Consider the following 454,309-nt stretch of genomic DNA (forward strand, 5'->3'; position numbering starts at 1 on the left):
CCCATGCCCCAAAACACGTTCAAGCAATGGAACATGGCGCAATGTTCCGTAGAAAAACAGATCAGACAAGATTGATACTCGCGGCTCTTACTCAGCGCCAGCGACGGCTGGCTTCCTCGGTTGCGAGCCCCGCGATAAGTGCCCCGATCGCCAAAGTCCACAGAATTTCCGGGACCAGCAATTGCTGACCGTATTCGACACCTATTTGAAAAATACCAAGCAGGGCCTCGAAGGGGCCATCATAGCGATGGCGCATGGCCAGCCGGAACATCTCGTAGCAACCTTGTACGAAGAGCCCCCAAAAAACCAACGAGGCAACGCCGGTCAAGCCATTGTTGACGGCCGCTGTCCATCCACGTCCTGCCCGCTTACCCATGATAATCCAGCCGCAGACAATGCCGAGCACCATGTTGACGTAGGTGAAAGCGCCATAGCTTTTACCCTCTTCCCCGTTGCTGATGATCATGCCTGAAACCAGAAAGGCCACCACCAACAAACAAATTGCTGCTACAAGTCGCGGAGCACTGGGCATTCGAAATTTCCGTTTCTTAACCGGGTTTTGCTATAGTGATCTGTGTCACATCGCAGTTACCGGTGTCAAAGGCCGCGCCGCATGCAGTTAAATAATAGTTCCACATGCGGCGGAAACGCTCATCAAAGCCCATCTCAGCAATTTCGTCCCATTTGTCGTTGAACGTTTCGTACCAACGCCGCAGTGTCAGGTCATAACTTTTGCCGAATTCCCGTGATTTCACCACATCCAGACCGGCGTCTTTCACCTGCTGTCTGAGGACAGACGGAGCCGGGAGCATTCCGCCCGGAAAGATATATTTCTGAATGAAATCAACGCCGTTCTTGTAAATCTCCCAGCGGTGATCCGCCACGGTGATGATTTGCAGTGTGGCGTGCGCTCCGGGTTTCAAGCGGTCGCGGACGGTTTCGAAATAGACGGGCCAGTACTTCTGACCAACCGCCTCGAACATCTCGATAGACGCGATGCCGTCATACTGGCCGCGCTCATCCCGATAGTCCTGCAACTTGAACTCAACAAGATCTGAAAGCCCTGCTTTTTCAATTCGTTGCTTGGCAAAGCTCAACTGCTCCTGACTGATCGTCAAACCTGTGACCCGTAGGCCACGCTCTTTCGCGGCATATTCGGCGAACCCGCCCCAGCCGCAACCGATCTCCAGGATATGATCACCGGGTTTTGCGCCCATCTCATCGACCAGACTTGCGTATTTTGCGGTCTGCGCCTTTTCCAGACTTTCTTGCCCCGTTTCAAACAGTGCGCTGGAATAGGTCATCGTATCATCCAGCCACAACCCGTAGAAATCATTACCCAAATCGTAATGATACGAGATGTTTTTCTTGGCCTGTTTACGGTTATTGCGATGCAGCCAGAACCGCAGGCGCTCATAAGCCTGTACCAGAAACTTCCCGGTGAAGTCGTCATAGACCGTTTCTGTACCCAGATGCACCAGATCCATGAACGCACGCAGGTCGGGGGTGCTCCAACCGCCTTCAAGGTAGGAATCCGAAAAGCCCAGTTCACCCTCACGGATCAGGCGGGCAAATACGTCCGGGTCATGAATGTCGACCCGTGCCAGCGGGCCGGGTTTTCCCCCTTCGGATCGAAAGATGCGCCCATCCGGTAACGCGATGTCCAACTGACCGGATTCCATCCGGTTCAGCATCTTGAAGACTTGAGCAAAGTATCTGGGCAGATTCTTCTGCCCTTCGGTCGTTGTTAGGATCATCCGCTCTCCCCTGTGCGGTCGTGGGCTCAGGCTAGGCCGAGTTTGTGTTTCTGGCAAGTTTTCAGTTCCTTACCCGGTTTTTCGGCCTTCATAGGCCGCTAAAGCTTGCGCCCGTCCAGCGGCCAGTTCGACCACAGGCGGCGGGTACGCCGCGCTGGGATCAAGACCCCATGATCGTGGCACGGCATCGAAATAAGACAGCGCAGTGGCCGAAGGCTCTGCCTGCCCTTCGGCGATCCATCGCCGTAGGTACGTGCCACTTGGGTCAAATTTCTCTTGCTGAGTCAGAGGGTTAAAGATGCGGAAAAACGGGGATGCGTCGGGGCCAGAGCCTGCCACCCACTGCCATCCCATCGCATTGGCCGCCGGGTCCCAGTCAATCAGGCAGTCGGCGAACCAATCCATACCGATTTTCCAATGCGTCATCAGATGCTTGGTCAGATAACTGGCGACAATCATGCGCGCGCGATTGTGCATCCGTCCGGTCACGTACATTTGACGCAATCCGGCATCCACCACGGGAATGCCAGTACGCGCCTGTTGCCACGCGGTGACGTTTGGATGACCGACATCCGTATTCCACGGAAAACCGTCCCATTCGGGCCTCCAATTCCCGCTTAACAATTGCGGCGTGTGGTACATCAGGTGATAGGCAAACTCGCGCCACACCAGTTGCCGCAGATATGCATCGGTTCCCTGCACACCCGTCATGGCCGCTCGCTGCACGGTGTGCCAAACACTGCGTGGGCCGATTTCCCCCAACGACAGATATTCGGACAGGTCCGAGGTCCCATCCTTGTCCAACCGGTCGCGATGATCCGAGTACCGGGACATTCGGTCCAGAAATCCGTGCAAAACTTCAAAGGCTGCGGGTTCACCCGGGCGTACGTAGGGCGCGACAACTGCCGCGCCTCGGTTCATCTGCGCCCCCAGTTTCCACAAGGTCAAATCGTCTGACGCTGGCCATTGTGTCGGCGCGTTCAACGTCGGTGCGGGATCGGGCAATGCGACCTCACGGTCCTGAACCGCGCGCCACATCGGGGTAAACACGCGAAACGGCTGTCCGGTTTTGGTGGCCACAGTCCAGGGTTCAAACAGCAAGTGGCCCGCAAACGAGATGGCCTCGATACCCTGTCTGGTCAGTTCGGCTTTGACTTGGGTATCACGCGCGATGGAGTCTGGGTCATAGGCGCGGGACCAGTAAACCGCTGTCGCGCCTGTCTCGGCGATCAACTGCTGTAACACGGTCAGGGCATCCCCCTGCCGCAGGATCAACCTGCTGCCGGTCTGCGCCAGCGATTGAGCAAAACTCTCAAGCCCCAGTGCAAGACGCCATTTAGGTGCAGCTCCAAGTCCATGCACGAGGTCATCAAGGATAAAGACAGGCAGGATAGGACGACCGGTTCGGGCCGCCGCGCTTAACGCTGGATGGTCCGACAGGCGCAAGTCCCGCCGGAACCACATGATAATCGGTGACTGAGTGCTTTCCATAACCGCCCGGGTGTTTTCTTGGTTCTACGAACCCGAGCGTAGATTGGATCACAAAACGTCGTCTAGTGCGTTCAAAAGCTGATCAATTTCCTGTTGCGAGGTGTAGTGCGTGAAGCTGACCCGCAGTACACCCTGCGCGGTGTCAACGCCCATCGCCTGCAAGGGGCGTACGGCGTAGAAGTCACCTCCGCCCGCCATGATCCCGTGTTTCACCAGATCAGCAGCCACGGCTTCTGCGTTGCGGCTCAGCGACAGCGCCACGGTCGGCGCACGACGAGCTGCATCCGAGGTGCCGATCAGGCGCACAGCGTTGCGATCTTTGACCGCGTCCAGCACGGGTTGCAGCAGATCAACCTCCTGCCCGCGCATCAGGTCATGCACAAAAGCGCCGCGCGCAGTCGCGCCGGTTTCAGGGCCGTTGTGATGATCGCACAGCAGATCGACATAGTCCGCCATACCGGCACTCGCCGCGATTTGGGCGTGATCCGGGCCTGCCGGAGTGAAACGCTTATACAGCACGTCGCCGTTGAAATAATGCGCCTGATTGGGCAGCAACTCACCCAATGTTCGCCGAATGACCATACAGCCCTGATGCGGGCCATAGGTTTTATAGGCCGAGAACAGGTAAATATCCGGCCCCAGATCGCCAACATTCGGGAAGCCATGGGGCGCATAGGACACGCCATCCACGCAGACAAACGCACCAGCCGCATGGGCAATGGCGGTGATTTCGGTGACGGGATTGATCTCTCCGATCACGTTGGAACAATGCGGGAAGCAGACCAGACGCACCTTTTCGTCCAGCATGTTCTCAAGATCCTGCGGGTTCAGCGATCCGGTCTCGGGGTCGATCTGCCATTCGCGGATTTCGATGCCCTCATCGGCCAGTCGACGCCAGGGGCCGGAATTGGCCTCGTGATCCTGATTGGTGACAACAATGGCTTCGCCCGGCTTCATCCACTGGCGAAACGCCTGCGCCAGAACATAAGTGTTCTGCGTGGTCGAGGGGCCAAAGCTCAGCTCATCAGTGTCGACGCCCAGAATTGCTGCCATGCGGGCGCGGGCCTCGTCCATTTCCTCACCACCCAAACGGCTGGCATCATAGGCACTGTAGGGTTGCACTTTGCGTTGTGTGTAGAAACGGGTTAGGCGATCCAGCACCGGCTTGCAGGTATATGATCCACCTGCGTTTTCAAAGAATGCTTGCCCCTGCAAGCTGGGTTCGGAAAAGGCCGGAAACTGCGACCGAACGAAATTGATGTCCAGAGTGCTCATGGCACGTGCCTCCTAAATCATGCTCGTAAATCCAAGAGGTGCCCGAGCATGATTTCGGAACCCTCAGAAACCATGGCAGGTCTTCCAGCCCAGTCGACACTAGCGGGTGCCGACAGTCCTTGTTTTACACAGGAACGGCGTCAGATAGCCCTGAGCTACAGCAATCGTCAAGCACGCAACGTGCCTAAACAACATGAAAAAGCCAGGCGCTCAGGCCCGGCTTCTCACTATTTCTTTAGGCCGTCTAGCCCTGAACTTTGGTATAGGTCCCTTCGCCCGCCAAAATCCCGCGGAAACCACCGGGTTCATCAAGGCCGAACACGATCAGCGGCAGGTTGTTGTCGCGTGCCAGCGCGATGGCCGAGGCGTCCATGACTTTCAAACGCTTCGCCAGCACGTCGTCATAGCTGACCGTGTCATAGCGCACAGCGTCTGCGTGGGCCTTGGGATCTTTGTCATACACCCCATCCACGCCGTTCTTGCCCATAAATATCGCCTCGCACGCCATTTCATTGGCGCGCAGCGTCGCGGCGGTATCCGTGGTGAAATAGGGGTTGCCGGTTCCGGCAGCAAAGATGCAGACCCGCTTCTTCTCAAGGTGACGCACGGCGCGGCGGCGTATATAGGGCTCGCACACCTCATCCATCCGAATGGCCGAGATGACACGGGTGAACACCCCGATCTCTTCCAGCGCCGACTGCATCCCCAGCGCGTTCATCACCGTGGCCAACATGCCCATGTAGTCGGCGGTTGTCCGCTCCATCCCCTGCGCCGAGCCGCTGAGACCCCGGAAGATATTGCCGCCGCCGATGACCATGCAGATTTCGACGCCCAGATCATGAACCGACTTGACCTCTTGCGCGATGCGCTGAACGGTCGGCGGATGCAGGCCGAACCCCTGATCCCCCATCAATGCCTCGCCCGAGATCTTCAGCATCACGCGGCTGTATTTCGTGGTGGGGCTGTCAGTTGTTTCGACTGTCTGGGAAAGGCTCATATTGCGCTCCGGGCTGGCACGGGTTTATTTTCCGGCGCAAAATGAAGCAAAAGCTCCGCAGGTTCAATGCGGTTGCTGAGGATTAAGGCGCCACGGATGACCAATAGGCAAACTTCGCAGATTTTGGACCGCCTGCCCCCTATTCCCGACGATAAGCCAGTGTTGATTGCCGGGCCAACGGCCTCGGGCAAATCGGCGCTGGCCTTGCAGATTGCGGAAACCCATGGCGGAGTGATCGTCAACGCGGACGCCAGTCAGGTCTATGATTGTTGGCGTGTGATTTCAGCCCGCCCGTCGGTCGAAGAAGAGGCCCGCGCGCCACATCAACTGTACGGGCACGTCACCTACGATCAGGAGTATTCCACAGGTCATTGGCTGCGCGATGTAAAACCCTTGCTGACGGGTCAGCAGCGCCCGATCATCGTCGGAGGTACGGGTCTGTATTTCACCGCGCTGACCGAAGGAATGGCGGACATACCCGCAACGCCGCCGCAAGTCCGGGCCGAGGCTGACACTCTGGACCTTCCGACGTTGCTCAAAGGGGTTGATGCCCAAACGCTGGAACGGATCGACACGCAAAACCGTGCGCGCGTTCAACGGGCCTGGGAGGTGCAGCAGGCCACCGGGCGCAGCTTGCGCGATTGGCAAGAGGATACCCCGCCTCCGGTTCTGGACCTGGCCGACACCGTGCCTCTTGTTTTTGATGTGGATAAACAATGGCTTCTGGATCGCATCACCCGGCGGTTTGACCAGATGCTTGAGACCGGCGCCCTGCAAGAGGTTGCAGCGATGAGCGATCTCTATGACCCGGCGCTGCCAGCATTCAAGGCAATCGGAGTTCCCGAACTTCTGGCCTATCTGGACGGTCGGCTGACATTGGACGCGGCACGAGATCGCGCAACGATTGCCACCCGCCAATTGGCCAAACGCCAGCGCACGTGGTTCCGCGCGCGGATGCAGAAATGGAATCCAGTAAGATTCTCAGACTGATACATGCAGATGTTAAGTTCTTTTGGTGAATCGCCGTAAGAACGATTCCCCCTTTAAACAATTATTTCCGGTTCACGATTGTATACATTGCGAAGAATCGCCCTGCATACGCTAAGTCAAAGCTTAAACAGCCCCGCGCCATGTCGTTTTTGTGCTATGAGCGACGTTTTCATACATTGACCTGACTCAATTTCTAGGGCGGAATGTCGGTATGGGGATGTTCAGTATCCAACGAGAATTCCAAGAACCTGCTGACCGGCACATTTCGGTTTGAGCGGTTCTGATCCTCTTCAAAAAAATAAATGTCACAGGGAGCGACGTTAATGACCAAACAAACTTTTACCGGAGCACCGGTTCACTGGGCGGCGGAAATGCACGCTCAGGAATATCGGGACGGCAAACTGAGCCGGCGCGAGTTTCTGACCCGCGCCACAAGTCTGGGTGTCACAGCCGCAGGCGCCTATGGAATGATCGGCCTGGCAACACCAGCACGCGCCGAGGGCGAAGATGCCAAGAAAGAGGGCGGCACCATTCGCGTTCAGCAGGAAGTGCGCGCCCTCAAGGATCCGCGCACCTATGACTGGTCGCAGATCGCCAACTTCAGCCGCGGCACACTAGAATATCTGGTCGAGTACAACTCGGACGGTTCGTTCCGTGGCATGCTGCTGGAAGGCTGGGAAATCAACGACGACGCCACCGTATACACACTTAAGGTTCGCCCGGGTGTGAAGTGGAACAATGGCGACGATTTCACCGCCGACGACGTGGCCTTTAATATCGCGCGCTGGTGTGACAAGAGCTCGGAAACCAACTCGATGGCGGGTCGCTTTGGCACGCTGGTAGACGACGATACCGGCCAGGCCATCGAAGGCAGCATTCAGGTTGTGGACAACCTTACGGTTCAGCTGAACCTGCCGAAACCTGACATCACCCTGATTCCGGGCATGTCCGACTACCCGGCGGCAATCGTGCACCAATCGTTCAGTGAAAACGACCTGCTGAACAATGTCGGCACCGGCCCCTACCTGATGCAGGAACTGGAAGTCGGCGTCAAAGCCATCATGGTGCGCAACGAAGACCACACGTGGTGGGGCGAAGAAGTGTTCGGTCGTCCGGCACTCGACCGTGTTGAGTATATCGACTACGGCACCGATCCTTCGGCCTGGCTGGCCGCGATGGAATCGGATGAAGTCGACATGCTGTATGAATCGGTCGGTGAATTCATCGACGTGATGGACGGCCTTGGCTATGTGAAATCCGAAGTTGTTACGATGGCGACCATCGTGATCCGTCCCAACCAGCAAGCCGAAGTTGACGGCAAGAAGCCTTACGCCGACAAACGCGTGCGTCAGGCGCTGGCCATGGCTGTCGACAATGCGATCTGTCTGGAACTGGGTTATGGCGGCCGTGGCTCGCCTGCGGAAAACCACCATGTTGGCCCGATCCACCCGGACTATTACGAACTGCCGCCACGCAAGGTGGATGCGGCTGCCGCGCTCAAGCTGATGGAAGAGGCCGGTATGGCCGATTATGAGCACGAGCTGATTTCGATCGACGATGACTGGCGCCGCAACACCACGGATGCCGTCGCTGCGCAGCTGCGCGACGCGGGCATCAAGGTCAAGCGTACGGTTCTGCCGGGCAACACCTTCTGGAACGACTGGGCGAAATATCCGTACAGCTCGACCAACTGGAACCCGCGTCCTCTGGGCGTTCAGATCTGGGCGCTGGCCTATAAGTCGGGCGAAGCCTGGAACGAGTTTGGTTGGGCGAACGAAGAGTTCGACGCCATCCTCGCCGAAGCTCTGGCCATTGCGGATGCCGACAAGCGCCGCGAAGTTGTCGCCCGAGGCGAAGCTATGATTCAGGAAGAAGGCGTAACGATCCAGCCATACTGGCGCTCGCTCTACCGTCACATGAAAGACGGTCTGGTCGGCACCGATATGCACGTCGCCTTCGAACACCACCACTATAAGTGGGGCTGGGCAGCTTAAACCCACCAGCCAACATTCTTTGGGGGCGCCTGATGAGGGCGCCCCTTTCCAGCCGCAGATATGCCGACTTAGGGTCGGCAATCCGAAGCCAGACAATGGTCCAATGATCTGCGGAACACCTGAACAACGGGGCCATCATGGGACTATTTATCCTCCGTCGGTCAGGCGTGATGCTGCTGACAGCTTTGTGTCTGACATTCGTGGTCTTCTTTTTGACCAACCTATACCCGAACCTTGAAAAACTCGCGAAAACGCAGGGCAACCAGCGGATGTCGGACGAGCAGGTGGAAGCCTGGCTTGACAATCGTGGCTATCAGCAGCCGATTTTGACCAAGTATGGTCAGTGGCTGGGCGTGATGCCCGGATTCACCAACACACTGGCAGACGGTCAGTTTGTCGGAACCTGTGTACGGCCCGGATCGACCCCGGAAACGACGCCTCGGTTCTGTGGCGTTTTGCAGGGCGAATGGGGCTATTCGACTGTCTTCAAGGACGAAGTCGGCAGCATTGTCGCCAAGCGATTGGGCAATACCGGCTACCTGATGTTCTGGGTTTTGGTTCTGATGGTGCCTTCGGCGCTGATTGTTGGCGTTCTGGCGGGGATGCGAGAAGGATCGGCCATGGACCGCTCGTTGTCGACGTTTTCGATCATCACTACGGCAACTCCCGAATATGTCTCGGGCGTTATTTTCATCGCGATCTTCACCTCGTCCACAGTGGGCCTGAAATGGTTCAAGGGGACGGCAACGCAGGCGATGGATAACCCGACCTTCGAGAACTTCTTTCTGCCGGTGCTGACCATTGCCCTTTACGGGATGGGCTATATCGCCCGGATGACACGCGCCTCGATGACCGAGGTGATGACCGCGCAATATATCCGGACTGCGCGTCTGAAAGGTGTGTCTTTTAGCAATATCGTCATGAAGCACGCGTTGCGCAACGCGCTGATCGCGCCATTCACCGTCATCATGTTGCAGTTCCCATGGCTGCTGAATGGTGTGGTAATCGTCGAGACCCTGTTCAACTACAAGGGCTTTGGCTGGGCGCTGGTTCAGGCTGCGGGCAACAACGACATCCAGCTGCTGCTGGCGATTTCGGTCGTGTCCGTCTTTGTGGTGCTGGTGACGCAGCTGATTTCGGATATCGGCTATGTCTACCTTAACCCGCGCATTCGCATTTCATAAGGAGGGATAGATCATGGAACCTCTTACCTGGACCGGCTCTATCGCCTTCCTCAACCCCTTGCTGATGATCGCGCTGGCCGCGTTGCTGATTTCGATCGTCGCATGGATCCTTGGCAGTATCGTGCTGCCCGAAGCGCCCATGGCCATCAACATGGATGGCACTGTCAGCTCAGGCGGCGGCCTGCGAGGGCTGATACAGACCGCATTGCGGTTCAGCTTCATGGCCTGTGTCGGTATTTCCCTGGCCTATATCATTCTGGGCATCCTGATGGGTACCGGAGCGGGGATCATCGGCGCTATCTCACAGCAATTCCTTCCGGTTTGGCTGTCGTTGATCATCCTTTACGCCATGTCCATCGCCTTTAAGCGTCGGCTGGGCCTGTACGGCAAACTGTTCGACAGCCCCATCGGCATGATCGGCTTTGGCCTTGTGATGTTCTGGGTGTTTACAGGCATCTTTGGTGCGCTGGACCTGATCGTCACCCACGACCCGCTGGTGCAGGTCTCGGGAATGAAGAACAAGGTACCCGGAACGCCTCTGCCCAGCCCAGAAGAGGGTGAGTATGCCTGGTACCTGCTGGGTGGTGACAACCTTGCCCGAGACGTCTTTAGCCGCATGGTCAAGGGTGCCTGGATTGTGGTGCAGATCGCGCCTCTGGCGACGCTGTTTGCCTTTATGGTCGGTATCACGCTGGGTCTTCCTGCGGGATACTACGGCGGGCGTCTGGACACGTTCTTGTCGTTCCTTGCCAACCTGATCCTGGCTTTCCCGGTTATCCTGCTGTTCTATCTGCTGGTCACACCAGAGATCGTAGCGACAGGCGTGCCGAACTATATGGCGGTTGTGCTGTTCATCTTCCCGATCCTGTTCATCGGCGTTCTGCTGAACTCGCGCTATTACACCCGCCCGAACTTCCGCACACCGCTGTTGGTCGGCGTTCTGGGCGTTGCGATCTGGCTGTACCTGTCACTGGTCTCGACCGGCGGTTACATCATCAACACAGACAATTATCGCATTTGGGGTCTGCCCACCTATCTGGATCTGTTCGACATTCCGGGCGGTATTCTGGTGGTGTTTGTCTCGGTGGTCTTCGTGAACTCACCCACCGTGTTCCGGATCGTTCGCGGTCTGGCACTAGACATTAAAACCCGCGACTATGTTGCTGCGGCGCAAACCCGCGGTGAGGGTCCGTGGTACATCATGCTGTGGGAAATCCTGCCCAACGCGCGAGGTCCACTGATCGTCGATTTCTGCCTGCGGATCGGCTACACCACCATCCTTCTGGGAACCCTTGGTTTCTTCGGGTTGGGTCTGCCGCCGGAAAGCCCGGATTGGGGTTCGACGATCAACGAAGGGCGCAAGCTGCTGTCGATCTACCTGCACCCTGCCCTTCCGCCTGCGTTTGCACTGTTGACACTGGTTCTTGGTCTGAACCTGCTGGCTGACGGTCTGCGTGAGGAAAGCCTGAAGGACTGATGTGATCGAGGCCGGGGGCTCTGCCCCCGGACCCCCGAGGTATTTTTAGCCGGATGAAGGGGTTCCCCCGCATCTGGCGAGGAGAGACACAGATGAATAAACTAGCGGATTATGACGGGCCTATTCTGGAGATCGACAAGCTTTCGATTTCCTTCTTCACGCGCCTTCGGGAAATCCCGGCCGTTATGGATTTTTCAGTCAGCGTTCAGCCGGGTGAGGCTGTTGGACTGGTTGGCGAATCTGGTTGCGGCAAGTCGACCGTTGCCCTTGGGGTCATGCAAGACCTTGGCAAAAACGGGCGCATCGTCGGCGGTACGATCAAGTTCAAGGGGCGCGATCTGGCCGAGATGACCTCGGATGAGCTGCGTGACATTCGCGGCAATGAAATCGCGATGATCTATCAGGAGCCGATGGCCTCATTGAACCCAGCGATGAAAATCGGCAAGCAGTTGATGGAAGTGCCGATGATCCACGAGGGGGTCGGTTCAGAAGAGGCCTATGCCCGCGCTCTGGAAGTGGTCACCGATGTGCGCCTGCCCGACCCCGAGCGGATGCTGAATTCCTTCCCGCACCAGCTGTCCGGTGGTCAGCAGCAGCGGATCGTGATCGCGATGGCGCTGATGTCGAAGCCGTCGCTTTTGATCCTGGATGAGCCGACCACCGCGTTGGACGTGACCGTTGAAGCCGCCGTTGTGGAACTGGTTAAGGATCTGGGCAAGAAATACGGCACCTCGATGCTGTTCATTTCGCACAACCTTGGACTGGTTCTGGAGACCTGCGACCGGCTGTGTGTGATGTATTCCGGCGAGGCGGTCGAGCGTGGCTCGATCAAGGACGTGTTCGACGACATGCAGCACCCGTATACTCAGGCGCTGTTCCGCTCGATCCCCCTGCCCGGAGCTGACAAGAACGCGCGGCCTCTGGTTGCTATTCCAGGGAATTTCCCGCTGCCGCATGAGCGCCCGCCGGGGTGTAACTTCGGCCCGCGCTGCGACTATTTCGAAGAAGGTCGCTGTGACGCACAGAACATCATTATGGAAGCGGTGCCCGGCAATGACCGTCACCACACGCGCTGCCTGAAGTATCAAGAGATCGACTGGAACGCGCCGATCACCGTAGGCGAACAGAAGGAAAAGGCCGAGATCGGTCGCACCGTTCTGAAGATGGACAACCTCAAGAAATACTATGAGGTGGCCGCGAATGCGCTGTTTGGCGGGGGCGAAACCAAGGTCGTCAAAGCCAATGAAACGCTTAGCTTCGAGGCGCATGAATCTGAGACTTTGGCCATCGTGGGTGAATCCGGCTGCGGTAAATCTACGTTCGCCAAGGTATTGATGGGCTTGGAGACTGCCACCGACGGGCAAATCCTGCTGGACAACCGCAACATCGAGGCCGTGCCAATTGAAGAGCGCGACGCCAAGACGGTCGGCGAGGTTCAGATGGTGTTCCAGAACCCGTTTGACACGCTAAACCCGTCGATGACCGTGGGCCGTCAGATCATTCGTGCTCTGGAAATCTTTGGCGTCGGCAACTCAGAGGCTGAGCGCAAGCAGCGCATGCTGGAGCTTCTGGATCTGGTGAAACTCCCCCGCGCCTTTGCGACCCGCATGCCGCGGCAGCTCTCGGGTGGTCAAAAGCAGCGTGTCGGCATCGCGCGTGCCTTTGCCGGTGACGCGCGGATCGTGGTTGCGGACGAACCGGTCTCGGCGCTGGACGTGTCCGTTCAGGCAGCTGTGACCGATCTGTTGATGGAAATTCAGCGCGAGCATAAAACCACGCTGCTGTTTATCAGCCACGACCTGTCTATCGTGCGCTATCTCAGCGACCGGGTGATGGTGATGTATCTGGGCCATGTGGTCGAGCTGGGTACAACCGATCAGGTCTTTGCCCCGCCCTATCACCCCTATACCGAGGCTCTGCTGAGCGCGGTGCCGATCGCGGACACGTCGATTGAAAAGCAGCATATCGTGCTTGAAGGCGACATCCCGTCCGCAATGAACCCGCCGCCGGGTTGTCCGTTCCAGACCCGGTGCCGCTGGAAATCCGAGGTTCCGGGCGGGCTGTGTGAAAGCGATGTGCCGCCGGTGAAGACTCTGGCAGACGGGCATCAGGTCAAATGCCATCTGGCCGAAGATATTCTGGCCCGGATGGAGCCGGTCATTAAGGTCGCCGCGGAATAAGCGACCACCTAATTCGCTAAGGGCGTCGGTGCAAAACCGGCGCCCTTTTCTTTTTGATCTAACTTTGTTTCATTGACCGCAGCGGTATATTCATCCGCCTTCGGTGATCCGTTATTTTTAAGTGCATTTTATGACACTGCTATTTTACGGACGCGCACGCGCCATATTGGGATTGCACCTGTCAGGCACGTTTTGCGCCAGTATGACGGCCCTGCTCATCTCCTTCTACATCCGTGCAAGAGCTTGACCATCCTCTTTGGCAGATCAGCGTTTACAGTGCGCTGGCGATTGTTCTGACGGTCACTCTGAACCGAAGTATTGCTGCACGTCTGGACCGCGGTTGGCGGTTCGCGCTGCTGGTCGGAATGTCCATCGCCGGGAATTGCGTCGCTTTGATGTCAGTCCTGTTCTGGCCGTCTTATTGGACACTGATCACTGTGGGGGTTCTGGGGTTCAGCCTCAGCAGCAGCTCTCTTTCGACGATGTACAGCTTTGGCCGCATCAGTGCCGAGCGGTACGGCTTCGATATCGCCGGTTTCAATGCATGGTTGCGGGCCATGACCTCATTGGGCTGGATGATGGGCCCGGCGCTGGCATTCTTTATCGCCGGGCAATGGGGGGCAGATCGGACTTTTGTGTTCGCCCTGCTTGCGGCTCTTGTTTGGGCCACCCTCTGGTGGCGCACGATTCCCCGTGACGCGCGGGCCGAGGTTGCGGACAAGCAGCCGCAGAACACCAGCGGCGCAGAGCGTGCATTGTGGCTGGCGGTTACGGCCTGTCTGTTCTTTTCAGCTGCACATGTGCTGTGCAGCAGCGCCCTGCCGCTGTTCTATGTTCGCGAAGCCGGTTTGCCCGATTTTGCGCCGGGCCTATCCTTTTCGATCAAAACCGCGACCGAGATCGTCATTATCCTGACCACTCCGGTATTGCTGCGCAGATTTGCGCCCCTGTCCGGGCTGATCCTGTCAGGCGGTATTGGATTGTGTGCTTTCATTGTGTTGTCGCAGGTCACAGGCCTGACCGGGATGGCCATCGGCTCGGCGTTAGAGGGCGCGTATTACGGCTTGTTCGCCGGTGTCAGCCTGACCTACGTGCAGAGTTTTGCGAATGGTCGCATGGCGCGCGCCAATGCGCTTTATGTCAACAGCCTGTTTGTTGGCGCTCTGATCGCTGGTCCTTCGATGGGTATAATCGCGCAATTCACCAGCTTTCAGACTGCTATTCTGGCTGCTTGTCTGCCGATGCTGTGTGCGCTGACGGTTCTGTTGGTCACGCAGCGATCCGAGCGGCGCTCAGACCTGTCCACCAGCTGAGGGATGTCGCGGCTACCCGCCCCAGATCACTTTGACGTAGTTCTGGGTTTCCTTATAGGGCGGCACGCCACCGTGCCGCTCTACCGCTTCTGGGCCTGCGTTATAGGCCGCCAGCGCCAGACGCCAGGATTTGAACTTGCGATACTGCCACGACAGATACCGCGCGCCACCTTCCAGATTTTGCTTCGGATCATGTGGGTTCACACCCAGCAGCTGGGCCGTACCCGGCATCAACTGCGCCAGTCCTAATGCCCCCTTGTGCGATTTCGCCCGCGGGTTCCAACCGCTTTCCTGCTGTACAAGACGCAGAAATAGTTCCTCGGGGACATTGTGTTTGCGCGCCGCCTGCCGGGCAAGCGTAATGTACTCCCCGCGATAACTACCGGTATAGCGTTGCCTGAATTGCACGCCGGGCGTCTTTGGTTTTAGCCGCTCTGAGTCCCGGTATTGAGTTGCAGCGCGGCTATCCAAAACTTTGGACTGTTTCAGGAAAATATCCTTGCGGCTTTTGGTCGAAAGCGTATCCGCCGCCAGCTGACCCGATATCAGCGACAGGCAAAGAACAGAAAAACAACCAACCAGAAAACGCATAGATGCCTGTCCCGCTCGCTCAACAACCTGAATGACTATAGGTATTTCAGTCAAAAATGAAAGCTTGGTAAACAAAGTCTGAGTAAATTCCCGCTTACTGTTGCACCCATCATCTTGGTTCCAACCACCGCGCATGAAGTATAGGGTCGCAGGGAAACATCGCGCCAGATTCGGCGCGCTTACGTCAATTCAGAACGGGGAAATACATGGCGGGTTCAGTCAACAAGGTGATCATTGTCGGAAATCTTGGTCGCGACCCCGAGGTCCGGTCATTCCAGAACGGCGGCAAGGTCTGCAATCTGCGCATCGCCACATCCGAGACTTGGAAAGACCGCAATACCGGGGAGCGCCGCGAGCGGACCGAATGGCACTCGGTTGCGATCTTTTCAGAACCGCTGGCGCGGATTGCCGAGCAATACCTGCGCAAAGGCAGCAAAGTTTACATCGAAGGTCAGCTGGAAACCCGAAAATGGCAGGACCAGTCCGGTCAGGACCGGTACTCGACCGAAGTGGTTCTGCGCCCCTATCGCGGTGAGCTGACCCTGCTTGACGGACGCGGCGAAGGTGGCGGCGGCGGTCAGTCGGGTGGATATGGCGGCGGTCAAGCCGGCGGCGGCTATGGCGACCCCTACGGTGCGCCCTCCAGCGCCCCTGCCCCTGCATCTGGCGGAATCGACGACGACGAGATTCCGTTCTAAGCAAAACGGAGACATATCATGACATGGTCCTTCTCTCTCGGCCGGATTCTGGGGTCGGAACTGAGGGTCCATGTCACCTTTTTCTTGCTGTTGGCCTGGGTCGGGTTTGCCGCCTTTTCCAACGGCGGCCTTCCCGCCGCGGTCGAGAACCTGATCTTTGTTCTGGCGCTGTTCGCCTGCGTTGTTGCGCATGAGTTCGGCCATGCGCTGATGGCGCGGCGCTATGGGATCAAAACCCCCGACATCACCCTGCTGCCGATCGGAGGTCTGGCCCGGCTGGAACGGATGCCGGAAAAGCCGATGCAAGAGGTCTGGGTAGCGCTTGCCGGACCTGCGGTTAACATCGTCATCTGGATTATTCTGATGGCCTTTGGGGCCGGAATGCCGTTCGAGACGATGGCCATGATCGACACAACAGTGCCCAGCCTGCTGAACCGTCTGGCCTATGTGAACCTGCTGCTGGCGGCCTTTAACATGATCCCGGCCTTTCCAATGGATGGCGGTCGCGTGTTCCGCGCTCTGCTGTGTCTCAAGATGGACCGGGTCAAGGCCACGCGGGTCGCCGCCACCGCAGGACAGGTCGTCGCCGTTGGTTTGGGATTTCTGGGGCTGAGCAGCGGCAACCCGATTTTGGTTCTGATCGCGGTTTTCGTCTTTATTGCCGCCAATTCCGAAAGCCAGGATGTCGCGATGCGATCCGTCGCGCGCCGCGTTCTCGCGCGCGATGCGATGATCACCGAGTTCCACGCGCTCTCTCCGTCCGACACCCTGGCCACTGCGGCGCAGGCCGTCATTCACACGACACAGCATGAGTTTCCCGTTCTGGACAGCAGCGGTGCTTTGCTTGGATTTGTCACCCGGAACAGGTTGTTCGCCGCTCTGGCTGGCGACAACCCGCGCTCGGACCCTGCAACCTCGATCATGGAGACCGATATCCCCCGGGTACACCTGACCAGCGGTCTTGAAACGGTACTTGAGGGCCTGCACAAGGGCGCTCCGGCGATTGCCGTTTGTACACAGAGCGGGAATATGGTCGGCTACATCACCCGCGAAAACATTGGCGAGTTGATGGTGATCCAGGGACGGTGATCAAGCCACCGCCAGGGCATCTTCCAACACGGAAATCACCGCCTCACGCGGGACGTCCGACGTCACAAAAGCATCACCGATTCCGCGCGCCAGAATGAACCGCAGCTGGCCGTCGATGACCTTTTTGTCCTGCGCCATCAGATCGACCAGTGCCTCGGCACCCGGCAGGTCTCCGGGAATATCGGCCAGATCGGTTTTCATCCCCATCGTCCGCAAATGCGCCCGCACCCGGCTGGGGTCTTCCTGCGAACACAACCCCAGACGCGAGGACAGCTCAAACGCCAGCGCACAGCCAATGGCCACGCCTTCGCCGTGCAACAGGCGGTCGGAATACCCGGTCGCGGCCTCAAGCGCATGGCAGAAGGTATGGCCGAGATTCAGCAGCGCGCGGTCGCCCTGCTCGGTTTCATCCCGAGCCACGATATCGGCCTTCATCTGAACCGAGCGGGTTACTGCTCGCACCCGCGCCGCCATCTCACCGCCCGATACATCGGTCCCGTTGACCTCGAGCCATTCAAAAAACGCCGCATCACCCAGCAGGCCGTATTTCACAACCTCGCCGTAGCCAGACAGAAAATCGCGTTGGGTCATGGTTCCCAGCACCGAGGTATCCGCCAGCACCAGAGACGGCTGATGAAATGCCCCGATCAGGTTCTTGCCCTGCGGTGCATTGATCCCGGTTTTGCCGCCGACGGAACTGTCCACCTGCGCCAGCAACGATGTCGGGATCTGCACGAACCGCACGCCCCGGCGCAGCACCGCGGCGGCAAACCCCACCAGATCACCGATCACGCCACCGCCAAAGGCAATCACCACGTCGCGGCGCTCGACTTTCTCGGCCAGCAGCCATTCGACCGTGCGCTCAAAATGAGGCCAGCTTTTGGTGCTCTCTCCGGCTGGCAAGGTCAGAGATGTCATCTCGATCCCAGCCGTGGCCAACCCGTCGCGCAGCGCCTCAAGATGCAGTTCGCCGACATTTTCGTCCGTTACAACGGCCACCTTCGGCCGCCGTAGTAACGGCGCAATCCGGACACCTGCCTGCGTAAGCAGGTCCGGGCCAATCTCTACGTCATATGAGCGTTCGCCCAGCTCAACATGTACGGTTTGGTGCATTATTTCCGTTCCAAAACATCAGGGCGGGTCGCCAACGCGTCCACCACCCGGTTCACCATATTGTCGATCGAAGTTTCGCCATCCGATTCCGCGATCAGGTCGGCCTGCGCGTATACCGGAACGCGCTGTTCATACAGGCCGCGCAACGTCGCATAGGGATCAGCCGTGCGCAGCAATGGGCGCGTGTCCTTGTGTTTGACCCGGTTCCACAGAACCTCAAGATCGGCCCGAAGCCAGACCGAGACGCCGCGCTCGGTAATCATGGTCCGGTTTTGTTGGGCCAGAAACGCACCGCCTCCGGTGGAAAGGATACCTTTTTCCTCATCCAGCAAGCGCCCGATCACCTGCGTCTCCTTGGCGCGGAAAAACGGCTCTCCGTCGCGCTCGAATATCTCGGGGATGCTCATATTGGCCGCCGATTCGATCTCGGCATCGCTGTCGAGGAAGGGAACACACAGTCGCGCAGCCAACGCGCGGCCCACAGCGGTCTTGCCTGCACCCATCATGCCTACAAGAACTACCGTTTTGTGCAGTGCAAAGCCCGCAACCGGGTTCGAGCTGGACGTGTTATGCTTAATTTCGCTCATTTCACCGTGAATGACGTGATCTTAAGAAAAATGCTAGCTATAACTATGGCAAAAGAGAAAATTGAGGCAGTGTTGAGCAATGGGCCGTCTGATCAAGTTTTTGATATACCTGATTTGCCTGTGTTTTATCGGGCTGGTGGCATATGCCTATCTGGGTCCGTTTTTTGGAGCCGATTTCTCGGCCCCGCAAGATGAGATTCGAGAGCCGGTAATCCTGAATGTCGAGTAAGGTCGCTGTGTTCGCGCTGTTCCTGGCCGGATCGGCGCAGGCGCAGCAGGAACCTCTCTCTGTCATCGACTGGCTGAGCACGCCGCCGGAAAACTTGCCGGGAACGGTGTTGCTGGAACCTGAGGTGACCGATACCGGAGTGCAACCGGATGTCGAGGTCACTCCGCTTGAAGCATTGTCTCAGCCGTTGGGTCTGGTGTCCTCTTCAGTCACGGGTCTGCCGGTCGACCTTTGGCAAAACAGCGACCCGGACCGCTTGGCGCAGCTGATCGCGCGCGTTCCCGTCAAATACAACCCCACCATGCAACGCCTGCTGTTCACCCTGTTGTTGTCAGAGGCCCGCGCGCCTGCGGGACCGGGTGCCGAGGAGACCCTGCTGCTGGCGCGGCTCGACCGTCTGATGCAGTTGGGCGCAGCTGATCCGGCGCAGTCGCTGGTGCAACTGGCTGGCCCCACCGACAGCCGCGAACGGTTCCAGCGCTGGTTCGATGCAACACTCCTGACCGGGGACGAAGACCGCAGCTGCACGGCCCTGATTGCACAACCGCATCTGTCGCAGGATTACGCCGCCCAGATATTCTGCAAGGCCCGTCGGGGCGATTGGGCCTCAGCCGCTTTGACGCTAGAGGCGGCCCATGCGCTGCAAGTTCTGCCACCCGAGGATCTGGACGTGTTGGACCGTTTCCTCAGCCCCGAATTGTTCGAAGATGCCGAATACCTGCCGCAACCCGATGACCCTGACCCGCTGAGTTTCCGCCTGTTCGAGGCGATTGGTGAACGCCTGCCCTCGGCCCCGCTGCCGCGTGCATTTGCCAATGCCGATCTGCGCGACGTGGCCGGATGGAAGGCCCAGATCGAAGCAGCCGAGCGTCTAACCCGCATTGGCGCGCTGACGCCCAACCAGCTTTTGGGTCTGTATACCGAACGCAACCCGGCGGCCTCTGGCGCGGTTTGGGATCGGGTCGCCGCCATCCAGAAATTTGAGGCCGCGCTGGAATCCGGGCAACCGGAAAAGGTTGCCAAAACATTGCCCCTCGTCTGGGAACAGATGCGCAGCGTCGGGCTAGAGGTTCCCTTCGCCGAACTGTTTGCTGGCCGCCTGACCCAGTTTTCGCTGCCTGACGCCGAGGCAGAAAATCTGCGGTGGCGCATTCTGTTACTGTCCGAGCTTTATGAAACCGCTGCATTGTCCGCACCGGACACGTCAGTTGAAACGTTGTTCCTGGCGGCTCTGGCGCAGGGTGATCCCGGTCGGTCGCGCACTCCGTCACCCATGGCTGACGCCGTGGCGCAGGGGTTTGGATGGTCTGCACCGATCCCGTCAGACATCGAAGCAATGCTGGACAATGGCCAATTGGGCGAGGCGATCTTGGAAACGATGGAGCTTTTTGCCCATGGCGCGCGTGGCAACCTTGTTGATCTGACCGCAGCCATTGCCACTCTGCGCCGTGTCGGGCTTGAGGACACAGCCCGCCGCGCTGCGCTGAACCTTCTGATCCTGCAAGGGGCCTGACCATGACGCCTCCGGCCACTGCTGAACTGTGGATTTCCACCTTTCTGCAAGCACAGGCAGCCGAGCTTGGCGCGGCCAACAATACCTTGTTGGCCTATGGGCGCGACCTCAAGGATTTTGCTGAGTGGCTGACCCGCCGCAAAACCGGATTCGCCGTGGCCGACCGGGACCAGATTGAAGCGTATCTGATCGACTGCGACGCACAGGGGCTGGCACAATCCACCCGCGCACGGCGGTTGTCCGCGATCAAGCAAATCTATCGCTTTGCTTTTGAAGAAGGCTGGCGCGACGTTAACCCTGCCATACAGATCAAAGGACCCGGACGGCAGAAGCGCCTGCCAAAAACACTGGACGTCCCCGAAGTTGACCGCCTGCTGCAAGCCGCCCGCCAGACCGGGCGTACCAAGGCGGACCGGGTTCGCAATACCTGCCTGATGGAGGTTCTTTATGCCACCGGCATGCGCGTGACAGAGCTTGTTTCGCTGCCGGTATCTTCGGCTCGAGGCGACCCACGAATGCTGCTGGTGCTTGGTAAAGGCGGCAAGGAACGCATGGTGCCGCTGTCCCCACCCGCCCGCGATGCGCTGGCGGTTTGGCTTACCGTGCGAGACGAGGCCGAGGATCAACTGGTTGCAGATGGCAGGCAAAGATCGAAATTTCTGTTCCCCTCGCGCGGGAAGTCCGGTCACCTGACACGGCACATGTTCTTTCTTTTGGTCAAGGAACTGGCCGTTCAGGGCGGCGTGTCGCCCGAGAAAGTGACGCCGCACACCCTGCGCCATGCCTTTGCCACGCATCTGCTGGCGAACGGCGCAGACCTGAGGTCGATCCAGACCCTGCTGGGTCATGCGGATGTGGCGACCACCGAGATTTACACTCACGTTCTGGACGAACGTCTGGCCGAACTGGTGTTAGAGCATCACCCGCTGGCCAAAGACCCCGATAGCAAGGGCTAACCCCTTGATCCGCAGGGGACGCGACCCCATAACGGATGCAGCAACACCAACTATCAAGGACCGATGGAACCCTCTTCTTCTCTGATCGACGGCGCATTCTGGTTTACCACAGGCGCCATTCTGCTTTTGCTCGTATTGTCGGGCTTTTTCTCGGGTTCTGAAACGGCATTGACCGCCTCGTCACGCGGCAAATTGCGGGCGCAGGCCGACAAAGGCTCGCGCGGGGCGCAAAAGGCGCTGGATATCACCGATGACAATGAACGGCTGATCGGCTCGGTCCTGCTGGGCAATAACCTCGTGAACATCCTTGCAGCCTCGCTGGCAACGGCCCTGTTCACGCGGCTGTTCGGCGAAAGTGGCGTGGCTCTGGCGACGCTAGTGATGACCCTGCTAGTCCTGATCTTTGCCGAGGTTCTGCCCAAGACCTACGCCATCACAAACTCGGAAAAAGCCGCCGCTGCGGTGGCTCCGATCATCAGCGTTGTGGTGACGGTATTTTCCCCCATTGTGGCCGCCGTACGCCTACTGGTGCGCGGCGTTCTTCGCCTGTTCGGCGTGCAGATCGACCCCGACAGCAACATTTTGGCCGTGCGGGAAGAGATTGCGGGCGCGCTGCAACTGGGCCATTCCGAAGGCGTGGTCGAGAAGGAAGACCGCGACCGCATTCTTGGCGCGCTGGATCTGGGTGATCGCACCGTAGAAGAGATCATGCTTCACCGCTCGAACATCGAGATGATCGACGCCGACGATGCGCCCGAGGCCATTCTGCAACAATGCCTCAAAAGCCCCCATACCCGCCTGCCCGTATTCCGCGAGGAACAGGAAAACATCGTCGGAGTCGTCCACGCCAAGGACCTTTTCCGCGCCATGTATGCCCATGCGGGCAGCAGCGAAAGCGAAGCAAACCGGCTGGAAGAGTTTGACATCTCGAAGGTGGCGAATGACCCTTATTTCGTGCCGGAAACCACGACGCTGGACGATCAGATGCGGGAATTCCTGCGGATGCACAGCCACTTTGCGCTGGTGGTGGACGAATATGGCTCGCTCCGCGGGCTGATCACGCTTGAGGACATTCTGGAAGAAATCGTGGGCGAGATCGCCGATGAGTTTGACATCGACGAAGACGTTCCCGTGACCCGTACCGAGGATGGTCAGTTTCTGGTCGAAGGCGCAATGACGATCCGTGACGCAAACCGCGCCATGGACTGGACGCTACCGGATGATGAGGCGAACACAGTGGCCGGGCTGGTCATACACGAGGCGCAGATGATCCCCGTGGTCGGTCAGGTCTTTTCCTTTCACGGGTTCCGGTTCGAAGTAACCGCCCGCGAAGGCAACAGGGTGACGGAACTGAAAGTCCGGCCTTTGTAAGGCAAAACCGGCGCCCTGCTCTGGGCGCCGGTTCGACTCAGGGGTTATGCGAACCAGGTGCGGCTGGCCACATAGCCATCCATCAGATCACCATTCGCATGCGCGGCCCAACCTGTGACCGTTTCCGAGTAGCCGTCGATGAACTGGTTGAACATCGGGTTGATCAGACCACCCTCTTCCCAGACGATCCGCGCCATCTGCGCATAGATGTCCTTGCGCTTTGCAGTGTCCAACTCGGCCCGCGCTTTCAGCAGCAGGGCGTCGAACTCTTCGTTTTTGAATCGGGTGTCGTTCCAATCGGCGGTGGACAGGTAGCCAACCGACCACATCTGATCCTGCACCGGACGACCGCCCCAGTAGGACGCGCAGAACGGCTTGTTGTTCCACACTTCCGACCAGTAGCCATCTGCCGGTTCGCGCTGGATTTCCAGCGGGATGCCGGCCTCTTGCGCCGACAGTTGGAACAGCTGCGCCGCATCAACAGCCCCAGCGAATGCGGCGTCCGAGACGTGCAGCACGATGGGTGATCCGTCATGGCCCGAGGCCTTGTAGTGCTCGGCCGCTTTGGCCAGATTGAACTGGCGCTGCTCCATTGAATCGTCAAACAGCGGATAGGCTTCGTTGATCGGAATATCGTTGCCGACCGAGCCAAAACCACGCAGCACCTTATCGACCAGTTCCTCGCGGTTGATGGCGTATTTCAGCGCCAAACGCAGGTCTTTGTTGTCGAACGGTGCTGTGTCAGTGTGCATGACAAAGATGTAATGCCCCCGCCCCGAAGTCGCATTCAGAGTAACACCCGGCGCGCGACCAAACAGTTTCGCGGTACGCGGCGGCACGATGTTGATGGCGTGTACCTGACCAGCCTGCAACGCTGCCGAACGTGCGGTGTCGTCGTTCAGAACCAGAATCTCGTGGCTGTCGTAATGGCCAACGCTCTCATCCCAATGGTTGGCGAACTTCTCGAACCCATAGCGAACACCCGGCTCATCCGCGATCACCTTGTAGGCACCGGTCGAGATACCCTCGCCAGGGTTATCCATACCGCCGCCCGGCTGGATGACAAGGTGGTAATCCGACACCAGATACGGCAGGTCGGCGTTGGGCGTGGTCAGTGTGATCACCACGTAATCACCATCGACCCGCACGTCCTCGATTCCGCGCATGATGCCCAGAGCACCCGACTGGGACTCTTCGTTTGAATGGCGCGCAAGGGTCAGCTGCACATCCTCTGCCGTCAGGGTCTTGCCGTTGTGGAATTCAACACCTTTACGGATCTGGAAGGTCCAGACCTTGCCGTCCTCAGATGCTTCCCAGCTTTCCGCCAGACTGGGGGCGATGCCGCCATCGGCCGTGACCACGGTCAGGGTGTTGCCATAGGCCCGCAGCGCCTTGGCCGTCACGTGCGACGCCGACAGAGCCGGGTCCAGCGTGTTGGTGCTTTCTCCACCCTTCAGCCCCAGTACAAAATGGCCGCCTTTCTTGGGCGTTTCGGCCAAACCAGCCTCAGCCCAGATCACGTTCGCAGCTGCGGCGCTCAGGCCAAGTGCGGCGGCTTTCGCCATGAATTCCCGGCGGCTTAATGCTTGGGGTTGGAGGTCAAACTTGCTCATCTTTTGTCCTTGCAGAGTAGTAATCGTGAGGTCCAATTCGCAGGCCTCATAGATTGATTCCGTAACAGAACCGTGACCGTTTACTATCGACTCGATCTCGCGCCTAAAATACTGAAACGACACATTGTGTCGCATTCGGCGTTGCATCAACGCTCCCATTAATCAGACTGCAAAAAACACAGACGGAGGCGTTTATGAAACTTCAAACCCGCGTGGCGGTGATTGGCGGCGGTGTCGTTGGTTGTTCCGTTCTGTACCACCTGACCAAACTGGGCTGGTCGGACGTCATGCTGCTTGAACGTTCGGAACTGACCAGTGGTTCGACCTGGCACGCGGCGGGTGGGTTTCACACGTTGAACGGCGACACCAACATGGCCGCGCTACAGGGCTATACCATCCGTCTGTACAAGGAACTGGAAGAGATCACCGGGATGTCCTGCGGTCTGCACCATGTGGGTGGTGTGACACTGGCCGACAATCGGGACCGGTTCGACATGTTACTGGCCGAACGCGCCAAGCACCGCTTCATGGGGCTGGAGACCGAGATCGTCGGCCCGGAAGAGATCAATAAGATCGCTCCTATCACCAATACAGACGGCATCATCGGCGCGCTCTACGATCCGCTCGATGGGCATCTGGACCCGTCGGGTACGACCCATGCCTATGCCAAGGCCGCGCGAATGGGCGGAGCTACGATCGAGACGCATTGCATGGTGCGCGAGACCAACCAACGCCCGGACGGTACTTGGGATGTGGTCACTGACAAGGGCACCATTCATGCAGAACATGTGGTCAACGCGGGTGGCCTGTGGGCGCGTGAGGTTGGCGCGATGGCGGGTGTCTATTTCCCGCTGCACCCGATGGAGCATCAGTACTTGGTGACCGACTCGATCCCACAGATCGAAGCAATTATCGACGCGGGCGGCGAACATCCGCATGTGATGGACCCGGCAGGCGAAAGCTATCTGAGACAGGAAGGTCGGGGCCTGTGCATCGGATTCTACGAACAGCCCTGCAAACCTTGGGCCGTGGACGGAACACCATGGGAGTTCGGCCACGAGCTGCTGCCCGACGACTATGACAAGATCACCGACAGTATCGAATTTGCCTATAAACGCTTCCCGGTTCTGGCCGAAGCCGGTGTGAAATCGGTGATCCATGGGCCGTTTACTTTTGCGCCCGACGGCAACCCTTTGGTCGGGCCGGTACCGGGCATGCGCAACTATTGGTCTGCCTGCGGCGTGATGGCCGGTTTCAGCCAGGGTGGCGGCGTTGGCCTGACGCTGGCGCAATGGATGATCGAGGGCGAGCCCGAGCGCGATGTGTTCGCTATGGACGTGGCCCGCTTCGGCGATTGGATCAGCCCCGGTTATACCCGCCCTAAGGTGATCGAGAACTATCAAAAACGATTCAGCGTCGCCTACCCGAACGAAGAACTGCCCGCCGCGCGGCCGAACCGCACGACCCCGATGTATGACATCTTCAGCGATCTGGGCGCGGTCTGGGGGCAGCAATACGGGTTAGAGGTGCCAAACTATTTCGCACAGGACGATGAGCCGGGGTATGAAACACCCTCATTCCGTCGTTCCGACGCGTTCGGTGCAACTGGGCGCGAGGTCCGCGCGGTCCGCAATGGCGTGGGCATCAACGAAGTGCACAACTTCGGCAAGTACCGCATCACCGGCCCCCTCGCCCGCGACTGGCTGGATCGGATCATGGCCGGACGCATCCCGAAACCGGGCCGAGTGTCTCTGACGCCGATGCTTTCGCCCAAAGGCAAGCTGATCGGCGATTTCACGGTATCCTGCCTGAGTGAGACCGAATTCCGGCTGACCGCCTCTTACGGCAGTCAGGCGTTCCATATGCGCTGGTTTGAACAGAACGCGCAGGATGGCGTGACAATCGAAAATATCAGCGACCGGCTCAACGGGTTCCAGATTGCAGGCCCAAAGGCCACGCAGGTTCTGGCGGCCTGTACCCGCGATGACCTGACCGATTTCCGTTTTCTTGACGTGCGCCGCATGACGGTTGGGATGACAGACTGTATCGTTCAAAGGGTCAGTTACACCGGCGATCTGGGATACGAGATCTACTGCGATCCGATGGCACAGCGACAACTGTGGTGGACTTTGTGGCAGGCCGGGCAAGCTCACGCCATGGTGCCGTTCGGAATGCGCGCGATGATGAGTCTGCGTCTGGATAAATTCTTTGGCTCATGGATGCGGGAGTTTTCGCCCGACTACACAGCGGCGGAAACCGGGTTGGATCGGTTCATCTCGTTCACCAAGAATGCCGATTTCATCGGTCGCGCGGCGGCAGAAGCAGAGCGCGCAAGCGGTTCTGCGCGGAAACTTGTCGCGTTTGAGGTTGATGCCGAAGACGCTGATGTGAATGCCTATGAACCCATCTGGCTGGATGGTGAGGTCGTAGGTTTCTGTACCTCCGGCGGTTATTCGCATTTCGCTGAAAAATCGGTCGCTATGGGGTTTGTACCGACGGATCGGGCCAAGGATGGGCTGGAGGTTCAGATCGAGATACTGGGGCACATGCGACCGGCTCGTGTGATCTCGAATCCATTATTTGATGCGGATGGCGCGCGAATGCGGGGATGACACCGGGCGCGCGTAACGTCATCCTGATGCCATGACCCAGATCCCCATCCTTCTATTGGCCGCCGGCCAATCCAGCCGCATGGGCGGTGCAGACAAGCTGTTGCAGGACGTCGACGGCCAGCCTTTGCTGCGCCGCTCAGCCATCGTTGCACAGGGCGCAGGGCCGGTCATTGTGGCGATGCCGGCCTCTCCGCATCCGCGATACGATGCGCTGCGCGGGCTGGACCTGCATCTCGTCGGTGTACCGGACGCCCAAGAAGGCATGAACGCCAGCTTGCGACGCGCGTTGGCGCATGTTCCCGGCGACACGCAGGCGGTCATGGTCTTGCTGGCGGACCTTCCCGACATCACCACCACGGACCTGAACGCGGTGATGGCTTCGGTGGACAACCACCCGGACTACCTGATCTGGCGCGGAACCACTGCTGAGGGTAAACCCGGGCACCCCGTCGTGTTTCACCACAGCCTTTTTGACCAGCTCAGCCAACTGACCGGCGATGAAGGGGCGCAATCCGTGGTTCGTTCCCATCCGGGTCAAACGCACCTGCACCCCCTACCAGGAAAAAACGCGCTGCTGGATCTGGACACGCCCGAGGATTGGGCGGCATGGCGGGCAGAACGCACTCGTTGAAATATGCGCGCCCAAAATGAACGCGGCCCGGTCTGTTAAGACCGGGCCGGTTGCCCAAAACAGGACTACCACTTTTCATCAATCCTAGAAGCGCGGCCAATTCTGCCTATGGCATCATGGCTATTCCGCTGCCGAACCTAAACAAGACCCCCTCGTTAACATGCCGCTCAGCGCTTCCAGTGACTGTGACAAGCCGTTGGCACCCCCTAGTGCCGCTGGCTCCCCCTCGCTTGGGCACATTCATCGTCACCCATCCACAGTCTTCAAACAACGTAAAACTGGAAAGAAGGGTTAATTTTAGAGGTATCGGAATGGTTTTTCCGCAACATCGCCGAAACACGATTCTACCTTTAGGCGATCAAGCTTTTCGATCTATTCAGCCATAACCAAAGTTATGTCTGCCCTGAACAAGCTATCCAACGATTATGCTATTAAATGATTCCCTGATTGCGCCCTAAATCCAGCACGCAACTCAACCTAAAGGCGATCTTCACTATGCAGCGGAAAACGACGACTGATTTGTTAACAAAACTGATTTAATTCAACTCTTTTCACTGCCGTGCCCCCAGATCGGCAACAATCCACCGATTCGCACACCTGATTCGCGCAAATCTTCCTATTCCCGCAGTTACGCCTGAGGCGAGGAACGGGTGATTTTGTGGCAAAATTAAGATTTCTTAACAAATCTCTCAGGAAACACTCAGACGTGAAGCGCATCTCCTGTCCCAACACGCGGCCGCAATCGCGTGACATAAACAGGAGACCAAAATGAGCATCCGCAAATCCTCTCTTCTTCTTCCGGGGACATACAGCTGGGTCGGCGCCGGCGCGCTGAGCGCCGCGCTGTTGGCGACAACCGCCCTGCCCTCAATGGCCGACGAGGCACTGGCCGACCTTGTCGAAAACGTCTCACCATCGGTTGTGACGATCATCGCCGAACAAGGCGTGACACCGGCACAGGCTGGCGGACAGGACTTTGATTTCGAAGACCACCCGTTTGGGGAATTTTTCAAACGCTTCGGCGCGCCCGAAGGCTTCAATGCCCCCCAGCGCGGTCCCGTGCAGGGGCTTGGCTCCGGGTTCATTCTTGATGAGGCCGGGTACATCGTCACCAACCACCATGTCGTCGACAATGCCGAAACCGTGACAGTTCGGATGTCGGACGACCGGACTTTTGACGCCGAGATCATCGGCACCGACCCGCTGACCGATATCGCGGTCCTGAAGATCGACGCGGGTGAAATCCTGCAAGCCGTTGAGCTGGGCGACAGCGACGTGATCCGCGTGGGCGAAGACGTTGTGGCCATCGGCAACCCATTTGGGCTGCATTCGACTGTGACCACAGGGATCGTGTCGGCCAAAGGCCGCAACATCTCACAAGGCCCCTACGCCGAGTTCATCCAGACGGATGCCGCGATCAACAAGGGCAACTCGGGTGGTCCGCTGTTCAACATGGACGGTGAAGTGGTCGGTGTGAACTCGGCCATCTACTCGCCCACCGGCGGTTCCGTGGGTCTGGGCTTTGCCGTAACCTCGAACATCGTAGAGCACATTACAGCCGATCTGCGTGATGATGGTCAGGTCAGCCGCGGCTGGTTGGGTGTTTCGATCCAGAACGTCAGCCCCGAATTGGCGGCAGCACTCGGCATTGACACCTCTACCGGCGCGCTGGTCGCAGATGTTGTCGAAGGCAGCCCCGCTGAGGGTGTGTTGGAACAGGGCGACGTCATTCTGACCTTCAATGACGAGGCTGTCGATTCCAGCAGCGATCTGCCCATCCTTGTCGGCACCACAAAAGTCGGCACCTACAGCGTTCTGACCGTTCTGCGCGATGGCACGGAACAACAGATCGAGCTGACAATCGGCCAGCATCAAAGCGCCTCGGCCGAGATCGACAAATCGGTGGATGAGACCGTCTCGGGCACAGCTCTGGGCGTGACCGTGGCCCCGCTGACTGACAGCAACCGCGCCGAAATGGGCGTGGCTAAGAATGTCGATGGTGTGATCGTTACTGACCTGTCCCCCGACAGCCCTGCGGCCAAGGCCGGTCTGCAACGTGGCGATGTGATCGTGAAACTGGGAGGTCAGGAAATTGCGACTCCGGACGCATTGAAAGCCGCGCTGGACAGCGAAAAGACCGATCCCGCGCTTGTGCTGATCAACCGCGGAGGCAATCAGATCTTCGTTGCGGTGGAAATCGCCTGATCTGACACCCGCGCGCGCCACATGATGGGGAAATCTGGCGGGCGCCTCCTCGGCGGTTTGAATTGTCCGCAAACCGCTGGGACTGCCGGGTGCGCAGCGACGCACCCGGCACGTAAATTCCCGAAAACCAAGTGCTTTACCCGAAATTTTGTGTTTAAATCCTGATAGAAAGGAACTCGGATTATGAGCCGTCGCCTGCTTATTGTTGAAGATGACGAAGATACCCGTGATTTTATTGCCAAGGGATTTAGCGAAGAAGGCTATGTTGTCGAAATGGCCGAAGATGGCCGCGAGGGCCTGTACCATGCCACTGACGGAGGCTTTGATGCGGTGGTACTTGACCGGATGCTGCCGGGTCTGGACGGGCTGTCGCTGATCAAGTCGATGCGCGCGGCGGGCCTGAAAACACCTGTATTGATGCTGACCGCGATGAGCGCCGTTGACGAGCGTGTCAAAGGGTTGCGCGCCGGGGCCGACGACTATCTGGTCAAACCCTTTTCATTCCAGGAGTTACACGCCCGGATTGAGGCCCTTCTGCGTCGCCCGCAGGAATCCGAGGAAAGTCCAACGCTGAACTGCAAAGACCTTGAGATGGACCTGCTGACCCGGAAGGTCACACGCAACGGGCGCGAGATCACGCTTACCCCGCGCGAGTTTCAGATCCTTGAATTCTTCCTGCGCCGGAAAAACCGTGTGGTGTCGCGCACCATGCTGCTTGAGGGTGTGTGGGACTATCATTTCGACCCGAACACCAATGTGGTCGACGTCCATATCTCCAAGCTGCGGCGGCAGCTGGACGAAGGCGGAGAGCCCCCGCTGATTGAAACCGTCCGGGGTGCCGGATACATGGTATCTGATGGATAACCTGCGAATTTCGTTCAACAACTCCCGCACGAGACTCGTTTTGGCCAGTATGGTGCTCAGCACCCTGCTAACGGCCACTGTACTGGCGCTGGTCTATGTGACCGCGAACCGCAGTATCGAGGGAGAGACGCGGTCCGTTGTATCGGCGGAACTGACCGGGTTGGCGGACGAATATGAACGCCGCGGATTGATCGGGCTGCTGACCGCCATTGAGCGGCGCATTCCCACAGCATCCGAGCGGGACGCGCTGTACCTGCTGACCGACCGCTTTGGGGCAAAACTGGCCGGCAATCTCAAGCAGTGGCCCGATGATATCGCGGCGGGCAGCGGCTGGGTCGATATGGAATTGCGCCGCGCGGATAACGATCAGTTGGTTCCCATTTCGGCCGCTTCGATCCGCCTGCCCGGCGGCGAGCGGCTTTTGGTGGGACGCGACGCGCTGGCCCGACAACAATTCGACCGGGTTCTGCTGCGATCCGTCGGCATCGCATTGACGATTGCGCTGGTGCTAAGCGTTCTGACCGGCTGGCTGTTCACACGCCTTGTCTTCTCTCGCCTGTCCGACATTGCCAGCACAGCCGAAAATATCGTGTCGGGCGACCTGTCACGCCGCATGCCTCTGCGCGGCACGGGGGACGAGTTCGATCAGGTGTCGGGAACGCTCAACACCATGCTGGACCGGATCGAAGAACTGGTGAGCAACCTGCGCACCACGTCGAACTCGATCGCCCATGACCTGCGCTCACCCCTGTCTCGCCTGAAACAGCGAGTTGAGGCGCTGTCGGACCCCACCAAAACCGATCAGGAGCGCGAGATAGACATTGCCCGCGCCAGCACCGAGATCGAACACGTGCTGCGCGTGCTGGGCCAACTGACCGAAATCTCGCGCGCCGAAGCCGGTGTTGGCCGGGAACAGTTCGAGCCGGTGGACCTGCAACATCTGGTAGAGGATGTCGTCGAACTTTACGACCCTGTCGCCGCCGATCAGGGCATCCAGTTGGAGGTCACAGGTACGGCGCAGCCCATACTTGGGCATCGACCCCTGTTGTCCCAGGCGCTGTCGAACCTGCTGGAAAACGCAATGCGCTATGCCCCTGATGACAGTACAATAACGATTACTCTGTCTGACAGCGGCCCCGATGCCCGTCTCAGCGTTCGGGATCAGGGTCCGGGTGTCCCACCAGAAGATCTGCCGCGGTTGCAAATGCCGTTTGTCACACTGGACCCCGCGCGGCGCGAGAGGAATGCGGGGCTTGGGCTAGCTCTCGTCGCCGCAATCTCGCATATGCACGGCGGCGCATTTGAAGCGCGTAATTGCGATCCCGGTCTGGAAGCCTCGGTCATACTGGCGCGCAAACCTTAGTCCGGCGCGCCATTGATCGCCATCATCTTGTTTTTGTAACGTTTATCCGCCGTCACATCGGCTCCGAACCAGCCCGGAGGGGCGTAGCCATGCGCCTCGGCCTCGGTCGGGAATTCGACCTCAACCAACCGCAAAGGAGCAAGGCTGCCCAAAAACACATCCAACTCGAAAACGCGCCCGTCTGGCAGTTTCCCTGTATAGCGTTCTTTCTCGACCCGCCGCCCTTCGGTTTCGGGCCAAAACGTCTCGAATTGCTCTGCTGTAATCTCAGCCTCACGTTCTACCCGCACCATCGCGCCACCGCCCTTAAGGGTCAGGAAATAGCTGTCATTCTTCTGACGCAGGCGTAACTCGGTCGAGTCGTCGGGGGCCGTCAGATAACCCTGACGCACAACCGCTTTTTCTGTGCCACTCAAATCCGGCATGTCCGCGACCAGAAACTTTCGTTCAATTTCGGTGCTCATTTGCTTGAAACCACTCCGTTTTCCAGTTCTTCGAACAGCGCCCGATATGCTGTGCTGGCGGCGCTTCGTCCGGCATAAACACTTACGGGCGCACGATGTTGACCCATCTTCTCGATATCGGCGGCAAAAGGTACCTCGGCTTGAAGAAACCGTTTCGGATATAGCTCACGCATCGTCTGCATTGTTTGCAGATGTAGCGTCTTGCGCCTTTGCACCATCGAAAAGAACGCCCTGATTTTTTTCTTGGGCAGCCCCTGAGTATCAAAGAAAGTAACCAGTTGATCGAAGGTCCGTTCCGACAAGGTTGTCGGGATCACCGGGACGACGATCTGGTCGGCGGCTTTGAAGATATTTTCGGACAAGGTCGAAAAATTCGGTGGGCAGTCCAAAACGATCACATCATAATCGCTGCCTGCCTTCACCAGAGCCTTTTTTAACCGCGACCGCCTGTTCCGCATCCGGGACAGAAACACATCGAAATCGCGAAAGGTCAGGTTGGCGGGCAACACGTCGAACGCATCGAAATCGCTGGCGCGAATGGATTTGGTAAAGCGTTCGACATCCTCGAAAAATCGCGCATCCGTCAGCTTCTTTGACGGTTTAACCCGCAGATAGAACCCTGATGCCCCCTGCGGATCAAGATCGCACAAGAGCACCTTGTGACCCGCCTGCGCGTAGGCGTACGCGAGATTCACCGAGGTCGCGGTCTTCCCCACGCCGCCCTTGTTGCTGTAGCAGGCAATGATTTTCACGCCTCACTCCTTTTTGTGGTGAAACAGGAATCGGAACAGGTGTTGCACGTCCGGGCTGTCAAAATGCTGGAAATTGGTAATCACCCGGTCGCGTTCGGCCTTTTGGCGTTGATCCAGTACGGCGATTAACCCTCCGACGGCCATGGCCAACTGTGCGTTTGCTCGACCCTGACGGTTGCTGTGCACGGACAAAAATTGCAACAACGCCTCTTGCTGAACCGAGCAATCGTTGAACAGGCCAAGGTTATCCTGAAGTTTTTTCAAAGGCTTGATCAGCGTTTTGAAAGCTTTGGGATCAAACAATGGCGCAAAGAACTCCATCAGATAGCGCAATTTTTTACAGTCGATCCGTAGGTCATGTACGATGTCATCCGGGGTTTCCGGGGTTATTCCCCGCGCCAGTTTGCACAGTTTCCGATATCGCTTCCAGATTAACGAACACGCATATTCATACGCGCCATGCGACGCTTTCAGCCCCGGTTCTAACCCGCTGGTGTCGGCAAACGGCGCTGCAAGCCCGCTCATCTGCGCTTTATATGAGGCGCTGCGCAACCTGCGCGTCAGCCCATCCAGCGCCTGCCTGCGTTCCTGTGCAAATAGGTCAAACATCACCTCCGCACCTGCGTGAAGGCTAGATGGTATCTGGCTGACAAAATTATCTTTTTCCAAAAGATAGACATCCAAATCACGCAACCGCCCTGTAGGCTCCATCAGGTCCGAGAACTGCCGTTTCAGGTCCGCGGTCTGCTCTGGTGACAAAACACCTTTGAACAGGCTCAACACAGACCGTACCCGACGCAGGGACACGCGGTAGTCATGCAGAAACTCGGTGTCGATATCCGCGATCACGCCCGCTTCATTCTGGCGGGCAACTTCAAGATAGGTGCGAATGATGTCCGCCGCCACCTCAATCGAGGGCTCGTACTTGCCTAGCCGCACTTCGGGTTTGGCATTATAGCATTGCAGCCCGGGGAACAGGATACGGTACACCGGCTCAATGCCATCCACGTCTTCTGCCATGGTTCGCAACGTGGCGCAGACCGTCTGGAATGCAGGTTTGTATCCGCGCATCGGATGAACGTGCAAAACGGATGCCTGCCCTTTATTCGTAGACAAAAACTCAACGCTGCCCCGCACCCGAGTTTTCTGAACGTCATCCAAAATCACGAATGTGGCTGCCTCAACCGTTCCTTCGGCGATACCGATAAGCGCGCGCAGCTTGGGGAACCCACGCAAAGCCGCGCGAACCGGCCCGGCGGCCAGATCTGCCACAAGCTTTCCGTTGCCAGTACCCTCTTGTTGGGCGACCTCTCCCTCTGGGCTCAGCAATCGCAGGGTATCGTCAGTCTGGAGCAACAACCGCCCTTCAGACCTGAGTGATTGATCGTAACAATCCAGAATCTCAAACGGCTGGGGCCTGCGGGATGCTTCAACCCGAATGGTCAGGCCTCGTAACCTGGCCGAGATGCCTTGCGGATCGAAGGCCCCCGGGACAATGAACACTTCGCTTTGGTCTGCCATCACCTTTGCCCCTTGCACCCGGGTGGCCATACACTTGCATGAAATCCCAAGCTGACATGTCGGGCAAGTCCCGTCAAAAATTGACCCTACGTCAGATCGACTTCTCCGGGACATGTGGCTATGACTTCGGCATGTCTGATCCTGTCTCCTCTATCCGCAATCTTGGCCCCGCGTTCGAGCAAGCCTGCACACGCGCTGGGATTCATTCGGCACAGGATTTACGTGAAATGGGTGCAGACGCCGCTTATGCTCGTCTGCTGGAGACCGGTTCGCGCCCACATTTCATCGGCTATTACGTGCTGGTCATGGGATTGCAGGGTCGCCCTTGGAATGATTGCAAGGGCGAAGAGAAAAAAGCCCTGCGTCAGAGGTTTGATGCAATCAAGGCCGGTGTAAGCGCCGCGCCGGAATCGCAGTTGGTGTCCGATCTTGACGCCATCGGGGTCCGTGTATCGGCCAACGATCTGAAACCGGAATAAAAAAGGCCGCCCCCGATACCGGGAGCGGCCCAAAATTCTGATCTGATGGCGACTTAGCCGACCAGTTCGATGCCCGAGAAGAAGTAGGCGATCTCAACAGCCGCGGTTTCCGGAGCGTCCGAACCGTGGACCGAGTTTTCGCCAACCGACTCAGCGAACTCGGCGCGGATGGTGCCAGCGGCTGCGTCTGCAGGGTTGGTTGCGCCCATGACTTCACGGTTCTTGGCAATGGCGCCTTCGCCTTCCAGAACCTGAACAACGACCGGAGCCGACGACATGAATTCGCACAGTTCGTCATAGAACGGACGCTCGGCGTGCACTTCGTAGAACTTGCCGGCTTGCTCTTTAGTCATGTGGATGCGCTTTTGCGCCACGATGCGCAGGCCTGCTTCTTCGAACTTGGCGTTGATCTTGCCAGTCAGGTTGCGGCGGGTTGCATCGGGTTTGATGATCGAGAATGTGCGTTCCAGTGCCATGTCGGCCTCTCCTTAACATAAGGCGCGGGGCTCGCGCCTGAATCCATCGCGCGCCGCGTATCACGGTATTTGCCTTATGAAAAGCGTTATGATGGTTTGTGGTTCAGATCGTCTCGGGCAGCGGGTCGATCCTGTCCAACCTGCGCACATAAAGCACCGCCAGCAGGCCCACAAAACTACTGCCGCTCATCATGGCGAGAACCAGATAAGGGCCGTTCTCTGGGCTGACGAAAGCGCCCGTCATTGAGGTCAGGATCGCGCCGAGCGCCACGACCATCGCCCCAGACAGCCCCGCCGCGCTACCGGGCAGTTTGGGCCGTACCGACATAGCTCCAGCCGAAGCGTTGGCGTTGGTCAACCCATTGCCAAAACCCACGCAGATGGCCGAGCCAAAGAACACCCAGACCGAGCCATGACCGGCAACAAACAGCACTAACCCGAAGAACGGCCCGACCGACGCCACGATCCGCCCGTACAGGATCATCGTGGTCAACCGGGTGTGCGCCGCAATGCGCCCGGTGACGAAATTTCCGACCATGAAGCCGCCGGTGATGATCCCAATCCCAAGACCCAACATAGCGGGGCTCAAGTCGAACCACGCGGCGGCGACCAGAGGCGCGCCGGTGATGAAGCTGTAGAACCCGCCGATCGAGAACGCTGCACAGAGCGCATAGCCCCAAAACCGGCGGGCGCGGAACAGATGTGGATACTCCCGCAGCTGCGCGGCGAAGGTTGAGGAGCGGTCAGTGTTGGTCTCGCCCATATCGAACCACAGCAGGGCCAACAGCCCTGCCCCCAGCACCGAATAAAGCACAAACCCGGCCCGCCAACCGAACAGCATGTCCAAAGCGCCGCCCAACATTGGCCCGAGCATAGGCGCGAGCGCCATGGCCATCGCCACATATCCCAGCTTGCTGGCGGCTTCGTTGGGCGGATACCTGTCCCGGATCGAGGCGCTGGACAGAACCGAGCCAGCGACAACCACGGCCTGCAACAGTCGGAAACCCAGAAAAACCCAGATCGACTCGGCCAGCGTGCATCCAATTGATGCGAGGACGAAGATAGTCATGCAGATCAGCAAAACCGGCCTACGCCCAAACCGATCCGATAGCGGCCCCATGATCAGTTGCAGCACGGCTGAGACCGCCAGATACCCGGCCACTGATAGGTTCACGAGGCCATAGTCGACCGCGAAGTCTTCGCTCATATGCGCCAGCGATGGCAGGAACATGTTCAGCGATAGCACCGATAGCGCCGTGGCGAAGATCAGAGTGATCAAATTGGGGGGCGTCTGTGCCGCGCGCATGTCGAAAACCATTTCAGAAAAGCAAACGACACAGCGCTAACACATTGCCCGTCAGATGAACATGCCAAGCCGCTGGCGGCGGCATCACGGCTCTGCTAAGAGCGGCCTCATGCTACGGATCGAAGACATCACCTATGCGGTCGAAGGCCGCCCGCTGTTTGACGGCGCCAGCGCCACCATTCCCGATGGTCACAAGGTTGGCCTTGTGGGACGGAACGGCACGGGTAAGACCACGCTGTTCCGCTTGATCCGGGGAGAGCTGGCTCTGGAATCCGGCAATATCGCGGTCCCGAAACGTGCGCGGATTGGTGGGGTGGCGCAAGAGGTGCCCTCGTCCGACGTCTCACTGATCAACACCGTTCTGGCCGCCGATACCGAGCGCGCGGCTTTGATGGCCGAGGCTGAGAGCGCCGAAGATCCCGCGCGTATTGCCGAGATTCAAACCCGTCTGGCCGATATCGACGCCTGGTCGGCTGAGGCGCGTGCTGCCTCGATTCTCAAAGGTCTGGGTTTTGACGATGAGGACCAGCTAAAACCCTGCTCGGATTTTTCCGGCGGCTGGCGGATGCGCGTGGCGCTGGCGGCAGTGCTGTTTTCACAGCCTGATTTGTTACTGCTGGACGAACCGACCAACTATCTGGACCTCGAAGGTGCGCTGTGGCTGGAAAGCTACCTGGCGAAGTACCCTCATACCGTAATCATCATCAGCCACGACCGCGGGCTGTTGAACCGTGCCGTCGGCTCGATTCTGCATCTGGAAGATCGCAAGCTGACTTACTATGCGGTGCCTTACGACAAATTCGCCGAACGCCGCGCCGAGCGTCTGGCGCAGGCCGAATCTGAGAACGCCAAAGCCAAGGCGCGCATCGCGCATTTGCAAAGTTTCGTGGACCGCTTCCGCTATAAGGCGTCCAAGGCCGTGCAGGCCCAATCGCGTTTGAAAATGATCGAACGCATCCAGCTGGTCTCCACCCCGCAAGAGGCTGCCCTGCGTGCGTTCTCGTTCCCGGAACCGGAAGAACTGTCCCCGCCGATCATCCAGATCGAAGGCGGCGTGACCGGTTATGGTGAGGTCGAGGTGCTGCGCCGTCTGAACCTGCGTATTGATCAGGACGACCGGATCGCGCTGCTGGGCAAGAACGGTCAGGGCAAATCGACCCTGTCCAAGCTGCTGTCCGACCGCCTGCCCCTGATGGCGGGCAAGATGAGCCGATCCAATAAGCTGCGCATCGGGTATTTCGCACAGCATCAGGTCGACGAGCTGTATATAGACGAAACCCCTCTGGACCACCTGCGCCGTTTGCGACCTGATGAGGCTCCGGGCAAATGGCGGTCTCGTCTGGCTGGCTTTGGCCTGAACGCGGATCAGGCAGAAACCGAGGTCGGCCGCCTGTCGGGTGGTCAGAAAGCCCGCCTGTCGCTGCTGATCGCGACCATCGACGCGCCGCATATGCTGATCCTCGACGAACCGACCAACCACCTGGACATCGAAAGTCGCGAGGCGCTGGTCGAGGCGCTGACCGCCTATTCCGGGGCGGTAGTGCTGGTCAGCCATGACATGCACCTGCTGTCGCTGGTGGCGGACCGGCTGTGGCTGGTCTCAGACGGGACGGTCAAACCCTTTGATCAGGACCTCGAAGCCTATCGCACCCTGCTACTCGCCCGCGACAAGCCGGTGAAGGAAAAACCGCAGGCAGCGAAACCCAAGCGTCCCTCACGCGATACCATGCTGGCCCTGCGCGCCGATCTGCGTAAATGCGAGGACCGGATCGAGAAGCTGACGGATATGCACGAGAAGCTCTCGGCCAAGCTGGCGGATCCGGCGCTGTACGAGGATGACAAGATCAACGATCTGGAAACCTGGAACCGCAAATTCGCCGAAGTCACCGAAGCCATGCAAAAGGCCGAAGCGCTGTGGGTCGCCGCCGCCGAACGTCTTGAAACCGCCGAGAACACCGCATGATGGATCTGGCCTTTTTCATCACCGCCTTCACCACGCTTTTCGTGGTGATCGACCCGTTCGGCACCACGCCGATCTTTGTGGCGATGACGCAGGATATGGATGCACGCACCCGCCGCATAACGGCCTTTCGCACTTGCGCCGTGGCCTCGGGCATTCTGATTGCCTTCGCTGCATTTGGTGAGGCGGTTCTGGGCTTTGTCGGCATCTCGATGGAGGCGTTCAAGATCGCCGGAGGCGCGCTGCTGTTTCTGACGGCGCTGGACATGCTGTTCGAACGCCGCACCAAACGGCGTGAAGACCGGGTCGAAGAAGAAGAACACAACGACCCCTCAGTCTTTCCGCTTGCGATCCCTCTGGTGGCCGGACCGGGTTCGATTGCGACAATCATCCTGCTGGCCGGTCAGCATCCGGGCATTCTGGGCATCGCCGAAGCTGTTCTGGTCATGTTTGCGGTGATGGCCGTGGTGCTGACCTTCTTCCTGTCCGGTGGCCTCATCGCGCGCATTCTGGGTAAGACCGGGCTGAACGTGCTGACCCGGCTGCTGGGTATGTTGCTGGCGGCTTTGTCGGTTCAATTCATTTTGGATGGCCTCAAAGCCTTTGGTTTCGCGTCGTAAACACCCATATACGTTGTAATGAACTGGCAAGGGTTAGCGGTATGGTCGGCGACGACATTGGACGTTTGGTGTATCTGGTCGTGCTGGGGGCAGCCGTGGTGTTTTGGTTCGTCTCACAAAACCGCCAGTCACTGAACAAAACCATGCAGCAGGCGATGGCCTGGGTGTTCATCTTTATCGGCGTCATCGCCGTTGTCGGGTTGTGGGAAGACATTCGTTCAACCGTCGGCCCCTCTCCGCAGATGACAGTCACCGGCGAAACGGTCGAGGTGCCGCGGTCCTTTGACGGCCATTACTATCTGCCCGTTCTGGTGAACGGAGAGCCGATCACCTTCCTTGTCGATACCGGCGCCAGCCAGATTGTGCTGAGCGAACAGGACGCTCGGCGCATTGGCCTCGACCCTGATCAGCTGAATTACCTCGGCCGCGCCTCCACCGCGAACGGAGAGGTGCGCACCGCGCCCGTCCGACTGGATAGTCTTGAACTGGGGCCGATCACCGATCACGGCGTGTCTGCCTGGGTCAATGAGGGGGACTTGCGTCAGTCGCTGCTGGGGATGGATTATCTGCATCGGTTCTCGAACGTTCAGTTCACCGATGGCCGCCTGATCCTGTCTCGCTAAGGCGCATTTGGCTGCATTTCCAGATTGAGAACAAAGTGAGAACATGCTAGGCTGACGGCATGTCTACAAACCTTCTTGGTCATAAACCCGCGCGCACCGCGCCGGGGCTGACTCTGCACCCGCAGATCACCCTGCAACTGGGCCGCGTGCATGAGGCCTGCGGCCCCGCCCGGCGCAGCTTTGCCATGTGGCTGGCGGGTCAGGCGCAAGGGCCAGTGCTGTGGATTGCTCCCGCGTGGGAGTCCGGCCAGCTGAACCCCGATGGCATGATGCCTTTTGCCGATCCCGCCCGGTTCATCTTTGTCCGCCCTACCCGCGCCGAAGATTTGCTGTGGTGTATCGAAGAGGCGCTGCGCAGCGGAGCGATCCCGTTGATCATCGGCGACCTGCCCGGCGCGCCGGGGCTGACGCCGATACGGCGTATGCATCTGGCTGCCGAACAGGGCGGCGCGATGGGGCAGGCTCCGCTGGGGTTGTTGCTGACCCCCGGAGACGGCGGCGCGCAAGGGGTTGAGACCCGCTGGCACATGGCCGCAACTCATCACAGAGAGGTCCGCCGCTGGACCCTGACTCGCCGCCGCGCCCGCGCTCTGCCCCCCGTCACATGGCACGCCACCCAGACCAAAGCGCGCGCCGGGCTGAACCTGCAACGGGCCGAGGTGGAAGATGTATTGGCGTGACACCTCACAACGATCACGAAACTTGTGACTGGCAAAAACCCGAACCCGGCCCTAGCGTTCCAGCATGAGCCATCCGATCCATGACAGCCGTTATTCCTGGCTACGCCTTCTGATCACGCTCGCCATCGCGATGGTGGCGAATGTTGGTATGTGGGCCGTGATCGTGGTGATGCCCGCCGTCGAGGCACAGTTCGACGCCAGCCGGGCCGAGGCTTCGCTGCCATACGTTCTGGCCATGATCGGCTTTGCGCTGGGGAATATGTGGCTGGGGCAAATGGTCGACCGGCTGGGTGTGACCAAGGCGCTGATCGGCGCAGCCGTCCTGAGCGCGGTTAGCTATCTGCTTGCGACATGGGCGCCGAATATCCTGCTGCTGTCGGTCGCGCACCTTCTGTTGGGGTTGGGGACGTCCATCGGCTTTGGCCCGCTGATCGCCGATATCTCACACTGGTTCATGCGTCGGCGCGGAATCGCTGTGGCACTGGTGGCCAGCGGGAACTACTTGTCCGGGGCGATCTGGCCCACGCTGCTGTCGGGCATTCTGGCCCGGGACGGCTGGCAACAGGTCTATCTGACACTGGCCGTGATAACGTTGGCCGTCGTCATCCCCCTGTCTTTGCTGCTGCGCCGTCAGGTCCCGGCCGAGGCGCACAACACCGCCGCCGCCAACGCGCAGATCAACGCGCGCAGCGTCGGGATTTCGCCACGCGCCCTGCAATATATTCTCGGCCTGGCCGGGATCGGTTGCTGCGTCGCGATGTCGATGCCGCAGGTCCATATCGTCTCATATTGCGTCGGGCTGGGTTATGGCCCCGCCGTCGGGGCAGAAATGCTGTCTCTAATGCTACTGGGCGGGGTCGTCAGCCGGGTGATCTCGGGGTTGGTGGCCGACAAGCTGGGTGGGATCATGACCCTTCTGATCGGCTCGGTTCTGCAATGTATCGCCCTGTTCCTGTTCCTGCCCTATAACGGGATGGTTTCGCTATATGTCATCAGCCTGCTGTTCGGACTGGCGCAGGGCGGTATCGTACCCAGCTATGCCCTCGTTGTGCGCGAATACATGCCCCCGCAAGAGGCCGGCGCACGCGTCGGCTTTGTCATGATGATGACCATCATGGGCATGGCATTAGGAGGCTGGATGTCGGGCTGGATTTACGATGTGACCGGCAATTACCAACTGGCCTTCATCAACGGCATTCTCTGGAACGGGCTGAACATCGCAATCCTGCTGGTTCTGCTGAACCGCTCTCGCCCGCGCGCACAGAAGGCCATGGCATGACGCGTCTGCATCGCCGCACCCTGCTGGCCGGGCTGGCCGCCCTGCCCCTGACCCGCCCGGCTCATGCGTCTTATACTGTTTATGAGCTTGTCCCCAACGGCACATCCGTTGACTTTACCTTCGACCTGTCCGGCCTTGCCCAATCCGGCACGATGCCGATCGAAGCCGCGGACATCCAAATCGACCTGAACGATCTGACAAACAGCCGTGTCAGCGTGACCCTGAACGCTTCCGAAGCCCGCACCAAATTGCCATTTGCCCGCAGGGCAATGCTTGGCGACACGGTCCTGAACGTCGCGCAGTTTCCGACCATTCAGTTCGTCTCGACGCAAGTCGAGCTGGGCGAAGGCGGTCGCATTTCACGCGGCGCCAAAATCACCGGAGACCTGACCTTGCGCGGTGTAACTCAGCCGATCACCCTTGAGGCCGATCTTTTTCGCCCCCCCGGCAGTGCCGCAGACAATCTGGACGACCTTTCGATCCACCTGATCGGAGCCCTGAATCGCCATGATTTCGGAGCCTCCGGTTACGCGGATCTGGTACAGGATATTGTCGGTCTGGATATCCGCGCAGAAATCAAACGGGTCAGATAGGCAAAAAACGACTCTGCAAAGTCGATTAGGTGCGTGCATGCCGATCAGAATGCGCCAAGGTGCACCTGTCATGCGTACTATCATATCCTTCGCCGCCCTTTTTCTTTCTGTCATTCTGCTGCAACTTTCAAACGGCGGCGTTGGTCCGCTGGATGCTATCTCGGGCATAACCCTGAACTTCACGACCGAGCAGATCGGTCTGTTGGGGTCAGCCCATTTCATCGGCTTCTTTGTTGGGTGTTGGTGGGCACCGCGTCTGATGGGCAATATCGGCCACTCGCGCGCCTTTGCCGTTTGCACCGCGCTGGGTGCAATGGGGCTGATCGGACACACCCTGACCGACGACCCATATATCTGGGCCGCCCTGCGGATCGCTTCCGGCACCTGTGTGGCTGGCAGCTATACGGTGATTGAGGCCTGGCTAAACGCCAAGGTCAACAATGAAACCCGCGGACGTGCGATGGGGACCTATCGCTTTGTTGATATGGGTGCCTCTCTAGGGGCTCAGCTGATTATCGCGATTCTGCCGCCCGCATCATATGTCTCGTACAACCTGCTGGCTATTTTGTGTTGCGCGGCGCTGCTGCCCCTGACCCTGACCAAAGCCAGCCAACCCAAGACACCCGACGCCCCACGATTGCGCCCGAAACTGGCGTGGCAAAGTTCACCCCTGGCCGTTGCCGGCGTGATCGTTGCTGCGCTCAGCTCAGCGTCGTTTCGGATGGTCGGCCCGGTTTACGGGCAAGAAGTCGGGCTGGGCGTTGACCAGATCGCGTTCTTCCTTGCGTCCTTCGTCTTGGGAGGGGCTTTGGCGCAGTACCCGCTAGGCTGGCTGGCTGACAAATACGACCGGCGCTGGGTGCTGATCTGGCTGTCGGCCGCAGCAGTTGTAAGTTGCGGCGTGACAATGGCCGCAAGCGGTGCTGGCACTATCGGGGTAATGCTGGCTGCTGTGTTCTTTGGGTTGACCACCTTCCCGATCTTCTCGGTCTCATCCGCCCACGCCAACGACTTTGCCACAACCGAACAACGGGTCGAGTTGGCTGCCGCCCTGATGTTCTGGTATGCGCTTGGGGCTATCGCCTCCCCCTACATCTCGTCCACGTTGATCCAGCAATTTGGACCGGGCGCTTTGTTCGGGTTTGTCGCCGTCGGGCACTTTGGCCTGATCATCTTCGGCCTTGCCCGTATGAAATCGCGGCCAACGCCAGAGGAACGCACGAACTACGTTTATGCCCCACGCACGTCCTTCACCATTGGTCGATTGCTGAAACGATCCCGTGACGATTAAGAAAAAAGGGCCGGGAAATCCCGGCCCTTCTGTTTATTGCTGCGTCGGAGGGGTCTCTTCCTCCAACACCTCAACGCTGTTTGCTGGGTCAGGCGTCTGTTCCAACGCGCCGTTCACCACGCCGCCAACACCGTTTTCCATCGACAGGCCCAGCTCTTCACCCAGTTTCTTCAGCGCGGGCATCTGCACAGCCATACCCATGATCGAATCCAGCGCCTGATTGACCACTGGTTTGTCGCTGTTGGCTGCACCGCCAGCACCGGCTGCGCCGATGCCACCAACCTGATGGATCTTGATCGAGTCGATCTTTTCGGCCGGTTTGACCATCTCCGAGATAATCGACGGCATGGTCTCAATCCGCGCCAGATCGACCTTCATGCGGATCTGCTCGGCGGACAGAGCGTTGTCGGCCTCGACAATCGCGCGCTTACCTTCCGCTTCGGCCAGCATGTCGTTCTTCTTGGCCTCGGCCCGGATGTTCAGCGCATCCGCTTCGGCCTGAGCTTCCTCACGGCGGGCTTCTGCTCGGTCAGCGGCAGCTTCTTTCTCGGCCTGTGCGGCCAGACGGATCGCCGTGGCCTGACGTTCCGCCTCACGCGTCGCTTCGATCAGCGCGATCTGCTTCAGACGCTCAGCCTCTACCACTTCACGCGCGGTTGCCACAGCTTCGGTCGCCTTGGTCGCCTCGGCGCGAGCCAGATCAGCAGAAGCACGCGCGCGGCTTTCCTCTTCGGATTTCTGCGCGATGATGATCTGGCGTTCCTGCTCGGCCACTTCGATCTCACGCTCTTTGGCAATCTCCGCATCACGGATCTTACGCTCACGCTCAATCTCTGCTGCACGAATGGCTTCTTCACGGGCGATCCGAGCACGCTCGGTTTCACGAACCGAGTCTTCGGTCCGTGCCGCAATCTCAGCCTCTTGCGCCACGCGCAGGGTTTCGACCTTCTGGGTTTGCTCGATACGGGCCTGCGCCTCGTCCTGCTCGATCAGCAACTTCTGACGCTCGGCTTCCATCGCCGCACGACGCACCTCAACCTCAGCCTCGGCATCAATCTGCGCGCGTTCTTTTTTGGATACGGCAATGACCTCGGCCAGCTTGCGCATACCCACGGCGTTAAAGGCGTTGTTCTCATCCAGTGCTTCGAACGGCGTTTGGTCCAGCGCGGTCAGAGAGACTGATTCCAGCGACAGACCGTTTTTCAGCAGGTCCTCGGACACCGCATTCTGCACCTCTTGCACAAAGTCGGCGCGGTTCTCATGCAGACCATCCATTGTCATCTGAGCGGCCACGGCACGCAGACCGTCGATCAGCTTGCCTTCGATCATCTCGCGCAGTTGCTCGACGTCGAAAGTGCGGTCGCCCAGCGTTTGCGCGGCCCGCGCGATGCCCTCTTCTGTCGCCATGACCGAGACATAAAACTCGACGCCCACGTCGACACGCATCCGGTCTTTGGTGATCAGAGCGGCCTCACCGCTGCGCTGCACCTCAAGGCGCAGGGTTTTCATGTTTACGGGGCTAACCTCGTGCAGCAGCGGCACGATAATGACACCGCCATCCATGATGACCTTCTTACCGCCAGCGCCGGTTTTCACCAGACTGATCTCTCGGGTTGCGCGGCGATACAGGCGGCCAAGCACGAGGCCTATGAACAAAATTACCGCTAGAATGGTCACAACTGTGACGGCCAGGAATGTAAGTTCCATGCAAAATCCTCCGTTTTGGGGTTTGAAATTTGGTTACTCGGACAAGCCGACCAGAACGAACCGGTCACGCCGTCGGTCGCGCAGGACAAGCACCTCAGTGCCTTGCTCAAGCGTATCTTTGTCTTGCAAAGGCTCCGCCCGCAGGTAATGGGCGTTCCCATAGCGATCCATGACCCGCACTTCGGCAGGACGACCGCGAGAGGCCGTTCCCTGCGAAATAAATCCGCGGCGACGCGCCAACATCTTTTCAGACATTGCTTCGGTCTCGGTCTTGGGCAGAAGGCGGGCGAACACCGCGCCAAAGCCGCGCGCGAACCAAAGGCCGAATGCTCCGGCGGGGATTGCGGCGATCCAACTGGGCAGGTCAAAGCCCAACAGGTCGCGCAATGTCAGTTGCAAACCGATACCGCTGAGGCCGAACCCTGCCAAAAAGACCACCAGCCAGATCATGAAGGGCATCCGCCCCATACCCAGCCACGCCAAAGGTCCGGCGGGCGCACCATCGGGGACTTCGGTCTCTACTTCGGCCAGTTCGAACTCGCCCAGATCGACATCGGCGTCGATATCCAGATCGAAATCGGCAACGTCCAGATCGGGGGCATCGACGATGTCCAGATCGGCCTCACCACCACCTGCCATCAGGGTCCCGCCCAGCATCAGGGCGACCAGTTCCAGCCCCAACAAGCCAAACAAAAGCGCAAGCGAAATGGTAAAGGGCACAAACGCACCCTCAAGCAGAAAGCTGAACATCAGCACAGTGTCCCCGTTATTTTTGTATACTTTGGTATGCAATATAGATGGGAAGTCATCTCAGAATTTCAAGAGGTTGTGATTCTATGTTTCAACCAGAGGTTATTTGCACCACAAAACCGGGCGCAATCTGCATTCCTGACTGCGGGTCATTTTATTCTCAGGCCGTGCGAAAAGGGACACCCGCACGCCAGCCCGGGTGGTCACGATACTCTGCTATGCAAAAATTTAGTCGGATGGCTTTGGCGGCGGTGCCGGGATCATCTCGTCCAGGATCGCCCCGGCCTCGTATCCCAGCAGGTCAACTCGCATCCTCTCCGGATCTCCGAACGCCCAGGCACCGACGTGCCGCTGCATACGCACATACCCCGCATAACCGGCCAAGGCGTCGTTCCCGTGCGCATTCTCGGCAAACAAAATCTGCCCGGCTGCAACCTTTTCCGGCATCACGCGCTGCAAGTATAGCAGGACGACATTAACGTCTTTGACGCTGGAGCCGCCGTGATGCACGACGTACATCTTTGCCCATTCGTCATCGCTCATTGCTGCACGCGCGTCAGACACGGCGGAATGCAAAGCGTTCAACTCGGCGCGGGCCGATTTCTCCATATTCTCTGCCCAAATGGGCCGCATGTCGTTGATTGCCTTTGACACAACCTCACGCGTGATCTGGCCCTGATCCAGCGCGTCCTGAGCGAAGCTTCGGGCAATTTCGAGCATTTTACGTTGGCTCGCGACATCGTCCTCGGCAATGGCTAACCCGTCAATCACTGCAAGAAACGTGTCTATTTCTTTGACAATACTTGAAAACTCTTCCTTCCAGCGCTCATCGTCCGCATCAGGCCAAGGTGTCACGGCGCCGATAATTCCCAGGATGACATGCGACGTGGATTTCAGATGTTGGTAGGCTGGCGCATCCCTTGGATAGGTCGCCTCGCCGTTCCGGGTCATCACAGTGACATCGCGGGCGATAATCATGACAGGCCGGGTTTGCGCCGTAAGCGCGTCCTGACCACGATGAAAGATCGAGAGCATCGCGTGATCAAAGGCATGGACCGGATCATCTGAGGGTTTCTGATCGGCAAAGGCACTGATGGAAAACATAGCTGCGGCGCTGAAAAAGGCTGTAACAGCAGCACTGCGCCCTATCCTTGAATCTGGCATACTAAAATCCCCCCTGAGCTATGTGCGTCAGTCTACCATACATCATCGCCCCGCTCGGGGATAAATAGTCAACGTCGGTGCCATGATGCTCTGAGCGCAGCCTAAGTCGCGGAGTTACCCCCTCATTATTCATCGCGAGGATGAAAGCGGGCTTTTGCTGGCGGGGAACATACTGTAGACGAGCGCGCAGACAGATACGCGGATACGGAACATGGCTCGGATTCTCATTACCTCGGCGATCCCTTACATCAACGGGATCAAGCACCTCGGCAACCTGATCGGCTCGCAATTGCCTGCCGATCTGTACGCACGTTACCAGCGTGGCCGGGGGAATGAGGTCATGTTCCTGTGCGCCACGGATGAACACGGCACGCCCGCCGAACTGGCCGCCGCCAAGGCAGGTAAGCCGGTGGCCGAGTATTGCGCCGAGATGTATGGCGTTCAGGCCGATATCGCAAAACGCTTTGGCCTGAGCTTCGATCACTTTGGTCGCTCGTCCAGCGATCAGAATAAGAAACTGACCCAGCATTTCGCGGGCAAACTGGACGATGCCGGATTGATCCGTGAAGTGACTGAAAAGCAGGTCTATTCCAACGCCGACGGCCGTTTTCTGCCCGACCGCTATATCGAGGGCACCTGCCCCAATTGCGGGTACGAGCGCGCGCGCGGCGACCAGTGCGAGAACTGTACTAAGCAGCTGGACCCGACAGACTTGATCGAGCCACGCAGCGCAATCAGCGGCTCGACCGACCTTGAGGTGCGTGAGACCAAGCATCTGTATCTGCGTCAGTCGGCGATGAAGGATCAGTTGGACGCATGGATCGACAGCAAGACCGATTGGCCGATCCTGACCACCTCGATTGCCAAGAAGTGGCTGCATGACGGTGACGGCCTGCAAGACCGGGGTATTACCCGCGATCTGGACTGGGGTGTACCGGTCAAGAAAGGTGATCAGGAATGGCCGGGCATGGAAGGCAAAGTTTTCTACGTCTGGTTCGATGCGCCCATCGAATACATCGCCTGCGCAGGTGAATGGGCCGAAGCAAACGGCAAGTCGGATGCCGAATGGGAGCGCTGGTGGCGCACCGATAAAGGTGCCGACGACGTTCGCTATGTTCAGTTCATGGGCAAAGACAACGTGCCCTTCCATACCCTGTCCTTCCCGGCGACCATTCTGGGCTCGGGCGAGCCTTGGAAGATGGTCGATCACCTCAAGTCGTTCAACTACCTGAATTATGACGGCGGCCAATTCTCGACCTCACAGGGCCGCGGCGTGTTCATGGATCAGGCGCTGGAAATCCTGCCTGCCGATTACTGGCGCTGGTGGCTGTTGAGCCATGCGCCCGAAAGCAGCGACAGCGAATTCACGTGGGAGAACTTCCAGCAGTCCGTGAACAAGGACCTCGCGGACGTTCTGGGGAACTTCGTCAGCCGGATCACCAAGTTCTGCCGGTCAAAATTCGGTGAAGCTGTGCCCGAGGGTGGCAGCTATGGCGAGCGCGAGAACGCGCTGATCGACGAGCTCACCAAACGCGTCCGGGCCTATGAAGGACATATGGAGGCGATGGAGGTTCGCAAATCTGCACAGGAATTGCGGGCGATCTGGGTTGCTGGAAACGAGTATCTGCAATCCGCCGCCCCGTGGTCGACGTTCAAGGAAGACCCCGAACAGGCTGCCGCGCAAGTACGCTTGGGCCTGAACCTGATCCGCCTCTACGCGGTACTCAGCGCGCCGTTCATCCCCGAAACCTCGGCCAAGATGCTGAGCGCGATGAACACGCTGGACACCGGGTGGCCCGATGATGTCGCTGCCGCGCTGGAAGCGCTGCCCGCCGGACATGAATTCTCGGTCCCGGATGTGTTGTTCGCAAAAATCACCGACGAACAGCGCGAGGATTGGGAAACCCGGTTTGCCGGCACGCGGGACTGATCCGGCGCAAATTCAGAACCATCAGACAGGGGGCCAAACGGCCCCCTTTTTCTTTGCCCTTGTCAAACTCAAAGCTCCGAGGCCCCCATTCATCGGCCTAAGTCAGCCCAAAGACGGGAAAAAATTTGCGAATTGCCACAGGCTAATCGTATTCAACAAGCTTGAGATATAGTCGCAAAACAGCCATCCTGACCGGAAACTCAATCGACTCGCCGGGGCAGCCAACCTGCCCTGCACCAAATTCACGATTTTTACGAGGCGTGTGCCATGTCCCTTGCATTAAAGAATTCCAAACTCCGCCTGTACGGACCAGCCGCCGCCGCTGTGTTCTGTTTGGGACTGGCGCAGATGGCCACGGCTCAGGATCAAAGCGAAGCCGCCCCGCCAAAGGTTTCGATTGCGGCAGCCTACACGCAGGAAATCACCGAGGAAGCCACATTTATCGGTCGTGCCGAGGCGCTGGACAAGGCTGATATCGTTGCGCGGGTCAGCGGGTTTCTGGACAGTCAGAACGTTGAAGACGGTGCATTGGTAAACGAGGGTGACCTGCTGTTTACCATCGAGCCGGACCTGTATCAGGCCACGCTGGACGCGAGAAACGCCGACCTGGACCGGGCGCAGGCCAATCTGGAGCTGGCCAAAGTCGACCTGGCGCGAAAAGAAGAGCTGTATAAGCGCGACGCGACACCAGAATCCGAACGCGATATCGCCCGTGCCAATGAATTGGTGGCAGAGGCCGAGGTCAAAGCGGCAAAGGCCGCCATCCAACAAGCCGAACTGGACCTCAGCTATACTCAGATCCACGCCCCCTTTACCGGCCGCATTGGCCGGGTTGCGATCAGTGTCGGCGATGTGGTCGGGCCGACCAACCCTCCGCTGGTCAATATCGTCAGCGAGGCTCCGATCTACGTCAATTTCTCTGTGAACGAAAAGCAATTCACCTCGGTTCTTGAAGCCATTGGAGAGAACGCCTCATCCCTTACCGAAAGCGAAAGCAGCCCGAATGTACATGTCACCCTGCCCAACGGATCGGAACTTGATGAAACCGGCAAGATTGTCTTTGTCGACAACCGGATCGACCCTCTGACCGGTGCGATCACGATACGGGCCGAATTCGACAATACCGACCGGCTGATCATCGACGGGGCCTTTTTGAACGTCAGCATCGAAGCGCTTGAGCCCACGCTTGAGGTCCTGATCCCGCAGGCCGCTTTGCAACGCGATCAGCGGGGTGAATTCGTACTGGTCGTCAACGACAAGCAGATGGTCGAACAGCGCTATATCACCACAGGAGAAACTGTTGAATCGGCAGTCATCGTCAAAGACGGTCTGCGCGAAGGTGAAAGCGTGATTGTCGAAGGCCTGCAACGGGTACGCCCCGGTGTGGCTGTGGACGCCGTTGTGGCGTCTGAGCAGCCGGGAGAATAACCGATGTTCTCAGCCCTGTTCATCAGCCGGCCCAAGCTGGCGCTAGTCATTTCGCTGGTGCTGACCATCATGGGCGGTATCGGCTACATGGTTCTGCCGGTTGCGCAGTTCCCAGACATTACGCCTCCGGTCGTCAGTGTCACAACCACCTATACCGGTGCCAACGCCGAGACCGTTGAAAACACCGTTGCTGCGCCCATTGAGGCGCAGGTGAACGGCGTGGATGACATGATCTACATGACGTCCACATCGTCAGATAACGGCTCGTATTCGTTGAACATTACCTTTGAGGTCGGGACCGATCCCGATATCGCATCGGTGAACGTGCAGAACCGCGTGGCACAGGCGATGTCATCGCTGCCAAGCGAAGTGACCTCATCCGGTGTTGTGACGCAAAAGGCGTCGACCAACATGCTGCTTCTGGTGACGTTGACCTCGCCCAACAGCACGTATGACAGTGTTTTCCTGTCGAACTATGCTTCGATCAACCTGAAAGACGCTTTGGCACGGATTCAGGGCGTTGGCAGAGCGGATGTTCTGACCAACCTCGAATACGCGATGCGGATCTGGATGGACCCGGATCAGATGGCAGCCCTGTCGATCACTCCGGGCGACGTGATCAACGCCATCCGCGAACAGAATATCGAGGTCTCTGCCGGTTCTATCGGTTCGCCCCCGGTGCCGGAAGGCCAGACATTTCAGTACACGATCAAGACCAAAGGTCGCCTGACCTCGGCTGCTGAATTCGGAGACATTGTGATCCGCACCGGTGATGCGGGGTCGATCGTTCGGGTCAAAGACATCGCGCGAGTCGAACTGGGTGCGCAGTTCTACTCAGCCTCGGGCTACTTCCAGGCGGTTCCGGCCACGGTAATCGGCATCTATCAGGCCCCCGGAGCAAACGCACTCGCCGTGTCTGAACGCGTGCAGGCCGAACTTGAGCGCCTGTCCCGATCCTTCCCTACCGATGTGGAATATCAGGTTCCGTTCAACACCACAGACTTTGTGGAACAATCCCTGAATGACGTGGTCTCGACCCTGATCCTGACTTTCATTCTGGTGATCTCGGTTGTGTTCGTCTTCCTGGGCAGTTGGCGGGCGACGATTATTCCTGCCGTCGCGATCCCGGTGTCACTCATCGGGACATTCGCGTTCCTGCTGGCTTTTGGCATGTCGTTGAACACGATCTCTTTGTTCGCGCTGGTGCTGGCTATCGGGATCGTGGTGGATGACGCCATCGTGGTGGTTGAAAACGTCGAACGGATCATCGCGGATGAGGGGCTGTCCCCCGCCGAAGCGACCCGCAAAGCGATGGGCCAGATCACTGGACCGGTGATCGCGACCACGCTGGTTCTGCTGGCGGTGTTCGTTCCCGTGACCTTCATGCCGGGCATTTCGGGGCGGCTTTATTCGCAGTTTGCGGTGACGATCTCGACCGCCGTGGTGATCTCTTCAATCAACGCGCTGACGCTATCTCCGGCCTTGTGCGGACTGGTGCTGCGGGCGCGGTCCGGCCCGCCCAAAGGGCTGTTGGCGGTGTTCGAAAAGTTCATCGGGACGGTGCGCGGTGGCTATGTCGCCATTGTGCGCAAGCTGCTGATCCTGCCGGTGGTTGCGCTGGGTGTGATCGTCGCGCTTGCGATGGGAACCGGGACGATTATGTCGAACACGTCCAGCGGCTTTATCCCGCTTGAGGATAACGGCTATCTGTTCGTGGACATCCAGTTGCCTGACGCCGCCACGTTGGAGCGGACCGAGACCGTCTCGGCCCGTGTCGACGAACAAATCCGGGAAATCCCCGGCGTCGCAAGTACTGTTCTGGTCAACGGTTTCTCACTGCTGAACGGAACGACCACCAACGGCGCGGCGATCTTTGTGAACCTGACCAATTGGGATGAGCGGCAAGAGGACGACCTGAGCGCAAACGCAATCCTCGCGAAGGTTCTGGCCATTGCTAACGGTGAATCCGCAGCTTCAATCGTGGCCTTCAACCCCCCGCCCATTCAGGGTTTGGGTATGTCGGCCGGTGTCGAGATGGAGGTGCAGCAGACCGGCGGTGGTTCTCCACAGGATCTGGCCTCGGCCGTCGGGTCGTTCGTCTACGCGGCGAACCAGCGACCCGAAATCGGACAGGCCTACACGACATTCCGCGCGAACGTACCCCAGCTGTTCGTCGATTTGGACCGAGAGAAAGCCAAGACACTCAACGTGTCCGTGGCCGAGATTTTCCAGACCATGCAGGCGCAATTGGGTTCGTATTACGTGAACGACTTTAACCTGTTTGGCCGGGTCTATCGCGTGATGATCCAAGCGGACGGCAGCTATCGCGATAATGTCGAGGATATCTCGAACCTCTATGTCCGTTCGCAACAGGGTGACATGGTACCGCTTGGGACACTGATCGACGTGGAAAACGTGCTGGGTCCGGTGCTGTTGAAACGGCACAACCTGTTCCGGTCGGCCACCGTTACGGCGGTGCCTGCTCCGGGTCTGTCCAGCGGCGACGCGATCAATGTCATGACCGAGGAGTCGGCCACCGCCCTGCCCCCTGGCTATGCCTTTGAGTGGACAGGGACGGCGCAGCAACAGCTGGCTTCGGGTAGTCTGGTGATCGTGATCCTTGGGTTGGCGATCCTGTTCGGATACCTGTTCCTTGTCGGTCAATACGAAAGCTGGACGATGCCCGTGTCGATCCTGTTGTCGGTGATCGTAGCCCTATTCGGGGCGGTGGCCGCCGTGGCCATCGTGGGCAGCGACATCAACCTCTATACGCAGATCGGGATGATCATGCTTGTGGGACTGGCCTCAAAGAACGGCATTCTGATCGTCGAATTCGCGATGGAGCAACGGGCCAAAGGCCTGTCGATCAAGGACGCCGCTGCCGAGGCCGCATTCCAGCGTTTCCGCGCGGTGATGATGACCGCCCTGTCCTTCCTGTTGGGGGTTGTGCCGCTGCTGGCGGCCAACGGTGCGGGTGCGGCCAGCCAAAAGGCCATCGGCGTTGCCGTCTTTGGCGGCATGCTGGCGGCCACGCTGGTCGGCGTCATTCTGGTGCCTGTCCTATACGCCCTCATGCAGGGCCTCAGAGAGTGGATCAAGGGCAGCAAGAACGATCCCGGTCCATCTGAGGAAACCGCATAACGCAAAAGCCCCGCCAATCCGGCGGGGCTTTTTCTTAGGCAGCTGCGTCTACGCTGCGTTGATCCATCCACGTTTGTATCCGGGCTATTTGTTCAGCGGACAGGCGCAATCCCAGCTTGTTTCGACGCCAGACAACATCCTCGGCCGTGCGCGCGTATTCTTTGTCCATCAGCCACTCAAGTTCCCGCGCGGTCAATGTGGCACCAAACCCTTCACCCAAATCTTCGGTTGTCGCAGCATCCCCTAATAGAATCCGTGCATCGGTGCCATAGGCTCGCACAAGGCGTTCGGCCCAGGCCCGGTCAAGAAAGCAGTAATCAGCCTCAAGACCGGCTACCAGATCCTGCACGCCATCAACCGGGAAATCGCCCCCGGGTAAGGCGACACCTGCCGTCCAAGCACCGGGCAGGTCCGGGAAATGCTCAGCCACTTTCTCAAGCGCATGTTCCGCCAAGCGCCGGTAAGTCGTGATTTTGCCACCAAAGACGTTCAGCACCGGAGCGCCGCTATGCGCATCGACCTTCAGCGTGTAGTCCCGCGTCGCTGCCGTCGCGCTGCTGGCCCCATCATCATACAGCGGGCGCACTCCGGAATAGGTCCAGACGATATCCTCACGAGTGACAGGTCGCTTAAAATACTTCGACGCGAAGGCGCACAGGTATTCTTGCTCTTCTTCGGTACAGACCGGAGGTTCCGAGGGATCTGAGTGGTCCTGATCCGTCGTGCCAATCAGGGTAAAGTCGCGCTCATACGGGATGGCAAAGATGATGCGGCCATCCTCGCCCTGAAAGAAATAGCATTTGTCGTGGTCAAACAGCCGAGGAGTCACGATATGACTGCCCCGCACCAGCCGGACCCCTTCGCGAGAGTTCACATAGATTTTCGTCTGGATGATGTCACCGACCCAAGGCCCGCCCGCGTTGATCAGCATTCTGGACCAGATAACCCGAGTCTGATCACTATCGCGACTTTGGACCGTCACCTTCCAAAGATCATCGACACGCTCAGCAGACAATACTTCGGTGCGGGTCATGATGTCCGCGCCGCGCGCCTCAGCATCGCGGGCATTGAGGACAACCAGACGGGAATCCTCGATCCAGCAGTCTGAATACTCATAGGCCGTTTCAAACTTGTCCTGCAAAACCCGCCCCTCAGGCGCGGCTCTAAGGTCCAGCGAGGCCGTACCCGGCAGGATTTTTCGCCCGCCCAGATGGTCATACATGAACAGCCCCAGCCGGATCAGCCACGCCGGACGTCGCCCCTTCATCCACGGCATCACCGTACTCAGCAATCGGGAAGTCGGCGTTTCGGAATCGAACCGCATATCTGCGTGATACGGCAGCACAAACCGCATCGGCCAACTGATATGCGGCATTGCTCGCAGCAGGGTTTCACGCTCGATCAGCGCCTCACGCACAAGCCGGAATTCAAAGTATTCCAGATACCGCAAACCGCCGTGAAACAGCTTGGTCGAGGCTGAAGACGTTGCCGAAGCCAAATCATTCATCTCGGCCAAAGACACCGATAGCCCCCGCCCGGCTGCATCGCGCGCGATGCCGCAACCGTTGATGCCGCCACCGATGATGAAAAGGTCCGAAATCTGCTGGTTTGCCTGTTCCATATCCAGATGATTCCCACTGTTGGAATTTGCGCGCTCATTAACCGCAGATAGTATCGCTTCGTCAATGTGGATTTTCGTTTATGTTCGCTTTGCCGCAGATTACGGTAAAAAAAGCAGTTAGTCACGACTAACCCTTGCAAAATCCTAAAATTAGAACAAAACCGAACATATCCCTGCTGGAGCCAATCGTGTCCCTTTCCTTTCGCCAAACTGACATTCTGAACATCGCCAGACAGGATGGCCGCGTTGTGGTCGAAGAACTAGCCGCGCGGTTCGACGTTACCGTGCAAACCATCCGCCGCGACCTGTCCGAACTGGCGGATATGGGAAAGCTGGATCGCGTGCACGGTGGCGCGGTTCTACGGTCCGGTGTTTCGAACATCGGGTATGAGGATCGCCGCGCCCTGAACGCCGGCGTCAAAACGCGGATAGCCCAGGCCTGTGCGCAAAATATCCCTGACGGGGCTTCTGTATTTCTGAATATCGGCACCTCGACCGAGGCGGTTGCCCGTCAATTGCTGAACCACAAAGACCTGATGGTGGTGACGAACAATATGAACGTTGCCAATATCCTCGTCGAAAACCCAAACTGCCAAATTGTCGTGGCCGGAGGTGTTTTACGGCGCTCGGATGGCGGTCTGATCGGCAACCTTACCATTTCGACCATTGAGCAGTTCAAATTCGACTATGCAATCATCGGGTGTTCAGCGATGGATTCCACTGGCGACCTGCTGGATTTTGACTTTCAAGAGGTTCGCGTCAGCCAGACAATAATCGCGCAAGCCCGCCGGACATGTCTTGTGGCGGATCACTCAAAATTCCAGCGCAGCGCCCCCGCAAGGATCGCCTCTCTGTCAGAGGTTGATGCGATTTATACCGACTATGCCCTGCCCGAGCAGTTGGCCGCCAAATGCGCCGAGTGGCAAACACAGATTAACATTTGCCCGACGTCAGACGATTCGCCTTAAGCGCGCGCAGACCGCTTCTCATCACGATAAGCGTGTGCATATTGAACGACCGACCTGTCGCGGCAGTCCGACGCGCCGTGTATACCCGCATTTTCAACGTGTCCTGACAAAGTGATTGACGAACCGGTTGCTAACGGCAGAGGATTGGGCAACCTTCCCAAAAGGAGGCACGAGCATGGGCTTATTGGGGCAGCCACTTGGCTACTATGATTATCTGACTTTTGTGGCATTGATTCTGCTGCTGGCCGCAGTCATGGGGCTTTTCATTTTCATCATGGGCCTGCCGGGGCGGATCGCAATCAAGCGTAACCATCCACATGCCGAGTCCGTCAAGATCATGGGGTGGATGGGTTTTCTGGCCGTCGTTCCCTGGGTTCACGCCTTCATCTGGGCCTTCCATGACAGCGCCACCGTCGATATCCGCCGTATGCCTGATGACGAACGTGACGCGGTGCGCAAGGAAATCAAGAAGTTAGGTGGCACCTTGAACGAAGAATACCGCGACCCGCTGGACCCAGACGAAACGCAGAAAAGCTAAGGCCAAAGGAAGTCACAGAATATGTTTGTCGCCCTCGGCATTACGCTGTTCTACATCATTTTCGTCTGGTTCATTTTCTTCAAAATGCAATGGCTGAAGTTCAACATCGCCTGGGGCATCGTGTCCTTCTGGGTCGGTGCGCATCTGCTGTTGATCTTTCTGGTCGCGCTGCGGTTCTTCCAGCCGTTTTCCATCGACAGCCACGTGGTCCGCTCAACCATCCAGATCGTGCCTCGGCTGACCCAACCGACCCTTTTGACCGAAGTTCTGGTTGAACCGAATACCGAGGTTAAGAAAGGCGATCCTCTCTATCGCTTTGATGACACCGTATTCGCGTTAGAGGTTGAAGAGGCCACCGCGCAGCTGGTGGCCGCCGAGCAGAACGCCAAAATCCTTGAACAGGATGTGATTGTCGCCGCCGAAAACGTCGAACGCGCGAATGCGCAGCTTGCCTATGCCCTGACCCAACAGTCGCGCTATGAAACCCTCGTTCCTGCGGGCGGTGCGCGTCAGGATGAGTTGGATCGCTGGAACGAACAAGTCACCGAGGATCAGGCCCAGATCAAAGAGGCGGAAGCGAATCTTGAAAAAGCACAACTGGCGCTGGACTCGCAGATCGACGGGGTGAATACAGGCATCCTTCAGGCGCAGGCGCAGTTGGAGAAAGCTCAGTACTTTCTTGATAACACGACGATTTACGCGCCCGAAGACGGTATGATCGTCTCACAGCAGGCCCGTCCGGGTCTGGTTGTCGGGGAAATCCGGCTGGGTGCAATTGCCAGCTTTGTGACCAAAGAAAACCCCTACATTCTGGCCACCTACCGGCAGCAGAACCTGAAATTCGTCGAACCCGGCCAAGAGGTCGAAGTGGCTTTGGACCTCTATCCCGGTGAGATTCTGAAGGGCAAGGTCGAGGCGATCTGGTGGGCGACGCGTCAGGGCCAGTATCTTCCGTCAGGCCGCCTGCCTGGTTTTGAGCTACCAAAACTACCGGGGCGGATTGCGGTGCAGATCTCGGTCGATGTCCCGGACGGGCACACCTTCCCCGCCGGTGGCCACGCGGCCGTGGCCATCTACACCGGTCAGGGCAAAAGTTTTGAGTTCCTGCGGCGCATCAATATCCGCCTTTATTCCTTCGCCAACTTCATCCGACCATTGGATATCTGAGGACGCATGTCATGATCCGGGCCAGACTACAACGCAGACTGATCGGCACCGCCCTGTGCGCGGCCCTGCTGGCTGGCTGCGCTCCGGTTGGCCCGGATTTCGTGCGCCCGAACTCTCCGGTCGTGAAGGAATGGATCGAGGTGAACAGCCCCAGCGCAGGCGCCAGCGGCCTGACCTCGCGTAGCGCGCCCGTTGTGAAATGGTGGGAGACATTCAACGACCCCACTCTGAATAAGCTGATCGCCGAGGCCTATGCTCAAAATCTCGACCTGCAAGTGGCCGGTGCCCGTGTCTTGCAGGCCCGCGCGCAGCTTGGGATCGCGTTCGGCGAACTCTATCCGCAGTCACAGGCCATCGGTGCCTCGATCGAGCGGCGCCAACTCAGCGACAATCTTGGGCCGATTGAAGATATTCGGCGGATCATCCCTTTGGATACCGAGTTTTCGACCTCGCAGGTCGGGTTTGATGCGCAATGGGAACTGGATGTCTGGGGTCAGCAACGGCGCGGTGTTCAGGCCGCCCGATCCAATCTGGCGCTGCAAGTTGCGAACTATGATGACGCGCTGGTGACACTGACCGGAGACGTGGCCGCGTTGTACGTGAACATCCGGGCCTTGCAGGAGTCGCTGGCTGTGGCACGTGAGAATATCACGCTGCAACAGGAAGCCGCTGATCTGACCCAGTTGCGCTTTAACAACGGCGTGACGACCGAGTTGGATGTGCAGGAATCTACTGCTCTGCTGAACAACACCAAGGCACTGGTGCCCGCAATTGAAAGCGATATCCAGCAGGCCAAGAACGCGCTGGCAGTTTTGCTGGGGGCGACACCGTCACGCATGACCAGCCTATTGGGCAATACCGGGCGCATTCCCTCGGCCCGGTCCAATGTGGCCGTAGGCGTTCCGGCCGAACTGCTGCGCCGCCGCCCGGATGTACGTGCGGCCGAGCTGGCTGCGGCTACACAATCAGCGCAGGTCGGTATCGCGCTGGCCGACCTTTACCCGCAGTTCATCCTGTCAGGGTCGATTGGCCTTCAGGCTTCGGGTGGTCGTGATCTGTTCAGCTCGAACAGTAATACCGGGCTGGCCAGCGCCGGGGTTGTCTGGAATGTGCTGAATTACGGCCGGATCAAGAACAACGTCCGTGCGCAGGATGCCGCCTATCAGGCGCTGATCGCAAATTACCAGAACACCGTGTTGACCGCCTATTCCGAGGTCGAAAGCGCGATGGTGGCCTATGCCCAGTCGCGTAAACAGGTGGGGTTCTATGAAAACAGCGTTTCCGCCTCGCGCAAAGCTGCCCAGATTGCGGTGGATCAATACCGTGACGGGATTGCGGACTACTCTCGTATCCTCAACACCCAAACGGCGCTGCTGAGATCGCAAGCCAACCTGATCGAGGCGCGGCAGCAGGTCTCCAGCAATCTGGTCGCCGTATACAAAGGTCTGGGCGGGGGCTGGCAGATCCGTCAGAATCAGGAGTTTCTGCCCGAAACCGTGCTGGCCGAGATGGTCTATCGCACCGACTGGGGTGATCTGCTGCAACAGGACCCGACACGGGCCAGCCTGAACTGACCGCTATTTGGTCAGGCCACGCAGCCCGCCCGAGATCAGGATATTCACCTCATACAGAATGCGCGGTGCGGCGAATCCACCAGGACTGGCCAGATAGTTCGGGCTCCATTCCGGGTCGAATTTCTGTTTGAACGACCGCAACCCTTCGAAGTGATAGAACTGCTCGCCATGTTCATAGACGAACCCACCGACGCGGTTCCAGAACGAGGCGAGCTGCCGGTTCTCAATCCCTGAAAACGGCGCGGCACCAAGTGAGAACCAATGGAACCCCTGCTCTGCCCCCCATGACATCATCTCGGCAAAGAGCGCGTCCATGACAAAGCTGGGGCTATCGGGCTCATAACGCATCAGGTCCAGAGACAATTCGGATTTGTGGCCACCCTGAAACAAGTTCGCAAAGGCAACAATCTGTCCGGTATCGCCGGCCCTGAGCACAGCATGGTCGAAGTAAGACAAGTAGGCGTCGTCGAAGCCGCCAAGCGCAAAGCCTTTCTCTTCGCCTGCTTTGTTTTGTAGCCAATCATCCGAGATATTGCGCAGCTCGGGCAGGACTGGGGCCAGTTCCTCTTTTGGAATGATCTCAAACACATAGCCTTCGCGTTCGGCCCGGTTCTTGGCCTGCCGGAACCGTTTACGAGACTTGCCGTCCAGCGAGAAATCCTTGAGCGGAACCCGTGCGACCTCGCCTATTTTCAGGATCGACAGGCCAAGGTCCAAGAAGGTGGGTAGGTACTTGGTAGACACGCTGTAAAACGCGCAGAGCTTGCCTTCGCGATCCGCCATTTCGCGCAATTGCCAGATCAATTGCTGCCCGGCCTTTTCATCGCCTACTGGCTCACCCTTCGTGATCAGCGCGTTGCCGGTGTCGGCATAGGCAAGAAATGCGCTGTCGTCCGGTGCGATCAGGAATTGCTTGTCACCGGTCAACGAAATCTGCGCCTCGGTATCTTCGCTTTCCAGAGCCAGACGTTCAACGACCGGTGGGATTTCTGTGCGCACTGCTTCAGGAATTTCCCGTCCAAACAACGAGTTCACGGCCACTACACCAAGGATCACCGCGACCACCAGACTGGACCGCAAAAACCGCGAGGCATCGCCGTTCCAAGCGAATTCCCACCACAACGCGTTCTGGTATTCGACGTGGGAATAGGCGAACAGCCCGATCCAGAAGATGACGGCCAGCAGAGCGATGACACTGACCAGCCACGGTATGTTCAGGCGAAAGATCGACGCGCCGCTGACACGGTAAAACGCGCCTCGGAACGTCGCCAGAACAGCGATAGAGGCCAACATGCCAATCGCTTCGTGCGTATCCAGCCCCTTGGTCAGCGAGGCCACGAACCCTGCCAGCATCAGCAACATCGCCGCGATCCACGCCCGGTAGAGTTTGCGGAACAGTCCGCGTGACACAAGGATCAGCAACACGCCAACTACGCTGCCTGCAAGATGTGAGGCCTCAACAAAGGAAAGAGGTAGAAAATCCCGCAAAACACCAAGGCTCTGACTGCTGGACGGCAAAGCGCCCGAAACCAGCAGGATGATCCCAGCAGCAGCCGTCACACCTGCGGCCACCATCGGAACAATCGGCCGGATCGCGCGATAAACCCACGTAGCGGCCCCGCTGATATGGTGGCGATGCGTCAGGGCAGAGGCGACAGCGATCGACAGACTGGCAATCACAAATGGCAGGAACGTGTAGACCAGCCGATACAGCAGCAAGGCCGCGATCACGTCAGAACGGCCTGATGCCCCCAGCCCTGCAATCAAGGTCGCCTCGAACGCGCCTATCCCGCCCGGAGCATGGCTGAGAATTCCAACCGCGATGGCACCGATAAAGATCGTGAAGAAATAGGGATACCCAACCCCAAGGTCGGAGGGAATCAACGTATACAGCACCATCGAAGCGCCGAACAGATCACCGATCGCGGCCAGGGTTAGTAATCCCGCCAGTTTGCCGCCGGGCAGGTTGAACCCAAACCCGCCATAGGCCAGTTTGCGCCCGCCCTTTGCCAGCCAGAGGAACAGAACCACCAGCCCCGCAAGCAGACTTAGCCCGATAACGGTTTCAGTGGTGTCGCTGATCGGCAGGATTTTGGATATCCCATCCGGGTGCAGGGTGAACAATATACCCAGCAACAGAACCAGACCGGACCAAAAGGCGATCCACGATGTCGCGATAACCCCGGCGACGCGGCTAAGGTCCAAACCTAGCGACGCATAGATGCGATAGCGGATTGCGGTCCCGGTGATGTAGGAAAACCCAAGACAGTTCGACACCGCATAACCGCTGGCCCCGGCCATGCCTGCTACGGTCAACGGCACTTCGCCCTTTGCCACGCTCTGAACGGCCAAAACATCGTACATGGACAGGGACAGAAAGCTGAAGCAAGTCCAGCACAGGGCAATGAACATCAGCGTCCAGGATGTGTTCGCGACATCCGTCTGCACGTCTGACCATTTCACGTGTTGTGACAGCTCATGTAGAACCACCAACGCGATCAGCATGACCAGAATCGGAACCGCAATCCGCAAAACCGGTTTTTCGAGAAACCCAGTGACCCGCTCAGCCAATCGAACGGCCCACAGTTCTTTGTCGGTTTCCTGCGCGGTCATGGCCTCTCCCTGCTCTGCGCGTCCGCAACGGGATATGCGGCGCAGGGCAACTCTGGCACAATTTCCTTGAACCTCAAAGCTCTAGACGCGGTCAGAGGCGTCCTTTGCGTGTAGACAGAAGCAGGTTGGTTTCGGATCGGGTGATCCCCTCCATCCGACGGATCTGAAACAGAACCTCATCCAGTTCGGCCAGCGTCTCAGTGCCGATCTCAGCGATCAGATCCCAACCGCCATTGGTGGAATGCACGGCCCGTACCTGACGCAGCGCCGCGATTCTGGCCATTGTGCGTTCGGTTCCACGACCCTCGATCTCAAGCATCATAAGCCCGCGCACGGGGCTTTCCGCAACATCCTGCCGGGTGAGCACCGTAAAACCCACGATCTCACCCGATTGCTTCAGGCGGTTCAGGCGGCTTCGTACCGTTGTTCGGGTGACACCCAACGTTTCAGAAAGCTCAGACAACGAGGCCCGCGCATCCCGGTGTAGCGCGCTGAGCAATCTACTATCCAAATCGTCCATAGTGCCTTCTCAATTCGAAATTTCTTGTTCCATTTTGAACATTTTGCCTTCTTCCCGCAACCCAGCTTGTCCGCCTAGATAAACATATGGAGAATAAACACGTAATTTTGGTCGGCGCCCCGATGGACGCAGGCAAACGCCGTCAGGGCTGCCGAATGGGGCCTGAGGCTTATCGCGTGGCAGGTCTGGATCAGGCTCTGTCAGATCTTGGATGTCAGGTTACCGACTTCGGCAATATTAGCCCCGACGCCACAGACACCCCCGAGCACGACCACCTCTTTGCCCTGCCCGAAGTCATTGGCTGGACCAGCGCACTTAGCCGTGCAGCGCAGGAGGCAGCCACACAGGGCTTGCCGATCTTTATGGGTGGCGACCACGCCCTTTCGATGGGCACCGTTGCCGGTATGGCCGCACATGCCGAGCAGGCAGGACGGCCCCTATTCGTCCTTTGGTTGGATGCACACAGCGATTTTCACACGCCTGAGAGCACCGGCAGCGGAAACCTGCACGGCACTCCGGTGGCGTATTTCACGGGTCAGCCCGGGTTTGACGCCTTCCCTCCCGTCCCTGCCCCGGTTCCGACCGACCGTGTCGGTATGATCGGCCTGCGATCAGTCGATCCGGCTGAACGCGCCCGGTTGGAACAAGACCGCGCCATGCTGGCAGACATGCGCAGCATTGACGAACACGGGATCAAGGCCCCTCTGATTGCGTTTCTGGACCGTGTTCGAGCCGAGGACGGCATTCTTCACGTCTCGCTTGATGTTGATTTCCTCGACCCGTCCATCGCGCCTGCGGTCGGCACCACTGTCCCCGGCGGAGCAACCGAACGCGAGGCGCATCTGGTGATGGAGTTACTGCACGAAAGTGGCCTTGTTTGCTCACTGGATCTGGTCGAGCTCAACCCGTTTCTGGACGAACGCGGCCGTACCGCAAAACTGATGGTCGATCTGGCCGCCTCATTGCTGGGCCGCCGCATTTTTGACCGCCCAACCCGGAGCTTCTGATGCAGTCCCTGCAAGCCCCCTCGGCCGTGGTGATGATCCGGCCTCACGCCTTTACCTCGAACCCCGAGACCCACGATGACAATGCATTTCAGACACTGGCCAACCACGCGGCAGCGGCGACATCGGCCGAAGCGCGCGACGAACACGACACAGCGGTCGCTCAACTGCGCGAAGCCGGGGTGCGAGTTCATGTGTTTGACGACCACGGCGACCGGGACACGCCCGACAGCGTCTTTCCGAACAACTGGTTTTCAACCCATCCCGGCGGCCATGTGGCAATCTATCCGATGTTCGTTCCCTCGCGTCGGCGCGAACGCCGCGCGGATGTCATCGAATTGTTGAAACAGGAATACCGCGTACAGGACGTGATCGACTATTCTGGGTTGGAACAGGACAAGCTTGCGCTGGAAGGCACCGGTGCGATGGTTCTGGATCACGTGGGTCGCGTTGCCTACACGGTCAAATCCAACCGCGCTGATCCCGTGTTGCTCGAGCGTTTCTGCACTCATTTTAACTATGAGCCCATTGTGTTCGAAGCGCAGGATGCTGAGGGGCGCGATGTGTATCATACCAATGTCCTTATGGGCATCGGCACCGAATACGCCCTGATCTGTCTGGATATGATCACCGACCCTGAACGGCGCGCGACGGTTAAGGCTCGGCTGGAAGAGTCTGGTCGCACCGTCATCGACCTGACCCATGATCAAATCGCCGAGTTTGCGGGTAATGCTATCGAACTCAGCGGGCGCGACGGTCTGGTTCTGGCCCTGTCCAGCCGGGCGCTTGCGGCGCTGACACCCGAACAAATCGCAACAATCGAGGCCAGCGCGACGCCGCTGCCGCTTTCGGTTCCCACAATTGAAACTGCCGGTGGATCCGTGCGCTGCATGATTGCCGGCGTCCACCTGTCCCGCCGATAGGAGACCCCGATGCAACCTTCTGACAAGGCGCTTGTGCCCTTCGTGTCCGTCGACAATATGATGCGACTGGTGCATCACATCGGGGTCGAACAGATGATTACTCAGATCGCTGCCCAGATCGAAGCCGATTTCAAACGCTGGGAGAGCTTTGACAAAACCCCGCGCATTCCAGCCCACTCACCCCATGGCGTGATCGAGCTGATGCCCACTTCGGATGGCGAGGCTTATGGCTTCAAATATGTAAACGGCCACCCCAAGAATACGTCCGAGGGTCTACAGACGGTAACGGCCTTTGGTCTTCTCGCAGATGTGTACACCGGATACCCGACCCTGCTGACTGAGATGACAATGCTGACCGCACTGCGGACCGCGGCAACATCGGCATTGGTGGGCAGTTACTTGGCTCCGAAGTCATCCTCAGTCATGGCCATGATCGGCAACGGCGCACAGTCAGAGTTCCAATGTCTGGCCTTCAAGGCGATGTGCGGGATCACCACCGTTCGCCTCTATGACACTGACGCCAACGCCACCAAAAAATGTGCTACCAACCTGCAAGGCAAAGGCCTGACCGTCATACCCTGTGCCACCCCTGAAGAGGCCATTGAAGGCGCACATATCATCACCACCTGCACAGCAGACAAGAAATACGCGACGATCCTGACCGATAATATGGTCGGCCCCGGCGTCCACATCAACGCCATCGGCGGTGACTGCCCCGGCAAGACCGAGTTGCACCGCGATATCCTGCTACGTTCGGAGATTTTCGTCGAATACCCCGAGCAAACCCGGATCGAAGGCGAAATTCAGGCACTAGACGACGATCATCCTGTCACAGAGATGTGGCAAGTCATTACCGGTCAGGCCGAGGGCCGCCGCGACGATCACCAGATCACTCTGTTCGACAGCGTAGGTTTTGCAATCGAGGATTTCTCAGCCCTGCGCTATGTTAAATCGGCCATTGAAGACACCGAGTTTTTTGAACCTCTGGATATGCTGGCTGACCCGGATGACCCGCGCGACCTGTTCGGCATGTTGATGCGAGCTGGTTAACCCCTCGCAAAAATCCTGCTCAACCAGCAAGTGACGGTAGGTAGAGCACGATGCCGGGGAATGCCACAAGCAGAGCAATAGTGACGGCGTCTGCGATGAAAAACGGCGTCACGCCCTTGAAGACGTCCTGAACACTCAGATCAGGTCGTACACCCGCCACGACAAAGCAGTTCAGGCCGATGGGGGGCGTGATCAGACAGAACTCGGCCATTTTGACGACCAGAATACCGAACCAGATCGCGCACATCGGGCCGGACATGCCAAAGGCGCTTTCGGCCGCGCTGACTGTTTCGCCTCCGTTCAGGGCCATGACAGCGGGATAGACCACGGGCAGAGTCAGCAAGAGCATACCGATCGCGTCCATGAACATTCCCAGCACGGCATAGGCCAGCAGGATACAGATCAGGATCAGCATCGGAGACATTTCCAGCGAAGTAATCCAGTCAGAAAACGCACCCGGCAAATCGGCGAAGCCCAGAAAGCGCACGTAGATCAGAACGCCCCAAATGATCGAAAAGATCATCGCTGTCAGTTTGGCGGTCTCCAGCAATGCAGACTTCAACTCGGTCCAGCGCATGCCGTGGAACAGGGCAAAGCAGAAGACGATGAAAGCGCCGATGGCCCCACCTTCGGTCGGAGTCCCCCAAGCCTTTTCTCCAAAAGGGTTGTAGACAAAGCAGATGATGATCAGGATCACCGCGACAATCGGGAAGGCCCCCGGTAAAGCCGCAAAGCGTTGCTTCCACGTAAAACCGGTCACCGGAGGGCCGACAGATTTGAATATCACGGCAATGCCCACAATGAGCAAACCGTAAACTACGGCTGAAAATGCCCCCGGAATGAACCCGGCCAACAACAGCTTGCCCACGTCCTGCTCAACGATGATGGCATAGATCACAAGGATGGCCGAAGGTGGGATCAGCGAGGCCAACGTGCCTCCGGCGGCGACAACACCGGCGGCGAATTGTTTGTTGTAGCCGACCTTGAGCATCTCGGGGATGGCGATGCGGGCAAATACGGCGGACGTCGCGACCGAAGCGCCAGACACAGCCGCGAATCCGGCGGTGGCGAATACTGTCGAAACGGCCAAGCCGCCTGGCACCCAGGCCACCCAGCGTTTGGCTGCCTCGAACAGCGCGCGGGTCAGGCCTGCGTAATACGCCAGATATCCGATCAGGATGAAGGTCGGGATCAGGCTGAGCGTATGTGCCGCGACTTTGGAATGCGGCACCTGCCCCGCGGTTTTGACGGCGACCGTCAGCGCCTTGCCAAAACGGTCAGGGTCGTAGCCGAACTTGGCCCAGAAAATCCAGACCAGCCCTACCAATCCGGCCAGCCCGGCGGCGAAGGCGACGCGCATACCGGTGAACACCAGAACCAGCAGGCCGCCGGTGACCCACAGGCCAATGTCAATCGTGTCCATGCGCTAGTCCTGCCCTTCGAATTGTTCGGCCTCAGCCGCTGCCTGCGCCGCCGCGTCCTGGATCAGAGGCACAGCCACGGGGTTATCCAGCCCCAACACAAAAGCGCGCCCATATCCCCAGATTTGCAGCAGCAACCGAACGCACAGCACCGAAAACGCCACCGGGGCCAGCAGCTTGGCGGGCCAGAGCGGGATGCCAATGTCGATCGAGCTGTCACGGCTCCAAAGGGGTGCGCCGAAATCGAAAGACCGGTCGAAATGGGACCAACTGCCCCAGACCAACGCCAGCATCAGGACAAGTATCAGAATGACCGAGATCAACTCGAACAGCCACAGCGCGCGCCCGTGAAGACGCGCGATCACAATGTCCATGCGGATATGTCCACCGCTGCGCTGCACGAAAGATATGCCAAGGAAGGCGATCAGTGGCATGGCTTGTTCAATCCAATCCACATAGCCAGGCAGAGGCGCGTTGATTGCATTACGCCCGCTGACCGAGACGACGGCCAGAACCATCAGGCCAAACACTGCCAGCCCGCTGATCAGCGCCAAAAACTGCTCTAGCTTCAATAGGTGACGATCCAGCCGACTGAGGCGGCTGCCATCCTCAAGCACCGTGGCCTGTCCTGCCATTCCGGTGATCCCCTGTATTCTTTGAATTGGTGTCCGGGCGCCCGGTCAGGCACCCGGATCAAGTGATCAGTTGCCGCCGCGCTGTTGTTGCAGCGTGGCCTGGACCAGATCATAAAGGTCTTGCGCAGGCAGACCCTGAGCGGCCATGTCTGCGATCCACTGCTCGCGGATCGGATCAGCCGCTTTGGTGCGGAACTCTTCAATCACGGCATCGTCGATTTCGACTTTTTGAACACCCTTTTCGGACAGGACGCTGTCCCACTGCTCCAGCAGGCCACCATAATTTGCCAGATAGTGTTCAATCGCCTCGTCAATCGAGCTGTCCAAAGCTTCTTTGTGTTCGGCGGGCAGCGCGTCATAGGCCTCGATATTCACCACAACCGGACAGTTCACCGTGCCGGGGTTCAGGTTTGCGGTCCACCAGTCGGCCTCATTAATAGTGCCAAAGGACAGGTGCGCGTGCTGAGCGAAGGCGACGGTGTCGACCACACCTGACTCCATTGCGTTGAATGCCTCGGTTGCAGGAACCGAGGTCGGCACGCCACCGACCGCTTCGAATGCTTGCCCCAGACCGCCAGTTGCGCGGACGCGCATTCCTTCAAATTCGGCCAGTTCGTCACGCGGCTCACCAGTACCTACGATGTTGTACTGTGGCATGGGCGAGGTCATGATAATACGCGCATTCCACTGCGCCATCTCATCCTTAACCGCCGGGTGGTCATAGACTGCGTGACTGACGGCCACCTCTTCTTCCAGCGTATTCACACCCAGAAACGGCAGTTCCAGAACGGTGATCGCTCGGTTCTTGTCACGGTGGTAGCCCGCGCAGAACTGGGCCATTTCAAACGCGCCGATCTCGATCCCATCCAGATTCTCGCGCGGCTTCGACAGGCCGCCATAGCTGACATTGATAGTGAAGTCGCCGTTCGTCTTCTCGCTGACCAGTTCTGCCAGCTTCTCAACATGTTCGGTGAAGGCCCGACGCTTGCCCCAGACAGAAGCGTTCCATTCCGTGGCTGCTGCCTCGGAAACAAAGGCAACACACAAGGCGGCAGCGGCGGCGCCGCTCAACATCTTTTTCATCATGATTTCTCCCTTTGGTGCGCTTCTTGCTCAAGCGCTTGGAACCAAAGCTAGCGCCAACATATGAATGTGCCAACCCCTGCCTCGCACAGCTATGCGGCAATCACCGGCACCAACAACCAAAAGATGAGTCAGTGATGCAGGAATTGGCAGTCCCGTCAGCCATCTGGATCTGTAATTTCTGTGACATCTATCCAATTATTTTAAATTAGTTTTTCTCCCTATCGTCCAATTTATTTACAATTTTGCGCCTAGTAGAAAAACATTTTTACAAACTAATCCAAAGATTCTGGTAATTTATTCCATTGTTTTCAGTTCTCCTTATTATTTCACGTGGGGAGGAAACGGGTCGACATCGCCCGTTCCGCGGGCAAAATTCGGCCCAGTGAAATAAAGTCCAGAGGGAGGAGCCTCAGTATGACAACCGCTGCCCAGGCAGATGCCAAAGTCTATCCGCCGTCCGCCGAGACCGTTGCACACGCCCATGTCGATGCCGAGAAATATAGCCAGATGTATCAGGCCTCGATCGACAATCCCGTTGCGTTCTGGGGCGAGCAAGGCAAGCGGGTCGACTGGATCAAGCCTTACACTCAAGTCAAAGATGTCAGCTATGACTTCGGGTCGGTCGGTATCAATTGGTACGCTGATGGCACATTAAACGTGTCCGCCAACTGTTTGGATCGCCACCTGAAAACGCGCGGCGACCAGACTGCGATTATCTGGGAACCTGATGATCCAACCGACGCGGCGCAGCACATCACATATGCCGAGTTGCACCGTCGAACCTGCCGGATGGCGAACATTCTGGAGTCGCTGGGCGTGCGCAAGGGCGACCGCGTTGTCATCTATCTGCCGATGATCCCCGAGGCCGCCTATGCCATGTTGGCCTGTGCCCGCATCGGTGCGATCCATTCGATTGTTTTCGCTGGTTTCTCTCCGGACGCGCTGGCGGCGCGGATCAATGGCTGCGATGCAAAGGTTGTCATCACAGCCGACGAAGCCCCGCGCGGAGGTCGCAAGACGCCACTGAAGTCCAATGCAGACGCGGCCCTTCTGCACTGCAAGGACACTGTGAAATGTCTGGTGGTCAAGCGCACCGGTGGTCAGACCACGTGGATCGACGGCCGCGACTATGACTACAACGAAATGGCGCTGGAGGCCGACGACTATTGCGCCCCGGCAGAGATGAGCGCAGAAGACCCGCTGTTCATCCTCTATACCTCTGGTTCGACAGGCCAGCCCAAGGGTGTTGTGCATACGACCGGCGGCTATCTGGTATATGCCGCGATGACGCATGAGATCACCTTTGATTACCACGAAGGCGACGTGTACTGGTGTACCGCTGACGTGGGTTGGGTCACGGGCCACAGCTATATCGTTTATGGCCCGCTGGCCAATGGCGCGACCACACTGATGTTCGAAGGCGTGCCGACCTATCCCGACGCCTCGCGTTTCTGGCAGGTCTGTGAGAAGCACAAGGTCAATCAGTTCTATACCGCTCCTACCGCGATCCGCGCGCTGATGGGGCAAGGCAATGAGTTCGTCGAGAAATGCGACCTCAGCGATTTGCGCACGCTGGGAACGGTGGGTGAGCCGATCAACCCTGAGGCGTGGAACTGGTACAATGAGGTCGTTGGCAAAGGCAATTGCCCGATCGTGGACACCTGGTGGCAGACCGAAACCGGCGGCCACCTGATGACCCCCCTGCCCGGCGCGCATGCGATGAAGCCCGGCTCGGCGATGAAACCCTTCTTCGGCATTCAGCCCGTGGTTCTGGACCCGCAGTCGGGTGTTGAGATCGAAGGCAACGGTGTTGAGGGCGTTTTGTGCATCAAGGACAGCTGGCCCGGCCAGATGCGCACCGTCTGGGGCGATCATGAGCGGTTCGAGAAGACCTATTTCTCGGACTATAAAGGCTACTACTTCACCGGTGACGGCTGCCGTCGTGACGAGGATGGCGATTATTGGATCACTGGCCGAGTGGATGACGTCATCAACGTCTCTGGTCACCGCATGGGAACTGCCGAGGTGGAAAGCGCTTTGGTGGCACATGCCGCCGTCGCCGAGGCTGCCGTTGTTGGCTATCCCCATGAAATCAAGGGGCAAGGCATCTATTGCTACGTCACTCTGATGAATGATCGTGAACCGTCGGATGACCTGCTGAAAGAGCTGCGTACATGGGTACGGACTGAGATCGGCCCGATTGCGTCGCCAGATGTCATTCAGTGGGCGCCCGGCCTGCCCAAGACCCGTTCGGGCAAGATCATGCGTCGTATCCTGCGCAAGATTGCCGAGAACGACTTTGGTAGCTTGGGTGACACGTCGACCCTGGCCGACCCGTCGGTCGTCGAAGACCTGATTGAAAACCGCGCGAACAAGTGAGGATGTGATGGACGCTGCCACGACCATATCTCCTGCCGTTTTGATCCTTCTCGGCCCTCCAGGTGCCGGGAAGGGAACACAGGCGCGGATGCTTGAAGACACGTTCGGGCTGGTGCAACTCAGCACGGGCGACCTGCTGCGCGAAGCCGTTGCTGCTGGAACCGAGGCTGGGAATGCCGCCAAAGCCGTAATGGAGGCCGGTGATCTTGTCAGCGACGAGATCGTCATTGCCATCTTGCGTGACCGCATGGCCCAACCTGATTGCGCCAAAGGCGTGATCCTCGACGGTTTCCCGCGCACAACGGTTCAGGCCGAGGCGCTGGACGGTCTGCTGGCGTCGGCCGGACAAAAGATCAACGCCGCGATCAGCCTTGAAGTGGAAGACGCGGAAATGGTGACCCGCATCTCGGGCCGCTACACCTGCGCCGGGTGCGGCGAAGGCTACCACGACACGTTCAAAAAGCCGGCGAAAGACGGCGAATGTGACAAGTGCGGCCACACCGAATTCAAACGCCGCGCCGATGACAATGCGGAAACTGTCTCTTCGCGGTTGGCCGCGTATCACGCGCAGACCGCGCCGCTGATTGACTACTATCAGGCCCAAGGCGTGCTGAAAGGCATCAATGCCATGGGTCAGATCGACGACATCGCCCGCGACCTGCAAGGGGTTGTTGGCGGCGTGATGAAATAAGGGGAGGAGATAAGCCCGCCTAAAGGGCTTTGATCCTAAAGCAGAATACTTTGACGGACCCGCCCTGGCGGACCGGAGAGGTTTTGCCTGACGCATCCCCAGCGTCCGGCACAGACTAAAGCGGCCCGACGCACTGGAGGAGTTGGGCAAAGGGCCGCCCAACGAGGAAGCGAAGGAGGACACCGCATGGCGGATCAATCTACAAACTCCGCGCAGACTGCCGAGGCCGATAAGGGCTATTGGCAGGCCAACCTGCGTCTCATCTACATCAGCCTCGCGATATGGGCGCTGGTGTCATTTGGATTCGGCATTCTGCTGCGTCCGTTGCTGTCGGGGATCGCCGTTGGCGGCACCGACCTGGGCTTTTGGTTCGCTCAGCAAGGCTCAATCCTGGTCTTTCTGGTGCTGATCTTCAACTACGCCTGGCGCATGAACAAGCTGGACGCCGAACACGGCGTGGATGAGGAGTAAACCCCATGGACCAGTTTACCATCAACCTGCTGTTTGTTGGCGCGTCCTTTGCGCTATACATCGGCATTGCGATCTGGGCCCGCGCGGGCTCCACATCGGAATTCTATGCCGCCGGTCGCGGCGTTCACCCGGTCACCAACGGTATGGCGACAGCGGCGGACTGGATGTCTGCGGCCTCGTTCATCTCGATGGCGGGCCTGATTGCCTTTACCGGCTATGACAACTCGACCTTCCTGATGGGTTGGACCGGTGGCTATGTGCTGCTGGCGCTGTTGCTTGCGCCCTATCTGCGTAAGTTCGGCAAGTACACCGTCTCGGAATTCATCGGCGACCGCTTCTACAGCCAGACCGCACGTGTTGTTGCCGTGATCTGTCTGATCGTTGCGTCGGTGACCTACGTGATCGGTCAGATGACCGGTGTGGGCGTGGCCTTTGGCCGCTTCCTTGAGGTGTCGAACACATCCGGTCTGCTGATCGGTGCCTGTGTGGTGTTTGCCTACGCGGTGTTCGGTGGGATGAAGGGCGTGACCTATACTCAGGTCGCTCAGTACTGCGTGCTGATCACCGCCTACACCATCCCAGCGATCTTTATCTCGCTGCAGCTGACCGGTACGCCCGTTCCGGCGCTGGGTTTGTTCGGCGACACCGCAAGTGGTGAGCCGCTGCTGACCAAGCTGGACGCGATCGTAACCGAGCTGGGCTTTGCCGAGTATACGGCGCACCACTCGAACACGTTGAACATGGTTCTGTTCACGCTGTCGCTGATGATCGGTACTGCCGGTCTGCCGCACGTGATCATGCGCTTCTTCACCGTGCCGAAAGTGTCTGACGCCCGCTGGTCCGCTGGCTGGACACTGGTCTTCATCGCTCTGCTGTATCTGACCGCCCCTGCGGTTGGCGCAATGGCGCGTCTGAACATCACCGACATGATGTGGCCCAACGGCGGCATCGAGGGCGGCGCTGTCTCAGTCGAAGCAATCGACACAGATCCGCGGTACGACTGGATGCAGACATGGCAGAAAACCGGTCTGCTGGACTGGGAAGACAAGAACGGCGACGGCAAAATCCAGTACTACAACGATGCGAACGCAGACATGCAGGCGATTGCGGAGGAAAAAGGCTGGGTCGGAAACGAGCTGACCAAGTTCAACCGCGACATCCTGGTTCTGGCCAACCCCGAAATCGCTAACCTGCCGGGTTGGGTGATCGGTCTGGTTGCTGCTGGTGGTCTTGCGGCTGCTCTGTCGACCGCTGCGGGTCTGTTGCTGGCAATCTCGTCGGCGGTGTCCCACGACCTCGTCAAAGGCGCGATCAATCCGAATATCTCGGAAAAGGGTGAGCTTTTGGCGGCGCGGATCGCAATGGCCGTGGCCATCGTTGTCGCAACCTATCTGGGTCTGAACCCGCCCGGCTTTGCGGCGCAAACCGTGGCCTTGGCCTTCGGTCTGGCGGCTGCCTCGATCTTCCCGGCGCTGATGATGGGGATCTTCTCGACCCGCATCAACAACACCGGCGCGGTCGCGGGTATGCTGGCCGGTCTGACCGTGACCCTGGTCTACATCTTCCTGCACAAGGGCTGGCTGTTCATTCCGGGCACCAACTCGTTCACCGATGCTGACCCGCTTCTGGGTCCGATCAAGTCGACCTCGTTCGGTGCCATCGGTGCGATGATCAACTTTGCAGTCGCATATGTTGTCGCCGGTATGACCAAAGAGACTCCGCCGGAGATCGTTGAATTGGTCGAAAGCGTGCGCATTCCCCGTGGCGCGGGCGCAGCTCAGAACAAATGAGCATGATACGGCATATGATTAACTTCCATGTGCCGCATTTTTCGATCTACTGTCCCCGCCCGGCATACCACCGGGCGGGATTTTTCAACCAGAAACCAAGGAGTGTCTGATGCCCCTGTCCCATGACCAGATCATCCGGTTTCTGAGGTCCGTACATCCCTACGACGCCCTGCCTGCGGACACGCTGGACAAACTTGCCACCCAGATCGAGGTTTGGGACGTTGACGAGGGGTCATGTGTTTACGAATTGGGACACACCCTGCCCGGGATATTTGTGATCTATGAGGGTCAGGTTGAAATCACAGATGGAAACGGCGCTGTCGTGTCCCATCTGGGCCTGCGCAATTCCTTTGGTGAACGCGGCCTGCTTAAGGATGGCAAAGCTGCCACCCATGCACATGCGCATACGCCTTCTGTCCTGATGGTCTTGCCGCCCGAAGTGGTCCGCGAACTGATCGACAACCATGACGTCGTCTCCAAATTCTTCAACAGAACGCGGGGTGAACGGACTGGCCCGCAAAGCCTTGCCACCAGTTCAATCGACACGCTGATGGCCCGCGACCCGGCCACCTGTCCACCGTCTATGCCGGTGCGCAAAGCGGCACAGTTGATGCGCGACCGCCATATCTCATCGCTATGCGTCAACGAAGGCGAGACGCTGTTGGGCATTGCCACCCTCAGGGATATTTCCGGGAAATACGTGGCCGACGGAATGCCCGAGAACACGCCCGTATCCGCGATCATGACGCCTGATCCGGTAACACTCTCGCCCTCTGACATCGGCTCGGACGTTTTGCATGTCATGATGGAGCGCGGGATCGGACATATCCCGATCTCGGAGGGCGGTAGGCTGGTTGGCATCGTCACCCAAACAGATCTGACCCACTATCAGGCCGTGAACTCAGCCGAGCTGGTCCGCAGGATCGCTCACGCGAATTCCGCTGCTGAGATGGCGTTGGTCACGGCCGAGATTCCGCAGCTTCTGGTGCAATTGGTGGCGGGTGGAAATCGGCACGAAATCGTCACCCGACTGATCACAGATATCGCGGATACGGCCACCCGCCGCCTGCTGGCGCTGGCCGAGCAGAAACTCGGGCCACCCCCGGTGCGCTACTTATGGCTGGCCTGCGGATCGCAAGGGCGGCAGGAGCAGACCGGCGTGTCCGATCAGGACAATTGCCTGATGCTGGATGACAGCGTGACCGACGACGATATGGCCTACTTTCGGGACCTGGCCAAATTCGTCTCTGACGGGCTGGACACCTGCGGGTACTTCTATTGCCCCGGCGACATGATGGCGACCAACCCGCGTTGGTGTCAGCCCGTGCGCATTTGGCGCGACTATTTCAAGGGCTGGATCGCGACACCGAACCCCGAGGCGCAGATGCTTGCTTCAGTCATGTTTGACCTGCGCCCTATCGGCGGCGCGTTTGAGCTGTTCGAAGACCTGCACGCAGAAACGCTGGCCGCGGCCAATGCGAATTCGATCTTCGTCGCGCATATGATCTCAAACTCTTTGAAACACACTCCGCCGCTTGGGCTGCTGCGGGGCTTTGCCACGATCCGGTCGGGCGAACATCGCAACACATTGGATCTGAAGCATAACGGCGTGGTACCGGTGGTCGATCTCGCCCGCGTCTACGGCCTGCAAGGCCAACTGACTGAGGCGAACACCCGCGCACGCCTGAAAGCCGCCGAAGCAGCGCAGGTGCTCAGCCCCTCGGGAGCGCGAGATTTGCTGGACGCTTATGACCTGATCGCCGAAACGCGGCTGGAACATCAGGTGAGGCTGGTCAAATCAGGAGAAAACCCCGACAACTATCTTCCACCATCAACCGTGTCGGATTTTGAACGCAGCCACCTGCGCGACGCATTCGTCATAGTGAAAACGATGCAATCGGCGGTTGGACATGGCAAGGGAATGTTGGGCTAGGCCCACTCACAGACGGGCGCAAACCGCCTGAAACTCGGAGAGACGTTATGTTTCTGGAACTGATCGGAACCATCTTCGCAGGCTTCGCCTTTGCCGGTGTGGTTATGGTGGTCAACAAACTGTCAGGCGGCCGCCTGCCCCGCTGGACGGCCCCGGTTGCGGCGGGGCTGGGCATGATCGGCATGACGATCGCCAGCGAGTACTCTTGGTATGATCGCACCGTTACTACATTGCCGGAAGGGATGGAAATCGTGCAAGAGGTCGAAAGTCGGGCGCTGTATCGTCCATGGACCTATGCCGTTCCCTTTGTTGACCGGTTTGCTGCCATTGACGCCACCTCAGTCCGCACAAATGAAAACGTGCCCGAACAGCGATTGGTCGACCTGTATTTCTTTGGTCGCTGGGCCCCGCGCTCGATGGTTCCGGTGGCTGTGAATTGTGCCGATAACCTCCGCGCCAATTTGGCGGATGGGGTCGAATTTGCGGATAACGGTCGCATTGTGGGTGCAGACTGGATTAACGCCTCGGCAGATGATCCCGTAATCAAGGCAACCTGCGGAGTGTGAGATGCTGAAACGGCTAAGCCTGCGCGTTCGGATTTTTCTGTTCTTCTGCCTGCTGGCAGTGGGTGCGCTGGCCGTCAGTTCAGTGGCGCTTTGGATCAGCTATCTGCGCGTTGCCGACCCGGGTCTGGTGAATGCGTTCATAATGGCCGAGATCCTAATGGGCTTTGGCTTCATTGCCCTGATCATCGCGGTTTGGCTGTTGTTCGACGATAACGTCGCCAAGCCGATTGAACGCCTGTCGGCCCAGATGCGCGCACGCGCGCATGCAGGCGTCGGCACGGATGTCGACACTCAGGCCGCGCGCTATCTCGGCGATCTCGGCCCGGCGGCCGCCGGGTTGGCGGATCAGCTGTCCAACAAAGCCATGGGTGTGGCCGAAGCCGTTGCTGCCGAGACCGCACACCTGGCGGCTGAAAAGCAACGTCTGACGGCGCTGCTGACCGAGATACCCGTCGCCATGGTTCTGGCCAGCCCGACCCACAAGATCGTGCTGTATGACGGGCAAGCTGCCGGAGTGCTGGCGCAGATTGCGCATCCGCGGCTCAATGCGTCCTTGTTTGACTATCTGCACCCCGACGCCGTGCAACAAGCCTTTGAAAAACTGTCGAAGTCGGGCTTGGAAGTGATGTGTACCCTGAACAGTATCGACGGTGTGCAATCTTATTCCGCCCGGATGAAACCACTGGGCGACGCGCCCGGATATCTGCTGATCTTTGACGACAGTGCCTCCAACATCTCACCCGAGGCCGCGCGACCTCTGGTCTATGATTTCGACCTTCTGAACGATGCAGCCAGAGGGCAGTTTGAAACGCTCACCTTGCACGAGCTGAGCTTTGTGGTCTTTGACACCGAAACAACCGGTTTGCTGCCGCACAAGGACGAGATCGTTCAGATCGGGGCCGTCAGGGTGGTCAACGGGCGCATCGTCGATGGTGAGCGTTTCGATACGTTGGTTGATCCCGGCATGCCAATTCCGCCCGCCTCGACCAAAGTGCATAAAGTCAGCGATCACATGGTTCAGGGCGCACCGGACATTACTCAGGCCGGGCGGGCCTTTCACCAATTTGCACGGGACGCTGTGATCGTGGCCCACAACGCGCCCTTCGACATGGCCTTTCTGCGACGGCACGCGAAACGCATGAATGTGGACTGGGATCACCCCATTCTGGACACGGTTCTTCTGTCGGCGGTCCTGTTCGGAGCCAGCGACAAGCACACGCTGGATGCCCTGTGTGACCGGCTTGAGATCACCATACCCGACGACCTGCGCCATACCGCCTTAGGTGATGCGGTGGCGACAGCCGAGGCTCTGGTCAAGATGCTGCCGATGTTGCAAGCGCGGGGCATGACGACCTTTGGTGCCGTTATCGAAGCGACCCGCCAGCATGGCCGCCTGCTGGAAGATTTGAACTAAGCGTCAAATTCTTCGTACAAGATTCAGCTTTTCATGGACAATCCGCGCGAGCCATGGCACCTGATGCGCGGCCACTGCACGAGCGCGTAATGACGGAAAAGACCTTCACCCCCACCCCGGATCAAAGCACCGCCTTTCGTGAGGCTTTGGGGTGTTTTGGCACCGGCGTCACCGTTGTAACGACGAACACGGATAACGGTCCGCGTGCGATCACCGTGAATTCATTTTCGTCCGTGTCGCTGGACCCGCCACTTGTCCTGTGGTGTCTTGCCAAAGACTCGCACCGGTTCAATTCGTTCAACACCTGCCAGCATTACTCGATACACGTGATGGCAGAGGAACAGCAAGAGCAGGCGCTGAAGTTCGCCCGCAACGGGTTGGATTTCTCACATGCAGATTGGGATGCAGATCATCGCGGTCGCCCGCTACTGACCGAGTGTCTCGCCCGTTTCGACTGTCAGCTGCACGCCAAGCATGAAGCCGGGGATCATCTGATCATTGTCGGAGAGGTCGAACAGGTGATGTATCGCACCGGCAAGGGCCTGATCTTCAAACGCGGTCAATTCGGCGGTTTCGCGGACCTGCTTTAATCGTCCAACGAGCCGTGAACTGCCAGCGCTTCCAGTTGCGTTTCCTGCGGGGTTATGATGCGGAACGCCTCATGTACGCCGGTCTCGGACAATTCACGAGCCACTGTCAGCAATGTATTCGGGGCGTGTTCTTCGCACAAATCCGCCATATGCTGAATTTCGGCCTGCGCAACGCCCAACGCAGCCTCAACTGACGGCGCGCCGTAAATCTGCACAAAGTGCGCGGCAAGGTTCTCGGCGATCTGGTCCAGCTCGGCCTGTTCGACCTGCGTCACTGCAACGAAAGTCACACGGCCAAAAGTCTCGACCCCAAGCCAGCCATTTGAGAACGCCTGCCTGGCCTTACCTTCCAGATCAGCTTGCCCCCAATTTGAGAACTCAAACCCGCCCGAGATGCACCATTCTCCGGTCCGGGCCGGTGAGTGGAACACGTTCATGTCGCTTTCGTCGAAATGGATCGCGCGGGCCAGTTTCATCATCCGTTCTCCAACAATTCCGTCAGGGGGCGCAGGTGCGTGTCCGAGCCGTCGCGGATCAGCATCCCGAACCTCTCATCCGCACCTAGAAACACGCCTGTGCCAAGGGGTTCTCCGACTCCGCGCAGCAGTCCCATCCACTCGGCATGCAAGGGGGCGTTGCCGTCCTCTTGCCAGCGGTTAAGCCAGGTCAGCATGTGACGCGACCAGCTTTCGACAAGTTGCACCGCCGAGACTTCGGCGCACCCCTCATCATAAAGCGCAGTGACATCGGGCGTTTTCCCCGGGTCGCCCTCGGTTTGCAGCAACGCTAGTTCCCAGCCGACGACCAGCCAGTCGGGTTCGGCCTCGGGGATTGCGGTCGCGGACGCGGTGTGAAACATCCCGCATTTCGCGCCGTTGACGCAGATCAGACCGTCCCAACCCAAATGCACCGCGACCTCTGGCGGGGCCAGAGCGCCCAGCGCATTCTGGAATCCGACAGCGCATAGGGGCAGCATCGCCATGGCGTCCTGTAACGGAACCTCGGGCGCAAAGACGATGGCCACGCGCAGGCGGTCGGCCTGAATGTTGTAAACCACCGTGCCCGCGTCACAGCCCAGGGCGGCCATAGCCTGCGCCCGCTCAAACGGGTCTTCCCCACCCTGCACCGGGTGGCCCGTCAACAAGGGGGGAAAGATCGGCTCGGTCATGCGTTGCCCTTAGCGATCAGGTCGCGGGCGATCTTGCGGAACGCCTCGGCCTGCGTGCTTTCAGGTTTGCTGACCACGATGGGTGCGCCGCCGTCAGCTGCCATGCGGATGTCCAGATGCAGCGGGATTTCCCCCAGCAACGGCACGCCCAGTGCTTCAGCCTCGGACGCGACCCCGCCATGGCCGAAGATATGTTCCTCGTGCCCGCAGTTCGAGCAGATGTGGGTCGACATATTTTCGATCATCCCGAAGATCGGCGTCTTGAGCTGGTTGAACATGTCGATCCCCTTGCGGGCGTCGATCAAGGCTACGTCCTGCGGGGTCGAGACGACAATGGCCCCATCCACCTGGAACTTCTGGCTCAGCGTCAGCTGCACGTCGCCGGTGCCAGGCGGCAGGTCGACGATCAGCACGTCCAGCGCGCCCCATTGCACCTGATTCATCATCTGTTGCAGCGCGCCCATCAGCATCGGACCACGCCAGACAACCGCCTGCCCTTCATTGGTCATCAGACCCATCGACATCATGGTAACGCCGTGGTTGCGCAACGGCAGGATGGTTTTGCCATCCGGGCTGGCCGGACGGCCTGAGACACCCAGCATCCGGGGCTGAGACGGGCCGTAGACATCAGCGTCCAGCAGACCCACGCGACGGCCCTCAGCGGCCAGCGCACAGGCGAGGTTGGCGGACACTGTGGACTTACCGACACCGCCTTTACCCGAGGCCACCGCAATGATCCGATCCACACCCGCCACCGGCTGCGGCCCGGTTTGCGAGGGCTTCGGTTTGGGCTTGAGATCCGGCGGTGCCTTGTCGGAATGCGCCGTCAACATGGCCGAGACCTTATCAACGCCCTCGACCATCTGCGCGGCCTGTTCGGCAGCGGCACGCACAGGCTCCATCTTTTCGGCCTGCTTGGGGTCAATCTCCATCACGAAACGCACGGTGTCGCCTTCAACATTCAGCGCACGAACAACGCCCGCGCTGACGATATCCTGACCGGATACAGGGTCGGTGATCTTTTTCAGGTTCGCTAGAACCGCGTCACGAACACTCATGCCATTACCCCAGTTATCTGCCCAACCATGTGGTTGATATTCATTGCATGTGTCTCCGTCTCATTCTGTTTATTTGACGCATTTGGGGCCGGGCCGTTAGGCTGCTGCCATGCGCGTTGTCCTTTTGTGCCTGAGCCTGACGCTCTCTGCCAGCCCCTCTTGGTCGCAAGAGGCCTTGGGACTTGCTGCCCCGGCCGAGGTGAAAGACTCTGGTCTGTTGCAACATATTCTTCCACGCTTCTCGCTCAAGACCGGTATCCGCGTTATTGCTGACGATGCGGGTGTTTTAGTGCTGCAAACTGCGCCACCCGGTGATCCGGTCTTTGCCCGCGACGGTGTGATCTATCACTTGCGGATCGAAGACGACGCCAAACACGAGCGGTTCCGCGATTGGCTTCTGTCCGATATCGGCAAGAACACGGTCGAGAGCTTTACCCCGGATGATGGCGCGCCCTTCTCGGCCGATTTCGAAATCGCCGCCACACAAGAGGAAACGGTGATCGACGGAGACGCCGCGCGGGGCGAAGAACTGTCGATGACCCATTGCGGACGCTGCCATGTCATCGGGCCAAAAAACCGGATGAACGGGCTGGGCTCGACCCCGTCTTTCGCGGTGCTGCGCGCCATGCCGGACTGGTCGGAACGGTTCCAGGCGTTCTTTGCGCTGAACCCTCACCCCGCCTTCACACAGATCGACGGGCTGACTTTGCCGTTCGACCCCGAACGCCCCTCGCCCATTCACCCGGTCGAGATGACTTTGGATGAACTGGATGCGATTCTGGCCTTTGTCTCGGTCATGAAAGCCGCCGATCTGGGCGCGCCATTACAGCTTCAGTGATCCTTTCTTTGTGAGAAGTAATCCTCGGTCGTGACGACCTTGGGTTTCGGTTTCGACTGGAACGGATTGTCCGTCTGCTGGAACTGCGCGTTCACGCGGCAGTTGTCGCACATCTGGATCATCCGCGCTTTGTTCGAGGTGGCGAACATCGGATGTGCACCGGCGAGTTTCTCCATGATCCGTTCGACGGTGGATTTCACCCCGAACAAGGCCCCGCATTCGACGCAGGCAAATGGCTCTTCCTCATTCAGCACCTGCTGAGACAAGGCCGCGTCGCTGAGGTCTAGTTGCGGGACCAGAGCAATCGCGTCCTCAGGGCAAATGCCCTTGCACAGTCCGCATTGCAGACAGGCATCCTGCTGGAAGTTCAGTTGTGGTTTGTCTGGGTTGTCGATCAACGCACCGGACGGGCACAGCGACACGCAGCTAAGGCACAAAGTGCAGGCGTCCGTATCCACTGCGATGGCCCCATAAGGCGCGTTCTCGGGCAGCGGCAGAGGTGCCTCGGCCTGCGGGTTCAGCGCTTGTGCTGAAAGCCGCGCGATCTGCCTTCGATTGCCCAACGGCAAAACCGGGTCGGCCAGAGGCGTCGGAACGTCCTGCGCATAAAGCAGATCGACCATCGCATCCGGGTCCGCCTCATCAATCAACCCCACTCCGTCCGGTCCGGCGATGGCCTGCGCCAGTTCCAGTTCTCGGTCCAGCGCGTCGCGTTCGGTCGTTGGGGCCAGCAGGACATCGACCTTTGCAAAGCCATGGGCCAGAGCAGCCAGCATCTCAGCATGCCCAAAGCCCGAGATCACGTTCAGCTTTAACGGGATGACGTCCGCTGGCAGGCCACGCCCAAATCTGGCGGCCAGCCGGATCATCTCGGCCCCATAGGCGTCGTGGACCAGCAGCCGAGGTGCCTGCCCCCCTGCGCGTCTGTACGTACGGGCGAGAATGTGCATGCGCGACAACAGGGCTGAGACCGGCGGATCTTCGTAGGTAATCGCGGTCGACGGACAGACCGCTGCGCATGCGCCGCACCCGGCGCAAACCATCGGATCGATGGCGACATACTCGCCTGCCGACGTGATCGCGCCTGTCGGGCAGATATCCAGACAGTTGGTACATGCCACCTGTTCTGCACGGGAGTGGGCGCAGAGCGTCTCCTCCATCCGCACATAAAGCGGCTTTTCAAAGGTTCCGACCAATTGCGCCGCTTCAAAAGCCAGACGCTCCACTGCGATTGAATCTTTGGGATCGGCGCGCAAATACCCCTCGCGCTTGGCAGGGGCTTGTACGAAAGGGGTACCTCCGGTCAGGTCCATGACAATATCACAGGTAGATTTTGCACCATCGCGGGGTTCGGTCCATGCAAATGCCCCGCGGCCACCCGGCTCAAGCTGCTGCAAACCGTTAAATTGCAGAGAAAAGCCGCCCAACGCGCCGTTCAGCGACCGAAGCTGTCCCCGTATCACGTCATAGGCTCGCGTCATCGGTTGGACATCATCGGTCACCAACACGGTGACGGCCAGCACGCCGGACAATTTTTCGGCCAGATCAAAGGCAACGTCTCCGGGGCCGACAACGAAGCACGTACCTTCACTATAGACATCTACGCTGGGCGTAATGGGTTGCGGCAGCAGCGCCTCGGCTGCCAGTGCCGCCATCTTGGGGGTCGCATCACCGCCCTGTTCAGACCACCCGGCCCGGTCGCGCAAATCTACAAAACCTGGGGCGTCGATCCCGAGCTCTTCCGCAAGGGCCCGGAAAACGTCTTGTTCCTGCCCACAGGCGATAACCATGTCTCCGCCCTGCATCAGCGACGCCGCGGTTTCCAGTTCGGTCGTGCAGAGTGCCGTGTGAACCTTGGAACACGCAGCCCCGCAGGCGGACGCAATATCATCAGCGTTCAGGCTCTGGGTGCCCGCGCAATCGCATAGCAAAAGTTTTGTGCTCATGTTCTCCCCTTCGTGACCATCACAGTAGGGTGTAAGCGCCACGTGGCAATGCCCCCCCCGAGGCCACGGCTCAATAAGTTCGGGGTGGCATTCACCTGTCAAGCGATATATAACCAATACCGCAACCAATCAACAATTGGTGATATTTCCAAAAGTGGGACGGAAGAGGCTTGGCACATCGCCGGTATGTGTACCATAGTAGACGAGGGGAAGGCAGGGGAGAGCCTTCCGGGGAGGATTCAGTGGCCAAGGCCGCAAGTCAAACTGAAATGCCAGTTGGCGTCGTCGTGCGCAAAACACCCGGTGTAACCCGCTGGGCCAAGTGGAACTGGCGCGCGGTTGCTGTGTTACCCGGTGCGGGGCCTGCTGACTGGCAGGAGTTGCGCCGCGAGGGTGAAGCCGTGGAATACCACGCAGCCACCCTGCCCCTGACCCTTTGGGCGGATGAGACCGAAGCCTACATGGTCAACCTTTCGGACGGTCAGCCTTCGATTTACCTGGTCCTGCGCGATGCTTTGGATGGTGAACGCCCGATGGACGCGGTGCTGGTCACAGCGTCTCCGTTCGAAGGTCAGGATTACGCGGACACCGGTGAAGAGATCGTTGAAAAGATTCCGATGACCGAAGGGCTGATCGCCTGGGTTCGGGATTTCACACTGGAACATCACCGTGATGAAGTCTTCGTCAAGCGCCGCCGCGACAAGAAGCGGACCGATCTTGTCGAGGACGGCAAGGGTGACGCGCGTATTCGTCAGGACTCGGACGTTTACCGTGCCCCCCGGAGGATCGTGCAATGAACCAGCCGCGCGATTTCTGGTCCCGCCGCAAGGCTGCCGTTCAGGCCGAGGCCGAGGCTGAAATCGTCGCCGCTGAAGAACAGATCATCGCGGCGCAGCAGGCTGAGCTGGAAGAGAAAAGCGACGCCGAGATACTGGCCGAGTTCAACCTGCCCGACCCGGATCAGTTGCAGGCCGGGGATGACGTCTCAGGCTTCATGGCCAAAGCAGTGCCCGACCGACTGCGCCGCCGCGCTCTGCGTCGGTTATGGCGGCTCAACCCGATTCTGGCCAATGTCGACGGGCTGGTCGACTACGGCGAGGACTATACCGACGCCGCTTGCGTGATCGAGAACCTCCAGACTGCTTATCAGGTCGGCAAAGGGATGTTGGCTCATGTCGAAGCTCTGGCCGCCGAAGTCGACGAAGAAGCGCCGGAGGACGAACTTGAAACCCCGGACACCGAGCTAGAGTCTGAACCAAAGGAAGCCCCGGCCCCCGAGCCGGTTTTGGTTACCGCAGTGGAAGAGGTGGAAGAGGGCGACCTACCCCCTGCCCCGCGCCGCATGAAATTTGAATTCGAAGGATAACCGCATGACCGCAGACAACGCGCAATCCATAGAGATCTCATCCGAGGATCGCCTGCGCGCGGATTTCTACAACTTTCTGGGTCTGCTGCTGGCTGGCCCGCCGGATCAGTTGCTGTTGGACCAGATGGCAGGCTTGACGGGCGATGAGACCGATCTGGGTCAGGCCATTCAGGCGATGGCGCGCGTGGCCAAAGTGACCAAACCCGCCGCCGCCGAACGCGAGTTCAACGCGTTGTTCATCGGTCTGGGCCGCGGAGAGCTTCTGCCCTATGCCAGCTTCTACCTGACCGGTTTCCTGAACGAAAAACCTCTGGCGCAATTGCGCAACGACATGGCCGTGCGTGGCATCACGCGGGCCCAGAACGTGTTCGAACCCGAAGACAACATCGCCTCATTGATGGAAATGATGGCGGGTATGATCGTTGGCCGCTTTGGCTCACCCGCCACTTTGGAAGACCAAAAGGCGTTCTGGAACAAACATATCGGCCCCTGGGCCGCGCACTTCTATTCGGATTTGGAAGCAGCCGAGAACTCGGTTCTTTATGCCTCGGTCGGCACTGCCGGTCGGGTGTTCATGGAGATCGAGCGCGAAGCGTTCCGAATGACGACAGCGTGACCCGCTGTCATTCGCCAACGCCCGCACGGGCGTTACACTGCAATTGGGAAAGGAGGATCCCATGAGCAAGACCAAGGAAGAAGGAGCCACGCGCCGTGACTTCCTCAAACTGGCCGGAACCGCAGCGCCCGCTGCTGTCGCCGCCGCCAGCCTGACCGGACAGGCCGAAGCAGCCGAGCTGCCCACGGACGAAACCCGGATGCAGGACACCGCGCACACCCGCGCATACTTCGAAAGCACCCGGTTCTAGGATCGGACGTTTTCACCACCCGACTGACGGTTGCGATTGGCCCTGACGTCGGACGTAGCAGTACCAAGCCAGCCGTGGCTGACACGGCGCGCAAGGGAGGAAAACAATGCTTAGGAAAAAGACCAACGGGGTTGCGAGACGCCCCCAGCGGACAAGTATCCTGTCCCAGGTCGGCGAGAAAACCGTCGATCGCCGCGCATTTCTGCGTGGCTCGGGCCTGACGATCGGCGGCCTTGCCGCGATCAGCGCCACGGGTGGAACCGTGACACAAGCCAGCGCCCAAACAGCGGCGAACACTGCCGTTGAGAATATCAAATCCGTATGCACGCATTGCTCGGTCGGCTGTACGGTCGTTGCCGAAGTTCAGAACGGCGTCTGGGTCGGGCAGGAACCCGGCTGGGACAGCCCGTTCAACTTAGGTGCACACTGCGCCAAGGGGGCCTCGGTCCGCGAGCACGCCCATGGCGAACGCCGCCTGAAATATCCGATGAAAAAGGAAGGCGGCGAGTGGAAGCGCATCAGCTGGGAACAGGCGATCGACGAGATCGGCGACGGCATGATGAACATCCGCCAAGAATCCGGGCCGGACAGCGTGTACTGGCTGGGCTCGGCCAAACACAACAATGAACAGGCCTATCTGTTCCGCAAGTTCGCCGCCTACTGGGGCACGAACAACGTGGACCATCAGGCCCGTATCTGCCACTCGACCACGGTTGCGGGCGTTGCGAATACATGGGGCTACGGCGCCATGACCAATTCGTACAACGACATCCACAATTCCCGGGCCATCTTCATCATCGGCGGCAACCCGGCCGAGGCGCACCCCGTCTCGCTGCTGCATGTTCTGCGCGCGAAAGAGCAGAACAACGCCCCGCTGATCGTCTGCGACCCGCGCTTTACGCGCACCGCAGCGCATGCGGATGAATATGTGCGGTTCCGTCCCGGCACAGACGTTGCGCTGATCTGGGGTATCCTGTGGCACATCTTCGATAACGGTTGGGAGGACAAAGAGTTCATCCGCACCCGTGTCTGGGGGATGGACCAGATTCAGGAAGAAGTCGCCAACTGGACCCCGGATGAGGTCGAGCGTGTAACCGGCGTTCCCGGCTCGCAACTCAAGCGCGTTGCCCGGACGATGGTGAACAACCGCCCCGGCACCGTGATCTGGTGCATGGGTGGAACCCAGCACACCAACGGTAACAACAACACCCGCGCCTACTGCGTGCTCCAGCTTGCTCTGGGCAACATGGGTACTTCGGGTGGTGGCACCAACATCTTCCGCGGCCACGACAACGTGCAGGGCGCGACGGACCTTGGTGTTCTGTCCCACACCCTGCCCGGCTATTACGGCCTGTCGAACGGTGCTTGGGGTCATTGGAGCCGTGTCTGGGGTGAAGATCTGGATTGGCTGAAAGGTCAGTTCGCCACGATCAAAGACAAGGAAGGCAAGGACAAGCCGCTGATGAATGAACGCGGCATCCCGGTCTCTCGCTGGATCGACGGCGTTCTGGAAGATCCGGCCAACATGGATCAGGACAACGCTGTCCGCGCCATGGTTCTGTGGGGCCACGCGCCCAACTCTCAGACCCGTGGGCCGGAAATGAAGACGGCGATGGAGAAGCTGGACATGCTGGTCGTGATCGACCCGTATCCCACCGTCTCGGCCGTTCTGCATGACCGTACTGATGGCGTTTACCTGTTGCCTGCTTGTACGCAGTTCGAAACGCGTGGCTCGGTCACGGCCTCGAACCGGTCGCTACAATGGCGCGACAAGGTGGTTGATCCGCTGTTCGAAAGCCTGCCGGATGAGGTCATCATGGCCAAGTTCGCCAACAAGTTCGGCTGGGCGGATCGTCTGTTCCGCAATATCGAGATGGAAGACCCGGAAACTCCCAATGTTGAAAGCATCACGCGTGAGTTCAACTCGGGCCTCTGGACCATCGGATATACCGGTCAATCGCCGGAACGTCTGAAAAGCCATATGGCCAACCAGCACACGTTCGACAGAACCACGCTGCAAGCCATTGGTGGACCAAACGACGGCGAGTATTACGGTCTGCCATGGCCCTGCTGGGGCACGGCTGAGATGGGTCATACGGGGACACCGAACCTTTATGACATGTCCAAACCGGTGGCCGAAGGTGGCCTGACCTTCCGCGCGCGCTTTGGCGTGGAACGGGACGGCGACAACCTGCTGGCCGAAGGGGTCTATAGCGTTGGATCGGAAATTCAGGATGGCTATCCCGAATTCACGATGCAAATGCTGATGGACCTTGGCTGGGACGGCGATCTGACGGCTGAGGAACGTGCAGCCATCGACGCGGTTGCGGGGCCAGAGACCAACTGGAAGACCGACCTGTCCGGCGGTATCCAGCGGGTCGCGATCAAACATGGCTGCGCGCCCTTCGGGAACGCCAAAGCCCGTGCGGTTGTCTGGACCTTCCCGGATCCGATCCCGCTGCATCGCGAGCCGCTCTATACGAACCGGCGCGATCTGGTGGAGGACTATCCAACCTACGAAGACCGTCAGGCCTATCGCCTGCCTACCCTTTATGCTTCGATCCAAAAGAACGACTTTTCCAAGGATTACCCGATAATCCTGACGTCTGGTCGTCTGGTTGAATATGAAGGCGGCGGCGAGGAAAGCCGGTCGAACCCGTGGCTGGCCGAGCTGCAACAGGACATGTTCGTCGAGATCAACCCCCGCGATGCCAACAACCTTGGTATCCGTGACGGGGCGCAGGTCTGGGTCGAAGGTCCGGAAGGCGGCAAGGTCAAGGTTATGGCGATGCTGACCAACAGGGTCGGTGCCGGTGTGGCCTTTATGCCATTCCACTTTGGTGGCCATTTCCAGGGTCAGGACCTGCGGGAAAAATACCCCGCCGGTGCCGATCCCTATGTGCTGGGTGAAAGTTCCAACACCGCCCAGACCTATGGCTACGATTCAGTGACCCAGATGCAAGAGACCAAAGCGACTCTCTGCAAAATCTGGGCAGCGTAAGGAGGAGAAGAGAAAATGGCAGCAAGAGCAAAATTTCTCTGCGACGCCGAACGCTGCATCGAGTGCAATGCCTGCGTCACCGCGTGTAAAAATGAGCACGAGGTGCCGTGGGGCGTGAACCGCCGCAGGGTGGTGACGATCAATGACGGTGACCCGGGCGAACGCTCGATCTCGGTGGCCTGTATGCATTGCTCAGACGCGCCCTGCATGGCGGTGTGCCCGGTCGACTGCTTCTATCAGAACGAAGAAGGGGTCGTCCTGCACTCCAAGGACCTGTGCATTGGCTGCGGCTATTGCTTCTACGCGTGTCCGTTCGGCGCGCCGCAATACCCGCAGGCAGGCAACTTCGGATCGCGTGGCAAGATGGACAAATGTACCTTCTGCGCCGGTGGTCCCGAGGAAACGCACTCGACCGCAGAGTTCGCCAAATATGGTCGCAACCGGATCGCCGAGGGCAAACTGCCCATCTGCGCCGAGATGTGTTCCACCAAAGCCCTGCTCGCCGGTGACGGCGACGTGGTCTCAGCCATCTACCGCGAGCGCGTCGTTGCCCGCGGGTTTGGCTCGGGCGCGTGGGGTTGGGGCACGGCCTACGACCAGAAAGACGGCTAACACCGCTTTCGATGAACCAAACAGGCGACCCGCATCCGTGGGTCGCCTGATCAGGGATTTTGACCGAGGTTCAGATGTTCCGCTTACTCATCGCATTGCTATTCACACTTGGCATGGCTCAGGCTGTCGTTGCGCAAACCGACGAAACTGAGGCGCCAGCACCCACAAACGAGCGCACCTCAACGGGTGGCGCAACAACGCTTGAGGACATTCTGGCCCGTCAGCGTGGCGAACAGGTGGACAGCAGCTATCGGTCTGAAAATACCGGCCAGGGTAATGTCGAAGGCCTTTTGGGCCAGTTCAGCGCAAGCGGCGTAGCCTCGGACAGCGACGTCTACCGCGCGTTGCGCTATGGCTCGGCGGATGTAACGGTATCCTCCAACGGCCCCGCCGACAGTGTTCTGATTCAGGACGGCGGCATGTGGTGGTGGGCCTTCCGCACTGGCCCGCTCAGGGAATACGGCAGCTACATTATCGCGGGAATGCTTGCGATCATTGCCCTGTTCTTCCTGATCCGCGGCAAAATCCGCATCGACGGAGAGAAGACCGGACGCACCGTCCTGCGCTTCACCAGCTTTGAACGGTTTGGCCACTGGCTGTTTGCCGGGTCGTTCCTTGTGCTCGGCATCACCGGCCTGCTGACCTTGTATGGACGAGACTTCCTGATCCCGATCTTCGGCAAAGAAGGTTTCGCGACCATCGCTCAGGGGTGCAAATGGCTGCACAACAACCTCGCCTGGGCCTTCATGTTGGGTCTGATCATCGTTACCGTGAACTGGATCGCACACAACATTCCTAACAAAACCGACCTAAAATGGTTAGCTGCCGGAGGCGGTCTGTTCAGCAAGAACAGCCACCCGCCCGCCAAGAAATTCAACGCGGGCCAAAAAATCATCTTCTGGGCCTGCATTCTGCTGGGCGTCTCGATCAGCCTGTCCGGCCTGTCGCTGCTGTTCCCGTTCGAACTGCCGATGTTCGCCAAAACCTTCTCGATCGCCAATTCTACCGGTATCCCTCAGGCTTTGGGGTTGAACCTGCCCGTGCAGATGTCGCCGCAGGAAGAGATGCAATACGCGCAAGTCTGGCACGTGATGGTCGCCTATGTGTTCATCGCCATCATCATTGCGCATATCTATCTCGGCTCGATTGGAATGGAGGGCGCATTCGATGCCATGGGCACCGGTGAAGTCGAAGAGCAATGGGCACGCGAGCACCACTCGCTGTGGCTGGAAGAGGTGCAGGAAAAAGAGGCCGGCAAAGCAGCGGCTTCGCCCGCCGAATAGATGCGCGGGCTGATCCTGGCCCTGGCGCTGGTCCCCCTGCCCGCTTGGTCCGAGTTCTTCACGCTCAAGGGTCACGGTGGTCCGATCATGGGGATCGCCACCGCGCCGGACGGACGGATCGCTACGGCCAGCTTCGACAACTCGGTCGGGCTGTGGTCGGAACGCTCGCCGGAATGGCTTGAGGGGCATGAGGCCGCTGTAAACTCAGTCGCATTCAATGGACGTGCGATCTATTCCGCCGGGGATGACTTTACCCTGCGTCGTTGGCCGGGCGGAGAGGTCGTCGGCCAGCACAAAGGCAAGATTGTGGGCCTGGCCGCGTCTAAAACCCATGTGGCGACGGCCAGTTGGGACGGCACCATCGGCATTTGGCCTGAGGATGGATCGACTCCGCAATTGCTAACGGTTGGCAGTGGTGTGAATGCCGTCACTTTTTCCCCCGACGGATCAGAGCTGTATTCGGCTGGAATGGACGGGTCCCTGCGGGTGTGGAACGTTAACAGCGGTCAGGAAACCCTGCGCCTTGTCGAGCATGGGTTTGGCATCAACGAACTGGTGCTGAACGTCCAAGACAATTGGATCGCCTATGGCGCAGTCGATGGTGTGACCCGCGTTCGCGACCTGATCACTGGTGAAGAACGCGACTTTACTCTCGACCGCCGCCCAATTCTGGCGCTGGCGCTTAGCCCTGACCGCAGCATGTTAGCCGTTGGTGACGGAGAGGGTTACATCATGATCATCGACACGGCGGAATGGCGCATCGCTCAGGATTTCCGTGCCACATTACGGGGGCCGGTCTGGGCCTTGGCTTTCTCCGCCGATGGCCAGAACATCCATGCAGGAGGCATCGACGAAGCCATGTATAGCTGGCCGGTCTCAGCTCTGGGCGATCACACCCAGATGGCTGGGGCGGAACCAAGTTTCCTGCAAGACCCCGACCAGATGAGCAATGGTGAGCGTCAATTCGCCCGCAAATGCTCGATCTGCCATAGCCTGACACCCGATGGTCAACGGCGTGCTGGGCCGACCCTGCATGGCGTGTTTGGCCGCAAGGCGGGAACGCTGCCGGGATATTTCTATTCGGACACGCTGCAAGACTCTGATATCATTTGGAATGACAATACAATAAATGCCCTTTTCGACGAGGGGCCGGATCACTACATTCCGGGATCGAAGATGCCGATGCAGCGGATCACGCAGGCCAAGGACCGAGACGACCTGATCGCCTTTCTGCGCGGTGCAACGGCGCCTGAGACCACAACCGGAGGAGACCAATGAAAGCCTTTCTTGCCGCCGTGGCCGCAATGGTCGTAATCACTGTTGCAGCCCCCTTCACCCTGCAACAGATGGGGTTCAGCTCTGCTGAGTCCGGCTCTGGTTCGGCTGTGCGCCTCGACTGAATGTCCGAATACCTGACGACCAAAGAACTGGCCGACTTGCTGCGCATTGGCGAGCGGAAAGCCTATGATCTGGCCTCTTCGGGCGAGGTACCGTGTGTCCGCGCTATGGGCAAACTTCTGTTTCCGCGGGCCGAGGTCATTGCATGGCTTAACGCCTCTCGGTCCGGCCCGCACGTAGCCGAACCGCCCCTGCCCCCGATTGTGGCTGGCAGCCACGACCCGCTTCTGGACTGGGCGCTGCGCGAAAGCGGCTCGGGGTTGGCCACATATTATGACGGCTCATTCGATGGGTTGGCCCGCCTCGCTGATCGCAGCGCACAGGCGGCTGCCCTGCATATTCACGAAGACGACGGGTTCAATACACAAACCCTTCGCGACCAGCTGGGCGAAGCCCCGGTCGTTCTGTACGAAATCGCGCAGCGGCAACGCGGGTTGCTGCTGGCCCCCGAAACAACCGGCATCACCAGCTTTGCCGATCTGAAAGGGCGCAGGATCATTCTACGGCAGGACAGCGCCGCGAGCCAGCGCCTGTTCGACGCTCAACTCAACGCGCATGGGCTGACGCGCGACGACCTGGACACGCTCCCAACCTGCGCCCGCACCGAGGAAGAACTGGCCATCGCCCTGCACGACAACAAGGCCGAAGCCGGGTTCGGACTGGGCGCGCTTGCTGGTCTTTATGATCTGGGCTTTGCCCCCACTCATTCCGAGCGTCTGGACCTCGCCATCTGGCGACGCGCCTATTTCGACATCCCGATGCTGAAACTGCTCAGCTTTGTGCAGTCAGAACGCTTCAGTACCCGCGCCGCAGAGTTCGGCGGCTATGACCTGTCTGGTCTGGGCACGATCCACCATAACGGGGCAAGCGGTTAGCGCGGGTCACTTCGCGTTGGGAAAGAACAACTGCTCTCCGTCCAGTTTGTAGGACGCAATGGCCGCCTGCCCGTCAGTACTGGTGAGCCAGTCGATGAACCTCTGGCCCGCGGCGGCACGGACGCCGGGATGCTTTTCCGGATTCACAAGAATGACTCCGTATTGGTTGAACAGGCGCGGATCACCTTCGACTAGAACCTCAAGATCGCCTCGGTTCCCAAACGACTGCCATGTCGCCCGATCGGTCAGCGCGTAAGCCCCCATGCCACTGGCCACGTTCAACGTGGCCCCCATGCCCGAGCCGGTCTCGCGATACCATTGCCCCGACGCGGTGGTCGGATCAGAACCTGCCACTTCCCACAAGCGCATCTCGGCCTTGTGGGTGCCGCTGTCATCCCCGCGCGAAGCAAAAGGCGCTTCGGCTTCGGCAACAGCTTTAAGCGCGGCAACGATATCCGTGCCTCCCCTGACCTGTGCCGGATCGGATTTTGGACCGACAAGAACAAAGTCGTTATACATCACATCGAACCGCTCGACGCCCCAGCCATCGGTCACGAACTGCTCTTCCGCTGGTTTGGAGTGAACCAGCAACACATCGCCGTCCCCATTGATCGCATTGCGGATCGCCTGACCGGTGCCAACGGCGACCACCCGCACGTCAATCCCGGTTTCAGCCTCGAACCCGGGAAGGATATAGTCCAGCAGGCCTGAATTTTGAGTTGAAGTCGTCGACTGCACCACGATGAACGGCGCTTCGGCGCTGACCGAACCTGCGGTCAGACCTGCTGCGACCAATACTGCCCGAGCGATATTGCGGATCATTCAGATCTCCAGTTTTTGATTAAGTGACTAGCCCACCTGCCAGATATCGGCGGGCGGCGTCGCTTTCGGGGGCATCCAGTACCTGTTTCGCGGCCCCATGTTCAACCACGTGGCCGCCCTGCATCATCACGACATCGGCGGCCAACCGCCGAGCCTGACCGATGTCATGCGTCACCATGACAATCCGAACACCACGGGACGAGGCACGCAGGATCATTCGTTCGATCATCTGCGTGGCATTTGGGTCCAGTGCACTGGTCGGTTCGTCCAGAAACAGCGTCTCGGGGTCCAGTGCGAGGGCGCGCAGAATGGCCAACCGCTGGGCTTCTCCACCGGACAGAGACCGGGCGGATTGCCGGGCCTTGCCGTCCAGCCCGCCTTCGGCCAGCAGGTCTTCGATCCGGGATTTCCGCGCACTGCGGGGCAGCCCCTGTCGTTTCAGCACGAAGTCCAGATTGGCCGCGACCGAGCGGCGCAGCAGCACCGGTTGCTGAAACACCATCCCCTGACGCGCCTTGTGGTCAGCGTTCAAAAGCTCATCATCCTGCCGGACCTGACCGCGATCGGGCACAATCAACCCGTGCAGACAACGCAGCAACAGGCTTTTACCCGACCCGTTTGGCCCAAGGATCAGGGTCGGTCCTGGCCCGTCCAGCGACAGATGAGGCACATCCAGCAACGCCTTGCCCTTTCGGGTAATGCGTATGCCCTCGACCGACAAACAGCTTGCCATTTCTTGGATCAGGTCACGCATGCCGCAACCCCTCCTGCTCGGCCCGCAGGCTCAGCGTGCTGACCATGGCGTTCACAGCAACCGCGATACCGATCAGGATTGCCCCCAACGCCAAAGCCAGCGCCAGATTGCCCTTTGAGGTCTCCAACGCGATGGTTGTCGTCATCACCCGCGTGACATGGTTGATGTTGCCGCCCACGATGATCACGGCGCCTACCTCAGCAATAGCGCGACCGAACCCGGCCAGCAGAGCTGTGACCAGCGCCAACCGCGCGTCCCAGAGCAGCACCGGAACCGAAGCCAGTCGCGAAACGCCGAGCGAGCGGAGTTGTTCAGAATACTCCTCGGCCAGCATCTCGATCACCTGCCGCGTCAACGCAGCGACGATGGGTGTCACAAGCACCACCTGCGCGATGATCATAGCGGTCGGCGTATAAAGTAACTCAAGCACCCCCAACGGCCCCGAGCGGGACAGCATCAGGTAGACGAGCAACCCGACAACGACCGGGGGAAAGCCCATCAAAGCGTTCATCAGAACGATCAGAACCCGTCGCCCCGGGAACCGTGCAACCGCTAGCGCGGCGCCAACCGGCATTCCGATCAGCGCTGAAATCAACACGGCAAAAACAGAAACTTTCAGGGACAACAGCACAATCGCCCAAAGCTCCGCATCCCCATTCAGGATCAGAGCGATAGCAGAACTGAATTCTGATGCAAATCCCTGCATTTTATTCCTGTGGTTCGTCATTTCGTATGAAATGCGGTATATTTCACAAGAATACTAAGCCATTCGAGCCACAAGTACAGACACATTTCCGACATCTGCAAAAGGAAACGCGGCCCCGTTGGAGCCGCGTTCATTCGTCTTGAAATTTGCTGTTAGTTCAGTGCCGCATCCGTGATCTGATGAGTCCAGGCACCGTCGGGCTGCTTGGTAATGACCGGATCAGAACCACCGGCCAACAAAGTGGCCACAGTCCGATCAAAATCCGCCGGATCCAGCGATCCGTTCGAACCTGCCGTCAGCTTGGCGATCTCGCCCATCATGCGCTTTTGATGCTCTTCGGTCTGAGCACCGGTCGCATCGTTTTCCAGCACAATCTCAGCGGCCTCGTCCGGGTTCTCTTCGGCGTATTTCCAACCCTTCATCGAGGCGCGCACAAAGCGTTCCATCTTGTCGGTGAAGGCCGCGTCGCTCAGGTTTTCTTCCAGAACATACAGGCCGTCTTCCAAAGTCGCGACGCCCTGATCTTCGTACTTGAATGTCACCAGCTCATCCGGGCTGACGCCCGCGTCAATGACCTGCCAGTACTCGTTGTAGGTCATGGTGCTGATGCAGTCGGCCTGACGCTGAAGCAGCGGGTCGACGTTAAAGCCCTGCTTCAACACCTCGACGCCGCTGTCGCTTTTGCCGCCGGTGTCGATACCCAGTTGGCTCATCCAGCTCATGAACGGGAATTCATTGCCAAAGAACCAGACGCCGAGCGTACGGTTTTTCAGATCCTCGGGTGACGCAATCCCGGCATCTTTCCAGCAGGTCAACATCATGCCCGAGCTTTTGAACGGTTGCGCAATGTTCACCAGCGGCAAGCCCTTCTCGCGCGCGGCCAGAGCGGCGGGCATCCATTCGACAGTTACATCGGCGCCGCCACCCGCGATCACCTGCGTCGGGGCGATATCGGGCCCGCCAGGCAGAATGGTGACGTCCAGCCCCTCTTCTTCGTAGAAGCCTTTATCCTTAGCCACGTAGTAACCTGCGAACTGCGCCTGAGTGACCCATTTCAGTTGCAATGTGACCTCATCCGCCGCCAGAGCCGAACTGGCGGCCAGGCTAAAGGCGGCTATCGCCCCGCTGAGTAGCTTATTCATCTTCATATCTCCTAGTTGCAGTTGGTGCCCCGTTTTCGGGGTCTGTTGAAATCTTGTTATCCGCGTTGCGACGGGTGCCAGAAGGTCACCGCCTTTTCGATCATAGCGACCAGCCCATAGAACGCCGTTCCGGCCAAAGCAGCCACCACGATCTCGGCCCAAACCATATCCAGCGAAAGCTGTCCCACGCTGGTAGAAATCCGGAACCCCATCCCCAGTGTGGGTGATCCAAAGAACTCGGCCACGATAGCGCCGATCAGCGCCAGAGTGGTAGAAATCTTTAGACCGTTGAAAATAAACGGCATCGCGGCCGGAAGGCGCAGTTTCAGGAAGCTCTGCCAATAGGTCGCCGCATAGGTCTCCATCAGGTCGCGCTGCATGGTTGTGGCTTCTCGCAACCCCGCTACGGTGTTCACCAGCATGGGAAAGAACACCATCACCACGACCACGGCCGCTTTGGAGTGCCAGTCGAACCCGAACCACATCACCAGAATAGGCGCAGTGCCGACGATGGGCAGCGCGGCCACAAAGTTCCCCACCGGCAGCAGCCCAAGGCGCAGGAAATCCCACCGATCCACCGCGATCGCCATCAGAAAGGCGGAGCCGCATCCGATGATGTAGCCGCTAAGCGCGCCCTTGATGATGGTCTGCACGAAATCAGCCCAAAGGATCGGCAGACTGTCGGCAAAACGCACCGCAATGACCGAAGGCGCGGGCAGGATGACCAGAGGAACCTCAAGACCGCGCACCACCAGCTCCCAAATCCCGATAATGGTCAGGCCAAAGATCATAGGGGCCAGAAACCCGACCACCTGTGTATCGGCATATGGACCGCTGGCCAGACGAGAATTCAGCCACCAACCAAACAGCCACAGAAGGATTGCACAGAAAACCAAAATCATTGCGCCATTCCCATCCGTTTGAGAACCGCTTTTTCGATCAGCCCCAGCAGCCCGACGAGGCACCCGGCGAGTATCGCAGCGGCAAATAACGCCGACCAGATTTGCACTGTCTGCCCATAGTAGCTGCCTGCCAGCAGACGCGCGCCCAGCCCGGCCACAGCCCCTGTCGGCAGTTCACCGACAATGGCCCCTACCAGCGACGCTGCGATGCCGATTTTCAACGAAGTGAACAAATAAGGCATCGACGCCGGAAGGCGCAGCTTCCAGAACCCCTGAGACGTGCTGGCGTTATATGTCCGCAGCAGGTCCAACTGCATCGCATCCGGGCTGCGCAAGCCTTTGACCATGCCGACCACGACCGGGAAGAAGCTGAGATAAGCCGAGATGATGGCTTTGGGAATGATCCCCTGAATGCCCACGGAATACAGCACCACGATGATCATCGGGGCCAAAGCAATGATCGGAATCGTCTGGCTGACGATGGCCCAAGGCATGACCGACAGGTCCATCACCCGGCTATGCACGATCCCCACGGCCAGCAATATGCCCAGCCCGGTGCCAATTGCGAACCCCAGCATTGTTGCGCTGAGTGTCACCCAGGAATGATAGATCAGCGACCGTTTCGAGGTGATCTTTTTCTCGACCGTCGTATCCCACAACTCCTCGGCCACCTGATGCGGAGCGGGCAGACGCGGCCGGTCCTGCTCCCATGTTTCGTCAATGGCATAGGGATTGTCGACGACCAGCTCAAATTCACTCATGTCGCGTCGGTCGACCGCCTTGGGCGGATCAACCTGCACCCCGGCGCGTTCAAACTCGGTCAGAACACCTTTGATGTTCATCGGCACGCTGGCGGCGTACCAGAACAGGATGATGACACCCACCACGGTGAGCACAGCCCAGACCGCTCTGATCCCCGCACTAGTCATCCGTATGCCCCGCCCTCAGGCCCTCGCGCACGCGATGGGCCACCTCGATGAACTCCGGCGTATCACGGATATCCAATGGCCGTTCCTTGGGCAGAGGACTGTCGATCACATCCGTAATCCGCCCGGGCCGAGGGCTCATGACCACGATCTTGGTGCTGAGATACACCGCCTCGGGGATCGAATGGGTCACAAAACCAATGGTCTTTTCCGTCCGCGCCCAAAGCGCCAGAAGCTGTTCATTCAAGTGATCGCGCACGATCTCGTCCAAGGCACCAAAGGGTTCGTCCATCAACAGGATGTCGGCATCAAATGCCAGCGCCCGTGCAATACTCGCGCGCTGCTGCATCCCACCGGACAACTGCCATGGGAATTTGCCACCAAACCCTTCCAGATCAACGAGCTCCAGAACCTTCCTCACCCGCTCTTCCTGATCGGCGGCTGAGTACCCCATGATCTCTAGCGGCAGTTTGATGTTCTTTGAAATGGTGCGCCACGGATACAGCCCCGCCGCCTGAAACACATACCCATACGCCCTATTCCGCCGCGCCTCGTCCGGGGTCATACCGTTGACGGTCAGAGCACCCCCGGTCGGCGTTTCCAGTGCCGCGATACAACGCAAGAATGTGGTCTTTCCGCAACCCGACGGACCGATGAAACTGACGAAATCGCCTTTGTTGATGGTCAGGTTCACATCCTTCAGCGCATGGATCGGTCCATCGTTGGTTTGAAATGTGAGGTCCAGCCCACTCGCCCCTATAACCTCATCACTGTTCTTCATTTTTTCCTGCCCCAAAACTTTCGACCCAATACCAGGTCAATCCCGCCATCCCACCTGCAAGCCCATAGACCAAAAGGTCGGGCCATACTCCCAACTGTGGAGCACCCGCCCATCCTTCAGCATTAACGCTCCAATACACAAAGACACTGGTTATAGCCCCGGCGACAATGGCGACAACAGGATTGAATAGATGGAAAATGATCGCTGTAATTCTAAGGACAAATGCCGGAATAAGCGTTAGAACTACCATCAATCCTATCAAAGCCGAAGCCAATGCGGGAATGACCAGCAAACTCAGAGCATTTGGGGCATCCCACAACAGTACAATCAACGCCCCGACATAGAGCGCCGCAAGATATCCAAGAACCGCTCGCAATACGGGCACTCAAACCCCCGTCGCCGGAATACCCGTCCGCTCAACCGGTCGCGGCGCGGTCAGCTCTTTCCACGTACTCAAAGCCTTGTTCACATGGCCATTGGGCTCACGCGCGACGAACTCTCCATGGCCCTCTTGGGTTCGGATGTCCCCATCATGAACAGCCACCTGCCCACGTGTCAGAGTAAAGCGCGGCAGGCCCTTGACCTCTTTGCCTTCAAACACGTTGTAGTCGATCGCAGATTGCTGTGTATCGGCGCTGATCGTTTTGGTTTTCTCAGGATCCCAGACAACGATATCCGCATCCGCACCAACAAGGATCGCACCCTTTTTCGGATAGCAATTCAATATCTTGGCGATATTTGTTGAAGTCACTGCGACGAATTCATTCGGTGTCAAGCGCCCGGTATTTACCCCGTGCGTCCACAGCATCGGCATTCGGTCCTCCAACCCACCGGTCCCGTTCGGAATCTTGGTGAAGTCGCCCACGCCATAGCGCTTTTGTTCAGTCGTAAAGGCGCAGTGATCGGTCGCCACGACGCTGAGCGTCCCAGAATGCAGCCCATTCCACAGGCTGTCCTGATGCTGCTTGTTGCGGAACGGAGGGCTCATGACACGCCGCGCGGCGTGGTCCCAATCGTGGTGAAAATACTCGCTCTCATCCAGCGTCAGATGCTGGATCAGAGGTTCCCCCCACACCCGCTTGCCATTCATCTTGGCCCGCCGGATGGCCTCATGTGCCTCTTCGCAGGACGTATGCACCACGTAAAGCGGCACGCCCGCCATATCGGCAATCATGATGGCGCGGTTGGTTGCCTCGCCCTCGACCTGCGGCGGACGGGAATAGGCATGCGCCTCGGGGCCGGTATTGCCTTCAGCCAGCAGCTTGGCACTCAGCTCGGCCACCACATCACCGTTCTCGGCATGCACCATCGCGATACCGCCCAGCTCGGCCAAACGCTTGAACGAGGCAAACAGCTCGTCGTCATTCACCATAAGCGCGCCTTTGTAGGCCATGAAGTGCTTGAACGTGTTGATGCCGCGGGTCTCGATCACCGTCTTGATGTCATCGAACACCTGCTCGCCCCACCAGGTCACCGCCATGTGGAACGAATAGTCACAGTTTGCACGGGTCGACTTGTTGTCCCAGCGCTTCAAAGCGTCCAGCAGGCTCTCGCCCGGGTTCGGCAGCGCAAAGTCCACCACCATCGTGGTGCCACCAGCCAAAGCCGCGCGCGTCCCACTTTCGAAATCATCGCTGGAGTAGGTCCCCATGAACGGCATCTCAAGATGCGTGTGCGGATCAATGCCACCGGGCATCACGTAACAGCCGGTCGCGTCCAACTCTTTATCGCCCTTCAGATCCAACCCGATCTCGGTGATCACCCCATCTTCGACAAGCACATCCGCCTTGTACGACAAATCCGCGGTGACAACGGTCCCGTTCTTGATAACAGTGCTCATTTTTATCTCCCTGACGCGGTCTGCGCCGCTTGTTTTATCTGGCCAAAAATCTCGATGGTCTCGCCCAATGGGCGATGGGGGCAGACCCCCCTATTCCACGATCTCAGCCGTCTCGACGACTGCATGGAACAGAACATCCGTCCCGGCCGCAGCCCAGTCCTTGCTGATCTCCTCAGCCTCATTATGGCTCAGCCCATCTACGCAGGGGCACATCACCATTGCAGTCGGTGCCACACGATTGATCCAACAGGCGTCATGGCCGGCGCCTGAGATGATGTCAGTATGGGAATACCCCAGCCGTTCAGCCGCATCGCGCACGGCTGCAACACAACCGTCATCGAATTTCACCGGATCAAACCCGCCGACCTTCTCGAATTCGATCTCAAGCCCCATCTCGTTAACGATGTCTTCGGCGGCGACGCGCAATCGGTTCTCCATATCCGTTATCACATCCAACTCGGGCGACCGGAAATCGACGGTAAACACCGCCTTGCCCGGTATGACATTGCGCGAGTTCGGGTAAACGTCGATATGACCAGCGGCCCCCACCGCATGAGGCGCATGAGACCATGCAATCTCATCCACTTTTTCAAGAATACGCGCCATCGCCAGCCCCGCATTCTTGCGCATCGGCATCGGGGTCGAGCCCGTGTGCGCATCCTTTCCGGTCACGGTGATCTGAGTCCAGCTCAGCCCCTGCCCATGAGTGACGACGCCGATATCCTTGCCCTCAGCCTCAAGAATCGGCCCCTGTTCGATGTGCAACTCAAAAAAGGCGTGCATCTTGCGGGCACCGACCTCTTCTTCGCCGCGCCAACCAATGCGTTGCAACTCGTCACCGAATTTCTTGCCGTCGGCATCTTCGCGATCATACGCCCAATCCTGCGTGTGCATTCCGGCGAATACGCCCGATGACAGCATCGCTGGCGCGTAACGCGTGCCTTCCTCATTGGTCCAATTGGTGGCGACGATAGGATGCTTGGTCTTGATCCCCAGATCGTTGAGGGTGCGGATGATCTCCAACCCGCCCAACACGCCCAGAACACCGTCATACTTGCCACCCGTCGGCTGCGTATCCAGATGCGAGCCGACATAGACCGGCAGTGCATCGGGATCAGTGCCTTCCCGGCGGGCGAACATATTCCCCATCTGATCCAGCCCCATCGAGCAACCCGCATCCTCGCACCATCTTTGGAACAACGCGCGCCCTTCGGCGTCTTCGTCTGTCAGCGTCTGACGGTTGTTGCCACCTGCAACACCGGGCCCGATCTTGGCCATCTCCATCAGGCTGTCCCACAACCTGTCGCCATTGATCCTGAGATTCTGCGCCGGAGCTGCCATAGCCATCTTCCCTGTTGCTTGCGATTTGGCTCGCTTTTGGTGTCTTGATTTGACCAACTGGTCAAACTCACGCTATCACGGGTTCGTCATCAGTCAAGAAATTGCAGAGCGTTGGTGGAATTTTTGACTTATTCAGCGCCTGCTTGCCGGAAAAAGAGACAGCCCGAAAACATGCCCAAAGATCGCGCCCCAACCAGAATTCAAAAAAAGAACCGCGCTGCGATACTTGAGGCCGCTCTGAACGTGTTTTCCGCCCACGGCTTTCGCGGCGCTACAGTCGATCAGATCGCGGCAGAGGCCGGGCTGAGCAAACCGAATCTGCTGTATTACTTCCCGTCGAAGGAGGCGATTCATACGGCTCTTTTGTCGGGCCTGCTGGAGGTCTGGCTGGCTCCGTTGCATGACCTCGACGCTGACGGTGATCCTATGCAGGAGATACTGTCTTACATCCGTCGCAAGCTGGAAATGAGCCGGGATTTACCGCGCGAAAGCCGCTTGTTTGCCAACGAGCTGGTTCAGGGTGCACCCCGCATCCATGCTTCGCTTTCTACCGACCTGAAAGCGTTAGTGGATGAAAAAACCGCCATCCTGACTGGCTGGATGGATCAGGGCAAGATCGCGCACCTTCATCCCTATCACCTGATCTTTTCGATCTGGGCGCTGACGCAGCATTACGCCGATTTCGACGTACAAGTCCGCGCCATTCTTGGCGACGAGGACCCGTTTGAGGGGGCCGAGCCGTTCATTGACACGCTCTATCGCAAATTGCTGACGCCCTAAGAAAAAGGGGCCGCGTTCCGGCCCCTTTCGCTTCGCTTATTCGGCCGCCCGAGCCATTGGGTTGTTCGGGTGTGTTGTCCAGTTGGCATAGTCTGGCTGCACCTCCTGACCCGTGCGCGGATCAACCTCTCCTGCCGCCATCGGCTCCATCGAGATACATCCGTCCACCGGACACACATCAACACACAGGTTACAGGCGACACATTCGTCATCCATAACCTCGAACACCCGGTCCGCAGACATCGAGATCGCCTGATGGCTGGTATCTTCACATGCGGCGTAACAGCGGCCGCACTTGATGCACTGGTCCTGATCAATCTTGGCCTTGGCGACGTAGTTCAGGTTCAGATACTGCCAATCGGTCACGTTTGGCACCGCAAGACCGACGACTTGCGAAACGTCAGTATAGCCCTTTTCGTCCATCCACTTGGACAGGCCCGCCGTCAGTTCGTCGATGATCTTGAACCCATAAGTCATGGCAGCGGTGCAAACCTGTACGGTGCCACACCCCAGCGCCATGAACTCGGCCGCATCGCGCCAAGTGGTGACACCACCAATGCCGGAAATCGGCAGGCCATGCGTCGCCTGTGCCCGTGCGATCTCGGACACCATCGACAGGGCAATCGGCTTGACTGCCGGACCGCAATAGCCGCCATGGCTGCCTTTACCGTCGATCGACGGTTCAGGGCTGAATGTGTCCAGATTGACGCTGGTGATCGAGTTGATGGTGTTGATCAGTGACACCGCATCTGCACCACCGTTCTTTGCCGCCTCAGCAGGCTTGCGGATATCGGTGATGTTCGGCGTCAGTTTCACGATGACCGGACGGTCGTAGTATTTCTTGCACCACCGAGTGACCATCTCGATATATTCCGGCACCTGCCCAACGGCCGAGCCCATTCCGCGCTCGCTCATCCCGTGGGGACAGCCGAAATTCAGCTCAATCCCGTCCGCGCCAGTTTCGGCCACGCGTGGAAGGATGGCTTTCCACGCCTCCTCCTCACATGGAACCATGATCGAGGCGATCAGCGCGCGGTCCGGGTAGTCGGCCTTAACGCGCGCCATCTCTTCAAGGTTCACTTCAAGTGGGCGGTCGGTGATCAATTCGATGTTGTTCAGGCCCAGCAACCGCCGGTCAGCCCCATAAATCGCGCCGTACCGTGGCCCGTTTACATTGACGACCGGTGGCCCTTCGGACCCTAGCGTTTTCCAAACAACACCGCCCCATCCGGCCTCAAAAGCGCGGCGAACGTTGTATTCTTTGTCGGTTGGCGGCGCAGAGGCCAGCCAATAGGGGTTCGGGCTTTCGATACCCAGGAAATTTGTCTTCAAATCAGCCATTTATCCGGCCTCCCTGATGCAGATGTGCATCTTTGTCTGTTGGTGTCACGCGCTCAGGCTGGCGTGAATATCCATCGCGGCATCACGACCTTCGGCCACGGCGGTCACGGTCAGGTCTTCTCCGCCCGCGGCACAGTCACCGCCAGCCCAGACACCGGTCATTGAGGTGCGCCCGGCCCCGGTCACAGCGATCTTGTTACCGTCCAGCGTCAATCCGTCGGGCGCGCCTTCCAGCGTCTGACCGATGGCCTTGAGCACCTGATCTGCGGCCAGACGAACAGTCTCGCCAGTTCCGGTCAACTGACCATCATGGCTTGCAGTATACTCCAGTTCGATCTCGACGGCCGCCCCGTTTCCGTGAACGGCGACAGGCTGCACATTGGTCATGATCTTGACCCCGTGCGAGGCCGCCAAGTCCTGTTCGAATTTGCTGGCGCCCATGGCATCGCGCCCACGTCGATAGGCGATTGTGACATGCTCGGCGCCCAGCAGCTTGGACTTCACGGCAGCGTCCACAGCAGTCATACCGCCGCCAATCACCACCACATTGCGTCCAACCGGCAAGTTGGCCAGATCAGAGGCCTGCCGCACATCCGAGATGAAATCGACAGCAAAGCGCACTCCGTCCTTCTCGGCCCCGGCGGCCCGCAGAGCATTCACTCCGGCCAGACCAATGGACAGGAAAACCGCATCGTAATTCTCAACCAAACCGTCCAGCGAGAGACCCTCGCCCAGCGCCGAGCCGGTCTCGATAGTGATGCCACCGATCTTGAGCAGCCAGTCGACCTCGGCCTGCGCAAAGTCGTTGGTCGATTTGTAGGCAGCGATGCCGTATTCGTTCAGGCCGCCCGGCTTGGGCTTGCTTTCGTGGATCACCACGTCATGCCCATGCATGGCCAAACGATGTGCACAGGCCAGACCGGCAGGCCCTGCCCCGACCACAGCAATCGTCTTGCCTGTCGGCGCAGCTCGTTCAAAGGGATGATCTCCATCCCTCATGACGCTGTCGGTTGCATAACGTTGCAAGCGGCCAATCTCGACCGGAGCGCCCTCGGCAGTTTCGCGCACGCAGGCTTCTTCGCACAATGTCTCGGTCGGACAGACTCGGGCGCACATTCCGCCCAGAATATTCTGCGCCAGAATGGTTTCACCCGCCGCTTCGGGCTGCCCGGCCTGAATCTGCCGCATGAATAGCGGAATATCGATGTCCGTCGGACAAGCCGTCACACACGGCGCGTCATAGCAGAAATAACACCGATCTGCGGCCACGGCGGCCTCATGCGCGGCCAATGGCGGATGCAAATCCGTGAAATTCGAGGTCAGCTCATCGCTGGACAGCCGCCCGGAGACTATGCCGGGGGCAATCTGGCCCTGTGCCATCACTCTACTCCCTGTAGATATGTTCATTATGGTCTCAGCTTGCCACAATCAAATTTTTTATCAATTGGTAAAATTTAAAAAAATGGAAAAACCGGATTTTTTGAGTGATTTCGCGATAAATCTGCCTGATTTTACATCATCTCACATGTTCCACCCTGCCGAATTAGAGTGGGTTGCACCAAACCCGTCTCGTGCTGTAGGTCGAAATTACCCCGAGCAATGCCGGTCAGCGGCGAATATCCGAAAGTCACCCGATGCAGGCCAGCGCTTCGAAATTCAACATCGTCATCATCGGGCAAAACAACCGGCTACAGTATGAGGCGCTGCTGTTTGCAGCCTCTCTGCGCCATAGCTCTCAGAATTTCGCGGGCCGCTTGTTTGTCGCCGTGCCGCAGCCCGGCCCGCGATGGCAACAGGACCCCAGCATTCGGAATGAGGATGTTCTGAAAGCGCTGAGCCAGCTGGATGCCGAAATCCTGCCCTTCGACAATCGCGTCTTTGGCGGCAGCTATCCCCACGGCAACAAGATTGAGGCCCTGCTGGCCCTGCCCGAGGGGGAGCCGTTCGTGTTCTTCGACAGCGATACGCTGATCACCGGAGATGTGAGTTCGGTGCCGTTTGAATTTGACCGCCCCGGAGCCTCACAGAAAGTCGAAGGCACCTGGCCCAAACCAACGCTTTACGGCCCCGGTTTCGATGGTATCTGGCGCGCGCTCTATCAGCGGTTCGAGTTGGACTTTGAAAGCTCATTGGATACCAGCCACCCCAAAGACTACTGGCGACGGTATCTGTATTTCAACGCAGGCTATTTCTATCACGCCTGCCCGCGCCAGTTCGGAGAGCGGTTTCTGCACTTCGCTCGTACCATCCGGGATGAAGAAATCCCTGAATTGGCCGGACAGAACCTTGACCCTTGGCTGGATCAGGTGGCGCTGCCGCTGGTCATTCATTCCCTTGGCGGGGGGCGGGATGCCCTCCCCCCGGGCCTGTTGGACGGAACGGTCAGCTGTCACTATCGCCTGTTCCCTCTGCTCTATGCGCGCGAAAGCGATCATGTGGTCGAGGTGCTGGAAACTGTCGCGACCCCCAACCGGGTCAAGAAAGTGCTCAAAGGCTATGACCCGATCAAAAAGCTGGTGATACAAGGCAAGGGTCACAAAATCCGGGATCTGTTCGACCGAGAATACCTGCCCCAGCGCGAGCAGGTCATTCGTAACACGATCCGCAGCAAGGGCCTGTGGATGCGCTGACAGCGTTGTTGTGCGAAGGCCGTCAATCGCCTAGAGATTCTGCAACACACATTCCAACAGGAGATTTCGACGATGTCTGACGGCCCCACTTACGGTTTCGATACGCTTCAGATTCACGCGGGCGCACGGCCCGATCCGGCGACGGGCGCGCGTCAGACTCCGATTTATCAAACGACGGCCTATGTGTTTCGCGATGCCGATCACGCGGCCGCACTGTTCAACCTGCAAGAGGTCGGGTTCATCTATTCCCGCCTGACCAACCCAACCGTTGCCGTTCTTCAGGAACGTATTGCAACGCTTGAGGGCGGAGTCGGCGCGGTCTGCTGTTCCTCGGGCCACGCAGCGCAGATTATGGCGTTGTTCCCGCTGATGGGACCGGGCTGCAACGTCGTGGCCTCGACCCGTCTGTATGGCGGCACGGTCACGCAATTCAGCCAGACCATCAAACGCTTTGGCTGGTCGGCCAAGTTCGTGGACACCGATGATCTGGACGCCGTGAAGGATGCCATCGACGAAAACACCCGCGCGGTATTCTGCGAATCCATCGCCAACCCCGGCGGCTATGTCACAGATATCCGGTCGCTGGCGGATGTGGCGGATGCGGCGGGCATTCCGCTGATCGTCGACAACACCTCGGCCACGCCATACCTGTGTCGCCCGATCGAACACGGCGCGACTCTGGTGGTGCATTCGACCACAAAATATCTGACTGGCAACGGCACCGTAACCGGCGGCTGCATCGTGGATTCGGGTAAGTTCGACTGGTCGGCGAATGACAAATTCCCTTCTCTCAGCGAACCTGAGGCCGCCTATCACGGCCTTAAATTCCACGAGACCTTCGGCCCGCTTGCCTTCACCTTCCACGGTATCGCCATCGGCCTGCGCGATCTGGGCATGACCATGAACCCGCAAGCCGCGCATTACACGCTGATGGGAATCGAGACATTGTCGCTGCGGATGGAACGCCATGTCGAGAACGCGCAAAAGATTGCCGCGTGGCTCGAAGCTGATGACCGGGTGGAATACGTGACTTATGCGGGTCTGCCCTCATCGCCGTATCACGACCGGGTCAAGGCGCAATACAAGAGGGGTGCCGGTGCGCTGTTCACCTTTGCGGTCAAGGGTGGTTATGACGCCTGCATCAAGCTGGTCAACGCGCTGGAGATTTTCAGCCACGTCGCCAACCTGGGTGATGCGCGGTCGCTGATCATCCATTCGGCCTCGACCACCCACCGCCAACTGACACCCGAACAGCAAGAGGCCGCAGGTGCCGGTCCCGGCGTGGTACGCGTGTCGATTGGTATCGAAGACGCAGATGACCTGATCGCCGATCTGGATCAGGCGCTGGCCAAAGCCTCGGCCTGAACCATGAGCGGTCACGACACCAACGATCTGGGCCAACCCATCGGCCTGCCGGTCTCGGGCGATTTCCCTCGCCCGACGCCTCCTTATACGCCGATGGAGGGCCGGTATTGCACTGTCGTGCCGCTGGATGTGAACCGGCACGCGCCCGGCCTGTTCCGGGCGTTTGCCAATGACACGGACGGTCGTAACTGGACCTACCTGCCCTACGGGCCGTTCAGCTCGGAACAGGAATTCGAAGACTGGACCCGCACCAGCTGCATGGACGCTGATCCGATGTTCCACACGGTTCTGGACAAGAACGAAACGCCAGTCGGCATGGCATCTTTCCTAAGGATCGAACCCGCAGCCGGCGTGATCGAGGTGGGCCATATTCACTTCTCCCCTCTGTTGCAGCGTAGCCCGCAATCGACCGAGACCATGTTCCTGATGATGCGCCGCGTCTTCGACGAGTTGGGATATCGCCGCTATGAATGGAAATGCGACGCGCTGAACGCGCCGTCATGCCGGGCTGCCCAGCGGTTGGGCTTTACGTTCGAGGGGATCTTCCGGCAGGCAACGCACTACAAAGGCCGCAACCGGGATACGGCGTGGTTCTCAATCCTCGACAGTGAATGGCCGCGAATCCGAACGGCGTTCGAGACATGGCTGTCACCGGACAATTTCGACCAGACGGGCCAGCAACGGCAATCGCTGATGGCCCGCGCCGAGGTTTAGTCGGAGATTTCAAACTCCATCGACACGGTGACCGAGACCGAAACCTCACCGCTTGCAATTGGCACTCCGCCCGCATCGGCCATGGCGCGCATCTGTGGCGCTGGGTGGAACCCGCCCACCTGCTCGCTGATTTGCCGCACCTCGCCCAGAGTCACGTTGGCGGCCTGTGCCAGTTGTTCTGCCTTCGCGGTCGCCTCAGCTACGGCTTTGGCCCGTGCCTGAGCCTCAAGCGGTGTCGGGTCCTGCACTCCAAAGCTGAGACCGCCGAAGTTGTTGGCCCCATCCTGAATGACCGCATCCATGATTGTGCCAAGCTGCGTCAGATCACGAACACGCACCTGCACATTGTTCGAGGCAACAAAGCCCGAAATCTCAGGCTTATCACCGCTGGCAGAGTTGCGCCCCGTCCAGACCGGCGACAATGACAGATCACGGGTTTGAATATCGCGGTCCTCGATCCCCATCCCCTCAAGGCGTTTCAGAATCTGCGCCACGGCCTCGGACGTTGCCTGCATCGCGTTTGAAGCTTGCGCATCCTCGTTGGTCACGCCCATGGTGATGGTCGCCATGTCAGGAGCGGCCTGAACGACACCGGCCGCGTCCACAGTGATGCGACGTTCTTCCGCATGGGCCATGCCTGCGGCAGTGACAGCCAGCATCGCGGCCATAAAAGCGATTTTCTTCAAGGTCTTCCCTCCAATTTCTCTACCATCAACATGGGGACACCCAAGCCACACGCACAAGGGGAACGTCAGGCTTTTTCTTTCCCTCGGCGGGATCCTGCTTTAATGTCGCTCTGCGGACGAGAAGTCGTTTGCGCTGATGCTGTTAATTATGGTTCTTCCGGATTATGAAACCTGCCTTTGCGCTGTCATTTTCTACGACCGGAATCTCGTTGCACCACCGCTCGGATGACGACTGGTTCTGCATTGGCGAAGTCGCATTGGACGCTTCTGACCTGAATGACCAGATTGAGGCATTGCGGGACAAGGGCTTTGCGCTGGAAAACAACCTGAGCTGCAAAGTCGTGCTGCCTTCTGATCAGGTTCGCTATCATTCCGTCGACGGTGATGATTCAGCAGCCGGCGAACAGGCCAAACATGCACTGACAAAGGCCACACCTTACACGCTGGAAGAGCTGGTATTTGACGTCGCAACCCGTGACGGAACCACATTTGTCGCTGCTGTTACACGCCAGACGTTGGACGAGGCGCGCGAATTCGCGACCCAACACGGCTTTATCCCGGTTGAGATTACCGCAGAGCCGGACGCGCAGGAATTCCCCTCCGAGCCGCAGTTTTTTGTACCCGCCGAAGCGCCTTTGCAGGTCGAGTTCGCGGGCGCGCTGCCAGCGGTTGTCGAAGACCCCGCGCCAAAGCCCGACGGGCCCGCTGTTCACGCCATCGCGGACACCACAGCCCCTGATGTGTTTCGTTCTGCGCCTACAACAGAATCCAGTGCGACGCCTGCCGACGCCGCCAGTGTGTTGGGCAAGCGATACACCCTCCCGGCCGCTGCTGCGGCACTCGTGGCCGTTGCTGTTGGTGTCTGGGCTGCGTTTGGAACCGGCGGCGACGAGACGTCCGAGTTTGATACGGCGCAGACGGAAAACACCCTCTCCGTCCCCGAACCCGATGCGGCAGAACCGGACCTTTCCGCAACCCCAGAGGAACCAGACGTAGCCGAGGTCGAGGAAACCCCACCCGAAGGGATCGAGCCATCTGCCACAGACGCCGCGATTCTTGAGGCGTTGAATATTGCACCAACGGTCGTCGAAGACATTGCCAGCGATCCCGAGCCGGAACAGATACCAGCGCAGCCCGAGGTTTCGATCATTGAGCCTGCGCCGTTGCAACCTCCGGCGCTGGAGCAACCGGAGGAGCAATATCTGGCATCCGTCGACAGTTCCAACCTGTCAAACGACGCAATTGCGCTGCCGCCGGTTCAAAGCTTTGACACCGATACCCCGCTTGCGCTGATCTCACTGCCCGGTGCTGCCGAAACGCAAACCGAACTGGACGCGAACGGCCTTGTTGCACCGACCCCGGATGGCACGGTGAACCCGGATGGAATTCCCGTGTACCTTGGACAGCCATCGAAAGTGCCGCCCGAGGCCCCTCTGCGGTTTGAAGAAGAGCCAACGCCGGAAAACACGCCTGATCGGCTGGCTGGGTTGCGCCCGAAACTGCGCCCTGGTGATTTGTTGCAACGGTTTGAGCGGCAACAATATGGCGGACGCTCACGCGCAGAATTGGCGATACTGCGCCCAAAGGTGCGGCCTGCAAGCTTACAAGTTGAACCGGAACCAGAAGAACCACCCGTCGTGTTGGCAAGCGCACCCGTGCCGCGCCCGAAAACGCGCCCCGCGGGTCTGAAACCTTCGTCTGGTACGCAAACCGCCAGCCTCGGCTCTGCTGCCGGTATTGGACAGGTTGAAGTGGACACTTTCAAACCGAAGGTCGTCGCGCCGAAAATCCCGTCATCCGCATCGGTGGCGCGGCAGGCAACCATCGACAACGCGCTGAACCTGCGCAAGCTGAACCTGATCGGAGTATATGGCACACCCGCCGATCGCCGCGCTCTGGTTCGCTTACCCAGTGGCCGTTACAAAAAGCTGAAAGTCGGGGACAGGCTGGATGGCGGCAGTGTCATCGCAATCGGCGACAACGAACTGCGCTACCAGAAGCGCGGCAAGAACGTAACGCTGAAGATGCCGCGCAGCTGAACTTTAAAGTCCGAGATCAAGCCGCTGAAATTTCACCACGTTCGATCTGTTCGCGCTCAATGGATTCAAACAGGGCCTGAAAGTTCCCCTCGCCAAATCCATCGTCGCCCTTGCGCTGGATGAATTCGAAAAAGATCGGGCCTATCACGGTTTTAGAGAAGATTTGCAGCAGGATTCTGGTTTCCCCTCCGTCCAGAACCCCTTCGCCGTCGATCAGGATTCCGTGCTTCATCATACGGTCCAGCGGCTCTTCATGGTCGGCGACCCGTTCGGTGGACATCTCGTAATACGCCTTGTTCGGGCCGGGCATGAATTTCAGCCCCTTTTCGGCAATCGCATCGGTCGAGGCATAGATGTCTTCGCTGCCGACCGCGATGTGCTGAATGCCCTCGCCCTTGTACTTATTCAGATACGAGACGATCTGCCCGGTCTCACCCCGGTCTTCGTTGATCGGAATGCGGATACGGCCACAGGGCGACGTCAGCGCGCGGCTGTAAAGGCCGGTGTATTTGCCCTGAATGTCAAAGAACCGGATTTCACGGAAGTTGAACAGACGCTCATAGAACGCGAACCACTTGTCCATATTGCCGCGGTACACGTTGTGCGTCAGGTGATCGAGGTAATAGAACCCGTCGCCACCCGGCTTGGATTGTTTGGTCCAGGTGAATTCCTGATTATAAGGCGAAGTGTCGTGGTACTGGTCGATGAAGTAGATCAGCGACCCACCAATCCCCTTGATCGCCGGAACATCCAACGTCTTGTCCGCCGCGTCATACGGCTCGGCCCCTTTGGCCACCGCATGATCAAAGGCTTTTTGCGCATCCACAACACGCCACCCCATGGCCGAAGCACAAGGACCATGTTCATCCGCGAACCGCGCCGCAAAGCTGTCGGGGTCGGAGTTGAGGATATAGGTCACGTCCCCTTGCTGCCACAGCTCAACACCGGGTTGGTCTGTGTGGTAGCCGACCTGCTCAAAGCCCATCTTGGCGAACAGATCGCGCAGCTCCTGCGGCTCGGGATGAGCGAACTCTACAAATTCGAACCCGTCGGTGCCGACTGGATTGTCCTTGCTGATAACGGATTTCGGGGAGTTATGAGGGAAAGGCCCCATGATGCGCCTCCTAAAAACAGGAATTTCTTTGCTGATTCCAAAATACGCCTTATTTGGCGCTGTTTCTGCGCATAGTTTTCGTTTAAACTAGGATCACACGCGCAAATCCCGCAACTTTTCGGCAATTACCGGAGAATTTCCGCATATGCTGGATGCCACTGACACGCGCCTTCTTTCAGCCTTGCAGAAGGATGCGCACCTGACCGCACATCAGCTGGGCGAGATGCTGAACCTGTCGCCCAGTCAGGCCGGGCGGCGACGGCAAAGGCTTGAGGCCGAAGGATACATTACCGGATATGCCGCACGTCTGGATCCGCTGAAGCTTGGGCTGCATGTTCAGGGTTTCGTTCAGGTTCATCTGGGAACCCACGGGCCCGAACAATCCGAAAGCTTTGCCCGCCTTGTCGACACGCGCGCCGAGATCACCAGCGCCTGGACGATGACCGGAGAGGCGGATTACCTGCTACATGTCTACTGCGACGACTTGAACGCCCTCAATCGCTTGCTTCATCAGGTTATCCTACCGCATCCTGCGGTGGCGCGGGTCCAGAGCCAGATTGTAATGGACCAGTTGAAACGCGACGCCCCCTTGCCCACCTGACCCGACCGAAAGGACCAACATGGACGACTTCCTCTACCAGGCTTCGATCTATCTGGCTGCCGCCGTGATCGCCGTGCCGTTATCGGCCCGTCTGGGTTTGGGGTCCGTTCTTGGGTATCTGGCTGCTGGGATAGTCATCGGCCCGATATTCGGCCTTGTCGGCGCAGAAACCGAAAGCCTTCAGCACGTCGCCGAGTTCGGCGTGGTCATGATGCTGTTCCTTATCGGGCTAGAGCTTGAGCCTCGCGCGCTGTGGGATATGCGGGACAGGCTGTTGGGGCTGGGCGGCCTTCAGGTTGGGCTGTCCACAGCCGCCATCGCCGGCGTTGCCATGTATGCCAACCATCCGTGGTCGGTGGCCTTGGCAGTCGGATTGACCTTATCGCTGTCCTCGACGGCGATTGTGCTTCAAACCCTTTCGGAAAAGGGATTGATGCAGACGAACGGGGGCCGTGCCACGTTCTCGGTGCTGTTGACGCAGGATATCGCGGTTATTCCTATCCTGGCCCTGCTGCCCCTGCTGGCATTGCCCGCGTTGCCCCATATCGAAGCGGACGGGTCCATTGATCGCGGTGTGAAAGACCTCCATGACACCGCCCATCACAGCCTGTCTCTGGTCGAAGGGCTACCGGGGTGGGCTGTTACGCTTGTCACCCTCGGTGCAATCGCCTTCGTAATCTTTGCCGGGGTCTACCTGACGCGCCCCCTTTTCCGCTTTATCCATGCAACTCGCCTGCGCGAGATGTACACTGCGCTGGCCCTGATGATCGTGGTCGGAATTTCCTTCCTGATGACGCTGGTGGGCCTGTCCCCTGCTCTGGGCGCGTTTCTGGCAGGAGTCGTTCTGGCCAGCTCGGAATTCCGGCACGAGATGGAAAGCGACCTTGAGCCCTTTAAGGGCCTTTTCCTTGGCCTGTTCTTCATCACCGTCGGCGCAGGGATCGACGTGGCCTATTTCTTCAACGACCCGTTCGAGCTGATCGGGCTGGCGCTGTTGGTAATCCTGACCAAAGGGATCATTCTGTACGTCGTCGGGCGTGCCTTTAAGCTGCGCGGGCGCGATCACTGGCTGTTCACTTTGGGTCTGGCACAGGCGGGTGAGTTCGGCTTTGTGCTGCTGGCCTTTTCTACTCAGCAAAACGTCATTCCACCGGATCTGTCGCAAAAGCTGCTGATGATCATCGCCCTGACTATGCTGATCACGCCGTTGCTGTTCATCATCTACGACCTGCTGTCCCGCCGCATCGGCGATAACAGCCCCCAACCCGAACCGGATGAGATCGACGAGAAAGGCCCGGTGATCATCGCCGGTATTGGTCGTTTTGGTCAGATCGTGAACCGTTTGGTCCGTGCCAGCGGTTTCAAGACTGTCGTTCTGGACCACGATATCGAGACGGTACAACTTATGCGCCGCTTCGGTGTCAAAGGCTTTTTGGGCGATCCGACCCGTCCCGAACTGTTGCGGGCCGCGGGGCTTGAGAAAGCTGCGGTTCTGGTCGCTGCCATGGATGACCGCAAGACGGTGACGCGATTGGTCAGCTATGCAAGGCGTCATCGCCCTGACCTGCATATCATCGCCCGTGCTCATGACCGCACCCATGTGTATGAGCTGTATCAGGCCGGTGCCAACGACATCGTGCGGGAAATGTTCGACAGTTCACTGCGGGCCGGGCGCTATGTGCTCGAAAACATCGGCCTCAGCGAATACGAGGCCGCGCAGGCGGAACAGACATTCTATCACCATGACCGGGCCTCGATCCGCGATCTGGCCGAGCTGTGGATACCCGGGACGCCGACGGCAGAGAACAAGAAATACATCGAGCGCGCCCAGCAATTCGAAAAACAGCTGGAAACTGAGCTGCTGGAACTGGCGGAAAAACACGCACAGAAATCGGCCTGAACCGGGGTTCGGATCAGGCCGTCAGAGTTACCCGTCCGAGACGCCGGCCTCGGCAAATGTTGCCATACCGGAATGGCAGGCCACAGCGCTTTTGAGGATGTTGATCGCAAGCGCGCCGCCCGAACCCTCACCCAATCGCAGGCCAAGGGTTAGCAAGGGCTGTTTACCCAGCTTCTCAAGCACTGCCCCGTGCGCACCTTCTGCGCTTTGGTGTCCTGCTACCGTGTGATCCAGAGCCCCGGCAGAGATATTCGCCAGACAGGCTGCCGCAGCCGAGCAGATAAAGCCGTCAAGGATGACCGGAATGCGCAGAACCCGGGCGGCAGCGATGGCTCCGGCCATGGCTGCGATCTCACGCCCGCCGAGGCAGCGCAGGATGTCCAACCCATCGCCGGAACCGCCATGCAGGGCCACCCCTTCAGCCACCACGCGGGTCTTGTTGGCTAGCCCGGCATCATCCACACCGGTACCACGTCCAGTCCAGTCGGCTGCGTCTCCGCCGAACAGGGCGCATGCAATCGCAGCCGCTGGGGTGGTGTTGCCGATGCCCATCTCGCCAACCACCAGCAGATCGGCTTTGGGGTCAACGGCGGTCCACCCGGTGCGCAGGGCCTGCAACAGCTCATCCTCCGACATCGCAGGACTTGTGGTGAAATCGGCTGTAGGCCGGTCCAACTCCAGCGCGTGAACGTCCATTGTGGCACCGGCGGCTTTGGCCAGTTGGTTGATCGCCGCCCCGCCATGTTCAAAGTTCATCACCATCTGCACGGTCACTTCAGGCGGAAAGGCCGAAACGCCCTGCGCTGTCACCCCGTGGTTCCCCGCAAACACGATGACCTGAGGCGCGCTGATCTGTGGGCGCGCATCACCTCGCCACCCGGCATACCAGATCGCCAGATCCTCAAGCCGCCCCAGCGCACCCGGCGGTTTGGTCAGTTGCCCGTTACGATCCGCCGCCCCTTGCAGCGCAGCATCATCCGGGCCGGACGCCTTGCTCAGGACATCGCGGAAGGTTTTCAGGTCATTAAGTTCGGGCAGCATCCAAAGCCTCGTTGCATCAGAGTGGTCCTGTGTGTTTAACCGAAGCGTCCAATCCAACAAGACCCCGAAAGGCGCAGGAGTGCATAAAAACGACACCAACCTGTTTTCTGCATGGGATATTCCGCTGGCGCTGGTGCTTCTGACCCGCCTGCCACTGCCCAAACTGCCTGAAACGGTCTTTGCCCGACAGGCTGACGCCGCGTGGGCTTTCCCGGTGGTGGGGCTGATTGTCGGGTTGATGGCCTGCGCCGCCGGTTGGGCCGCAATGGCAATGAACCTGCCCGCACCGGTCAGCGCTGTGATCCTGATTGCTGTATTGGTCATGACCACCGGCGCGATGCACGAGGATGGTCTGGCAGATACCGTGGACGGCCTATGGGGTGGCTTCACCCGGGAACGACGCCTTGAGATCATGAAGGACAGCCATATCGGTGCCTACGGTGTTCTGGCGCTGATTTTCGCGCAGATTGCACGGGTTGCGTTGGTTGCAACCCTGTTGATGGCCGGTGCCTATGGCGCAATCCTTGCGGCTTGCATCACCTCGCGCGCTTTCATGCCGGTTCTGATGACGGCCCTGCCCAACGCGCGCAACAGCGGGCTGAGCCATTCGGTCGGGGGACCGCGGCCCGCCACGACCGTAGCAGGGCTTGGGCTGGCGCTGCTCTGTGCGCTCGTGCTGATGGGAATTGGCTCCTTGTGGCCTATTCTCGTTGCCGCCCTGATCATCGCCGGGCTGGCGGCAACCGCCCGAACCAAAATCGGCGGCCAGACCGGAGACATTCTGGGCGCGACGCAACAACTTGCAGAGCTTGCATTCCTGACGGCTGCCTTGGTCGCGATCTAAGAGCTTCCGCCCGTTTCGATCCGGATGACCTCGCCGCAATGCTTGCAATGCACTGCGTCCGGGTCGTGTCGAAACAACCCACAGCTGGGGCATTTGTGGCGCACTTTCTGCGGCATGAAGATCGCTTGGGCCAGACGCACGAACAACGCCACCCCGACCACCATGATGAACACTGAAAACAGCTTCCCGCCCGGAGTTGTCAGCGTGATATCCCCGAACCCGGTCGTGGTCAGCGTCGCCATGGTGAAATACAGCGCGTCAATATAGGCCGTCTGACTGTTGTCGGGGATGAAGAACACCAATACCGCCGTAGAGGTGGCGAAGACGAAGACCATTAGATTGATCGCCGCGATCACCGCATCCTCGTGGGTACGGAAGAATTGACTGTCCCGGCGAAGGTCCCGCAGCAGGTGATAGGAATGGATCAGGCGCAACGCTCGCAAAATACGAACAAATGCCAGATTTCCGGGCAAAAACGGTTCAAGCAATAGCGAGGCGATAACCACGATATCGGCCAGAGTGTATATCTTGCGAAGCAGTTTCCACGGATCCTTCGCAATCCACAGCCGCGCCAGAAAATCCAACAGGATGATAAACCCCACGCACAGGCTGGCAACAGTGAGCCCCGGCCCATGCGGGACATTTGCGGTGGCCACGAAGAATATGATCGACACGGCATCAAACAGGATCAAACCATAGCGGAACCAGATCGAAATCGGCTCATGCGCGATGTACAGAAACTTAACGGTTTGCTTTATCCGGGCCATCTATCCGCCTCTGCTTGCTGGAAAATTAGCGGCAAACGCGGATTTCACCAAGGCCAGACATGAAAAAGGCCGCCCCCTTGTCAGGAGCGGCCCCGAAATCATGATTGGCAGAGATCAGGCCGCCGCGCGCGAGGTCAGAACCTCATCAACCTGCTTCGCAGCGGATACTTCGCCAGCGCCGGATACGGCGGCGACTTCGCGGGTCAGACGCTCAAGCGCAGCTTCGTACAGCTGACGCTCGGAATAGCTCTGCTCGCGCTGGTCGTCGGTGCGGTGCAGATCGCGGACCACTTCGGCAATCGAGATCAGATCGCCCGAGTTGATCTTTTGCTCATATTCCTGCGCCCGGCGGGACCACATGGCGCGCTTGACCTTGGCCTTGCCTTTCAGCGTCTTCATAGCCTGGCTGATGACATCGGGCGAGCTGAGCGACCGCAGACCGGATTCGGTGACTTTATTGGTCGGCACCCGCAGGGTCATCTTGTCTTTTTCAAACGAGATGACGAACAGCTCAAGCGAAAATCCCGCGACTTCCTGCTCTTCAATCGAGATGATCTGGCCGACGCCATGGGCAGGGTAGACAACGTAATCGTTGGGGCGGAACTCAAGCTTTTTCGACTTAGACATACAGGTTCATCCTTGGTTACAGAGCGAGATGCGGACGACAAAATACCCTAGCCGCGGCCATTCTAGGCCCCGTCAGGTGGCTGTTTTGTCATAAAATCAGAACTCCAAAGCACACATACTTACGGAGCACATCCCCATCTCATTCATCATTCAGCTTCTAAGTATATCACAAAATTGCGACACCTGAAAGGTCACGCCCACGTTGGGCCGTGAAACCCTTTGTTTTTCAAGACGCTACAACCAGATTCTACACCTGAACCGACAAGTTCAGAGGGCGAATCGCTTAGCCACCTTCACCGGGCGCTTCAGAGAAATACTTCTCCATCTTGCCCTCTTCGCCGTCGCGTTCCTCGGCTTCGGGCAGCGGGTCCTTCTTGGTCACGATCACCGGCCACATTTCCGAGTATTTCCGGTTGAACTCGACCCACTGATCCATGCCCGGCTCAGTATCGGGGCGGATTGCGTCGGCGGGGCACTCGGGTTCGCACACACCGCAGTCGATGCATTCATCGGGATGAATGACCAGGGTGTTCTCACCTTCATAGAAACAGTCCACCGGGCACACTTCGACGCAGTCGGTGTATTTGCAGCCAATGCAGTTTTCGGTGACAACATAGGTCATAGTCGGAATCCCATTTACGGTTTGGGCGTCTAGCTAATCCAGTATTACACCCTCTTCAAGGGTGGATCAGCCCTTGAAGGTGCGAGAAAGATCAAGCGCGCGCCGATCTTTCTTGGTCGGACGACCTTTTCCCTCAAATCCGGGGTTTGACGGGGCCTTATCCTGCTTTTCCGTCATATCGAAGTACAACGTCTGCGCCTCGGGGGCCGGACCGCGCCGTTCACCCAGCTTTTCGATCCGTACAACGCGCACGATACGCCCCTGCGGGAAGGTCAGAACATCCCCGGGTGCAACCGCCTGCGCCGGTTTCAGCACCCGGTTTCCATTCAGTCGCAGATGCCCGCCGCTGACCTGTTTGGCCGCCAGGCTGCGGGTCTTGAAGAACCGCGCCTGCCATAGCCATTTGTCGATCCGCAGCTTGGCCTCGGCCATGAGCGTTTCAGTTATCGCCCTTCAATCCCATCAGCGCAGCAGCAAACGGGTTATCGGGGTCGATCGCCTTTTCCTTCTTGGGCGGGCGGGATGAGAAAGTCTTGGCGCCTTGCGGCTTACCACCCTTCTTGCCCTGCGGTTTGCCGCGACCGTCCTGAGGCTTACCACGCGGCTTACCCTTGCCCTGCCCTTGCCGCTGTTCACGACGCGGACCTCGGCTTTGCTGACGCTGACGTCCCCAGGTGAAGGTATAGAACACCTCGGCCTCAGGTTCTTCCGCGGACGGAGCCGGAGCCTCGGCTGCCGCCTCGGTGCTTTCGATGGCCTCGGCTGGCGCCTCGGCGGGTGCGGCGACCTCTTCGCTTGTCGCGTCAGGTGCCGGTGTTTCTTCGGCGGCAGGTTGATCCGTCGCCTCTGTGACAGGTTGCTCAGCCGGAGTTGCCTTGACCTTTTCACGCTCACCGCGTTCGGCGTTGTAGCCCAGCCCCTTCATCAGGTCCGCGAACTGTTCCAACGTCATCCCGGTGATGGACAGCATGTCGGGCTTGGCCTCAAACCCGCCCCTGCTGTCTTCAGCGCGCAGCATATCGGCCAGACGTTCCAGCATGTCGATCCGGATCGAGCGTTCACCCGCATCGCGGTAGCCGCACATTGTGTCGTAGCCCTGTGGCGCGTCCTTGGCGACCGGCACAGTGACCAGACCCGGAGGCGGCGCATCAGGGAATTCCTGCAACCCGTTAGCCAACGCCCACAGAACCAGACGCAAGCGCGTCGGGGCGGGTTTCAGTAGCAGTGGCATGAAGATGGTGAATTGACCGAAACGGATGCCATGCTTGCGCAGTGCGCCACGAGCGTCCTGATCCAGATCCTTGACCTCTTGCGCGACCTGCGCGCGGGGCAGCACGCCCAGCGCTTCGACCATGCGGAAAGCAAAGCCCTTGGCCAGACCGGACAGTTCCTCATCTCGCGAAAGGTTCAGCAGCGGCTCGAACAGCGCAGCCACCTTGCGGTCAATGAAGTGCTGCAACCGACGCTGCACTTTCTGTTCGACATCCGGGCCTGCGGCCTCATCCACAAAAACCTCGACCATCGGCTTGAGAGGCTCAGCCCCGGCAACCAGTTTGCCGACAGCATATTCGCCCCACATCAGGCCGCCCTGATCGGTGAAATCAATTTCGGTATCGGGCGCATTATAGAAGCGGTCGGCGCGCAGATGGAATTGCGGCGCGAGCGCTTGCAAGGATGCCGATTTCAAAGCTTTCGCCTCGGTACCTTGCGCGCTTTTGTCCGGGCTAAACCGGAACCCTTCCAGACGACCGACGAATTCGCCTTCGACGGTCACTTCACCCTTGTCATTTACTTCGGCCAAAAGGGCCTCCTTCTGTTTGAGCCGGCGCAACAAAACCGATGTACGCCGGTCCACAAATCGTTTGGTCAGACGGTCATGCAAAGCATCCGACAGCCTGTCTTCTACAGTGCGCGTTTCCGCACGCCAATGTGATTCGTCGCGCACCCATTCATTTCGCTGCGCAACATATGTCCAGGTGCGAATATATGCCAACCTTTTGGAAAGCGCATCAATATCCCCGTCCGTGCGATCAATCCGGCGGATTTGCCGCGCCATGAAGTCGTCGGGGATCGAGCTACGCTCGTGTAGGTGGCCGTAGATGACCTCAAGCAGGCTGGCATGTTCAGCGTGGCTGATGCCTCGAAAATCGGGGATTCGGCACACATCCCACAGCAAACGGATGGATTGCGGGTCGCTGGCACGCGCCGCGACCTCGGTCACTTGCGACAGCGATTTCAGCACGTTCAGGTCGTCGGCAGGGCGTGCCTTGATCAGGTTTTCGTCATTCGGGCTGACCTCAAGCGAGTCGATCAGCGCGTCAACCGAGCCAAATTTAAGGGCAGCATTCCGCCAGTTCAGCTTTTTCATCGGCGTAAAGCGGCTGTCCATGATCGCTTGCGCCACACCTTCGTCCAGCGGCGGAGCCTCACCGGTCACACCAAAGGTGCCATCGGACATGCCACGCCCGGCCCGCCCGGCGATCTGAGCCAATTCGTTGGGGGCTAAGGGCCGCATCCGGCGACCGTCGAACTTAGACAGGGATGAGAACGCCACATGGTTCACATCAAGGTTCAGCCCCATTCCAATAGCGTCGGTGGCGACCAGATAATCGACCTCTCCGTTCTGATAGAGTTCGACCTGCGCGTTACGCGTGCGCGGGCTGAGTGCGCCCATGACAACAGCGGCCCCGCCCTTTTGGCGGCGGAGTAACTCGGCAATGGCATACACGTTATCGACGGAAAACCCGACAATCGCGCTGCGCGGAGGCATGCGGCTGATCTTTTTCGATCCGGCATAGACCAGTTGGGACATGCGTTCGCGACGTACGAACTGCGCCTCGGGGACCAAAGCAGCAATCGGGCCGCGCATGGTGTCGGAGCCCAGAAACAACGTCTCATTGGTGCCGCGCGCGCGAAGAAGGCGGTCGGTAAAGACATGGCCGCGTTCGGGATCGGCACACAGCTGAATCTCGTCGATGGCCACGAAATCGGCGCCCATACCTTCGGGCATCGCCTCGACCGTGCAGACCCAATACTGGGTGCGCGGCGGAACGATCCGTTCCTCGCCCGTAACCAATGCCACGACCGAGGGGCCACGAATGGCAACGATTTTGTCATAAACCTCGCGCGCCAGCAGACGCAGCGGCAGGCCGATCACGCCGGTACGATACCCCAGCATCCGCTCAATCGCGTAATGGGTTTTACCTGTGTTTGTCGGGCCAAGTACGGCCACGATTCGGGATGACCCGCTCACCTTTGCCCCCTGCCCCGGTTCTTCAGAGGGCCGAGCCCTCGACCTGAGGCTTCAGTCGATTCACCGCATTGGTTACTTCTTCGTGATGGGGATGTATAGCCAGCGCGCGCTCATAGGTCGCTAGCGCTTTATCAGGCTGTTGAATGATCTCGAAAATCAGGCCCAAACCAAAAATAGCCTCATAATGATTGGGGTTTAGCGTCAGCGCGTGCTCAAGATCTGCGGCAGCCATGCCAAACCGATCCATCCCGAAAAACGCCGACGCCCGCAGGTGCCAGCCTTCGGCAAAGTCCGGTGCATGGTCTGTCAGGGCTGTCAGATGTTCAATCGCGGTCAGCGTATCCCCGTCATCCAACGCCTCGCGCCCGCGCTCAAGCAGCAGATCGGCCGAGGCCGAACCCGATTGCGACCACAGCGCCTTGAGCTGGCGGTCGATTCCAATCGCCTGTTCCGGTGTGGATTGCGCCAATTGCTGCAACAGCGCGACCTCATCGCGCAGGTCCGCCTGCTGCGCCAGCGAACTGGTGGAAAACATGACCGTGACAAAAAGTGCCGCGACGGTACGTTTGAGATTGATGATTGCAATGCCCATAACAATGTTCAGTGTAGCGTTGCGACCGGGGATGTCCATTCACGGCGCACTAACAAAATGAGGAATACCATGAGCGACATTCTGGAAAAAGCGGCAGCCGCGCTGAACGAAAAACTGTCTGGCGGCGCATTTGACGCTTCGGCCAAGTTTGCCATTGCTGATCTGGGCGCAATCGTACTGGACGCTGACGGCGCGCGTGTCAGCGATGATGAGGCAGATGTCACCCTGACCGCAGACGCCGACACGTTCGAGCAGATCCTCAGCGGCGACCTGAACCCGACCGGTGCGTTCATGTCCGGCAAGCTGAGCGTGGACGGCGATATGGGTATCGCCATGAAGCTCGCCTCGGTACTGGCCTGATGGAGTTTTCGCCGGCCCCTTTCTACGAAGACGTGGCCGGCGGCCCCGCTGGTGGCGCAGCCCATTGGGTGACAACTGCGGATAACACCCGCGTCCGTGTCGGCCATTGGCTACCCCAAGGCGACGCAATCGGCACGGTGTTCATGTTCCCCGGCCGGACGGAATATATTGAAAAATACGGCAATGCCGCGGGTGAATTCGTCAGCCGGGGCTACGCATTTCTGGCCGTTGACTGGCGCGGTCAGGGTTTGGCTGACCGCCTGCTGGACGACCCGCGTATAGGACATGTCGATCAGTTCACAGATTACCAGCAGGATGTCCACGCCACGTTGGACCTTGCTGCCAAGCTTGCCCTGCCGAAACCTTGGTATGTGATCGGACACTCGATGGGCGGTGCTATCGGCCTGCGCGCGGTGCTCGAGCGCGATTGCTTTGCTGCCTGCGCCTTTACCGGCCCGATGTGGGGCATCTTTTTCACCCCGATCATGAAGCCGCTCAGCCGCTTGACCGCTTATTGGGGGCCACGGATCGGCCTGGGGGAAAAGACACCTCCGACCACATCATTGGAAAGCTACGTTGTTTCGCAGCCTTTCGAAGGTAACGTGCTGACCCGTGATCTGTCGATGTATCAGATGATGAAAGACCAATTGGCAGCACATCCCGAGTTAGCCCTGGCCGCGCCATCAACGATCTGGCTGCGCGAGGCTCTCGACGAATGCGCCTGGCTGATGGAGCAGACCGCGCCCGCAACCCCGTGCCTGACCTATCTGGGCAGCCATGAACAGATTGTTGACCGCAAGGCCATTCGCGCGCGTATGGCGAACTGGCCCAACGGCACTTTGGTCGAAATCCCCGACGGTGAACATGAAGTGATGATGGAGGCCCCGGACGTCCGTGGCCCGGTCTTTGACCAACTGGCAGCACATTTTCAGGACGCGCCAACCTGCATATCTTCCGGGCCGACGCTCTCCGCCTGAACAAAACCTCACGCAAAGGCGGCTTGTGGTTCAGGCCGCCCGCGCCTAGATGTTTGCCAAAGCAGATTTTCCGAGGTGATCCATGCGCGACCTTCCCTTTCCTGTCCGTGACGCAAACGCAGCCGGTGGAACCGGCGATCTTGGCAACCTGCCGGAATGGGATCTGACTGATCTGTACAGTTCGGAAGACGCGCCGGAACTGGAACGCGATCTGGAATGGCTTGAGGGCGAATGCGCCGCCTTTGCTGCTGATTACGAGGGCAAACTGGCTGAACTGGACGCCGAAGGCCTCCTGACCTGCGTACAGCGCAACGAGAAGATCAATTCGATAGCTGGTCGCATCATGTCCTTCGCCGGTCTGCGGTATTACCAGCTGACCACCGACGCCGATCGCGCCAAGTTCCTGTCAGATATGCAGGAAAAGATCACCGTTTTTACCACGCCGCTGGTGTTCTTCACCCTTGAGATCAATCGCATCGAAGATGACCTGCTCAAGGCGCATTTCGACGCGAATACCGATCTGGCTCGCTACGAACCGGTGTTCCGCCGTATCCGTGCGATGAAGCCTTATCAGTTGTCCGACGAGTTGGAGAAGTTCCTGCACGATCTGGGCGTTGTCGGTGACGCTTGGGAACGCTTGTTCGACGAAACCATCGCCGGGCTGACCTTCGACGTTGACGGCGAGGAACTGAACATCGAAGGCACCCTGAACCTGCTGACTGAACAGGACCGCAACAAACGCGAAGCCGCCTCGCGCGAGTTGGCTAACGTGTTTCAGGATAACATCAAAACCTTCGCTCGCGTCCACAACACGCAAGCCAAGGAAAAGGAAATCGTCGACCGCTGGCGTAACATGCCGACAGCGCAAACCGGTCGCCACTTGTCCAACGACGTAGAGCCCGAAGTGGTCGAAGCCCTGCGCGAGGCCGTTGTTGCCGCCTACCCCAAGCTCAGCCATCGCTACTACGAGCTAAAACGCAAATGGCTGGGGCTGGACGTCATGCAGGTCTGGGACCGCAACGCGCCGTTGCCGATGGAAGACACCCGCACCGTTGGCTGGGATGAGGCCGAGAAAACGGTGATGGACGCCTATAACGCCTTTGATTCCCGTATGGGTGAGATCGCAGCGCCCTTCTTTTCCAAAGGCTGGATCGACGCTGCGGTGAAACCCGGCAAAGCGCCGGGTGCCTTCGCGCACCCGACCGTGACGGACGTCCACCCTTATGTGATGCTCAACTATCTGGGCAAACCGCGTGATGTGATGACACTGGCGCATGAGTTGGGCCACGGCGTGCATCAGGTTCTGGCCGCCGATCAGGGCGAGATGCTGTCTTCGACACCACTGACGCTGGCCGAAACCGCCTCGGTATTCGGGGAAATGCTGACCTTCCGCAAAATGCTGGATAAGGCCGAAACCAAAGAGCAGCGCAAGGTTCTGCTGGCCGGTAAGGTCGAGGACATGATCAACACGGTCGTGCGTCAGATCGCCTTCTACGACTTCGAATGCAAACTCCACGCCGCCCGCCGCGAAGGTGAGTTGACCCCGGACGACATCAACGCCCTGTGGATGAGCGTTCAGGCAGAAAGCCTCGGCCCCGCGTTCGAATTCATGGACGGGTATGAGACCTTCTGGGCCTATATCCCGCACTTTGTCCACTCGCCCTTCTACGTCTACGCCTATGCGTTTGGCGACGGCCTCGTGAACGCGCTTTACTCGGTCTACGAAGGTGGCGCGGACGGGTTCGAGGAAAAATACTTTGAAATGCTGCGCGCTGGTGGATCGAAGCACCACAAGGAGTTGCTGGCTCCGTTCGGGCTGGACGCAAGCGATCCCAAGTTCTGGGACAAGGGCCTGTCGATGATCTCGGGCTTCATCGACGAACTGGAAGCAATGGAAGACTGATCACTTTTGATTTTTGGTCGTTAGGAACACGGCGGCCACAATCAGCACAGCGCCAAGGGCCGCAATCGGAGTGATTGTGGCCCCCAGAAACAGCGCCGAATTTACGAAAGTGAACACGACCGACGCGGCGAACATCAAGGTCGCCGTCAGCGTCGACAACCGCGCGGCGGCCTCATACCAAAGGTAGTAGGCCAGCGCGGTTGGCAACACGCCCAACAGGATTAGGAACACTACGTCATTGGCCGTTGGCACCTGCAACGAAAAGGCGGCCAGCGGCAATAGCAATACGCCCGCACACAAGAAAATGCCGAACAAGAAATTCAACCGTTCTCCGGTTGACTTGGAACTGCGCATCGCACGGCTGCTGGAAATCAGGAAAACAGCCCAGCTGAGGCCCGCCCCGATTTCCAGGAAATCGCCGTACAAGGGCTCTCCGCCCCCCTGAAAATCCCTGTAAACGGTTAGAAATACACCCAGAATGGCCAGCGCAGTGGCCAGTACATCTGTTCGCGTGACCGGTGTGTCGGCAAAGAAATACAAAAACACCAGAACAAAAAACGGAGCGGTATTTTCCAGCACCATCGCATTTGCTGCGCCGGTGTATTCCAGCCCGATATGGAACAGGATGTAGTTTACAACGGTCGACAGAACCGCCAGCCGAAAGTTCCAATCCCCCAGCCGGATCGACACCGAAACCCGCATTACGCGCAACATGCAGTAGATGGCAAGGGCAGCAATGAATAGCCGCGTCACCGCGATCTGCAAGCCGCCAAGGTCACTGGTGAGATAGCGCACGATCACGCTGTGCGTACCCCAAAGGAACGCTGCCAGAAACCCGAGAACCAAACCGTTTTGCATCAGTTTGGTATCAGGCATCCCTCAGGCCTCGCTTATTTCAACTGGCTGTCTTTGGAACCGCGCCGGTTGATACCGGACCGCGACTTGAACGCACCGTCGCGTTCCTGCTGGCAATCCAGACACAGCTTGACGCCCGGCAAAGCCATACGCCGTTTTTCAGGAATAGGCTCTTCGCATTCAGCACAATGGGTCAGGCTTTCGCCCACGGGGCGCTTCTGCGCTTGCATGCGGGCAAGCTCGTCCGAGATGGACGCTTCGATCTGTTCACTTACCGCGCCGTCGCGCGCCCAGCCGCCAGCCATGGGTCTTCTCCTGTTGGGTGACGGGCAGAATAACCGAGGTGCATAACGCGTGGCAAGTCAGGGTAGCGAAACTGCCCCTTCAAAGACCCGGTCAATCATTGCTTGGGTGCCGCGCGAGAATTCAAGCGGACAAGGATACTCTGCCCCCTGACGAACCGAGTTGCAAAATGCCTCGACCTGCAACTTGTAGTGATCTTCGCCCGGAAAACGTGTGACCTGCACCTCAAGCCCCGGTCGGTGCAGTTCAACCCGCGCCTCACCAAAGACCCGCGCATTGAAGGGTGCGGTCAGACGGATCACCCCGCCCTCGCCGTGGAACACCATCTCTTGATGCGGGTGCATTCGGATCGAGACATAGGCGGAATAGGTGAAATCCGGGAACTGCGCGCGGATTTCCGTAAACGCATCGATCCCGTCCTCCCACCGGATCGTTGACTCGACCACTTGTGGCTCTTGCCCGGTCGCATAGCGGGCACTGCCGATCACATAGACGCCAATGTCCCGCAATCCGCCACCGCCTGTCTCGGCCCGGTTTCGGATGTTTCCGGTATCCGCACGGTTGTCAAAGCTGAACGCGCCAGTCACATGCACCAACTTGCCGATGGCCCCGTCAGCGATCAGCTGTCTCACAAGCTGCCACTGCGGGTGGTGGACGATCATATAAGCCTCAGCCGCCAGCAACCCGGTCTGGTCACGTATTTCGATCAGAGCATCAAACTCATCAGCACGCATGGTCATCGGCTTTTCGCACAACACATGCTTGCCTGCATCCAGCGCTTTAAGGCTCCAGTCCGCGTGCAGATGGTTTGGCAGAGGGATATAGACCGCATCAATCTGCGGGTCCGCCAACAGCGCGTCATAGCTGTCATAGACCGTCAAATCGGGGCAAAATGCCTGAAACGGAAGGGCCTTGTCGGCGCTCGATGTGGCCAGCCCGGACAGCCGCGCCCCGTTGGCCGCGTGAATTGCCGGGGCCATGTATTGGCGCGCAAATTTCGCGGCCCCCAGAACACCCCATTTTACCGTTTCCTGCATAGTCCCCTCCAACATCCGTTACATCCCGTCGAATCTGAAAGTTATCGCTAACGGGCCTACTCGGGACTTCTGTAGCAACCAAAAGACGCAAAGTCAGTCTTTTCTCTGTCGATGATCGCCGTAATCTGCATTCATCTTTCAGGAGACCACAGAAATGCGCAGATTTTTCAAATGGCTGGCCGGGCTGCTCGCGATCGCCGTGATCGCCGGGGCGGTAGTGTTTTTTGGATTTCTTCCGTCCTATATCGAAGCCGGTCGCAACAGTGTGATCGACCACGAACCTTATGATGTGTCGAACCAAGCAGCCGAACTGCACGAAACTCTGATCGTTGGCGACCTGCACGCCGACCCCCTGCTGTGGCGTCGTGATCTGACCCAGCGCGGGACCCGAGGACAGGTCGACATTCCCCGACTGATCGAGGGCAATGTGGCACTGCAAGTCTTTACCGCCGTGACCAAATCCCCGGCCGGGCAGAACTACGAGGCGAACTCGGCCGACAGTTTTGACAACATCACCCTTCTTGCCGTCGGGCAATTATGGCCCGCGCGCACCTGGCGCAGCCTCATGGAACGCGCCGTTTATCAGGCTGAGAAACTGCATCGGTTTGAGGCAGCCTCGGACGGGCAACTGAAAGTCGTGAAATCCCGCGCCGATCTTGAGGCGGTTCTAAAGGCCCGCGTCGTCGGCCAGCCTGTGGTGGGGGGCATTCTGGGCATCGAAGGCGCCCATGCGCTGGATGGCGACTTGGAGAACCTCAACACTCTGTTCGACGCAGGACATCGTGTCTTTGGTCTGCACCACTTCTTCGACAACGAACTGGGCGGCTCGCTGCACGGGGTCGGTGAGACCGGGCTGAGCGATTTCGGACGTCAGGTTGTGGCCGAGCTAGCGCAGCGACCGGTGGTTATCGACCTCGCCCATTCCAGCCCGCAGGTCGCCCGGGATGTAGTCGCAATGACAGATGTCCCATTGATCGTCAGTCACGGAGGGCTGCACGGTTTCTGCCCGGTCAAACGAAACTTCCCGGATGATCTTATGCAAGAGATTGCCGCAACCGGCGGCGTGATCGGAATGGGTTACTGGGCGGACGTTACCTGCGGGGACATCACACCAACCGGCATTGCCAAAATGATAAAAGCGGCAATTGCGACTGTGGGCGAGGATCATGTGTCATTGGGATCGGACTATGACGGTTCGGTCGAGACCGCGTTCGACACATCGGAACTGGCCGCTTTAACATCCGCGCTTCTGGATCAGGGGTTGAGCGAAACGCAGGTGCGCAAGGTGATGGGCGAAAACATGGTCCGGGTTTTCCGGCAGCAGCTGAAGTAGATCGGGAATCGCGGGTAAAGCGCTGTTGCTAAATATTTTTCCCATTGCGTTGCCGCTACCGTACACCCCGAGCTATGTTCAAGCCGTGTGGCCGGACTCAATCACCACAACGAAAAAGGCCCGCCATCGCGGCGGGCCTTTCTGTTAGTTCTGCAGGCGTTACATCGCGCCCAGCATACCCTTTTCACGAGCCAATTCCCGCATCTTCTTTTGCAGCTTTTCAAAGGCGCGCACTTCGATCTGGCGAATGCGTTCACGGCTGACATTGTACTGCGTGCTCAGCTCTTCCAGCGTAACGGCCTGTTCCATCAGGCGGCGCTGAGTCAGGATGTCCTTTTCCCGATCATTCAGGACGTCCAAAGCAGCCGCCAGAAGCTCACGCCGGGCATCCAGCTCGTCGCGGGCTTCGTAGTCACCGGCCTGATCGGCATCTTCGTCCTCCAGCCAGTCCTGCCACTGCATGGTGCCTTCGCCCTCGGACCCAACGGTCGCGTTCAGCGAAGCATCGCCACCGGACATCCGGCGGTTCATGCTGATGACTTCTTCCTCGGTCACACCCAGATCATTGGCGATTTGCGCCACGTTCTCGGGGCGCAGGTCGCCCTCTTCCAATGCACCGATGCGTGCCTTGGCCTTGCGCAGGTTGAAGAACAGTTTCTTCTGCGCCGAGGTCGTGCCGAGTTTCACCAGCGACCACGACCGCAGAATGTATTCCTGGATCGAGGCACGGATCCACCACATCGCATAGGTCGCCAGACGGAAGCCCTTTTCAGGATCAAACCGTTTGACCGCTTGCATCAGGCCCACATTTGCCTCGGAAATCACCTCAGCTTGCGGAAGACCGTAGCCGCGATAACCCATAGCGATCTTCGCCGCCAGTCGCAGATGCGAGGTGACCATTTTATGAGCCGCTTCAGTGTCTTGCTCTTCCACCCAACGTTTGGCGAGCATGTACTCTTCTTCCGGTTCCAGCAGCGGAAACTTACGAATTTCCTGCATATAGCGGTTCAGTCCGCCTTCCGGCGTCGGCGCGGGGAGATTTGCGTAATTTGCCATGTTTCATGTCCCTCCGACAAATGTTTAAGTCGTTAACATGGATATGGGAAGCCGTCCCAATCCGTTCAAGAGGTACCGTTAACAGTTTGGAATTAACGATTGATAAAGGAAAGCTAAGAAATTGTTATTCACGCAACTTTGCGCATTATGTCAGTGGCGCGCGAAGCTGTTCAATCAATTTCTGCATGTCTTCCGGTAACTCGGCCTCAAACCTCAGGTTTTCGCCTGTCACCGGGTGCTCAAACCCCAAAACCGCTGCATGCAGAGCCTGTCGCGGAAACGCGCGCACGGCCTCGGAAGTGGCAGCGCTAAACGCCTTTGCAGCCAGTTTGCGCTTACCTCCATAGACCGGGTCGCCCACCAATCCATGCCCCGCATGGGCCATGTGGACGCGAATCTGATGGGTACGTCCTGTTTCCAGCCAGCACTCAATCAGCGCCAGCCCGGCCGGATCACCGAACGTTTCAACCAGCCGCGCGCGTGTGACAGCGTGACGCCCGCCGTGGAACAACACCGCCTGTCTTTGGCGGTCAGTCTTGTGTCGGGCCAGTTGTGTGGTCAGGCGCATGATATTGCCGGGTTCAAAGCTGACGCCTTTCACCCCACGCAGGCGCGGGTCATTCGCATCCGGCACGCCGTAACAGATCGCGCGATAGTAACGCTCGACTGTGTGTGCCTCGAACTGAGCAGCGAGGCCATGATGCGCCGCGTCCGATTTGGCCACCACCAGCAAGCCGCTGGTTTCCTTGTCGATCCGATGCACGATACCGGGGCGCTTTACCCCACCCACACCGGACAGGTCGTCACCGCAGTGATGCAGCAACGCATTCACCAGCGTCCCGTTCGGAGACCCCGGCGCAGGATGCACGACCATACCCGAAGGTTTGTTTATGACGATCAGGTCGGCATCCTCGAAGACCACCTCCAACGGAATATCCTCGGGGCCGATATGACTGTCCTCGGCCTCGGCCACGGTGATAGAGATGGTCGCGCCTTCGGCCACCTTAGCCTTGGGATCAAGCACGGCAAAGCCGTTGATCCGCACGGCACCTTCGTCAATCAGCTTGGCCAGCCGCGTCCGCGACAGGTTTTCATCCGCTGGCACATCCCGCGAAAGCGCCTTATCAAGGCGTGGCGGCGGATCGGCCGCGATTTGAAATTCAATCTGACGGGTGCCCATGACTGTCCCTTCCGAACCCCAAGAACCGCAGGAAACTCCACAGCTTCGCCTGCTGCGGAGAATGGTCATGCTGCTGACCGCGGTGATGATTGGCGGGGTTCTAGTGACATTCGCACTGATTGTCATCCGACTATCGGACCGAACCCCCACCCTGCCCGATCAGGTTGAACTGCCCGATGGTGCAAAGGCACAAGCCGTGACCATCGGCAGCAACTGGTACGCGGTGGTTACAGATGACAACCGCATTCTCATCTTCGACAAGACAACAGGCCGCCAGCGTCAGGAAATTGCGATCGAACCCTAAAGGTCACTCCTCAAGCGCCATGCGAAATACAATCTCAGAGGCATGGCGCAACGCCTCGTATTCCTCGGGCGCGTCACGGCGGAATTTCTGATCCTCGGCGCTCAGCTCAACCGGTTGAAAAAGCTGTGGCCGGTCTGCAAAGAATTCCTGATGAAACTCGTTGTCATGTCCCGACAGGAAATCGTCCAGCCAAAGGCGCTCATCCGGTTCCAGCACATCGTTGCGCCGCACCATGACGGGATCATCGACCACGCGGCGGCGCAAGCGGCGGCTTTCCTTCCGCCCAATCGCGCGTGACACGATCCCAAAAGCCTCGCTGGCCGCGCGGGATTGGGATGGGTTCGACGGTGGGCTGACCGCGCCGCCATCGGGCAAATCCACACCCACACGAGACATGAAATCGTCGACCACATGGCCCTGCACCATCTGCGAGCGCTCGTACAGCATCGGCTCGACAACAACACCCGGGAACGCCGCCCGGATCTGTTCCATCTTGGCCGCAAACGTGAACTCGGCGGGGTTTGCCCGGACACTGGCCAGCCGATCCCGCACGAAATCGGACGCTCCGCTGTTCAGCCGGCCATTCTTGGCCCGCTGCTTGTAGTCGGCTTCGAGAAAGTCGGAATACCGGCGGCAATAGAAGGCAATCCGCAGCGCGCGCGAGGGGATGTCAGCGAATATCTGCGCCAGCGTATTGAGGTTGCAGGAATAGAACATCTCGGACGATACAAGACAGGTCTTGCTGCGATGCACCTCATACTCGGTGGCCATCATTTCCCGAAACGGATCAACGGGTTCGCCGCTTTGGTTGATGTGAAAAGCGATGATATTGTGGCTGATCGCAAGCCGAGTGCTGCCCTCAAGCCTGCGACGCCCGGCCTCCATATAGTGCAACCCGGCCTCTTCGAGTTGGGCCGCATTGTGCCGCACATAAGCCTGCAACGCCGTCGTGCCGGTCTTGGGCATGCCGATATGCAGCCACAGCATCAGAAGCCTCCGTTTTCCAAGCCTGCTCCGCTCATTCCCCAAGCTGGGCGGCAAAGCCTGCTGTCATCTGTTGCATCAGGTCCTGCATCTCGGGCTGTTCGCGCAGTTGTGCGATTTCCTGACGGTGCAGATCACAGGATTGATGGTGCAGTCGGGCGGTTTCAGCATCGGACAACAAGTCGTAGTAGATATCCCGCTTGCGCTCCAGCACCACGTCGATCGAGCCATCCTCTTCGGCGTTCTGATTCATCATGGTCCAGTATTCCATGCCCAGACTCTCGCCCAGATGATGCGCGCGGCCGCGCATTTTCTTGACCAGGTAGCTCTCGCACGATTTCAGCGCATAGTGGTTGACCTGAACGAGATCATAGCCAACGGAATCCCGCGCCGACCGCCAGCTTTGTGTGTAGTACCGGTCGGGCATTAGCTCACCTGACCCATTGTACCAGTGACACTCCACCATGGTTTCGACTGTCGGACGTTTGGGCCGGTGAACGCCCAACGCATCCCACAAACCGCGTTGGAACATGGTTTTGAAACCCCAGGCCTGCGGCGGGCGGATGGTCCGCAGACGCGCGGCCTGCCGGAATTGATCCGAAAGAAACCGGTCCTCATAGCGGATGACACCCGCGTTTCCGAACAGCCTCCACGTCATTGAGATCGTTTTTGCATCCGGCATGGCCTCGGTCAGCGCCCGCAGGGTGTGATCTCCGGTTTTGACGTTGATGTGTTCATCGGCGTCGATCACCACGACCCAGTCCTGCGGTCGGGCGATCTCCATCTTCATGAACTTCCGATAGGCGCGTTTCTGCGGGCTGGTCTGACGGCGAGAGTTGTTGTTGACATGTGTCAGCACCCCCCGCTCATCCAGGCGCTGCAACAAGGCATCGGTGCCATCTGAGCAGTCGTTGGTCATCACCACAATCTGGTCGACACCGATTGCAAGGTTATGCGCCACCCATTCCAGAACAAAGGGGCCTTCGTTCTTCATCGGGGTCACGCTGATGTATCGGGGGTCCTGATCAGACACTTACTCGCCTCGTCTTTTACCGCTCGTGCGGTTTGCGTTTGATATGATGCGGCCTGTATGCAGCGCGGAGCATATGCCGAATGCCCCCCATGACCAAGAGTGATCCGTCCGGTAATTGATATCCTGCGCCATCATGATTGCGTGCGCGCCAACTGATTTGAGAACCGCTTGTAAGGCGGGAACAGATCATGGGCCTTTTGCAAATAGGGCCGCGCTTTGCCCTTGTTGCCCCGCCGCAGGTGAATTTGTCCGGCGACGCCCTGAATCGACGCTGTTGCCTCATCAATGTCTGCTGATTGCAGAATCTGATTTTCCCCCTGCTCAATTGCACCGGATCGTTCCAGCAAGCGCCCCATTGCAAAGATCAGAAACGGGTTGTCCGGGTCACATGCCAACGATTCTGCCATGGCCAGACGCGCCTGAGCCTGATCACCCTCGGCTTCGTAAAGCTCAGACAGGCGTTTGTGGTAAAGTGGGTTTTCAGGTCTTTGCGCAACGATGCTACGTGTTGAATCAATAGCCTTCGCATGAGGCATCTGTCCGGTCTTCGCTCGCAGAGCAATCTCGAAACTCTGCTTCCGGGGATCATCGGCCGGGATACCACCGGCACGTTCGAGGCTCTCGACCAACAACTGAATCCGGGCCGGATTGCTGAACAGTCTTTTGGCTTTTTGGTCCAACGCCAGATCAGACCAATCCAACAGCAAGAAATCAAAATTGCAGGGCAACCGGATGAGCGCTTTTCTCTGCGCCACGTGCGAATTGAAATTGAACCAGGGTCGCCTGAGTTCCCGTTGCAGAGACCAATCCGTTGGCGGCAGCAGACGCAGAGATAGCTGATCCCGGTAAAAAGCACGGGACCCAAGGACAACCACATCCGGCCGCAGCGGTTTTGCCCAAAATGCCTGACTGAATGATCGCGCCGCGCGCCATCTCTTTTTCAGGCGACCCAGAATCGCGCACCGCAGCGCGCACAGAACGGCAAAGTCTTCTGGCCATAGATTTTCGTTTTTCAAAGCTTCTTCTGTCATGGCCAGCGCTTCGTGCCACCGTTCAAGGTAAAACAGGTTCAGCGCCTGAAGCAGAGGCATAAAGGCATTGTCCGCGCCCGCCTCCAACAAGGGGTTCGCAAGATCCAGTGCTTCCTGAGAACGATCCTCGGCACCGAACTGAAACATATGAAACAGGGCTTTTGCATAAATGTGCGAGGCTTCCGAGACATTCAAAAACCCGCCAGAGCCGCCCTGCAACCTGTGAATGACCCGCTCGTTCGCCGCGTGAAATTCACCTTCGCTCAGCACATCGCGAAACACCTTCCGCTGCTGGCCCGATATCCGTGCAGCCGCCATCGAAAAGGCAGAGATAACCGGCGCCACCACCTGATCGGCGCGCGACATGGTGTAAAGCTCGAGAAAATCGCGCTTGGCTCGCGTCATACCGGACAAATCCGCGATATCCGACATCTGCAGCAGGTCCGGGAACTTTTCCTGAAACCGGGTGATCAGTTCCGGCTGATCCGAGAACATGATGGCCGTTTGCCCGGCATTCTTAGCAAGATGCGCCTCATACAGCTCTTCGGGTTCGATCTTGGCGGGCCATGTCGTATGCTTCCAGGGCAAGCCATTCAGGATATCTCCGCGCCGGATGTGATATGCGGACACGCCCTGCCCTGACAATCTGGCATCCGCCCGGTCCATAATGGCGCGAATTTCTTCGGTGAAGCCGATCTGGTGGATGAACTGGCGATAGCGTGGGCGAATGGCTTCGATATCCTCCCACGGGAAGGCCAGAACCTCAAAGCCTTCCTCTACCAGAACCGAGCGGCCTGCGTTCAGGTGTTCGATCAGGCGCTGCGGGGACTTGTCACCCTGAAACGCCCAAATCGGTAGCGCGTTTTTGTTGAGCGCGTCGAACTCAGCCGACTCGAGAAAATGTGCATCCATCCACTCGGTCGAGAACAGCTCTTGCGGGTGATCCAGTTCAGGCGCATCCGCCCCCTGCGGGAACCAGTTCACCTTGTAAGTGGTGTCAAAATCCTCGGCCAGCCGGATACAGGTCAACATCATCAACAGACGCGCGCCCATCCGGTCTTTGCGCTGCCCGATGAACACCCCTTTTGCCGATGTCATGAAGACCCCTCGGCCAGTGCGGCGCGGCGTAGAACGCGGAACCGGCGGCGAGCCTGCTGTACCAGCCGCGGATGCCGCTCGCCCGCGTGCGCTTCGATGGCGCGCATTACCATAGGCAACCTGCGTCGGGCGCGCATCATGCTGTAGAACTCGGACGGTTCAAGTGTGCCTGCCATGGCCTGCTGCATGACCGGCTTCAAGATATCGAGTTTGCGCAGCATCGGCGCGGCAAAATGGTTCGAAAACCATGTCTTGAGCAAAATCACATTTTCACCCTGCAAGCGCGTGATCTGACGCCTGTCTAGGTCAAAAAACGGATCATAGAACACATAGGCTTTGCCCGCCTGCCCCACCGTTTGCGCGGCGTCGCTCAAGGGCAGATCCCAATCCTGTACCTGACCGAAACGGTAGCGGGTCTCCCACGGCACCAGACGTTCATCCAGCGAGGTCTGCGGGTTGAACGCGATCACATTGGCTCCGGGAACCAGGCTGGAAAAGGTCAACGCCCCAAAACCACCCATCGAGGCGCCGGCAAAGACGACCTGATCGTATTTGTCGAAAAAACCCTCGGCGGCCCGGTTCTGGAAATACGAAATAATCTCGGGGTCACGGAACCAGGCCTTTGTGCGGGCAAAGACACCCATATGCGACCATCCCTCGTCGCGGAAGAACTTCCACCCCCACGGCTCGCGTGCAAAAGACAAGTCATTGGCGTTGGCGATATTGTCAAAGCTGACAACCAGTTGCGTCGCAGAGCGCTGGTTGAACAGCACCGAATGCCTGTCCAGCTTTTGCAGGAAACCGGACCCATCGCCACCGGGATAAATCTCGACAAACCACGGCGGAGCGGGGTCGGTCAGAATACGCTCATACCCCGTTTTGCGGTCCGGGTGATCAGGTTTGAGCTGCTCTTTTGAAAGGTCGTCTGCCATGGTGTTCAGATCAGATTGTCCGCCAGCCACACCCGAAAGTCCACCCAATCCGGGCGCATCTTGATCTCGGCCACCTTGGACCTGTGCCAGTCGCAGGCCTGTGCGTGCAACGGCCCCAGAACCTCATCCGCTTTCAGCTCGGCCAACAAGGGGGCTGCGCGCTGCGCGATGGGTTGAATGGACGGATCAGAGTCCGTGTTGACGTTCATGTCCTGCCAGTAGGATTGCCCCTGATCCACCCGGATGTGATTGGTCCGCCCTCGGTCGCGCTTGATCAGAAACCCGTCAAGCGACCTTACCGAATAGTGGTGCAGCCGTCCCAGCGAATGGTCGAACCCGCGCCACGCGCGCCAGCCCACCTTTTCGGACGGAAACAGGTTTCCTCCGGCATCGGACCAGGCGATCTGGTCCTCTTTGCCCTCTTCGACGCCCTTTGGTCGATGCGGACCAAACCGGGTGAATTTGCCGTTGTTGCGGAACAGGGTCTTCAAACCTGAGGCACGACCCGAGTGATAAGGAAACTCCTGATCTGCCATCGAAAAGGTCTCAGTCACCGGGCGGTCCTCAAAGCTGACATTCCCCGAGCTTCCGAACAGCTTCCACGCAAAGGAGATCGCGTCTACCTGCTGGCCTGCGCGCTGCTCGACCTCGGTAATCAGCGCGCCAAAGCTGTTGTCGCCGTGCCGGATATTCCAGAATTCATCAACATCCAGACACAGCAACCAATCCGCCTGTTTGACCCTGGGCTGCCGCCGGGCACGCCGCAGCATCTGATGCTGAGGGTTGCCGCCTTCTTTGACCTCGTTCGAGACATGGGTTGCGATCCCCAGCTCCTGCAATCTTCGCGCGATGTCATCGGTGCCGTCGTCGCAGTCATTGGTGAAGATCACAAAGTGATCGACCCCGAGCGTTTTGTGGAAGGCAACCCATTCCAGCATATAGGGGCCTTCGTTCTTCATCGTGGTGAATACGGTAATCGCCTGCGACATCAATACTTCCCGACTTGCGTTGCCCCACGTCATACACAACAGCGTTCGGACGGGCGAGACAGGAAATCGCGTTATCGGTAATCGGGCGTAAACTGGTGCAAAGCCACACCCTGTCTGACTGATCAATATGAGATTTCAGAGAGAGTTTGGTGCGGTCGAGAAGACTCGAACTTCCACGGGTGTTACCCCACAGCGACCTCAACGCTGCGCGTCTACCAATTCCGCCACGACCGCACTACCAGTGACTTGGTAGAGGGGCGTATAGACGTAGAAGATCAGGATGTGAAGAGGCAAAAGTCACGCCGGTTTGAATTCCCTGCTGTCGCTCATATCTATACCTCCAAAGTACCCTCACCCGATCAGGAGCCCGCACATGACCACACCCGATCCCCGCCCTGTTGTTCAGATCGACATCGTCTCGGATGTGGTGTGCCCGTGGTGCATCGTCGGGTTTCGCCAGCTGGATATAGCCTTGCAACAACTCAATATTCTGGCACGGCTCAGGTGGCATCCATTCGAACTGAACCCCACTATGCCGCCCGAAGGCCAGAACCTGCGGGAGCATATCATGGAGAAATACGGCTCGACCCCCGAGCAGAGCCAACAGGCGCGGGAACAGCTGACGCGGATCGGACAAGAGCTGGGGTTCACCTTTAACTTCGACGAAGACAGCAAGATCGTGAATACCTTCGCCGCGCATCAGTTGCTGGACTGGGCCGAGGCTGAAGGGCGTCAACATCCGCTGAAACTGGCCTTGTTCGAATCTTATTTCACGCGCCAACAGGACGTTTCTGACGTCGAGGTTCTGCTGAACGCTGTCCGCACTGCTGGTCTGGACCCCGACGCGGCGCGTGCAGCGCTTCATTCGGGTGCCCATGTCAGTCCGACGCGGGAAAAGCAGGAATTCTGGACCAGTCGTGGGATTTCTGGTGTTCCGTCCATGGTGTTTGGCGGAAAATACCTGCTGACCGGCGCCCAAGGCACCGACACCTACACGCAGGTCCTGCAACGGTGCCTGGCCGAGGCTGCCTGACCCCTTCCCCTTGTCGCGCATGCGCGATATGGAGCCGCCATGGAATGGAAAATCACCGATGGTCTGACCGACTACCCTGACGCCGTTGCCTTCATGGAGGCGCGTGTGGCCGCTATCGCCGCAGGTGAGGCCGACGAATGCGTCTGGCTGCTCGAGCACCCGCCTCTTTACACGGCTGGCACCTCGGCCCGGATCGAGGATCTGAAAGATCCTGAACGGTTTCCGGTCTATGAGGCCAAGCGTGGCGGCGAGTACACCTATCACGGCCCCGGGCAGCGCGTTGCGTATGTGATGCTTGACCTCAACAAGCGCGGCAAAGACGTGCGGGGGTTTGTAAAACAGCTCGAGAATTGGGTGATCGCCGTGCTGGCGGAATTCAATGTCACGGGTGAAATTCGCGATGGCCGCGTCGGCGTTTGGGTCCGTCGCGACGACAAGCCGCTAACTGTGACCGGTGCGCCTGCCGAGGATAAGATCGCGGCAATTGGCCTGCGTCTGCGCAAATGGGTCAGTTTCCACGGTATTTCGATCAATGTCGAACCGGACCTGTCTCATTTCTCTGGCATCGTCCCCTGTGGCATCACCGAACATGGTGTCACCTCATTGGTCGATCTTGGTTTGCCCGTAACGATGGCCGATCTCGACACCGCTTTGCGCACAACTTTTGAAGAATCTTTCGCGTCCGCCGACGCTTGAATCGAGACGAACGAATCGTTCTGTCGCTTCATGTTTATTAACAATCCCAACCCCCAGAGCGGCTTTGTTTCCAAAGCCGGGCGGGAGTTCGTGTATAGCTTGTTCATTTTGCGTTAAATTTAGGCAAAACCCAATCTGATAGATACACGACGCCTACAAAAAGGTATTCTGACTCTACCGTTCTAGAGTGAGTGGTGTGTTAACCGGATATCCTGGGCTGCCCTGGGAAACGGAAAAGTTTTTGTTCAAGAGTCTGCCGCTCCGACCCCAAAATTCGGAGCGGTAATTATTTGGTAGCTTCTGCGCATTGTGACACCCGAAACGGGCCTGGCCAAGGCTTCAGGCCAGCGCAGCTTTAATCCTTTCCGCATGCTCGGCGATCTGGTCAAAATCACCCATCTGCCCCGGCGGGCGCATCGAGACCCCTTCGTGACGTGGCAAGACGTGGAAATGCAGGTGGAACACCTCTTGCCCGCCGGCGGCCTCATTGAATTGTTGCACGGTCACTCCGTCGGCGTCGAAGGCCCGAACCACCGCATTCGCCAATTTCTGTACCGTCGCCATTACAGCAGTCAGTTGCGCGGGCGTCGCATCCAGCAAGTTCCGGCAAGGCGTTTTTGGGATCACAAGCAGATGACCGTCAGACCGGGGCATGATGTCCATGAAAGCCAGCGAATCGTCATCCTCGTACACGCGGGTCGACGGGATTTCTCCGCGCAGAATTTTAGCGAAGATGTTTTCAGGATCATAAGCGGCCATATCGGGTCTCCGGTTTCGGGGCTTGCGCGTAGTTCTGCTGTCCTCGCGATCAGGGGTCAAGGCGGAACTCTGCCAGGGTGACGGCGTCAGCGGTTGCCGCCCCTTGAAATCCCGCCCGCAATCGCCAGATACACCGCATTCAAGGCAACAAATTCGCAGGGCGCCCTTCTGCCCGCGACAATTATTCTTGATCCAGATCAAACTCGACCATTGAAGGTCGCCCCCTCGCAATCTAAAACCAGCAGGAATCCCGCGCGTTGGAGAGGTCCGACTGCGCGGTGTAGTTGCAACAGGAGGCACCTAAATGGCAGACGCAGCCATTCATGGTCACGAGCATGAAGACAATCGCGGGTTTTTCACGCGGTGGTTCATGTCGACCAACCACAAGGACATCGGGATTCTCTACCTGATCTTCTCGGCGCTGGCCGGGTTCATCTCGGTGGCGATGACCGTCTATATGCGGCTTGAGCTGATGCACCCGGGTGTTCAGTACATGTGTCTGGAAGGCTTCATGGCCGACCCGTGTACCCCCAACGGACACCTGTGGAATGTCATGATCACCTACCACGGTGTTCTGATGATGTTCTTCGTGGTCATCCCAGCGCTTTTCGGCGGATTTGGCAACTATTTCATGCCGTTGCAGATCGGTGCGCCGGACATGGCGTTCCCACGGATGAACAACCTATCCTTCTGGCTGTACGTCGCTGGTACGTCTCTGGGTGTGGCTTCACTGCTCAGCCCCGGTGGGAACGATCAGCTCGGTTCGGGTGTTGGCTGGGTTCTGTACCCGCCTCTGTCCACGACCGAGGGCGGCATGTCCATGGACCTTGCGATCTTTGCCGTACACGTATCGGGCGCCTCCTCGATCCTCGGCGCGATCAACATGATCACTACCTTCCTGAACATGCGTGCCCCGGGCATGACCCTGTTCAAGGTGCCGCTGTTCAGCTGGTCGATCTTCGTCACCTCGTGGCTGATTCTGCTGTCTCTGCCGGTTCTGGCGGGCGCGATCACCATGTTGCTGATGGACCGCAACTTTGGTTTCACCTTCTTTGATCCGGCCGGTGGCGGCGATCCGATCCTGTATCAACACATCCTGTGGTTCTTCGGCCACCCGGAAGTGTACATCGTGATCCTGCCCGGTTTCGGCATCATCAGCCACGTAATTGCGACCTTTGCGCGCAAGCCGATCTTCGGTTACCTGCCGATGGTCTGGGCGATCATCGCAATTGGTGTTTTGGGCTTCGTCGTTTGGGCGCACCACATGTACACCGTTGGCATGTCGCTGCGTCAGCAGGCCTACTTCATGCTGGCCACGATGGTTATCGCGGTTCCAACCGGTGTTAAGGTCTTCTCGTGGATCGCGACCATGTGGGGCGGCTCGATTGAGTTCAAGACGCCGATGCTGTTCGCCTTTGGCTTCCTGTTCCTGTTCACCGTTGGCGGTGTGACCGGTGTGGTTCTGTCGCAGGCCGGTATCGACCGCGCCTATCACGACACCTACTACGTGGTTGCTCACTTCCACTATGTGATGAGCTTGGGTGCCGTCTTTGCGATCTTCGCAGGTGTGTACTTCTACTTCTCGAAGATGACTGGTCGCCAGTACTCCGAGTTCTGGGGCAAGGTTCACTTCTGGATGTTCTTCATCGGTGCGAACCTGACCTTCTTCCCGCAGCACTTCCTGGGCCGTCAGGGCATGCCGCGCCGCTACATCGACTACCCCGAAGCGTTCGCGCAATGGAACTTCGTATCGTCGATCGGTGCATTCGTATCCTTCGCTTCGTTCCTGCTGTTCTTCGGCATCGTGATCTACGCCCTGCTGCGTGGCGCGAAAGAGACCCGTCCGAACCCGTGGAACGAATACGCGGATACGCTGGAATGGACCCTGCCCACACCGCCGCCCGAGCACACGTTCGAGCAGCTGCCAAAGCAGGAAGACTGGGACAAAGGCCACGCGCACTGATCCCGTCAGAGACCTAGGAAAACCCCGCCCGAACCGGCGGGGTTTTTTCTTTGTGCCGGGCGGGTACCGCCAAAATGTCGCCATGACGCTAAAAATCAGCTACTCTGGTCAAGGCAATACATCCGGCGAACCGGAGGTTTCAGATGCCCGATATTGATTTTTGGTATTCCATAGGCAGCACCTATAGCTTCCTGACTATTATGCGTTTGGATGATTGGTGCGCGGAAAATGACGCGTCAGTGAACTGGCGCCCCTTCAATGTGCGCACCATCATGTCCGCTCAGCAGAACGTGCCCTTCGCGGGCAAGCCTGTGAAATCCGCCTACATGTGGCGCGATATCGAGCGTCGGGCCGCCAAGTACCACATCCATGCCCAACTGCCCGCCCCCTACCCGATCTCGGACCTGCCGCTGGCCAATCAGGTTGCGCTGCTGGGAATGGGCGACGGCTGGGGCAAAGATTTCACTCAGACGCTCTACCGCATCTGGTTCGAAGACAGCATCGACGCCGGCAGCGAGGCCGCAATTTCCGAAGCTCTGCACAGGTGCCAGCAGGATCCCCGGTTGATCCTCGCCCGCGCACGCAGCCCCGATACGGTCGCCACGCTCGAGGCGGAAACCGAACAGGCCGTCAAACTGGGCGTTTTCGGTGCCCCCAGCCTCGTCGTCAACGGAGAGGTTTTCTGGGGCGACGACCGTCTGGACGACGCGTTGTCATGGGCGCGCGTGGGTCACGTCGCCTGATCAATTCGCTTCGACACGCCGCTGCATTGCGCTAGATTTCAGCCATGCCTTATCGATGGAATCAAACCTCTGACACGGAACAGGAATTGCGCCTCTGGCCGCATAACTCATTGCCGCGACGTGGGGCGATGGTCGTAATCCTGTCGGTTTTCCTATTTGGGCTGATCCCGTTGCTGGCCGTGCTGGGCTCGATCATCCTGTGGGGGCTGCTGCCCTTCCTGCTGCTGACCGTTCTGGGCCTGTGGCTAGCGATTCAAACCAACTATCGCGCACGCAGCGTGTTCGAGGTGCTGACGTTGACCGGAACACAGGCGCATCTCGTTCACCACGACCCACGCACTGGCCAACAAGAATGGCGCTGCAACCGCTATTGGGCGCGTCCGGAAATGCACAAACAAGGCGGCCCCGTCCCAAACTATGTCACGCTGATCGGCGACGGGCGCGAAGTGGAAATCGGAGCTTTTCTGTCTGAGGACGAGCGCATCGCGCTCTACGACGACCTGATACAAAAACTGCGCGAACCGGTCGCGCAGTAATCGTCATCCGTCGAATTGAGGATGTTAGCCGTTTGAAGCGGCGCAGAGATGGTCTTTGACCATCGGCCCCACCTTGCCGAAATCCATCTGGCCGGTGTAGCGGGTTTTCAGCTCGCCCATCACTTTGCCCATATCCCGGATCGACCCGGCACCTGTGGCGGTAATTGCGGTTTGAATGGCCTTTGAAACCTCATCATCATCCAACTGCTTGGGCAGGAATTCTTCGATGACCCCAACTTCGCGCAGTTCCCGCTCGGCCAAATCCAGCCGTCCGCCTTCTTCATAGGCGCGCGCGCTTTCCTTGCGCTGTTTGGTCATTTTACCAAGGATTTCAAGCACCTCGGCATCGCCGCAGCCTTTGACCTCTTCGTTATCCGAGGCGCGCGAAGCAATGTCGCGGTCTTTGATTGCAGCGTTGATCAACCGCAGCGTCGACAGACGCTCGGCATCCTTGTCTTTCATTGCTTGCTTCAGGGCAGAGTTCACCCGTGATCGCATATCCATATGATCTGTCCATCCCCATGGAAAAGGAACCCCGACCATATCGAAACAAAAAGGCTGATACAACCGGAAGTGAATATAGCTAAGTTATTGATTTTGCACAATAGCGTAAAAATTGAACAGACTTGACCCAGCGCCACAACCCCCTTAGTTATGCGCCGATTTACCCAGCAGGAGAGTCGCCCGATGGCCCAGAACGCCCCGTCCAAGCCCACCGCATGTCTGGCATTGGCCGACGGTACACTGTTCTACGGGATGGGCTTCGGCGCAACCGGTCAGACTGTGGCCGAGCTGTGCTTTAACACCGCCATGACCGGATATCAGGAGATCATGACCGATCCCTCTTATGCCGGCCAGATCGTGACCTTCACCTTCCCTCATATCGGCAATGTCGGCGTGAACCCCGAAGATGACGAAACCGGTGACCCGGTTGCCGAGGGCATGGTTGTGAAATGGGACCCAACCGACGCGTCCAACTGGCGCTCGGTCGAAGAACTGAAGACATGGCTTGAGCGTCGCGGGCGCATCGCCATCGGTGGAGTGGACACACGCCGCCTGACTCGCGCCATCCGGCAGCAGGGTGCGCCGCATGTTGCGCTGGCTCATGATCCCGAAGGCAACTTCGATATTGAAGCTCTGGTCGCCGCCGCTCGGGGTTTTGCAGGGCTGGAAGGTATGGATCTGGCCAAGGACGTGACATGCGCCCAAAGCTATCGCTGGGATGAGATGCGGTGGGCATGGCCCGAGGGATACTCGCGTCAGGAAGCGCCCGCGCACAAGGTCGTCGCCATCGACTATGGTGCCAAGCGCAACATCCTGCGCTGCCTGGCGTCGGCTGGGTGCGACGTGACCGTTCTGCCCGCCACCGCAACCGCGGCTGAGGTTCTGGCGCATAACCCTGACGGTGTGTTCCTGTCCAACGGCCCCGGCGACCCGGCAGCAACTGGAGAATATGCCGTGCCAATGATCAAAGAGGTTCTGGACACCACCGATCTACCTGTCTTTGGAATCTGCCTCGGCCATCAGATGCTGGCGCTGGCTCTGGGCGGCAAGACCGTCAAGATGAACCACGGCCACCATGGCGCGAACCACCCGGTCAAGGACATGGACACCGGCAAGGTCGAAATCACCTCGATGAACCACGGATTTGCAGTGGATGCGCAATCCTTGCCCGACGGCGTGGTCGAGACGCACCGCTCATTGTTTGATGGGTCGAACTGCGGCATCCGTATGACTGATCGTCCGGTCTATTCGGTACAGCACCACCCCGAGGCCTCCCCCGGCCCGCAAGACAGCTTCTACCTGTTTGAACGCTTTGCCGATGCGATGGCAGCCCAAAAAGCGCAGGCGTAAACGCTTAAACAAACAGGGTTAACCCGCTGTTAACCAAAATCGAGCAACCCTGACGCCTGTTAACTGCGTCAGGGTTGTTTCTTTATGGTCGAATTGAATCGGCAGCAGTTTGCACACGCCGCGCCGATCCCTGCGCAGGAAAGAATGCCTTTGGGCACCTGCCTGCTCGACACGGGCCGGATCACCCGGGCGCAATTGGACGAGGCCCTGTTTCTGCAATCCTGGCAAAACGCGCCGCTGGGTGAAATTCTCGTGGCCGAGGGATGGGTCAGTCGAGAGGATGTTCTGAACGCTCTAGCTGTACAAACCGGCCTTCAGATCGCTGATCTCAGCGGCGCACCGCCCTCTGCCGATCTGTGCCGGATCAAGCCGGTGGATTTCTGGTTGACCCATAACGTCATTCCATGGCGGCGTGTCGGGCCGATCCTGCATGTTGCCACTGCCCGGCCGGATCTGTTTCCTGACCTCTGCGATGATCTTGCAGGCACCGGTTGCGCTGTTGTTCCGGTGCTGGCTGCTACGGATCAGATCGACGACGCGATTGCGCAGGCGTATTCGGGGACGCTTGCTGAAATGGCCGAGACCCGTGTGTGCCTGGATCAAAGCTGTCGATCCTGGACACCAAGGTCCCGTGCGAAGACAACGTTTGCTCTGGCTCTTGTTGCCCTCTTGTTCGCAGCCTTCCCGATATTGGGATTGGGTGTTCTTGTAGCGGCTGCCGTGGCCAGCCTGATCCTGTTCATGTGCTTGCGCCTGATCGGTCTGATTGCGTTTTTCTGGCCACCTTCACAGCACCCGGATGCCCACCCTTTAGGCCCACCGCAAGCCCTGCCCTGCGTGTCCGTCATGGTGCCGTTGTACAAAGAAAAGGAAATCGCCGATGCGCTGATCCAGCGGTTGCAGCGGCTAACTTATCCCAAGGCCCTGCTGGACGTCATTCTGGTGCTTGAAGCCTCGGATGATGTCACGCGTGCTGCTCTGGCCCGGACCGACCTGCCCAGTTGGATCAGAACAGTCGAAGTGCCTGAGCTGAACGGCCTGACGACCAAACCGCGCGCCATGAACTATGCGCTGGATTTCTGCCGTGGCGACATTCTGGGGGTCTGGGATGCCGAGGACGCGCCGCAACCCGATCAAATCGAGCGTGTCGTTCGGCATTTTGCGCAGGCTGATAAGGACGTCGTCTGCCTGCAAGGCGTGCTGGACTACTACAATCCGCGCACGAACTGGCGGTCGCGGTGTTTTACCATCGAATACAACAGCTGGTTTCGCGTCATCCTGCAAGGCATCGCCCGGATCGGGCTTGTCATACCGCTGGGTGGGACGACGTTCTTTTTTCGCCGCGACAAGCTGGTTGAGCTGGGCGGATGGGATGCCCACAACGTTACCGAAGATGCCGATCTGGGCGTGCGCCTGTCCCGCGCAGGCTATCGCACCGCAATGGTCGACACCGCCACCTATGAAGAGGCCAACTTCCGCGCTTGGCCCTGGGTGCGGCAGCGTTCGCGCTGGTTGAAAGGTTTTATGGTGACATATCTGGTGCATATGCAGGCACCAATGCGCCTGTTGCGGGACCTTGGTCTGATGCGGTTCCTCGGCGTGCAGGCGTTCTTTCTGGGGACCGTTGGGCAATTCCTGCTTGCCCCCGCCCTTTGGTTGTTCTGGCTGTCGAGTTTCAACATGCCCAGCCCTTTGGATTCGGCCATCCCCGGCACAGCCATGACCGCGCTGATTACCCTGTTCATCGGTGCCGAAATTCTGAACGCCGTGGTCGGAATCATTGCCGTCGCCGCCAAGGAGCGACGGTTTCTGCTGCCATGGGTGCCGACAATGCCGCTGTATTTTCCGCTGGGGGTTCTGGCAGCTTACAAGGCGCTATGGGAACTGGCGATGAACCCTTTCTTTTGGGACAAAACACAGCACGGACACGCCAGCGAAGAGGGGCAGCCGCCCCTGTAATCAGTTCTCGCGCAGAACCGCATCCTGCTTGAGCCGGGTCATGAACGCGACCGAGATATGATCCTTGAGCGCACGCTCGGCAGCTTCCTCATCCCGCGCGGCGATAGCGTCCACGATGCTTTTGTGTTCGTTCTGCGCGATTTCGCCCCGCCCCTGCACCGCCAGAGATGTTGTTGCCATCAGCGCCATGGTCCGATGCACAAGGTCCAGCTGTTGCACCAGATAGCGATTGTGAGACGCAAGATGAATCTGCTCGTGAAAGCGCCGGTTCGCGCGGGACAAAGCGGTGGGGTCATCTACCAACGCGTCATCCTCAGCCACCATTTCCTGCAAGACCTTGATCTCTTCTTCGGTGGCATGTTTGGCGGCCAGCTTTGCGGCCAGCCCCTCCAACTCGCGGCGCACCACATAAAGTTCCGCCATCTGGTTGTGGTCCAGCGACGCCACAATCAGCGACCGCCCGTCGCGTTCCAGCAAGGATTGCGTCTCAAGCCGCTGTAATGCCTCGCGGATGGGGGTGCGCGATACTCCGAACCGTTCGGCCAGTTCGCTTTCGACCAAACGGTCTCCGGGTTTGTAGACACCTACGTCGATCGCTTCGAGAATAAGGCTGTAGGCGTCTTTGTTCGACTGTTTGGATTGGGGCATCGGGTGGTTTGTCTCCTCGTTCGGACATGTCTATCCGTCACTTGCCCTCAGGATCAAGTGCAGCATTGAAAACCATCCCTCAACGCCCTACACCCAAAGCATGGTCAAACCTGCTTTTGCTCACGTCACCCAATGGGTGTTCGACCTCGACAACACGCTTTACCCACCGCACATGCGACTGTTCGATCAGATCGAGGTGTTGATGACGGATTACGTGGTGCAGGCCATCGGTGTGGACCGGGCCGAGGCGGATCGTCTGCGCTCGCATTACTGGCGGGAATACGGCACCACGCTGGCCGGTCTGATGGCCGAGCATGATCTGGACCCCGATCCCTATCTGCACGCTGTGCATCAGGTGGATATGAGCCATATGGACCCTGACGCTGAACTGGCCGACCACATCCGGTCTCTTCCCGGTCGTCGCATTGTCTACACCAACGGCAGCGCGCCTTATGCCGAACGGGTGCTCGCGGCACGTGGTCTGAGCGGTCTGTTCGATGCGATCTATGGGGTCGAGCACGCCGGGTATCGCCCAAAGCCGGAAAAAGCCGCGTTCGAGGCGATCTTTGCGCAAGACGGTATCGACGCCGCAAAGGCCGCAATGTTCGAGGATGATCCGCGCAATCTGGCTGCCCCCCACGCCATGGGAATGCGCACGGTTCACGTCGCGCCCGAGCCGCATGTGGCCGACCATATTCACCATCACACCGACGATCTGACCGCGTTTCTGGCCCGCCTGCGATAGGCTGTCACACTGCGACGATCTGCACATTATGCAGGTGCAGCATCGACCCTATATCCGCCTTGCGACGAACAGAATCGGAGACCCCATGAGCGCGATCGAGATGCCCGGACGCCTGCCCATCTGGCAGCGCCTAGTGTTTGCAATTCCCCTTTTCGGCTGGTTGGCCCGCGATGCCGTACAAGGCAAGCCCGAGGATTGGGGCTATACCGCTGGTGCGATTTTCAGCATGTGGGGCTGCTCGGCTCTGCTGTTTGGTCTGCCGGGTCTCTACATCCCCGCCGTTATGATGGTGCCGGTGATGTTCCTGATCCTCATCCTGATTTCGCGCGGCTGACACACGGGACAGGATGTCACTTGGCACCGGCCTCAGAACCGAACTAGGTTCTGCCCAAGACTTCGGAGACCAAGGCCATGACTGACAGCTGTGACATCCTGATTTCCGGCGGAGGAATCGCCGGACTGACCGCCGCGGCGGCTTTTGGAACTGCCGGGTTCGACGTTGTTTGCGTCGATCCCACCCCTCCTATCACCGAGCGCGACGTGGAAGGGTCCGACCTGCGGACAACCGCGTTTCTGCAACCGGCGCGTGGCCTGCTGGAACAATGCGGGCTGTGGCAGCGGCTGGACAAACACGCGGCCCCTTTGCAGATCATGCGTATCGTGGATGCGGGCGGCGATGTACCCGAACCCCGTGTAGTACGCGACTTCAACGCCGCCGATATCTCGGACCAACCTTTTGGCTGGAACCTGCCCAACTGGCTGCTGAGGCGCGAGATGGTCGCGCGTCTGGCCGAGTTGCCCAACGTCGATTTCCGCCCCGGAACCGGCACCATCAGCCTGTTCACGCGCACGGCCGAGGCGCGCGTTGGGCTGAGCGACGGCAGTCGTGTCCGCTGCAAACTGGTGGTCGCCGCCGATGGACGCAATTCCCCGATGCGCGAGGCTGCGGGCATCAATGTCCACACCACACGCTACGGTCAAAAAGCATTGGCCTTTGCAGTTACGCACCCGATCCCGCATGAAAATGTCTCAACCGAAATTCACCGCTCGGGCGGGCCGTTCACTTTGGTCCCTCTGCCCGACTGGCAGGGTCAGCCCTCGTCGGCAATCGTCTGGATGGAGCGCGGTCCCCGCGCAGTTGAGTTGCTTAATACCGACCCCGAGGCGTTTGAGGCGCTGATGACCGAACGATCCTGCGGGTTGTTCGGGCCATTGAAACTGGCCTCGCGCCGGACGATCTGGCCGATCATCAGCCAATCAGCCGAACGGTTGTCGGGCGAGCGTATTGCCCTGATGGCCGAGGCCGCCCATGTGGTGCCGCCTATCGGCGCGCAGGGTCTAAACATGTCACTGGGCGATCTGCGCAGCCTGCTGGACCTTGCGCAGGCGCGGCCCGAGGGGCTGGGCGACGCTCAGATGCTGGACGCTTACCACAAGGCCCGCCACACCGAGGTCGAGATGCGCGTCAAAGGCATCGACCTACTGAACCGCGCCTCGATGATCGAAGCGCGACCGCTGCGCGATGCGCGTGCGATGGGGCTGAACGCGCTCTATTCTCTGCCGCCCGTGCGCAAAACGCTGATGCAGATGGGCCTCGGCGTGCGCTGAGGCCTACCCTCAGAGAACCTGATCCAGCACCCGCTTGAGCCGCGCAATTGTGCCGTCGACGTCGTAGAGCTTGTCGAGGCCAAACAGACCCAGACGGAATGTACTGAAACCCTCGGGTTCATCACATTGAAGTGGAACACCGGCAGCGATTTGCATCCCCAAAGCAGCGAATTTCTTGCCGTTTTGCACCTCGGGATCGGAAGTATAGCTGACAACAACTCCAGGCGCGCCGAACCCGTCCGCGGCCACCGATACAACGCCTTTGTCCTTCAGCATGGCACGGACACCATCCCCCAGCGCCCATTGCGCATCGCGAAGCTTTTCAAAGCCGTAGTCACGAGTCTCAACCATCGTATCGCGGAACGCACGCAGAGCATCCGTCGGCATGGTGGCATGGTAGGCATGTCCGTCATTCTCATAAGCCTGCATGATCTGACGCCACTTTTTCAGGTCGACCGCGAAACTGTCTGACGTCGTCTCCTCCAACCGCGTCTCGGCCCGTTCGGAGAGCATGACCAACCCGGCACATGGCGAGGCGCTCCACCCCTTTTGCGGAGCCGAGATCAGGACGTCCACGCCCGTTGCTTTCATGTCGATCCAGGCACAGCCCGAGGCGATACAGTCCAACACCATCAAAGCGCCAACCTCATGCGCAGCCGCAGCCATCGCAGTCACGTAGTCATCGGGCAATATCAGCCCTGCCGAGGTTTCAACATGCGGCGCGAACACGACATCCGGGCGCTGGTCCCGAATGGCGGCCACTACCTCTTCGATCGGTGCCGGGGCGAAAGGCGACGGGCTGGAATTGCCGGTCTGACGTGCTTTGAAAACCGTTGCAGAGGCGGTCAGCGTCGCCGACTCGATAATCTGGCTCCAGCGGTAGGAAAACCAGCCGTTGCGCACGACCAGCACATTCGCATTGCGCGCGAACTGCCGGGCCACCGCCTCCATTCCATAGGTACCGCCGCCGGGAATTACCGCAACGCCATCGGCGTTGTAGACATCCCGCAACATAGACGAGATATCCCGCATGACCTGCTGAAACTGCACTGACATGTGGTTCAATGACCGGTCCGTGAAAACGACCGAGAATTCCTCAAGCCCGTTGGGGTCAACGGTTTCCAGTAGCGCTGCCATATCAAGTCCTTTCAAACTGTCACCCGCGTTTCTGAATCCTTTGCGGCGCGGGGTAAAGTCCCTCTGTCGAAAAGATTGACGCAACGGAACCCAGATTTCGAACGAAAATTAATCTTCAAAGCCTCGAAATGGCCGTCACATTGACGCCAAATAGAGCCACCACCCCTTTACACCCTAACGTGTTTCTGAACAGATATATTCACTTTGCAGAAGAAAGGTATTACTTCACGTGACTGCTCATAAGCGGATCAGTTTTCAAGATGTTCGTGACGAAGTTAAACGACGCATAGAAAGCCGTATTTGGCCACAGGGTTCCCTGCTTCCGACCGAGACGCAGCTTGCCGAAGAATTCAATTGTGCAAGGGCAACGGTCAACCGGGCGCTGCGCGAACTTGCCGACCAGGGATTTGTCGAACGCAAACGCAAAAGCGGCACACGGGTCAAGAAAGAGCCCAGCAAACATGCGAAGCTGGAATTTTCACTGACTCGCCAAGCGGTTGAGAACCAAAACTCAACCTATCGCTATGCCTTGGTTGAACGCAACGTGGTCTCCAGCCCCGGCTGGCTGGCCTCGCAGCTCAGCGTGTCGTCTGACGCGCGTGTGCTGCATGTGATTTGCATGCACTACGCGGACAACCGGCCATTTCAGCTGGAAGAGCGGTGGATCAATATCGAAGCCGTGCCTGACGTGGAACACGCGGACCTCAACCATCAGGGACCGCATGAGTGGCTGCTGAACGCCGCCCCCTTTACCGAGGCCGAGGTCGCATTTTGCGCAGTCTCCGCCGATGGGCGACTGGCCGAGTTCATGGGCACCACCTCAGGCGCTTCGATGATTCAGCTGGAGCGCACAACTTGGAAAGATGGTCAGCCGATGACCTTTGCCCGGATGACGCACCACCCCGGGTATTGCATTCGAACCAGATACTGATCTGCTCAACCAATCGGACCGGGCAAGCGCTCTTCGCTCAGAAGGACGTTTGCCTCGACATCACCTGCTCCCGGCAGCGTCATGATACGCCGCCGCAGGATTCGCTCAAAATCGGACAGGTCACGGGCTACGACCCGCAGGCGGTAGTCATATAGACCCAGCACGTGTTCGACTGTCTGCACCTCGGGAATGGCACTGACGGCACGTTCAAAATCCTCAAGGCTGACTTGCCCCTTACGGGCCAGCTTGACCCCCAGAAACACGGTGACACCGAACCCCAAAGCCTCGGCATTCAAGCGCAGGCGACGCCCCCTGATGACGCCCGCTGTTTCAAGCCGGCGTATCCGCCGCCACGTCGCGGGTTGCGACAGGCCCAGCTTCCGTCCCAGCGCCCCGGCGCTTTGAGTGGCGTCCTGTACCAACGCGCGCAGGATTTGGCGATCAGTGTCATCCAGTTCTATCATACCGGCAGCACCTCGTTTGATTTCACCCGCGCGATGTGCATCAGGGCTTCGATATCCGCGATATGCGGCAAGGTCAGAATGCGGTCGCGGTAGATTTCCTGATAATGGGACATGTCACGCGCCAGCACCGATAGACGTACATCTACGCGGCCCAGAAAGGTCTGGATTTCGATCACTTCGAATACGCCGCGCGCGGCGGCTGTGAATTCATCAAACGCGCGCGGCTGCGTCTTATCCAATGTCACACGGAGCGAAACCTCAACCGCATAGCCAAGCGCCGCCCAGTCAATGATGACCTCTTGCCGCTGGATCACACCCGCAGCCTGCATCTTTTCGACCCGGCGCCAGCACACGCCCTGACTGATCCCGCAACGCTCAGCAAGCTCAGCCATCGAGAGGCTGGGGTCGGCCTGAAAGTAACGCAGAATGCGCCGATCCATGTCATCAAGCATGATTTCTCCATCACAGCGTATTTTGGCGAATATTTTTTCGCCTTTTTCCCAAATACTCGATTGTAACGCACTCGCCAATAGCGCCTTGGCCGACTAAAAGCACAGCAACCGCAACTGAAAGGACCCAATCATGCGCGTCTATTACGATCGCGACTGCGACATCAACCTGATCAAAGACAAAAAAGTAGCCATCCTGGGCTATGGCTCGCAAGGCCACGCACACGCGCTGAACCTGCGCGACTCGGGTGCGAAGAACCTTGTCGTCGCTCTGCGCGAAGGCTCGGCATCGGCCAAGAAAGCCGAAGCGGAAGGTCTGGAAGTCATGGGCATCGCCGAAGCGGCAGCCTGGTGTGACGTCATCATGTTCACCATGCCCGACGAGCTGCAGGCCGACACCTACAAGAAATACGTGCATGACAACATCAAGCCCGGCTCGGCCATCGCCTTTGCCCACGGCCTGAACGTTCACTTCGGCCTGATCGAGCCGAAAGAAGGCGTCGACGTCATCATGATGGCTCCCAAAGGCCCCGGCCACACCGTGCGTGGCGAATATGTCAAAGGCGGCGGCGTACCTTGCCTGGTCGCAGTCAACAATGACGCAACCGGCAAAGCGCTGGAAATCGGCCTGTCCTACTGCTCGGCCATCGGAGGCGGCCGCTCGGGCATCATCGAAACCAACTTCCGCGAAGAGTGCGAAACTGACCTGTTCGGCGAACAAGCCGTTCTGTGCGGTGGTCTGGTCGAGCTGATCCGCTGCGGCTTTGAGACTCTGGTCGAAGCCGGTTACGCGCCCGAGATGGCCTATTTCGAGTGTCTGCACGAAGTGAAGCTGATCGTTGACCTGATCTATGAAGGCGGCATTGCCAACATGGATTACTCGATCTCGAACACTGCCGAATACGGCCAGTACGTCACCGGCCCGCGCATCCTGAAATACGACGAGACCAAAGCGCGCATGAAAGAAGTGCTGAACGACATCCAGCAGGGCAAATTTGTCCGCGACTTCATGCTGGAAAACGCTGTTGGCCAGCCGACCATCAAAGCGTCGCGCCGCGCCAATGACGAGCACATGATCGAGGAAACCGGTGCCAAACTGCGCGCCATGATGCCCTGGATCTCGGCCGGTAAAATGGTCGACAAGGAAAAGAACTAAGTCTGACTTACATCAGCAGAAGGGCGGCCCTCAGTGGCCGCCCTTTTTCGTAGAGACCGCCAAACAACCTGTTGTAAAAACTGACGCTTCACGCGATCAATCACCGCAACGATTTTCGAGGTCAGGACAAAATGGTCGATCAGCCCTCATCGCGCGACTGGAGTGGCGTTATTGCCCTCGGCCTCATCTGGGGCGGTACTTTTATGGTCGTCGCAATGGCGCTTGAGGGGTATGGGCCTGTAACCGTTGCAACCGCACGCACCACGCTGGGCGCATTGACCTTGCTGGCGATGATGGTTCTGACGGGGCGCAAGTTGCCGACCGGTGACCTGAAACTGTGGGGCTACATCGCCGTCATCGGCGTGTTGTCCACCGCTCTGCCGTTTATGCTGCTTAGCTGGGGGCAGCAATATGTGGCTTCGGCCTTTGCCGGCCTGTCAATGGCAGCCATTCCTCTGATGGTTCTGCCGCTGGCGCATTTCTTCTCGGACGAACCGCTGAACGCCCGGAGATTTATCGGTGTGTCGCTGGGGTTTTGCGGCGCTCTGGTTCTGATCGGCCCCGGTCTGGCGCAGATCGGAAAAGGGGCCGAACCGTTGGCGCAACTCGCCTGCATCGGCGCGGCGCTGTGCTATTCTTTTGCGTCGATCTTCACTCGACGCTGCCCGCCGGTCGATCCGGTGGTGCTGGCCGCGCTGTCGCTGGTCGTTGGGGCGGTATTGTTGCTGCCGCTCATGTTGATGATCGAAGGTATTCCAGGCTGGGAAGGCACGCGCCCCGGCCTTGCGATTATCGCACTGGGCATTCTTCCCACCGCCTTGGCCACGCTTTTGCGGGTTTCGATCATCCGCAGCGCGGGGTCCGTTTTTCTGACATTGGTGAATTATCAGGTGCCAGTCTGGTCAATGGCCTTCGGCGCATGGATCTTGTCCGAAGCCCTGCCCCTGCGCTTTTTCATCGCGCTGGCGATGATCCTGACCGGACTGGCCATCAGCCAGTGGTTCAGCTTGCGCAAGATGCTGATCGGCCGTTAACCGGCGACGGCTTCGACTTCGGCCACGATGCCGTCGACAACCTGCGTCAACAGAGTATCGTCCTCGCATTCGGCCATCACGCGGATCAGAGGTTCAGTCCCCGACTTGCGGATCAGCAGGCGCCCCTGCCCGTTCAATCGTGCCTCGGCATCGGCAATCGCGGCCTTCACACTGGCGGTTTCGAGCGGCGTCTGCCCCTCGCCATAGCGGACGTTCTTCAACAGTTGAGGAACGGTTTCGAACTGCACCGAGAGTTCCGAGGCTTTACGGCCCGTATGCACCATCTCGGCCAGGAAATGCAGACCAGCCATCAGGCCATCGCCGGTAGTGGCGTAATCGCTCATAACAATGTGACCGGACTGTTCGCCGCCCAGATTGAACCCGCCTTCGCGCATCCGCTCGACAACATAGCGGTCGCCAACTGCAGTTCGTTCCAGTCGCAAACCGCGACCAGCAAGGTGCCGCTCAAGCCCGAGGTTAGACATGACCGTCGCGACCAAAGCGCCGCCTTTCAAACGATCCGCCTGAGCCCAACTGGTCGCTAGCAGAGCCATCAACTGGTCGCCATCCGCCACCTGCCCGTTCTCATCGACCATCACAACGCGGTCGGCGTCGCCGTCCAGACAAATACCCACATCCGCGCCATGCGCCACAACCGTCTCAGCCGCCAGCTGAGGTTTGGTCGAGCCGCAGTTTAGGTTGATGTTCTTGCCGTTCGGCGCGATGCCAACCGGGATGACCTCGGCGCCCAGTTCCCACAGAACCTCAGGCGCGGTGCGGTGCGCGGCACCGTTGGCGCAATCGACCACTACTTTTAGTCCGTCCAGACGCAGATCGCGGGATAGCGAGGACTTCACCCGCTCGCCATAGCGGAACCGCGCGTCGTCTACACGGCGCGCCCGACCGATATTCTGCGCCTGCGCCGGTTTGACGCCCTCTTCGATCAAACGTTCGATCTCAAGTTCGGCCTGATCGGACAGCTTATACCCGTCCGGACCAAAGAACTTGATGCCGTTGTCTTCGGCCGGGTTGTGACTGGCCGAGATCATCACGCCCAGATCCGCCCGCATCGAGCGGGTCATCAACCCCACCGCCGGGGTTGGCACAGGACCCAGCAGCAACACATTCATCCCGGTCGAGGTCAGACCCGCCGTCAGAGCGTTTTCCAGCATGTACCCAGACAGGCGCGTGTCCTTACCGATCACCACCCGGTGCGCGCCGGACTGGTCACGCCGGAAGTACCGACCCACAGCCGCGCCGATGCGCAGGGCCATTTCGGCCGTAATCGGATGGGTGTTGGCGGTGCCCCGCACCCCGTCGGTTCCGAACAGCTTGCGCATGGTGGTACTCCGGTTAATTTCTTGCCTGCGACCGGATTACCGGACGGCAGCCCACAGACGCAAGGCCTGAGCGGTCTCGGCCACGTCATGAACCCGCACAATTTGCACGCCCTGAGACAATCCGGCCAGAGCCACAGCGATTGATCCCGGCGCGCGGGCATCCTTGCGAGGCTCTTGCCCGATTTGCCCGATGAACCCTTTGCGCGATACACCCAGCAGGATCGGGCACCCCAAGCTGTGGAACAGGCTGAGATTTTTCAGCAAGGTCAGATTGTGATCCTGCGTTTTTCCAAACCCGATGCCCGGGTCGACCATGATCCGCGCGCGGCTCAGGCCCAACCGCTCAAGCCGAGCCACCTGCCCTTCGAGAAAATCGTAGACGTCGAGAAGAACGTCATCATATTGCGGATCGTCCTGCATCGTCGCCGGATCACCCTGCATGTGCATCACACAAACAGGCGCGTCGACCTCGGCGCAAAAAGGTGCAAGCTGCGGGTCAAAGGTAAAGCCCGACACATCGTTGATAAGCCCGGCCCCCGCAGCCCATGCGGCCCGAGCCACACTGACCTTGCGCGTGTCGATCGAGATCAAGGCGCTGACCTCGGCGCGAATGGCTTGGATCAATGGCTGCGTTCGGGAAATCTCTTCGTCCTCGGCAACATACGTGGCTCCGGGGCGCGTCGATTCACCACCAATATCCAGAATGGTGGCCCCATAGGACACCATCTGCTTCGCCGCCGTGACGGCGGTTTCGACCGAGTTATGCAGACCACCATCCGAAAAGCTGTCGGGCGTCGCGTTCAGAATGCCCATGATCTGCGGACGATCCATTGCCAGCCCGGAAAGATCATCCCGCGCGTGGGTCAATCGGCCTAAAACGTCGGCTGGAATGTCCTTTGCAGCCACGATTCTCGAGGCCTCGGTGCGGGACAGTTGCTCGGCATGTGTGAACCACAGCGCCTGCCCCGCAAGCGACACAGCGCCCTCCGGACGGGCTGCCCCCTGTTGAACAAGCGGTCTGAAATACAAGGTCACAGTTGCGCCTGATCCACGGGAATGGCCCGCAGAGGCGTTTTCGGCGCAGTCGGCAAGGCACCGCCAATCACCATCATCTCGCTCGCCTCAAAGGTCGCCGCGAACCACGCGGCCAGAGCCACCGCGTCCGACGGCGCAGCCGAAGGACCGTCAACCGCATCCAATACAATCTTGGACGGAGCCCAGACGCAAATCTGGCCATTCTTCATCGCCCAATCCAGCTCGGTCCGGGTCGAAACGACCACGCAGCGATGATCGCGTGCCGCCAAAACCCAGGCGTTCTGCTCAATCGCCAGCAGGTCGATCCGCCGTTGGGTCATCGCGTGGCCGGTCTGGGACACCGCCATGTCTGCTGCGCCCACACACAGGATCAACGGACGCACGCGGTTTTCCAGTTGATCAATCCAGCCGGTCAGATTGGAGGATGCGATGGCTTCATTCGACAGGAATACCAACCGTGGATGCGGGCGTTCTTCTTCCACCACATCGTGATGAACCTTGTCCTTGCCGCGCACAATCTCGACCCCCAGCGCACCCGGACCACGATCCAGTTTTTCGATGCGGACAAAGGCTCTTACGGCCTGAGGCTCAAGCAAAATACGTTCCGCCACACGATCCGCCAGCGTCTCAAGCAGATTCAGACGTTCAGCAGCCAGTTCATGGGCAATCGCCTCGGTCACGCGGTCGTATGACAGTATACGATCCACGTCATCGTCAATCGGATCAGTCAGCGGGCGCACCTCAACAACAATGTTAAAGCAGATACGCTGCGTCGTTCCCCGCTCGGCCTGAAACGCACCAATTTCGACCTCGACGATATGATCCCTCAGCGATATGCGATCCAGCGGACCACGCGCGGCAGTCGCCTCGGACCGTTCGGACGGGTGCGCGAAAGCAAGACGGATTTCAGAGCTCATACGACGAACCTTTTCGGAGCTTTTGGACTGATCTGCCCAATTTACACGTTGCGCGGGCGTATAACACCGCAGCAAACGCCATTCCAGTCGTCGATTGCGGCGTCAGGTTACGCGAAACCAGCTCATCATCCCGGATGCCGCATGGCCAAGCATATGACAATGCAACAACCAGCTGCCCGGATTGTCCGCGACAAGCGCGATTTGTCGGGTTTGTCCACGTTCGACCAGTACCGTATCACGCCACGGGCCAAGGCTGCCATCCGGCAGAACCAGCCGAAAATGATGGCCGTGCAGGTGCATAGCGTGAGGAAACGCGGTTTCATTGACGAATTCTATTCGGTGAACGCTGCCGAGTGGAGTATTCAGAAACGGCTCTTGCGGACGATCCGCATAGCCGTTCAAGGCCCAGAACCGGCCCAACTGCGCCAGTTCGCGCCCCGACAGCCGCGTCTCACCCAACTGAGCGGACTCCAGCCACCGCATCGCACCGCCTTGCAATACCATTCGATGCAGAGGCGCACCATCCAGCACAAGTTTGGGCAATGGATTCGGCGGTAAGGGAGTAATGCCAGACTGACGGGCCTTTCCGGCCTTCCCGGATACCGGGAACCGCGCAAGCCCAAAGCCCCCTTCCCGCTCGCGACTGACAAGACTTGCAACAGCCGAAGGGTCGGCCAGGACGTCCACGACTAAATCCGCACGCTGCGCCGGAGCCAGCGGAAAGCCATCCTCAATCGCCAGAGGCATTTCAAGCGGCATACCGTCCAGCGCGACGATCCAACCGGCCAACCCATCGAGCGCAAGATCATAGATGCGAGCGTTTGAGGCGTTAATCAGCCGCAAACGCAAACGATCCCCGCGCGCAACTGGATAGGTCGGATCAAAACGGCCATTGACCGAGACCAGATTTCCCAACCGACCGGCGTGACTCTGATCATGACCATTATCGAAGTCATCAACGATTTTTGCCGTTTCCGGGTCAAGTCGCCAATCATCCAGCATCAGCGTCAGGTCATGATCGACATCCGGTGCCTCAGACTCTTCAACGATCAGCGGGCCATAAAGACCACGCGCCACCTGCTCGACCGAGCGGTTATGCGCATGATACCAATAGGTTCCGGCATCGGGGACCACGAAGTCGTACTGAAACGCCTCACCGGGTGCTACGACGTCCTGTGTCAGGCCCGGTACGCCGTCCATTGCATTGTCGATCCGAATGCCATGCCAATGCACCGTTGTCGGCTGAGGCAGATCGTTCACCAATTTGCGTCGAAGCCGCGCGCTTTGGGACAACCGGATTTCGGCACCGGGAACGCCACCGCCGTAAGACCAAATTGGCGTTTCAGGGAAGCCGTCAGGGGCGATCTGCTGCATTGCGGTCTGCGCGACCAAATCCTGGCCAGACGCCCACGCGAGTTTGGGCAGCACGGAAAGAGCGGCAGCGGATTGCAGAAACAGTCTACGTGAAAACGACATTGCGGGCCTCCTCGCCCGCAACATAGGTCATTAATCGCCCTGCGCCATCAAGGTTCCAGCGCAGGTGCGTCAATCAGTTGCTCGCCGTCCGATAGTTGTGGCGGTAGAAAATATGCACGCCGATACGTGCAGTTTCCTTGTAGACACGCGACCAGGACGGGCGGACCGCCGTAGTGTGATAATGCGTGGCGCCTTCGGTCAAATCCTTCGCGATACCGTCGATGGCAGCACGGGCAACTTTAGAAACGCGCTCATAAGCCTTTTTCTCGCGGATCACTTCCTTATGGCCATCACAGGTATACGTGAACTGGCATTGATATTTCTTGCCTGTTCCCTGCTTGATCACACCACACAGCGAATCCGGAAAACGGCTGCTTGCGACGCGGTTCAAGATGACCTCGGCCACAGCAAACTGCCCACGCACGCTTTCTCCGCGCGCCTCAAAGTACAGCGCCTCGGCCAGGCATTTGAAATGTTCGTCCCCGTTGGCTTTTGGCTGTTGATCCAGCCAATCCTTCGAGTAGGATATCTTTTGAGGCTCAAGCTCTTTTCGGGGCTTGAACAGAGTCAGATAGTCGCGGAACTTTTGGCCGGGCATTTCGGTCCGGGTAACAAGTTCACGTTCGGCAGTATCGGTGGCTTCCCTTTCAGCGAAAGACACACTCGGCAGCGTGGTTGCTGCCATAGCGGCAACAGCCAGTATGTATCGTAGCATCAGATAACCTCGCACAGGCACTTGTCGCGCCATCCCTCCCCCGGCGGGCGCGACGAGGCATTTAGCGCAGTCTGGTCCTGACGTCCAGATCAGAAGAAAACGCAAGTGGAAAATCGCCCGTAGAGAAAGTTATTTCTGCTACGAGGTTGCCTGAAAACCACTAATCCTAGGGGAAAAGCCCCGTGTCAACCCCCAAGTCTGGACGAAATCGCCAGTTGAGCGGAAGCCAGCCGAGCAACAGGCACCCGGAAGGGAGAGCATGAAACATAGTCGAACCCCAGATCGCGGCAAATGGCGATTGATTCGGGGTTTCCGCCGTGTTCGCCGCAAACCGAAAGGGTCACATTCGGTTGCGCCTGGCGGCCCCGTTCGGCCCCCAGCCTTAGCAATTCGCCGACCCCGTCGGAATCCAGCACGTGAAACGGATCTTCGACAAACACACCCTGCTGCACATAAGCTGACATGAAACGGCCTGCGTCGTCACGCGACAGGCCATAGGTCATCTGGGTCAGGTCATTGGTGCCAAAACTCAGGAACGCGGATTGTTGCGCGATCTCATCGGCCCGCAAACAGGCGCGGGGCGTTTCGACCATGACGCCCAGTCGATATTCAAACTCCTGCCCCTGTTCAGCGGCCACCGCTGCCGCAACCGAGTCGATGCGAGATTTGACCAACTCAACCTCTCGTTTAGCCGATACCAGAGGGATCATCACCTCAGGTACCACAGGCGCGCCATTCCGGCTGGCTTCAACCGTTGCCTCGAAAATAGCGCGGGCCTGCATGTCATATATCTCGGGAACCGTCACACCCAGACGAACGCCGCGCAGGCCCAGCATCGGGTTGTATTCCGACATCGCTGCGACGCGCCGCTCAACATCGGATACCGGCAGGTCCAGCGCCTCGGCCAATTCGCGCTGCCCAGTGCGCGTGGTCGGCAAGAACTCATGCAATGGAGGGTCAAACAGTCGGATACACACCGGCTGCCCCTCCATAATACGGAAGAGCTGCACGAAATCCTCGCGTTGCATCGGCAACAGTCGCTCTAACACAGCCGCGCGGCCGGATGAGGTCTGGGCGAAAATCATCTCGCGCATGACGATCAGGCGACCGGGATCAAAGAACATATGTTCAGTACGGCAAAGGCCGATTCCTTCGGCCAGAAAGTTGCGCGCGGTCTGCGCGTCTGCGGGCGTGTCGGCATTGGCGCGGATGGCGATGTCGCGTTCTTCATCCGCCCAGCCCATAAGCGTTTGAAAACAATCATCCAACGCGGCCTCAAGCATCGCCGGTTTACCCGCCAGAACCTGACCCGAGCTGCCATCAATGGTCAACGTATCCCCGGTTTTGAACACGCGCCCATCCTGCGCGGTCAGCATCTTTTTCTTGGTCTGAAACCGCATCTCAGAGGCACCGACGATACAGGGCAGACCGAGACCGCGCCCAATCACCGCCGCATGACTGGTCATGCCGCCTTTTTCGGTCAGCACGGCCACCGCTGCATGCATCCCGCGCACATCCTCGGGCGAGGTCTCCCGACGCACCAGAATGCAGGGCTCGCCACGGACCGCGCTGGCTTGCGCTTCAGCGGCGGTAAATACGATCTTGCCAGTCGCAGCCCCGGGGCTGGCGGCAATACCTTTGGTAAGAACATCGCGCGCGGCTTCTGGATGGACCTGTCGGTGCAGCAGCTCGTTCAGTGAATGCGGGTCGATCCGCATCACGGCCTCTTGCGACGGGATGATCCCGTCCTCGGCAAGACGCACCGCGATCCGCATCGCGGCGCGAGAGCTGCGTTGGACCCGAACGCCATCCAGAATATGAACCTTGCCATTCTGTACGACAAATTCGACCTGCATTTCTTCACGCAGCTTCTCACGCATCAACGCCGCGTGGGACTTGAGGTCGGCAAAGGCCTCAGGCGCGACATCCTCAAGGGACGGGCCGCGCTCATCCTTTTCCAGATACAGGGCCGAAACCCCCTCACCCAGTGCGTCGCGCCCCTGGCTCTGGCTCAGATACCGACCTGTGATCTGCGGCATGCCCGTGGTCGAGTCCACCAGTTGCAGAACGCCCGAACCGCATTCGCCCTGCCCAACGCCCGGAATCATCTCTTGAATTACCAGCCCAAGTCCCGCATCCGCCGGGGCCCCCTTGGCCTGACGTAGCAACCGGGCCGACGTTCCATCCCAGGCCCGCGCCATTGAACGCAGAACACCAACCAACTGCTCGTGGCGGTCCTGAGGGAACGCCTCATCCGTCTCATCCTCATAGGCGCGCAGGCTGTCACGCAGACCATCCAGACCGTCCGCTTCTATGTCGTCGAACAAATCCGCATCCAGACGCGCCACATGGATCGCATAGCTTTGCACAAAGCGCAGCGACAGCGCCGCCGCGGCCTCGGCCCCCATTTTTTCCGACAGGTCCTTAAACCGGGCTTCGTTCATCCCGATATTCAGGATCGCCCCCGGCCCGCCCCAGTCGGGGTCTTCGGAACTGGGCCGCACACACAGCAGCGCCGTTTCGTCAAACTGCGCGAGGATGGCCGCAATATCAAGCACCTCACCTTCGGCAATGCGATGCACGGCATCAAAGGACAGCGCCACCGTCCGCGGCACCGGCATATCCAGCCGCACCAAACGTTGTAAGCATTTCGCCCGTCCGCCATGAGTATGAGCGTTCACGGGCGCTTCGGGAGTGATCAGCGTGGTATGAGGATTATTCTGCACTGCGGCACCTTTTGGTTTGCACGCAGCATAAGCCCCTGCACCAGTGGTGCAAGGGCGATCTGGCTTAGCCTTCGATCTTGCTGAGGTCCGCTACGCTGGAACAGACCTGACGGATTTGGCTGAGCAGGTTCAGGCGGTTGCGGCGCAGGATATCGTTGTCGGTGTTGACCTGAACTTCGTCAAAGAACGCATCGACCGGGCCGCGCAGCGCCGCCATGGTGGCCATCGCCTTGGGGAAATCTTCGGCCTTCAGTGCTGGTTCGATGTCGCCCTGCGCTTGCTCCAAGGCGGCAAACAGCGCCCGTTCGCTGTCGGTCTCGGCGAATTTCACATCCGCACCATAGGAGTATTCGACCCCATCTTTCTCTTCGGCCTGCGTCAGGATGTTGTTCGCACGTTTGAAGCCCTGCACGAGGTTCTCGCCATCCTCGGTCGCGATCACCGCGTTTAGCGCACGGGCGCGCTTGACCAGCAGGTTGAGGTCGTCATTTCCGTCCATCGCAATACATGCGTCGATGATGTCATGGCGAATACCCTCGTCGCGGAGGAAGACCTTGAGGCGGTCATGGAAGAAGGACAGCAGATCCGCAGGAACAGCCGCGACAATAGCATTGGCCGCTTCGACCTGATGCGCCAGATCGTGAACGCGCTTGGCGGCAGCTTGCTCAGCATCGCCCTCGGCTTGCTTTTCTTCGGCTTTGGCCCCCAGCAATGCCGCTTGCCATTCCGGCAGCTTCAGCAGCACTTTCAACGCAGTGGAGGCAACTTCGGTCAAGGACATGCGCAGGTTGTTTTCCAGTACCAGACGCGTGACCCCTAACGCTGCACGGCGCAGCGCAAACGGGTCTTTCGAGCCGGTCGGCTTTTCATCAATCGCCCAGAAACCGGTCAGCGTGTCCAGCTTGTCAGCCAGCGCCACAGTCGCCGACAAAGGCGCGGTTGGCACATCGTCCGAAGGTCCGAGTGGTGAGTAATGATCCTGCGCAACGGCGGCCACGGCGGTGTCTTCACCTGCTGCTTCGATGTAGTAGCGGCCCATAAGCCCCTGAAGTTCTGGGAATTCATAGACCATCTCAGAACTCAGATCGGCCTTGGCCAAACGCGCGGCTTTCTCGGCCTGATCGGCGTCGGCTCCGGTCACCGGGGCCAGTTCGCGGGCCAGTACGGCAATGCGGTCGATCCGTTCGGCCTGTGTACCCAGCTGGTTGTGGAAGGTCACATTCTCCAGCGCGCGCGTCCATTGGGAGATGTCCGATTTGGCAACGCGCAGGTCATTCTCCCAGAAGAACTTCGCATCGGCCAGACGGGCCGACAGAACCTTCTGGTTCCCCGCCAAAATGGTCGCGCCGTTGTCGGCGGTTTCGCGGTTGGCGACTGTGACAAAGCGTTCAATACGCCCGGTTTTGGGATTGCGAACCGAGAAGAACTTCTGATGCTCTTTCATCGAGGTTTGCAGCACCTCGGGCGGCAGGTCGAGGAATTCGTCGTCGATCTGCCCCATCAGCACCACAGGCCATTCAACCAGACCGGCGACCTCGGCCAGCAGGCCCTTATCCTCAACCACTTCCAGACCGGCGGCAAAGGCCATGTTCTGAGCGTCATTCCAGATATGCTCGGCCCGTTCCTCAGGTGACAGCACCACAAAGGCGCGTTTCAGTTGCGCGGCGTAGTCTTCGAAAGAGGTGACCGAGAACCGGTTGGGCGCCATGAAACGGTGACCCGCGGTGGTGTCACCGGACGTGATGCCTTCGACCTCAAGTGGCACGACCTGCGCGCCAGTCTCATCGCTGAGAATACACAGGATCGAGTGCAAAGGCCTCACCCAGCGCATAGGCCCACTGCCCCAGCGCATCGACTTGGGCCATGGGAAGTTGCGGATGGTCGCCTCAAGCACCTCAGCCACGATTTCGGCCGCCGGGCGACCGGCTTTCTCGATGGTGGCGAAGTAGACGGCTCCTTTGGGCGTTTCACGCTCTTCCAACTGGTCACGAGTCAGGCCCGCACCGCGTAGAAACCCTTCGATGGCTTTGTCGGGCGCACCGACCTTGGGGCCCTTGCGTTCCTCGCGGATCGTGGGGCTTTCGGCAAGCAGGCCTTCGACCGCCAGCGTCAGGCGTCGCGGCGTTGTCAGGGCGGCGGCCCCGGCATAGGTCAGACCGGCCTCGACCAAACCATCAGTGATCCGCTTTTTCAGGTCCTCACCAGCACGGGTCTGCATGCGGGCGGGGATTTCCTCGGAAAACAGTTCGATCAGCAGGTCGGGCATTTTCGGTCCTTAGAAATTTACAATCGTCTGGATGACGATGGCATTGGCAATATCCACAAAGAATGCGGATACAAGGGGGAGTACGATAAAGGCAATAGGCGACGGGCCATATCGCTTGGTTACTGCGGTCATATTGGCAATGGCGGTAGGGGTCGCGCCCAGTGCAAAGCCGCCGAAACCGGCGGACAGCACGGCGGCGCGATAATTACCGCCCATCACCGGGAACAGCACCCAAATCACAAATGCCACGGCAAACAGGGTTTGCGCGGTCATGATTACGGCAATGGCCAAACCCAGCTCGGCAATGGTCCAGAGTTGAAGGCTCATCAGCGACATGGCCAGAAACGCACCCAGCGAGAATTCCGAGATCAGGGCCAGCGACGGCGTGCGCGATACTGGCGGAGCCTTCGGGGCCAATACCGTACGCACGTTGGCGATGACGATCCCCATGATCAGGCACGGCACGAACACGGGCAGCTTTAGCCCGGCGGCGCTGATCACCTCGGACAGCATGTATCCGAGGACAATCGCCACATTCAGGTGCAACAGGACACGCATGATCGTTATGTGATCAATGGACGACAGCCTGTCATCAGACGCATCTGGCAAACCGATCGTATTGACCTCGTCCGGACGATCAGGCGCAAGGCTGCGCCCTTCGACCAGCAGCCGGGCGATCGGACCCCCGACTAAAGCGGCCAGCACAAGACCCAATGTGGCAACTGCCACGCCCAGTTCGGTGGCCCCTGCCAATCCCGTCACATCCTCTACCGCCGGAGCCCAGGCAATCGCCGTGCCATGCCCGCCGATCAAAGCCGCCGATCCGAACAGCACCCCGGCCTGCGCGGGATAGCCAAACAGCACAGCCCCTATCGCCCCGATCACATTTTGCGCCAGAATGGTCGCAAGGGTCAGCACCAGCAGGATCAACAGAGGTTTCCCCCCCGCGATCAAATCGGAAAGCCGCGCATTCAGACCAATCCCGGCAAAGAACACAAGCAGAAGAAAGTCTCGTGTCGCCAAACCAAAGGTCAGTTCCAGATCAAACCCAAGGTACAACGCCAGAACGACGAGAGACGCCAGCAACCCGCCCGTGACCGGCTCGGGGATATTGAACTGGCGTAGCATTGGAACGCGCGCGTTGATTTCGGCCCCGATCAGATAGACCGCAAACCCGAGAGTTGCGGTCAGAAAGTCCGGGATTTGCAGCGCGCCTTCGGTCATATCACGGCCTCAATTTTCGGGTCTTGGCGGGCAATCCTCGCCCACGACAGTCCCGTCATAGGCTTTTTCGCCGCAATTGTTCAGCGCATGCCAGACATAGCCTTTGCCATCGGATGTAACGGCGACAATGCGATCAACGCCATAATGGATGTTCTTCGTCCCCATAAAGGCCTGCGCCCGCCCGGATTTCAGGGCATCCGCAATAGCGATCGCGTCATAGCAATCGAACCACCCCGGCGCGGTCAAAGGCTCTGAGTTTTCCACCCGCTGAAACGCCGCGAGGTCTTCTTCCGTCAGATCAGTTTCGAAGCAGGCGCGGTAGCGGATCGGAGAGCTGTCGGCATCAATCGCCTGAAACGACGTATACGCGATGGGTTGTGGGGTTTCCGTGCCGTTCGTCAGCAAGACCACATCCTCGCCGGGCTGGGCGGCGACCTCATAATAAAACCCGTAGACCTGAAGATAATACATACCGGCCCCGGCCAGAGCCGCCGAAACTAGAAGGATGATTGCAAGCAGTTTTCCGGTCATCTTTCGAACACCATGATCATACGGCCTCTTTCAACTTTACAGAAAATAGGCCAGTTTCCAGACCGATACAGGTTGGAACGAGGTTTTTGGAATGGACATGACCCTTGCTGTTGGGTTCTTTGGCGCGCTGTTTGCGATCATGAACCCGATCACCAACCTGCCCGTATTCCTGAGCGTCACTGACGGCCTGACGCCCGAAGACCAGCGCAAAGTCGCGGCCAAAACGGCGACCTATTGCCTGATCCTTGGCGGAGCCTTCGCGGCCATTGGTAACCAAACCCTGGGCCTGTTCGGTATCAGCGTGGACGATTTGCGCGTCGCGGGTGGTCTGGTCGTTCTGATGATCGGTCTGAACATGCTGAGCGGCACCGAAAGCACCTCGCATCACGGGACCGAGGGTGAAAAACAAGCCTATCCCGAGCCCGCTACGGTCGCCTTCTACCCACTGGCCTTTCCAATTCTTGTTGGTCCCGGCACGATCACGACGCTGATCCTGTATGCGCACCATATCTCCAAGCCAATAGATGCGATCATCTATGCTGGCGTGTTTCTGGCCGTTCTGTTCCTGCTGTTTATCACCTTCTGGAACGCCTCGGCTTTGTCCAAACGCCTTTCCGAGAACGCCCGCGTGATCATGAGCCGTTTCATGGGCATGATCCTGTCGGCCATCGCGATCAGCATGATCGCTGATGGCCTGAAAGTGCTGCTGCCCGGATTGGCGTAAGCGCCCCATCAGGCCTCGAACCCGGCGGCCTCGGTCAACAGGAACGCATCGGCGCATTGTTTGGCCAGCGCCCGCACGCGACCGATGTAGGCCTGCCGTTCCGTCACTGAGATCACGCCGCGCGCGTCCAGCAGGTTGAACACATGGCTGGCCTTGATGCACTGATCATAAGCAGGATGCGCCATGACAATACGCTTGCCGGTTTTCGGATCATCATGTTCCTGCGTCAGAATGGCGGCGCACTCGGCCTCCGCCTCTTCGAAATGGCGCAACAGAACTTCGGTGTTCGCCACGTCAAAGTTCCATCGGGCGTATTCTTCCTCAGTCTGTTTGAAGATGTCGCCATAGGTCAGCGGGCTTGGCGACTGAGGGTCGTTGAACGGCATGTCCATCACGTGGTCAATGCCAAGAACGTACATCGCCAAACGCTCCAATCCATAGGTCAGCTCGCCTGAGACCGGCGCGCAATCATGGCCGCCGACCTGTTGGAAATAGGTGAACTGGCTGACTTCCATCCCGTCGCACCAAACCTCCCAGCCCAGACCCCAAGCGCCCAGCGTCGGGCTTTCCCAGTCATCCTCAACAAAGCGGATGTCATGCAGTTCCATGTCGATGCCGATCGCTTCGAGGCTGCCCAGATACAGCTCTTGCAGGTCCGGCGGGCTGGGTTTGATCAGCACCTGATACTGATAATAGTGCTGCAACCGGTTCGGGTTCTCACCATAACGTCCATCGGTCGGGCGGCGCGAGGGCTGCACATAGGCCGCGGCCCACGCTTTTGATCCCAAAGCACGCAGAGTGGTTGCCGGGTGGAACGTACCCGCGCCCACTTCCATGTCATAGGGTTGCAAAATGGCGCAGCCGTTTGACGCCCAATAGGTCTGAAGCCGCAGGATAATTTCCTGAAAAGAACGAGGTGCATTGGACGGTTCGGTCATGACATTCCCTTTGGGCACATCTGCGCCCGGTTCCGGTCGGTTTTGCCCTTCCTATGCAAGGGGCCAAGGGGCGTCAACGGGCCATTGCCCCGACGCTGTCACTGCGCCGCCACACTGGAAATTCCCCGTATTCCAAGCATGGCGTTCCCACCCCCAAATCGCGTAACCTACGGCAAAGCCAAAACACTGCAAACACGGGCAGACAATGACACGCATATTCACTGCAATTTTGTTTCTATTTCTCTTCGGAACGCGCGCCGTTTTCGCGCAGCAAGGCGAAGGCGTTTGGGTTCAGGTCGAGGCGCAACCCACATTGCGCGAAGCACAGGACCGGGCACAGGCCTATGCAAACACCCTGCCCGATGTAAACGGGTTTCGCCTGAACTCAGGCTGGTATGCCATTGTTATCGGGCCTTATTTGCGCAACGACGCTCAACAGGTTCTGCGCGTCTACCGGGCCGAGGGGCAAATCCCTGCGGACAGTTTCATCGCATTTTCCAGCGCGCTGGGGCAGCAGTTCTGGCCGGTCGGGGCCAACATCCTGAACCGGGGTGTTGTGACGCCGCCGGTCGAAAACACGCCCCAGTCCGATCCCGCGGTATCCGGCCTGACACCCGAGCCGTCTGATGAAACGCGTGCGCAAGCGCTGCAATCGGAACGCCAACTGACAGGGCAAGAACGTCGCGACCTGCAAACCGCGCTTCAGGCCGCAGGGTTCTATAACGCCACGATTGACGGTGCTTTTGGTCAGGGAACGCGCCGTTCGATGGGCGACTGGCAGCGGTTTAATGGCTTTGAGGCCACCGGTGTTCTGACCACGGCGCAGCGCAAGGCGCTGATGGACGACTATAACGCGCCGCTGATCAGCGTCGGCATGGCACGGCATTCGGACCCACAGGCGGGCATTGACCTCGACCTGCCGCTGGGCGTCATAGGCTTTGACCGGTACGAGGCCCCGTTTGTGCATTTCGACAGCACAACCGAACTGGGAGCTAAAGCCCTGTTGATCAGTCAAGAAGGCAACAGGGCCACCCTGCGCGCTCTGTACGACGTGATGCAGTCGCTTGAGATCGTCCCCCTGGGCGGCTCACGTGAGCTGCGCGGCGACCGCTTTGCTCTGGAAGGGCGCGGCAACGGCATCGTGTCTTACACGCAGGCAGCGCTGAAGGATGGACAGATCAAAGGCTTTACGCTGGTCTGGCCCGAGGGTGATGAGGCGCGCCGGGCACGGGTTCTGGCCGCAATCAAAGCCAGTTTTTCGACCAATGACGCCGTATTGGACGCCGGTGCTGGTTCGAGTGCCGAGCAGCGGATCGACCTTGTATCCGGTTTGCAGATCCGCAAGCCGCGCCTGTCCCGCTCGGGCTTTTACGCCGATGCAAACGGCACGATCCTGACTGTGTCCGAGGCCACCGACAGCTGCACCCGGATCACTCTGAACGACGATCAGGAGGTGCAGGTCGCATGGGCCGATACCGATCTGGGCGTGGCGGTTCTGCGCCCCAACCGCACTCTCGCCCCGATCAGCATCGCCGAGTTCAGTGCGGATCGCCCCCGCATCCAGTCCGAGGTTGCAGTGTCCGGCTTCTCGTATGAGGGCGCACTGGGCGCGCCCACGCTGACCTTTGGCGAGGTTTCCGACGTCCGTGGCTTGAACGGAGAAGACGGCGTAAAGCGCCTGACGTTAGCGGCCCAGCCGGGTGACGCGGGCGGGCCTGTTTTTGATGATGCAGGTCAGGTTGTTGGCATGTTGCTGCCCACCCCATCCGAGGGGCGCACCCTGCCCGCCTCGGTCAGCCTTGCGGCCACGGTCGATCGGCTGAACACGGTTCTTGAAAAAGCGGGCGTGTCCGGTCAGCCCGGTCAGGCGACCGCTGAAATTTCACCCAACGAGCTCAGCCGCAGGGCCAACGGGATGACCGTGCTGGTTCATTGCTGGGACTGATCTAAATAATCTAAAACGCCGCCTCATTGGGCGGCGTTTTTCATTTAACAATGTCCGGCGTCACATGGATCAGGGTTGGAACCGGTGCATCAAAGGCCGCTCGTACAGCCACCTGCATCTCTTGAAGATTGGACGGGGCAGCGGATAGAGCGCCAAACGCCTCAGCCAGTTTGCAGAAGTCAGGATTGTGAGCGACCACAGAATTGGGCGCGATTTGCCCGCGGACCATGCTGTCTTCGATCTCTTTCAGTTTATCATTATCCCAAAGGATGATCGGCAGTGACAGGCCCAGCTCAACCGCGACGCCTAGTTCCATCATGGTGTAGTGAAAGCCGTAGTCGCCTGCGATCACGGCCGTTGGCTTGCCCCTGCGGGCAACAGCTCCGCCTATTCCGGCGGGCAGGCCATATCCCAGCGTGCCAAACCCGGTCGGGTGGTGCCAGTGGTAGGGATAGGCCATGTCCCAAACCTCTTTCGCGACATAGGCGATCTGGGTCATGTCGGAATAGATCATCGTCTCGGCGGGCATGGTATCGCGCAACGCGTCCAACACAGGAATGATACCGGGGCGTTCGGCATCAATTTCCGCGCGCCACGCGCGACGGGCCTCAGCCACTTCTTCCCTGGTCCAGCAGGTTGCGGGTTTGATATCGTCAATTGCAGCCCAAAGCGCATTGGCGAAACTCTCACCATCTGCCTGCAATTTGATCCCTGCGCGGTGGTGATCGGACAGAACGTTGGGGTCAATATCGACGCGCACCAGATGTGCGGAGTGGCCCAGCGTTTCACGCCACAGATCGACCTCGCCCAGTTCGGCGCCCACCGCCACGACAAGGTCAGCGGAACCGATCACATCAGCGCTGCCCGGTCGTGAAAGGTTGGCACCAAAGTCCAGCGCATAGTTTAGCCCGGCCATGCCGCGCCCAGCAAACGTGGTGAAACAGGCGGCCCCCAACTGAGTCAGAATTTGCCGCCACGCATTCGACCGCGCCCCGCCGCCAAGAATGAAAAGCGGCCTGCGCGCAATATTCAGCAGCGAAACCACTGGCGCAACATCCGGCGGCAATGCCTTGGTCCGCAGCGCCGCCTGATTGGGAAACGGCGCCGGTTCGGCATTCGCCTCAAGCTGTGCAATCGGCACCTGAATATGCTTGGGCCGCGGGCGCGAAAGCGCGAAGTCTTCGAAGGCGCGCTCAACCAGCCCATAGGCTGCCTGCGCTGTCTTCGCCTCGCGCGACCAATCAGCCACGGTTTCAGCGGCCCCGCGCTGGTCTTTCATCTGGTGCAACTGCCCCTGCATCGTCTGCGATTCATCCAGACAGGAAGACATCACCAGCATCGGCACCGAGTCTGCATAGGCCTGCCCCATCGGTGTCATGATGTTGCACAGCCCCGGCCCGGTGATCACATAGGCCACGCCTGGCTTGCCGGTCGCCCGGGCATAGCCATCGGCCATGAACCCCGCCCCCTGTTCGTGCCGGGCCAATACATGGGTGATCTCTGCCTCTTCGATGCCGCGATACATTTCCTGATTATGCACGCCGGGTATGCCGAAAATCACGTCAACGCCGCGATCTTTCAGCATATGTGAAATCTGAGCACCCAGAGGTCGTTTCATCAGCTTCTCCAGAATTGGACAGTAAACAGGGCGTATACGGCGAGCAGTTCAAGCCGCCCAACCAACATGCCGACGGATAGCAACCATTTGGCCGTATCGTTCAGCCCCGCGAAATTCCCTGCCGGGCCGATTTGGTCGCCCAGACCGGGCCCCACATTGGCCAGTGCCGTGGCGGCCCCGGAGACCGAAGTTATAAAGTCCAACCCCGTCAACGCCAGTGCCCAGGCCAGTACGCCCAGAGACAGAACGAAGAACATGAAGAAACTCATCACCGAGGTCAGAACGTCCGTCCCAATCGTACGCCCGCCGTATTGTGGCTTGAACACGCCATGCGGTGAGCGGATGCGGCGGATCTGGGTTTTGATCGAAGCGAACAGCAACTGATAGCGGAAGATCTTGATCGAACAGGCGGTCGAGCCCGCGCAGCCCCCAATCAGGCCAATCAAGAAAAACAGCATGACCGGGAAACTGCCCCAGCCCATGTAATCGACGCTCGCATATCCGGTGCCTGAAATGATCGAGGTGATGTTGAACAGCGACTCGCGGAAGGCCTGTTCCCAATGGTGCGGAAAGACCGAGGTCAGGAACACCGCCATAACCACGACCAGCACCAGAATTGTCGCAAGAAAGGTCTTTATCTGGCTGTCCTGCCAAAGAGAATTCGTGTTGCCATTGGCAAACTGGACATACCGTACAAAGGGCAGCGCCGCGAGGATCATGAAGACGGCAGCGGCATATTCAGTCGGACCCGAGAACCGCGCGAAAGAGCTGTCGTAATTGGCAAATCCACCTGTGGCGATCGTGGTCATCGCATGGACAACGGCATCAAAGAACCCCATCCCCAGACCGGCATAGACCAACGCGCAAACAAAGGTCAGAAAGACGTAGATCAGGGAAATCTGGCCCGCGATCTCTTGCGCGCGCGGCAGGATTTTCCCCATGGTTTCGAAGCCTTCCGAGCGGAAGATTTGCATCCCCCCGACCCGAAGTTCAGGCAGAAACACCATGGCGACAACGATGATGCCGATACCGCCCAGCCATTGCAGCAATCCGCGCCACAGCAGCAGCCCCTGTGGCAGCTCATCTAGCCCAGAGATCACGGTCGATCCCGTGGTGGTCAGGCCCGACATCGCCTCGAAATACGCATCAACAAAACGCAGTTCGGTCTCGCCGAACAGAAAGGGGATGGCGCCAAAGAACGGCAGCGCCACCCAAACGCCAGTGGTCAGCAAAAAGGTCTGACGGATCGTCAGCCCCTCACCCACCCCGTTCGAGCAGCTGATTGCCAGAACCACTCCGGTCAGAATAGTAATAATGCCGCTTTCCAGAAATACATGCCATTCGCCGCGCCCTTCGATGAGATCCGCAAGCATGGGCAGCATCATGGTCGCCCCAAGAATGGCGACCAACAGGCCAATCACATATCCAACCGGGCGCATATCCGTCATGAGGCGCAGCGTTGGCGCGCCTGCACGACTGTGTCAAGCGCATGTCCCGTTTAGCCGTCCGATTTGCTGGCAGGTGTGGGCATCGCGGGCGGTTTTGACGGCGCGCGCGTCCGGCGCTGCGGGGCGGCAGCCTTTGTCGGTTCAACCTTGGTTTCAACAGGCTTTGCGTCCACCTTTGCCTCAAATGGCGTCGCCGAGGCAACAGCCGTGGCAGCGGCCGCTTTCGGGACAACGGGATTCGCTGGTTCCACCTTTGGCGCAGGTTGTTTGGCGACCGCTTTTGGTGCTGCGGGTTTTGCAGGCGCGTTTGCCGCCTTGGTCCGCGCGGCCGGTTTGGACGCGGTCTGCGCCTCAGCCTTGGACGCTGCGGGTTTGGGCGGTGCAGCTTTCGCCGGGGCCTTCGCCACTGCAGGTTTGGCCGCTTGAGGCTTGGGTTCTACCTTGGGCACAGGTTTGGCGGTTGTTGCTGCTGGACGCGCGCGCACAGCAGGCTTTGCCGCTGCTTTCGCAGGAGCAGTGGCCGGTTTGGCAACTGCGGGCTTCGGCGATTCGGCCTTGGGTGCGGCGACAGCCTTGGCCCGAACGGCCGGTTTGGCCCTGGGCTTGGGGGCCGATTTGGCCTTGGCCACGGGCTTGGCAGCAGCCGCTTTCGACTTGAATTGTGGCTTCGGTTTCGCCGGTGCCGGAACCGAAGAGGATGCGTGCAGCGCATGTACCGAAACGAACGGCAGCTCCATCGCCGAGTTGGCAAAAATTTGCATGATCTTCAGCTGGTTGCTAACCGCGTAGCCGGCCATACGAATAGCCGCCGCCTGAAATTCCAGCGGTTGGGTCATCGGATTCATTCGTCATTTCTCCTGTGAAAGCGATGCAGCTGTCATGGGAAAGAACGGCCCCGCACCGCCCTGATCGCTCGGGCAGTGTGTTTCGGCCTGAAGTTCCGGGGCGTCGCACGTCTCGGCTTCCTTTCAGAGTGGCATGATCACGCACACCACGGCTGCATACGCCGCCACTCTAACGCGAAACACAGTGCTGGCGCAGCATTTCCGCTGCGCTGCGGCAATTTTTCGCCTAAAGGATTACTTTGAGACCTTACGCGCCCCTTTTTTAGTCATCCGACGTGGAAAAAAGTCGAAAACAAGCGCGGGTCCAGACTGGACGAAACAAAGGTCGGGCCTTCGGTCAGTACCGAGACCGCATCATGGCTGTGCAGGCTTTCCTGATGGCTGGCGATGACACGGAAGTCGCCGACATGATGATCTGCCAGAAGCTCGGCACAGAACAGGCGCGCAGCGTCTTCGACAAAGATCGGGTTGGCGGCGTTTAGTTCGGCAAAGGCCTGCTCGTCCTCACGCTTGACCATCACCTGCGTCTCGGTCGGGACCGCGCGTCGACATAGCCCGATCAGATCCTCGAACCACAGGCAATCTGCGTCGCAATCCACAACAACCGAAATGCGCGCGACCGATCGCTGCGAATGCGGCGTAGCCAGTTGCCCGCGCGTCGACCGGGCATGTTCACTCAGTTCCAGCGAACATGGGCAGGTCGACGAATAGACGTAGTCCAGATGCATGATCTTCTGACGAACACCGTTCCGTTCCACCAGTTCCAGCGCGATATCGTAATACTGATACCCCTCCAGCCCCGAACGCAGGCTCTTCACCCGATCCGGATAAGAGAACCGCATCTGAATTCGCGCGTCAAAGCTGTCCAGATCGGTCATGTAGTCGTTTAGCGCGGCCTCCATGACCTCAAAGCTGAACGTACGCTCGGCATGTTTGTAGAACGAGCGCATGATGCGGGACATGTTGATGCCCTTCTTTTCCGCATCAAGGCTAACTGTGCCGGTGACAGATGTTTCCAGCGTCAGGTCCTCGCCGTGCTTTCGGTGAAACCGGATCGGCAGGCGGAAATTCGAGATGCCAACGTGCTGAATCTGTTGCTTTGCCCCCTGAATCAGACTGGACGGGCCATTCTGAAGGTCAGGCAAGGACGCGCGATAAGCGCTGTCTACGGTAAACCCCTCGGGATACTCGCGCGAAAGCGACGGGTAATTCACAGGCACCAATCCGGGAACCAGACGTGCAACGGCCGGGTCAAGTTGGCTGATCTCAGCCTCGGTCGCATTTTCTGCCCATTTGCGCAGGGTCTTCAGCGCGGCGGCGGCCTCATCACTGTCTGGCGCATCATCAATTTCACGGGGGTGCACATTCATTGATCGTAGCTCCTCAGTTGGTCGCCGGACTATATACAGCTTTGGCGCGTTTTCCAGTTTATCCGTATACGCACCAAAACACAGCCCGGATGAATTTCCGTACGACACGCAGTATTTACGCCCCATTCGGGCAGTATTCACCCGGGATTAGCAGGATATAGGGCGAAATTAGCGCTGAGAAACGTCCAATGCGTGCTTAATATCGGCAAGCAGGTCACCGGCGTCTTCAAGACCGACGGACAGACGGATCAGGCCGGGGGTGATCCCCAGTTCGTCTTTCTGCTCATCGCTCAGCCGCTGATGGGTTGTGGTCGCCGGGTGCGTTGCAATCGATTTGGCATCGCCCAGATTGTTCGAGATCACCGGGATTGACATCGCGTTGAGGAAGGCAAACGCCGCCTCTTTCCCGCCCTTGATATCCAGCGACAGAACCGTGCCGCCCTTACCGCCCAACTGCGACTGGACCAATGCGTTCTGAGCATGTGTCTTGAGGCCCGGATACAGCGTCCGCTCCAATGCGGCGTGACCTTCCAGAGCCTCAGCTATTTTTTGGGCGGACTCGGCTTGTGCATTCACACGCAGGGCCATCGTTTCCAGACCCTTCAGCATGATCCACGCACTAAACGGGCTGAGCGCGCCGCCAGTGTGTTTCATGTATGGCTCGACCGTGCCGCGAATGAACTCTTTCGTGCCGATGATGACACCACCCAGCGCGCGGCCCTGCCCGTCAATATGTTTGGTCGCGGAATAGATCACCACATCGGCGCCCTGCTCGATCGCGCGCGAGAAGACCGGGGTGGAAAAGACGTTGTCCACGACCACCAGCGCCCCGACCTCATGGGCCAGTTTCGCAACTGCTGAGATGTCGATCACCTCAAGCGTCGGGTTCGACATGGACTCAAAGAACACCGCCTTGGTGTCGGGACGGATCGCGGCTTTCCATTGCTCCAGATCGGTGCCGTCGACAAAGGTCACTTCGACACCGAACCGGGTTAGGATGTTCTCGACGATATAAAGGCAGGACCCAAACAGAGCCTTGGCTGACACGATATGATCGCCCGCCTTCAGCATCGAGGTCAGCGCACCATTGACGGCTGCCATCCCTGACGCCGTGGCGAACGCATCTTCACCGCCTTCAAGCATTGCAATACGCTGCTCAAAAATCGACACGGTTGGGTTGCCGTAACGGGCATAGATGAACTCATCCGGGCCGCATTCCAAAAAGCGCGCCTCGGCCTGTTCGGCGTTTTCGTAGACAAAGCCCTGGGTCAGGTAGATTGCCTCGCTGACCTCGTTATATTGGCTGCGACGGATGCCGCCATGGACGGCTTGGGTGCGTTTGTTCCAGCTCTCGCTCATGTCATTCCTCTCGACCCTTGTCTGGCAAGGGCATCAAAAAAACCCCAGACGCGGTCAAGCGAAAGGGGCCTTTCATCCTGACCTTTTAGCGGATGTGTTTAGCGTGGCCCGCAATCCGGTAACAAATCGCCACGTAGTAGGGTTGGCCTTACGCCGCACCATCGCACACGTCAACCCCAACTGATGCATCGTCACGGTTCTGTAATCACGCCGCGCGGATGGTCACGGCTATTTGCCCTGCCCCGTCCGCAAGCCCTCTTGCCGTTTGCACAGAAACCCTCATGATCCTTTCAACCTGAGGAGACATCATGATCGACCTGTATTTCTGGCCCACGCCAAACGGCTGGAAGGCCTCTATCGCGCTGGAAGAGATGGGGCTGCCCTACACGACCCATCTGATCAATATTGGCAAGGGCGATCAGTTCGACCCCGCGTTTCTTGATATCTCGCCCAACAACCGGATGCCTGCCATCGTGGACCCCGATGGGCCGGACGGCGCGCCCGTTTCGGTCTTTGAAAGCGGCGCGATCCTTATGTATCTGGCGCGCAAGACCGGGCAGTTCTATGGCCAGACCGAGCGGGACCGGATTGCAGTCGAAGAATGGCTGATGTGGCAGATGGGCGGCGTTGGCCCGATGGCTGGTCAGGCGCATCACTTCCTGAAATACGCGCCCTTTATGGAGCCTCCGCAGGACCTGCCCTATCCCAAGGATCGCTACCGCACCGAAGTGGCGCGCCTGTACGGCGTTTTGGATCGGCGGCTGGCAGAAAACGAATTTGTCGCCGGAGATTTCTATTCGATCGCCGACATCTCGATCTGGGGCTGGGCCAGCCTTTGGGAGGGTCAGCAGCAAACGCTGGAAGACAAGCCCCACTTTGCCCGCTGGCTGGAAACGGTCAGCGCCCGCCCCGCGGTTCAGGCCGGTCGCGCCCTGCATGCCGAACTGCGGTCAGACAACCGGGGCAAGCAGGCGCAGAGCAATTTGTTCAAGCGATAAAACTGCCGTCGCGTGCCCCTAGACTTTCCCACCCTTGGGGCTGGGTGGGTCATCGTTGAATTGCTCAAAAAACCGTGCCAACCCGAATAGCGGCGAGACGTAAGGCAAGTCGACCAAAGCGACCGAAGGGCGCCCCTCTGACATGAGCAACCTACCGTACAGATGATCTGCGCCATAATCCTGCAACCAAAAGCCTAAGTCTTCGTACAGGTTTCGGCGGCTTCTGATCGCCTGCGTCTCGCAAACTGCACCCTGTCCAGAGGCCCGAACGGTCAGGCGTTCAACGTCCACATTCGCTTCGTCCTCAATCATATAGAAGTTTGAGGTCACCTGTTGAGACGGGCCTTCGTGTTCGATCTTGCACTTGTACAGCACATCTTCGGCCTCAGGGTCCCAGGTATCCGGATTCACTGAGTTTATGCTCAGAGAAACCGTAAACAGTCCATCCTTACCAACCGGTCCGGTTTTGTACTTCCCATCATCGCTGTCCGGGGATGTTTTCAGAACCTGAAACGCCTGATCTGCGGGCATGTCATAATGGACGCGTGACCTCCATTCGCGCAATCCCAATGGAATTTCCATCAAAATGCCGGGCAGCCAGTTCAGGCCAAGCCAGAGGAAGAACCCTCCGAAGAGCGTTGCGAATATGACGAAAACCGAGACCTTTTCGCGATTTTCAACAGGTGCCAATTCAGGCACCATTTCCAGAACTGGCATAAACATCAGCACCACGCCGAACACCAGCGCGGTGGTGACTGTCTCCCACCAGACACGCGGGTACATCAGAACAAGCGCCAGAATAACGAAGACGCAGCTCAATGCGACGCTGACAAATGCCGTCGTCCCCTCAAGCAATGTGGATGATCCGAACAGGTGCAGGCCAATTGCCCAGGGCAGGAACAGGAGGATCAGACTGGCAAAGATCAATCGCCGCAAACCATGGTACACGACTCATGGCCAAACGCGCTCCATTTTGGGGCTTGAAAGCGACCGCTTTGGGCAGGTTCGTCGCCAGGCCTGAAGAGCCTTTTCCGGGTTATATAAGATCCAACGTCGGAGCGCGTCGAACCCGACCCTGAACCATGACGTTGCCCGCCGCTTGTGGGCTTTTTTCGGGATCCCCTGTCGGCCCATCGCCTGACTTGCGCATCGGTATGCCCAGGTCATGGCCAGCGCAACGATCGTAAGGAGTGTCGCAAGCTTGTGCGGGTCGGTGATGTGAGTGTCTTCGATATTGAAGCCACGAGTTTTGGCATCTGCGAAGAGGCATTCAATGCCCCACCTTTTGCGATAGAGTTTGAGTGGGTTTTTTGGGGCGTCGATGTTTGTTGCGACCCAAATCAACTCGCCACCTTTGATCCGTTTCCCCTGAAAGCGAAATAGGTTCTTGGGCGTGTGCGCCATGCCGCCCAGCCAGCCTTTCCATTGGCCCTTGCGGCGTTTGCGCAGCAGCGAACGCAACTGGAACCGGCGTCCGTCTTCGGTGTGGATGTGCATGTTTTCGCGTAAGCGGACGACGAATGGAACGTTGTTTTCAGCGAGAAAATCCAACCACTTATCCCCAATGAACTCCCGGTCTGCCAGCAGAGCCTCAATGGAAGATGCCCCGAACACTCGAAGATATCGTCGGATCAACTTCTTGCGTTGCCGCGTTGAGCTATTACCGCTGTTACCCAGAAGCGACCACATCAGAGGCACCTTGAAGCGGCGTGTCACGATCGCCAGAACCAGAAAGTTGATATCGGTCTTGCCCAACTTCCAGTTGGTCCGGTCCAGCGCAAGGAGCTTTGGACCCTTCAGATCAAGCAGGCAGATAATCAACCGCGCAACCACATCTCCATCCAATCGAACATGCTGGAAGAAGCGCTGAAGGCGGCGATAACTCGATGCATGAAGAGCGCTGCCGGGGAACTGACTCGCCAGATGACCAAGGTTCACAGTTCGACCGTTTGCCAGACCAATCAGCATTATGGCCAGGGTCTCCAATCGCGTCTTGCTCAGATCAAAATGTGGGCTTAGCGTTGTCATCAGAGGGGTGAGGAGAAATCCGAACATCCTGAAGATCCTTGTAGTGAAGAATCTTCAATTCGAATCCTTTTCGCCCCTCGTTTCAAGAAGCGTCGTGTACCGTGGCCGCAAACGATAGATGCGGTACAAATATTTGTTTTGCATAAAATAATACCTTTGAATCACATCCTCAGAATACATTCAACTTTGGCGAAATCTTGACGGTATAGAATTGACCGCACGGTTGCGCGGCACCCCGATTTGCGCTGGAACATCAGGGCCGCCGGGCGCAGAGCAATTTGTTCATGCGGCGGGCATTTCCTGCTATACTCTGATTTTGAACAGGAAAAACCATTGCGAAGACCCGTGTGGCGCGCCCGGATCAGGTAGGTTGCAAACATCCGGGCCTTCTAGGGAACGAGTTGATTTATGCGAGTATTGGCCCCTTTGTTTGTTCTATGTACCGGGGTGGCAGCTGCCGCACCGGATTGCGAAGAGCCCGCGCTGGCCCACGAATTGGTGGCGTATGGGCCGTCGCTTGAGTTGGATGTGCTCATTGACGACGAAGACATCAGCACCCCGTCCGGCCGCGACCTGACAATATCCCCGAGGCCACGGGTGCGGCCCTGCAAGTTTGACCAGATCGAAATTGGGCGCGAACGCATGCGTACGCGTGGCGCGGTGTGTGGCGACTGGACCATTATCGGCGAAACCCGCAAGCCTTTGAAAGGGAAATACCCGGGATGCGGCATCGCCGAGCCCGTGAGCGTTCGCATGGTATCTGACGTGTTTCTCAGCCAGCTGGCGCTGATGGATTGCGAAACGGCCATTACGTTGAAAACATGGCTTGAGAACACAGCCAAACCGGCCTTTGCGGATCAGGGCGGCGGCCTTAAGGGATTGCGTCTGGCGGGTCACTATGCGTGCAAGACCCAGAACAATCAGCCGCGCGCGCGGATTTCGGAGCATGCCCGCGGTCGTGCGCTTGATATCTCCTCCTTCATATTGATGGATGGCACCGTGATCACCGTTCTTGATGGCTGGGTCAACGAAGACTCAAACGAGGTTATGCGAGAGCTCCACGCAGGTGCCTGCGGCCTGTTCGGCACCGTGCTCGGCCCCGAGGCGGATCGGTTTCACAAAGGGCATTTCCATTTTGATACCGCACGCCGCAGCAGCGGTTCTGTCTGCCGCTAGAGGCTTATCCCTGCCCCTGCACCAGCACGTCCAGCATGGTTGAGATATCCTCGATCTCTTCCGCGATCACGTGGGTCACCGAATGCGCCCGCTGCATCCGCCCCGTCACCCGCAACAGACGCCCTGAAATCACGGCCCGGCGGAATTGCTCGTAAATCTTGCGCCAGACCACCACGTTCACGATGCCGGTCTCATCCTCGAGCGTCACAAAGATTACGCCCTTGGCCGTTCCCGGCCTCTGCCGCAGGATCACCAGCCCGGCCACCGTCACGCGCGCGCCCTCGGGCGGATCGTCCAGCCGGTTGGCCGGCAGACAGGAAGGCGGGCGCGGCCAGTCTCTGTTTTGCAAAGCGGGTCGAATGGGGGCAACGATCATGAGAACAAAGATAGAACATATAGAGAGAAAGTCCAGACGCGGCGTGAGGAGTCGCAAATGAGGGTGGAAAGACCTAAATGCCTCCACTAAGGAAGAATCCGACAATCGAAGAAGGAAGACGCACGCAATGGCAAAGATCACCTATGTCGAGCATGGCGGTACCGAACATACTGTCGAAGTCGCCAACGGACTGACCGTCATGGAAGGGGCCCGTGACAACAACATTCCCGGCATCGAAGCCGATTGCGGCGGCGCCTGCGCCTGCTCGACCTGCCATGTTTACCTCCACCCCGACTGGGTCGAGAAGGTTCCGGCCAAAGACGACATGGAAGAGGACATGCTGGACTTTGCCTTTGAGCCCGACCCTGCCCGCTCGCGCCTGACCTGCCAGATTAAGGTCACGGATGAGCTGGACGGTCTCGTCGTGCAGATGCCCGAAAAGCAGATCTGATGCATTCCAAAGCGCCGCGCCTACCCGACCGCCTCTGGCACCGTCGGGTACGCGGCGCGCTGATGGCGTTTAGCCTGTGGCAGGCCGGAGCAACGCCAGCGTCGCAGACACCATAACATCTGCGCGATTTACCGAACCGACTATCCGGTATGCCCATGGTGTTCTTGGGGACGACACTGAATACGGGGCACTTGAAATCAACGTCGATAATGCCTCGCAGCGGCCAGCGACGACTCTTCTCTACAAGCGCTCGGTTCTAACCATTAAGTTACCACTTGACCGCGTTTTCGAAGACATCGCACCCCGTCTCGTCGATGTAGATCTCGACGGTAGATTCGAAGTGATCGTCGTTGAAACCAGCGTCCATACCGGCGCTCAATTGGCGATCTACGATGCGCGCGGAGAAAAAATTGCCGCCACGCCACACATTGGCACCCGTTTTCGCTGGCTCGCCCCTGTCGGTGCCTCTGATCTAGATGGCGATGGTTTTGTCGAGATTGCTTACATCGACCGCCCTCATCTGGCCAAAACCCTGCGTATCTGGCGCTTTCAGAACGGCACGTTGACCGAGATCGCAACCCTATCCGGACTAACAAACCACCGCATCGGCGATGACTTCATCACCGGCGGTATTCGTGAATGCGGAAGGGATCGAGAAATCGTTGTTGTCAGCGCTGACTGGAGCCGCATTGTCAGTGTCAGCTACGACGACGGTTGGAAACAACAAGACCTGATGACCTACACCCCATCCGCAATGAAATGGGCATTAGCCTGCCCAAAGTAGAGCCAACCGCAGCCCGCGCCAGCGGGCTGCCCGGCCCAAGGTCTTTGGCGTCGCATCTTTGATGCGGCGTCAGGGCGCGGGAGCCTTCTGGATCAGAGCGCCCGCCAGCCGATATCGCGACGGAAGAACCCGTGCGGCCAGTCGATCCCGTCAAGCGCCGCATAGGCCCGATCCCGTGCCTCTTGCAGTGTTTCACCACGCGCAGTGACGTTCAGAACACGTCCCCCTGACGCCACAATCTGCCCGTCGGCAGCCTTGGTCCCGGCGTGGAAAACCATGTTCGAACTATCTTCGGGCAATCCCTCCAGACCTTTGATGACGGTTCCTTTCTCATAGGAGCCCGGGTAACCGTTGGCAGCCATCACCACGGTCAGCGCGTGATCGTCCGCCCAGTTCACACGCGCCTCGCCCAGCCGCCCCTCGGCGGCGGCATGCATCAAGTCCATCGCCTGCGCGCCCAAGCGCATCATCAGAACCTGACACTCGGGATCGCCAAAGCGTACGTTGTATTCCACCAGACGCGGCTGGCCGTCTTTGATCATCAGCCCAGCATAGAGAACGCCCTGAAACGGCATGCCACGGCGTTTCATCTCGGCCACGGTGGGTTTGATGATCTCGTCCATTGCGCGCGCTTCGACTTCGGCGCTCAGAACAGGAGCAGGCGAATACGCGCCCATACCGCCGGTATTCAGACCGGTATCGCCCTCACCCACACGCTTGTGGTCCTGCGCGGTGCCGACGGACAGGATGTTCTCACCATCGCACAGCACGAACAGCGAGGCCTCTTCGCCGTCCATGAACTCTTCGATAACAACTTCCGCCCCGGCTCCGCCAAATGCGCCACCGAACATATCGTCGATGGCGTCCAATGCGGTTTGCTCGTTCATCGCCACGATCACGCCCTTACCGGCGGCCAGACCATCGGCCTTGACGACAATCGGTGCGCCGTGTTCACGAATGTAGGCTTTGGCCAACTCTGCTTCGGTGAACCGCGCATAGGCTGCGGTCGGCGCACCGGACGCATCGCAAATCTCTTTGGTAAAACTTTTTGACGCTTCCAACTGCGCGGCTTCCGCAGACGGCCCGAACACCAGCACCCCAGCCTCGCGCAGACGGTCCGCCACTCCGGCGGCCAGCGGGGCCTCGGGGCCAACAATCACGAAATCAATCGCGTTTTCCTCGGCAAAGCTGACTACGGCGCCCCCATTTTCGATATCCAGCGCGGCGCAGTCCGCAATCTGCGCGATCCCGGCGTTGCCCGGAGCCACGATCAGCCGGTCGCATTTGGGGTTCTGCAATACCGCCCAGGCCAGACTGTGTTCCCGCCCACCACTGCCGAGAATGAGGATATTCATGAATGCACTCCGATCTGCTTGGCCTCGCTTGCGGGGCGTTCTAAGCTGGCCGGGCATTTGACACAAGGCGCTGAAATGTCCGACCTGCTAGACGACCCCATTCCCGGTCAAAACACCCCTGAATACACCGTCTCGGACATCTCGGGCGAGGTGAAGCGGACGCTCGAAGGCACATTCGGACGAATCCGTGTGCGTGGCGAGGTCGGGCGCGTGTTCAAGGCGCGCTCGGGTCATCTGTATTACGACATCAAGGACGACCGGAACGTTCTGGCCTGCACTACCTGGAAAGGTCAGATTTCGGGATTGTCCGTTGTGCCGGAAGAAGGGCTTGAGGTTGTCGTTACCGGCCGTCTGACCGCATTCGGTGCGCAGTCGAAATACAATCTGAACGTCGATGAGGTTGCCGTCGCCGGGCAAGGCGCGCTGATGGCCCTGCTGGAAAAGCGCAAGAAACAGCTTGAAGCTGAAGGGCTGTTCGCACCCGAACGAAAGAAACCGCTGCCCTACCTGCCGCAGATCATCGGCGTTGCGACGTCCCCGTCGGGCGCGGTGATCCGCGATATTCTGCACCGCCTGCGCGATCGCTTCCCGCGCAAGGTGTTGATCTGGCCGGTTGCCGTACAGGGATCGAATTGCGCGCCCGAAGTCGCAAACGCGATCAAGGGCTTTAACCAACTGACACCCGGAGGCGCCCTCCCTCGCCCCGACCTGATCATCGTTGCCCGAGGCGGTGGATCTATCGAAGACCTGTGGGGCTTCAACGAAGAAATCGTGGCGCGCGCCGCCGCGGAATCGGACATCCCGCTGATCTCAGCCGTGGGGCACGAAACCGACACCACGTTGATCGACTTTGTCTCGGACCAACGCGCGCCCACACCGACTGCGGCTGCCGAACTGGCAGTCCCGGTGCGGATGGAGTTGCTGGCATGGACCGGCGAGCAAGGCGCGCGCCTGTCCCGCGCCGCAACGGATGCGGTTCAACGGAGGTCACAGCGTCTGCGCGACCTGTCCCGTGCCTTGCCGCGCCCAGACAGCTTGTTGAACACACCGCGACAACGGCTTGATTTGATTGCAGATCGCCTGACCCCAGCGCTGGAACGCGGCGTGCAAAACCGCCATCTGCAAGTGGCCAAACTGTCGGCCCATTTGCGCCCTTCGACTCTGCGCAATCTGGTGACAAGCCGACAGGAATCCGTCCGAAATCTGTCCTCTCGCCTGTCCCTGCGCCCCATCCAACGCGAGATCGAGGTGCAACGCCAAACAGTTTCGCGCCTCGCAGACCGTTTGAACACGGCCCAGACCACGCGGCTGGAGCGGATGCGGCAGCAACTGGACGCCACCGACCGCCTGCGCGAAACGCTTAGCTACAAGGCCACGTTGCAGCGTGGCTACGCTGTGGTGCGTGCTGATGATCAGGTTCTAACGACAAAGGAACAGGCTGCGAAACACAGCTCACTTCAGATAGAGTTTGCGGACGGCATCCTGACCACCGGGCAAGCCGCCTCGAAACCGGCCAACAAGAAGACGTCCAAAAGGGATGCGCCGGATCAGGGGTCGCTCTTCTAAAGGTCAGACCCCGACATCCGGCCCATAGCAGACCATCTCTTCGTCGATATCTTCGGCCTCATACAGTTCCGTCTGCTCTGGATCGCCTTCAAACTGCGCGATCAAGCCGTTTCCTGATCGGGTGAACACCCAGCATTGCGGGTCCAACCTGTCTTCATAAATGAAACAAATCTGCTCACCTTGTTCGTACCAGACGCCTTCTTTGCAATTGCCGTCCAGAAATGACCAGATGACACGGCGACCGGACAGATACCGCTCAACCCCATAGACCTGCCCTTGAAAGCCGTAATACAGGGTTTTGCCCCGCGTATACGTATCAAAATCCGCCCCGGACAAAGCGTTTTGGGCCGATGCGGAATAGGCAGGCAGACACAGAAGAATCGCAAGACATCTCAGCATAGGGGCATTCTGTCAGAGCCTGACCCAAAAGTCCCCGAGACCCTGATTTCGGGCCGATTTTGAGTGTCCCCGCATCAGTTCTCGCTGCCTCCGTGTGTCTGTTGGGGCCAAATTCCGGTCACAAGGTCGGGGTTTTTGAACTCCTGAGACTTTTGGGTCAGGCTCTCAGATGCGATTGGTCCCGGCCAATCACCATTTGCCTAAGGCGACCCCCTGTTTCACCGCGCCTTGGTCCTTTCCGTCTGAAAACCGGGGTACGCGGGCCAGCCAGCCGATTGACCCTCCCGGACCCTTTGCAACTGCCGCAAATCCGCATTAGGTGGGGGGAACATCTGCGGAGACCAAAAATGGCGTTTTTCTCAAAGCTCAAGGACAAGCTGTTCAAATCCTCGTCCCGCCTCGAACAGGGGCTTGAGGCGATCGTCGAGGACGGTGGAGAGGAAACGACCGCGCCGGATCCTATCATCCCGGACCCTGAGCCGCAGCCTGAACCGGTCCCGGAAATCCCACAACCAGTCCCCGAAGTGCCGGAACCTGCACCAGCACCGCAACCGGTCGAGGTACCTGAACCCGCGCCCGTCGACCCGACCCCTGCCCCGCCCCCGCCCGAGGCAGCGCCTTCCAAGGGTGTTCTGGGTCGTCTGTTCGGTCGCAGCGAAGCTAAAACCGCTGTCCGCCGCACGCTGGACGACGACATGCTGGAGCAGCTCGAAGAGTTGCTGATCGCCTCGGACATGGGTGTCGACACCGCTCTGCGCGTCACCTCAAATATGGCCGAGGGGCGCTTTGGCCGCAAACTCTCGACGCAGGAAATCAAACAACTGCTGGCACAGGAGGTCGCCCGCGTGATGGAGCCGGTTGCCAAACCCCTGCCCATCTACCCCAAACGCCCGCAGGTGGTGTTGGTCGTGGGTGTGAACGGGTCGGGCAAAACCACCACGATCGGCAAGCTGGCAAGCCAGTTCAAAGCGGCAGGGAAAAAAGTAGTCATCGCCGCCGGCGACACCTTCCGCGCCGCTGCCGTCGAGCAGTTGCAAGTCTGGGGCGACCGGGCAGGCGTTCCTGTTTTGACCGCACCAGAAGGGTCGGACCCCGCCAGCCTTGCCTTCGACGCCCTCACGAAGGCGCAGCAAGAGGGCGCTGACCTGCTGATGATCGACACCGCGGGACGCCTGCAAAACCGTGCCGACCTGATGGAGGAACTGGCCAAGATCGTCCGCGTCATCCGCAAGGTCGACGATACCGCCCCTCACAACACTCTGCTCGTCCTCGACGCCACCACAGGCCAGAACGCGTTGAGTCAGGTGGAAACCTTCCGCAATCTCGCCGATGTCTCGGGCCTTGTGATGACCAAACTCGACGGCACGGCCAAAGGCGGCGTGCTGGTCGCGCTCGCCGACAAGTTCGGCCTGCCCATCCATGCCATCGGCGTCGGAGAGCAAATCGACGACCTCGCGCCCTTCGACCCTGAGGAATTCGCCGCTGCCTTGACCGGCCTGCAAACCTGATCCGAACCTTCATCTGGCCATAAATATCCCGAGGGTCCGGGGGCAGAGCCCCGGCCTTTCAACCCAAGCGAAAGCCTAGATTTGAGCGACTGGCTGATCTCACTCGAAGGCACCGAATCCGGCCACCAGCTTGCCCTTGGGCTTGCTTTGATGGCCGCCTTCCTGCACGCAGCCTTTGGGGCCTTGCAAAAGGGCCGTCACGATCCCTGGCTGTCGCGCGGCGCTATAGACGCCTGCTACTGCCTGATGGCAGCCCCGTTCGCGTTCTTCGTCGTCCCGTGGCCCGAACCCTTCATGTGGCCCATCTTTGCCATCGCGTGGCTGATCCACATCGCATACAAAATCTTGCAGGCTATGGCCTATACCAAGGGCTCTTACACCGTCGTCTACCCAGTGGTTCGCGGTACTGGCCCATTGTTCACCGTCATCGGCGCGTACTTCCTGTTCCAGGAAACGTTTACCAGCACGCAATGGTTTGGCGTCGCGGTCCTGCTGGCCGGGATCTTTGGCCTCGCTGCCTATAACTTTAGGTTTCTAGAAACCAATCGGGAGACGCTGGGCATCGCGTTGGTTTTAGCCATAGCCACCGGCCTGTTCGTGGCGCTGTATACCACCTATGACGCCTATGGCATTCGCGCCACTGCCGATCCGTTCACCTTTCTGGCGTGGTTTTTCATGATCGACGGGGCGGCGATGCCCTTCTACGCTTTCCTCAGATGGCGCGCGATGATCAATCGCCCGGCGCTTGGGCCACTGATGCTCCGAGGCATGGCGGGCGGCCTGATCGCCCCGCTTTCTTTTGGGTCAATCATGCTGGCCACACGTCTCGACAAAGTAGGTGAGGCTGCCGTGCTCCGCGAAACCTCAACCGTTTTTGCCGCCCTCATCGGCTGGCTGGTGCTAAAAGAAACTGTCGGCCCCAGACGGATCGCGCTGATGGCATTGATTGCACTCGGCGCCGTAATAGTTGAAATGGGCGGGTAAGCAGCAGGGAACCGTTATGACAGGCAAGAAAGAGATCAATCCGTTTCTGAAGCAGGTGCTGGAGCTTGGCCCTCCGCTGGCCTTTTTCTTCATCTACCTGCGGCTGCGCGACGACAGCTTTTTGATCGGCGGCATTGAATATTCCGGGTTCATCGTCGCCACCATCATCTTTGTGCCTCTGATGCTGGCAGCGATGGGTGTTTTGTGGTTCCTGACGGGCAAGCTCAGCCGGATACAGATTTTCACAGCATTCATGGTCATTTTCTTCGGCGGCCTGACTGCTTGGTTCAATGATGAACGGTTTTTCAAAATGAAAACCACGCTGGTCTATGGGTTCTTCTCGGTCATGCTGGGCATCGGCCTACTACAGGGCAAATCCTACCTTGCATATGTTCTGGATGAGATGCTGCCGATGCGCCACGAGGGCTGGATGATTCTGACCCGCCGCCTCTGTGCCTGTTTCGCAGTTCTGGCCGCCGCCAACGAGTTCGTCTGGCGCACAATGTCCACCGATATGTGGGTCAAGATCGAAACCTTCGCCTTTCCGATCGCGCTGATGGCCTTCCTTATGCTGCAATTCAGTTTGCTGCAAAACTACATGGATGACCCCGACCACCAGTAGATGAACGGGAAATAACGGCACTCGCCCCATGCGTTTGCCGCGACTTGGCGCAAAACACCGACAAAAACCTTGGCTTAGGACCCAAGCTGTGGAAAGTTGAGGCACCACTCACAAACCACAGCCGGAGCCCACTAAACTCATGACGGCTTTTCCAAACAGCGGCTTTCTGTCCGAAGCCTCAGACAGGCTGAAAGCGATGCTTTCCGCCCAGGCGTCTGAAATTTCATTGGAGCGGGGCGAAGTTCTGTTCGAGCAGGGAGATGAGGGCGATGCCCTTTATGCCATTCTCGAAGGCACGCTCGAAGTCTCTTTTCTGGCCATGAGCGGCCGCAAGCTGTCGCTGACCCTGATGCGCCCCGGCGAAGTGTTTGGTGAGATCGCCCTATTCGACAACGGCCCCCGTACCGCCACTATCGCAGCGGCTGAACCATCCCGCGTTTTGCGGGTTCGTCGGGGCGATGTGATGAACCAGATACGTCAACATCCTGATCTGGCGGTGGACATGATCCGTCTGGCCGGTGTGCGTATGCGGTGGATGGGGTCACAATTGAATGAGCAGGTATTTCTGCCGATGCCCATCCGATTGGCCCGCAAGCTGCTGCACCTGTCCGGGCTTCAGGACGACCCGTCGACCCGGATCACCCTGTCCCAAAGCGAACTGGCCGAGTTCGTCGGTGCCACGCGTGAGGCTGTCTCCAAGACCATCTCAACCTGGAAACGCGACAATGTGGTCGAGGCCTCGCGGGGTGGCTTGATGATTCAGGATTTCGAAGCACTCAGGGAATTGGCGGAATCCGACCTTATCTAACGGGGCTGTGATCCGCTTCACAGACCAGAGGCTGCGTAAGGCTTATCTTGATACCTGTTACCGTAGGAGGTCAGAGAATCATCCCCGATATCTGTCCACTGACCTCTCCCTGTATCAGAGCCATACGTCTTCCCGGGCGTATGGCTCACTAATTTTCAGAACTCGCACAAAAAAGGCCGGAGCATTCGCTCCGGCCTTTGAACTTAGGTGATGGCCGCTTACTCGCCGAGGCTCAGCGCCACAAAGCGGGGTTCACCGCCACGACGCACCAGCAGCAGCAGAGACTTACGGCCAGCGTCGCGCGCTTCTTCCATTCGCGCCTCAAGGTCCGCGATCGACGTGACTTTCTGCTGACCGGCCTCGGTAATCAGATCACCGGCACGCAGCCCTTTGGAGAAAGCCTCAGACGCTTCATCCACTTCGGTCACAACCAGACCTTCAGCATCCGCGTCCAGTCCCATATCGGTGCGCATCGTGTCCGTCAGCGGCGAGATCGTAAGACCCAGAATATCCGCATTCTCATCCACCGGTGCATCTGGCGTTTCTTCTTCACCGTCTTCCGCACGCTCTGCGTCCTCACGACGGCCCAGCGTCACCAGAACGGTCTGAGTACCACCATCGCGATGGACCACCACGCGAACTGACTTGCCGACGGTGGTTTCGCCAACCTGACGCACCAAGCCACGGGTGTCTTCGACTTCAACCCCGTCAAAGCTGAGGATCACGTCTCCGGCCAGCAGGCCCGCATCCTTGGCCGGACCATCCGGCACGTCGCTGATCAACGCGCCCCCCGGCTTGTCCAGGCCCATCGCTTCGGCCATATCCTCGGTCACGTCCTGAATACGGACACCCAGCCAGCCGCGGCGGGTCTCGCCGAATTCGCGGAGCTGGTCAACAACCTTGATCACCACATTGGACGCCATCGAAAACCCGATGCCGATCGAGCCGCCATTGGGCGACAAGATTGCGGTGTTCACGCCGATCACCTCGCCATTCATGTTGAACAGAGGCCCGCCCGAGTTGCCTCGGTTGATCGCCGCGTCGGTCTGAATGTAGTCGTCATAGGATCCGCTCAGCGCCCGGTTCCGGGCTGAAACAATACCGGCCGAAACCGAAAAGCCCTGCCCAAGCGGGTTACCCATCGCGATCACCCAATCGCCGACACGCGCCACATCGCTGTCGCCGAACTGCACATATTGCAGCGGGCCAGAGGCCTCGACCTTGAGCAGAGCGATATCGGTTTTCTCATCTGTACCGATCACCTTGGCAGGCAGCTCTTTCTTGGGCTGGCCGTCGCCGGGGAAGAATTCGACAAGGATTTCATCGGCTTCCGCGATGACGTGATTGTTGGTGACAATGTAACCGTCTTCCGAGATCACAAACCCCGAACCCAGCGCATTGCTGCGGCGTGGACGATTGCCTTCATCATCGCCCCGGTCCTGAAACTCGCGAAAGAAATCCTCGAACGGAGAGCCTTCGGGTACGATCCCCTGAGGACCGGTCTGCCCCTCGATCAATGTTGAGGTGGTAATGTTCACCACCGCCGGGCTGATCTTTTCGGCCAGCGGCGCCAGACTTTCACCCCGCGCCTGCGCGGCGACGGTCTGTGCCAGAACAAGAAGCATTCCCGCAAAGGCCAACCACATGAGCCGCATTAAACCAACAACATCGTCCCGCCGGACGGAAATACTGCGTGCTTGTGCCTGCACTTGGGAACTCCTTGTCGACAATTCTTGTACGGCCGCCGCTCGGCAACCTTTCTTAGCAACAATGTAGTGAGTTTGTTCTAACCCGCAACTCAGGATCGCGGGGAAATCACCGGCAAGTGACTTCGCTGTATTAAAACCCCAGCTGATACGCGCCCCAAAGCAGGACCAAACCGCTGACCACGCACAACATCCCCGCAAGCCGCCGCGCCTGTTCCGGCAGCGAGCGCAGCGCCTCTAACATACGCTCAATAAGCGAAGGGGCCAGCGCATAGGCCAGCCCCTCTACAATCAAAACCAGCCCGAAGGCCAGAAGGATCATACCCATTACTGGGTCGCCTGCCCTGTGGGTGATTTCAGGTAGTTGAAGAACTCAGAATCCGGGCTGAGGACCATCGAGCTGTTGCTACCGCCCAGCGCGCGCTCATAGGCCGATAGCGAACGGTAGAATTCAAAGAACTCCGGATCCTTACCAAAGGCTTCGGCGAAGATCGCGTTACGCTCGGCGTCCGCCTCACCGCGAATGATCTCGGCCTCACGGTTGGCGTCCGAAACCAGCTCAACCACGGTCCGGTCGGCTTGGGCGCGGACACGCTGAGCGGCTTCGTTACCACGGGCGCGTTCGTCAGTCGCCTCACGCTCACGCTCGGCTTTCATCCGATCAAAGGTCGCCTCAAGGTTTGCCTGCGGCAGATCGGTCGCCTTCAAGCGCACGTCGATAACGCTGACGCCCAGCGCCTGCGCTTCGGCAATTGCGCTGTTGCGGATGCGCAGCATCAGCGCCGCACGATCCGAGCTGAGGATGTCGCGGGACGAAACCGAACCCAGCACTTCGCGGGTCTCGGCGCGCAGGATGCGGTCCAGACGATCTTCGGCAACGGGGACACCACCGACACCTACGGCCTGACGGAACTGATTCAAATCCGCGATCCGATAGCGCGCAAACGCATCCACCACCAGACGACGATCATCCAGAGGCGTCACCTCAAGGGGCTGAACGTCAATCGACAGAATGCGATCGTCATAGCGAACCACTTCGTCGAAAATCGGCCACTTGAAAGCCAGACCCGGATCTTCCTTGACGTTTACAACACGCCCAAAGCGCAGAACCAGCGCGCGCTCGCGTTCGTCCACGATAAAGATCGACGACAAGGCCCCGAGGACAAGCGCGATAATCAGAATCAGAATAATAGGTGATTTACGCATCAGTTGTTCTCCCCGGCAGGATTACGACGCAGTTCGTTCAGAGGCAGATACGGCACGACGCCCTGCCCTTGCCCGGTCGAATTCTCGTCCAGAATGATTTTGTCGACATCACCCAGAACCTGCTCCATCCGCTCCAGATAAAGACGCTTGCGGGTCACGTCAGGCGCTTTGGTATATTCTTCTAAAACCGCGCTAAAGCGGCTGGCCTCACCCTGAGCACTGTTGATCTGCTGGGCGCGATAAGCTTCGGCCTCTTCCAGAACCTGTGCAGCTTCACCACGGGCTTCCGCCAGAACACGGTTGGCATAGGCGTCGGCCACGTTCTGCAACCGGTCACGTTCTTGCGCAGCGGCCTGAACGTCGCGGAAGGCGGCAATCACGTCCTGCGGCGGGTCAGCCTTGTCAAAGTTTACACGCACGATGTTCACGCCTGAATCGTAGCTGTCCATGGTCGACTGGATCAGTTCTTGCAGGCGGTCTGCGATGATCCCGCGATCCCGGTTCAGGATCGGGGCCAGTTCGCTTTGCGCAATGATCTCGCGCATGGCCGATTCCGACACGGCGCGGATCGTTTCGCGCGGATCGCGCAGGTTGAACAGGAACTTGGCCGGATCGTTGATGTTCCAGACGACTTGATAGTCGATATCGACCACGTTTTCGTCGCCGGTCAGCATCAAACCATCATCACTGCCACGCGCACCGCCCATATCCTCGGTTTGTTCGCGTGTGACCGGAATGACCTCTGCCGTGACCAGCGGCCATGGCGCAAAGTTCAGACCCGGATTTCCCACGGCCGAGAACTCACCCAGAAACAGTTCAACCGACTGTTCTTCGGGCTTAACTGTGTAGAAGCTGGCCAATCCCCACAGACCAGCCGCGACCAACAGGCCAATAGCAACCGTTCCTTTGGTGAAGGCCGGACCGCCGCCGCCGCCCGAGCCGCCACCACCGTGGCCTGATCCGCCACGACCGCCCATAAGGACGCGCAGTTGTTCCTGGCCTTTTTTCACCAGCTCGTCGATCTCGGGGATCTGCGGGCCGTCGCCTTCGGGCGGGCGTCGCCCGTCTCCGTTGTTACCCCGATTTCCTCCGCCGCCGGAAGAGCCTCCGCCCCCCCAGGGGCCACCGCTGTTGCCCGCCATATGTATCTATTCCCTTGTATTGGACCGTGTGATCACGGGTTCCCTTGTAACTTGTGTGTTCGCAGTTGCAAATCAAGCAGTGCGAACAGGTTGCCGCATTGTCACCAGTTCTTCAGCCATGACCGGATGAACGGCGACGGTACGGTCAAAATCTTCCTTGGTCGCGCCCATCTTTACGGCAATCCCGGCCAGCTGGATCATCTCACCCGCGCCCGGGGCAACGATGTGACATCCCAGAACCTTGCGGGTTGCCTGACTGACGATCAGTTTCATCAAAACCCGCTGCGTACCACCGGCAAAGGATTTCTGCATCGGTTTGAACGAGGTCGCGTAGATTTCCACCGGCTCTTGCCCGGCAGCCTCTTCCTCGCTCAGGCCAACGGTGCCGAATTCCGGCTGCGTGAAGATCGCGGTCGGGATCAACTCGTGATCCACCGGCGTCGGGTTGCCCTTAAAGACGGTTTCGACAAAAGCCATGCCCTCGCGGATCGCAACTGGAGTCAGGTTCACCCGATCGGTCACATCCCCGATAGCATAAATCGAGGGTACGCCGGTCTGGCTGTATTCATCCACCACGATCTCACCCTTGCGGCCGCGTTCCACGCCAACAGCCTCAAGTCCAAGATTGTCGGCATTAGGAGCGCGCCCGGTGGCGTACATGACAACGTCGAACTGGTCTTCAGTGCCATCGGTGGCTTTGACGCGGATCTTATCGCCTTCTTTGGTCATCTCCAGCACGTTGGTACCAAGGCGCACGTCGATGCCGTTCTGGCGCATCTCTTCACAGATTAGGCCCCGCGCCTCTTCGTCAAACCCACGCAGGATTTGCGCGCCGCGATAGAACTGAGTGGTCTTCACGCCCATCCCGTTCATGATCCCCGCGAACTCACTGGCGATATAACCACCACCGACGATAAGGATGCTTTCTGGCAACTTCTCAATATGGAAGATCTCGTTCGAGGTTATTGCCAACTCTGAGCCCGGAAACTCGGGAACGACCGGACGGCCGCCCGTAGCGATCAGAATATGTTTGGCCGTCTTGCGAGTACCATCCGCCAGCTCGACCGTATGCGCGTCCACAACATGAGCGCGCTGGTCAAAACTTTCGACACCGTTGTTCTTGAGGATGTTGCGATAGATGCCTTCCAGCCGGTCCAGTTCCGTAACCAGCTTGCCGTGGAAAGTATTCCAATCCAGCGCGCCGGGCTGCATGTCCCAGCCGTAGGCTCGCGCGTCATCGACCATGCCCGGGAACTCGCTGGCAAAGACCATCAGCTTTTTCGGCACACAACCACGGATCACGCAGGTACCGCCATATCGGTCCTCTTCCGCCAGCGCCACCTTGGCACCGTTTTCGCCAGCCGCAACGCGCGCTGCGCGGACCCCGCCCGAGCCTCCGCCGATTACGAACAGATCATAGTCAAAGCTCATCCTGAGATCCCTTATTCCGTCAGGCCAAATTTCGTAGCATATCTGGGGGTAAAAGCCGCTTTGCCAACCCTCAAGTGCGCAATAACCCCAAAGAAACTGTAGCAAGCAAGTGGATGCCGCCCTTTACGCATCGCGGTCTCGGTTCCGTCTTCAATCCGCCAGATCCGAGAACAGGTTTTCTCCAGCGTCCGAGGGCTGGTCAAGCTCACTCGTGCCAGCGTTGATATCGCGCAGTTCAACCCGACCATCGCCGTAGCCGATCACAACCTTGTCGCAGATATCCAGAAACAGACCGTTCTCAACCACGCCCGGCACCTGATTAAGCACAAGCGCCAGCTGCCGCGCGTTTCCGATCCGTTGCAGATGCAGGTCGAGAATGTGGTTGCCTTCATCTGTCACAAAGGGCGCTTCGCCGTTCATACGCAGAACGGCTGAATTGCCCAGAACATCCATGGTATCCAGCGCCTCTTGGATCAGGGTGCGTGTGGTCTGCCAACCGAACGGCACCACTTCAACCGGCAGAGGGAACGCGCCCAGCGTCTCGACCTCTTTGCCCGCATCCGCGATGACGACCATCTGGTCGCTGGCCGTGGCAACGATCTTTTCCTGCAAATGCGCGCCGCCGCCGCCCTTGATCAGGTTCAGTTCACCGTCGAACTCATCCGCTCCGTCGATGGTCATGTCCAGCCACCCGGCCTGATCCAGCGAGACCACCTCGATCCCAACCTCACGTGCCAGAGCTGCGGTGCGGGCCGATGTGGGAACGCCCTTGATGTTCAACCCCTCGGCACGCACGCGTTCACCGATACGGCGCACCATCCACGCGGCGGTCGATCCGGTCCCCAGTCCGACGCGCATCCCATCCTGAACCATATCCGCAGCGCGGCGCGCAGCGACATATTTGGCGCGTTCGATAGGTGACATATCTTCGATCATGGCAGCCCCGTTGCGTAGGAATACGCAGCACTTATAGGCAAACAGTTTCCCCTGCGCGAGGGGCGCAATGCAGTTTCCTTTCTGAAAAGACGTATTTTCGTTAGACTTAAGCGGGGGAACACAGATGTTGAAATTCGACACAAACACCGCACGCCTGCTAGAGAACGTATATCTGGGATCGGATGTATCGCGCCGCAGACGGGCAAGTTTCGACGCCCTGCTGCCTTCTACCGGAGAAACGATCCTTGATTTAGGTTGCGGCAATGGGCTGCTGACCGCGGAACTAGCGCGCGCGGTTGGGTCAACAGGCCAGGTGACCGGTCTGGATCCAAGTCCTGATATGCTGTCCCTGGCCAAAACGCGTTGCGCCGAGTTTGGACATGTTGACTTGATCGAGGGCCCGGCCGAAGAAATGCCCTTCGCTGACAACCAATTCGACAAGGCAGCGTCGGTTCAGGTCTTTGAGTATTTTCCGGACACGCGCCCTGCCCTGCGCGAATTGCACCGCGTTTTGCGACCCGGCGGTCGTCTGGTGATCGGCGACATCCACTGGGATTCGCTGTGCTGGCACAGTGATCAGCCTGCGCGTATGTCCTCGATGATCGACATCTGGGATGGGCATCTGGCTGATCGCTGCATCCCCGCAACCCTTCCGCCCAGCCTTCGGGAATGCGGCTTTGAACCAGAACGGGTGGTTCCTGTGGTCATTTGCGACACCACCTTGCGCCCGGATGGACTGGCAATGATGACGATTCGACTCGCGGAATCCTACGCCGTTCAAACCGAACAAGTACCCGAGGATGCGGCCGCGGCCTGGGTACAAGAGCAATTCGATCTCGCCAAGCAGGGCCGTTTCTTCTTCTCCATCACCCACTTTGTCTGGATCGCTCACAAGACCTGACAGGATAAGACGCAATACATGTCGCCAAAATGCGCGTTTCTTATGGGAAACGTCGCAATCGAAACTTCCGGTCGGCACGCCGCCATATAGATAGTCGGAATGACCCAACCGTACCGCCTGCACTATGCCCCCGACAACGCCTCTCTGATCATCAGATTGGTGCTGGAAGAGATGGGCCTGCCGTACGAGACCGCTCTGGTCGACCGCCGTCGCAACGAACAGGACGGCGCCGCGTATCGGGCGTTGAATCCGAATGGCCTGATCCCGGTTCTTGAAACGCCAAATGGGCCGATCTTTGAAACGGCGGCCATTCTGCTGTGGTTGGCAGACACGCACGGCCAACTGGCCCCTGCCCCCGACAGCCCGGATCGCGCGGCGTTTCTTAAATGGCTGTTCTTTGCCTCCAATACCTTGCACGCAGATCTGCGCATTCTGTTTTACGCTGAGAAATACATCGACGCCGAACAGGCCGAGACTCTGCGGGCTGGTATCCGTCCACGTCTGCGCCAGCATCTGCGCGTGTTAGACGCAACAGCCAAAGAGACGCCCACGTGGCTGCACCCCGATCATCCGTCGGTTCTGCCCTACTATTTGGCGTGCCAAATGCGCTGGATGGCGCTGTATCCCGCCAAAGCTGATCGCAGCTGGTTTCAAATGGCGGACACGCCCTATCTGCAAAAAATCCTGATGCAGCTTGAATCCCGCCCCGCAACCCGCGCTGCCATCGCAGCCGAAGGGTTGGGGGTAACGCCCTTCACCTCTCCAAGTTACGCTACCCCTCAAGAAGGCTCAGCTACCTGATATGTTTCTTTCTGTCTTCGACATGTTCAAAGTGGGCATCGGCCCGTCCTCGTCTCATACCATGGGACCGATGGTTGCGGCCGCGCGGTTCCTGGACATGATGCGCGCCTCTCCGTTCGAGTTCGCCGGGCTGCGCGGATCACTGCACGGATCGTTAGCCTTTACCGGCGTTGGTCACGCGACTGACCGTGCCACCATCCTCGGGCTGGCCGGGTTCGTGCCGGACACCTACGACAACGACAAGGCCGAAGCCGCGCTAGCCGAGATTGCCGCAACGCATACCGTCACGCCCGAAGGCTTACCAACTTTGCAGTTCAATCCAAAAACCGATCTGGTTTTTGACTACGAACACAACCTGCCGGGCCATGCCAACGGTATGATCCTGATGGCCACCGACGCGCAGGGCGATGTGATCCTGCGGCAGGTCTATTACTCGATCGGCGGCGGCTTTGTCCTGACCGAAGAGGAACTGGCCGAGGGTAAGGCGACCGAGGAAGGCGACCCGGTGCCCTTCCCGTTCAAATCGGCGGTTGAGATGCTGGACATGGCCAAATCCAGCGGCAAGAGCATTGCCGAGATGAAGCGCGCCAACGAAATCTCGCGCGGGTGTGCCGACAGTTTCGCCAAGGGCACCGCGCGCCTGTGGCAGGTGATGAACGATTGCATTGAGCGCGGGTTGAATACCGACGGCATCCTGCCCGGCGGCCTGAGCGTGCGTCGCCGCGCCAAGGGTATCCACGACGCCCTTCAGGCCGAACGTGGCATGAACCTGAACGCACCGCACACGATCAACGACTGGATGAGCGTTTATGCCATGGCCGTGAACGAGGAAAACGCCGCGGGCGGACAGGTTGTGACCGCCCCCACTAACGGAGCAGCCGGGGTGCTGCCCGCAGTGCTGCGCTATTACCTTGACCACGTACCCGGCGCGTCCGAGTCCCATATCGAGGATTTCCTGCTGACCGCCGCCGCAATTGGCGGGCTGGTCAAGTACAACGCCTCGATCTCGGGGGCAGAAGCGGGCTGTCAGGCCGAGGTCGGCAGCGCATCAGCCATGGCGGCGGCCGGGCTGTGCGCGGTCATGGGCGGCACGCCCGAGCAGGTCGAAAATGCGGCCGAAATCGCGCTGGAGCATCATCTGGGCATGACATGCGACCCGGTCGCCGGGTTGGTTCAGGTTCCTTGCATTGAACGCAACGGGCTTGGGGCCATAAAGGCAGTGTCGGCGGCGTCGCTGGCGTTGCGGGGGGATGGCCAGCATTTTGTGCCACTGGATGCAGTGATCGAAACCATGCGTCAAACCGGGCATGATATGCACGAGAAATACAAGGAAACGTCTTTGGGCGGCTTGGCGGTGAACATCCCCAACTGCTGACGCAGCAACAGGAGGGTTGAAATGCAAGGTCATTGTCTGTGCGGCGCGGTCCGCTATGAGGTCGACCCTCCGGCGCTGTCCTGCGTCACTTGCCATTGCGACAGTTGCCGACGGCAATGCGCCGCGCCGATGACCACCTATTTCGGCGTGCGCGACGGCCAATGGCGCTGGACCGGCGAGGCCCCGAAGGTCTTTAGCTCTTCTCCCGGGGTCGAGCGCAGCTTTTGCCCCAATTGCGGCACGCCAATCTCGTTCCGTTCGCAGTCCATGTCGGACGTGCTGCACCTGTATGTGGCGACGCTGGAAGACCCGAACCAGTTGGAACCCACCCTGCACGTTGCGCATGAGGAAAAGCTGCATTGGCTCAGTTTGGGTGACGACCTGCCCACCTGTATTGGCCCGGATTATACAAAGGTGCAGCCCCTGCCCTAAACGCTTTGCACCGGTCGGCAAACCTCGTAGCGTCGTGGGCATGACACAGGATCGTCCCGTCTTTGGCATCGTCCTGATGCTTGGCTTCTGCATACTCGCCCCACTGGGCGATGCGATTGCGAAGCTGTTGGGTGAGACGACCCCCATCGGCATGCTGGTCTTTATCCGTTTTGCCGTTCAGGCGCTGGTGCTGATCCCGCTGGTCGTTCTGACGGGGCGGGTCTGGCGGATGCGCGGGCGGATTTTACGGCTGACCTTCATTCGCACGGTTCTACACATCATTGGTATCGCCGCCATGTTCACCGCCTTGCAATTCCTGCCGCTGGCAGATGCGGTTGCGATCGCTTTTGTGATGCCCTTCATCATGCTGCTTCTTGGAAAATACGTACTGCAAGAAGAGGTCGGCCTTCGCCGCCTGATCGCCTGCGTCGTGGGCTTTGCAGGCACATTGCTGGTCATTCAGCCCAGCTTTGTCGAAGTTGGCGCTGCTGCCCTGTTGCCGCTGGTCGTCGCGCTGGTCTTTGCGTTGTTCATGCTTGTGACGCGGCAGATCGCCAAAGAGACCGACCCGGTTTCATTGCAAGCCGTCTCGGGCGTTATGGCGACGGTGATGATGCTGCCGATGCTGCTGTTCGGAACCGCCTCAGAGGTTTGGAGCGTGTCGTTCGTTGCACCGCACCCGGACAGCCATGCCCTGCTTATCAGCATCGGTCTTCTGGGTACGGTCGCGCATTTGCTGATGACTTGGTCCCTGCGGTATGCGCCCTCGGCGACGCTGGCCCCGATGCAGTATCTGGAAATCCCGGTGGCAACGCTGATTGGATGGCTCATCTTTCACGACCTGCCCAACGGCATCGCGGCCATCGGCATCGCGATCACAATCGCGGCAGGCCTTTATGTCATTCTGCGCGAGCGGGCCAGCGCCCGGTCTGCCCCGACAGAAACGCCTGCATGACCTGATCCAGAGCGTTACGCGGCACCATCACCAGCAGGCCGGGTCCGTCCACAGTCAGCTCAACATCGCTCAGGGCCCGGTTCGAGGTTCCAACCCGCCCGTCCGGTTCCAGCACCAGATCGTCGATCGGCCACTCTAACCCTTTGCTGCGCCCCATTACGCGCTGCATTGGAAACAATGAAACAATGTCGCCCGGCGTAATGGACAGGCTGATCCGGGGGGGCGCAAGAAATACGACCTCGGTTTCGCCAAGCAAGAGGCAGGGGCGATCTGGATGGCGAACCAATCCGTTGAGGACAGCCAGCTGGTGATCCAGCCTCCCGCCGAGAAAGCCAACCCCCAGTACAAGCGGCGCGTTGATACTGCGCAGGGCTTTGTCAAAATCCGTGCTGTCCTGTTCACGTATCGGAAACAACCGGTCTGCGGGGATTTGCGCTCGGCAACTGGCGCTGAGCGAATCAAAATCGCCGATCACCGCGTCTGGCATCCGCCCTGACTCCAACACGGGCGCAGCCCCACCATCGGCGGCGACAACCTTGCGATCCCGAATCAACGACAAATTCAGGTCTTCCGGCCCGATCTGCCCCCCTCCGACCAGCACAATTGGCTCGCCTGACCGGACAATTGGCTTATTTTTTCTAAGATTGATCATTTTTCCCGGATTTGGACACATTGAGACCACAAAATGATAGGTTCATGCAGAGAGTTTCGAGCCATGAGTGTACCTATGTGGGTTAAGGTGGCTCTCGTAGTTTGTAGAGGACGTGCGTCTGATGGTACAGAATAACAAGGTTTTGACCGTTTCCTACGGAACCTTCTCCTGCACTTTGGAAGGATTCGACGATTCTTTCGAAACGATGAAAGCAATTGCCGAGTATTTCCGCGATCTTGCAGCCGATGATCGTTACTTTGGGTCGGAACCTCCGCAGCCGGACGCTGAAATGCTGACGCGGATTGCGCAACGGGACGCCTCACGCCGGATCGAGGCCAGCCAGAACGACTCGGGCCTGATCATCCGTGCCACAGAAAAGGCCGCAGTATCGTCGCAAGTCGCCAGCACGCCCGACATGCAGAACGTCAGCGCCCGCCGTCCTACTCCGCCCGCGGCACCCAACTTTACCGACGCTGAACCCGTAGACGCAGCCCCTGCCCCTGCGGCCGACAGTATTGCCGCCAAGTTGCAGCGCATTCGGGCCGTCGTATCCCATTCCGAGGAAAACTCGGTCGTCTACACAGAAGACGAAGATACAACGTTGATGAAAGCAGCAGGACCGTCAGACGCTGTTGCCGCAGCGTTTGAAGCAGGTTCGCTAAACCCCGCCGATCTGGCCCCCCCGGCCGAACCGGTCAGCGAAGCACAAACAGACATCACGCCGGTTGAGCCTGCTGAACCACAGCAAGAGACAACTGAGTCGGTGGCTGAAGCCGAAGCAGTTGCTGAAGCCGAGGCTGAGCCGGTTGTTGAAGCTGAGCCAGTGATTGAGGCTGATCAAGTTGAAGACATCGAACCGATGGCCATCGAGGAAGACCTGAGCGCACCTGAGGCTGCAGTTCTGGAAGATGAGATGGCTGAGGCGGATACGCCAGCTTCGGAAACCGTCGAAGCCGCCGCGGATGAATCAGAAGACGAAGACCTGATCAACATTCTCAGCGAAGATGACTCTGAGGATGAGTTGGTTGAAACTGCCGAGGCAGGCTTCCTGACAGAAGAAGACGAGGTCGATCTGCTCAGCGAAATCTCTAATGTCGAATCCATTCTGGCCAATCGGGCAGCGCAGATGGACGCCGAAAGCTCAAATCTGGATCAGGATGTATCGCGCCTGATGGATGAGGTTGGCGTACAACTGGACGATCCCGACACCAGCAGCACGCGCGACGCCTATTCGCAAATGCGCACCGCAATCGCTGTGACCGAAGCCGAGCGTAAGAATCCCGGTTCGTCGGTCAAAGACGACGAGGACGAAGGGTTTCGCAAAGACCTGTCCTCGGTCGTCAGCCCGCGCCGCCCGGAAATTCAGGTGACCAGCATGCGCCCGGCCAGTGACGCCGCAGCGCCACTGAAACTGGTGGCCGAACAGCGCATCGACAATCAAACCCGGGATAGCGGACCGGTCACACCCCGCCGGGTGACCGCCGAGGCTGAAGAAGACGAAACACCCGAAGAAGGTGGATTTGCCCTCTTTGCTCAGGAACAAGGCGCTCAATCCCTGCCGGACCTGCTGGAAGCGGCGGCTGCGTATCTGTCCTTCATCGAAGGTCAGGAGCAATTCTCGCGCCCGCAGTTGATGAACAAAATCCGGTCGCTCAAGCAGGATGACTTCAACCGTGAGGAAAGCCTGCGCTCATTCGGTCAGTTGCTGCGTGACGGCAAGATCGAAAAGGCGGGCGGCGGGCGCTTCGCGGCCTCTACCGAGATTGGCTTCCGTCCGGATGACGAGCGCGCCGCAGGTTAAGCGCAGGCAGAACCAATGAAAAAGGGTCGGAGCAATCTCCGACCCTTTTTTTGCATCAGCGGCTCGAAATGTTACGCACTAACCTGCATGATCTTTGGCTTGGCGTTTACAGATCAAAAGCACCCTACTCGTCGATTGGGTTATCGGGGTCTTCCTTGCCGACACCTTTGAACACAAATTTGAACGGAAGAGCCCAAACAATGCCCAGTCCGACATAGACCAGAAGCTCCAGCCAGATCGGTGGTCGATCCAGCCAGTTCACCACCGTCACAACCGCCACGATGTAAACCGGCAGCCCGATCAGCAGCAGCACCAGCGACCAACGCCGCCGGGCTTTGTAGCTGAGGCCGGGTTTTTCTTCGCCGCTCATCAGTCAGCAAACGGGTCTGTCACCAGAATGGTGTCATCCCGCTCCGGGCTGGTGGACAAAAGGGCGACGGGGCAGTCGATCAGCTCTTCGACCCGACGTACATATTTGATCGCGTTGGCGGGCAAATCTGCCCAGCTGCGCGCGCCTTCGGTGGACTCGCTCCATCCCGGCATCTCTTCATAGATCGGAGTGCAGCGGGCCTGCTGATCTGCGGCCGTGGGAAGATAATCCAGACGCCTTCCGTCCAACTCATAGCCCACACAAATCTTCAGCGTCTCGAACCCGTCCAGAACGTCCAGTTTCGTCAGCGAGATGCCGTTTACTCCACTGGTGGCGCAGGTCTGGCGCACCAGACAGGCATCGAACCAGCCGCAGCGACGCTTGCGCCCGGTGGTGGTGCCGAATTCATGGCCACGTTCGCCAAGACGCTGACCATCCGCATCTTCCAGTTCAGTCGGGAACGGACCTTCGCCGACGCGGGTTGTATAGGCTTTGACAATGCCCAACACGAAATCAATCGACCCCGGGCCGATGCCCACACCGGTCGCGGCTTGACCTGCAATCACGTTGGACGAGGTCACAAACGGATAGGTGCCGAAATCAATATCCAGCAGCGCGCCCTGCGCGCCTTCGAACAGGATGCGCTTACCCGCCTTGCGCTTTTCATTCAGCACTTTCCAGACCGGAGCAGCAAATGGCAGGATTTCCAATGCGATCTCTTTCAGCTGCGCAATCAAAGCGTCCCGGTCGACCGGTTCGATCCCCAGACCTTTGCGCAGCGGGTCATGGTGTTGCAGCGCGCGATCCACGCGCTCTTCCAACGTCGCTTCGTCAGCCAGATCGGCAACGCGCACCGAACGGCGGCCAACCTTGTCCTCGTATGCCGGGCCGATACCGCGACCCGTTGTTCCGATCTTGGTTCCTTTGCTGGCGGCTTCTTCGCGCGCGCGATCCAGCTCGCCATGGATCGGCAGAATCAGCGGGGTGTTTTCCGCAATCATCAGCGTTTCCGGCGATATCTCGACGCCCTGCGCCCGAACGGTGCCGATTTCCTTGATCAGATGCCAGGGGTCCAGAACAACACCATTGCCGATAACGCTCAGCTTGCCACCTCGTACAACCCCCGAAGGCAGAGCATGCAGTTTGTAGACCTCGCCATCAATGACCAGTGTGTGACCGGCATTATGCCCGCCCTGAAAACGCGCGATCACATCTGCCCGCTCGCTTAGCCAGTCGACGATCTTGCCTTTTCCTTCGTCGCCCCACTGGGCGCCGACAACAACCACGTTGGCCATATCCGGTCCTTTTCGTGCTGAGTAATCAAACTCGGCTCATATAGCGGGGCACAGAGGACAGGGAAACCGCTATTTCGCCGCAGATGGGAACCGCGCTGCTGCGCGGTGCCTCTGGCGGAGGTATTTTTCGCCAGATGAAGATCGGTTCCACTGCTTCATCCCGCTTTAAGCGTCCCAGGGGGCTCGCAGCTTGCCCACGGCGAGGGCAGTGCCCCTACCCGGTTGACGTCAAACGAACCGGCTGCCCATGAGGCGTTGTAAGGTACGCCTCTTCCCAGGCATTTCTCAGATTGGTGATCTCTGCTGCTCCAGCCGTACCTTGGTCGGTCAGCAACTGCTCCAGAGTTTCCAGCCATGCGTGGAAATAGTCATCGCCACCATCCAGATCGCGGCTCAACCCATGACGCTTTAAAGTTTCAGAGAAGCGCGCCGCCCAGTCCGGCCAGTCGAATCGCCCTGCCTCATTCAAAGCGACTGTCACAGCGAAGACCTGCGCGTGCCAGGGCTCGGCAAAGGCCGGTTCGGGCGCGGAGTGGGTAATACAGACGCTCATACCGGCTCCAGATAGCTTTGCCAGAGATCCAGAACGACTTCGTCTTTGGGATGTTCCGGGTTTGACCAGAGTTCAGAGGCAGGGAAGGCCACGGCATAGAGCGGCTCTGGCGCCTCGCCCAGACCATGGGCGCTGGAATCCGGCAATACATGAGTGCCGTGCAGGCGCACGATCCGGCCTCTCGCTCCGGCGGCGTAGATTGGCAGGCGCGTGTGACCGCCATCCACCAGGCGATTGGACACGGGATTCGCGGTCAGAACCTCCTGCCCTATCGAGAAATGCACCGGCACCTCTGAGGGTCGATCAGCTGGTCCCCCTTTTGCCAGCGCAGCGGAAACTGCGTCGGCTTTCAGAACACGGGCTGACAGGGGGTGCGGGTCGTCACTGCCTTGGCCCGCCAAATCGGCTTTGGTCAGAACGCCCGCCTCAACCAGCAAATCGGCAAGGCCCGATATCCATTTTTCGTAGTAGGAAAATCGCGTGTAATCTTTCGGCGACAACCTTTCCCGAGCATGGCGCGAGGTGTCGATGTTCCATTGCCCTAGAAAGCCTGCGGCCACAGTCACTGCCAAGGCTCGCCCATGCCATTCTTCGGCAAAAACCGGAGCATCCTCGGGCTCGTGGTTTATTGGTCCGTCGCCGAACCGCCCGCCCATATCGTGTACGCGCGTCATGGCGCCACCTTGGGCAGCCCGGTTCCAATCATGCTGTCGCGTGTCACCAACGCGGCCAGTTCGTCTTCGGTCATTCCCTCGGTCCCGTCAGGGCGCATTGGTAGAACGAGGTAGCGGACCTCTGCCGTTGAATCCCACACGCGAACAGCTGTCTCACCGGGTAACGCGACCCCGAACTCAGCCAGAACCTTCCGGGGTTCTCGCACGGCGCGCGCACGGTAGGCGTCAGATTTGTACCAGCCCGGAGGAATTCCCAGCAATGGCCACGGGTAGCAGCTGCACAATGTACAAACGACCATGTTGTGCAGATCGGGCGTATTCTCGACAACAACGATATGTTCGCCCTGTCGCCCGTAGAAACCCAGATCGGCGACAACCGGGGTCGCATCCTCCAGCAGCGCGGCCTTGAATTCCGGGTCGGTCCACGCCTTGGCGACGACATGCGCGCCGTTCTGCGGGCCGATCCTGTTCTCATAGGTGTCTATAATTTCATCCAGCGCGGCGGGATCTATCAGCCCTTTGCGCGTCAGAATCGTCTCCAATGCTTTGACGCGCAGAGCAGGTTCGGGCGGCAAAAGAGCGTGCGGGTGGTCGTGATCGTCATGTGGCATGGCCGCAGCCTGCGTTACCACTTGCCTGCCTGTCCAGTCTCTTTGATGTGATAGTCCCCATCACGTGTTATGATGCGAACTCCTCCCTTGCCCCCGCTGGCAAACTTGCATAAGTACCACGCGATACACGCCACGCTGTACAGGACCACCATGGAAAACGTCGTTCTCATCATCCATCTTCTTCTGGCTCTGGGCCTGATCGCCGTCGTTCTGATGCAGCGGTCCGAGGGCGGTGGCCTGGGTATGGGTGGCGGTGGTGGCGGTGCCATGACCGGTCGCGCTGCGGCGACAGCATTGGGCAAAGTGACCTGGATTCTGGCGGCATGTTTTATCGTGACCTCGATCACGCTGACCATTTTGGCGGCGCAGAAATCCGCGAGCGGCTCGGTGCTTGATCGCTACAGCCCGTCAACGACGACCGAGGAAAGCACACCGGCGGTTCCGTCGGCAGATGACCTGCTGCCCCCGGCACAGGGCGACAACGCGCCGCTGATTCCGCAGGCCAACTGATCCACTAGACCTAGAAACCTGAAAGAGAACTGCAACAGCATCTTGCGGTTCTCTTGCGCTATTGGCGCGAATCCTTTATACGTGAAGTCCCGTGATGCAGCGGTTTTTCGACAACCGCCGGGCAGCTGATTTTGACGTCTCACGGGAGCAGCCGAAAAACTATGGCGCGTTTTATTTTCATCACCGGTGGTGTGGTTTCGTCCTTGGGCAAAGGACTGGCTTCGGCGGCTCTGGGTGCCTTGTTGCAGGCCCGGGGATATTCGGTGCGTCTGCGTAAGCTGGACCCTTATCTGAACGTCGATCCCGGCACGATGTCGCCGTTTGAACATGGCGAAGTCTTCGTCACCGATGATGGTGCGGAAACCGATCTGGACCTTGGTCACTATGAACGCTTCACCGGCGTGGCCGCGCGCAAGACCGACTCGGTCAGTTCGGGTCGCATCTATTCCAACGTGCTGGAAAAAGAGCGTCGCGGCGACTACTTGGGCAAGACCATTCAGGTGATCCCCCACGTCACCAATGAGATCAAGGATTTCATCGCCATTGGCGAGGATGAGGTTGATTTCATGCTCTGTGAGATCGGCGGCACCGTAGGTGATATCGAAGGCCTGCCCTTCTTTGAAGCGATCCGTCAGTTCAGCCAGGACAAGCCGCGCGGTCAGTGTATCTTCATGCACCTGACGCTGCTGCCCTACATCAAGGCCTCAGGCGAGCTGAAGACCAAGCCGACCCAGCACTCTGTGAAGGAATTGCGGTCCATCGGTCTGGCCCCAGACATTCTGGTCTGCCGGTCCGAGGGGCCGATTCCCAAGAAAGAACGCGAGAAGCTGGCCCTGTTCTGTAACGTGCGCCCCGACAGCGTGATTGCCGCTCAGGACCTCAGCACCATTTATGATGCCCCGCTGGCCTATCACAAAGAAGGTTTGGATCAGGCCGTTCTGGACGCGTTCCAGATCAGCCCTGCCCCCAAGCCAGACCTGGCCAAATGGGAAGACGTCAGCGACCGTATCCACAACGCCGAGGGTGAAGTGAAAGTTGCCATCGTCGGCAAATACACTCAGCTGGAAGACGCCTATAAGTCGATTGCCGAAGCGTTGACGCATGGCGGCATGGCCAACCGTGTCAGGGTCAAGGTCGAATGGGTCGACGCCGAAGTGTTCGACACCGAAGACGCCGCTCCGCATCTGGAAGGGTTCCACGCCATCCTCGTGCCCGGTGGTTTTGGCGAACGTGGCACGGAAGGCAAGATTAAGGCGGCGCAATACGCACGCGAGCACAAAGTGCCCTATCTGGGCATCTGCCTTGGCATGCAGATGGCAGTGATCGAAGCGGCGCGGAATGCGGCCGGCATCACTGAGGCGGGATCGGAAGAATTTGACCACGAAGCCGGGAAAAGGCGCTTTGAACCGGTTGTTTATCACCTGAAAGAATGGGTGCAGGGCAACCACAAGGTCGAACGCAAGGTTGGCGACGACAAGGGCGGCACCATGCGTCTGGGCGCGTATAACGCTGTTCTGGCCGAAGGCTCGAAAGTTGCAGAGGTTTACGGCGGCACGCAGATCGAAGAGCGCCACCGTCACCGCTATGAGGTGGACATTAAGTACCGGGAAAAGCTGGAAAAGGCAGGCCTGAACTTCTCGGGTATGTCGCCGGATGGACGCCTGCCGGAAATCGTCGAATGGTCGGATCATCCTTGGTTCATCGGTGTGCAGTACCACCCGGAACTCAAATCCAAACCGTTCGATCCGCACCCCCTGTTCCGTGACTTCGTGCGCGCCGCCAAAGACAGCTCACGTCTGGTCTGATCACGGGCCGATAACAGTATTGTACCAGTCGGCGCAAAAACCTTTACGCGCCGACGGTTTGCACGGTTAACTGCCGCCATAGCCATGGTACACGACTCATGGCCAAACGCGCTCCATTTTGGGGCTTGAAAGCGACCGCTTTGGGCAGGTTCGTCGCCAGGCCTGAAGAGCCTTTTCCGGGTTATATAAGATCCAACGTCGGAGCGCGTCGAACCCGACCCTGAACCATGACGTTGCCCGCCGCTTGTGGGCTTTTTTCGGGATCCCCTGTCGGCCCATCGCCTGACTTGCGCATCGGTATGCCCAGGTCATGGCCAGCGCAACGATCGTAAGGAGTGTCGCAAGCTTGTGCGGGTCGGTGATGTGAGTGTCTTCGATATTGAAGCCACGAGTTTTGGCATCTGCGAAGAGGCATTCAATGCCCCACCTTTTGCGATAGAGTTTGAGTGGGTTTTTTGGGGCGTCGATGTTTGTTGCGACCCAAATCAACTCGCCACCTTTGATCCGTTTCCCCTGAAAGCGAAATAGGTTCTTGGGCGTGTGCGCCATGCCGCCCAGCCAGCCTTTCCATTGGCCCTTGCGGCGTTTGCGCAGCAGCGAACGCAACTGGAACCGGCGTCCGTCTTCGGTGTGGATGTGCATGTTTTCGCGTAAGCGGACGACGAATGGAACGTTGTTTTCAGCGAGAAAATCCAACCACTTATCCCCAATGAACTCCCGGTCTGCCAGCAGAGCCTCAATGGAAGATGCCCCGAACACTCGAAGATATCGTCGGATCAACTTCTTGCGTTGCCGCGTTGAGCTATTACCGCTGTTACCCAGAAGCGACCACATCAGAGGCACCTTGAAGCGGCGTGTCACGATCGCCAGAACCAGAAAGTTGATATCGGTCTTGCCCAACTTCCAGTTGGTCCGGTCCAGCGCAAGGAGCTTTGGACCCTTCAGATCAAGCAGGCAGATAATCAACCGCGCAACCACATCTCCATCCAATCGAACATGCTGGAAGAAGCGCTGAAGGCGGCGATAACTCGATGCATGAAGAGCGCTGCCGGGGAACTGACTCGCCAGATGACCAAGGTTCACAGTTCGACCGTTTGCCAGACCAATCAGCATTATGGCCAGGGTCTCCAATCGCGTCTTGCTCAGATCAAAATGTGGGCTTAGCGTTGTCATCAGAGGGGTGAGGAGAAATCCGAACATCCTGAAGATCCTTGTAGTGAAGAATCTTCAATTCGAATCCTTTTCGCCCCTCGTTTCAAGAAGCGTCGTGTACCGTGCGCCATAGCAGCGACAGGAGACCGGCCATGAGCACCCAGATCACCAAGGCAGAAACCTTTGCAGCCCTGCACAAGAAGGGCGAGCCTGTCATTCTGTATAACATCTGGGACGCAGGCAGTGCCGGCGCCGTGCGCGACGCGGGCGCCAAGGCGATTGCAACCGGCAGTGCTCCGGTCGCGATGGCGCAGGGGTTGGGCGACGGTCAAAACATTCCGATTGAGGTGGCGCTGGACAATGCCCACCGCATTGTCGATGCGATTGACCTGCCGGTGACGCTGGATTTTGAAGGGGCCTATGCCGAGGACGTGCTGGGCGTGGCCGCCAACACGCAGCGCGCGCTGGAAACCGGCGTCATCGGCTTCAACTTTGAAGATCAGATCGTCGGCACCAGTGACCTCTATGACATTGAAACGCAGGAAGCGCGTGTTCGGGCCATGCGCGAGGGCTGTGACGCCGCAGGTATCCCTGCCTTTATCAATTCCCGCACGGACATCTTTCTGAAGGCCAAGCCGGACACTCACGACAACGCAATGCTGGACGAAGCGATTGCCCGCGCCAAAGCCTATGCCGATGCCGGGGCAAGCGGGTTCTTTGCGCCAGGGCTGAAAGATGAAGACATGATTGCCCGCCTGTGCGATTCCACCGATCTGCCGGTCAATATCATCGCCCTGCCGGGGACGCCGGATACCGCCACGCTGGCCTCATTGGGTGTCGCACGCATCAGTTACGGCCCGGTTCCCTATCGGCAAATGATCGCTTGGTTGCAGGAATCGGCGCACAAGGCGCTTCACCCTCAACGTTGACCGCATCAAGGGGATTGCAATTCCCCTGTTTGCCCCGCACCCTGCCGGGAAACTGTCGGAGGATGCCGGATGGCCAAAGGATACTGGGTTGCTCATGTCGATGTCGACGACATGGAGCGTTATAAGGACTATATCGCCGCCAATGCCGCACCCTTTGCCGAATACGGCGCAAAGTTCCTGGTGCGCGGCGGCGAACGCGTTGAAAAAGAAGGGCAAGCCCGCGCCCGGACGGTTGTGATCGAATTCCCCAGCTATGAACAGGCGTTGGCTTGTTATGACAGCGAGCAATACCAAAAGGCCAAGGCGTATCGCGATCCGGTTGCGATGGGCGATCTCGTGATCATTCAGGGCTATGACGGGTAGTCCGTGCTTGGCGGCCTACAAAATATGGAATAACCTCACGGTATGTTGAAGAAATTCTTGCAGGCCTTTCGCCCGCCACAGCACGACAATCTACCCGACCCGGATGCCGAGCTGGCTCTGGGCGCGCTTATGGTGCGCGTGGCACAGGCGGATCGGGATTATAAGCTTGAAGAAATCAGCCTGATCGACCGGATTCTGGCACGGCTCTATCAGCACAACGCGATTGAGGCCGCCAAGGTGCGCGCCACCTGCGAAAAGCTGCACGCCGCCGCACCCGAAACAGACACGTTCGGCAAGTTGATCCGCGAAACGACCGACCTGAATGAGCGGCTGGCCGCGCTGGACGCCTTGTGGGAGGTTGTTCTGGCCGACGGCAACTCTGACGAGGGCGAGATGAAAATCGTCGAAGAGGCGCGCGTTGCGATGGGCCTCAGCTATAACGACAGCCAGAGAGCCCGTGAGCGGGTTCAAAGGAACTTGGAAGACCAGTAGGCGACCTCTATATCTAAGCCATGTTTAGTGATTTCCTGTCCCGGCTGACTCAGCCCGCCCCCGACCCGCTTGCCGATGATGATGCCCGCCTTGCCCTGACGGCCCTGTTGGTGCGCATTGCCCGGGCAGACAACGACTATGCCGATACCGAGATGGCCCGGATCGACCGGATTTCTGCCGAGCGCTATGGTTTGTCCCCGTTCGAGGCCGCCTCCCTGCGCGCCCGCGCCGAAGACCTTGAGGCCGAGGCCCCCGATACCGTCCGCTTTACCCGCGCGATCAAAGAGGCCGTTGCCTATGATGACCGTCTGGCCGTGGTTCAGGCGATGTGGTCGGTTGCGCTGGCGGATGGCCAACGGTCGGGCGAAGAAGACTCGTTGCTGCGGTTGGTGGTCAGCCTTCTGGGCGTCAGCGATGTCGACTCGGCACTGGCCCGGCAAAAGGCCGCCAAATCATGATCGCAATGCTGGGCATGTACGACATGCCCGCGCTGCAAGCCGCGAATGACCGTTTCTGGGCGCTGATTCGCGGACATCTGGGCTATGGGCCAGAGCATCTGACGCGCGACGCTGATGTTTGGGATATCTGGCTGAAGCCGGACCTGACCTTCGCGCAGACCTGCGGGATGCCCTATCGCACCCGCCTGCATGGCAAAGTCCAACTGATCGGCACCCCGGACTATGCGTTGGACGGTTGCCCGCCGGGCCACTATCGCTCGATCTTTGTGGCGCGACTGGACGATTACCGCGACCTTGCTGCCCTTTCCGAGGGTATATTTGCCTTTAACGAGGCGTTGTCGCAGTCTGGCTGGGCGGCCCCGATGGTGCATCTGGAGGCGCTGAACCAACGCCCCGCCAACACTCTTCAAACCGGAGGGCACGCGCTGTCGGCGCACGCTGTTGCGGATGGCCAAGCCGACTATGCGGCGCTGGATGCGCTGACCTGGGAGTTGCTTAAGACGCATTCCGATCTTGGCACCGCGTTGCGCGAAGTCGAGACCACAGCCCCTACGCCCGCCCTGCCCTATATCACCGCGCTTGGACAAGACGCTCAGGCCGTCACCCGCGCCGTTCGGGCCGCGATCAATGATCTGCGTCCATCCGACCGGGACCTGCTGCACTTGCGCGGCCTGATCGACATCCCGGCGTCCGCATATCTCTCGGTCCCCAATCCGGCGCAAGTTTAAGCAGTCTGGATCAATCGCTGGCCAATTTGACCAACCACTCTGGCCAAATTGACAAATTCCAGACACCATGACGCCAATTGCGCATTGCATTGCCCCGAAATTTAAGCCCTATTACCGCACCAACACCGCTAACACATGGACACTCCGTGACAGATTCCACTCCTGTAATCGAGATCAAGAACCTCCACAAAAGTTTCGGCCATTTAGAAGTGCTGAAAGGGGTGGATATCACGGCAAGACGCGGAGATGTGGTCTCTCTAATTGGGTCATCTGGATCGGGAAAATCCACTCTGCTGCGCTGCTGTAATCTGCTGGAAGACAGCCAACAGGGCGAGATCCTATTCAAAGGCGAACCGGTGCGCTGGTCCGGTGACAGCCATCACCGCCGCCCTGCCGATTCCAAGCAGGTCATGCGCATTCGCACCAACCTGTCGATGGTGTTTCAGCAGTTTAACCTGTGGGCGCATATGACGATCCTGCAAAACGTGATGGAGGCCCCCGTCACCGTGCTGGGCCGCGATCCGAAAGAAGTTGAGGATAGCGCCCGAAAATATCTGGAAAAGGTCGGCATCGGCGACAAGTGCGACGTCTACCCGGCACAGTTGTCGGGTGGTCAGCAGCAGCGCGCTGCCATCGCCCGCGGTCTTTGCATGGAGCCTGAGGCGTTGCTTTTTGACGAACCGACCTCGGCCCTGGACCCGGAGCTGGAACAAGAAGTGATCAAGGTTATCAAGGATTTGGCCTCTGAAGGTCGCACTATGATAATCGTGACCCATGACATGAAGATGGCGGCCGATATCTCAAGCCACGTCGTGTTCCTGCATCAGGGGCGGATTGAGGAAGAGGGTCTGCCGGAAGATATCTTTACTTCTCCCGAATCCGAACGGCTTCGGGGCTTTCTATCCGCCACAAAGGCGGCTTAACTACCGGACAGAATACAAACTGGGGAGTATCCAATGAAAAAACTGATTCTGACCACAGCAGCACTGGCGCTTGGCGCTGGCGTGGCCATGGCGGACACCGTCCGTCTGGGCACCGAAGGTGCGTACGCGCCCTGGAACTTCGTCAATGACGCGGGCGAGATCGACGGGTTCGAGCGCGAGCTGGGCGATGAGCTTTGCACCCGCGCCGAGCTGAGCTGCGAATGGGTCAAGAACGACTGGGATTCGATCATTCCGAACCTTGTGTCGGGCAACTACGACGCGATCATCGCGGGTATGTCGATCACCGACGAACGTGATGAGGTCATCGACTTCACCCAAAACTACACTCCGCCAGATCCGTCGGCCTATATCGCAATGTCCGATGGCGTTGACCTGACAGGCGGCGTGATTGCGGCGCAGACCGGCACCATTCAGGCCGGCTACATTGCCGATTCCGGCGCGACTCTGGTCGAGTTCGCAAGCCCCGAAGAGACCATCGCTGCCGTGCGCAATGGCGAAGCTGACGCGGTCCTGGCCGACAAATCCTTCCTGGTGCCCTTCACCGAAGACGGCTCGGGCCTGATTTTCGTTGGTGACGAAGTACCGCTGGGCGGTGGCGTCGGCATGGGTATCCGTGAATCTGACGGTGAGCTGAAAGAAAAGTTCAACGCGGCCATCCAGTCCATGAAGGACGACGGCAGCCTGAACGAGCTGATCACCAAGTGGGAAGTGTCCTCGACCTTCTAATGCACTCTGCGGCGCGCCTGTTTTAAGGCGCGCCGCCTCTGCGCCCTTGCCAGTCAAAGAGGCCCACCATTTTCTCGTTTTGCACTGATCCCGATACACTCGGCACGTTCCGTTGGTTCGCCTGTTATCTAACCAATGGTGTGCATTGGCTGTTCTATCTGTCCTTTTTCAAGGTGCTGCTGCTGCTTGCGATCACTGCGCCGGTCGCATTGGGCTTTGGCTTTCTGGGCGCCATGGCGGCCCGGTCGCATGTCCCGCCGCTCAGCCTGTTGGGCAAGGGCTATATCGCCATCGTACGCGGCGTGCCGGACATCGCATTCTTCATGTTCTTCGTGATCGCGCTGGATCAGGCGTTTGAATGGACGCGGCATAAAATCCTCTGCCCGGAATGGACGGACCCTGTCCGGCAGGGCAATGACTTTATCGTCTGTCAGGCCGCCAAGCTGCCTCTGGGCAGCGCCCCTGAATGGGTCCATGAGACCTACGGCTTTTTTCTGGCTGTCATCACCTTTTCCATCGTTTTTGGAGCCTTTGCGGCTAACGTCCTGTTCGGCGGAATGCGTGCCGTGCCGCACGCTCAGCTGGAAACGGCTGAGGCCTACGGCATGACCCGCCGCCAGACCTTCTGGCGAATTCTGGTGCCGCAGATGTGGGTTTATGCCCTGCCCGGCCTGTCGAACCTTTGGATGGTTCTGATCAAGGCCACGCCGCTTCTGTTCCTGCTGGGGATCGAGGACATCGTCTATTGGGCGCGCGAATTGGGTGCGTTCAAGAACCCGAAATTTACGCAATACCCGCATGGCGACTGGCGCATGTGGTATTTCCTCGCCCTGCTGGTCTTCTATCTCGGCATGACCCGCGTCTCAGAGATTGCCCTTGAACGGCTGATGCGCCGCCTGTCTCACGGTCAGGCCACCGCAGGCGGAGAGCTGCTGCGCAAGGAGACCACGGCATGAGCTGTATCCAGACCATTCAGGACTACGCCCTGCGCTCAATCGGTTTTGGTGAGCGCGCGCTGCCGCGCAATGATTTCACCCTTTGCGAGCAGTTCACCCTGATCGGATCGGGCATGATCTGGAACATCTATTTCGGGATCATGGCGCTGGCGACCGGGTTCTTTCTGGCCACCGCCTTGGCTTTGGGCAAGGCATCCACCAAGAAATGGCTACGCAAGCCGTCGGAATGGTTCATCTTCCTGTTCCGGGGCTCGCCACTGTTCATTCAGTTCTTCTTTGCCTATTTCTTCTTCCTGTCGCTGAAGCAATCTTTCCCGTTCCTTGATGCGCTGACCTCCGCCTGGCTGGGCGCGCTGATCGTACTGTTCTGCAACACCGCCGCCTATTCAGGCGAGATCTTCTACGGCGCGCTGCGGTCGATCCCCAAGGGTGACATAGAGGCTGCCGACGCCTATGGCATGACCGGCTGGGCCCGCTTCCGCCGGATCATCTGGCCGACGATGCTGCGGCTCGCCTGGCCCGCCTATTCGAATGAGGCGATCTTTCTGTTCCATGCCACGACGTTGGTCTTCTTCTCGGCCTTTCCGGTCTGGCAGCAACGGGGTGATGCGCTGTATTACGCGGGCTACTTCGCGGACAAGACGTTCAACCCGTTCATCCCGTACCCGATTCTGGCCTTCTATTTCATCTTGCTAACGCTGGTGGTCATCTGGGGATTTGGCATGGTGAACAAGCGGTTGAACCGCCACCTGCCCGTGGCCAAGCGTAGCAAGATGAAGCTGAAACTGAACCTGGCGCGCTAACCAAAAGCGCGCTGGTTCTATTCCCATCCAATTCGCGAACAAACAAGCTGTGCCCGTCAGGCTCGTTTTCGTGTAGCGATTTGAGGGAGATGGTACCGCCTCCCTGGCTTGAACAGGGGACCTCTGGATCCACAATCCAGCGCTCTAACCAACTGAGCTAAGGCGGCACTCGTGAGGGGCGATGTACCGAACGCGCCGGGGGAATGCAAGAGGATTAAAGCTGAATTTTCCAGCTTTGTTCGACAAGATCGACCCCGAAGGATCGCACCGGTTTGCTGTCCAGCAACTGCCACCCATTGCGCCGGTAGAGCGCACAAGCTGCACGGTGACTTTCATGGGTCCAGAGCCGCATTTCCTCGTAACCAGCAGCGCGTGCAAAGCCCATGCAGGTGTCTAACAGACGCTGACCAAGCCCCTGCCCTCTGGCCTCTGGCACCAGCAGAAAAAGCCGTAGCTTTGCGGTCTGCTCATCCAAGCTGACACAAAAGATACTTCCCAGCCTTTCCCTGGCACGCTCTGCAATCCAACCGCGCTCGAGCGCTTGATCATACCCGGCGACAAAGTCATCCAAAATGCGCTGAACCAATGCGCCGAACGACGCATCAAACCCCTCGTCACGGGTGTAGAGCGTGTCGTGCTGTTCAACCAACCAAGGCACGTCCTCAGCGCAAAAGGGTCTGATCTGAACTTTGTCCATACCCTATCTGAGCGCAAAGGCAGCTTGATTCTCAACCCTTTGCGCGCTAGCACGAACGCTCAGTCCCGGAGGCGAACATGGGCATCAACACCGAACGCGACATTCAGGCGAACCTACAGATCGGCCCTACCGATCATGGCATGGTACGCCTGTTCATCGAGGCCGATGGCATCGAGATTCCGATGGATTTCGAGCCGGAAGAAGCCGAAGAAATCGCCGAAGAAATTCTGGCTGCGGCACAGGCTGCCCGCGCGGTCAAAGGCTGATAGGCTTCAAATTCTGGGATCACGCAGCATCTGTAATCTGCGGGCGGCATCTGTTGCGAATTTCTGGATCATCTTCTTGCGCCGCGCCGGTGCAAGCTTGTCCTCTGGCGCCATGCGAATGATCTCGGCGTCGTAAGCGTCAGCGATGATCAGGCCGGTTTCCTCGGGCAGCAATTCGGTCGGGAAATCGGTATCGACCGCCCAGAAGAATCGGTCGCACCATTCCAGATAGCCTTGCCACTTGGAATCCGACTGATAATCGGCGCGGCTGGATTTACACTCGATCACCCAAAGCTCACCTTTTGGGCCCAGCCCCATAACGTCAACGCGCAGGCCGCGTGCTGGTACGAATTCTTCAACGGATACAAACCCATGCGCGGTCAGGTGGCGCGCTACTCCACGTGCAAGTCTTTGTCCGGGCTGCATATCCAGTGTCATTTTGAAAATGTGAACAATTAGTGAACAAAAGTAAAGCCCTCGCCTGGGGCTTGACATGATACCTTATGGTACTGCATTTATATGATACCAAATGGTATCTTTACCGAGGTGACCAATGCAGACCCTAACCCAAAACGCGTTTCGTGCGCTGGCTGACCCTACGCGTCGGGACATCGTCAAACTGCTGGCGTCCGAGGACATGACAATCGGACAATTGACGGATCGGTTCGACATGACCCGGGCGGCCGTCAAGAAACACCTGACGGTCCTGTCCGATGGCGGGCTGATCACAGTCGAGGCGCGCGGCCGAGAGCGCATCAACCGCATAGAACCACGGGGGATGGCCCCGGTGCTGGACTGGCTCAGCTACTTTGACCAATTCTGGGATGACCGCCTGAACTCTCTGAAAGAAGCTATTGAAAGGAAGGATAAATGACCGTTTCCGTTTTGCAAAAGACGATCTTTCTGCGGGCCGAGCCGGACACCGTCTGGGCCTATCTGACCGAACCCGAACGGCTGGCCGAGTGGTTTCACAAACCCGAACGAACCCTGACCAAAGGCCATAAGCTTGAGATGTTCGGGACCACCAGCGGCGACCTTTTGATCTGGGGCGACGTGCGGGAAGCACGCCCGCCGGAATATTTGGAGTACACGTTCACCGTCAAACCCATGGGCGACGCCGTGAGCGTGGTCAAATGGACGCTGACCCCTGTCGCAGGCGGCACAAGGCTAAGCCTTGAACACGAAGGCCTGCCACAAGGTGCGGATGCCTTCGGTTTGATCCTGGCGCTGGATAACGGTTGGGATGAGCATTTCGGCAAGATGCGCACCGCCTTGCACGAAACAGTTGATGCCTGACCCCTTGTGCAAACCCGTCGCAACCCCTACTTAGGCGCGTGGCGGGTTCTGCCCTTCTTGTGATTGGTAGCATTCTGGTGGCCTTAAGCAATTCCGAGGGGGCTGGCTCTGTTCAGGTCCTGGCCTGATTACCTGGCGCCCACCTGTACATACAGGTCCTCGGGAATCACACCGCACGGTTGACTGGTGGTCCCGCCACATTTTTCGGAAAGATTAGCGCTCTGCGCGTGCTTCCTGCTTTGCAAGCGCGGGCTTGAAGCTTTGAACCACAGGCGAGCCGCGACGCGGGCCGCCGGGTTTCTCGGCCATGCTCATGATCTTGTAACCGAACTGAACGCCTGCAAAGACGATCCCGTTCATGAACCAGATCATCAACAGTGCGATTATGCCGACATCAGAACCGGCGATCAGGTTGCGCAGATTGGCCACGTTGAACGCCAACAGCACCCCGACAAAAACAGCAGAGATGACAAATCCCCAAGCAACCTGAGTGATATACAGATGGACCAGTTTAGGCATCGCGAGCCTCCTTGCGCTATGACAAGATAGCGCATGGCCTGCGGCGGTAAAGGCGTCAGAACGCCTCGGGTTGCGCCTCGCGCGCCATGTGATCCAGCACGGCGTTTACGAATTTGGGCTCCTTCCCTTCCGGGAAGAACGCGCGGGCCACGTCAACAAATTCTGTGATGACCACTTTGGGCGGCGTGTCGCTTTGGGTCAGCTCGGCCCCGGCAGCGCGGAACAGCGCCCGCAAAGTCGGGTCAATCCGAGCGATCGGCCATTTGGCGACCAGCGCACGGTCGGTCATCTGGTCAATCGGGGCCTGATAATTCACCGCATTGTCGACCAGCGAACGGAAAACGCTGATATCGCCGTCCAGCATTTCCTCACCCTCGTAGACAGCGCCAAAACGGTGATCCAGAAACTCATTCACGACCAGTTCGGTCGTCTGGCCCGATTGCTCCATCTGGAACAGCGCCTGCACGGCATAAAGCCGGGCGGCGGATTTCATCAGGCGTTTCTGGTTGGCCGGTTTTGGCGCGTCTGTCTTGGTCATGCTGTCGTGGGTCCGTTGCTGTCGCCCGCCACAAGGATGGACTCGGACGGCGGCTTGAAGCCCACGCCCTTTTTGGAAGAGCCCCACTTACGGCTGAGCGCGATCAGATGCAAGGCCGCAGCGGCTGCTCCGCCGCCTTTATTCATCTTTTCGGGATTTGCGCGAACTTCGGCCTGTTCGTCATTCTCGACCGTCAGGATACCGTTGCCGATCAGCAGGCCCTGCAGGCCCATCAGTTGGATGGCGCGGCTCGAGTCGTTGCAGACAGTTTCATAATGCGTCGTCTCACCGCGAATGACACAGCCCAGCGCGACATAGCCGTCATAGTTGCACTGGCGGTCGGCCATGGCGATTGTGGTCGGGATTTCCAGCGCGCCGGGCACTTCGACTACGTCGCAGGTTCCGCCTGCGGCCTCGATCTCGGCCTTGGCACCAGCGACCATGTTGTCGGCGATGGCGCGATAGAACGGTGCCACCACCAACAGCAGTTTCACCGGCTTATCGAAGCTGGGGGTCGGCAGGACGCCATGTTTGTCTTGTTCAGCCATGATCAGTCTTCCTTGAGGATCGAGCGGGTGCCGACGATGGACAGGCCAAACGCGTCGAGCCCCAGATATACGGTTTCCGGCGAGTCCGTCAGCAGCACCAGTTCCTGAATGCCAAGTTTGGACAGGATTTGCGAGCCAAGCCCGGTTTGCTTGATCGTCCGTGGGCCTTCATCCTCAGCCGCGTAGAGCGAATTCCGAGGCTGACGGAACAGGCAGACGACGCCGCGGCCCTCTTCGGCGATCTTCTCCATCGCGCGGGGTAACTCGCGTGAGGATTTCGGACCAAGGCCTAGAATATCCGGCGCTTCGTGCAGGGCGTGGGTGCGGGTCAGAACGGGCTCGGGCGTGGTGATGTCACCTTTGATCATCACGACATGCTCGATGCCGTGAAGCTGATCGGTGAACAGGCGCATCTCCCATTCGCCGCCATATTCCGAGGTCACCGTCTCACGCGAGGTCTCAACCACCAGATTGTCATTGCGCGAACGATAGGTGATCAGATCGCTGATCGTGCCGATCTTCATATCATGCTCTTTGGCGAATTCGACCAGATCGGGCAGACGCGCCATCGTCCCGTCAGGTTTCATGATCTCGCAGATCACGCCCGAGGGGTTCAGACCGGCCAGACGCGAGATATCCACGGCAGCCTCGGTATGACCAGCGCGCACCAGCACCCCGCCCCGCTTGGCGCGCAGGGGGAAGACATGGCCGGGCGTCGCGATATGCGCCATGGTGTTCTGTTCGTTGATCGCAGTGGCCACTGTCAGCGCTCGGTCGGCTGCGGAAATGCCGGTCGACACACCCTCACGTGCTTCAATCGACACGGTGAAAGCGGTCTCGTGCCGAGACGAATTGTTCACCGCCATCATCGGTAAACCCAACGCATCAACGCGCTCAGCCGTCATCGGCAGACAGATCAGCCCGCGCCCATGGGTGGCCATGAAGTTGATCGCCTCGGCATCCGCGAATTCAGCGGCAATCACCAGATCGCCTTCGTTCTCGCGATCCTCGTGATCGACCAGAATATACATCCGGCCCTTGCGCGCCTCTTCGATGATGTCTTCGATCGGGCTGATCGCGTCACGCAGTTGCGCTTCGACGGGTCCGGGGGTTTCAAAGCTCATGAGGCAGCCTTTCACAAGAGCAAGTTTGAACGGGTGGATAGACTACCGTTGGCTCAAAGACCAGAGCAACAGCGGCACCGTGCATCCCCGACGCGACGTTGCTTCAGGTCATTTCGGCCAGACGTGCGACGTAGCGGGCCAGTGTGTCGATCTCAAGGTTCACGTGGTCGCCGACCGCAACATCGCCCCAGGTCGTCACCTCTTTGGTGTGGGGGATGAAATTGATGCCAAAGTCACAGCCATCTACATCGTTCACGGTCAGAGAGGTGCCGTTAAGCGCAACCGACCCTTTCGGCGCGATGAACCGCGCGAGATCTTTGGGCGCGCGCAGGGTGACACGGGTGCTGTCGCCTTCGTCCTGCACGGCGACAACCTCGGCCACGCCGTCAACATGGCCGGACACGATGTGGCCGCCCAACTCGTCCCCGACCTTCAGCGCGCGCTCCAGATTGACACGCTTGCCGACCTGCCAGTTGTCGAGATTGGTTTTCGACACCGTCTCTGCGCTGATCTGAACGTCATACCAGTCATCGCCCAGCGCAATAACTGTCAGGCACACGCCATCGCTGGCGATAGACGCGCCAATATCAATACCGGCCGTGTCATAATCCGTTTTGATCCGCGCCCGCAGATCGCCCTGCTGCTCAAGCTCGGTAATTGTGCCGATATCGGTGACGATCCCTGTAAACATTCTGCTAACCCTTAGCTCATACCCTGATCCGGTGTTCCAAGCCGAGGTAAGCGCAAGCGACCGGGCGGGCAAGCCCCACCTTGCCGTGAAAGGCGCAAACAGGCATAAATTCGTCAACAAAAGGCAAGAGCAGCATTGATGTCATCCTCCGCCAAAGGCAACAAACGCCGCGTGTTCCTGTTTTTGCAAGGACCGCATGGCCCGTTTTTCAGCGGGCTTGGCCGGTTGTTGCGCGCCTCGGGTGCAGACGTCTGGCGCGTCGGGTTCAATGCAGGGGATCAGGCGTTCTGGTTTGATCGCTCCACTTACATCCCCTATCGCGACACGCCCGAGCAATGGCCGGACACGCTGTCCGAACTGATCCACACGCGCGAGGTCACGGATATTGTCCTTTATGGCGACATCCGCCCGGTACACGCCACCGCCGTCGAACTGGCGCGTGCCAAGGGCCTGACAGTGCATGTGTTCGAAGAAGGCTATCTACGGCCATGGTGGGTGACGTATGAGCGTTTTGGCTCGAACGGAAACTCTCGCCTGATGTCTTTGGATGTCGCTCAGATGCAGGAGGCGCTGGACCAGTCGCAGGGACAGGCACCGATACCTCCGGCGCATTGGGGTGATATGCGGCAGCACATTTTTTACGGCGCGCTCTATCACTGGTTTGTACTATTCCTAAACCAGCGCTACCGCAATTTTCGGCGACACCGGGATTTGCCGGTATCGCAGGAATTCAAACTGTATTTCAAACGGTTGGCGCTAATGCCGCTGCACCGGATTCAACGTTACTGGGCCACAACCCGTGTGCTGTTGAGCGCTAAGCCTTATCATCTGGTGTTGCTGCAACTGGGGCATGACAGCTCTGTTCAGGCGCATTCGGACTACTCCAGCATGTCCGAGTTTCTTGCGGACGTCATTCAGGGCTTCGCCGATGGCGCGCCCAAGCATCATCGGCTGGTGATCAAAGAACATCCGCTTGAAAATCACCGAGAGCCCCTGCGCCGTCGTGTTCGGCAACTGTCGCGCGCGCACGGAATTGCCGACCGGGTGCATTACGTTCCGGGTGGCAAGCTGGCCGGTTTGCTGAACAACGCGCATTCAGCCGTCACAATCAATTCGACCGCAGGACAGCAGGTCTTGTGGCGCGGCATCCCGCTGCGGATTTTTGGCAAATCCGTTTATGACAAACCCGAGTTTGTCTCACGCCAGCCTCTGAGCGCATTTTTTGCAACGCCCATGCCGCCAGACCAGAGCGCCTATCAGAGGTATCGACAGTTTCTGTTGAAAACCAGCCAGATACCGGGCGGTTTTTATTCTCGTCGGGGGCGTCGGCAATTGCTGCGCGGCGTGGCGGACATGATGCTAGCAACGAAAGACCCCTATCAGGCCGTTCTGGACCACACAGCGGCGCAGACGCCACAGTTAAGGGTCGTTGACTGACTCCCGTTGGTTGACGCTGGAAACCTATGGCCGAAGCGGGTAGCCTTCGTCCAACAAAAGACCATAACAAAAAACGACTGAGGATTACCGGCAGTGCAGCGCTTTCCAATCCGATGGATCAGGGGGATGTCCCTTGTGGCCGCAATCGGCCTTCTGACCGCGTGCCAGCTTCCCAAGGCAGGCCCCAACAAGAACGAGATTCTGGCCGGGTCCGTGGAAAAAGGCGGCAATGCCTTTGTGGTTGAAGTGGACGACCGGGTGGCTCAGGCCACCTCGGCCATTCCGGCCTATGGGTTTTCTTCTGCCTTCAGAAGCGCGCATAGCTTGACGGCCGACACCGTTCGTCCGGGCGACATTCTGGGGATGACAATCTGGGAAAACGTCGACGACGGTCTGCTGTCGGGCGAAACCGGCGCGGCCACCGTCCTTGAACAGGTGCAAGTCGATAGTGAAGGCTTCATCTTTGTTCCCTATGCCGGTCGCATCCGTGCCGCTGGGAACACACCAGAACAGTTGCGCCAACTGATCACCAACAAGCTTCAAGACCAAACCCCGGACCCGCAGGTTGAGGTCCGCCGTACTGCGGGCAACGGCTCGACCGTGTCGCTGACGGGCGAAATCGGCGCACCGGGCGTTTATGCAATCGAACAGCCCAGTCGCACCCTTGCCGGGATGCTGTCGCAAGCTGGCGGAGTGTCAGTTGGCTCGGACATTGCACTTGTGACGCTGATCCGAGGGAATGATCGCGGCACAGTCTGGTACGACGATCTGATCCTGAATCCCCGGCAAGACGTCGCGTTGCGCGGCGGAGATCGCATTCTGGTCGAAGCCGACAGTCGTTCCTACATTGCGCTGGGTGCCACCGGCGGGCAATCTCGCGTGGCATTCGACACTCAGGACCTGTCCGCGCTTGAGGCGCTGGCGCAGGTGGGCGGTCTGCAATCCCTGTCATCTGACCCGACAGGGATTTTCGTGCTCCGTAAAGAACGGCAGGACATCGCCCGCAAGGTTATGGGGCGTCCAGAGCTGCAAGGGGATCAGCGCATGGTCTATCTGCTGAACCTGACGGCCCCGAACGGCCTGTTCATCGCGCGGGATTTCGTGATCCGAGACGATGACACGATCTACGTGACCGAGGCGCCATATGCGCAATGGAGCAAGTCGATCTCTCTCATCGCCGGAGGCCTGACGCCGGTTGCAAACGTCGCCACACTGACGGGCGGCTGATGCAGGTCGAGGCGACTGCCGGGACGCAGCGCACCCGGCTGCTTGTCTACAATGGTGGTTTCCTGACCCAACGCCGTATTCGGCGTATTCTTCGACTGTCTGGTTACGACATTCGGCTGGGTCTGCCCAAGGAGGGCGACGCCGTTGGTGTGTGGGGCAACAGTCCGACGGCCCATCGCGGGATTGCCGTCGCCGCCCGACACAACGCGCCGATTCTGCGGGTCGAGGACGCCTTTGTGCGCTCACTACATCTGGGCCGGACGGGTGAACCTCCGCTGGGTCTGTTGCTGGATCGGTCGGGGCTGCATTTTGACCCTTCCCGGCCCTCGGACCTAGAGACTCTGCTGGCCACGCATCCGCTGGACGACACCGCCCTGTTGAACCGGGCGCGAAATGCGACTGAGAGAATGCGCGAGCTTCATCTCAGCAAGTACTCGGCCATAGACCCGGACTTGCCGCCGCCGGACCCCGGTTATGTTCTGGTGATCGATCAGGCGCGCGACGATGCATCGGTTGTTGCCAGCAAGGGTGACGACGCCCGGTTCCGCGAAATGCTGGTCATGGCGCAAGAGGAAAACCCCGGTGCGCGCATCCTGATCAAAACGCACCCGGAGACCGTTTCGGGCCATCGCGGCGGATATTATTCCGAGGAGGATCAGACCGACCGGGTGTCTCTGTTGACCGCACCGATCAGCCCCTGGGTGTTGCTCGAAGGGGCGGTTGGCGTTTACACCCTGTCTTCGCAACTGGGGTTCGAGGCCATCATGGCCGGACACAAACCCCGTGTCTTTGGACAGCCTTTCTATGCCGGCTGGGGGCTGACGCAGGACGAGGTCTATATCCCGCGCCGCCAACGCAATCTGACCCGGCCACAACTGTTTGCCGCCGCGATGATCCTGTACCCGACATGGTATGATCCCTATCAGGACCAATTGTGCGAGTTGGAAAACGTCCTCAGCACGCTCGAGGCGCAGACCCGCGCCTGGCGGCAAGATCACAAGGGCTGGACGGCATCTGGCATGCGGTTGTGGAAGCGCAAGCATTTGCAACAGATGTTCGGGCGTCAGAAAAAAGTTCAATTCGTTTCGGGCCCTCCCGCGCCCTCTGACCGCCCGCATATGGTCTGGGCGCGTCACGCGCGCAGCGGGGAACAGGTTGTCCGGATCGAGGATGGTTTTCTACGCTCACGCGGCCTTGGCGCGCAACTCGTTCCGCCTGTGTCTTTGGCAACCGACGATGTTGGTATTTACTACGACCCGACGCATCCCAGCCAGTTGGAGGACCTGATCGCCCAGCGCGAAAATCTGCGCCCCGATCAGGAGATGCGGGCCGAGCGTCTGGTGGCGCAAATCATTGCGGGGCAGTTGAGCAAATACAATACCGGTGGCACGGCCCCCGACCTGCCGGACGGGCATCGCATTCTGGTCCCGGGGCAAGTCGAAGACGACGCCTCGGTCCTGCTAGGAACCACCACGGTGCGCACCAATACCGAGCTGCTGCAAGCAGTGCGAGAGGCCAACCCGAATGCCGTTCTGATTTACAAACCCCACCCCGATGTCGAGGCCGGTCTGCGCGCGGGTGCTATTTACGACGAAACCCTTGCAGACACTATCGTCGGCAACACCGACCCAGCCGCCCTGTTGCCTCATGTGCAGGAGGTCTGGACAATGACGTCTCTGCTGGGGTTCGAGGCTCTGCTGCGCGGAGTGCGCGTGACGACGCTGGGTGCGCCCTTTTATGCCGGATGGGGGCTGACGACGGATCTGGGGACCGTGCCGGCGCGGCGCGGGGCAAAGCCTTCGATGCTGGGGTTGGTTCATGCCGCCTTGATTGACTATCCGCGCTATATGGACCCGGACACCGGATATCCCTGCCCGGTTGAGGTGGCCTTGCAGCGCCTGACGGACCGCAAGGACCACACTGCTGGCCCAACCTTACGTCTGTTGTCAAAGCTGCAAGGCGCGCTGGCAACCCATGCGCATCTGTGGCGACGCCGTTAACGCAATGCCCGAGACCAGCGGTGCAGGATATCCGGTCCGATTGTCTGCGTTTCGACCAGATCAAACCTTGCCGCCTCGTCCAGCATGTCCAGCCCCAAAGATCCTATTGCGGGCAAACCCTCGGCTCCGATTGTCAGGCCGGCGGCGAGACCGACAAGCTCATCCACCAGATCAGCCGCCAGCAGAGATGCCGCCAAGGCCGAACCGCCCTCGCAAAATACGCGCGTCAGGCCTGCTTGCCCCAATTGCTGCAACAGATCGGTGGCATCAACCTGATACTCCTGCAAGGCGCATGAGATCAGACGCGCGCCCAAACCCTCCCACGCCCGAGCGCGCTCGGGGTCCGGAGAAGGGCCGTGGCACAGCCAAACAGGAATTTCGGCAGCGGTACGCGCCAGATGACCCATCAACGGGATATCCAAATGGCGCGAGACAACGACCCGCACCGGCTGCGCCTCGATCCCCAGATCACGTACCGTCAGTGAGGGGTCATCGGCCCGCGCAGTCCCGGCGCCCACCATCACCGCATCATGACGCGCGCGCATAGCATGAACAGCCCGCCGGGCTTTGGGGCCGGTGATCCACTGGCTGTGACCGCTCGCCGTGGCAATCCGCCCGTCAAAACTGCTGGCCAGTTTCAGCGTCACAAAGGGCCGCCCTTGTTCGGTTTTCAGAAAGAACCCCGCGTGATCGCGCGCGGCCTGTTCGGCCAGAACGCCGGTGGTGACTTCGATCCCGGCCTCGCGCAGCATGGCAAAGCCCTGCCCAGCCACACGTGGATCACTATCCTCGATAGCCGAGACCACGCGCGCTACGCCCGCGTTAATCAAAGCCTCGGCGCAAGGGGGCGTTCTGCCGTGATGAGAACAGGGTTCAAGCGAGACATAAGCCGTCGCACCATGCGCAGCCTCACCAGCCTGCGCCAGCGCCTGCGTTTCGCCATGTGGGCGTCCTCCCGGCTGGGTCCAGCCGCGTCCGACGATCCGACCATCGCGCACGATAACGCACCCGACAGCCGGGTTAGGCCAACACGTCCCCTGACCGCGCTGACCCAATGAAAGGGCCAACGCCATGTATCGCTTATCTGTTTCGCTCACTCGTCCGTCGAAGGCTGCGGCGGGCGCAGTTCGTGGACAAACTCCTCGAAATCATCGGCCGCCTGGAAATTCTTGTATACGCTCGCAAAGCGAACATAGGCTACGGTGTCGATCCGCGCCAGCGCTTCCATAACGATTTCGCCGATCTTGCTGGATGGGATATCGGTCTCACCCATGCTCTCCAAACGACGGACAATACCCGAGATCATCTGGTCGATGCGATCGGGTTCAATTGGACGTTTCTGCATCGAAATGCGGATCGAGCGCTCTAGCTTGTCGCGGTCGAAATCCTCGCGTTTTCCGTTGGTTTTGATCACCACCAGATCGCGCAGTTGCACGCGTTCATATGTGGTAAAGCGCCCCCCACACGCGGGACAGAACCGGCGTCTGCGGATCGCGACGTGATCCTCTGCCGGGCGTGAATCTTTCACCTGAGTGTCGATATTTCCGCAAAACGGGCAGCGCATCCGCCGTCTCCTCGTCCCTTGTTCGGCCTCTTTTTGTAAGCACTACGGCTTACTTATCCACAACTATAGGGCAGCCGCTAGGATTTGGGTAGTCGGAATTTTTCACCGCAATATAAAGGGGTCACGCAAAGTGCGCCGCGACCTTTCGCTGATGTGGCGCACTGCGATGTTCAAACAGATAGATCCCCTGCCACGTCCCCAATACAGGCGTGCCCGAGGCAACGGGAATGGACAACGACACCGGTAACAGCGCCGCTTTGATATGAGCGGGCATGTCGTCCGGCCCTTCATAGGTATGGCGCAGATACCTCATCGAGGGATGATCGGACGGTGGAACCAACCGCTCGAAAAAGGCCTGCAAATCCGTCTGCACTTCGGGATCTGCGTTTTCCTGAATGACCAGCGAACATGAGGTGTGCCGCACAAACAACGTCAGCAACCCATCGCGTTCGACCGAGTTGAGCCAGTTCCGCACCTCCGCTGTGAATTCATATAACCGGGGGCCATGCGTCGAAATTAAGAACTCGGTCTGCAATCGCAATGAAACTCCTTTAATCGTCGAAGATCTGGCGGCGGTGGCACAACCCGTTTGCGCTTTGGACCGATCTGCTTTGACCAGGGACAAAGCCAACAGATACGGTTTTGACGTTGGTATCAACTCCCTGAGGAGGGCTGATCGAAAACTGAACCGCTGTTCTGCGCCCGGTAGCCTCGCTTGGACCATAACCGCGCACGACATAGATTTTTTCTTTCCACCCTGCACCCAGCGTTCTGCGGGCATAGTCCGCCGCTGCACACCAGTACCCGTCGGCATCGGTGCGACCGCGGGGGATCACTTCGAAAACCGAGTTGTTCAGTGACACCGTTTGATATCCGATCCGCCCACTGAAGGCCGATGCCGGCGTGCTCAGCACAATCGCAGCAAGCGCCGCATATGTCATAACCTGATTCATAATCATACTCTTTCCTGTTTCGAGGTAAGTATGACAGTAGTTTACTAGAATTACCGACAACGGCGGTTCACGATGAATTCAATCAGCACAGGTTTTTGCGTGAACGGGTATCAGGTGGCCGCGGTACCGGATCAACAGCCCCAAGCCGGGCAATTTTGCTGAGACATCAAAGCGGAAACGCCCCTGATCATCCTGCCATTCAACGGTTGCAGATCGTGGCAACAGGATCGAGGGGCACGGGACGCCAAAAACGACGACGCGCAGAATTCGAAGCGACAAGCACTGATCCGTGAACTCAGGGCGCAGCCATAGGGACAGCCCGCCCATATCCTCACGAACACACGCGCGCCTGTGATCGTAAGTCAGGCGCGATCTGGTTCTGTGGCCGTTAAAGCTGCGGTCCCAAATCCATTCCTGCGCGGACCGGTCGATCTGAATTTCCACCCTGACAGCGCCCCCGGCCGGAGGAAAGCGGCCAAGACGCAACAGCAACGCAATAACCCAACCTCTTCCCCGGGTTACATGGCACTGACCAGAGAACCGGCCTGTTCTTCCGTGCAGCACCCGCAACGCGGGCGGCAAATCGGCGTCGGGCGGCAAGGATTGCCAAAACGGGTCCGGTTTCACTCAAAACCCTTCAGGCAGAAAGCGGGACCGAAGGCCCGCATCAGGTATCAGACAGGCCTCAGCGCGCCCGAACAGGCGGTATCTGTTGCGCGCAATCGCGTGGTACAGCGGGTCTTTGACAAAACCGGGCAGAAATCGGCACAGGGACAGAACCGGCCAAAGCCCCGGCAAGGTTTTCATCGCCGCCGCAAAGGCATCCAACCGTTGATGTACTCTTTCGCCGATGATCACCAGATTGGTTTCAAAATCCCCCGTCGGCAGGCCGAGCTGCTGGTACAGGCGTTGCCCAACCGGCGATTGCGCGGATGCATATCGAAACCGTTGCCGCCTGTCCCGCGTGACCATGAACTGAAAAAAGCCCGAACACAGAATACATTCGCCATCAAAAACGATAAGGTCCTGCCCCTCTGTCAGCTCTGCAATTCTGAAGTTCGACATGCCGTAACCCTTTATAGGCACAGCTTTTCACCGCAGCTCTGACCGCGCAATGCGACACGAGCGCATCTGAGCACACGTCAAGGATAGGCTTGTCGGGGAGCCACAGGTTTGGTGTGCGACCGTGGCTCTGACCTCATCCCCTAAAAGGTACTGACCCGACAACGCGCCGAAAATAGCCAATCCGTACTGCTGGGGCTTGTGTCCTTTGGACAAATCCGTTGGAATTGCGGCCAATTGCTTTCCTGCGTCTGCTCGCACATGCGACAACGTGAAATTACATTTGAAACACAGTAGAATACGCCATGGACGTTGATGTCAGCCGCATCCAATTGTTGACCCGGGCGCTGGATCAGCGGGCGGATAGCGCTGATCTGTCGGACCGTATCCTTGAGAAATGTGACCTGAGCCGGGATAAAATCGCCCCACCCACCACGGTATATAGCGCGCATCAAGAAGCGCTCTTCGTGCGCTATGCCTGCGATGCTCTGCAAGATATCACCTTTGCGGCCAAGACCGGATTGCAGTTTTCCTCGTCGTCCAGCCTGACCGCGTATATCAGTAAATATTCGCGCGACTTGCGTCAGGTTCTTGAAAACACGTCGCGCTTTCACGGCATGATCGACCCGGCGCTACAGTTTTGCTTGCGTCACGCCGGCAACTTCGCCGCTGTCGAAGCCGATTGGAAAGACGCCAGCTTTGCCCGTTACCACCGGCGCACAGAGTTCCTGTTGTTCGCGGGTCTCGCCCGAATGCGCAGCCTGACGCAAACAAACTTCTTTCCAATCGAAATCCGGTTCCAACACGAGGTCGGGGAAAACAGCGCCATTTTTCAAAAGGTTGCGGGCTGTCCGGTTGTCTTTGGCGCAGAAAGGATCGAGATTGTGCTGGCGCCGTCCTCATTGGACATGCCGGTGCCGACCTATGACTCGAACCTGCGGGCGCATCTGCTGGAATACGGTGAGCGTGTGCTCGCCGAACGGCGCTCACCCCGGCAGAAACTACGCGCTCAGGTCGAAGGGCTGATCACCCGATCCATGCCCGGAACCATTATTCACGCCAACGAAGCGGCCGCCAACCTAGGCATGAGCCCGCGTACATTCGCCCGACGACTGCGGGATGAAGGGACCACTTATCGTGAAATAGTCGATGACCTTAGGTGTGATCTGGCGCAGACTTTCATTACCAACGGAATGCCGCTGTCCGAAATTGCCTATTCCCTAGGCTATGCCGATCAGCCCGCTTTCTCGACCGCGTTCAAGCGCTGGACCGGTCAGGCCCCCAGCGCATTCCGTAGCCGGTTGGATTTTTCCGAGTGATCCCAGAGTGGCCGGGGGTCAACAGCGTGACCACCTCGCCCCGGCCTGTCCCATGAGTGGACACCCGAGATATAGGCAAGCACACAAGGCGCGCATTGTGAGTTCCGGCCAAGTTGATCTTTGAACTGGCCATCGTGAAAACCCGTGAACGAAAAAAGGCGCCTCGATTGAGGCGCCCTTGTGCTTACTGATCCAGGAAGGACCGTAGTTTTCGTGATCGGCTGGGGTGCTTCAGCTTCCGCAGCGCTTTTGCTTCGATCTGACGGATACGCTCGCGGGTCACGCTGAACTGCTGACCGACCTCTTCCAGAGTGTGGTCAGTGTTCATGCCAATACCAAAGCGCATCCGCAGAACACGCTCCTCACGCGGCGTGAGTGAGGCCAGGACCCGTGTCGTGGTTTCCTTGAGGTTTTCCTGAATGGCGCTGTCCAGCGGCAGCACGGCATTTTTGTCCTCGATGAAATCGCCCAGTTGGCTGTCTTCCTCGTCGCCGATCGGCGTCTCCAGCGAAATCGGCTCCTTGGCGATTTTCATCACCTTGCGCACCTTCTCAAGCGGCATTTGCAGCTTTTCGGCCAGCTCTTCCGGCGTCGGCTCGCGGCCGATTTCGTGTAGCATCTGGCGACCGGTCCGGACCAGCTTGTTGATCGTTTCGATCATATGCACCGGAATACGGATTGTCCGCGCCTGATCCGCGATGGATCGCGTGATCGCCTGACGAATCCACCAGGTCGCGTAGGTCGAGAACTTATAGCCACGACGGTATTCGAACTTGTCCACCGCCTTCATCAGGCCGATGTTACCTTCCTGAATAAGATCAAGGAATTGCAGGCCACGGTTGGTGTACTTTTTCGCGATCGAGATCACCAGACGCAAGTTGGCTTCGACCATTTCCTTCTTGGCCTGCCGCGCCTCTTTCTCGCCCTTCTGAACCTGCTGCACGATGCGGCGGAATTCTGGGATATCCAGACCGACATATTGACCGACCTGAGCCATATCGTTGCGCAGCTCCTCGACCTTCGCGGTCGAGCGTTCGATGAACATCTGCCAGCCCCGGCCCGGCTTTTCGGCCATTTCGGCCAGCCAGTTCGGATCAAGCTCGCGGCCACGATAGGCATCAATGAACTCACGACGGTTGATCCGGGCCTGATCCGCCAGCTTCACCATCGAACTGTCCAGAGACATGATCCGGCGGTTGATGCCGTACAACTGGTCGATCAGTGCTTCGATCCGGTTGTTGTGCAGGTGAAGACCATTCACCAGCTCAACAATCTCAGCGCGCAGTTTCTGATAGGTCGCTTCGTCCTTCTCGCTGAACGAGCCGTCCTCGTTCAGAGTGGCCGAAATCCGGCTGTCCTGCATTTCCGACAGCATCGAGAAGTCGGTCGAGATGCGTTCCAGCGTCGTCAGAACCTGATCTTTAAGTGCGGCTTCCATCGCGGCCAGTGACATGTTGGCCTGATCATCGTCGTCATCGTCGTCATCGTTGTTTAGCGGATTGCCGTCGGCGTCCAACTCAGGTCCCGAGTCCTTGGCGGGCTTGGCCGCCTGAACATTGGACGTATCCACAACCGGCTCTTCGACATCGCCGTCTTCGTCCATCTGATTGCCGAATGTGGCCTCCAGATCAATGACGTCACGCAACAGAATGTCTTCGGACAGAAGTTCGTCGTGCCAGATGGTGATCGCCTGGAAAGTCAGCGGGCTTTCGCACAGGCCGGCAATCATGGTGTTCCGACCGGCCTCGATCCGCTTGGCGATAGCAATCTCGCCCTCACGGCTCAGCAGTTCGACGCTGCCCATCTCACGCAGGTACATGCGGACGGGATCGTCAGTGCGGTCCAGCTTTTCGGTGGCAGCACCGGCCAGCGCAACCTCACGCGGGCCTTCGGTTGTCACCAGATCGGTCGAGCCTTTGTTCTCTTCCTCTTCGGCCTCTTCATCTTCGATGATGTTGATGCCCATCTCGGACAGCATCGACATAACGTCTTCGATCTGTTCCGAGCTGACCTGATCAGGCGGCAGAACCTGATTGAGCTGGTCGTAGGTGATGTAACCTTTCTCGCGGGCCTCGGCGATCATCTTCTTGACCTGGGCCTGGCTCATGTCCAGCGAGATTTCCTGTTCCTGCTCGTCGGATTTGCGGTCTTCGTTCGTATCCTTGGCGGCCATTCAATGCTCCTGCAGGGATGGGTGATTCGTTTGAACCGAATCATTAGCGCGTAGAAGTGATTCGGCCACCCGTTTACCCGTTTTTCTTTTCCAGTGCCTTACGAAAACACCACTTATCTGCGTTTCCGTTCGAAATTGATACCGGACATGATTGCTGCAAAGGCGTCCTTCTCGTCGCGGTTGATTCGTGCGCCGTTGTCGGCGATGTCGAAAACGGCCCTGTCCTCATTCTGGCTACGGCTTGTGCGGTTACGCTCTTCGGCGGCCTGTGCCAGCCGGTATGTCAGCGCCTCATCGGCCAGATCAGACAGTTCCTCTGCTGCTTCGGCAATCTCTGCGTCCAACCCCCTGAGAGCTTTGATCTTTGCGAGTTCCTCGGCCAGCGTCATCTCGGCCTTTTCAACGTCGCCCGGTTTATGCACACAGGGGATTATTGCGACATGGCGAAGGGCCAGCAGGTTTTCAAGGGGTTCAGCGCCCAAAGTTTGTACGATGTGCTCTTGCAGGTTGTCCGGATCATCAATCGCATGGCGCAGGATAGCCGCACGCAGATTGGCATGGTCGGGATCATGGCACTCCATATCTTCCAACTCATGCTCGAACTGCACCACCACTTTGGGATTGAGAATGGCGATGGCCAGAATCGCCGCCTCGCGCAGCTGGATATCAGCGTTCTCGGATGAGGCCAAAAACGACGCCCGCGCGCCCGGTGTGGCGGCCGGTTTTTGCGGTTGCCATTTGCCGCGCGGCTGCCATTGGCGGTTTTTAGGTTGGCGCTGTGGCCGGAACAATTGCCAGCGCAGGTCCTTAATCTCTTGCTCATAGTGAGACCGGATCGACTTGTCCCGGATCACCTTGATTTTTTCCCAAAGAACCTTGTCCAACGCCGCTTTACGTTCCGGGCTGTCAAAAACCTTGCCATCCGTTTCGCGCTGCCACAGCAGTTTGACCATGGGGATGGCACCTTCAAGCACTGATTGCACCGCCCCCGGCCCTTCGGCGCGTAGCAGGTCGTCCGGGTCCTTGCCCTCGGGCATAAGCGCAAATCGCAGGGACTTCCCGGCCTCCAACAGCGGCAGCGCCAGATCAACCGCCCGCATCGCTGCGCGCAATCCTGCTGTATCCCCGTCCAGCGCAATGATCGGCTCATCCGAGATGCGCCACAACAGTTGCAACTGATGCTCGGTTATCGCCGTCCCCAAAGGCGCAACCGACGCGCCGAATCCGGCCTCAGCCAGCGCGATCACGTCCATATAGCCCTCAGCCACGATCAGAGGTTGCCCCTTCCCCGCCGCCTGCCGCGCGGGGCCGTGGTTATAAAGGCTGCGGCCTTTGTCGAACAATTCGGTTTCGGGCGAGTTCAGGTATTTCGCGTTATCGCTGGGGTCCATGGCCCGACCGCCAAAAGCAATACACCGCCCGCGTGGGTCGCGGATCGGGTACATGATACGGTTGCGGAACGTGTCATACGGCTTTTTGCCCTTGTTCGACGGTTTGGCGAGACCGGCCCCAAGGATCAAATCCTCGGCCACGTTCTTTCCCGTCAAATGATCCCACAGCGCCTGCCAGCCATCCGGGGCAAACCCGATCTCCCACCGATCCAACGCCTGAGCATCCAGCCCGCGGCGCGTCAGATAATCGCGCGCCGCGCCCCCTGCCCCGGTCTTGAGTTGCAGGCGGAAGAACTGCACCGCCTGCTCCATAACCTCGGCCAGTTGCGAGCGTCGGTCCTGCTTCTCCTGCGCTTTCGGATCACGCGCGGGCATCGGCATACCGGCTTCTCGCGCCAGAATCTCAACCGCTTCGATGAACGAGACATTCTCGGTCTCTTTCACAAAGCTGATCGCGTCGCCTTTGGCCTGACAGCCGAAGCAGTAATAGAAACCCTTCTGGTCATCGACGTGGAACGACGCCGTCTTTTCATGGTGAAACGGACACGGCGCCCACATGTCGCCCTTGCCCTGATTGGACTTGCGCTGATCCCACATGACCTTGCGCCCGACAACCTGAGACAGGCTGAGGCGCGTGCGCAACTCGTCAAGGAAACCGGGGGGCAGTGACATGGATCAAACCTGCCAGAAATGAAAACGCACGCCAAGGGGATGGCGTGCGGTTGTCCACAGCGAATTCGCTGGCCTGTGGATTATTGCTGCAAGCACAGCTCCATCCAAGCCGCGCCGAGGTCCTTTTTCCGAACGTCGCGCATCTTTTGCTCATAGACCCACGGGGTGATCAGAGGAATCGCGTTGTTGTAATTTTCAGGCCAAGTTGGGCCACTGTCGGCCACCGCCTGCGCCACGTCGCGCTCTTTCACCCGATCCAGCCGTGCTTTTTGAATCGCCGCGACGACATCAGCCTGATACTGGCAGCTTTGTTCTTTGGTTTCCTCGGCAGCCAGAGGTGTGGCCAACAACAGGGCCACAAGGGCAGTGCGCAACATCGGGGTCTCCCAGATTCGTTTCGTTCGCAGCAGCTTACCCGCGGCCGGGATTGCCCGCCATTGCCGTTTTGCACCTCGCGCTATCGTGTTGCGCCGGGGCGACCGAGTGCCGCCCCGACCTGATATCACAGCCCTTTGGCGCGATAGCTGCTTGAGACGCGGTCGATGGCCACGATATAGGCCGCCGTGCGCAAATCCTCGACATCATCGCGGCTGTGCCAGACTTCACGCATGGACTGATAGGCAATCCGCATCGTGTCATCGAGGCCCGAGCGCACAAGCTCAAGCTCGTCCGCGCCCTTGAGATACTTGGCCTTGAAGTCCGGAGACATAGACCACGCATCACCAAGGTAACGATCCAGACGCTCCAATTCGCTGACAATCAACTCGTGCCGCGCTTCTTCCTGACGACGCTGCATCCGGCCAAAGCGGATATGGCTGAGGTTTTTGACCCACTCAAAGTAGGACACCGTCACACCACCTGCGTTAGCATACATGTCAGGAATGATAACCGTGCCCTTCTTGCGCAGGATTTCATCAGCCCCGGCCGTCACAGGACCGTTGGCTGCCTCGATGATCAGAGGTGCTTTGATCCGCTCGGCGTTCGTCAGGTTAATAACGCCCTCCAAGGCCGCCGGAACCAGAATATCGCAATCCGCCTCTAGAACCTCGGCGCCTTCGGCTGAATGCGTGGCATCCGGGTAGTCCTTGACGCCACCGTGTTTCACGATCCACTGACGGACGGATTCCACATCAATCCCGTCGGGATTATACAACGCTCCGTCCCATTCAATGATCCCGACAATGCGCGAGCCATCTTCTTCGCTCAGGAACTTCGCCGCGTGATAGCCCACGTTGCCTAGCCCCTGCACCACGATGCGCTTTCCGTCCAGCTTGCCCGACAGGCCCGCCTTCTGCACATCTTCAGGGTGGCGGAAGAATTCGCGCAGGGCATATTGGATGCCCCGTCCTGTCGCCTCGACCCGGCCCGCGATACCACCGGCATTCAGCGGTTTGCCCGTCACACAGGCGCGCGCGTTAATATCCGTTGTGTTCATCCGCGCGTATTGGTCTGCCATCCAGGCCATCTCACGCTCACCCGTTCCCATATCTGGTGCAGGCACGTTCTGAGACGGATTGATCAGGTCGCGCTTGGCCAGTTCATAGGCGAAACGCCGGGTGATCTGCTCAAGCTCATGTTCTTCATACTGCCGGGGATCAATGCACAGCCCGCCCTTTGAGCCGCCAAACGGCGTTTCAACCAGCGCACATTTGTAGGTCATCAGCGCTGCCAGCGCCTCGACCTCATCCTGGTTCACAGCCAGAGCATAGCGGATACCGCCCTTGACCGGCTCCATATGCTCGGAATGGACCGAACGATAACCGGTGAACGTATGGATTTCACCGCGCAATCGCACACCGAACCGCACAGTGTAGGTGGCGTTACAGACCCTGATTTTTTCCTCAAGCCCCGGAGGCAAATCCATCAGGGACGCCGCCCTGTTGAACATAAGATCTACACTCTCGCGAAAGCTGGGTTCATTTTTGGCCGTCATTTAACCCTCCGTGCCAGCGAACGAAAAACGTTCCGTCACTTTGTCGCACCCAATGTGTAAACGATCAATAATTATGCAGAAAAAAAATGACCAAAAATCTGTGACCGATGAGGCATCACGTACTGAGTCGCCACATTTCAGCGCCCCAAAGAAATTGTCGCTCAATCGAAAACAGAGGCCGCGGGTACATTAAAATTATCCCCTAAATTCATGGAATCCGGCCTTTACCACGGCCTTTTCGCCCAATTCCCGCCACGTTTCGACGTTAATTTTATTTCGTTAAGTTTTTATTAGCAGTGTTGGATGTCTGCTCAGCGAGGTCTGCAATATGACAAGTCACTTCATGTTCAGGGGCAACAAAAAAAATATTGGTAAGGTATTCTCGGCCAAGCGCTTTGCGCGGGACGAAGACGGCGGCGTATTCACGATTTTCGTGCTGCTCGGTTTCATTGTCATTCTCACCGTTACCGGCCTCGGCGTCGACCTGATGAACTATGAGCGTGACCGGGCGAACCTTCAGGCGACTCTTGACCGCGCGGTTCTGGCAGCGGCAGACCTTGACCAAACACTGCCTCCTCGCGAAGTCGTTGAGGCATATCTCGATAAAGCTGGCCTGGGTGACAAGCTGGCAACAGTCACCGTTGAGGAAAGCATTGGGTCGCGCAAGGTGTCGGCTACGGCCGACGTTGTTGTCAAAACCCACTACATGTACTTCACGGGTAGAAAACAGCTGAATGCCATTGCAGCCAGTACAGCTGAAGAATCTATCGGCAAGGTAGAGATTTCCCTCGTTTTGGACATGTCGGGTTCTATGGGTCGTGCGTCTGCGACCGCGGGCAAGACTAAGATGGAAGTCCTCAGAGAGGAGGCAAAAGAGTTTGTCACTCTGATGATGGAAAAAGCTCAGGACTCTGAGGTTTCGATTTCAATCGTTCCCTACGCGATGCAGGTAAATGCTGGTGAGAACATCTTGGGGAAATTCTCGAACGTGACGTCCGAGCATAGCTATTCTCATTGCGTGAATTTCAGGTCTGATGATTTCCTGCAAGCTGCTCTGCACCCGAACCCCGCTATCCTGGGGTTGGCAGGTACGACGTTGAACCGTACCGCCCATTTCGATCCGTTTCGGTACAACGGCGGCGAGCAATTTCCCAGATATCCTGTTTGCCCGACACGGACAGGCAGCGAAATAACGCCGGTCACCAATGATGTGGACGTGCTGCACTCTCAAATTGACGCGTTAACAAGCGGCGGCAACACTTCGATCGATATCGGAGTGAAATGGGGTGCCGCGTTGCTTGACCCAGCGTTCCGGGGCCTTGTTGGGGAATTGTCGGGCGAAGGGATCGTGCCCGCAGAATTTTCTGCGCGCCCAGAGTCATACGATGCCGATGTCATAAAAGTTATGGTTGTGATGACCGATGGGCAGAACACGACACAGTACATATTGGATGAAGAGTTCCGTAGCGGAAACTCTAACGTTTGGTTCAACCCCGAATACGATAGGGGTGATGGAAAATTTGGTGAATACAGTGTGCGTTACGCCAGAAACCCCGACCGTTGGGTTTGGATGCAACATACTGAAGCCAACGGTGGCAGCTACGTGACCGCCACTCACCCCTTCGGCAATCCACCCGATGAAAATTCTTCGAATGAGGAAATCGGAACCTCAACGCGTCTAACTTATCCCGAGCTGCACAATCTTGCGTCTACTTGGTGGAACGCCAAAAACAACTATTACTGGCAAAACAACCATGAAAACACGTGGCATTACAACACCCGAACAAGTGTTGGATCTACAACGAAGAACACGCGATTGGAGCAGGTTTGTGGTGCGGCGAAAAACCAAGGCGTGGTCATCTTCGGAATCGCATTCGAAGCGCCAGAAGCAGGCTTCTCAGAAATATTGAGCTGCGCTACTGCTGGTACGAATGGCACCAGCTATGCCTTTGACGTCGAGGGGTCTGACCTGGAAGAGGCCTTTACGTCAATTGCGTCGTCGATCCAGAAACTGAGGCTGACCCAATGATCCGTAAAGCACTGGGCGAAATTGTTCGGATCAAACGTTCCGAAACCGGTTCTGTGACCGTCGAATTTTGCCTTATTTTCCCTGCATTCATGTTTTTTATTCTCAGCGCAGTGGAATACTCATTGGTCACGGTGCAATTGGGAATGCTGGATCACGGCGTAGACCAGACGGTGCGCTCCATTCGGTTGGGAACGGGGTCAAACCCAACCCACGATGAGATAAAGGACTCCATCTGTGAGAGGGCCGCCCTAATCCGGAACTGTGACCAAAACCTGCGTTTGGAAATGATTGTTCAGGATCCTTATGCCGGTGTGAACCTGCCTGCGGACGCTGACTGCACCGACAATTCGGAAGAGGCAAAACCACTTCGGGAATTCGAAAATGGGGCGCCCAACGAGTTGATGATCTTGCGCGCCTGCGCAATGGTCGATCCGATCTTCCCGACATCGGCAATGGGACGGATTTTGTCTGATGAGACTGGTCAAATCCAACTGACTGCGATCACTGCTTTTGTTCAGGAGCCATAAACCCATGCGCTTATTTTCAAATATCCGAGACTATTTTGGGTCCATTGGTCGCAACGAAAAGGGGATGTTGACCGTTGATGCGGTTTTGATTTTTCCAATGCTGGTTTGGACGATTACCGGCAGCTTTACCTATTTTGAAGGATTTCGTGAAAGTGCGTCCAATCTGAAGGCTGCGTACACTGTGGGGGATCTGATCTCACGTGAAACTGTGGATATTACAGAAACGTATCTGGATTCCATGCACGAGCTGTCGGAAAGAATGATCAACAATGGGACCCAGTTGAACATGCGGGTGTCAGGAATTCGGTTCGACGAAGCCGATGACCGGCACTACGTTGAGTGGTCAAGTGCTTGTGGGTATGACGCGATTTGGACAAATGCGAACGTTGAGAACATGCGCGACAACCTGCCTCCTATGCCCGATCAGGACTTTTTGGTCGTTGTCGAAACAACCAACCGCTACGAACCGACATTTAATGCCGTGCTGGGTATGCGCTGGGTTTCCGAGGATCACACCTTTACCAATTTCGTGTTCACCCGTCTTCGTTTCGCACCCAAAATCGACGGGCCGAATTCCCTTAATTTCTGCGCATAATTTGTGCGGACAAGACCTCTGACATAAACTTGGTATCGGCAGCTGCGGTCAGCCCGCCGATGCCCACATGACGCCCCAATCGCCACCACAGGCCCGGCGCCCATGTGTTCTCTGCTGAATTGCGTGTCTTTATCAGAAACCCACTTGAGGGTTTGAACGCAAAAACTCCGCGGTCGACGCTTTCGATATCTTCAACTTTCGCGATCAAGCGCCCTGCCCCGGTTCTGAGTTCTGTTTCCGTCAGCTCGATACAGTCGTATGTTGCCCGCCAAATGCGATGCGCTAGCCAGAACGCCGCGCAACCGACGATCAGCAGGAAAACGAACCAGACCGGTTCGGGCGGCTGCGTTATTGCCACGAAAATCGCCAGAAAGCCGACAGTACCCAGCATCCCGACGCCCAGCCAACGTCTGGGAGTTGAAGGTTTTACGGTGGCCAGAACGTCCTGTTGCATGTGAACCCTTGCTGTTTTCCTTGCGGTTTAACCACTTTGCCCGAAAAACAACAGCACTGTTCGCGACCTGCGAAAAATTGCACATTTCCCGTTCTTTTCTGCCGATTGACCCGATCTGCGCAGAGAATACATGAAGGCCAGAGCTTCAGGAGAGCGCCATGTCCTTGCGACCGACTTTAGAGACCCGAACAGCCACGCCAACCATGGAAGGCGCGGGCGTCAAGCTTCACCGCGCTTTCGGATTTCAGGATCCGTCAGAACTGGACCCGTTCTTGTTGTTCGATGATTTCCGCAACGACCACCCACAGGACTACCAGGCCGGTTTCCCGTGGCATCCTCATCGCGGGATCGAGACAATCACATACGTTCTGGCTGGCTCGGTCGAACATTCGGACTCTCTGGGTAACAGTGGGACGCTGGGCGCTGGTGACGTGCAGTGGATGACAGCCGGATCCGGGATTCTGCATCAAGAGATGCCAACGGGCAACTTGTCAGGCCAGATGCACGGCTTTCAGTTGTGGGGCAACCTGCCCTCGGCCCAAAAGATGACCGCACCGCGATATCAGGATGTTCAAAGCAAGGAGATTCCCGAAATTACCGACGATGACGGAACCACCGTCCGGGTGATTGTCGGAGAGTTCTGGGGCAAAACCGGGCCGGTCGACGGGATCGCAGCGGACCCGCAGTATCTGGATATTCGCATTCCGGCCGGGGTCAGGAAAACCTTCAAAATCGATACGTATCGTCGCGCGTTTGCCTATGTGTTTGAAGGTCAGGCCGCCTTTGCTGACGCCTCGCAACCCACTGGGATTCTTTTGGAAAAGGAGGTCGCGGGGCAAGAGGTCAATATCCGCGATATGTCCGGGAACCGGACGCTTGTGCGGTTCGGCACCGGCGACGAAGTTACGGTGCAAGCTGGCCCGGACGGCGTGCGGTTCCTGCTGATCTCGGGTGCGCCGATTGCGGAACCGGTCGCCTGGCACGGCCCGATCGTTATGAATACGCAGGCGGAGCTAGAGCAAGCCTTCCGAGAATTGCGCAACGGTACCTTCATCAAACCTGCGCATTAAGCCAGGACGGACCGGCAAACCATGTCCCAGTAAACCCTCTCAACCTCGTCCAGTGACAGACGTCCACCCGCGCGATACCAGGTCATCACACCGTTCAGCATGGCGATAACCGCCAGCGTGGCGATCTTGGTGTCCGCGATGTCGAAAAGACCGGCCTCCTGCCCCTGCCGCAGGATGGTCTCAAGCGCATCTTCATAACTGCGACGCAAGGTTTCGATTTCCGCGAAGTTCTCGGGTGTCAGGTTACGCAACTCCATGTAGGCGATAAACACCTCATCCGGGCGCTCCATATGAAAACGGATGTGAAACCCGACGAACTGGCGCAAAGCCTCAGAGGCATCCTTTGGCTGGTCTAATTCGCCATAGGCCGACAGCAGGTCTCGCATGTGATCCTGCATCAACCGATACAACAGGCTCTGCTTATCCGGCGTGTAATTGTACAACGCCCCCGCCTGCACCCCGACCTCAGCCGCGATCTGGCGCATAGATACCGCGGCATAGCCGTGACGAGCGAACAACCCCAGCGCCGCTTTGCGGATGCGCGGGCCGGTAATGTCAGAATGTGAACCTTGCGTACGTGCCATTCCAGCACGATATCTGAACAGATGTTCATATAGAACCCCGCTTGAACCATTGCCCCAAAATGTGCATCACGGTTGCAATCGACGTTGAAAGGGTTCTGCATGAAACCCCTGCCTTTGCTGATCCTGATCCTGACCTGTGCAGGATGTGCCGACTTCCCCGAACTGGACGGAAGCGAGCCGCCCGACCTCAGTTCGGCCCGCTACCCGAAGCTTATTCCGCTGCAAGAGACATTGGGCGCTCCGGTTGATCCTGTGAGTGAGGCTGAAGAGGTCGAAGAAGATCTCAACGCCCGGCGCGAGGACTTAGAGAAAAAGGCTGACGCTCTGCAAAGCGCGGAAATCAACTAGCAGCCCGCGATTCAAGGCCCGATCCGGGCCGCGACGCATTGCACCCTTGCGCCGAACCCGCTAAGGCAGCGCTGAACGGGCAAATGGCCCGAAACCACAGATAATTCGAGCGGAAAGGAACCCACGGGATGACACAGGCGCTGCGGCTGGGAATTGCGGGCTTGGGAACGGTTGGCGTGGGTGTCGTAAAGATCATCCGCCGTCATGGGGACCTGTTGCAAGCGCGCACGGGCCGACCTGTTGAGATCGTCGCTGTCTCGGCACGCGATGCGAACAAGGACCGTGGCGTAAACCTGTTAGACTATGCCTGGGAAACCGATCCCGTCGCGCTGGCGAAACGCGATGACATCGACGTGTATGTTGAGCTGATCGGCGGCGAAAACGGCCCAGCCAAAGCCTCGGTCGAGGCAGCGTTGGCCACCGGCAAGGATGTTGTCACCGCGAACAAGGCCCTGCTGGCGGTCCACGGTCAGGAACTGGCCGAAAAGGCCGAAGCCGCAGGCCGTGTGATCCGGTTCGAGGCCGCTGTTGCTGGTGGTATCCCGGTCATCAAATCCCTGACAGAAGGTCTGGCTGGGAATGAGATCACTCGCGTCATGGGCGTGATGAACGGCACATGCAACTATATCCTGACGCGGATGCAATCGCAGCAGCAGGGGTACAACGCCCTGTTCGAAGAATGCGCCCAACTGGGGTATCTCGAAGCCGACCCGAACCTTGACGTTGGCGGCATCGACGCAGCGCACAAGCTGGCGCTGTTGTCTTCGATCGCCTTCGGGACCAAGCCGAATTTCGATGGCATCCAGATCGAAGGCATTCAACAGATCACGCTGGAAGACATCCATCAGGCCGACGACATGGGGTATCGCATCAAACTGCTGGGGGTCGCGCAGCGCTCGGCCCGAGGACTGGAGCAGCGGATGCAGCCGTGCCTTGTGCCCAGCAGCTCGCCTCTGGGGCAGTTGGAAGGCGGCACCAATATGGTGGTGATCGAGGGCGATGCGGTCGAGCAGGTGGTTCTGCGCGGTCCCGGCGCGGGCGAAGGCCCCACCGCAAGCGCGGTGATGGGCGACGTTTGCGATCTGGCGCGTGGACTGCAGATCCCGACCTTTGGACGCCCTGCGACATCGCTGCAAGACGCCAAATCAGCCGTGACCGGAACCCCCGCACCCTATTATCTGCGCCTTGCGCTGTTCGACAAACCCGGCGCGCTGGCCAAAGTGGCCGCGATTTTGGGTGATGCAGGCGTCTCAATCGACCGGATGCGTCAATACGGGCATACCGAAAGCACAGCGCCGGTTCTGATCGTTACCCACAAAACCACCCGCGCCACGCTGGATGTTGCGCTGGAAGGCTTCCGCGAAACCGATGTTGTCGCCGAAGAGCCCGTTGCCCTGCGCATAGAAGAGGTTTGACCCTTGCGGCCTGCCTGAATCGCGGGCTATGCCGATAAAAACGCCGATACTGACCTGAGGATAGTGAAAATGAGTGCTGCCAAAGTAGATTTCAACGACCGCCTGCTGTCTCTGGGCCTTGCGCGGGTCGCAGAACAAGCCGCGTTGGCTTCGGCCTCTCTGGTCGGGCGCGGTGATGAGAAGGCCGCAGATCAGGCCGCCGTGAACGCGATGCGCGAACAGCTGAACCTACTGGATATCGCTGGTGTTGTCGTCATCGGTGAAGGCGAGCGGGACGAAGCGCCGATGCTGTATATCGGTGAAGAGGTCGGTACCGGCGAAGGCCCCGGCGTGGACATCGCGCTGGACCCGCTGGAAGGCACCACTCTGACCGCTAAGGATATGCCCAACGCACTGACTGTGATCGCCATGGGCCCGCGTGGCTCGATGCTGCATGCACCGGACGTTTATATGGACAAGCTGGCCGTTGGCCCGGGTTTCGCCGAAGGCGTTGTCAATCTGGACATGAGCCCGCGCGAACGCGTTGAGGCGCTGGCCAAAGCCAAAGGATGTGATCCGGCGGACATCACTGTTTGCATATTGGAACGTCCGCGGCATGAGGCAATGATTGCCGAGGTCCGCGAAACCGGTGCCTCGATCCGCCTGATCACCGATGGCGACGTGGCCGGTGTGATGCACTGTGCCGAGAGCGAAGAAACCGGCATCGACATGTATATGGGTCAAGGCGGCGCGCCCGAGGGCGTTCTGGCAGCTGCTGCGCTGAAGTGCATGGGCGGACAGATCTTTGGCCGCCTGCTGTTCCGCAATGATGACGAACGTGGCCGCGCTGCCAAGGCGGGCATTGCCGATCTGGACCGCGTTTATTCGCGCGATGAGATGGTAACAGCCGACGTAATTTTTGCTGCGACCGGTGTGACCGGCGGTTCGCTGTTGCCGCGCATCAAGCGCGAACCGGGCTGGGTTGAGACCACAACGCTGCTGATGCGGTCGAAAACAGGCTCGGTCCGTCGTATGTCCTACCGCACGCCGATGTGGCCGCATACCGACGCATAAGCCGCTTGCGCGGCTGCCTTCGGCGACCGTATTTTGAACAAGAAGAAGGGCCGGGTCCGCATGGGTCCGGCCTTGGTCTATGGAGGCAGGGCATTGAGTTTTCTGGGCGTTGAGCAGTCGTTGACCGGGCGGCGTTGGGTCGGGCCATCAGCCGAGACCGAGCGGGCCACTGAAATGCTGATCCAACAGGCTGGGTTGCCTCGGGCGGTCTGTCAGGTGTTGGCGCGGCGCGGGGTTCCTGCGATGGAAGCGCCGGGGTTTTTGGACCCCAAGCTGAAAGAGTTGCTGCCGGACCCTCGATCCCTGAAAGATATGGAGAAAGCCGCGACGCGGTTTTTGGCTGCGGTTCGGGAAAAGCAGCGGATCGCGGTGTTTGCGGATTATGACGTGGACGGCGGCAGCTCGGCCGCGTTGTTGTTGGACTGGCTGCGGCAGATGGGATTGCGGGCAACCCTGTATGTGCCTGACCGGATTGATGAAGGGTACGGCCCCAACGTACCGGCGATGCAGGATTTGGCCGCAGCCCATGATCTGATCATTTGCGTCGATTGCGGCACGCTGAGTCATGAACCAATCGCAGCCGCCAAAGGTGCCGATGTCATCGTGCTGGATCACCATCTGGGCGGTGAGACCCTGCCCGACTGTACTGCCGTTGTGAACCCGAACCGACAGGATGAAAGCGGCGATCTTGGCTATCTCTGCGCTGCCGGGGTGGTGTTCTTGATGCTGGTCGAGGCCGGGCGTCAACTGCGTGACGCGGGCGTCAAAGGACCTGATTTGATCAGCCTGCTGGACCTTGTGGCGCTCGCGACCGTGGCGGATGTTGCCCCCTTGATCGGTGCGAACCGGGCGTTGGTGCGTCAGGGGCTTAAGGTCATGGCGCAAAGGCAAAGGCCGGGGCTGGTCGCTTTGTCAGACGTTGCGCGCATGGATTCGGCGCCCAACAGCTATCACCTGGGGTTTCTGCTTGGACCACGTGTGAACGCGGGCGGGCGGATTGGACAGGCCGATCTGGGCGCGCGGTTGCTTAGCACCGATTCGATGACCGAGGCCGAGGCGCTGGCCCAGCGGCTGGATGAGTTGAACACCGAACGCCGCGACATCGAAAACGCTGTGCGCGCCGCAGCGCTGGAACAAGCTGAGGAACGGGGGCTGGACGCGCCGTTGGTCTGGGCGGCGGGCGATGGCTGGCACCCCGGCGTTGTCGGTATTGTCGCCTCGCGCCTGAAGGAAAACGCAAACCGGCCGGCGATTGTTGTCGGTTTTGACGGGGATGAGGGCAAAGGCTCGGGTCGTTCGGTGACGGGTGTCGATCTGGGTGCCTCGATCCAGCGGCTGGCTGCCGAAGGGCTACTGGTCAAAGGTGGCGGTCACAAGATGGCCGCTGGACTGACCGTGATGCGCGATCAGCTGGAGCCTGCAATGGCGCGGCTTAGCGAGTTGCTGGCTAAACAAGGGGCGGGTCAAGGCGGGCCGGCCGATTTGAAGCTGGAAGGCACTCTGATGCCCGGCGCGGCCACTGTGGACCTGATTGAACAGATCGAAAAGGCCGGGCCATTCGGGGCCAGCGCCCCTGCTCCGCGTTATGCTCTGCCTGACTTACAGGTCAGATTCGCCAAGCGCGTGGGTGAGACGCATTTGAAGCTTTCGTTGTCTGACGGAATGGGCGGCGGTCTTGACGCTATCGCCTTTGGTGCATTCGACGGCCCCATGGGGGAAAAACTATCGAACCACGGCGGCGCGCGCTTTCATTTCGCCGGGCGGCTTGAGGTCAACACTTGGGGAGGACGGCAAAGCGTGCAGCTGCGACTTGAGGATGCCGCCGAGGCCAATTGAGCCTATTTTCCAGCCGGGCAAAAAACTTTCACATCCCTGCGTTTTTCGGCTTGCGGGGCTCGGGGTGAAACCGTAAAAGGCCCTCCACAAGCCAGCGTGGCCCGTTCGTCTATCGGTTAGGACGCCAGGTTTTCAACCTGGAAAGAGGGGTTCGATTCCCCTACGGGCTGCCACTTGTGCATGATTGGACCAAGTGGCCCGTTCGTCTATCGGTTAGGACGCCAGGTTTTCAACCTGGAAAGAGGGGTTCGATTCCCCTACGGGCTGCCATTTCCTTCCCTCTATCGAACTGTTTCACAGCGCGGGTTCCTTGCCACCGGATCGAATGTGCTGTCTTTCAAAGCCTCCTGCCCAAGATTCCGAACGCCCACGATTTTGGGAACTCCAAGACCTTCATTCCAATACGCGGCCAACTCGTCGACGAGTGACTGCTTTGCCAAAAATCTTTGAAATCTGTATCCGCTTTGCCGGGATTAGTGATGCCGCCCAACCGTATTTGGTGACATCAAAGATAGCGCTTGTCGCCAATATTTATTACAATTTTTCAATAGCTTAAACCGCATAAACGATCTGAAACGCAGAGTTTCCCCTGCCCCCAAAAACCTGCCCAAAGGTCAATTACTAAAAATTTAGTTTGACACGTATGCAAAAAATCGCCGATGGTTATCGCTATCCGGTTCGCGCCGGAAAACCATAATCTTTGGGAGGAGACAGATGCGGAGACATCTACTTTCCGCAGTGGCGGCGGCTGCCGTCATTGCGGGGCACGGTACGGCTTGGGCCGACGAAGCCGCAGCACAACGTTGGATTGACGACGAATTCCAGCCATCGACCCTGTCGAAAGACGAACAGATGGGCGAGATGAAGTGGTTCATCGAAGCTGCACAACCCTATGCGGGCATGGAGATTAACGTCCTGTCCGAGGGCATCCCCACCCACTCGTATGAATCCGAGGTCCTGACCAAGGCGTTCGAGGAAATCACCGGCATCAAGGTCAATCACCAGATTCTTGGTGAAGGCGAAGTGGTTCAGGCCGTTCAAACCCAGATGCAGACCGGCCGGAACCTCTATGACGGCTACGTCAATGACAGTGACCTGATCGGCACGCATTCGCGCCTGCAACTGGCCTACCCGCTGACCGACATGATGGAGGGCAGCTGGGCGGCGACCACCTCGCCGACGCTTGATCTGGATGACTTCATGGGCATTCAGTTCACCACCGGTCCCGATGGCAAGCTGTATCAGCTGCCCGATCAGCAATTCGCGAACCTCTACTGGTTCCGTAAGGACTGGTTCGATGATGAGGCCAACAAGGCCGCGTTCAAAGAGAAGTACGGCTATGATCTGGGTGTTCCGGTCAACTGGTCGGCATATGAAGACATTGCTGAGTTCTTCACCAATGACGTGAAAGAAGTCGACGGCGTCGCGATCTATGGCCACATGGACTATGGCAAGCGCGCACCTGACCTTGGCTGGCGTATGACCGACGCTTGGCTGTCGATGGCCGGTGCCGGTGACGTGGGCGAGCCGAACGGTGTTCCCGTCGACGAATGGGGCATTCGCATGGAAGCGGGCACCTGTAACCCAGTTGGTGCGTCCGTCTCGCGCGGCGGTGCGGCCAACGGTCCGGCTGCGGTCTATGCGATCCGCAAGTGGGATGAATGGCTGCGGAACTATGCGCCTCCGGGTGCGGCGTCGTATGACTTCTACCAGTCGCTGCCTGCACTCAGCCAGGGCAACGTGGCCCAGCAAATCTTCTGGTACACCGCCTTCACCGCCGACATGGTGAAACCGAAGTCCGAAGGCAACAACACTGTCGACGACGAAGGCACGCCGCTGTGGCGGATGGCGCCTAGCCCGCATGGCCCCTACTGGGAAGAAGGTCAGAAGGTTGGCTATCAGGACGTGGGGTCCTGGACCTTCCTGAAATCGACCCCCGAGGATCGTGCTCAGGCGGCTTGGCTCTACGCTCAGTTCGTGACCTCCAAGACTGTTGACGTGAAGAAGTCCCATGTGGGTCTGACCTTCATCCGCGACAGCTCGGTCAACCACGAGTCCTTCACCGAACGCGCACCCAAGCTGGGTGGTCTGGTCGAGTTCTACCGCTCGCCTGACCGCGTGGCATGGTCGCCGACCGGCATCAACGTGCCGGACTATCCGAAGCTGGCCCAAATCTGGTGGCAGCAGATCGGTGACGTGAACTCGGGCGCATTTACCCCGCAAGAGGCGATGGACCGCCTGGCCGAAGAGATGGACATCACCATGGCCCGGATGCAGGCCGCGGATGAAAGCGCCGGTGTCTACGGTGGCTGTGGTCCGCGTCTGAACGAGCCGCAGGATCCCGCCTTCTGGCTGGAAAAAGCGGGTTCGCCCAAGGCCAAGCTCGAGAACGAAAAGCCGCAGGGCCAGACCGTCAACTATGACGAACTGGTGGCGCGCTGGCAGTCTCAGTAAGCCAATGCAACCGGGGGTGCCGTGTCAGGCATCCCCACCCCAAGGCCAGTGCAATGCACTGAAGGACCGGAACTCACGGACATGATCGAACTTCAAGACGCCACCAAACGGGTTGGCAATGTCATCCATATCAAGCCGACCAACCTGACACTGCAAACCGGCCATTTCAATGTGCTGCTGGGTGCGACGGGATCGGGCAAGACCTCTCTGATCAAGATGATGGCCGGGCTGGACCCGATTGCCTCGGGCAAGGTCCTGATGGATGGGCAGGACGTCACAAAGCTGAACACGCAAAAGCGGCAGATCAGCCTCGTACACCAGTTCTTCGTGAACTACCCGCATATGACTGTCTTCGACAACATTGCCTCGCCCTTGCGTGTGGCAGGAATGGCGAAATCCGAGATCGAAGGCCGCGTTGAAGAAGCCGCCGACCTGCTGCAACTGCGCCCGATGCTGCACCGTCGCCCGCATGAATTGTCGGGCGGTCAACAGCAACGGACTGCGCTGGCCCGTGCGATTGCCAAAGAGAGCCGTGCCGTGTTTCTGGACGAACCACTGGCTAACCTCGACTACAAGCTGCGCGAGGAACTGCGTGAGCAACTGCCCGACCTGTTCGCCGGACGTGGCGCTGTGGTGGTCTACGCGACCTCGGAACCCGAAGAGGCCCTTTTACTCGGTGGCTACACGGCCCTGATGGAGGATGGCCGCGTTACTCAGTTCGGACCCACCGCCGATATCTATCGCAACCCCGAAAACATCGCCGCTGCGCGCGTCTTCTCGGACCCACCGATCAACGTGGCCCGCATCACCGTGTCCGGCGCGCAGGCGCAATTGGCAGGTGGAGGCGGCTGGCCCGTCACCGAGATGGCCGACGGAGACTACATGGTCGCCGTCCGCCCGCATCGGGTGACTCCGTTCCGCACGTCGGACGCGGATGTGGAACTGACAGGCCGTGTGATCGTGACTGAATTGTCGGGCTCAGATTCCAGCGCTCATTTCCAGCATGGAGACGAAGCATGGGTATCGCTCGCCGCTGGCGTGCATCCCTATCAGGTTGGCGAGGACCACAGTTTCTACATGAACCCGGCCCATTGCCGGTATTTCGGCCAAGACGGCCAAAGGGTGGCCTGACATGGCTCAGATCAAGCTTTCAAACCTGCGACACAGCTATATGCCGACGCCAAAAGGCCCGGATGACTATGCGCTGAAAGAAATCGACGTGACATGGCGCGACGGCGGGGCCTATGCGCTGCTGGGGCCATCGGGCTGCGGCAAGTCCACGTTGCTGAACATCATCTCGGGCCTGCTCACCCCATCCGAGGGGCAAATCCTGTTCGACGGTCAGGACGTGACCGCCCTGCCCCCCGATCAGCGCAACATCGCGCAGGTATTCCAGTTCCCAGTGATCTACGACACGATGACCGTGGGCGAAAACCTGGCCTTCCCGCTGAAAAACCGGGGCGTCGATCCCGCAACGATCAAGCGTCGCGTCGATGAGATCGCCGAGATGCTGGATGTCACGGATATGCTGAACACCCGCGCCAGCGGCCTCAGCCCAGACAACAAACAAAAGATCTCGATGGGTCGCGGGCTGGTCCGCGACGACGTGAACGCGGTGATGTTTGATGAGCCGCTGACCGTGATCGACCCGCATCTCAAGTGGAAACTGCGGTCGAAGCTGAAAGAACTGCACCAGCGCGTCAAAGCCACGATGATCTACGTGACCCACGACCAGACTGAGGCGCTGACCTTCGCCGATGAAGTCGTGGTGATGCAGGAGGGCGAAGTGGTGCAGATTGGCACTCCGGTTGAGCTATTCGAACGCCCTCAGCACACATTCGTCGGCCATTTCATCGGATCACCCGGTATGAACGTCCTGCCCTGCGAGGCCAAGGGCGACCGCGCCGTTTTCGAGGGCCATGAAGTGATGCTGGAAGGCCCCACACATGGCGACGGAGGACGCACTGATCTGGGTATTCGCCCCGAATATGTGGGATTTGGCGATACCGGCATCCCGGCGCATGTGACCAAAGTGTCAGACATCGGCCGTCACTTTGTGGTCAGCGCAATGGTCGGCAATACGGCCCTCAAGGCCGTGACCGAACACGGCGTGCCAGAGCCGGGCTCGCAGGTCTTTCTGCAATTCAAACCAGAACAATCCCGCGTCTACCGCGACGGCTGGATCGCAACCGAGGAGCGGGCGCAATGAGAACGGAAAACCAAAAGGCATGGTTCTTTGTCCTGCCGGTGCTGGCACTGGTCGCGTTCAACGCGCTGGTGCCGATGATGACGGTGGTCAACTACTCGGTGCAGGAAACCTTCGGCAACAACCAGTTTTTCTGGGAAGGGCTGGGCTGGTTTGAACAAATCCTGCGTTCGGACAGGTTCCAGGCGGCCCTCGGTCGGCAGTTCCTCTTTACCTTCCTGATTCTGCTGATTGAGGTGCCTTTGGGCATCATCGTGGCCCTGTCCATGCCGCGCAAAGGCTTCTGGGTGCCGGTCTGTTTGGTGTTGATGGCCCTACCGATGCTGATCCCGTGGAACGTTGTCGGCTCGATGTGGAACATCTTTACGCTGCCGAAAATCGGCCTGCTGGGCTACTTCCTGAATGATGTTCTGGGCATCAACTATGACATGACGCAACAGCCTCTATCGGCTTGGATCACTGTCATCGTGATGGATGTCTGGCACTGGACGTCGCTGGTCGTGCTGCTGTGCTATGCGGGCCTCGTTTCGATCCCGGACGCTTACTACCAAGCCGCCAAGATCGACGGTGCCAGCCCATGGTCGGTGTTCCGCTATATCCAACTGCCTAAGATGAAAACCGTCCTGACCATCGCCGTTCTGCTGCGGTTCATGGACAGTTTCAACATCTATACCGAGCCCTTCGTGCTTACCGGCGGCGGCCCCGGCAACTCAACCACCTTGCTGTCGATCGACCTTGTGAAGATCGCACTGGGACAGTTTGACCTTGGCCCTGCGGCCGCGATGAGCCTGATCTATTTCGCCATCACGCTGCTGGTCTCTTGGGTCTTCTACACTCTGATGACAAAGGATGACGCGCAATGAAGAAGCGGTCCCTTATTCCTATCCTCTATATCGCGTTCCTGATGCTGCCGATCTATTGGCTGGTGGCGATGTCCTTCAAGACCACGAACGAGATCCTGTCGGGCTTTTCCCTGTTCCCCCAGACCTTTACGCTGGAGAATTACATCACCATCTTCACTGACCCGACATGGTATTGGGGCTATATAAACTCGATCATCTACGTGACGATCAACACGGTGCTGTCGGTCTGTGTCGCCCTGCCTGCGGCCTATGCGTTCTCGCGTTATCGGTTTCTTGGTGACAAGCAACTGTTCTTCTGGCTGCTGACCAACCGGATGGCCCCGGCGGCGGTGTTCGCTTTGCCCTTCTTCCAGCTCTATTCGTCGATCCACCTGTTCGACACCTATCTAGCCGTGGCGCTGGCACATACTCTGTTCAACGTGCCACTGGCGGTTTGGATTTTGGAAGGCTTCATGCGGGGCATCCCGAAGGAGCTGGACGAGACGGCTTATGTCGACGGCTACTCCTTTCCGCGTTTCTTCGTGACAATCTTCCTGCCCAACATCAAAGCGGGTGTCGGCGTCGCGGCCTTCTTCTGCTTCATGTTCTCTTGGGTCGAGATGCTGTTGGCCAAAACTCTCACTGCGGTCGAGGCCAAACCCATCGCCGCCGTGATGACCCGCACCGCGTCCAGTGCGGGGTATGAGTTGGGCCTGCTAGCTGCCGCGGGAACGCTCACCATCATCCCCGGAGCCATCGTCATCTGGTTTGTCCGCAACTACATCGCGCGCGGTTTCGCGATGGGTCGTGTGTGAGGTTCGATATGCGTAAACTTCTTCTCACCCTCACCTTCTTGCCTACCATGGCTTTCGCCCAACAGGCCGGATGGGGCAATGTCGGCCAGCAAGAGGAAAAGGGCTTCTCGTGGACCGATCCACTCTGGCCTGATTTCTGGATGGCCTGGACCCCGGCCACCCTGGCTTTGTTCGTCGGCATCTTCTCGGCCATCGCCTTGATCGGTCTGCTGGAAGGGTTCAAATTCCGCGACGGGATCGAGCGGCGCGGCGTGTTGGGGCTGACGACGACGCTGGGTGATCGTCTTTTCATCACCCTGCTGGGTTCGGCCTATATCTTCCTCGCATGGCTTGGGTTGGTCGGTCAGCCCGTCTGGACGCCTCTGTTTATCTCACTCGGCTGGGGCATCTTCGTCTTCTGGAAAGTTTAAGCTTTGCGAAACAGCGAAAGGATGCTTGTCTGTCAGGCATACTAAAAATGCGACACGAAAGACCGATGCGAAAGAAAAAGACAACAAACCTTCTGACCGAAGTGGAACTTGAGTTCATGAACGAACTCTGGGCGCTGGGTCAGGGCTCGGTCCGTGACGTGCTTGATCGACTGCCACCGGAACGCAATCTGGCTTATACGTCCGGCGCAACCATCCTGCGTATTCTCGATGAGAAAGGCTTTGTCGAAAGCCGCAAGGATGGAAAGACGCTGATCTATAAGCCGCTTCTGGAAAAGGACAGGTATCAGGCGCGGTCGTTGCAAAACCTGTCCCGCACTTTGTTCGACGATACGCCTGCCACGTTGGTGGCACGTCTGGTCGATGACGCAGGGCTGAGCGAAGCTGATCTGGAGGAAATTCGAGCACTGGTAGAGAGGAGACTGCAAAATGACAGCGGTTAAACCGGTTCTCGACGCATATCTGGAATTAAACCTGGTCCTCGGGCTGGCTGCACTGGTTTGGCTGGCGTCTCGATGGGTTTTGTCCAGAACGACCCTGAGCCATGGGTTCATTGCACAACTACGCACGCTCAAAGCACTTTGCCTGTGTGTCGTCCTTAGCCCACTACTGGCGCTGGGCGTCTCTGCCCTGACCACTCACACGCCGGTCAACGGCACCGTAGCGATCGGAGACATCGCGGTGGCCGCCTATCTGCGCGGTGATATCGCCATGCCCGCCACTCAGTTTGAGGCCTTGCTGAACACACGTCAGCGCTGGGTAGAGATACTTTTCAGCGGAGATCACCCAATCGTAACCGCGACTCTTGCGCTGATGGCGTTGGCCGCACTGGTCTACGCGTTGCGTGTTATCCGGGACGCTCTGGCCATTCGCGACACAGTGAACGCCAGCTATCTGTGGCGTCGCTCGGCGAAGGTGGATATCCGGCTGTCCGACCGCATCGCTGTACCCTTTGCGGTACGCGGTTTGCGCCGCCGCCATGTGGTTCTGCCAAGCCATCTGCTGGATTCCTCGCGTGAGATGCGCTTTGCCCTTGCACACGAGTTGCAACACATCCGCACCGGAGATGTAGAATGGGAACTGGGGTTCGAACTGCTGCGGCCCCTGCTGTTCTGGAATCCGGCCTATATCGTGCTGAAGTACCAGTTCGACCGACTGCGCGAACTGGCCTGTGATCAATCGGTTGTCGCCCGCAAGGGAATTGATGCCAGCGACTACACGAATTGTCTGCTGGACTATTGCGCCCGCACCGTTCAACGCGGCAGCCCGCGCGTACTGAACGTAGCGTTGGTCACTGGTGGCAAAGCGAAACGGGTTTTGCGGCAAAGGGTCATCGCATTGGCGGATGCACCTGCGATTCAATCGTCGATGCCGTTCATGTTCCTCGGTCTGACCACCCTGTTCGCGCTTATCCTCGGACTGGCCGCCGCGTCGGTGCAACAAACCGAGGACTGGACCCATGATCGTCTGATGCTATCGACCGTTGTAAACCTCGAACGTCTTGAAGCACGCAATCAGGGCAACTGATTACCAGCCCCTGCGCCCGAACAGCGCCTGCAATCGGTTCTGGCCCGCGAACGGGTCTACCGGCTTGGGCGCTGACAACTGAGATACGACTCGTCGAACCAGAACCCGACAGACCACAGCAAAGATCACGCCGCCCAGCGCCTGACCCAGCAACACGCCAGGTGCGCCCGCGATATAAGCTCCGGCGGCCGCAAAGGGCCATGTGCCCAGAGTATGCCGTCCCCAGTTGACCCATGTGGAATAGACCGGATGACCCAAGTTGTTAAAACTCGCATTTGCAACAAAGATCACGCCATTAAAAAAGGACGCCAGCGCCAGCGGTCCGCAAAACAAGTAGATCAGCGCTCGCGTTTCGCCTTGGGCCTGAAACAGATCGGCAATCGGGGCGCGCAGCAGAAACAGAGTGGCCGAGATCAGGCAAACATATACGGCCGTGAACTTGACCCCAGCCAGAAAAGCCTGACGCACTCGGTCGTACTGCCCCGCCCCGAAATTCTGCCCGACGATTGGCCCGATAGCACCGGACAGGGCAAAAATGACTGAAAACGCTACGGGTATCAGCCGTCCGATTACCGCCATTCCGGCCACCGCATCGGTGCCGAATTGGGCAATTTCGCGCAGAACGATCGCGTTGCCGACAGGCGTGGCGACGTTGGTCAGAACGGCCGGAATGGCAATGCCGCTGACTGGACGCAGGTTCCCGCGGACATACTCAAAAGACGGCCGGGCGAACCCGGCGTGAACACGCATCGCCGGTATGACAGCCGCGATCAGTATGCAAATACGTGCGATGACCGAGGCAATAGCAGCCCCGTCCAACCCTAGCCCCACCGCGAAGATCAGGATCGGGTCCAATACCGCATTCGCGACACCTCCATAGATCGTCGCCAGCATAGAGCGGCGCGCATCACCATAAGCGCGCAACACCGCCATCCCGGTCATCGCAACCGCCATCACCCACATGGTCGGCAATATGATCGACACGTAACGGGCGGCCAGACGCAGCACCTCGCCCTCTGCCCCTAGCAGAGACAGGCAGAAGCGCAGATTGAACAATACCAGCAGTGACACCACCAGGCCGGTCAGCGCGCCCAGAATTGCGACGCTGGTGGCAAACTGGCGCGCCTGTTGCGACCGCCCTGCCCCCAATTCGCGTGCCACTAAGGCTCCCGCGGCAATGGACAGGCCAACGTTGATTGAATTTGTGAAAAACAGCAGTGTCCCGGCGTACCCGACAGCGGCCGCCAACGCGTCGTTTCCCAGCATCGAAATGAAAATCATATCGACGAAATCGACCGCAAAGATCGCCATCAACCCAATGCTGGTGGTCAAGGACATACGGGTCACGTGGCCCATCAGACTGCCCGACAGAAACACCGCCTTGCTATCGGATTGAGTTACCATCTGCCGATCCATTCCTGCCACGTCCGTTCAACTTGCCCCCGTTTTCAGAAGCGCGGCAACAGAAATCTGCCCGCACAAGTGCTGAGTCACGTTTTTGAACGTACTGCCCGGTTTGCTGATACGCGGGCGGCGACTAACATTGTCCTCAGTCAAAGGGGATGGACCCATGAAGATTGTATCAGGCGGACAGACTGGCGTGGATATGGCGGCCCTGGACTTTGCGCATGAGAACGACCTGACTTATGGCGGATGGGTACCAAGGGGGCGTCGGAATGAGGCCGGTCTGATACCTGATCATCTTACTGGATTGGTGGAAACGGCGACCGAAAAGGTCGCCGAGCGGACGCAACGAAATGCCATCGACAGCGATGCAACTCTGATTTTTCAGAGCGGATCAGCCAGCCCAGGTACGCAACTGACCGTCACTTTTGCGCAAGAGGCCGGAAAACCTTATCTGATTGTAGATCTTCGCGACGGGCCAGAGGCATGCGCTCGGCGGATCAAAGCCTGGCTTCTGGACAATACGATCGACGTGTTGAATATCGCAGGCCCCCGCGCTTCGGAAGCGCCCGGGATTGGTGTCAAAGTGCGCGCAACACTTGCCAAGATTTTGGATCAGCTTCGCGAAACAAGCATTTAACTTTGATAGCTAAATCACCGCCGAACACCCGCAGGCGCAAACGCCGGCTTTACGTGCAATTGGTGATTGAGTGGCGGGGAGACAGGGATTCGAACCCTGGGGACGCTCTCACGCCCAACGGTTTTCAAGACCGCCGCATTCGACCACTCTGCCACCTCCCCGCGTGAGGCTGGGTCTAAGGCGAACTTCAAACGGTGGCAAGAGCAAATAGGGAAATCTCGCCGAACCATGTGCAGCGGTCTTTCCATGACACCTCGTGCAGGTTATGATTTCCGCGAGGACCGTAACAGACCGGCAAAACAGAACCGGCAGATAACGGCGGGGCCCCGAATTTCGAGGCCCCTTCAGGCAAGGGATGAAAAATGAAGCGAGCGACTGAGACACGCGTAACACCGCGATCGTGGGTGGTGCTGGCCGCGACATTGGTGGTTCTGGCCGGATGCGATGAGGCTTTGCTGAGCGAAGGCGCATCAGACGACGCCAAAAGTGACGCAGCACAGAACGATGGCCCGACAGAGCTGTTTGCCAATATCCCTGAAAATCGAAAGGACTCGGTCGAAGCACCCGAGGTCTTTCAGGTTGCCGAAGCCGGGCTTTGGGACGGGCGACCTTCGCTCGGAGGTGTCTGGGTCGCGCACCCGGACGTCACTCAGCCCGAGCGTGTGGTGATCAAAAACGCCGCCAACAACAAAACTGTCACCGGCGCGCTGTTCCGGCGGGAACGCAACCTGCCCGGACCTGCCCTGCAACTGTCTTCCGCCGCGGCGGAAGAATTGGGCATTCTGGCGGGTTCCCCTACCACGGTCGAAGTAGTGGCCCTGCGCCGCAAACCGGTTGAGGAAGAAAAACCCGAACCTGAAGAAGTTGAAATCGCAAGCGCTGAGGAGCCTGCCGCCGAAGAGGTCACACCCGAGGCAGACAGCACCGAAACCGCCGAAGCCGAGGTTGAAAAGCCCGCCAAGCGGAAATGGTGGCAAAAGAAAGAAACCGCCGCTGCGGCCACTGCCGCCGGAGCCGGGGCAGCCGTCGCCGCCGCTGATACCGCAACTGAGGCACCTGCCGAAGTGACAGAAGAAGTGATCGAAACGGCGGCAGAGGCTGCCCCGACCGCAAATTTGTCTGACCCGACAGTGACACCGCCTGCGGAAAAACCGGCCAAACGGAAGTGGTGGCAGAAGAAACCTGCTGACGAAATCACCGAAACACCGCTGGATCCGATTGAAGGGGCGGCTGCGGCCATTGAAGCGGCCGAACCAACATCGGCGAGCACAACTCAAACGACCTCATCGTCTTCGGTCAGCAAGCCCTATGTGCAGGTTGGCACCTTCTATGTCGAAGACAACGCCCAAAGCGCTGTCAACAAGATCAAACGGAATGGTCTGTCGGCTGAGGTGAGAGAGACGAAGTCCGGTGACAAAACGGTCTGGCGCGTGCTGGTTGGCCCTGCCAAAACCCGTGCCGAACGCAATGCACTTCAGAGCGACGTGAAAGACCTTGGCTTTACCGACGCGTTCTCTGTCAAAAACTGAAAACAAAGGAGGCCCCTGACGTGCTGTCCTCATTCAGATCATCTGTATTGACCCTCGGGCTTGCGATCTTCGCCCTGCCCGCCCACGCCTTTGATACAAGCGCACGCGCCGCTTATGTGATGGATCAAACCACCGGTACGGTGCTGCTGTCCAAAGAGGCCGACCAGCCCCTGCCGCCCGCGTCGATGTCCAAGCTGATGACGCTTTATGTGGCGTTCGAGGCCCTGCGCGATGGCCGCCTGACCCTTAATGAAACCCTGCCAGTGTCCGAACACGCCATGAGCTATGGCGGCTCGACCATGTTCCTGAACACACAGGACCGGGTGACGGTCGAAGACCTGCTGCGCGGTATTATCGTATTGTCCGGCAATGACGCCTGCGTCGTGATCGCCGAAGCGCTCAGCCCCGATGGTACGGAAGCCGGGTTCGCCCGCTACATGACACAGCGCGCGCAGCAGTTGGGTATGAACAACTCGAACTTCGCCAATTCCAACGGATGGCCAGCGGCCGGGCATATGATGTCGGTCCATGACCTTGCCATTCTTGCGGATCAGCTGATTTCGGATTTCCCGGAATACTACCCTCTGTTTGCCGAAGAAGAGTTTGAATTTGATGGCCGTGCGCCCTCGAACAAGCGCAACCGGAACCCCCTGTTGAAACTTGGGATCGGCGCGGATGGCCTGAAAACCGGCCACACGCAAGAGGCCGGGTACGGCCTTGTCGGCTCGGCCAAGCAAGGCGACCGCCGGGTGATCTTTGTGCTCACCGGCCTGGACAGCACAGGCAAGCGTGCAGAGGAGGCTGAGGCCGTGGTTAACTGGTCGTTTCGAAATTTTGTCGAGAGGACAGTTGCCAACGCAGACACGCCGATAGCCGAAGCGCAAGTCTGGATGGGCGCGCAAAAGACCGTGGGTCTGGTGCCGGAAGAAGATCTGAACCTGCTATTCCCCGTGCTGGGAGACAAGAACATCGAGGCCGAGGTGGTTTACGACGGCCCGATCAATGCGCCAATCGAAAAAGGCCAACAACTGGCGGAATTGGTGATCAAACCCGAAGGCTTGCCGGAAATCCGCCGCCCCCTGCTGGCCGCTGAGGCCGTCCCCGCCGGAGGGTTCGTAGTGCGCATGATGACTGTTGGCGGCATCGTCGCGAACGATGTGATCGGCAACCCGCTGGACGCGTTTTGACGGGGCCGGGGTTGTTTCTGACTTTTGAAGGCATTGACGGATCGGGCAAATCTTCGCAAGCGCGTATGCTGGCGGAGCGTTTGCGCAGCCTTGGTCGTGATGTCGTTCTGACCCGCGAGCCCGGAGGCTCAACCGGTGCCGAGGAAATACGTCGTTTGGTTCTTGAGGGCGACCCCGACCGCTGGTCCGCCGAGACTGAGCTGTTGTTGTTCACCGCCGCGCGGCGGGATCATCTGGAACGTACCATCGAACCGGCACTGGCTGCGGGCAAGGTGGTGATCTGTGACCGCTTTGCCGACAGCACCCGCATGTATCAGGGGTTGTCACGCGGCGATCTGCGCAGCGCGGTTGACCAGTTGCATGCGTTGATGATCGGGCGCGAACCCGACCTGACGCTGCTGATCGACATGGACCCGCAGACTGGCCTGACCCGCGCCAAGGGGCGGCAAGGCACCGAGGAACGGTTCGAAGATTTCGGCATCGACCTGCAACAGAAGATGCGGGACGGGTTTCTGGCACTGGCGCAGGAGTTTTCCGACCGCTTCCGCGTGATCGACGGCAACCGCGACATGGACAGCGTCGCACAGGATGTGACAGATATCGTTCTGCAAGCCTTGTGACTTAGGACAAATGAGCGACGACATCCCAACCCCGGATCAGGCCCCCGGCGCCCCTCATCCGCGTGAAACCCAGCATCTGTTTGGTCAAACTGAGGCCGAGCAGGCGTTCCTGAGCGCCTACACCTCAGAGCGCCTGCACCACGGCTGGCTTCTGACCGGCCCGCGCGGGGTTGGAAAAGCGACATTAGCCTGGCGAATCGCGCGGTTTCTTCTGGCGACACCTCCGGCAGAAGACGGTCTTTTCGGCGCTCCTCCGCCCCCAGAAACGCTGGAGATTGATCCGGAACACCCTGTTGCCCATCGCATTCTGGCTGGCGCAGAGCCAGGTCTGGCGGCGATTACCCGGTCGCTGAACGATCAGGGACGTCTGCGGAACGAGATCGTCGTCGACGATATCCGCAAGCTGGGGAAGTTCTTTGGCCTATCTTCTGCCGATGGTGGGCGTCGGGTCGTCATCGTCGACTCGGCGGATGAGATGAATGTCAGCGCCGCCAATGCCCTGTTGAAGATGCTCGAAGAACCGCCTGCACGTACAACGCTGCTGCTGGTCTCACATCAACCCTCACGCCTGTTACCGACCATCCGGTCGCGCTGCCGAACCCTTCGCCTGTCACCGCTGGGGGCCGAGGATATGCAGGCTGCCCTGTCACAAAGCGGCGCGGACCTGCCCGCCCAAGCCGATCATTTGGCCGCGCTAGCCGCCGGGTCCGTAGGAGATGCAGTTCGGCTGATCAACCTTGGTGGGTTGGAAATCTATGCCGAGCTGATCGCCATTCTGGGCACCCTGCCCCGCATGGACCGCCAGCGCGCGCTGGCACTGGCCGAGGCCGCCGCCCAGCGTGGCGCAGCCGAACGCTATGACCTGTTGCTGACCCTGATCGACGTGGCGCTGTCGCGCCTTGCCCTGACCGGCGCAACTGGCGCGCCGCCCACCCCCGAGGCCGCCCCGAAAGAGGCGGAAACGCTCACCCGCCTGTCCTCATCCCAGCAGCAAGCGCGCCAATGGGCCGAGGTCGCCGCCACAATCACCGCGCGCGCACGCCATGGTCAGGCGGTGAACCTTGACCCTGCCGCTCTGGTCCTAGATACGGTGTTCAAGATACAGGAAACCGCCGGTCAGAGCAGATGAGCGATACCCCCCAGATTACCGATAGCCATTGCCATCTGGACTTCCCCGATTTCGAGGGGCAACTGGACCAGATCATCGCCAACGCCGCCGAGGCAGGCGTGACCCGTATGGTCACGATCTGCACCCGCCTGCGTAACGAACCCAGCGTCCGCGCCATTGCCGAGGCCCACGCACCCGTCTTCTATGCCGCCGGCACTCACCCGATGAGCGCAGCTGATGAACCTTTGGCCACCGTTGACGAACTGGTTGCGCTGTCCCGCCACCCCAAATTCGTGGGCATTGGTGAAACAGGTCTGGATTACCACTACACCGCTGACAGCGCCGAGGTGCAGAAGCAATCGCTGCGTATCCATATCGAGGCCGCGCAACGCACCGGCCTACCACTGATCATCCACGCCCGCGCAGCCGACGACGATATGGCGCGCATTCTGGCCGAAGAACACCGCAATGCGCCGTATTCCTGTGTCATGCACTGCTTCTCGTCCTCGGCTGAGCTGGCCAAGGCCGCGTTGGAACTTGGGTTCTACTTGTCCATGTCCGGCATTGCTGCCTTCCCCAAAAGTCAGGAACTGCGCGACATCTTTGCTGCCGCGCCTGTAGACCGGGTTCTGGTGGAAACAGATGCGCCCTATCTGGCCCCGCCCCCGTATCGCGGCAAACGTAACGAACCGGCTTATACCGCACATACCGCCCGCAAAGGGGCCGAGGTATTTGGCATGGACTACGCCGAATTTGCCTTCCAAACGCAGGCCAATTTCGACCGGCTGTTCACCAAGGCCGCGACCTATATGGCGGCTGCATGACTCAGCTGCGCTGCACCATCCTTGGCTGCGGCTCGTCCGGTGGCGTTCCCAGGCTGGGCGGGCACTGGGGTGACTGTGACCCGAACGACCCCCGAAACATCCGCCGCCGATGCTCGATGCTGGTAGAGCGTGAGGGGCCCGATGGCACCACCTCGGTCCTGATCGACACCACCCCCGATATGCGCAGCCAGTTGCTGGACGCCGGAACCGGACGGCTGGACGGTGTGGTCTATACGCATTCCCACGCCGACCACGTGCATGGCATCGACGACCTGCGGATGATCGTGTTCAACATGCGCGAACGTGTCCCGGTCTGGGCAGATGGCGATACTCAGAACGCCTTGCTGGGGCGGTTCGGCTATGCCTTCATCCAGCCCGAAGGCTCGCCCTATCCGCCGATCCTTGACCTGAAATCCATCGATGGCCCGTTCCAGATCGACGGCCCCGGCGGCCCGATCCCGTTTGAACCGTTTAAGGTCAATCACGGCTCGATTGACTCATTAGGGTTTCGGATGGGCAAGCTGGTTTACCTGCCGGATGTGGCCGAAATCTATGACGATGCCTGGCCGATGCTCGAGGGGTTGGACTGTCTGGTCATAGACGCCCTGCGCCGCTCACCCCACCCCACCCATGCGCATCTGGACAAGACACTGGGCTGGATCGAGCAGCTAAGCCCCAAGCGTGCCGTGCTGACCAACATGCATATCGACCTCGATTATGCCTCGGTCGAGGCAGAAACCGCCGATCACATCACTCCTGCCTATGATGGCATGGTGATCAATCAGGCTCTGTAAAGCTCTGCCGTTGCAGCGCGCGATATCCTGCGGGGTGGTGAAATGCTGCAAAGTCTGATCGACGTCATCCTGCCGGTCTTCCTTGTGATCGCAGCCGGTTACGCAGCCACCTATTTTGGCTACTTCAAAGACTCGCATATCGACGGGTTGATGAAATTTACCCAGGGCTTCGCAATCCCTTGCCTGCTATTTCTGGCCATTGCCCAGTTGGACCTGAGCGCCAGTTTCGATCCTCGCCTGCTGTTCAGTTTCTATACCGCCGCCGGCCTGTGTTTTTCAGCGGGGCTTTTCGGCGCGCGCCTGATTTTCAACCGAGATTGGGAGGATTGCGTCGCCATCGGGTTCTGCTGCCTGTTCTCGAACTCAGTACTACTGGGCCTGCCAATAACCGAGCGCGCCTACGGCCCCGAAAGCCTGACCGGCAACTTTGCAATCATCGCGTTCCACTCACCCTTTTGTTACGGCATCGGCATCACTGTGATGGAGATCGTACGGAACCGAGGCAATAGCGGGACACAACTGGCACGGTCCGTCTTATCTGCCATGTTCAAAAACGCGCTGATCCTTGGAATATCGCTGGGGTTCATCGTTAACCTGTCCGGCCTGATGATCCCTACGGTCGTGGATGATGCACTGAGATTGGTCACACGCGCAGCTCTTCCGGTGGCATTGTTCGCGCTGGGCGGCGTGTTGGTCAAATACAGGCCCGAGGGCGACTTGCGTGCCATTGGTTATGTGTGTTGCGTGTCCCTGATACTCCACCCCGGCCTTGTTTGGGCCTTCGGAAAATCGGTGGCGCTGCCGCAGGATTTGTTCCGCTCTGCTGTGCTGACTTCGGCCATGGCACCTGGAATCAATGCGTATATCTTTGCCAGCATCTATGGCCGCGCCATGCGGGTCGCGGCCTCATCAGTGTTGTTGGGAACGGCGGCTTCGGTCCTGACGGCGTGGTTCTGGCTCACACTTTTGGGCTGACACCGATACGGTCGGGATTGACTTTGGAAAGTCGGGCAACACCTATCGGGAAAACAGACAGGACCAATCAAATGCCCCACGCCCTTATAGTTGCCCATGGCCAGCCGTCGGACCCTGAACCGGCCGAGGCAGCTCTGGCCGCTTACGCCGCGGACGTGGACACGTTGTGCGAAGGGGTTGACGTTAAGTCCGCTACTTTGGCCGCCCCGGGCGTGCTTGAGCGCCGTGTTGCGGCACTGCCCGATGATGCAGTGATCTATCCCCTGTTTATGGCCAAAGGCTGGTTTGTAACCAGCGCCCTCCCCAAACGTCTGGCGGACCGAAATATCCGTATACTCGATCCTCTGGGCGTCGAGCCGAGCCTGCCCGGTCTGGTTTCCGAAACACTGACTGGCATTCTGGCCGGACATGGTTGGTCGCCGCAGGACACGGAATTGGTATTGGCGGCGCATGGCTCGGGGCGCAGTCGCAACCCTTCGGCGGTGGCGCGTGAATTTGCGGTTGAACTGCGGAAAAAGATTGCATTCAAGGCAATTCATACCGGGTTCGTCGAAGAACCACCCTATATCGCTGAGGCGGCGGCCAATCTGTCAAGCCAGGCGCTCTGCCTGCCGTTCTTTGCCTGTGCCGGCGGTCACGTTCTTGAGGACCTCCCCGAAGCCCTGAGCGAAGCCAGGTTCTCGGGACGGGTTTTGCCGGTTGTAGGAGAGCTTCCTCTGATAAAACAGCATATCGCGTTGGTCCTTGCTTCTACTTTCAAAGAGGCGTGATTTTAGGCGCGCTGCCGTATTGCACATCGGCCCGGTCGAATTGAGCCACGCATGTCCACCCTCACTTCAACGGCGCTTCATTGTTCTGCTGCGCCTCTACAAGTGTCGAATAGAGGCGATGGCAGGACCTTCCCTGCCGTTTCGCCTCATACAATGCCAGATCAGCCGCGTGCAGAATTTCCGCGGCTTTGGGGGCGGTGAACTGGCTGGACAGGGCCGTTCCGATGCTGGCCGAAATCCGGCAAGTATTGGCCCCGAAAACCATCGGTTCCTGAAGCCGTTTGATCAGTCGCGTCGCAATTGCCGACAGAACATTTTCGTCGGACAGGCCCTTAAAAATAATGACGAACTCATCCCCACCGATCCGCGCGACCGTGTCGTCATTACGGGTCTCTTCAACCATGATCCGGGCGGCCTGCTGCAAGACATAGTCACCTGCCGCATGCCCGTATTGATCATTGACCGATTTGAAGAAATCCAGATCCAGATGCATCAGGGCAAAGGGCGCATTCCCGGTTATCAAATGGCCCAAAAACACATCCATCGCCCTGCGGTTCTTTAAACCGGTCAGCATGTCGGTAAAGGCTTGCTCTTCAGCGGCCAACATCGCGCCCTGCAACCGCAGGTTCAGAGACCGTGAAGCCTCCATCGCGGCAGATTTGGCCTCAACCAGATAGAGCAGTTCAATGGCCAGATCGGTGCCCGAGAAATCCGCGCTGGTCAGGGCGTAGTCGCGCACCGCATCAAGGATCGAAATTCCGAACGAAAGGTTGATGACCGCCCCATTGCCCTGCGGCAACGGGGCAATCAATCCCTTCAATGCTGTGCGCGGAGTATCGTGGAGCTTGAGATGCAGTTTCGCCCCTGCCAGCGACATCAACCCCGATAAGGTCGTGACCGAGCGGGGGCGCACCAATTCAAAGACATCCAGAAATTCTTTACCCGCCATTGGTTGGGCCGGGCGCAGTTTCTGCAATGTCGGTCCGACGCGCATGATTCGCCCGTCCTTGTCGACCAAAACGAACATCGGACACAGGGTTTCCAGAAGGTTTGCCAGATCACAGGTATCCATCATGACTTGCGCGCCCCCAGATCAAAATGCCGCCCTTCGGCAAAGGCGCTTTCGACCAGCAGGATCGAGATCACCTCTGCCCCGTCCTTTTTTCCGTGATGGGACAGCATAGCCAACGCGCCGTAGTCATCTGCGATGGCGCGCAACACGCCGACCATCACGCTGGAATACCCAGGCAAACCGGGAAAGCAGTATAGCTGATACTCGGTCGGGCTCACTTCTCTGAGTTCCAGATGCGGCAGGCTGAGGTCGGACACCGCCAGCCTGACCCGGTCGGACAGATCGTCCAGAGAATGCAGGAACTCAACATAGGTGACTCCGCCAAAACGCAGCAGGCGGCGCAGATCCTCCATGTTGGGATGCGAAACCAGATAGGTTCCCAAGTCTTCCAAAATCTCGGCGCGGGGTCGGTTCAGATCAACGCATAACGCATCCATGACCTGAACCGTCATGTCGTCGTCATAGACCAACATGGCTTCGAACTCGACAATGCCAAGCTCAGCCGCTTCGGTCACGCGCAGCCAGCAGGATTGCCCGTAAGTGGCGCATACAAAGGACTGTATCGCCCGATTGATCAGACCATGCATGAGATGCCCCAGATTGGTTTCACCCCAATCTGGCCTGGCAATCCTTAACAAAATCCCAAGATACGCACTCGGATATGGAAAATCCAAGTAAGTCTCACAGTGGAAGTCACTGACACCGCGTCAGAAATCTGTCGGCGCCCCGCCCTCTGCCTTGCGGCGGTCGACAAAATCGGCCAGCTCATCCCGGATCGCGTCATCCATCGCCGGAGGCTCAAAGCTGGTGATGATCTCTTTGAACATGTGATGGGCGCGTTCGGCGGTCCAAATGCCTCCGGCCACGCTCCAGCCCTCATAGTTTTTCCAATCACTGAGGAAGGGCTGATAGAACGCTGTGGTGTAACGGTCCTGCGTGTGCTGGATGCCAAAGAAATGGCCGTCATTGCCGACCGAGCGGATCGCATCCAGCGCGATTTCATCCGGCCCCGTCGCGGTAATCTCAGGCTGCATATAGCGCTGTATTTGCTGGAGAATCTCGCAATCCATGATGAACTTTTCGGGGCTGGCAATCAAACCGCCTTCAAGCCATCCCGCCGCGTGATAGACCATGTTGGTCCCCGACTGCACCGACGCCCACAGAGAGTTCGACGTCTCCCACGTCGCTTGTCCGTCAGGTACGTTGGCAGCACAAACCCCGGACGACCGCATGGGCAGGCCATAGAACCGCGCCATCTGCCCAGTCATTTGAGTCGAACGCATGTATTCAGGAGTGCCAAACGCCGGAGCGCCGGATTTCATGTCCACATTCGATGTGAACGTCCCGATCACACAGGGAATTCCCGGGCGTACATATTGAAACAGAGCGATCGCACAAAGCGCCTCGGCCAAAGACTGCGCCACCGCCCCCGCCATTGTCACCGGTGCCATTGCCCCGGCCAAAGTGAACGGAGTCACCACGATCGCCTGCCCTCGCCGTGCCAGGCGCAGGCACCCGTCAATCATCGGGTGGTCATGCTTCAAAGGTGAGGTCGAGTTGATGTTGGTATACATCCGCGGAGCCGCTTCGAACTCTTCATGACTCAACCCGCCCGCGATGCGGACCATTTCCATCACGTCTTCGACCCGCTCTTTGCCCAGCGAATACGCGTGCATCGCCTTGTCGGTCAAAGTCAGCTTGTCGTAAAGCACATCCAGATGCCGAATGCTGGCGTGCAGATCCACGGGCTCGACCGGATAGCCGCCTGCGAAATGGATGCAGTTGAAATACTGCGTCAGCTTCAGCAGATTCCGGCACATTTCGCGATTGCCGGGAACCTTGGTGCCGATCTCCATATCCCAGTAATTCGGCGGAGAAGAAACGTTGCCGAACACCATATTCTTGCCACCGATCTCGATCGCCCGGTCGGGGTTGCGCGGTGTGATGGTGAATGACGATGGTGCTTTGCCCACCATCTCCATAACGAAATCCCGACCCATGCGGACATTATCACCATCAACGGTACAGCCCGCCTCACGCAGAATGCCCTTGGCTTCTTCGTTGAAGAACTCGATTCCGATCTCTTCGAGGATGCGCATGGCCCCTTCGTGGATCGCTTCGATACCACCCTGATCCAGCGGCTCGGTCGGTCTGTCGATATTGATCGGAGGGTTCCAGGGCATCTGGTCGATGACCGCGCTGCCTCTTCGCTCAGCCGCTCCGGCCCGTCCGCCCCCGCGACGCCTGCGAGTCTTTGTTTCAGCCATGTGAACCTCCGGAGCTTGCGTTTCCCCAAGCAAGCCCCGTAGGCGGGTTCCTCGCCTATCTGTCTGCGACAGACTTTGTCGGTTTTTTATTCCGAAGCGGCGAATTACGCGGTTTTGAGCGCGTCTTTCTCAAGCCAGCCGGGGATGTGACCGATATCGGGCAGCACCACATCCGCCATTGGAGCCAATGCCTCGGCCGGGGCAATACCGGTCAGAACACCAATTGTGGTCATGCCCGCTGCCCGCCCGGCTTGCAGATCGTGCAGGCTGTCGCCAACCATCGCCACGTTTTCAGGGGCCACACCGACATGAGTGGCAAATGCCAGCAGTTGCCCAGGACCGGGCTTAAAGCCGTGGCCACTGTCATAACCCGCGACGAAATCGAAATGTTCGTGAATTCCGACCGAGGCCAAATGCTGCAACGCAGGTGCTTCGCTGTCATTGGTCGCTACGCCCAGCTTCAGCCCCGCCTGCCGAAGCCCTTCAAGGAAAGGTATCAGCGGAACGGCCTGAGCTTGCGGTGCCGCCGCAGCTTCGGCATTCAGCAATTCGAGCAGTTCCTCTTTCGACATATCCGGAATGTGCCGGTCGAGCAGATCGCTTATCTCTTCGACCGTTGCGGCGATCACGATGCTGTCTTCGGAATATGTAGCCGTCTCAAGATCAAACCCGATAACGCGGCCCAATTCAGCAGCGCGCGCATGATCTCCGTCAGCCAGCCGCAGCACGAGGTTGCGCCCAAACGCCCCCCAGGTGTCGGCAAAATCAAACAAAGTTCCGTCCTTATCAAAAAGGATCGCGTGAATGGGCATTGCATGCTCCTGAAAGGTTGTTGGATCAGGTCCAGTGAACGTCAGCACCACCTGACAATACCGCCCGCGCCTGAGACGGCAGCTCGTAGGCTACGGAATTCGCGTCACAGAATTCCATCACCCACGAATCGTCAAGCATTAGAAACTCAAGCACCGACCCAAGGAATTCGGGCTCGGCTGCCCTGTCTCTTAGGTCCTGCGCCGAGGCGCCGGTAGAGCCCAGAAAAACAGGCAGTAATTCCTCATTTCCGACCAGCCAGCCCAAGGCATTGAGCGCCAGAGTTTCTGCGGATTGCGCGGAGATTGACATATTCTGGCCCCGGATCAGGTCTTGGAAAGGGTTTGTTAACCAGACTCATAAACACTTTAGCAACGCATGCAATCAACGGTGACAGATATGTCCGTGCAGGGAACCATCCTTGTCCTCGACGGGACCTCAACCAATCGCATCATGCTGAAGGTTCAGTTGACCGCAGCGTGGTACCACGTCGTTCAGGGCGAGCGGCTTCATGGTCTTGCCGGGCTGTTGCGGCGCACCAAGCCCGATCTGGTGTTGACCTCCCAACACTTGCCAGACGGCACTGCTGCGGAAGTCAAAAAGCTGGTCATGGCCGATCCCGACCTGATTGATGTGCCAGTGGTCGCCATCGCGCCGCAAAACGACAAAGCGGCGCGGCTTAAGGCTCTGTCGGACGGGCTGGACGACGTTCTGGCGCATCCGTTCAAGGATACATTCCTACTGGCGCGGGTGCGCAGCCTGTTGCGCGCGCGGGCCGAAACTCAGGAATTGCAGGTCGGCACCACCTCACATCCGATTGGTTTTGCCGAATCCAGCACTGCGTTCATCGCGCAGCCCAAGACTGCGCGTGTGGCTATTCTGACGCAATCCCCCCGTACCGGAGCATTGTGGCAAGCGGCCCTGTCCAAGCAAACACGGCTCGCCCTGTCGGTGCATACCTCATTGAACCTTCGGGGCATATTGTCTGGCCCGGTTCCTGACGCCATTCTGTTCGAGGTCAGCGCAAACCCGCCAAACCACAATCTGCTGGCTGACCTGAAATCCCGAAGCACCACCCGGCACACTGTTCTGATCGGGATTCTCGAAGCCGAGAATGCCGAACTGGCCTCAGAGGTGCTGGATCGCGGTGCGGATGCGGTTTGTCTGGCCGGGTTCAATACCGAAGAAGTATTGCTGAGACTGGACAATCAGATCGCCCGCAAAACACGTCTGGATCAGATGCGCGCATCGCTGCGGCGGGGGCTGGTCGAATCTTGGGTTGATCCGCTGACAGGGCTGCACAATCGCCGCTACGCGATGCGCGCGATGGACCAGATCGCACGGCAATCGGCCCGGTCTGGTGAGGGCTTCGCCCTGATGCTGGCCGACCTGGACCACTTCAAGACCATCAACGACACGTTCGGCCATATCGGGGGCGACAGCGTTCTGACCGAGGCTGCAAGCCGAATGGAAAAAACGGTCGGTTCTGCAGGTTTCGTGGCGCGGATCGGCGGCGAAGAGTTTCTGATCGGCTTGTCCGACACAACTCAGGCCAAAGCGCTAACGCTGGCGCGAAGCCTGTGTAACTGTATTCGCGACACGCCCTTTGAACTGCCCGATGCGCCGGCCCCGATCCCGCTGACGATCAGCATCGGATTGATCACGACCAGAACTGCCAAGCCGTTGAAACCGCATCAGCCCGCGCCGTTGGAAAGGTTGATAAAATCAGCTGACACAGCGCTTTACGATGCCAAAAGCGCCGGGCGCAATCAGGTCCGTGCCAGGCAAAGCGCGGCCTGATCCCTTCAGTCCTTGTGCTTGCGCTTGTGTGATTTGCGCTGCACCACATCCTGCAACCGATCTGCATAATCCAAACGTTCTGCATCGGTCATCGTGGTAATGCGGGCCAACCATTCCTCTTGCAACGCACCTTGCAACTCGGCCATAGATCGCGCCTGCTGCACAAGTAACGCCTGTACCGCCGCCGGATCAAACGGTTCAGCCCGCAGAACGGTTTGCAGCGCTGCGAAATCCTGCGCCCGTGTCTTGCCCCCCCTGACATGACGGTCAGACAACTCCAAACGTAGGGCTTTGCGATCTTCCTTCGGCAAAGCGCGATAGAGCGCCGAACCAAACCCCGGAGGAGCCTTGGCATGGTCTCCGCCCTTAACGCGGTAGGCTGTCCCCAAGGCAATCCCTACCACCAAGAGGTTCAGACCCAGCGATACAGCTAGCAGAACCGGCACCCATCTCTTTTTGGGCTTGGCGTTCTCGCTCATTCGGTGTCCTCCAGAAAAATCGTGTCCAGACTGATGTCTGCGACAACAAAGCCGGTCTCTTGCGGGAAAATGATCTCGGCCGGGTCGGGCAGAAAATCCGGAGCCGCAAATCCGATCCAGACACCCGCGGCGCTGGCCGCGACCAATCCGCCCGCGCTCTGCCACCCGCCGATTGCGCTCATCATTCGCACCCAAACCGGTTGATGTGGTGCAGCAAGCTTAAGGCGTTCCAGCCGTACCGTTTCAGCGTCGGTCAGAATCCGCACTGCCAGATCATCGGGCAGGTCCGGGCAGCCTTGCCGCGCCTGGGCAAACATCTGATCCAGATCCATATCGTCTTCAGCCATCTTCGTACCCCAGTTCATCTTGACGCCCGGCCAGTATTGCCGCCAAAGCCCGCTTTCCTCGTGCGGTCAGGCTTTCTACCGCTTCGGTCGACACCCCCATGATCCCGGCGATCTCGGGGTTGGGCAATTCCTCAATATGCCGCAAAATAACGGCCTGTCTTTGACGGTCCGGCAGTTGCGACAAGGCCGTCTGCAACGCATCCCTACGCGCGGCCTCCTGTAACCGATCTGCCGCGCTGAGGTCTTCGTCCTCAGGCTCAGGCGCATCTTCCAGACGACCGGGCCGCTTTTTACGCTGCACGTCCACGCACAGGTTCAACGTTACCCGATACAACCATGTCGACACCTTGGCCTGCCCCGGCACCCATTTCGGTGCTACCTGCCAGAGCCGCACCATGGCGTCCTGCGTCACATCCTCGGCCTCGGCCCGGTTTCCCAGCATCCGCAAAGCGACCGAAAAACAGCGTGGCCCCAGCCGATCCGTCAAGACGCGCGCGGCTGCGGCGTCGCCTTCCGCGAACTGCCGCAGCAACGCGTCGTCCGACGCGTCCGCGGCACAGTCAGTGCCGCGGACATCCTGCAAGGGGGAGGTCAGATCCTCCATCCTTCATCAGCTATCGTCAGAGACCGCCTTGCCGTGCTTCTTGTGCTTCCGGCCCATCCGCTCTTTTGCATCGGCATATTCCTGCTCTGAAATCGTCCCGCTGTTATCCGCGTCGATACGGTCAAACATCTTGCCAGCGCGGCGTGGTTTGGGCAACTCGTCGTCGCTCAGGAAACCGTCCTGATTGGCGTCGTGCTTCTCGAACATCTTGGTTACGCGGTCATTGGCCTTTTGCTGCGCTGCTGCCTGCATCTCATCAACGCTAAGCTGACCGTCGCCATCTGTGTCTGCCTTGGAGAATCGCTGCGCACGATGGGCCTGCATTTCTTCCTGTGTCAGCTGACCGTCGCCGTTTGCGTCCAGTTCCTGAAAGCTCACAGGTTCGCGATCTTTCGGCCCGGCAGCCAGAACCGATGTACCAGTGACGGCAACAACCGAAATCAGAATGGCCGGAATGAATTTGGCGCTTTTCATATCGTTTTTCCTTTGTTTTGCGGCCCCATTGCCGCTGCTCACATAGGTTCAAACGCTGGGCTGCGCAGTTTCCGTCGCATCAATTCAAAATTTTTTGCCGCCCGCCTTCGGGCGCGCCGCGCCACAAAGCGACGCACCCCCCTTTAATATGGATCAAAACAAGCGCAATATCTGGCGCAAACGAACGCGCGAGTTTCAAAATGACAGATCAGACGATCGACACCACGACCGAGAATGACCGGCCAACCTGGCCTGCATTGGTGAAAGGCTTCCGTTGCCGCTGCCCGAAATGTGGCGAGGGCAAGGTGTTGAAAGGCTATCTGACCGTGCGGGACACCTGTGACAGCTGCGGACAAGAGCTGTTTCACCACCGTGCGGATGACGGCCCTGCCTATCTGACCATCTTGCTGGTCGGCCACCTGCTCGCTCCGGCGCTGCATGTGACATACGTGGAATTCCGGCCGGAACCACTGACCATGTTCCTGATCTTTGCCATCGGCTGCACCGCCCTGTCGCTGTTTCTGCTGCCCCGACTGAAAGGCGCGGTTGTCGCGTATCAATGGGCGCGGCGTATGCACGGCTTTGAAAAGGCGCAGTGACCTGACCCGGCAAATGGCAGAAGATAAGACCGCAATACGAGACGCTGCAACGGTCATCGTATTGCGGGACCGCTTGGGTGAACCTTCAATCCTGATGGGGCAGCGGGGCGCGAAAGCCGTCTTCATGCCCAATAAATTCGTGTTTCCCGGCGGCGCTGTGGACCCCGCTGATCAGGATGTGACGCTCGCCACCGATCTGCCCGCCTTGTGCAATGAACGGCTGGCCGAGAGATCCGAACAGGGCTTGCAAAACGCGCTGGCTGCCGCAGCAATCCGCGAGCTGTGGGAAGAGACCGGACTGATCCTTGGCAAACCAGCCTCTTGGAGCGGTGCAGTTCCGGTGGACTGGCAGGAATTTGCAGCCATGGGGTTCCGCCCATCGGCCCGACCGCTTCAGTTTGTGTTCCGCGCGGTGACACCACCGGGTCGCCCCCGCCGGTTCGATGCACGGTTCTTTCTGGTCGATGCCGATGCGATTCAGGGCGATTTAGACGATTTCAGCCGTGCGTCAGACGAGCTATCCCATCTGCAATGGGTTCCCCTCAGTCGCGCGCGGGAACTGGACCTGCCCTTCATTACCGAGGTCGTTTTGGCCGAGGTAGCAGCCCGGGTCACAACCCCCGAGCCGCCTGCCACAGTACCAATGTACCTCCACAAAGAGGAACAAAGCCTGTTCCTACAGCTCAAGGGCTATCCGATGCCCGACGTGGACTAGCCGTCACTTCATCCGGCTGATTACCGTCGTCACTTCGGGCTTTTTGCCAATTTCCGCTTTGGCGGTCTGACGCACAATGCGCCGCATCGCCTCTTCCAGCTTGTCATCGTCGCGCAGGGTTTTCGCCTCTGCCCGCATCAGAAACTGGTTCAGGTCCTCTTCCAGCACTTCAACCAGAGCCGCGCGGGACGTTCCGATCTCGGGCAGACCCATGGTGTCGCACCATGGCTCACCCAGCGGCTCATCCTCTTCATCCAGAATGACCGTCACGGTTACGTGCCCGTTCAGAGCCATACGGATACGATCTCGAACAACACCATCGAGCGCACCGACCTTCACGGTGCCGTCCTGATAGGTGCGACCGGTTTCGATATAATCAACCACCTGTGGCGCATTACCGGTCAGGTCCAGCATCGTACCGTTCACCGCCAGAATTCCGGTGCGGCCACCCTCTTCTGCCAGCTTGGCATGTTCGCGCAGGTGCCGGTGCTCACCGTGCATCGGGATCACCATTTGCGGGTCGATCAGCGCGTGTACCTTCTCAAGATCAGGCCGGTTGGCGTGGCCAGACACGTGGTACAGGCCCGAGCTGTCGTCGACCACATCCACTCCCTTTTCGCTGAGTTGGTTCATGATGAAGATCACGCCACGCTCATTGCCCGGGATGGTTTTGGAGGAGAACAGGAACAGATCGCCCTCTTTTAGCTCGATCCCGCGATATTTACCGCGCGCCAGCTGCGCACTGGCGGCCCGGCGCTCGCCCTGACTGCCGGTCACGATCAGCATCAGGTGCTGACGCGGCAGGTCCACAGCCTCTTCTGCGCTGATGACCTTGGGAAAGTCCGAAAGAATACCCGTTTCCGTCGCCGCCTCAATCATCCGACGCATGGCGCGGCCCAACAGAACGACAGAACGTCCGGCGCGCTGACCCGCCTCAGCCAGCGTCTTCACCCGCGCCACGTTGGACGCAAAAGTGGTCGCCACAACCATACCCTCAGCGCTTTCGACCAGCTTGGTAATCTCGGGTCCAACCTCGGATTCCGAACGCCCGGCATGGGGTGAGAACACGTTGGTGCTGTCGCAGACCAAGGCTTTGACGCCGGACTTGGCGACCTCGGCCCACAATTCGGGGTCGAACGGCTCACCCACGACCGGGTTAGCGTCCAGCTTGAAATCGCCCGAATGCACAATCCGCCCCGCAGGTGAATCGATCACCAACGCTGCGCTTTCTGGAATCGAGTGCGAGACCGGCAGAAACCCGACCGTAAAGGGGCCGACCTCAATCTGTTCTGGCCAGGCCGACACGGTGCGGACGGCATCTTCGGGGTGGCCATGTTCGTCCATCTTGCGACGGGCGATATTGGCGGTGAAGGCACGCGCATATACCGGCGCACCCAGCACCTCATAACAATGCGCAACAGCGCCCACGTGATCTTCATGCGCATGGGTGACGAATACAGCATCCAGCCTATCGGCGCGCTCTTGCAGCCATGAAATATCGGCGTGGATCAGGTCAACACCCGGCGTGGTGTCCATATCCGGGAATGTGACGCCCAGATCGACAAGGATCAGACGCTCCTGCCCCGGTTTGCCATAGCCATAGACATAGGCGTTCATGCCGATTTCTCCGGCACCGCCCAGCGGCAGATAGATCAGTCGTTCACTGCTCATGATGAGCCATTTTCCTTGTTATAGCGATGGATCACGGTCAAACCGTGCATCGTCAGATCATCTTCGATAGCGTCGAACCCCACGTCGGCCTGATCGAACAAGGGTGCCAGCCCACCGGTTCCAACGACTTTCATCGGCATTCCGTATTCCGCTTTGATCCGGGCAATCAGCCCCTCGATCAAGCCGGAATAGCCCCAATACACGCCGGACTGGATACAGCCAACCGTATTTGTACCAATTACTTTTTCCGGGCGAGTGATGTCGATATGCGGCAACGCGGCCGCGCCCTGATGCAGCGCCTCAAGGCTCAGGTTCACACCCGGTGCGATAATGCCGCCGACATAGGCCCCGTCCGAGGCCACAACATCAAAGTTCGTGGCCGTGCCGAAATCGACAACCACCACATCGCCGCCATGACGGTCAAACGCACCCACAGCGTTGGCCAGTCGGTCCGGGCCGGGAATGGTGCCTTCGTCGATACGCGGCGCGACGGGCAGCAGACAATCCGGCTTACCCACCACCAGCGGACGGCAGCCAAAGAACCGATCCGCAAAGATGCGCAGGTTGAACACCACGCGCGGCACGGTCGAGGCGATCACAACATCGGTGATATCTGCCTCGATCCCATAATGTTTCACCAGCGTCGAATACCAGGTGAAATAGGCATCCGCCGTTCGGGAATGATGGGTCGAGGTGCGCAGAGTGCACAGAAACTGCTCGCCATCCCAGATCGAGAAAACGGTATTGGTATTGCCGCAGTCGATAGCCAGAAGCATCTGAGCCTCCTTCAGAAAAACACGTCCGCCGCGGGAATGCTGACGCGGCCCTTGGCGGTCTTTAGGACAAGGTTGCCGTTCACGTCCACAGTTTCAAAGGTTCCTACCGTCTCGGAGGTCGATGTACGGGCGGTAATGACCTCTCCCAAACGGGCAGCTCGGGATAGCCATGCGGTTCGGATCGGCTCGAACCCGTAGGTTACGAACTGGGTCTCATAGCGCGCATAGGCCGCGGCCAGTTCCGTCAGGAAATCCTCGGGCAGAACGGCAGCGCCGGTTTCCGACATCAAAGACACCGGACGGACAGCGCTTTGCTCAACCGCATAGGCCGGAGGCGCCTCTGAAAGGTTGACGCCGATGCCAATCGCCAGATGCGATACACCTTGGCCCTGCCCGGTGCTTTCCAACAAAATGCCGGCCAGCTTGCCGCCGTTCAGCAGTACATCGTTGGGCCATTTCAGAGACAGTCCCGCCGCGCGTCCGGTCACCGCCACGCAGGCATCGAACAAAGCCAGCGCCGCCACAAAGCTGCGCAGCGCGGCTTGCTCCGGGTTACCCTGCGGGCGCATCAACAATGTTGCAGCCAGATTGCCCTTTGGATTGGCCCAGACCCGTCCGCGTCGCCCTCGCGCTGCGGTCTGATGATGGGCCATGATCCAGACCGGACCCGGAGCGGTAGGCGCCAGGCGGGCAGCCTCGTTCAGGGTGCTGTCAACCTCCTGCACAATGTGCAGACCATATCCTTGCGGCCAGGCGGTCATGGCAAAAAGGCCCGGTCCATAGACCGAGCCCCCTGTGTTCGGATGTTAAGCACGTTAGTTGACAAGCGTCGCTGCCGCAGCGGCCGCTGCGCCTTCAATGCCAAACTGATAGAACACGCCCACCAGCATCAGAGCCGCCGACCCCATCAATGCAACCCACAGAACCGGGGTCGAATGGGTCTCGATCGGGTCTTCATTTTCGTCGCCGAAATACATGTAGAACACGATCCGCAAGTAATAGAACGCACCGATGACCGAAGCGATGGCCGAGACGATCACCAACCCGGTCAGCCCCGCGCTGACACCCGCCTGCCAGACGCCGAACTTGGCGAAAAAGCCCAGCATTGGCGGCACACCGGCCAGCGAGAACATCAAGATCAGAACCGCCAAAGCCTTACCGGGATCGCGTTTGGAGTATTGACGCAGGGCGTCGATATCCGTGACAGGCTTGCCGTCACGCTCCATCATCAAGATGAAGGCAAAGGTACCGATATTCATGGTCACATAAATCGCCAGATACATCAGCATCGCCTTGATGCCCATTTCCGTACCCGCGGCCAGACCGATCAGCGCATAGCCCATATGCGCAATCGACGAAAAAGCCATCAGTCGCTTGATGTCTCGCTGGCCAATTGCGGCGACCGCACCCAGCAGCATCGACAGAACCGAGAGCAGGACAATCACCTGCTGCCAGTCCTTGATCACTCCGCCGAACGCGTCGTGCAACAGACGCGCGAACAGAGCCATCGCGGCCACTTTCGGCGCGGTGGCAAAGAAGGCGGTGATCGGCGTGGGCGAACCCTCGTATACATCCGGCGTCCACATATGGAACGGCACGGCCGACACTTTGAACGCCAGACCGGAGATCAGGAAGATCAGGCCGAACAGCAGGCCAATCGAAACGTCTCCGTGATGGACTGTCTGGATGATGCCCGAAAACAGAGTGGTGCCGGTAAAGCCGTAAACCAGCGATGCGCCATACAGCAGCAGGCCCGAGGAAAGCGCGCCAAGCACGAAGTATTTCAATCCAGCCTCGGTCGATTTTGCGCTGTCACGACGCAGCGCCGCAACGACGTAGAGCGACAGCGATTGCAGCTCTAACCCCATATAGAGGGACATCAAATCGCCGGCGCTGACCATCATCATCATGCCCACAGCGGCCAAAGCCACCAGCAAAGGATATTCAAAGCGCAGCAGACCCCGGCGGGCCATATATTCCTGGCTCATCACCAGAACGGCGGCGGCAGAGAGCAGGATCGCAACCTTGGCAAAGCGCGAGAAACCATCGTCGATGAACATACCGTTGAATGCGACATTCACGCCGTCGCCATTGGTGGCAATCCAGAAGGACAGCAATGCCATGAGGCCCGCCGTCGTCCAGACCAGAACCGGCGCCAGCCCGTCTTTTGTCGTGTAGACAGCTCCGATCAGAGCGGCCATCGCATACACGGCCAGAACGATCTCTGGCAGGATTATCGTCAGATCAGCTTGGATCATGTCTCCAAAGCTCCCTTAATGCGAGGCGGCCGTCTGGGTCACGGCCTCAGCCGCGGCCAGAGCCGTGTCATAGTTCGAAATCAGCGCGGCGGTCGAGTTGCCGATCACGTCGGTCACCAACGACGGGTAGACGCCCAACAGAATGGTCATCACGATCAGCGGCGCAAAGATCAGCCGCTCGCGCGAGCTCATGTCGGTCATCGCTTTCAGGCTTTCCTTGATCAGATCGCCAAACACAACGCGGCGGTACAGCCATAGGGCATAGCCCGCCGAGAAGATCACACCGGTCGCAGCCACGGCCGTCACCCAAGTGTTGACCTGGAAGGCGCCCATCAGTGTCAGGAATTCTCCGATAAACCCGGACGTGCCCGGCAGGCCGACGTTCGCCATAGTGAACAGCATGAAGACCAGCGCATAGGCGGGCATCCGAATGACCAGGCCGCCATAAGCCTCGATATCGCGGGTATGCATCCGGTCGTAGATCACGCCGACACACAAGAAGAGCGCCGCCGAAATAAACCCGTGGCTAAGCATTTGGAAGATCGCGCCGTCGATACCCTGCTGGTTCGCCGCAAAGATGCCCATGGTCACAAAGCCCATATGCGCGACCGAGGAATACGCGATCAGTTTCTTCATATCCTCCTGAACCAGCGCCACCAGTGAGGTGTAGACCACGGCAATCGCCGACATCCACAGAACCAGATCGGTCATCACCGCCGACCCCACAGGGAACATCGGCAGGCTGAACCGCAGAAAGCCATAGCCACCCATCTTCAGCAGGATTGCCGCCAGCACAACCGAGCCCGCTGTTGGGGCCTGCACGTGCGCATCGGGCAACCAGGTGTGCACCGGCCACATCGGCATCTTCACCGCGAACGAGGCAAAGAATGCCAGGAACATCAGCGTCTGCATCCCGCCGACCACGTAGATGCCAAGAACACTGAAGCTCTCGGAGGAGAACTGATGGCTCATCAGTGCCTCGATATCCGTGGTGCCCGCATCTGCATACATCGCCACCATCGCCACCAGCATCAGCACCGAGCCGAGGAAAGTGTAGAGGAAGAACTTAAAGCTGGCGTAGATGCGATCCTTGCCGCCCCAGATGCCGATGATCAGGAACATCGGGATCAGGCCCGCTTCGAAGAACAGGTAGAACAGCACCAAATCCAGCGCCATGAACACGCCCAGCATCAGCGTTTCCAACAGCAGGAAGGCGATCATGTATTCCTTGACGCGGTCAGTCACTTGCCAGCTGGCCAGAATGGTCAGCGGCATGATGAATGTGGTCAGCAGCACGAAAAGAACGCTGATGCCGTCCACGCCCATCTTGTACTTCAGGCCCAGCAGCCACTCGCCCTCTTCCACCATCTGGAAGCCAGTGTTGGAGGGATCAAAGCCGGTATAGATGCCGATCGAGACCAGGAACGTCACCGTGGTCGCCACCAGCGCGACCCATTTCGCGTTGCGCTGCGCGGCCGCGTCCTCGCCATGCAGGAACAGGGCAAGAATGCCTGCCGCCACGGCGGGGATAAAGGTGACGATGGAGAGGATATTATCCATTATTGTGCGCCTCCGCCAATCGACATCCAGGTGACAAGGGCCGCGATGCCCAGAACCATCCAGAAGGCGTAAGTAAAGATGTAGCCCGTCTGCGCCTTGCCTGCGAGGCGGGTGAAGAAGGGAACAACGCCCATGGCAACCCCGTTCAGGAACCCGTCAATGGTATTGCCGTCACCGCGTTTCCACAGGAACCGGCCCAGTGCCACGGTGGGTTTGACAAAGACCGCGTCATATATCTCGTCAAAGTACCATTTGTTCAGCAGGAACAGGTACAGCGGGCGCTGGTTCGCAGCCAGACGCGCAGGCAGCGACGTGTTCACCATGTAGAACCAATAGGCCACGACAAATCCCAGCAGCATCGCCACAAAGGGTGAAACCTTGACCCATTTCGGCACCGCATGCGCATCGTCCAGCACGGTGTTGTCCGGCGCCATATAGAGCGCACCCTCACCCGGCTGACCTGCAAAGACATAGTGATGATCGCCATGCGCATCCTTCTTGCCATGCGCGGCATCCTCGCCATGACCCTCATCTGCGTGATCGTCATGCGCCTCATCCGCGTGGCTGTCGTTGGCATGTCCGTCATCAGAATGCGCAGCGTCGCCATGCTCCGAAGCCTCAGCTACTGGAATGCCGTAGAACTTGCCGACCTTGTCTGTGTGACCAAAGAAGTTGTTGTACCAGAGCATACCGGCAAACACCGCGCCCAGCGACAGAACGCCCAGAGGCACCAGCATGACCATCGGGCTTTCATGCGCGTGGTCATGGGTGTGCTTGTCTCCGCGCGGCTCGCCGTAGAAAGTCAGGAAGATCAGACGCCAGCTATAGAACGAAGTGAACACAGCCGCGATGACCAGCATCCAGAAGGCATAGCCCGTACCGCCCGCAAATGCGCTTTCGATGATCGCGTCCTTGGACAAGAACCCGGCAAAACCAAAGGTGGTCAGCGGAATACCCACCCCGGTGATGGCCAGCGTGCCGATCATCATTGCCCAGAACGTATAGGGGATTTTCTTCCGCAACCCGCCATACTCAGTCATCTCCTGCTCGTGGTGCATGGCGTGGATCACCGAACCGGCACCAAGGAACAACAGCGCCTTGAAGAACGCGTGCGTCAGCAAGTGGAACATCGCAGCCGAATACATGCCAACACCGGCGGCCACGAACATGTATCCCAACTGAGAACAGGTCGAATAGGCAATCACGCGTTTGATGTCGGTCTGCACCAGCCCCACGGTCGCTGCAAAGAACGCGGTCGAGGCCCCAAGGAAGGTGATGAACCCGGTTGCCCCCGGCGCGAACTCCATCAGCGGCGACATGCGGCAGACCAGGAAGACACCCGCCGTCACCATGGTCGCAGCGTGGATCAGGGCCGACACAGGCGTCGGGCCTTCCATCGCGTCCGGCAACCAGGTGTGCAGGATCAACTGAGCCGATTTGCCCATGGCGCCGATGAACAGCAGCAAGCAGATCACTTCGATCGCGTTCCACTCACCCCACAGGAAGTGCAGCTGCGTTTCTGCCAGTGTCGGTGCAGAGGCGAAAACGTCCGAGAAATTGATGCTGTCCGTCAGGAAGAAGATCGCGAAGATGCCCAAGGCAAAACCGAAATCCCCAACACGGTTGACGATAAACGCCTTCATCGCGGCAGCATTGGCAGTTGGTTTGCGATAGTAGAACCCGATCAGCAGGTAGGATGCGACGCCCACGCCCTCCCAACCAAAGAACATCTGCACCAGATTGTCCGCCGTCACCAGCATCAGCATGGCGAAGGTGAAGAAGGACAGGTAGGCGAAGAAGCGCGGCTTATAGCTTTCGCCCTCACGCCACTGCGGGTCGTGATCCATGTAGCCAAAGGAATAAAGGTGAACCAGCGCCGAGACGGTCGTCACCACGATCAGCATGATCGCGGTCAGCCGATCCAGACGGATCGCCCAGCTTGTCGACAGCGAGCCGCTTTCGATCCAGCGCAGGATCTCGATCTGTTGGGTCTGGCCGTCAAAGCTCAGGAAGACAATCCACGACAGCAGACAGGCCAAAAACAGCAGGCCCGTGGCAGTCCACATGGCGGCTTTCTCACCGATGAACTTCCAGCCGAACCCGCAGATCAACGCGCCCACGAGCGGGGCAAAGAGGATGGTGGTTTCCATGTTCTCTTACCCCTTCATCATGTTGACGTCTTCAACCGCGATGGTGCCACGGTTGCGGAAGAAGCAGACCAGAATGGCCAGGCCAATCGCCGCCTCAGCCGCCGCAACAGTCAGCACAAACAGCGTAAAGACCTGCCCGACCAGATCGCCGAGGAAACTGGAAAACGCCACGAGGTTGATATTCACCGCCAACAGCATCAACTCGATGCTCATCAGCAGGATGATGACGTTCTTGCGGTTCAGGAAGAGACCGAAGATGCCGATGACGAACAGCGTCGCCGCGACCGTAAGATAGTGTTCAAGTCCGATCATAGCTTCGCTCCTGGCGAGTCGGGGTAGTAGAGTTTGCAGCCGCAAAACGGATTTATTCGGTTTTTTCTTTTAGCCCTGCTCATAAAATCTTCCGAACTGTCCCAATGGTCATAACCTGCCCGTTTGGACAAATTCGCCAAGTCTTCGACCCTCGTGTTAGAGTTTAGTTTGAGCTGACCGCGCGGCGGGTACAAAAGGTCTGCTGAATACAAACCTAAAAAGCCCGCAGTTTCTGGGTCCGGCGGGGTGCAAACACCGCGAATTTGGATGAACTCCTTAGTGTTGCAATCTACAACCATCACACTTTCGCTACGAACGCATGCAGCATCCAACACCAACCGCTGGCCAACACGACCGCCACCAATATTGGCAGCTGAACCGCCATAAAAATCTGAACTCCACCCATCACCCGCGTCGGTGAAGCTACAATCTTTTTTGACTTTGGCTGGTTTATCAAAGTGGATGATCGGCTGTGTCGGTTCGCAATGGCCAACGAGACAAGCAGCGACCGCCACCTCTGAAATCAAAGCTAGAAAAGCCGAAAACCCTAAGATCTTCACAATTTTCACAACCCCTGCCCCGGTTTCACGTCCTTCAACTCCATCGCCTTGGCCGGGTCGCGCATCATCTGGCCGACGATGTCCTGACGCTTGATGTCCTGACGATGGCGCAAGGTCAGTACGATGGCACCGATCATGGCCACCAGCAGGATCAGGCCTGCCAGTTGGAACAGAAGGAAGTATTGATCGTAAAGAATGACGCCGAGCGCCTCGGTGTTGTGGCGATCTGCCGGGATCGGCTGCGCCAAGTTGCCAGCAGCGCCCTGCGCGCTGTCCCAGGCACCGAAGGCCATAACGAACTGCATCAGGATGACCAGACCGATCAGCAGGGCCAGCGGCATATAGCGCGCCATCTCGGCCTTGAGCTCGGCAAAGTCCACGTCCAGCATCATCACCACAAAAAGGAACAAAACCGCGACCGCGCCCACGTAGACGATGATCAGCAGCATTGCCACGAACTCGGCCCCCAGCAGCACGAACAGCCCCGCCGCCGACAGGAAGGACAGGATCAGCCACAGCACCGAGTGCACCGGCTGACGGCTGATCACCGTGAACAGCCCGCCGGTGATGGCGCTGATGGCAAACAGATAGAAGGCAAAGACGGTCATTGATCCTCATCCTCGTTATCGCCCATGACCTCTTGCGCCAGATCCAGCGCGCGGGTCATGGCCGGGATGCCGGCGAAGACCGACATCTGACCGATCGTTTCCACGATCTCTTGTTTCTTGGCACCAGCCTCAAGCGCATGACGCACAGTCTGACGTACAGCCGAATCCGCCTGCGCGCCCTGACAGGTCAGCCCGGCCAGCGTCAGCAGCAGGCGGGTTTTGGCATCCAGCCCGTCCTTGTTGACGGTGTTGCCGAACATCATCTCCATGACCTCTTTGGGCATGGTGGGCCACAACGCCTCGAACCCCTTGGGCGAGAAATTCTCCATCGCCGGGTTCATCGCCTTGGCCATGTCCTGAGCCTGCTTCATCATCAGCTCGAACGGATTTGTCGGGCTGTCACTCATCGGTACGGCGCGTCCATTTCCAGATTGCGGGCGATCTCGGCTTCCCAGCGTTCGCCGTTATCCAGTAGTTTTTGCTTGTCGTAGAACAGTTCTTCGCGGGTTTCCGTGGCAAATTCGAAGTTCGGGCCTTCGACGATAGCATCCACTGGGCAGGCCTCTTGGCAGAAGCCGCAATAGATGCATTTGGTCATATCGATGTCATAGCGCGTGGTGCGGCGGCTGCCGTCTTCGCGCGGTTCGGCGTCGATGGTTATGGCCTGCGCCGGACAAATCGCCTCGCAGAGTTTGCAGGCGATGCAGCGTTCCTCGCCGTTCGGGTAACGGCGCAGGGCGTGCTCACCGCGGAAGCGCGGGGACAGAGGGCCTTTTTCGTGCGGGTAGTTCACGGTGGCCTTGGGGGCGAAAAAGTACTTCAGCCCCAGCTTCATGCCGACCCAGAAGTCTTGCAGCAGGAAATACTTGGCAGCGCGGGTGTAGTCGATTTGGGTCATGGCCTAAAACGTCCTCTCGAACGGCATCTCGAATTTCTCCTCGCACTGCCCGATCGTATCTTGCAAAACAACATTCAATTGGGTTTCAGCATCTTTGGATTCTGGCGCAATTTCCAAAATACGACGACTGGCCTCACGCCACCGAAAACACTCGGCTTGGTCCAAAGCCCCAAACACGAAATCAGCAGAGGAGTATTCCGGACCTTCGCCGCCGTCTTCCGCAGGCACGGAAAGCATCAACCCTTCAATCAAATCACGGTCTTCTTGGGACAACCAAAGGCAATCTGAAAGCTCCAATAGGGCTTTGTTAGCAACTACCAACTGTTCTGAAACGGGTTGGTTATTTCTTATCGCCACCATAATTTCTGTTAGACGGGCTACCTGAAAGGCACTCACAACCGACCACGAACCAAATTTGTCGAAAGCCCGATGCTGATCTTCGGGAAGCTCGGGATCCTGCTCGATTTTCGCCTCGAACAATTGCTTGGTGGCAAGCACTTCAGCCACGAGCAATGCTTCTACCTGCGGCGCGCAATAATGCTGAGCCGTTTCCAAATAGTTCTGCTCCCACGTGATTTCATCACCACCGGCGTAAAGCGCAGAAACGCTCGCTATCAGAATGGCGCTGGTTGTCAGAGAGTATCTAATACGCTTCCTCATCCCCCCACGCTCCAACGCGCGAATGCGCCCCAGAACCAGTCGAATTTCGCCGCGAAGGCCACGAAAACCACCCAGGCCAGCGAGAAGGGCAGGAACACTTTCCAGCCCAACCGCATCAGCTGGTCATAGCGGTAGCGAGGCGTGATCGCTTTGACCATCGCAAAGAGGAAGAAGAAGAACGCCATCTTGGCGACCATCCACAGCACGCCGTCCGGCAGGCCGGGGATCGGCGACAGCCAGCCGCCGAAGAACAGCAGCGACGTCAGCGCGCACATCAGGAAGATGGCGATGTATTCGCCCGCCATGAACAGCAGGAAGGGTGTGGCCGAATATTCGACCTGATAACCGGCGACCAGTTCCGATTCCGCCTCGGGCAGGTCAAACGGCGGGCGATTTGTCTCGGCCAGTGCCGAGATAAAGAACAGGAACACCATCGGGAAATGCGGCAGCCAGTACCAGCTGAAGAACCCGAACGAGCCGTCCTGCGCGCGCACGATGTCGCCAAAGTTCATCGACCCGGTTGAGATGATTACACCGATAATGATCAGGCCGATGGACACTTCGTAGGAAATCATCTGCGCCGCAGAGCGCAGCGAGCCGAGGAAGGGGTACTTTGAGTTCGACGCCCAACCACCCATAATCACGCCATAAACTTCCAGCGACGACACAGCGAACACATAGAGGATTGCGACGTTCAGATCGGACAGGACCCAGCCATCGTTGAACGGGATCACCGCCCAGGCGATCATGGCCAGAACAAAGCTGGTCAGGGGTGCGAGGATGAATACCGTGCGGTCAGCCCCGGCGGGGATGACCACCTCTTTCACCACATATTTCAGCGCGTCGGCCACCGATTGCAGCAGGCCATATGCGCCCACCACGTTGGGTCCGCGACGCATCTGGACCGCGGCCCAGATCTTGCGGTCGCCATAGACGAGGAACAACAGCGAGATCATCACAAAGGCAACAACGGCAAGCACTTGCGCCAAGATGATGATGGCTATTCCGCCTGGGGTGTTAAAGAAATCAGCCATTGGTCCTCACACCGTGGGTATTCCGTTTTCCGCGTGCGATGCAAAGGCCAGATGCCTGCGCATTCAGCGGCTGGGTCGGCGCGTTGGTGTAAACAGCATATGCCGCCACAGCGCCACCCTTTTTGTTGCGTTCCACGCGCATTTCTTTGTCCCCTTCAACAGAGGCGTCAAAGTGCGATATGAAACTGGTCTTGATCATTCGGCCGCGATCTTCTCGGCCTTACGGGCCTGAGCCTGCGCGGACAGTTCCGCCATCAGCTGCGAAGCGCGCGCGATCGGGTTGGTCAGGTAGAAATCCTTGACCGTATTGCGGAAGGTTGCCTTGCCCAGCGGGCCAGCGTCCAGCGCTTGCACCTCGTTCTCGATAACTTCGTCAATGCGCGCCAGATGCGGTACCGCTTCGATCAAGCCAGTACGCAGTTGCGCCAGCGAGTCATAAGGCAGCGTCGCGCCAAGCTCAGCCGACAAAGCCCGCAGGATCGCCCAGTTTTCTTTAGCCTCACCCGGCGCAAACCCGGCACGCATCGCCAATTGCGGGCGGCCTTCAGTGTTCACGAACAGGCCGTTTTCCTCGGTGTAAGCGGCGCCCGGCAGGATCACATCCGCACGATGCGCGCCACGGTCGCCATGGCTGCCCTGATAGATCACAAAGGCACCCTCACCGATTTCGATCTCATCGGCACCGAGGTTATAGATCACGTCAGCAGCGCTGATCGCATCCATGCCACTTTCATTGGTGGCATCTACGTCCATCGCCCCCACACGCGAGGCTGCGGTATGCAAGACGATCAGGCCGCTGTCTGTATTGGCAGCGATGGCTTGCGCCGCGGCTAGTACAGCGAAACCGTCGGCCTCTTGCAGCGCGCCCTGCCCCACAATGACCAGCGAGGCCTTGGCCTTGATTTCGTCATCACCGCCCATATCAACGACTTTTTGCAGAGCCGCGCGGTCATCACCCATATGGTGATAATCATAGGTCAGATCGACTGCCGGACCGACCAGTGCCACTTCGGCACCATGCGCCCAGGCTTTTCGAATGCGCGCGTTCAGAACCGGAGCCTCTTCACGCGGGTTGGTGCCGATCATCAGGATACGTTCAGCGCTGTCGATGTCTTCTATCGCCGCCGTCCCCGCATAGGCACCACGGTTGCCCGCAGGCAGCTTGGCCCCGTCGGTGCGGCATTCGACAACACCACCCTGCCCTTCGATCATCTGTTTCAGCGCAAATGCAGCCTCAACCGGGGCCAGATCACCGACGATGCCAGCTGGTTTCTCAGCACCCTTCAGCGCCTCAGCCGCCTTGGTCAGCGCTTCGGGCCATGAGGCCGGGCGCAGTTTGCCGTTTTCGCGCACGTAAGGCTTGTCCAGACGCTGACGGCGCAGCCCGTCCCAGACAAAGCGGGTCTTGTCGCTGATCCATTCCTCGTTCACGCCGTCATGGTTCCGTGGCAGGAACCGCATCACTTCGCGCCCCTTGGTATCCACGCGGATGTTCGAGCCCAAAGCATCCATTACGTCGACGCTTTCGGTCTTGGTCAGTTCCCACGGGCGGGCAGTGAAGGCATATGGCTTGGACGTCAGCGCACCAACCGGACACAGATCAATGATGTTGCCCTGAAGGTTCGAATCCAGCGTCTGGTTCAGATATGAGGTGATCTCGGCATCCTCGCCACGCCCGGTCTGACCCATCTGAGTAATCCCGGCGACCTCGGTTGTGAAACGCACACAGCGCGTGCAGCTGATGCAGCGCGTCATCGCGGTCCCGACCAGCGGCCCCAGATCCAGATCATCGACGGCCCGCTTGGCCTCTTTGAAACGAGACCCGGAAACGCCATAAGCCATCGCCTGATCCTGAAGATCACATTCCCCACCCTGATCGCAGATCGGGCAATCCAGCGGGTGGTTGATCAGAAGGAACTCCATCACGCCTTCGCGGGCCTTCTTGACCATAGGCGAGTTCGTCTTGACCTCGGGCGGCTGACCTTCCGGTCCCGGGCGCAGGTCGCGGACCTGCATCGCGCAGGACGCGGCTGGTTTCGGCGGACCTCCTACAACCTCGACCAGACACATCCGGCAGTTCCCGGCGATCGACAGACGCTCGTGATAGCAGAAGCGCGGCACCTCGACCCCAGCCTCTTCACAGGCCTGGATCAGGGTCATTGCGCCATCGACTTCGATTTCCTGCCCGTCGATATTCACTTTGCGGAGGTCAGACATGGTCTAGTTCGCCCTCAAATACACGCCAATGGCGCTGTTTCTTTCGATTTCCTTCTGCCCCAACGTGCAGAAAGTATTGGGGTTGTCGTAGGAAACGCCGTGTTGGGCCAGATACGCCTCGCCCTTGGCGCGCATCCGGTCCTTTTCGGCGTCCGACTCCACGTAGGCCCGGATTTCCTTGTCCGAATACCCCAGTTTGTGTGCTTGAGACCGCAGGTCCCACATCACGCCAATCGCCTTCAGACGCCGACCGCTGATCGAGGGGCAGACCTCCGAAATCTCATTTGCGATGGCGATGTAATAGAGTTGGTCGTCAATCTCTTTGACATCGCGCAAAGGCGGTTTTGCCTCGGCCACGGTGGGCAGCGCCAATACGGCCAACAGCGCGAGCGAATTGATTCCAGTCATGACAAGTCCTTTCGTCTTGGGAAACCCAAGACGACCGGCAGCCGGGGCGCTATGCAATAACATCCCGCGCAACATGGCGTGATATGCAAAAAACCGCGTCATGGTCGCTGGCAAACCCCTGCAAAGGTCAGCTTGTCATCCGTGATGCGCAGATTCTGAGGCTCGGTATCAGGACCCACAGTCCATACGATACGAGACGAGCCAAAATTGGAGATACAGAACTTGGTGCCTTCATACCGACCCGCCTCGCGCGCGCCGTCCAGCGACGCAGAAACACCGTTTACAACAACCGTGAACTCGGTCGGTGACGCCTTTTTGTCGACAGGTTTCGCTTTCGCCCGGAAATACTGACCGTCAAAGAACACCCGATCGCTGGAGGACGTGACAGTCCCACATGCCGAAACCAACGTCAGCACGACCGCTGCGCCCAGTTGGGGCAACCGACGCCTCAGGCGCAGGACCGCCCGAATATTCCTGCAAGCGCCCATCAAAACGCCGCCACCAGTGCCATGAGACCCATCACGAACATGCAAGCCCAGCCAACAACATACAGGACCGAGCGCAAACCGGCATTGGGTTTGCCAATACCCCGCAGATGAACGAACAACATCACCAGACGCGCAACCAGCGCGACCGAGGCGAGAAGGTTCACCCAAAACGGGCTGACCCCCATCAAAATAGCCGCGACAGTAACCGTCAGATATGCGGGCAATGTCTCGGTGCCGTTCAGATAGGCCCGGTTCAGGCGATACGCCTTGTCGTCATAGTCCTGCTCGGGCGTAGCGCCCGGAGCCAGACCTTTGCCCTGTTTTGCCAGAGCGCTGAATGGTGACATGAACAGCACCACCAGCGTGAAAATCACCACCGAGGCAATTGCATGGCCATATTCTGTGAAAACGTCCATCGGGTTTACTCCGCCGCCATCGCACCCATACGGCCCGATTTCTGAGCCTTGATGCGGTCTTCGATCTCTTCCCGGAAATTACGGATCAGGCCCTGAATCGGCCAGGCGGCCGCATCGCCAAGGGCACAGATCGTGTGGCCTTCGACCTGTTTGGTCACGTCGAACAGCATGTCGATCTCTTCCAACTCGGCCTCACCGCGCACCAGGCGATCCATCACGCGCATCATCCAACCGGTGCCTTCGCGACAGGGCGTGCACTGACCACAGCTTTCGTGTTTGTAGAATTTCGACAGACGCCAGATCGCTTTGATGATGTCCGTAGACTTGTCCATCACGATAACCGCTGCCGTCCCAAGGCCTGAGCCCAGATCGTTGCGCAGATAGTCGAAATCCATGATCGCATCGCGCATGTTCTCACCGCGCACACATGGAACCGAGGACCCGCCCGGAATAACCGCCAGCAGGTTGTCCCAACCGCCGCGAATACCGCCACAATGGGTCTCGATCAGGTCTTCGAAGGAAATCGACATCGCCTCTTCGACGACGCAGGGGTTGTTCACATGGCCCGAGATTGCAAACAGCTTGGTGCCTGCGTTGTTCTGACGACCGAAACCAGCGAACCAGTCGGCACCCCGGCGCAGAATGGTGGGCACAACGGCAATGGACTCCACATTGTTCACAGTAGTCGGGCAGCCATAAAGGCCAGCGCCTGCCGGGAACGGAGGCTTCATCCGCGGCATGCCTTTCTTGCCCTCAAGGCTTTCGATCAGGGCGGTTTCTTCGCCGCAGATATAAGCGCCGGCGCCGTGATGCAGGAACAGGTCGAAGTCCCAGCCCGAACCCGCCGCGTTCTTGCCCAGCAGCCCGGCGTCATAGGCCTCATCAATCGCGGCCTGCAACGCCTCGCGCTCACGGATGTATTCGCCGCGCAGGTAAATATAGCAGGTATGCGCATTCATCGCGAAAGAGGCGATCAGGCACCCTTCGATCAACGTGTGCGGATCATGGCGCATGATCTCGCGATCTTTGCAGGTACCCGGCTCGGATTCATCAGCGTTCACAACCAGATAAGCAGGGCGACCGTCGCTTTCCTTAGGCATAAACGACCATTTCAGACCGGTCGGAAAACCCGCGCCACCACGACCACGCAGGCCCGAGTCCTTCATCGTCTGGATGATCCAGTCGCGACCCTTCTCGATCAGGCCAGCGGTGCCGTCCCAATGCCCACGCGCCTGCGCGCCCTTCAGCGTGCGCTCGTGCATCCCGTAGATGTTGGTAAAGATCCGGTCCTGATCCTTCAGCATCGCGTGTTACCTTCAGCTGTCCTGACGCATGCGCCAGAGTTGAAAAATGTTGACGCCCGCATAAATGAACCCTGCCAGAGCGGCAAAATCAAAAAGCAGCGCATACCGGCCCGGCAGTCCCAACTGCGGACCGACAAAAGACATCACAAGCCAAAGGATCATCGTCACGGCAATGACGATGCCTATATGACGGCCCTTTCGGGCTATGGCCTGTTCCTTGTCCTTATCCATCTCATCCCGATGCCCCTACGGGCACCTGTCTTAATCTTCGTAGGTGCCGTCTTCCTTGGCACGTTTGGCGAATTCGGTTTCCTCACCTGCCGCCAGTTTTCCAGCCTGTTCGATCCAGCCGTCCCGCTCGATCCGCCCCTTGAACTTGAGGCGAGCATCGACCCAGGCCACGTGTTCCGAAGTCCAGGCCGCAATCTGATCGTAGTGGTAGAAACCCAGCTCATTCAGCGTCTCTTCCAGCTTCGGCCCGACACCTTTGAGCAGCTTGAGATCATCTGCCTTGCCACCGCGCGGCTCGGTCAGGGTCTCGGGCTGGTCTTCCTTGACCGTTTCGACTTTGGCTTTGGCCTCTTCGGCCTGCTTGACGGCAGGTTTCGGAGCTTCAGGCGCTTTGGGAGGTTTGGCGGCAGCCGACGCACCGGCCTGCTTGCCATCCTTACCCAGCCACGGGGTCAGGATCGGCACCTCGGTCCCATCAATCCGCTTGACCGTATCGCCCAGATCACTCGCCAGTTCGACACTGGCGTTATACTGGGGCTTGCCGGCCTCGTATTCATTCAGACTGCTGAGGCCGCTCAGCGGTTCTGCCGCGTACCGCCCGTTTTGCGGACCGGGCGTTGGCACCTTACCGGCAGACAGGTCGTCGATAATCTTGCCAAAACTCTCGGCGGTCAGGTCTTCGTAGTAATCCTTGCCGATCTGCGCCATCGGAGCATTGGTGCAGGACCCTAGGCATTCAACCTCTTCCCAGCTCAGCTTGCCATCTGCCGACAAAGCATGCGGTTTGGCCGCAATCTTTTCCTTGCAGACAGCGATCAGATCCTCAGCACCGCAGATCATGCAGGACGTGGTGCCACAAACCTGAATATGCGCAACAGAACCAACTGGTTGCAACTGAAACATAAAGTAGAATGAAGCCACTTCGAGCACACGAATATAGGCCATGCCCAGCATGTCGGCGACGGACTCAATCGCCGGACGGCTCAGCCATCCCTCTTGCTCTTGCGCGCGCCACAGCAGAGGGATCACCGCGCTGGCCTGACGGCCTTCGGGGTATTTGGTGATCTGCGCTTCGGCCCATTGCTGGTTGGCAGCGGTGAAGGCAAAGCTTTCGGGTTGTTCGGGGTGAAGGCGGCGGAGCATTAGCGGTCAATCTCTCCAAATACGACATCCATGGTGCCGATGATGGCGGCGACGTCAGCCAGTTGGTGGCCCTTGGCGACGTGGTCCATGGCTTGCAGGTGCAGGAACCCCGGCGCGCGCAGTTTGGCGCGGTACGGTTTGTTGGTGCCGTCGGCGACCAGATAGACGCCGAATTCACCCTTGGGGGCCTCGACGGCGGCGTAAACCTCGCCCGCAGGGACGTGGAAGCCTTCGGTATAGAGCTTGAAGTGATGGATCAGGCTCTCCATCGAGGTCTTCATGTCCGAGCGTTTGGGCGGAGTGATCTTGCCACGCGCCAGAACGTCGCCGGGGCATTCGCGGATTTTGGCGATGGCCTGCCGGATGATCAGCAGCGACTGGCGCATCTCTTCCATGCGGCAGAGATAGCGGTCATAGCAATCGCCGTTCTTGCCGACGGGAATCTGGAACTCGAACTCATCGTAGCATTCATAGGGCTGCGCGCGGCGCAGGTCCCAGGCCAGACCCGACCCGCGCACCATCACGCCCGAGAAGCCGTATTTCTGGATGTCATCTTCGGTCACGACACCAATATCGGCGTTGCGCTGTTTGAAGATGCGGTTTTCGGTCAGAAGACCGTCGATGTCGTATAGAACGGCGGGGAATTCGTGGCTCCACGCTTCGATATCATCAAGCAGCTCGGGCGGCAGGTCTTGGTGCACACCGCCGGGACGGAAATAGGCGGCGTGCAGGCGAGCCCCGCAGGCACGCTCATAGAACACCATCAGCTTTTCACGTTCCTCGAAACCCCAAAGCGGCGGGGTCAGCGCACCCACATCCATCGCCTGCGTGGTCACGTTCAGCAGGTGGTTCAGGATACGCCCGATCTCGGAATACAGAACGCGGATCAGCGAACCCCGACGCGGCACTTCAACCCCGGTCAATTTCTCAATCGCCAGACACCAGGCGTGTTCCTGATTCATCGGCGCCACGTAATCCAGACGGTCGAAATACGGCAGGTTTTGCAGATACGTCCGGCTTTCCATCAGCTTTTCGGTGCCACGGTGCAGCAGGCCGATATGTGGATCGCAACGCTCGACGATCTCACCGTCCAGCTCAAGCACAAGACGCAGAACCCCGTGCGCCGCAGGGTGTTGCGGGCCGAAGTTGATGTTGAAGTTGCGGATCTTCTGTTCTCCGCTCAGCGCGTCCGTGCTGCCGTCATCGTATCTTGAGCCGTCCATCACCGCCCTCGTTTCTTCTTCGCTTCGGCCCGGACTCGGACCTTTTCGGCCTCGGCCGCCTTGGCAGCAGCCCCAGCAAGCAAAATCCCAAGCGCCCCGAGTATGATCAGTTCTCCCAACATCTCAGCAACGCTCCATCATCGGTTTCAGCTTTCCTGCTTTTCATCGCCCGGAAGGATGTAATTCGCACCTTCCCACGGGGACATGAAATCAAACTGACGGTATTCCTGCACCAGTGACACGGGTTCGTAGACCACGCGCTTTTGCGCTTCGTCATAGCGGACCTCGGTGTAGCCCGTGGTCGGGAAATCCTTGCGCAACGGATAACCGCGGAAACCATAGTCGGTCAGGATGCGCCGCAGGTCCGGGTGGCCCGAGAACAGGATGCCGAACATGTCGAACACCTCACGCTCGAACCAGTTGGCCGAGGGGTGAACGTCTACGATCGAAGGCACCATATCCTCTTCGCGGATCGAGACCCGCAGGCGGATGCGTTGGTTCTGGTACATCGACAGGAAGTGATAGACCACGTCGAACCGTTTGGCCCGTTCGGGGTAATCGACGCCAGTGATGTCCACCAAAGTCGAGAACTTGCAATTCTGGTCGGATTTCAAGAATTCAATGAATTCCACCAGATTTGACGGGGCAACATCGACGTTCAGCTCACCATGGGTGACATCCCAGGAGAGGACACAGTCCGCCCGCTTCAGTTCCAGCTGTGTGCCGAGTTCTTTGAGTGCTTCGCTCATCAGCTCTCTCCTCAGCGTACGATCGTGCCGGTACGGCGGATTTTGCGTTGCAGCTGCATCAGGCCGTAGAGCAGCGCCTCAGCTGTCGGAGGGCAGCCCGGCACATAAATGTCCACCGGAACGATGCGGTCGCAGCCACGTACTACTGAATACGAATAGTGGTAATAACCACCGCCATTCGCACAGGACCCCATTGAGATCACATAGCGCGGCTCGGGCATCTGGTCGTAGACCTTACGCAGCGCCGGGGCCATCTTGTTGGTCAGGGTTCCCGCCACGATCATCACGTCCGACTGACGTGGGGAGGCACGCGGCGCGATGCCAAACCGTTCCGCATCGTAACGCGGCATCGAGGTGTGCATCATTTCAACCGCACAGCAGGCCAGACCAAAGGTCATCCAGTGCAGAGATCCGGTGCGGGCCCAGTTGATGATGTCCTCGGACGAGGTCAGCAGGAAGCCTTTATCCTGAAGCTCGGCATTCAGGGCCTGGGTGGCGACTTCTTTATCGACGCCAGCGGTGTTTGCGCCCGTCATCACTCCCATTCCAAGGCCCCCTTCTTCCATTCATAGGCAAAGCCGATGGTCAGAACGCCCAGGAACACCATCATGGACCAGAAACCCACATCGCTGACGTCCTTGAAGCCGACGGCCCACGGGAACAGGAAGGCGATTTCCAGATCGAAGATGATGAAGAGAATCGAGACCAGATAGAATCGGACGTCGAATTTCATCCGCGCATCGTCGAAGGCGTTGAACCCACACTCATATGCGCTGACCTTTTCGGGGTCGGGATTGCGAACTGCCAGAACCACAGCCGCTAGAATCAGGACGATTCCAAGGCCTACAGCAACGGCCAGAAACACCAGGATCGGGAGGTACTCCCGCAACAGGTCTTCCACGAATAGCTCCTTTCCTGCGCATATCCCAATTGGGCGCGCCGTCAATTGGCGTGTTGACTGGACATTCTCTATCCGCGCGGGGTCAGAGGGTCAACCGAACACAAAGGCGCAGGGGCTTAATATTGCACTTGCTATCAACGCCCATCCGGTGGCGGTGATTCCTATCGCAAACGTGATGTGGCTATCGTCTAAACCTTACTAATCCATGCAGGTTTTCTTTTGTCAAAGAAAGCACTGATGCCTTCCTGCGCTTCTGCCGTTTCCCAACGATCTACAAGCGCCCGGATCGTCTGGTCGATCACTTGGTCGTCGATGGTCGGGCTCAGGGATTGCACCAGACCTTTGGCCATGGCCACTGCCCCCGGCGCACAGGACAGATAGGGCAGGATTTCAGCTTCAACTGCTTTGTCCAGTTCCGGCGCAGGGACCGCTTTGGCCAACAATCCAAGCTCTACGGCCTCTGCCGCCTCAAAAATACGCGCAGACATAAAGACGCGCCGCGCCCGCGCCGCGCCCATTCGGGCGACGACATATGGCCCGATGGTCGCGGGGATCAGGCCAAGCTTTGTTTCGGTCAGGCCCATCCTTGCAGTCTCGACTCCAATGGCCACATCGCAGACCGCAGCCAACCCGACGCCACCCCCAAAGGCGTTGCCCTGAACTGCCCCAATCAATGGTCGCGGCATCGTGTTCAATGCCTGCAACATCTCGGCCAGTTTACGTGCCTCGGCAAAGCGGGTTGCAGGGTCGGCAGCCATTTGATCCTGCATCCACCCCAGATCGCCGCCTGCGCAAAAGCTTTTGCCCGAACCGGTCAGCACGACCGCGCGCACGGCCTCGTCCCCACCCAACTGCGCAGCAGCTTGGGTGAGTTCCGCAATCATCTGCGCCGACATCGCGTTGTGCTTGTCCGCTCGGTCGAGCGTCAAAGTCGCCACGCCGCGCGCGTCAGTTGTTACCGAGATCGTTTCAAACATCGCCATCCCTCATTCCGGTCGTAAGTCGCGCGCCATCTGGGCCGCTTCTTCCACAACGGCCAATTCCAGCCCGGTCTCATAGCCCAACCGTTCCAGATGCGCGACCACGGCTTCGGTTGCGACATTCCCGGCGGCGCCGGGCGCATAAGGGCATCCGCCCAAACCACCCACTGCCGCATCAAAGCTGCGTACGCCCAGCGCAAGCGCTGAGTCGATATTGTCGATGGCCCGCCCGTTCGTGTCGTGAAAATGCCCCGCCAAACGCGTAACAGGCACGCGATCCCGCACCGCAAGCAACATATGAGCGATCGTGTCCGGCGTCCCCTTACCGATCGTGTCGCCCAAGGACACTTCATAACACCCCAGCGCAAACAGCTTGTCGGCCACCTCGGCCACTTTTTCAGGCGGGGTTGGACCGTCATAGGGGCAATCTGTCACGCAAGAGACATAGCCCCGCACCGGCAGATCAATGTGCCGCGCCGCCTCAAGGATCGGTGTGAACCGTTCGATGGACTCGGCAATCGACGCATTGATATTGGCCTTCGAGAACCCCTCGGACGCCGAGGCAAACACCGCAATCTCATCCGCCTTGGCCGCCAAGGCTTCCTCATACCCCCGCATATTCGGCGTCAGAGCGGCATAGCGCACCCCGTCGGCCCGCGTGATCCCCGCCAGCACCTCGGCGCTGCCCGCCATCTGCGGCACCCACTTAGGCGACACAAAGCTCGCCACCTCGATGCGGCTGAACCCGGCGCGGCTGAGACAATCGACCAGTGCCACTTTCTCGGCCACCGAAATCTCGCGCTGCTCGTTTTGCAGGCCGTCACGCGGCCCAACCTCGAAAATTTCGACCCGCTCGCCCATGTCAGCGCTCCTCCCGGCTTCTTCTCGTTTCAAATACGGATAGCCTGACTGTGCCACGCAAAGCGCCGCACGAACAGGTCACGCCTCCTCCAACCGGACCAAGGCCGCTCCGGCCTCAACCTGTGCGCCGTCCTCGGCCAACACCTCTGCCACGACCCCATCGCGGGCGGCCAGCAGAGAATGCTCCATCTTCATCGCTTCAAGTATGGCCAGCCGGTCGCCCTCTTTCACCGCCTGCCCCACCGAGGCAAACACCGCCTTGACCAGACCGGGCATGGGCGCTTCGATCACATTGGTATCCCCAACGGCGCTGGCATCCCGGTCCAGCGGGTCGATCAGATCAAACACCTGACCATAGTATTCGAACACGGTGATCCGGGATCCTGCGGCCGCGACATTTGGCAGGGCCGAGCCGTCGATAACCCAACCGCCAGACACCCGCTCGGCGATGACAGTCTGACCGTTGACCTGCCACACCTGCCGATCCGGGCCTTCTACCTGCACATCCAGATCTATGACTTCATCCGCTGCAAGCTGAACTGCTCTATGCAAGGGCGCCCACAACGAGAACCCGGTCTCTTCGCTCGCGTCCACCAAATCCAGCGCAGTCATGGCGGCGGCCACGCAGGTCGTGGCCGGAATCGGCTCTGCTCGGGTCAACTTCTCAAGATCGCGCCCGATCAATCCGGTATCCAAGTCCCCTGCGGCAAAGCCCATGTGCCGGGTGAGCGCGCCCAGAAAGGCCAGGTTGGTGGTGGTGCCAGCAACCTCAGTTTGCTGCAAAGCCCGGTGTAACTGCTCTAAAGCGACGGCACGGGTTGGTCCGTGGACGATGACCTTGGCAATCATCGGATCATACCAAGGGCTGATTGTGTCACCTGCCCGCACCCCGCTGTCGGCGCGGCAATTGGTCGGGAATTGCAAATGCGTCAGAGTCCCCGTCGCAGGCAGAAAACCCTTCGGCACGTCTTCAGCATAGAGCCGGGCCTCAAAAGCATGGCCGTTAATCGAGAGGTCCTCTTGACGTTTCGGCAGTGCTTCGCCAGATGCAACACGCAACTGCCATTCGACCAAATCAACGCCGGTGATCGCCTCGGTCACCGGATGTTCGACTTGCAGGCGCGTGTTCATCTCCATGAACCAGAACCGATCTGGGCGCAGACCGTCCGAGGCGTCGACGATGAACTCAACTGTCCCCGCGCCCTTATATCCGATCGCCTCGGCAGCGCGCACGCCTGCCTGTCCCATCGCCTCGCGCATCTCAGTCGTCATGCCGGGGGCCGGAGCCTCTTCGATCACCTTCTGGTGTCGACGTTGCAGAGAACAATCCCGTTCAAACAGATGCAGCGCATGGGTGCCATCGCCAAAGACCTGAACCTCGATATGGCGCGGCTTGGCGACGAATTTCTCGACCAATACAGCGTCATTGCCAAATGCCGTGCGTGCCTCGCCCCGAGCGCTGTCCAGTGCCGCGGCAAAATCTTCGGGCCGCTCGACCAGGCGCATGCCTTTGCCACCACCGCCCGCGACGGCCTTAATCAGCACCGGATAGCCAATGGTGTCGGCAGCGCCGGCCAGATGTTCGGGGTCCTGATTGTCACCGTGATAGCCCGGAACAACGGGTACACCAGCCTCTTCCATCAGAACCTTGGCAGCATCTTTCAGACCCATCTTGCGGATCGCCTCAGCCGAAGGGCCGATAAACGTGAGGCCAGCCGCCTCAACCGCATCGACGAAGTCCGGGTTCTCGGACAAAAACCCATAACCGGGATGGATCGCCTGAGCGCCTGTATCCAGCGCAGCCTGAATGATCACATCGCCCTTTAGATAGCTCTCCGCCGGCGCCGGACCGCCAATATGGACGGCCTCATCCGCCATCTGAACATGTTTAGCCGAGGCATCCGCATCCGAGTATACGGATATACAGGATACCCCCATCTTCTGAGCGGTTTCGATCACGCGACAGGCAATCTCGCCTCGATTGGCAATCAGGATTTTATTGAACACAACCTTTCTCCTACCACCAAGCACTGCTTTTTTCGTCTTGCAAATGCGATCGGACATATTCTGGCAGCGGCCAAGCTTCCCGGTCCATTCCGCTGATCTTGCCAAGATGACCATCCCGATAGGCGTGATAGTAGAGTTCGGGATGGATCGTGATTTCTATCTCAGCCAATGCCCGCTCTACTTTTGCCTTTGTACGATCAATTTCATCGGCAAGCTTCGCTTCATCGCTTTTGTTCGCCAAGACACGCGGCAGCGAAAAATCGCCTAAAACTCTTTTGCCTACCGACATCGCTGCGGCCAAAACTAGGTTGCCTACGAGGCCCCCAACGATTTCAACAGCCGAGTTTAAACCGAAGCTCCAGCTCAACCATCCGCGCTTGCCCTTTTTCGCAGCAAGTTCAACGCGCATCCGGTCGAATTCACGGGCGAAAACTTCACGAAACTCGCGCGCGAACCGTGTTCGACTGAAATCATCCCGCCCGGCAAAGATACGAATGACCGGTCGCACAAAGTAACCGCCGTTGGATCGATCAACGAATTCCTCAAAGTCAAAGAGGAAAAAATAGTCTTCGGGATCCCGTGAGTTATGGACGAGATAAACTGAAATTTCGGCTCGCGTGGTCAGGTCTGGAATTTTGAGATCAGGGATCTTATCAAGCAGCCTTTTCTTAAGATTCATCTCTTACATCCTGAACACGCCGAAACGTGTCTCCTCAATCGGGGCGTTCAGCGCGGCGCTTAGCGACAGGGCAAGCACATCGCGGCTTTTGCGCGGGTCGATGATGCCGTCGTCCCATAACCGGGCCGAGGCATAAAGCGGGTGCGACTGTTCCTCGAACATATCCAGCGTCGGGCGTTTGAATTCGGCCTCTTCCTCGGCGCTCCACGTACCACCCTGCCGTTCGATCCCGTCCCGTTTGACAGTGGCCAGAACGCCTGCGGCCTGTTCTCCGCCCATCACCGAAATCCGCGAGTTCGGCCATGTCCACAGAAAGCGCGGCTGATAGGCCCGCCCCGCCATGCCATAGTTCCCAGCCCCGAACGAGCCGCCGACCAGCATGGTGATCTTCGGCACCGAGGTCGTCGCCACAGCCGTGACCATCTTGGCCCCGTGCCGCGCGATGCCTTCGTTTTCGTATTTCCGCCCGACCATGAACCCGGTGATGTTCTGCAGAAATACCAGCGGGATACCCCGCTGCGAACACAGTTCCACAAAATGCGCACCCTTTTGCGCAGCCTCGGAAAACAGCACGCCGTTGTTGGCAATAATCCCTACGGGGCAGCCTTTGACATGGGCGAAACCCGTCACCAGCGTCTCACCAAAGCGCGACTTGAATTCGTCGAAGCGAGAGCCGTCGACCAGCCGCGCGATCACCTCGCGAATGTCATAGGGCGTGCGCAAGTCAGCCGGAACAACGCCGAGGATTTCCTCGGGGTCATAGGCCGGGTCTTCCGAGCTGGCCCAATCCACGTTCTGCGGCTTGCGCCGGTTCAGCGACGCCACCGCGCGGCGCGCCAACGCCAGCGCATGGGCGTCATCTTCGGCCAGATAGTCGGCTACGCCTGACAATCGGGTGTGGACGTCTCCACCGCCCAAATCTTCGGCGCTGACCACCTCACCCGTCGCGGCCTTGACCAGAGGCGGACCGGCCAGAAAGATCGTGCCCTGCTCTTTTACGATGATCGTCACATCCGACATCGCAGGCACATAAGCCCCACCTGCCGTGCACGACCCCATCACCACGGCGATCTGCGGGATGCCCTTCGCGCTCATCCGCGCCTGATTATAGAAGATGCGGCCAAAGTGGTCGCGGTCGGGGAAAACCTCATCCTGATTGGGCAGGTTCGCGCCGCCGCTGTCGACCAGATAAATACAGGGCAGATGGTTCTCCTCGGCAATCTCCTGCGCGCGGAGGTGTTTTTTGACGGTCATCGGATAGTAGGTGCCGCCCTTCACGGTGGCGTCATTGCAGACCACCATAACCTCACGCCCTTGCACCCGGCCAATGCCCGCGATCACCCCGGCGCAAGGCGCGGCATCGCCATACATCCCATGCGCCGCCGTCGCGCCAATTTCCAGAAACGGAGACCCCGGGTCCAACAAGTTCGCCACCCGGCGTCGTGGCAGCATTTTGCCCCGCGATTCATGCCGCGCGCGGGATTTCTCGCCGCCGCCCATACGAGCTGCTTCGGCGGCAGCAGAAATTTGGGCCAGTGCGTCAAGATGAGCCGCACGGTTGGCCTTGAAGCCTTCGGCGGCGGGCATGGCTTTGGGTGTTAGTTTCATTCCATCTTCCCCAAGTCGCGCAACTCGACGGCGCGTTCAGCGGTCTCAGTCAGCATACAATTTGCAGCGATGATCGTTCGTATCGTTCCACCGGACCAAATGCTGTACGTCAACGCGCACTCCGCGTCCCGGAAACTAATCCAAGCGCGCTGCGCATTTCGCAGTTGATCCGACAGCCCCGGGCTTTGTTCAGAAAGTTCTGAAATACGCAGTTGATATTGCTCGTTCAGAAAAGTGTCCCAGACTTGCGTTTCGGCCTGAATGCACTGCGCCATTCCAATGGTAGTATCATTTCCCGGCGCGGTCTGACATGCGCCGGCAGCCTTCCCCACACAAGCCGAGAGACCTCCGTCAGGCTGGGCTTGCGAAAAACACCATTGAATATAAGCCTGATCCACCCAAGCATTCTGGGCCGACGTGATAGCTGGAAGCAGCATTGCAACAATTATCAGTCGCTTCATGTAACCAACTCCCCTGCCGCACGCGCCTTTAGTTCTTTCCGGATCACCTTTCCCGTCACCGTCATCGGCAGTTCCTCTAGAAAAGTCACCTCGCGCGGGTACGAATAATGCGCCAGACGGTCCTTGACCCAATCCTGCAACTCTTGTTCCGCCGCTTTTGCCCCCGGTTTCAACACCACATAGGCCTTCACAATCTCGGTCCGCAGCGGATCCGGTTTGCCGACTACGCCTACGGTTGCCACGGCCGGATGGGTCAGCAGGCAATCCTCAATCTCGGCCGGGCCGATACGATACCCGGCCGACGTGATCACGTCATCATCGCGGCCCACGAAGCGCAGGTAATCCCCCTCCCACGCGCCGCGGTCGCCGGTGATCAGCCAATCGCCCCGGAATTTCTCAGCAGTTGCCTCGGGGCGGTTCCAGTATTCCAGCAGCATCGAGGCCGAACCCCGCCGGATGGCAACGTCCCCTTCTTCGGTACTCGGATTGCCGTCGCCGTCAATCACCGCCACCTCATGCCCCGGCACTGGCTTGCCGATACAGCCGGGGCGCACAGGGAAATCCTCGGCACAGGAGGACACGACCATGTTGCACTCAGTCTGGCCGTAGAACTCGTTGATCGTCAGGCCAAACGCCTGCTGTCCCCAAGCCAGCATCTCGGCCCCCAACGGCTCACCGCCCGAGGCGACCGAGCGCAGGCCGGGGATGCTCTGATCCGCTGCTTTCAGCATCCGCAGCGCGGTTGGCGGGAAGAACACGTTGCGCACGCCCCCACGGGCGATCACATCAGCGCAGGCCTCAGGTGTAAATTTTTCAAGCCGCGCGGCGACCACCGGTATGCCCAGCGCGAGGCCCGGCATCAGCACATCAAACAGACCGCCGATCCAGGCCCAGTCGGCGGGGGTCCATAGACAATCGCCCTCACGCAGATGGTTATGGCTGACCGAAACGCCCGGCAGATGGCCCGTCAGAACCCGGTGCCCGTGCAACGCGCCCTTAGGGCTGCCGGTGGTGCCAGAGGTGTAGATCAGCACCGCCGGGTCTTCGGGAGCGGTATCGGCGAAGGGTAACGGTTCATCCGACGGCGCGATCTGATCAACGCGGATAGGCTGGGCCAGATCGCCAAGCAACACCGCACCTTCGGCGTCGGTCAGCACCAACGCTGCGCCCGCATCCCCGACCCGCGACGCCAACGCGTCATGTTTGAACAATTTGAACAGCGGCACCGAAATCGCCCCAAGCTTCCAGATCGCCAGATGCGCCGCTGCACACCAAGGAGACTGGCTCAGCAACACCCCGACGCGGTCCCCCGGCTGCACCTTTGACTGCAAAACCCGCGCGATCCCGTCGGTGAGACGTTCGAGCTGACCATAGTTGATCTCGGTTCGGTCGCCTTCGGTCAGGTCGATGAGGGCAATGCGTTCACTTGGATGCGACAGGCACTGCCGCGCCATGTTGAGACGGTCGGGTATCTCCCAATGCCCATCCCCCTGCATACCGGGTATGCGCCTAGTGGGACACATAGCCCAAACCCTTTGTTTTTATTGCATTTACCGGACTCGCGACCTTCACGCCAATCGAGCAAATTTGATGCAGATCAGAGTTTGCAGCCCGGTCTTCTAGCAAAACACCATCATCAACAAATTCGAAGGCCATAAAATGACCAAAACACTCGCCGCTTTGACCCTTTCGACCGCGCTTGTTGCGCTTGCCGCCCCCGCCATGGCCCAGAATCAGGGTGACTGGACCGCCGGTATCGGTGTTGGCTACCTCGACCCGAAATCCGACAACGGTACCCTTGCCGGATTCGACGCCGAAGTGGACTCGGATACTCGCCCGATCTTCACCGTCGAATACTTCGTCCGTGACAATCTGGGCATCGAGCTTCTGGCCGCCACCCCGTTCAGTCACGACGTCACTCTCGGTGGCAGCGTCGATGCGGGTAGCGTCAAACACCTGCCGCCCACCCTGTCGCTGAACTATCACTTTCCGACCAACAGCGCGTGGAAGCCTTATGTTGGCGCGGGTCTGAACTACACCATCTTCTTCGACGAACAATCGCCGCTGGGCGACCTTGAACTCGACAACTCCCTCGGCCTCGCGTTGCAGGCCGGTCTGGACTACATGGTCACCGAAAAAGGCGCCGTGCGTCTGAACGTGCGCTGGTTCGACATCGACTCGGATGTCACTCTGGACGGCGCCGACATTGGCACCGCCGAGATTGATCCCTGGCTGATCGGCGTATCCTACGTCCATCGCTTCTGATCCTTCTCAACGCCGCCCCGTCATACTTTGGCGGGGCGCTCCCTCTCAGACCATTTCGCTCATCAACTCGCGTCCGATCAGCATCCGGCGAATTTCGCTGGTCCCCGCGCCAATCTCCATCAGCTTGGCGTCGCGGAAAATGCGGCTGACCGCTGAGTCCGACAGGAAACCGGCTCCGCCCATCGCCTGAACGGCCTGATGCGCCTGCGTCATCGCCTGTTCCGAGGCGTAAAGGCAGCACGCTGCCGCGTCCTGCCGTGTCACGTCTCCACGGTCACACGCCTTCGCAACCTCATAAACATAGGCCCGCGCCGAATTCATCGCGGTGTACATGTCGGCAATCTTGCCCTGCATCAGTTGAAAGCTACCGATGGGTTTGCCGAACTGCTTTCGTTCGGCCAGGTAGGGCATGATCTCATCCAGACAGGCGGCCATGATACCGGTGCCGATCCCGGCCAGTACAACGCGTTCATAGTCCAAACCGGACATCAGAACCGCGACGCCTCTGCCCTCCTCACCCAGAACGTTTTCGAACGGCACCTCGACGTCTTCAAAAATCAGCTCGGCCGTGTTCGACCCGCGCATCCCCAGCTTGTCGAAATGAGGAGACGTGGAAAAGCCTGTCATCTCCTTCTCGATCAGAAAAGCCGTGATCCCTTTTGAGCCGCCATCCGGGTCCGTCTTGGCGTAAACAACCAGCGTATCCGCATCCGGCCCATTGGTGATCCAGTATTTACTGCCGTTCAGCCGGTAATGATCGTTCCGCTTCTCCGCACGCAGCTTCATTGAGACTACGTCAGAGCCAGCCGAAGCCTCAGACATCGCCAGCGCCCCCACATGCTCGCCCGAGACCAGACGCGGCAGATACTTCGCCTTTTGCTCGACCGTTCCGTTCAGCTTGATCTGATTGACGCACAGGTTCGAATGCGCGCCGTAAGACAACGAAACCGAGGCCGAGGCTCGCGCGACCTCTTCCACCGCAACGGTATGGGCCAGATAGGACATGCCCGCGCCGCCATATTCCTCGGGAACCGTGATGCCGAGCATCCCAAGCTCGCCCATCTCTTTCCAAAGCTCATTGGGAAAGGCGTTCGTTTTGTCGACCTCAGCGGCCATCGGCTTGACGCGCTCCTGCGCCCAGCGATGCACCATCTCACGCAGGGCGTTCACGTCTTCGCCCAGATCAAATTGCATGGTTGCCGTGAACATTCGCGCTCTCCCCTTCGAATTAATGAACAACTGTTCAATAATGGGATAGCAGCGAATCTCCGCCCGGTCAATCTTTGCGGCTGGCGCTGGACGCAAACGCAAACTGCCGCCCCGACAGGGACGGCAGTTTTGAGACTAAAAAGCGTGCGCCGCAGGCGCACACCGCTGGGTTACGACTGATAAACGGCGCTGACCTCAGCGCGAATGATACGGGCGATCAACTGGCAATCTTCCAGCGAGAATGTCAGTGGCACCCGCATGTCCATGATCCCGCTGAGGATACGGTCGCTGGCCGGCATAGGCTCGCTATCCGCATAACGCCAGCTGTCATAGCGCGAGGTAAACCCGGTCGGCTCGGCCCCGCCGAACCATTTGATTTCGACCCCACGCGCAGCGCAACGGCGGATTACCTCGGCGATACGTTCCGGTGACCAGTCCAGCAGCAGGAACTGAATCGACGACCCCACATAGGTTTCTTCCTCGGGACGCTCGACAGTAGTCAGGCCGGGGGTATCCCGCAGACCGTTCGCGATCTCATCATAGCGCTCGTTCCAACGCGCTACCTGCCGATCCAGATCGCGTAGTTGCGGACGCAGAATGGCCGCGCGCAGGTTGTCCATACGGCCTGACACGTTCGGAGTTGTGTACTTGATCCTCTCAAACACCTCAGGCCCCGGCGCGGCAAGGTGGCGTTCATACAGCATGTACGAGCCTGACAGCATCGTGGCCTTGGCCGCCAGCTCCTCGTCATCGGTGATCAGCAGCCCGCCCTCACCGGAATTGACATGTTTGTAGGTCTGGCAGGAATAACATCCTATCGCCCCCTGACGCCCGGACAATTGCCCGCGCCACGCGGCCCCCATGGTGTGGGCACAATCTTCAATCACCGTGACGCCCGCTGCGTCACACATGTGCATCAACCGATCCATATCACAGAGATGCCCCCGCATATGGCTGAGCATCAGCACGCGCGCCTGATCCAACTTGGCCTCAAGATCGTCCAGATCAATTGTCAGGTTCTCTGTCACGCCCACGAAAACCGGCTTGGCCCCAACCGAGGCAATCGACCCCGGAACGGGTGCCAGCGTGAAGGCGTTGGTCAGAACCGGATCACCGGGCTGAATACCAACGGCGCGCAGAGCCGTCGCCAGCGCATAGCCGCCGGATGACACTGCCAGACAGTATTTTGCCCCCATCTGCGCTGCGAATTCCTGTTCCAGCAGAGCGGCTTCGCCCAACTCTCCTGGCGCGACGTTATAGCGGTGCAGACGACCATGGTGCAGCACGGTCAGTGCGGCCTCAATTGCCTCGTCCGGGATGGGTTCCTGCTGAGTGAAGCTGCCAGTGAATGTCTCGGTCATTGGATCGTTCTGATACTGCAAAGAATTCGGGTCAAGGCTTCACGCCGCCGCACCGATCAGGCCGGTGACCAGATCAGGCAGATCGTCAAAGTGATGCAACAGGGCTTCGGGCTCCAAAGCGGCCATATCCTGGCCCGAGGGGCCGAAGGTCACAAGCACCGACGGCACTCCTGCCGCCCGCGCCGTGTTGCGGTCGGTATCCGAGTCCCCGATCAGTACACACAGGTCCGGATGCCCACCGGCCCGGCGCGCGGCTTCGCGCAGCGGTTCGGGGTCGGGTTTGCGCACCGGCAAAGTATCCGCCCCAACCAATGAGGCGAACTGATCGCGCACGCCCATTTGGGTCAGCAGCTGGTGCGCCAGGGCTTCAGGTTTATTGGTGCAGATACCCACGCCGTAGCCCGCGGATTTCAAAAGATCGACCGCCTCCAGCGCACCGGGATAGAACTGTGTATGGGTGTCTATGGCCTGCGAATAGGCGTCCAGCAACGTGGGATAATAGGCGAGAACGGTGTCCTCATCGTAGGCCCCAACCCGTTTCAACCCATGGGTCAGCATCATTCGCCCGCCGCGCAAGGCAACAGCTGCGTCCTGCTCGTGAACCAGAACATCCCCGTGCCCCATCGCCCGAAAACAATGGTTTGCGGCGGCCAGCAAATCGCCCGACGTATCGGCCAGAGTTCCGTCCAAATCGAAGATAACCGTGCGCATTGTGCCTCCTGCTTCGGCGGGTTCTTGCCGTGTCGTGTTGCAAACGGCAATCTTGTTTGATCCGCGAACCGCTTGCGCCTTTGACCTCAGCGGATAAAACGGTCGGCAACAAAACACAAAGAGAAATCGTTTTCATGAGCACTGCCCTCGTCATCCTTGCCGCCGGAAAAGGCACCAGGATGAAATCGGATCTTCCCAAGGTTCTGCACCCAATCGCCCAGACGCCAATGCTGGTCCACGCCATGCGGGCCGCGGCCAGCCTGTCGCCCGAGCGGACCGTTATCGTAGCCGGACATGGTGCCGAAGCCGTGGAAAAGGCGGCGCAGGCGGAAGATGAAACCGCCGTCGTTGTCCGCCAGGAGGAACAACTTGGCACCGCACATGCGGTTGCGCAGGCAAAGGACGCGCTGACCGGGTTCGAGGGCAATGTCATCGTGCTCTATGGCGACACACCCTTTATCGAACCCGATACCCTTCAGCGCATGATCGACGCCCGTGCCGCGCATGATCTGGTGATGCTGGGCTTTGACATTGCCGAGGTACAGCCCCGGTACGGCCGCCTGATCATGGACGGCGACCGGCTGGTCAAGATTGTCGAATACAAAGACGCCACCGACGAACAGCGCGCCATTCGGTTTACCAACAGCGGCCTTCTGGCTTGCGACGCCGGGCTGCTGTTCGATCTGATTGATCAGGTCGGCAATGAAAACGCCTCGGGCGAGTATTATCTGACTGAAATCGTTGGCATCGCCAATGCGCGCGGCCTGTCTGCAACGGCCATCAAATGCGCCGAGGCTGAGACGCTGGGTGTTGACTCCCGCGCCGATCTGGCCGCTGCCGATGCCGAGTTTCAGGCCCGCGCCCGCGCTGAACTGCTGGATCTGGGCGTCACCCTGATGGCCCCCGAAACGGTCTACCTATCCGCCGATACCATCATCGGGCGCGACACCGTAATTGAACCAAACGTGGTCTTCGGTCCCGGCGTAACCGTCGAAAGCGGCGCGACGATCCGGGCGTTTTCGCATCTTGAAGGTTGCCATGTAAGCCGTGGAGCCATTGTTGGCCCTTATGCCCGCCTGCGCCCCGGTGCGGAACTGGCCGAGAACACCCGCATCGGCAACTTTGTCGAGGTCAAGAATGCCGAGATCGCCGAAGGCGCGAAGGTCAATCATCTCAGCTATATCGGAGACGCCTCGGTCGGGGCCGCGACAAATATCGGCGCGGGTACGATCACCTGCAACTATGACGGGGTGATGAAGCACAAAACGACGATTGGTGAGAATGTGTTTGTCGGTTCGAACACCATGCTGGTGGCTCCGGTTACGGTGGGTGACGGCGCGATGACGGCAACCGGTACAGTTGTAACCCGTGATGTCGAACCTGATGCGCTGGCTGTGGCCCGCGCCAAACAGGACAACAAACCGGGCTATGCGCGTAAATTGTTTGATATGTTGAAGGCGAAGAAGGCTCGCCGCGACAAAGGAGCCTGACCTATGTGTGGAATTGTTGGCGTTCTGGGGAAGCATGAAGCCGCCCCTATTCTGGTCGAAGCCCTGAAACGGCTGGAATATCGCGGCTATGACAGTGCAGGTATCGCCACGATCAACGACGGTGCGTTGGGGCGGCGTCGGGCGGTTGGCAAGCTGGTCAACCTCAGCGACTTGTTGGTGCATGATCCGCTGCCCGGCAAGTCCGGTATCGGCCATACCCGCTGGGCCACCCACGGTGCGCCCTCGGTCAACAACGCGCATCCCCATCAGGCCGGGCCTGTGGCCGTGGTTCACAACGGCATTGTCGAAAACTACCGCGAGCTGCGCGCCGAACTTGCCGAGCACGGCGTGGATTTTGTTACCGAGACAGATACCGAGACCGTCGCTCTGATGGCCGCGCACTACCTGAATACCGGGCTTTCCCCGGTTGAGGCCGCCTTCAAAACCATCGACCGGCTGGAAGGTGCCTTTGCGCTGGCTTTCCTGTTTGATGGACAGGACGACCTGATCGTTGCGGCCCGCAAGGGCTCACCTCTGGCCATTGGGCATGGGAATGGTGAGATGTATGTCGGCTCGGACGCTATTGCTCTGGCGCCACTTACTGACCGCATCACCTATCTTGAGGAAGGCGACCGGGCGGTTCTGACCCGCACCTCGCTGGAAATCCGCAATGAGGCCGGAGAACTGGCCAACCGCGAAACCCGCCGCATCAAGCTGGACCAGACGCGCGCCGATAAGGGCGGCCACAAGCACTTCATGGCCAAGGAAATTGCCGAGCAGCCTATGGTCGTTGCCGAGGCCATCCGATCCTATCTGCCCACGGGCAGCGACCGTGTCGCCATTGCCGAGGGACTGGATTTCACCAAGTTGGACCGTTTGACCATGGTGGCTTGTGGTACGGCTTTCTATGCCTGCCTGACCGCAAAATACTGGTTCGAACAACTGGCAAAAATCCCGGTCGAGGTCGATATCGCCAGCGAGTTCCGCTATCGCGAACCTCCGATCCCCGCCCGCACCGCGGCGCTGTTTGTCAGCCAGTCCGGTGAAACCGCCGACACGCTGGCCGCGCTGCGTTATTGCGAGGGCAAAGCGGACAAGATCGTCTCTGTCGTCAACGTCCCCGAAAGCTCGATCGCGCGAGAAAGCGATATTGCCTTGCCGATCCACGCAGGCGTTGAGATCGGTGTGGCCTCGACCAAAGCCTTCACCTGTCAGCTGAGCGTGCTGCTGATGCTGGCGCTGAAGGCGGCCGCCGACCGCGGAACTCTGACAGACGAAGAGCTGGCCGACCATGCCGCCGCCCTGCGCGGTTTGCCATCGGTGCTGAACACCGCGTTGGATCAGAACCGGGCCATCCACAAGTCTGCCCAGCGCCTGTCCGAGGCGCGGGACGTGCTGTTTCTGGGTCGCGGTCTGATGTACCCTCTGGCGCTGGAAGGCGCGCTTAAACTTAAGGAAATCAGCTATATCCACGCCGAAGGTTATGCATCAGGTGAACTGAAACACGGCCCCATCGCCCTGATTGACAAACAAATGCCGGTGGTCGTGATGGCCCCGCGCGATGCGGTGTTCGACAAAACGGTCTCGAACATGCAGGAAGTGATGGCGCGCAAGGGTAAGGTCATTCTGGTTTCGGACGACGATGGCATCTCAGAGGCTGAGGACGGCGTCTGGCGCACCATCCGAATGCCGCACGTTCATCCGAACCTGGCACCGATCCTGTATTCGGTCCCGGCTCAGCTGCTGGCCTATCATACGGCGGTTGCCAAGGGCACGGATGTGGACCAGCCGCGCAATCTGGCAAAATCCGTCACGGTGGAGTGAGACATGGCCAAGCAATTCCCGGATCTGGACGACGCAAAGCGTAAGTTCATCGAAGAGCAGCACGTGTTCTTTGTTGGCACCGCGGCACCTGATGGGCGAGTCAATATCTCGCCCAAGGGGATGGATTCACTGCGGGTTCTGGGGCCGAACCGGATTGTTTGGATGAACCTGACCGGCAGTGGCAACGAAACCGCCGGGCATTTGCTTGAGATCAACCGCATGACGCTGATGTGGTGTTCCTTCACCACTCGCCCCATGATCCTGCGTACCTACGGGACCGCGCACACGTTGCATGTGGGCGATGAAGGGTGGGATGAGCTGGCCGACCTGTTCCCTGATCACCGCAGCGCCCGGCAGATTTATGATCTGGATATTGATCTGGTTCAGACCTCCTGCGGCTATGCGGTTCCGTTCATGGAGTATCAGTCCGAACGCGACACGATGCAGAAATGGGTCGATGGCAAGTCTGACGACGACATCCGCGCCTATTGGGTGGAAAAGAACCACCAGACCATAGACGGCAAGCCCACGCGCGCCGACTGATCCGCCGATGCTGACCGCCTATCTCGACCAGATCAAAGCCCACGCCGATGCCGAGCGCGCCGAGCAGATGGCTGCCTATCACAAGGTCGATCGCCCCTATCTGGGCGTTGCCAACCCTGTTCTGAACGACCTGACGAAATCCTGGCGTCAGGAACTGGACGTGCCTGCGCGAATAGAACTGGCCGACGCCTTGTGGCAGACCAATATCCACGAAGCGCGCGTGGCTGCCGCCAAACTGCTGACTCAGGCGCGCATTCGGCCCGATGACGCGGCCTGGGATTTGCTGCAAAGCTGGTTGCCCGATTTCGACGCTTGGGCCGTGGCCGATCATGCCTGTATGGCGATACAGAAACGCCTCTCGGCTGATCCGGCCCGTCTGGATCAGGTGGAAAGCTGGACGACCTCAGACCACATGTGGACGCGCCGCGCGGCGCTGGTGGCCACCCTGCCCTGGACCAAACAGAACCACCCCAAGCCTGATGATCTTGCGCGGCGGGATCGTATCCTTGGCTGGGCCGCTGGCTACGTGCCGGACCGCGACTGGTTCATCCAGAAAGCCATCGCATGGTGGCTGCGCGAACTATCGAAACACGACTCGGAACGTGTGATCGCGTTTCTGGATACGCACGGCGAGGCAATGAAACCTTTTGCCCGCCGCGAAGCAAGAAAATACCTGATGGGTTAGGGTCTGTTGACATTTGGGATTCACAATTTGTCTGAACTCTGATTCAAGTTTCCAAAATGGAGGTTTGAATGGACGAAAACCGTTTTGTGATTTCGGATGATCTTTGGGAGAAGATGGCGCTGCTCCTGCCCGGCAAGGCCGGTGACCCGGGGGCGACGGGTCAGGATAATCGACGGTTCATGGAAGCGGTACTTTGGCGCGTACGAACAGGCGCGCCATGGCGTGACCTACCCAAGGATTTCGGTAACTGGAATTCGGTTTTCAAACGCTTTCGTCGATGGGCCAAAGCCGGTGTGTTTGAGAGTCTTTTCAATGCTATAAGCAGAGAGCCCGACCTCGAATACGCTCTGATCGACGGAACAATTGTGCAAGTCCATCAGAAGGCGTCGGGCGCAAAAGGGGGACTCAGCATCAAGCCATCGGACGCTCTCGCGGCGGGCTGACGACCAAGATTGTGGCCCTGGTCGATGCGCTCGGCAACTTGTTCCGTTTTCTGCTTCTACCGGGGCAAGCACACGACATGAAAGGAGTTGCTCCCCTGATCCAGGATGTCTCCTTCGGAGCTTTGCTGGCCGACAAAGCCTTCGATTCTGATTGGCTTCTGAAAGACCTTGATGAGCGCGGCGCTACTGCTGTTATCCCGCCAAAATCGAACCGAAAAATGCTGAGAGACTACGATACCCACATGTACAAGTGGCGTCATCTGATTGAAAATTACTTCGCAAAGATCAAGGAATTCAGAGGTATAGCAACGCGATACGACAAGACCGACATCAGTTACGCTGCTAACTGGCACCTCTGCGCTATGCTCGTCGCCGCACGCTGATTGTCAACAGACCCTAGTTGGAATAGACTTCAAGCTCAACCAACTCATCGAACGGCAACAATAACGACCGCATCGCATCCAGCGACAACCGGCTGCCCCCACTTTCAGGTCCCGGTGCAGGAACCAGAGTGATGTAGGCCTGCGCCCCGGTTCGGGGAACAACAACCCGCCCCGTAAATTCGGTCTCGACCAACGGCGTCTCAAGCCAGCGACCCGGTGTGGTCGGATCCCCTAGCGAAGCGATGGTCGTCTTCGCCCCGATCCAACCGGCAGCAGTCGCAGGTAGTGGCTCAGGCTCAACCGCTGCTTCAACCACAACTTCTTCGGGCTCCGCGGGTGGCTCGCCCCCTCCGAACACGCGATCCGTGGTTGATCGTATCGTGTCGCAACCTGCGACCAGAACACATAATGCAATCAGCGTATACCTCATGCCGCCAACCTACCCCTGCGCGCGCAACTGTACCAGCGCAAAGCAAAGTTCTCCCTTGTCGGCGAGGGGTCGCAGCTTTACCTATGACGCATGACTGCTCCACTCATCGACCCGTTCGCACGTGCCATCACCTATCTCCGCGTCTCCGTCACGGACCGCTGCGATTTCCGCTGTGTCTACTGCATGTCCGAGGACATGAAGTTCCTGCCCAAAAAGGACCTGCTGACACTGGAAGAGCTGGACCGCATGTGCTCGACCTTCGTGAATATGGGCGTTGAGAAGCTGCGCATCACTGGCGGTGAGCCGCTGGTCCGTCGAAATATCATGACTTTTTTCAATAGCATGACCCGCCATCTTGATAGCGGCGCGTTAAAGGAACTGACCCTGACGACCAACGGCTCGCAGCTGCATCGCTTTGCCGATGACCTTTATGCAGCAGGTGTGCGCCGGGTGAATATCTCGCTGGACACGCTGGACGACGACAAGTTCGCCAAGGTCACTCGCTGGGGCCGTCTGAAACAGGTGCTGAACGGAATCGACGCGGCGCAAAAGGCTGGCCTCCGGGTCAAGATCAACGCCGTGGCGCTCAAGGGCTTCAACGAGCCCGAGTTACCGCAGATCACGGAATGGTGTTCTGAGCGCGACATGGACTTGACCTGGATCGAGGTCATGCCAATGGGTGATATCGGCAACGAAGATCGTCTGGACCAGTACTGGTCCCTCAAAGACGTGCGCAAAGAATACGAAAACCACTACACGGTGAGCGATCTGGCGGAACGCACCGGCGGACCTGCGCGCTATGTCCGCCTTGAAGAGACCGGTCAAAAGATCGGCTTTATCACGCCGCTGTCACATAACTTCTGTGAAAGCTGTAATCGTGTGCGCCTGACATGCACAGGTGAGCTTTATATGTGCCTTGGTCAGGAAGACATGGCCGATCTGCGCGCGCCCCTGCGCGATCACCCCGATACCGAACAACCGCTCGAAGACGCGATCCGCGCGGCCATCAACCTCAAGCCCAAGGGCCACGATTTCGACTATTCCCGTCAGGCGGTCGATGGTCAGATGAGCCGCCACATGAGCCACACGGGCGGCTGATTATGCCTGAACAACCCGGCGGCCCGACGCTGATTTACCGCCTTTATTGCGGCCTGACGGCAATTGCTGGCCCGTTGGTCTGGCGCGAGGTACGCAAAAAGCTTCAAGCCGCTGATGTCCCCGAAATACGTCAGCAAGAGCGGCTGGGACATGCCAGCCTACCCCGACCCAACGGGCAGCTGATCTGGTTTCACGCTGCCAGCGTCGGTGAAACCCTCTCAGTCATCAGCCTGATCAAACGGCTGGGCGAGCGACTGCCCACTGCCGAGTTTCTGATTACGTCCGGCACGCCGACCTCTGCCGCGCTGATCGAAAAGCGCATGCCACCAAGGGCTCGCCACCAATACCCACCATTGGATAGCGCAGGCCCTGTAAAGCGCTTTTTTGACCACTGGCGCCCGGATGCAGGCATCTTTGTCGAAAGCGAAATCTGGCCGCGCCTGATCGTCGAGGGCGCCACACGCGGAATTCCTTTGGCGCTGCTCAATGCGCGCCTGTCAGATAAATCTGTCGAAGGCTGGAAGAAACGCCCCAAAACAGCGCGGTTCATTCTAGACCATTTTCGCCTGTTCTTGACCCAGAATGACAAAACTGCCCGGAACCTGATCGCAATCGGCGCACAGCCCGACCGCGTCCAACCCGGCACCAACCTCAAGGCGATGTCCGATCCGCTGCCTGTTGATCAGGCCACGCTGTCGGACATCCACGCCCAGATCAATGGCCGCCCGGTCTGGATCGCAAGCTCCACACACGCGGGCGAAGAAGAAACTGTTCTGGCCGCCCATGCCGAATTGCTCAAACGCTGGCCCGATCTGCTGTTGTTGCTGATCCCCCGCCATCCCGAGCGCCGCTCAGAGGTGGCAAGCCTGATCAAGCAGGCCGGACAAACGGTGGCCATCCGCTCGGCCAAAGATCAGATATCGGCCCAAACGCAGGTCTACATGGCCGACACGCTGGGGGAAACCGGCACTTGGTATGCGCTCTGCCCAATCGTGTTTCTGGGCGGGTCCCTTAAGGAAATCGGCGGTCACAACCCGTTTGAACCCGCGCAGGCAGGTGCTGCCGTGATCACCGGCCCCGGCTATTTCAACTTTGCCGAAACCTTCGCGCCCTTGATCGAAACCGGCGGTGCGCAACAAATCCAATCAGCCCACGAGCTGGCTAAGACCGTATCTACATGGCTGTCGGACCAAACCGCACTTGAGGCCGCCCGCTCTGCTGCGAAGTCCTGCGTCAACACACAGGCATCTGCGCTGGACACAATCGTCGAAACTCTCTGCGCCCAACTTAGCCTGTCTGCCCCGGATTCCTCTTCTTCTGGCTAAAAATACTTCTCGGGGGTACGGAGGCAGAGCCCCCGCCCTGTCCACTAGGCCGCAGGCATCCGCTGTTCAACGATCTCAGCCCACCAGCTGCACCCGGCCGGAATGGCCTCATCATTGAAATTATATTCAGGATGATGAACCGCTGCCGTATCGCCGTTGCCGACCAGTATATACGCGCCCGGGCGCTCTTCGAGCATAAAGGCAAAATCCTCGCCACCCATGATCAACGGTGCCTCGTCGCAGTTGCCCGAAACAGACCGCGCAACATCTGCGGCGAAATCGGTCTGCTCATCACTGTTCACCATCACCGGATAACCCCGGTAGTACTGCACATCAACGGCCCCGCCAAAGGTCGCAGCGACGCCTTCGCAGATCTCTTTGATACGCTTTTCCGCCATGTCGCGCATCTCGGTGCTCATCGTGCGAACCGTACCCTTCAACTGCACCGTCTGCGGGATCACGTTAAATGCGGTCGAGGAGGTTTCAAAGGACGTCACCGAGACCACAACCTGATCCACTGGGTCCGCGTTGCGCGCCGCAATGGTCTGCAATGCCAGAACGGCCTGCGCCGCCATCACGGTGGTATCAACCGTCTCATGTGGTTTGGCCGCGTGGCCGCCTTTACCCTCGAACGTGATATCGAACTGATCGGTGGCCGCAAAAAACGCACCCGGTCGGATTGCAAAACTGCCCACGGGGCGACCGGGCCAATTGTGCATGCCGTAGACCTCCTGAATACCCCAGCGATCCATCATGCCGTCTTCGCACATTTCACGACCACCGCCGCCGCCCTCTTCGGCGGGCTGGAAGATCACCACCACGGTGCCATCGAAATTCCGCGTCTCAGACAAGTATTTTGCCGCCCCGAGCAACATCGCGGTATGCCCGTCATGACCACAGGCGTGCATCGCACCGTCGGTCTTGGACGCGTAATCCAGCCCGGTCGCTTCGTGGATTGGCAGTGCATCCATATCCGCCCGCAACCCGATGACCTTGCCACCGGTGTCAACCTTGCCTTTGATCACCCCGACCACTCCGGTGCGGCCGATACCTGTCACAACCTCATCACAGCCGAAGCCTTTCAATTTCTCGGCGACCAAAGCGCTGGTCCGATGCGTTTCAAACAGAATTTCGGGGTTTTCGTGAATATCACGCCGCCATTCGGTGATTTCACCCTGCAATTCAGCAAATCGGTTTTTGATCGGCATAGTGTTCTCCCATCTTATTCTTTTGACCGAGGCACAGCCCCCGATACGTAAACCCAATCAGTCCAACGGCGCAGGCCGCAGCGCGCCGGACAGCAGGACGATCAGAACGGCCAGAGGCAACAAAGCCGCGAACGCCAGACGTAATGTAAGCATCTCGGCCAGAAACCCAATAAGCGGCGGACCGATCAACAGCCCGCCATAGCCCAGCGTGGCGACGCTGGCGATGGCCTGCCCGGGCGGAACATGTGGGTCACTGGCAGCGCGGCTAAAGGCCAGCGGCATTATCACCGCGTAACCGACGCCCATCAGGGCAAAGCCTGCCAGCGCCAGCCCGGCCTCAGCCGCCGACACTACCCCAAACACACCCATTGCTGCGCAGATGCCCCCGAAACGTGCGGTAGCGACGGCGCCGAACCGTGCGATGACGAACCCGCCAGCCAAGCGGAATGCGACCATTGTCACTGAAAACACCGCATACCCCAGCGCAGCGACGCTTTCTGCGGCCCCGGTCTCGTCGCGCAGGAACAGCGCGCTCCAATCCGCCACAGCCCCTTCACCCAAAGCACCGCACAGCGCTGTAAAGCCGACAAGAACCAATGCACCGGATGGCAAGGCAAATACCGCGCCACCCGAGGGCGCTGCCCTGCGTGACGTCCACTGAACCCAAGAGAGAGCCAATGCCAGCGCCACCACAACCCCGCCGGCCAGCAGAAAGTGCTGCATCACCGTCAGCCCCATCTGCACGGCTCCGTACCCGCTGAGCGCCCCCAGCCCGGCGCCAAGGCTCCACATCGCGTGGAAAGAAGACATCACCGGTTTGTCAAAGGCTTGTTCAACTTCTGCTGCCCAAGCGTTCATGGCCACATCCATTGAGCCGTGAAACGCCCCGAACACGAACAGGAAACCAGCCAAAGCCCAGAAATCACCTGCAAAAGCCAGCAGGATCAGCGACAACGTATAGAGCACGGCGATGATGCGCGTAATAGCCACCGCGCCGAACCGGTCGGTCAGCCGACCCGTCACCGGAAAAGAACACACCGCCCCGGCGGCCATGAAAAGCAGCCCATAACCTAACACCTCATGTGTCAGGTCCAGATGATCGCGCACGGCAGGAATTCTGGACGCCCAGATACCAAACAACGCTCCGTTCAGGATGAACATGGCAGCAACGGCCCGCCACGCGGCCACTATTCCGATCACCGGGCTTCCTTCACAAAAAGGCGTCAAACCCCCTTGTTCTACAGTTTGCCGCCAGTTTGACAATCAGGGATTAACCCAGCCGTTTGCGGATACTTCTGATCGCGTACCAAACAACCAACACTACAGGCAAAGTCACGCCTGCGGTCAGCATCCCCTTGCTGATCCCGGTTTGCGTCAGCGGATACAGCAAGTAGCTGACCAGCGACACGGCATAGTAGCTAATAGCCACGACCGACAACCCTTCGACTGTGTGCTGAAGGCGCAAGGCCAGATCCGCCCGCCGATCCATGCTGGCCAGCAACGCCTGATTTTCGGCGCTGCGTTCCACGTCTACACGAGTCCGCAATAGGTCGCCCGCGCGAATGGCCCGATCAGACAAGGCCTGAAGGCGCCGCTCGGTGGATTTAACCGTGCGCATCGCCGGGTCATAGCGGCGCATCATGAAATCTGCAAAAGACTGACGCCCGCTGAAACGCTCTTCACGCAGCACTTCAATCCGCTGATCCACAATGGCCTCATAAGCGCCTGTAGCCGCAAACCGGAATGAGCACTGGGCAGACAGCGTCTCAAGCTCGATTGAGGTCGCCAGAAGCCGTTTCAGCAATTCGTCCGGCTGAGCCGAGTTATCGGTCATTTGCCCCATCAATTCCGTCAGTTGCCAATCCAGTTCACCAATGCGAGGCGACATTTGTTTGACCCGCGCGAACCCAAGCATGGACATCGCCTTATAGGTTTCAATCTCGCACAATCGCTGAATGATCCGGCCCGTTCTGCGCCGTCCAATTTCCTTGTTCACAAAAAGCGCAAATCTCATATGCCCCGCCGGGTCGATCCGAAAGTCGCAGGCGCAGACTGCGGAATCGTCCAAGACCCGTGCGACGGCAAGGCTCTCAGCCTCGAACCAATCGGACAGAGAGGTATTGATCGCATCCGCATCCGGTCGATCAACCACACGCACCATCGCCGAGGTCACTCTCTGCCCCGGGCTTTCCATCAGCCAATCGGGCGGGAATACCTCAAAATCAGCCGGATTAAAGGGCCGTTCACTCACGTTTTGAGTGATCGCCGTATAGGTCACAAATTCTGTATGCTGCTCCCACTTCAGCCAATGGCGACCGATCTGGCCCGCGTAATGGGTCGCGTCCGGCTGTGGATGCGGCGCGCCGTGGCGATCCAGCAGCTTGATCAAATGAGACAAATCCTCACTGCGATCCCGCGCCACGGCAGCTTTAGGTTTCTTGATAGCCAGAAAGGCCACGGTACAAGGCGCCGCGGTCACGGGGAAAGGGCGCGCGTGCAGCTCATTGGCCAGCACATAGCGCAGCGGATGGTCGTCAATCGGCGTCATGTAGGGCTCCGTCTTATCCAAGGCACTATACGACACCCGACAGATACATCAATTATCCATTTATTTCATAACCTTACATGGATACCACAGCATACAAGCCGGTTATCTCATTGATTTGGCTGCCACAGCTCGATCGGATTACCCTCCGGGTCGTGAATGCGGGCGAATTTGCCGACATCACTGTCCCATTCCGGGTTTGTTTCGACCACAATCCCGGCCGCCTCAAGCTGCGCCTGCAACGCGGCCAGATCATCCACACGGAAATTTATCATCCACTGCTGCTCGGTGCGCCCGAAATACCCTGTATCCTGCGCAAAAGGCGCAAATACGGTGTAACCCTCACGCTGCTTCCACGGAACGGGATCGTAGTGATTGACGCCAAGATGTTCCTCATACCACGCGCTCAGAGCCTTCGGATCGCGAGCGCGAAAGAACACGCCGCCTATTCCGTTCACTTTCTGCATCACTCACCTCCACCGTCACACTAGCACAGCCCCCTCCTTCATCTGGCTAAAAATATCCTGGGGGTGTGGGGGCAAAGCCCCCATCCAATCAAAAAAGAAAAGGGCGCCCGCAGGCGCCCTTTGCAATTTGATTGTGCAGTCCGATCAGTCGATCATCGGCAGGAGCTTATCCAGCGACTGTTTGGCGTCGCCGTAGAACATGCGGGTGTTCTCTTTGAAGAACAGCGGGTTTTCGATGCCCGAGTACCCGGTGCCCTGACCACGCTTCGAGACGAAGACCTGCTTGGCCTTCCAGCATTCCAGAACCGGCATGCCAGCGATGGGGCTGTTGGGGTCTTCCTGCGCCGCAGGGTTCACAATGTCGTTCGAACCGATGACGATGGCCACATCCGTCTCGGGGAAGTCCTCGTTGATCTCGTCCATTTCCAGAACGATGTCATAAGGAACCTTCGCCTCGGCCAGCAGTACGTTCATGTGACCGGGCAGACGGCCCGCAACCGGGTGGATCGCAAAGCGCACCTCTTTGCCCTTTGCACGCAGTTTGCGGACCAGCTCGGACACGGACTGCTGCGCCTGCGCCACTGCCATGCCGTAGCCGGGAATGATGATCACGCTGTCGGCGTCATTCAGAGCCGCCGCAACGCCATCGGCGTCGATGGCCACCTGCTCGCCTTCCACCTCCATCTGCGGACCCGACGTGCCACCAAAGCCGCCCAGGATCACGCTGACAAAGTGACGGTTCATCGCCTTACACATGATGTAGGACAGGATCGCACCCGACGAGCCTACCAGCGCACCAACCACGATCAGCAGGTCGTTGCCCAGCGAGAAACCGATAGCAGCCGCGGCCCAGCCTGAGTAGCTGTTCAGCATCGACACAACCACCGGCATGTCGGCGCCGCCGATACCCATGATCAGGTGATAGCCGATGAACAGCGCCGCCAGCGTCATCAGGATCAGCGGGAACAGACCGCCCGACGCGGTGTACCAGATCAGACAGATCAGCGAGAGACCCGCAGCCGCCGCGTTCAGCGCATGACCGCCGGGCAGCTTGGTCGCTGCAGATGTCACTTTGCCCGCCAGCTTGCCATAGGCCACGACCGAACCAGTAAAGGTGATCGCACCGATGAAGATGCCCAGGAACAGCTCAACATGCAGGATCGCCAGTTCGGCAGGGGTTTTCTTGGCGATCAGCTTGGCAAACGCGCCCAGATCGCTCAGGTCCGCCTGACCCGCGCTATCCTTGATCGCCATGACCTGAGCCACGTTGCCGATCTCAAAATGCGCGTTGAAGCCCACGAACACAGCCGCCAGACCGACCAGCGAGTGCATTGCGGCCACCAGCTGCGGCATCTCGGTCATCTGCACGCGCTGCGCCACATATTGACCGATCAGACCACCACCCGCGATCAGCAGCAGTGACAGCAGCCACAGGCCGGACCCCGGGCCAACCAGCGTGGCAAAGACCGCCAGCGCCATACCGACGATGCCGTACCAGACCGCGCGCTTGGCGCTTTCCTGGTTCGACAGACCGCCGAGCGAAAGGATGAACAGAACAGCCGCAACAACATAAGCGGCAGTGGTGAAGCCAAATTCCATGTGCCCGGCCTCCTTAAGATTTCTGGAACATGGCAAGCATGCGCCGGGTTACGAGGAAGCCGCCGAAGATGTTGATCCCGGCCATGAAGACGGACAGCGCCGCCAGCAGAATAACCAGGAACGAGCCCGATCCGATCTGCATCAAAGCCCCGACGATGATGATCGACGAGATCGCGTTGGTGATCGCCATAAGCGGTGTGTGCAGGCTGTGCGAGACGTTCCAGATCACCTGGAAGCCCACAAAGATCGCCAGCACAAAGACGATGAAGTGCTGCATGAAGCTGGCCGGAGCGATCAGCCCCACCAGCAGCATCAGCGCACCGCCAACCCCCAGCAGGGTGAACTGCTGCTTGGTCTGCGCCTTGAACGCCGCGATTTCCTGCGCCTTTTTCTCTTCCGGGGTCAGTTCCTTAACCTCGGGTTTCTTCTGCGCCGCAATCGCCTGCACCTTGGGAGGTGGCGGCGGGAAGGTGATCTCGCCCTCATGGGTCACGGTCGCGCCGCGGATCACGTCGTCTTCCATGTCGTGGTTGATCTGACCGTCCTTCTCGGGCGTCAGGTCGCTCATCATGTGACGGATGTTGGTCGCGTACAGAGACGACGATTGCGCCGCCATCCGACTGGGGAAGTCGGTATAGCCGATGATGGTCACGCCATTATCGGTGACGATCTTCTCATCCGCGACGGTCAGTTTACAGTTACCGCCCTTTTCTGCGGCCAAATCAACAATGACCGAGCCGGGCTTCATGCTGTCGACCATATCCTTGGTCCAAAGCTCGGGCGCTTCGCGGTTCGGGATCAACGCGGTGGTGATGACGATGTCCATTTCCGGAGCCAGCTCGCGGAATTTGGCCAGCTGCGCGTTACGGAATTCTTCCGACTGAACCGAGGCATAGCCGCCGGTCGCCGCACCATCTTGCTGATCTTCCTCAAAGTCCAGATAGACGAACTCGGCCCCCATGGATTCGACCTGCTCGGCCACTTCCGGGCGCACGTCGAACGCGTAGGTGATCGCACCCAGCGAGGTCGAGGTCCCGATGGCCGCCAGACCGGCCACACCTGCACCGACGATCAACACCTTGGCTGGCGGCACTTTACCCGCTGCCGTCACCTGACCGGTGAAGAAGCGGCCAAAGTTGTTGCCCGCCTCGATCACCGCGCGATACCCGGCGATATTGGCCATCGACGACAGCGCGTCCATCTTCTGCGCACGGGAAATACGCGGCACCATCTCCATGGCGATCACATTGGCGCCTTTGGATCGGGCCAGCTCCATGCCTTCTTCGTTCGCAGCAGGATTGAAGAACGAAATCAGCGTCTTGCCTTTGGTCAGACGCTTCAGCTCGGTCTCGGTCGGGATGCGCACCTTGGCGACAACATCCGCAGTCTTCCACAGCGAAGCCGCCGTTTTTACGACCTCGACACCTGCCGCTTCATAGGCCGCATCCGAGAACCCGGCCGCCGCGCCTGCGCCTTTTTCTATCAGACACTCATAGCCCAGTTTCTGCAACTGCACGGCAGACTCGGGTGTCATTGCCACCCGATTTTCGCCATCCAGTATCTCTTTCGGTGTGCCTATCTTCACTGGCAGTCCCCCTATTCCTCGATCAATCCGAACTCGGATCAGTTATGTTCGTTAAGCAAACATGTATCTCGCGCAACATTATTTCGCAAGTGCAGCATTTGTTACGCAGTGTCATCGTCAAACGCATCCTAAATCCACCTGCGCGTCTTGCGTTCATAGCGCGCGAAATCGGCGCGGAAGGTACGGCGCAGACGATCTTCCTCCGGCAGAATAAAACGGCGCTCCAGCACCCAGACAAACACCGGAATCAGCGCCAGAGATAGCACCGCGTCAAACCGCAGGATCAGACCCGTCAGGATCAGAACATCGCCCACATAAATCGGGTTTCGACTGCGCGTGTAAATCCCGGATTGCACCAGTGCCGAGGGCGTTTCATGCGGGATCACGGTGGTTTTGCGACGGCGAAATTCGGCGATCGCCAACACAGCGATCACAATGCCTCCTCCGATCAGCAAACCGCTCAGAAGATCGGTAAAGCCAGAGGCCAGCGACAAGCCAAACCCGACAGACCGCGCCTGTAGCCACGCCAGAAATGCAAATCCGGCAAGCCATACAGGAGGGGTATCAATCCAGCGCATACACGTTTCTCAAGATTGACGACGCGTAAAGCACGTGTCGTTTCTGAGCGCTCTCCTACCGCTTTCGGACCGGATTGGCAAAAGTTCAGGTTGTCGCATCAATGGACAGGTCGATTTGGATCGGATAGGCCGAAGGTCAAGCTCGTACATTCCAAACAAGGTAACAGGCCCCGATGACCGACTTTGCCGCGACCAAAGCCATGTTCGACCTGCCCGAAAATGTCATCTATCTGGACGGCAATTCGCTTGGCCCGCTGCCCAAGGCGGCGGGAGACCGGGTGAACGACATGCTTGTTCGGGAATGGGGACAGATGCTGATCACCGGCTGGAACAAGGCCGGGTGGATGGCGCTGCCCGTCGGGTTGGGCGACCGTATCGGCCGCCTGATCGGGGCAGAACCCGGAACCATCGTTACGGGCGACACACTATCGATCAAAGTATATCAGGCCGTGGCCTCGGCTTTGGAACTGCGCCCGGATCGCAAAGTTGTGCTGTCGGACAGCGGCAACTTTCCATCCGACCTGTATATGGTAGATGGCCTGCTGCGATCTTTAGGGCCAGATTACGAGCTGCATGTCGTCGCATCCGAAGATGTCGCCGCGAACATCACCGAGGATGTCGCCGTTCTGATGCTGACCGAGGTCGACTATCGCAGTGGTCGTATGCACGACATGAAGGCATTGACCGAACTGGCCCATGCGAACGGTGCGGTGACAGTTTGGGATCTGGCGCATTCGGCGGGCGCTATCCCGGTGGATCTGTCCGGCTGCAACGCCGATTTCGCAGTGGGATGCACATATAAGTACCTCAATGGCGGCCCCGGCGCGCCCGCGTTCATCTATGTCGCGCCCCGTCTGGCCGATCAGGTTCGCCCTGCTTTGTCGGGCTGGCTGGGGCACGAGGCACCTTTTGCCTTTGATCTGGATTACCGACCCGGTAGCGGGATTGAGAGGATGCGGGTAGGCACCCCTCCGATCATCCAAATGACCGCGCTGTCTGCGGCGATGGATATCTGGGATATGGCCGACATGGTAGATGTACGTGCCAAGTCCATCGAGTTGACCGAGTTGTTCATTGCACGTGTCGAAGCCACGTGTCCTGACCTTGTGCTGGGCAGCCCGCGCGATCCGAACCAACGCGGCAGTCAGGTCTCATTCCAATTCGCCAATGGCTATGCGGCCATGCAGGCGCTGATCGCCCGCGGCGTGATCGGAGATTTCCGCGCGCCTGATATCATGCGGTTCGGGTTCACTCCGCTGTATATCGACGAAAACGACGTTGAGCGCGCCGTCGAGATTCTGGCTGACATCATGCGCAATCGTTTGTGGGACGCGCCGGAATACAAGGTTCGGCAGCGGGTTACCTGACCTCAAGCCCCGCGCCGATCAAGGCTGCAATCTGTGCAACCTGCTGCTCATAGACGTCAGCGCCTGCGCCAATCAGCTTGAGCCCCTTCAGCGTGGCTGCAATGGTCCGTCCTGTTTCGGTCGCGTCGGCCAACAGACGTACCCGCCCGGCCTTTTCTTGTTGCGCCAACCAATCAGCATAAAGGCCAGCAAGTTTCGCCTCTCCTGCCCAGATTATTTCTGAGGACATGGACTTGGTGTTATCCAACATCTCCAACCCATGAGGAGAGGCCAAAATCCGTGCCATCCCCTCTGTCTGCGCCTGAATCGCGCGGGTCAGAACCTCGGACACAGTGCCGGTCGTCATCAGCGCCTCGGCCACCGCAGCGCTTTTTTTGGCATAGTACGCCTCGGTCAGCTTGCTTACGATCGCTTCTTTATTCTTGAAATGCAGATACACGGCGGGCCGGGACATTCCAGCGCCGCGCGCTATGTCGTCCATTGAGGTCTTGCGAAACCCATAAGTGGCAAAGGCCTCGAACGCCGAGTCCAGGATGGCCTTTTGCCGTGAATCGTCAATTGCTTCTGTCATACCTGAACTCGTGACATTTTTTGTTCATTTTGTCAATTGACACACTGACACTTTTCGATAATTATGTCAGAAACCAGCCACAGCTACGAGAGGTGCGCCATGGCGACCGCCCTTACAATCAACGGCAAACAACATCAGGTTGACCTGCCTGATGACGTCCCCCTGCTTTGGGTCCTGCGCGATGAGGTCGGCCTGACCGGAACCAAATTCGGCTGCGGCGTCGCCGCTTGCGGGGCATGCACCGTGCATATTGATGGTGAGGCCGTGCGCTCGTGCCAGGTGGCGCTGTCGGATGTGTGGGGCGATGTCACGACGATCGAAGGGATCGGCTCACCCGATACGATGAACGCGCTGCAACAAGCGTGGGTCGATCACCAGGTCGCGCAATGTGGCTACTGCCAGTCGGGCCAGATCATGCAGGCCGCCGCGTTGCTGGCCGAAAACCCGGCCCCCTCGGATACCGACATAGATGATGCCATGCAGGGCAACCTGTGCCGCTGTGGCACCTACCCCCGCATCCGCGCCGCGATCCATGACGCGGCTGGCAAGTTGAAGGAGGCGTAACCGATGGCTTCTGTTGGAAAAATCCTGCGTCGCACCTTCCTGATCGGGTCCGCTGCGATTGTCGGCGGTGTGGCGTTCGGTGCCTATTACGTCAGCCGCCCCGCCGCAAACCCGCTGAAACCCGGTGAGGGTCAGGCCGCGCTGAGCCCCTTTGTTCTGATCGACCAGAACGGCGTAACTCTGTTTGCCCCCCGCGCTGAGATGGGTCAGGGTGTGCAAACCACCTGGGCTGCCCTTATTGCCGAGGAGCTGGACGTCGATCTGGACCAGATCACCGTTCTGCACGGTCCGGCCGCCGCCGCTTATTACAACTCGGCCCTGATGGGAGAAGGCCTGCCCAACAAGGGATATGACATCTCGGACTTCCAGCACAATCTGGGTGAGGCACTGGGTGTTGTTGGCAGAGCGCTGAGCCTGCAAGTCACTGGTGGATCGACCTCGATGAAAGACGGGTTCGAACGGATGCGTCAGGCCGGTGCGTCGGCGCGCGAGACGCTCAAACAGGCCGCCGCTGAGCGGTTGGGTGTTGATCGGAACCAGCTGAAGACAGCGTCGGGTCATGTCATTGCGCCCAACGGCAACAAAATCCCCTATGCCGAACTGGCTACGGACGTTGCCAAACTGGAACCGATCGAAGCCTCGCTGCGCGATCCGTCCGAGTGGCGCCATCTGGGCCAGACCCAGCCGCGTCTCGACATGGTGGAAAAGGCAACCGGCACCGCCGAATTCGGTGTCGACGTCCGCCTGCCGGGTATGAAATTCGCCGCGGTGCGCATGAACCCAAAGTTGGGCGGCGCGATGAACGGCTTTGACGATAGTGCTGCGAAAACCATGCCGGGAGTCGAGAAGATCGTTGATCTTGGCACCGGTGTCGCGGTTATTGCCAACAACACATGGCTCGCCAATCAGGCGGTTGAGGCCATTGACGTCGACTGGGGCGATGCCCCCTACCCCCCGGAAACTGACGGTATCTTTGCCAAGATCGCCGAGGCGTTTGATGACTCTCCAAATTCGACCATGCGCGATGATGGCGATGTCAGTGTCATGCCCGAGGGCGCGACCGAGATCACGGCAGAGTATCAAGTTCCCTATCTGGCCCACGCCACGATGGAGCCGATGAACGCCACCGCCCTTTTCACCGGCGATGCACTGGAACTGTGGTGCGGCAATCAGGCCCCGACCCTGATCCGTTTTCGCGTTGCCAACACTGCGGGCCTCGACACCGAGGCAGTGCAGATTCACACCACCTATCTGGGTGGCGGCTTTGGACGTCGGGGAGAGTTGGACTTTGGCGAGATTGCGACCAAGGTTGCCATGGCGATGCCCGGCACTCCGGTTCAGACGACGTGGAGCCGTGAAGAGGACATGCGCCACGACTATTTCCGCCCCGGTGCCATCGCCCGGATGCGCGGTGCGGTACAGGATGGCAAGGCGGTTCTGATCGACGGCGCAGTTGCGGCGCAGTCGTGTACCCAACAGGCAGTTGAGCGCTACACCGGACTGCCCGGCGGCGGCCCCGACAAGGTGCTGGTCGAAGGGTTTTTTAACCAACCCTACGCGGTACCGAACTACCGCATGAGCGGCCATATCGCCAATCTGGATGTCCCTGTCGGGTTCTGGCGCTCGGTCGGCAACAGTCATAACGGGTTCTTCCATGAGACCTACATGGACGAGATGGCTCTTGCAGCAGGCCGCGACCCGCTTGAGTTCCGGCTGGAGTTGATGAAGACCGAACACGCCCCCTCGGCTGGTTGTCTTGAGGCCGTCAAAGAGATGTCCGGCTGGACCGGCCAGACTCCAAACGGGGTCGGGCGTGGCGTGGCCTTCACCTACAGCTTCGGCACCCCGGTCGCACAGGTCATTGAGGTGGTTGACGAAGACGGCACCATCCGCATCAACAAGGCGTGGATCGCCTGCGACATGGGGCTGGCTCTGGACCCCGAAAACGTCAAAGCGCAGATGTTCGGCGGCATGATGTACGGGCTGTCGGCGGCTTGCTACGGCGAGATCACCTTCGCCGATGGAGAGGTCGAGCAGTACAACTTCCCCGACTATGATGCGATCCGGATGCACACTGCACCGCAAGTTGAAGTGCGCGTGCTGGAAACCAACCGCCACATGGGCGGAGCTGGAGAACCCGGCACACCTCCGTCCATGCCTGCGCTTGGAAACGCGCTGTTCGACCTGACCGGAGAACGCGCCCGTACCCTACCGCTGATCAATCAGTTTAACCTGCTGATCTGATCGCACTGCGCCGGTCCGGACCCTCTCTCGCGGGCCGGCGCAAAATTCACGCCGTTTGCTGAATCAGACCTGCGTCAGAACCGGTTGCCCACGCCCGAACCGCTGTGCCGAACGCCTCAAACAGAGGCCGCGAGACAGGGTCATTGATCGCATCCCATTCCGGGTGCCACTGTACCGACAGAGTAAATCCGGGCGCGTCTTTGATAAAGATCGCCTCAGGCGTTCCATCCGGTGCGTGACCGTCGATCACCACGCGTTCCCCGACCGTTTTGATCCCCTGCCCGTGCAGCGTATTGGTCATCACCTCGGGCGCGCCGAACAATTGATGGAAAACGCCGCCTTCCGTCAGCGCAACCACATGGCGCAACGCGAACTTTTCCTCCAACGTGCCGTCCGGAGGCATCCGGTGGTTCATCCGCCCCGGCAGATCGCGGATTTCGGGGTACAGCGTTCCGCCCATCGCGACATTGACTTCCTGAAACCCTCGGCAAATCCCCATGAAGGGCTGCCCGCGGTCCACACAGGCCCGCACCAAAGGCAATGTGATCGCGTCGCGCGCGCGGTCAAACTCTCCGTGCGCATCGGTCGCCGCTTCGCCGTATTCCTCAGGGTGAACATTCGGGCGACCGCCTGTCAGAAGGAACCCGTCACAGACCTCAAGCAGTTCATCAACAGTTACAAATCTGGGGTCGGCGGGGATCAATAGCGGCAGGCATCCGGACACATTGGCGACCGCATCCGAGTTCATCGTCCCCCCGGCATGGGTCGGATATTCATCATTCATCAGGTACGAGTTACCGATTATACCGACCACGGGCCGAGCCATTGCGCCTACCTTGTTCCAGCGTTGTATCATCCAGAAACGTAGCCGCAGGCGAACTCGCGCGCAACAGCACATGCCCTGCATGTTAGCGCAAGGAGTTGTTCAGTGTCGCACAGCGGCAATCCCGCCCAAGCAAATCCGCAAGCCGGTCACTTGTGCCCAAAAGGCAGGCGCAATCAGAACGTTACCCTGCATTTTGAACTACGCAGGCTCAGATTTCGCCGGTCAGACCCGCGGCTTCGATACCGGCCATTGCCGCAATCGCATCGTTGTCCGAGGTGTCGCCCGTCACACCAACAGCACCGATCAGAGCGTTCTTTTTATCCCGCAGCAGAACGCCACCGGGTACAGGCACGACCTGACCGCCATAAACGCCATTCACAGCGGCCATGAAATAGGCCTGCGCCTCGGCCCGCTGCATCTGCGCCGTACCCGCCATGCCCAACATGACCGAGCCATAGGCCTTGCCCTGCGCAATCGCAAAGCGTCCCGGAGCTGAACCATCCTCGCGCTCAAACGCAATGACATGCCCGCCCGCGTCCAGCACCACAACGGACAGAGGCTTCAGCTCCATCTCACGCCCTTTTTCCAGCGCCTTACGAATGATTGTTCGCGCTTTACGCAGTGAAATCGCCATGCCTGATCCCTTTCATCTGGCCAAAAAATACTTTCGGGGGAGCGCGGGGGCAGACAGCCCCCTCGTTCCCGCCCTGTCCGCCAGACCCTAGCTGGCTTTGAATTCCAAGCGTCGCGCGTGCAGAACCGGCTCGGTATAACCCGAGGGCTGGATGCGGCCCTTGAAGACCAGATCGCAAGCCGCTTGGAACGCCACACCGTCAAAGCCCGGTGCCATCGGAATGTAACTTGCATCATCCGCGTTCTGACGATCGACCACGGCGGCCATCTTCTGCATCGCGGCCATCACCTGTTCCTCGCTCACCACATCATGGTGCAACCAGTTAGCCAATGCCTGCGAGGAAATCCGGCAGGTCGCGCGGTCCTCCATCAAACCGATATCGTTGATATCCGGCACTTTCGAGCAGCCCACACCCTGATCGACCCAGCGGACCACATAGCCCAGAATGCCCTGGGCGTTGTTTTCGATCTCACGGGTAATCTCGTCATCACTAAGGTTGCGGCCACCCAGCAGCGGGACGGTCAGCAGGTCCTCAAGCGTTCCGCGTGCACCACCAGCGGCAATCTCGTCCTGACGGTCCAGTACATTGACCTTGTGGTAATGCGTGGCGTGCAGAGTTGCAGCGGTCGGCGACGGCACCCAGGCGCAGGTAGCACCCGATTGCGGGTGGCCGATCTTGGCCTCCAACATATCACCCATCCGATCGGGCATCGCCCACATGCCTTTACCGATCTGCGCCTTGCCTTTCAGGCCGCAAGCCAGCCCGATATCAACGTTACGATCCTCATAGGATGCAATCCAAGGCGTGTTCTTGATATCGCCCTTGGGCAGCATCGGGCCCGCTTCCATCGAGGTATGAATCTCATCCCCCGTCCGGTCCAGGAACCCGGTATTTATAAAGGCCACACGCGATTTTGCCGCGCGGATACATTCCTTGAGGTTCACCGAGGTGCGGCGCTCCTCATCCATGATGCCCAGCTTCACGGTGTTGCGCGACAGGCCCAGAATGTCTTCGACCATGTCGAAAATCTCGACCGAGAAGGCCACCTCTTCCGGCCCGTGCATCTTGGGCTTCACCACATAGACCGACCCTTCGACCGAGTTGCCGCCCTCGCGCTTAAGATCATGCATGGCGATCAGCGTGGTGCAGAGCGCATCCATCAGCCCCTCACCAATCTCATTGCCCTCACCGTCAAGAACAGCGGGGTTGGTCATCAGGTGACCCACATTGCGCACCAACATCAGCGAGCGGCCTTTCAGCGTCGTCTGCTCACCGCCAGCGGTAGTGTATGCCACATCCCCTGCCAGTTTGCGGGTAAATGTCTTGCCGCTCTTGGTGACTTCTTCGGTCAGGTCGCCCTTCATCAGGCCCAGCCAGTTGCCATAGGCTACAACCTTGTCGGCAGCGTCCACACAGGCGACCGAATCCTCACAATCCATGATCGTGGACAGCGCCGATTCCAGACGAACATCCGAGATGCCTGCTGGATCGGAGGAACCGATGGTGCTGCTCGGGTCGATCAGGATCTGCACGTGCAGGCCGTTGTTCTTCAGCAGAACAAAGTCCGGCTTTTCGGCAGAACCGCCAAAGCCCACGAAAATAGAAGGATCGGCCAAAGCCGGAACCAGCGCGCCGCCCTCAACGCTCAGGCCGGTGATGTCTGCCCACGAGCCTTCGGCCATCTGAGCGGTCTCGTCCAGAAACGCTTTGGCCCATGCGATTACGTGCGCGCCACGTTCGGTGTTGTATCCGCCTGCCGGAGGCAGATCGCCCATGGCATCGGTGCCATAGAGCGCATCATACAGGCTGCCCCAACGCGCGTTGGCCGCGTTCAGAGCAAAGCGGGCGTTGGTGATCGGCACCACCAGCTGCGGTCCGGGCGTCAGAGCGATCTCGGGGTCGACATTTCCGGTTTCGATCTGGAACGCCTCGCCCTCTTCGACCAGATACCCGATCTCACGCAGGAACGCCTGATAGGCAGCGGCGTCATGGTCCTGGCCCTTGTTGGCCAGATGCCAGCCGTCGACACGGCCTTGAATCTCGGTGCGTTTGACCAGCAGCGCCTTGTTCTTTGGTCCCAGCTCTTCGACCATGCGGGACAGGCCAGACCAGAAGGTCTCGGATGAAACGCCGGTTCCCGGCAGCGCCCGGTTCTCGATGAAATCCGCCAGTTCGACGGCAATCTGCAAACCGCTCCGGGTTTCTCTGCTGCTCATATTCGACATCTCCCGCTTTTGTACGCCACTGTATGCAGTCCTCAATTAGGGTGGATGTTTCCGATAGGCAACTCTTCTGGGAACATTTATCCGGTCAAACCTCATGCCGCATCGGCGCTCATCCCCGAAACGGCGCTGCCAGCCTGCTTGCAGGCCTGCGCCGCAACCCATAACGTCGCGCCAAACATCTACCGACACGAGGCCCCCCGATGCGCGACGCTGCCCCCACTACGATCTATCTGAAAGATTACACGCCCTTCGGTTATCTGGTGGACAGCGTGCATCTGACCTTTGATCTGGCGGACCACGCAACCCGCGTCACTTCGCGCATCGCGTTCCGCCCGAATCCTGAGGCCACGGATCGCACGTTCTTTCTACATGGCGAGGACCTAACCTTGATCCGCGCCGCCATCGACGGGGTCGAGATCACGCCCGAGGTCACGGACAAGGGCCTGACCGCCGAGGTGCCTAACGCGCCCTTTATCTGGGAGGCTGTTGTCGAGATCGACCCCGGCAACAACACCGCGCTTGAGGGGCTTTATATGTCGAACGGCATGTACTGCACCCAGTGCGAGGCCGAAGGGTTCCGCAAGATCACCTACTACCCCGACCGTCCAGACGTGATGTCCACCTTCACCGTGCGCATCAACGGAGACCTTCCTGTGCTGCTGTCCAACGGCAACCCCTCGGGTAAGGGCGACGGCTGGGCCGAGTGGACCGATCCATGGCCAAAACCTGCCTATCTGTTTGCACTGGTTGCCGGGGACCTGATCGCTCATTCCGACAATTTCACCACCATGTCCGGGCGCGAGGTAGACCTGAACCTCTGGGTCCGCCCCGGTGACGAGGGCAAATGCGCCTTTGGCATGGAGGCCCTGAAAAAGTCGATGAAATGGGATGAGGATGTCTATGGTCGCGAATACGATCTGGACGTGTTCAACATCGTCGCCGTTGACGATTTCAACATGGGCGCGATGGAGAACAAGGGGCTGAATATCTTCAACTCTTCGGCTGTTCTAGCCAGCCCTGAAACCTCAACCGATATGAACTTTGAGCGGATCGAGGCGATCATCGCACATGAGTATTTCCACAACTGGACCGGCAACCGGATCACCTGCCGAGATTGGTTCCAGCTTTGCCTTAAAGAAGGGCTGACCGTCTTCCGTGACGCGCAGTTCACGTCCGACATGCGCTCGGCCCCGGTGAAACGCATCCACGACGCCATCGATCTGCGCGCGCGCCAGTTCCCCGAAGATAACGGGCCGCTGTCACATCCGGTTCGGCCCGAGAGTTTTCAGGAAATCAACAACTTCTACACCGCAACCGTCTATGAAAAAGGCGCTGAGGTGATCGGGATGCTCAAGCGGTTGGTTGGGGATGACGCCTACTCCAAGGCGCTGGACCTCTATTTCGAACGCCACGACGGCCAAGCCTGCACCATCGAAGACTGGATCAAGGTGTTCGAGGATACGACCGGCCGCGATCTGACCCAATTCAAGCGCTGGTACAGCCAGTCTGGCACACCCCGTGTCACGGTCGCCGAAGACTGGGCAGACGGCACCTATACCCTGACGCTCAGCCAGCGCACCGAACCAACCCCCGGTCAGCCCGAGAAACTGCCGCAGGTGATCCCGGTCGCCGTGGGGTTGTTGGGACAAAATGGGGATGAAGTGCGCGCCACCGAAGTGCTGGAGCTGACCGAGGCCGAGCGAAGCTTTCAATTCGACGGTCTGGCCGCGAAACCTGTGGCCTCGATCCTGCGCGATTTCTCCGCTCCGGTCATTCTGGAACACGATCAAACGGATACCGACCGGGCCTTCCTGCTGGCCCATGATACCGATCCGTTCAATCGCTGGCAGGCCGGGCGGTCGCTGGCCGAGGATACGTTGCTGCGCATGATCCGCGACGATGCCGCCCCCGGGGCCGACTATCTGGATGGTATCCTCGCTGTATTGCGCGACGGCGATCTGGACCCGGCCTATCGTTCGTTGATGCTGGGCCTGCCAACCCAATCCGAACTGGCAGCAGCCCTGTTTGACGCTGGCACAACACCTGACCCGATGGCGATCTGGCAGGCCGTGGAAACGCTGCGACAAGCAACCGCGCAGCATGTTCAGGACCTGTTGCCACGGCTGTTGGGAGAAACCCAGATCGACGCGCCCTTCAGTCCCGACGCCGATCAGGCTGGAAAACGCGCACTGGGAGGCGCGGTGCTCTACCTGACCTCGCGTCTGGATGGCGGTGACAAGGCGGTCGAGGAATACTCGGCGGCCGACAACATGACCCGCCAGCTTACGGCCCTGTCCTGTCTGCTTCGTTCCGGCAAGGGGCAGCAAGAGCTTTCGGCGTTCTTTGACCAATGGCAGCATGACCGTTTGGTGATGGACAAATGGTTTGCCCTGCAAGTGTCGACCGCCTCACCCGCGACCACGGCAGATGTAACCCGCGCCCTGACAGAACATACGGATTTCAACTGGAAGAACCCGAACCGGTTCCGGGCGGTCATGGGCGCTCTGGCGATGAACCACGCTGGATTCCACCGCGCAGACGGGGCCGGTTACACCCTGCTTGCCGACTGGCTGATCCGGCTTGATCCGGTCAACCCGCAGACCACGGCGCGGATGTGTTCGGCATTTCAGACATGGAAACGGTACGACGCGGATCGTCAGGACCTGATGCGCGCACAGCTGACCCGGATCGCCGACACGCCGAACCTGTCGCGCGACACTACCGAAATGGTGTCTCGGATCCTCGGCGCATGACGCCGTTCACCTATACGCGACACAATCGGTCGCCACGCACTGTTGTTATCCTGATCGGCGTCTATGCGGCCCTTTTGGCGCTGGTAATTCTGTTCGATGCTGCGTGGTGGCTGATCGGAATTCTTGCGCTTGCTACCCTGCCCGCGGTCTGGGACATCGCACAGAATACCCGGGCCGGGCTGGTTCTGGATCAACACTGTTTGCGCTGGTTCACCGGCACGCGTGAGGCCGAGGTCGCGCTGACCGATATCGACCACGTGCGGCTCGACACGCGTTGGGATTTCTCGGTGCGTGTTTCGCTGGTTCTGACCACCAAAAAGCGGATTCGCCTGCCGGATGAATCGACTCCGCCCCACCGGGAATTCGAAGCGGTATTGGAAGGCGCAGGCCTGCGTGTCGAACGGCATCATTTTACCATTTTCTGAAACGATTTCACCCAAAGGGCCACATTGACGCCGAAAACACCTCAATAAAGGGTGTATAACTTGAATTTGAAGCGAATTTGGCTCAGTCTGACGTGGTCTGCTTACCTGTGTTTTACTGTTTCGAGTGCTGTCATGTTTCGGTTTTTTAGGGCGCATCAGGCCCAAACTCCTTCTTATCCCGCCCAGCTTGCATCAGAATTGAGCGCGCATGACAGCGCGGCTGCCTCGCTTGCGGATCAGGGGCAGCTGAATATCCCGCTGGCCGAGCTGCGTGCCGAAGATCTGGTTGGTCGGGAAATCATTGAACAGGGGCGTGATCTGGCCCGTCAGGACCGTTGGGCCGAATTGTCGAAACGGATGCGCGACGCTGACGAGGCGCGTGATAAATCGCCCGACGGCACACCCGTTGCGGATTTGCTGGCCTTTGGCGCGCGGTCCGATGTTGTTCTGGCCGTCGAACATGCTTTGTCCGACACCACCGCTCTGTCCGAGTATGACCTGCTGGGTGGAATTTCCGAACTGGAAGACGAAATGCGCGAGCATTCCGACGACCCCATGATCACCCTTATAGTCGCGCTGGCTCATATCGACCTTGCCTGGGCATGGCGTGGAACTGCCAACGACGCGACGCTGCCTCCGCTTCATCGGTCGCGCTGTGCGGCGCACTTCGACCGTGCCGCGGCACTTTTGCCATCCTGCCGCGAAAGCGCGCCGGACAGCCCGATTGTCGCAGCGGCGAGCTGCGCTCTGCTGGCCGGTCAGCGCAAGATCAACCTTCGCGTAGCCGACGAATATGAGCGGCTGATCACGCTGGACCCGCACAATCAGCGCCATATGCGCGCCATGGGTACGCATCTGCTGCCGCAGTGGTTCGGCAGCTATGAAGAGCTTGAGGTTCAGGCCCTGCGCAACGCAGCCCGGACGCATGAAATCTGGGGTGCCGGCGGTTACACCTGGGTTCAGTTCGATGCGATTGCGCTGGATGATGAGGCCTGCGCGCGGCTGGATGTCGAGTATTTCCTGGAAGGTCTGCACGACATTCTGAAACGCCGCCCGGATCAGCAAACCGTCAACATGCTGGCGGCCTATTGCGCGATCACCATTCAAAGCAGGATGGGCCTGAACGAAGAAGCCGATCTGGTGCGCACGCAAATCCAGGAGGCTGCAAATTGGCTGATCCGCGATCATATGACTGAACTGCATCCTCTGATCTGGGCGCATGCCGCCAGCGGGTTCAACAACTCGGTCCGCATCAACTCGCCTGAGCGCTTCGCTGCCCGTGGACACCGCGATGCGTTGCGTGCAATCGGCGATCTGTTCCGTGAGGAATTGCGCAGCGGCACGGACGTGACCTTTACGCCTGCGGGCCTGCGCCTGTCCGAGCACTGATTCCCCCTTGCCCCTTGGGCGCGGCGCGCCTAATACGCAGGCTTAGACTTCTGCGGAAATAGAGGCGCGCCATGCTCGACCTGACATACGAAATGCCCAAAGTTAAAACCATTGCCGGGGCCAAGCACGATTGGGAACTGGTGATCGGGATGGAGGTGCACGCTCAGGTCTCATCCAATGCCAAGCTGTTTTCCGGCGCATCGACCCAATTCGGGGCCGAACCGAACTCGAACGTGGCCTTCGTGGACGCGGCGATGCCGGGAATGCTGCCGGTGATCAACGAGTATTGCGTGGAACAGGCCGTGCGCACCGGGCTGGGCCTGAAGGCGGATATCAACCTGAAGTCCGCCTTTGACCGCAAGAACTATTTCTACCCCGACCTGCCGCAGGGCTATCAGATTTCCCAGCTGTACCACCCCATCGTGGGCGAAGGTGAAGTGCTGGTTGAGATGGGTGACGGCACCGCACGTATGGTCCGTATCGAACGCATCCACATGGAACAGGACGCCGGTAAATCGATCCACGACATGGACCCGCATATGTCCTTCGTCGACCTGAACCGGACCGGCGTTTGCCTGATGGAGATCGTCAGCCGCCCCGATATCCGTGGCCCCGAAGAGGCCGCTGCTTATATCGCCAAACTGCGCCAGATCATGCGTTATCTGGGCACCTGTGATGGCAACATGCAGAATGGCAACCTGCGGGCGGATGTGAACGTCTCGATCTGTTTGCCGGGTGCCTATGAGAAGTATCAGGAAACGCAGGATTTCTCGCATCTGGGCACGCGGTGCGAGATCAAGAACATGAACTCGATGCGCTTCATCCAGCAAGCGATTGAGGTCGAGGCCCGTCGCCAGATCGCCATCGTCGAAGCTGGTGGCAAGGTTGATCAGGAAACCCGCCTGTACGACCCGGACAAAGGCGAGACGCGGTCGATGCGGTCCAAGGAAGAGGCGCATGATTACCGCTACTTCCCCGACCCTGACCTGCTGCCTTTGGAAATCGAGCAAGCGTGGGTCGACGACATCGCCGCCAAGTTGCCCGAACTGCCTGACGACAAGAAGGCGCGGTTCATCAGCGAATTTGGCCTGACCGACTATGACGCGTCGGTGCTGACCGCCGAGGTTGAAAGCGCCACCTATTTCGAAGACGTCGCCAAAGGCCGCAACGGAAAACTGGCTGCAAACTGGGTGATCAACGAGCTGTTTGGCCGGTTGAAGAAAGAAGACCACGACATCACCGACTCGCCAGTTTCGCCTGCGCAGCTGGGTGGGATCATCGACCTGATCGCCTCGGACGCCATCTCGGGCAAGATCGCCAAGGACCTGTTCGAGATCGTCTATACCGAAGGTGGTGACCCGGCTCAGATCGTCGAAGAGCGCGGCATGAAGCAGGTGACTGACACCGGCGCTATCGAATCCGCTCTGGACGAGATCATCGCAGCCAACCCTGCGCAGGTCGAAAAAGCCAAAGTGAACCCGAAACTGGCGGGTTGGTTCGTCGGTCAGGTCATGAAGGCGACCGGCGGCAAGGCAAATCCGAAGGCAGTGAACGAGCTGGTCGCAAAGAAGCTGGGCTCCTAATCCCGGCAGCGTTTCAATTCTGAACGGCGGGGTTTGCACAAAACCCCGCCGTTTTCTTTTCCGTCTTCTCGCACACGATGAAGACTTTCTCAAAGTCAGCAACATGCTAGATTGCCGGGAACCGAAAGTCAGGAATATCCGATGCAGCGCTACGAATACAAAGTTGTCCCCGCCCCGCAAAAAGGTGTGAAAGCCAAGGGTGCGAAAAGCGCCGAGGATCGGTTTGCGGTCTCGATCGAGCACCTGCTGAACCGGATGGGGCAAGACGGCTGGGAATATCAGCGCGCCGAGTTGCTGCCCAGTGAAGAACGCGCCGGTCTGACGAGCTCGACTGTTAACTGGCGCAATGTACTGGTGTTCCGACGAATGATTGAACCGGCGGTTGCCGCAACGCCTACGCCGACCGAAACACCCGAAGGCGTGCCACTGGCACAGCCCGTTCCGGGGCCAAAAACTGTCGCGGCCCCGGCCCCCATTTCGGAAGAGGCCGCAGACCCCCCGTTGAAACTGGAAACGGTAGCTCCAGAAGTTGAACCGGCGGCAGATACCGAAGCGAAAGATAAATCCTAAGCCGCAGTTTACCCCTTAAACCGCAGTGCTGCCTGACCCAGATGCATAATCTGTGCCGCAATTTCATCCGGCGTTTTTTCCGCGATTCCCTTTAGCTGGAAATTCTTGCGCATCATCGCCGCACCAAACAGAACGGCCAGTAAAAGCGCGGCACGCTCGGCTTGCAATTCGCCATCCAGCTTGTCGGCCAACGGGGTCGCCATTCCATTCTGAACCATGGCCCGGATGTCATCGCCGACTTCCGGGTCGATGATATTGGCCAAAAGCATCGTGAACGGATTCGCCTGATCCGTTTTTGGATCGTACGGTTGTGCAAAGCTGTCAGTAGCTGCGCGCAGGACCTCATCACTCTCCGCAGTCAATGCGGTCCAAGGCGGAATTTCGGCCAGCGTCGCGTCAAACAGCCCCCTTTTTCCTCCGAAATATCGCGAAACAAGCGCCGCATCCACGCCCGCTTCTTTGGTGATATCGCGGACGGACACATTGGAATATCCGCGCGTCCAGAACAGTTCACGCGCTGCATTCAGCAGGTTTTCTTTGGTCGAGGTAGGCTTGGTCATAATGCCTAATTAGGGTGCAATAAAATAATCGTCAACACTTGTTGACATCAATGTTCGCTTGACCTATTTCAGCGTCAACACTTGTTGACCCCCCCCGATGGAGACCCTCATGTCAAACACCGCACTGATCACTGGCGCCTCGTCCGGCATAGGCGCTGAATTTGCCCGCTACCACGCGCAAAAAGGCGGCGATATGGTTGTCGTTGCCCGCCGCCAAGAGCCGCTTGAAGCACTGAAATTGGAACTGGAAGCGGCCCATAACGTCAAAGTCACAGTGATCGCTCAGGACGTTGGCACCCCCGACCAAGCCAAAGCGCTGCACCAAAAGCTGAAAGACGCAGGAATTGAAATCGACATCCTGATCAACAATGCGGGCTTCGGCGGTCAGGGGGCGTTTCTGGATCGCGTTCTGACTAAGGATCAGGAGATGATCGACCTGAACATCTCGGCACTGGTGACGCTGAGCCATCTGATCGGCAATGACATGCGCACACGCGGCGGTGGCAAGATGCTGCAAGTTTCGTCGACCGCAAGTTTCCAGCCCGGCCCGTATCAAGCGACGTATTTCGCGACCAAAGCCTTTGTCACCTCGTTCAGTCAGGCGATTGATCAGGAAATGCGCAAAGATGGCATCACTTCTACCGCCCTGTGCCCCGGTGTCGTCAGCACCGAATTTATCGAAACCGCCAATCTGGAAGGCACCGGTCTGTCCAAACAAAAGGCGGCTACACCGGCTTCGGTCGCAAAATGCGGCTATGACGCGATGATGAAGGGCGAGCTGATCGCCATTAACGAAAGCGCTTTGTCGTTTGTACTGAACTGGCTGGTGCCGCTGATGCCACGCCGCCGTGTCCTGAAAATGGTTGAGTCGGTTCAGGTCAAATAAAGGACCTGCGCCATGTGTGCAGGGGGTGGGTTTTCAGAACCTGCCCCTTTTGCGTTCACACGCCGATATCAAGCGCCAGCGCATGAATACGCGGCACAATATCACCCAGCGCTTTATGCACCGCGCGATGACGAGCGACGCGGGACTGTCCCTCGAACGCGCTGGCGCGGATACGGACGTTGAAGTGGCTTTCGCCACCTTCCTGAAATCCTGCATGGCCCCGGTGGCTTTCGCTGTCATCGACCACTTCCAGCTCGCGCGGGTCAAAGGCGGCTTGCAGACGGGTTCGGATTTCGTCAGTCACAGTCATTTTTACGCTCATCGGCAAAATTTTTGCCGCCCCCCTCTTCTACTTTCGGCTGCTTAGACTAAACTGCTGCCTCCGAGTCGAAAAGATGCGTTCGTAAGGATCACAGTATGACGAAATCAGACCCCTTCGGATTCGATATGTCCGTCTCCAGCGCCAAGAAAAAGAACCCGCGCGGACGTCGGGGGATGTCAGGGGCGTCTGAAACTTCGGTGCGAATCTGTGACCACCCCGGATGTGAAGAGCCTGGCAAATTCCGCGCGCCCAAGGCTCCGGACGTTTTGGATGACTTCTACTGGTTCTGCCAGCAGCACGTGCGAGAATATAACCAGAAATGGAACTTCTTCGACGGCACCACCGAGGCCGAGCTGAACGCGCAGCGGTCAAAAGACAAAGTATGGGAACGCGAGACCAAGCCGATGGGCGACCCCGAGGCCCGCGCCTGGGCGCGTCTCGGCATCGAGGACCCCCATCAGGTGCTGGGCGCGAACAGCACTCAGAACAAAGGCCGCACCTCGGGTGGCGGAGGCCGTCGCCTGCCGCCTACCGAACGCCGCGCGATCGAGATTCTGGAAGCCAAAGACAGCTGGTCCAAGGCTGAAGTGCGCAAAGCGTACAAAAAGCTGATCAAAGTGCTGCACCCGGATATGAATGGCGGTGACCGGTCGCAGGAAGAACAGCTGCAAGAAGTCGTTTGGGCCTGGGATCAGATCAAGGACAGCCGGAACTTTAAGTAAGGCTGCTCTTACCCGGGCAACAGATCCCGCAATACCTCTGCTTCGGGCCGCTTCAGACACCGCAAATGTGTTCGCTGTCGCTGCACCGAAGCGGGATTGCCAAGCTCGGGAAACAAGGCCCGCAATTCCTTGACGTCTTCGCGTTGGAATGACTTCAACGCCAGATCGCCCAGAAACAAGCTTTCGCTTTGCAAACCGTGTGACGTCAGGACCACATGCCGACTACAGGCAATGTGGAAATAGGTTACAGGTGCCTCAGGCGGCATCTGACGGATCAAGCCATCGTTCACTAGATGTACTGCAGCAACAAAAACTCTGGGCTCACCAAAGAGAAGCTCGGCCCGCCAGCCTTCCAGCACAATCCGATGCTGGGGAGACACAAATAAGTCTTGGCTGGGCAGGTCATCACCCAAAGCGCCGCGCTGAATCCTGACGGGTCTGAACTTTGGATTTTTGCGCAACATTTTCGCGCTCAGGGTTCTTTTGCCAATCCAGACGATCGGCAAGGTTTGCCCGCCTGACACACAGACGTGATCCCCAGCCACCAAGTTTTCGACAGGGCGTGGCCCACCTTCCGTCTCAATCAGCGTTCCGGCGACAAAACAAGGTGGGTTGACCGGGTTGAGGTCACTCTCGGTGATCTGCCAATTCCCGGTGCTGAGAGACCCTGTCGGATTGACATCATTGAAAGCGTAAATTTGCCCGCCGACCCGGATAAAGTCTGCTGTTTCACTGGTCCCGCGATAACTTCCCTGACCAAGATAGGTGTAGGGTACAAAGGTAATGCCGCCATCAAAAGAAACCGTCAGCCCTGAGATAATCGCGGGCGTCGTTGTTCCCTGAACAATGAGGTTACCACTGCCCCCGGTCTCATTCACCGAGTGGAGGAGTGCGTCAAAGGACATTCATTGCACCTCGTCGGTCGCCAACAGGTGATAATCGTGGCCGCCCGGACTTAACACAGGATGTCATGAACAACTTTACCCCTTACATAAGGCCAATTACACACGCGGCCTTTGCGCATATTACCCTTCCGATTGGCCAATTCAAATGCAATATATCATTTTGAGAATATAACCCTCGAACCGTCCCGGTGTGAGGCGTATTCTGAACGATGACTGATTGAACGGGCTTTCAAAATTGCCCTTACGCAGGAACTCAAACTCGAGCCCAAGTAGCGAGTTGCCGCAATCGGCGTGCGATTTGGACATCAGATCTTCTGATACTGACGATTTGTTGAAGAACCCAACCAGAACCGCTTGTCCAATGCCACTCCAACGCAATCCCGCCCAGCCCGCAAATAAGGCCAGTTTAAAAGAAACATCCCGTCAGCTTTTTTAGCACGCGGCTTTCCCTTGCCCTTGCCCGCAATATGTTGCACGACACACGGGTTCAAACCCGCCGGACGGGGCAAAGGATAAGGACAACGCGCATGGCTGACGGATCAATTGATATCAACGCAAAACCCACCGAAGAAATCTCGGTCCGTGAGGTGTTCGGCATTGATACCGAAATGGCGGTCAAAGGCTTTGCCGAACGCAGTGACCGGGTGCCTGCCATCGACCCGACTTACAAGTTCGATCCGGAGACCACATTGGCGATTCTGGCGGGCTTTACCCACAACCGCCGGGTAATGATCCAAGGCTATCACGGCACGGGTAAGTCGACCCACATCGAACAGGTCGCGGCCCGTCTGAACTGGCCCGCTGTGCGTGTGAACCTCGACAGCCATATCAGCCGGATTGACCTGATCGGCAAGGATGCGATCAAGCTGCGCGACGGCAAACAGGTGACTGAATTCCACGAAGGCATCCTGCCCTGGGCGCTGCGCAATCCGGTTGCCATCGTGTTCGACGAATACGATGCAGGCCGTGCAGATGTGATGTTCGTGATCCAGCGCGTGCTGGAGCATGACGGCAAACTGACCTTGCTGGACCAGAACGAGATCATCACTCCGAACCCCAACTTCCGCCTGTTCGCCACCGCGAACACCGTGGGTCTGGGTGACACGACCGGCCTCTATCACGGGACGCAACAGATCAACCAGGCTCAGATGGACCGCTGGTCGCTGGTCTCAACGTTGAACTACCTGAGCCACGATGCTGAGACGATGATCGTTCTGTCGAAGGCGCCTTTGTACAACACGGCAGAGGGTCGCAAGACCGTCAGCCAGATGGTCACCGTAGCAGACCTGACCCGGACGGCATTCATGAATGGCGACCTGTCCACCGTCATGAGCCCCCGGACCGTGATCAACTGGGCCCAGAACGCCGAAATCTTCCGCGATGTCGGCTATGCCTTCCGCCTGTCCTTCCTGAACAAATGTGATGAGCTGGAGCGTCAAACGGTCGCCGAGTTCTATCAGCGCTGCTTTGACGAAGAACTGCCAGAAAGCGCGGCGAGCGTCAGCTTGGGATAACGCGCTGAGTTGCGCCTGTTTCGGGCGCAATGCCTCCGGCGGGGATATTATTGGCCAGATGAAGGCGGATCCGGTTTCTCAGCTATTGGAAATCGGGCTCGCAATGTGAAAGGCTTGGGACATGGCACAGAAGAACGACAACCCTGCTGATCCGTTCAAGAAGGCTCTGGCCGAGGCCACGAAGGTTATGGCCGATGATCCGGAGCTTTCGGTCAGTTATACCGTAGACCCCTCGGGCCTGTCGGGGGAGGCGATGCGGTTGCCTCAGGTCTCGCGCCGGATGACGCGGGAAGAGGTGTTGCTGGCGCGCGGAACAGCGGACGCGCTGGCTTTGCAGCGCCGCTATCATGACGATGCGACCCATGCGCGTTATGCGCCTCCGGGCGATATGGCGCGAGATCTTTACGAAGCGATGGAAGTTGCCAGATGCGAAGCCATGGGCGCGCGGGACATGCCTGGCACGGCCTCGAATATCGACGTTAAGATCGGGCATGAGGCGCTGCGCCGGGGCTATGACCAGTGCAAACAGCCAGCCGATGCGCCGTTGTCCGTGGCGGCAGGATACTTGATCCGTCATCTGGCGACCGGGCGCGATTTGCCGCCTGCGGCCGAGAACATCATGAACCTGTGGCGCGGGTTCATCGAAGAACAGGCTGGCGGGACGCTGGAAAATCTGGACGAAATCCTCTCGGACCAGGCTGAATTCGCCAAATTCGCGCGCCAGATGATCAAGGATCTGGGCTATGGCGACCAGCTGGGGGATGACCCCGATGAGCTGGATGACGAGCAGGAAGATCAGGCCGAAGAGGACGCTGAAGAACAGCCCGATCCCGACAGCACCGGTCAGGATGATCAGGACGAACAGGATGCCGACGCGACACCTGAGCAAACTCAGGAAGAGCAGCAGGATCAATCGCAGGCCCAGGTCTCGATGGATGAGCTGTCCGACGAAGAGCTGTCGGACGAAGCTGAGATGCCGGACGGTGAAGCCCCGATGGAGCCGCCTGCCCCGCCACCTGCCTCGGAGGCTGATCCCGATTATAAGGTCTACCTCAACGCCTATGACGAAGAGATCGCAGCCGAAGATCTGGCTGAACCGGCCGAGTTGGAGCGTTTGCGCGCCTATCTGGATCAGCAGCTGGACCAGCTGAAAGGGGCCGTCAGCCGACTGGCCAATAAATTGCAGCGCCGCTTGCAGGCGCAACAGAACCGCAGCTGGGAGTTCGACCGCGAGGAAGGCATTCTGGATGCCGGTCGTCTGGCGCGCGTGGTGGCCAACCCGACCACCCCGCTGAGCTTCAAGGTCGAGAAAGATACCGAATTCCGCGACACAGTGGTGACGTTGCTGCTGGACAATTCAGGGTCGATGCGCGGACGTCCGATCTCGATCGCGGCGGTCTGCGCAGATGTTCTGGCGCGGACGCTGGAGCGCTGCAACGTGAAGGTCGAAATTCTGGGCTTTACCACCCGGGCGTGGAAAGGTGGTCAGGCGCGCGAAGCCTGGCTGAACGATGGCCGCCCACAACAACCCGGACGCCTGAACGATCTGCGACATATCGTTTACAAGGGTGCCGATGCGCCGTGGCGGCGGGCGCGCGCCAATCTGGGTCTGATGATGAAAGAAGGCCTGCTGAAGGAAAACATCGATGGCGAGGCGCTGGAATGGGCCCATCGGCGGATGCTGGCGCGGCGTGAGCAGCGCAAGATTCTGATGGTGATTTCCGATGGCGCTCCGGTCGATGACTCAACGCTCAGCGTGAATCCGGCGAACTATCTTGAAAAGCACCTGCGCGACGTGATTGCGATGGTCGAGAAGCGCAAGATGGTTGAGCTGCTGGCGATCGGTATCGGCCATGATGTGACCCGGTATTATGATCGCGCGGTCACGATCACAGATGTCGAACAATTAGCCGGTGCGATGACCGAGCAACTTGCGGCGCTGTTTGACAGTGACCCAAGGGCACGAGCGCGGGTGATGGGGATGAAAAAGGCCAGCTAAAGCCGGCCTTGCCTCCGGCGGCCGTATTTTTGACAAGAAGAAGAGGCGGTGTGTTCAAGCCGCCCTTTCGGTTGGGGGAGAGAGAGATGTTTCAGTCTTTTGAAGTGACAGCGCGGCCCGAACAAGGGCCGCCGCGGTTGGCGGCACTGCGGTCCGAGATGGCGCAGGACGGGTTGGACGGCTTTCTAATTCCACGCGCTGATGCGCATCAGGGGGAATATGTCGCCCCAAGGGATGAGCGGTTGGCATGGCTGACCGGGTTTACCGGCTCAGCCGGATTTTGCGTAGCGCTGTCGGATGTTGCGGGTGTGTTTGTCGATGGGCGCTATCGGACACAGGTGAAGGCTCAGGTCGCGGCCGAGTTCACGCCGGTTCCATGGTCCGAAGTCAGCATGAGCGCATGGCTAAAGGAGCAATTGCCCGAAGGTGGCAAGGTTGGGTTTGACCCGTGGCTGCATGCGGCAGGTCAGATCGCCGGAGCGCAGAAGGACCTTGAGGGCAGCGGCATCGAACTGGTCCGTTGTGACAACCTCGTGGACCGGGTGTGGGAAAATCAGCCGGGACCCCCTTTGAAAGCGGTCAAGGCGCATCCGATCGAGTTTGCGGGGGAAACGGCGGACAGCAAAATCGAACGGCTTTCGGTGGCCTTGAAAGAGGCGGGCTGTACAGCGGCGGTGATCACCCTGCCGGATTCGATTATGTGGCTGTTGAATATTCGCGGCTCGGATATCGGTTACAACCCGGTGGCGCATGGTTTTGCCATTTTGCACGCCACAGGACAGGTGGACCTTTTCATGGCCCGGGAAAAGCTGGTTGTGCCTTTGGGGGACCACGTCTCGATTCACACACCTGAGGCCTTTCTGGATGCCGTAGCCGCACTGAAGGGCAGCGTTCAGGTAGATTTGGGAACACTGCCTCAGGCCGTTGCCGACGTGATAGAGGGGCAGATGGTGGATGCTGGCGATCCCTGCGCCCTGCCCAAGGCCTGCAAGAACGACGCCGAAATCGCGGGCAGCGCCGAGGCCCACCTGCGGGATGCCGTGGCTGTGGTTGAGACGCTGTGCTGGCTGGATGCGCAGCCCCCGGGCAGCCTTACGGAAACGCAGGTCGTGAATCGGCTGGAAGAGAACCGGCGCAAGGACAACGCGCTGCAAGATATCTCATTCGACACCATCGCTGGCACCGGTCCGAACGGTGCGATCATGCATTACCGGGTGACCGAAGAAACCGACAGCAGGTTGGAGAACGGGCATATTCTGGTTCTGGACAGCGGCGGACAATATCTGGACGGCACCACCGACATCACGCGCACCCTTGCTATTGGCGAGGTTGGGGATGAGGAAAAAGCCTGCTTTACCCGTGTGTTGAAGGGCATGATTAATCTGTCCATGTTGCGCTGGCCGGTCGGTCTGGCCGGGCGCGACATTGAAGGGATCGCGCGAGCGCCGCTCTGGTCTGCGGGGCAGGATTTCAATCACGGTGTCGGGCATGGCGTGGGTGCGTATCTCAGCGTCCACGAAGGCCCTCAGCGCCTTTCGAAGGTCAGCCACGTGCCGTTGCAACCCGGCATGATCCTGTCCAATGAACCGGGTTATTACCGCGAAGGCGCCTTTGGTATCCGCATCGAGAACCTACTGGTCGTGCAGGAAGCCCCGGCCCTGCCCGGTGGCGACGCCGAACGAGCGATGCTGAACTGGCGCACGCTGACCTATGTGCCGATAGACCGCCGCTTGATCATTGCCGATATGTTGACGACCACAGAACGCGACTGGTTGAATGCATATCACCGCGATGTACAGGAAAAAATCCGACCAAGGCTGGGCGTCGAGGCTCAACTGTGGTTGGATGCCGCAACCGCGCCGATCTGACATCGGGCTGTTACAATCAAAGGGCAGAGGAGAGGCCCGCGAAAAGACAAGGGAAGAGAAATGGTAGAAATCACGATCCGCAAAGCTCCGGGCAAATGGAGCGTCCGTTCCGGTGGCGCCGTTCTGGGTGAAAGCATCGCCGCTTTGGAGCTGTCCGAAGGGGATCTGAACCCCGTGATCTATTTCCCCCGCTCGGATATCGCGATGGCGTTTCTGGATGAGACGGACAAGGTCACGCATTGCCCGCATAAAGGGCATGCCGCACATTTCTCAATCGTCAACAAATCCTCAGTGACGGAGAACGCTGCGTGGAGCTATGAAGACCCGGTCTCTGCTATGGCCGAGATCAAGGGGTATGTGGCGTTCTACCCGTCGGATTCGGTGAAGGTTGAGCAGATTTAGGGGATAAAAGTGCCGGGGATACCTCGGCAGCTTTTCATTTTGGAAGCGTAAGCTGGTTTGGGCCTAAATGCTCAAACCTTTAAACATCTAAGCCTTTCTCTCGACCAAAGTCCGTGTAAAATGACTCACTCCGCAGCTTTCTGAGCCTGTTTTCATCAATTTCAGTGGGATCGCCCTGAACTCTGCTGATCCCGGTTCCTTCGACAATCCGATTCACCAAGTTGAACGCACCGCAAACCTGAATTGCATCGAAAAGGGCCTCTTCGGACCACCCCGCTGCGTACACGTCCCGCGCATCCTGCTCGGCCATACGTGAAGGCGTCAGGGTGAGTTTCGATACATATGCCAGGATGGGCTTCAACTTTTGCTCCACCGGCGCAGAATCGAGATCCGTCATGAGCGCCTCGATCAACTTTGGATCAATGCCGAAGGCATGGGCGAAGGTCGTATGAGCGCCGTGGCAATAGGAGCAGGCGTTCAACCCGGAAACATAGGCTGCGATTAACTCACGTTCAGAAAAGGAAAGATCGCTGTCGCCACGCATCACAAGGCTAACATATTCGCACCAAGGGGCGAGCTTGTCCGGAAACGAGCTTAATACAGTGCCAAGCGTCGCATCTTTGGAAAGAGAAGGAAATAACCGCTTCATTTTTGCCCCGTCGATCGGGAGTGAAACCAGTGTAAATTTGCTTAGTGCAATCTAGTCTAGCAAAGTCACCTTGCTTTGTAAGCCGCCACGTCATCATCTGACTTGGCCTGCTATGTGTCATCTGTTGGCTTCACAGCTCACGCACCTGTTGCATGCATGTGAGCAGCAACCAATGCAAACTGGACATGGACACGACCGGAGGATGCCATGTCTATCACTCGTCGAAGTTTCGCTGGAATGCTGGCCGCAACTGCATTGCCCAGCTCGCTTTTAGCGCAACAGGACCCTGTGCTTGAGGCCGTCAGAACCACGCTTTACGGCAGCAATTCCGAATTTGAACAGGGCATGGAATTTCTGGTGCAGCGCGGCAATCCGGATGTGGTTCCGGCCCTGCTGACCGCGATGCGTTATGGGCGTCGGCGCACTGATGAGATCGCCGAAGTCATGCGCAGCCTGACCGGCGAAAGCATCGGGACCGACTGGTTCGACTGGATGCTTTGGCAGGAAAAGAACCCGCAGCTGGTCCCGCACCCCTCATTGATCCCGTTCAAGCGCGAGGTCCTGCTGGGCATCGATTCAAATTTCGACGACTTCCTGCGCCCCAAATACATTCAGCGCGACAAGATGAAAATCCGGCTGGAAGAGATCACATGGGGCGGTGTCTACAAGGACGGTATCCCTTCGCTGGACGATCCAGACCTGATCTCGGCGGCGCAGGCCGATTACCTCAAGGATGACGATCTGGTCTTTGGCGTCTCGATCAACGGGGACGACCGCGCCTATCCGTTGCGCATCATGGGCTGGCACGAGATGTTCAACGACGTGATCGGCGGCGTTCCGGTGGCACTGGCCTATTGTACGCTCTGCGGGTCGGGCATCCTGTTTGAAACGCAGGTAGAAGGGCGGCGCAAAAAGCTGGTCTTTGGCTCGTCGGGTTTTCTGTATCGATCCAACAAACTGATGTTCGACCGAGAGACGCATTCGCTGTGGAACCAATACACCGGTAAGCCGGTTGTTGGCCCTCTGGTGGACAGCGGGATTGAGCTAAAGCAGCGCCCGGTGGTCATCACGACCTGGGAAAGCTGGAAGACCTCGCACCCCGGAACACAAGTCTTGTCGCTGAATACCGGGCATCGGCGAAACTATGGCTCGGGCGTGGTGTATCGCGACTATTTCGCCTCGTCTGAGCTGATGTTCCCCGCTCTGGTCGATCAGTCCGAGCATCGGCAGAAGGACTATGTTTTTGCCATCCGCCAATTCGGTGCGGCACGGGCGTGGCCGCTCAAGGCATTCGCGAGAACCCGGGTGATCAATGATGCAATTGCTGGTCGGTCACTGGTTTTGATCGGCAACCCCGACAAACGCGCTGTTCGAGCTTATGAACGCGGCTCACATCGGTTCAAGGCATCGGGCGGTGGCCTTGTGGATCAGGCGGGCAATACGTGGACCCTGACCGAAGAGGCGTTGGTCGGACCGGATGGCAGCCAGTTGCCACGGGTTGCGGGGCATATCTCGTACTGGTTTGCGTGGGACAATTATCTCGGCGACACGGCGACGGTCTATCGCGGCTAGGAGTGCTCCTCGGCCGCCGTGGCTGCCAGCGCGCGGTTATAGGCCTTGAGCGCATCGACATGGTACAGCGCGCCGACGGGGTTTTCGGTGCCTTCCTTGTCAACGATCACGACCGGGATACACTGGATATCGTCCCGGTCGAAATAGGGCATCGCAGCCTCAAGCGTTGCGCGGGCTTCGACGCACAGGCCCTGCCCGATCAATTCCTGCGCTTCTTCCTTGCTGATCGAACACGGGTCTCCGATCGGTCGCATCACGCTCCCGGCGCGCAGCATCGCCAACAGGTAAGCCTGCGGTCCGGCGGCCAGATGGACATTGCGCCGCTCAAGCTGGGTCAGGAAGAACGAGCGATCCACAAGCCGCGAGGCCAGCGCGGTGGACATCGACACCGACACCATCACTGCCAGGCCGATCTGCCAATCTCCGGTCAGTTCGAACACAATCAGTGTCGTCGAGATCGGCGCGCCGAGAACCGCTGCCGCAACCGCGCCCATCCCCGCAAAAGCGTAGAGCGTATGGGTTCCCGAGACATCCGGCAACAAGCCGGTGGCGATCAGACCAAAGGCCAGACCCGTCAACGCCCCAATCATCAATGAGGGCGAGAAGACCCCGCCCCCCATCCGTCCGCCCATGGTGATGGCCACGGCAACAGTTTTGATCACGGCAAACAGAATTGCGACCGTCAGGGTCAGATCTCCGGCCAGGGCGCGAAGCGTAGTCTCATACCCGACACCGATGATATGCGGGAACCAGATCGCCAGCAGGCCCAGCATGGCCCCGGACACGGCCGGGCGCAGCCAGCGCGGTAGGGACAAACGGCTTTGGATGTGACTACCGATATCCTCGGCAAAGAAGATCGAGCGCATCAGCAACAATGAAACCAATCCGCAGATCAGACCGAGGATCAGGAACGCCGGCAGTTCGACATAGAATTGCAGCGAGCCGGGGGTTTCCAGAACGAACTCGGTCACATCGCCATACTCCAGCCGGTTGATCACCGTTCCTGCGACCGAAGCAATGACGATGGGCGCAAAGGCATGCACGGCAAAATGGCGCAGCACCACCTCAAGCGCGAACAGGGCGCCAGCGATGGGCGAGTTAAAGCTGGCGGACACAGCTGCCGCCACAGCGCAGCCCAACAGGTCGCGCCCCGTGATCCCATCCGCGTGGATACGGTTGCTGACCCAGGTCGAGATCACCCCGGCCATGTGCACCACCGGCCCTTCCCGCCCTGTCGATCCACCCGTGCTGAGCGTGATCAGCGACGCAAAGAACGAGGCGATCCCGGCTTTGGTCTCGACCCGGCCATTGGTCAGCGCGGCTCCCTCGATCACGTCGGCCACTGACCGCACCCGCCCGTCATCGGTGAATTTGTGCAGGATGATCCCTACAATCAAACCTCCAAGGATCGGTGTGATCAGGATCAGGAACCACGGCAGTTTTTCGGCGTGGCTGTGTAGCAGCAGGATGTCCTCGGTATCATAGACATAGGCCTGCAATGCGCTGATCGCCTTGCGAAAGCCCAGAGCCATGAACCCTGCTGCAATTCCGATGGCCAAAGCAATGAACCAGAACTGAATCTGGCTTGGCCCGCGCCGCCGCATCACCCGCCAAGCATCCTTCATCGCGGCCAAAGCCTGATTGAGCTGGTTGCGCAGAACGGTGCGGGTCGATTGGGTCATTGGCGCTCGGGTTTCAGTACATACTCCTTAGTAAGCCACGGAGCGCCCTTATAAAAGTGAGATCGCGACGGTTTGACCAACCGAATGCGTCAGGCGTCCAACAGCGCGCGGGCAGCGGCGCGCGCCTCGTCCGTGATGGTATCTCCGGCAACCATGCGGGCAATCTCATCCACCCGGTCGGGATCGGCCAGCGGGATTACGGTCGACAGCGTCTGTCCATTCGCTACTTGTTTCTGCACCCGCCAGTGATGCGCCGCGCGGGCGGCAACCTGCGGCGAGTGTGTGACCACCAACACTTGCCCGCCCTGAGCCAGTGACGCAAGGCGACGTCCGACGGCATCAGCGGTGGCTCCGCCCACGCCCCGGTCGATCTCGTCGAAGATCATGGTGCGGGCGCTGTCATCGCCGGTCAGGCAGACCTTGAGCGCCAGCAAGAACCGGCTGAGTTCGCCACCCGAGGCAATCTTATTCAGCGGTCCTGACGGGGCACCAGGGTTGGTTGCGACAGTAAAGGCCACCGCGTCGGTGCCTTCAGGTCCGGGATCGGCGGGGGTAATTTCGGTCTGAAACACCGCGCGCTCCATCTTTAATGGCGCAAGCTCGGCCATCACAGATTGGTCCAACTGCCCCGCCGCCTGTTTGCGCGCGGCGCTAAGCGCAGCAGCAGCCTTGTCATAAGCGGCCTGAGCAGCCTCGACCGCAGCGCGCTGGTCCGCAAGATCAGCATCGCCTGCGTCCAGCCGGTTCAGACGGCCACGCAGGGTATCGGCAAACGATCCAAGATCATCCGGAGCCACGTCATGCTTGCGCGCCAAGGCGCGGACAGCGAACAGACGTTCTTCGGCGGCTTCAAGTTCTGCTGGGTTAAAATCCAAAGCCTGAAGGCAAGCGCTCACCCCGTCCTGCGCTTCACCCAATTCGATCAAAGCACGGCCAAGTGCCGCGATTGGCTCCTCCAACTGCCCGCCTGCGTTGTCTGAGACCCCCTCTAGCCAACGGACAGCATCGGACATCGCGCCCTCGGCCCCCTCGCCGCCCAGCAGATCGTAGGCGCGCGCGACGTCGTCACGGATACGCTCGGCCCCTTGCATCATCCGACGGCGCGCGTCGAGTTCCGCATCCTCGCCCGGTTGCGGGTCCAGCTTGTCCAATTCGGCAACCGCGTGGCGCAGGAACTCTTCCTCAGCCCGCATGGCGGCCAAGGACGCCTCGGTCTCGGCCAGTGCCTTGCGCACACGGGACATATTCGCCCACGCAGCCCGCACAGCCGACAGCAGATCACCGACAGCAGCGTAGTCGTCCAACATTGCCCGATGCCCGCGCGGGTTCAGCAGCCCCCGGTCATCGTGCTGACCATGCAGTTCTATCAACGTCTCGGATAGCGCACGCAGCACCTCGCCCGAGCAGCGGCGGTCGTTGACCCATGCCGTCTTGCGCCCCTCAGCCGTGTTCACACGACGCAGGATCAGCTCCTCACCGCCCGGCAGGCCAGCCTCGGCCAATACCGCATGGGCCGGATGCTCGGGGCCAAGTTCAAACGCGGCCACCACCTCACCCTGAGCAGCGCCCTGACGCACCAGTTCGGCCCGCCCGCGCCATCCCAGAACGAAACCCAGCGAGTCCAGCAGGATCGACTTGCCCGCCCCGGTTTCTCCGGTCAACGCGTTCAGGCCCGGCTGAAACGTCAGTTCCAGCCGGTCAATGATCAGCATGTCGCGGATATCAAGGGCGCGCAGCATCGGGTCTTAGCGTCCCACGCCTGTCGTCATGGCGATTACAACCACTCACCTTTGATGGTCTGGCGGTAGATCGTGCTCAGCCAGTTATTGCCACGGCTCTTAAGCTCCAGCCCGCGCGAGGTCAGCAGTTTGTACCCCGCATCATACCATTCAGAAGACTGGTAGTTGTAACCCAGAATAGCACCCGCAGACTGCGCCTCATCAATCAAACCCAGAGACAGGTAGGCTTCGATCAGACGATAGAGCGCCTCAGCGGTGTGCGATGTGGTCTGAAAGTCTTCGACAACAACGCGGAACCGATTGATGGCCGCAGTATAATGGTCCTGCCGCAGGTAATAACGCCCGATCTCCATCTCTTTCCCGGCCAGATGGTCGAAGGCCAGGTCGAACTTCAGCACAGCCGAGGTGGCGTATTCGCTGTCGGGATAGACCTCGATCACCGTGCGCAAAGATTGCAGCGCCTGAAAGGTCAGGCCCTGATCACGTCCGACCTCGTCAATCTGGTCATAGTAACTGAGGGCCAGAAGATACTGCGCATAAGCTGCATCCTCATCAGCCGGGTAAAAGTCGATGAACCGCTGAGCGGCAGCACGGCTTTCTTCGTAGTTTTTGTCTGCATGGAACGAAAACGCCTGCATGATCAGCGCCCGCTTCGCCCAGTCGGAATAGGGGTACAGGCGTTCAACCTCTGAGAAATACCACGCCGCATCGTCCGAGCGATTCTGGGACAGCTCGAATTCACCACGTGTGTAAATCTGTTCCGGGGTGAACCCTTCAAGGTTCTGATCGCGGTCTGCGCCTTTGCTGCCGCAAGCCGTCAAAACTGCTGTCAGAAGAATCGCGCCTGCGAATCTGACTGCCGCTTTGGTGCCAACCATTCCGCCCATCCTTGTCGTATTGCTTATCGGGGTAAGCCCCGGATTGGACTTTGGTCTAGCATATATAATTCCGGGGCAAAACGCCTTAGTACACCCGCTGGCGGAAATGTCGGCAGAGTTGATCTGCTTATGCAACTTCGGGGATTTCGCCCCAAACCAGCCCCTGCCCCGGCAGGCGCGCGGCCTGTTCCGGTGTACACAGGATCGGGCGCACAGCGCCGGGCGTTTCAAATAGCGTACGCAGCAGCGTGTTGGTCATTGCATGACCGGATTTGTCACCGGTGAAATGACCCAGAATCGGACCGCCGGCCAGATAGAGATCGCCCAAGGCGTCCAGCATCTTGTGGCGCACAGCCTCATCCGCGCGGCGGAACCCACCGGGTGTCAGCACTTCGTCACCCTGTACCACGACAGCGTTTTCCAGCGTGCCGCCCAGTGCCAGACCATTTTCGCGCATCGCTTCGACATCGGTGCGGCGGCAGAACGTGCGGCAGTCACTGAGTTCGCGCGCGAACGAGCCGTTGCGCATATCTAGCGTTTTCGTCTGGCTGCCGATGGCGCCATCTTCAAAGTCGATGTGGAAATCGATGATCAGCCCATCCGCAGGCGCGATCGAGGCGCTGGCCCCTTCGCGGGACGCGGTCACGGGCTTGAGTACCTCAAACGCCATAACAGGGCTGGCCTGACGGCGCACACCCTTGGCCATGATCCCGCGCACGAAATCAATCGAGGATCCGTCCATGATCGGAACTTCGGGGCCGTCGATCTCAATCAGGGCGTTATGCACACCACACCCGGCAAGTGCAGCCATGATGTGTTCAACGGTCGAAACGGTCACTCCGGCCTCGCTCACCAGACGGGTGCAAAGCGGGGTACGCTCGACCACGTCATAGATCGCGGGGATCAACGCATTGCCCAGCTCAATATCCGTCCGTTTGAACCAGATGCCGTAACCAGCTGCTGCCGGTTTCAGAACCATCGTCGCAGGCTTGCCGCTGTGCAGCCCGACGCCTGTAAACGTGACCGGAGATTTGAGCGTATGTTGCAAAGTGAACCTCGGTGAGTGGTGTCCGGCCTTTACGGCCCGTGTTGGGCACTCAGTTAAGGAAGCGGGCGGCAAGGCTCAACTCACTCTTTGTAACTGAATGAAACATGAATGTAACAGATAGGCAAAAGCCTGCTTACACCCCTCTATGAGGTTGTATTTAAAAAGAAAAGGGCCGCCAAAAGGCGACCCTAATTCGTTAATTTGTTACCGCGATCAGTTGGCCTGACGGCGCAGGAAGGCCGGAATTTCGATCCGATCCTGCTCGGGGTCGGCCTCATCATGCGCAGGTGCCGTAGCGTCACTTTGGCGGACCGGCGGCTGCTGACGCACCGGCTGAGGCGGTGTATCTGCCGCGTGACCGGTCATACGGTCGATCAGACGGTTAAAGCCAAACCGAGGCCGATCATGCGCATCCGCCTGCGGCGCGGGGGCCGGTTGCGGGGCCTGCGGACGCGGTGCGCCAAAGCCGCGCTCGGACGCCGGAACATTCTGAACGGCGGCCTGCAAACGCTGCATGGCCTCCGGCGAGGGTGTACCTGCGGACGGCTGCGGCTGTGGAGCCACATAGCTTTCCGGAGCGGCTTCAACCGGCTCAGGTGTCGGCTCAAACTCGGCGACACGCGGCTGATAGGCCGGAGGCGGCAGACCGTCATCGTCCTGCTCTGCCTGCGACTGGAACTGCGCTGGTTCGTCAGCAGTTTCAAACAACGACGGTTCGCGGTTTACCTCGGCCTGCGGCGCAGGTTCGGCAACCTCTGCCACTGCGGCAGGGGCCTCGTCTTGCGCGGCGTCCTCAGCTGAAACAGTGCGGGTCAGCGGAGCCGACATGGTGCGGCGAGCAACCGGGATGTCTTCGCTTTTCTCACTGGCGTCGATGCCGGTGGCCACGACCGAAACGCGCATGCCGCCTTCCATCGCGGTGTCGAGGGTCGAACCGACGATGATGTTGGCCTCGGGGTCCACTTCCTCGCGAATGCGGTTTGCTGCCTCGTCCAGTTCGAACAGGGTCAGATCGTGCGAACCAGTGATGTTGATCAGTACGCCTTTGGCCCCCTTGAGGCTGATTTCGTCCAGCAGCGGGTTGGCGATTGCCTTCTCGGCCGCCTGAACCGCTCGGTCTTCGCCGGTGGCCTCGCCTGTACCCATCATCGCCTTGCCCATCTCGTCCATCACGGCGCGGACGTCAGCAAAGTCGAGGTTGATCAGGCCCGGGCGCACCATCAGGTCGGTCACACCTTTGACGCCTTGATACAGGACGTCATCTGCCATCGAGAACGCCTCGGTGAACGTGGTTTTTTCGTTGGCCAGACGGAAGAGGTTCTGGTTCGGAATGATGATCAGCGTATCGACGACCTTTTGCAGCGACTCGACGCCGTCTTCAGCCTGACGCATCCGCTTGGCGCCTTCGAACTGGAAGGGCTTGGTGACGACACCAACGGTTAGTACGCCCAGCTCACGCGCGGCCTGTGCGATGATTGGAGCAGCTCCGGTACCGGTGCCACCGCCCATACCCGCGGTGATGAAGCACATGTGTGCGCCGGCCAGATGGTCAACGATCTGTTCGATGCTTTCTTCGGCTGCGGCTGCGCCAACGGTCGGACGAGCCCCTGCCCCCAGACCTTCCGTAACTTTCACGCCAAGTTGGACCCGCGCCGAGGACTGGCTTTGTTGCAGCGCCTGCGCATCAGTGTTGGCGACTACGAAATCCACGCCATCCAGCTGTTTCTCAATCATGTTGTTGACAGCGTTGCCGCCTGCACCGCCAACGCCAAATACAGTAATCCGAGGCTTCAGTTCGTCTTGCCCGGGCATCGAAAGATTCAATGTCATGCTCTGTCCGCCTGTTTTATTGACCCGCCAAAGCGGTGTTTTTCTTACCTATCCACAGACAATCCTACCGACGGAAACCCGAAAGGTCACGCCAAAAATCGCGCGAATCCACAAAATATGGAGGAAATAAGGCATCCCACCGCGTTATTTCGCAAGGATTGCCAGATGTTGCGGAAAGAACTCAAAGCACCACAAAACAGGCGACCTTCGCACCGCGATTGACGGGCGCGTCACTTACAGATTCTCTTCGTTTTTCGATGCGGAAAACTGCTCAGGGTCCTGCCGCCGGGCCTCTGACGGACCCTGTGGATATCTTGCGGGATTCACGCGGCGGTTGCAACCCATTTCTTTAGCTAATTGGGATACTTGGACAGTTTAAACCATCTTCTGTGACGCCGCGCACCTCTTGGATTTCACGCCGACTGAAGCTGGCAAGACGCACCATCAGGCGATCCTCGTACAGGTACGGCCACCAGCATACGGGCAAGCCATCCGGGTCATCGTCGTAGAGAAAACAAATCTGTCCGTCGGGCGTTGATATCTGCCCGTAGACACAACCCCGCCCCTCCATCCGCCATACGGACAAGGTGGGGCTGAGGAACTCTTCGGTCCCCACCAGAACCCCGCTGGGGTAGTCGTGGAACATGACGGTCTTGCCCTGAACGGCGGCCAGAAAGGCCTCGGGCGTGATACGGGTTTGCGCTTGCGCGGCTAGCGGGGCCAGAGCGACCAGCGCCACAGCCCCGATCAGCTTACCAATTGTCACGGAACCAGCGCACAGCGCGCTTGAAGGGCCGGGCCGCATAGGTGTCGACCGGGATTTCAAAATCCCACCACTCATCCTGAGGATGCGCGGCAAACAGGCTGAGGCCCACCGCCGACGAGAACCCTGGCCCGGTTGCCGATTGCGGCAGGCCGTGGACCCGCAGCGGACGGCCCAAACGGACACGTTGGCCAAGGATTCGCGTTGCCAGACCGTCCAGCCCCATGATCTGACTGCCGCCTCCGGTCAGGACGATCTGTTGGCTGGGCATATGCTCGAATCCAGCGGCGTCCAGACGCACACGGACCTCTTCCAGAATCTCTTCGACGCGCGGGCGCATGATTCCGATCAGTTCGGCACGGCTGACAGTGCGGCGATCATGCTCCCAATCGCCGGTGTCACCACCGATATCAATCAGGTCCCGGTCGTCAGCACCGGTCGCGTGAACACCGCCGTTGAATGTCTTGATCCGCTCGGCCACAGCGGCGGGAACGCCCAGCCCCATCGAGATATCGGCAGTCACGTGATCGCCGCCCATACGGACGCAATCGGCGTAAATCATGTGCTTTTTCATAAAGATCGACACGCTGGTGGTACCGCCGCCCATATCAATACAGGCTGCGCCCAACTCCTGCTCATCCTCGACCAGCGCCGAAACACCAGAGACGTAAGCCGAGTTCGCAATTCCCGCCAGTTCCAGATCGCAACGCTTGATGCAGCGGACGATGTTCTGGATCGCCACGGCGTCGACGGTCAGCATGTGCATGTCCACCGCAAGGCTTTGACCCATCTGCCCGCGCGGGTCGATCAGCCCAGAGCGGTTATCCAGCGCGAAATTCACCGGCTGTGCGTGCAGAACTTCGCGCCCTGCCCCGTAGTCCGGCACATCGCAGGCGTTCAGAACGCGCCCGACCTCAGCCTCACTGACCACCTGACCTTCCAGATCGACCTGCGCGTCCAACCCGTAAGACCGCGGATTCGCGCCCGAGAAACAGGCAATGACGTGATCCACCCGGATATCGGCCATCTTCTGCGCCGCTTGCAGCGCGGTGCGAATGGCACGTTCGGTTTCCTGCATGGCGGTGACTTCGCCGAACTGCACGCCGCGCGACCGCGTGGTCGCCGCGCCAATCACCCGGAACCCGGTCTGCCCGGCCAGTGAACCGATGCTGTTATCCTCGCTCAGCCGACCCGTGCCATCGAAGCGCAGCACAAGGCAGGCAATTTTTGAACTGCCCACATCCAGAATGGCGACAACACCGCGTTGCATCGCCTGCCTGCGCATCTGCCGCATGGCCCGTTGGGACTGATAAAGATCGGTCATCATGGTCGTTACTGCCCGTTACCCACTGTCACTTTTGTATTCCACCAATCTTCGCTGGCGGCTTTGGTCATTCTGATTGTCGGTCGCTGCCCGAGGCGCATGTCCACGACGGCTACGTCTCGCTCCAACAGATCCTGTACCTCGTTCACCGCCAGCACGCGTTCCAGCGCGCGCACTGGGCGTTCGGTCGGCAGCATGATGCACTGACCACGATCCAGAACCAAATCCCATCGACGCTCGCCGATGCGAACCAGCCCGCGCACCCGACCGCCCAAGCTGCGGGCGGTGGTCAACAAGGCCATCGCCTCGGCCACATGGCCGTCCGCCCCCTTACCCGCGATCAACGGTAAGTTGGGATGATCTTTCCGCGACGCGATCCGCGCCACATGGGCGCCGGTTTCGTCCAGCAGCTCGATCCCGCCACGGGTTCGCCAGACGATAACCGGCTGGCGCTCCACCACGTCCACTTGCAAGACGCCACCGGGACGCACACGGACCGTCGCGGATTTGACCGGGTTCAGTCCGGCAATCGTGTCGCGGATCTGCTCCACATCCAAATCCCACGAGCTGATCGGGAAATCCAGAGGCACCACCTCGCGGATATCTTCGGACAAATCAGTGCCTGCGCCGTCGATTGCCATCAGATTGACCATGAATTCAGGGCGCTGCTGGATCGAGGTCTTGATGTCGACCACATAAGCCACCACTGCCTCGCGCCGTTCTTCCGACCCGAAATACAGCCCGACGGCCGCGCAAATGGCAAACACCGGCAGCCCGATTTTCAGGCCACGCCGTACACCCGGCGTCAGCATCCAGCGTTGCAGACGGTAGCTCAGCCGCGAAGGCGCGGGGTCAAAGCGCTGAGACTTGCGGCCAAACAGTTTCACGTCACTCAGGCGCAGCTTGGGTTCGACCTCATGCCGTTCGCCCGCAGCAAAATCCGCATCCAGACCGGCCAGAGGTTTCGAGCGGTGGATCACCGGCGCGCGGGTGGCTCTTAGCGGTCGCATGAGGCGTCCTCCACCATCCAGGCGCAGAGCTGGCCAAAAGTCATTCCCAGATGAGCCGCCTGTTCAGGGACCAGTGAGGTCGGCGTCATGCCAGGCTGCGTATTTGTTTCCAGCAGGAACAACCCGTCCGCGCCTATGCTGTCATCCCAGCGGTAGTCGGTGCGGCTTACTCCTTTGCAACCCAGCGCATTATGCGCTTTGACGGCATAATCCATACACCGGTCAAAAATGTCCTGCGGGATGTCCGCGGGCAGGACATGCCACGACCCGCCGGGCTTGTATTTAGCGTCGTAATCATACCAGCCGCCATCAGTCATGATTTCGGTCACGGTCAGAGCGCGGTCGCCCATCACGGTCACGGTCAGCTCGCGCCCTGCCACGTATTTCTCGACCATCACATGCTCGGGCATGTCGTCGGACAGCTGCGGCGGTCCGTTCGAGCCTTCATGTACGATATAGATGCCGACGCTGGAGCCTTCGTTATTCGGCTTGGCCACGTAAGGCGGCTCCATCACGTGGACCTGAACAACCTCAACCTTGGGCACAATCACGCTGGGAACAACGGGAAGGCCTTCGACCTGAAACACTTCTTTGCTGCGCTGCTTGTCCATCGCAAGGGCCGAGGCCAGCACGCCGGAATGCGTATACGGAATGCGCATCCATTCCAGCAGACCCTGCACGCAGCCATCTTCACCCCAGCGGCCATGCAGAGCGTTGAAAACCACATCCGGTTTGATGTCCAAAAGGCGCGCATAGAGGTCGGGACCTGCGTCCAGCTCAACCACTTCAAAGCCTTCTCCCCTAAGGGCGGCTGCGCATTCGCGCCCAGAGCTGAGAGACACCTCGCGTTCCGCCGAGGGGCCACCCATCAATACCGCCACTTTGGGGTTTGTCCTGCTCGACATACCCAATGTGCGCCTCAATGTCCCCGGACCTTATCTGGTGGTCCGTACTGTGTTATGCCTTTGATCCGTCGCCGTTAATTGCCTGTTATGGTCTGACGGTTGGGGCTTTATTCTGTCAGCGGATCACCGACCCGCATGATTTCCCACTCTAGCGTGATGCCGCTTGTTTCGTAAACCTTTTTTCGCACCTCTTCGCCCAGCCCTTCGAGGTCAGCGGCGGTGGCGGTGCCAGTATTGATCAAGAAGTTCGAGTGCTTCGGGCTCATCTGCGCGCCGCCGCGCATCGCGCCACGCATCCCCGCGTCATCAATCACCTTCCACGCCTTGAGGTCATGCACGTCATCCGCGCGCCCGGTCGAAGAAAACCCTGCCGGGTTGCGGAAGGTCGATCCCGCGCTGCGGTCCTTGGTCGGCTGAGTCTCATCACGCTTTTGCAACTGCGCAGTCATTCGGGCGTGCAGATCTTCGGGATCGCCAGCGGGGCCTTCGAACGTCGCCGAAACCAGAACAGCACCTTCGGGCAAATCCGATTGACGGTACCTGAAATTCAGATCTTCGGGTGTCAGATCGACGACTTTGCCCTGTCGCGTCACAATGGTGGCCTTATGCAGCACATCCGCCGTGTAGCTGCCATAGCAGCCCGCGTTCATCCTGACCGCACCGCCAACCGAACCGGGAATGGTGCGCAGAAAGGTCAGGTCGACACCCGCATCCGCCGCTTTGCGCGCGACATGTGCATCTAAAGCCGCCGCACCCGCGGTGACATTATTGCCGTCGACCTCAATCCCATTGAAGCCGCGCCCCAACCGGATCACCACGGCGCGCAGACCTCCATCCCGGACAATCAGATTCGAGCCAACCCCCATCGGGAATACTGGTACGTCCGAGGGCAGATTGCGCAGAAAGCTCTTCAAGTCTTCGATATCGGCGGGTTGGAACAGGTAGTCCGCCGGACCGCCGACCCGCAACCATGTCAGGTCGTTCAAAGACCGGTTTTCGGAAAGCTTGCCGCGTGGGGTAGGAAGAGATGTCATGCGCGCTAATTCGCGGATTTGACCGTTCAACGCAAGTCGTATCCGCTATTGCGGCGACCCCATAGCCTTACGCAACCACCGCCCCAGATAGATCACCGGCCAGCGCAGCACCGACATCCCCATACCTAGAACAAGCAGACCGATCCAAGGGCCGTTCTGGAGCGTCACATAGCCAAGGATCGGAATACCGACCGCAATCAGGACATAGGCCCTGGTCCAGTGGTTATCCTTACTGGGAATCATCGCCAGCACATTCGCAGCAATCCCCCAAAGGGCAGCAAGGGCGATGGACAGATTCATTCCTCAACCTCCTGCCCGGTCCAGCGGCGCCAGTAATACCGGATCGGATTGCGGAACATCGACGCAAAGGCTGCAAAAGCCAGAACTGAGAAGAACCAGCCGAAGTCATGCCCCAGCCAAACGATCAACGCGGGTGCGGAGACAAAAAGCACAACACCCGGCGGGAATTGCAGACGCATCGGCAGCATGGCCACGATTGTCGAGGCCACGACCCACAAGGCTGCGAACACTACCGAATATACCAAGTGCCCCTCCGAGGACGACGTCTTAGCAGTTGCAACGTTGCTCTTTAAAGTTGCGCCGCAGGAATGTCCATCGCGTCAGATGCCTTGTTTTTCTGCAATCGCGCGGGCAACCCGTTTGCCCAGGCGCTGATCGTACCCGCCCCGAGGCAGACGACCATATCTCCGGGGCGGGCCTGTTCACGGACCAGGCGCTCCAGATCGTTTTCATCCAGCAGCGCGCGGGCATGACGGTGGCCGTGGCGGATAAGGCCCTGCACCAGATCGTCGCGCGAGGCGCCCTCAATCGGGTCTTCCCCGGCCGCGAAGATGTCGGCAATAGCGACCACATCGGCGTCGTTGAAGCAGGTGCAGAAATCATCAAACAGGTTGGACAGGCGGGAATATCGATGCGGCTGGTGAACGGCAATCACGCGCCCCTCGGTCGCTTGGCGGGCGGCTTTCAGAACGGCTGCAATTTCCACAGGGTGGTGACCGTAATCGTCGATGATGGTAACGTCGTCGACCTCACCCACCTTGGTGAAACGACGGTTAACGCCGCCGAAATTGGCCAACGCATCACGGATCTCCGAGGCCTTCATGCCCAGATGACGCGCAACCGCAGCCGCAGACAATGCATTCGAGACGTTGTGGTCTCCGGGCATTGGCAAAGTGCAACCTTCGATCACCGTGTCTTCGTATTGCAGATGAATGTCGAAATGCGCAACGCCACGTTTATATGTCAGGTTCACCGCCCGGACGTCCGCCTGCGCGTTAAATCCATAGGTCCGCACGCGGCGGTCGGTGATACGGCCGACCAGAGTTTGCACCTCTGCATGGTCAGTGCAGCAAACGGCCAGGCCGTAAAACGGCAGGTTCGAGACAAACTCGTAGAACCCGTCACGCAGTTTGTCGAAATCGCCCCAATGCTCCATATGCTCGGGGTCGATATTGGTCACAATGGCGATGGTCGCCGGCAGGCGATTGAACGAGCCATCCGATTCGTCAGCCTCAACGACCATCCACTCGCCCTGCCCCATTCGTGCATTCGAGCCGTAGGCGTGAATGATCCCGCCATTGATCACGGTCGGGTCGAAATCGCCTGCCACCATCAATTCGGCCATCATGGTGGTGGTGGTGGTTTTGCCGTGTGTCCCGGCAATGGCGATGTTTGAACGCAGGCGCATCAATTCCGCCAGCATGTCGGCGCGCCGCACCACCGGCAGACCCTGCGCACGCGCGCCGTCCAGTTCCGGGTTGCCCGGTTTGATCGCGGTCGAGACCACAACAACCGCTGCGTTTTCAAGGTTCTCGGCACGTTGGCCGATAAAAATCTCGGCTCCCAAATCGGCTAGTCGGTCAGTGATCTTTGAGGCTTTGAGGTCCGACCCCTGCACCCTGTACCCCAGGTTTAAAAGCACCTCGGCGATGCCCGACATCCCAATTCCACCGATCCCAACGAAGTGGATCGGCCCTACATCTTGCGGCAGTTTGGTTGCAGGATTCATGTGGTCTCCTTCTGCGCCAGTTGTTCGACGAGATACACCAGACGCTCGGTCGCGTCGGGTGCGCCGGTCGAGAGGGCGGCATGAGCCATCTTTTGCGCGGCTTCGGGGTTTGTCAGAACTGCGGTGATTTGCTCGGTCAGGGAAGAAACGTCAAGCGCCTTTTCGGGGATCATGATTGCCCCGCCCGCCTGAACAAGCCCGCGCGCATTGGCAGTCTGATGATCGCCAGCGGCGGCGGCAAAGGGGATCAGGATCGAAGGCCGCCCGATCACCGAGATGTCAGCAACACTGGACGCGCCCGAGCGGCTGATGACCAGCTGCGCGTCTGACATGCGGCATGGGACGTCGTTAAAGAAGGGTTTGACCTCGGCCCGGATGCCATGATCGGCGTAGAACGCGGTGACACGCTCTCCATCCTCATCGCGGGCCTGATGGGCGACGCGGATATGGTTACGCATGGCTTCGGGCAATGCGGCGATCGCACCGGGGACCACGTCACTGAGGATGCGCGCACCCTGACTGCCACCCATCACCAGCACCGACATCGGGTAGTCACCGGGTGGGATATAGCCCGCCGCTGCGCGCTCCAGCACGGCGGCGCGGACCGGATTGCCGGTGTGAACGCCCTTAGCCCCTTCGGGCAGGTCGGTTGGCCAGATCCCGCAGGCCACCTGAGACACGCGGGTCGCAAAAAGCTTGTTTACCCGACCCAGAATGCCGTTCTGTTCATGGATCATGCGCGGGATTTTCAGCATCGTCGCCGCGCCCAGTGCTGGGATCGACGGATAGCCACCAAAGCCCACCACGACGTCCGGGCGGTCGCGCATCATCTGCAAGGCCATGCTGGTCACGCCACCTGCAATTTTCGGCCCGACCATCGCCTTAGCGGCCAAACCGCCGCGGGCGAACGTGGCAGAAGACGCCTCGACAATCTCGGTCGAGTGGGGAAAGCCGCTGGTATAACGCGCACCGCGCGGATCGGTGGACAGGCGCACGCGCCAGCCTTTTTGCAGCATCGCCTCGGCCAGCGCCTGGGCCGGGAACATGTGTCCCCCGGTACCGCCAGCTGCAATCAAGAGGTAAGGTTTGTTCATTAACCTCGTCCGCGAAGAATGTCGCCCAGCTCGCCCTGCGGGCGGGTCCGGGTAAATGCCAGCAACATGCCAACCGCAATGCCGCCCGCGATCAGTGACGAGCCGCCATAGCTGACAAACGGCAGTGTCATACCCTTGGCAGGCAGCAATCGCACAGCGACGCCCATGTTGATCATCGCTTGTACGCCGAACATGCAGGCCAGACCGGTCCCGGCCAAACGAATGAACATGTCCCGCTCACGCATCAGGCGCAGCAGCGACCGCACCACGATCAGCGAATACAGCGCGATGATGATCAGCACCAGGATCAGGCCGTATTCCTCGGCCGCCACGGCGATGATGAAATCCGTATGCGCATCGGGCAGAGACCACTTCACCTGCCCCTCACCCACGCCGACACCGAACAACCCGCCCTCACGAATAGCATTGGTGGCGTAGCCAAGCTGCGTGGTCGGATCGACTTCCTGATTCAGAAACCCGTCAATCCGGCGGGCAAAGTGTTCCGAATTTGAATAAGCAAACATTCCGGCCAGAACCACGACCCCTGCCATACCAACCAGCAGCAGCATCGGTGCGCCCGCCACGAAATACATCACACCCCAGCCGAACAGGATCAGACAGGCCTGACCGAAATCGGGCTGCAACACCAGCATGCCAACGATGGCAATGCACAACGCAAAGGACCACAACCGACCCGGCGGGCCGTTGATCTCTTGTGACGCAGCCAGCAGCCATGCGGCCACCACGATAAAGCCCGGCTTCAGAAATTCCGAGGGTTGCAGCGAGGCAAACCCCAGCGAGTACCAGCGCACAGCACCCTTACCGAAATCGGTGCCGAAAATCGGCAGAAAAGCCAGCGCCACGAACGCGCCCAAAAAGCCCAGCACCGCCAGACGACGCACCAGCGTGGGTGACATCATCGAGGTTAGCAGCATGGCAACAAGAGCCATTCCGCCGAACAGCGCCTGACGCTCGACATAGTGGAAGGGATCAAATCCATTGCGCCCGGCCAAAGGTGGCGATGAGGCCAGCCCCAGCAACAAACCGATGACAAACAGGATCAGAACGCAGGACATCGTCCAGCGGTCAATCGTGCGCCACCACTTTGGTAGAATCGGTTCTCCGCGCTGGTCCTGGACCGCGCCATACACCATCTCAGTCATGAGATACCGCCACTCTCTGCCTCGTTCACGTCCCGTTTTCGGGATCTGATTGAGAGTCTACAGGGAATTTGCCCCTCAGGCCAGTATTATAAGGGGCACGAGCGGTATTTTACCGTCTGCACGAATAAGCCTCTCGCGATCCGCCAATACCCCGCGACGCTAGACGCCTTCCGGAAAGAACTATAGCCCAGAGAGTAGTGGCTTGCGGTTCTTGACATGCCGTTCGATCAGAACCCGCGCTTGCTTTCCTTTGGCTGGCGTTAGCCGTGCCAATTCCGGCGCGTAAGTATCTGAGACTATTTCAGGAAACAGTTCGGCAATTTCCGCCACGGCGGCCGCACCAACACCCTTCAAAGCTTCGGGACCGGTGTACAGGCTTTCGGACGGTGCGCCCTCGGCAAAGATTACCTCGTGGCGGTCAAAAAGCAGGTGGTAATAGGTGACAGGCCGTTCACCTGCCTCAACATCGACGCCCGGCATCCCCTGAAGCTTGTGCGCGGGAATAAGAACCTCGTCCCGGGCGAACATTCTGGCGGCGATCGGCGAGCGGACCAGCATCCGGTGTTGCGGAGACACAAGCAGGTCTTGCTTGGGCAAGTCCGCGCCCAGCGCCCCTTTTGATATTCTGATCGGGCGCAACTTGGGCTTCACCGTCAGGTCGATAGTGTCCAGCGTTTTCGCTCCGATCCAGCGGATGGGCTGCGGGCCATTGTCCAGGGTCAGGACAAGGTCGCCCACCTCAAGGTCCTGGATCGCGCGCGGCCCGGTCGGTGTGCTGATCGCCGTGCCGGACACAAAACAGGGCACCACGGTATCAATGTCGATATCGGGTCCGTTATCAGTGATCGCAGTAATTGTGAGCGTCGTGTTCAGCGGTGGAACGGTACCGCCAATAAACGCCATGAAAAACCCATCTTCTCCATCGACGCCGATCGAGTTGCCGTCCCCGTTGACATCATAGTCGAATAGGCCGATCTGATAGGTATTTGTCCCGTCGGTTACTGAAATCGTGAAATCCCAGTAAATCGTTTCTCCCAGATACGTTTGCGTCGGATCGTTCGCGGTTTCGTTAGAAACACTGTCGCCGTCAAAGATTGTTCCGTCTGCACCATCTTCAATAGTGATCTGGCTGTAACCCGAAATGGTAAAAGTCGAACCAACGACACTCGAAGAGGCTCCCTGATCCGTCAGGGTGGAATCGCTGCGAAAAGCGCCGAAAATCGTTGTGGGCATGGAAGAAAACTCCGCCAGACTCTTAAAACAAACACGCTGCACATGTGTACACTGACAAGTTCAGTAGGACGTCACTTTGAATTGGTCAAGATTGGTGTGCTTATGGCCGCGCCACTGTGCCCGCGCTGCATCTGGCGCGGATGAGCCTCTTGCCATTCCCGGCAATCCGCGCCATGCGCAGCACATGACCTATGACACGATCATCCTTGGTGCCGGTGCGGCCGGTATGATGTGCGCCGCCCATTGCGGCGGGCGCGTTCTGGTGATCGACCACGCAAAAGCTCCGGGCGAGAAAATCCGTATCTCGGGCGGTGGGCGCTGCAACTTTACCAACATGTATGCAGGGCCGGGCAACTTCCTGTCGCAGAACCCACACTTCTGCAAATCCGCGTTGGCACGATACACCCAGTGGGACTTTGTCGATCTGGTCGGACGTCACGGTATCGCATGGCATGAGAAAACGCTGGGGCAGCTTTTTTGCGACGGGTCTTCGAAACAGATCATCCAGCTGCTGCTGGCCGAAATGGACCGCGTCGGGGCCGAACTTTGGGTACGGACCGAGTTGAAAGACCTGCGCAAGACCGAAGATGGTTTCGCGCTAGAGGTCGAACGCGAAGGCCAGCGCCATACCCTTACCTGCCGCAATCTGGTTCTGGCAACAGGTGGCAAGTCGATCCCCAAGATGGGGGCCACGGGACTGGCTTACGACATCGCACAACAGTTCGGGTTGCGCGTGACCCAGACCCGCGCGGCTTTGGTGCCATTCACCTTCTCGGACGGAAAGTTCAAGGACCTGTCCGGTGTTTCCCTGCCCGCCCGCCTGTCGAACGAACGTACCGGTTTTGACGAAGCACTTCTGTTCACCCATCGCGGCCTAAGCGGGCCATCGGTATTGCAGCTGTCTTCGTACTGGCGCGAAGGCGAGGAGATTCGGGTCAACCTGATACCCGACCTGCCGCTGTTCGACCTGTTGCGCACTCAGCGCCAAAGCGGCGGGCGTAAAGCGTTGACCACCGAACTGGCCCGCCACCTGCCCGCGCGACTGGTAGATTACCTGAAACTCCACATTCCGATGCAGGGCAATCTGGCCGACCAGTCCGACGCGGCGCTGACCGATCTTTCGGCTGCGTTGTCAGATTGGCGGCTAACGCCATCGGGGACCGAAGGTTACCGCACCGCCGAGGTCACGCTGGGCGGGATCGACACCGATGACCTGTCATCAAAAACGATGGAGGCCAGGGATGTCCCCGGCCTCTATGCGATTGGCGAAGCGGTAGATGTCACCGGCTGGCTGGGCGGCTACAACTTCCAATGGGCTTGGTCCTCGGGCCACGCCGCAGGAAGCGCTATCGCGGCCGGTTAGCCCACTACGGCGTAACCGCGGTTACGCATGCAGTTGCGCACGATAACTTCCTGGTTCTGAGTGTTGCTGATCGCACTCGCCCCGGCCCCGACCAGCGCACCCGCTACCGCAGCGCGCCCCAGATCGCTGGCGCTGTCGTCAATGATAGCCTTCGTCCCGGCCGCACCAGCCGCACCAATGGCGGCAGCGCCTGCCGTGTTGCCATCAACCACGCCCTGCTGGCGCGCCAACGCCTGACACTGGGCCAGATCGGCATTGTAGTTCGGGCCAACTGGTCCATCGACAATCGGCTGATAGTTCGCGCCGGAGTTGGTGCAGGCACCAACCACCAGAATGGCGGGCAAGATCAAAGAGAACTTACGGAATGACATATTCATACCCTCACGTTTAATTTGCAGGCAGGCAAAACCAATAAATATGGTGCGTCAAGCAGATAGCACCTCAGCTTGGCCAAACCGGCGGTCTATTGCAAATCACTATTTGGGAAGCCGTTTCCGAACCTGCGCCACAAAGTCATCGCCGCGCTGTTCGAAATTGTCATACTGATCGAAGCTGGCCGCTGCCGGAGCAAGCAGAACGGTCTCACCCGGCTGGGCATCTGCCATGGCCTGCTCGACGGCTTCGGACATGGTGGTACAAACCTGCGCCTCGGCCTCCAGCTGCATCGCGAAACCGGCTGCCTCACGCCCGATCACATAGGCCTTGATCACATGGTCCTCAGCTCCGTTCAACGCAGCAAGCCCACCTTCTTTTTCCAGCCCCCCACAGATCCAACGGATATTTTTGAAGGCGCTCAGGGCTTTCAGAGCACTGTCGACATTGGTAGCCTTGGAGTCATTCACATAGGTCACGCCATCAACTTCGGCGATGATCTGACTGCGATGCGGCAGGCCGGGATAACTGCGCAGCGCCTCTTCAATGACGCGCGGCGCAAGACCAAGCGCACGACAGGCAGCATAGGCGGCACAGGCGTTCTGATGGTTGTGCGCACCGGGCAGCCCCGTAATCTCACGCAGATCAATCGAACCAGCCTGACGCCCCTTGCGGTATTCGGACAGAACCCCCTTGCGTGCAAAGACCTGCCAACCCGGACCATTCAGTTTGCGCGCCACCGAGATGCGGATCACCCGGTCATCGGTTGGCCCCTCGGACAGTTGCCCGGCCAGAAATGCGCCTTCGTTCTCATCCACACCGACCACCGCACGGTCCGGCCCGCCTTCGGCAAACAACCGGCGTTTGGCGGCAAAATAACCGCCCATGCCGCCGTGCCGGTCCAGATGGTCCGGCGACAGATTAGTGAACACCGCTACATCCGGCGTCAGGGATCGTGCCAGCTCGGTCTGATAGCTAGACAACTCCAGCACGACCACCGAGCCGTCCCCGCCGGGTTCAATATCCAGCACCCCGCGCCCGATATTTCCGGCCAGCTGCGCCTCGCGCCCGGCTTCCGTCAGGATGTGATGGATCAATGCCGCCGTGGTCGACTTCCCGTTCGACCCGGTCACAGCTATTACGCGCGGAGGGGTGTCATAGTTGCTCCACTCCGGCCCGGCAAATGACCGGAAAAACAGGCCAATGTCATTATCCACAGGCACTCCGGCCTCAAGCGCTGCGGCCACGACCGGATTTGGTGCGGGATAAAGATGCGGAATACCCGGCGACACGATCAGTGCGGCGATATCGTTAAACGCCCCATGACGGTGCAAATCGACACAGGCGAACCCTTCGCCCTCGGCAGCCTCACGCGCGGCGGGGTTGTCATCCCAGCACACTGGCTCGGCCTTGCCTGCCCGCAAAGCGCGCGCCGTGGTCAGACCCGACCGCCCCAGCCCCAGAACCGCAACCTTCTGCCCTGAAAACCCTTTGACCGGGATCATGCCGCCCACCTTCATCGCTTAGAAATTTGCGCCACACTGCACCGAAGGATTTCCCGAAGGCAAGAGCGCGTTCAGGCTCGCGCGGCAGCGCGAGCCGGGCCCAACGGGTGGCAGGGGGCCCCACAGGCCCTCCGAACCCGGCGGGAGTTTTACCGGACTTTCAACGTCGCCAGACCGATCATCGCCAGAATCAGCGATATGATCCAGAACCGGATCACGATGGTCGGCTCAGCCCAGCCCTTTTTTTCATAGTGATGGTGGATCGGAGCCATCAGGAACACCCGGCGTCCGGTGCGCTTGAAATACAGCACTTGGATGATCACGCTCAGCGCTTCGACCACGAACAGGCCGCCAACCACGGCCAGCACCAGCTCATGCTTGGTTGCTACTGCAATCGCACCCAGCGCGCCGCCCAGGGCCAGCGATCCGGTGTCGCCCATGAAGACGGCGGCAGGCGGGGCATTGTACCACAGAAAACCCAACCCGCCCCCGAACAGGGCGGCGGTAAAGATCAGGATTTCACCGGTTCCCGGCACATAATGCACATCCAGATATTCGGTAAAGTCGACCCGACCAACCGCGTAAGCAATGATCCCAAGGGTCGTCGCCGCGATCATCGCAGGCATAATCGCCAGACCGTCCAGCCCATCTGTCAGATTGACCGCATTGGCGGCCCCCACGATGACGACAATCGAGAACGGAATATAGAAGACCCCAAGATTAACCAACGTATCCTTGAAGACCGGAACAGCCAGTTGGTTCTGCAACATTTCAGGGTGATAAAGCGATGCCCAAAGCGACGCGAGGGCTGCAATGATGACCCCCAGCGCCAGCCGCATTTTGCTCGACACACCCTTGGTATTCTGTTTCGAGACCTTGGCGTAATCGTCCGCAAAGCCAATCGCCGCATAGGCCAAAGTCACGAACAGTACCATCCAGACATAAGGGTTGTCCAACCGTGCCCATATCAGCGTCGATGTCACCAGCGCGCCCACAATCAGCAGCCCGCCCATGGTCGGGGTTCCAGCTTTAGAAAAATGCCCTTCGGGACCGTCATCCCGGATCGGTTGACCCTTGCCCTGCTTGCGCCGCAGCACGTTGATCAGCGGCTTGCCGAAGATAAAGCCAAAGACAAGCGCCGTCAGAAAAGCCCCGCCCGCACGGAACGTGATGTAGCGAAAGAGGTTAAAGAAATCCCCTCCGTCCGACAGTGCGGTCAACCAATAGAGCATATCAAAACCTTTCTCGTACGGCGATCATGGGGCAGGCGCGCCCCCTTGCCCCATTTTCCGCAAACCGTCAACAATCTGCGCCAGCGCCATGCTCAGCGAGCCTTTGGCCAGCACCGTATCTCCTGCGCGGATCAACTCTGGCAAGTGGCCGGCCATCTCGGCGCTGGTCTCAGCCCACAGCCCACGCTTATCCGCAGGCAGTGCGTCATGTAGCGCCTTCATCAGCGGGCCGATGCAGTGAACCTGATCGATTTGCGCCATCGCGGGAACATCGGCCATTCCCGCGTGCATGGCGACTTCCAGCGCGCCCAACTCTTTCATGTCGCCCAGAAAAGCGATCCGGCGCGCGCCCTGCGAGGCCGCCAGCACATCCAGCGCGGCCTCCATTGAGGTCGGGTTGGCATTATAGCTGTCGTCCAGCAACTCGATCTGACCGCCGCAGGCCAGCGGCAGCACCTCACGCACGCCGCGCCCCTTGACCGGAGACCATCTGCGCAGGCCAGCAATGGCCGCTTCCAAATCAACGCCCATCTCGACGCAGGCCGCCAAAGCGCCCAACGCGTTCATCGCAAAATGAGTACCCGCCGACTGCACATCAAACGTGACCGAAGCATCCCCCACTGCCGCACTCGCATGTACCGAGTTGCCCCCTTGCGTCACCTCGATCAGTCGGTAATCCGCGGCCTGTCGGCCAAAATCAACGATCCCGGCGCCGTGATCTTGTGCGGTCTGACGCAGAATATCCGCATGTTCGGTATCCGCGTTCACAATCGCTGCACCACCGGGTTCCAGCCCTTCAAAAATGGCTGCCTTTTCATGCGCGATTCCAGCAACCGACTCGAACGCCTCAAGGTGTACGGCTGCCACCGTCGTCACCAAGGCCACATGCGGACGGGCCTGCCGGGCCAGAGGCGCAATCTCACCCGGATGGTTCATCCCAATCTCGATCACAGCAAATTCGGTATCGCGCGGCATCCGCGCCAGCGTCAGCGGAACGCCCCAGTGATTGTTGTAGCTGGCGACACTGGCATGGGTCTTGCCCTGCGTTTCCAGAATGGTGGACAGCATTTCCTTGGTTGAGGTCTTACCGACACTGCCGGTGACTCCGATCACACGCGCCTCTGTGCGGGCACGGCCCGCCATGCCCAAGGCCTCAAGCCCGGTTTGCACGTCCTCAACGATCAACAACGGCGCGTCCTCTGCCACGCCTTCAGGAATGCGCGACACCAGTGCTGCACCAGCGCCCTTTTCCAGCGCCTGCGCCACGAAATCATGACCGTCCCGTGCGGCTGTAAGCGCCACGAACAAATCTCCGGGCTGGAGGGTCCTGGTGTCGATGGATATGCCATTCACGGACCAGTCGGTCGTGGCGCGTCCGCCGGTTGCCTCGGCAGCCTCGGCTGCGGTCCAGAGCGTCATGCGACCCTCCCGTCCAGTGCGGCGACACTGATACTGGCCTGCTCCACGTCATCAAAAGGCAAAACCTGATCGCCGACTGTCTGGCCGGTTTCATGCCCCTTGCCCGCAATCAGCAGCGCGTCACCAGGTTGCAACGCATCTATGCCGCGCAAGATGGCCTCGGCCCGGTCGCCCACTTCGGTCGCTTCCGGCGCGCCGAGCATAACGGCGGCGCGGATGGCCGCCGGATCCTCTGTGCGCGGGTTGTCATCGGTGACAAAGACCACATCCGCATTCTCGGCGGCAGCCTGCCCCATCAGCGGACGCTTGGTCGCATCGCGATCCCCGCCTGCACCGATGATGGCGATCAACCGCCCCATCACATGCGGCCGTAGCGCTTTGAGCGCCGTCGCAACAGCATCCGGTGTATGGGCGTAGTCGACGAACACGGCCGCACCGTTTTCACGCGTGGCCGCCAATTGCATGCGGCCCCGGACGGTCGTCAGGTGGGGCAATGTTTCGAACACGCGCTCAGGCTCTTCACCCGCCGCGATAACCAGACCACACGCAAGCAGGATATTCTCGGCCTGAAAGCCTCCGATCAGGTTCAGACGGGTCTGGAAAACCTGGTCCAGCCACGAAAACCGCAGATCTTGCCCGGTGGCGTCAAAGCGTTGGTTCATCAGGCATAAGTCAGCATCGCCCAACCCGACAGTCAGGATGTTCTGCCCTCGCGCTTCGGCTATTTTGTGAACCTCGGCGCCCTTGGGATCGCTCATATTGATCACAACCGTGCCGTCCTGCGGCAGTACGCGGTCGAACAACCCGGCCTTGGCGGCGAAATAGGCCTCGAACGTCTCGTGATAGTCCAGATGGTCCTGCGTGAAATTCGAAAAACCAGCAGCGGTCAGATGCACACCATCCAGCCGACGCTGTTCCAGACCGTGCGACGAAGCCTCCATCGCGGCATGGGTCACGCCGTTCTCGGCTGCTTCGGCCAGACAGCGATGCAGGGTGATCGGCTCGGGTGTCGTATGCGCCAACGGAGCAGTCCATGCGCCCTCGACGCCCGTAGTGCCGAGATTGACAGCGGCATGACCAAGCTCTGTCCAAATCTGGCGCACAAAAGTCGCCACCGATGTTTTTCCGTTGGTCCCTGTAACGGCCACGATGGTCTGCGGCTGCGTGCCAAACCACAATGCTGCGCATCCGGCGAGCGATTGGCGCGGGTCTTCGACAACGATCAGCGCAGCGTCCGAATTCGCCAGCTCCGCAGCGGCGATTTCTGCACCCTCGGCATCGGTCAGGATCGCGGCTGCCCCCATGCGCAGGGCATACTGGATGAACTCTCCGCCATGCACGCGGGCGCCGGGAAGGGCTGCGAACAGGTAGCCGTCCTTCACCTCGCGGCTATCTACGGTCAGGCCCCTAATGTCGGGGTTCGCGCCACCTCGTGCGGTCAGGGCCAGTTGGCTGAGTGTTTTCGTCCTTGTGCCCATGACCCACCTTCTTTCTGGACAGCCTAATTCGAGGTCAGGGTTATAGCAGCGCCCGCCTCAGGCTCAAGCCGTGGACGCAGACCCAACAGTGGCGCAATCCGCCCGATCAATTCAGCGGCCACAGGAACCGCCGTCCACCCCGCCGTACGGCGCTTTTCGCCATAAGCCACGATGGAGGGCTCATCCAGCGTTACGATCAGCACATATTTCGGGTCGTACGCCGGGAAGATGGTTGCAAAGGTCGCGATAACCTTGTCATCATAATACCCGCCGCGCGGCTTGGGCTTGTCTGCGGTGCCGGTCTTGCCCGCCACATCATACCCCGCCACATCACCAAAACTGGCCGTTCCATCCGTGACCACCTTGCGTAGCATGCTCTGCGCCTGCTTTGCCGCGCTTTGCGACATGACGCGCGGCCCGTATTGAGGGCCATTCTTCCGCAGGATCGTTGGGCTGACATAATGCCCGCCATTTGCAATTGCCGCGTATCCCGCAGCCAGGTGCATTGGGCTGGTCGACAACCCGTGGCCATAGGAAATGGTCACGGTGCTCAACTCACCCCATTTCTTGGGCTTGAGCGGCGCGCCGCCGGCAGCCTCGACAATTTCGAACGGGGTGGCTTCGAACATGCCCAGCGCCTCAAGGAAATCCTGCTGACGCCTTGCACCGATTTGCAGCGCCAAACGCCCCGTACCCCGGTTCGAGCTGTGGACGATCACGTCTGCCACGCTGATCTTGCCGTAGTTCTTGCCGTTAAACTCACCGATCGGGAACCGCCCGATCCGCATCGGACCAGATGTGTCGATGATGGTCTCGGAATTCACCAACCCCAACTGAACCGCCTGCGCTGCGGTGAAAATCTTGAATACCGAACCCAGCTCATAAACGCCCTGCACATAGCGGTTGAACAGCGGGCTATCGGACGGATCAAACCCCGATGTCGGCGGGCGCGGGCGATCATTCGGATCAAACGACGGCAAAGACGCAGCCGAAACCACCTCACCCGTGTGCGCGTTCATCAGTACCGCCGAGGCACCCTTGGCGTTCATGATCTTCATGCCACCGTAAAGTACCTGCTCGACCGCCGCCTGAACGGTCAGGTCCAGCGAAAGTTCCAGCGGTTTGTTTCCATTGGCGGGGTCGCGCAAGTAGTCGTCGAACTGCTTTTCAACCCCTGCCACGCCGATAACTTCGGCGGCACTCACGCCTTCACGACCAAAGCCAGAGCCGCCCAGAATATGCGCAGCCAGTCGGCCATTGGGGTACAGACGCATTTCGCGCGGGCCAAACAGGATTCCCGGATCGCCGATGTCATGCACCGCTTGTTTCTGTTCGGGCGAGATGCGCTTCTTGATCCACAGGAACTTGCGGTTGCCAGTGAAGTCCTTGACCAGACGCTCTTTATCCAGATCGGGGAAGATCGCCACCAACTGGTTAGCCGCAGCGATCGGATCGATCATCAATGGCGGTTGAGCGTAAACCGAATAGGTATCCAGATTGGTCGCCAGAATGCGCCCCTCACGGTCCACGATATTGGCGCGCTGCATGGCAATCGCCGCACCTGGTGCGGAAGCCAGCGGTTCTTGCGCCTCGGACGTGGCCAACATGCCCATGCGGACACCCACCACCGAGAAGGCACAGAAAAAGAACAGCCCCAACACCAAAAGACGCCCCTCGGCGCGGGCGCGGGCGCGGTCCTTCATGTCTTCGTGGCGCTGGCGGATATTCTCGCGCTCAATCGCTTTGGGGTTCTCACCCCGCGCGCGCGCGTCAAGGATACGGGCCAGAGGGCGCAGAGGCGTGCGGGTCATGGGATCTGCACCTCGCCCAACGCCTGCGTGCTGGTGATGGCCTGCAACTCAATTGGATCAACGATGGGCAGGTCCGGGTCTTCGGCATAGGCAATCTGATCGGCGCGACCGAATTGCTCGGCCCGCAGCGGCAGCAGGCCCAGACGTTCAAAGTTCAGGTCGGCCAGTTCGCGCAAGCGGTCGGGACGGTTCAAATAAGCCCATTCCGCGTTCAGAACGGCCAGCCGCACCTGCGCCATACCGATCTCTCGCTGTAGCTTCTGGGTTTCTTTTACCACTTGCTGGGTCCGGTAATTCTCCTGATACGCCCAAAGCGCCAGCCCGAACACGGACAGAGCAGTCAACACATACAAAATACTCTTCATTTCGCTCTTCCCCCTACTTGCGGCATCCCAATGGCACGGGCATCAATTTCCCCCGCCGGAGCCTCAGTCCGCACCGCGACGCGCAGCTTGGCCGAGCGCGCGCGCGGGTTTTCCTGCAATTCCTGCTCATCCGGCCCCACAGCCTTGCGGGTTTTGAGTTTGAATTGCGGCAGTTCCTGTTCCATCTCGGGCGCATAGCGGTTGGCCCGCCCGGTCTTGCCAGCCCGAGATTGAAAGAACCTTTTGACCATCCGGTCTTCAATCGAGTGGAACGTCACAACAGCCAGTTGCCCACCGGGTTTCAATGCCCGCTCAGCAGCCATAAGGCCTTGGAATAGTTCTTCATATTCCGCGTTCACTGCGATCCGCAGCCCCTGAAAGCTGCGTGTTGCAGGGTGCGATTGCCCCGGCTTTGGACGCGGCAGGCAAGATTCGATGATCTCAACCAGACGCAGTGTCGTGGTGATGGGCTCATCAGCCCGCGCTTTCACGATAGCTTTCGCGATTCGGCGGCTGGCGCGCTCTTCCCCGTAATGGAATAGGATATCGGCCAGTTGTGCCTCGGTCGCCGTGTTCACCAAATCAGCAGCGCTTTCGCCTTCCTGGCTCATCCGCATATCCAGCGGGCCGTCTTTCATGAAGGAAAATCCGCGCTCGGCCTGATCCAGCTGCATTGAGGACACGCCCAGATCCAATACCACCCCGTCCAGGTCCTGCGCATATTCGTCCATACGCGAGAACACACCGGGCTGCATCACCAGCCGGTCGCCATAATCGCCAGCCCAATCCGCCGCCATCTCAAAGGCAAGCGGGTCGCGGTCCACGCCGATAACCTTATCAGCCCCTCCCTCCAGCAAACCACGCGTATACCCGCCAGCCCCAAAGGTCCCATCCAGCCAAACGCCAGAGATCGGCGCCACGGCGGCCAGCAACGGACGCAGCAGAACAGGGATATGAGGTTTGTCGGAAGGGGTCTCAGCGCCGGCCATGCCGTTACGCCCCGGATCCGTCGAGGAATTGCATCGGATCGAAGTCCTCAGGGTATTCCTCGTTCCATTCTTCCGCGTCAGACAGGGCCTCGGCCTCATAGGTCTCGGGCTTCCATATCTGGAACGTGTCACCGGCGGCAATGAAGAACGCCTCTTTCTCAAGGCCGATCTTTTCACGCAGCTTCGCAGGCAGAACAAGACGCCCGGTTTCATCTACCGTCGTTGGGAAAGACTGACCATGGAACATGCGTTGCAGCATCTTGCGTTGGGTCGAGCCGCGCGGCAGAGCGTCGATCTTGGCATCGACCTCGTCGATCGCCTCCATCGAATAGCATTCAAGGTATTTGCGGTTCTGGCCGCCGTATACAATCACCAATTCGGGATTGTCACCGGGCTGCCAATTGGCATCAGAGGCTTCAAGCACACGGCGAAACAGGGCCGGGATCGAGACCCTGCCCTTCGTGTCCACCTTATGGTGGCTTTCACCTCTAAACCTGCGCGCCAAGACGACTGTCCCTTTCGCTTGCGCCCCACCTAAATCTCACGTCCCCCCGGATGAAAAACGGCGGGTTGATCTGCTGCCACTGATCAACCCGCCGCATTGACCCGCTCTGCGGGATGTCCAGCTGCGCGCGCCACCTGGGGGGATGTCTGCTCGCCCGCGCGCCGGATCTCTTGAGTGATGAAAGCGAGATGCCTGTATGAAACCTGTTTTTGTTGGTTCGGGGTCGTTTGGCGCCCCATGTGCCTCGTCCTCATCGGATGATTAAGGGATGACATGGGAATTCATGGAAATCAACTATAAATTTCGCCGACTCACTACCCTTACTCAATCATATTCTACCGAAGAGCGGATGCAAACCAAGTTTACGATACCATAATTGGGCTATTCTGGAATCAGTGATACCATATATAGATGATTTTCTGATCGATCAGTTTATCCCATGCTTTCCCAAAAAACTTTGAGTTTTTCATGGATTCTGTATCGCAACGTGAAAAACAGGCTGATTCAAACGCCGAATCACCACACTCCCGGCTAAGAGGGCGGCACTTCTGCGCCCCTGCCCATTCCCCGCCCATGAATTCCCGTGACCTTCCCTGCGGCATTCATTCAGGTCGATGCTCGACCCAAGATTGCAAAACGCACAAATTTCAAAAGAAGGCGCGTAAAGAAGAAGCAATTTCGTGGCCGCTCAAATTCGCAAACGTTTGCGGTAACAGCGGCGAAGGGCGTTTCAGCCATATTTTAAAGGGTATTTGGCAGACACATTCCCAACGCTTTGATATCTATGCAATTGCTGCATAGCAGCATTGACGACATGGGCTATTGTGCAATCGCAGCATTTGCCTATTTTCATTCTCAAGCAAACGCCGGAACACACCGGCAGAGACAAACTATATCGGGTTACGCAGATGGCTGCAGCTACACATCAGACCGCGCTCAAAGGCGCTCCGGCAACTGGCCTGGCTTCGCTGATCGAGGCCGCTAAGACCCGATTTGCCCGATATCGCGTCTACCGCCGTACAGTCAACGAACTTTCGGGACTGTCGAACCGTGAGCTGGCCGATCTGGGCCTGCACCGTTCGATGATCCGTCGCCTGGCGATGCAGGCAGCCGAAGAATACACCGCGCAATAAGCGCAACGACATAACCGAGATCAGGTCCTTCCTCCTCCCTTTAGGACCTGTATTTCAGCGGCGATATCTCTCCTCCTCCCTGATATCGCCGCGACTTATACCGGCCCTGAACGCCGGACACTGACACACCGGGTATTTCTCCTCCCTTTCCCGGTGTTGAAAGCGCGCGGCGACGTCTCTCCTCCTCCCTGACGTCGCCGCGTCTTACAGATACCGGGAACAAACCCGGAAGCGGATACATCGGGACTCTCCTCCTCCCTGTCCTGATGTTGAAAGCGCGCGGCGACGTCTCTCCTCCTCCCTGACGTCGCCGCGACTTGCACATACCGGGATCAAACCCGGGTTCGGATACATCAGGGCTCTCCTCCTCCCTGCCCTGATGTTGAAAAGAACGGTGGTTCCCTCTCCTCCTCCCTGGGAACCGCCGTTTTTGTTTTTCAGGTGCAGGATTGTAGGATAGAGGCCCGAATGGATTGTCAGGAGCTTCCAATGGCCGCCTATTTCATCGCGCAGATTTCGATTCACGACCCGGACGGGTATCAGGAATACCTTGAAGGCTTCATGCCGATCTTTGACCGCCACGGAGGGCGTTTGTTGACGGTCTCATCCAAACCGGTGGACGTCATCGAAGGCACGTGGGCGGAGAACGGCATCGTTCTGATGGAATTTCCGTCGCTGGAGGCCGCTAAGGCGTGGAAGGACGACCCCGATTACGTTGCGCTGGCCAAAATCCGGCACCGCACAGCGACGGCAAATATGGTTCTGGTCGAAGGGCTTTAGAACGGCACGTCGTCTTTGGCAGACAAGAAGCGCGAGACAACCTTCTTGGTTCCCGCCTTGTCAAAATCGACTTCGACCTTGTCGCCTTCGATTCCGATCACCGCGCCATAGCCAAACTTCTGATGGAACACTCGTTCGCCCAATGTGAAGCTGGCCAAGGCTGTCGCGTCGATCACTGTGTTACGGCTTTCACGAGGCTGAGACGTTCCGTACTGCCCCTGCCGCGCCTGCATCCGCTTCCAGCCGGGCGAATTGTAGACATTCGCCTCAGCCGCGCGGGTTTCGATACCGGTCGTCGGCTGACCACCGCCATACAGCCCCGGAGGCGTCAGCACCTCCACATGATCTTCTGGCAACTCGTCGATAAACCGCGACGGCATCGCATTCTGCCATTGCCCGAATACGCGCCGATTGGCGGCGAAGGATATCGTACAGACCTCTTCTGCGCGAGTGATGCCCACATAAGCCAGACGCCGCTCTTCCTCGAGGCCCTTGATTCCGGATTCGTCCATCGACCGCTGCGAGGGGAACAGCCCGTCCTCCCACCCCGGTAGGAACACCGCGGGAAACTCCAGCCCCTTGGCCGCGTGCAGCGTCATGATTGAGACTTTGGCCCCGTCGCCTTCTTGCTCGTTGTCCATGACCAGGCTGACATGCTCAAGAAACCCTTGCAGGTTCTCGAAATTGTCGAGTTGATTGACCAATTCCTTGAGGTTCTCCAGCCGACCCGGAGCCTCGGGCGTTTTTTCATTCTGCCAGTGGGCAGTATAGCCGGATTCGTCCAGAATGATCTGCGCCAGTTCGATATGCGAGACCTCAGGCTCTCCGAACCGTAAAGGCGCACCATCATCAATCACCGACTCATCATCCACCTCAATCCGAGGTCCGCGTGTCATCGCATTCCAGCGAGCTAACCCGTCGATCAACTCGCGCAGGGCCTTGCCGCCTTTACCTTTGATCAGCCCACTATCAACCGCGATCCGAGCCCCATCGACCAGCGACACCCCATTCTCGCGCGCCGTCACCTGAATCGTCTGCTGCGCCTTGTCGCCCAAGCCCCGCTTTGGCGTATTCACGATCCGCTCAAACGCCAGATCGTCTCCGGGGCTGACCACCAACCGAAAATAGGCCATGGCATCGCGAATCTCCATCCGCTCATAGAACCGAGGGCCGCCGATTACTTTGTAAGGCAGACCAATCGTCAGGAACCGATCTTCAAACGCGCGCATTTGGTGCGAAGCGCGGACTAGGATGGCGATTTCGTCCAACCCGATCGGACGCACACCGCGCGTCCCGCCCTGCATCGCGTCGATCTCTTCACCGATCCAGCGGGCCTCTTCCTCACCGTCCCAATGGCCGATCAGGCGGACCTTCTCACCGTCTTCAGCATCGGTCCAAAGCTCTTTGCCCAAACGGCTTTCGTTACCACGAATAACATTCGATGCAGCGGCCAGAATATGCGGAGTTGAGCGGTAGTTCTGTTCCAACCGCACGACATATGCGCCCGGAAAATCCTTTTCGAACCGGAGGATGTTGCCCACTTCGGCCCCGCGCCAGCCATAGATCGACTGGTCATCGTCGCCCACGCAGCAGATGTTCTTGTGCGCCCCGGCCAGCAAACGCAGCCAGAGGTATTGGGCGACGTTGGTATCCTGATATTCGTCCACCAGAATATAGCGGAACCAGCGCTGATATTGCTCCAACACGTCCTGATGGGTCTGAAAGATCGTGACCATGTGCAGAAGCAGGTCGCCAAAATCCACTGCGTTCAGTTCGCGCAGGCGGGTCTGGTATTGGGCGTAAAGCTCAATCCCCTTATTGTTATAGGCCCCGGCATCCGCAGCTGGCACCTTGTCGGGCGTCAGCGCTCGGTTTTTCCAGTCGTCAATGATCCCGGCCAGCATCCGCGCGGGCCAGCGTTTGTCGTCGATATTGGCGGCCTGGATCAGCTGCTTGAGCAGGCGTAGCTGGTCGTCGGTATCCAAGATGGTGAAGTTGGATTTCAAATCGACTAGTTCCGCGTGACGGCGCAGCAGCTTGACGCAGATCGAATGGAACGTGCCCAGCCAAGGCATCCCCTCGGCAGGTTGCCCCAACAGACGGCCAACACGATCCTTCATCTCTCGCGCGGCTTTGTTGGTGAACGTCACCGACAGAATCTCGTTCGGGCGCGCCCGCCCCGTGCTAAGAAGATGTGCAATCCGGGCCGTCAATGCCTTGGTCTTGCCCGTGCCAGCCCCGGCCAGCACCAGGACCGGTCCATCCAACCGTTCAACCGCGTCGCGTTGCGCCGGATTCAATTCATCCAGATAAGGCGAAGGGCGCGCGGCCATTGCCCGCGCCGACAGCGATGCGCCCTCGAAGGCGTCCATTTCGTCGAAACTGCTCATCCTCACAAACTACGCCGGATACGCGCCAAGGGAAAGGGTTTGTTCACGGCTTGTTCGCGTAATATTTTTGACGGGTTTTGCAGCCGATCTGGTCAATTCGACCGATTTTGTCTGCACGTAACCCGCGCTTATTAACCCTCTGTAAAAGCTTGTTTCTGATGTTGAGGCCAAAGCTGTGGGAGCGCGAAAATGATGAAACTTGGTGAATCGGGCATGGCGTCCCGGATGAAACTTGCAGGTGTGGTTCTAACAATGGGGGCGCTGACAGCTCTGTCAGGCTGGTGCATATACGCGATCCCCGCCCCGGTGGTCGACCGAATGCTCGAATCTGACTTGCGCCACGCAGCGACGCAACTGAACCGGCAGGTCGTATCACATCTCGAAGACGTTGATGCCACGTTCCGCACCGGCAATGTAAACGGCCATGACACTGAGTTTCTGGAACTGCTGCCCGCCACCTCCGACATATATCGGTTTAAATTGTTCGACAACGCCGGGCGGGTTTTCTGGTCAACTCGGGCTACGGACGTAGGTGGGATCAACTCCAAGACGTATTTCAAAGACGTCATCGGCAAGGGGAACATTTTCTACAAACATGAAGAGAAACCGCTCACGGAAGTCGATAATATCGACGGTGAGTTGCTGGAGGCCGCCGGGCCGCAAACCCGCCATGTGGCCGAAATCTATACTCCGGTTATCCGCGAAGGGCAGTTTCTGGGTGCGATTGAATTCTATTCGGACATCACAATGGTTCGGAATCTTTTCATCAACAGGGTGCGGCTATCTTTGGCCATCCTCAGCGGAGTTGCGTTGCTGGCTCTGTCGGCGGTAACGCTGGTGATCTTCCGCACCAACCGACGTCAGGTGCGCAACCTGCGCGCGCGGGCCTCAAAAGAGCGAGAACTGATGGATGATCAGTTGCGTCTTGCACGCGAGGTACGCTTGCTGGGCGAGTTGAACGAATGGCTGCAATCCAGTCGGTCTCTGGACGAGCTTTTCGACATGGTCTCACGCTTTATGACCCACATCCTGCCAGAGGCGGAGGGCAGCGTTTATGTTTATTCCAACTCGCGCGATGTGCTGGATGGCTGTGCCAGCTGGAATGGCGGTACGCACAAGGCGCATATCCACCCCGAGGGCTGTTGGGGTCTGCGCCGGGGTCGAACCTATGAATATGGCGCGTCCGAGATCGACTTTGTCTGCGAGCATGCCGAACCCCATGACGGTCGCCCCTATTTCTGCTTTCCCATTCTGGCCCATGGCGAAACGGTCGGTCTGCTGCATCTGCGCGCGCATGAGGGCAGCGACGAAGAGTTTCATGCTAGCAAGAAACTGGCTCAGCTTTGCGCCGAACAGATCAGCATGGCGATTGCGAATGTGCGGATGCGCGATCAGTTGCATGACCAGTCCGTCCGCGACCCGCTGACTGGGCTGTTCAATCGTCGCCACATGACTGAGACTCTGCGCAAATCCATAAGCCGGAGCCAGCAGAGCGGCGCTCCGCTCAGCCTGATCGCGGTCGATGTGGACCATTTCAAAAAGTTCAACGACACTCACGGGCATGATGCTGGGGACATGGTCTTGCGCGCCGTTGGCTCGGCGCTGGAGCAAGGCTGTGACCGGGATGAAGTCGCCTGCCGCATCGGCGGTGAGGAATTCATGCTGATCTTGCCGGACAATACCCCAGCGGATGCGATGACCCGCGCGGAACAGCTGCGGCAGGCTGTCGAAGCGGTGTCGGTGCGCTATGGCGAGAAGGCCTTGCCACGTATCACGATCTCGGTCGGAGTGGCACATTACCCCGCCCACGGCACCATGCCACAAGACCTGATGCGTGCGGCGGATGACGCTTTGTATATGGCAAAGGACAAGGGTCGGAACCAGGTGCAGGTCGCAAAAGGCCCGATCGCCGAGGCACCACGATCCGGGGTATCAGGGGCACCCGCGGATCAAACGGCCACAACTTCGCCTCCGGCAACAGCGGCTTGAAAAACTTGCAGAATCGCAGTGCAGGTTGGATCAATCCTTATGGACCTGCACACCGCATATCCCGGAATTGCAGATCTCAAGCTGCGCGCGCGGCGCAGATTGCCGCGTTTCGTCTGGGAATATCTGGAGTCAGGCACCGGGGCAGAAATTACCCTAAAGCGCAATCGGACCGCGCTGGACGAAGTCAAATTCTTGCCTTCTATCCTGCATGGCCCCATCGAGTGCGATACCGGGATTCAGTTCCTTGGGCAGGACTATCCCCTGCCCTTTGGCACTGCGCCGATTGGAATGTCGGGCCTGATCTGGCCCGACGCGGAAAAGCTGCTGGCACGTGCTGCGGCAGAGGCTGGCCTTCCCTACACGCTTTCAACAGTAGCAAGCCAAAGCCCCGAAGACCTGGCCCCGCATATCGGGCAAAATGCCTGGTTTCAGCTCTATCCTCCGAAAGACCCCGACATTCGAATCGACATTCTGAACCGCGCCAGATCAGCGGGGTTCTCGACGCTGGTGCTGACGGTTGATGTTCCGGTGGCATCCCGACGGGAACGGCAGGTTCGTTCGGGGCTTACAAACCCTCCGCGGTTGACCCCGCAGCTGCTGGCACAGATCGCCCTGTGTCCGACATGGGCAATCGGTATGGCTCGGAACGGGATGCCACGTATGCGGACGCTGGACAAATATATCGACGGCCAAAGCGCCCTGCCGCCCACAGCACATGTCGGGTACCTGCTGCGCACCTCGCCGGATATGGACTATGTCAAATGGCTGCGCGACGCATGGGACGGGCCATTTGTTGTTAAGGGTGTAATGCGCGCCGATGATGCCGAACGGCTGCAACAGACCGGAGTGGACGCGATTTGGGTCTCGAATCATGGTGGGCGGCAGTTTGATGGCGCTCCGGCCAGTATTGAAATGCTTCCGCAACTTAGGGCCGCAACAAATCTGCCGCTGATTTTTGACAGTGGTATCGAAGGTGGCCTCGATGTCCTGCGCGCGCTTGCTCTGGGCGCTGATTTTGTCATGCTTGGCCGCGGTTTCTTATATGGACTCAGCGCTTTGGGTGCGCCTGGCCCAGCACATGTCATAGACATCCTGCGCCAGGACATGGCCGCCAATATGGGGCAATTGGGCCTCCCCAATCTGCAAAATATCACATCTGTAATCAGAAAAGTTGATGCTGCAATGCAGCGTGTGTAAGACGGTCACGCCAAAAAGGCGGCGTTTGCGAGCGTTAACATGCCGGTTCTACCCAGAACGACTGATATACGAACGCGTATTGTCCGCCTATGAACACGGCCAAACCATAAAGACCGGGACCTGACATGACCGACTTCAAAAAGATCCTGATCGCCAATCGCGGCGAGATTGCTATTCGCGTGATGCGCGCAGCCAATGAGATGGGAAAACGCACCGTCGCTGTCTTCGCCGAAGAAGACAAGCTTGGCCTGCATCGCTTCAAAGCGGACGAGGCATATCGCATCGGCGAGGGGATGGGGCCGGTTGCGGCGTATCTGTCGATTGACGAGATCATCCGCGTGGCCAAGGAATGTGGCGCAGACGCCATTCACCCCGGTTACGGTCTGCTGTCCGAGAACCCGGATTTTGTGGATGCCTGTGTCCAGAACGGCATCACATTTATCGGCCCCAAGGCCGAAACGATGCGTGCCTTGGGCGACAAGGCCAGCGCACGGCGTGTGGCTATCGCTGCCGGTGTTCCCGTCATCCCGGCCACCGAAGTGCTGGGCGATGACATGGACGCAATCCGGGCCGAGGCAAAAGAAATCGGCTATCCGCTGATGCTCAAGGCCAGCTGGGGCGGCGGCGGGCGCGGAATGCGCCCGATCAGCTCGGAAGACGAGCTGGAAGAAAAAGTGTTGGAAGGCCGTCGCGAGGCCGAGGCGGCCTTTGGTAATGGCGAAGGCTATCTGGAAAAGATGATCATCCGCGCCCGCCATGTCGAGGTGCAGATTCTGGGCGACAAGCACGGCGAGATATATCACCTGTACGAGCGCGATTGCTCGGTCCAGCGTCGGAACCAGAAAGTCGTGGAACGCGCCCCTGCCCCGTATCTGAGCGAAGAGCAGCGCGCCGAGATTTGTGAGCTGGGCCGTAAAATCTGCGCCCATGTGAATTATGAATGCGCAGGCACGGTCGAATTCCTGATGGATATGGAAACCGGCAAGTTCTACTTCATCGAAGTGAACCCGCGCGTGCAGGTGGAACACACCGTCACCGAGGAAGTCACCGGTATCGACATCGTTCAGGCGCAAATCCTGATTGCCGAAGGCAAATCCCTGGCCGAAGCCACAGGTGCCGCAAGCCAGGCCGACGTGCATTTGACCGGCCACGCGTTGCAGACCCGGATCACCACCGAAGACCCGCAGAACAACTTCATCCCTGATTACGGCCGCATCACCGCCTATCGCTCGGCCACCGGTATGGGAATTCGTTTGGACGGCGGCACGGCTTATGCGGGCGGCGTGATCACGCGGTACTATGACTCACTGCTGACCAAAGTCACCGCCAAAGCTCCGACGCCCGGGGCCGCGATTGCCCGTATGGACCGCGCCCTGCGCGAGTTCCGTATCCGCGGTGTCAGCACAAATATCGACTTTGTCATCAACCTGCTGAAGCACCCGACCTTCCTGTCGAATGAATACACAACCAAATTCATCGACACGACGCCGGACCTGTTTACTTTCAAGCGCCGTCGTGACCGCGGCACCAAGGTTCTGACCTATATCGCGGATATCACCGTGAACGGGCATCCCGAAACTAAGGATCGCCCCGAACCGCGCGCTGACCTCAAAGAGGCCAAGCCACCTGCGCCCAAGGCCGAGCCTCAAATGGGCACTCGCAACCTGCTAGAGCAAAAAGGCCCGCAGGCCGTTGCCGATTGGATGAAGGCACAGCGTCAGCTGCTGATCACCGATACCACGATGCGTGACGGGCATCAGTCGTTGTTGGCCACCCGGATGCGCTCGATCGACATGATCAAAGTAGCGCCGACCTATGCCGCAAACCTGCCGCAGCTGTTCTCGGTCGAATGCTGGGGCGGTGCGACTTTCGACGTGGCCTACCGTTTCTTGCAGGAATGCCCGTGGCAACGTTTGCGTGACTTGCGCGAGGCGATGCCAAACCTGATGACTCAGATGCTGCTGCGCGGGGCCAACGGTGTTGGCTACACCAATTACCCCGACAACGTGGTGCAGGAATTCGTGCGTCAGGCCGCCAAGGGCATCGACGTGTTCCGCGTGTTCGACTCGCTGAACTGGGTCGAAAATATGCGCGTTGCCATGGACGCCGTGGTCGAGAACGGCAAAATCTGTGAGGGTACTGTCTGTTATACCGGCGATATCCTCGACCCGGATCGCGCCAAGTACGACCTGAAATACTATGTCGGCATGGCGAAAGAGCTGCGCGACGCAGGTGCGCATGTGCTGGGTCTGAAAGATATGGCCGGTCTGCTGAAACCTGCCTCGGCCCGCATTCTGATCCGCGCGCTGAAAGAAGAGGTCGGGCTGCCGATCCACTTCCACACGCATGACACCGCTGGTATCGCCAGCGCGACCATTTTGGCGGCCTCTGAGGCAGGCGTCGACGCGGTAGACTGCGCGATGGACAGCTTCTCGGGTAACACCAGCCAAGCAACGCTGGGCACCGTGGTCGAAGCCCTGCGCCATACCGAGCGTGACACCGGGCTGGACATCAAGGCAATCCGCGAGATCAGCGATTATTTCGAAGCCGTTCGCGGCCAATACGCGGCGTTTGAATCCAGCCTGCAAGCCCCGGCATCCGAGGTCTATCTGCACGAAATGCCAGGTGGTCAGTTCACCAACCTCAAGGCGCAGGCACGCAGCCTTGGCCTGGAAGAGCGCTGGCACGAGGTTGCGCAGATGTATGCCGACGTAAACCAGATGTTCGGTGACATCGTGAAGGTGACGCCGTCGTCGAAGGTTGTGGGCGACATGGCACTGATGATGGTCAGCCAGGGTCTCAGCCGTTCGGACGTGGAAAACCCGTCGACCGATGTGGCCTTCCCGGACTCGGTCATCGACATGATGCGCGGCAATCTGGGTCAGCCTCCGGGCGGTTTCCCCGACACGATCATCAAAAAGGTGTTGAAGGACGAGGCCCCCAACACAGAACGCCCCGGCAAGGATGTCCCTCCGGTCGATCTGGAAGCCACCCGCGCTGAACTGTCCACGCAGCTTGAGGGCAAAGAGGTCGATGATGAGGACCTGAACGGGTATCTGATGTATCCCAAGGTCTTCTTGGACTATATGGGACGCCATCGGGTCTATGGCCCGGTCCGCACCCTGCCAACGCGCACCTTCTTCTACGGCATGGAACCGGGTGAAGAGATCACGGCGGAAATCGACCCCGGCAAAACGCTGGAAATCCGGTGCCAGGCCATCGGTGAAACTGATGAGAACGGAGAGGTCAAAGTCTTCTTTGAACTCAACGGTCAGCCACGCGTGATCCGGGTGCCAAACCGCATGGTGACGTCGACCACGCAGGCCCGGCCCAAGGCCGAGCCAGGCAACGCCGATCACGTGGGCGCACCGATGCCCGGTGTGGTTGCGACGGTCGCCGTAACCGCAGGTCAGCAGGTCAAGGAAGGCGACATGCTGCTGACAATCGAGGCGATGAAAATGGAAACTGGCATCCACGCCGAGCGTGACGCAACGGTCAAGGCCGTACATATCCAGCCCGGTGGTCAGATTGATGCCAAAGACCTGCTGATCGAGTTGGAATAAAAACAAAAAGGCGCGCAAATTGCGCGCCTTTTTTACCCGCCTTGGATGCGCGTTCAGCCGTCAGCAACTTCTTCTGTTTCCACGTCTGAACCTGCATCCGCAGTGGTGTCGTCGACCTCTTCGGGGTCCGGTAGACCCAGAAGATCATGCAACTCGTTCATCGCATCCACAGACAATTCCCGACCGCCGGTCAGCGTGTCAAACGCCTCTTGCGGCTCTGCAGCCTCGGCCAGCGTTGTTTCAGCATCGGTCACTGCCTGCTCAGCCTCGGCAAGCGCTTCGTTATACTTATCTTCCGCAGTGATCCCCTGCGCCGCCTCTTCTTCGGTGGGCGCATATTGCTCTTGAATCTGCGCGTCTGACAGATCTTGCAAATCAGACAATTCGGCCTGGCTATCCTCTAGCGCCGCCGTAGCATCCGGGTATCCCAGAACGCTTTGCTGATTAAGAATACAGCTTGCCCGGCATACTGTTCGGGGCTGCGTTCATCAGTGCAGTCTGGCTGGCATGTGCAGCATTGAGCCCTTTGAGCTCCGAGGCGACCTTGCCATGCTTATTCGGCGCGGTCTCTTCATCGACAAGCTTCGTTACGCGGGTTTTCGACGTCGCAACCGGCTTGGCCTTCTTCCCTGTCACGAGTTTCTCAAATGACTTAACAAAGCCCGGTTTTTTCTGACCGGATGCCTTGGCAGTGGTTTGTTTTTTGTCTTTCTTGAGGCCCAGTTTGGCCATCAACCCTTTGCCGGTTCCGGTCGCTTTCTTGCCAGATCCACCAGCACCTTTGGCACTTTTGTCCGCTGACTTTCCACTGGCGCCGGCACCGCCATTCCCCTTGTCGCCGCTATTGCCGTTACCGCCACCATTGCCATTGCCACCGCCGTTACCGTTCTTGGCAATCGCCATTTCAGGTGCGGCAACAACCGCCACAAAACTGGCCGCCCCAACCAGCATCAATGACGTCGCAAATACGCGCGTGATCTTCAAAACTCGTTTCATTGCTTTCACCTATCCCTTTCTCCGATGACAGCAGCCGCCATCGAATTGCATGTGCAAAACAACGCATTTGAATAGGATCGAATTTAAATCTGACGAAACTGCGGCAAAATTTGGCCCAAGCTTCCGCAAGGTCACGTTTGGGCGCGGCAAACAAACTGGAACAGACACCAAAACCGGCTAGTGTCTTGCGATCCGCGCAGTCAATAGCGCGGCCTTATCCATGACTTGAACGAGGCTACCTATGCTGTCCATCACCCCGATTTATGCCGCCTTGCTGGCCATTCTCTATGTCGTACTCAGCTTCCGAGTCATCGGTCAGCGGCGCAGCGACAAGATTTCCTATGGGGATGGCGGCAGTCCGGACATGCTCAAGGCCATTCGGACGCATTCCAATTTTGTCGAATATACGCCCTTTGCCCTATTGCTGATCGTGATGGCGGAACTGCAAGGTGCCGGGGGGCTATTGCTGAACCTATTGGGACTGTCTTTGCTGGCCGGGCGCGTTTTGCACGCCTATGGATTTGGCCGCAGCCCTCAGATCGTGATTCTGCGTCAGATTGGAATGCTTCTGACCTTCGCGGCCATACTGATCGCAGCACTGGCAAATCTTTTCATGGCCACCTGAGCGCAAGCAGCCCTTATCCCATCAAAATCCGTGTCTCAATCAACGGAGCGGGCGTTAGGACGGGGTCAAGATCGACCACTTTGTCCTCATCCCGCGCGCAGATCACGGTTGTCAGCATGATTAGCGCTGCCAGCAAAGCCATCTTGATGTCTGAAATATGTGCCATGTCCTCTGTCCAAGCCTTCTTGTTTATCAACTGTTCTGTATGTTGAACGCGTGGCGCGCAGATTTCCGTCGAAAGATTTTTCCATCTTTTTGTGTTTTTCCGCTTGCAGCCTCGCGTGGGAATTTATACATCCCTCCTCACTCAACGGCGCGGGCGTAGCTCAGGGGTAGAGCATAACCTTGCCAAGGTTAGGGTCGGGCGTTCGAATCGCCTCGCCCGCTCCATTGAGAGGTCTTAGGACCAAAATATATGTATCTGATGCGGGCGTAGCTCAGGGGTAGAGCATAACCTTGCCAAGGTTAGGGTCGGGCGTTCGAATCGCCTCGCCCGCTCCAGATACGGTCTGTTTCCTAAACATTACTGGCGTCCTGACGGATGTTGCGCCATGCTGCGCACGTTACCGAGTTCAGGATTTTACCATGTCAGATTACGTTATTCGCAGTTTAACCCACGACGAATTGAGACACGCGGTCAATTGGGCCGATCAGGAAGGGTGGAACCCCGGCCTGCGCGATGCCGAGTGTTTTCGCTCTACCGATCCTGACGGTTATATGGGTGGGTTTTTGAATGACACGATGATCGCATCTGTGTCCGCTGTGAACTATGACGACGCGTTTTCCTTTCTAGGGTCCCACATCGTCCGGCCTGAGTATCGAGGTTCGGGCCACGGATGGACGCTGGCACAACACGCATATGCCCATTGCGAAGGGCGCAATATGGGATTGGATGGCGTAGTCGAACAGCAAGACAATTACCGCAAATCCGGCTTCACCTTCGCCTACAACAATTTCCGTTTCGGTGCGCAGATTGGGGATCTATTGCCACAGCTGGGCCAGGTTCTGGGTAATGGGGTCGCGCCGCTGAGCAGCGCCTCAGATGCCCTCACGGTTTATGACCGCAAGCTGTTCCCTGCCCCACGCGATGCGTTCCTGCAAAACTGGCTGGGCGCCCCGGGTCATATCTCGCGCGTTTATACCGAAAATGGCCGCATCAAGGGCTATGGTACGTTGAGGCCTTGCCATTCGGGGTACAAAGTCGGGCCTTTGTTTGCTGATGATGTTGGAATCGCACAGGCGCTGCTGGCCAGCCTGTTGGCAGCCGTTCCGAGCGATCATCACGGGCAAGAGGTGTTCATCGACATACCTCAGCCAAACACGGCCGCCCTAGCAATGGCAACGCAGCTGGGATTGGGAAAAGTTCTTGAAACAGCCCGTATGTATTCCAGCCACGAGCCTGATATCGACCTGAACCGCATTTACGGCGTCACGACGTTCGAACTGGGCTAGAAGGCCTTGAACGTCATTGTTGTAAGAGATCGTTCGATATTGGGAATCACCAGCAGGTTTTCGTTGATGAAATGCCCCACATCCTCGGTTGAGGGGATGTAGAGTTTCAGTAGCAGATCGTATTCACCACTGGTCGAGTAGAGTTCGGAGTGGATTTCGCGCAGGGCGATCTCTTCGGCGACCTGATAGGTGGTGCCGGGTTTGCAGCGAATCTGGATGAAAACGCAGGTGGACATGGGCCAAGCCTTGTTGGTTCGTGTTGCAAGCAGGCTGGCACGGGTCAAGGCCCGGCGCAATCCCCTGCAACAGTTTGCGATGAATGCGACGCGCGGTCTGGATAAGCCCTGCCATCCCCGTCTATAAGCGCGCCTGTAGCAAAAGGAATTCGCCCATGCGCAGCGCAAAGATCAGCCGTCAGACCGCCGAGACTGAGATCTCGGTCGAGGTCAATCTGGACGGCACCGGCACCTATGACAACCAGACCGGCGTCGGGTTTTTCGATCATATGCTGGACCAGCTGGCGCGGCATTCGCTGATCGACATGACGATCCGTGCGAAGGGCGATTATCACATCGACGATCACCACACCGTTGAGGATACCGGAATCGCGTTGGGTCAGGCTCTGACGCAGGCCTTGGGCGACAAGAAGGGCATCCGTCGCTATGGCGAGTGTCACCTGCCCATGGATGACGCGCAGGTGCGCTGTGCGCTGGACCTGTCGGGCCGTCCGTTCCTGATCTGGAACGTGGATCTGCCGACACCCAAGATCGGCACGTTTGACACCGAACTGGTGCGTGAGTTCTTTCAGGCGCTCAGCACCCATGGCGGCATCACGCTGCATATCGACCAGTTGCACGGCTTCAACAGCCACCACATCGCTGAGGCTGCATTCAAAGCCGTCGCGCGCGCTCTGCGTCTGGCGGTGGAAACCGACCCACGCAAGGCCGATGCGATTCCGTCCACCAAGGGCGCGCTGTAAATGCTCACGGCCATTATTGACTACGAAAGCGGCAACCTGCACTCGGCCGAAAAGGCGTTTCAGCGCATGGCGCGCGAGATGGATGCGGGTGAGGTCGTCGTCACCTCGGACGCGGATATCGTGGCGCGGGCCGACCGGCTGGTTCTGCCGGGTGATGGAGCCTTCCCTGCCTGCGCCGCTGAGCTGCGCGGTCACAAGGGTATCTACGACGCGATGGTCGAGGCAGTCGAACAGAAAGGCCGCCCCTTTCTGGGTATCTGCGTCGGCATGCAGCTTATGGCCTCCAAAGGCCATGAATACACCGAAACCGATGGGCTGAACTGGGTTGCCGGAGACGTGGTGAAGATCGAGCCCTCAGACACGGCGCTGAAAGTTCCACATATGGGCTGGAACGATCTGGTTCTGGAAAGCGATCATCCGGTGTTCAATGGTGTGAACTTCGGCGATCACGTCTATTTCGTACATTCCTACCACTTCCGCGTTGCTGATCCGGCGCAGCGGTTGGCGCATGTGGATTATGGGCAAGAAGTCACGGCCGTGATTGGCCGCGACACGATGGTTGGGATGCAGTTCCACCCCGAGAAGAGTCAGGATGTGGGCCTGCGCATGATCGGGAATTTCCTGACCTGGGCTCCGTAAACCTTACTGGACACGTGTCCAGGTCTGGCCCCGGCAGACCAACCCGCCCGCGACACAGCCCTTAACGGTCAGTTGGTTCTGGCTGTCCAGTGTCATCTTGGAATTGTAGGTTTTATCCCGGTCCGGCGCCCAGATCTTGCCACTGTCATATTCGCCGCCGCCCTCGGGCACCATGTCCCAGATGATCTGTTTGCCAAGGTTTTCATAGTCCAGCTGCTGGTCACCATTGCCGTCAAAGGCGCTGTCGATGGTGCCACAAATGGCGCTGCCGCATTCCGCGATGGACACGTGCAGATAGCCGCCTGTGTCGCCCGGCTGTGTCTTCCACAGCCCGTCCACCGGATCAGCGGCGAATGCTGTGGTCGCCATACCGGCAAAACCTGCTGCGAGTAGAAATTTTCTCATGATGCTCTCCCTATTTTGCGTCCACTCTGACCCCGTGGTCAGCTTCGGGCAAGAATGACCCAGCGTCGCGTTGCATCCCCTGCCCTGCCTGTGCGATACGCCGCCCATGTAACACTGATATAGGGCCGCCCGACATGATCCTCTACCCCGCCATCGACCTGAAAGACGGCAACGCTGTACGCTTGCTGCGCGGAGAAATGGACAAGGCCACCGTGTTCAATGAAGACCCGGCAGCCCAAGCGCGGGCCTTTGTCGACGCGGGCTGCGAATGGTTGCATCTGGTCGACCTGAATGGCGCTTTTGCGGGTGAACCGGTCAACGCGGCCCCGGTTGAGGCGATTCTGAAGGCTTGCGATGTGCCCGCGCAGCTGGGCGGCGGCATCCGCGACATGGCCACGATTGAAACCTGGATCGAAAAAGGGCTGGCGCGCGTCATCCTTGGGACTGTTGCAGTTGAAAACCCTGATCTGGTGCGCGAAGCTGCCAAAGCTTTCCCGGGCAAGGTCGCCGTGGGCATCGACGCCCGCAACGGTATGGTTGCGACCAAAGGCTGGGCCGAAGAGACCGATGTGCAGGTCACCGACCTTGCCCGTAGCTTTGAAGACGCGGGCGTGGCAGCGATTATCTACACCGACATCAACCGCGACGGAGCGATGCAGGGGCCGAATATCGAAGCGACCGCTGCCTTGGCGCAAGCCGTCTCAATCCCGGTGATTGCCTCGGGCGGTGTCAGCTCGCTGGAGGACCTGATTGCCCTGCGCGATTGCGGGGTTGAGTTGAACGGCGCAATCTCGGGCCGCGCACTTTATGATGGCGCGATTGACCTGAAAGAGGCCATTCGCGCCCTGTCATAAACCGCTTATTGCGCGGCGACCGAGGTCAGCTTGGCCAACGCACCGCGCATTTTCTCGACCACAGGCGCATCCTCGACCCCGTCCAGATCATCCATGGTCTCTTTCGGGTCTTCATAGGCCAGCCAAACCTGCCCGTTCGCATCCTCATAGGCCTGCACTTTCAGTGGCAGGAACAGGCCGGCGCGGGGGTCGATTTGCATGGCGGGCGTACCCAGTGCCGGGTTACCGAAGATCAGCACCTGATTGGCCGGGATCGTCAGCCCGACCTTCTCAGCCCCCGCCGCGTGGTCGATCCGCGCAAAAACCGTCGCGCCCGCATTCCCGACGGCTGTTTCCAGGGCATCCAGCGCCTCGGATACGGATTTGTCGGTGTTTACCTTGATGATGTCGTCGGCCATTGCGGCAAGTGCTCCTGCAAAAGTAAATGTGGTCGCCAGAAAGAGTTTACGCATAGTACCGATCTCCTTTACGCATCTCGTTGTTCTGCTGAGGAATTTAGTCGCAGCTTTCCAGACTTTGAGGGGCTATGCCAATCACGGTGCTGGCATCGGCGAGGGTTTGCCGGTAGAGGTGCGCCAACAAAGGAAGACCGATGCTGAAAACCCGTATCATTCCCTGTCTGGACGTCGCCGATGGCCGCGTGGTCAAAGGTGTGAATTTCGTAGGCCTGCGCGATGCGGGCGATCCGGTGGAGTCGGCCAAGGCCTATGACGCCGCCGGAGCAGATGAGATCTGCTTTCTGGACATTCACGCCACACATGAAAACCGCGGCACCATGTTTGACGTTGTGCAGCGCACGGCAGAGCAGTGTTTTGTGCCGCTGACCGTGGGCGGAGGCGTGCGCACCAAGGATGACGTGCGCGCCCTGCTGCTGGCGGGGGCGGATAAGGTCAGCTTTAACTCGGCCGCTGTTGCTAACCCGGATGTGATCGCCGAGGCGGCGGATCAGTTCGGCAGCCAGTGCATCGTTTGCGCCATCGACGCCAAGACCGTCAGCCTCGGCAAGTGGGAGATTTTCACTCATGGTGGCCGCAAGCCCACCGGAATCGACGCGGTAGAGTTCGCCAAAACCGTGGTCGCCAAGGGCGCAGGGGAAATCCTGCTGACTTCAATGGACCGCGACGGTACCAAGGCGGGCTTCAATCTGCCCCTGACCCGAGCGATCAGCGACGCGGTAGACGTGCCCGTGATCGCCAGCGGAGGTGTAGGAAATCTGGACCATTTGGTCGAAGGTGTGACCGAAGGCGGGGCAAGTGCGGTACTGGCGGCCTCGATCTTCCATTTCGGCGAATACACCATCCGCGAGGCCAAAGAACACATGGCCGCCGCGGGCATCCCGATGAGGCTGACATGAGCATTCTGCACGATCTGGCTGCCACCATTGAGGCCCGCAAAACAGCTGACCCCGACTCCAGCTGGACCGCCAAGTTGCTGGCGAAAGGCCCCGAGAAATGCGCCGAAAAATTCGGCGAAGAGGCCGTTGAGGCCATCATTGAAGCCGTCAAAAACGACAAGGCCGGGTTGACGGCTGAGGCTGCGGATGTGCTCTATCACCTGTTGGTCATGCTGGCGGCGCGCGATGTCGCGCTTGATGATGTGCTGTCCGAGTTGGCGCGGCGTCAGGGCATCAGCGGGATCGACGAAAAGGCATCACGTCCGAAGGGCTAAGCTGCGGGGTTCCGTCCGCACAACCGCCGCCCTATGATCGCCCTGCAAGGTCCATAGGTCGGGGGGGCATCACAATGATCAGAGCTTTGGCCTGTGTTCTGGCCCTGCTGGCACTGGCGGCCTGTGCCACCGCGCCGCCCCAAACCGGGGATGAAGTCCAGCGTTTGGCGACAGAGATTCGCGGTCTCGGCCCCGATATTGACCCGGCCGAGGCCGACCGTGCCGCCCGCATCGCCTATTCCTACACGGCGCAGCTGGCGCAGGAATATCAGATCACCGATCCTCCGCTGATACACAATGCCAAGGTGAACAAGGGCCTGCGTCCGCGCGGGCTGTGCTGGCACTGGGCCGAAGATATTGAGCGACGGTTGAAGCAAGAGAACTTCCGAACGCTTGAGATGCACCGCGCCATCGCCAATGCGGACAATCCGTTCCGCATCGACCACAGCACGGCCATCATCAGCCGTAAGGGCGAGACGATGTATGACGGCGTGGTGCTGGACCCGTGGCGCTATGGCGGAGTGCTGTTCTGGTCGCCTCTGGATGAAGACCGCAAATACGACTGGGTTCCTCAAAGCGTCGTTCTGGAAAAGCGCCGACAAGAGCAATATGGCGAGCTGTTGCCCTATACCGGCGGCTAGACGTCAGAGCTTGGACGAAATCACGCCGGTGGCAAACCCGCCCATGCGCAGCTCACCGAACAACCTTTGATACTCGATCTTGGGACAGCGGTTCATCACCACGTCCACTCCGCGCGCTTGCGCCTTTTCGGCGGCATCCGGGTTTTCGACCCCGATCTGCATCCAGATTGTCCTCAGGTTCGGGAATGCGGCCAGAGCGTCGTCCACAATGGGCGGCACGGCTTCGGACCGGCGGAAGATATCGACCATGTCCACCGGCTCGGGAATTTCGGACAGGGACGCCCGGACCGTCTGGCCAAACAACTGCGCCCCGGCATGCCCCGGATTCACAGGTATGACCGTATACCCCTTGAGCGACAGATACCGCGCGACGTAATAGCTGGGCCGGACCGGGTTCATCGAAACCCCGACCACAGCAACCACCTTGGTGCGTTGAAGAATCTCTTTCAGATATGCGTCGGAATACTCAGCCATGCGCGCAGCCTAGTCCGTGCCCGCCAAAGAAAAAAGCGCCCAGGTCGAACCTGAGCGCCAGTTGTTGGAACGAGGGACAGTGAAATGACCCGCGGCAGTTCCGTTCCGCGGTCACTGTGACATTTAGGCATAAGTTGAGAGAAAAAAAGAGGGGCTGCGCATTTTTGTGATGACATGTCATCAAAAGCGGAAAACCGCCTATCACTCGTACAGGATAGCCGGCCAATGCGCCTCGGCCAAGCGGATATAGCCCGCAGTATTTTGGCGCCACATCCGTTCAACCGCGGGGGAATGGGTCAAATACAGGCGGCCATTCACCATTTTCCATGCGGTGGGATCAGTGCTGACCAAGGCACCTTGTGCCATCGCATAGGCGCAATACCCGCCGAATTGCGGCGCATAAGCGCGCGGATCACGCTCAAAGGCATCGCGATTCTCGGCCGAAGCGAAATGCCATTCGGCCCCTTTCCACACGACAGAAAATTCAGGCCGCCCCTGAATCGGCGCGTTTTGGGTGAAATAGGACACCGCATCATACCCTGCCATAGCTGCACCGCCCGTTTTGTAGAAAACGGGCTGGCTTTGCGCCTGAGCGGCAGGAGCAAACAAAGCAGCGGTCATTGCACCAAGCAGAAAACGTCGTGTCAGCATCGTGGATTTCGGGTCAGAAACATCAAGCTCTCAAGATGCAACTTTTGAGGCCAAGTGGAACCCCGCTTAACGCGCTTGTGATCGCCAGTGTTGCTTTTCAAACGTTAGTCAAAGATGTCTTCGATAACGTCCCACGCCTCGTCCATCACGCGTGAGAACATGCTCTTTTTCTTTTTTTGCTTCTTTTTCTTATGCGAATTGCTGTGTTTGAAGGACTCGCGTTTAACGGAATCGTTGGCCAGTTTGCGCTTGGGCACCATCTTGAGGTCATGCAGCGGCGCACCGCAGCTGGAACAGCTCAACTCATGCCGTTTCGTGCCTTTCAGAACCAATGCTGCGCGGGTTCCGCAATAGCAGCAGGTGGCGATTTTGGACGGGCTGGAAATGGGGAACTCCTGTCTATCTGTGCCTAGATGCATATAGGGCAATTGCGGCAGCATTTGAGACATTGAGTGACCCAAATCCGCCCGCTGCGTCGATTTTCACCAGCTGATCAACGGTTTCCTTGGTTTTTTGCCGCAATCCCGGCCCTTCGGCCCCCAGCACCAGCGCCACCGGCTGATCCAGCCTGCCGCCCAGAGAGGTTTCGATTGTTTGCTCAGCCTCGCCATCCAGACCCAGCACAAGGAACCCCATGCCCTGCAATTCCACGATCGCGTCGGCCAGATTGCGCACCCGCAGATAAGGCTGCCGTTCCAGCGCGCCGCTGGCAGTTTTGGCCAGCGCCCCGGTTTCAGGCGCCGAATGGTGACGCGTGCCGATAACGGCACTGGCTCCCAACACCTCAGCCGAGCGGAGAATCGCCCCGACATTGTGCGGGTCGGTCACACGGTCCAGCAGAATCACCCGGGGGTGTTCGCGACCGATGCAGTTCTCGGCCAACCCGCCCCAGTCCAGCGGTTTGACCTCAAGCGCGGCCCCCTGATGGACAGAACCCGGATCAATCGGTGCGGTAAATTTGCGCGGATCGACCATTTCGGCCTCAATCCTTGCAAATTCAATCGCTTCAGCCAACTTGTCCTGCGCATTTCGGGTCACGATCAGGCGCAATTTCTGCCGGTTTGGGTTCATCAACGCGTCGCGAACCGCGTGCAGACCAAACAGCCAGACGGTTTCCGCGGCGGCCGCTTTGCGCGCCTGTTCCTTTTCAACGACCCACTTGGGTTTCTTCATTTCTTGGGCCTCCGGGCCGGGAATTCGGTTTCATGCGTCAAAGCGGAATTTTCCTGTTGACGCTCCTTTAAGGCGCTAGTAATCACGCCTCCACGTCAGGTGCAACGCCTGACAGTGGGCGACAGGCCGCAAGGTGTGGCAGGGGACTGTAACTCCCTCGCGGAGACGCACGCCTGGTTCGATTCCAGGGTCGCCCACCATCTTCTTCAGATGGTGACTTTTCCTCAGACAGTGACAACGCGCAACGGGCCGTCAATTCGGCAAGCATTTCCATTCGTCGACAACCTGAGCGTCCCGCATCGCCAGTATGGTGCCGAACTGATTCAGCACAGCCTCGCTTTGGGTTGGGCGCAACAAGGCGATAGTTCCAGGTGCGACATCGGACTGGTGGGGACCGGTCCAGACCTCTTGATTGCTGGAGCGACCAAAGATCGAAGAATAACCGAACCCTTCGGGATAGACGGGCTTCGCCAGAAAGTGACCGCCGAACACGGCAAGGCCAGTCTTGTTGCGCGGCAGAAAATCCAGCCCCGGCAGAGGGTTATCGGGCATCGTTTTCAGAACCGGCGTGGCGATGAACGCCGCGGGCAGAAAGGCCTGTGTTGTGCGGTGGTCGAAATCGCTGGGCTTGACCAGAACCGAGCCAAAGGCGACCTCGGTTGCTGCTTCCCCCGCCAAATAGGATTGAAATGTCAGGCTGCCGCCGGTGTTCAGGCACAGCTTTGACCCGCTCTTGGGCAATCCGGCGATGGCTGTTCTGAACGCGTCTGCACTGGCCCGGGTCGCGCGTGTGGCAAGGAAGCCCGGCAACTTGGCAAGATGCGCCTCATATCCCATCACCCCGGCGAGACGCGCATTCGGATTGGCCGCGATGCTTCGGGCGATCTCTGCGACCTGTTCTGGGCGGAAACCACCGCGATGCAGGCCAATGTCGATCTCAAGCGACAGCCGAAGCGCGGATTGCTTGCTAGCCGCCAAATCCAGATAGGACTGCAATCGCTCGGGCGTGTCGATCAGCCATTGCACCCGCGCAGCAGCGTCAGGACAGGTGGTCAGGACGCGGTCCGCCGCAGCGACGGGCAGCGGCTTACCGATCAGATGATCGGTCTTTGGCTCGGCCTGCAAAAGCGCCGTCAGCATCGGTTCAGAAAAGCTCATCAGACCCGAGGTCGGAATCCGCTCGCGGATATAATCCAGCAGCGGCAGGCAGGGCAGAGACTTGGCGACGAGGCGGCGTTCCAGCTTTGCGTCCGAACTCTCTTTGGCCCGTGCGCAATTGGCATCCAGCCGGTCCAGATCGACAACCACTGTTGGGTGATCCACGCCATAGGCCCGCAATGTCCCGGACAGCGTTTCCAGATAGGAGGTCATGGCCGGAACAACCGGGCCAAGGATGGTGTCAGGAACTTGTCGTCGGGATCAAGCTGCTCGCGCAGGGCGCAGAACCGGTCAAAATCCGGATACAGCGACGACAGATCGTTGTAGCTGAGACTGTGCATCTTACCCCAATGTGGCCGACCGCCAGCCTCGACAAAAAGCGGCTCCAGCGCGTTGAAATACCTGCTGTGATCCTCTTCCGCGTCCGTGTGGATGGCAATCGAAATCCGCGGCCCGCCCTGAAACGGAGACAGACAGGCCGTGTCCCCTGCGGTCTGGCGCACCTCGATGGGGAAATAGATATCCTTGTGGTCTCGGTGCAGGCGGGTGATGACCTCTTGCAGCACATCCCCTGCCACATCGGGCGGCAGGTGGTATTCCATTTCCTTGAACCGGATGTGCCGGTCGCTGCACAACACACGCCAACTTTCTCCGACATAATCCTCATCAGACTGCGCGAGTGTCAGCAGCTTCAGCAGGGCGCTGCGCAGCCCGCCGCTGAACCTGCCCGTGTTCCGCGCCAACTTCAGGACCTTGACGGCGATCATATCCAGATCGCGCGGGGCCTTGCCCTCGGGGTCGTCTGAAAGCGTATGGCGAAGCTCGACCGCTTTACCGGTGAAGGGGATATAGAAAAACTCGAAATTCCGGTTTGCAGTCCAGTTCTGGTGCATATGCTCAAGACTTTCCTCAAGCGGGGCCAACCGAACCTGACGACGCAGGTTGTATTTAGGAACGACCGAGATTTGAGCCTCGGTCAGGATGCCCAGCATTCCCAGCGTGACCTGAGCCATCTCAAGCGGGATGTCGTCGGTGGTTACGATATCCCCATTCGCGCTGACCATCCGGGCCGCCGTGATCTCAGCCGCAAGACAGGGCAGCTCGCGCCCGGTGCCATGGGTCGCGGTTGAAACCGCGCCCGCCAGTGATTGCGTGTTGATGTCACCCAGATTTCGAAACGCAAAACCCTGATCCGCCAGCGCCGGTGACAGCTCCTTTAAACGTGCATTGGCGTTGACCCAAATGCGATCCCCGTCCCCTTGTTGGACCGCTGGCAGGGACAGGTCAGACAGATCCAGTATTCGATCCGCGCCCGAGACAATGGGGGTAAAGGAATGGCCTGCCCCAACAATGCGCAGGCTTTCAGGACGAGCCACGGCCTGCTGCAATTCGGCTATGCTGGCCGGTCGCGAAATCGGTGTATCCGCGCTTTGGTTTTTGGCCCAGTTTGTCCACATGCCCGATCTCCTCCTTGCCAGAGGATTGCAGCACAGCAGAGGCGAAACAAGTCAGGATTACAGCAACTTACCTAACGGCATCCCGCCTCAGGCCGCTGCAACGCGTTGCGCGTTCACGCGTTGGAACCAGTCAGTGACCGCCTCGACGCTCGGCTCGACTTGCTCAGCCGCGCCGCCGGTGAAGTCCTGAAATTTGTCCATGTTCAAACCGTTCACGCCAACCAGAACGGGAATATCCAATGCCAAAGCTTCAGCAATGACCGGGCGGAATCCGCGCCCGTCGGCTTCGTGCTTGCCGAATTTGTTGATGATCAGCAATTGCGGCCCACCCTCAAGTGAGCTTGTGACGTACCCTACAGCCTGCTCCAGCGCCGCCGGGTCCAAACGGCAGCCGCGCGCGTGCTCACCCAACGATTGCGAGATGCGGATAGTGTCTCCGTCGGGCAGAACGCGCACATCCATGTCGCATTTGCTGCTGTCGGTGCATTCGGTGTTGGTCTGCACCACTCCGGCCAGATGCGCGCCAGAGGCCAGAAGCTGCTCGGCAACTGCGCTCAGCAGCCGGTCGGTCGCGCCGCGGTCGGTTGTTGTGACATAGGCCAGATACATTCAGGGACCCTCGTTTTTCAGAATTGACATGTCAGATAGCACGCATAGGGCTGTCCGGCCACTATTGTGCCTTAAGGCAGGGGTGAAAGGCCGATCACAGATGCGTGCAGGTGAAGCAAAACCGCGAAAGCGGCCAATGACGCCAGCGCAACCCAAAGGCCCGGCCAAGGCCGAGGGGAGCGAAGTGAAAACCGCGATGTGTTTCGCGACAGACGCACCCACTCCGACCCCATTTCACGGGCCTTGCGCCGGTCGATCACGACCATGCCCAGCGCCGCGAAGCCTGCGAACAGGCCAAAAAGGATCACATGGGACAGGCTGCCATTTGAGAGCAGGTGCGAAATCGCCCACAGCATCAGAGCGGCCAGAAGCGGATGACGGGTGGTCCGCAGAACACCGGGGTGATCCGGATCAAACGAGCGATGCCCCAGCCCGCCGAATGAGAACGGGTTTTGCGCCGACATCCCCGCCACAGCCAGCCAGCACACCACAGGCATGATCAGCAGAGGTACCCACCGCAACGCGGGCAGCGGCGGGATAACCTCGACATAAGGTGCGCGCGCAGCGGCCAAAATTAACCAGCCCAGCACCAGCAGGGACAGAACGGAATAGGTCGCAAAATAGCCACGACGCCCCAGCAGTTCGATCAGCCGCCCTCGCACTTCCGGTCGGGCCGGGATGGCATGGGTCAGCAGAAAAGTCATCAGCGCGGCAAGGAACAAGGTCCAACCCAGCATTGCATTCTCCGTCACGTGTTGCCTCGGTTTAACCGTGGACCGCAGGCTGGTCTTTGTCTGAAATCAAGTAGGCCGCCCGTATTTGGCGTCTTGCAACCCGCTCCTGAACGCGCGACCCTGAAGGCGGAGGAACCGATGCACCATTTCGACGACATCTTCACCATGGCAGCCAATCGCCACGGCGGGCCGGATGCGCTTGCGGCCAAGCTAACCAAGCCCAAAAGCGTGGCGGAACTTGCCGCCCTGCCTGAGGATCGCTGGCTGTCGATGATCACCAAATGCGTCTTTCAGGCTGGGTTCAATTGGAAAGTCATCGAAAACAAGTGGGACGGGTTCGAGACCGCCTTTAATGGCTTTGACGTCGGGCGCTGCGCGTTCATGGATGATGAGAAGTTCGACGCCCTGCTTCAGGATACCCGCATCGTGCGCAACGGCACCAAGATCGCAACCGTACGCGACAATGCCGCCTTTCTGCTGGAACTGCGGCAGGAGGGCGGAGTTGGTCAGGTGCTGGGCGGCTGGCCGTCAACCGACTATGTGGGATTGTTGGCGATGCTGGGCAAACGTGGCTCGCGGCTGGGTGGTGCTTCGGCCCAATATGCCATGCGCTTTGTCGGGCGCGACAGTTTCATCCTGTCGCAGGACGTCACCGCGCGACTGATCGCCGAGGGCGTGGTCGACAAGGCTCCGACCTCGAAAAAAGCGATGGCAGCGGTGCAGGACGCCTTTAACACGTGGATGGATCAATCCGGGCGGTCGCTGACGGAAATCAGCCGAGTTCTGGCGATGAGCCTGTGAAAACCGGTTGCAGACCGGGTGGTTCACATTAGGCTCGGCTCATGACCTTTCGCATCATGATGATGGCTCTGCTGTTGCTTGGATCCTGTGGCCGCCCGCTGACGGATCACGAGCGCGCGTTTGCCAGCGCGGTCCAAGGTGACACGCTGGATCTGGATCGCGTGCGTCTGGTCGAGGGCGCACCTGTCGTGCCGATCACCTATTATCGAAAAGCGCGCCCGCGTCTGGCCTGTCGTGAGCGTATTCTGCCCCCGCCGGAAGAAGGCGTCGTGACCGGGAAACCCGCCGCAGTGGCCCTTTTCAATAAGGTCTATTTCAATCGCGACTGGTATCTCGAGGACTATATGTCCGAATTCCCCGAGCAGATGAACCTGATCGCCGCAATGCTGCTGGCGCATGAACTGACCCATGTCTGGCAATGGCAGAATCGCGAAACCACTGGGTATCACCCGTTGCGCGCCGCGGCCGAGCATGGTGGCAAGAATGATCCGTATCTGTTCGATCTGGGAACATCGCCCGACTTTCTGGAATACGGCTTTGAACAACAAGGCGCCATCGTCGAGGAATATATTTGCTGCCGGTCTCTGGACCCGAAGGCCCCGCGCACTCAGCGTCTGCACGACATGCTGGGCGCTCATTTCGATCTGGCATCGCTGCCGGACCAGCCGCGCGACAGTGCAATTGTGATCCCGTGGAGTGGTGCCAAGGTCGAGGGTATTTGCCGATAGGCTCTACTTCGCCTGCAACGTCTCAAGATACGCGACCAGATCAACAATCGGCTGGCTGGTCAGGATCGGCTGCCCCTCGGGTGTTTTCATCGACGTGTCCTGCCCGTCGAAATACGGCCCATAGACCGGCATAGGGCTACCGTGGCTGACCAGCGGGTCGCGCCCATCTATCCGCGCTACAACGCGGGCAGTCGGGAAAACGCCATTCTCATCGGCCAGTTTCGTCAGATCGACTGGCTGAATGACCAGCACCCCCGCCATAGGGCCATGCCCGGTTGCGTCTATTCCGTGGCACGTGGCGCAATAGTGTTGATACAGTTCAGCGCCGGTCTCTACATCCTGCGCTGCGGCTTGCGAGGCGGCAACGAACACCCCGATTGAAACTACGCCAAGAAGCGGTCTGATCATCGCATCCTCCTGTCACGATTGACATTTGCAGGCTTGCCCGACGCGCTGCTTGGCGCAATGATCCAGATCAACGAAGCGGGAGGATACGGGCAATGACACAATACGCAGCCATAATGCTGGCAGCTGGGATTGGCGTGCCGATCCTTGCCGCCCTGAACGCAGCCCTTGGTCGTCTGATCGGATCACCGACCACCGCCGCCGTCGTCCTGTTCGCCATCGCATTCGGCGCTTCTGCGCTGGTGATGGTTCTTTTCCCCGGAATGGGCGCGCTGTCCAAAGTTGCACAGGCCCCCAAGCACCTGTTGCTGGCGGGTGTGTTGATCGCATTCTACGTGCTGTCGATTACTCATGTCGCGCCGCATTTCGGCGTCGGCAACGCGGTGTTCTTCGTGCTTTTGGGGCAATTGATCAGCACAGCGGCCATCGACCATTTCGGCCTGTTCGGCGCTCAGGTCACTCCGCTGACATGGGTGCGGGCTGGCGGAATTGCGGTGATGGCCGCAGGTGTCGCCATCACTCAACTGGCTTGAGCACCCCGCCCTCTAGCCGAAGCTTTCGGTCCATCCTGGCCGCCAGGTCCATGTTATGCGTGGCGATCAGCGCCGAAAGCCCCTCGTCCCGCACCAGCGCCATCAGCGCGTCGAACACCTGATCCGAAGTCTCGGGGTCCAGATTACCCGTAGGCTCATCCGCCAGCAGCACCCGAGGTTTGTTGGCCAGCGCGCGGCAAAAGGCGACACGCTGCTGCTCGCCCCCTGATAAGGCCGCCGGTCGATGATCGGCACGCGCCGCAACGCCGACGCGATCCAGCAAAGACATCGCCCGTGCCTGCGCGGCTTTCTCAGAAACACCATTGGCCAGTTGCGGCAGGGTGATGTTTTCCAGCGCGGTGAATTCCGGCAACAGGTGATGAAACTGGTAGACAAACCCCACATCCTGCCGCCGTAGTGCGGTACGTGTCCGGTCGCCCCTGCCCTTCACGGTTTGCCCTGCGATCTCAACTGACCCACCATCGGGCGTGTCCAGAAGCCCGGCAATATGCAGCAGGGTCGATTTGCCTGCCCCAGAGGGCGCAACCAGCGCCACAGCCTCGCCTGCGCGCAGTTCCAGATCGGCACCGCGCAAAACCTGAACCTCGCCCGGCGTGCCTTTCAGATAGGTCTTGGTCAGACCGCTCAGCCGCATGGTTACATCATTCATAGCGCAGCGCCTCAACCGGGTTCAGCCGCGCCGCGCGGCGGGCCGGGAAATAGGTGACAAAGAAAGACAAGCCCAGCGACAGGCCGATCGCCTTAAGCACATCAGACAAGTGCAGCTCGGCTGGCAGCGCATAGATACCGCGAATGGACGGGTCCCAGACACCGCCACCCATGACGAAGTTCACGAAAGAAAAGATCGGGTCAATGTAGATTGCAAACAGGCAGCCCAGAATGACACCCATAGCGGTGCCGATGATGCCCGTGAATGCGCCACAAATGAAGAATACCCGCAAGACCGAGCCTTCGCTCAGACCGATCGTTCGCAGAATACCGATATCACGCCCCTTGTTCTTCACCAGCATGATCAGACCCGAGACGATGTTCATCGCGGCAATCAGAACGAGGATCGACAGGATGATGAACATCACGTTGTCTTCAACCTCCAACGCGCGCAAGAACCCTCCAGAAGCATCCTGCCACGTCCAGATCTGACTGCGCTCGCCCGCAGCTTCGAGGATGGGAATTAGAATTGGTGTCAGTTCTTCGGGGCGATCGACCATGATTTCGATCTCATCCGCCACGCCTTCGCGGTTAAAGAAACTCTGTGCCTGCTCAAACGGCATATAGACACGCGTCCGGTCAATGTCATATCGCCCGGCCGAAAACACATAGATCACCCGGTACGCATTCACGCGGGGCGAGGTGCCAAAGGCCGTCTTCACCCCGTTGGGCGAGGTCAGCTTGACTGTATCCCCCACCGTCGCACCGATACTGCGGGCGACGCCTGAGCCGATGGCGATCACGTCCTCGCCATTCTGGAACTGAGTCAGGTCACCCACCGCCTGTTCGCTTTCCGCAACGCCCGGCAGGTCCAGCAAATCGTCGGGTTGGATGCCGAACACCTCGACCCCGCTGCTGCTTTCGCGATTGGTGATTAGCACCTGCCCTTTCACCAAAGGCGCGGCGCGCTGAACGCCGGGCACCTGTGCGATACGGTCGGAGACGGCGTCGTAATCCTCGATACTGCGGTCCAGCCGTCCCTGCGCATCGAAATTGCCCGCCGAGTAAACCGTGACATGCGCATTGGCCCCCAGAATGGTGCCGACGAATTCCGACCGGAATCCGGACCGCACGGCCAGCGTTGCGATCAAGGCAAATACGGCCAGCGTGATCCCGATCAGCGAGATCCACGTCATCACGCTTACACCGCCCTCGGCCTTGCGCGCACGCAGGTATCGCCAGGCGATCTTCCATTCAAATGGGGCAAAGGGCGGGGGGGTCTTGGCCATGCCTGCTCCGACTTTTTGGTTTGGCGCGACCCTTTCGGCATTTTGCCTGATGGTCAAGCCGGTTCTCTACCGTTCAGCACCCCTGCGCCAATCGGGCCTTGGAACCCGGAAGAAAACGAATCGGCGCGGGACAGAGCCATTCGGATTAAAGGCGATCCGAAACAAGAGCCGATACACCCTTAGTTGTGAAGCCATTCACAGACACGGCCCGATTGTTTCAGCTATGAAGTTAATGTGAGAAGTAAATGTTGTACTGATCTCAAAATGCAACATTTCAAGCGCAATAATATTTCGTGTTTTGCCTTATTTTGAAAACTTTGTCACCCTATCAAGTAGGGGGATTTAACCAGTGTAAGAGCGAGGGTCGCTCATGAGTATTCGACTTAATGGAAATAGAGCGGGCGCAATTTCGGCCCGAACAGCATCAACAGAACTGGATTGTGAAACGGCCGCGTTGTTACGCGCCGCAATCCGCCCGGCCTTTTCCAGCGCCGCAAGCTGGAGCAGCCTGACAGAAATCCTGAAAGACAAAGGATACCGCCTGGCCTTTAGGCAAGGACGGCTGTGCGTCACGGATCGTGACACGGGTGATCGGGTTTGCGGATTGCGGTTTTTGGGGTTCGAGTTCAGGGAGCTTGTCCGCCGTCTCGGTCGGCCCATCGTCGTCGCGCGCGGCAACGGGGCAGATGGTGATCTGCTGATCACGCGACCGACCGAAGGCAGCGCATAACGCAGCCCCCGGTTCTGGTTTGACTGGCGCCGAGGAAACAGACCGGCGGCCATTCAGTTTCGTCAGGCGATGTTCTGATAGATTTCCGCAATCTTGGTTACGGCGGCCTCGGGGCTAAGCTCTTCGCTTTCGCCTGTGCGGCGGCAGGTCAGTTCGACCACACCGTTTTTCAGGCCACGCGGGCCAACCGTAATGCGCCACGGCAGACCGATCAGGTCCATGGTGGCAAATTTGCCCCCTGCCCGTTCATTGCGATCATCATACAGCGGCTCAAGACCCAAAGCGGTCAAAGCACCATAGAGCTTTTCGCACGCGGCGTCCGCCTCATCATCACCCTGCTTCAGATTTACGATTCCGCAATGGAACGGAGTCACGCCTTCGGGCCAGATGATGCCCTTGTCGTCGTGACTTGCTTCGATGATCGCGCCGATCAGGCGGCTGACGCCGATACCATGGCTGCCCATATGGACAGGGACCGGTTTGCCATCGGGGCCTTGCACGGTCGCGCCCATTGCATCCGAGTACTTGGTGCCGAAATAGAAGATCTGACCAACCTCGATGCCCCGCGCCACGCGACGGCGGTCCTCGGGCACCTGATTGAACAGCGCCTCATCATGGGTTTCGTCCGTACGAGCGTATTTCGAGGTGAACTCTTCCAGAATCGCCTGACATTGTTCGCGATTGTCATAGTCGATCTGACGATCACCAAAGGTCAGGTCGGTGACGGCGCTGTCATAGAACACCTCGGATTCGCCGGTATCGGCCAGCACCAGGAATTCATGGGTGTCGTCGCCGCCAATCGGGCCGGAATCGGCGCGCATCGGGATAGCTTGCAGTCCCATCCGCTCATATGTGCGCAGATAGCTGACCAGATGGCGATTGTAAGCGTGCAGCGCGTCTTCTTTGGTCAGGTCGAAGTTATAGCCGTCCTTCATATAGAACTCACGCCCCCGCATCACGCCGAAACGAGGGCGGATTTCATCGCGGAACTTCCATTGAATCTGATAGAGCGTCAGCGGCAGGTCTTTGTAGCTGCTGACATGGCCGCGGAAGATATCCGTCACCAGTTCCTCGGCGGTCGGCGTATACAGCATGTCACGCCCGTGACGGTCCTGCATCCGCAGCATTTCCTGGCCGTAGTCGTCGTAGCGGCCGGATTCACGCCACAAGTCAGCCGATTGCAGGATCGGCATCTGGATCGCCATGTGACCTGCGCGGGCCTGCTCTTCATGTACAATGTTTTCCAGCTTGCGTAGGACTTTGAAGCCCATCGGCAACCAGGAGTAAATCCCGGCAGCGGCCTGCTTGATCATCCCGGCGCGCAGCATCAGCCGGTGGCTGACGATCTGAGCCTCGGACGGGTTTTCCTTGAGAACGGGCAGAAAGTAACGGCTGAGGCGCATTTTTAACCTTCAAAGGTGAATTTGGACATTAAACGGTGATTATGCCAAAGCCCCGCCGGGGGCAATCGGACATTGGAGATTTTGCGGCCTCAAGCGCTTGCATCGCAGGGCCGCATACGCCAAGAACACCGACAAGGGCCGCAAACAAGGGGACAGCCATGGCTTTGCCGGTGAAGGATCAACTCAGGTACTGGGGGGTTGCCGCAGCGGTTTTTTCGCTGCTGCTCTGGGCACTTGGCGATGTTTTGTTGCCCTTTGTGATCGGCGGAGCGATTGCCTATTTCCTTGATCCCATTGCCGACCGGCTGGAAAATCTGGGACTGTCGCGGATGGCGGCAACCGGGATCATTACGATCGTCGGTGTGCTTGGGTTCATTCTGGCAATTCTGATGGTCGTACCGGCCCTGGTCACGCAGCTGATTGATCTGGTCGAAGTGCTACCCAGCCTGTTCAAAGAGCTGCGCGGCTTCATCGAAAAACAGTTTCCATCCCTGCTGGATCGCGAATCTAGTTCGCATCAGGCGCTGGTGTCACTGGGTGAAACGCTGCAATCCAAGACCGGAGATGTCCTGCAATCCGTCGTGGCCTCGCTGGGTTCGGCCATCAATGTGGTGGTCTTGCTGGTCATCGTCCCCGTCGTCGCCGTTTACCTGCTGCTGGACTGGGACCGCATGATCGCCCGGATCGGAGAGCTTTTGCCCCGCGACCACGCCCCGACGATTAAACGTCTGGCGGGCGAGATTGACGACGTTCTGGCGTCGTTCGTACGCGGCATGGGGACTGTGTGCCTGATCCTCGGCACCTATTACGCCGTTGCTTTGATGATCGTTGGCCTGCAATTCGGTCTGATTGTGGGGTTCATTGCTGGTCTGGTAACATTCATTCCTTACTTGGGTGCGCTGATCGGCGGCACGTTGGCCATTGGGCTCGCCCTGTTCCAATTCTGGGGGGATTGGGTGCAAATCGGGTTGGTCGCTGGCATCTTTGCGCTGGGACAAGTGACCGAGGGCAACTTTCTGACCCCCAAACTGGTTGGCAGTTCGGTGGGGCTGCATCCGGTTTGGCTGCTGCTGGCCCTGTCGGTCTTCGGCGCGCTGTTCGGATTTGTGGGCATGCTGGTCGCGGTGCCTGTTGCCGCCGCACTGGGTGTTGTGGCCCGGTTCCTGACCTCGATCTATCTCGACAGCCGCTTGTATACCGGCCTCGAAGGGCTTCAGCAGGAAGACGAATAACCAATGGCCCTGCAACTCAGCTTTGACCTCCCGGCGAAAACTGCGCTGGGACGCGAGGATTTCTTTGTGTCGCCCGCAAACGCGCTGGCGGTTGCGATGATCTCGGCCACGTCCTGGCCCGGCAATAAACTGGTTCTGAGCGGCCCTGCCGGCGCGGGCAAAACGCACTTGGCCCACGTCTGGGCGGCCGAAACCGGCGGTCGGATCATCCCCGCACGCGACCTGCGCCATGATGACGTCCCCGAACTGGCCAGATCACCGATCGCGATCGAGGACGTACCGATGATCGCCGACGATCTCGAGCAGCAGAAAACCCTCTTCCACCTGCACAATCTGGTGCTGGCTGAAGGGCATGCGCTGCTGATGACGGGACGGCTGGTTCCAAAGCTGTGGCAACTGCCCTTGCCCGATCTGCAAAGCCGCATCGAAGGCGCGCATCACGTGGCGCTCGACCCGCCCGATGACGCGCTGTTGGGGGCAGTTCTGGCCAAACTGTTCATAGACCGCCAGTTGAACCCCGGCCCCGAAGTCATTGCTTATTTGGTGAAACACATGGACCGGCGCTTTGAAACCGCAGCCGAAGTTGTGGCGCGGCTGGATCATCTGGCTTTGTCCGAAAAGCGCGAAATCACGCGAATGCTGGCAATCAGAGTGCTGAACGCTGACTCGGCCGACACCGAACCCGACAATTGACGCAAACCCGGCGATTGCGCATTCTGCAACCGGAACACCTGGAAGATTCATGGATCAGACTGTCGAACCCGAGATCCCGGATTGGGACCCTTTCGGAAAACCTTTATTCGACAACCCCGAAGCACGCGCGCTGTCGCGTGTTGGCGTGGTCGATGTGGGGTCGAACTCGGTCCGAATGGTGATCTTCGACGGCGCGGCACGATCCCCTGCTTATTTCTTCAATGAAAAAGTGATGTGCGAACTGGGCGCTGGCCTGTCCGAGACCGGCCGCCTCAATCCGCGCGGGCGCACACGTGCGCTGGCCGCTTTGCAGCGATTCCGCCAATTGGCTGATGACCTTGGTCTGCCGGGCCTGCATGTCGTCGCCACCGCCGCCGTGCGCGAGGCCAAGGACGGGCCGGATTTCTGCGAAGAAGTCAGGGCCGAGACCGGCCTGAACGTGCAGGTCATCGACGGTGGGGAAGAGGCCCGCCTGTCCGCACAGGGCGTGCTGCTGGGTTGGCCCGGAGCTTATGGCCTGATCTGTGACATCGGCGGCTCGTCAATGGAATTGGCCGAGATCGGGGATGGACAAGTCGGACGCCGCCTGACCTCGGCGCTGGGGCCACTGAAGCTGCGCGATATCAAAGGCGGACGACGCGCGCGCAAAGCCCATATCAAGGCAACTATGGAAGAGCTGCGCGACCAGTTGGGGCCTCAGCGCGACCGCCTGTTCCTTGTCGGCGGCAGCTGGCGCGCCTTTGCCCGTCTGGACATGTTGCGGCGGGGCTATCCGCTGAACGTGCTACACGAATACCGCATGACCACCAAGCAGGTGCATGAGACCATCAAGTTCATCGAAAAGGGCGACCCGGACAAGCTGCGCAGTCAGGCCGGTGTATCCAGTTCGCGTATGGCGCTGATCCCGTATGCGATGGACGTGCTGGCGCGGCTCATCCGTACCTTCAAGCCCAAGGACATCGCGATCTCAAGCTATGGAATCCGCGAAGGTCTGCTTTACGAACAGATGCCGCAAAACCTGCGAGACTGCGATCCGCTGATCGAGGCCAGCCGCTTCTCAGAGGCCAAGGATGCACGCCTGCCGGGGTTCGGCAAACACCTGTTCGACTTTGTCATGCCGCTGTTCAAATCGGCCCCAGAGGCGCGCGTGCGTCTGATCAAGGCCGCCTGCTTGCTACATGACGTCAGTTGGCGGGCCCATCCTGATTACCGGGCCGAAATCTGCTTTGACAATGTGACCCGCGCCAATCTGGGCGGCCTGAAACATTCAGAACGGATTTTCATCGGGCTTGCCCTGCAACACCGCTATCGCAACAAGCGCGAGGGCAACCGGTTCGCGCCGCTATATGAATTGCTGGACGACAAAGATCAGAAACAGGCCGAGATTCTGGGCAAGGCCATGCGGTTCGGTGCCATGCTCTGGATGCAAAGCGACGCCACAATCGGCACGCTGAAATTTTACCCCAAGAAACGACAGCTTGAGCTGCGCCTGCCCCCGGCCGCTGGTCCCTTGTTCAACGAAGTGGCCGAGTCGCGCCTGAACTCATTGGCGGCCGCGCTCAAGTCCGAAACGCGCGTTATCATAAGTCGTTAAGCGTCAGATTTCCGTCGCGCCGTCCTCTTCCTGAGGCAGGTCGGGCAGTTCCTGTTCGGGCTTTTTACGGATGATGATATCGCCATTCGGCAATATCTCGGGCGCTTCATACGCGCTCCAATCCTCTATTTCGTTGGCCAGTTCGGCCAATGCCGGCCCCATTTCCTGAAAAAACGACTGCATTGCGGGGCCAAACTGGTCGACCAGCCCCTGCAAATCCTCAAGCGCGGGCTCCATTTCCTGAAGCAAGCCTTCAAAGAACAGTTCGGCCCCCTGCTCTATCAGGGATTTCGCGCCATCCTCTTCGGCGTGGGCTGGCAACGCCAGTGCAACCGATACGACACAGATTGGAATGAGACGTTTCATATCTGGAAATATAGGTCACATGGGCCGGTGATGAAAGATCACAGCTCAATATCCAGCGTGACCGGGAAATGATCTGATGCTGTCAGCAGCGCCTGTTGCAGGTCCGGATTGCTGTGACATCCAGGGTCATTATACGGATGCCAGATGCGCCAAACAGGACGCTGAGAGCGCAGATTTTCACTGACCATGACATAGTCCAGTAGCGCCTCAAGATACTGGCCGCCTTTGCGGGCAAACCGGGCTGTCGACTTGGTTGGGTCAGTTCCGTCTGCGTGAGGATCAAACAGCCCGGCCTGCAACAGGATTTCGACCGAGGATCTTCCGAACAGATTTTCAAACTCATCCAGTCCCGGCCCGTCGTTCAAGTCCCCCAGTAAGATGACTTGCTCATCGTCTGCAATATGCTGCCTGACCCGCCGGGACAGCCACACCGCCTGCGCCAGTTGCTTGCGGCGGTTCGCGATCGAGATGCGGATCGCCTCATCCCGTGAACCGGCCCCATGCGGGGCTTTGGATTTCAGATGCACGCCGATCAGACGGAACTCTGATCCTGCGCTGGTTTGCGCGGCCAGTTCCATCGGTGGTTTTGAAAACCGAACATGATCCTCGGTCGCGTCGATATCGAGGTCGATGTTAAACACATCGTTAAAACGCGGTGCCGACCTGTCGCCCGCCACCGGATCATGGCGCACCTTCAACACGTCAGGATCATAGAGCAAGGCCAGCTCCTGATGAGTGTCATTCGCAAACCCCATCACCGCATGAGAGGTACGCAGTTCGAACGCCTCGGCAAAGCTTTGCAAGGCGCGGATGGTATCCTGCGTTCTGCCAGAGTTCGGCGCTTCGACAATCAGCATAGCGTCCGCATCGACCGCAGTCAGAACCTTGGCGATGGCTTCGACCTGCTGCGCTTTGGTTACGTTATGGCGGCCGGACCAGCTGTCATCGACGATCAGATTGTCGTTTCGGTCAAACAGATTGGCGAACCATTCGATATTATAGGTCGCCTGTCGCATCCGGTCAGGCCCGCGCGCCGTTGATTTCATCCCAGGCGCGGTTGATGTCGATCATCTTTTTCTCGGCCAGCCGAATGGCCTCTTCCGGCACACCGCGGGCCATCATCGCATCCGGATGTGTTTCACGCACCAACTGCCGCCAGACCTTACGAATATCGGGCAGAGGCATATCGCGCGGCACGCCGAGCACCGTGTAAGGGTCATTGGGCGCGTCAGGCACAAAACGCGCGCGCAAAGCCATGAACTGCGCGTCCGATTGGCCGAAAATGCGACTGACCTGCTCAAGAAACTCGTTTTCATTTGGGTGATAAAACCCGTCAGCCATCGCGATGTGGAACAACCCCTCCATCAAATCGCAGAGTGTGGTGCTGTCATCTTCAAACATGCGGGCGATTTTACGAGCATAGTCCTGATAACCCGCAACATCCGTACGGGCCATATCGAACACGCGCGCGGCCCCGGCCTCATCATCGCGTGCGATCTGAAAGACATCGCGGAAGGCCGTGACCTCATCGCGGGTCACCTGCCCGTCGGCCTTGGCCATTTTCGCACCCAGCGCAATCACGGCAATCGCAAATGCGACCGAGCGTTCGGGCGGGGTACGAAGTTTTTCAAAAACGGCCGTCAGGCTTTCGCCTTGGGCAAGCGCGCTGAGCGCATCGGATATTCGGGTCCAAATCGACATGTGGGCACCCTAGCGCCCCAAATCGCAACTGTCAGGTGCGACAGATCAGTCTTCGGTAAGAATTTTCTGCATCAGCACAAGATCCAGTCGTTTGCCCCACTTAACCCCGACCTCAGGCATCCGACCCACCTGCGTGAAGCCAATCTTTGCGTGGAAAGCAACCGCACCGGGATTGGCTGAGGATATACCGGCCACCAGCACATGCACCCCGTCAGCGCGAGCCGCGTCTTCCAGTGCCGTCATCAAAGCCTTGCCCACGCCCTGCGCCCGCGCGTCTGCATGCAGTTGAACCGTATGTTCGCGGCACTGCGCGTATCCCGGTCCGGATCGAAACGGGCCATAAGCCGCAAACCCAAGAACCCGCCCGGCGTCTTCAGCCACCAGATACGCAGAGCCCCGCATTTGTATATCTGTTGCGATGCTGTCCGAACTGCGTTCAACTGTGGTGAAAGTGACAAGTGTATCGCGGATAATCGCATTGGTGATGGCCGCTATTGCATCAGCGTCTCCGGCCTGCGCCTGACGGATTCTCATTCCAACACGCGTGGGCCATGCGGGGTTTCAAACTCAGCCCGAAGTGCAGCCGGACCGGTATCAAAAACAACATGGTCCAGATCACCCAGCAAACGCGCCAGATCCAATGCCTCGGGGTGGTAGACAACCAAACGCTCCAGAAGGCAACCACTGTCCTGCAACATCCGTGCCGGGTGCAGGTCGCCATGCCATTGGATCAGCGCCGGAAACAGATTGTCGAAGGGCAGCCGTCCGCCCGGAGGAACTGCCATTTGCCACCGCAGCGCACCGCGGGCCAGATCAATCGGCTGTCCAACGCCATCGGGAAACACGGCCAGCGAGGCCTCAATATCCGAAACCCGGCAAATCCAGTTTGTCAGGCGGGCCTGCCCCGAAAACCGGTCGAGGTTGAACCAGCGCGTACGCTCAACCTTTGGGGCCTGCGGATCAATGGCGATGGCCTCCAGATAGAGACCGTCGCGCAGCCCCAATAGGCGGTTATGAGTTCCGAAGGTTTCGTGCTTGCCACCGTCCTGAAGCGGCACACCCAAGGCTTGTTCGATATGTGCGGACGCCTCCTCCAGCGTCTCGCCGGCAACTGCCAAGTGATCCAATAACATCTGCGCCCTCCGAAAAAAACGACCAGACCCTCACGGATCTGGTCGCATGTTTTCGTCAAAGGCACCGGATCACAAGATTTTTCGTCGAAAAATCGTAACCGGCGTCAGGCTTTGGTTTCGCCGATGATGCGCAAAATATCCTGTGCGGCTTCGGGGATATTGGTACCCGGCCCAAAGATCGCCTTGACCCCGTGATCGTACAGGAACTGGTAGTCCTGCTGAGGGATCACGCCGCCACAAATCACGATGATGTCTTCGGCCCCGGCTTTCTTGAGTTCCTCAACCAGTTGTGGAGCCAGTGTCTTGTGCCCCGCCGCCTGCGAGGAAATCCCGACCACGTGAACGTCATTGTCCACCGCGTCCTGCGCGGCCTCGGCCGGTGTCTGGAACAGAGGGCCTACGTCCACGTCGAACCCAATATCGGCGAACGCAGTTGCGATCACTTTGGCGCCACGGTCGTGACCGTCCTGCCCCATCTTCACCACTAGCAAACGAGGGCGTCGGCCTTCGGCTTCGGCAAATTCCTCGATGGATTTCTGGATCGCGGCAAAGCCTTCGTCGCCTTCATAGGCAGCGCCATAGACCCCTGCCAACGTCTTAACCTCGGCGCGGTGGCGGCCGAACTCTTTCTCCATTGCCATGCTGATCTCTCCTACAGATGCACGGGCGCGGGCGGCCTCGACCGCAGCAGCCAGCAGGTTGCCACCCTCGCGGGCGGTATTCGTCAGCGCGTCCAATGCCTGTTGGCACGCAGCCTCATCACGGGTGGCGCGGATACGTTCCAGCCGCGCGACCTGAGCTTCGCGCACGGCGACGTTGTCGACGTCCAGAATGTCGATCGGGTCTTCCTGTTCCTTGCGGTACTTGTTGACGCCGACGATCACCTCGTCCCCCCGGTCGATCATGGCCTGACGGCGCGCCGCGCTTTCCTCGATCCGCAATTTAGGCATGCCCGAGGCAACGGCCTTGGTCATCCCGCCCATCTCCTCGACCTCTTGCATCAGAGCCCACGCCTTTTCGACCAGTTCATTGGTCAGGCTTTCGACGTAGTAGGACCCGGCCAGCGGGTCGACCACATCGGTCACGCCGGTCTCTTCCTGCAACACCAGCTGCGTGTTCCGCGCGATGCGGGCCGAGAAATCGGTGGGCAACGCAATCGCCTCGTCCAGAGCGTTGGTGTGCAGCGACTGGGTGCCGCCCAGAACCGCGCTCATCGCCTCATAGGCGGTACGGATCACGTTGTTATAGGGGTCCTGTTCTTGCAGGGACACGCCGGAGGTCTGGCAGTGGGTGCGCAACATTTTCGACCGCTCGGACTTTGCCCCAAATTCGGTCATCACCCGATGCCACAGGGTCCGCGCGGCCCGCAGCTTGGCGATCTCCATGAAGAAGTTCATGCCAATGGCAAAGAAGAAGGACAGACGGCCTGCGAACTTATCCACGTGCATCCCGGCCTCGGTTGCGGCGCGCACGTATTCGCGGCCATCCGCCAGCGTATAGGCCAGTTCCTGCACCAGGTTCGCGCCGGCCTCTTGCATGTGGTAGCCCGAGATCGAGATCGAGTTGAACTTGGGCATCTCGTTCGAGGTGTATTCGATGATGTCCGAAATGATCTTCATCGACGGCTCAGGCGGGTAGATATAGGTGTTCCGCACCATGAACTCTTTCAGAATATCGTTCTGAATGGTGCCGGACAGCACGGACTTGTCATGCCCCTGTTCTTCGCCCGCAACGATGAAACTCGCCAAAATCGGAACCACCGCACCGTTCATGGTCATCGAGACCGAGACCTTGTCCAGCGGGATACCGTCGAACAGAATCTTCATGTCCTCAACGCTGTCGATGGCTACGCCCGCCTTGCCTACATCGCCGACCACACGCGGGTGGTCACTGTCATAGCCCCGGTGCGTGGCCAGATCGAAGGCGACGGAAACACCCTGCTGACCAGCAGCGAGGTTGCGGCGGTAAAAGGCGTTCGATTCTTCGGCAGTCGAGAAACCGGCATACTGACGGATCGTCCATGGACGGCCCGCATACATGGTCGCCTTCACCCCACGCGTGAACGGACCAAACCCGGGCAGCGAGCCCATATGCGGCAGATCAGCAGTGTCTTCGGACGTGTAGAGCGGCTTGACGTCGATACCTTCCAGCGTTTCCTTGGTCAGCTCTTCCAGCGGGCGGCCGCGCAGCTCTTTTTCGGCCAGCGCCTGCCAGTCTTTGGTGTCGGTCATGACGTAATCCTCTCGTCGGTCTCTTCGGCGGATGCGTCAGCATCGCGCTCAGTTTCCTGTCGCAGGCACAGTCGGGCCAGCCCATCGGCCCCCGATTCCAGCCACGACAAATCATCAGCAAACTTCATCATCAGCTGCATGTCCTGCACGCTGTTTGGCCCCTGGATAGCTTCGTTTCCATCCTTGTTGATCCACATGTCCACCGAATCTGTCGGCACCGAAGACCCAAGGACTGAGGCCAATTGCAGATCGGGTCGCCCAGCGAATTCCTCGAACGGCAGCACCAACAGCGGAACATTCGGGAACGCGGCGTTCAGGTCGGTGATCACGTCCCGCCAACTGCGGGGATGCTGTGCGATTTTCGCCCAACGCATGCTTTCCCCGAATCTTTTCTTATTCCGCACAGCGTAACCAGCAATCGACGTCCAGTACGTATTCAGAGCCCGAATATTCAGGGCAATTTGAGTCACACGCCCACCGAACGCCTCAGACACCAACAGCGCGCGCGATCCGGCACTGGGGTAAAGCTCACCCTTGCTGAAGTTTTCAGGCATCATGCCAAGAAAATTCTCTTCAGTGATCAACAGATGATTGATCCCCTGATCCTGACAGCGATCCAACCCGTGTTGCAGCGCCCTATAGGTGTCGGGCGTCATAGATCTAAGGCCATGAAGATCCATCTCACCCAAAGCCGTCCGATCCCAAACTGCAACACCCTGCTGTGAAAGCGCTGAGGCGTTGCGCTGCAAATAGTCCTGGAAACTGCTGGTGGCACAGCGATGAGCGCCAAAATGAACTGTGATGTCCATATGCCTATCCCGCCACACTGTCTGACATTCGCCGGTCCGCAGACGATTTGAACAAATTTTTGAAGACCAGCGGCATTCCAATGGTCGCATTCATCGGCGCAAGGGTTATATTCGTTTCTACAGGAGGCCACATGACACGAACGCTCGCCCTTGTTTTTTCGGCACTATTCCCGCTGGCAGCACTGGCCGCCGACGGATCTGCGCCAACAGAAGAAGAGTTTGTACGCCCGGTTGGGGAAAGCGACCTCAGCGAGTTCTTGTGGGTCAACCGGCCCATAGTCGTCTTTGCCGACACCCCCGCCGACCCACGATTCCAGCAGCAGATCGACATGCTTGTCGAAGGCGAAGCGGCCATGCGCGACCGAGACGTCATTGTGCTGACTGACACCGATCCCTCGGCGCGCTCTCCGATCAGGTCACAGTTGCGGCCGCGTGGATTCCAGATGGTGTTCGTCGATAAGGACGGCGTGGTCAAACTGCGCAAACCCAGCCCGTGGAGCGTGCGCGAGATTGGCCGGTCCATCGACAAAACCCCCTTGCGCGAACGTGAAATCCGCGATCGGCGCGAAGGTGGCTGAGCGCTTTCGCCACGCCCAAAGGCCCCGGCGTGAAACGCCGGGACCCCAAAGCGATATGACAAAAGCGCTGCCATGATCACTCGAACTCGATGATTACGTCATCCACGGCGAGGCTGTCGCCGGGGCCTGCGTTGATCTTGGACACGGTGCCCTTCTTCTCGGCGCGCAGGATGTTTTCCATCTTCATCGCCTCGACCGTACAGAGCGCCTGACCTTCCTGCACCTCCTGCCCCACTTCGACGTCGATCTTCACGATCAGGCCGGGCATCGGGCAGAGCAGCATTTTCGATGTGTCCGGCGGCAGTTTTTCCGGCATCAGCTTGGCCAGTTCCGCCTGACGCGGACGGCGCACATGGACCTTCAGGTCGGCCCCCCGGTTGCGAATACGGAACCCGCCCGAGATTTTGTCGACCTTGAGAACCAGAGGGCTGCTATCCACATCCAGAACGGCCAACTGATCCCCCGGCGTCCAATCCGAAGCGACACGCAGGGTTTCGCCGTCTGCGAACTGCACGGTCGCGCCTTCTTTGTCGGCCTCAATCGAGACATCGAACTCCTGCCCTTGCAGCGCTACATTCCAGCGCTTGCCGACTTTACGTTCATGGTTGTCCATGCGGCCCGAAACGCGTGTGCGGCGAATTTCGGCAACGCGGTACATTGCGGCGCAGGACGCAGCGATGCAGCGCAGGTCTGCTTCGGGCAGCTCAACACCTTCGAACCCGTCCGGGTATTCTTCGGCAATGAAGGCGGTGGTCATATCACCACTGACGAATTTCGGGTGATCCATCACCGCCGATAGAAACGGCAGGTTGTGACCGATGCCCTCAACCTCAAAGCTGTCCAGCGCCACGCGCATCGCCTCAATCGCCGCCTCACGGGTCGGAGCCCAGGTGCAAAGCTTAGCGATCATCGGGTCATAGTACATGCTGATCTCACCGCCTTCATAGACGCCGGTATCGTTGCGCACTGCGGCCTCACCTTCGGGCGCATCGCCCTGCCATTTGCCGTTGATCAGCATCGGGCCAGAGGCGATTTCCTGCGGCGGTCGATAGCGGGTCAGACGACCGATCGAGGGCAGGAAGTTGCGATATGGGTCCTCGGCGTACAAACGGTTTTCGATGGCCCATCCGGTCAAGGTCACGTCATCCTGCGTGATGGTCAGCTTTTCACCCGCCGCAACGCGGATCATCTGTTCAACCAAGTCGACACCAGTGATCAGCTCGGTAACGGGGTGTTCCACCTGCAAGCGGGTGTTCATTTCGAGGAAGTAGAAATTCTTCTCACCATCGACGATGAATTCCACTGTCCCCGCGCTGGCATAGTTCACAGCTTTGGCCAGAGCGACCGCCTGCTCTCCCATCGCCTTGCGCGTTTCGGGATCGAGGAATGGCGACGGCGCTTCTTCTACAACCTTCTGGTTCCGGCGCTGGATCGAGCATTCGCGCTCGCCCAGATAGATACCGTTGCCGTGGCTGTCGCACAGAACCTGAATCTCGATGTGGCGGGGCTGGGTCACGAATTTCTCGATGAAAATCCGGTCGTCGCCAAACGAATTTGCGGCTTCGTTCTTGGACGACTGGAAGCCCTCGCGCGCTTCTTCGTCATTCCACGCGATCCGCATCCCTTTACCACCGCCGCCGGCGCTGGCCTTGATCATCACCGGATAGCCGATGTCGTTCGAGATCTTGACTGCCTCGTCCGCATCTTCGATCAGGCCCATGTAGCCGGGAACAGTCGAAACACCCGCATCCTGCGCGATTTTCTTCGAGGTGATCTTGTCACCCATGCTCTCAATCGCACCGACCGGGGGGCCGACAAACGCGACGCCTTCGGCCTCAAGCGCTTCGGCGAATTTGGCGTTTTCGGACAGGAAACCATAACCGGGGTGGACCGCCTGCGCGCCGCTCTGGCGAATGGCGTCCATGACCTTGTCGATCACAATATAAGACTGGTTCGCGGGCGGCGGGCCGATATGCACGGCCTCATCCGCCATCGACACATGCAGCGCATTCTTGTCGGCGTCCGAATAGATGGCGACAGTGCCGATGCCCATCTTGCGAGCGGTCTTAATGACCCGACAGGCGATCTCGCCCCGGTTGGCGATCAGGATCTTATTGAACATGGAACGTCCTTTGGCTTGGTGTTCTGGGAACGCAAAACGCCGCCGCGGGGCTTGAACCCCACGACGGCGTTATGCGCGATGACGACCGGGACGGCGCGCGCCCCGAAAACTTGGTGTTATCTACAGGTGTTCTGCGTCTTGCAGTACAGCACGTTGCCCGCAGCGCCGATGACAGCGCCAAAGATAGGGTCGGCGCTGACGACCGCAGCGCCAACCGCGCCCGCGCCGCCGCCAAGGATCGCCTGTTCGCCCGTGGTGTCGCCACAGGCCACAAGGCCCGCGCAGGTTGCCACTGCAAGGAAAATTCGTGGGAATCGCATGTAGTCTGCCCTTTCCGGTTTCTTGATGCGTTTCCCGGCAAATGCAGGCAGTGCAGGCTGTTATTCAATAACAGGCGGGGCAATTCCGCAATTTGCGCAGGTTTATGCCGCCTTGTGTAAGAAACCTGCACAAAGAAAAACGCGGGCAGGATTTTGTGAGGCTCACAAACCTGCCCGCGGAAGGAAGGGGTACGGAATAGTAGGTGCTTGTGCGACGCAGGCAAAGTAGAGCCGCACTGCCCGGCCAAACTGCACCACGCATCCGCCCGCGCAAACAAGCGATTGTTTCCACCTGAGATTCCGGCTGGAAATCGCCCAAATGGCAAAAAACCGCGCAGATTCGTGCCGACACGTGAACCTTCAGACCGAGACTTCTCAACCCTCGAACCTGTCACGTTCCCGTTACAATTTCCACCGTCACAGAGCATTTCTGCACATGCAGCATCACGGGATATTTTTTTTACCAACAGGAAAATAATATTCTTGCGCATAGGGTTAACTGATCTGTTCACCCGTCTGTGAGAAATCTCAAGCTTTTTAACACTTTTGCTTGAGTTTTTCCGTGTATTCATTCCCGTTCTCGTGATTTCCCCCACTGACGTTTGCGTGAAAGCTTGTCCGTGCACACTCGCACACAAGGAAATACCCAAATGAATATGACGAGAACAAAGGCAATCCTGCTTGCTGCCTCTGCGCTTAGTGTGACCAGCACGCTTGCATATGCCCAAGATGCCCAGACCCAGGCCGAACTGGACGCCCTGCGCGCCCGGGTTGAGGCGCTGGAGTCTGTCGGCCCCGGCTCCACGCCCGGAGATTTCCGGATCGGTAACACCACTCTGGACGTCTACGGCTATGTCAAAGCCGACTTCTTTTATGACTTTGAATTCGATCAGGGCGACACGGCATTCGTGAACGTCATCGGCGAACCCTCGGCTGCCACCAGCGGCACGTTCGGCGCTACGGCTCGCCAGTCGCGGATCGGTTTGTTGTCCAACACGCCAAGTAATATCGGCGACATTCAGGGCCAGCTGGAGCTGGACTTGTTCGGCTCTGGCGGAACCGCCGAGCTGCGCCTGCGCCACGCCAACGTTCGTATCGGTGATCACTGGCTGATCGGTCAGTTCTGGACCAACTTCCAGCCGCTCGATACCTATCCGACCTCGGTTGAATTCAACGGCCCGGTCGGTATTGCCTTTGCTCGTCAAAATCAGGTCCGCTACACCGGCAGCCTGGGAAGCGACGCAGCCTTCTCGTTCTCGATTGAAGAGAATGTCGGCGGCTCCAACTCGGACGACCCGGTTATCACGGCTGCGGCCGAGTATAACGATGGCACCTACATTGCGCGCATTGCCGGCCTTTACGGGCAGGCACAAGACAGCGGTGGCACCTTCGAGGTCGACCAATACGGCGTGACATTGTCCGGCTCGGCCCGTCTTTGGGAAGGTGGCCTGTTCCAGGTCAACTACACCAACGGCGCAGCGCTTGGCCCCTACCTGATTGGTCTTGGTGATGCAGTCGTCGGTGGCGAAGCTAACGACGTCGACGCCTTCACCGTGGAACTGCGCCAGCAACTGGGTGATAAATGGAACGTCGGCATCTCGTACGGCTACGAAGACTACGACCTTCCCACCTCGACCGGCACTCTGGCTTTCACCGAGCTTGAGACGATCCACGTCAACGCCTTCTATCAGGCCACTGAGAACCTGACACTGAGCGCCGAGTACATCTATGGCGAGCGGAACGACGTAATCTCGGGGCAGGACTTCGACGGTAACCGTGTGCAATTCGCGGCACAGTTGAACTTCTGATCGCACAAACTTGCCCTGCCCGATCCCGGGCAGGGTTTTTTCCGAAGCTTCCCTCGAACGCATATGTGCAACAGCGCCTGACACGATTCAGCGCACCCCGTCGATGATATCGGGGAACGACAACCGCGCTGCATCCGCATCAATCACCAAAAGCGCATCGTAACTGGCCGGGTCAAACGGATCTTCGGCCGGAATTACCTCGCGTTCGAACAACCAGCTCAGTCGCCCGGCATCCAGATTGCCGCGCTCGAAGGGCTGATCGCCAAAGTGCTGCCAGAGCGCCTCCATAAACGCTGCGTCGGCACGACGATCAGCGGGTTTACGGTCGCGGAACCGCTCGCGCCGCGTGATCGGCGTGACGCCTTTGGGATTGGCGCGCCGGATTGTGAACTGAAAGTCGGTGCCCGGAAGACGTCCGGGGAACCCGCGGTGCTTCATCATACCCGCACCTCTTTGTTTCCTATGGTCCGAAGAACGGGGCCGCCTGCAAAAACCGGCAGAATCATATCGCGCACCTCCAATGTCGCATTTTTATTCAGAGATGCTCTGAGGTGATGACAACGGAATATCATGGTCAGAGCCCCTCCCAGATACATTGGGATTGCTCCAGCCGGTAGGCTTCAAAGAACTGAGTTGCGTCAGGCGCGGAATTTCCAAACTCGACCGGCCGATCCGACAAAGAAATCACCACCCGCGCCGGATCAAGCTCGTATTTCTCGACGTAAGCCACGGCAAGCGTCTGACACAGATGCTCCATATCGCCCGAGGCCACGTCATATCCAATCCGGCCGGCGGTATAGCCGATCCTTGGCGCGACAAAGCGGAACCGCACCCACAGCTCGCCCGGGTTGTTGTCAAGAAGCACATCGCTCAGATGGACAGGCTGACCTGATGGAACTTTCAACAAGTTTTCGGACTGAGCCCAAACCGGAGACGACCAAACCAGAACCACCAGAGAAAGGGCGCGACCCCAGACCTGCAAGACGCAGGCTCCTCTCTCCGGGGTCGCGCGCGCATGGCGTTCGGCCTGCGCATGGTTATGTCTGGTCGTTTGGATCATTGAGTCGTTTTGCGGTTCTTGTCAAATGCGTAATAGCGTTCCTAAGCTCGGCCAGCGTTCAGACCGTGGCGGGCGTCACCTGTTTTTGGCGCAGGCAACGGCCCTTTGCGTGCCTCATCCCTTACAGCGGAATATTGTCGTGCTTCTTCCACGGGTTCTTAAGCTGTTTGTTGCGCAAGCTGGCAAATGCGCGCGATACCCGGCGACGGGTGGATTGCGGCATGATTACCTCGTCGATAAAGCCCCTTTCGGCTGCGACAAACGGGTTGGCGAAGCGATCCTCATAGTCCTGAGTGTGCTTCGCGATCTTCTCGGCATCACCCAGGTCGGCCCGATGGATAATTTCGGTCGCACCCTTGGCACCCATCACAGCAATCTCGGCAGACGGCCAGGCATAGTTGAAATCGCCACGCAGATGCTTTGACGCCATCACGTCATACGCACCGCCATAAGCCTTGCGCGTGATGACCGTTACCTTTGGTACAGTAGCCTCGCCATAAGCGAACAACAGCTTGGCCCCGTGCTTGATCACGCCACCATACTCCTGCGAGGTCCCCGGCAGGAAGCCCGGAACATCAACCAGCGTCAGGATCGGAATTTCAAAGCAATCACAGAACCGCACAAAGCGAGCGGCCTTCCGCGAACTGTCGATGTCCAGACACCCGGCCAACACCATCGGCTGATTGGCAACGACGCCTACGGTCTGACCTTCCAGACGAATGAAACCGGTGATGATGTTTTTGGCGTAGTCTTCCTGAATTTCGTAAAAGTCACCCTCATCCGCCACCTTGGTGATCAGTTCCTTCATATCGTAGGGCGTGTTTGGATTATCCGGCACCAGCGTATCCAGCGACGCCTCAATCCGGTCGGGTTCATCAAAGAATGGACGAACTGGTGGCTTCTCGCGGTTGTTGAGCGGCAGGAAATCGACCAGACGGCGTACTTCGGCCAGTGCCTCAACATCGTTTTCAAACGCCCCATCTGCCACCGAGGATTTTTTGGTGTGCGTCGATGCTCCGCCGAGTTCCTCTGCGGTGACGACCTCATTTGTGACGGTCTTAACAACGTCGGGGCCGGTCACGAACATGTATGACGTGTCTTTGACCATAAAGATAAAGTCGGTCATCGCCGGGCTATAGACTGCCCCACCGGCACAAGGTCCCATGATAACGCTGATTTGCGGCACCACGCCCGAAGCCATGATGTTGCGCTGGAACACCTCGGCATACCCGGCCAGCGAGTCGACACCCTCTTGAATACGCGCGCCGCCCGAGTCGTTGATGCCGATCACCGGCGCACCATTCTGGATGGCCATATCCATGATCTTGCAGATTTTCTGCGCGTGCGTCTCGGACAGAGAGCCGCCGAACACGGTAAAGTCCTGACTGAACACATAGACCATACGGCCATTGATCGTGCCCCAGCCGGTCACGACCCCGTCGCCGGCAGGCTTTTGTTTTTCCATACCGAAATCGGTGCAACGATGGCTGACGAACATGTCGAACTCTTCGAAACTGCCTTCATCCAGCAGCAATTCAATCCGTTCGCGCGCGGTCAGCTTCCCGCGGCCATGTTGCGCGTCGATACGTTTTTGCCCGCCGCCCAGACGAGCGTTATTGCGGCGATCTTCAAGCTCGGTCAGGATGTCTTTCATGGCGCTAATCCCCTGTGAAATTTTCGGGACATTATACGCATGGGCCGTGGGACCAAAGTGTCTTTCAGCAAATTTGCAAATCTTTGAAAATATCACCCAGCTAAACTGTAAATTTGCTAAGTTTTAAATCGAGACCACCTGATGGATGGTATTCCGCAGATCGGTCACTATACATGTGAACCATGCAGTTCAGTTCACCCCAGGCGCGCAGGTCGCCCCCTACCATTTCCACTCTGGTTTTGCTGTCCGGGCTATCCGCCCTCAGCCTGAACCTGTTCTTGCCGAGTCTGCCGAACATGGCTCTGCACTTTCAGGCCGATTACAAAGTCATGCAATTGTCGATTGCGCTGTATCTGCTGGTCAATGCGGTGCTTCAGATCCTGATTGGCCCAATAGCGGACAAGGCCGGGCGCAGACCTGTTCTGCTGTGGGGGCTGGCGCTGTTTCTGATTGCCACGCTGGGATGCATCTACGCCCCGACGATTGAGATATTCCTGACGTTCCGCATGTGTCAGGCGGTCGTCGTAGTGGGCATGGTTCTCAGCCGCGCCGCAGTGCGTGATCTGTATGATCAGGATCAGGCGGCCTCGATGATCGGGTATGTCACGATGGGAATGGCCATCGTTCCTATGATCGGCCCGGCCATTGGCGGCTTGCTGGAAGAAAGCTTTGGCTGGAAAGCCAATTTCTGGCTGCCCTTCGCCCTAGGCGCATTTACACTGGCGCTGACCTTCTTTGACTTTGGCGAAACCTCGGCCAAAAGCGGTAAAACACTGTTGCAACAGTTCCGCGAGTACCCCGAACTTCTCCGCGCGCCGCGGTTCTGGGGATATTCCCTGTCCTCTGCTTTGTCTTCGGGGGCGTTCTTTGCTTATCTGGGTGGCGCGCCCTTTATTGGCACGGAATTGTTCGGCCTTAGCGCCGCTCAGGTCGGCATATATTTCGGCGCGCCTGCACTTGGGTATTTCTTCGGTAACTACCTCAGCGGCCGGTTTTCGGTTCGGTTCGGCGTGAACCGCATGGTGTTGTGGGGATGCTGGCTGAATGCGATCGGCGTTGCCATTTCGGCCTTTCTGTTTCTGGCAGGCGCTGGAACCGCGCTCAGCTTTTTTGGCTTAATGACCTTTGTGGGTGTTGGAAACGGCATGACGATTCCCAACGCCACTTCAGGGGCGCTTTCGGTCCGACCGCACCTGGCCGCAACGGCCTCGGGCCTGAGCGGCGCGATCATGTTAGGCGGCGGCGCAGGTCTCAGCGCCCTTGCCGGAGCGTTACTGACCCACGAAACCGGTGCCATGCCGCTGCTATGGCTGATGCTGGCGACATCTGTTCTGGCGATTGGCGCGATCATGGCCGTCATTCACCGCGAAAGGAAACTGGGCCTGTAACACGTCTTGCACCGAAGGGTTTGCAAAGTTAGCCTGCGGCAATAGGAAAGTTGCAAAGGCACATTATGGCCACCCAGAAACTCTATGCCGGCGCCAAGCTGCGGGAAATGCGTACCCGTCTGACTCTGACCCAAAAGGAATTCGCCACCAAGCTGGGCGTGTCCCTGCCCTATCTGAACCAGATGGAGAACAACAACCGGCCGATCTCGACCACAGTTGTTCTGGCGCTGGCGCAGGAATTCGGCATGGACGTGACCGAGCTCAGCACTGGCGACAGTGAGCGCCTTGTCTCGGACATGCGCGAAGCACTGGCCGATCCCGTCTTTGACGACGCCATTCCTCCGCTGGCCGACCTGCGCCTGACGGCCTCAAACGCACCTGCGCTGGCCCGCGCTTTTATCGCGTTGCACCGAACATATCGCCAGACGCACGAACGGCTGGCTTCATTGGACGAAGCTTTGGGACGCGAAGATGCGCAGATTCAAGCCAGCCCGTGGGAAGAGGTGCGCGATTTCTTCCACTATTGCGACAACTACATTGACGCCGTCGACCGCGCAGCTGAACGGTTTTCGACCCGCGCCGAGGAAACCGATGGCATCCGCAGTGCAGCCATCAACAGCCTTGGCGAACGCGGCATTCGGGTTCAGGTCGTCGACATCCCTGAGACGCGGAAATACGATGCCGACAGCAAAACGCTGCAACTTTCCTCGCGCATTGCGCCGCAAACACAGGTTTTTCAGCTTTTGCTTCAGGTTGCCCTGATCAGTCAGGACAAGCTGCTCGAAGCCACACTGGACTTTGCCAAATTCCAAAGCGAAGAGGCCCGCGCCATTGCCAAAATCGGCCTTGCCAACTATTTCGCTGGTGCTTCGCTGATGCCGTATGAGGCGTTTTTGACGGCCGCACAAACCTATCGCCACGATCTGGAACTGCTCAGCAATCGGTTCGGAGCGTCCATCGAACAGGTGGCGCACAGATTGTCCACCTTGCAACGCCCCGGTGCAAAGGGCATCCCCTTTTTCTTCGTCCGTGTCGATCAGGCCGGAACAATCACCAAACGGCATTCAGCCACCCGCCTGCAATTTGCCCGCTTCGGGGGCGCGTGTCCGCTGTGGAACGTCCACCGCGCTTTTGAGACCCCGGGCCACTTCCTGCGCCAACTGGCCGAGACGCCTGACGGCGTCCGCTATATTTCACTGGCGCGGGATGTGTCTAAATCGGGCGGCTCCTACGGCGCGCCGGTTCGCCGATATGCCATCGCCCTTGGATGCGAAATCCGCCACGCTGAGGCTCTGGTCTATGCCGACAACCTCGATATCAACAACGCCAGCGCTTACGAACCCATCGGCATTTCCTGCCGCATCTGCGAGCGGCAAAACTGCCACCAACGTTCTGTTCCACCACTGGAACGGCGCCTATCTATCGACGCGCATACCCGCGGCACCCTGCCGTATGAAGTCACCTAAACTTCTTATGCTTAAAATACCTCGGGAGCAGTCACGGCGCGCTGCGACGGGGGCAGAGCCCCCGCCCCGTCAGCTTAGGCCTTCGACAAGATCGCCCAGATCTCATCTTTGAGCGCCGCACGTTTCTTACGCAGCTCACCCTCAGCCAGATCTTCCATCGGCTCGATATTGGTCTCGGCCCGATGCACCTCGCGGTTGATTTCGTGATACTCATCCGCCAACCGGGCGAAATGCGCATCGCTCTGCTTGAGCTGGCTCATCAGTTCGACCTTGTCCGGAAACTCTTCGGCCAGTTCATGCGGGGTATGGGACATTCCTGTTCGCTCCTGAAATATGTCGTTGCGAGTCAGGTCTATACGCCTTTGCCACACCCCACTTTGACGCGGATCAAATCACCGCTGCGCAGTTGCCCAGGCCGGATGAATCCACGGACGATCGTTGGCTTTTGGCAAAGCCTCTTTACCCAACAGGTGGTCCGATATTTTCTCACCCACCATGATCGACGGCGCATTGAGATTGCCGTTGGTGATCTGCGGAAAGATCGAACTGTCGGCCACACGTAATCCGTTCACTCCGATCACACGGCCCTCGGGATCGACAACCGCATTTTTGTCGTCCGCACGCCCTATTCGACAGGTTCCGCACGGGTGGTAGGCGCTCTCGGCGTGTTCGGCGATGAAACCATTCAGCTCTTCGTCAGTCTGCACATCCGCACCGGGCTGAATTTCCTTGCCTGCGTAAGGTTTGAACGCGTCCTGCCCGAAAATCTCACGGGTCAGGCGGATGCATTTGCGGAAGTCTTCCCAATCCTGCTCATGGCTCATGTAGTTGAACCGGATCACCGGCGCATCCTCGGGTCGGTCCGAGCGCAATGTGACTGCCCCCCGAGACGGAGACCGCATCGGACCCACATGCGCCTGATACCCGTGCCCCTCAGCCGCAGCCTGACCGTCATAGCGGACCGCAATGGGCAGGAAATGGTACTGGATATCCGGATATTCGACGCCCGGGTTCGAGCGAATGAACGCCGCACTTTCGAACTGGTTCGACGCGCCAAGGCCGGTTTTTGTAAACAGCCACTGCGCCCCGATCAGTCCTTTGCTGACAAGATTCCAGTGCTTGTACAACGTGATAGGTTGCAGTGAGGCCTGCTGAATATACAGCTCAAGATGGTCCTGCAAATTCGCGCCTACACCGGGCCGGTCGGCGATCACGTCAATCCCGTGTTCGGCCAGATGCGAACCCGGACCGATTCCAGATAGCATCAGTAGCTTCGGAGAGTTGATCGAAGACGCCGCCAGAACAACCTCACGCCGGGCGCGGATGATTTCTTTCTTACCCCCGCGCAGCAATTCGACCCCGGTTGCCCGACCATCTTCAACCACAACTCTCGAAGCCAAACCACGCACGATATCGCAGTTTTCGCGCTTGAGAGCGGGCTTCAGATACGCATTCGCCGCTGACCAGCGCCGCCCTTTCCAGACGGTCTGCTCCATTGGGCCGAAGCCTTCCTGCTTTTCACCATTGTAGTCGCCGGTCACTTCGTACCCGGCCTGCGCACCCGCATCTACAAAAGCCTGAAACAGAGGGTTCTCGCGCGGGCCACGCGACACGTGCAAAGGCCCATCCTTGCCTCGCCACTCAGGATCGCCGCCATGGCCGCCATCGTGCCAGGTCTCCATCCGCTTATAGTAGGGCAGCACGTCCGCATAAGACCAACCATCAGCGCCCAAATCGGCCCATGTGTCGAAGTCCCGCGCGTGGCCCCGCACGTAGACCATCCCGTTGATCGAGGACGATCCGCCAATCACCTTCCCTCTGGGACAGGCCAATTGACGGTTGTTCAAATGTGGCTCGGGCTCGGACTTATAGCCCCAGTCATACATCGGCATATTCATCGGATAGCTGAGCGCCGCCGGCATCTGAATGAACGGCCCTGCATCGGTGCCGCCATGTTCGATGACCAGAACCGAGGCCCCGGCCTCGCTCAGGCGATAAGCCATTGCACAACCGGCGGATCCGGCCCCCACAATGACGAAATCTGCTTCCATTTCAGACTCTCCTATTACCCGCCGAGGCCGAGATTATTCGTCGAATAATCTTGGTGCCGTCGACGAGGGTATTTTTGGTTCAAACGGTTATTCGCCGCGTGGAAAGCGTTGACTTTCTTCGACGATATTCAGGTCCATATGGTTGCGCATGTAGCGCTCCGACGCCTTTTGCAGGGGCTGGTAGTCCCACGGATAGTAACCACCCTGCCGCAACGCCTCGTACACCACCCATCGACGGGCCTGGCTGGCACGCACGTCGGCGTCATAGCGCTCCAAATCCCATCGTGCCTCGGATTTTGCGCGTAAGGTCGCAAGCGTTCCGGCATGTGCTGGATCGTCGGCAAGGTTGGTCCGTTCGTGCGGATCAGCCTCAAGATCGAACAGTTGATCGGGGTCCAGTACACAACGGTTGTATTTCCACTTGCCGTAGCGCAGCGAGACCAACGGCGCATAGGACGCCTCGGCCGCGTATTCCATGGCAACCGGTGCGGTGCGCTCCACCCCCTGCGCCAGAGGCACAAGGTCTTCGCCATCGGTCCAGGGCGCGATTTCGGCCATGTCGACACCTGCCAACGCACCCAGCGTTGGGGTCACATCGATGGTCGAAACCGGTGTGTCGATCCGGCCCGCAGGCAAACCCGGGGCAGAAATCATCAGCGGCACACGGGATGAGCCTTCGAAGAAGGTCATCTTGAACCAAAGGCCGCGTTCGCCCAGCATATCGCCGTGGTCCGAGACAAAGAAGATGATCGCCTCTTGCCGGGTGGTTTCCAGCACTTCGAGTATCTCACCAACCTTGTCATCCAGATACGAGATGTTGGCAAAATAGGCGCGGCGTGACTTGCGGATGTCTTCCTCGGTGATGTCGAAACTGCGCCAGTCATTGGCATCAAAGATGCGCTTGGAGTGCGGGTCCTGGTTTTCGTAGCCCAGGTCCGAGACCTCGGGCAGCAGATGCTCGCAATCCTCGTAGAGATCCCAATATTTGCGGCGGGCCACATATGGATCATGCGGATGGGTAAAGCTGACGGTCACGCACCACGGGCGGTCATCCTTACCGCGCGCAAGATCATAGAGTTTGGCCTTGGCGTTGTAGGCAACCTCGTCGTCATACTCCATCTGGTTCGAGATTTCGGCAACGCCCGCTCCGGTAACCGAACCCATATTGTGATACCACCAGTCAATCCGCTCACCCGGTTTGCGGTAGTCGGGCGTCCAGCCGAAATCGGCAGGGTAGATGTCTGTGGTCAGACGATCCTCGAACCCGTGCAACTGGTCGGGGCCAACGAAATGCATCTTGCCGGACAGGCACGTGTAATAGCCCGCGCGGCGCAGATGGTGCGCGTAGGTAGGGATATCGCTGCGGAACTCGGCGGCGTTATCATACACGCCTGTACGTGACGGCAATTGCCCCGACATAAAGCTCGCCCGCCCCGGCGCGCAAAGGGGTGAGGCCGTATATGCGTTGGTAAAGCGCGTTGACCGTTCGGCCAGCTTCTTCAGGTTCGGTGCATGCAGCCAATCCGCAGGCCCGTCGGGAAAGAGCGTTCCGTTCAGCTGATCCACCATCAGGATCAGAATATTTGGTTTGGTCATTTATCAGCCTCAAGCAGAGTGTTCAAAACCCGCAGCGCGTGATTGACCGCAAGATGTGGCTCTTCCGGTGCGTTCAGCGCTGAATGGATGTAAAGCCCGTCGATCAGGGCGATCATGCTTTCTGCCGCTCCAACCGGGTCATTCGTCAGCGGACGCAATGCGCTGATCAGGTTAGAGCGGATACGCGCCTGATAGATTTGCCAAAGACGCAGGGCATCGTCGTTAGTTTGGGCCAGCACGTAAAAGGTCATCCACGCGGCGATGACGTCAGGCGTAAAGCACGAGGGTGCAAAGCAGGCGCGGATGATCGCCTGCGCGCGTTCACCCGGGGCGGCGGCTTTCAGCTCCTGCCGGGCTTCATCACCGAAATCGGACAGGATACGTCGCATCGCGGCCAGAAAGATCTGATCCTTGCCGCCAAAATAGTGATGCGCCAGCGCACTGGACATTCCGGCCCGTTTGGCGATCTGGCTGACCGTCACATCAAGGGATTTCTTCGACCCAAGCTCGGCAATCGTCGCCCGTACGATGGCGTCGCGGCGGATTGGCTCCATTCCGAGTTTCGGCATAGCTGTCCCCTCGCGGTTTCCATAAGTGGGAAGACGCTAAGGGGTTTTTATTGACTCGTCAATCAATAACAAGCCGTCTGCGCTGATAGCTGCTAAAGTTTGGGCGCGATGCTGGGCGTGGTCAGGCTGCTGCGGTTCAGCACCGCCTCGCGCCAGGCGATGAAACTGACGGCGGTCAGGATCAGCGTACCCCCGGCCACGACCCAGACATCGACGCTTTCATGAAAGACCAGCGCACCCAGCAATGTGGCCCAGATCAATTGCAGAAATGTCACCGGTTGCGTGACTGCCACGGGCGCCGCCTTGAGGGCCAGCGTCATCAAGTAGTGGCCCAAAGTGGCAAAGCTGGCGATCAGGAACAGAATGCCTAAATCGCGCAGGCTAGGCCATGTCCAGACGGCGACGGCAAACGGGATCAGCGCCACGGTGACCCAGATTGACATATGCGCCACAACAACCGACGGCGGCAGGTCCCGCACCAAAAGTTTGGCGATCAGATAAGACGCACCCAACGCCAGAGCGGTAAAGAGCATAGTGATATGTCCCGCCGAAACATCACGGAACCCCGGGCGCAAAATGATCAGAACACCGATCACCGCAAGACCAATCGCGGCAATGCGGCGAAAGGCTAGTTTCTCACCCAGAAACAGCGCCGCGCCGAGGGTGACATAGACCGGGGTCATGTAATTCATCGCCGTGACCTCGGCCAACGGGATCTGCGTCATTGAGAAGAACCACAACATCACCGCCACGGCGTGAACGATACCGCGCACACCAAGCAGCGTCAGATGCTTGCGCGTGAGATGCGTTGCCAGAACCAGCCGCAGCGCGGGCAGCAGAAAAACAAGGCCGAAGAAAAACCGCAGAAAGGCTGCCTGAATCGGGTCCATGGTTGGACCCAGGGATTTGACGAGGGCCGTCATCACCACAAAGGAAAGCCCGGCTGAAAACATCCAGAACATGCCCACAATCGGGCGGGATGAGGCGGCGGGTAGTGTCATGGCGAAATCTCAACACCGAATTTCGCGCGGGCACAACCCTTCACATGACAACTAATTTCAGCGCGATCCCCAGCATGACGACTCCGATCACGACATCCAGAACCTGCCAGGCACGCGGGCGGGCAAAAACGGGGGACAAGACCCCTGCCCCATATCCCAGCGAGAAGAAGAACACAAAGCTGGACAGCATCGCGCCCATGGCAAATGCCAGGCGGTCGTCATACTGCGCCGAGATCGACCCGATCAGCACAACCGTATCCAGATAGACATGCGGGTTCAGCCAGGTGAAGGCTAGCACCGTCAGCAAGACCGATTTTAAGCTGGCACGTTGACCTGCGCCCACATCCATCGCTGCCCCTCCACGCCAGGCAGAGTTCAGGCTGCGCAGCCCATACCATGTCAGGAACAGTGCCCCTCCGTACCGCATGACCGTCTCGAACCACGGCGCGGCCTTGGCCAAAGCCCCGAAACCAGCGACGCCCGCCCCGATCAGAAGGGCGTCGGATACGGCGCAGGTCAGGCACAGTGGGAACACATGCTCGCGCCGCAGCCCTTGACGCAAAACAAAGGCATTCTGTGCTCCGATGGCGAGGATCAGGCTAAAGCCCAGCGCAAAACCGGCGAACAAGGATGGGGACATGGTAGCTCCTGCGAATTATGAGCATTGACTACTGGCATCCTTGCAACCTATCAAATTAAAGATGTTGGCCTCAGTTAAGTACTGCTAATGTTGCTGGACCCCAATCATCTTTCGGCGCTGTCCGCGATCATCCGCCATGGCAGCTTTGACGCCGCCGCCGCTGAACTGGCGGTCACTCCGTCGGCGATATCTCAGCGGATCAAGGCGCTTGAGGACAGGGTCGGCGCGGCCCTGATCAATCGCGGGACCCCCTGCACCGGAACTCCGGCCGGGTTGCGTATCGCCCAGCATGCCGAGGATATCGGGTTGCTTGAGGCGAGGCTGGCCCGCGAATTAACACTGGATCAGGCAAGCGGACCGGCCCGCGTGCGCGTGGCGGTTCCGGCTGACGTGCTGGCAACGTGGTTCATAGGCGCGATGGCGCAGGTGGACGGCTTGCTGTTCGATCTGGTTGTCGACGATCAGGACCATTCGGCAGAATGGCTGCGCCGCGGAGAAGTCAGCGCCGCGATCACGGTTGGAGGACAACTGGTCTCAGGCTGCGACGCCACCCCCCTTGGTGCTATGCGCTATGTCGCCACTGCCAGCCCGGCCTTCATGCACAACTGGTTTGCCGAGGGCGTCAACGAACACACCTTGGCCGTTGCCCCATGCCTGACCTTCAATCGCAAGGACGGGTTGCAAAAATCGTGGATCACCCAGCGAACAGGCCGCCGGATCACGCCGCCATCGCATTTCCTGCCGTCGTCGCAAGGCTTTGTCGAGGCCGCCATCGCGGGGATGGGCTGGGGGATGAACCCAAAGGGGCTGGCACAACACGCGCTCAGTGACGGTCGGTTGTGTACCTTGCTGCCGGATGCGCCGCTTGACGTTCCGCTGACTTGGCAGGTGGGCCGTGTACTGGCCCCGGTGCTAAGGCCGCTGACCAATGCCGTCAGACAGGCGGCGGCAAAAGCGCTTTTGCCGCTATAGCACGGCTTCAGGACGCAACGGCTTTTTGCGCGACCGGAACAACGGTGCGGAAACAAATGGCCGCCGCAAACAGGCTGACAAGAACGATAAACACAATCGCCCACGCGACCTCATGCAGATGCGCGACGCCGGCCAGCGCAACCGACAGGATCACCGCCGTGATCCGACAGATGCTTTTGATCGCGGCCGAGCCTTTGACGCGCTGATCCTTTGGGGCCACGTCCAAAAAATACAGCTGCCGCGCGCCATTGATCCCGGTTACGGCCACGGTCGCAATAAACAGGGCAACGGCGTGCAGATGCACGTCATGATCGACCCCCATGAAATGCAGTGTCGCGAGGACGGCCCCCGTACCGGCAACCATGAGGTTTCCCATCACCAGAACCGCGCGATGCGACTTCATGTTCACCAACTGCCACAAAGGGGCCGAGACCAAATACCCCGATGCAGACGAGACAATCATCGCCGTCAAACCCTTGGCCGAGTCATGATGCGCCTCGGCAGCGATCAGGGCAAAGAACGGCACTGACAGGGCAACCACGACCAGTGGCAACCGCATGACCATGTAGCGGCGGAACCAGACCTGATCGAACATGGCGATGATATCAGTGAAATTCTCGGAAAACTTCCGTTTGTGTTTCTGTTGCGGCGCGCCGTCTGCCTTGGTCCCCCGCGCAATCTCGGACAGTGCCAGAATGGACAGGCCCGACAGAACAAAGAAAGTGACAGACACCACAATTACGGCGGAATGACGGGAAAAGGGCGGGTTCTCTTTGGTGATCTCATGCACCAGCAGAGCCAGACCTATGGCCCCCAGCCCACCACCACCAAGTTGAATGTAGTGCATTATCATCCGGGATTTGGACTGCACGTGATCGCCCAACAGGTCGGTATACATCAGCGATTGTATCTCTTCGATCAGACCAATCGCGAAGAATGCCAAAACAAAGGCCAACGCGATCAACGGTACTACTCCGGTCGAAGCCACAACCAGCGCGATAAGAAGGCAAGCGCCAACCCCGACCTCAGTCATGGCGATCCCGCGTTTTTTCCGCGCACGGGCCGAAATCGGCTGCGCCAGAAAGATGTCCGAGATCAGGCTGCCGCTCATGCGGATCGACACCAAGGCACCGGCAATGAACATCGGCAGTTCCAGCGAGACCGCGAGAAATGGCAGCACGATGGACGGGCTGCCCAGCGTCCACGCGACCTGCGAAAGGATACTTTGGCCGGTCAGAACCGGAAGGTTTCTTTTGGGTGCGCGTGTTGAGCTGTCTGCCATATGCTCCGGAGGTCTGGCCCGATAAATGAACGTTTTTCTGCCCCAAGCCTATCGGCTTCTGTTCAACCGGCCAAGAACCCTGCGCCTCAAAAGAAAAACCCGACCTGAGGCCGGGTTCTTGCATTTCATATGTGGCACAGATCAGAGCTGTGCCATTACCTCGTCCGTTGCCTCAAAATTGGTCGTGACGCGCTGAACGTCGTCGTCGTCCTCCAGCGCATCAACCAGCTTCATCAGCTTTTGCATGTCTTCCAGACCCAGCTCGGTCGTGGTTGTGGGCTTCCACACCAGCTTGGTGGATTCGGATTCGCCCAGCGCGCTTTCCAGCACCGATGAGACATCGTTCAGATCGGTGTCTGCACACCAGATGATGTGACCATCTTCCGAGCTTTCAACATCCTCGGCTCCTGCTTCGATGGCCGCCTCGAAAATGGTATCTGCATCACCCGCAGTTGCCGGATAAACAACCTCGCCCTTGCGGTCGAACATGAAACCGACTGAACCGGTTTCACCCAGATTGCCGCCATTCTTCGAGAAGGTCGAACGCACGGTCGACGCTGTCCGGTTGCGGTTGTCGGTCATGGTCTCGACAATCACAGCGACACCGTTGGGGCCGTATCCCTCATACCGGATTTCTTCGTAGTCGTCGCCTTCACCTGCGACCGATTTCTTGATCGCGCGGTCGATCACGTCCTTGGGGACCGAGTTCGACTTGGCCTCTTTCACCGCAAGACGCAGGCGCGGGTTCTTGTCGGGATCGGGGTCGCCCATCTTGGCAGCCACAGTGATCTCTTTCGACAGTTTGGAAAACAGCTTGGACCGCGCGGCGTCCTGACGTCCCTTGCGGTGCTGGATATTGGCCCATTTGGAGTGGCCTGCCATGGTGCGTCCTCGTCATCATGTTAGCGTATTCGGCGCTCATATAGACGTTTGCGGGGGGCAGGATCAAGAGACCGGCTTGCGAGATGTCCCCTTGCAGGTATGGTGACGGCATGACGACAGACCAAATCATTCTTTTTTCACTTTTCATCGCCGTATTTGGAATGCTCCTGTGGGGCCGGTTCCGGTATGACCTGGTGGCCTTCACCGCCCTGATGGTGGGCGTCGTGCTGGGTGTGGTGCCCGTTGATGACGCCTTTGCCGGGTTTGGGCATCCCGCGACCATAATCGTTGCGCTGGTGCTGGTTGTGTCTGCCGGACTGGTCCGATCAGGGGCCGTGTTCCTGATCACGCGCACTCTGGTGGATGCCTCACGCGGGTTGGGCGCGCACATCGCGCTGATGGGCGGGATCGGAGCGGTTCTGTCTGCCTTCATGAACAATGTGGCGGCGCTGGCGTTGCTGATGCCGGTCGATATCCAGACCGCGCGCAAGGCGGGGCGGGCTGTTGGCCTGACGCTGATGCCGTTGAGCTTTGCGACGATTTTAGGCGGCATGGCGACGCTGATCGGGACGCCTCCAAACATCATCATCGCCTCGATCCGGCAGGAAACCTTGGGCGAGCCTTTCCGTATGTTCGACTTCGCCCCTGTAGGCGGGATCGCCGCCATCGCCGGGCTTGCCTTTGTTTCTCTGATCGGCTGGCGGCTGATCCCCAATCGCGGCCCGCAAGAAGAGACCTCCGAGTCTCTGGCCGAGTACATCGCCGAACTGACCCTGCCGCCCGAGTCGCCTCATATCGGCAAGCGTGTGAGTGAACTCTATGAGGATGCCGAGAAATCTGACGTGGCTATCATCGGCCTGATCCGAGACGGCAAACGGCGTTACGGTCGTTCCGCGCATGCAACCCTGAAAGAGGGCGACGCGCTGGTGCTGGAAGCCCGCCCCGAGGCGCTGGACGAATTCCGCGCCGCGCTCAAGTTAGATTTCTCAGACACGCGGCGTCAGGAATTGTTGACGGCCGAAGGCGACGGTCTGGAGGTCATTGAGGTCGTTGCCACCGAAAACGCCCGGATCACCGGGCGCACCGCACAGGGTTTGGGCCTTGCATGGCGGCAGAGTACCGTTCTGATGGGCATCTCGCGACAAGGCCGCAGCATCACCGAACAGGTTCGCAAGACCGAGGTCGAACCCGGCGACATCCTGCTGCTGCTCTGCCCGCGCGACCGCAGCGCGGATGTTACCGAATGGCTGGGCTGTCTTCCGCTTGCACAGCGTGGGCTGAATGTCACCGCTAATGAAAAAGCGTGGCTGGCCATCGGGTTGTTTGCCGCCGCGGTACTGGCGGCGAGTATTGGCCTGATCTATCTGCCCATCGCGTTGGGATTTGTGGTGGTGGCTTACGTTCTGACCAAGATCATGCCGATCAGCGATATCTACAATCACATCGAATGGCCGGTCGTCGTTCTGTTGGGCTCAATGATTCCGCTGGGCAGCGCGTTAGAGACATCGGGCGGCACCGAATTGATCGCAAACGCGTTAATCCAACTGACTGATGGGTTGCCTGCTTGGGCCATACTGACCGTGCTGATGGTCGTCACCATGACCCTGTCGGACGTTCTGAACAACACGGCCACCGCCATCGTCGCGGCACCCGTCGGCATCCAAATGGCGCGCACGCTCGAGGTCTCGCCAGATCCGTTCCTGATGACAGTCGCCGTGGCCGCCTCGGCAGCCTTCCTCACGCCAATCGGGCATAAAAACAACACGCTTGTGCTGGGCCCCGGAGGCTACAGGTTCGGGGACTACTGGCGCATGGGATTGCCGCTTGAGATCCTGATCATCGCGGTCTCGATCCCTGCCATCCTTGTCTTCTGGCCGCTTTGACGGGTAAAGCGCGCCTATGAAACGCTTTCTGATCCTTCAACTGCGCCCCGAGACGGATGCCTCGGATGCTGAATATGCCTCGATTCTGGATAAAACCGGCCTGACGCCCGAGCAGACCCATCGCATCCGGTTGGACTGCGAAGACCTGCCCGAAGGGTTGGACGTGACCAATTACGCAGGCGTCATCGTCGGCGGCGGCCCCGGTTGCGTCAGCGACGACCCGGCCACGAAATCGGCGCTGGACGCGAAGATCGAAGATGCGGTCATGGGGCTGATGCCACAAATCACCTCACAGGATCATCCCTTTATGGGCTGCTGTTACGGCCTCGGTGTTCTGGCCGCGCATCTTGGCGGCGATGTCAGCAAAGCGCGGTTCGGAGAACCCGTCGGCCCCTCGACCTGCCACCTAACTGATGACGGCGCGCAGGACCCACTGACCGCTGGGCTGATCCCAACATTCGACGCGCTTGTCGGGCACAAAGAAGCCGTGCAGGCCCTGCCCGAGGGATGCGTGCATCTCGTCGCCTCGGCCCCTTGCCCGTTTCAGATGATCCGCTGGGGTCAGAACGTTTACGCCACGCAGTTCCACCCCGAGGCGGACGCGAAAGACTTCGAACAGCGGATCAACATCTACAAGCACCACGGCTATTTCCCGCCTGAGGACGCCCAGCGTCTGATCGACATCTGCAATGACGCAGACGTCACTCAACCCGGCGAAATCCTGCGCCGCTTTGTAGAACGCTACAAATGACCTAACGGCGCGGTTGCCTGAGGCTTTCATGCTCGCATAGGCTGATCCGAAACGACTTTGGGAGGAGTTGTTCTTGGATCTGCTTATCAATGTCGGCCTGCCGATCTCGCTGGCCATTATCATGCTGTCCCTTGGCATCGGGCTCGAGATCGCGGATTTCCGGCGTGTGCTGAGCCGAAAATACCCCTTTGCAATCGGAGCGGTATGTCAGGTGGTGCTTCTACCCATGGCTGCTTTTGCGACCGTATCGCTGTTCGGCCTGCCCCCCGAGATTGCGGTTGGTTTCATGCTGCTCAGCTTTTGCCCGGGCGGCGTTACCAGCAACATTCTGACTAAACTGGCCAAAGGTGACGTGGCCCTTTCGGTCAGCCTCACAGCAGTGATCAGCATCCTGTCGATCCTCACGGTGCCTTTTCTGGCCGCTTGGTCCATCACATATTTCATGGGCGAAAACGCGCCCGAGGTGTCGATCAGCGGATTGGCTATTGCCATGTTTCTGATCACGACGTTGCCGGTGGCTATCGGAGTCAGCATTCGCAAGTTTGCTACCGGGTTTGCAAACCGCATCGAGAATGGGCTGTCGAAACTGGCAACCGCTCTGTTCGTTCTGATCGTCGTGGCAGCTCTGGCGGGCAACTGGCAGATTTTTGTCGAAAATCTGGGCATCATGGGCGCGGGCCTGATCTCGCTCAACATCGCGCTTTTGCTGATCGGCCTCGGGATCGCGCGTGTCGCAAACCTGACATGGGCCGAGTGCAAAAGTATCTCAATTGACACCGGCATCCAGAACTCGACACTGGGGATCACGCTGGCGGCACTGATCACCGGAACCGACAGCGGCTTTAGCCCTCTGGCCCTGCCCTCGGCGGTTTACGGGATCACGATGTACGCCGTCGTGCTGCCGTTCCTCGTTTGGTTTCGCAGAGGCTGAAAGGACAGGTCATGACCAAAAACACAGCAGATGCGATTGTCGTTGGTGGAGGGCTGGCCGGACTGGCAGCAGCAGCCGAACTGGGCGACCGCGGCAAAAAGGTCATCGTTTTGGACCAGGAGCCCGAGCATTTTCTGGGCGGGCAAGCGTTCTGGAGCCTTGGCGGTCTGTTCATGGTCGATACGCCGGAACAGCGCCGGATGGGCATCAAGGACAGCCACGAGCTGGCCTTGCGCGACTGGATGGGCAGTGCGCAATTCGACCGGGAAGAAGACGCATGGCCCCGCAAATGGGCCGAAGCCTATGTCGAATTCGCCGCCGGAGAGATGCGCCCGTGGTTGCATGAGATGGGTCTGCGCTGGTTCCCCATCGTCGGCTGGGCTGAACGTGGTGGGTCATACGCGGACGGTCACGGCAACTCGGTTCCCCGGTTTCACATCACATGGGGTACCGGGCCGGGCGTGCTGAAGAACTTTGTCCGCCGGGTGCGCGAACACGTCAGCGCCGGGCTGATCGAGTTGAAGTTCCGCCACCAAGTCAGCCATATCATCATGCAGAACGGTCAGGCCAAAGGGGTCTCGGGCGAGGTTTTGGCCGATGACACCGCCCCTCACGGTGCCAAGACCAACCGTGACGAGGTCGGTGAGTTCGAGGTCTATGCGCCCTCGGTCATCGTCACCTCAGGCGGAATTGGCGGCAATTTCGAAATGGTGCGCAAGAATTGGCCGCGTGACCGTTTGGGTGAGCCGCCAAAGGACATGGTCGCGGGTGTCCCCTTCCATGTCGATGGCCGTATGATCGCCATCAGCGAAAAAGCCGGTGGGCATGTGATCAACGGTGACCGTATGTGGCATTACACCGAAGGCGTACGTAACTGGAGCCCGATCTGGCCATCGCATGGTATTCGTATCCTGCCCGGCCCCAGCTCGATGTGGTTCGATGCAAATGGCAACCGAATGAAACCGCCCTGCCTGCCGGGTTTCGACACGCTGGGCACGTTGAAGGAAATCCTGAAAACCGGGCATGAATACAGTTGGTTCGTGCTGACCCAGAAGGTGATCAAGAAGGAATTTGCCCTGTCGGGATCGGAACAGAACCCTGACATGACAGATGGCGGCTGGCGCGAGGTACTGTTCCAGCGCGTTCTGACCGGATCAAAGGCCACCGCGCCTGTCGAGGCGTTTAAAGAACATGGCGAGGATTTCATCGTCGCCAATACGCTGACCGAACTGGTCAGCGGTATGAACCAGCTGGGCGGAGGTCTGATCGACGAAGCGTACCTGCGCGCGCAGATCGAGGCACGGGATAGTCAAGTCGACAATCCCTTTACGAAAGACGCCCAGATGGCAGCGATTCTGGCCGCGCGCAACTATCGCGGAGACAAGCTGATCCGCACCGCCAAGCCGCATAAGTTCCTCGACCCAGCCAACGGGCCGCTGATCGCGGTGAAGCTGCACGTACTGACGCGCAAAACGCTGGGCGGGCTGCAAACCAACCTCGACAGCCAGATGATCGGCGCGGATGGTCAGGTCGTCCCCGGCCTGTTTGCCGCCGGAGAAGTCGCAGGCTTTGGCGGCGGCGGCTATCACGGATACAACGCGCTGGAGGGTTCGTTCCTTGGCGGCTGCATCTTCTCGGGCCGCAATGCGGGCCGGTCCCGCGCTGTCGCGTGACCGACTGTTAAGGCAGACGAACGAATTTCAGAACCGGCTCTCCGCCTTGGTCCAGCATGACCAGACTGTCGCCCGCAACCGCGTAGGTCGAAACCTGTTGCAGCGCGTCGAAGAATTGCCGCTCGGCTTGCTCAATCTCGGGCGGGCAGGCCATCAGGGTTGCGGCGATGTTATCGGGAAACTCGATGCTGTCGCCTGACATCTCGGCCTTCCCTTTAAAGCGATTGCAGCCTCCGCTGCCGCCAAAGGTGCCTTCGGCCAGAAACTCAAGCTCGGGTCGTTTATCCGCGTTCAGCACATCGCCACCGATACCAATGGCAGACCATTTGGTGTTCTCAAGCGCGGCCTGCGCTGCGTTATTTTCACTCTGCGCCATGCTGTGAGTGCCCAAAAGGGTCAGTACAACTGCGCCTGCTACAATAGCCTTGCCGATCTTTGGAAAAGGCATGATCCTGTCCTTTCACTTCAGACGTTTGAAGAAAAGATTGGGGCGGGATCGGTATTTGCAAGGTTTGCACTATCCGCTCGGCGAAACCGTGCCGGTTTTACAATGGCCAGATCAAAGGGATCAGCAGCGAGGCCAATAGCCCAACAGTCAGGTTCAATGGCACACCAACCCTGAGGAAATCGGTAAAGCGATACCCGCCGGGGCCGTAAACCATCATGTTGGTCTGGTACCCGATCGGAGTCGCGAACGAGGCCGACGCCGCCACCATCACCGCCACGACAAGCGGCCGCGGATCAATGCCAACCGCTTGTGCCAGACCGATGGCGATGGGCGTCACGACAACTGCAACCGCATTGTTCGACACCAGCTCTGTCAGCACCGAGGTCAAAAGATACACCGCCCAGACGATCATGAATGGCGGCAAAAGCCCCAGGCCGGGGGCCACCGCCTCGACAATCAGCGACACCGCGCCCGAGGCATCCAGCGCCGCCCCGATGGCCAGCATGGCGAAGATCAGTGCCAATAGGCGGCCTTCTACGAAGGAAAACGCCTCGTCCGCGTCGATGCAGCGTGTCAGCAGAACAACGGCCACGGCCAGAATTGACAGCAGCAGGATCGGCGCAACGCCCAGCGCGGCCAATGCGACGATACCGACCAGAGCACCGATGGCGATCGGGGCATGGCTGCGCCGGAACGCGCGGGCCGAGGGTTGGCTAACATCCACCATATCCATATCTGCCGCCAGCCGCTGAATGTCTGCCGGCGACCCCTCCAGCAGCAACGTGTCCCCGACACGCACCACCAGATCGTCCAGTTGTCGACCGATGTTCTGGTTCCGGCGATGCACGGCCAGGGTATAAACACCATAGCGGCGGCGCAGACGCATCGCACCCAGCGTGCGACCAACCATGCGGCAGCCGGGGGTGATCAGCACCTCAACCGTTCTGGTCTCGACCGCTGAAACTTGATCGACGCGCTTCAGTTCCTTGTTGGTCTGAAGGCTCAGCAGTTCGGTCATCTCGGTGCGCAGAACCACCCGGTCACCCACGCGCAGCTCGACGCCTTTGAGGTTTCGTCGCAGCGACTCGTCACCCCGGATCACGTCGATCAGACGCACGCCCGGGCGTTTGAACAACTGAACCCCAATGACTTCACGCCCAATCAGATTGCTTTCTGGGGGGATGACAGCCTCGGTGAAGAACTTCATCTTAGAGCGGTCGGACAGCAAGGATGCCATACTGTCCCGATCTGGCAACAGGCGCGGCGCGATGAAGCGCAGATACACCATGCCATAGATCACCAGCGCAATGCCCAGCGGCGTGACCTCGAAAATCGTGAACGCTTGCATCCCCTGCGCCCGCGCCACACCATCCACCAGCAGGTTGGTCGAAGTACCGATCAGCGTCAGTGTACCGCCCAGAATGGCGGCATAGCTCAGTGGGATCAGCAGTTTCGAGGCCGGTACGTTCAGCGTGCGCGCGATCTGCACGAAAACCGGGATCATCACGACCACAACGGGCGTATTTGACACCACAGCCGACGCCAGGATCACAAACCCCATGAGCAGCCCGATGGCGATGCGCGGGTTCACTTGTGCCTGTTTCTGCGCGGTCGAGGTAAAGGCATCCAGCGCGCCGGTGCGGACCAACGCCCCCATGATGATGAACATCGCCGCAATGGTCCACGGCGCGGGGTTGGACAATACGGCCAACGCGCTCTGGTACGGAAGGATACCCGTTACCAGCATGATCGCGACACCGCCGATGGCGACCACTTCGGTCGGGTACACCTCGCGCAGGAACATGATGAACATGCCCGCGACCACCAAAAGCGCCAGTATCGCGCTGCCCATCTCTGTCAGTTGAAGGAATTGCATTCTTGGTATTCTGTCCGAACCCTGGCCTGGCATTTGCGCCCGTCAGGCAGTTTCACGCATTGCGCGGGCCAGAGCAAGCCTTACTGCGGTCCGGCTTGTTGTAGGCGGCCGCCAACGCGCACCATTTGCACAGATTTTGCCTGTCCATCGCGATCATCCGTCTCGACAAAGACACCGCTGAGCGTCGCCTCGCCATTCGCCGGGGTAAAGCGGGCTTTGGGCATTCCGGTGATAAAGCGGCGCATCGGCTCGACCTTATCCATTCCGATCACCGAGTCGTAGTCCCCGCACATGCCCGCATCGGTCAGATAGGCGGTACCACCCGGCAGAATTTGCGCGTCAGCTGTGGGCACGTGCGTATGTGTACCAACCACGAGGCTGGCACGCTTGTCGCAATAGTGGCCCATGGCCATCTTTTCGGACGTGGCCTCGCAATGCATGTCGACGATGATGGCATTCGCCTGCCCGCCGCGCGGGTGCGACTTCAGGATAAGTTCGACCGCCGAGAACGGGTCGTCAAAAGGCCGTTTCATAAAGACCTGCCCCAGCACCTGAACGACCAGCACTTTGCGGCCGCCCGGAGCGTTGTACAGCCGATACCCCCGCCCCGGCGCGCCCTTGGCAAAGTTCACCGGGCGCACGATGCGCGGCTCTTTCTCGATGAATTGCAGCATGTCTTTCTGGTCGAAGGCATGATCACCCAGCGTCAGGCAATCCGCGCCCGCGTCCAGCAGCAGCTTCGCGTGATCTCCGGTCAGACCCATCCCGTTCGAGGCATTCTCGCCATTGACCACAACAAAATCCAGCCGCCATTCGTCGCGCAGACGCGGCAAATGTTGCTGAATGGCCGTGCGTCCCGCGCGGCCCATGACGTCACCCAGAAAAAGTATCCTCATTTGACCTGTCCTAAGTGTGGTAATGGTCAAGCACAAGCGATTAAGCTGCCTGCATAATCCATCAAAGCTCATTACACAGGAGATTCCTGATGTCGCGTATCCTTCTAACAGCCGTTGGCCTAACCGCTTTGGCTGCATGCGACGAGGCCGCAACACCCGATTCCACCACTCAATTGGCGAACCCCGCTGCGACCTATTGCATCGACAGCGGCGCAAAATACGAAATCCGCGACGGTGATAACGGACAATCAGGCGTCTGCATTCTGACTGACGGGCGCGAGGTAGATGCCTGGGAGTATTTCCGCGAAAACAATCCGGCCTAAGCTGAGAACGTCAGCACACGGCTTTCAGTGATAACCATGTCCAAAGGTTGATCCGTTGGCTCCAACGGCAGCCCCTCAGCCTCTTGCGCATCGAATGCAAAACCGATGGCCAACGTCGGACGTTTGGCGCGCAAGCCCTCAAGCGTGCGGTCATAGAAGCCGCCGCCATAGCCTAGCCGCCCGCCCTGTGCGTCGAAGGCAACCAGCGGCACGATCAGGATCTCGGGGTCGAAATAATCATCAACCTCAGGCACTTTGGCCCCGAAAGGCCCGTCTTTCAGCGCGCCTTCGGGCGTCCAGCGGGAAAACTTCAGCGGCTGCCCCGCCGCCTGAATCACAGGTACCCCGACCGGGCCATAGGCCGAGGCCTCGGCCATCGCGGCCAGCGGGTCAATCTCGGTACGGATCGGCATGTAGCCGGACAGCGGCACGCCGCGATGCCCGGCCAAAACTTCGGACAATCGCCCGGCTGCTCCGGGCAGGCGGGTGTCAAAGGCAACCTTGCGGCGCGCAAAAGCCGCCTTGCGCGCAGCGGCTTTGATTTCGGTCAGATCGGTCACAGTAGCACCACGCTGGCAAGCCCAAGAAAGATGAAGAACCCCATGACATCCGTTGTCGTCGTCACAAAAGTCCCAGACGCCAGCGCCGGGTCTACTCCCATGCGGTCCAGCACGACCGGTACTACCGTACCTGCAAAGCCCGCGATCACCATATTCACGACCAAGGCCGACCCGATCACGACACCCAGCAACGGAGAATCGAACCACATCATCCCCACCGTTCCCAGAACGATGGCAAAGCACAGCCCGTTCAGCATCCCCACCAGCAGCTCCCGCCGGATCACCCGCATCACGTTCGATCCCGTAAGGTCGCGTGTCGCCAGCGCACGCACGGCCACCGTCAGCGACTGCGTCCCGGCATTGCCGCCCATCGACGCCACAATCGGCATCAGAATCGCCAGCGCCACAAGCTGATCAATTGCCGCCTCAAATTGCGAAATCACCAGCGAGGCGCAGATTGCCGTACACAGGTTCACCGCCAGCCACGGCAAGCGCCGCTTGCTGGTCGCCGCCACGCTGTCCGAGATCGAGCTTTCGTCGCTGACCCCGGCCAGACGCAGGATGTCTTCCTCGTGCTCTTCATCCAGAACCACCATCGCATCGTCGATGGTGATCACACCGACCAACCGCCCATCCTCATCGACCACAGGGGACGAGATCAGGTGGTATTGATTGAACGCGTAAGCTACGTCTTCCTCATCCTGATCGACGGGGATGGTATGGAATTCCTCTTCGGCGATATCGTGCAGTGCAACCTCGCGCCGTGTTG

The 454,309-nt window shown here is 59.0% G+C and carries 443 protein-coding genes, 8 tRNA genes, 1 pseudogene and 1 riboswitch (2 of these 453 cut by a window edge); of the genes and pseudogenes, 203 read left to right on the plus strand and 249 right to left on the minus strand.

All coding sequences use genetic code 11. From position 1 onward, the window contains the following. The 6 genes from ACOQOY_RS03900 to pyrH form a co-directional block, all read right to left on the minus strand. Positions 1-69, minus strand: the start of a protein-coding gene (locus ACOQOY_RS03900; RefSeq protein ID WP_420584176.1) for an NUDIX domain-containing protein. Its footprint begins 1,047 nt before the window's first position; only the first 69 of its 1,116 coding nucleotides appear in the window; its start codon is at positions 67-69; its stop codon lies off the left edge, out of view. Between the two features lie 22 nt (positions 70-91). After that, a complete protein-coding gene (locus ACOQOY_RS03905) occupies positions 92-532 on the minus strand; it encodes a TrgA family protein (protein WP_420584177.1) in 441 nt (146 codons plus the stop codon). A gap of 16 nt (positions 533-548) precedes the next feature. Beyond that, positions 549-1,757 carry a class I SAM-dependent methyltransferase gene (locus ACOQOY_RS03910; RefSeq protein ID WP_420584178.1) on the minus strand — a complete coding sequence of 403 codons (1,209 nt, stop codon included), beginning with the start codon at positions 1,755-1,757 and terminating at the stop codon, positions 549-551. Positions 1,758-1,826: 69 nt separating this feature from the next. Next, positions 1,827-3,248: a cryptochrome/photolyase family protein gene (locus tag ACOQOY_RS03915; protein ID WP_420584179.1), complete on the minus strand. Its 1,422-nt coding sequence runs from the start codon at positions 3,246-3,248 to the stop codon at positions 1,827-1,829. 48 nt (positions 3,249-3,296) lie between these two features. Further along, complete coding sequence (locus tag ACOQOY_RS03920) at positions 3,297-4,523, minus strand: aminotransferase class V-fold PLP-dependent enzyme (protein WP_420584180.1); 1,227 nt, start codon at positions 4,521-4,523, stop codon at positions 3,297-3,299. A 244-nt stretch (positions 4,524-4,767) separates the two neighbouring features. After that, positions 4,768-5,520, minus strand: coding sequence for a UMP kinase (gene pyrH, locus ACOQOY_RS03925; RefSeq protein ID WP_420584181.1), 753 nt, complete (start codon positions 5,518-5,520; stop codon positions 4,768-4,770). A gap of 96 nt (positions 5,521-5,616) precedes the next feature. Between pyrH and miaA the strand changes: the two genes are divergently transcribed. The 6 genes from miaA to ACOQOY_RS03955 all read left to right on the plus strand — a co-directional run bounded on the left by miaA (position 5,617) and on the right by ACOQOY_RS03955 (position 14,658). Beyond that, complete coding sequence (miaA, locus tag ACOQOY_RS03930; RefSeq protein ID WP_420584182.1) at positions 5,617-6,510, plus strand: tRNA (adenosine(37)-N6)-dimethylallyltransferase MiaA; 894 nt, start codon at positions 5,617-5,619, stop codon at positions 6,508-6,510. Positions 6,511-6,833: 323 nt separating this feature from the next. After that, the gene (locus tag ACOQOY_RS03935; RefSeq protein WP_420584183.1) at positions 6,834-8,504 is read left to right on the plus strand and encodes an ABC transporter substrate-binding protein; all 1,671 of its coding nucleotides are present in this window, start codon (positions 6,834-6,836) and stop codon (positions 8,502-8,504) included. Between the two features lie 137 nt (positions 8,505-8,641). Then, positions 8,642-9,688 (plus strand): ABC transporter permease, encoded by a 1,047-nt coding sequence (locus tag ACOQOY_RS03940; RefSeq protein ID WP_420584184.1) that lies wholly within the window; start codon positions 8,642-8,644, stop codon positions 9,686-9,688. A gap of 13 nt (positions 9,689-9,701) precedes the next feature. Next, entirely contained in the window at positions 9,702-11,165 is a 1,464-nt protein-coding gene (locus ACOQOY_RS03945; RefSeq protein ID WP_420584185.1) for an ABC transporter permease subunit, read from the plus strand. A gap of 92 nt (positions 11,166-11,257) precedes the next feature. Beyond that, positions 11,258-13,345 carry a dipeptide ABC transporter ATP-binding protein gene (locus ACOQOY_RS03950; RefSeq protein WP_420584186.1) on the plus strand — a complete coding sequence of 696 codons (2,088 nt, stop codon included), beginning with the start codon at positions 11,258-11,260 and terminating at the stop codon, positions 13,343-13,345. A 233-nt stretch (positions 13,346-13,578) separates the two neighbouring features. Next, positions 13,579-14,658: an MFS transporter gene (locus tag ACOQOY_RS03955; RefSeq protein ID WP_420584187.1), complete on the plus strand. Its 1,080-nt coding sequence runs from the start codon at positions 13,579-13,581 to the stop codon at positions 14,656-14,658. A gap of 12 nt (positions 14,659-14,670) precedes the next feature. On the opposite strand, the gene ACOQOY_RS03960 is transcribed toward ACOQOY_RS03955, so the two are convergent. Beyond that, the gene (locus tag ACOQOY_RS03960; protein ID WP_420584188.1) at positions 14,671-15,249 is read right to left on the minus strand and encodes a lytic transglycosylase domain-containing protein; all 579 of its coding nucleotides are present in this window, start codon (positions 15,247-15,249) and stop codon (positions 14,671-14,673) included. A 206-nt stretch (positions 15,250-15,455) separates the two neighbouring features. On the opposite strand from ACOQOY_RS03960, the gene ssb reads away from it, so the two are divergent. After that, positions 15,456-15,947 carry a single-stranded DNA-binding protein gene (gene ssb / locus ACOQOY_RS03965; RefSeq protein WP_420584189.1) on the plus strand — a complete coding sequence of 164 codons (492 nt, stop codon included), beginning with the start codon at positions 15,456-15,458 and terminating at the stop codon, positions 15,945-15,947. Between the two features lie 18 nt (positions 15,948-15,965). Continuing rightward, the gene (locus ACOQOY_RS03970) at positions 15,966-17,036 is read left to right on the plus strand and encodes a site-2 protease family protein (RefSeq protein ID WP_420584190.1); all 1,071 of its coding nucleotides are present in this window, start codon (positions 15,966-15,968) and stop codon (positions 17,034-17,036) included. On the opposite strand, the gene aroB is transcribed toward ACOQOY_RS03970, so the two are convergent. Further along, a complete protein-coding gene (aroB, locus tag ACOQOY_RS03975; RefSeq protein WP_420584191.1) occupies positions 17,037-18,149 on the minus strand; it encodes a 3-dehydroquinate synthase in 1,113 nt (370 codons plus the stop codon). Continuing rightward, complete coding sequence (locus ACOQOY_RS03980) at positions 18,149-18,736, minus strand: shikimate kinase (protein ID WP_420584192.1); 588 nt, start codon at positions 18,734-18,736, stop codon at positions 18,149-18,151. The genes aroB and ACOQOY_RS03980 overlap by 1 nt, the downstream gene beginning before the upstream one ends. 79 nt (positions 18,737-18,815) lie before the next feature. On the opposite strand from ACOQOY_RS03980, the gene ACOQOY_RS03985 reads away from it, so the two are divergent. From ACOQOY_RS03985 to ACOQOY_RS04000, 4 genes are all read left to right on the plus strand, one after another. Then, positions 18,816-18,965, plus strand: coding sequence for a hypothetical protein (locus ACOQOY_RS03985; RefSeq protein ID WP_420584193.1), 150 nt, complete (start codon positions 18,816-18,818; stop codon positions 18,963-18,965). Continuing rightward, positions 18,955-20,478, plus strand: coding sequence for a hypothetical protein (locus ACOQOY_RS03990; RefSeq protein WP_420584194.1), 1,524 nt, complete (start codon positions 18,955-18,957; stop codon positions 20,476-20,478). The genes ACOQOY_RS03985 and ACOQOY_RS03990 overlap by 11 nt, the downstream gene beginning before the upstream one ends. 2 nt (positions 20,479-20,480) lie before the next feature. Continuing rightward, positions 20,481-21,434 (plus strand): site-specific tyrosine recombinase XerD, encoded by a 954-nt coding sequence (locus ACOQOY_RS03995; RefSeq protein ID WP_420584195.1) that lies wholly within the window; start codon positions 20,481-20,483, stop codon positions 21,432-21,434. 63 nt (positions 21,435-21,497) lie between these two features. Then, positions 21,498-22,805, plus strand: a complete 1,308-nt coding sequence (locus ACOQOY_RS04000) for an HlyC/CorC family transporter (RefSeq protein ID WP_420584196.1) — start codon at positions 21,498-21,500, stop codon at positions 22,803-22,805. A gap of 44 nt (positions 22,806-22,849) precedes the next feature. Here ACOQOY_RS04000 and ACOQOY_RS04005 read toward each other — a convergent pair whose 3' ends face one another. Further along, positions 22,850-24,418: an ABC transporter substrate-binding protein gene (locus tag ACOQOY_RS04005; RefSeq protein ID WP_420584197.1), complete on the minus strand. Its 1,569-nt coding sequence runs from the start codon at positions 24,416-24,418 to the stop codon at positions 22,850-22,852. A 194-nt stretch (positions 24,419-24,612) separates the two neighbouring features. On the opposite strand from ACOQOY_RS04005, the gene ACOQOY_RS04010 reads away from it, so the two are divergent. The 5 genes from ACOQOY_RS04010 (at position 24,613) to ACOQOY_RS04030 (ending at position 32,093) form a co-directional block, all read left to right on the plus strand. Next, positions 24,613-27,030 carry a GcvT family protein gene (locus tag ACOQOY_RS04010; protein ID WP_420584198.1) on the plus strand — a complete coding sequence of 806 codons (2,418 nt, stop codon included), beginning with the start codon at positions 24,613-24,615 and terminating at the stop codon, positions 27,028-27,030. Positions 27,031-27,061: 31 nt separating this feature from the next. Then, positions 27,062-27,661 (plus strand): nucleotidyltransferase family protein, encoded by a 600-nt coding sequence (locus ACOQOY_RS04015; RefSeq protein WP_420584199.1) that lies wholly within the window; start codon positions 27,062-27,064, stop codon positions 27,659-27,661. A gap of 768 nt (positions 27,662-28,429) precedes the next feature. Further along, positions 28,430-29,866 (plus strand): DegQ family serine endoprotease, encoded by a 1,437-nt coding sequence (locus ACOQOY_RS04020; protein ID WP_420584200.1) that lies wholly within the window; start codon positions 28,430-28,432, stop codon positions 29,864-29,866. Between the two features lie 183 nt (positions 29,867-30,049). Beyond that, complete coding sequence (locus tag ACOQOY_RS04025; RefSeq protein WP_420584201.1) at positions 30,050-30,730, plus strand: response regulator transcription factor; 681 nt, start codon at positions 30,050-30,052, stop codon at positions 30,728-30,730. A gap of 49 nt (positions 30,731-30,779) precedes the next feature. Then, complete coding sequence (locus ACOQOY_RS04030; protein ID WP_420587205.1) at positions 30,780-32,093, plus strand: sensor histidine kinase; 1,314 nt, start codon at positions 30,780-30,782, stop codon at positions 32,091-32,093. On the opposite strand, the gene ACOQOY_RS04035 is transcribed toward ACOQOY_RS04030, so the two are convergent. Genes ACOQOY_RS04035 through ACOQOY_RS04045 form a run of 3 tightly spaced genes read right to left on the minus strand, consistent with a single transcriptional unit; the run spans position 32,090 to position 34,830 of the window. Beyond that, positions 32,090-32,557, minus strand: coding sequence for a CYTH domain-containing protein (locus tag ACOQOY_RS04035; RefSeq protein WP_420584202.1), 468 nt, complete (start codon positions 32,555-32,557; stop codon positions 32,090-32,092). The genes ACOQOY_RS04030 and ACOQOY_RS04035 overlap by 4 nt on opposite strands. Then, entirely contained in the window at positions 32,554-33,309 is a 756-nt protein-coding gene (locus tag ACOQOY_RS04040; protein WP_420584203.1) for a ParA family protein, read from the minus strand. The genes ACOQOY_RS04035 and ACOQOY_RS04040 overlap by 4 nt, the downstream gene beginning before the upstream one ends. 3 nt (positions 33,310-33,312) lie before the next feature. Next, a complete protein-coding gene (locus ACOQOY_RS04045; RefSeq protein ID WP_420584204.1) occupies positions 33,313-34,830 on the minus strand; it encodes a CHAD domain-containing protein in 1,518 nt (505 codons plus the stop codon). Positions 34,831-34,961: 131 nt separating this feature from the next. Here ACOQOY_RS04045 and ACOQOY_RS04050 point away from each other — a divergent pair, with 131 nt between their 5' ends. Next, a complete protein-coding gene (locus ACOQOY_RS04050) occupies positions 34,962-35,309 on the plus strand; it encodes a TfoX/Sxy family protein (protein ID WP_420587206.1) in 348 nt (115 codons plus the stop codon). A 53-nt stretch (positions 35,310-35,362) separates the two neighbouring features. Here ACOQOY_RS04050 and ndk read toward each other — a convergent pair whose 3' ends face one another. Both ndk and ACOQOY_RS04060 read right to left on the minus strand, forming a co-directional pair. Beyond that, positions 35,363-35,785, minus strand: coding sequence for a nucleoside-diphosphate kinase (gene ndk / locus ACOQOY_RS04055; protein ID WP_155143779.1), 423 nt, complete (start codon positions 35,783-35,785; stop codon positions 35,363-35,365). Positions 35,786-35,888: 103 nt separating this feature from the next. Further along, positions 35,889-37,091, minus strand: coding sequence for a multidrug effflux MFS transporter (locus ACOQOY_RS04060; RefSeq protein WP_420584205.1), 1,203 nt, complete (start codon positions 37,089-37,091; stop codon positions 35,889-35,891). A gap of 109 nt (positions 37,092-37,200) precedes the next feature. On the opposite strand from ACOQOY_RS04060, the gene ACOQOY_RS04065 reads away from it, so the two are divergent. The 7 genes from ACOQOY_RS04065 (at position 37,201) to ACOQOY_RS04095 (ending at position 44,137) form a co-directional block, all read left to right on the plus strand. After that, the gene (locus ACOQOY_RS04065) at positions 37,201-39,054 is read left to right on the plus strand and encodes an ABC-F family ATP-binding cassette domain-containing protein (protein ID WP_420584206.1); all 1,854 of its coding nucleotides are present in this window, start codon (positions 37,201-37,203) and stop codon (positions 39,052-39,054) included. Beyond that, positions 39,051-39,671, plus strand: coding sequence for a MarC family protein (locus ACOQOY_RS04070; protein WP_420584207.1), 621 nt, complete (start codon positions 39,051-39,053; stop codon positions 39,669-39,671). The genes ACOQOY_RS04065 and ACOQOY_RS04070 overlap by 4 nt, the downstream gene beginning before the upstream one ends. 41 nt (positions 39,672-39,712) lie before the next feature. Then, positions 39,713-40,294 carry a retropepsin-like aspartic protease family protein gene (locus tag ACOQOY_RS04075; protein ID WP_420584208.1) on the plus strand — a complete coding sequence of 194 codons (582 nt, stop codon included), beginning with the start codon at positions 39,713-39,715 and terminating at the stop codon, positions 40,292-40,294. A 59-nt stretch (positions 40,295-40,353) separates the two neighbouring features. Further along, the gene (locus ACOQOY_RS04080) at positions 40,354-40,974 is read left to right on the plus strand and encodes an ImuA family protein (protein ID WP_420584209.1); all 621 of its coding nucleotides are present in this window, start codon (positions 40,354-40,356) and stop codon (positions 40,972-40,974) included. A gap of 64 nt (positions 40,975-41,038) precedes the next feature. Then, positions 41,039-42,253, plus strand: a complete 1,215-nt coding sequence (locus ACOQOY_RS04085; RefSeq protein WP_420584210.1) for a CynX/NimT family MFS transporter — start codon at positions 41,039-41,041, stop codon at positions 42,251-42,253. Next, positions 42,250-42,846, plus strand: a complete 597-nt coding sequence (locus tag ACOQOY_RS04090; protein ID WP_420584211.1) for a YceI family protein — start codon at positions 42,250-42,252, stop codon at positions 42,844-42,846. Before ACOQOY_RS04085 ends, ACOQOY_RS04090 begins: the two co-directional genes overlap by 4 nt. A 70-nt stretch (positions 42,847-42,916) precedes the next feature. Continuing rightward, a complete protein-coding gene (locus ACOQOY_RS04095) occupies positions 42,917-44,137 on the plus strand; it encodes an MFS transporter (protein ID WP_420584212.1) in 1,221 nt (406 codons plus the stop codon). Positions 44,138-44,170: 33 nt separating this feature from the next. Here the strand turns inward: ACOQOY_RS04095 and ACOQOY_RS04100 are convergent, their stop codons facing one another. The 3 genes from ACOQOY_RS04100 to ACOQOY_RS04110 form a co-directional block, all read right to left on the minus strand. Continuing rightward, positions 44,171-45,844, minus strand: coding sequence for a flotillin family protein (locus tag ACOQOY_RS04100; RefSeq protein ID WP_420584213.1), 1,674 nt, complete (start codon positions 45,842-45,844; stop codon positions 44,171-44,173). Positions 45,845-45,877: 33 nt separating this feature from the next. Further along, positions 45,878-46,594 (minus strand): OB-fold-containig protein, encoded by a 717-nt coding sequence (locus ACOQOY_RS04105; RefSeq protein WP_420584214.1) that lies wholly within the window; start codon positions 46,592-46,594, stop codon positions 45,878-45,880. 228 nt (positions 46,595-46,822) lie between these two features. Further along, on the minus strand, positions 46,823-47,758 hold the full coding sequence (locus ACOQOY_RS04110) for a hypothetical protein (RefSeq protein WP_420584215.1): 936 nt from the start codon (positions 47,756-47,758) through the stop codon (positions 46,823-46,825). Positions 47,759-47,969: 211 nt separating this feature from the next. Here ACOQOY_RS04110 and metG point away from each other — a divergent pair, with 211 nt between their 5' ends. From metG to ACOQOY_RS04125, 3 genes are all read left to right on the plus strand, one after another. Continuing rightward, positions 47,970-49,688 carry a methionine--tRNA ligase gene (gene metG / locus ACOQOY_RS04115; RefSeq protein ID WP_420584216.1) on the plus strand — a complete coding sequence of 573 codons (1,719 nt, stop codon included), beginning with the start codon at positions 47,970-47,972 and terminating at the stop codon, positions 49,686-49,688. 267 nt (positions 49,689-49,955) lie between these two features. Beyond that, on the plus strand, positions 49,956-51,116 hold the full coding sequence (locus ACOQOY_RS04120; protein ID WP_420584217.1) for an efflux RND transporter periplasmic adaptor subunit: 1,161 nt from the start codon (positions 49,956-49,958) through the stop codon (positions 51,114-51,116). 3 nt (positions 51,117-51,119) lie between these two features. Continuing rightward, entirely contained in the window at positions 51,120-54,257 is a 3,138-nt protein-coding gene (locus tag ACOQOY_RS04125; RefSeq protein WP_420584218.1) for an efflux RND transporter permease subunit, read from the plus strand. Positions 54,258-54,291: 34 nt separating this feature from the next. Here ACOQOY_RS04125 and glpD read toward each other — a convergent pair whose 3' ends face one another. Continuing rightward, positions 54,292-55,878, minus strand: a complete 1,587-nt coding sequence (gene glpD, locus ACOQOY_RS04130) for a glycerol-3-phosphate dehydrogenase (protein ID WP_420584219.1) — start codon at positions 55,876-55,878, stop codon at positions 54,292-54,294. 188 nt (positions 55,879-56,066) lie between these two features. On the opposite strand from glpD, the gene ACOQOY_RS04135 reads away from it, so the two are divergent. The 4 genes from ACOQOY_RS04135 to ACOQOY_RS04150 all read left to right on the plus strand — a co-directional run bounded on the left by ACOQOY_RS04135 (position 56,067) and on the right by ACOQOY_RS04150 (position 60,125). After that, positions 56,067-56,846 carry a DeoR/GlpR family DNA-binding transcription regulator gene (locus ACOQOY_RS04135; protein ID WP_420584220.1) on the plus strand — a complete coding sequence of 260 codons (780 nt, stop codon included), beginning with the start codon at positions 56,067-56,069 and terminating at the stop codon, positions 56,844-56,846. 175 nt (positions 56,847-57,021) lie between these two features. Then, positions 57,022-57,384, plus strand: coding sequence for a DUF3302 domain-containing protein (locus ACOQOY_RS04140; protein ID WP_420584221.1), 363 nt, complete (start codon positions 57,022-57,024; stop codon positions 57,382-57,384). Between the two features lie 21 nt (positions 57,385-57,405). Beyond that, a complete protein-coding gene (locus ACOQOY_RS04145) occupies positions 57,406-58,551 on the plus strand; it encodes an HlyD family secretion protein (RefSeq protein WP_420584222.1) in 1,146 nt (381 codons plus the stop codon). Between the two features lie 11 nt (positions 58,552-58,562). Then, entirely contained in the window at positions 58,563-60,125 is a 1,563-nt protein-coding gene (locus tag ACOQOY_RS04150; protein ID WP_420584223.1) for an efflux transporter outer membrane subunit, read from the plus strand. Between the two features lie 3 nt (positions 60,126-60,128). Here ACOQOY_RS04150 and mprF read toward each other — a convergent pair whose 3' ends face one another. Together mprF and ACOQOY_RS04160 are read right to left on the minus strand one after the other, a co-directional pair. After that, a complete protein-coding gene (gene mprF / locus ACOQOY_RS04155) occupies positions 60,129-62,738 on the minus strand; it encodes a bifunctional lysylphosphatidylglycerol flippase/synthetase MprF (protein ID WP_420584224.1) in 2,610 nt (869 codons plus the stop codon). 91 nt (positions 62,739-62,829) lie between these two features. Further along, positions 62,830-63,258: an Lrp/AsnC family transcriptional regulator gene (locus tag ACOQOY_RS04160; protein WP_420584225.1), complete on the minus strand. Its 429-nt coding sequence runs from the start codon at positions 63,256-63,258 to the stop codon at positions 62,830-62,832. A gap of 86 nt (positions 63,259-63,344) precedes the next feature. On the opposite strand from ACOQOY_RS04160, the gene rocF reads away from it, so the two are divergent. The 3 genes from rocF to ACOQOY_RS04175 are packed head-to-tail and all read left to right on the plus strand — an operon-like array spanning position 63,345 to position 66,235. After that, positions 63,345-64,265 carry an arginase gene (gene rocF, locus ACOQOY_RS04165; protein ID WP_420584226.1) on the plus strand — a complete coding sequence of 307 codons (921 nt, stop codon included), beginning with the start codon at positions 63,345-63,347 and terminating at the stop codon, positions 64,263-64,265. Then, entirely contained in the window at positions 64,265-65,185 is a 921-nt protein-coding gene (gene ctlX / locus ACOQOY_RS04170; protein ID WP_420584227.1) for a citrulline utilization hydrolase CtlX, read from the plus strand. The genes rocF and ctlX overlap by 1 nt, the downstream gene beginning before the upstream one ends. Positions 65,186-65,194: 9 nt before the next feature. Next, entirely contained in the window at positions 65,195-66,235 is a 1,041-nt protein-coding gene (locus ACOQOY_RS04175; protein ID WP_420584228.1) for an ornithine cyclodeaminase, read from the plus strand. Positions 66,236-66,254: 19 nt separating this feature from the next. Here ACOQOY_RS04175 and ACOQOY_RS04180 read toward each other — a convergent pair whose 3' ends face one another. From ACOQOY_RS04180 to dctP, 3 genes are all read right to left on the minus strand, one after another. After that, positions 66,255-67,658 carry a TRAP transporter large permease gene (locus tag ACOQOY_RS04180; protein ID WP_420584229.1) on the minus strand — a complete coding sequence of 468 codons (1,404 nt, stop codon included), beginning with the start codon at positions 67,656-67,658 and terminating at the stop codon, positions 66,255-66,257. A gap of 3 nt (positions 67,659-67,661) precedes the next feature. Further along, positions 67,662-68,291: a TRAP transporter small permease subunit gene (locus ACOQOY_RS04185; RefSeq protein WP_420584230.1), complete on the minus strand. Its 630-nt coding sequence runs from the start codon at positions 68,289-68,291 to the stop codon at positions 67,662-67,664. 66 nt (positions 68,292-68,357) lie between these two features. After that, positions 68,358-69,374, minus strand: coding sequence for a TRAP transporter substrate-binding protein DctP (gene dctP / locus ACOQOY_RS04190; protein WP_420584231.1), 1,017 nt, complete (start codon positions 69,372-69,374; stop codon positions 68,358-68,360). Positions 69,375-69,791: 417 nt separating this feature from the next. Between dctP and acs the strand changes: the two genes are divergently transcribed. The 8 genes from acs (at position 69,792) to ACOQOY_RS04230 (ending at position 79,211) form a co-directional block, all read left to right on the plus strand. Further along, complete coding sequence (gene acs / locus ACOQOY_RS04195; RefSeq protein ID WP_420584232.1) at positions 69,792-71,756, plus strand: acetate--CoA ligase; 1,965 nt, start codon at positions 69,792-69,794, stop codon at positions 71,754-71,756. A gap of 7 nt (positions 71,757-71,763) precedes the next feature. Further along, the gene (locus ACOQOY_RS04200) at positions 71,764-72,447 is read left to right on the plus strand and encodes an adenylate kinase (protein WP_420584233.1); all 684 of its coding nucleotides are present in this window, start codon (positions 71,764-71,766) and stop codon (positions 72,445-72,447) included. A 186-nt stretch (positions 72,448-72,633) separates the two neighbouring features. Next, complete coding sequence (locus tag ACOQOY_RS04205) at positions 72,634-72,918, plus strand: DUF4212 domain-containing protein (RefSeq protein WP_170381418.1); 285 nt, start codon at positions 72,634-72,636, stop codon at positions 72,916-72,918. Between the two features lie 5 nt (positions 72,919-72,923). Further along, a complete protein-coding gene (locus ACOQOY_RS04210; protein ID WP_420584234.1) occupies positions 72,924-74,708 on the plus strand; it encodes a sodium:solute symporter family protein in 1,785 nt (594 codons plus the stop codon). Positions 74,709-74,817: 109 nt separating this feature from the next. Continuing rightward, positions 74,818-76,641 (plus strand): DUF294 nucleotidyltransferase-like domain-containing protein, encoded by a 1,824-nt coding sequence (locus ACOQOY_RS04215; protein WP_420584235.1) that lies wholly within the window; start codon positions 74,818-74,820, stop codon positions 76,639-76,641. Positions 76,642-76,688: 47 nt separating this feature from the next. Continuing rightward, positions 76,689-77,207, plus strand: coding sequence for a hypothetical protein (locus ACOQOY_RS04220; RefSeq protein ID WP_420584236.1), 519 nt, complete (start codon positions 76,689-76,691; stop codon positions 77,205-77,207). A 1-nt stretch (position 77,208) separates the two neighbouring features. After that, complete coding sequence (locus ACOQOY_RS04225; RefSeq protein ID WP_420584237.1) at positions 77,209-78,621, plus strand: PolC-type DNA polymerase III; 1,413 nt, start codon at positions 77,209-77,211, stop codon at positions 78,619-78,621. Positions 78,622-78,710: 89 nt separating this feature from the next. Continuing rightward, positions 78,711-79,211 carry a flavin reductase family protein gene (locus ACOQOY_RS04230; protein ID WP_420584238.1) on the plus strand — a complete coding sequence of 167 codons (501 nt, stop codon included), beginning with the start codon at positions 78,711-78,713 and terminating at the stop codon, positions 79,209-79,211. Here the strand turns inward: ACOQOY_RS04230 and ACOQOY_RS04235 are convergent. The 3 genes from ACOQOY_RS04235 to ACOQOY_RS04245 are packed head-to-tail and all read right to left on the minus strand — an operon-like array spanning position 79,208 to position 81,437. Further along, positions 79,208-79,687 (minus strand): DUF6505 family protein, encoded by a 480-nt coding sequence (locus ACOQOY_RS04235; RefSeq protein ID WP_420587207.1) that lies wholly within the window; start codon positions 79,685-79,687, stop codon positions 79,208-79,210. The genes ACOQOY_RS04230 and ACOQOY_RS04235 overlap by 4 nt on opposite strands. Then, complete coding sequence (locus ACOQOY_RS04240) at positions 79,687-80,379, minus strand: DUF4444 domain-containing protein (protein ID WP_420584239.1); 693 nt, start codon at positions 80,377-80,379, stop codon at positions 79,687-79,689. The genes ACOQOY_RS04235 and ACOQOY_RS04240 overlap by 1 nt, the downstream gene beginning before the upstream one ends. Next, complete coding sequence (locus tag ACOQOY_RS04245) at positions 80,376-81,437, minus strand: Mrp/NBP35 family ATP-binding protein (protein WP_420584240.1); 1,062 nt, start codon at positions 81,435-81,437, stop codon at positions 80,376-80,378. Before ACOQOY_RS04245 ends, ACOQOY_RS04240 begins: the two co-directional genes overlap by 4 nt. Positions 81,438-81,546: 109 nt before the next feature. Here ACOQOY_RS04245 and ACOQOY_RS04250 point away from each other — a divergent pair, with 109 nt between their 5' ends. Beyond that, positions 81,547-82,275, plus strand: coding sequence for a hypothetical protein (locus ACOQOY_RS04250; RefSeq protein WP_420584241.1), 729 nt, complete (start codon positions 81,547-81,549; stop codon positions 82,273-82,275). Here ACOQOY_RS04250 and ACOQOY_RS04255 read toward each other — a convergent pair. After that, positions 82,269-84,221 (minus strand): 4Fe-4S binding protein, encoded by a 1,953-nt coding sequence (locus ACOQOY_RS04255; protein WP_420584242.1) that lies wholly within the window; start codon positions 84,219-84,221, stop codon positions 82,269-82,271. The two genes, ACOQOY_RS04250 and ACOQOY_RS04255, sit on opposite strands and share 7 nt — an antisense overlap. 242 nt (positions 84,222-84,463) lie before the next feature. Between ACOQOY_RS04255 and ACOQOY_RS04260 the strand changes: the two genes are divergently transcribed. The 10 genes from ACOQOY_RS04260 to ACOQOY_RS04305 all read left to right on the plus strand — a co-directional run bounded on the left by ACOQOY_RS04260 (position 84,464) and on the right by ACOQOY_RS04305 (position 93,622). Then, positions 84,464-85,018 carry a DUF3305 domain-containing protein gene (locus ACOQOY_RS04260; protein ID WP_420584243.1) on the plus strand — a complete coding sequence of 185 codons (555 nt, stop codon included), beginning with the start codon at positions 84,464-84,466 and terminating at the stop codon, positions 85,016-85,018. Further along, the gene (locus ACOQOY_RS04265; protein WP_420584244.1) at positions 85,015-85,587 is read left to right on the plus strand and encodes a DUF3306 domain-containing protein; all 573 of its coding nucleotides are present in this window, start codon (positions 85,015-85,017) and stop codon (positions 85,585-85,587) included. The genes ACOQOY_RS04260 and ACOQOY_RS04265 overlap by 4 nt, the downstream gene beginning before the upstream one ends. Positions 85,588-85,591: 4 nt before the next feature. After that, positions 85,592-86,203 (plus strand): TorD/DmsD family molecular chaperone, encoded by a 612-nt coding sequence (locus ACOQOY_RS04270; RefSeq protein WP_420584245.1) that lies wholly within the window; start codon positions 85,592-85,594, stop codon positions 86,201-86,203. Between the two features lie 61 nt (positions 86,204-86,264). Beyond that, on the plus strand, positions 86,265-86,453 hold the full coding sequence (locus ACOQOY_RS04275) for a ubiquinol-cytochrome c reductase iron-sulfur subunit N-terminal domain-containing protein (RefSeq protein WP_420584246.1): 189 nt from the start codon (positions 86,265-86,267) through the stop codon (positions 86,451-86,453). Positions 86,454-86,559: 106 nt separating this feature from the next. After that, complete coding sequence (locus ACOQOY_RS04280) at positions 86,560-89,454, plus strand: formate dehydrogenase subunit alpha (RefSeq protein ID WP_420584247.1); 2,895 nt, start codon at positions 86,560-86,562, stop codon at positions 89,452-89,454. A gap of 15 nt (positions 89,455-89,469) precedes the next feature. Beyond that, on the plus strand, positions 89,470-90,066 hold the full coding sequence (fdh3B, locus tag ACOQOY_RS04285) for a formate dehydrogenase FDH3 subunit beta (RefSeq protein WP_039530246.1): 597 nt from the start codon (positions 89,470-89,472) through the stop codon (positions 90,064-90,066). 74 nt (positions 90,067-90,140) lie between these two features. Continuing rightward, complete coding sequence (locus ACOQOY_RS04290) at positions 90,141-91,349, plus strand: formate dehydrogenase subunit gamma (protein WP_420584248.1); 1,209 nt, start codon at positions 90,141-90,143, stop codon at positions 91,347-91,349. Next, positions 91,350-92,627 carry a c-type cytochrome gene (locus tag ACOQOY_RS04295; RefSeq protein ID WP_420584249.1) on the plus strand — a complete coding sequence of 426 codons (1,278 nt, stop codon included), beginning with the start codon at positions 91,350-91,352 and terminating at the stop codon, positions 92,625-92,627. Next, a complete protein-coding gene (locus tag ACOQOY_RS04300) occupies positions 92,624-92,749 on the plus strand; it encodes a hypothetical protein (protein WP_420584250.1) in 126 nt (41 codons plus the stop codon). Before ACOQOY_RS04295 ends, ACOQOY_RS04300 begins: the two co-directional genes overlap by 4 nt. Beyond that, positions 92,750-93,622, plus strand: a complete 873-nt coding sequence (locus ACOQOY_RS04305) for a substrate-binding domain-containing protein (protein ID WP_420584251.1) — start codon at positions 92,750-92,752, stop codon at positions 93,620-93,622. Between the two features lie 6 nt (positions 93,623-93,628). Here the strand turns inward: ACOQOY_RS04305 and ACOQOY_RS04310 are convergent, their stop codons facing one another. The 10 genes from ACOQOY_RS04310 to ACOQOY_RS04355 all read right to left on the minus strand — a co-directional run bounded on the left by ACOQOY_RS04310 (position 93,629) and on the right by ACOQOY_RS04355 (position 102,836). Next, complete coding sequence (locus ACOQOY_RS04310; RefSeq protein WP_420584252.1) at positions 93,629-94,444, minus strand: extracellular solute-binding protein; 816 nt, start codon at positions 94,442-94,444, stop codon at positions 93,629-93,631. Positions 94,445-94,463: 19 nt separating this feature from the next. After that, on the minus strand, positions 94,464-95,198 hold the full coding sequence (locus ACOQOY_RS04315) for an ATP-binding cassette domain-containing protein (protein ID WP_420584253.1): 735 nt from the start codon (positions 95,196-95,198) through the stop codon (positions 94,464-94,466). Further along, positions 95,191-95,904: an ABC transporter permease gene (locus ACOQOY_RS04320; RefSeq protein WP_420584254.1), complete on the minus strand. Its 714-nt coding sequence runs from the start codon at positions 95,902-95,904 to the stop codon at positions 95,191-95,193. The genes ACOQOY_RS04315 and ACOQOY_RS04320 overlap by 8 nt, the downstream gene beginning before the upstream one ends. Positions 95,905-96,056: 152 nt before the next feature. Continuing rightward, positions 96,057-97,046: an ABC transporter substrate-binding protein gene (locus ACOQOY_RS04325; protein WP_420584255.1), complete on the minus strand. Its 990-nt coding sequence runs from the start codon at positions 97,044-97,046 to the stop codon at positions 96,057-96,059. 56 nt (positions 97,047-97,102) lie between these two features. Beyond that, on the minus strand, positions 97,103-97,948 hold the full coding sequence (locus ACOQOY_RS04330) for an ABC transporter permease (RefSeq protein ID WP_420584256.1): 846 nt from the start codon (positions 97,946-97,948) through the stop codon (positions 97,103-97,105). After that, positions 97,945-98,877 carry an ABC transporter permease gene (locus ACOQOY_RS04335; protein ID WP_420584257.1) on the minus strand — a complete coding sequence of 311 codons (933 nt, stop codon included), beginning with the start codon at positions 98,875-98,877 and terminating at the stop codon, positions 97,945-97,947. Before ACOQOY_RS04335 ends, ACOQOY_RS04330 begins: the two co-directional genes overlap by 4 nt. Next, positions 98,870-99,655, minus strand: a complete 786-nt coding sequence (locus tag ACOQOY_RS04340; protein ID WP_420584258.1) for an ABC transporter ATP-binding protein — start codon at positions 99,653-99,655, stop codon at positions 98,870-98,872. The genes ACOQOY_RS04335 and ACOQOY_RS04340 overlap by 8 nt, the downstream gene beginning before the upstream one ends. Next, positions 99,642-100,040: a hypothetical protein gene (locus ACOQOY_RS04345; protein ID WP_420584259.1), complete on the minus strand. Its 399-nt coding sequence runs from the start codon at positions 100,038-100,040 to the stop codon at positions 99,642-99,644. Before ACOQOY_RS04345 ends, ACOQOY_RS04340 begins: the two co-directional genes overlap by 14 nt. Further along, positions 100,041-101,495 carry a dihydropyrimidinase gene (gene hydA, locus ACOQOY_RS04350; RefSeq protein ID WP_420584260.1) on the minus strand — a complete coding sequence of 485 codons (1,455 nt, stop codon included), beginning with the start codon at positions 101,493-101,495 and terminating at the stop codon, positions 100,041-100,043. 90 nt (positions 101,496-101,585) lie between these two features. Beyond that, positions 101,586-102,836 (minus strand): Zn-dependent hydrolase, encoded by a 1,251-nt coding sequence (locus ACOQOY_RS04355; protein WP_420584261.1) that lies wholly within the window; start codon positions 102,834-102,836, stop codon positions 101,586-101,588. Positions 102,837-103,007: 171 nt separating this feature from the next. On the opposite strand from ACOQOY_RS04355, the gene ACOQOY_RS04360 reads away from it, so the two are divergent. Continuing rightward, positions 103,008-103,616 carry a TetR family transcriptional regulator C-terminal domain-containing protein gene (locus tag ACOQOY_RS04360; RefSeq protein WP_420584262.1) on the plus strand — a complete coding sequence of 203 codons (609 nt, stop codon included), beginning with the start codon at positions 103,008-103,010 and terminating at the stop codon, positions 103,614-103,616. Positions 103,617-103,652: 36 nt separating this feature from the next. Here the strand turns inward: ACOQOY_RS04360 and preA are convergent, their stop codons facing one another. Together preA and ACOQOY_RS04370 are read right to left on the minus strand one after the other, a co-directional pair. Beyond that, positions 103,653-104,957, minus strand: a complete 1,305-nt coding sequence (preA, locus tag ACOQOY_RS04365; protein ID WP_420584263.1) for an NAD-dependent dihydropyrimidine dehydrogenase subunit PreA — start codon at positions 104,955-104,957, stop codon at positions 103,653-103,655. Positions 104,958-105,002: 45 nt separating this feature from the next. Continuing rightward, complete coding sequence (locus ACOQOY_RS04370) at positions 105,003-106,337, minus strand: NAD(P)-dependent oxidoreductase (RefSeq protein ID WP_420584264.1); 1,335 nt, start codon at positions 106,335-106,337, stop codon at positions 105,003-105,005. Positions 106,338-106,591: 254 nt separating this feature from the next. Here ACOQOY_RS04370 and ACOQOY_RS04375 point away from each other — a divergent pair, with 254 nt between their 5' ends. From ACOQOY_RS04375 to ACOQOY_RS04385, 3 genes are all read left to right on the plus strand, one after another. Next, on the plus strand, positions 106,592-107,587 hold the full coding sequence (locus ACOQOY_RS04375) for a hypothetical protein (protein ID WP_420584265.1): 996 nt from the start codon (positions 106,592-106,594) through the stop codon (positions 107,585-107,587). Positions 107,588-107,659: 72 nt separating this feature from the next. Next, positions 107,660-108,952 carry an O-acetylhomoserine aminocarboxypropyltransferase/cysteine synthase family protein gene (locus tag ACOQOY_RS04380; RefSeq protein ID WP_420584266.1) on the plus strand — a complete coding sequence of 431 codons (1,293 nt, stop codon included), beginning with the start codon at positions 107,660-107,662 and terminating at the stop codon, positions 108,950-108,952. 3 nt (positions 108,953-108,955) lie between these two features. Continuing rightward, positions 108,956-109,666 (plus strand): GNAT family N-acetyltransferase, encoded by a 711-nt coding sequence (locus tag ACOQOY_RS04385; RefSeq protein WP_420584267.1) that lies wholly within the window; start codon positions 108,956-108,958, stop codon positions 109,664-109,666. Here ACOQOY_RS04385 and ACOQOY_RS04390 read toward each other — a convergent pair. Next, on the minus strand, positions 109,663-110,352 hold the full coding sequence (locus ACOQOY_RS04390) for an SIMPL domain-containing protein (protein WP_420584268.1): 690 nt from the start codon (positions 110,350-110,352) through the stop codon (positions 109,663-109,665). The two genes, ACOQOY_RS04385 and ACOQOY_RS04390, sit on opposite strands and share 4 nt — an antisense overlap. Positions 110,353-110,516: 164 nt before the next feature. On the opposite strand from ACOQOY_RS04390, the gene ACOQOY_RS04395 reads away from it, so the two are divergent. Then, positions 110,517-112,391: a hypothetical protein gene (locus ACOQOY_RS04395; protein WP_420584269.1), complete on the plus strand. Its 1,875-nt coding sequence runs from the start codon at positions 110,517-110,519 to the stop codon at positions 112,389-112,391. Positions 112,392-112,407: 16 nt separating this feature from the next. Here the strand turns inward: ACOQOY_RS04395 and hppD are convergent, their stop codons facing one another. After that, positions 112,408-113,505 carry a 4-hydroxyphenylpyruvate dioxygenase gene (hppD, locus tag ACOQOY_RS04400; protein WP_420584270.1) on the minus strand — a complete coding sequence of 366 codons (1,098 nt, stop codon included), beginning with the start codon at positions 113,503-113,505 and terminating at the stop codon, positions 112,408-112,410. 145 nt (positions 113,506-113,650) lie between these two features. Here hppD and ACOQOY_RS04405 point away from each other — a divergent pair, with 145 nt between their 5' ends. After that, complete coding sequence (locus ACOQOY_RS04405) at positions 113,651-114,106, plus strand: Lrp/AsnC family transcriptional regulator (RefSeq protein ID WP_420584271.1); 456 nt, start codon at positions 113,651-113,653, stop codon at positions 114,104-114,106. 19 nt (positions 114,107-114,125) lie between these two features. Then, positions 114,126-116,006, plus strand: coding sequence for a monovalent cation:proton antiporter-2 (CPA2) family protein (locus ACOQOY_RS04410; RefSeq protein WP_420584272.1), 1,881 nt, complete (start codon positions 114,126-114,128; stop codon positions 116,004-116,006). A gap of 27 nt (positions 116,007-116,033) precedes the next feature. Here ACOQOY_RS04410 and cobT (ACOQOY_RS04415) read toward each other — a convergent pair whose 3' ends face one another. Beyond that, a complete protein-coding gene (cobT, locus tag ACOQOY_RS04415; RefSeq protein WP_420584273.1) occupies positions 116,034-117,047 on the minus strand; it encodes a nicotinate-nucleotide--dimethylbenzimidazole phosphoribosyltransferase in 1,014 nt (337 codons plus the stop codon). A 79-nt stretch (positions 117,048-117,126) separates the two neighbouring features. Between cobT (ACOQOY_RS04415) and cobS (ACOQOY_RS04420) the strand changes: the two genes are divergently transcribed. Further along, complete coding sequence (gene cobS, locus ACOQOY_RS04420; protein ID WP_420584274.1) at positions 117,127-117,891, plus strand: adenosylcobinamide-GDP ribazoletransferase; 765 nt, start codon at positions 117,127-117,129, stop codon at positions 117,889-117,891. On the opposite strand, the gene ACOQOY_RS04425 is transcribed toward cobS (ACOQOY_RS04420), so the two are convergent. From ACOQOY_RS04425 to ACOQOY_RS04450, 6 genes are all read right to left on the minus strand, one after another. Continuing rightward, the gene (locus ACOQOY_RS04425) at positions 117,888-118,658 is read right to left on the minus strand and encodes an ion channel (protein ID WP_420584275.1); all 771 of its coding nucleotides are present in this window, start codon (positions 118,656-118,658) and stop codon (positions 117,888-117,890) included. The two genes, cobS (ACOQOY_RS04420) and ACOQOY_RS04425, sit on opposite strands and share 4 nt — an antisense overlap. A gap of 114 nt (positions 118,659-118,772) precedes the next feature. After that, positions 118,773-119,285: a CarD family transcriptional regulator gene (locus ACOQOY_RS04430; protein WP_420584276.1), complete on the minus strand. Its 513-nt coding sequence runs from the start codon at positions 119,283-119,285 to the stop codon at positions 118,773-118,775. Between the two features lie 283 nt (positions 119,286-119,568). Then, the gene (gene fdxA, locus ACOQOY_RS04435) at positions 119,569-119,907 is read right to left on the minus strand and encodes a ferredoxin FdxA (protein ID WP_171121124.1); all 339 of its coding nucleotides are present in this window, start codon (positions 119,905-119,907) and stop codon (positions 119,569-119,571) included. A 66-nt stretch (positions 119,908-119,973) separates the two neighbouring features. After that, positions 119,974-120,339, minus strand: coding sequence for an RNA-binding S4 domain-containing protein (locus ACOQOY_RS04440; RefSeq protein WP_420584277.1), 366 nt, complete (start codon positions 120,337-120,339; stop codon positions 119,974-119,976). Positions 120,340-120,346: 7 nt separating this feature from the next. After that, positions 120,347-123,160 (minus strand): helicase-related protein, encoded by a 2,814-nt coding sequence (locus ACOQOY_RS04445; protein WP_420584278.1) that lies wholly within the window; start codon positions 123,158-123,160, stop codon positions 120,347-120,349. Positions 123,161-123,182: 22 nt separating this feature from the next. Continuing rightward, positions 123,183-123,791, minus strand: a complete 609-nt coding sequence (locus ACOQOY_RS04450; RefSeq protein WP_420584279.1) for a tetratricopeptide repeat protein — start codon at positions 123,789-123,791, stop codon at positions 123,183-123,185. Between the two features lie 30 nt (positions 123,792-123,821). On the opposite strand from ACOQOY_RS04450, the gene ACOQOY_RS04455 reads away from it, so the two are divergent. From ACOQOY_RS04455 to ACOQOY_RS04465, 3 genes are all read left to right on the plus strand, one after another. Beyond that, positions 123,822-124,112 (plus strand): SCP2 sterol-binding domain-containing protein, encoded by a 291-nt coding sequence (locus ACOQOY_RS04455; protein WP_420584280.1) that lies wholly within the window; start codon positions 123,822-123,824, stop codon positions 124,110-124,112. Further along, positions 124,112-125,089 carry an alpha/beta fold hydrolase gene (locus ACOQOY_RS04460; RefSeq protein ID WP_420584281.1) on the plus strand — a complete coding sequence of 326 codons (978 nt, stop codon included), beginning with the start codon at positions 124,112-124,114 and terminating at the stop codon, positions 125,087-125,089. The genes ACOQOY_RS04455 and ACOQOY_RS04460 overlap by 1 nt, the downstream gene beginning before the upstream one ends. Before the next feature lie 82 nt (positions 125,090-125,171). Beyond that, complete coding sequence (locus ACOQOY_RS04465; RefSeq protein ID WP_420584282.1) at positions 125,172-126,992, plus strand: M3 family oligoendopeptidase; 1,821 nt, start codon at positions 125,172-125,174, stop codon at positions 126,990-126,992. On the opposite strand, the gene ACOQOY_RS04470 is transcribed toward ACOQOY_RS04465, so the two are convergent. Genes ACOQOY_RS04470 through ACOQOY_RS04480 form a run of 3 tightly spaced genes read right to left on the minus strand, consistent with a single transcriptional unit; the run spans position 126,993 to position 129,187 of the window. Beyond that, positions 126,993-127,868, minus strand: a complete 876-nt coding sequence (locus ACOQOY_RS04470; protein ID WP_420584283.1) for a DMT family transporter — start codon at positions 127,866-127,868, stop codon at positions 126,993-126,995. A 14-nt stretch (positions 127,869-127,882) separates the two neighbouring features. Continuing rightward, positions 127,883-128,152 (minus strand): DksA/TraR family C4-type zinc finger protein, encoded by a 270-nt coding sequence (locus ACOQOY_RS04475; RefSeq protein ID WP_420584284.1) that lies wholly within the window; start codon positions 128,150-128,152, stop codon positions 127,883-127,885. Positions 128,153-128,209: 57 nt separating this feature from the next. Beyond that, positions 128,210-129,187 (minus strand): Gfo/Idh/MocA family protein, encoded by a 978-nt coding sequence (locus ACOQOY_RS04480; protein WP_420584285.1) that lies wholly within the window; start codon positions 129,185-129,187, stop codon positions 128,210-128,212. 154 nt (positions 129,188-129,341) lie between these two features. Here ACOQOY_RS04480 and ACOQOY_RS04485 point away from each other — a divergent pair, with 154 nt between their 5' ends. Then, complete coding sequence (locus ACOQOY_RS04485; RefSeq protein ID WP_420584286.1) at positions 129,342-130,520, plus strand: dipeptidase; 1,179 nt, start codon at positions 129,342-129,344, stop codon at positions 130,518-130,520. 159 nt (positions 130,521-130,679) lie between these two features. Here ACOQOY_RS04485 and rpoH read toward each other — a convergent pair whose 3' ends face one another. Further along, positions 130,680-131,576: an RNA polymerase sigma factor RpoH gene (gene rpoH / locus ACOQOY_RS04490; RefSeq protein ID WP_420584287.1), complete on the minus strand. Its 897-nt coding sequence runs from the start codon at positions 131,574-131,576 to the stop codon at positions 130,680-130,682. Positions 131,577-131,721: 145 nt separating this feature from the next. Beyond that, a complete protein-coding gene (locus ACOQOY_RS04495) occupies positions 131,722-132,756 on the minus strand; it encodes an RluA family pseudouridine synthase (protein ID WP_420584288.1) in 1,035 nt (344 codons plus the stop codon). On the opposite strand from ACOQOY_RS04495, the gene ACOQOY_RS04500 reads away from it, so the two are divergent. Next, complete coding sequence (locus ACOQOY_RS04500) at positions 132,755-133,060, plus strand: DUF6476 family protein (RefSeq protein WP_420584289.1); 306 nt, start codon at positions 132,755-132,757, stop codon at positions 133,058-133,060. The genes ACOQOY_RS04495 and ACOQOY_RS04500 overlap by 2 nt on opposite strands. A gap of 3 nt (positions 133,061-133,063) precedes the next feature. Here the strand turns inward: ACOQOY_RS04500 and ACOQOY_RS04505 are convergent, their stop codons facing one another. From ACOQOY_RS04505 to ACOQOY_RS04530, 6 genes are all read right to left on the minus strand, one after another. Continuing rightward, positions 133,064-134,047 carry a hypothetical protein gene (locus ACOQOY_RS04505; protein ID WP_420584290.1) on the minus strand — a complete coding sequence of 328 codons (984 nt, stop codon included), beginning with the start codon at positions 134,045-134,047 and terminating at the stop codon, positions 133,064-133,066. A 31-nt stretch (positions 134,048-134,078) separates the two neighbouring features. Next, positions 134,079-135,077 carry a glycosyltransferase family 2 protein gene (locus ACOQOY_RS04510; RefSeq protein ID WP_420584291.1) on the minus strand — a complete coding sequence of 333 codons (999 nt, stop codon included), beginning with the start codon at positions 135,075-135,077 and terminating at the stop codon, positions 134,079-134,081. 131 nt (positions 135,078-135,208) lie between these two features. Then, on the minus strand, positions 135,209-137,206 hold the full coding sequence (locus ACOQOY_RS04515) for a hypothetical protein (RefSeq protein WP_420584292.1): 1,998 nt from the start codon (positions 137,204-137,206) through the stop codon (positions 135,209-135,211). Beyond that, entirely contained in the window at positions 137,203-138,138 is a 936-nt protein-coding gene (locus ACOQOY_RS04520) for a hypothetical protein (RefSeq protein WP_420584293.1), read from the minus strand. The genes ACOQOY_RS04515 and ACOQOY_RS04520 overlap by 4 nt, the downstream gene beginning before the upstream one ends. Before the next feature lie 5 nt (positions 138,139-138,143). Further along, positions 138,144-139,127, minus strand: a complete 984-nt coding sequence (locus ACOQOY_RS04525) for a glycosyltransferase family 2 protein (RefSeq protein WP_420584294.1) — start codon at positions 139,125-139,127, stop codon at positions 138,144-138,146. A 147-nt stretch (positions 139,128-139,274) separates the two neighbouring features. After that, positions 139,275-139,361 (minus strand) — tRNA-Leu (locus tag ACOQOY_RS04530). A gap of 139 nt (positions 139,362-139,500) precedes the next feature. On the opposite strand from ACOQOY_RS04530, the gene ACOQOY_RS04535 reads away from it, so the two are divergent. Together ACOQOY_RS04535 and lipB are read left to right on the plus strand one after the other, a co-directional pair. Beyond that, complete coding sequence (locus ACOQOY_RS04535; RefSeq protein ID WP_420584295.1) at positions 139,501-140,160, plus strand: DsbA family oxidoreductase; 660 nt, start codon at positions 139,501-139,503, stop codon at positions 140,158-140,160. Positions 140,161-140,199: 39 nt separating this feature from the next. Then, positions 140,200-140,856, plus strand: coding sequence for a lipoyl(octanoyl) transferase LipB (gene lipB, locus ACOQOY_RS04540; protein ID WP_420584296.1), 657 nt, complete (start codon positions 140,200-140,202; stop codon positions 140,854-140,856). 339 nt (positions 140,857-141,195) lie between these two features. Here lipB and ACOQOY_RS04545 read toward each other — a convergent pair whose 3' ends face one another. Then, positions 141,196-141,615 carry an HIT family protein gene (locus ACOQOY_RS04545; protein WP_420584297.1) on the minus strand — a complete coding sequence of 140 codons (420 nt, stop codon included), beginning with the start codon at positions 141,613-141,615 and terminating at the stop codon, positions 141,196-141,198. A gap of 304 nt (positions 141,616-141,919) precedes the next feature. Between ACOQOY_RS04545 and ctaD the strand changes: the two genes are divergently transcribed. The 3 genes from ctaD (at position 141,920) to ACOQOY_RS04560 (ending at position 144,857) form a co-directional block, all read left to right on the plus strand. Further along, a complete protein-coding gene (gene ctaD / locus ACOQOY_RS04550; protein ID WP_420584298.1) occupies positions 141,920-143,578 on the plus strand; it encodes a cytochrome c oxidase subunit I in 1,659 nt (552 codons plus the stop codon). Positions 143,579-143,721: 143 nt separating this feature from the next. Next, positions 143,722-144,321, plus strand: coding sequence for a 2-hydroxychromene-2-carboxylate isomerase (locus ACOQOY_RS04555; RefSeq protein WP_420584299.1), 600 nt, complete (start codon positions 143,722-143,724; stop codon positions 144,319-144,321). 44 nt (positions 144,322-144,365) lie between these two features. Then, a complete protein-coding gene (locus ACOQOY_RS04560) occupies positions 144,366-144,857 on the plus strand; it encodes a DUF2244 domain-containing protein (RefSeq protein WP_420584300.1) in 492 nt (163 codons plus the stop codon). Positions 144,858-144,881: 24 nt separating this feature from the next. Here the strand turns inward: ACOQOY_RS04560 and ACOQOY_RS04565 are convergent, their stop codons facing one another. Beyond that, positions 144,882-145,361: a GatB/YqeY domain-containing protein gene (locus ACOQOY_RS04565; RefSeq protein WP_420584301.1), complete on the minus strand. Its 480-nt coding sequence runs from the start codon at positions 145,359-145,361 to the stop codon at positions 144,882-144,884. Positions 145,362-145,544: 183 nt separating this feature from the next. Between ACOQOY_RS04565 and carA the strand changes: the two genes are divergently transcribed. Further along, entirely contained in the window at positions 145,545-146,711 is a 1,167-nt protein-coding gene (gene carA, locus ACOQOY_RS04570; RefSeq protein WP_420584302.1) for a glutamine-hydrolyzing carbamoyl-phosphate synthase small subunit, read from the plus strand. Positions 146,712-146,795: 84 nt separating this feature from the next. After that, complete coding sequence (locus ACOQOY_RS04575) at positions 146,796-148,670, plus strand: glycosyltransferase (RefSeq protein ID WP_420584303.1); 1,875 nt, start codon at positions 146,796-146,798, stop codon at positions 148,668-148,670. On the opposite strand, the gene ACOQOY_RS04580 is transcribed toward ACOQOY_RS04575, so the two are convergent. Continuing rightward, positions 148,671-149,318, minus strand: a complete 648-nt coding sequence (locus ACOQOY_RS04580; RefSeq protein WP_420584304.1) for a GntR family transcriptional regulator — start codon at positions 149,316-149,318, stop codon at positions 148,671-148,673. 100 nt (positions 149,319-149,418) lie between these two features. On the opposite strand from ACOQOY_RS04580, the gene ACOQOY_RS04585 reads away from it, so the two are divergent. The 3 genes from ACOQOY_RS04585 (at position 149,419) to ACOQOY_RS04595 (ending at position 151,671) form a co-directional block, all read left to right on the plus strand. Further along, complete coding sequence (locus ACOQOY_RS04585) at positions 149,419-150,063, plus strand: pyrimidine 5'-nucleotidase (RefSeq protein ID WP_420587208.1); 645 nt, start codon at positions 149,419-149,421, stop codon at positions 150,061-150,063. A gap of 85 nt (positions 150,064-150,148) precedes the next feature. Further along, a complete protein-coding gene (locus ACOQOY_RS04590; protein WP_420584305.1) occupies positions 150,149-150,397 on the plus strand; it encodes a hypothetical protein in 249 nt (82 codons plus the stop codon). A 77-nt stretch (positions 150,398-150,474) separates the two neighbouring features. Next, positions 150,475-151,671, plus strand: a complete 1,197-nt coding sequence (locus ACOQOY_RS04595) for a UbiH/UbiF family hydroxylase (RefSeq protein ID WP_420584306.1) — start codon at positions 150,475-150,477, stop codon at positions 151,669-151,671. A gap of 9 nt (positions 151,672-151,680) precedes the next feature. On the opposite strand, the gene ACOQOY_RS04600 is transcribed toward ACOQOY_RS04595, so the two are convergent. Beyond that, the gene (locus ACOQOY_RS04600; RefSeq protein ID WP_420584307.1) at positions 151,681-152,808 is read right to left on the minus strand and encodes an aminotransferase class V-fold PLP-dependent enzyme; all 1,128 of its coding nucleotides are present in this window, start codon (positions 152,806-152,808) and stop codon (positions 151,681-151,683) included. 229 nt (positions 152,809-153,037) lie between these two features. On the opposite strand from ACOQOY_RS04600, the gene ACOQOY_RS04605 reads away from it, so the two are divergent. Then, entirely contained in the window at positions 153,038-153,739 is a 702-nt protein-coding gene (locus tag ACOQOY_RS04605) for a GntR family transcriptional regulator (RefSeq protein ID WP_420584308.1), read from the plus strand. A 5-nt stretch (positions 153,740-153,744) separates the two neighbouring features. Here ACOQOY_RS04605 and ACOQOY_RS04610 read toward each other — a convergent pair whose 3' ends face one another. Together ACOQOY_RS04610 and ACOQOY_RS04615 are read right to left on the minus strand one after the other, a co-directional pair. Further along, positions 153,745-154,203 (minus strand): Lrp/AsnC family transcriptional regulator, encoded by a 459-nt coding sequence (locus ACOQOY_RS04610; RefSeq protein ID WP_420584309.1) that lies wholly within the window; start codon positions 154,201-154,203, stop codon positions 153,745-153,747. After that, on the minus strand, positions 154,200-154,655 hold the full coding sequence (locus ACOQOY_RS04615) for an Lrp/AsnC family transcriptional regulator (RefSeq protein ID WP_420584310.1): 456 nt from the start codon (positions 154,653-154,655) through the stop codon (positions 154,200-154,202). The genes ACOQOY_RS04610 and ACOQOY_RS04615 overlap by 4 nt, the downstream gene beginning before the upstream one ends. A gap of 130 nt (positions 154,656-154,785) precedes the next feature. Between ACOQOY_RS04615 and ilvC the strand changes: the two genes are divergently transcribed. Together ilvC and ACOQOY_RS04625 are read left to right on the plus strand one after the other, a co-directional pair. Beyond that, on the plus strand, positions 154,786-155,808 hold the full coding sequence (gene ilvC, locus ACOQOY_RS04620) for a ketol-acid reductoisomerase (protein ID WP_420584311.1): 1,023 nt from the start codon (positions 154,786-154,788) through the stop codon (positions 155,806-155,808). 131 nt (positions 155,809-155,939) lie between these two features. Further along, on the plus strand, positions 155,940-156,842 hold the full coding sequence (locus tag ACOQOY_RS04625) for a DMT family transporter (RefSeq protein ID WP_420584312.1): 903 nt from the start codon (positions 155,940-155,942) through the stop codon (positions 156,840-156,842). Here the strand turns inward: ACOQOY_RS04625 and glmM are convergent. From glmM to ACOQOY_RS04670, 9 genes are all read right to left on the minus strand, one after another. Then, positions 156,839-158,182: a phosphoglucosamine mutase gene (gene glmM / locus ACOQOY_RS04630; protein ID WP_420584313.1), complete on the minus strand. Its 1,344-nt coding sequence runs from the start codon at positions 158,180-158,182 to the stop codon at positions 156,839-156,841. The two genes, ACOQOY_RS04625 and glmM, sit on opposite strands and share 4 nt — an antisense overlap. 36 nt (positions 158,183-158,218) lie before the next feature. After that, positions 158,219-159,217, minus strand: a complete 999-nt coding sequence (gene folP / locus ACOQOY_RS04635; protein ID WP_420584314.1) for a dihydropteroate synthase — start codon at positions 159,215-159,217, stop codon at positions 158,219-158,221. After that, positions 159,214-160,134 (minus strand): dihydroneopterin aldolase, encoded by a 921-nt coding sequence (locus ACOQOY_RS04640; RefSeq protein WP_420584315.1) that lies wholly within the window; start codon positions 160,132-160,134, stop codon positions 159,214-159,216. Before ACOQOY_RS04640 ends, folP begins: the two co-directional genes overlap by 4 nt. A gap of 102 nt (positions 160,135-160,236) precedes the next feature. Next, entirely contained in the window at positions 160,237-161,610 is a 1,374-nt protein-coding gene (locus ACOQOY_RS04645; protein WP_420584316.1) for a multicopper oxidase family protein, read from the minus strand. A 73-nt stretch (positions 161,611-161,683) separates the two neighbouring features. After that, positions 161,684-162,325: a cell wall hydrolase gene (locus ACOQOY_RS04650; RefSeq protein WP_420587209.1), complete on the minus strand. Its 642-nt coding sequence runs from the start codon at positions 162,323-162,325 to the stop codon at positions 161,684-161,686. Between the two features lie 185 nt (positions 162,326-162,510). Beyond that, positions 162,511-165,051, minus strand: coding sequence for a putative PEP-binding protein (locus ACOQOY_RS04655; protein WP_420584317.1), 2,541 nt, complete (start codon positions 165,049-165,051; stop codon positions 162,511-162,513). A 64-nt stretch (positions 165,052-165,115) separates the two neighbouring features. After that, the gene (glyS, locus tag ACOQOY_RS04660) at positions 165,116-167,317 is read right to left on the minus strand and encodes a glycine--tRNA ligase subunit beta (RefSeq protein WP_420584318.1); all 2,202 of its coding nucleotides are present in this window, start codon (positions 167,315-167,317) and stop codon (positions 165,116-165,118) included. Between the two features lie 9 nt (positions 167,318-167,326). Beyond that, positions 167,327-168,541: a sodium/glutamate symporter gene (gltS, locus tag ACOQOY_RS04665; protein ID WP_420584319.1), complete on the minus strand. Its 1,215-nt coding sequence runs from the start codon at positions 168,539-168,541 to the stop codon at positions 167,327-167,329. A gap of 9 nt (positions 168,542-168,550) precedes the next feature. Continuing rightward, positions 168,551-169,072, minus strand: coding sequence for a DUF6446 family protein (locus ACOQOY_RS04670; protein WP_420584320.1), 522 nt, complete (start codon positions 169,070-169,072; stop codon positions 168,551-168,553). A gap of 97 nt (positions 169,073-169,169) precedes the next feature. Between ACOQOY_RS04670 and ACOQOY_RS04675 the strand changes: the two genes are divergently transcribed. Further along, the gene (locus tag ACOQOY_RS04675; protein WP_420584321.1) at positions 169,170-169,796 is read left to right on the plus strand and encodes a MarC family protein; all 627 of its coding nucleotides are present in this window, start codon (positions 169,170-169,172) and stop codon (positions 169,794-169,796) included. 8 nt (positions 169,797-169,804) lie between these two features. Here the strand turns inward: ACOQOY_RS04675 and ACOQOY_RS04680 are convergent, their stop codons facing one another. Next, positions 169,805-170,734, minus strand: coding sequence for a glycine--tRNA ligase subunit alpha (locus ACOQOY_RS04680; protein ID WP_420584322.1), 930 nt, complete (start codon positions 170,732-170,734; stop codon positions 169,805-169,807). Between the two features lie 205 nt (positions 170,735-170,939). Between ACOQOY_RS04680 and ACOQOY_RS04685 the strand changes: the two genes are divergently transcribed. Further along, a complete protein-coding gene (locus ACOQOY_RS04685; protein WP_420584323.1) occupies positions 170,940-172,679 on the plus strand; it encodes a serine protease in 1,740 nt (579 codons plus the stop codon). 40 nt (positions 172,680-172,719) lie between these two features. Here ACOQOY_RS04685 and ACOQOY_RS04690 read toward each other — a convergent pair whose 3' ends face one another. The 5 genes from ACOQOY_RS04690 to metZ form a co-directional block, all read right to left on the minus strand. After that, positions 172,720-174,297, minus strand: coding sequence for a 5-guanidino-2-oxopentanoate decarboxylase (locus tag ACOQOY_RS04690; protein WP_420584324.1), 1,578 nt, complete (start codon positions 174,295-174,297; stop codon positions 172,720-172,722). Continuing rightward, complete coding sequence (locus ACOQOY_RS04695; RefSeq protein ID WP_420584325.1) at positions 174,297-175,745, minus strand: TrkH family potassium uptake protein; 1,449 nt, start codon at positions 175,743-175,745, stop codon at positions 174,297-174,299. The genes ACOQOY_RS04690 and ACOQOY_RS04695 overlap by 1 nt, the downstream gene beginning before the upstream one ends. Positions 175,746-175,795: 50 nt before the next feature. Further along, positions 175,796-176,590, minus strand: a complete 795-nt coding sequence (locus tag ACOQOY_RS04700; RefSeq protein WP_420584326.1) for a hypothetical protein — start codon at positions 176,588-176,590, stop codon at positions 175,796-175,798. 266 nt (positions 176,591-176,856) lie between these two features. Then, on the minus strand, positions 176,857-177,960 hold the full coding sequence (folE2, locus tag ACOQOY_RS04705) for a GTP cyclohydrolase FolE2 (protein ID WP_420584327.1): 1,104 nt from the start codon (positions 177,958-177,960) through the stop codon (positions 176,857-176,859). Between the two features lie 168 nt (positions 177,961-178,128). Next, on the minus strand, positions 178,129-179,319 hold the full coding sequence (metZ, locus tag ACOQOY_RS04710) for an O-succinylhomoserine sulfhydrylase (protein WP_420584328.1): 1,191 nt from the start codon (positions 179,317-179,319) through the stop codon (positions 178,129-178,131). A 65-nt stretch (positions 179,320-179,384) separates the two neighbouring features. Continuing rightward, positions 179,385-179,462, minus strand: a riboswitch (SAM riboswitch). 165 nt (positions 179,463-179,627) lie between these two features. Here metZ and ACOQOY_RS04715 point away from each other — a divergent pair. Continuing rightward, a complete protein-coding gene (locus ACOQOY_RS04715; RefSeq protein WP_420584329.1) occupies positions 179,628-180,317 on the plus strand; it encodes a glutathione S-transferase N-terminal domain-containing protein in 690 nt (229 codons plus the stop codon). 18 nt (positions 180,318-180,335) lie between these two features. Here the strand turns inward: ACOQOY_RS04715 and ACOQOY_RS04720 are convergent, their stop codons facing one another. Together ACOQOY_RS04720 and ACOQOY_RS04725 are read right to left on the minus strand one after the other, a co-directional pair. Continuing rightward, positions 180,336-181,265 (minus strand): hypothetical protein, encoded by a 930-nt coding sequence (locus tag ACOQOY_RS04720; protein ID WP_420584330.1) that lies wholly within the window; start codon positions 181,263-181,265, stop codon positions 180,336-180,338. A 3-nt stretch (positions 181,266-181,268) separates the two neighbouring features. After that, positions 181,269-182,372: an IS4 family transposase gene (locus ACOQOY_RS04725; RefSeq protein ID WP_420583443.1), complete on the minus strand. Its 1,104-nt coding sequence runs from the start codon at positions 182,370-182,372 to the stop codon at positions 181,269-181,271. A gap of 381 nt (positions 182,373-182,753) precedes the next feature. Here ACOQOY_RS04725 and ACOQOY_RS04730 point away from each other — a divergent pair, with 381 nt between their 5' ends. Continuing rightward, positions 182,754-183,521, plus strand: coding sequence for an extensin family protein (locus tag ACOQOY_RS04730; RefSeq protein ID WP_420584331.1), 768 nt, complete (start codon positions 182,754-182,756; stop codon positions 183,519-183,521). Between the two features lie 4 nt (positions 183,522-183,525). Here ACOQOY_RS04730 and ACOQOY_RS04735 read toward each other — a convergent pair whose 3' ends face one another. Beyond that, entirely contained in the window at positions 183,526-183,897 is a 372-nt protein-coding gene (locus ACOQOY_RS04735) for an OB-fold nucleic acid binding domain-containing protein (protein ID WP_420584332.1), read from the minus strand. Between the two features lie 127 nt (positions 183,898-184,024). On the opposite strand from ACOQOY_RS04735, the gene ACOQOY_RS04740 reads away from it, so the two are divergent. Both ACOQOY_RS04740 and ACOQOY_RS04745 read left to right on the plus strand, forming a co-directional pair. Next, the gene (locus ACOQOY_RS04740; RefSeq protein WP_420584333.1) at positions 184,025-184,348 is read left to right on the plus strand and encodes a 2Fe-2S iron-sulfur cluster-binding protein; all 324 of its coding nucleotides are present in this window, start codon (positions 184,025-184,027) and stop codon (positions 184,346-184,348) included. Positions 184,349-184,424: 76 nt separating this feature from the next. Beyond that, the gene (locus tag ACOQOY_RS04745) at positions 184,425-185,132 is read left to right on the plus strand and encodes an FG-GAP repeat domain-containing protein (RefSeq protein WP_420584334.1); all 708 of its coding nucleotides are present in this window, start codon (positions 184,425-184,427) and stop codon (positions 185,130-185,132) included. A 92-nt stretch (positions 185,133-185,224) separates the two neighbouring features. Here the strand turns inward: ACOQOY_RS04745 and purD are convergent, their stop codons facing one another. Continuing rightward, positions 185,225-186,487, minus strand: a complete 1,263-nt coding sequence (gene purD / locus ACOQOY_RS04750) for a phosphoribosylamine--glycine ligase (protein WP_420584335.1) — start codon at positions 186,485-186,487, stop codon at positions 185,225-185,227. Positions 186,488-186,562: 75 nt separating this feature from the next. Here purD and xseA point away from each other — a divergent pair, with 75 nt between their 5' ends. Next, positions 186,563-188,053, plus strand: coding sequence for an exodeoxyribonuclease VII large subunit (gene xseA / locus ACOQOY_RS04755; RefSeq protein WP_420584336.1), 1,491 nt, complete (start codon positions 186,563-186,565; stop codon positions 188,051-188,053). A gap of 3 nt (positions 188,054-188,056) precedes the next feature. Here the strand turns inward: xseA and ACOQOY_RS04760 are convergent, their stop codons facing one another. Next, positions 188,057-188,452, minus strand: a complete 396-nt coding sequence (locus ACOQOY_RS04760; protein ID WP_420584337.1) for a hypothetical protein — start codon at positions 188,450-188,452, stop codon at positions 188,057-188,059. Positions 188,453-188,799: 347 nt separating this feature from the next. Between ACOQOY_RS04760 and ftsY the strand changes: the two genes are divergently transcribed. The 4 genes from ftsY (at position 188,800) to ACOQOY_RS04780 (ending at position 192,374) form a co-directional block, all read left to right on the plus strand. Continuing rightward, the gene (ftsY, locus tag ACOQOY_RS04765; protein WP_420584338.1) at positions 188,800-189,960 is read left to right on the plus strand and encodes a signal recognition particle-docking protein FtsY; all 1,161 of its coding nucleotides are present in this window, start codon (positions 188,800-188,802) and stop codon (positions 189,958-189,960) included. 81 nt (positions 189,961-190,041) lie between these two features. Further along, positions 190,042-190,944: an EamA family transporter gene (locus tag ACOQOY_RS04770; RefSeq protein ID WP_420584339.1), complete on the plus strand. Its 903-nt coding sequence runs from the start codon at positions 190,042-190,044 to the stop codon at positions 190,942-190,944. 16 nt (positions 190,945-190,960) lie between these two features. Further along, entirely contained in the window at positions 190,961-191,566 is a 606-nt protein-coding gene (locus ACOQOY_RS04775; protein ID WP_420584340.1) for an inner membrane-spanning protein YciB, read from the plus strand. 139 nt (positions 191,567-191,705) lie between these two features. After that, a complete protein-coding gene (locus tag ACOQOY_RS04780; RefSeq protein WP_420584341.1) occupies positions 191,706-192,374 on the plus strand; it encodes a Crp/Fnr family transcriptional regulator in 669 nt (222 codons plus the stop codon). Positions 192,375-192,592: 218 nt separating this feature from the next. Here ACOQOY_RS04780 and ACOQOY_RS04785 read toward each other — a convergent pair whose 3' ends face one another. The 6 genes from ACOQOY_RS04785 to rpiA form a co-directional block, all read right to left on the minus strand. Then, positions 192,593-194,083: a Do family serine endopeptidase gene (locus ACOQOY_RS04785; protein ID WP_420584342.1), complete on the minus strand. Its 1,491-nt coding sequence runs from the start codon at positions 194,081-194,083 to the stop codon at positions 192,593-192,595. 130 nt (positions 194,084-194,213) lie between these two features. After that, complete coding sequence (locus tag ACOQOY_RS04790; protein ID WP_420584343.1) at positions 194,214-194,408, minus strand: DUF2065 domain-containing protein; 195 nt, start codon at positions 194,406-194,408, stop codon at positions 194,214-194,216. Then, the gene (hflC, locus tag ACOQOY_RS04795; protein ID WP_420584344.1) at positions 194,408-195,286 is read right to left on the minus strand and encodes a protease modulator HflC; all 879 of its coding nucleotides are present in this window, start codon (positions 195,284-195,286) and stop codon (positions 194,408-194,410) included. The genes ACOQOY_RS04790 and hflC overlap by 1 nt, the downstream gene beginning before the upstream one ends. Next, positions 195,286-196,428: an FtsH protease activity modulator HflK gene (hflK, locus tag ACOQOY_RS04800; protein ID WP_420584345.1), complete on the minus strand. Its 1,143-nt coding sequence runs from the start codon at positions 196,426-196,428 to the stop codon at positions 195,286-195,288. Before hflK ends, hflC begins: the two co-directional genes overlap by 1 nt. Before the next feature lie 72 nt (positions 196,429-196,500). Further along, positions 196,501-197,859 carry a glutathione-disulfide reductase gene (gor, locus tag ACOQOY_RS04805; protein WP_420584346.1) on the minus strand — a complete coding sequence of 453 codons (1,359 nt, stop codon included), beginning with the start codon at positions 197,857-197,859 and terminating at the stop codon, positions 196,501-196,503. Positions 197,860-198,009: 150 nt separating this feature from the next. Beyond that, complete coding sequence (gene rpiA / locus ACOQOY_RS04810; RefSeq protein WP_420584347.1) at positions 198,010-198,795, minus strand: ribose-5-phosphate isomerase RpiA; 786 nt, start codon at positions 198,793-198,795, stop codon at positions 198,010-198,012. Positions 198,796-198,919: 124 nt separating this feature from the next. Here rpiA and ACOQOY_RS04815 point away from each other — a divergent pair, with 124 nt between their 5' ends. The 5 genes from ACOQOY_RS04815 (at position 198,920) to ACOQOY_RS04835 (ending at position 203,259) form a co-directional block, all read left to right on the plus strand. Continuing rightward, positions 198,920-199,696, plus strand: coding sequence for a methyltransferase domain-containing protein (locus ACOQOY_RS04815; protein ID WP_420584348.1), 777 nt, complete (start codon positions 198,920-198,922; stop codon positions 199,694-199,696). A gap of 99 nt (positions 199,697-199,795) precedes the next feature. Further along, entirely contained in the window at positions 199,796-200,497 is a 702-nt protein-coding gene (locus tag ACOQOY_RS04820; protein WP_420584349.1) for a glutathione S-transferase family protein, read from the plus strand. Between the two features lies 1 nt (position 200,498). After that, positions 200,499-201,872, plus strand: coding sequence for an L-serine ammonia-lyase (locus ACOQOY_RS04825; protein ID WP_420584350.1), 1,374 nt, complete (start codon positions 200,499-200,501; stop codon positions 201,870-201,872). A gap of 21 nt (positions 201,873-201,893) precedes the next feature. Continuing rightward, a complete protein-coding gene (locus tag ACOQOY_RS04830) occupies positions 201,894-202,304 on the plus strand; it encodes a GFA family protein (RefSeq protein ID WP_420584351.1) in 411 nt (136 codons plus the stop codon). Positions 202,305-202,344: 40 nt separating this feature from the next. Then, entirely contained in the window at positions 202,345-203,259 is a 915-nt protein-coding gene (locus tag ACOQOY_RS04835; protein WP_420584352.1) for a DMT family transporter, read from the plus strand. Here the strand turns inward: ACOQOY_RS04835 and ACOQOY_RS04840 are convergent. After that, a complete protein-coding gene (locus tag ACOQOY_RS04840) occupies positions 203,204-203,860 on the minus strand; it encodes a thiamine diphosphokinase (protein ID WP_420584353.1) in 657 nt (218 codons plus the stop codon). The two genes, ACOQOY_RS04835 and ACOQOY_RS04840, sit on opposite strands and share 56 nt — an antisense overlap. Positions 203,861-204,032: 172 nt before the next feature. On the opposite strand from ACOQOY_RS04840, the gene ACOQOY_RS04845 reads away from it, so the two are divergent. Continuing rightward, positions 204,033-205,712 carry a hypothetical protein gene (locus ACOQOY_RS04845; protein ID WP_420584354.1) on the plus strand — a complete coding sequence of 560 codons (1,680 nt, stop codon included), beginning with the start codon at positions 204,033-204,035 and terminating at the stop codon, positions 205,710-205,712. Between the two features lie 124 nt (positions 205,713-205,836). Here ACOQOY_RS04845 and ACOQOY_RS04850 read toward each other — a convergent pair whose 3' ends face one another. From ACOQOY_RS04850 to nthA, 5 genes are all read right to left on the minus strand, one after another. After that, a complete protein-coding gene (locus ACOQOY_RS04850; protein WP_420584355.1) occupies positions 205,837-206,082 on the minus strand; it encodes a DUF2842 domain-containing protein in 246 nt (81 codons plus the stop codon). Then, a complete protein-coding gene (locus ACOQOY_RS04855) occupies positions 206,082-207,377 on the minus strand; it encodes an adenylosuccinate synthase (RefSeq protein WP_420584356.1) in 1,296 nt (431 codons plus the stop codon). The genes ACOQOY_RS04850 and ACOQOY_RS04855 overlap by 1 nt, the downstream gene beginning before the upstream one ends. Positions 207,378-207,591: 214 nt before the next feature. Continuing rightward, on the minus strand, positions 207,592-207,930 hold the full coding sequence (locus tag ACOQOY_RS04860; protein ID WP_420584357.1) for a nitrile hydratase accessory protein: 339 nt from the start codon (positions 207,928-207,930) through the stop codon (positions 207,592-207,594). After that, the gene (gene nthB / locus ACOQOY_RS04865; RefSeq protein WP_420584358.1) at positions 207,927-208,604 is read right to left on the minus strand and encodes a nitrile hydratase subunit beta; all 678 of its coding nucleotides are present in this window, start codon (positions 208,602-208,604) and stop codon (positions 207,927-207,929) included. Before nthB ends, ACOQOY_RS04860 begins: the two co-directional genes overlap by 4 nt. Next, positions 208,601-209,215: a nitrile hydratase subunit alpha gene (gene nthA, locus ACOQOY_RS04870; protein ID WP_420584359.1), complete on the minus strand. Its 615-nt coding sequence runs from the start codon at positions 209,213-209,215 to the stop codon at positions 208,601-208,603. The genes nthB and nthA overlap by 4 nt, the downstream gene beginning before the upstream one ends. Before the next feature lie 150 nt (positions 209,216-209,365). Here nthA and secG point away from each other — a divergent pair, with 150 nt between their 5' ends. Next, entirely contained in the window at positions 209,366-209,725 is a 360-nt protein-coding gene (gene secG / locus ACOQOY_RS04875) for a preprotein translocase subunit SecG (protein WP_420584360.1), read from the plus strand. Between the two features lie 161 nt (positions 209,726-209,886). Next, on the plus strand, positions 209,887-211,530 hold the full coding sequence (locus ACOQOY_RS04880) for a CTP synthase (protein WP_420584361.1): 1,644 nt from the start codon (positions 209,887-209,889) through the stop codon (positions 211,528-211,530). 96 nt (positions 211,531-211,626) lie between these two features. Here ACOQOY_RS04880 and ACOQOY_RS04885 read toward each other — a convergent pair whose 3' ends face one another. Next, on the minus strand, positions 211,627-212,730 hold the full coding sequence (locus ACOQOY_RS04885; protein ID WP_420583443.1) for an IS4 family transposase: 1,104 nt from the start codon (positions 212,728-212,730) through the stop codon (positions 211,627-211,629). A gap of 104 nt (positions 212,731-212,834) precedes the next feature. Here ACOQOY_RS04885 and ACOQOY_RS04890 point away from each other — a divergent pair, with 104 nt between their 5' ends. The 9 genes from ACOQOY_RS04890 (at position 212,835) to ACOQOY_RS04930 (ending at position 219,081) form a co-directional block, all read left to right on the plus strand. After that, positions 212,835-213,611, plus strand: a complete 777-nt coding sequence (locus ACOQOY_RS04890) for an isocitrate lyase/PEP mutase family protein (protein ID WP_420584362.1) — start codon at positions 212,835-212,837, stop codon at positions 213,609-213,611. 69 nt (positions 213,612-213,680) lie between these two features. Continuing rightward, on the plus strand, positions 213,681-213,974 hold the full coding sequence (locus tag ACOQOY_RS04895; protein WP_420584363.1) for a DUF1330 domain-containing protein: 294 nt from the start codon (positions 213,681-213,683) through the stop codon (positions 213,972-213,974). Between the two features lie 42 nt (positions 213,975-214,016). Further along, the gene (locus tag ACOQOY_RS04900; RefSeq protein WP_420584364.1) at positions 214,017-214,466 is read left to right on the plus strand and encodes a TerB family tellurite resistance protein; all 450 of its coding nucleotides are present in this window, start codon (positions 214,017-214,019) and stop codon (positions 214,464-214,466) included. A gap of 20 nt (positions 214,467-214,486) precedes the next feature. Then, positions 214,487-214,924, plus strand: a complete 438-nt coding sequence (locus tag ACOQOY_RS04905; RefSeq protein ID WP_420584365.1) for a TerB family tellurite resistance protein — start codon at positions 214,487-214,489, stop codon at positions 214,922-214,924. After that, entirely contained in the window at positions 214,921-215,652 is a 732-nt protein-coding gene (locus ACOQOY_RS04910) for a phosphate/phosphite/phosphonate ABC transporter substrate-binding protein (protein WP_420584366.1), read from the plus strand. The genes ACOQOY_RS04905 and ACOQOY_RS04910 overlap by 4 nt, the downstream gene beginning before the upstream one ends. Positions 215,653-215,798: 146 nt before the next feature. Next, entirely contained in the window at positions 215,799-216,575 is a 777-nt protein-coding gene (locus tag ACOQOY_RS04915) for an ABC transporter ATP-binding protein (protein WP_420584367.1), read from the plus strand. 33 nt (positions 216,576-216,608) lie between these two features. Then, positions 216,609-217,322, plus strand: a complete 714-nt coding sequence (locus tag ACOQOY_RS04920) for a transporter substrate-binding domain-containing protein (protein WP_420584368.1) — start codon at positions 216,609-216,611, stop codon at positions 217,320-217,322. A gap of 68 nt (positions 217,323-217,390) precedes the next feature. Further along, a complete protein-coding gene (locus ACOQOY_RS04925; RefSeq protein WP_420587210.1) occupies positions 217,391-218,278 on the plus strand; it encodes an ABC transporter permease in 888 nt (295 codons plus the stop codon). After that, complete coding sequence (locus ACOQOY_RS04930) at positions 218,275-219,081, plus strand: ABC transporter permease (RefSeq protein ID WP_420584369.1); 807 nt, start codon at positions 218,275-218,277, stop codon at positions 219,079-219,081. The genes ACOQOY_RS04925 and ACOQOY_RS04930 overlap by 4 nt, the downstream gene beginning before the upstream one ends. 90 nt (positions 219,082-219,171) lie before the next feature. On the opposite strand, the gene ACOQOY_RS04935 is transcribed toward ACOQOY_RS04930, so the two are convergent. Together ACOQOY_RS04935 and ACOQOY_RS04940 are read right to left on the minus strand one after the other, a co-directional pair. Then, positions 219,172-219,248: transfer RNA gene (locus ACOQOY_RS04935), tRNA-His, on the minus strand. A 47-nt stretch (positions 219,249-219,295) separates the two neighbouring features. Next, positions 219,296-219,778 carry a GNAT family N-acetyltransferase gene (locus ACOQOY_RS04940; protein ID WP_420584370.1) on the minus strand — a complete coding sequence of 161 codons (483 nt, stop codon included), beginning with the start codon at positions 219,776-219,778 and terminating at the stop codon, positions 219,296-219,298. A 77-nt stretch (positions 219,779-219,855) separates the two neighbouring features. Between ACOQOY_RS04940 and ACOQOY_RS04945 the strand changes: the two genes are divergently transcribed. Continuing rightward, positions 219,856-220,044 (plus strand): DUF6324 family protein, encoded by a 189-nt coding sequence (locus ACOQOY_RS04945; protein ID WP_420584371.1) that lies wholly within the window; start codon positions 219,856-219,858, stop codon positions 220,042-220,044. Between the two features lie 6 nt (positions 220,045-220,050). On the opposite strand, the gene ACOQOY_RS04950 is transcribed toward ACOQOY_RS04945, so the two are convergent. After that, positions 220,051-220,482: an MmcB family DNA repair protein gene (locus ACOQOY_RS04950; protein ID WP_420584372.1), complete on the minus strand. Its 432-nt coding sequence runs from the start codon at positions 220,480-220,482 to the stop codon at positions 220,051-220,053. A 115-nt stretch (positions 220,483-220,597) separates the two neighbouring features. On the opposite strand from ACOQOY_RS04950, the gene ACOQOY_RS04955 reads away from it, so the two are divergent. Continuing rightward, a complete protein-coding gene (locus ACOQOY_RS04955; protein WP_170630317.1) occupies positions 220,598-220,918 on the plus strand; it encodes a metalloregulator ArsR/SmtB family transcription factor in 321 nt (106 codons plus the stop codon). Then, positions 220,915-221,340, plus strand: a complete 426-nt coding sequence (locus ACOQOY_RS04960) for an SRPBCC family protein (protein ID WP_420584373.1) — start codon at positions 220,915-220,917, stop codon at positions 221,338-221,340. The genes ACOQOY_RS04955 and ACOQOY_RS04960 overlap by 4 nt, the downstream gene beginning before the upstream one ends. Positions 221,341-221,553: 213 nt before the next feature. Here the strand turns inward: ACOQOY_RS04960 and ACOQOY_RS04965 are convergent, their stop codons facing one another. The 5 genes from ACOQOY_RS04965 to ACOQOY_RS04985 form a co-directional block, all read right to left on the minus strand. Continuing rightward, complete coding sequence (locus tag ACOQOY_RS04965) at positions 221,554-221,859, minus strand: hypothetical protein (protein WP_420584374.1); 306 nt, start codon at positions 221,857-221,859, stop codon at positions 221,554-221,556. 55 nt (positions 221,860-221,914) lie between these two features. Beyond that, positions 221,915-222,397, minus strand: coding sequence for a transcription antitermination factor NusB (nusB, locus tag ACOQOY_RS04970; protein WP_420584375.1), 483 nt, complete (start codon positions 222,395-222,397; stop codon positions 221,915-221,917). Beyond that, the gene (locus ACOQOY_RS04975; RefSeq protein ID WP_420584376.1) at positions 222,394-222,945 is read right to left on the minus strand and encodes a 6,7-dimethyl-8-ribityllumazine synthase; all 552 of its coding nucleotides are present in this window, start codon (positions 222,943-222,945) and stop codon (positions 222,394-222,396) included. The genes nusB and ACOQOY_RS04975 overlap by 4 nt, the downstream gene beginning before the upstream one ends. Before the next feature lie 2 nt (positions 222,946-222,947). Next, positions 222,948-224,069: a 3,4-dihydroxy-2-butanone-4-phosphate synthase gene (gene ribB, locus ACOQOY_RS04980; protein ID WP_420584377.1), complete on the minus strand. Its 1,122-nt coding sequence runs from the start codon at positions 224,067-224,069 to the stop codon at positions 222,948-222,950. A gap of 103 nt (positions 224,070-224,172) precedes the next feature. Further along, complete coding sequence (locus ACOQOY_RS04985; RefSeq protein ID WP_420584378.1) at positions 224,173-224,760, minus strand: riboflavin synthase; 588 nt, start codon at positions 224,758-224,760, stop codon at positions 224,173-224,175. A gap of 138 nt (positions 224,761-224,898) precedes the next feature. Here ACOQOY_RS04985 and ACOQOY_RS04990 point away from each other — a divergent pair, with 138 nt between their 5' ends. The 3 genes from ACOQOY_RS04990 to ACOQOY_RS05000 all read left to right on the plus strand — a co-directional run bounded on the left by ACOQOY_RS04990 (position 224,899) and on the right by ACOQOY_RS05000 (position 229,424). Then, on the plus strand, positions 224,899-226,197 hold the full coding sequence (locus ACOQOY_RS04990; RefSeq protein WP_420584379.1) for a capsule biosynthesis protein: 1,299 nt from the start codon (positions 224,899-224,901) through the stop codon (positions 226,195-226,197). Between the two features lie 126 nt (positions 226,198-226,323). Beyond that, complete coding sequence (locus ACOQOY_RS04995; protein WP_420584380.1) at positions 226,324-227,424, plus strand: polysaccharide biosynthesis/export family protein; 1,101 nt, start codon at positions 226,324-226,326, stop codon at positions 227,422-227,424. After that, positions 227,424-229,424 (plus strand): capsular polysaccharide biosynthesis protein, encoded by a 2,001-nt coding sequence (locus ACOQOY_RS05000; protein WP_420584381.1) that lies wholly within the window; start codon positions 227,424-227,426, stop codon positions 229,422-229,424. Before ACOQOY_RS04995 ends, ACOQOY_RS05000 begins: the two co-directional genes overlap by 1 nt. On the opposite strand, the gene ribD is transcribed toward ACOQOY_RS05000, so the two are convergent. From ribD to ACOQOY_RS05030, 6 genes are all read right to left on the minus strand, one after another. Beyond that, the gene (gene ribD, locus ACOQOY_RS05005) at positions 229,421-230,521 is read right to left on the minus strand and encodes a bifunctional diaminohydroxyphosphoribosylaminopyrimidine deaminase/5-amino-6-(5-phosphoribosylamino)uracil reductase RibD (protein WP_420584382.1); all 1,101 of its coding nucleotides are present in this window, start codon (positions 230,519-230,521) and stop codon (positions 229,421-229,423) included. The genes ACOQOY_RS05000 and ribD overlap by 4 nt on opposite strands. Continuing rightward, entirely contained in the window at positions 230,518-230,988 is a 471-nt protein-coding gene (nrdR, locus tag ACOQOY_RS05010) for a transcriptional regulator NrdR (protein WP_170324479.1), read from the minus strand. Before nrdR ends, ribD begins: the two co-directional genes overlap by 4 nt. Before the next feature lie 121 nt (positions 230,989-231,109). Next, on the minus strand, positions 231,110-231,523 hold the full coding sequence (locus ACOQOY_RS05015) for a secondary thiamine-phosphate synthase enzyme YjbQ (protein ID WP_420587211.1): 414 nt from the start codon (positions 231,521-231,523) through the stop codon (positions 231,110-231,112). Positions 231,524-231,539: 16 nt separating this feature from the next. Continuing rightward, complete coding sequence (locus tag ACOQOY_RS05020) at positions 231,540-231,941, minus strand: hypothetical protein (RefSeq protein WP_420584383.1); 402 nt, start codon at positions 231,939-231,941, stop codon at positions 231,540-231,542. A 78-nt stretch (positions 231,942-232,019) separates the two neighbouring features. After that, positions 232,020-232,568 carry a DUF4166 domain-containing protein gene (locus tag ACOQOY_RS05025; protein ID WP_420584384.1) on the minus strand — a complete coding sequence of 183 codons (549 nt, stop codon included), beginning with the start codon at positions 232,566-232,568 and terminating at the stop codon, positions 232,020-232,022. Continuing rightward, positions 232,569-233,006, minus strand: coding sequence for a thiol-disulfide oxidoreductase DCC family protein (locus ACOQOY_RS05030; RefSeq protein WP_420584385.1), 438 nt, complete (start codon positions 233,004-233,006; stop codon positions 232,569-232,571). A 302-nt stretch (positions 233,007-233,308) separates the two neighbouring features. Between ACOQOY_RS05030 and ACOQOY_RS05035 the strand changes: the two genes are divergently transcribed. Next, entirely contained in the window at positions 233,309-234,322 is a 1,014-nt protein-coding gene (locus ACOQOY_RS05035; RefSeq protein ID WP_420584386.1) for a helix-turn-helix domain-containing protein, read from the plus strand. Between the two features lie 184 nt (positions 234,323-234,506). Here ACOQOY_RS05035 and rpoD read toward each other — a convergent pair whose 3' ends face one another. The 4 genes from rpoD to ACOQOY_RS05055 form a co-directional block, all read right to left on the minus strand. Then, a complete protein-coding gene (gene rpoD, locus ACOQOY_RS05040; RefSeq protein WP_420584387.1) occupies positions 234,507-236,495 on the minus strand; it encodes an RNA polymerase sigma factor RpoD in 1,989 nt (662 codons plus the stop codon). Positions 236,496-236,608: 113 nt separating this feature from the next. Further along, a complete protein-coding gene (gene dnaG / locus ACOQOY_RS05045; protein ID WP_420584388.1) occupies positions 236,609-238,558 on the minus strand; it encodes a DNA primase in 1,950 nt (649 codons plus the stop codon). Between the two features lie 80 nt (positions 238,559-238,638). Beyond that, positions 238,639-238,935 (minus strand): hypothetical protein, encoded by a 297-nt coding sequence (locus ACOQOY_RS05050; RefSeq protein ID WP_420584389.1) that lies wholly within the window; start codon positions 238,933-238,935, stop codon positions 238,639-238,641. A gap of 125 nt (positions 238,936-239,060) precedes the next feature. Next, a complete protein-coding gene (locus ACOQOY_RS05055; RefSeq protein ID WP_420584390.1) occupies positions 239,061-240,491 on the minus strand; it encodes a Glu/Leu/Phe/Val family dehydrogenase in 1,431 nt (476 codons plus the stop codon). A 328-nt stretch (positions 240,492-240,819) separates the two neighbouring features. Between ACOQOY_RS05055 and ACOQOY_RS05060 the strand changes: the two genes are divergently transcribed. From ACOQOY_RS05060 to ACOQOY_RS05070, 3 genes are all read left to right on the plus strand, one after another. Next, a complete protein-coding gene (locus ACOQOY_RS05060) occupies positions 240,820-242,520 on the plus strand; it encodes a pilus assembly protein TadG-related protein (protein ID WP_420584391.1) in 1,701 nt (566 codons plus the stop codon). Next, positions 242,517-243,047 (plus strand): TadE/TadG family type IV pilus assembly protein, encoded by a 531-nt coding sequence (locus ACOQOY_RS05065; RefSeq protein ID WP_420584392.1) that lies wholly within the window; start codon positions 242,517-242,519, stop codon positions 243,045-243,047. Before ACOQOY_RS05060 ends, ACOQOY_RS05065 begins: the two co-directional genes overlap by 4 nt. 64 nt (positions 243,048-243,111) lie before the next feature. Next, on the plus strand, positions 243,112-243,642 hold the full coding sequence (locus ACOQOY_RS05070; RefSeq protein ID WP_420584393.1) for a pilus assembly protein: 531 nt from the start codon (positions 243,112-243,114) through the stop codon (positions 243,640-243,642). Here ACOQOY_RS05070 and ACOQOY_RS05075 read toward each other — a convergent pair. Continuing rightward, positions 243,626-244,096 carry a hypothetical protein gene (locus ACOQOY_RS05075; RefSeq protein ID WP_420584394.1) on the minus strand — a complete coding sequence of 157 codons (471 nt, stop codon included), beginning with the start codon at positions 244,094-244,096 and terminating at the stop codon, positions 243,626-243,628. The genes ACOQOY_RS05070 and ACOQOY_RS05075 overlap by 17 nt on opposite strands. Positions 244,097-244,254: 158 nt before the next feature. On the opposite strand from ACOQOY_RS05075, the gene ACOQOY_RS05080 reads away from it, so the two are divergent. Next, a complete protein-coding gene (locus tag ACOQOY_RS05080; RefSeq protein ID WP_420584395.1) occupies positions 244,255-245,166 on the plus strand; it encodes a pirin family protein in 912 nt (303 codons plus the stop codon). Here ACOQOY_RS05080 and ACOQOY_RS05085 read toward each other — a convergent pair. Then, positions 245,163-245,750, minus strand: coding sequence for a TetR/AcrR family transcriptional regulator (locus tag ACOQOY_RS05085; protein ID WP_420584396.1), 588 nt, complete (start codon positions 245,748-245,750; stop codon positions 245,163-245,165). The two genes, ACOQOY_RS05080 and ACOQOY_RS05085, sit on opposite strands and share 4 nt — an antisense overlap. Before the next feature lie 99 nt (positions 245,751-245,849). On the opposite strand from ACOQOY_RS05085, the gene ACOQOY_RS05090 reads away from it, so the two are divergent. The 14 genes from ACOQOY_RS05090 to ACOQOY_RS05155 all read left to right on the plus strand — a co-directional run bounded on the left by ACOQOY_RS05090 (position 245,850) and on the right by ACOQOY_RS05155 (position 258,674). Further along, positions 245,850-246,098, plus strand: a complete 249-nt coding sequence (locus ACOQOY_RS05090; RefSeq protein WP_420584397.1) for a hypothetical protein — start codon at positions 245,850-245,852, stop codon at positions 246,096-246,098. A 128-nt stretch (positions 246,099-246,226) separates the two neighbouring features. Further along, positions 246,227-247,513: a homoserine dehydrogenase gene (locus ACOQOY_RS05095; protein WP_420584398.1), complete on the plus strand. Its 1,287-nt coding sequence runs from the start codon at positions 246,227-246,229 to the stop codon at positions 247,511-247,513. Between the two features lie 69 nt (positions 247,514-247,582). Then, positions 247,583-248,566, plus strand: coding sequence for a class II fructose-bisphosphatase (gene glpX / locus ACOQOY_RS05100; RefSeq protein WP_420584399.1), 984 nt, complete (start codon positions 247,583-247,585; stop codon positions 248,564-248,566). 93 nt (positions 248,567-248,659) lie between these two features. Then, positions 248,660-250,402: a single-stranded-DNA-specific exonuclease RecJ gene (gene recJ, locus ACOQOY_RS05105; RefSeq protein ID WP_420587212.1), complete on the plus strand. Its 1,743-nt coding sequence runs from the start codon at positions 248,660-248,662 to the stop codon at positions 250,400-250,402. A 98-nt stretch (positions 250,403-250,500) separates the two neighbouring features. Further along, positions 250,501-250,575, plus strand: a tRNA-Glu gene (locus ACOQOY_RS05110). Between the two features lie 22 nt (positions 250,576-250,597). Further along, positions 250,598-250,672 (plus strand) — tRNA-Glu (locus ACOQOY_RS05115). Positions 250,673-251,116: 444 nt separating this feature from the next. Continuing rightward, positions 251,117-252,856, plus strand: coding sequence for an ABC transporter substrate-binding protein (locus tag ACOQOY_RS05120; RefSeq protein ID WP_420584400.1), 1,740 nt, complete (start codon positions 251,117-251,119; stop codon positions 252,854-252,856). An 81-nt stretch (positions 252,857-252,937) separates the two neighbouring features. Then, the gene (locus ACOQOY_RS05125) at positions 252,938-253,987 is read left to right on the plus strand and encodes an ABC transporter ATP-binding protein (RefSeq protein ID WP_420584401.1); all 1,050 of its coding nucleotides are present in this window, start codon (positions 252,938-252,940) and stop codon (positions 253,985-253,987) included. A 1-nt stretch (position 253,988) separates the two neighbouring features. Further along, positions 253,989-255,065, plus strand: coding sequence for an ABC transporter ATP-binding protein (locus tag ACOQOY_RS05130; protein ID WP_420584402.1), 1,077 nt, complete (start codon positions 253,989-253,991; stop codon positions 255,063-255,065). Next, positions 255,062-255,925 carry a carbohydrate ABC transporter permease gene (locus tag ACOQOY_RS05135; protein WP_170392846.1) on the plus strand — a complete coding sequence of 288 codons (864 nt, stop codon included), beginning with the start codon at positions 255,062-255,064 and terminating at the stop codon, positions 255,923-255,925. The genes ACOQOY_RS05130 and ACOQOY_RS05135 overlap by 4 nt, the downstream gene beginning before the upstream one ends. After that, positions 255,922-256,719 carry a carbohydrate ABC transporter permease gene (locus tag ACOQOY_RS05140; protein WP_058280831.1) on the plus strand — a complete coding sequence of 266 codons (798 nt, stop codon included), beginning with the start codon at positions 255,922-255,924 and terminating at the stop codon, positions 256,717-256,719. Before ACOQOY_RS05135 ends, ACOQOY_RS05140 begins: the two co-directional genes overlap by 4 nt. An 8-nt stretch (positions 256,720-256,727) precedes the next feature. Then, complete coding sequence (locus ACOQOY_RS05145) at positions 256,728-257,129, plus strand: DUF2160 domain-containing protein (protein WP_420584403.1); 402 nt, start codon at positions 256,728-256,730, stop codon at positions 257,127-257,129. Between the two features lie 65 nt (positions 257,130-257,194). Then, the gene (locus ACOQOY_RS05150) at positions 257,195-257,590 is read left to right on the plus strand and encodes a BlaI/MecI/CopY family transcriptional regulator (protein WP_420584404.1); all 396 of its coding nucleotides are present in this window, start codon (positions 257,195-257,197) and stop codon (positions 257,588-257,590) included. Continuing rightward, positions 257,577-258,674, plus strand: a complete 1,098-nt coding sequence (locus tag ACOQOY_RS05155; RefSeq protein WP_420584405.1) for a M56 family metallopeptidase — start codon at positions 257,577-257,579, stop codon at positions 258,672-258,674. Before ACOQOY_RS05150 ends, ACOQOY_RS05155 begins: the two co-directional genes overlap by 14 nt. Here ACOQOY_RS05155 and ACOQOY_RS05160 read toward each other — a convergent pair whose 3' ends face one another. Further along, entirely contained in the window at positions 258,675-260,078 is a 1,404-nt protein-coding gene (locus ACOQOY_RS05160; RefSeq protein WP_420584406.1) for an MATE family efflux transporter, read from the minus strand. Between the two features lie 166 nt (positions 260,079-260,244). Between ACOQOY_RS05160 and ACOQOY_RS05165 the strand changes: the two genes are divergently transcribed. Next, positions 260,245-260,718 (plus strand): putative molybdenum carrier protein, encoded by a 474-nt coding sequence (locus ACOQOY_RS05165; protein ID WP_420584407.1) that lies wholly within the window; start codon positions 260,245-260,247, stop codon positions 260,716-260,718. Positions 260,719-260,789: 71 nt separating this feature from the next. On the opposite strand, the gene ACOQOY_RS05170 is transcribed toward ACOQOY_RS05165, so the two are convergent. Next, positions 260,790-260,879: transfer RNA gene (locus ACOQOY_RS05170), tRNA-Ser, on the minus strand. A gap of 201 nt (positions 260,880-261,080) precedes the next feature. Here ACOQOY_RS05170 and ACOQOY_RS05175 point away from each other — a divergent pair. The 8 genes from ACOQOY_RS05175 to ACOQOY_RS05210 all read left to right on the plus strand — a co-directional run bounded on the left by ACOQOY_RS05175 (position 261,081) and on the right by ACOQOY_RS05210 (position 268,525). Then, complete coding sequence (locus ACOQOY_RS05175) at positions 261,081-262,247, plus strand: SPOR domain-containing protein (protein WP_420584408.1); 1,167 nt, start codon at positions 261,081-261,083, stop codon at positions 262,245-262,247. Between the two features lie 20 nt (positions 262,248-262,267). Continuing rightward, positions 262,268-263,434 (plus strand): D-alanyl-D-alanine carboxypeptidase family protein, encoded by a 1,167-nt coding sequence (locus tag ACOQOY_RS05180; RefSeq protein WP_420584409.1) that lies wholly within the window; start codon positions 262,268-262,270, stop codon positions 263,432-263,434. After that, on the plus strand, positions 263,431-264,054 hold the full coding sequence (gene tmk / locus ACOQOY_RS05185; RefSeq protein ID WP_420584410.1) for a dTMP kinase: 624 nt from the start codon (positions 263,431-263,433) through the stop codon (positions 264,052-264,054). Before ACOQOY_RS05180 ends, tmk begins: the two co-directional genes overlap by 4 nt. Before the next feature lie 10 nt (positions 264,055-264,064). Next, entirely contained in the window at positions 264,065-265,183 is a 1,119-nt protein-coding gene (locus tag ACOQOY_RS05190; protein ID WP_420584411.1) for a DNA polymerase III subunit delta', read from the plus strand. Beyond that, positions 265,180-265,986, plus strand: a complete 807-nt coding sequence (locus ACOQOY_RS05195; protein ID WP_420584412.1) for a TatD family hydrolase — start codon at positions 265,180-265,182, stop codon at positions 265,984-265,986. Before ACOQOY_RS05190 ends, ACOQOY_RS05195 begins: the two co-directional genes overlap by 4 nt. Further along, entirely contained in the window at positions 265,983-266,780 is a 798-nt protein-coding gene (locus ACOQOY_RS05200) for an MBL fold metallo-hydrolase (protein ID WP_420584413.1), read from the plus strand. Before ACOQOY_RS05195 ends, ACOQOY_RS05200 begins: the two co-directional genes overlap by 4 nt. Positions 266,781-266,822: 42 nt before the next feature. Then, positions 266,823-267,755: an AEC family transporter gene (locus tag ACOQOY_RS05205; protein WP_420584414.1), complete on the plus strand. Its 933-nt coding sequence runs from the start codon at positions 266,823-266,825 to the stop codon at positions 267,753-267,755. Between the two features lie 71 nt (positions 267,756-267,826). Then, complete coding sequence (locus ACOQOY_RS05210) at positions 267,827-268,525, plus strand: CbiX/SirB N-terminal domain-containing protein (RefSeq protein WP_420584415.1); 699 nt, start codon at positions 267,827-267,829, stop codon at positions 268,523-268,525. A 61-nt stretch (positions 268,526-268,586) separates the two neighbouring features. Here ACOQOY_RS05210 and ACOQOY_RS05215 read toward each other — a convergent pair whose 3' ends face one another. The 5 genes from ACOQOY_RS05215 to ACOQOY_RS05235 form a co-directional block, all read right to left on the minus strand. After that, positions 268,587-269,600 carry a diguanylate cyclase domain-containing protein gene (locus ACOQOY_RS05215; protein WP_420584416.1) on the minus strand — a complete coding sequence of 338 codons (1,014 nt, stop codon included), beginning with the start codon at positions 269,598-269,600 and terminating at the stop codon, positions 268,587-268,589. Next, the gene (locus ACOQOY_RS05220; RefSeq protein ID WP_420584417.1) at positions 269,597-270,184 is read right to left on the minus strand and encodes a heme NO-binding domain-containing protein; all 588 of its coding nucleotides are present in this window, start codon (positions 270,182-270,184) and stop codon (positions 269,597-269,599) included. The genes ACOQOY_RS05215 and ACOQOY_RS05220 overlap by 4 nt, the downstream gene beginning before the upstream one ends. 120 nt (positions 270,185-270,304) lie before the next feature. Further along, the gene (locus tag ACOQOY_RS05225) at positions 270,305-271,864 is read right to left on the minus strand and encodes a trimethylamine methyltransferase family protein (RefSeq protein WP_420584418.1); all 1,560 of its coding nucleotides are present in this window, start codon (positions 271,862-271,864) and stop codon (positions 270,305-270,307) included. Positions 271,865-271,968: 104 nt separating this feature from the next. Then, positions 271,969-272,676, minus strand: a complete 708-nt coding sequence (locus ACOQOY_RS05230) for an HAD family hydrolase (RefSeq protein ID WP_420584419.1) — start codon at positions 272,674-272,676, stop codon at positions 271,969-271,971. 25 nt (positions 272,677-272,701) lie between these two features. Next, complete coding sequence (locus ACOQOY_RS05235; protein WP_420584420.1) at positions 272,702-272,986, minus strand: DUF3572 domain-containing protein; 285 nt, start codon at positions 272,984-272,986, stop codon at positions 272,702-272,704. A gap of 87 nt (positions 272,987-273,073) precedes the next feature. On the opposite strand from ACOQOY_RS05235, the gene ACOQOY_RS05240 reads away from it, so the two are divergent. Further along, the gene (locus ACOQOY_RS05240) at positions 273,074-274,474 is read left to right on the plus strand and encodes a diguanylate cyclase (protein ID WP_420584421.1); all 1,401 of its coding nucleotides are present in this window, start codon (positions 273,074-273,076) and stop codon (positions 274,472-274,474) included. Positions 274,475-274,479: 5 nt separating this feature from the next. Here ACOQOY_RS05240 and ACOQOY_RS05245 read toward each other — a convergent pair whose 3' ends face one another. From ACOQOY_RS05245 to ACOQOY_RS05260, 4 genes are read right to left on the minus strand one after another with little or no spacing between them, the layout of a single operon-like run. Next, on the minus strand, positions 274,480-274,953 hold the full coding sequence (locus ACOQOY_RS05245; protein WP_420584422.1) for a periplasmic heavy metal sensor: 474 nt from the start codon (positions 274,951-274,953) through the stop codon (positions 274,480-274,482). After that, the gene (locus ACOQOY_RS05250; RefSeq protein ID WP_420584423.1) at positions 274,950-275,300 is read right to left on the minus strand and encodes a hypothetical protein; all 351 of its coding nucleotides are present in this window, start codon (positions 275,298-275,300) and stop codon (positions 274,950-274,952) included. The genes ACOQOY_RS05245 and ACOQOY_RS05250 overlap by 4 nt, the downstream gene beginning before the upstream one ends. Continuing rightward, positions 275,293-275,904, minus strand: a complete 612-nt coding sequence (locus tag ACOQOY_RS05255; protein WP_420584424.1) for an RNA polymerase sigma factor — start codon at positions 275,902-275,904, stop codon at positions 275,293-275,295. Before ACOQOY_RS05255 ends, ACOQOY_RS05250 begins: the two co-directional genes overlap by 8 nt. A 6-nt stretch (positions 275,905-275,910) precedes the next feature. Beyond that, on the minus strand, positions 275,911-276,378 hold the full coding sequence (locus tag ACOQOY_RS05260; RefSeq protein WP_420584425.1) for an EF-hand domain-containing protein: 468 nt from the start codon (positions 276,376-276,378) through the stop codon (positions 275,911-275,913). A 200-nt stretch (positions 276,379-276,578) separates the two neighbouring features. On the opposite strand from ACOQOY_RS05260, the gene ACOQOY_RS05265 reads away from it, so the two are divergent. Together ACOQOY_RS05265 and ACOQOY_RS05270 are read left to right on the plus strand one after the other, a co-directional pair. After that, complete coding sequence (locus ACOQOY_RS05265) at positions 276,579-276,977, plus strand: DUF983 domain-containing protein (RefSeq protein ID WP_420584426.1); 399 nt, start codon at positions 276,579-276,581, stop codon at positions 276,975-276,977. 13 nt (positions 276,978-276,990) lie between these two features. Beyond that, a complete protein-coding gene (locus ACOQOY_RS05270) occupies positions 276,991-277,692 on the plus strand; it encodes an NUDIX hydrolase (RefSeq protein ID WP_420584427.1) in 702 nt (233 codons plus the stop codon). Between the two features lie 3 nt (positions 277,693-277,695). Here ACOQOY_RS05270 and ACOQOY_RS05275 read toward each other — a convergent pair whose 3' ends face one another. The 31 genes from ACOQOY_RS05275 to ACOQOY_RS05425 all read right to left on the minus strand — a co-directional run bounded on the left by ACOQOY_RS05275 (position 277,696) and on the right by ACOQOY_RS05425 (position 307,378). Further along, positions 277,696-279,363, minus strand: coding sequence for a ribonuclease J (locus tag ACOQOY_RS05275; protein WP_420584428.1), 1,668 nt, complete (start codon positions 279,361-279,363; stop codon positions 277,696-277,698). Continuing rightward, complete coding sequence (locus ACOQOY_RS05280; protein ID WP_420584429.1) at positions 279,360-280,139, minus strand: type III pantothenate kinase; 780 nt, start codon at positions 280,137-280,139, stop codon at positions 279,360-279,362. The genes ACOQOY_RS05275 and ACOQOY_RS05280 overlap by 4 nt, the downstream gene beginning before the upstream one ends. Before the next feature lie 11 nt (positions 280,140-280,150). After that, positions 280,151-280,900: a biotin--[acetyl-CoA-carboxylase] ligase gene (locus ACOQOY_RS05285; protein ID WP_420584430.1), complete on the minus strand. Its 750-nt coding sequence runs from the start codon at positions 280,898-280,900 to the stop codon at positions 280,151-280,153. 54 nt (positions 280,901-280,954) lie between these two features. Beyond that, the gene (gene nuoN, locus ACOQOY_RS05290) at positions 280,955-282,397 is read right to left on the minus strand and encodes an NADH-quinone oxidoreductase subunit NuoN (protein WP_420584431.1); all 1,443 of its coding nucleotides are present in this window, start codon (positions 282,395-282,397) and stop codon (positions 280,955-280,957) included. A gap of 15 nt (positions 282,398-282,412) precedes the next feature. Continuing rightward, a complete protein-coding gene (locus ACOQOY_RS05295; RefSeq protein ID WP_420584432.1) occupies positions 282,413-283,957 on the minus strand; it encodes an NADH-quinone oxidoreductase subunit M in 1,545 nt (514 codons plus the stop codon). After that, the gene (nuoL, locus tag ACOQOY_RS05300) at positions 283,957-286,107 is read right to left on the minus strand and encodes an NADH-quinone oxidoreductase subunit L (protein ID WP_420584433.1); all 2,151 of its coding nucleotides are present in this window, start codon (positions 286,105-286,107) and stop codon (positions 283,957-283,959) included. Before nuoL ends, ACOQOY_RS05295 begins: the two co-directional genes overlap by 1 nt. Before the next feature lie 6 nt (positions 286,108-286,113). After that, positions 286,114-286,419 carry an NADH-quinone oxidoreductase subunit NuoK gene (nuoK, locus tag ACOQOY_RS05305; RefSeq protein WP_005984024.1) on the minus strand — a complete coding sequence of 102 codons (306 nt, stop codon included), beginning with the start codon at positions 286,417-286,419 and terminating at the stop codon, positions 286,114-286,116. Then, on the minus strand, positions 286,416-286,988 hold the full coding sequence (locus tag ACOQOY_RS05310) for a hypothetical protein (protein WP_420584434.1): 573 nt from the start codon (positions 286,986-286,988) through the stop codon (positions 286,416-286,418). Before ACOQOY_RS05310 ends, nuoK begins: the two co-directional genes overlap by 4 nt. Further along, positions 286,985-287,587, minus strand: a complete 603-nt coding sequence (locus ACOQOY_RS05315; protein WP_420584435.1) for an NADH-quinone oxidoreductase subunit J — start codon at positions 287,585-287,587, stop codon at positions 286,985-286,987. Before ACOQOY_RS05315 ends, ACOQOY_RS05310 begins: the two co-directional genes overlap by 4 nt. Then, positions 287,584-287,994, minus strand: a complete 411-nt coding sequence (locus ACOQOY_RS05320; protein WP_010442761.1) for a carboxymuconolactone decarboxylase family protein — start codon at positions 287,992-287,994, stop codon at positions 287,584-287,586. The genes ACOQOY_RS05315 and ACOQOY_RS05320 overlap by 4 nt, the downstream gene beginning before the upstream one ends. Next, positions 287,991-288,485 (minus strand): NADH-quinone oxidoreductase subunit NuoI, encoded by a 495-nt coding sequence (gene nuoI, locus ACOQOY_RS05325; protein ID WP_170397042.1) that lies wholly within the window; start codon positions 288,483-288,485, stop codon positions 287,991-287,993. Before nuoI ends, ACOQOY_RS05320 begins: the two co-directional genes overlap by 4 nt. A gap of 3 nt (positions 288,486-288,488) precedes the next feature. Then, on the minus strand, positions 288,489-289,145 hold the full coding sequence (locus tag ACOQOY_RS05330) for a hypothetical protein (protein WP_420584436.1): 657 nt from the start codon (positions 289,143-289,145) through the stop codon (positions 288,489-288,491). After that, on the minus strand, positions 289,142-290,179 hold the full coding sequence (nuoH, locus tag ACOQOY_RS05335) for an NADH-quinone oxidoreductase subunit NuoH (protein ID WP_420584437.1): 1,038 nt from the start codon (positions 290,177-290,179) through the stop codon (positions 289,142-289,144). The genes ACOQOY_RS05330 and nuoH overlap by 4 nt, the downstream gene beginning before the upstream one ends. A 195-nt stretch (positions 290,180-290,374) precedes the next feature. Beyond that, complete coding sequence (gene nuoG / locus ACOQOY_RS05340; protein ID WP_420584438.1) at positions 290,375-292,396, minus strand: NADH-quinone oxidoreductase subunit NuoG; 2,022 nt, start codon at positions 292,394-292,396, stop codon at positions 290,375-290,377. Between the two features lie 3 nt (positions 292,397-292,399). Next, complete coding sequence (locus tag ACOQOY_RS05345) at positions 292,400-292,804, minus strand: DUF5333 domain-containing protein (RefSeq protein WP_420584439.1); 405 nt, start codon at positions 292,802-292,804, stop codon at positions 292,400-292,402. A 98-nt stretch (positions 292,805-292,902) separates the two neighbouring features. Then, the gene (locus ACOQOY_RS05350) at positions 292,903-293,244 is read right to left on the minus strand and encodes a hypothetical protein (protein WP_420584440.1); all 342 of its coding nucleotides are present in this window, start codon (positions 293,242-293,244) and stop codon (positions 292,903-292,905) included. A gap of 47 nt (positions 293,245-293,291) precedes the next feature. Next, positions 293,292-293,708, minus strand: a complete 417-nt coding sequence (locus ACOQOY_RS05355) for an MAPEG family protein (RefSeq protein ID WP_420584441.1) — start codon at positions 293,706-293,708, stop codon at positions 293,292-293,294. Positions 293,709-293,713: 5 nt separating this feature from the next. Then, positions 293,714-295,012: an NADH-quinone oxidoreductase subunit NuoF gene (gene nuoF / locus ACOQOY_RS05360; RefSeq protein ID WP_170400329.1), complete on the minus strand. Its 1,299-nt coding sequence runs from the start codon at positions 295,010-295,012 to the stop codon at positions 293,714-293,716. Positions 295,013-295,024: 12 nt separating this feature from the next. Then, positions 295,025-295,243 carry a DUF5337 domain-containing protein gene (locus tag ACOQOY_RS05365; RefSeq protein WP_420584442.1) on the minus strand — a complete coding sequence of 73 codons (219 nt, stop codon included), beginning with the start codon at positions 295,241-295,243 and terminating at the stop codon, positions 295,025-295,027. 30 nt (positions 295,244-295,273) lie between these two features. After that, positions 295,274-296,386, minus strand: coding sequence for an NADH-quinone oxidoreductase subunit NuoE (gene nuoE / locus ACOQOY_RS05370; protein WP_420584443.1), 1,113 nt, complete (start codon positions 296,384-296,386; stop codon positions 295,274-295,276). Beyond that, on the minus strand, positions 296,386-297,609 hold the full coding sequence (locus tag ACOQOY_RS05375) for an NADH-quinone oxidoreductase subunit D (protein WP_420584444.1): 1,224 nt from the start codon (positions 297,607-297,609) through the stop codon (positions 296,386-296,388). Before ACOQOY_RS05375 ends, nuoE begins: the two co-directional genes overlap by 1 nt. Before the next feature lie 146 nt (positions 297,610-297,755). Next, positions 297,756-298,358, minus strand: a complete 603-nt coding sequence (locus tag ACOQOY_RS05380; protein WP_420584445.1) for an NADH-quinone oxidoreductase subunit C — start codon at positions 298,356-298,358, stop codon at positions 297,756-297,758. A gap of 11 nt (positions 298,359-298,369) precedes the next feature. Continuing rightward, positions 298,370-298,903, minus strand: coding sequence for a NuoB/complex I 20 kDa subunit family protein (locus ACOQOY_RS05385; protein ID WP_170615354.1), 534 nt, complete (start codon positions 298,901-298,903; stop codon positions 298,370-298,372). Further along, positions 298,894-299,259, minus strand: coding sequence for an NADH-quinone oxidoreductase subunit A (locus ACOQOY_RS05390; protein WP_420584446.1), 366 nt, complete (start codon positions 299,257-299,259; stop codon positions 298,894-298,896). The genes ACOQOY_RS05385 and ACOQOY_RS05390 overlap by 10 nt, the downstream gene beginning before the upstream one ends. Positions 299,260-299,447: 188 nt before the next feature. Beyond that, positions 299,448-300,236, minus strand: a complete 789-nt coding sequence (locus ACOQOY_RS05395; protein WP_420587213.1) for a crotonase/enoyl-CoA hydratase family protein — start codon at positions 300,234-300,236, stop codon at positions 299,448-299,450. A 9-nt stretch (positions 300,237-300,245) separates the two neighbouring features. Beyond that, complete coding sequence (locus tag ACOQOY_RS05400; protein WP_420584447.1) at positions 300,246-301,100, minus strand: hydroxymethylglutaryl-CoA lyase; 855 nt, start codon at positions 301,098-301,100, stop codon at positions 300,246-300,248. 78 nt (positions 301,101-301,178) lie between these two features. Beyond that, positions 301,179-303,107 (minus strand): acetyl/propionyl/methylcrotonyl-CoA carboxylase subunit alpha, encoded by a 1,929-nt coding sequence (locus tag ACOQOY_RS05405; RefSeq protein ID WP_420584448.1) that lies wholly within the window; start codon positions 303,105-303,107, stop codon positions 301,179-301,181. Positions 303,108-303,117: 10 nt separating this feature from the next. Further along, positions 303,118-303,786 carry a hypothetical protein gene (locus ACOQOY_RS05410; protein ID WP_420584449.1) on the minus strand — a complete coding sequence of 223 codons (669 nt, stop codon included), beginning with the start codon at positions 303,784-303,786 and terminating at the stop codon, positions 303,118-303,120. A gap of 3 nt (positions 303,787-303,789) precedes the next feature. Then, positions 303,790-305,394, minus strand: a complete 1,605-nt coding sequence (locus tag ACOQOY_RS05415; protein ID WP_420584450.1) for a carboxyl transferase domain-containing protein — start codon at positions 305,392-305,394, stop codon at positions 303,790-303,792. After that, positions 305,391-305,855 (minus strand): lysozyme inhibitor LprI family protein, encoded by a 465-nt coding sequence (locus ACOQOY_RS05420; protein ID WP_420584451.1) that lies wholly within the window; start codon positions 305,853-305,855, stop codon positions 305,391-305,393. The genes ACOQOY_RS05415 and ACOQOY_RS05420 overlap by 4 nt, the downstream gene beginning before the upstream one ends. Further along, the gene (locus ACOQOY_RS05425) at positions 305,852-307,378 is read right to left on the minus strand and encodes an AMP-binding protein (protein WP_420584452.1); all 1,527 of its coding nucleotides are present in this window, start codon (positions 307,376-307,378) and stop codon (positions 305,852-305,854) included. The genes ACOQOY_RS05420 and ACOQOY_RS05425 overlap by 4 nt, the downstream gene beginning before the upstream one ends. Before the next feature lie 136 nt (positions 307,379-307,514). Here ACOQOY_RS05425 and ACOQOY_RS05430 point away from each other — a divergent pair, with 136 nt between their 5' ends. Then, the gene (locus ACOQOY_RS05430; RefSeq protein ID WP_420584453.1) at positions 307,515-308,120 is read left to right on the plus strand and encodes an OmpW/AlkL family protein; all 606 of its coding nucleotides are present in this window, start codon (positions 307,515-307,517) and stop codon (positions 308,118-308,120) included. 45 nt (positions 308,121-308,165) lie between these two features. Here ACOQOY_RS05430 and ACOQOY_RS05435 read toward each other — a convergent pair whose 3' ends face one another. The 3 genes from ACOQOY_RS05435 to ACOQOY_RS05445 all read right to left on the minus strand — a co-directional run bounded on the left by ACOQOY_RS05435 (position 308,166) and on the right by ACOQOY_RS05445 (position 311,401). Beyond that, positions 308,166-309,329, minus strand: coding sequence for an isovaleryl-CoA dehydrogenase (locus ACOQOY_RS05435; protein ID WP_420584454.1), 1,164 nt, complete (start codon positions 309,327-309,329; stop codon positions 308,166-308,168). 170 nt (positions 309,330-309,499) lie between these two features. Then, complete coding sequence (locus ACOQOY_RS05440) at positions 309,500-310,690, minus strand: DegT/DnrJ/EryC1/StrS family aminotransferase (protein ID WP_420584455.1); 1,191 nt, start codon at positions 310,688-310,690, stop codon at positions 309,500-309,502. A gap of 39 nt (positions 310,691-310,729) precedes the next feature. Then, a complete protein-coding gene (locus tag ACOQOY_RS05445) occupies positions 310,730-311,401 on the minus strand; it encodes an HAD-IA family hydrolase (protein ID WP_420584456.1) in 672 nt (223 codons plus the stop codon). A 134-nt stretch (positions 311,402-311,535) separates the two neighbouring features. Here ACOQOY_RS05445 and glmU point away from each other — a divergent pair, with 134 nt between their 5' ends. From glmU to ACOQOY_RS05470, 5 genes and pseudogenes are all read left to right on the plus strand, one after another. Beyond that, positions 311,536-312,891, plus strand: a complete 1,356-nt coding sequence (gene glmU, locus ACOQOY_RS05450) for a bifunctional UDP-N-acetylglucosamine diphosphorylase/glucosamine-1-phosphate N-acetyltransferase GlmU (protein WP_420584457.1) — start codon at positions 311,536-311,538, stop codon at positions 312,889-312,891. A 3-nt stretch (positions 312,892-312,894) separates the two neighbouring features. After that, positions 312,895-314,715, plus strand: coding sequence for a glutamine--fructose-6-phosphate transaminase (isomerizing) (gene glmS / locus ACOQOY_RS05455; RefSeq protein WP_420584458.1), 1,821 nt, complete (start codon positions 312,895-312,897; stop codon positions 314,713-314,715). Between the two features lie 3 nt (positions 314,716-314,718). Beyond that, entirely contained in the window at positions 314,719-315,258 is a 540-nt protein-coding gene (locus ACOQOY_RS05460) for a pyridoxamine 5'-phosphate oxidase family protein (protein ID WP_420584459.1), read from the plus strand. 7 nt (positions 315,259-315,265) lie between these two features. Continuing rightward, complete coding sequence (locus tag ACOQOY_RS05465; RefSeq protein WP_420584460.1) at positions 315,266-315,943, plus strand: DNA alkylation repair protein; 678 nt, start codon at positions 315,266-315,268, stop codon at positions 315,941-315,943. Positions 315,944-316,056: 113 nt separating this feature from the next. After that, positions 316,057-316,769 (plus strand): annotated as a pseudogene (locus tag ACOQOY_RS05470) (IS5 family transposase). Between the two features lie 13 nt (positions 316,770-316,782). On the opposite strand, the gene ACOQOY_RS05475 reads toward ACOQOY_RS05470, so the two are convergent. Further along, complete coding sequence (locus ACOQOY_RS05475; protein WP_420584461.1) at positions 316,783-317,199, minus strand: hypothetical protein; 417 nt, start codon at positions 317,197-317,199, stop codon at positions 316,783-316,785. 90 nt (positions 317,200-317,289) lie between these two features. Between ACOQOY_RS05475 and moaA the strand changes: the two genes are divergently transcribed. Together moaA and ACOQOY_RS05485 are read left to right on the plus strand one after the other, a co-directional pair. After that, on the plus strand, positions 317,290-318,297 hold the full coding sequence (gene moaA, locus ACOQOY_RS05480; RefSeq protein ID WP_420584462.1) for a GTP 3',8-cyclase MoaA: 1,008 nt from the start codon (positions 317,290-317,292) through the stop codon (positions 318,295-318,297). Between the two features lie 2 nt (positions 318,298-318,299). Beyond that, positions 318,300-319,622: a 3-deoxy-D-manno-octulosonic acid transferase gene (locus ACOQOY_RS05485; RefSeq protein ID WP_420584463.1), complete on the plus strand. Its 1,323-nt coding sequence runs from the start codon at positions 318,300-318,302 to the stop codon at positions 319,620-319,622. A 44-nt stretch (positions 319,623-319,666) separates the two neighbouring features. On the opposite strand, the gene ACOQOY_RS05490 is transcribed toward ACOQOY_RS05485, so the two are convergent. From ACOQOY_RS05490 to ACOQOY_RS05520, 7 genes are all read right to left on the minus strand, one after another. Further along, the gene (locus ACOQOY_RS05490; RefSeq protein WP_420584464.1) at positions 319,667-320,830 is read right to left on the minus strand and encodes a M20 aminoacylase family protein; all 1,164 of its coding nucleotides are present in this window, start codon (positions 320,828-320,830) and stop codon (positions 319,667-319,669) included. A 57-nt stretch (positions 320,831-320,887) separates the two neighbouring features. Continuing rightward, positions 320,888-322,030 carry an MFS transporter gene (locus tag ACOQOY_RS05495; protein WP_420584465.1) on the minus strand — a complete coding sequence of 381 codons (1,143 nt, stop codon included), beginning with the start codon at positions 322,028-322,030 and terminating at the stop codon, positions 320,888-320,890. 70 nt (positions 322,031-322,100) lie between these two features. Beyond that, positions 322,101-323,378, minus strand: a complete 1,278-nt coding sequence (locus ACOQOY_RS05500) for a DUF3422 family protein (RefSeq protein ID WP_420584466.1) — start codon at positions 323,376-323,378, stop codon at positions 322,101-322,103. Between the two features lie 107 nt (positions 323,379-323,485). After that, positions 323,486-323,842, minus strand: coding sequence for a VOC family protein (locus ACOQOY_RS05505; RefSeq protein ID WP_420584467.1), 357 nt, complete (start codon positions 323,840-323,842; stop codon positions 323,486-323,488). 144 nt (positions 323,843-323,986) lie between these two features. Further along, positions 323,987-325,441 (minus strand): NAD(P)(+) transhydrogenase (Re/Si-specific) subunit beta, encoded by a 1,455-nt coding sequence (locus ACOQOY_RS05510; RefSeq protein WP_420584468.1) that lies wholly within the window; start codon positions 325,439-325,441, stop codon positions 323,987-323,989. Positions 325,442-325,454: 13 nt separating this feature from the next. Next, the gene (locus ACOQOY_RS05515) at positions 325,455-327,026 is read right to left on the minus strand and encodes a Re/Si-specific NAD(P)(+) transhydrogenase subunit alpha (protein ID WP_420584469.1); all 1,572 of its coding nucleotides are present in this window, start codon (positions 327,024-327,026) and stop codon (positions 325,455-325,457) included. A 128-nt stretch (positions 327,027-327,154) separates the two neighbouring features. Further along, entirely contained in the window at positions 327,155-327,604 is a 450-nt protein-coding gene (locus ACOQOY_RS05520) for a methyltransferase family protein (protein WP_420584470.1), read from the minus strand. Positions 327,605-327,777: 173 nt separating this feature from the next. Here ACOQOY_RS05520 and kynU point away from each other — a divergent pair, with 173 nt between their 5' ends. Continuing rightward, complete coding sequence (gene kynU / locus ACOQOY_RS05525) at positions 327,778-328,971, plus strand: kynureninase (protein WP_420584471.1); 1,194 nt, start codon at positions 327,778-327,780, stop codon at positions 328,969-328,971. Here kynU and ACOQOY_RS05530 read toward each other — a convergent pair. Then, positions 328,964-329,542 (minus strand): TetR/AcrR family transcriptional regulator, encoded by a 579-nt coding sequence (locus tag ACOQOY_RS05530; protein ID WP_420584472.1) that lies wholly within the window; start codon positions 329,540-329,542, stop codon positions 328,964-328,966. The genes kynU and ACOQOY_RS05530 overlap by 8 nt on opposite strands. Before the next feature lie 99 nt (positions 329,543-329,641). On the opposite strand from ACOQOY_RS05530, the gene ACOQOY_RS05535 reads away from it, so the two are divergent. Together ACOQOY_RS05535 and ACOQOY_RS05540 are read left to right on the plus strand one after the other, a co-directional pair. Further along, complete coding sequence (locus ACOQOY_RS05535; protein WP_420584473.1) at positions 329,642-330,106, plus strand: (2Fe-2S)-binding protein; 465 nt, start codon at positions 329,642-329,644, stop codon at positions 330,104-330,106. Between the two features lie 3 nt (positions 330,107-330,109). Then, on the plus strand, positions 330,110-332,350 hold the full coding sequence (locus tag ACOQOY_RS05540; protein WP_420584474.1) for a molybdopterin cofactor-binding domain-containing protein: 2,241 nt from the start codon (positions 330,110-330,112) through the stop codon (positions 332,348-332,350). Positions 332,351-332,396: 46 nt separating this feature from the next. Here the strand turns inward: ACOQOY_RS05540 and ACOQOY_RS05545 are convergent, their stop codons facing one another. From ACOQOY_RS05545 to ACOQOY_RS05555, 3 genes are all read right to left on the minus strand, one after another. After that, a complete protein-coding gene (locus ACOQOY_RS05545; protein WP_420584475.1) occupies positions 332,397-333,176 on the minus strand; it encodes a gamma-glutamyl-gamma-aminobutyrate hydrolase family protein in 780 nt (259 codons plus the stop codon). Positions 333,177-333,384: 208 nt separating this feature from the next. After that, positions 333,385-333,810, minus strand: a complete 426-nt coding sequence (locus tag ACOQOY_RS05550; protein WP_420584476.1) for a GlcG/HbpS family heme-binding protein — start codon at positions 333,808-333,810, stop codon at positions 333,385-333,387. Positions 333,811-333,897: 87 nt separating this feature from the next. Beyond that, complete coding sequence (locus tag ACOQOY_RS05555) at positions 333,898-336,027, minus strand: malate synthase G (RefSeq protein WP_420584477.1); 2,130 nt, start codon at positions 336,025-336,027, stop codon at positions 333,898-333,900. A gap of 209 nt (positions 336,028-336,236) precedes the next feature. On the opposite strand from ACOQOY_RS05555, the gene pepN reads away from it, so the two are divergent. The 5 genes from pepN to ACOQOY_RS05580 all read left to right on the plus strand — a co-directional run bounded on the left by pepN (position 336,237) and on the right by ACOQOY_RS05580 (position 342,756). After that, positions 336,237-338,789 (plus strand): aminopeptidase N, encoded by a 2,553-nt coding sequence (pepN, locus tag ACOQOY_RS05560; RefSeq protein WP_420584478.1) that lies wholly within the window; start codon positions 336,237-336,239, stop codon positions 338,787-338,789. Continuing rightward, complete coding sequence (locus ACOQOY_RS05565; protein WP_420584479.1) at positions 338,786-339,214, plus strand: hypothetical protein; 429 nt, start codon at positions 338,786-338,788, stop codon at positions 339,212-339,214. The genes pepN and ACOQOY_RS05565 overlap by 4 nt, the downstream gene beginning before the upstream one ends. A 132-nt stretch (positions 339,215-339,346) precedes the next feature. Further along, positions 339,347-340,603: a hypothetical protein gene (locus ACOQOY_RS05570; protein WP_420584480.1), complete on the plus strand. Its 1,257-nt coding sequence runs from the start codon at positions 339,347-339,349 to the stop codon at positions 340,601-340,603. A gap of 71 nt (positions 340,604-340,674) precedes the next feature. Next, positions 340,675-342,186 (plus strand): Asp-tRNA(Asn)/Glu-tRNA(Gln) amidotransferase subunit GatB, encoded by a 1,512-nt coding sequence (gatB, locus tag ACOQOY_RS05575; RefSeq protein WP_420584481.1) that lies wholly within the window; start codon positions 340,675-340,677, stop codon positions 342,184-342,186. Between the two features lie 141 nt (positions 342,187-342,327). After that, positions 342,328-342,756 carry a DUF4177 domain-containing protein gene (locus ACOQOY_RS05580; protein ID WP_420584482.1) on the plus strand — a complete coding sequence of 143 codons (429 nt, stop codon included), beginning with the start codon at positions 342,328-342,330 and terminating at the stop codon, positions 342,754-342,756. 8 nt (positions 342,757-342,764) lie between these two features. Here ACOQOY_RS05580 and ACOQOY_RS05585 read toward each other — a convergent pair whose 3' ends face one another. Beyond that, the gene (locus ACOQOY_RS05585; RefSeq protein ID WP_420584483.1) at positions 342,765-343,316 is read right to left on the minus strand and encodes a TetR/AcrR family transcriptional regulator; all 552 of its coding nucleotides are present in this window, start codon (positions 343,314-343,316) and stop codon (positions 342,765-342,767) included. Positions 343,317-343,425: 109 nt separating this feature from the next. On the opposite strand from ACOQOY_RS05585, the gene ACOQOY_RS05590 reads away from it, so the two are divergent. Further along, positions 343,426-344,202 (plus strand): SDR family NAD(P)-dependent oxidoreductase, encoded by a 777-nt coding sequence (locus ACOQOY_RS05590; RefSeq protein ID WP_420584484.1) that lies wholly within the window; start codon positions 343,426-343,428, stop codon positions 344,200-344,202. A 55-nt stretch (positions 344,203-344,257) separates the two neighbouring features. Here the strand turns inward: ACOQOY_RS05590 and ACOQOY_RS05595 are convergent, their stop codons facing one another. After that, positions 344,258-344,512 carry a BolA family protein gene (locus tag ACOQOY_RS05595; protein WP_420584485.1) on the minus strand — a complete coding sequence of 85 codons (255 nt, stop codon included), beginning with the start codon at positions 344,510-344,512 and terminating at the stop codon, positions 344,258-344,260. 107 nt (positions 344,513-344,619) lie between these two features. On the opposite strand from ACOQOY_RS05595, the gene ACOQOY_RS05600 reads away from it, so the two are divergent. Further along, the gene (locus ACOQOY_RS05600) at positions 344,620-345,246 is read left to right on the plus strand and encodes a J domain-containing protein (protein ID WP_420584486.1); all 627 of its coding nucleotides are present in this window, start codon (positions 344,620-344,622) and stop codon (positions 345,244-345,246) included. Between the two features lie 8 nt (positions 345,247-345,254). Here ACOQOY_RS05600 and ACOQOY_RS05605 read toward each other — a convergent pair whose 3' ends face one another. Further along, complete coding sequence (locus ACOQOY_RS05605; RefSeq protein ID WP_420584487.1) at positions 345,255-346,151, minus strand: Hint domain-containing protein; 897 nt, start codon at positions 346,149-346,151, stop codon at positions 345,255-345,257. Positions 346,152-346,678: 527 nt separating this feature from the next. Here ACOQOY_RS05605 and cobS (ACOQOY_RS05610) point away from each other — a divergent pair. From cobS (ACOQOY_RS05610) to ACOQOY_RS05625, 4 genes are all read left to right on the plus strand, one after another. Next, a complete protein-coding gene (cobS, locus tag ACOQOY_RS05610; protein WP_420584488.1) occupies positions 346,679-347,665 on the plus strand; it encodes a cobaltochelatase subunit CobS in 987 nt (328 codons plus the stop codon). A gap of 121 nt (positions 347,666-347,786) precedes the next feature. Then, positions 347,787-349,664, plus strand: a complete 1,878-nt coding sequence (gene cobT, locus ACOQOY_RS05615) for a cobaltochelatase subunit CobT (protein WP_420584489.1) — start codon at positions 347,787-347,789, stop codon at positions 349,662-349,664. Positions 349,665-349,750: 86 nt separating this feature from the next. Beyond that, positions 349,751-351,532, plus strand: a complete 1,782-nt coding sequence (locus ACOQOY_RS05620) for an aminopeptidase P family protein (protein WP_420584490.1) — start codon at positions 349,751-349,753, stop codon at positions 351,530-351,532. Between the two features lie 60 nt (positions 351,533-351,592). After that, complete coding sequence (locus ACOQOY_RS05625; RefSeq protein WP_420584491.1) at positions 351,593-351,934, plus strand: DUF427 domain-containing protein; 342 nt, start codon at positions 351,593-351,595, stop codon at positions 351,932-351,934. 79 nt (positions 351,935-352,013) lie between these two features. Here ACOQOY_RS05625 and ACOQOY_RS05630 read toward each other — a convergent pair whose 3' ends face one another. Continuing rightward, positions 352,014-352,583, minus strand: coding sequence for a carboxymuconolactone decarboxylase family protein (locus ACOQOY_RS05630; RefSeq protein ID WP_420584492.1), 570 nt, complete (start codon positions 352,581-352,583; stop codon positions 352,014-352,016). 207 nt (positions 352,584-352,790) lie between these two features. Between ACOQOY_RS05630 and ACOQOY_RS05635 the strand changes: the two genes are divergently transcribed. Continuing rightward, positions 352,791-354,155, plus strand: a complete 1,365-nt coding sequence (locus ACOQOY_RS05635) for a DUF3179 domain-containing protein (RefSeq protein ID WP_420584493.1) — start codon at positions 352,791-352,793, stop codon at positions 354,153-354,155. Here the strand turns inward: ACOQOY_RS05635 and ACOQOY_RS05640 are convergent. The 16 genes from ACOQOY_RS05640 to ACOQOY_RS05715 form a co-directional block, all read right to left on the minus strand. Further along, the gene (locus ACOQOY_RS05640) at positions 354,152-355,837 is read right to left on the minus strand and encodes a chloride channel protein (protein WP_420584494.1); all 1,686 of its coding nucleotides are present in this window, start codon (positions 355,835-355,837) and stop codon (positions 354,152-354,154) included. The two genes, ACOQOY_RS05635 and ACOQOY_RS05640, sit on opposite strands and share 4 nt — an antisense overlap. An 89-nt stretch (positions 355,838-355,926) precedes the next feature. Next, positions 355,927-357,576 (minus strand): DNA repair protein RecN, encoded by a 1,650-nt coding sequence (recN, locus tag ACOQOY_RS05645; RefSeq protein WP_420584495.1) that lies wholly within the window; start codon positions 357,574-357,576, stop codon positions 355,927-355,929. 35 nt (positions 357,577-357,611) lie between these two features. After that, the gene (locus tag ACOQOY_RS05650) at positions 357,612-358,454 is read right to left on the minus strand and encodes an outer membrane protein assembly factor BamD (protein ID WP_420584496.1); all 843 of its coding nucleotides are present in this window, start codon (positions 358,452-358,454) and stop codon (positions 357,612-357,614) included. Positions 358,455-358,581: 127 nt separating this feature from the next. Beyond that, positions 358,582-359,502, minus strand: coding sequence for a UDP-3-O-acyl-N-acetylglucosamine deacetylase (gene lpxC / locus ACOQOY_RS05655; protein ID WP_420584497.1), 921 nt, complete (start codon positions 359,500-359,502; stop codon positions 358,582-358,584). A gap of 213 nt (positions 359,503-359,715) precedes the next feature. After that, positions 359,716-361,332 carry a cell division protein FtsZ gene (gene ftsZ, locus ACOQOY_RS05660; protein WP_420584498.1) on the minus strand — a complete coding sequence of 539 codons (1,617 nt, stop codon included), beginning with the start codon at positions 361,330-361,332 and terminating at the stop codon, positions 359,716-359,718. Between the two features lie 349 nt (positions 361,333-361,681). Next, positions 361,682-362,098 (minus strand): hypothetical protein, encoded by a 417-nt coding sequence (locus ACOQOY_RS05665; protein ID WP_420584499.1) that lies wholly within the window; start codon positions 362,096-362,098, stop codon positions 361,682-361,684. Next, positions 362,085-363,419 (minus strand): cell division protein FtsA, encoded by a 1,335-nt coding sequence (ftsA, locus tag ACOQOY_RS05670; protein WP_420587214.1) that lies wholly within the window; start codon positions 363,417-363,419, stop codon positions 362,085-362,087. Before ftsA ends, ACOQOY_RS05665 begins: the two co-directional genes overlap by 14 nt. An 8-nt stretch (positions 363,420-363,427) precedes the next feature. After that, positions 363,428-364,429 (minus strand): cell division protein FtsQ/DivIB, encoded by a 1,002-nt coding sequence (locus tag ACOQOY_RS05675; protein WP_420584500.1) that lies wholly within the window; start codon positions 364,427-364,429, stop codon positions 363,428-363,430. After that, a complete protein-coding gene (locus tag ACOQOY_RS05680) occupies positions 364,417-365,334 on the minus strand; it encodes a D-alanine--D-alanine ligase (protein ID WP_420584501.1) in 918 nt (305 codons plus the stop codon). Before ACOQOY_RS05680 ends, ACOQOY_RS05675 begins: the two co-directional genes overlap by 13 nt. Before the next feature lie 107 nt (positions 365,335-365,441). Then, on the minus strand, positions 365,442-366,368 hold the full coding sequence (gene murB / locus ACOQOY_RS05685; protein ID WP_420584502.1) for a UDP-N-acetylmuramate dehydrogenase: 927 nt from the start codon (positions 366,366-366,368) through the stop codon (positions 365,442-365,444). A 45-nt stretch (positions 366,369-366,413) separates the two neighbouring features. Further along, on the minus strand, positions 366,414-366,668 hold the full coding sequence (locus tag ACOQOY_RS05690) for a DUF2484 family protein (protein ID WP_420584503.1): 255 nt from the start codon (positions 366,666-366,668) through the stop codon (positions 366,414-366,416). Continuing rightward, a complete protein-coding gene (locus ACOQOY_RS05695) occupies positions 366,665-366,913 on the minus strand; it encodes a DUF2484 family protein (RefSeq protein WP_420584504.1) in 249 nt (82 codons plus the stop codon). The genes ACOQOY_RS05690 and ACOQOY_RS05695 overlap by 4 nt, the downstream gene beginning before the upstream one ends. A gap of 44 nt (positions 366,914-366,957) precedes the next feature. Beyond that, positions 366,958-368,397, minus strand: a complete 1,440-nt coding sequence (gene murC / locus ACOQOY_RS05700) for a UDP-N-acetylmuramate--L-alanine ligase (RefSeq protein ID WP_420584505.1) — start codon at positions 368,395-368,397, stop codon at positions 366,958-366,960. Beyond that, the gene (locus ACOQOY_RS05705; RefSeq protein WP_420584506.1) at positions 368,394-369,491 is read right to left on the minus strand and encodes a UDP-N-acetylglucosamine--N-acetylmuramyl-(pentapeptide) pyrophosphoryl-undecaprenol N-acetylglucosamine transferase; all 1,098 of its coding nucleotides are present in this window, start codon (positions 369,489-369,491) and stop codon (positions 368,394-368,396) included. Before ACOQOY_RS05705 ends, murC begins: the two co-directional genes overlap by 4 nt. Continuing rightward, on the minus strand, positions 369,491-370,654 hold the full coding sequence (ftsW, locus tag ACOQOY_RS05710) for a putative lipid II flippase FtsW (RefSeq protein ID WP_420584507.1): 1,164 nt from the start codon (positions 370,652-370,654) through the stop codon (positions 369,491-369,493). Before ftsW ends, ACOQOY_RS05705 begins: the two co-directional genes overlap by 1 nt. A 180-nt stretch (positions 370,655-370,834) precedes the next feature. Next, the gene (locus ACOQOY_RS05715) at positions 370,835-371,887 is read right to left on the minus strand and encodes a Hint domain-containing protein (protein ID WP_420584508.1); all 1,053 of its coding nucleotides are present in this window, start codon (positions 371,885-371,887) and stop codon (positions 370,835-370,837) included. Between the two features lie 184 nt (positions 371,888-372,071). Here ACOQOY_RS05715 and ACOQOY_RS05720 point away from each other — a divergent pair, with 184 nt between their 5' ends. Continuing rightward, positions 372,072-373,250 (plus strand): NAD(P)/FAD-dependent oxidoreductase, encoded by a 1,179-nt coding sequence (locus ACOQOY_RS05720; RefSeq protein ID WP_420587215.1) that lies wholly within the window; start codon positions 372,072-372,074, stop codon positions 373,248-373,250. On the opposite strand, the gene ACOQOY_RS05725 is transcribed toward ACOQOY_RS05720, so the two are convergent. From ACOQOY_RS05725 to mraZ, 9 genes are all read right to left on the minus strand, one after another. Beyond that, entirely contained in the window at positions 373,247-373,621 is a 375-nt protein-coding gene (locus tag ACOQOY_RS05725) for a glycine zipper family protein (protein ID WP_420584509.1), read from the minus strand. The genes ACOQOY_RS05720 and ACOQOY_RS05725 overlap by 4 nt on opposite strands. A 105-nt stretch (positions 373,622-373,726) precedes the next feature. Beyond that, positions 373,727-375,127: a UDP-N-acetylmuramoyl-L-alanine--D-glutamate ligase gene (murD, locus tag ACOQOY_RS05730; RefSeq protein ID WP_420584510.1), complete on the minus strand. Its 1,401-nt coding sequence runs from the start codon at positions 375,125-375,127 to the stop codon at positions 373,727-373,729. Positions 375,128-375,276: 149 nt separating this feature from the next. Continuing rightward, positions 375,277-376,359 (minus strand): phospho-N-acetylmuramoyl-pentapeptide-transferase, encoded by a 1,083-nt coding sequence (gene mraY / locus ACOQOY_RS05735; RefSeq protein WP_420584511.1) that lies wholly within the window; start codon positions 376,357-376,359, stop codon positions 375,277-375,279. Between the two features lie 24 nt (positions 376,360-376,383). Next, positions 376,384-377,778: a UDP-N-acetylmuramoyl-tripeptide--D-alanyl-D-alanine ligase gene (locus ACOQOY_RS05740; RefSeq protein ID WP_420584512.1), complete on the minus strand. Its 1,395-nt coding sequence runs from the start codon at positions 377,776-377,778 to the stop codon at positions 376,384-376,386. After that, on the minus strand, positions 377,775-379,256 hold the full coding sequence (locus ACOQOY_RS05745; RefSeq protein WP_420584513.1) for a UDP-N-acetylmuramoyl-L-alanyl-D-glutamate--2,6-diaminopimelate ligase: 1,482 nt from the start codon (positions 379,254-379,256) through the stop codon (positions 377,775-377,777). The genes ACOQOY_RS05740 and ACOQOY_RS05745 overlap by 4 nt, the downstream gene beginning before the upstream one ends. A gap of 23 nt (positions 379,257-379,279) precedes the next feature. Next, complete coding sequence (locus ACOQOY_RS05750) at positions 379,280-381,067, minus strand: peptidoglycan D,D-transpeptidase FtsI family protein (RefSeq protein WP_420584514.1); 1,788 nt, start codon at positions 381,065-381,067, stop codon at positions 379,280-379,282. Next, entirely contained in the window at positions 381,064-381,432 is a 369-nt protein-coding gene (gene ftsL / locus ACOQOY_RS05755; RefSeq protein WP_420584515.1) for a cell division protein FtsL, read from the minus strand. Before ftsL ends, ACOQOY_RS05750 begins: the two co-directional genes overlap by 4 nt. Then, positions 381,429-382,421 carry a 16S rRNA (cytosine(1402)-N(4))-methyltransferase RsmH gene (gene rsmH / locus ACOQOY_RS05760; RefSeq protein ID WP_420584516.1) on the minus strand — a complete coding sequence of 331 codons (993 nt, stop codon included), beginning with the start codon at positions 382,419-382,421 and terminating at the stop codon, positions 381,429-381,431. The genes ftsL and rsmH overlap by 4 nt, the downstream gene beginning before the upstream one ends. 4 nt (positions 382,422-382,425) lie before the next feature. Next, positions 382,426-382,926, minus strand: a complete 501-nt coding sequence (gene mraZ / locus ACOQOY_RS05765) for a division/cell wall cluster transcriptional repressor MraZ (protein ID WP_420584517.1) — start codon at positions 382,924-382,926, stop codon at positions 382,426-382,428. A 468-nt stretch (positions 382,927-383,394) separates the two neighbouring features. On the opposite strand from mraZ, the gene ACOQOY_RS05770 reads away from it, so the two are divergent. The 3 genes from ACOQOY_RS05770 (at position 383,395) to ACOQOY_RS05780 (ending at position 384,839) form a co-directional block, all read left to right on the plus strand. Next, complete coding sequence (locus ACOQOY_RS05770) at positions 383,395-383,727, plus strand: hypothetical protein (RefSeq protein ID WP_420584518.1); 333 nt, start codon at positions 383,395-383,397, stop codon at positions 383,725-383,727. Positions 383,728-383,834: 107 nt separating this feature from the next. Next, a complete protein-coding gene (locus tag ACOQOY_RS05775) occupies positions 383,835-384,059 on the plus strand; it encodes a DUF1127 domain-containing protein (RefSeq protein WP_420584519.1) in 225 nt (74 codons plus the stop codon). Positions 384,060-384,548: 489 nt separating this feature from the next. Then, entirely contained in the window at positions 384,549-384,839 is a 291-nt protein-coding gene (locus tag ACOQOY_RS05780; protein ID WP_420584520.1) for a DUF1330 domain-containing protein, read from the plus strand. Here the strand turns inward: ACOQOY_RS05780 and ACOQOY_RS05785 are convergent. Beyond that, positions 384,836-387,229: an ATP-dependent helicase gene (locus tag ACOQOY_RS05785; RefSeq protein ID WP_420584521.1), complete on the minus strand. Its 2,394-nt coding sequence runs from the start codon at positions 387,227-387,229 to the stop codon at positions 384,836-384,838. The genes ACOQOY_RS05780 and ACOQOY_RS05785 overlap by 4 nt on opposite strands. A gap of 189 nt (positions 387,230-387,418) precedes the next feature. Between ACOQOY_RS05785 and ACOQOY_RS05790 the strand changes: the two genes are divergently transcribed. From ACOQOY_RS05790 to ACOQOY_RS05800, 3 genes are all read left to right on the plus strand, one after another. Further along, the gene (locus ACOQOY_RS05790) at positions 387,419-389,218 is read left to right on the plus strand and encodes a diguanylate cyclase (RefSeq protein WP_420584522.1); all 1,800 of its coding nucleotides are present in this window, start codon (positions 387,419-387,421) and stop codon (positions 389,216-389,218) included. Between the two features lie 39 nt (positions 389,219-389,257). Beyond that, a complete protein-coding gene (locus ACOQOY_RS05795) occupies positions 389,258-390,415 on the plus strand; it encodes an alpha-hydroxy acid oxidase (RefSeq protein ID WP_420584523.1) in 1,158 nt (385 codons plus the stop codon). 125 nt (positions 390,416-390,540) lie between these two features. After that, complete coding sequence (locus ACOQOY_RS05800) at positions 390,541-393,978, plus strand: pyruvate carboxylase (RefSeq protein ID WP_420584524.1); 3,438 nt, start codon at positions 390,541-390,543, stop codon at positions 393,976-393,978. Between the two features lie 53 nt (positions 393,979-394,031). Here the strand turns inward: ACOQOY_RS05800 and ACOQOY_RS05805 are convergent, their stop codons facing one another. Continuing rightward, positions 394,032-394,361: a hypothetical protein gene (locus ACOQOY_RS05805; RefSeq protein ID WP_420584525.1), complete on the minus strand. Its 330-nt coding sequence runs from the start codon at positions 394,359-394,361 to the stop codon at positions 394,032-394,034. 61 nt (positions 394,362-394,422) lie between these two features. Continuing rightward, the gene (locus ACOQOY_RS05810) at positions 394,423-394,983 is read right to left on the minus strand and encodes a hypothetical protein (RefSeq protein ID WP_420584526.1); all 561 of its coding nucleotides are present in this window, start codon (positions 394,981-394,983) and stop codon (positions 394,423-394,425) included. A 232-nt stretch (positions 394,984-395,215) separates the two neighbouring features. Here ACOQOY_RS05810 and ACOQOY_RS05815 point away from each other — a divergent pair, with 232 nt between their 5' ends. Next, positions 395,216-395,599, plus strand: coding sequence for an MAPEG family protein (locus tag ACOQOY_RS05815; RefSeq protein ID WP_420584527.1), 384 nt, complete (start codon positions 395,216-395,218; stop codon positions 395,597-395,599). A gap of 13 nt (positions 395,600-395,612) precedes the next feature. On the opposite strand, the gene ACOQOY_RS05820 is transcribed toward ACOQOY_RS05815, so the two are convergent. Then, positions 395,613-395,765 (minus strand): hypothetical protein, encoded by a 153-nt coding sequence (locus ACOQOY_RS05820; protein WP_420584528.1) that lies wholly within the window; start codon positions 395,763-395,765, stop codon positions 395,613-395,615. 149 nt (positions 395,766-395,914) lie between these two features. Between ACOQOY_RS05820 and ACOQOY_RS05825 the strand changes: the two genes are divergently transcribed. From ACOQOY_RS05825 to ACOQOY_RS05835, 3 genes are all read left to right on the plus strand, one after another. After that, positions 395,915-395,989: transfer RNA gene (locus ACOQOY_RS05825), tRNA-Gly, on the plus strand. Between the two features lie 36 nt (positions 395,990-396,025). Further along, positions 396,026-396,100: transfer RNA gene (locus ACOQOY_RS05830), tRNA-Gly, on the plus strand. 84 nt (positions 396,101-396,184) lie between these two features. Then, positions 396,185-397,051, plus strand: coding sequence for a GNAT family N-acetyltransferase (locus ACOQOY_RS05835; RefSeq protein WP_420584529.1), 867 nt, complete (start codon positions 396,185-396,187; stop codon positions 397,049-397,051). Here the strand turns inward: ACOQOY_RS05835 and ACOQOY_RS05840 are convergent. Further along, positions 397,048-397,287, minus strand: coding sequence for an Lrp/AsnC family transcriptional regulator (locus ACOQOY_RS05840; RefSeq protein ID WP_420584530.1), 240 nt, complete (start codon positions 397,285-397,287; stop codon positions 397,048-397,050). The genes ACOQOY_RS05835 and ACOQOY_RS05840 overlap by 4 nt on opposite strands. A 155-nt stretch (positions 397,288-397,442) precedes the next feature. On the opposite strand from ACOQOY_RS05840, the gene hisB reads away from it, so the two are divergent. Next, positions 397,443-398,030, plus strand: coding sequence for an imidazoleglycerol-phosphate dehydratase HisB (gene hisB, locus ACOQOY_RS05845; RefSeq protein ID WP_209224983.1), 588 nt, complete (start codon positions 397,443-397,445; stop codon positions 398,028-398,030). Beyond that, positions 398,031-398,669 carry an imidazole glycerol phosphate synthase subunit HisH gene (gene hisH, locus ACOQOY_RS05850; protein ID WP_420584531.1) on the plus strand — a complete coding sequence of 213 codons (639 nt, stop codon included), beginning with the start codon at positions 398,031-398,033 and terminating at the stop codon, positions 398,667-398,669. Between the two features lie 3 nt (positions 398,670-398,672). Here the strand turns inward: hisH and ACOQOY_RS05855 are convergent, their stop codons facing one another. Next, entirely contained in the window at positions 398,673-399,074 is a 402-nt protein-coding gene (locus ACOQOY_RS05855) for a DUF2147 domain-containing protein (RefSeq protein ID WP_420584532.1), read from the minus strand. Between the two features lie 134 nt (positions 399,075-399,208). Between ACOQOY_RS05855 and hisA the strand changes: the two genes are divergently transcribed. Further along, positions 399,209-399,928 (plus strand): 1-(5-phosphoribosyl)-5-[(5-phosphoribosylamino)methylideneamino]imidazole-4-carboxamide isomerase, encoded by a 720-nt coding sequence (hisA, locus tag ACOQOY_RS05860; protein ID WP_420584533.1) that lies wholly within the window; start codon positions 399,209-399,211, stop codon positions 399,926-399,928. A gap of 5 nt (positions 399,929-399,933) precedes the next feature. Here the strand turns inward: hisA and ACOQOY_RS05865 are convergent, their stop codons facing one another. Beyond that, the gene (locus tag ACOQOY_RS05865) at positions 399,934-400,380 is read right to left on the minus strand and encodes a DUF302 domain-containing protein (RefSeq protein ID WP_420584534.1); all 447 of its coding nucleotides are present in this window, start codon (positions 400,378-400,380) and stop codon (positions 399,934-399,936) included. Positions 400,381-400,520: 140 nt separating this feature from the next. On the opposite strand from ACOQOY_RS05865, the gene hisF reads away from it, so the two are divergent. The 3 genes from hisF (at position 400,521) to ACOQOY_RS05880 (ending at position 402,237) form a co-directional block, all read left to right on the plus strand. Further along, positions 400,521-401,282, plus strand: a complete 762-nt coding sequence (hisF, locus tag ACOQOY_RS05870) for an imidazole glycerol phosphate synthase subunit HisF (RefSeq protein ID WP_170452141.1) — start codon at positions 400,521-400,523, stop codon at positions 401,280-401,282. Further along, the gene (locus ACOQOY_RS05875) at positions 401,279-401,596 is read left to right on the plus strand and encodes a phosphoribosyl-ATP diphosphatase (RefSeq protein ID WP_420584535.1); all 318 of its coding nucleotides are present in this window, start codon (positions 401,279-401,281) and stop codon (positions 401,594-401,596) included. Before hisF ends, ACOQOY_RS05875 begins: the two co-directional genes overlap by 4 nt. Before the next feature lie 74 nt (positions 401,597-401,670). Then, positions 401,671-402,237, plus strand: a complete 567-nt coding sequence (locus tag ACOQOY_RS05880) for a hypothetical protein (protein ID WP_420584536.1) — start codon at positions 401,671-401,673, stop codon at positions 402,235-402,237. Between the two features lie 3 nt (positions 402,238-402,240). Here the strand turns inward: ACOQOY_RS05880 and ACOQOY_RS05885 are convergent, their stop codons facing one another. The 4 genes from ACOQOY_RS05885 to rlmB form a co-directional block, all read right to left on the minus strand. After that, complete coding sequence (locus ACOQOY_RS05885) at positions 402,241-402,711, minus strand: CoA-binding protein (protein ID WP_420584537.1); 471 nt, start codon at positions 402,709-402,711, stop codon at positions 402,241-402,243. A gap of 201 nt (positions 402,712-402,912) precedes the next feature. After that, the gene (locus ACOQOY_RS05890; RefSeq protein ID WP_420584538.1) at positions 402,913-403,362 is read right to left on the minus strand and encodes a YHS domain-containing (seleno)protein; all 450 of its coding nucleotides are present in this window, start codon (positions 403,360-403,362) and stop codon (positions 402,913-402,915) included. A 104-nt stretch (positions 403,363-403,466) separates the two neighbouring features. Continuing rightward, positions 403,467-403,781, minus strand: a complete 315-nt coding sequence (locus tag ACOQOY_RS05895) for a hypothetical protein (protein WP_420587216.1) — start codon at positions 403,779-403,781, stop codon at positions 403,467-403,469. Then, the gene (gene rlmB / locus ACOQOY_RS05900; RefSeq protein WP_420584539.1) at positions 403,762-404,535 is read right to left on the minus strand and encodes a 23S rRNA (guanosine(2251)-2'-O)-methyltransferase RlmB; all 774 of its coding nucleotides are present in this window, start codon (positions 404,533-404,535) and stop codon (positions 403,762-403,764) included. Before rlmB ends, ACOQOY_RS05895 begins: the two co-directional genes overlap by 20 nt. A 116-nt stretch (positions 404,536-404,651) precedes the next feature. On the opposite strand from rlmB, the gene ACOQOY_RS05905 reads away from it, so the two are divergent. Continuing rightward, positions 404,652-404,735 (plus strand) — tRNA-Tyr (locus tag ACOQOY_RS05905). Between the two features lie 52 nt (positions 404,736-404,787). On the opposite strand, the gene ACOQOY_RS05910 is transcribed toward ACOQOY_RS05905, so the two are convergent. From ACOQOY_RS05910 to ACOQOY_RS05925, 4 genes are all read right to left on the minus strand, one after another. Beyond that, complete coding sequence (locus tag ACOQOY_RS05910; RefSeq protein ID WP_420584540.1) at positions 404,788-405,906, minus strand: alanine racemase; 1,119 nt, start codon at positions 405,904-405,906, stop codon at positions 404,788-404,790. Next, positions 405,903-407,150: a D-arabinono-1,4-lactone oxidase gene (locus ACOQOY_RS05915; RefSeq protein WP_420584541.1), complete on the minus strand. Its 1,248-nt coding sequence runs from the start codon at positions 407,148-407,150 to the stop codon at positions 405,903-405,905. Before ACOQOY_RS05915 ends, ACOQOY_RS05910 begins: the two co-directional genes overlap by 4 nt. 87 nt (positions 407,151-407,237) lie before the next feature. Then, positions 407,238-407,759 (minus strand): DUF2478 domain-containing protein, encoded by a 522-nt coding sequence (locus ACOQOY_RS05920; protein ID WP_420584542.1) that lies wholly within the window; start codon positions 407,757-407,759, stop codon positions 407,238-407,240. 71 nt (positions 407,760-407,830) lie between these two features. After that, positions 407,831-408,496, minus strand: coding sequence for an NnrU family protein (locus tag ACOQOY_RS05925; protein ID WP_420584543.1), 666 nt, complete (start codon positions 408,494-408,496; stop codon positions 407,831-407,833). A gap of 135 nt (positions 408,497-408,631) precedes the next feature. Here ACOQOY_RS05925 and ACOQOY_RS05930 point away from each other — a divergent pair, with 135 nt between their 5' ends. Then, entirely contained in the window at positions 408,632-409,294 is a 663-nt protein-coding gene (locus tag ACOQOY_RS05930; RefSeq protein WP_420584544.1) for a DNA-3-methyladenine glycosylase I, read from the plus strand. A 41-nt stretch (positions 409,295-409,335) separates the two neighbouring features. Then, positions 409,336-410,022: a hypothetical protein gene (locus ACOQOY_RS05935; protein WP_420584545.1), complete on the plus strand. Its 687-nt coding sequence runs from the start codon at positions 409,336-409,338 to the stop codon at positions 410,020-410,022. Positions 410,023-410,025: 3 nt separating this feature from the next. Here the strand turns inward: ACOQOY_RS05935 and ACOQOY_RS05940 are convergent, their stop codons facing one another. Beyond that, on the minus strand, positions 410,026-410,430 hold the full coding sequence (locus tag ACOQOY_RS05940) for a c-type cytochrome (protein WP_420584546.1): 405 nt from the start codon (positions 410,428-410,430) through the stop codon (positions 410,026-410,028). Positions 410,431-410,522: 92 nt separating this feature from the next. Here ACOQOY_RS05940 and ACOQOY_RS05945 point away from each other — a divergent pair, with 92 nt between their 5' ends. After that, entirely contained in the window at positions 410,523-410,960 is a 438-nt protein-coding gene (locus ACOQOY_RS05945; protein ID WP_420584547.1) for a DMT family transporter, read from the plus strand. On the opposite strand, the gene ACOQOY_RS05950 is transcribed toward ACOQOY_RS05945, so the two are convergent. Next, positions 410,944-411,630, minus strand: a complete 687-nt coding sequence (locus ACOQOY_RS05950; RefSeq protein WP_420584548.1) for an ABC transporter ATP-binding protein — start codon at positions 411,628-411,630, stop codon at positions 410,944-410,946. The genes ACOQOY_RS05945 and ACOQOY_RS05950 overlap by 17 nt on opposite strands. Continuing rightward, positions 411,623-412,918: a lipoprotein-releasing ABC transporter permease subunit gene (locus ACOQOY_RS05955; protein ID WP_420584549.1), complete on the minus strand. Its 1,296-nt coding sequence runs from the start codon at positions 412,916-412,918 to the stop codon at positions 411,623-411,625. The genes ACOQOY_RS05950 and ACOQOY_RS05955 overlap by 8 nt, the downstream gene beginning before the upstream one ends. Positions 412,919-413,288: 370 nt before the next feature. Here ACOQOY_RS05955 and ACOQOY_RS05960 point away from each other — a divergent pair, with 370 nt between their 5' ends. After that, positions 413,289-413,648: a hypothetical protein gene (locus ACOQOY_RS05960; protein WP_420584550.1), complete on the plus strand. Its 360-nt coding sequence runs from the start codon at positions 413,289-413,291 to the stop codon at positions 413,646-413,648. Between the two features lie 62 nt (positions 413,649-413,710). On the opposite strand, the gene proS is transcribed toward ACOQOY_RS05960, so the two are convergent. Next, positions 413,711-415,051 (minus strand): proline--tRNA ligase, encoded by a 1,341-nt coding sequence (gene proS / locus ACOQOY_RS05965; protein ID WP_420584551.1) that lies wholly within the window; start codon positions 415,049-415,051, stop codon positions 413,711-413,713. Between the two features lie 158 nt (positions 415,052-415,209). On the opposite strand from proS, the gene ACOQOY_RS05970 reads away from it, so the two are divergent. The 3 genes from ACOQOY_RS05970 to ACOQOY_RS05980 are packed head-to-tail and all read left to right on the plus strand — an operon-like array spanning position 415,210 to position 418,570. Then, positions 415,210-416,283: an AI-2E family transporter gene (locus ACOQOY_RS05970; RefSeq protein ID WP_420584552.1), complete on the plus strand. Its 1,074-nt coding sequence runs from the start codon at positions 415,210-415,212 to the stop codon at positions 416,281-416,283. A gap of 3 nt (positions 416,284-416,286) precedes the next feature. Then, entirely contained in the window at positions 416,287-416,976 is a 690-nt protein-coding gene (locus tag ACOQOY_RS05975) for a chromosomal replication initiator DnaA (protein ID WP_420584553.1), read from the plus strand. Positions 416,977-417,025: 49 nt separating this feature from the next. Next, the gene (locus tag ACOQOY_RS05980) at positions 417,026-418,570 is read left to right on the plus strand and encodes a Ppx/GppA family phosphatase (protein ID WP_420584554.1); all 1,545 of its coding nucleotides are present in this window, start codon (positions 417,026-417,028) and stop codon (positions 418,568-418,570) included. 3 nt (positions 418,571-418,573) lie between these two features. On the opposite strand, the gene ACOQOY_RS05985 is transcribed toward ACOQOY_RS05980, so the two are convergent. The 7 genes from ACOQOY_RS05985 to ACOQOY_RS06015 form a co-directional block, all read right to left on the minus strand. After that, entirely contained in the window at positions 418,574-418,936 is a 363-nt protein-coding gene (locus tag ACOQOY_RS05985) for a hypothetical protein (protein WP_420584555.1), read from the minus strand. 38 nt (positions 418,937-418,974) lie between these two features. Next, positions 418,975-419,952, minus strand: a complete 978-nt coding sequence (locus tag ACOQOY_RS05990) for an endonuclease/exonuclease/phosphatase family protein (RefSeq protein WP_420587217.1) — start codon at positions 419,950-419,952, stop codon at positions 418,975-418,977. 4 nt (positions 419,953-419,956) lie between these two features. Beyond that, entirely contained in the window at positions 419,957-420,637 is a 681-nt protein-coding gene (locus tag ACOQOY_RS05995; RefSeq protein ID WP_420584556.1) for a TerB family tellurite resistance protein, read from the minus strand. 45 nt (positions 420,638-420,682) lie between these two features. Continuing rightward, positions 420,683-421,171 carry a GNAT family N-acetyltransferase gene (locus ACOQOY_RS06000; RefSeq protein WP_420584557.1) on the minus strand — a complete coding sequence of 163 codons (489 nt, stop codon included), beginning with the start codon at positions 421,169-421,171 and terminating at the stop codon, positions 420,683-420,685. Next, positions 421,168-421,770 carry a VOC family protein gene (locus ACOQOY_RS06005; RefSeq protein ID WP_420584558.1) on the minus strand — a complete coding sequence of 201 codons (603 nt, stop codon included), beginning with the start codon at positions 421,768-421,770 and terminating at the stop codon, positions 421,168-421,170. Before ACOQOY_RS06005 ends, ACOQOY_RS06000 begins: the two co-directional genes overlap by 4 nt. Positions 421,771-421,874: 104 nt before the next feature. Continuing rightward, positions 421,875-424,001 carry a methylmalonyl-CoA mutase gene (scpA, locus tag ACOQOY_RS06010; protein ID WP_420584559.1) on the minus strand — a complete coding sequence of 709 codons (2,127 nt, stop codon included), beginning with the start codon at positions 423,999-424,001 and terminating at the stop codon, positions 421,875-421,877. Next, complete coding sequence (locus ACOQOY_RS06015; protein ID WP_420584560.1) at positions 423,998-424,810, minus strand: hypothetical protein; 813 nt, start codon at positions 424,808-424,810, stop codon at positions 423,998-424,000. The genes scpA and ACOQOY_RS06015 overlap by 4 nt, the downstream gene beginning before the upstream one ends. A 131-nt stretch (positions 424,811-424,941) precedes the next feature. Here ACOQOY_RS06015 and ACOQOY_RS06020 point away from each other — a divergent pair, with 131 nt between their 5' ends. Beyond that, positions 424,942-425,388 (plus strand): DUF4174 domain-containing protein, encoded by a 447-nt coding sequence (locus tag ACOQOY_RS06020; RefSeq protein WP_420584561.1) that lies wholly within the window; start codon positions 424,942-424,944, stop codon positions 425,386-425,388. Between the two features lie 76 nt (positions 425,389-425,464). On the opposite strand, the gene ACOQOY_RS06025 is transcribed toward ACOQOY_RS06020, so the two are convergent. Both ACOQOY_RS06025 and ACOQOY_RS06030 read right to left on the minus strand, forming a co-directional pair. After that, positions 425,465-427,510: an acetyl-CoA carboxylase biotin carboxylase subunit gene (locus ACOQOY_RS06025; protein ID WP_420584562.1), complete on the minus strand. Its 2,046-nt coding sequence runs from the start codon at positions 427,508-427,510 to the stop codon at positions 425,465-425,467. A 116-nt stretch (positions 427,511-427,626) separates the two neighbouring features. Next, complete coding sequence (locus ACOQOY_RS06030) at positions 427,627-427,830, minus strand: hypothetical protein (RefSeq protein WP_420584563.1); 204 nt, start codon at positions 427,828-427,830, stop codon at positions 427,627-427,629. 656 nt (positions 427,831-428,486) lie between these two features. Here ACOQOY_RS06030 and ACOQOY_RS06035 point away from each other — a divergent pair. Next, entirely contained in the window at positions 428,487-429,638 is a 1,152-nt protein-coding gene (locus ACOQOY_RS06035; protein ID WP_420584564.1) for a DcaP family trimeric outer membrane transporter, read from the plus strand. An 87-nt stretch (positions 429,639-429,725) separates the two neighbouring features. Here ACOQOY_RS06035 and ACOQOY_RS06040 read toward each other — a convergent pair whose 3' ends face one another. The 3 genes from ACOQOY_RS06040 to ACOQOY_RS06050 all read right to left on the minus strand — a co-directional run bounded on the left by ACOQOY_RS06040 (position 429,726) and on the right by ACOQOY_RS06050 (position 432,352). Then, the gene (locus ACOQOY_RS06040) at positions 429,726-430,079 is read right to left on the minus strand and encodes a hypothetical protein (protein WP_420584565.1); all 354 of its coding nucleotides are present in this window, start codon (positions 430,077-430,079) and stop codon (positions 429,726-429,728) included. Positions 430,080-430,212: 133 nt separating this feature from the next. After that, complete coding sequence (locus tag ACOQOY_RS06045) at positions 430,213-430,698, minus strand: DUF6497 family protein (protein ID WP_420584566.1); 486 nt, start codon at positions 430,696-430,698, stop codon at positions 430,213-430,215. A gap of 121 nt (positions 430,699-430,819) precedes the next feature. Beyond that, positions 430,820-432,352: an acyl-CoA carboxylase subunit beta gene (locus tag ACOQOY_RS06050; RefSeq protein ID WP_420584567.1), complete on the minus strand. Its 1,533-nt coding sequence runs from the start codon at positions 432,350-432,352 to the stop codon at positions 430,820-430,822. 182 nt (positions 432,353-432,534) lie between these two features. On the opposite strand from ACOQOY_RS06050, the gene ACOQOY_RS06055 reads away from it, so the two are divergent. Then, a complete protein-coding gene (locus ACOQOY_RS06055) occupies positions 432,535-433,740 on the plus strand; it encodes a multidrug effflux MFS transporter (RefSeq protein ID WP_420584568.1) in 1,206 nt (401 codons plus the stop codon). Between the two features lie 65 nt (positions 433,741-433,805). Then, positions 433,806-435,206 (plus strand): helix-turn-helix domain-containing protein, encoded by a 1,401-nt coding sequence (locus ACOQOY_RS06060; RefSeq protein ID WP_420584569.1) that lies wholly within the window; start codon positions 433,806-433,808, stop codon positions 435,204-435,206. Between the two features lie 74 nt (positions 435,207-435,280). On the opposite strand, the gene ACOQOY_RS06065 is transcribed toward ACOQOY_RS06060, so the two are convergent. The 6 genes from ACOQOY_RS06065 to ACOQOY_RS06090 all read right to left on the minus strand — a co-directional run bounded on the left by ACOQOY_RS06065 (position 435,281) and on the right by ACOQOY_RS06090 (position 441,063). Further along, a complete protein-coding gene (locus ACOQOY_RS06065) occupies positions 435,281-435,520 on the minus strand; it encodes a YdcH family protein (RefSeq protein ID WP_420584570.1) in 240 nt (79 codons plus the stop codon). Positions 435,521-435,598: 78 nt separating this feature from the next. Then, on the minus strand, positions 435,599-437,257 hold the full coding sequence (gene betA, locus ACOQOY_RS06070; RefSeq protein WP_420584571.1) for a choline dehydrogenase: 1,659 nt from the start codon (positions 437,255-437,257) through the stop codon (positions 435,599-435,601). 87 nt (positions 437,258-437,344) lie between these two features. Next, positions 437,345-438,853 carry a choline-sulfatase gene (betC, locus tag ACOQOY_RS06075; protein WP_420584572.1) on the minus strand — a complete coding sequence of 503 codons (1,509 nt, stop codon included), beginning with the start codon at positions 438,851-438,853 and terminating at the stop codon, positions 437,345-437,347. Then, positions 438,850-439,422 carry a choline-responsive transcriptional repressor BetI gene (betI, locus tag ACOQOY_RS06080; protein ID WP_420584573.1) on the minus strand — a complete coding sequence of 191 codons (573 nt, stop codon included), beginning with the start codon at positions 439,420-439,422 and terminating at the stop codon, positions 438,850-438,852. The genes betC and betI overlap by 4 nt, the downstream gene beginning before the upstream one ends. Positions 439,423-439,514: 92 nt before the next feature. Then, entirely contained in the window at positions 439,515-440,423 is a 909-nt protein-coding gene (locus ACOQOY_RS06085; protein ID WP_420584574.1) for a DMT family transporter, read from the minus strand. Between the two features lie 40 nt (positions 440,424-440,463). Further along, positions 440,464-441,063 (minus strand): LysE/ArgO family amino acid transporter, encoded by a 600-nt coding sequence (locus ACOQOY_RS06090; protein WP_420584575.1) that lies wholly within the window; start codon positions 441,061-441,063, stop codon positions 440,464-440,466. 87 nt (positions 441,064-441,150) lie between these two features. On the opposite strand from ACOQOY_RS06090, the gene ACOQOY_RS06095 reads away from it, so the two are divergent. After that, positions 441,151-442,035: a LysR family transcriptional regulator ArgP gene (locus tag ACOQOY_RS06095; protein ID WP_420584576.1), complete on the plus strand. Its 885-nt coding sequence runs from the start codon at positions 441,151-441,153 to the stop codon at positions 442,033-442,035. A 7-nt stretch (positions 442,036-442,042) separates the two neighbouring features. On the opposite strand, the gene ACOQOY_RS06100 is transcribed toward ACOQOY_RS06095, so the two are convergent. Next, positions 442,043-443,317 (minus strand): permease, encoded by a 1,275-nt coding sequence (locus tag ACOQOY_RS06100; RefSeq protein WP_420584577.1) that lies wholly within the window; start codon positions 443,315-443,317, stop codon positions 442,043-442,045. Positions 443,318-443,458: 141 nt separating this feature from the next. Further along, positions 443,459-444,199 carry a YebC/PmpR family DNA-binding transcriptional regulator gene (locus tag ACOQOY_RS06105; protein WP_420584578.1) on the minus strand — a complete coding sequence of 247 codons (741 nt, stop codon included), beginning with the start codon at positions 444,197-444,199 and terminating at the stop codon, positions 443,459-443,461. 110 nt (positions 444,200-444,309) lie between these two features. Here ACOQOY_RS06105 and ACOQOY_RS06110 point away from each other — a divergent pair, with 110 nt between their 5' ends. The 4 genes from ACOQOY_RS06110 to ACOQOY_RS06125 all read left to right on the plus strand — a co-directional run bounded on the left by ACOQOY_RS06110 (position 444,310) and on the right by ACOQOY_RS06125 (position 449,437). Continuing rightward, positions 444,310-446,082 carry an SLC13 family permease gene (locus ACOQOY_RS06110; RefSeq protein ID WP_420584579.1) on the plus strand — a complete coding sequence of 591 codons (1,773 nt, stop codon included), beginning with the start codon at positions 444,310-444,312 and terminating at the stop codon, positions 446,080-446,082. A gap of 16 nt (positions 446,083-446,098) precedes the next feature. Next, positions 446,099-446,833, plus strand: a complete 735-nt coding sequence (locus tag ACOQOY_RS06115) for a glutamine amidotransferase (RefSeq protein WP_420584580.1) — start codon at positions 446,099-446,101, stop codon at positions 446,831-446,833. A gap of 73 nt (positions 446,834-446,906) precedes the next feature. Continuing rightward, positions 446,907-447,764 carry a bile acid:sodium symporter family protein gene (locus tag ACOQOY_RS06120; RefSeq protein WP_420584581.1) on the plus strand — a complete coding sequence of 286 codons (858 nt, stop codon included), beginning with the start codon at positions 446,907-446,909 and terminating at the stop codon, positions 447,762-447,764. A gap of 11 nt (positions 447,765-447,775) precedes the next feature. Then, entirely contained in the window at positions 447,776-449,437 is a 1,662-nt protein-coding gene (locus tag ACOQOY_RS06125) for an FAD-binding dehydrogenase (RefSeq protein ID WP_420584582.1), read from the plus strand. A 7-nt stretch (positions 449,438-449,444) separates the two neighbouring features. Here ACOQOY_RS06125 and ACOQOY_RS06130 read toward each other — a convergent pair whose 3' ends face one another. The 3 genes from ACOQOY_RS06130 to ACOQOY_RS06140 all read right to left on the minus strand — a co-directional run bounded on the left by ACOQOY_RS06130 (position 449,445) and on the right by ACOQOY_RS06140 (position 452,657). Further along, the gene (locus tag ACOQOY_RS06130) at positions 449,445-449,885 is read right to left on the minus strand and encodes an META domain-containing protein (RefSeq protein WP_420584583.1); all 441 of its coding nucleotides are present in this window, start codon (positions 449,883-449,885) and stop codon (positions 449,445-449,447) included. Positions 449,886-449,982: 97 nt separating this feature from the next. Then, positions 449,983-451,761, minus strand: coding sequence for an SLC13 family permease (locus tag ACOQOY_RS06135; RefSeq protein ID WP_420584584.1), 1,779 nt, complete (start codon positions 451,759-451,761; stop codon positions 449,983-449,985). Between the two features lie 80 nt (positions 451,762-451,841). Beyond that, positions 451,842-452,657, minus strand: a complete 816-nt coding sequence (locus ACOQOY_RS06140) for a TIGR00282 family metallophosphoesterase (protein ID WP_420584585.1) — start codon at positions 452,655-452,657, stop codon at positions 451,842-451,844. 89 nt (positions 452,658-452,746) lie between these two features. Between ACOQOY_RS06140 and ACOQOY_RS06145 the strand changes: the two genes are divergently transcribed. After that, on the plus strand, positions 452,747-452,980 hold the full coding sequence (locus tag ACOQOY_RS06145; RefSeq protein ID WP_420584586.1) for a DUF333 domain-containing protein: 234 nt from the start codon (positions 452,747-452,749) through the stop codon (positions 452,978-452,980). Here the strand turns inward: ACOQOY_RS06145 and ACOQOY_RS06150 are convergent. Both ACOQOY_RS06150 and mgtE read right to left on the minus strand, forming a co-directional pair. After that, positions 452,977-453,540, minus strand: coding sequence for a 5-formyltetrahydrofolate cyclo-ligase (locus ACOQOY_RS06150; protein ID WP_420584587.1), 564 nt, complete (start codon positions 453,538-453,540; stop codon positions 452,977-452,979). The genes ACOQOY_RS06145 and ACOQOY_RS06150 overlap by 4 nt on opposite strands. Then, positions 453,537-454,309 carry the 3' portion of a magnesium transporter gene (gene mgtE / locus ACOQOY_RS06155; protein ID WP_420587218.1) on the minus strand. The gene runs 622 nt beyond the window's last position, so the window shows 773 of its 1,395 coding nt (coding positions 623-1,395); the start codon falls outside the window, past its right edge — the gene reads right to left on this strand; its stop codon occupies positions 453,537-453,539. The genes ACOQOY_RS06150 and mgtE overlap by 4 nt, the downstream gene beginning before the upstream one ends.

Origin of the sequence: Ruegeria sp., assembly GCF_965221235.1 — a bacterium.
Lineage (GTDB): Bacteria > Pseudomonadota > Alphaproteobacteria > Rhodobacterales > Rhodobacteraceae > Ruegeria.

Bases quoted from the DNA above. Each gene is read 5' to 3' on its own strand.
- ACOQOY_RS03905 (WP_420584177.1), bottom strand. From the start codon at position 532: ATGCCCAGTGCTCCGCGACTTGTAGCAGCAATTTGTTTGTTGGTGGTG.
- ACOQOY_RS03910 (WP_420584178.1), bottom strand. From the start codon at position 1,757: ATGATCCTAACAACGACCGAAGGGCAGAAGAATCTGCCCAGATACTTT.
- ACOQOY_RS03915 (WP_420584179.1), bottom strand. From the start codon at position 3,248: ATGGAAAGCACTCAGTCACCGATTATCATGTGGTTCCGGCGGGACTTG.
- ACOQOY_RS03920 (WP_420584180.1), bottom strand. From the start codon at position 4,523: ATGAGCACTCTGGACATCAATTTCGTTCGGTCGCAGTTTCCGGCCTTT.
- pyrH (WP_420584181.1), bottom strand. From the start codon at position 5,520: ATGAGCCTTTCCCAGACAGTCGAAACAACTGACAGCCCCACCACGAAA.
- miaA (WP_420584182.1), top strand. From the start codon at position 5,617: ATGACCAATAGGCAAACTTCGCAGATTTTGGACCGCCTGCCCCCTATT.
- ACOQOY_RS03935 (WP_420584183.1), top strand. From the start codon at position 6,834: ATGACCAAACAAACTTTTACCGGAGCACCGGTTCACTGGGCGGCGGAA.
- ACOQOY_RS03940 (WP_420584184.1), top strand. From the start codon at position 8,642: ATGGGACTATTTATCCTCCGTCGGTCAGGCGTGATGCTGCTGACAGCT.
- ACOQOY_RS03945 (WP_420584185.1), top strand. From the start codon at position 9,702: ATGGAACCTCTTACCTGGACCGGCTCTATCGCCTTCCTCAACCCCTTG.
- ACOQOY_RS03950 (WP_420584186.1), top strand. From the start codon at position 11,258: ATGAATAAACTAGCGGATTATGACGGGCCTATTCTGGAGATCGACAAG.
- ACOQOY_RS03960 (WP_420584188.1), bottom strand. From the start codon at position 15,249: ATGCGTTTTCTGGTTGGTTGTTTTTCTGTTCTTTGCCTGTCGCTGATA.
- ssb (WP_420584189.1), top strand. From the start codon at position 15,456: ATGGCGGGTTCAGTCAACAAGGTGATCATTGTCGGAAATCTTGGTCGC.
- ACOQOY_RS03970 (WP_420584190.1), top strand. From the start codon at position 15,966: ATGACATGGTCCTTCTCTCTCGGCCGGATTCTGGGGTCGGAACTGAGG.
- aroB (WP_420584191.1), bottom strand. From the start codon at position 18,149: ATGCACCAAACCGTACATGTTGAGCTGGGCGAACGCTCATATGACGTA.
- ACOQOY_RS03980 (WP_420584192.1), bottom strand. From the start codon at position 18,736: ATGAGCGAAATTAAGCATAACACGTCCAGCTCGAACCCGGTTGCGGGC.
- ACOQOY_RS03985 (WP_420584193.1), top strand. From the start codon at position 18,816: ATGGGCCGTCTGATCAAGTTTTTGATATACCTGATTTGCCTGTGTTTT.
- ACOQOY_RS03990 (WP_420584194.1), top strand. From the start codon at position 18,955: ATGTCGAGTAAGGTCGCTGTGTTCGCGCTGTTCCTGGCCGGATCGGCG.
- ACOQOY_RS03995 (WP_420584195.1), top strand. From the start codon at position 20,481: ATGACGCCTCCGGCCACTGCTGAACTGTGGATTTCCACCTTTCTGCAA.
- ACOQOY_RS04000 (WP_420584196.1), top strand. From the start codon at position 21,498: ATGGAACCCTCTTCTTCTCTGATCGACGGCGCATTCTGGTTTACCACA.
- ACOQOY_RS04005 (WP_420584197.1), bottom strand. From the start codon at position 24,418: ATGAGCAAGTTTGACCTCCAACCCCAAGCATTAAGCCGCCGGGAATTC.
- ACOQOY_RS04010 (WP_420584198.1), top strand. From the start codon at position 24,613: ATGAAACTTCAAACCCGCGTGGCGGTGATTGGCGGCGGTGTCGTTGGT.
- ACOQOY_RS04015 (WP_420584199.1), top strand. From the start codon at position 27,062: ATGACCCAGATCCCCATCCTTCTATTGGCCGCCGGCCAATCCAGCCGC.
- ACOQOY_RS04020 (WP_420584200.1), top strand. From the start codon at position 28,430: ATGAGCATCCGCAAATCCTCTCTTCTTCTTCCGGGGACATACAGCTGG.
- ACOQOY_RS04025 (WP_420584201.1), top strand. From the start codon at position 30,050: ATGAGCCGTCGCCTGCTTATTGTTGAAGATGACGAAGATACCCGTGAT.
- ACOQOY_RS04030 (WP_420587205.1), top strand. From the start codon at position 30,780: ATGGTGCTCAGCACCCTGCTAACGGCCACTGTACTGGCGCTGGTCTAT.
- ACOQOY_RS04035 (WP_420584202.1), bottom strand. From the start codon at position 32,557: ATGAGCACCGAAATTGAACGAAAGTTTCTGGTCGCGGACATGCCGGAT.
- ACOQOY_RS04045 (WP_420584204.1), bottom strand. From the start codon at position 34,830: ATGGCAGACCAAAGCGAAGTGTTCATTGTCCCGGGGGCCTTCGATCCG.
- ACOQOY_RS04050 (WP_420587206.1), top strand. From the start codon at position 34,962: ATGTCTGATCCTGTCTCCTCTATCCGCAATCTTGGCCCCGCGTTCGAG.
- ndk (WP_155143779.1), bottom strand. From the start codon at position 35,785: ATGGCACTGGAACGCACATTCTCGATCATCAAACCCGATGCAACCCGC.
- ACOQOY_RS04060 (WP_420584205.1), bottom strand. From the start codon at position 37,091: ATGCGCGCGGCACAGACGCCCCCCAATTTGATCACTCTGATCTTCGCC.
- ACOQOY_RS04065 (WP_420584206.1), top strand. From the start codon at position 37,201: ATGCTACGGATCGAAGACATCACCTATGCGGTCGAAGGCCGCCCGCTG.
- ACOQOY_RS04070 (WP_420584207.1), top strand. From the start codon at position 39,051: ATGATGGATCTGGCCTTTTTCATCACCGCCTTCACCACGCTTTTCGTG.
- ACOQOY_RS04075 (WP_420584208.1), top strand. From the start codon at position 39,713: ATGGTCGGCGACGACATTGGACGTTTGGTGTATCTGGTCGTGCTGGGG.
- ACOQOY_RS04080 (WP_420584209.1), top strand. From the start codon at position 40,354: ATGTCTACAAACCTTCTTGGTCATAAACCCGCGCGCACCGCGCCGGGG.
- ACOQOY_RS04085 (WP_420584210.1), top strand. From the start codon at position 41,039: ATGAGCCATCCGATCCATGACAGCCGTTATTCCTGGCTACGCCTTCTG.
- ACOQOY_RS04090 (WP_420584211.1), top strand. From the start codon at position 42,250: ATGACGCGTCTGCATCGCCGCACCCTGCTGGCCGGGCTGGCCGCCCTG.
- ACOQOY_RS04095 (WP_420584212.1), top strand. From the start codon at position 42,917: ATGCGTACTATCATATCCTTCGCCGCCCTTTTTCTTTCTGTCATTCTG.
- ACOQOY_RS04100 (WP_420584213.1), bottom strand. From the start codon at position 45,844: ATGGAACTTACATTCCTGGCCGTCACAGTTGTGACCATTCTAGCGGTA.
- ACOQOY_RS04105 (WP_420584214.1), bottom strand. From the start codon at position 46,594: ATGTTCAGCTTTCTGCTTGAGGGTGCGTTTGTGCCCTTTACCATTTCG.
- ACOQOY_RS04110 (WP_420584215.1), bottom strand. From the start codon at position 47,758: ATGCCAGATTCAAGGATAGGGCGCAGTGCTGCTGTTACAGCCTTTTTC.
- metG (WP_420584216.1), top strand. From the start codon at position 47,970: ATGGCTCGGATTCTCATTACCTCGGCGATCCCTTACATCAACGGGATC.
- ACOQOY_RS04120 (WP_420584217.1), top strand. From the start codon at position 49,956: ATGTCCCTTGCATTAAAGAATTCCAAACTCCGCCTGTACGGACCAGCC.
- ACOQOY_RS04125 (WP_420584218.1), top strand. From the start codon at position 51,120: ATGTTCTCAGCCCTGTTCATCAGCCGGCCCAAGCTGGCGCTAGTCATT.
- glpD (WP_420584219.1), bottom strand. From the start codon at position 55,878: ATGGAACAGGCAAACCAGCAGATTTCGGACCTTTTCATCATCGGTGGC.
- ACOQOY_RS04140 (WP_420584221.1), top strand. From the start codon at position 57,022: ATGGGCTTATTGGGGCAGCCACTTGGCTACTATGATTATCTGACTTTT.
- ACOQOY_RS04145 (WP_420584222.1), top strand. From the start codon at position 57,406: ATGTTTGTCGCCCTCGGCATTACGCTGTTCTACATCATTTTCGTCTGG.
- ACOQOY_RS04150 (WP_420584223.1), top strand. From the start codon at position 58,563: ATGATCCGGGCCAGACTACAACGCAGACTGATCGGCACCGCCCTGTGC.
- mprF (WP_420584224.1), bottom strand. From the start codon at position 62,738: ATGACCGCGCAGGAAACCGACAAAGAACTGTGGGCCGTTCGATTGGCT.
- ACOQOY_RS04160 (WP_420584225.1), bottom strand. From the start codon at position 63,258: ATGGACGATTTGGATAGTAGATTGCTCAGCGCGCTACACCGGGATGCG.
- rocF (WP_420584226.1), top strand. From the start codon at position 63,345: ATGGAGAATAAACACGTAATTTTGGTCGGCGCCCCGATGGACGCAGGC.
- ctlX (WP_420584227.1), top strand. From the start codon at position 64,265: ATGCAGTCCCTGCAAGCCCCCTCGGCCGTGGTGATGATCCGGCCTCAC.
- ACOQOY_RS04175 (WP_420584228.1), top strand. From the start codon at position 65,195: ATGCAACCTTCTGACAAGGCGCTTGTGCCCTTCGTGTCCGTCGACAAT.
- ACOQOY_RS04180 (WP_420584229.1), bottom strand. From the start codon at position 67,658: ATGGACACGATTGACATTGGCCTGTGGGTCACCGGCGGCCTGCTGGTT.
- ACOQOY_RS04185 (WP_420584230.1), bottom strand. From the start codon at position 68,291: ATGGCAGGACAGGCCACGGTGCTTGAGGATGGCAGCCGCCTCAGTCGG.
- dctP (WP_420584231.1), bottom strand. From the start codon at position 69,374: ATGAAAAAGATGTTGAGCGGCGCCGCCGCTGCCGCCTTGTGTGTTGCC.
- acs (WP_420584232.1), top strand. From the start codon at position 69,792: ATGACAACCGCTGCCCAGGCAGATGCCAAAGTCTATCCGCCGTCCGCC.
- ACOQOY_RS04200 (WP_420584233.1), top strand. From the start codon at position 71,764: ATGGACGCTGCCACGACCATATCTCCTGCCGTTTTGATCCTTCTCGGC.
- ACOQOY_RS04205 (WP_170381418.1), top strand. From the start codon at position 72,634: ATGGCGGATCAATCTACAAACTCCGCGCAGACTGCCGAGGCCGATAAG.
- ACOQOY_RS04210 (WP_420584234.1), top strand. From the start codon at position 72,924: ATGGACCAGTTTACCATCAACCTGCTGTTTGTTGGCGCGTCCTTTGCG.
- ACOQOY_RS04215 (WP_420584235.1), top strand. From the start codon at position 74,818: ATGCCCCTGTCCCATGACCAGATCATCCGGTTTCTGAGGTCCGTACAT.
- ACOQOY_RS04220 (WP_420584236.1), top strand. From the start codon at position 76,689: ATGTTTCTGGAACTGATCGGAACCATCTTCGCAGGCTTCGCCTTTGCC.
- ACOQOY_RS04225 (WP_420584237.1), top strand. From the start codon at position 77,209: ATGCTGAAACGGCTAAGCCTGCGCGTTCGGATTTTTCTGTTCTTCTGC.
- ACOQOY_RS04230 (WP_420584238.1), top strand. From the start codon at position 78,711: ATGACGGAAAAGACCTTCACCCCCACCCCGGATCAAAGCACCGCCTTT.
- ACOQOY_RS04235 (WP_420587207.1), bottom strand. From the start codon at position 79,687: ATGAAACTGGCCCGCGCGATCCATTTCGACGAAAGCGACATGAACGTG.
- ACOQOY_RS04240 (WP_420584239.1), bottom strand. From the start codon at position 80,379: ATGACCGAGCCGATCTTTCCCCCCTTGTTGACGGGCCACCCGGTGCAG.
- ACOQOY_RS04245 (WP_420584240.1), bottom strand. From the start codon at position 81,437: ATGAGTGTTCGTGACGCGGTTCTAGCGAACCTGAAAAAGATCACCGAC.
- ACOQOY_RS04250 (WP_420584241.1), top strand. From the start codon at position 81,547: ATGCGCGTTGTCCTTTTGTGCCTGAGCCTGACGCTCTCTGCCAGCCCC.
- ACOQOY_RS04255 (WP_420584242.1), bottom strand. From the start codon at position 84,221: ATGAGCACAAAACTTTTGCTATGCGATTGCGCGGGCACCCAGAGCCTG.
- ACOQOY_RS04265 (WP_420584244.1), top strand. From the start codon at position 85,015: ATGAACCAGCCGCGCGATTTCTGGTCCCGCCGCAAGGCTGCCGTTCAG.
- ACOQOY_RS04270 (WP_420584245.1), top strand. From the start codon at position 85,592: ATGACCGCAGACAACGCGCAATCCATAGAGATCTCATCCGAGGATCGC.
- ACOQOY_RS04275 (WP_420584246.1), top strand. From the start codon at position 86,265: ATGAGCAAGACCAAGGAAGAAGGAGCCACGCGCCGTGACTTCCTCAAA.
- ACOQOY_RS04280 (WP_420584247.1), top strand. From the start codon at position 86,560: ATGCTTAGGAAAAAGACCAACGGGGTTGCGAGACGCCCCCAGCGGACA.
- fdh3B (WP_039530246.1), top strand. From the start codon at position 89,470: ATGGCAGCAAGAGCAAAATTTCTCTGCGACGCCGAACGCTGCATCGAG.
- ACOQOY_RS04290 (WP_420584248.1), top strand. From the start codon at position 90,141: ATGTTCCGCTTACTCATCGCATTGCTATTCACACTTGGCATGGCTCAG.
- ACOQOY_RS04295 (WP_420584249.1), top strand. From the start codon at position 91,350: ATGCGCGGGCTGATCCTGGCCCTGGCGCTGGTCCCCCTGCCCGCTTGG.
- ACOQOY_RS04300 (WP_420584250.1), top strand. From the start codon at position 92,624: ATGAAAGCCTTTCTTGCCGCCGTGGCCGCAATGGTCGTAATCACTGTT.
- ACOQOY_RS04305 (WP_420584251.1), top strand. From the start codon at position 92,750: ATGTCCGAATACCTGACGACCAAAGAACTGGCCGACTTGCTGCGCATT.
- ACOQOY_RS04310 (WP_420584252.1), bottom strand. From the start codon at position 94,444: ATGATCCGCAATATCGCTCGGGCAGTATTGGTCGCAGCAGGTCTGACC.
- ACOQOY_RS04315 (WP_420584253.1), bottom strand. From the start codon at position 95,198: ATGCGTGACCTGATCCAAGAAATGGCAAGCTGTTTGTCGGTCGAGGGC.
- ACOQOY_RS04320 (WP_420584254.1), bottom strand. From the start codon at position 95,904: ATGCAGGGATTTGCATCAGAATTCAGTTCTGCTATCGCTCTGATCCTG.
- ACOQOY_RS04325 (WP_420584255.1), bottom strand. From the start codon at position 97,046: ATGAATAAGCTACTCAGCGGGGCGATAGCCGCCTTTAGCCTGGCCGCC.
- ACOQOY_RS04330 (WP_420584256.1), bottom strand. From the start codon at position 97,948: ATGATTTTGGTTTTCTGTGCAATCCTTCTGTGGCTGTTTGGTTGGTGG.
- ACOQOY_RS04335 (WP_420584257.1), bottom strand. From the start codon at position 98,877: ATGACTAGTGCGGGGATCAGAGCGGTCTGGGCTGTGCTCACCGTGGTG.
- ACOQOY_RS04340 (WP_420584258.1), bottom strand. From the start codon at position 99,655: ATGAAGAACAGTGATGAGGTTATAGGGGCGAGTGGGCTGGACCTCACA.
- hydA (WP_420584260.1), bottom strand. From the start codon at position 101,495: ATGAGCACTGTTATCAAGAACGGGACCGTTGTCACCGCGGATTTGTCG.
- ACOQOY_RS04355 (WP_420584261.1), bottom strand. From the start codon at position 102,836: ATGGCAGCTCCGGCGCAGAATCTCAGGATCAATGGCGACAGGTTGTGG.
- ACOQOY_RS04360 (WP_420584262.1), top strand. From the start codon at position 103,008: ATGCCCAAAGATCGCGCCCCAACCAGAATTCAAAAAAAGAACCGCGCT.
- preA (WP_420584263.1), bottom strand. From the start codon at position 104,957: ATGGCTGATTTGAAGACAAATTTCCTGGGTATCGAAAGCCCGAACCCC.
- ACOQOY_RS04370 (WP_420584264.1), bottom strand. From the start codon at position 106,337: ATGGCACAGGGCCAGATTGCCCCCGGCATAGTCTCCGGGCGGCTGTCC.
- ACOQOY_RS04375 (WP_420584265.1), top strand. From the start codon at position 106,592: ATGCAGGCCAGCGCTTCGAAATTCAACATCGTCATCATCGGGCAAAAC.
- ACOQOY_RS04380 (WP_420584266.1), top strand. From the start codon at position 107,660: ATGTCTGACGGCCCCACTTACGGTTTCGATACGCTTCAGATTCACGCG.
- ACOQOY_RS04385 (WP_420584267.1), top strand. From the start codon at position 108,956: ATGAGCGGTCACGACACCAACGATCTGGGCCAACCCATCGGCCTGCCG.
- ACOQOY_RS04395 (WP_420584269.1), top strand. From the start codon at position 110,517: ATGAAACCTGCCTTTGCGCTGTCATTTTCTACGACCGGAATCTCGTTG.
- hppD (WP_420584270.1), bottom strand. From the start codon at position 113,505: ATGGGGCCTTTCCCTCATAACTCCCCGAAATCCGTTATCAGCAAGGAC.
- ACOQOY_RS04405 (WP_420584271.1), top strand. From the start codon at position 113,651: ATGCTGGATGCCACTGACACGCGCCTTCTTTCAGCCTTGCAGAAGGAT.
- ACOQOY_RS04410 (WP_420584272.1), top strand. From the start codon at position 114,126: ATGGACGACTTCCTCTACCAGGCTTCGATCTATCTGGCTGCCGCCGTG.
- cobT (WP_420584273.1), bottom strand. From the start codon at position 117,047: ATGCTGCCCGAACTTAATGACCTGAAAACCTTCCGCGATGTCCTGAGC.
- ACOQOY_RS04425 (WP_420584275.1), bottom strand. From the start codon at position 118,658: ATGGCCCGGATAAAGCAAACCGTTAAGTTTCTGTACATCGCGCATGAG.
- ACOQOY_RS04430 (WP_420584276.1), bottom strand. From the start codon at position 119,285: ATGTCTAAGTCGAAAAAGCTTGAGTTCCGCCCCAACGATTACGTTGTC.
- fdxA (WP_171121124.1), bottom strand. From the start codon at position 119,907: ATGACCTATGTTGTCACCGAAAACTGCATTGGCTGCAAATACACCGAC.
- ACOQOY_RS04440 (WP_420584277.1), bottom strand. From the start codon at position 120,339: ATGGCCGAGGCCAAGCTGCGGATCGACAAATGGCTATGGCAGGCGCGG.
- ACOQOY_RS04450 (WP_420584279.1), bottom strand. From the start codon at position 123,791: ATGGACATCCCCGGTCGCAACGCTACACTGAACATTGTTATGGGCATT.
- ACOQOY_RS04455 (WP_420584280.1), top strand. From the start codon at position 123,822: ATGAGCGACATTCTGGAAAAAGCGGCAGCCGCGCTGAACGAAAAACTG.
- ACOQOY_RS04460 (WP_420584281.1), top strand. From the start codon at position 124,112: ATGGAGTTTTCGCCGGCCCCTTTCTACGAAGACGTGGCCGGCGGCCCC.
- ACOQOY_RS04465 (WP_420584282.1), top strand. From the start codon at position 125,172: ATGCGCGACCTTCCCTTTCCTGTCCGTGACGCAAACGCAGCCGGTGGA.
- ACOQOY_RS04470 (WP_420584283.1), bottom strand. From the start codon at position 127,868: ATGCCTGATACCAAACTGATGCAAAACGGTTTGGTTCTCGGGTTTCTG.
- ACOQOY_RS04475 (WP_420584284.1), bottom strand. From the start codon at position 128,152: ATGGCTGGCGGCTGGGCGCGCGACGGCGCGGTAAGTGAACAGATCGAA.
- ACOQOY_RS04480 (WP_420584285.1), bottom strand. From the start codon at position 129,187: ATGCAGGAAACGGTAAAATGGGGTGTTCTGGGGGCCGCGAAATTTGCG.
- ACOQOY_RS04485 (WP_420584286.1), top strand. From the start codon at position 129,342: ATGCGCAGATTTTTCAAATGGCTGGCCGGGCTGCTCGCGATCGCCGTG.
- rpoH (WP_420584287.1), bottom strand. From the start codon at position 131,576: ATGGCAAATTACGCAAATCTCCCCGCGCCGACGCCGGAAGGCGGACTG.
- ACOQOY_RS04500 (WP_420584289.1), top strand. From the start codon at position 132,755: ATGACTGTCCCTTCCGAACCCCAAGAACCGCAGGAAACTCCACAGCTT.
- ACOQOY_RS04495 (WP_420584288.1), bottom strand. From the start codon at position 132,756: ATGGGCACCCGTCAGATTGAATTTCAAATCGCGGCCGATCCGCCGCCA.
- ACOQOY_RS04505 (WP_420584290.1), bottom strand. From the start codon at position 134,047: ATGCTGTGGCTGCATATCGGCATGCCCAAGACCGGCACGACGGCGTTG.
- ACOQOY_RS04515 (WP_420584292.1), bottom strand. From the start codon at position 137,206: ATGACATCGGCAAAAGGGGTGTTCATCGGGCAGCGCAAAGACCGGATG.
- ACOQOY_RS04520 (WP_420584293.1), bottom strand. From the start codon at position 138,138: ATGGCAGACGACCTTTCAAAAGAGCAGCTCAAACCTGATCACCCGGAC.
- ACOQOY_RS04525 (WP_420584294.1), bottom strand. From the start codon at position 139,127: ATGTCGCAGGCGATTACCGTATTCACCACGATGAAGAACGAAGGCCCC.
- ACOQOY_RS04535 (WP_420584295.1), top strand. From the start codon at position 139,501: ATGACCACACCCGATCCCCGCCCTGTTGTTCAGATCGACATCGTCTCG.
- lipB (WP_420584296.1), top strand. From the start codon at position 140,200: ATGGAATGGAAAATCACCGATGGTCTGACCGACTACCCTGACGCCGTT.
- ACOQOY_RS04545 (WP_420584297.1), bottom strand. From the start codon at position 141,615: ATGGCCGCTTATGATCCTGAAAACATCTTCGCTAAAATTCTGCGCGGA.
- ctaD (WP_420584298.1), top strand. From the start codon at position 141,920: ATGGCAGACGCAGCCATTCATGGTCACGAGCATGAAGACAATCGCGGG.
- ACOQOY_RS04555 (WP_420584299.1), top strand. From the start codon at position 143,722: ATGCCCGATATTGATTTTTGGTATTCCATAGGCAGCACCTATAGCTTC.
- ACOQOY_RS04560 (WP_420584300.1), top strand. From the start codon at position 144,366: ATGCCTTATCGATGGAATCAAACCTCTGACACGGAACAGGAATTGCGC.
- ACOQOY_RS04565 (WP_420584301.1), bottom strand. From the start codon at position 145,361: ATGGATATGCGATCACGGGTGAACTCTGCCCTGAAGCAAGCAATGAAA.
- carA (WP_420584302.1), top strand. From the start codon at position 145,545: ATGGCCCAGAACGCCCCGTCCAAGCCCACCGCATGTCTGGCATTGGCC.
- ACOQOY_RS04575 (WP_420584303.1), top strand. From the start codon at position 146,796: ATGGTCGAATTGAATCGGCAGCAGTTTGCACACGCCGCGCCGATCCCT.
- ACOQOY_RS04580 (WP_420584304.1), bottom strand. From the start codon at position 149,318: ATGCCCCAATCCAAACAGTCGAACAAAGACGCCTACAGCCTTATTCTC.
- ACOQOY_RS04585 (WP_420587208.1), top strand. From the start codon at position 149,419: ATGGTCAAACCTGCTTTTGCTCACGTCACCCAATGGGTGTTCGACCTC.
- ACOQOY_RS04590 (WP_420584305.1), top strand. From the start codon at position 150,149: ATGAGCGCGATCGAGATGCCCGGACGCCTGCCCATCTGGCAGCGCCTA.
- ACOQOY_RS04595 (WP_420584306.1), top strand. From the start codon at position 150,475: ATGACTGACAGCTGTGACATCCTGATTTCCGGCGGAGGAATCGCCGGA.
- ACOQOY_RS04600 (WP_420584307.1), bottom strand. From the start codon at position 152,808: ATGGCAGCGCTACTGGAAACCGTTGACCCCAACGGGCTTGAGGAATTC.
- ACOQOY_RS04610 (WP_420584309.1), bottom strand. From the start codon at position 154,203: ATGATAGAACTGGATGACACTGATCGCCAAATCCTGCGCGCGTTGGTA.
- ACOQOY_RS04615 (WP_420584310.1), bottom strand. From the start codon at position 154,655: ATGCTTGATGACATGGATCGGCGCATTCTGCGTTACTTTCAGGCCGAC.
- ilvC (WP_420584311.1), top strand. From the start codon at position 154,786: ATGCGCGTCTATTACGATCGCGACTGCGACATCAACCTGATCAAAGAC.
- ACOQOY_RS04625 (WP_420584312.1), top strand. From the start codon at position 155,940: ATGGTCGATCAGCCCTCATCGCGCGACTGGAGTGGCGTTATTGCCCTC.
- glmM (WP_420584313.1), bottom strand. From the start codon at position 158,182: ATGCGCAAGCTGTTCGGAACCGACGGGGTGCGGGGCACCGCCAACACC.
- ACOQOY_RS04640 (WP_420584315.1), bottom strand. From the start codon at position 160,134: ATGAGCTCTGAAATCCGTCTTGCTTTCGCGCACCCGTCCGAACGGTCC.
- ACOQOY_RS04645 (WP_420584316.1), bottom strand. From the start codon at position 161,610: ATGTCGTTTTCACGTAGACTGTTTCTGCAATCCGCTGCCGCTCTTTCC.
- ACOQOY_RS04650 (WP_420587209.1), bottom strand. From the start codon at position 162,325: ATGCTACGATACATACTGGCTGTTGCCGCTATGGCAGCAACCACGCTG.
- glyS (WP_420584318.1), bottom strand. From the start codon at position 167,317: ATGCCCGACCTGCTGATCGAACTGTTTTCCGAGGAAATCCCCGCCCGC.
- gltS (WP_420584319.1), bottom strand. From the start codon at position 168,541: ATGACCGAAGGCGCGCTGCAAATCCCGGACTTTCTGACCGCAACTCTC.
- ACOQOY_RS04670 (WP_420584320.1), bottom strand. From the start codon at position 169,072: ATGACCGGAAAACTGCTTGCAATCATCCTTCTAGTTTCGGCGGCTCTG.
- ACOQOY_RS04675 (WP_420584321.1), top strand. From the start codon at position 169,170: ATGACCCTTGCTGTTGGGTTCTTTGGCGCGCTGTTTGCGATCATGAAC.
- ACOQOY_RS04680 (WP_420584322.1), bottom strand. From the start codon at position 170,734: ATGACCGAACCGTCCAATGCACCTCGTTCTTTTCAGGAAATTATCCTG.
- ACOQOY_RS04685 (WP_420584323.1), top strand. From the start codon at position 170,940: ATGACACGCATATTCACTGCAATTTTGTTTCTATTTCTCTTCGGAACG.
- ACOQOY_RS04690 (WP_420584324.1), bottom strand. From the start codon at position 174,297: ATGAAACGACCTCTGGGTGCTCAGATTTCACATATGCTGAAAGATCGC.
- ACOQOY_RS04695 (WP_420584325.1), bottom strand. From the start codon at position 175,745: ATGACGGATATGCGCCCGGTTGGATATGTGATTGGCCTGTTGGTCGCC.
- ACOQOY_RS04700 (WP_420584326.1), bottom strand. From the start codon at position 176,590: ATGAATCCGATGACCCAACCGCTGGAATTTCAGGCGGCGGCTATTCGT.
- folE2 (WP_420584327.1), bottom strand. From the start codon at position 177,960: ATGAATGTGCACCCCCGTGAAATTGATGATGCGCCAGACAGTGATGAG.
- metZ (WP_420584328.1), bottom strand. From the start codon at position 179,319: ATGAGCGAGAGCTGGAACAAACGCACCCAAGCCGTCCATGGCGGCATC.
- ACOQOY_RS04715 (WP_420584329.1), top strand. From the start codon at position 179,628: ATGATCGACCTGTATTTCTGGCCCACGCCAAACGGCTGGAAGGCCTCT.
- ACOQOY_RS04725 (WP_420583443.1), bottom strand. From the start codon at position 182,372: ATGTTCGGATTTCTCCTCACCCCTCTGATGACAACGCTAAGCCCACAT.
- ACOQOY_RS04730 (WP_420584331.1), top strand. From the start codon at position 182,754: ATGCGAGTATTGGCCCCTTTGTTTGTTCTATGTACCGGGGTGGCAGCT.
- ACOQOY_RS04735 (WP_420584332.1), bottom strand. From the start codon at position 183,897: ATGATCGTTGCCCCCATTCGACCCGCTTTGCAAAACAGAGACTGGCCG.
- ACOQOY_RS04740 (WP_420584333.1), top strand. From the start codon at position 184,025: ATGGCAAAGATCACCTATGTCGAGCATGGCGGTACCGAACATACTGTC.
- purD (WP_420584335.1), bottom strand. From the start codon at position 186,487: ATGAATATCCTCATTCTCGGCAGTGGTGGGCGGGAACACAGTCTGGCC.
- xseA (WP_420584336.1), top strand. From the start codon at position 186,563: ATGTCCGACCTGCTAGACGACCCCATTCCCGGTCAAAACACCCCTGAA.
- ACOQOY_RS04760 (WP_420584337.1), bottom strand. From the start codon at position 188,452: ATGCTGAGATGTCTTGCGATTCTTCTGTGTCTGCCTGCCTATTCCGCA.
- ftsY (WP_420584338.1), top strand. From the start codon at position 188,800: ATGGCGTTTTTCTCAAAGCTCAAGGACAAGCTGTTCAAATCCTCGTCC.
- ACOQOY_RS04775 (WP_420584340.1), top strand. From the start codon at position 190,961: ATGACAGGCAAGAAAGAGATCAATCCGTTTCTGAAGCAGGTGCTGGAG.
- ACOQOY_RS04780 (WP_420584341.1), top strand. From the start codon at position 191,706: ATGACGGCTTTTCCAAACAGCGGCTTTCTGTCCGAAGCCTCAGACAGG.
- ACOQOY_RS04790 (WP_420584343.1), bottom strand. From the start codon at position 194,408: ATGGGTATGATCCTTCTGGCCTTCGGGCTGGTTTTGATTGTAGAGGGG.
- hflC (WP_420584344.1), bottom strand. From the start codon at position 195,286: ATGCGTAAATCACCTATTATTCTGATTCTGATTATCGCGCTTGTCCTC.
- hflK (WP_420584345.1), bottom strand. From the start codon at position 196,428: ATGGCGGGCAACAGCGGTGGCCCCTGGGGGGGCGGAGGCTCTTCCGGC.
- gor (WP_420584346.1), bottom strand. From the start codon at position 197,859: ATGAGCTTTGACTATGATCTGTTCGTAATCGGCGGAGGCTCGGGCGGG.
- rpiA (WP_420584347.1), bottom strand. From the start codon at position 198,795: ATGATCGAAGATATGTCACCTATCGAACGCGCCAAATATGTCGCTGCG.
- ACOQOY_RS04815 (WP_420584348.1), top strand. From the start codon at position 198,920: ATGTTGAAATTCGACACAAACACCGCACGCCTGCTAGAGAACGTATAT.
- ACOQOY_RS04820 (WP_420584349.1), top strand. From the start codon at position 199,796: ATGACCCAACCGTACCGCCTGCACTATGCCCCCGACAACGCCTCTCTG.
- ACOQOY_RS04825 (WP_420584350.1), top strand. From the start codon at position 200,499: ATGTTTCTTTCTGTCTTCGACATGTTCAAAGTGGGCATCGGCCCGTCC.
- ACOQOY_RS04830 (WP_420584351.1), top strand. From the start codon at position 201,894: ATGCAAGGTCATTGTCTGTGCGGCGCGGTCCGCTATGAGGTCGACCCT.
- ACOQOY_RS04835 (WP_420584352.1), top strand. From the start codon at position 202,345: ATGACACAGGATCGTCCCGTCTTTGGCATCGTCCTGATGCTTGGCTTC.
- ACOQOY_RS04845 (WP_420584354.1), top strand. From the start codon at position 204,033: ATGGTACAGAATAACAAGGTTTTGACCGTTTCCTACGGAACCTTCTCC.
- ACOQOY_RS04850 (WP_420584355.1), bottom strand. From the start codon at position 206,082: ATGAGCGGCGAAGAAAAACCCGGCCTCAGCTACAAAGCCCGGCGGCGT.
- ACOQOY_RS04855 (WP_420584356.1), bottom strand. From the start codon at position 207,377: ATGGCCAACGTGGTTGTTGTCGGCGCCCAGTGGGGCGACGAAGGAAAA.
- ACOQOY_RS04860 (WP_420584357.1), bottom strand. From the start codon at position 207,930: ATGAGCGTCTGTATTACCCACTCCGCGCCCGAACCGGCCTTTGCCGAG.
- nthB (WP_420584358.1), bottom strand. From the start codon at position 208,604: ATGACGCGCGTACACGATATGGGCGGGCGGTTCGGCGACGGACCAATA.
- nthA (WP_420584359.1), bottom strand. From the start codon at position 209,215: ATGCCACATGACGATCACGACCACCCGCACGCTCTTTTGCCGCCCGAA.
- secG (WP_420584360.1), top strand. From the start codon at position 209,366: ATGGAAAACGTCGTTCTCATCATCCATCTTCTTCTGGCTCTGGGCCTG.
- ACOQOY_RS04880 (WP_420584361.1), top strand. From the start codon at position 209,887: ATGGCGCGTTTTATTTTCATCACCGGTGGTGTGGTTTCGTCCTTGGGC.
- ACOQOY_RS04885 (WP_420583443.1), bottom strand. From the start codon at position 212,730: ATGTTCGGATTTCTCCTCACCCCTCTGATGACAACGCTAAGCCCACAT.
- ACOQOY_RS04890 (WP_420584362.1), top strand. From the start codon at position 212,835: ATGAGCACCCAGATCACCAAGGCAGAAACCTTTGCAGCCCTGCACAAG.
- ACOQOY_RS04895 (WP_420584363.1), top strand. From the start codon at position 213,681: ATGGCCAAAGGATACTGGGTTGCTCATGTCGATGTCGACGACATGGAG.
- ACOQOY_RS04900 (WP_420584364.1), top strand. From the start codon at position 214,017: ATGTTGAAGAAATTCTTGCAGGCCTTTCGCCCGCCACAGCACGACAAT.
- ACOQOY_RS04905 (WP_420584365.1), top strand. From the start codon at position 214,487: ATGTTTAGTGATTTCCTGTCCCGGCTGACTCAGCCCGCCCCCGACCCG.
- ACOQOY_RS04910 (WP_420584366.1), top strand. From the start codon at position 214,921: ATGATCGCAATGCTGGGCATGTACGACATGCCCGCGCTGCAAGCCGCG.
- ACOQOY_RS04920 (WP_420584368.1), top strand. From the start codon at position 216,609: ATGAAAAAACTGATTCTGACCACAGCAGCACTGGCGCTTGGCGCTGGC.
- ACOQOY_RS04930 (WP_420584369.1), top strand. From the start codon at position 218,275: ATGAGCTGTATCCAGACCATTCAGGACTACGCCCTGCGCTCAATCGGT.
- ACOQOY_RS04940 (WP_420584370.1), bottom strand. From the start codon at position 219,778: ATGGACAAAGTTCAGATCAGACCCTTTTGCGCTGAGGACGTGCCTTGG.
- ACOQOY_RS04945 (WP_420584371.1), top strand. From the start codon at position 219,856: ATGGGCATCAACACCGAACGCGACATTCAGGCGAACCTACAGATCGGC.
- ACOQOY_RS04950 (WP_420584372.1), bottom strand. From the start codon at position 220,482: ATGACACTGGATATGCAGCCCGGACAAAGACTTGCACGTGGAGTAGCG.
- ACOQOY_RS04955 (WP_170630317.1), top strand. From the start codon at position 220,598: ATGCAGACCCTAACCCAAAACGCGTTTCGTGCGCTGGCTGACCCTACG.
- ACOQOY_RS04960 (WP_420584373.1), top strand. From the start codon at position 220,915: ATGACCGTTTCCGTTTTGCAAAAGACGATCTTTCTGCGGGCCGAGCCG.
- ACOQOY_RS04965 (WP_420584374.1), bottom strand. From the start codon at position 221,859: ATGCCTAAACTGGTCCATCTGTATATCACTCAGGTTGCTTGGGGATTT.
- nusB (WP_420584375.1), bottom strand. From the start codon at position 222,397: ATGACCAAGACAGACGCGCCAAAACCGGCCAACCAGAAACGCCTGATG.
- ACOQOY_RS04975 (WP_420584376.1), bottom strand. From the start codon at position 222,945: ATGGCTGAACAAGACAAACATGGCGTCCTGCCGACCCCCAGCTTCGAT.
- ribB (WP_420584377.1), bottom strand. From the start codon at position 224,069: ATGAGCTTTGAAACCCCCGGACCCGTCGAAGCGCAACTGCGTGACGCG.
- ACOQOY_RS04985 (WP_420584378.1), bottom strand. From the start codon at position 224,760: ATGTTTACAGGGATCGTCACCGATATCGGCACAATTACCGAGCTTGAG.
- ACOQOY_RS04990 (WP_420584379.1), top strand. From the start codon at position 224,899: ATGTCATCCTCCGCCAAAGGCAACAAACGCCGCGTGTTCCTGTTTTTG.
- ACOQOY_RS04995 (WP_420584380.1), top strand. From the start codon at position 226,324: ATGTCCCTTGTGGCCGCAATCGGCCTTCTGACCGCGTGCCAGCTTCCC.
- ACOQOY_RS05000 (WP_420584381.1), top strand. From the start codon at position 227,424: ATGCAGGTCGAGGCGACTGCCGGGACGCAGCGCACCCGGCTGCTTGTC.
- nrdR (WP_170324479.1), bottom strand. From the start codon at position 230,988: ATGCGCTGCCCGTTTTGCGGAAATATCGACACTCAGGTGAAAGATTCA.
- ACOQOY_RS05020 (WP_420584383.1), bottom strand. From the start codon at position 231,941: ATGAATCAGGTTATGACATATGCGGCGCTTGCTGCGATTGTGCTGAGC.
- ACOQOY_RS05030 (WP_420584385.1), bottom strand. From the start codon at position 233,006: ATGTCGAACTTCAGAATTGCAGAGCTGACAGAGGGGCAGGACCTTATC.
- ACOQOY_RS05035 (WP_420584386.1), top strand. From the start codon at position 233,309: ATGGACGTTGATGTCAGCCGCATCCAATTGTTGACCCGGGCGCTGGAT.
- rpoD (WP_420584387.1), bottom strand. From the start codon at position 236,495: ATGGCCGCCAAGGATACGAACGAAGACCGCAAATCCGACGAGCAGGAA.
- dnaG (WP_420584388.1), bottom strand. From the start codon at position 238,558: ATGTCACTGCCCCCCGGTTTCCTTGACGAGTTGCGCACGCGCCTCAGC.
- ACOQOY_RS05050 (WP_420584389.1), bottom strand. From the start codon at position 238,935: ATGTTGCGCACTGCCCTTGTGGCCCTGTTGTTGGCCACACCTCTGGCT.
- ACOQOY_RS05055 (WP_420584390.1), bottom strand. From the start codon at position 240,491: ATGACGGCCAAAAATGAACCCAGCTTTCGCGAGAGTGTAGATCTTATG.
- ACOQOY_RS05060 (WP_420584391.1), top strand. From the start codon at position 240,820: ATGACAAGTCACTTCATGTTCAGGGGCAACAAAAAAAATATTGGTAAG.
- ACOQOY_RS05065 (WP_420584392.1), top strand. From the start codon at position 242,517: ATGATCCGTAAAGCACTGGGCGAAATTGTTCGGATCAAACGTTCCGAA.
- ACOQOY_RS05070 (WP_420584393.1), top strand. From the start codon at position 243,112: ATGTTGACCGTTGATGCGGTTTTGATTTTTCCAATGCTGGTTTGGACG.
- ACOQOY_RS05075 (WP_420584394.1), bottom strand. From the start codon at position 244,096: ATGCAACAGGACGTTCTGGCCACCGTAAAACCTTCAACTCCCAGACGT.
- ACOQOY_RS05080 (WP_420584395.1), top strand. From the start codon at position 244,255: ATGTCCTTGCGACCGACTTTAGAGACCCGAACAGCCACGCCAACCATG.
- ACOQOY_RS05085 (WP_420584396.1), bottom strand. From the start codon at position 245,750: ATGGCACGTACGCAAGGTTCACATTCTGACATTACCGGCCCGCGCATC.
- ACOQOY_RS05090 (WP_420584397.1), top strand. From the start codon at position 245,850: ATGAAACCCCTGCCTTTGCTGATCCTGATCCTGACCTGTGCAGGATGT.
- ACOQOY_RS05095 (WP_420584398.1), top strand. From the start codon at position 246,227: ATGACACAGGCGCTGCGGCTGGGAATTGCGGGCTTGGGAACGGTTGGC.
- glpX (WP_420584399.1), top strand. From the start codon at position 247,583: ATGAGTGCTGCCAAAGTAGATTTCAACGACCGCCTGCTGTCTCTGGGC.
- ACOQOY_RS05120 (WP_420584400.1), top strand. From the start codon at position 251,117: ATGCGGAGACATCTACTTTCCGCAGTGGCGGCGGCTGCCGTCATTGCG.
- ACOQOY_RS05125 (WP_420584401.1), top strand. From the start codon at position 252,938: ATGATCGAACTTCAAGACGCCACCAAACGGGTTGGCAATGTCATCCAT.
- ACOQOY_RS05130 (WP_420584402.1), top strand. From the start codon at position 253,989: ATGGCTCAGATCAAGCTTTCAAACCTGCGACACAGCTATATGCCGACG.
- ACOQOY_RS05135 (WP_170392846.1), top strand. From the start codon at position 255,062: ATGAGAACGGAAAACCAAAAGGCATGGTTCTTTGTCCTGCCGGTGCTG.
- ACOQOY_RS05140 (WP_058280831.1), top strand. From the start codon at position 255,922: ATGAAGAAGCGGTCCCTTATTCCTATCCTCTATATCGCGTTCCTGATG.
- ACOQOY_RS05145 (WP_420584403.1), top strand. From the start codon at position 256,728: ATGCGTAAACTTCTTCTCACCCTCACCTTCTTGCCTACCATGGCTTTC.
- ACOQOY_RS05150 (WP_420584404.1), top strand. From the start codon at position 257,195: ATGCGAAAGAAAAAGACAACAAACCTTCTGACCGAAGTGGAACTTGAG.
- ACOQOY_RS05155 (WP_420584405.1), top strand. From the start codon at position 257,577: ATGACAGCGGTTAAACCGGTTCTCGACGCATATCTGGAATTAAACCTG.
- ACOQOY_RS05160 (WP_420584406.1), bottom strand. From the start codon at position 260,078: ATGGTAACTCAATCCGATAGCAAGGCGGTGTTTCTGTCGGGCAGTCTG.
- ACOQOY_RS05165 (WP_420584407.1), top strand. From the start codon at position 260,245: ATGAAGATTGTATCAGGCGGACAGACTGGCGTGGATATGGCGGCCCTG.
- ACOQOY_RS05175 (WP_420584408.1), top strand. From the start codon at position 261,081: ATGAAGCGAGCGACTGAGACACGCGTAACACCGCGATCGTGGGTGGTG.
- ACOQOY_RS05190 (WP_420584411.1), top strand. From the start codon at position 264,065: ATGAGCGACGACATCCCAACCCCGGATCAGGCCCCCGGCGCCCCTCAT.
- ACOQOY_RS05195 (WP_420584412.1), top strand. From the start codon at position 265,180: ATGAGCGATACCCCCCAGATTACCGATAGCCATTGCCATCTGGACTTC.
- ACOQOY_RS05200 (WP_420584413.1), top strand. From the start codon at position 265,983: ATGACTCAGCTGCGCTGCACCATCCTTGGCTGCGGCTCGTCCGGTGGC.
- ACOQOY_RS05205 (WP_420584414.1), top strand. From the start codon at position 266,823: ATGCTGCAAAGTCTGATCGACGTCATCCTGCCGGTCTTCCTTGTGATC.
- ACOQOY_RS05210 (WP_420584415.1), top strand. From the start codon at position 267,827: ATGCCCCACGCCCTTATAGTTGCCCATGGCCAGCCGTCGGACCCTGAA.
- ACOQOY_RS05215 (WP_420584416.1), bottom strand. From the start codon at position 269,600: ATGATGGATACCTGTGATCTGGCAAACCTTCTGGAAACCCTGTGTCCG.
- ACOQOY_RS05220 (WP_420584417.1), bottom strand. From the start codon at position 270,184: ATGCATGGTCTGATCAATCGGGCGATACAGTCCTTTGTATGCGCCACT.
- ACOQOY_RS05225 (WP_420584418.1), bottom strand. From the start codon at position 271,864: ATGGCTGAAACAAAGACTCGCAGGCGTCGCGGGGGCGGACGGGCCGGA.
- ACOQOY_RS05230 (WP_420584419.1), bottom strand. From the start codon at position 272,676: ATGCCCATTCACGCGATCCTTTTTGATAAGGACGGAACTTTGTTTGAT.
- ACOQOY_RS05235 (WP_420584420.1), bottom strand. From the start codon at position 272,986: ATGTCAATCTCCGCGCAATCCGCAGAAACTCTGGCGCTCAATGCCTTG.
- ACOQOY_RS05240 (WP_420584421.1), top strand. From the start codon at position 273,074: ATGTCCGTGCAGGGAACCATCCTTGTCCTCGACGGGACCTCAACCAAT.
- ACOQOY_RS05245 (WP_420584422.1), bottom strand. From the start codon at position 274,953: ATGAGCGAGAACGCCAAGCCCAAAAAGAGATGGGTGCCGGTTCTGCTA.
- ACOQOY_RS05250 (WP_420584423.1), bottom strand. From the start codon at position 275,300: ATGGCTGAAGACGATATGGATCTGGATCAGATGTTTGCCCAGGCGCGG.
- ACOQOY_RS05255 (WP_420584424.1), bottom strand. From the start codon at position 275,904: ATGGAGGATCTGACCTCCCCCTTGCAGGATGTCCGCGGCACTGACTGT.
- ACOQOY_RS05260 (WP_420584425.1), bottom strand. From the start codon at position 276,378: ATGAAAAGCGCCAAATTCATTCCGGCCATTCTGATTTCGGTTGTTGCC.
- ACOQOY_RS05265 (WP_420584426.1), top strand. From the start codon at position 276,579: ATGACAGATCAGACGATCGACACCACGACCGAGAATGACCGGCCAACC.
- ACOQOY_RS05270 (WP_420584427.1), top strand. From the start codon at position 276,991: ATGGCAGAAGATAAGACCGCAATACGAGACGCTGCAACGGTCATCGTA.
- ACOQOY_RS05275 (WP_420584428.1), bottom strand. From the start codon at position 279,363: ATGAGCAGTGAACGACTGATCTATCTGCCGCTGGGCGGTGCCGGAGAA.
- ACOQOY_RS05280 (WP_420584429.1), bottom strand. From the start codon at position 280,139: ATGCTTCTGGCTATCGACTGCGGCAATACCAATACCGTTTTCTCGATC.
- ACOQOY_RS05285 (WP_420584430.1), bottom strand. From the start codon at position 280,900: ATGACCGCCTGGCCGCAAGGATATGGTCTGCACATTGTGCAGGAGGTT.
- nuoN (WP_420584431.1), bottom strand. From the start codon at position 282,397: ATGATCCAAGCTGATCTGACGATAATCCTGCCAGAGATCGTTCTGGCC.
- ACOQOY_RS05295 (WP_420584432.1), bottom strand. From the start codon at position 283,957: ATGGATAATATCCTCTCCATCGTCACCTTTATCCCCGCCGTGGCGGCA.
- nuoL (WP_420584433.1), bottom strand. From the start codon at position 286,107: ATGGAAACCACCATCCTCTTTGCCCCGCTCGTGGGCGCGTTGATCTGC.
- nuoK (WP_005984024.1), bottom strand. From the start codon at position 286,419: ATGATCGGACTTGAACACTATCTTACGGTCGCGGCGACGCTGTTCGTC.
- ACOQOY_RS05315 (WP_420584435.1), bottom strand. From the start codon at position 287,587: ATGACCGTCTTTGCCTTCTATCTGTTTGCCATCAGCGCCATCACCGGC.
- ACOQOY_RS05320 (WP_010442761.1), bottom strand. From the start codon at position 287,994: ATGAGTGACAGCCCGACAAATCCGTTCGAGCTGATGATGAAGCAGGCT.
- nuoI (WP_170397042.1), bottom strand. From the start codon at position 288,485: ATGACCCAAATCGACTACACCCGCGCTGCCAAGTATTTCCTGCTGCAA.
- ACOQOY_RS05330 (WP_420584436.1), bottom strand. From the start codon at position 289,145: ATGAGGAAGCGTATTAGATACTCTCTGACAACCAGCGCCATTCTGATA.
- nuoH (WP_420584437.1), bottom strand. From the start codon at position 290,179: ATGGCTGATTTCTTTAACACCCCAGGCGGAATAGCCATCATCATCTTG.
- nuoG (WP_420584438.1), bottom strand. From the start codon at position 292,396: ATGTCTGACCTCCGCAAAGTGAATATCGACGGGCAGGAAATCGAAGTC.
- ACOQOY_RS05345 (WP_420584439.1), bottom strand. From the start codon at position 292,804: ATGACTGGAATCAATTCGCTCGCGCTGTTGGCCGTATTGGCGCTGCCC.
- ACOQOY_RS05355 (WP_420584441.1), bottom strand. From the start codon at position 293,708: ATGGACGTTTTCACAGAATATGGCCATGCAATTGCCTCGGTGGTGATT.
- nuoF (WP_170400329.1), bottom strand. From the start codon at position 295,012: ATGCTGAAGGATCAGGACCGGATCTTTACCAACATCTACGGGATGCAC.
- ACOQOY_RS05365 (WP_420584442.1), bottom strand. From the start codon at position 295,243: ATGGATAAGGACAAGGAACAGGCCATAGCCCGAAAGGGCCGTCATATA.
- nuoE (WP_420584443.1), bottom strand. From the start codon at position 296,386: ATGCTCCGCCGCCTTCACCCCGAACAACCCGAAAGCTTTGCCTTCACC.
- ACOQOY_RS05375 (WP_420584444.1), bottom strand. From the start codon at position 297,609: ATGGACGGCTCAAGATACGATGACGGCAGCACGGACGCGCTGAGCGGA.
- ACOQOY_RS05380 (WP_420584445.1), bottom strand. From the start codon at position 298,358: ATGAGCGAAGCACTCAAAGAACTCGGCACACAGCTGGAACTGAAGCGG.
- ACOQOY_RS05385 (WP_170615354.1), bottom strand. From the start codon at position 298,903: ATGGGAGTGATGACGGGCGCAAACACCGCTGGCGTCGATAAAGAAGTC.
- ACOQOY_RS05395 (WP_420587213.1), bottom strand. From the start codon at position 300,236: ATGTTTGAAACGATCTCGGTAACAACTGACGCGCGCGGCGTGGCGACT.
- ACOQOY_RS05400 (WP_420584447.1), bottom strand. From the start codon at position 301,100: ATGGGCGAGCGGGTCGAAATTTTCGAGGTTGGGCCGCGTGACGGCCTG.
- ACOQOY_RS05410 (WP_420584449.1), bottom strand. From the start codon at position 303,786: ATGAATCTTAAGAAAAGGCTGCTTGATAAGATCCCTGATCTCAAAATT.
- ACOQOY_RS05415 (WP_420584450.1), bottom strand. From the start codon at position 305,394: ATGAAACTAACACCCAAAGCCATGCCCGCCGCCGAAGGCTTCAAGGCC.
- ACOQOY_RS05420 (WP_420584451.1), bottom strand. From the start codon at position 305,855: ATGAAGCGACTGATAATTGTTGCAATGCTGCTTCCAGCTATCACGTCG.
- ACOQOY_RS05425 (WP_420584452.1), bottom strand. From the start codon at position 307,378: ATGTGTCCCACTAGGCGCATACCCGGTATGCAGGGGGATGGGCATTGG.
- ACOQOY_RS05430 (WP_420584453.1), top strand. From the start codon at position 307,515: ATGACCAAAACACTCGCCGCTTTGACCCTTTCGACCGCGCTTGTTGCG.
- ACOQOY_RS05435 (WP_420584454.1), bottom strand. From the start codon at position 309,329: ATGTTCACGGCAACCATGCAATTTGATCTGGGCGAAGACGTGAACGCC.
- ACOQOY_RS05440 (WP_420584455.1), bottom strand. From the start codon at position 310,690: ATGACCGAGACATTCACTGGCAGCTTCACTCAGCAGGAACCCATCCCG.
- ACOQOY_RS05445 (WP_420584456.1), bottom strand. From the start codon at position 311,401: ATGCGCACGGTTATCTTCGATTTGGACGGAACTCTGGCCGATACGTCG.
- glmU (WP_420584457.1), top strand. From the start codon at position 311,536: ATGAGCACTGCCCTCGTCATCCTTGCCGCCGGAAAAGGCACCAGGATG.
- glmS (WP_420584458.1), top strand. From the start codon at position 312,895: ATGTGTGGAATTGTTGGCGTTCTGGGGAAGCATGAAGCCGCCCCTATT.
- ACOQOY_RS05460 (WP_420584459.1), top strand. From the start codon at position 314,719: ATGGCCAAGCAATTCCCGGATCTGGACGACGCAAAGCGTAAGTTCATC.
- ACOQOY_RS05465 (WP_420584460.1), top strand. From the start codon at position 315,266: ATGCTGACCGCCTATCTCGACCAGATCAAAGCCCACGCCGATGCCGAG.
- ACOQOY_RS05475 (WP_420584461.1), bottom strand. From the start codon at position 317,199: ATGAGGTATACGCTGATTGCATTATGTGTTCTGGTCGCAGGTTGCGAC.
- moaA (WP_420584462.1), top strand. From the start codon at position 317,290: ATGACTGCTCCACTCATCGACCCGTTCGCACGTGCCATCACCTATCTC.
- ACOQOY_RS05485 (WP_420584463.1), top strand. From the start codon at position 318,300: ATGCCTGAACAACCCGGCGGCCCGACGCTGATTTACCGCCTTTATTGC.
- ACOQOY_RS05490 (WP_420584464.1), bottom strand. From the start codon at position 320,830: ATGCCGATCAAAAACCGATTTGCTGAATTGCAGGGTGAAATCACCGAA.
- ACOQOY_RS05500 (WP_420584466.1), bottom strand. From the start codon at position 323,378: ATGACGCCGATTGACGACCATCCGCTGCGCTATGTGCTGGCCAATGAG.
- ACOQOY_RS05505 (WP_420584467.1), bottom strand. From the start codon at position 323,842: ATGCAGAAAGTGAACGGAATAGGCGGCGTGTTCTTTCGCGCTCGCGAT.
- ACOQOY_RS05510 (WP_420584468.1), bottom strand. From the start codon at position 325,441: ATGGAATTTGGCTTCACCACTGCCGCTTATGTTGTTGCGGCTGTTCTG.
- ACOQOY_RS05520 (WP_420584470.1), bottom strand. From the start codon at position 327,604: ATGCGCTGGATTGATACCCCTCCTGTATGGCTTGCCGGATTTGCATTT.
- kynU (WP_420584471.1), top strand. From the start codon at position 327,778: ATGACCGACTTTGCCGCGACCAAAGCCATGTTCGACCTGCCCGAAAAT.
- ACOQOY_RS05530 (WP_420584472.1), bottom strand. From the start codon at position 329,542: ATGACAGAAGCAATTGACGATTCACGGCAAAAGGCCATCCTGGACTCG.
- ACOQOY_RS05535 (WP_420584473.1), top strand. From the start codon at position 329,642: ATGGCGACCGCCCTTACAATCAACGGCAAACAACATCAGGTTGACCTG.
- ACOQOY_RS05540 (WP_420584474.1), top strand. From the start codon at position 330,110: ATGGCTTCTGTTGGAAAAATCCTGCGTCGCACCTTCCTGATCGGGTCC.
- ACOQOY_RS05545 (WP_420584475.1), bottom strand. From the start codon at position 333,176: ATGGCTCGGCCCGTGGTCGGTATAATCGGTAACTCGTACCTGATGAAT.
- ACOQOY_RS05550 (WP_420584476.1), bottom strand. From the start codon at position 333,810: ATGGCGATTTCACTGCGTAAAGCGCGAACAATCATTCGTAAGGCGCTG.
- ACOQOY_RS05555 (WP_420584477.1), bottom strand. From the start codon at position 336,027: ATGAGCAGCAGAGAAACCCGGAGCGGTTTGCAGATTGCCGTCGAACTG.
- pepN (WP_420584478.1), top strand. From the start codon at position 336,237: ATGCGCGACGCTGCCCCCACTACGATCTATCTGAAAGATTACACGCCC.
- ACOQOY_RS05565 (WP_420584479.1), top strand. From the start codon at position 338,786: ATGACGCCGTTCACCTATACGCGACACAATCGGTCGCCACGCACTGTT.
- ACOQOY_RS05570 (WP_420584480.1), top strand. From the start codon at position 339,347: ATGTTTCGGTTTTTTAGGGCGCATCAGGCCCAAACTCCTTCTTATCCC.
- gatB (WP_420584481.1), top strand. From the start codon at position 340,675: ATGCTCGACCTGACATACGAAATGCCCAAAGTTAAAACCATTGCCGGG.
- ACOQOY_RS05580 (WP_420584482.1), top strand. From the start codon at position 342,328: ATGCAGCGCTACGAATACAAAGTTGTCCCCGCCCCGCAAAAAGGTGTG.
- ACOQOY_RS05585 (WP_420584483.1), bottom strand. From the start codon at position 343,316: ATGACCAAGCCTACCTCGACCAAAGAAAACCTGCTGAATGCAGCGCGT.
- ACOQOY_RS05590 (WP_420584484.1), top strand. From the start codon at position 343,426: ATGTCAAACACCGCACTGATCACTGGCGCCTCGTCCGGCATAGGCGCT.
- ACOQOY_RS05595 (WP_420584485.1), bottom strand. From the start codon at position 344,512: ATGACTGTGACTGACGAAATCCGAACCCGTCTGCAAGCCGCCTTTGAC.
- ACOQOY_RS05600 (WP_420584486.1), top strand. From the start codon at position 344,620: ATGACGAAATCAGACCCCTTCGGATTCGATATGTCCGTCTCCAGCGCC.
- ACOQOY_RS05605 (WP_420584487.1), bottom strand. From the start codon at position 346,151: ATGTCCTTTGACGCACTCCTCCACTCGGTGAATGAGACCGGGGGCAGT.
- cobS (WP_420584488.1), top strand. From the start codon at position 346,679: ATGGCTGACGGATCAATTGATATCAACGCAAAACCCACCGAAGAAATC.
- cobT (WP_420584489.1), top strand. From the start codon at position 347,787: ATGGCACAGAAGAACGACAACCCTGCTGATCCGTTCAAGAAGGCTCTG.
- ACOQOY_RS05620 (WP_420584490.1), top strand. From the start codon at position 349,751: ATGTTTCAGTCTTTTGAAGTGACAGCGCGGCCCGAACAAGGGCCGCCG.
- ACOQOY_RS05625 (WP_420584491.1), top strand. From the start codon at position 351,593: ATGGTAGAAATCACGATCCGCAAAGCTCCGGGCAAATGGAGCGTCCGT.
- ACOQOY_RS05630 (WP_420584492.1), bottom strand. From the start codon at position 352,583: ATGAAGCGGTTATTTCCTTCTCTTTCCAAAGATGCGACGCTTGGCACT.
- ACOQOY_RS05635 (WP_420584493.1), top strand. From the start codon at position 352,791: ATGTCTATCACTCGTCGAAGTTTCGCTGGAATGCTGGCCGCAACTGCA.
- ACOQOY_RS05640 (WP_420584494.1), bottom strand. From the start codon at position 355,837: ATGACCCAATCGACCCGCACCGTTCTGCGCAACCAGCTCAATCAGGCT.
- recN (WP_420584495.1), bottom strand. From the start codon at position 357,576: ATGCTGCGCGCCCTTGATATCCGCGACATGCTGATCATTGACCGGCTG.
- ACOQOY_RS05650 (WP_420584496.1), bottom strand. From the start codon at position 358,454: ATGGTTGGCACCAAAGCGGCAGTCAGATTCGCAGGCGCGATTCTTCTG.
- ftsZ (WP_420584498.1), bottom strand. From the start codon at position 361,332: ATGACATTGAATCTTTCGATGCCCGGGCAAGACGAACTGAAGCCTCGG.
- ftsA (WP_420587214.1), bottom strand. From the start codon at position 363,419: ATGACCGATCTTTATCAGTCCCAACGGGCCATGCGGCAGATGCGCAGG.
- ACOQOY_RS05675 (WP_420584500.1), bottom strand. From the start codon at position 364,429: ATGCGACCGCTAAGAGCCACCCGCGCGCCGGTGATCCACCGCTCGAAA.
- ACOQOY_RS05680 (WP_420584501.1), bottom strand. From the start codon at position 365,334: ATGTCGAGCAGGACAAACCCCAAAGTGGCGGTATTGATGGGTGGCCCC.
- murB (WP_420584502.1), bottom strand. From the start codon at position 366,368: ATGACATCTCTTCCTACCCCACGCGGCAAGCTTTCCGAAAACCGGTCT.
- ACOQOY_RS05690 (WP_420584503.1), bottom strand. From the start codon at position 366,668: ATGAATCTGTCCATCGCCCTTGCTGCCCTTTGGGGGATTGCTGCGAAT.
- murC (WP_420584505.1), bottom strand. From the start codon at position 368,397: ATGAATCCTGCAACCAAACTGCCGCAAGATGTAGGGCCGATCCACTTC.
- ACOQOY_RS05705 (WP_420584506.1), bottom strand. From the start codon at position 369,491: ATGAACAAACCTTACCTCTTGATTGCAGCTGGCGGTACCGGGGGACAC.
- ftsW (WP_420584507.1), bottom strand. From the start codon at position 370,654: ATGACTGAGATGGTGTATGGCGCGGTCCAGGACCAGCGCGGAGAACCG.
- ACOQOY_RS05715 (WP_420584508.1), bottom strand. From the start codon at position 371,887: ATGCCCACAACGATTTTCGGCGCTTTTCGCAGCGATTCCACCCTGACG.
- ACOQOY_RS05720 (WP_420587215.1), top strand. From the start codon at position 372,072: ATGACCTATGACACGATCATCCTTGGTGCCGGTGCGGCCGGTATGATG.
- ACOQOY_RS05725 (WP_420584509.1), bottom strand. From the start codon at position 373,621: ATGTCATTCCGTAAGTTCTCTTTGATCTTGCCCGCCATTCTGGTGGTT.
- murD (WP_420584510.1), bottom strand. From the start codon at position 375,127: ATGATCCCGGTCAAAGGGTTTTCAGGGCAGAAGGTTGCGGTTCTGGGG.
- mraY (WP_420584511.1), bottom strand. From the start codon at position 376,359: ATGCTCTATTGGTTGACCGCACTGTCGGACGGAGGGGATTTCTTTAAC.
- ACOQOY_RS05740 (WP_420584512.1), bottom strand. From the start codon at position 377,778: ATGACGCTCTGGACCGCAGCCGAGGCTGCCGAGGCAACCGGCGGACGC.
- ACOQOY_RS05745 (WP_420584513.1), bottom strand. From the start codon at position 379,256: ATGGGCACAAGGACGAAAACACTCAGCCAACTGGCCCTGACCGCACGA.
- ACOQOY_RS05750 (WP_420584514.1), bottom strand. From the start codon at position 381,067: ATGACCCGCACGCCTCTGCGCCCTCTGGCCCGTATCCTTGACGCGCGC.
- ftsL (WP_420584515.1), bottom strand. From the start codon at position 381,432: ATGAAGAGTATTTTGTATGTGTTGACTGCTCTGTCCGTGTTCGGGCTG.
- rsmH (WP_420584516.1), bottom strand. From the start codon at position 382,421: ATGGCCGGCGCTGAGACCCCTTCCGACAAACCTCATATCCCTGTTCTG.
- ACOQOY_RS05770 (WP_420584518.1), top strand. From the start codon at position 383,395: ATGGATTCTGTATCGCAACGTGAAAAACAGGCTGATTCAAACGCCGAA.
- ACOQOY_RS05775 (WP_420584519.1), top strand. From the start codon at position 383,835: ATGGCTGCAGCTACACATCAGACCGCGCTCAAAGGCGCTCCGGCAACT.
- ACOQOY_RS05780 (WP_420584520.1), top strand. From the start codon at position 384,549: ATGGCCGCCTATTTCATCGCGCAGATTTCGATTCACGACCCGGACGGG.
- ACOQOY_RS05785 (WP_420584521.1), bottom strand. From the start codon at position 387,229: ATGAGCAGTTTCGACGAAATGGACGCCTTCGAGGGCGCATCGCTGTCG.
- ACOQOY_RS05790 (WP_420584522.1), top strand. From the start codon at position 387,419: ATGATGAAACTTGGTGAATCGGGCATGGCGTCCCGGATGAAACTTGCA.
- ACOQOY_RS05795 (WP_420584523.1), top strand. From the start codon at position 389,258: ATGGACCTGCACACCGCATATCCCGGAATTGCAGATCTCAAGCTGCGC.
- ACOQOY_RS05800 (WP_420584524.1), top strand. From the start codon at position 390,541: ATGACCGACTTCAAAAAGATCCTGATCGCCAATCGCGGCGAGATTGCT.
- ACOQOY_RS05815 (WP_420584527.1), top strand. From the start codon at position 395,216: ATGCTGTCCATCACCCCGATTTATGCCGCCTTGCTGGCCATTCTCTAT.
- ACOQOY_RS05820 (WP_420584528.1), bottom strand. From the start codon at position 395,765: ATGGCACATATTTCAGACATCAAGATGGCTTTGCTGGCAGCGCTAATC.
- ACOQOY_RS05835 (WP_420584529.1), top strand. From the start codon at position 396,185: ATGTCAGATTACGTTATTCGCAGTTTAACCCACGACGAATTGAGACAC.
- ACOQOY_RS05840 (WP_420584530.1), bottom strand. From the start codon at position 397,287: ATGTCCACCTGCGTTTTCATCCAGATTCGCTGCAAACCCGGCACCACC.
- hisB (WP_209224983.1), top strand. From the start codon at position 397,443: ATGCGCAGCGCAAAGATCAGCCGTCAGACCGCCGAGACTGAGATCTCG.
- hisH (WP_420584531.1), top strand. From the start codon at position 398,031: ATGCTCACGGCCATTATTGACTACGAAAGCGGCAACCTGCACTCGGCC.
- ACOQOY_RS05855 (WP_420584532.1), bottom strand. From the start codon at position 399,074: ATGAGAAAATTTCTACTCGCAGCAGGTTTTGCCGGTATGGCGACCACA.
- hisA (WP_420584533.1), top strand. From the start codon at position 399,209: ATGATCCTCTACCCCGCCATCGACCTGAAAGACGGCAACGCTGTACGC.
- ACOQOY_RS05865 (WP_420584534.1), bottom strand. From the start codon at position 400,380: ATGCGTAAACTCTTTCTGGCGACCACATTTACTTTTGCAGGAGCACTT.
- hisF (WP_170452141.1), top strand. From the start codon at position 400,521: ATGCTGAAAACCCGTATCATTCCCTGTCTGGACGTCGCCGATGGCCGC.
- ACOQOY_RS05875 (WP_420584535.1), top strand. From the start codon at position 401,279: ATGAGCATTCTGCACGATCTGGCTGCCACCATTGAGGCCCGCAAAACA.
- ACOQOY_RS05880 (WP_420584536.1), top strand. From the start codon at position 401,671: ATGATCAGAGCTTTGGCCTGTGTTCTGGCCCTGCTGGCACTGGCGGCC.
- ACOQOY_RS05885 (WP_420584537.1), bottom strand. From the start codon at position 402,711: ATGGCTGAGTATTCCGACGCATATCTGAAAGAGATTCTTCAACGCACC.
- ACOQOY_RS05890 (WP_420584538.1), bottom strand. From the start codon at position 403,362: ATGCTGACACGACGTTTTCTGCTTGGTGCAATGACCGCTGCTTTGTTT.
- ACOQOY_RS05895 (WP_420587216.1), bottom strand. From the start codon at position 403,781: ATGCATCTAGGCACAGATAGACAGGAGTTCCCCATTTCCAGCCCGTCC.
- rlmB (WP_420584539.1), bottom strand. From the start codon at position 404,535: ATGAAGAAACCCAAGTGGGTCGTTGAAAAGGAACAGGCGCGCAAAGCG.
- ACOQOY_RS05910 (WP_420584540.1), bottom strand. From the start codon at position 405,906: ATGACCTCCTATCTGGAAACGCTGTCCGGGACATTGCGGGCCTATGGC.
- ACOQOY_RS05915 (WP_420584541.1), bottom strand. From the start codon at position 407,150: ATGTGGACAAACTGGGCCAAAAACCAAAGCGCGGATACACCGATTTCG.
- ACOQOY_RS05920 (WP_420584542.1), bottom strand. From the start codon at position 407,759: ATGTATCTGGCCTATGTCACAACAACCGACCGCGGCGCGACCGACCGG.
- ACOQOY_RS05925 (WP_420584543.1), bottom strand. From the start codon at position 408,496: ATGCTGGGTTGGACCTTGTTCCTTGCCGCGCTGATGACTTTTCTGCTG.
- ACOQOY_RS05930 (WP_420584544.1), top strand. From the start codon at position 408,632: ATGCACCATTTCGACGACATCTTCACCATGGCAGCCAATCGCCACGGC.
- ACOQOY_RS05935 (WP_420584545.1), top strand. From the start codon at position 409,336: ATGACCTTTCGCATCATGATGATGGCTCTGCTGTTGCTTGGATCCTGT.
- ACOQOY_RS05940 (WP_420584546.1), bottom strand. From the start codon at position 410,430: ATGATCAGACCGCTTCTTGGCGTAGTTTCAATCGGGGTGTTCGTTGCC.
- ACOQOY_RS05945 (WP_420584547.1), top strand. From the start codon at position 410,523: ATGACACAATACGCAGCCATAATGCTGGCAGCTGGGATTGGCGTGCCG.
- ACOQOY_RS05950 (WP_420584548.1), bottom strand. From the start codon at position 411,630: ATGAATGATGTAACCATGCGGCTGAGCGGTCTGACCAAGACCTATCTG.
- ACOQOY_RS05955 (WP_420584549.1), bottom strand. From the start codon at position 412,918: ATGGCCAAGACCCCCCCGCCCTTTGCCCCATTTGAATGGAAGATCGCC.
- ACOQOY_RS05960 (WP_420584550.1), top strand. From the start codon at position 413,289: ATGAGTATTCGACTTAATGGAAATAGAGCGGGCGCAATTTCGGCCCGA.
- proS (WP_420584551.1), bottom strand. From the start codon at position 415,051: ATGCGCCTCAGCCGTTACTTTCTGCCCGTTCTCAAGGAAAACCCGTCC.
- ACOQOY_RS05970 (WP_420584552.1), top strand. From the start codon at position 415,210: ATGGCTTTGCCGGTGAAGGATCAACTCAGGTACTGGGGGGTTGCCGCA.
- ACOQOY_RS05975 (WP_420584553.1), top strand. From the start codon at position 416,287: ATGGCCCTGCAACTCAGCTTTGACCTCCCGGCGAAAACTGCGCTGGGA.
- ACOQOY_RS05980 (WP_420584554.1), top strand. From the start codon at position 417,026: ATGGATCAGACTGTCGAACCCGAGATCCCGGATTGGGACCCTTTCGGA.
- ACOQOY_RS05985 (WP_420584555.1), bottom strand. From the start codon at position 418,936: ATGAAACGTCTCATTCCAATCTGTGTCGTATCGGTTGCACTGGCGTTG.
- ACOQOY_RS05990 (WP_420587217.1), bottom strand. From the start codon at position 419,952: ATGCGACAGGCGACCTATAATATCGAATGGTTCGCCAATCTGTTTGAC.
- ACOQOY_RS05995 (WP_420584556.1), bottom strand. From the start codon at position 420,637: ATGTCGATTTGGACCCGAATATCCGATGCGCTCAGCGCGCTTGCCCAA.
- ACOQOY_RS06000 (WP_420584557.1), bottom strand. From the start codon at position 421,171: ATGAGAATCCGTCAGGCGCAGGCCGGAGACGCTGATGCAATAGCGGCC.
- ACOQOY_RS06005 (WP_420584558.1), bottom strand. From the start codon at position 421,770: ATGTTATTGGATCACTTGGCAGTTGCCGGCGAGACGCTGGAGGAGGCG.
- scpA (WP_420584559.1), bottom strand. From the start codon at position 424,001: ATGACCGACACCAAAGACTGGCAGGCGCTGGCCGAAAAAGAGCTGCGC.
- ACOQOY_RS06015 (WP_420584560.1), bottom strand. From the start codon at position 424,810: ATGGACATCACAGTTCATTTTGGCGCTCATCGCTGTGCCACCAGCAGT.
- ACOQOY_RS06020 (WP_420584561.1), top strand. From the start codon at position 424,942: ATGACACGAACGCTCGCCCTTGTTTTTTCGGCACTATTCCCGCTGGCA.
- ACOQOY_RS06025 (WP_420584562.1), bottom strand. From the start codon at position 427,510: ATGTTCAATAAGATCCTGATCGCCAACCGGGGCGAGATCGCCTGTCGG.
- ACOQOY_RS06030 (WP_420584563.1), bottom strand. From the start codon at position 427,830: ATGCGATTCCCACGAATTTTCCTTGCAGTGGCAACCTGCGCGGGCCTT.
- ACOQOY_RS06035 (WP_420584564.1), top strand. From the start codon at position 428,487: ATGACGAGAACAAAGGCAATCCTGCTTGCTGCCTCTGCGCTTAGTGTG.
- ACOQOY_RS06040 (WP_420584565.1), bottom strand. From the start codon at position 430,079: ATGATGAAGCACCGCGGGTTCCCCGGACGTCTTCCGGGCACCGACTTT.
- ACOQOY_RS06045 (WP_420584566.1), bottom strand. From the start codon at position 430,698: ATGATCCAAACGACCAGACATAACCATGCGCAGGCCGAACGCCATGCG.
- ACOQOY_RS06050 (WP_420584567.1), bottom strand. From the start codon at position 432,352: ATGAAAGACATCCTGACCGAGCTTGAAGATCGCCGCAATAACGCTCGT.
- ACOQOY_RS06055 (WP_420584568.1), top strand. From the start codon at position 432,535: ATGCAGTTCAGTTCACCCCAGGCGCGCAGGTCGCCCCCTACCATTTCC.
- ACOQOY_RS06060 (WP_420584569.1), top strand. From the start codon at position 433,806: ATGGCCACCCAGAAACTCTATGCCGGCGCCAAGCTGCGGGAAATGCGT.
- ACOQOY_RS06065 (WP_420584570.1), bottom strand. From the start codon at position 435,520: ATGTCCCATACCCCGCATGAACTGGCCGAAGAGTTTCCGGACAAGGTC.
- betA (WP_420584571.1), bottom strand. From the start codon at position 437,257: ATGGAAGCAGATTTCGTCATTGTGGGGGCCGGATCCGCCGGTTGTGCA.
- betC (WP_420584572.1), bottom strand. From the start codon at position 438,853: ATGACCAAACCAAATATTCTGATCCTGATGGTGGATCAGCTGAACGGA.
- betI (WP_420584573.1), bottom strand. From the start codon at position 439,422: ATGCCGAAACTCGGAATGGAGCCAATCCGCCGCGACGCCATCGTACGG.
- ACOQOY_RS06085 (WP_420584574.1), bottom strand. From the start codon at position 440,423: ATGACACTACCCGCCGCCTCATCCCGCCCGATTGTGGGCATGTTCTGG.
- ACOQOY_RS06090 (WP_420584575.1), bottom strand. From the start codon at position 441,063: ATGTCCCCATCCTTGTTCGCCGGTTTTGCGCTGGGCTTTAGCCTGATC.
- ACOQOY_RS06095 (WP_420584576.1), top strand. From the start codon at position 441,151: ATGTTGCTGGACCCCAATCATCTTTCGGCGCTGTCCGCGATCATCCGC.
- ACOQOY_RS06100 (WP_420584577.1), bottom strand. From the start codon at position 443,317: ATGGCAGACAGCTCAACACGCGCACCCAAAAGAAACCTTCCGGTTCTG.
- ACOQOY_RS06105 (WP_420584578.1), bottom strand. From the start codon at position 444,199: ATGGCAGGCCACTCCAAATGGGCCAATATCCAGCACCGCAAGGGACGT.
- ACOQOY_RS06110 (WP_420584579.1), top strand. From the start codon at position 444,310: ATGACGACAGACCAAATCATTCTTTTTTCACTTTTCATCGCCGTATTT.
- ACOQOY_RS06115 (WP_420584580.1), top strand. From the start codon at position 446,099: ATGAAACGCTTTCTGATCCTTCAACTGCGCCCCGAGACGGATGCCTCG.
- ACOQOY_RS06125 (WP_420584582.1), top strand. From the start codon at position 447,776: ATGACCAAAAACACAGCAGATGCGATTGTCGTTGGTGGAGGGCTGGCC.
- ACOQOY_RS06130 (WP_420584583.1), bottom strand. From the start codon at position 449,885: ATGCCTTTTCCAAAGATCGGCAAGGCTATTGTAGCAGGCGCAGTTGTA.
- ACOQOY_RS06135 (WP_420584584.1), bottom strand. From the start codon at position 451,761: ATGCAATTCCTTCAACTGACAGAGATGGGCAGCGCGATACTGGCGCTT.
- ACOQOY_RS06140 (WP_420584585.1), bottom strand. From the start codon at position 452,657: ATGAGGATACTTTTTCTGGGTGACGTCATGGGCCGCGCGGGACGCACG.
- ACOQOY_RS06145 (WP_420584586.1), top strand. From the start codon at position 452,747: ATGTCGCGTATCCTTCTAACAGCCGTTGGCCTAACCGCTTTGGCTGCA.